The sequence below is a fragment of the Vibrio sp. GJ43-1 genome, from assembly GCF_055808835.1.
In genome coordinates, this window is sequence record NZ_CM147884.1 from 922,744 (window position 1) to 1,384,116 (window position 461,373).

The window sequence follows — 461,373 nt, forward strand, 5'->3', positions numbered from 1 at the left end:
GCTTCGCTGACGAAGTAGCTGCGGTACAGAAAGGTTAATCCTTTTTTGTCTCGTTGAATTAAAGACCGTAGCCAAGGCTACGGTCTTTTTGCGAGTAGACTAGGTGGTAATTTTTTAACCGTCATGAATTGAGATTTGCTTAGCGAGCATCGGCATTGTTACCTGCCTTGAGTGCTATATTATTTATGAATCTTAATCCATGACCGTTAATCGACAACTCTCTTTGGAAGGTGAACTCCATGACAACGAACCCAAAACCAGCGTATCAGCGCATTCTGTTAAAACTTAGTGGTGAAGCGCTGCAAGGCGAAGAAGGCTTTGGTATTGACCCATCAATCTTAGAGCGTATGGCTCAAGAAGTGAAAGAACTGGTGGAACTGGGCGTTCAAGTTGGTGTTGTCATCGGTGGTGGCAACCTTTTCCGTGGTGCTGGTCTTGCTGAAGCGGGTATGAACCGTGTAGTGGGCGACCATATGGGAATGTTGGCGACGGTAATGAACGGTTTAGCAATGCGTGATGCGTTGCACCGTGCTTACGTGAATGCGCGCGTGATGTCTGCAATCCCTCTTAAGGGTGTGTGTGATGATTACAACTGGGCGGACGCTATCCGTGAATTAAGACAGGGCCGTGTTGTTATTTTCTCAGCAGGTACGGGTAACCCGTTCTTTACTACTGATTCAGCAGCCTGTTTACGTGGTATTGAAATTGAAGCGGACGTTGTGCTTAAAGCAACAAAAGTAGATGGCGTATTCAGTGCAGACCCTGTCTCTAACCCAGACGCTGAATTATATGATAAGCTTGCCTACAATACTGTTCTAGATAAAGAACTTAAGGTTATGGACTTAGCCGCGTTTACTCTGGCTCGTGATCATAAAATGCCAATTCGTGTTTTCAACATGAATAAGCCAGGTGCACTTCGTCGAGTTGTGATGGGTGAAACGGAAGGCACACTTATCAGTGACGAAGAATAAGAGTAAACTCTGTCACTAGGATTTATCGAAAGAAACAACCTAAATGCGTACACGCATTTAGGTGCACATTATTAAGGTGATATTGTGATTAACGAAATTAAGCAAGACGCTCAAGAGCGTATGGAAAAAAGTGTTGAAGCACTAAAAAACAATCTATCAAAAATTCGCACAGGTCGTGCACATCCAAGTCTACTTCAGGGTCTTTCTGTTGAATACTATGGCGCGCCGACTCCGTTGAATCAGGTTGCTAACGTTATCGCTGAAGATGCACGAACTCTTGCTATTACAGTATTTGATAAAGAGCTGACGCAAAAAGTTGAAAAAGCAATCCTAATGTCCGATTTAGGCTTGAACCCTATGTCAGCAGGTACGGTTATTCGTGTACCACTACCACCGTTGACAGAAGAGCGTCGTAAGGACCTTGTTAAGATTGTTCGTGGCGAAGCTGAGGGTGGTCGAGTGGCGATCCGTAATATCCGTCGTGATGCAAATGGTGATCTTAAAGCACTATTAAAAGACAAAGAAATCTCTGAAGACGAAGATCGTAAAGCGCAAGATGAGATTCAAAAGCTGACTGACATTGCTGTAAAAAATGTAGATGATACATTAGCAGCAAAAGAAAAAGAGTTAATGGAAGTTTAATTCTTAACCACTTGCACCTGTGAAAAAACGCTGTGCTGACAGCCCAGCGTTTTTTTATGCTACTCTGTTTGTCCCAAATTATTACTAAACTCTTTTATGCAGAACTCAGAAGTCTTCAATGATTCCCTTCCTCAACACATTGCTATCATCATGGATGGAAATGGACGTTGGGCTAAATCTAAGGGAAAACCTCGTGTATTTGGACATAAGAAAGGTGTTTCTGCGGTTAGAAAAACCATTTCGGCAGCCGCTAAGCTAGAGATTAAAGCGATCACTCTTTTTGCGTTCAGTAGCGAAAACTGGCGACGACCTGAAGAAGAGGTGGGGCTACTAATGGAACTGTTTATTACGGTTCTATCTAGTGAAATCAAAAAACTGCATAAGAATAATCTACGACTTCGTATTATTGGTGATATCACCCGTTTCAATGACCGACTACAGCGTAAAATTGCAGATGCGGAAGCGTTGACTGAAAACAATACCGGTATGGTCATTAATATTGCTGCCAATTATGGCGGTAAATGGGATATCACTGAGGCGTTGAAAAACGTTGCTGCTCGAGTAGAGCGTGGTGAGCTAAAAGCAGCCGATATCACGGAAGATATGATATCCGAACATGTCACAATGTCGGATTTACCGGATGTTGATTTACTTATCCGCACCAGTGGTGAATGCCGTATTAGTAACTTCATGCTTTGGCAAATGGCGTATGCAGAAATGTATTTTACTGAACAATTTTGGCCTGAGTTCAATGAAGACAGCTTAGTGGAAGCTATCACTTGGTTTGTGAATCGCGAACGGCGTTTTGGTTGTACCGGAGAGCAAGTCAAAGCGTTAATGGAAGCCAATTAAGGACGATTTAGTTTGAAACAACGAATTATAACAGCTCTAATCCTCGCTCCGCTGGTGGTTTGGGGTATTTTTTCTCTGCCATTTTTGTGGTTTATGATAGCGGTTGCTGCCATTACCCTTATTGGCGCGTGGGAATGGACACAATTTACGTTAACGCCATCGCGTCTTGTCGCCATGCTGCCACCTGTGATTGCTATCGCGTTATCGGTATTGCTTATTCCAGTTGACGTCATAGCATTTAATCAAGTCGGGTTAGCTCATATTACTATATTGGGTGTGGGATGTAGTTGGTGGTTGATCGCCAGTGGTCTCGCTATGACATACCCTAAATCGGCTAACTATTGGCAGCATTCTAATCTGCTACGACACCTATTTGGCTTATTAACTCTGCTGCCGTTTTTATGGAGTATACTCATACTTCGTGCTCAAGCGTATCATCAAGACCCTTACCACGGTGCTAAACTCGTGTTGTTTGTTTGCCTTATCGTTTGGGCAGCAGATAGTGGTGCCTATTTTGCGGGTAAAAGCTTGGGTAAACGAAAAATGGCTCCTCATGTCAGTCCTAATAAAACGATTGAAGGTTTGTTAGGGGGAATTGTTACGGCGCTAGGTGTGGCATGGGGAAGCTCGATTATGTTTGATATTGAGTTTACCAGCGCAACTAGCATGGTTTTCATTACATTAGCTACGGTTGTCATCTCAGTGTTGGGCGATCTTGTTGAGAGTATGTTCAAGCGTGTGTCTAAAATAAAGGACAGCAGCAACATTATTCCAGGTCATGGAGGCGTATTGGATCGCGTTGACAGTTTAACGGCCGCATTCCCAATTTTTGCTCTTCTTTATCTCATTTTCTAATCTCATAAAGAGGGTGTTCATCACCCTCTTTATGTTCGATAAGCGGTTGTACTAGCATGCAAAATTTAACCATCCTTGGTGCTACAGGCTCTATTGGCGCAAGCACCCTTAAAGTGGTCGCTCAAAACCCTTCGCTTTACTCAATCTATGCTCTAGTAGGCGGCAAAAATGTGACCAAAATGGCCGCACTGTGCCTGCAATGGCAGCCTAAATTTGCTGTAGTTGCAGAAGAGAGTGATGCGAAACGTCTGCGAACAGAGCTAAACGGTTTGGTCGATACTCAGATCCTGTTCGGACAGGATGCAATGTGCCAGGTTTCAGCTGATGATGACGTTGATATGGTTATGGCTGCCATTGTGGGTGCTGCAGGCTTATTACCGACTCTAGCCGCGGTGAAGGCCGTAAGCGTATACTCCTTGCCAATAAAGAAGCCTTGGTCATGTCTGGGCAACTGTTTATTGATGCGGTTCGTACTTCTGGGGCTCAGCTTCTTCCCGTCGATAGTGAGCATAATGCTATCTTCCAATGCTTGCCGACTTCAATTCAAACCGATCTTGGCTATTGTGATTTAGCGCAAGCTGGGATTGAGCATATATTATTAACCAGCTCCGGTGGTCCATTCCGTTATAGTGATGTATCTAGCCTGTCGTCAGTGACACCAGCACAAGCGATTGCTCACCCTAATTGGTCTATGGGACCTAAAATTTCGGTGGACTCCGCGACAATGATGAATAAAGGGCTGGAGTTTATTGAAGCTAAATGGCTGTTTAACACTAATAAAGATCAGCTGAAGGTTATTATTCATCCTCAATCTGTGATCCATTCTATGGTTCAATATCAAGATGGCTCTGTACTCGCGCAAATGGGGCAGCCTGATATGGCAACACCGATCGCTTACTCGATGTCGTACCCAGAGCGAATCCCGGCGGGCGTTCCATCTCTAGACTTTACTAAGATGAATGAGCTGACCTTCTTAGAGGTTGATTTTGAACGTTACCCATGTCTTGCTCTAGCGATTGAAGCTTGTTATGAAGGTCAGCATGCGACAACCGCTATTAACGCTGCTAATGAGGTCGCGGTTGAAGCCTTTTTATCGGGTGGGATAAGCTTCACCGATATTAGCATGATAAATGAGCGTGTTATGTCGAAGGTTTGTGCATCAAACCAATATAACGTGTTAAGTGACTTGGAAAGCATTCTTGAGCTAGATAGAATGGCTCGAATCTATGCGGGCGAGATTGTACACAGTAAGTAACAACGCTGGCAGTGAGCTGAGCTCAGCGCGTACTAATAACTATCACTAGTAACCATCACTAGTAACCATCATCACAAGGCGTATGAGCCATGAGAGATAATTGACTATGACAGACATACTGTGGAACTTTGCCTCCTTTGTGATCGCCCTAGGAGTGCTCGTCGCTGTGCACGAGTTCGGCCATTTTTGGGTGGCAAGGAAGTGTGGCGTTTACGTCGAAAAGTTTTCGATTGGGTTCGGTAAATCTATCTGGTCAAAGACGGGCAGCGATGGCACTGAATACAGTGTTGCGATGATTCCTCTTGGTGGCTATGTCAAGATGCTAGATAGCCGTGTTGACGAAGTCTCTGAGGCGGATCACAAGTATGCTTTTGACAAAAAGCCTCTTTGGAAAAGAACCGCTATTGTGGGGGCTGGACCCAAGCATTTAACTTTATTTTTGCCGTGTTTGCCTATTGGTTAGTGTTTCTGATTGGTGTTCCTGCTGTAAAGCCTGTGATCGGTGAAGTGACGCCGCATTCTATTGCTGCCCAAGCTGGTTTCGAACCCGGAATGCAGATTAAATCTGTTGATGGTAAGCAAACGCTAGATTGGGAGTCGGTGAATTTGGGTTTGGTATCTCATATTGGAGATAATCAAATGACGGTCACAGTTTCATCCAGTGACCAAATAGGAACGGATAAAAAATTAACATTTGACCTGTCTGGTTGGAACTTTAACCCAGAAACAGAGTCTGCTATGGGGACGCTTGGTTTTAGACCGTACTCGCCGTCCATCAAAACGACATTAGCAAATGTGAGTAGTGATGGCGCTGGTGCGGCAGCAGGCATTTTAGCTCAAGCGACAAGATTATTGCGATTGACGGACAAGCTATCCAGCAATGGCAACAAGTCGTCAATGCGATTCAAGCGAACCCTAATACACCAGTTGATGTCACGGTTGATAGAAACGGCGACGACATGACACTATCGCTGATGCCAAATTCAAGAACATTGAAGGATGGGACTACAATTGGTTTCGCTGGTATCGCACCAGAAATGGAAGCGTGGCCCGAAGATTATCGTTTTGATCTCCAGTATGGTCCGGTTGAATCTGTTGGGCGAGCATTTGTTAAAACTGGCCAGATTATAGAACTCACCGTTTCCATGCTGAAAAAGCTGATTACGGGTGATGTGGGTCTTAACAATTTAAGTGGCCCTATTTCCATTGCAAAGGGAGCAGGGGCGACGGCCGATTATGGTTTGGTGTACTTTTTAGGCTTTTTAGCGCTGATTAGTGTCAACCTTGGAATAATAAATTTGGTGCCATTACCGATGCTAGACGGTGGTCATTTGCTGTTTTTTGCAATCGAAGCGGTCATTCGTGAGACCGATGCCAGAAAAAATACAAGAAATGGGTTATCGAGTGGGTGGGGCGATTATTTTTTCACTCATGTTGATCGCAATTTTTAACGATTTTACACGCCTCTGATATCAGAATTTAGGCAGCAGTATTAGCAAAGGATTAATTAGAGCAGGTATGGCGATTAAGCATATTCTATTCGCGTCTCTACTAGCGACCAGTGTGTCGGCGAATGGAGCTGAGGATTTTGTTGTACAGGACATTCGTATTGAAGGCTTGCAAAGGGTAGCACTGGGTGCTGCGCTATTGAAAATGCTTAGAGTACGAATTGGTGACACGGTTGATGGGAAGGATATCTCAGAAATTATTAACGCGCTCTACAAGTCTGGTAACTTTGAAGACATCAAGGTTTTGCGAGATCAAGATGCGCTTGTTGTTCAGGTGACAGAGCGTCCGACAATTGCCAGCATTTCGTTCTCAGGAAATGACGCGATTAAGGAAGAGCAGCTACAGCAAAACTTGGACGCGTCTGGTGTTATTGTTGGTGAAGCGCTCGATCGTACGACGCTGAGCAATATAGAAAAAGGGTTAGAAGACTTTTACTATAGCGTGGGTAAATACAACGCTAAAGTGCAGGCGGTTGTGACGCCATTGCCACGTAATCGTTCGGATTTGAAATTTGTCTTTACCGAGGGCGTATCTGCGAAAATTAAGCAGATTAACTTCATCGGCAACCAAGTCTTTACCGATGATGAGTTGCGTTCTCGCTTTAATTTGAATGTAGACGTTGCATGGTGGAACTTCCTTGCCGACGATAAATACCAGAAGCAAGTATTGGCTGGTGATATTGAAGCATTGAAATCCTATTACCTTGATCGTGGTTACTTGAAGTTTAAAGTCGATACCACACAAGTCTCTATCTCTCCGGATAAAAAAGGTGTCTACATTACGCTAGGCATTGATGAGGGCGCACCTTACCAGGTCGAAGGGGTGAAATTCCGCGGACAACTCATTGGTAAAGAAGCTGAGTTTCAAGGCATGGTTCCGTTTAAAGACGGCGATACCTATAATGGCTCAAGTGTCACGGCGCTAGAGGAAAGCATTAAGCGAGTACTGGGTGAATCAGGTTATGCTTACCCACAAGTACGGACTATTCCGGAGTTTGACGATGAGAATAACCAAGTTTCCTTGGTCATTAATGTCGAGTCCGGTAATCGTATCTACGTGCGTGACATTCGTTTCACTGGTAACAATTCAACGAAAGATGAAGTGTTACGTCGTGAAATGCGTCAAATGGAAGCCAGTTGGTTGAACTCAAAATCTATCGATGTAGGTAAAGACCGATTAAACCGTCTTGGCTTCTTTGAAACCGTAGATGTACAAACGGTTCGAGTGCCAGGCTCTGAAGACCAGGTCGATTTAGTTTATGACGTCAAAGAGGCCAACTCTGGCAGTGTCAACTTTGGTGTCGGCTATGGTACGGAATCAGGGATCAGTTTCCAGGTTGGTCTACAGCAAGATAACTTTGCTGGTAGCGGTGACCGTGTTGGTATCAGCGCAATGACCAACAAGTATCAAAAGAACATTACCTTAGACTACCGAGACCCATACTGGAACTTGGATGGTGTCAGCTTAGGTGGGCAGATTTTCTACAACGAATTTGAAGCCTCTAAAGCGGGTATTATTGACTATACCGACCAAAGCTACGGCGGAACGCTGACTTGGGGTTTCCCGGTTGACGAACTAAACTACGTTGAATTTGGTGGTGGTTATACCCACAGTCGCCTTGGCAACATCAAAGAATACGTACAGATTGAAAAATTCTTACAAGCGCAAGAGAAGAACCGTGATGCGGAAGGTAACCTAATTACCGATGATTTCCACATGACAGCGGCATGGACTCGAAACAACTTGAACCGTGGTCGCTTCCCGACAGCGGGTAACCATCAAAAACTCTATGGTAAGGTGACGGTTCCTGGCTCGGATGTTCAATACTTCAAGACACAATATGACGTTAGGCAGTATTTTCCGATAACACAAAGTCACAATTTTACGTTATTGTTAAAAGGTCGATTGGGTTACGGTAACGGTTACGGACAAACCAATGGTAATGACAACCTGTTGCCATTCTACGAGAACTTCTATGTCGGTGGTTTCTCTACGTTACGTGGCTTTAGACAAAACTCGGTAGGCCCGAAAGCCGTTTATGATGATCCTAACGGCTGTTCAAGTAATGTTGGTGGCAATAACCCATGTTATTCCGCAACTGAGCAGTCGGTGGGTGGTAACGCGGTTGCATTAGCGAGTGTTGAACTTATCGTACCGACACCATTTGCGTCTGACGAGTTTCGCAACCAAATTCGTACCAGTGTGTTCTTTGATGCCGCGAGCTTATGGGATACAGAGTTTACGTATTTGTCACCGGACCCTAACATGTCAGGGCAGAAATACTATTACGATTACTCGGATCCATCGAATTATCGAGCATCTGTCGGCGTAGCAGTTCAATGGATGTCTCCAATGGGACCATTGGTATTTTCACTAGCAACACCAGTTAAGAAGTTTGAAGGTGATAAAACAGAAGCCTTCACATTTACGATTGGTAATACGTTCTAGTATTAGAGCGCAGAATTTAAACTTTAGAGCCTAGTTGATAGGCGATAGAATATTGCATATAAATAGAGGAATTGACCTTGAAAAACATGATGAAAGCGGCTGGTCTTGGCCTGGTAATCCTAACGTCTTCACTTTTTGCTAATGCAGCGGAAGCGGCACAAAAAATTGGTTATGTGAATACGCTTCAGGTGTTCCAAGCGTTACCACAACGTGAGGCTGTTCTTCAAAAGCTTCAAAGTGAATTCAAAGATAAAGCGGCGGAATTGCAAGCTATTCAAGCGGATGCGGCTAAGAAAATGGAAAAGCTACAACGTGATGGCGAGCTATTAGGTACAGAAGAAGTAGAAAAACTTCGTATCGAGATCGGTCAACTTGATAGTAAGTACAAAATCAAAGGTCAGGCTCTAGAAAAAGCAAGCCAACGTCGTGAAGCAGAAGAAAAGCAAAAGCTATTTAAAGTGATCCAAGAGGCAGTAGAGAAAGTCGCAGAGAAGCAAGGCTACGACATGATCATTGACATTCAAGCGGTCGGTTACGCGAAAGAAGAGTTCAATATCTCTCAAAACGTTATTGATTCACTTAAATAGTTGATTCGATTAAGTAATTGAACAGAAAGCAATAGATTGAGAAAGCGGTAGGACAATGATGACAGAAATGACTTTAGCGAAACTTGCTGAAATCACCAACGGCCAATTACATGGCGACGGGGACACTCGTATCCATGCGGTTGCGCCAATGGATAGTGCTGGTAAAGGTGAGATTACTTTCCTGACAAATGCAAAATATGCAAAGCATTTAGCGGAGAGTCACGCTTCTGCCGTCATGGTTAAAGCCGCTGAACTAGAGCATTGTCATACCAACGCTCTAGTGGTTGCCGATCCTTATGTGGCTTACGCAAAAGTGGCCCAAGCCTTGGATTCAACGCCAAAAGCAGCTGAAGGTATTGCCGCGACTGCGGTTATTTCTTCTGAGGCTAAATTGGGAGCAAATGTTTCTGTTGGCGCTAATGCTGTGATTGAAGCCGGGGCAGAGCTGGCGGACAACGTTAGCGTTGGCGCGGGTTGCTTTATAGGTAAGGGTGCCAAGTTAGGTGCTCATACTCAATTATGGTCAAATGTCAGCATTTATCATCGTGTTGAGTTAGGTGAGCACTGTTTAGTCCAAGCAAACACGGTGATTGGCTCCGACGGTTTTGGTTATGCAAACGAGAAAGGCGAGTGGGTGAAAATTCCCCAAGTCGGCACGGTTCGTATTGGTAATCGTGTTGAGATCGGGGCTTGTACGACGATAGATCGTGGTGCGCTTGATGATACAGTTATTGAAGATAATGTTATTATCGACAATCAGTTACAGATTGCTCACAACGTGCACATCGGATATGGTACTGCGCTTGCTGGTGGTACAATCATTGCTGGCAGCACGTCAATAGGCAAGTACTGTCAGATTGGTGGTGGTAGTGTCATTAACGGTCATATTGAAATTGCCGATGGTGTCATTGTTACCGGTATGGGGATGGTGATGCGAAGCATTACAGACAAGGGGATTTATTCTTCTGGTATCCCATTGCAAACCAACAAAGAGTGGCGTAAAACAGCCGCTCGTGTACATCGTATCGATGATATGAACAAGCGACTTAAAGCCGCTGAAAAACAGTTAATTGATAAAGAAGACTAAGACTTTTATCTTCTTTAAAAAAGACTCGCAATAGGCGGGTCTTTTTATTGTTTGTTTGCTTATCTACATCTTAACAGCCCTAACTGCCACTCAAGTGGATTTGGGTATATAATGCCTGTAGTAAGATATAAGAATTGAAATAGGAATATAGCTTTGAGTACTGATACTAAAATAATGACCATCACTGAAATTCAGGAACTATTACCTCACCGTTATCCTTTTCTGTTGGTTGACCGTGTTACCGACTACGAAGAAGCAAAATACTTAAAGGCGATCAAAAACGTATCAGTTAATGAGCCTCAATTCACGGGTCACTTTCCTCAGATGCCCGTGTTTCCAGGTGTCTTGATTCTTGAAGCAATGGCTCAAGCTACTGGGTTATTGGCATTTAAATCTTTTGGCGCCCCTCAGGGTAATGAGCTTTACTACTTTGCTAGTGTTGATAAAGCGAAGTTCCGTAAGCCAGTGACACCTGGTGACCAATTGGTTATTGAAGTCGAATTCCTAAAAGAACGCCGTGGCATTGCAGCCTTTAATGGCGTTGCAAAAGTTGATGGCGAAGTTGTTTGTTCCGCTGAATTGAAATGTGCCCGTCGAGAGTTCTAGTATGATTCATGAAACCGCGAAAATTCACCCAAGTGCAGTGATTGAAGGCAATGTGTCTATTGGTGCGAACAGCAGCGTTGGCCCATTTACTTACATCTCAGGCGACGTGTCGATTGGTGAAAATAACGAAATCATGTCGCATGTTGTCATTAAAGGTAATACTACGATTGGTTGTGATAACCGTATCTTCCCACAAGCTATCATTGGTGAAGAAAACCAAGATAAGAAATACGGTGGTGAAGACACGAAAGTGATTATTGGCGATCGTAACGTCATTCGTGAAAGTGCTCAGATTCATCGTGGTACCACTCAAGATAAAACACAAACGGTTGTGGGTGATGATAACTTACTGTGTGTGAACGCGCACATAGCCCATGACGTGATTGTTGGAAACCATACTCACATTGGTAACAATGCTATTTTGGGTGGGCATGTGACAGTCGGTGATTATGCTGGTGTGATGGCGCTGTCTGCGATTCATCCATTTTGTACTGTTGGCGCTTATGCTTACGTTGGCGGGTGTTCAGCAGTTGTTCAAGATGTCCCAGCGTATGTACTCGCGCAAGGTAATCATGCCACGCCATTCGGTCTTAATTTAGTTGGCTTGAAGCGCAATGGTTTTGAAAAACCGGAACTAAGAGCACTACAAAAAGCGTATAAAGAAATGTACCGTTCTGGCAAAACGTTAGCGGAAGTGAAGCCCGTTTTAGAAGAAATGGCGATAGAGTTTCCAGCTGTTCGTCGTCTGATCGACAGTTTCGAAAACTCAGAGCGTGGCATTATCCGCTAAACCCGGACACACATGTATCGTCTGTCAATGACGAGAACAAAAGATCGCAGGTGTGATACTTAGCGGTCTTTTTGTCTTTTAGGTTCAACAGAACCGTACTTGGGTACGAATGACGTCAACAAAGGGAAAAAGTATGGCAAGACCACTTCGAATTGGCATTGTAGCTAGGTGAGTTATCCGGTGACACGTTAGGTGAAGGTTTCATTACATCAATCAAACAACGCTACCCTGATGCAGAATTTGTCGGCATTGGTGGGCCAAAAATGATTGCGCAAGGTTGTGAGTCTCTATTTGACATGGAAGAACTTGCGGTCATGGGCCTGGTTGAGGTATTGGGCCGCTTAAGACGTTTATTGCATGTTAAGGCGGAGCTTGTTCGTTACTTCTCTGAAAATCCCGTTGATGTCTTTGTTGGTATTGATGCTCCCGATTTCAACTTAAGGTTAGAGCTTGACCTTAAAAGAGCGGGCACACCGACGGTACATTATGTCAGCCCTTCGGTTTGGGCCTGGCGACAAAAACGCATTATTAAAATTGGCGAAGCCACCAATCTTGTATTGGCGTTTTTACCATTTGAAAAGGCATTCTATGATCAGCACAATGTGCCTTGCGAATTCGTTGGTCATACGTTAGCTGATGCCATTCCTTTGCAGTCAGATCAGCATTCCGCGCGCGCACTGTTAGGTCTTGAGCAAGATAAAACCTGGCTCGCAGTGTTACCAGGAAGCCGAAATAATGAACTTAAGATGTTGTCTCAGCCGTTTATCGAAACTTGTCAAAGACTGCACGCTGATGATCCTAATTTAGGCTTCGTGGTTGCAGCGGTCAATGACAAGCGCCGACAGCAGTTTGTCGAAGCTTGGAAAACCTTCGCTCCAGAGTTAGATTTTCACATTGTTCAAGATACCGCGAGAAACGTCATCACCGCTGCTGATGTCGTGTTGCTCGCATCGGGAACGGTAGCACTAGAGTGTATGTTAATAAAAAGGCCGATGGTTGTTGGTTACAAAATGAATGCGATCACAACATTTTTAGCCAAGCGCTTAGTGAAAACCAAGTACGTGTCCTTGCCGAATATTTTAGCCGATGATGGGATCGTAGAAGAATGCTTGATGGACGCGTGTACGGTCGAAAATCTGTATAATGCGTTAACCGTATTATTAAACCAAGATAACACCGCGGTGCTAGACAAGTTCACCGAAATGCATCATTGGATCCGGAAAAACGCGGATGAGCAAGCCGCTCAAGCCGTATTAAAACTAATTAATAAGTGAAGAACATGACCAAGAAAACGCCTGTAGAGTATCCGCCTTTTGAATATCCGCATGGTTATAGCATGATTGCAGGGGTGGATGAGGTTGGGCGTGGACCACTAGTTGGGGACGTCGTGACTGCCGCGGTCATTTTAGATCCAAATAACCCGATATCGGGTCTGGCTGACTCCAAAAAGCTGTCGGAAAAAAAACGGTTAGCGCTCTACCCAGAAATTAAAGAAAAAGCGTTAGCATGGGCAGTAGGGCGTTGCTCGCCAGAAGAGATTGATGAATTGAATATTCTTCAAGCAACGATGGTCGCGATGCAACGAGCGGTTGCTGGGCTTCAAGTCAGTCCTGATCTTGTGTTGATTGACGGCAATCGCACTCCGAGTTTAACGATGGACTCACAAGCCGTGGTAAAAGGGGACTTGCGCGTCTCGGAAATTAGCGCGGCATCCATTATTGCTAAAGTGGTACGGGATGCGGAAATGGACGAGTTGGATAAACGTCACCCTCAATTTGGTTTTGCTAAACACAAAGGTTATCCGACAAAAGCACATTTTGATGCGATTGAGCAACATGGTGTTATTGACGAGCACCGCAAAAGTTTTAAAGCTGGTTAAACGCGCGTTGGGTATCGAATAAGTAATGATGACCATGAATCACACTATCGTGACAATTAGGATTTAGTATGTCAGATCCCAAGTTTATACACCTGCGTGTACATAGTGACTTTTCTATGGTGGATGGCCTATCGAAAGTGCCGCCACTCGTCAAGAAAGTTGCTGAGATGAATATGCCAGCTATGGCGCTTACCGACTTTACTAACTTGTGTGGCTTAGTGAAGTTTTACAGCAATGCACATGGTTGCGGAATTAAGCCCATCATTGGTGCTGATTTTGCAATGCAGTCCGATGAGTTTGGCGATGAACTGACGAGTATTACGGTTCTTGCTATCAATAACATAGCTACAACAACCTGACATTGCTCATTTCCAAAGCTTATCTTCGCGGCCATGTCCAGCACCAGCCAGTGATTGATAAAGCATGGCTCCCTGAGCTATCAGAAGGTTTAATCGTACTTTCTGGAGGCAAGAATGGCGAAGTCGGTAGGGCATTGTTAAAAGGTAACCGTGCGTTAGCGAATCAATGTCTGGAGTTTTACGAAACCCATTTTACCGACCGATTTTACCTCGAGTTACTGCGTACGGGTCGTCCTGACGAAGAGAGCTACTTGCACTTTGCAATTGAAATTGCCGAAGCGCGAGGTTTACCTGTTGTTGCCACGAATGAAGTCGTTTTTGTCGAACCTGAACTGTTTGATGCCCATGAAATTCGCGTCGCGATTCATGATGGTTACACGATTGATGATCCTAAACGACCAAAGCGTTATAGCGCACAGCAGTACCTTCGTTCTGAAGAAGAAATGTGTGAGTTATTTGCTGATATCCCTGAAGCGCTGCAGAACTCAGTTGAAATCGCGAAGCGCTGTAACGTAACGGTTCGCTTAGATGAGTATTTCCTGCCTGCGTTCCCGACGGAAGGGATGCTGGAAACGGACTTCTTAGTGAAAAAATCACAAGAAGGCTTAGAAGAGCGACTTGAGTTTTTATTTCCAGATGAAGAAGAGCGGACTAAGCGTCGTCCAGAATATGATGAACGCTTGCAAATAGAGCTCGATGTAGTCAATGAAATGGGCTTTCCTGGTTATTTCTTGATCGTAATGGAGTTTATTCAGTGGTCCAAGGACAATGATATCCCTGTTGGGCCAGGACGAGGCTCTGGTGCGGGTTCACTTGTTGCCTATGCGCTAAAGATCACTGACTTAGATCCGTTGGAATATGACTTACTGTTCGAACGTTTTTTGAATCCAGAACGTGTCTCCATGCCCGATTTCGATATCGATTTCTGCATGGACAAGCGTGATCAGGTTATCGACCATGTAGCTGAAATGTATGGGCGTGATGCGGTATCTCAAATCATCACTTTCGGTACCATGGCCGCTAAAGCGGTTATTCGAGATGTTGGTCGTGTCTTAGGACACCCCTTTGGCTTTGTGGATCGGATTTCAAAATTGATCCCACCAGATCCGGGGATGACGCTGGAAAAAGCCTTCAAGGCTGAACCTGCATTGCCTCAGTTATATGATGGCGATGAAGAAGTCCGCGATTTGATTGATATGTGTCGAATTCTGGAAGGTTGTACGCGTAATGCGGGTAAGCACGCGGGTGGGGTTGTTATTTCGCCTACCACGATCACGGATTTTGCCCCAATTTATGCGGATGCAGAAGGTAACTTCCCCGTCACTCAGTTTGATAAGAATGACGTTGAAACCGCAGGCTTGGTTAAGTTCGATTTCTTAGGTTTAAGAACATTGACCATCATTGACTGGGCGCTGGGGCTGATTAATCCGCGTTTGGAAAAAGAAGGCAAAGACCCGGTTCGTATTGAGTCGATCCCTTTAGAAGACCCCGCATCGTTTAGACTACTGCAAAACTCTGAAACAACGGCCGTGTTCCAATTGGAATCACGTGGTATGAAAGACTTGATCAAACGTCTTCAACCAGACTGTTTCGAAGATATTATCGCTTTGGTGGCGCTTTTCCGTCCAGGTCCATTGCAATCAGGCATGGTAGATAACTTTATCGACCGTAAACATGGTCGCGAAGCCGTCTCATACCCAGATGAAAAATGGCAACATGAGTCACTAAAAGAGACGTTAGAGCCGACGTACGGCATTATCTTGTATCAAGAACAAGTGATGCAAATTGCCCAAATTTTAGTAGGTTATACGCTAGGCGGCGCCGATATGCTTCGTCGTGCGATGGGTAAGAAAAAGCCAGAAGAGATGGCAAAGCAACGTACTATCTTTGAAGAAGGTGCGGTGGCGAATGGCGTGGATGGTGAGCTCTCGATGAAGATCTTCGATCTGGTTGAGAAGTTTGCAGGCTATGGCTTTAATAAATCTCACTCCGCCGCTTATGCGCTGGTGTCTTATCAGACGCTATGGCTTAAAACCCATTATCCTGCCGAGTTCATGGCTGCGGTAATGACGGCGGATATGGACAACACAGAAAAAGTGATTGGACTGGTGGACGAGTGTCTACGCATGAAGCTTAAGTTGTTGCCACCAGATATCAACTCAGGGCTGTATCGCTTTAATGTCGATGATGATGGTGCTATCGTTTATGGTATCGGCGCTATCAAAGGGGTGGGTGAAGGTCCAATTGAAGCCATTATTGATGCACGAAATAAAGGTGGACATTTCCGAGACTTATTCGACTTTTGTGCACGTCTTGACCTTAAAAAAGTCAACAAGCGTGTTATAGAAAAACTGATTATGGCGGGCGCATTAGACCGATTAGGTCCACACCGAGCAGCGTTGATGGCATCACTTAACGATGCAGTGAAGGCCGCCAGCCAACATCATCAGGGGCTGAAGCATTCGGCCAGTCGGATATGTTTGGGGTATTGACCGAAGCACCAGAAGACGTTGAGCATAAATACGTTCAGGTACCAGCATGGCCTGAAAAAGTGTGGTTAGAGGGAGAACGAGAAACACTCGGTCTTTATTTATTAAGCCATCCCATTAATGCGTATTTAAGGGAACTGAATAAATGCACCAGTTGTCGACTAAATGAAGCGACGCCAACACGACGAGATCAGTCGTTAACACTTTCCGGCTTAGTGATTGCTGCGAGAGTGATGACAACAAAGCGTGGTAATCGTATTGGTTTGATGACATTGGACGACCGTTCTGGACGTATGGAAGTGATGTTGTTCTCAGATGCGCTAGATAAATATGCTGAATTGCTCGAAAAAGACAAAATAGTGGTCGTTTCTGGACAGGTCAGCTTTGATGACTTCAATGGTGGGCTTAAAATGTCCGCCCGCGAAGTTTTAGACTTGGGAAGCGCACGCGAGAAATTTACTCGTGGATTATCAATTTCGTTGCTAGAAAAACAAATTGATGAGCGTTTTTACCAACGCTTTACTGATATTCTAGCGCCACATAAAGCTGGAACAGTACCGAGTTAATATTTATTACCAGCGTGAAGATGCGCGAGCAAAACTAACACTGGGAACAGAATGGCGTGTCACGCCAAACGACACGTTGTTAGAAGAATTACAGCAGTTACTTGGTCAAGACCAGGTAGAACTCGAATTTAACTAATTGGGTCCTCACACTATCCGAGGACTGAATCGAAAAGGATTCATTGATGAGCTTGAACTTTCTTGAATTTGAAAAGCCAATTGCAGAACTAGAAGCTAAAATCGAAGCCTTGCGCGATGTATCTCGCCATGGTGGTGATAGCGCGATTGATTTAGACAAAGAAATTGAACAACTAGAAAAGAAAAGCCTAGAGCTTAAAAAGAAGATCTTTAGTGATTTAGGTGCATGGCAAGTTGCACAATTGGCTCGCCACCCTCAGCGCCCTTACACGCTGGATTACATCGAACACGCGTTTACAGAGTTTGACGAGCTAGCGGGTGACCGTGCTTTTGCTGACGATAAAGCTATCGTTGGTGGTATGGCGCGACTAGACGGTCGTCCAGTGATGATTATTGGTCATCAAAAGGGTCGTGAAACGAAAGAAAAAGTGAAGCGTAACTTTGGTATGCCAAAGCCAGAAGGTTACCGTAAAGCATTGCGCTTAATGGAAATGGCTGAGCGCTTCCAAATGCCGATCATTACTTTTATTGATACCGCTGGCGCTTACCCTGGTGTTGGCGCGGAAGAGCGTGGCCAATCTGAAGCGATCGCAAAAAACCTGAAAGTGATGTCTGGTCTGACAGTGCCAGTCATTTGTACGGTTGTTGGTGAAGGTGGTTCTGGCGGCGCATTAGCCATTGGTGTGGGTGATTACGTGAATATGCTTCAGTACTCAACGTACTCGGTAATCTCACCAGAAGGTTGTGCGTCTATTTTATGGCGTGATTCAGACAAAGCCCCACAAGCGGCTGAAGCGATGGGTTTAGTTGCCCCTCGACTAAAAGAGCTTGAGCTTATTGATGATATCATCGAAGAGCCACTGGGTGGCGCACATCGTGATCCAATTAAGATGGCAGAGAACCCTCAAGGCAACGCTATTACGTCAACTTGAAGACTTGGAGCAGCTGGATCATGACTCGTTGCTTGACCGTCGTTATAAGCGTTTAATGAGCTACGGCTACTGTTAAGTCCATCTCATTAGTATAATAAAGCGAGCATAGGCTCGCTTTATTTGTTTTTAGGATCAGCAATGGCACTTTATCAGCAATTTTCAAACGCTTTATCTGCGTCATTAATCGATAGCTCTAAGATTATTCTCGCGTTGAGTGGTGGTATGGACTCGCGCGTATTATTGCGATTGCTTGCTATTTATGCCAAGCAACACCCGACCCGACAATGTCCTGCGGTTCACATTCACCATGGGCTGAGTGATAACGCTGAGCGATGGCTAGCGGACTGTCAGCGTTGGGCTTCTGAAGAGGGAATTACGTTTGCGGCAGAGAGAGTGCAGCTTAGTCTTAGTGATAGAGAAAGTGTGGAAAAGGCTGCGCGCGACGCTCGATATCACGCGTTAGGACAATATGTTGAAGCGGATGATGTTTTATTAACAGGGCAGCATTTAGATGATCAAGCCGAGACGTTTTTACTGGCGCTAAAACGTGGGAGCGGACCGAAGGGGTTATCCTCAATGGCAGAGGATATGGCTTGGGGAAAAGGGCGTCTTGTTCGCCCTCTTTTGACAACTTCTCAATCGGCTATTGCCTCTTTTGCTCAGCAAGAAAAGCTTGAATGGGTCGTGGATGAGAGCAATGAGGATACGCGTTTCGATCGTAACTTTCTTCGTCATCAAGTGCTGCCTATTCTTAATCATCGTTGGCCGAGTTTTGCTCATGCTGTACATCGAAGTGCTCGTTTATGTGCACAGCAAGAAACGTTACTTCATGAAATGCTGCGCCCAGAGCTGGACGCGATGCTTGGCGCGTTGGGTGGACTATCCATATCAGCATTGACGCCCTTGTCCGCTGTGAAGCGTGATTATTTGTTGAGGCTGTGGCTGGAGTTGCTGTCAGTCGCGCTTCCTAGTGAGCGGCAGTTACAGGTACTTTGGCAAGAAGTGGCCTGCGCCCAAGATGATGCGAATCCAGAGTTGAAGTTAACCTCAGGCTCTATAAGGCGCTTTGATGGGCAATTATATTGGGTTACTCATAGTCAAGATGTGTCGGGGAGTTCGCAATGTTGGGACTTATCGAGCAAGTTACCTTTGCCCGATGATTTGGGGAGTGCTGCGTGTTATCAGTGCTACTCAACTAGACAACGATGACATTAAATCGCTCAGCGCTAACGGCGCCCGTCACTGTCACGTTTAATCCGGAAGGTCTCAGTGCTCATCCTCAGGGGCGCCGCGGTTCGCGGAAAATGAAAAAATTATATCAAGAGTACAGAATACCAAGTTGGCAGCGTCGTCGTTTGCCTATCTTAATGGCCAATGAGAAAGTGGTAGCGGTGGCTAACTTATTTGTCGATAAAGCTTTTTATGGTTCAGATTGTGAACTAATTTGGGACAAAGTGAACCAATTTCATGTCACAATCGTAAGCATAATAAATCGCCAGATACGGGAAGGCGTCTCCGATAACTTGTTATCTGGTATATATGGAAATAGCAAAAAGGTAATGCAATGAATAAATTCGTGATAGGTGCAGCACTCGCTGTCAGTGTTTTGAAGTGGAACCGCAGTAGCGGCTGACGTACAAGCAGGTAAGGCAAAAGCAGCGATTTGCGCCGCTTGTCACGGAGCCGATGGCATGGCTGTGATACCGGGTTATCCACACCTTAAAGGTCAGAACGAACAATATTTAGTGTCATCCATTAAGGCATACAAAAACAAAGATCGTAATGGTGGCTTAGCGGCAGTGATGCAAGCTCAGGCTTCTATGCTTAGCGATGAAGACATCGCTAATGTTGCCGCTTACTATGCAAGCTTGAAGTAATTATTACAAAAAATTCTAATCTAGAGCCCGAAGTTGTCCTTCGGGCTTTTTTGTTTTGATTGATTGTTTTTACTGGCTACCAGATAATATCGACATAAAAGTGATGTAAGGGAAGAACATGAAAAAGATTGAAGCGATTATCAAACCTTTTAAGCTAGATGACGTACGTGAAGCGCTAGCAGAAGTGGGTATCACAGGTATGACGGTATCTGAAGTTAAAGGGTTTGGGCGTCAGAAAGGACACACCGAGCTTTACCGCGGTGCAGAGTATATGGTGGACTTCCTTCCTAAAGTGAAACTGGAGATTGTTGTCTCTAGCGATGTTGCGGACCAGTGTGTTGATACTATTATTGAAACCGCTCAGACGGGCAAAATTGGTGATGGTAAAATCTTTATTACCGATATCGATCGTGTAGTACGTATTCGTACTGGCGAGGAAGATGAAGACGCAATTTAATCCAATTCGGATACACTGTAAAAAGGAGTAGTTATCTACTCCTTTTTTTATTGGGAGGTCGTAACAAATGAAAGTGAAGTGGCTGATATGGGGAGTCTTTGTTGTCACCCTAATGATGTTCGGCGGTTTCCAGCTGATTTTTACTACGCGAGCTACCCCTGAAGTGACGTCCATTCATAGCGGTAACGTCGCCACAGAGCTTAAATGTTATCAAAGCGATAGTGCGCAAGCTATCGATGATGCCGTGTAGGTTGAATATATTGGTTTGGAACATCTATAAGCAGAACCGTGAAAACTTATTGTCTGAGCTGGAACGTTTGTCTAAGGGTAAGCAGCTTGCGTTGTTGCAAGAGGCAAACCTCGACGCGTCTTTTTTGCAATGGCTAAAGGAATCCAGTTGGAGTGGCCAGCAAGCCAGCGCTTTTAAGGCCTTTGATGTGTCTGCAGGCGTGCTTAATCTTAGTACTCACATGCCGTCAATTGCGTGTGCTAATTTGCAAGTTGAACCATGGTTGCGCTTACCTAAATCGGGCTTATATGCAGAGTACGTATTAAGTAATGGGACAAAACTCATTACCGTAAATCTTCACTCTGTTAACTTTACGGTCGGGACTGAGGAATATCAGGCGCAGTTAGAGTCGTTTAAACAGGTGCTAATTAGCCATAAAGGTGCGCTGTTGATTGCTGGGGACTTTAATAGCTGGAGCGAGGAACGTCTTGAGGTTTTGCGCGGTGTGCTCAAAAAGTACCACATTAAAGAAGTGACCTTTAAAGATGATAACCGAAAGCGCTTTATTACTGGTTTGCCGCTAGACCATATTTTTTATCGCGGAATGACGCTATTGTCTTCATCCTCACCGCCATCCACGGCATCGGATCATAACCCCATGATGGCCGAGTTTCGTCTTGATTGATGAGTTGTGAGTAGCCCATAAAAAAACGGCCTAGATAGGCCGTTTTTGATTTTTCTTTAGTAATAGTGATGACTTATCTTTGTAAGATTAAGCGATTAAGCGATTAAGCACTGGTTTTAGTGACATCAACATAAAGCTTGAGTTTTTGGCCAGGCTTTAAGTATCGCTGTTTTTCAAGACTATTCCATTTGACGACGTCATTAGTGCGGAACATTAAATTTATGCGCAATGCCGCTGACGGTATCGCCACTTCTCACCGAATAAAATACCGTTCGAATGATGGCACCATTTGACTGGTCTTTCCAAATGACAATTTCTTGCCCAATACGAAGGGTATCTCTTGGTCCCATGCCGTTCCATTTTGCTAACGATTGATGAGACACTTTGTTGGCTTTTGCAATCGACCACAAACTATCACCACTGGCGACTTTATGGGTGATCTTGTAATTACCACGAGATGTTGACTGTGTCTTTGCTAGGCGGTTAGAGGCACTTAACGCGTAGATGTCATCATTTTTCGTTGAAGTCGGGACCAGTAAATACTGGCCAGCGCGAATGTTGTTATTTCTTAATCCGTTCGCTTTTTGAATGACTTTGGTCGTGGTTTGATGTTTTTGTGCAATCACGCTTAACGAATCCCCAGATTGAACCTTATAACGTACCAGGCGCATGCCTTTTCCGCGGTTTTTCTCTAGTTCTTCTTGGAATTGCTCAACACTTGCTATTGGCAGTAGTAACGATTGTGGCCCTGATGGTGCCGTCGCCCATTGGTTATAGGCAGGGTTATAACCTTGCAATTCTTTCACTGAAATACCAGCATATTTTGCCGCGATGGCTAAATCGAGCTGCTCTTCTGGATCGATCAACTGTAATGCTGGTTGGTTTGGGATCGCAGGGATGTTGAGACCGTACTTTTCTTGATTGGCGAGTACGTCAGCTAGCGCAAGTAATTTAGGCACATAGCTGCTGGTCTCTTTCGGGAGATCAAGCGAGAAGAAATCAGTAGGTTTGTTGAGTTTTTTGTTTTTACGAATGGCGCTGTTTACACGTCCACCACCACTATTATAAGCCGCGATAGCATGATGCCAGTTACCATCAAAACGTTTATTAAGTTGCGTTAGGAAGTCTAATGCTGCGGTTGTCGAGGCGGTGACGTCTCTTCGTCCGTCATACCAATAGGTTTGCTCTAGTCCGAATGCTTTGCCTGTTGCGGGGACGAATTGCCATAAGCCTGCGGCACTGCCATGTGAATAAGCAAAGGCATCAAACGAACTTTCAACGACAGGTAGCAGTGCTAACTCTAAAGGTAGCCCACGCTTTTCAATTTCCTCGGTAATTAAATAAAGGAATGGCTGAGCGCGTTGTGAAACCGTTTTTAGGTGACTTGGGTGCTTGATGTACCATTGGCGATAGTAATCGACTTTAGCGTGGTCTGGCGTTGGCATTTTCAGCTGCATCGCAATACGCTTCCACACATCTTCTTGTTGCTGCGGGGTAAGGGCTTTAGGTTCCGCGACAGCAGGCTCAACAGAAACAGGTGTAGTGGTTGTAGTTTTGGCTGTTTCTGAAGGAGAGTTGGTCGGCTCTGTTGTGTTACTGCTTGAATCTGGCTGAGTCATTTGACACCCAGCCAGCAACAGGGCTAAGGCCCAACTGATTTTCTTATGCATACTCTTTACTACAAACGGTTACTTGAACGGTCGTGCATAATACTAATACGGTTGGTGCCAATACAAGCAGGAAAACGTTAAAATTCGTTTTTCCACTCACGCAATGCGGTAAAAGTAGACACAGGATCGTTGTTGATGGTTCTATTTGCAACGGATTTCATCACTTCTATTTGCTGGGTTCGCAAGAATGGATTGATGCGTTTTTCGATGGAAATAGAAGTGGGTAGGGTCGGAATGCCTTGCACTCGTTTCTTATTGGCCTGCTCTCGATAGTCATGAAGAAAAGCATTATGAGGCTCAATCGCCATGGCGAAGGCAAGATTACTTAGCGTGTACTCATGAGTGCAGTACACGTCAGTTTCTTCTGGCAGTAACGTGAGTTTTTGTAAAGAGTTGAACATTTGCTCCGGTGTGCCTTCAAAAATTCGACCACACCCGGCTGAAAATAACACATCACCACAAAATAGTTTTGCGTCGCCAACATAGCCAATGTGGTCGAGGGTATGCCCGGGTAAATCTAAGACTAAGAATTCTTCACCAAATAAGTGAATGCGGTGTCCTTCGGAGACTTGATGCGTTAAGTACGGAATAGCGTCGTTTTCTGGGCCTATTACGGTGAGATTAGGGTACTTGGTGACGAGTGCTTCAATACCATTAATATGATCCCAGTGATGATGGGTAATCATGATGGTGGTGAGTTCGAGCTGATTTTTTTCTAAATAGGCAATGACGGGTTCTGCGTCACCAGGATCGACAACAGCGCACAACTTCTGGTTATTTTGAATCAGCCAGATGTAATTATCATTAAATGCGGGTATGCTTTTGATATGTAACATTGTTGTTTCTCCAATTCACTTTGAGAGAGAGCGCGAAAATATGAAGCCAGCACGCAGCAAGAAAAAGCTCGACCATCCCCATTCTTGGGAAGAACTTGCCAACGGTCAATGGGTTTCTGAATCTATTCAGACTCGTTTGGATGAGTGGTGCCCAAAGCTTTTTGGTTATCATATGCTTAAACTCGGTGGCTTAAGCTGTGAGTTGACAAGCTGTAACTGCAATATACAGCATCAAGTTAATTTAGACGCTAAAAACCCACTGCACAATGTGATCGCTGATCGTTATGACTTACCTTTCTTAGAAAAAAGTTTTGATGCGGTGATTCTTGCTCACCAACTTGAGTACTGTGATGATCCCCATCGCTTATTGCGCGAGGTTGACCGCGTGATGATCGATGATGGTTACCTTATTATCACCGGGTTTAATCCGATTAGTTTTACCGGGCTTGCGAGCTTGATGCCTTGGAGGCGCAACAACTTTCCATGGAGTGGACGTATGTTTACGCCCAATCGAATTCGTGATTGGTTAAGTGTACTTAACTATCAGGTGATCCACGCTGACACCTACGCGCTGTTTCCGATGAAGCGACATCGCACCATGTGGACATGGTTAGAGGGTAGCGTGGGGGACTGGGCTTCACCGATGGGGAGTTTGTATTTTATTGTTGCTCGAAAGCGGACGTATCCGCTGAAACCAATAAAGCCGCATTGGCAGTTAAAGAAAAAGCTCACGCTTGGTGAGCTTGAATTATCGAACCGCCGATAAACGCAAGACTAACTAGGCTGATAGCCTACATCGTCTTCGGTCGGGTTTTCAGCCCCATGTCTTGCCAGTTCATCACACATTTCATTTTCGCGGTGGCCAGCGTGCCCTTTGACCCAGCGCCAATCGACAGAATGGCGCGCGGTCTCTTCATCTAGCGCTTTCCAAAGGTCGGCATTTTTCACGGGTTTCTTGTCGGCGGTTTTCCAACCGCGCTTTTTCCAGTTGTGAATCCACTGTGTAATGCCTTGACGTACATACTGACTATCGGTGGTAAGAATGACATTGCACGGCTCTTTGAGTGTTTTAAGTGCCACGATGGTCGCCATCATCTCCATGCGATTGTTGGTTGTGAGCTGATAGCCTTTGGATAATTTTTTCAGTTTGTTTATAGCGCAGTACGATGCCATACCCGCCAGGTCCAGGATTACCTAAGCAAGATCCGTCCGTGAAAATTTCAACCTGTTTCGCCATGATTTGATACTATGTAGGTCTGTAACTTTATTTCTATAGTCTGACATACAAAACATCATGAATACCAGTCTCAATTCAGAACAACGCAGAATCATCGTACTCGATACGGAAACGACGGGTATGAACCGTGAAGGTGGTCCTCACTACCTAGGGCATCGAATTATAGAAATTGGTGCGGTTGAGATCATCAATCGAAAGTTCACCGGAAGGCACTTCCACGTTTATATCAAGCCCGATCGTCTGATCCAGCCTGATGCGATTGCCGTTCACGGTATTACGGACGAATTCTTATTAGACAAACCAGAATATAAGCAAATCCATGCAGAATTTCTTGAATTCATTGCTGGTGCTGAGCTGGTGGCTCACAACGCGCCCTTCGATGTGGGCTTCATGGACCTTGAGTTTTCCATGGTGGATACGAGCATTGGCAAAACGGAAGATCATTGCAAGGTTACCGATACCTTGGCAATGGCAAAGCGTATGGCCAACATGCCCGCCAGGAAAAACCTTGATTCCTTAGCGAAGCATTACACCATCGACACCTCTGCACGTATATTGCACGGCGCTTTACTCGATGCGGAAATTCTTGCTGACGTTTATTTAGCCATGACAGGTGGGCAGACGCACTTACAGTTTAATGCTAGCCAATCTGGGGACTCGGACTCAGAAATGATCAAAAGATTAACGACAGGACGAAAAGCGCTAAAGGTTTTGCATGCAACGGCCGATGAAATAGAAGCGCATAATTCGCGCTTGGATATCGTAGCAAAAGGCGGTAACTGTTTGTGGCGTCAGTAGGAGAAAGGCATGCAGAGGATTTTCATAGCGTTTAGTCTGTGGTTGACGCTCATTGGGACAGCGATGGCCAATGAGTCTGCTATGTCATTTTTGGATAACCGATTTCGCGTGGACGAAACCGTCGAGCGAATTACGTTTCTTGTTTATCGCAAAGATAATTCTCGTCCGGTCACTTTAGTTCGCCCTGATGGCAGAAAATACTATGCTTGGAAACACCCTGCCAACGTGCATTGGATTGAAGAGCCTACCGCCGATATTGTGACGATTGAACGTCCGATGCCTGGTCCTTGGCAAGCCATTGGTAAAGTCACGCCGAAGAATAATATCCAACTAGTCTCTAAGCTGTCGTTAAAAGCGCAAACCCTGCCTGAGCGCCTGTACCAAGGTGAAAAGGTGAAATTTACTGCTCGTCTTCTCAGTGATGGGGCGCCGCTTATTATCGACAGCATTCTGACTCATGTGAATTTAAAAGTGGTCATGACACGCTACCTTGAGGAGCAAGAGGCCAAGGACTCCAAAGTAACACCTATTCCTATTGTTATCGGTGAGTTTTTCGATGATGGTGCTAGGCTCGATGAGCGTTCTGGAGATGGTATCTTTACCGTTGAACTTCCTATTACCATCGAGCCGGGTAAGTATAATGTGCGAATTACCACGGGTAATGGTGTATTTCTTCGGGCGTTAGAGCAAGAGGTGTTTGTCTATCCGACCCCGTTTGTCACTCGCTTTATACAAGGTGATGAAAACTCGCCTCATCAACTATTACTGCGTGGTGAAGCGGCCACTATCGAAGCTGGCAGTTTGGCGACATCAATTGAGTTGATCTCTCCTAGTGAGAGTGAGCAGGTTGTGCAAGCTCAAGCGGATGGCAGTGAGATGGAAGTGACGTCACTGTTTACCGATCTTAATGAAGTGGGAACCTATCATTGGTCTGGGCATGTTTATGCCGATGAGGCGGTGACAGAGCGCGAGCTCGTCTTTGATTTACCTAGTCGCTCATTTAGTGTGGTGGGAGCGATTGACCTGAACAAAGCACAAGAATTGCAAGAGGCAGCTCGAGAAGCGAAGAAGAAAGCACAGCAAGAAGCGCAAATCGCGCAACATCGAGCAGAGGTAAAACAGCGTGCGTTTATTGCGATTGTGGTTGGTAATACGGTATTGCTGCTGGTGGGTGCGTTGGTATGGTGGATTGTCAGACGAAAACGGGCAATACGTGCGGTGACCCCTGAAATGCAGCTGAAGATGCCAAGCTAACCGGTAAGGGCGCGCTGCGGTCGACTCCGTGGCTTATGGAACAAAAAATGCCAACCGTGTGGTTGGCATCTTATTATGAGTATGAAACTAGGCTAATCTCTATCTTCAACTTCCTCTCTATCGCGGTTTATGCCACTTCCTCCATGGCTGGATAGACTGGCTTTGCTGCGAGTTCCTCTGATGCGAAGTCGTCGACATTAATGGTATAGAGACGATGAGCTTCCGCTGTTTTTAATACCATCGCTTCGTCTTGACCAATAATGCCTTTTTCTAAACCGATTTCAGCGACGCTATCGAGGTTCGTGAATGGGCGACGTTGACCTAACTCTTTGCATATTTTATTGAAAATAGGTTCGGCTTTTAATACCACTTCTAAAGCAAGTTCAATACGACCAGCAGGGTTAAACTCCGTCGGTTCTAAGTATTGACCGCGGCCAAGGCGGCTACGTGCACCGCAAGGCGTTTGAAGGATTCGCGCCACCTGGCTATCGAGTTTATCCGACGGGGCGACTCTCACCGTGCCAAACGGTAAAACCACAACGCGTAACAAGCGACCAATAGTTTTATTTGGGAAGTTGGTTAAAAAGTCATCGAGTGCTTGTTCGGTTTGCTTCAGGCTGTCTTGCAGGCCCCAGTGCATCAGCGGAAGATCTTCGCTTTGACGACCTTCATTATCGAAGCGCTTTAGGGCTGCCGTGCTCAAATACAACTGACTCAAAATATCACCCAGACGAGCAGAGAGGCGTTCTTTACGCTTCAGTGAACCGCCGAGTACCGCCATCGAGACGTCTGATAACAAGGCAAGGTTGGCGCTGTAACGGTTAAGCTGTTGATAGTATCGTTTCGTGGCATCTTTATGAGGCGTGTCGGAACCTCGTCCATCAGTGATGCCTAACCATAAGCTGCGAATGAAGTTACTAATGGCAAATGACACGTGTCCAGCTAGCGCTCGGTCAAAGTCTGAGACGGCGCTGCCCTGCGTTGAGTAGGCGGCTTCCATTTCTTTTAGGACATAAGGGTGACAACGAATCGCACCTTGCCCGTAAATGATCATTGAACGTGTCAGGATATTCGCGCCTTCTACGGTAATCGCAATTGGTGCACCTTGGTAGCCTCGTGCCAGGAAGTTTGATGGACCAAGACAGACGCCTTTACCGCCAACAATGTCCATTGCATCGATAATGGCGCGCTGACCTCGGTGCGTACAGTGGTACTTAACAATGGCAGAAATCACCGATGGTTTTTCACCCAAATCGATACCTGTGACCGTTAGACTGCTTGCCGCGTCCATCACGTAAGCATTACCTGCAATACGTGCTAATGGCTCTTCAATACCTTCCATATGGCCGATAGGCTGTTTAAATTGACGACGGATACGTGCGTAGGCTCCTGTCGCTAATGCCGCTGTTTTGATGCCACCAGTGGAGTTTGAAGGCAGGGTAATACCACGACCGACTGACAGACACTCAACTAACATGCGCCAGCCTTGACGTACCATCTTAGGCCCCCCAATGATGAAATCGAGAGGAACGAAAAGAGACTGCGCTTTAGTCGGACCATTTTGGAACGGCAGATTTAATGGGAAATGACGATTACCGATTTCCACACCTTTAAGGTCGGTAGGGATCAGCGCACAGGTGATCCCTAAATCAGTTTTGTCTCCAATTAGACCATCGGGATCTCTAAGCTTAAAAGCCAACCCTAGAACCGTTGCCACGGGGGCTAATGTGATATAGCGCTTGTTCCATGTGAGATTCATCCCCAAGACTTCTTTACCTTCCCATTGACCCTTGCACACAACGCCAAAGTCAGGGATAGATCCTGCATCGGAGCCAGCCTCTGGACTTGTTAATGCAAAGCATGGAATTTCTTTGCCGACAGCGAGACGAGGCAAGTAATAATCTTTTTGTTCTTCGGTTCCATAATGTTGCAATAATTCACCTGGACCCAGTGAATTAGGGACACCAACGGTAGAGGATAGGACGCTGGATACATCGGTTAGTTTTTGTAGTACCAGTGATTGAGCGTAAGCGGAAAATTCTAACCCACCGTATTGTTTCTTAATGATCATGGCGAAAAATTTATGATCTTTTAGGTACTGCCAAACGTCGGCAGGAAGATCGGCAAGTTCGTGAGTGACTTGATAATCGTTGACCATCGCACAGACTTCGTTGACTGGCCCATCTAAAAAATCTTGCTCTTCTTGACTCAGCTTAGGTGCGCTGATGTGTTGCAGCGTTTGCCAATTTGGTTTGCCTTTGAATAACTCAGCTTCCCACCATACTGTACCAGCATCGAGTGCTTCTTTTTCTGTTTGAGACATCGCTGGCAGCACTTTCTTAAAAAGTGCGAGTGCTTTTTCTGATACGAGTGTTTGACGTATCGCTGGAACACAAGTTACCGCGATGAGTAGCACATAGACACTCCATGCAATAAAGCCAAAAGTGCCAAGTAGTGTTCCTATTGCCATAGCTGCAGAAACAAGTAAAAGAGATTTTGCTAACGATGCACGTTGATAAAAGCTAACGCCAACCGCTCCGAGCAATATGACAGTAGAGAGCAAGATGTCCATGATGGTTCCTTTATCTGGGTATAGTTATTGGATTTTTGGTGTTGTTATTGGATTTATGACGCCTCTCTATAAGTATAAATAGCAAAGGTAGGAGGTCGTACCAGTTGTTATTGTAAACTAATTATTGCGAAAATGTAAAATTTGAAAGTGTTGGTTATCACAGAATAAGGATATGGTGAGTATTGTCTTGAGGAAGTTTTGAATGGATTAACATAAAAAATTGATGATGTGGAGCCGATTGAACTGTGATGGCTATCGACAGTCTCTCTGATTTATAGGTACACTCAAGTTAATCGATAACAACCGAACCTATCGGTGCAACAAAGAGAAGAGCCCTATGTACCAAGATCTGATTAAAAGTGAATTAAGCGAAGCAGCAGATGTCTTGAATGCGTTTTTAAGTGATGACGATAACATCGCAAAAATTGAAGCTGCAGCAAAAATGATAGCGGCGTCGTTTAAGCAAGACGGTAAGGTTTTATCTTGTGGTAATGGCGGTTCTCATTGTGATGCGATGCATTTTGCTGAAGAGCTGACAGGGCGCTATCGTGAAAACCGTCCAGGTTATGCTTAGGTATTGCAATTTCTGACGTGAGTCACCTTTCTTGTGTGAGTAACGACTTTGGGTATGAGTATGTCTTTTCGCGTTATGTTGAAGCCGTAGGGCGCAAAGGGGATGTTCTGTTTGGTCTGTCTACCTCAGGTAATTCTGGTAATATTCTTAAAGCGATTGAAGCGGCAAAAGAGAAAGGCATGACGACCATTGCCTTGACTGGCAAAGATGGTGGAAAAATGGCCGGATTAGCGGACATTGAAATCCGTGTGCCACATTTCGGCTATGCTGATCGAATTCAAGAGATTCATATTAAAATTATCCATATCATCATTCAGTTGATTGAAAAAGAAATGGAATAGTTGCTGTATCCAGCGGCGAACAATAGAACAATAGGTTATGGAGAATAAGGAACGTAATGTGTGAATTGCTTGGCATGAGCGCCAATGTGCCAACGGACATCTGTTTTAGCTTTACTGGTTTGATTCAGCGAGGCGGAAATACAGGTCCTCATAAGGATGGATGGGGAATTACTTTCTATGAAGGGAAGGGCTTTAGAACGTTTAAAGACCCAAACCAGAGTTGTGATTCGCAGATTGCTGAGTTAGTGCAAAGTTACCCGATAAAAAGCCGAGCGGTGGTGAGTCACATTCGTCAGGCCAACCGTGGTCAAGTGAACTTAGAAAATACGCACCCTTTTACTCGAGAGCTTTGGGGACGCTATTGGACATTTGCACACAATGGTCAATTGAGTGATTACCGGAGTTTGAAGACCGGACGTCATCGCCCAGTCGGTGAAACGGACAGTGAACTGTCGTTTTGTTGGTTGCTCAATACGTTGGAAAGCCGTTTTCCTGAGCCGCCACAAGATATGATGGCTATGTTTGCTTATGTGGCGGAGTGTTGCGATGAGTTACGTCAGTTTGGTGTCTATAACATGATGCTGAGTGATGGTGAGTTTGTCATGACATTCTGTACTAATCATCTGTATTGGATTACTCGCAAAGCGCCTTTTGGTAAGGCAACGTTATTGGATGAAGATGTCACCATTAACTTCCAAATGGAGACCACGCCGAATGATGTGGTTTCAGTGATTGCTACGCAGCCGTTAACGCTAAATGAGACTTGGCATCGAATGAAGCCAGGAGAGTTTAACCTGTTTCATTTTGGTGAGTTGGTATTGAGCAATTCTGAGCAATTGAAGGATGTTCCATACGCGGCAGCAAAACCCGCGAGTCAGGCACCGACGGAGCCGTTATAGCGCAAGTGATATTGAATGCCAATTTTGATTGTTTTCTTAATTGAGTTCATTGAAATAGTGGCAGCATTAAAAAAGCGAGTGCTAACAACACTCGCTTTTTTGTATCTGCATTTTGCTAGTTAAAGCTGTGCTTTGTTATTGATCAGCGTAACCTTGAACACCAAGCTCTTGGCCATCAAGTATCGCTTTGCTGCCATCCATAGACAGGCGATCTTCGACAAACCATTTTACGACTAATGGGTAAATTTGGTGCTCTTGGGTTTGAATTCGTTGTTCTAGAATTTCCACCGTGTCGTTATCAAATACTGGCACCTTCGCCTGTAAAATGATCGGCCCACCGTCCAACTTTTCAGTGACGAAGTGGATGCTAGTACCATGATGCTCATCGCAGTTATCAATGGCGCGTTGATGCGTATTGAGACCCGGATATTTTGGTAATAGTGAAGGATGAATATTGATCATTCTCCCCATATAGTGGCGCACAAATTCACCACTCAAAATACGCATGTAACCAGCGAGTACCAATAAATCAGGGTTATGCACGTCAATGCGGCGCATAAGCTCGGCATCGAAGGCTTCTCGTGATTCACTGGCTTTTGGATCAAGGAACTCAGCTTCGGCACCGGCTTTTCTTGCCCGCTCTAAAGCAAAGGCTGATTCTTTATTCGAGAATACAGCGCGCACTTTTGCGTTGGTGATCGACGTTTCACAAGCATCAATAATCGCTTGTAAATTCGTGCCATTCCCTGAAACTAAAACAACGATATTCTTCATGAATTACTTGATCTCTACTTGCTCTTCACCAGCTTCGGCAGTTGCGATCTCACCAATCACCCAAGCGTTTTCACCTTCAGCTTGTAGCAAAGCTACCGCAGTGTCAGCTTGTTCTTTTGGAAGCGCGACAACAAGACCTACGCCACAGTTAAATGTACGGTACATTTCAAATGTTTCGACATTGCCTTTCTCTTGTAGCCAGTTGAAGATAGCAGGCCATTCCCAGCTCTTACCGTCGATAACCGCTTTCGTTCCTTCAGGAAGTACGCGAGGGATGTTTTCCCAGAAGCCGCCGCCTGTGATGTGAGAAATAGCATGAATGTCATGCTCTGCGATCATTTTCAATGCCGACTTGATATAGATTTTTGTTGGTTCTAGTAGGTGCTCGCCAATGGTGCGCTCACCTAGAATTTCATTTTTGTCTGCGCCTGATACTTCAAGCACTTTGCGGATCAAAGAGTAGCCATTTGAATGCGGGCCACTTGAACCTACAGCAATGAGAGCATCACCTGCCGCCACTTTTGTGCCATCAATGATGTCTGCTTTTTCTACGACACCAACACAGAAGCCAGCAACATCGTAGTCATCACCTTCATACATGCCAGGCATTTCAGCGGTTTCACCACCAATGAGTGCACAGCCTGCTTGAACACAGCCTTCAGCAATACCAGAAACAACATCTGCAGCCGTATCAACGTCTAACTTGCCTGTCGCATAGTAATCTAAGAAAAATAGCGGCTCACCACCTTGAACGATAAGATCGTTCACACACATGGCGACTAAGTCGATACCAATGGTGTCGTGTTTTTTCAGGTCTAGTGCAAGGCGAAGTTTTGTGCCGACACCATCAGTACCTGAAACCAATACAGGCTCTTTGTATTTAGTTGGCAGCTCACATAAAGCACCAAATCCACCGATGCCTCCCATTACTTCAGGGCGACGAGTGCGCTTAACTGCGCCTTTAATACGGTCAACTAACGCGTTACCTGCATCAATGTCTACACCAGCGTCTTTATAGCTTAGGGAAGTGTTGTTTCCGCTCACGGGACAGTCCTCGATAAATAATTGGAAGTGAAAAGCGGCGCTATTCTAACAGGGGTTTACGTAAAAAGGAAAACGTTTGCGTAAGAAAATTTAAACTATTTTTTAAGGTACGGTTTAACAAGAATAAGCAGGATTAGATCAAACTTTTCTGTGGAAAGTTGCCTTTAATGACGAAACTCAACTGAAATAAGCCGATAAAGCATGTATAATTTTGGCGTTTTGTAAAAATTGCCGGAGTTGGACATGAAAGTTGTTGAAGTTAAACACCCACTTGTTAAGCACAAACTTGGTTTGATGCGCGAAGGGGACATCAGCACAAAGCGTTTTCGTGAGCTTGCGACTGAAGTTGGTAGCTTGCTGACTTATGAAGCAACTGCAGATTTTGAGACTGAAAAAGTCACAATTGAAGGTTGGAATGGTCCCGTTGAAGTGGATCAGATTAAAGGTAAAAAAGTCACGGTTGTTCCAATTCTTCGTGCTGGTCTAGGTATGATGGATGGCGTTCTTGAGCATATGCCAAGTGCACGTATTAGTGTTGTTGGTGTTTACCGTGATGAAGAAACACTTGAGCCAGTGCCTTACTTTAACAAACTAGCATCAAACATGGACGAGCGTATTGCGCTAGTTGTGGATCCAATGCTAGCAACGGGTGGTTCAATGATCGCCACTATCGATCTTCTTAAAGAGAAAGGTTGTAAGTCGATTAAAGTACTTGTACTAGTTGCAGCGCCGGAAGGTATTGAAGCGCTAGAGAAAGCGCACCCTGAGGTGGAGCTTTACACTGCTGCTATCGATGAATGCTTGAACGACAAAGGTTACATTGTTCCGGGTCTTGGTGACGCGGGTGATAAAATCTTCGGTACATTGTAATTCCGAGCGGCGATAATTAAGTCATTCGTTGCTTAGATTACGATTGAATTGGTGATTAAAAAGGCTGACATCATGTCAGCCTTTTTTTGTCTATAGCGTTTTAGTCTTCCATTTGTGCGTTATCAACGACCTTGTTTTCACCTAGGTCATGAGGCAGAACAAGATTCAAGATAATCGCGACGATACCACATAAGCTCACGCCTTGAAGGCTGAAATCGCCAATACCAAAAGCCATACCGCCAATACCGAATACCAGAGTAATCGCAACAATTACCAGGTTGCGTGACTTATGAAGGTCGACATTGTTCTTAATTAATGTATTGAGGCCGACCGTCGCGATTGAGCCAAAGAGTAAGATCATTATGCCGCCCATAACCGGGACCGGAATCGTTTGTAGCACTGCCCCGAGTTTTCCAACCAGCGCAAGTACAATTGCCGTTACCGCTGCCCACGTCATAATGACAGGGTTGAATGCTTTAGTGAGCATTACTGCCCCTGTCACTTCGCTATAGGTGGTGTTAGGTGGCGCGCCCATCATTGATGCTGCGATTGTTGCAACCCCGTCACCCGCGATAGTGCGGTGTAAACCTGGTTTTTTAAGGTAATCTTTTCCAGTTACATTGGAAATAGCCAGCATATCACCGACATGCTCTACTGCAGGAGCAATAGCCACTGGTAGCATAAACAGGATGGCATTGATGTTGAATTCAGGTGCGGTAAAGTTAGGAAGGGATAACCACGCGGCCTGAACGACAGGGCTAAAATCAACCACGCCAAAAATAAGGCTGGTGATGTAACCTGCTAGGATACCGCTCACGATAGGAAGTAGCTTAAGGAAGCCTTTAGAAAAAACGCTCACGCCTACGGTGACTAGCAGTGAGATAGCAGAGATCCACAGCGATGCATCAGCTGCGATAAGCTGAACACTACCGTCACTGGTTTTACCCAGCGCCATATTAACAGCAACAGGTGCAAGGCCAAGGCCGATCACCATAATGACTGGACCAACGACCACGGGAGGCAGTAGTTTATGAATGATCGCGACGCCGCGCACTTTGATGAGTACGCCCATTAAGACGTAAACCACCCCGGCTGCCATTAGACCCCCCATGGTCGCCCCCACGCCCCATGTCTGAATACCAAACATGATTGGAGCGATGAACGCAAAAGAAGAAGCAAGGAAAATGGGTACGCTGCGTTTAGTTATCAGTTGGAAAAGAAGGGTACCAACGCCGGCGCCAAATAGGGCAACGTTAGGGTCAAGCCCTGTTAGCAAAGGGACAAGAACTAAGGAACCAAATGCAACGAACAGCATTTGCGAACCTTGAAGAATTGTTTTCATTATTTAATATTCCAAGCAAGTCATAAGCACACCCAACCGCAGTCAGGCAAATTCGCGCGATAGTATCACTTTGTAATCGATTACTTAATGATCTTGGTAAATAAATCCGCTTTATTGTTACAAATATCTCAATACTTGCTGTGCTATTCTATTCTATCTGTGGGTGTCGAGATCGCCTTGTGCTTGGATAATTTAACCAAACCTTGAACCAGTCTGCTTGCTCCTGTCCTCATGTTTGCTTATTATTCCGACTTATATCTTTGTTATTTAGGATTCCTATGCGTTATTTTGCTTGGTTGTTGGTTGGATTATGTTCGTTACCAGCGTATGCGTTGACTAAAGTTGATATTTACTCAACTCAAATTGCGGTGAATACGGAAGAACCAAACGCCGATGAAATTGCACGTCAGCAGGGAATGCTAGAGGTGCTTGTGCGTGCTAGTGGTGACGCGAGTGTCGCGTCAAATAGTGTCGTTAAAAAAGCACTGGGCCAGAGCTCTCGGTATATTTCTCAGCTTGGCTATACTCAAGTTGATGGTCAGCAAGCGTTAAACATGAAGTTTAATAGCAATCAAATTGATGTGTTATTACAACAAGCTGAATTGACATCTTGGCCAGCAGAGCGCAGTAACATCATGGTATGGCTAGTTGAAGATAATGGTTACGATCGTACCATCACGTGGGAACATAGTAACTCTGCAATGGCGACTCAGTTGCGTGCTGAGGCGAAAAAGCGTGGCTTACCATTAACGTTTCCTGTTGGGGACTTTGATGATATGACCGAGTATCCAGTCGACTGACTTATGGGGTGGCTTTGTTAGCTCAATAGGACAGGCGACGATGCGTTACCCTGTTGATGCCGTGATGGTGATCAAAGCGGATGGTCGCCAGCTACGTTGGTCTTTATATGATCAATCTCCTGCTAGTATGGGTAAAACACAGATTGCTCCCATTACTCGGTGGCACATCTGGAGAGCAAGCGGCGCAAAGCGTAATTGCTCAAGTGAGTGATTACTACGCATCGAAAAATACCTCAGTCGTCAGTGGTGACAGTGCGGGTACCGTAACTGTCGCTTTTAATGGTCTAGCGAACGCCGATGCTTTCTTTACCTTAGAGCGCGCGTTAGGTCGACTTGCCTCGACGGCTCGTGTCGATGTGGCAGAAATTCGTGGCAATAATGTTATCGTCCGTGTGGCGTTATTAGGTTCTATCGACTCTTTTGAGCAAGAAGTACTTAAGCTTGGTTTAGTTAAGAAAGTTGAAGTGGTTGAAGAGGTTGCTGAAGAGGTACTTGAAGCCGCTGAACCGAAGCAACTGCCAGAGACTTCAGCATTGGTATCAGCGGAAGAGACGCTTCAACCCCCTAATGAAGCGGGTGCAAATGTTTCTGATGTTAATGTATCTGATGGCTTAGAGTCGTCTACAACCGACTCTTCGGCAGAGACTGCTAGCGATGATAAAACGGCGTCGGGGTTAATCTCAAAACCTAAGCTTGTATTTGAGTGGTTGTACTAACGTCGCGTTAGTCATATTAATGACAGACAGCAAATAATAAAAAAGGAGGCTCAGCCTCCTTTTTTATTGGTTATTGTTTCTTTTCAAAGGTTTCTTTTTCTTTTTTCTCAACGCTGGATAGGCGCGGTAATCTTAGCCCCATTTCTTTCCCTTTGACTCTGGCATAAAGCGTATTGCCGATGAAAGTGAGTGTCGTGAGCAGTAACTCTATCGCCGCTAACCAACGTTCACCTTCATCGGTGTATAACAAAGTAAAGGCGTGTAAGAAATAGAGCATGAGCATGAAGTTAGCCCATGCATGCGTATAAGGTTTACCAGCAAGGATACCGGGTAAAGGCAGCAGTAGTGGAATCGCCCATGCGACGGTAATGGCAAGCGCATTAACGTGCGGGTGAGGCGAAAGGGTGCTGTGCCATAAAATGACCCATGTGAGTAATGCTAAGTTGGTAAACAGAGCAAAGTAGCGAACGTAGTGAACTTTTGGTTGCAATCGTGTCATGTCCATTATGATTGTTTAAGCTGTTTTGCCATGGTCGCCAAGCGCTTGCCGAGTGCGAGCGATAGCGTGGCTTCTTCTGCTGTCAATTGGTTGCTGTCATTGGCAACATGAGAGGCGCCGTATGGGGTGCCGCCAGAGGTAGTGGTGTGGAGTAAAGGCTCGCTGTAGGGGATCCCCATGACGAGCATTCCATGGTGCAACAATGGCAGTAGCATTGACTGCTGCACGGTTTCTTGCCCGCCGTGTAAGCTGGATGATGAAGTAAACACACAGGCAGGTTTATCAATAAGTGAACCACTGATCCACAAGCTCGAGGTTTGATCCCAAAAGTGTTTCAATGGTGCTGCCATGTTACCAAACCAGACTGGACTTCCCATCGCCAGACCGTCGCATTGCTTCAAGTCATTGAGTGTTGCGAAGGCGTCACTAGCTTCACTTTGGGTGGTGTTGAGTTCTTCAACCGTCCTTAATATCGCCTCACAGCCTGCGACACTCTCCACTCCTCTCGCGATCGCGCGGGCTAAGTGGCGAGTGCTACCGTGTCGGCTGTAGTACAGCACTAAAATACGGCAAGGCACTATATAATCTCAAGCACTTGCTCTGGTGGACGTCCGTGTTTGGCTTTGCCATTGCTCACGACAATTGGACGTTCAATAAGTTTTGGGTTTTCAAACATTGCTTGAAATAATTGCTCATCAGTGATTGTTGTATCAGCTAGATTGAGTGATTTATAAAGATCTTCTTTGGTTCTCATCATGGCACGAACACTGTCTAGCTCAAGCTGTTTAAACAGTGTCTTTAGCTCGCTGACACTAGGTGGCGTATCGAGGTATTTCACGACATCGGCTTGAATGCCTTTTTCTTCCAGTAGCGCTAACGTTTGGCGGCTTTTAGAACAGCGAGGGTTGTGAAAAATAGTGACTGACATGTAGATTCCTTTTTATTGTAGTGCCATAAAACGGTCTCGTTGAACCAGTAGCTGGTCTATTCGAGCGTCATAGCGGGCTTGTTTTAAACTTCCTAACTCGGCAATTTGGCTAGCTTGTGAGTAGAGCTGTATCGCCTTATCCCATTGCGCATTGAGTGCCATAATTTCGCCACGCGCCGCCAAATCACCATCACTATTACTCAATTTAATATGAGCTTCAGAGAGTAAGTGCCAACCATTGGTATCATCGGGGTGATCATGGGTGTAGCGCTGTAATACTTGAACGGTTTGCTCTAATTGGTCACTTTCTAGTAATGCATTGGCATAGTTGAGAGTAATAACCGGGTTATTGGGTTTGGTCTTTAAGGCTTTTTGCATCAGCTGCACCGACTTCTCAGGCTTACCTTGTGCAATATAAAGATCGGAAGCGGCATCAAGATAGAAGTTATCGTTTGGTCTTGATTTAAGCAGTTTTGTTAAAATAGCTTCGGATTTATCGAGCTGATTATTATCTAAATAAACGAGTGCTTTACCGTACTCAAAAGAGTCTTTAATGGCAGGGTCAGCTTTCTTTGCTGTGCGCTCGAACCAATCTAACGCAGCACTTTGTTTTATGTTGGCGTAGCGGGCAACAACCCTTGCTCTTGCTAGGTGATAATCAATAGAAGGCAATACGCGCAATGGTGGGTAGTTTTGCGCACGTGCTCGCGTATCGGTAATACGATCTTCGGGTAATGGGTGAGTCAGTAGCATGGGTGGCGGTTTGCTGGCATAGCGATAGTCATCAGCAAGTCGGCCAAAGAAACGAGGCATGTCATTCACATCAAATTTAGCCCGAGCCAACGTCGCGATGCCAAAACGGTCTGCTTCTTTTTCATTACTTCGCGTGTAGTTAATGGACGCTTGCATTGATCCTGCGGTCGTTGCTGTTAGCGCCGCCATACCAGCTTGAGGAGAGGCAATCGCCAGTAGTAATGACCCTACGAGCGCTGCGACCGTAGCGGGTGACCGTCGTGCTTCGTCCTCCATTCTTCGCGCCAGGTGTCTTTGAGTGACGTGGGCAATTTCGTGCGCCATCACAGAGGCAAGTTCGCTTTCCGTGTGGGCATGAAGAAATAATCCGGTGTGCAAGGCGACATGACCACCAAAAAATGCGAAGGCGTTAATGTTGCGGTCACGAATCATAAAAAAGGTGAACGGCGTTTTTACGTCATTGGCACTGGATACTAAGCGATGCCCAATAGAGTCAACATACTCATTCATTACCGGGTCGTTGACGATTGGCGAACTTGCTCTCAGCATTCGCATATAGGCGTCACCATAGATGATTTCTTGATCTATGGTTAATGTGGCGCCTGCTGCCGTACCAATTTCAGGCAAATCCGCCTCTGCATAGGTGACTTGCGGCACACCTAGGGCTGTCGCAACACATAGGCAAACTAAAGAACGGGCGCGTTTTAACATACTGATTCAAGTAACTCCTGTGATTTGGTAGTTTTGACCATTAATGTTGAGCTTGGTTTCCTACCTTTTTCCATATCGCCTTCATTTTTGCATATGGCTTAATGATAAGGAAGCACTTAACGCTTTATCCCCCTTGCTATTAACGGATGAGTACCTAAGCACGGAAGGGGAGTTGGCCTTATTATTTTTGTGTATAAATGCTGCTACATACATTGATAATTGTGAATGAAAAGCAATGTGCGATAGCGCCGAATCGTTAAGATGTTACTATAGAACCACCTAGCTCAAGTTGTTAATAGATGAATGGCGATTCAAACCTTAGATCTTTGTCAAGAGCGTTGCCCTATGTCACTTCTATTAGTGAAACGTTCTTTTAAGCCCTTAGGGCTTGACGAACAGTTACATGTTCAATTAACAGATGAGAGCTCAATAAGAGATATACTCAACTATCTTATGATGCAAAATGCCGACGTAGATTGCTCAAAAGCAGGGAACGTCACCACACTTACGGTCAGTAAACAGGAAAATTTGTAGATGCTAGATATGATTCGTCGTTGGTACAAACGACGCTTTTCCGATCCAGAGGCGGTGAGCCTCGTCCTTATATTGCTATTTGGCTTTATCACCATCTACTTTTTTGGGTATCTGATAGCACCTCTACTTGTTGCCATTGTTCTGGCGTATTTATTGGAGTGGCTAGTAAGTCAGTTATGCCGAATTGGACTGCCCAGAACCGTATCGGTAGTCGGGGTCATTTTATTATTCATTAGTTTAATGTTGCTGGCTATTTTTGGTTTGGTGCCAACGATTTGGAATCAAGTGGGTAACTTAATTAACGACGTGCCTAACATGTATGCAGGGATGCAGAAATTTGTTGTCGAGATCCCTAAGCGCTACCCCGATCTTGCTGAAATTCACCTAGTCGAGTCGGTGATGACCAACCTTAAGAATAAGGTCTTGATGTTGGGTGAAAATGTGGTGAAAGGATCGCTTGCTTCTTTAGTTAGTCTCGCAGCATTAGCCGTATATTTGATACTTGTTCCGCTATTGGTTTTCTTCTTATTGAAAGATAAAGAAGAAATGGTGGGAATGGCGAGTGGCGTGTTACCGCGTAATCGCCGCTTAGCGAATGAAGTTTGGGTTGAAATGAATCAGCAGATTTCAAACTATATCCGCGGTAAGGTACTAGAAATACTGATTGTTGGTAGTGTCAGTTACATTACTTTTGCAATTTTAGACTTACGTTATTCGGTGTTGTTGGCTGTGCTGGTAGGGTTCTCAGTGTTGATTCCATACATTGGCGCTGCGGCGGTCACCGTACCTGTCGCTATTGTTGGGCTATTCCAGTGGGGGCTCACGCCACCGTTTTACTGGTTGTTGCTGGCTTATGGCATCATCCAAGCTTTAGATGGTAACGTTTTAGTGCCAGTGCTGTTCTCTGAAGCCGTTAACTTACACCCTGTGGCGATTATCGTCGCTGTGTTGGTCTTTGGAGGGTTGTGGGGTTTTTGGGGCGTATTTTTCGCGATACCATTGGCAACGTTGGTAAAAGCGGTGTGGAATGCGTTACCAAGTCATGAAGAACCTAGGACGTCAACCTAGCGTTACGCAGATATACGTTAGGGTAGAGTGTTTTATTCACACAAAAACGCCTCGCAAATGCGAGGCGTTTTTGTGATTTTTAGCTTGAGTACGCTAGGCGTTGTCGTTCAAGTAATCTAAAACAACGTCATGGTGAGTCTTGGTTTTGAACTTGTTGAAAACATGTTCAATCACACCATCTTCATTAATCAGGAAGCTAATGCGGTGTAGCCCATCGTAAACTTTGCCCATGCGACCTTACCCTTGGAAAAATCTAAGACGACAACTTTGACAATTTTATGAAAAATCTTTTTTTAATAGTGGTTTAGGTTAATATTTTCTCTTGTTCAACTACAAATATAGCAGTTGTCATAATTTTTTGTAAATTTGGCTCTATTTACCGATTTTCCAAGTGAAGCCTGTCATAAAAATCTTAGGTAAGCTATGACGTGGAGCTACTAGTATATATGACAGAATCGCTTGATGATCACACCTGTAACTCACTTTTGGACAAAAATCACTTAGAAGGGTTACTCGAAATGACTTCTACACGATTAGAAAAAGTATCTTGAAACCTTAAATGATCGTTATGCAAATTATCTCAGTGCAATGTAGACGCTAACTTTACTCGCGCTTTCGAAGTGCTCAAAATCTGTGGTATATGCCCTTTCGTGTTCACAATTCGGAGAAGCAAAGTACGACCAAATGGACTGTCATGCAGCAATAACGGCGGCAGGAAACTCACCTTCGGATTCAAACTTAAGGTAAGAGCCTGAAAGTACAGATACTGATGACAACTCAACATTTGAAGAGGATATTTCGTTCGAACCCATTAAAACGTCAAAGTCACCATTAACATCTGACTCATAATTGCAGTAGACACTATATGCCCTCGCTCCGATTGATAATCGATAACTAAATTCGAGTCAACGTATTCAACGTGTCTGGGGATATTCGCCGTTTCGGGGTTCATTTCAATTTTATTGCGGGTTATTAGGGTTAAGCCTCTTATTTCAAAATATTTTACGTCAACGACTGCCATGTTTTGGTCCATTTACATAACGCCAAGCGTTGCGAATCACTGTTAAATGCTATGTTAGCAGATAACCTACAACGCGAGTTTAAACCCTTCATGTGTCGCTTTGAATCCAAGTTTCTCATAGAACCTAATTGCATCAGGACGCTGCTTGTCACTTGTTAACTGAACGATTGTACAGCCTTTGTTTTTTGCCAGTTCAATAGCATATTCGAACATTTTCTCACCAAAACCTTGTCCACGATAGTCACTATGGATTCGAACACCTTCGATAAGACAACGCCAACTACCAATATGCGTCAGGTAAGGAATAAATGTAATTTGAAGCATCCCAACTAGAGAGTTTTCCAGTTCAACAACCAGTAATTCGTTGTTTGGGTCTCGCGCAATTGCTTCGAACGCTTCAAGATACGCACTATTCAACGGAACAGATGCATCTTCTCTTTTACTACCTAGCGGGTCATTTGAAAGCAAAGCAACAAGACTTTCCAAATCTTCAAAATCAACTGAACGATACTTTAATTCCATTTATAGATCCTTATTACTTCTGACTGCTAACGCTAATTAGACGGCTAACAGCCGCCTTTAACTCTCACATAATGCCGTCTTTCACTTACTGACTCAATTACATATCGATACCCTATCAACAATGCAAGGAAGTTAGGTGCTAAGAGGTCCATAATTCCCAGATTAGCGGTATTCGCATAACTTGCTGTAGTACAAATTCACACTAACAAGATATGAATGAGTATTTACTCTGAATGATTTTGGGGCAAGGACGTGTTACTTCTACCATCGGTAACACGTCCCTGGACACTTTCGAGTTAGAAAGTGCCGTGGATAAGAAATCAAGTAATCACATCTCTGGACAAAAAGTGATAGTGTAAGTCTTACCCATCAGAATTGAGAGTACAGGCGTGAGTTAGCAGTATTGCTACCAATACCGCTACTATACCTTTAGATAGCTATCGTACTCTTCGGTTGCTATCAAATTTTGTTTGTTCGACTTCATTTGGCTTTATGCTGAAGAAAATGGCATACAAGACAGGGATAATAACTAACGTTAATAATGTTGCGAAAGTAAGACCAAACACCAATACAACAGACATCGACTTAAAGAACGCATCAAAGAACAGTGGGATAACGCCTAGGACTGTTGTTAGCGCGCCCATGATAACTGGCCTCACACGGCTTGCCGCAGCATCGATAACGGCATCAAACCTTGGTTTACCTTCAGAAATTTCCAAGTCGGTTTGATCCACCAAAACAATCGCATTTTTTATCAACAAACCAGACAATGACAACAAGCCCAATATTGCCATGAATTCCATTGGGGTCCCTGTTGCAAGCAAACCTGCTGACACACCGATTAACGCCAGCGGAACCACGAGCCATATCACCACCGACTGTTTTACCGTCCCAAACAAGATGAACACCACAATCACCATTGCCAACAAACCAAGTGGAATGGTAGATGCTAGGTTTTCATTCGATTCTTTAGAATCACCGTACTCTCCGCCCCACTCCAATTGATAGCCATCAGGAAGAGGAATCGCTTCAATTTGAGGCCTTAATCGCTCAAATAAATCGGAGGTTAATTCACTCGGAATTGGATCAGACTGAGCTCTGATCTCCCATTGGCGATCAACTCTTCTTACTAAACCATCGCGCCATACTGTGCGATAGCCGTCGGTAACCTGTCCAATAGGCACCGCATGACCTGTTACCGAGCTGATAACTTGGATATTTTTAATGTCCCTCACATCGTGACTTTCAGATTCAGGAGCGCGAGTAATAATCGGGATCAGCTCATCATTTTCACGATATGCGCCAATATTTTTGCCAGAGAAATTGGTTTCCAACGCTGAGGCGAGATCTTCACGAGAAACCCCAACTCTTTGCGCCGACTTTTCTGAGTAGATCGGCTCAATAACGCTGATAGGCTGACGCCAGTTATCTTTAATTGATAACGCTTTGCCATCTGCCGCCATAATGGCTTTCGCTTGGCTGGCAATCTCTCTCAAGACTTTTGTATCTGGACCACTGAATTTGGCTTGAATACGGGAACCGCCACCCGGCCCAAGAACAAACTTCCACACTTTACCTTGAGCGTCAGGGAACGACTCATCAATATGGCTTTGAATATCAGCAAGCAACCCATCGATGATTCGGTAATCATTAGTTTTAACCAACAATTGCCCATAAGCCGAGTTCGACGACTCTGGAGCGTAGACCAACATGAACCGAGGAACACCACCCCCAATGGAAGCTTGAACATCCTCCACGCCATCAAGTGATTGAATATACTTATTTAAACGCTCAACATCATTCTTGGTAGTGCTCGCATCCGTCCCTTGTGGTAACCAATAGTCAACAACAAATAACGGGGTCGTTGAGGCAGGGAAGAAGCCAGGTTTCACGAACTGAAAACCCCATACCGACACAAAGAACATAGCAACAATACCAACAATCACTAGGTAACGTTGTTTAAGAGAAACAAACAGCAAACGTTTATACGCTTTGGTGAATCCGCTCTCTTTTTGCTTGCCCTCTTCGACGACAGTTAACTCTTTAAATAACCAATGACAAAATAAAGGTGTTAACGTAATGGCAAACAACCAACTAAACATCAAGGAAATTAGGATTACCCAAAATAGATGTCCGGTATATTCAGCTGTCGCCCCTGGAGCAAAACCTATCGGTGCGAACGCAATGATTCCTACTAACGTTCCGCCGAGTAGAGGCCAGATAGAGCGTTGAACGATTTGCTTTGCTATCTCTAATTTCTTGGCCCCCGACTTCACGCCAACCAAAATACCTTCGGTAACAACGATCGCGTTATCGACCATCATTCCTAGTGCAATGATTAATGCACCCAACGAAATTCGGTGCATCGGAATATCAACAAAGTTCATTGTCGCTAGCGTCGCAAAGATTGTAAGCAGAAGAATGGACCCAATCACTAACGCAGATTTGAAGCCCATAAAAATGAACAACGTTACGATAACAATCAACAGTGCCGCAATAACGTTTACAACAAAATTTTCAACCGACGAATCAACAATATTGCCTTGGTGGTAGAACTCATGCAGTTCAATACCTAGCGGTCTTAGATTTTCTGTTTCGGCAATTTTAAGATCGATCTCTTGACCAATTTGAACAATGTTACTGCCGAGAACTCCAGATATACCAACAGCAATTGCGGGCTGACCATTATACAAAAACTCTTTTTCCGTCGGCTCTTGGTAACCACGCCAAACATTTGCGATATCTTTGAGGTAAATGAGCTTTCCGTCAGAATCTACCGAAATCATTAAATTACGAATAGAATCGATAGAGTCAATGGCGGCAGTCGGGTCAATCACTAAGCGTTTGCTGCCCACTTTTACACTGCCTGCAGAGACAACTGCATTTTGCTGGCTTAGCATATCAACAATGCTTGAAACAGACAGGCCAAGCCTTTTTGCATCTTGCTTAGATATTTCTACGTAGATGGCTTCCTTTTTTATACCATCAAGAGAAACACGCGCCACACCGTCTACCTGCAGTAAGGAACTTTGCAATGTTTTGGCGTATTTCTTAAGTTCAAGATTTGAATATCCATCGCCCGTTAGGAAATAGAGCAAGCCAAATACATCACCAAAATCATCCGCGACATAAGGTGTTTGAGCTCCCGGCGGCAGACTAGCAGTCGTATCACTGATTTTATTTCTCAGCTTATTCCAAACCAGTTGCAAATCACCTCGCGTTTTTGAGGCGTCGTATCTTACTTCGACATTAATTTCTGATTTGCCATAAGTTGATACTGAATCAATGGTTTTCACCTCAGCGAGTTGTTGTATCGCTTTTTCCAAAGGCTCGGTAACTTCAAGAGCAACCTCATGTGGGTTGGCCCCCGGATAACCAGTGACTATCACGGCTTGTCGAATTGTAAACTCGGGGTCCTCAAAACGAGCCATGTTTTGATATGCTTGCCAACCACCCGCAATGGTTAGCAAAATAACGATGACACTCAGCACCGTATTCTTAATTGTAAATTCAGCTATATTCATTTCAATTCGCCTGTTCGTTGGTCGCTTTTACAAACTGATTCAGTAAGGTTATTTCCACTCTCTTACTTTCATCCCTTCGTATAGGTAGGCAACACCTGCGCTTACTACCAACTCATCTTTTTCCAAACCTGACTCTGCAATTAAGGTATTACCGACGCCTTCCGCAACCGTAATTTCACGTTTCGCCACCTTCATACTCTGTTTATCGACAACCCATACATAAGTACCCTCGCCATCACTGGTAATGGACGCTAACGGTAAAGTGATGTGACTGCCTGCACTTGGTGCACCGACGTGGACCTCTATGGTTCCGCTCATACCTGGAAGCACAAGCAAGTCTTTTGGAGATTCAAATTCATAAGTCACTGTATAAGTTTGCGTTGAAGTATCCGCTAAAAGAGTGGCTTCTTTGTATACCGCATGAATGCTTGTTTCTGGCGCTACATCTAATGCAATGAATGAATCAATTGAACGCTTTTCAAACTGGCGCTTATAGAGTGTAGCTAGGTAGTCAGCTGGCAAGTCGATAGATGCTTCCAATTTTGTACCGCCAATGAATATAACTGCCGTTTGGCCCCCAGAAATAGCCTGGCCTTGGTCGCTCATTTTGCTAGCAATGACGCCATCAAACGGAGCCCTTAATACAGAATCGGTTAGCGCTTGCTTTGCCGCATTCAACTGCGCCCGACTTACATCCCTTGAAGTCACAAGCTCTTGAAACGTACTTTGAGAAATTGCCTTACTTTTTATAAGTTTGCTCGCTCTTTGATACTCTATTTCTGCATTTTTATTTTGTGCTTTGGCTTTGTTTAAGCTGTTAAGCAACTCGCGCTGATCGAGCTTTGCAATCACATCACCTTTTTTTAGAGCCTGAGCACTTTGCACATCAAATAGCTCGATTTTTCCGCCAAACGGAAAGCTTAATTCAACGAGTTGATTATCTGTCACAACGGCAGGGAATTTACTCACTTCAACAGCATTATCAATGCCCGTTAAAACCCACTTTACTGGGCGAACTTTTTGCTCAGTTTCTTGTGCTACATTGTCGTTATTACACCCAAATAACGCGATGGTCGCGGTCAGAAGTACAAGTGGGCGCATTATTGCTTTTTGGCTCATTAACCTTTCCTCATTCTCAATCCTCAAATCACGTGTTTGTCATAACCAGTAAAAAAGAGGAGAGCTCGCTATTACATCAATAATACACCTTTTAAAATAGCGGATGAATTCCGCTATTTAGACGCTATAATATCAACATGTGGTGGTATTTATGGTTCACACCTAAACTTCAAGTGTGCCTATCGTGTATCTAAGAATTATAACTCATATCAATCTAATTTATATATAGACATTAATAATTGCTTAAGTGATTAGATTTTTATTAGCAATGAGACTGGCGTCTAGCGTAAATTCACAATAGCATAGCCAATGCAAACATAGATGCATTTCAGCACTTCTTCCTCGGCCCCCTGGATAAGATGCTTTAAATTGCTGACTCCCTCTCGTGTTGGAATAATGGGGGCTGCCGCGAGAATGGCGGACTTAAACTCCTTATTATTGGATAAGCCGTTGACCCAAGAATGATAAAATGCATCCGTCGACGTGAAATCAAGGTGCTTCATTAGAACTCGATTGAGTTTTAATTTTAGAACTTGAATGAGATCCGCTTTCTTAGGGAAGTGGCGGTTAATCCCTGAGCGAGACACGCCACAATGATCGGAAAGATTAGAAAACGTAAGTTGGTTGAAACCTTGCTCTAACGTAATCTTAAAAGCAGCATCAATGATTTTCTGCTTGGTTAACTCAGCTTCTGCGGCGCTTGCTCTACCCATAGTTTATCCTCTTATTACCTGAGTCTCTCATATCGTATATCAACACGCTGGAAACAAAGCAGTCAAATAACATACAACATTGATAAACCATGCTTGGCAATAGAGACTAAATGATAACCCTGTAATTCTGAGCCCAATTTGAATCTCCAATATTTCATTGTAAACTCACTTTGGGGCATCTAACGTTTATACTTTGGCCATCTGTTATACCCAATGTCAGGGTTGTTAGAGTCATACTGACGAATCAACTCAGCTTCCTTTTTGTTTACCTCATCAGCACTGTCAGAAAAGAAAATGATTTCACGGCGAATAGTCATATTCATCCTTTCTTCGAAGCTGAAATCTTCAGCGATCACATCGCTTTTAGCACTTCCCCAGTAGTTGATACTGTTTGTCAGATCTTTCCCGATATAGATCTTGCCGTTTGGGTATGTGATTTTGTAAATAACCTTGCTATTACTATCCATATTGACCTTCAACGAGATTGGCTAGAGACGAGCTTCTAACATTAGAAAATGTTGGTCAATATGAACATCCTTGTTTAGTGAAGAGCATCTACTCTAAGTGGTTTTGGGGCACTTTCGAGTTAGAAAGTGCCACGAGTCAAAATTCAGGTCTATGAAGCCTCTGGACAAAAACGTTTTAGAAATGTTGATCTAAACAGTTTATTCAGATTAGAAAAAGTACCTTGAAACCATAAACGTTTGTTAGTTGCCAGTATCCAAAACAGCCCCCTCTAGTATCTTTCGATATTGCGGGCTAAACTGAAGCTCTGAATGTGCATCATTCATTCGTTTTACCTCGTCTATATGGGGCTTAATTTCATCCCATATACCAACTATATGCTTGTGATAAGCAAGCATTTCAGGACGTTGCTTACTACCAGCAATAAAATAGTCTTCTGGGATTTCAAAATGGTGATTTTTTCTAAGCCAGAAAAGACCAACTGTATAGCTTGACCATGACACAATATTAACCATATCCAAACGAGATAAACTAGATTTCAAAGTCTCTTGTACATTTAACCTAGAGTAGACCTCATAAATTAATGGTTGTGTCTGCTCTAGTCGAATCAATGGGATGGGGTGACTGCCTTGTGGCTTGGACATTGGAGTAAATGATTCTGTCCCGTGGAATCTATACAACACTAGTGATAATGCGACTGAAAAACTGCGAACTTCTTCATCAAATACAGCCGCCTCAAAATGTCTAGCTAGTGCACGTAAACATGATATTGTCGCAAAGTAGTCCGCAGCAATTTCAGTCACATGAGAAACGGCTGAAGCTTTACCTGTTAGAAGTTGGTTAGCCACGTTCTCACTTGCCGCACAATCGACAATATCCATTCCAACACCGCAACCATACTCTTGCCTGACTTTTCCGTGCTCTTGAACCAAATGACCTAACTCATGGAAAAACAACCAAGTAATTCCACTAATGAACATGTTTTTTTTGCAATCTTCTAAAGTAGATTCAGATGATAAAATCTTCGGATATTCAAAATCTTGAAAGACGATATCGAACTTGTCACTATCAATACCACTTTCAATATATTGAAAGTAAGCTTCTACATCTCTGTATAGTAATACTGCTGTTTCATATGTTAGTCCTACATAATGCTTGGGTGTACTTTCATCTGCAATATCAACAGCAGCCCAAGCATAGAAGATCTCTCTCGTACTCCACCGTACAGATATTTCACCATTGATATCTTTATACAAACCATCATTCAGATCGTCAACGATCGTTGAAAACACTTGGCATGTAAGATCTATAATTTCATTATCAAACAAGGGGGTCACCTGCATGTGATTTTATCTGGGCAACTAGCCCAATTAAGGTGTGAACCACGCTACCACAGAACTCAACTTGGACGCCGTAAACACTAAGCTACACTTAAGCCCAAAATGCCAAGCGTGAGGAATCACTCTGAAATTTTTTGTTAGACTTTTGTTTGCCTCATAATATCAAACGCTACTTTCCACGCTTCCAAGTTTGCCTCTAAAGCTTGCGATTGAGTGACTGCGCTAGGGTCATAACGAATGCATGGCTTAAAATCCAAAGCTTTCCAATTTACATGCCCTTCGTCAATATACCCTAGGCTCTTAGCTTTATTCCTAAGCTTTTTTATCTCATGTGTGAATTTAGGTTCTTCGAACTTATTGATATAAGACTTTAGGACTTTTTCAGCAAATTGAAGAGAATGCCACGCCGATAGCGAAAAGTTGGCATTATTGGAAGTGAATTGATCGCAACTCACTAGTGCGTCAGATAGGGCACTATTTATCAGAGGCTCATTTTTGTGAACTTGAAGATTAGTCATTGCTCCCATTGCAACTCCAAACTTATACATCAACCTACTTTCGTCAGAGCTAGTAGATTTCTCGCGAACATATTTCGGTAAACCTAGCAACAAGTCGAACACGTTAAGAACCACTTTAGAATCTAAAGGCAACTTACTGGCTGTAACTTGAATGCTTCCGTATATCTGGGGTAATTTACATGCATAAGAAACACCTTTTATTTGAAACGGAAAACGTCCAACCGACATATCTACTTTTAAAGCATCACCATATCGCTCGTCATACCATTTAGTCACATGGCTGGATAGGTTTTGAGCTGTAATTGGGAGATTGGCAGGTTGCTTTGAACCACCAAATAATACACCAGAAATATTTAATTCATTAAAGACCTCAAGAACAGCACGTATTGGCCTTTGATGTACCGCGACTAAATCCATATCAAACTTGTCATCAACTCCACCCACAATTTCATCTAGCTGTTTCTGAGTTAAATTCATATTTTCAATTCCCATTACTAAAGCCATGTAGCCCTATTAGCTTGCTGAGTGACGTTTTTCGTCCCAAGTTTCAAGCACAAACATCGCTATTGTATGCGCAGAGTGAATTGCTAAGCGAGCATGGCGAGGCTTTAATTTATACATAACTCGACCCTCACCATGCGCAGAACTGGCATGTGTGCGAAACGCTCCTATACCGTCAACAATTGACAAGATGCCTGATAGTACTCTTTTTAAGTCATCATCTTGAACCAATTTAGGATCGAAACCTAAATCACCACGCACAACTTTCCAAACATTTTGTAGATCCTGCTTTTGAGGTTGTGCTAATTGTTCGTCAGCAATATAGACCTTAAATATGGATTCCAAAATATTGCAAGCTGCTGACACTGACTCTCTAGGTTCGGAGTTTACATTTGCTAGCGCTCTTGTAAATTCAGCCTCAATTGAGGGAATATCCCTACCTTTAATTAAGTCAGACAAAGAACGACTTGGAGCTGAACTACCATCAGATATAATCCCGCCATTAATGTAAGTTAGATTGCACTGCACAAGAATTGACTCAAGTTTTTCTTTGAATTCCTTTTTATGATTTGTAACGTTAGTTCCCCACAGGAAGACCTCTTCCTCTTCTTGCTTAGGTAGCTCCATATACGTTTCAACCAACTTACCAAGGACTTTCAGTGGTTCACCTGATTCTTTGTTAATTCGTCTTAACCAGGCTTGAACTTTAACGGGTTTAGAACCTTCAGGCGGCTCCCCTGGAGCATCAGCATATAAGAAAAGGTTATCGAGACTTGCATGAGTTTCGAGTGCAGATAAATTGTCTGATAAAACCGCTATCATGGGCGCAGGAATGTCTTTTCTCATATTGCCTCTTAATTAAAAAATGATGATTGCGAGCTATCGCTTTCTATACGGCATCTGTCCGTATTTTGTATTCACAAAATAGCGTCTATTGCTTCAGGGTTCAACTATAAATCAATAGGTTAATAACAAAGTAAATAGGTTGGATTGCTCTGTGTGGCACTGTGGTACAACTATGACAACTTCTTGCTTCGGATAATTTTTAGTAGGGAAAACGCACGCCCTTGTATTTTGTAGAGTATTTAATCTAAATGATTTTGGGGCACTTTCTAGTTAGAAAGTGCCACGAGTAAAACTTCTTTACTCAGATTTATTCTTACTTGGAAACCACTTGCGTTTCAGAGCATTTAAGTTCAATCCGATGCCATAAAAGTTCGGTTTTATTTCAATGATATCTTCTTCATTATTAGTAACGGCTTTTCCTTTATCTTGGAATTTTGATAGTCGTTCAATTAACGCACATTTCACGTTAGCTAGTACATTTTGGACTTGAGATGCTGAAATATGGAAAGAAGTCACTTTCACGTTTAGGCTGTCTTGTATCAGTTTACATAAGCTAGGATCTTTCAAAATCAAACCGTTCTCTTGATAAACTTCTAACTCAACAACTCCTGCACGTAACCGAGTACAGTTAATAAATTGCATATCATCACGATTTATCACGAACTTTCTATGATGGTCGTCAGCATGATATCCCTTAACTTCTCGATACTCAGGAACAACGTCATCATTTGTCATCGCAGTCCCTTGATATCCAGTTAATTCAAATTTGACCCATTTCACCAGCTCTGAATCTTCAGCTTGAGTAGCTAAAACAAGTAACTTCTGTAATGACTCAGATAAAGGTCGACTATTCAAATTATCGATAATTGATTTCTTGTTCATATGTTTCCTTATTTAACAAATCTACGATCCAAATTCGCCGCTGTCTTGAATGTCAAACCTACAGGTTTTATGTAGGGAACCTATTTAGAGATTCTTTGATTGAACTGTAAATTACACCACATGGAACGGACAGGAGGTCTTCGGAATTTTCCATGAATATCAGTTAATTTGTAATACTTAATCGAGGTAATCATTATGTCTAAAGCATTCCGTCAAGAATCATCATCAGTAGAAGTCCGTGAAGCTGTCATGAAAGCTATGGGGATTGATACCAGCCCTATGATGTACCAACGCGACGAGCACAGTAGGCTAAGAGAAGTCATTATCGGTCACACCATTGGTGCAGCTTACCCACCCAAAGGTAAATCGACAGATAACTTTGCAGACCATATCCCATATCTGTCGGGTGACTTCTACGACCAATTCGAAGAAGGTCAGCGTATTCCATTTGAAGCGTTTGCTCCAGAAATTGTCGAAGCATACAACCAACTACACGCCGATATGAAAGCAGCATATGAGGCAGAAGGGGTGATTGTTAATGTGCTTGAAGCTCCCACAGACCGTCAACTGGACTATTTTGGTTGGACAGAAGGTACAGGGTACTGGCCTGTGACTCTTGCGAGTAACTACCAGGTGTTCGGTGACGTGCTTGTGGAGATGATGAGCTCAGATAACATTCTAGAATCGGCTCTCGCAGGCTTCCAGTCACGCGAAGTTTATAGGAAAAAGTACCAAGAGAACCCTAATGCTGTGTGGGCAGCAATGTCGGCAAGTGCTCCATATGATCAAGCTGCGGATGACAGTGATACGCTCTTTGTCCAAGGTGGTGATATTCGCATGCTTGATGACAAAAACATTATTGTTGGAGTTGGTGAGGCTACAGGTCAAGAGAAGGCGACGTCAACCAACTTAGAAGGTGCAGAGCACTTCAAGCGTATGATGGAACGATTTGGTTTCACCGTTCACATTGTCCGCTTCAACGGAGACCTAGCTTTTCACTTAGATTACTTGTTTGGCAATATCGCACCAAATACGTTTGCGGTCATTGAAGGCACTTTCCTAGATGGCTTGCCAGAGATATTGAAAGATGCAGATATTATTTGGCTACCAGCGGAAGATGCCGATAGAGCTGGCGCGAATGTTGTATCACTTGGGCCTGATGTACGTGGCCAGTATCGAGTGATGGTGCCTAGTCGTCGAACCGATCCAACGTTGGTTGAAGGACTAGAGATACGCGGTATTCGACCTGTGGAGATTGAATGTGAAGTCGTGGCATCAACTGGCGGTTCGATTCGCTGCGCGACGTTAACCGTGGCTCGCGAGAACAATACAGTCCCTGAGTCGTTCAGCAGTTAAGCTTCTATCTCAAAATTAAGCCCCTTCTCAGGGGCTTAATTGTTTAAACTGTATGGGGAGTGTATCGTGAATAAATATCGGTTTTATCTAGGAGTGGTGCTTGTCGCATTAGGCGTTGCCCTACCTTTTATTGTAAGTCCACTTGTACTAAGTACCTCTTTATCATCGGCTTGGAAAACGTCCATCATTGGCGTAGCCATCGTTGGGGGACCTGAAGTTTTTATGGTTTTCGCAGCGATTGTTGCAGGTAGAGAAAACGTTAAGTTGATTGTATCTAAAGTTTCAACCCTGTTTAGTCACATGGTCGGCTGGCATGTGGATAGCAAGTTTAAATATTACTCAGGTTTGTCGCTTATTGGCACCGGATTATTGGCGACAACCATTGAGTTATATGCTTTTCCAGAGCAGGTATTGTTATCAAACGGGCAAATCGGAACGACCTACATCAATTCTTTGACTTATGATTTTTGTGTGTTAATAGGTTTCCTTGTAGTGGGGCAACGATTTTTCCATCGGGTGGTAGCAATACTGCGCTATTAGTATGATCCGCGTATGAGCAAGGGATTGCGCCATTTACACCATCTGCGTGAGCTTCGAGATAAGGAAACTTAAGGCTGGTCTGCGAATTAAGTTAGACGGAAACCTAACTTCAGCAGAAAGTATATTACTAGTACGACTAATTTCTGACGTTTCAAGCATATTAATAGTACCTTGAGCTACATATTTTTCAGCAACCACTCTCGGTATTAATGCCCAACCTAAGTCGAGCTCAACCAGCCTTACAACACCCTCAAAGTCATCCACATCCCATGTTTCAAATCCAATGATGAATTGCTGGTAGCCTGGGTTATCGAACATCGCTCTACAACAGATTTGTCGATGTGATGCTAGCGTTGACATGCTTGCTATATTTGTACCTGCCAAATTGCTTTCTGGAGAGCATATCCCAACTATTTCGAAGTTTGTAAAGTGAACAAACTCACAGTTATCACCAGAGGTCCCTTCTGAAAGTACAACTATACATTGTGCTTTCTCTTGTGCTAATGCTTCGCGTAAATCGACCAAACTGCCTCGAATTATCGATAGGTTAATAGTGGGGTACTCGTTAGCGAGCAATATCAAACCATGTTCAACGAGCTCTATCGGAACGACTTGGTCAACACCTATAGTAATGCTGTCCTCAACATCGCTAAGAAAACTGTTAGCAATAGATACAATCTTATCGCTTTGGAAAATCAGGTTGCAGGCAACGGGGTAGATGGCACGGCCTTGGGTATTAAGAACAGGGTATTTTCCGGTCCGGTCGAATAATTCGATACCAAGTTTGTCTTCCAAGCTTGAAATTGCAGAGCTTACAGTGCTCAGGCTCTTGTTGTGAGCCTTTCCTGCAGCGGTAAACGATCCTCTCTCGACGGCGGACACAAACAGAGTCAAGTGTTCTATGTTGAGCATTGTTATGGCTCCTCTAACTATATCTAGGTACGGAATTTTCGTAGTTTCGCTGTTTCGCGATTCCAGTGTAACTTGTTACAGTCTAGTCATCCAAGCTAGTCATAGCAACAAAAGTCAAGCTGAGAATGGTTTGAATTAAGACTTTTTAGGTTGGGAAAACATAAAGCATATGCAAGTGAATTTGCGTCTGCAGTACTGAAACGTATCGGAATGGCGTTTAGCAAATTGAGTAACTGGACTCATCGCTCGAGTAGTTGCAAACGGATTTGATGAAACTGAACTAAATGAATGAGGTTATTAAGATGAATAAATCAACAAATGCGACTAATCAAGCAGCTATGGAAGAATTAGACCTAATCAAAATGGCTAAAGCGAAAGTGAACGCACCGTTCGATTCAGCAGGAAAAAAAGCCAAACAAGCATCCATTGATGGTGAGCTAGAGTTGGTGCATGAATTTGAAATGCAGCCATATCATGGCTCCAGTTTTGAAATCAAAAAAGGTCAAGTAGTACGCTACGAGGTCATGCAAGATTCGCAAATTATTGATTGTTTCTACATGGTTAAAGAGCGCCCGATGGAAGAGTATGCAGATAGCTTTAACACCGCGTGTTTTGGGCCCCATGTACAAGTCGAAGGTTCGCACTACTACTCGAATACGCCTTTTGGCCGACCATTGCTAACGCTTACGCGAGATACTGTAAACAACAAGTTCATGAAAGAAAAATATGGACCATTGGCAGCGCATTCTTATGTCATTCACAATGGGGCCTGTAATGCGTCTACTTGGGAGCATACTTATGGCACAGTCAACGCTAATAACTGTCACGTAAACTTCGCTGAAGCATTCTTACAGTTAGGTGGAGAAGATCTTGCGCGTCGATATATTCAGCCTGCTGCATTTATGCATTTTCAGCCAATTGCGTTTGATAAAGAGCCAGATACAGCGCTGACTTACTTCCCAAGTGAGGGGGTGATTAGAACAGGTGATTTTGTCGAATTATTAGCACATGCAGACTTATTAGTCGCGGTATCTCTTTGCCCGATGGGCAACCAGAACGAGTTAGGTGGGATGGAAGAGATGGTCTGTTCGCCAGTGAAAGTAAAGATTTTTGAGGGTAAAGATTCTCCGCTTGAGACTGCACCAAGTCCAAACCTCAAGAGCGCCAACGCTGTGGACTATGTTCTCGCAGGTCGCCCGGGAATGATTACCGGAAAAATAGCCCCAACAAAGTGATGACGTGGCACGGGGCCCCGCAAATGCGGGGCTTTTATTAAGTGAGGTATCGCACATGAAGAATATGAGTAAAGCGCGTAGCTCTCGTTCACTGAAAGACACGGTCAATACACCTTTCAAGACGTTTGTGTTCATTATGTTTGTTTTAGGAATGTCATTAACCGTTCTTTTTCCATTTGTAGGCACGGCTGCAGCTGCAATATTCGACCTTGATGTAGTAGAGGGGAGTGCTTTTGCTGGAACAACCTGGGTCGTTGGAGAGGTACTTTTTTAGGAGGACGCCCTATTTTAGGGAAGGGCGTCTCTTCCATTGTCACCAATAGACTCAAGCGAGCGTTCAAATGCTCCTCTACCTAATTAAAATGGAAAATAAGAAACCCCGCCTATGCGGGGTTTCTTATTTTGGGAAATGATAAAAAGCTAATTGCTAGGGGCATCTAGAAGCACGTCATTGCTCTAATCTGCGCGTTTTCTTCGTATTAACCATTCTTTAAGGAACCTGCATTGCACTTAATCAACATACGGGTGAACAATACTAGGTGGCGGTTCCAAGTTATAAGATCGAACCAACGCCATCTTGTGCTTGCAGGGCAATATTAAACATCATTTAAAATAATCGTAAGGCATATAAGATTACTCAAGTAATAGCAGAGCATAAAAAGTCGCCTTTTTGCGCTTTGAGGGAAATATCTATCTCCGGTGGGAGCTGATGAGTTATTACCTTTCGTTCGAAAAATCGGTAAGCAACTTACTAACTGCTTTCTCTATTGTTGGTCATAATGTGTACATCAAATGAACGAAGCGAACGCTTCACTAATCACACATTGACCGAAAGAGTTGGAGATACATATGTCTATTACAAACAATGACCGAAGAGAATTCTTGAAGAACGCAGGTATGGCAGGCGCTGCTGGAGTGACAGCCGCGATGGTTCCTGGCTTAACAATGGCAAGCGAGAGTAACAGCAACAGCAAAGTATCGTCTAAGGCAAAGCTGCACCTAACCGCGAAAGATTTCAAAAACGTGATTCCTAAAGAAGGAGAGGTGATCCCTGGTATGGCCGAGCAAGGAAAGGGTATTCGTCATTACGTTGAAAGCGAATATGCAAAAGCACGCGCTGTATTGGTTGGTAATGCCAGTGAACTGTGGATTCCAGATGTGGATATGTGGGAATACAACAACCTATTGAAGGGAGCGCCAGATGAAATTAAAGACTTTATGGTCAAATACGGTGGCACGAACTTGTGGGAGTCGAATCCAGAAATTGCACAACAAATGAAAAATGAGTCTGACGCACTGGCGGCTGCATTTCGTAAGCATGGCGTGCATGTGATCCGTAATGAAACAGGCTCAACGCCAAAAGAGTTGGTTGACTACAACTATGCATGGGCTGGTCAACGTCAATGGACTTTGTTTGGACAGTCTGCGAGTGAGTCATTTGGTCATGCGTTTGTGTCGTTCTGGGAAGTATCGAACTCATGCATCTCAGAGTTAGCGCATCGCGAAGCTATTAACGAAATAATGAAGAACGATAAAGAAGCAATTTGGATGTCGATGCCAGCGCATTTTCCGGCAGCAGACCGCAAGAACTTAGGGCCATTCCTAGCGCCGGGGGACCCAATTGTTTTGAATAAAAAAGTCATTATTGGTATTGGTGTAGAAGATCCATCACATATTAATGACCCTAGCAAACCTCGCTCAAGCGGTGATGAATATGGCGCAGAAATCCTAACACGTATGCTCAAGCCGCTGGGGTGGGAAACCGAGATTGTGTATTTCAATAGCAATTATACTTATCACATTGATTGTATGATGGCTCCACTGGAGGAGGGACTAGTCGCCGTCTATGAAGAGGCATTGATTACACCTCTTGAAGAGATCGAAGCGCTTAAAGGCTGGGAAGTGATTAAGGTATCTTACGAAGACTTTAAGCAAGGTGCTTGTAACAATGAGCCTCTTGGCGATCAGAAACTGATTCTTCCAGCAGGATGCGACAATCTTGTATCAGAGTTGGAAGGGAGAGGTTGGTTGTGTGAGCAAGTGCCATATAACACAATCTATTCATTGACTGGCTCAGGTATCCACTGTTCTACAGCGGGTATATGGCGTCAATCATAATATTAGTAAAACGGCCCTATGCGGCCGTTTTTTTCTATGAGTTTGGAATGCCTTTTAGTTGTTCCACCATGTAGGATAGACCTGGGCCGTGGCTCAAGCTTGGGTTGACTTTAAAATCGAGCATAAACGTGGTCTTGGCAAAGTTATTCTCTAGATTCATGACTTTTAACGTCCCTAGTTGAGCGCGTTCATCCGCAATGGATTTGGGAACGATTGCCCAACCCAAATCATTCTCCACAACCCTTATTACATCGTCTGTAGAGGCAAACTCCCACACCTCGTTTGAAACAATAAAGTCGTTCAACATTTCATTGTTCATTAGGCCAGAGCTACAAATTTGTCTGGTCTCAACGAGTTGCTCACCATTAACTGCACCAGAATCCGAGAGATGCGAATCGGGAGAGCAAACAGCGACCATCTCTATATTGGCAATGTGATAGTAGTCAGCAGATACATTCTTGAAGCTATTAGCAAAATGAATGGCGAGATCTATCTCTTCAGTGTCGAGCATTCGATAGAGTTGATTTACGGTACTGCGAGTTTGCCTCAGTTTGGTATTTGGGAATTTGGCTTCAAACTTTGCAATGATAGGTTCGATTAGCGAGAAAGGGACGAGCTCATCCATGCCGATCACAAGTTGCTCCTCAATATCGTTTATGATGCTGTGAGCCATGATCTCCATTCTCTCGGCTTGTCGGAGCAATTGGACGCCAATCTCATACATTCTTTGTCCTTCCGGAGTCAATTCCGGATATTTCGTGGTTCTATCGAATAGTTTGACTCCAAGCTGATCTTCTAAATTGGCAATAGCCGCGCTAACAGTTGTGAGCGCTTTATTCTTTTTCCTAGCAGCGGAAGAGAATGATCCAGAATCAGCGGCACAAATGAAATAGTTTACGTACTCAAGGTTAATCATAAGGACTCCGATTCATGACACCTCTTACATTATAGAGGGGCGCAAGCGACTATCAAAACAGGCAATAGATTTCGAGATTCGTCTTTGTTCATGTGAGTGGGAACTAAAGAAGACATAAAGCGATTTTCTCAATGACTTTACTTTTTAACTGATTGAAATATAAGAGGTCAACCCTTCGGTAAACTCGTAGGAACCCTACTTGAGCCTGCATGGCGAGAAGTCTAGCATGGTGATGATCTGTTAGTAAATAGCAGCCACTGAGCAAGCTCAAGCGAATGATTTGTTCGTTAACTTAATTGATATGTAATGTGTTTAAAGTTGTAAGGCATGAAAATGAAGACGGCTATGCGATATCACTCCAATTTGGATACAGAGAAATGTGTCTTTGTGCTAAGAGAACTAATTCCAACGATTCAAAGTCATTTTGATGGCTTCTATCTCGATAAATCTCTGGTTGGTCAGTTATCGGAGATGAACTTAAAAGATATTAACGACAAGATTAGTAACCCTAACCCAGACTTTTCGAACTATTTAAATCGCGAGTCATATATTACGCAATGTTGTAGGAAACGAGAGTTCGTCTATTATCTTGATAAATGTATGAGTCGGTTTAATGGTAGTCAAAATAGTATTATTAACTTAGCCTTCGTAGTGATGTTAGACCTGCTTGTTGAAGCTAGAGTATTGCGCTACAAGCAGAGAAGTGAGTTGTTATACAAAGCCATGATGAATGCAAGTGCTGTCTACACTGATTAGGTGTTCGCTTTGGTCATGTCAATAAGTGCGAGTAGGAAAGTTAGAGAAGATAGTGCTCCATGTTTGTGTTAGATTTTGCATATAGCCTTTTGTTACGCGAGCGTATCAATGATGAACATAGAGCATCTCAAAATATTCATTACTTCCGCAGATTTCGGCTCTTTTTCAGCAGCCGCGCGTCACCTTTCTAAAGGGACAACTACGGTTGCAGTTACTGTGGGCAAGTTAGAGGACTATCTAGGGTGCACCTTATTTGATCGCTCTGGCGGTAAAGCAAACCTGACTGAAGAGGGCAAAAAACTCTACGACATGGCGCAGCAGGTGTGCTGGCAAGCGACACGCTTAGAAAACAGTATTTCAAGAATGACGACTCAGCAAGAGTCTCAAATAACGATTGGCTTAGATGGGATAGTGCCAATCTCATTCATCCAACCTTTCATCGACAACATTGAAACAGAGTCTCAGCTAGAAATTTCACTGATTCGCGCGTCGGCTAAACGTTTGTTACATCAGCTTGAAACTGGTGATATTGATGCAGCGATCATTGTTGCTGATGCGTTTAATACGTCCGGAACCGAGTTTTATCACATAGCTAACCTAGATTTGACTACAGTTTGCTCTCCTGATTCTTACCTTACCGATGAGGATGTAGTGTTACTTGAAGCTTTGACTTTGTATCGCCAAATTATGACCGAAGATCAGGTCACAAACGTTTCACTGTCCTCTCAGCACACTGTGTCGAGTGATGTTTGGGTGGTGGAAAGATGTGATGAGCAAATCCGCTTGGTTGAACAAGACCTCGGATGGGCAATATTACCGAAACAAAGTGCCAAAGTGTTTTTAGAAGCAGGGTCAATTGTAGAGTTCCACAATGCGGTCGAATGTGTCCCGACAAGCATTCCGTTGGAGCTCAGAGTTCAGCCTAGCTTCAAAAGAGGCCCAGTCATGCAGAGCTTATTAGACGGTTTATGTAAAGAAGCTAAAGGTCAAATTCATGGTTAACCTCGAACAACTATCGTTATTTATTGATATCGTTGATAAGGGCTCTTTTTCGGCAGTAGCGAGATTGCGTAACAAAAGTGTTAGCACGGTGAGCTATTCAATCGGTCAGTTGGAGTCTTACCTAGATGTGTTATTACTCGATAGAACAACCAAATTTCCGACATTGACAGTCGATGGAAAAATCATTTACGACTCAGCCAAGTTACTATTAAGTCAGACCCAAAAGCTTGATTCAGCGGCTCGTGACCTCGTAAATGGTGTAGAAGAAAAGCTAGCCGTTGGCATTGAAGAGCTACTACCATTGAGTCTTGTTGAAGCGGAACTGGCGAAAGTAGCCAATGCGTATCCAAATACCAAGTTAACGGTAAAAAGAGGTAACAGGGACGATCTTTGGCGAGCCCTACAATCTGGTAGTCTCGACCTTGCTTTGATACCTGGCTCTCATGATGGTGGCAGTATAACCAAATGCAGTATAAACCTCGTCGCGATTCGAGCACCTGATCATATCATCAAAGAGCGAAATCAATACTCATCGGCAACAGGACTGTTTGTGCTTTGCCAAAGTATTACATTGCTGCTAGAAACAAGTTTGGAAGGACTAAATGCACTGCCAATACCTCGCATAAAATGTACGACTTTAGAAGACGCTGTCAGCCTTGTGACTCAAGGATACGGGTGGTCGCTGGTACCAGTGGAATTGACGAAAGAGTTTCATCAAGCGCAAAAAGTAGTTACTTTCGATAGTGGGTTAACGGTTTCAGAGCATGCATTTCCAGTCTACATGCTATCCTCTGGATCTAGTATTAAAGGTCCGGTGCACCGATACGTTGAAGCGCTTTTTTCAAAAGCACCTAGTCATTAAAAATAAAGCTAGTTGGCTGACAATTGCTCAATGAGATACCTGAGAGCGACCCCTTGGCTCGCCGTTACGTTGTATCTAAGATCAACGGCCAGAATATCACTTGCTCTGCTCACTTTTGTGGTATCAAAGCGAGTGACGGTTCCCAGCGAAATGTACCGTTCGGCGATTGGCTTCGGTACTGCTGCCCAGCCCATATCTAACTCTACCAAGCGAATTAAATCTTCAAAATCGCTCACTTCCCAAGTATCTGTACCAACAATATATTGCTGAAAACCGGGGTTACTTTTCATAGTGTCACAGCAGATCTGGCGCTGAGAAGCTAGATACTCAGCATCAATATGCGGGGTTTCTGAAAGCGGGGATTCGGGAGAGCAAATAGCGACAACATCAAAGTTGGCGAAATGTATAAATTCGCAACCATCATCCGACGTCCCTTCTGACAAAACGATAAGAAGTTGAACCTTTCCATCTTTATGAAGCTGTTTAAGTTCAGACACTGAATGCCTAATGATGTTAATTCTGACGTTTGGGTATCTATTTTGAAGTTTGATGATGCCACTCTCGATCACTTCAAACGGAACGACATCGTCAATACCTATCGTTAACGTGTCTTCGACTTCGTTCAATAATCCGTTAGCTAGTGAAACCAGACGTTCACTTTGACTAAGTAGATTTCGTGATACTCGATACAGAGCTTCGCCTTCCTTTGTAAGGGTGGGGTATTTACTTTTACGATCAAACAGCGAAAGCCCCAGCTTATCCTCCAGACTAGATATAGCAAAGCTAACAGTACTTAAGCTTTTCCCTTTAGCCCTTGCAGCGCCTGAGAATGAACCACATTCAACTGACGCTACAAACAGGGATACATGATCCACATTTACCATTTTCTAGACCTCTCCCATCTACACCCTACAGAAAAATCGTAGGAACCCTTTTTTGGAAATTTCGCATCAAATTATAAAGTACAACCCATGGAAACGACAGGACGTCAAACAGGTAAGTTCATGAATACATCATAAAACGTAATAAGTTAAATAGTCGAGGTAAACACAATGTCTAAATCAAACATTAAATCAACGATCGATGCAGTAACACTTGAAGCAGTAAAAGAAGCTGGTTATCACGTTTTCTCAAAAGGTAACGTGCAAGACACGGGTGACGACAAAGTAGGACAACATAAAAAAGTGCTGAAAGCACAATACGACGATGTCACTAACGCAGCGATGGCTAATGCAGCAAGAGGGTTACGTGTCGTTGAAGAGCGAATTTGCCAACCATATCAGGGCCACAGCTTTGAGCTAAAGAAAGGTCAAGTTATTCGCTATGAACTGATTGATGGCCCTCAAATTCTCGACACAGTATATCTCATGAAAGATAACCCAACAGGTGAGTACGCAGACAGCTATTGTACGGCTTCATTTAGCGATTTGGTGTTTACGAAAGGTAAGCACTATTACTCAAACACGCCATATGCGCGCCCGATTGCAACGATTATCGAGGACACGGTAGACCACGACAACCTCAAAGAAATGTATGGCGACCTCGCGTCACATAGCTTTATTTATCCATCGGGTCGTTGTAATGCCGCTTTGATGGAAACCTACCTAGGTGAACCCAATATCAACAACTGTGATTCGAATCTTGCACAGGCATTCGTTGAGCTATTGGGAGAGGAGAAAGCGCGTGAACTTCATACGCCTCATGTATTCATGCACTTTCAACCTATGGCCTATGACCGATTCCCAACGAACTATTCGCTGTTCCCGTCAAAAGGTGTTTTCACGAAAGGGGACCATGTCGATGTATTGGTTCACCACGACATGTACGTGGCGTTCAGCCCTTGTCCTTTAGGTGACCAGAACAACACGACCTCACTGGAGGAATTTACGTGCTATCCAGTCAAGGTTCAGATTCTTGAAGGATTAGATGGACCACTCGAAACCATTGAGACAACACCATTGAAATCAATCAATGCAGTGGATTGGGTCATGCAAGGTAGACCGGGAATGAAGCACGGAAAAGTTGGTACTGGAAACGGTTTTTAGTCACCAGCCCAAGCGGAGGATGCCCCAGTCATAGGGGCTCTTTTCAACCTAAGCGAGGTAAATATGAAAACGATTAATAGTCCGGTGGCATCAGCGCCAACACCAACACTAAAAGACTTAGTTAATACACCGACAAAAAAAATAGCCTTAGCAGTAATGATTCTGGGTAATGCGCTTATGCTTTCTAGCCCAGTCATGATTTCTACGATCAGCGTTCATTATAGCCTGTCCGCTTTGGAAATTACTGAGCTCACTGCAGGTTATCTGATATCAGCTGAGGCAATGGCAGCACTACCAATATTCATTTTGGGCAAGCCCGTTCTGGCACTCGTCAAAACAAAGTGTCTTTCGATGTTCAAACGAAAGAATCGCAACAAACAATAAAACAATAGCCAAAGGCAAGGAAGCCCTGTAATTGCGGGGCTTTTTTATTGAAGTAGGTATTTCTAATGAAGATATTTTCACATGCTGTGGGTCAGCGTCGCAGCAAATACATTGCAATAGGCACTCGAGTGTTGCTCATTGTTACTGGGTTATTAGTGATGCCAAGTGGTTTCGCTTCTGAAGAAAATAATGGGGTTAACTATGGTGACCCAAAGGCAGTATTCCATGTTCTGGTAATGGAGTGATGTGATGAAGAAACTATCGTTATCAGCATTATTATTGCTATCAGTTAGTGCATTCGCAGCTGTCGATATTGGTAGTCCTGAGCTAACGACGACGCAGCCAGGTAGTGGGGCAGGTGCAAATGCATCAAAAGACCCAGGCAAAGGTTGGCTTGGTGCTATTACACTCGGTCACTATAACATCCGAGGAATCAACGCGAACGGTCAAGACCATGCTTCGGATAAGTACACATCATTGGATTTAATTTTGCCTCATCTAAGTTATTACACCGATACCAGAATATTGGGGGGTCGATATAGTTTTGGTATCACTGGTGTAATTGGTGGTGTCCACCGCGGTAGCGAAGAAGTGGGCGTAGGCGTGAGTGGAAGCCCGTGGTTACATCCTATCCGACTTAATTGGACTGTTGGAAATGATTTACATGTCGTGGCTGGCTACTCGGTGCGATTAGGATTAAAGTCCTCCCGCATGTCCATCGACAAAGCTTATGACATGCACACGCTCAACACTGGTGTCACTTACGATATTAATGAACGGTGGCAAGTAAACGGCGCTTTACAGTATGAACATCGCACCGCGACAACTCGCAATGGACAGCGTTGGCAAGCTCGGTGATATCGGTTACGTTGAAGGTTCACTGATACGCAAGTTTGATAATGGTATGACACTCGGCGGGTACGCCTATCATATTGGCCACTTAAATCGTGATAGCGGTGTGCAATATGATGGAGCGAATTACTTGCTCATGGGGCGCTATGGCTCTCATGTATCTGCGTTAGGAATGGAGTTCAGCACCCCGATAGAGGCAATCAACAGTTCACTTTCGTTACGAGTTCATGAAGAAGTCGGACAGAAAAATCATTCATATGGAACCCGTGGTTTCTTAACACTTTCACACAAGTTTTAGGAGGAGCTATGTTTACACTTGTTACTGTAGTTGGCCTTAGCGCTATGACTATATTTTTTATTACAGACGGCGTATTCATCCGCCTTTTCTAATTATGATGTAGCCTCGGCTGGATGCTGAGGCACCATTTAACAACTTAGTCAGTATGGCAACGCTAGTCTTAATGCATCATTGTCATCAAGCCTCATTTTCAGAGTTAAATCTACATTCGGTGTTGGCTGTTTTTCTCAAAATGTAAATTTAGAGCTTTTAGGGTGCCTTCTACAATGCTGAAGAGTGTTTAGTTTCCTTATTTTTTTTAATCAACACAGTAAGTTATATTCGTATAAATATACTATAAAACAACCACATAGTCGTACCACCGATGATATTCATCATCATTCATTCCAAAGTAATGAAAAGTTTATCTAATACTTATCTGGAAGAAACCATGACTCGAATACAGCATAACCAAAATCCGAAGTAGGACACGCTTTTGAAACTGCTGAATGAGGCTTTTAAGAGGTATGAAACAAGCGAAATTGATTGGCATTTGATCAGTGGTCTCTGTGGATTTATATTTCCTGTACTTGATAACAGCAACAGATGCTGAATGTAGTCCCGGTAATAATCAGCAGTGCGGTCATTGTCACGTAAAATGCTGGCAACTGCCTCTACGGCTGAATGTGCGTATATAGAGTCGGGGTGGTCAGTCTGCTCTTTTAAGTCTTCCAATGCGCCAGATAGTCTCATGTCGTGTTCGCGTAGTAGGGTAATGAACACTACTTGCCTGACCGAATATCGGTTGTAAGTTACTAACCCAGAAGAGAAAGCGATTGTCACCAACCTCAGTATTCATCAGTCGCATGGTTTCTGCCGCTCAGCGCACAATGTAAATGTAGTGGTCAACTAAAATTGGCCACGGTTTTAGAGTTTTCCCAATATAATCGTTCTGACTCATTGGGAGTTAGACCACCGTTATACTGATGTGGCCTGAGTTGGCAGTAATATCCAATGATGTAGCGAGTGATCTCTTGTTGAGCCTCAGCAAAGCTACGATAACCCATCGTTGGCACCCATTCCGTTTTCAGACTTCTAAAGAAGCGCTCCATCGGCGCATTATCCCAGCAGTTTCCTCGACGAGATAAACTCTGTTTTATTTGAAAACGCCACAGTAATTGGCGGTATTTACGACTGGTATAGTGACTACCTTGATCGCTATGGAACATGACATCTTTTGGCTTACCGCGAGATTCATAAGCCATCGACAAAGCTTTGCCTGTTAGCCGACTATCAGGTGATAAAGACATCGACCAACCAATCACTTTACGAGCAAAAAGGTCGATAACGACCGCTAAATACATCCACCGATTACCCGTCCAAATATACGTAACATCGCCAACCCAGACTTCATTTGGTGCTGTAACAGCAAACTGTCGACTTAAGTGATTTGGAACTTCAATATGTTCCTGCGAGGATTTTCGGTAACGATGTTGTGGTACTTGGCAGCTTACTAAACCAAGTGTTTTCATAAGCTTTGCCGCTCGGTAACGGCTTAAATTCATGCCTTGGTTTGTCACTATATCAGCAATGGTTCTCGCTCCTGCAGAGCCATTACTCGCAGCATGGGCTTCGCTAACCAAGCTGCGAAGTTTGACTGTTTCAGCATTAATTACTGCTGGGCGTTTTAGCCAATAGTTATAACTACTTCGATGAACATTGAAGACTTCGCATAATGTTTTTACGCTATAGCTCTGCTTGAGTTTCTTGATTATCAAGAATTGTTCAGTTGCTTTTTTTAGTATTTCATTATGCTCTTCAAGGCGAGCCAGTTTCTTTTTTAATTCCCTAATTTCTATTTGCTCAGGGGTCATAGGTGAAGCTTTCGGTGCTTTCCCTTGGCGCTCTTCTCTTAACTGGCGAACCCATTTATCCATTGTGGATTTACCCACGTTCATGGCTTGGGCTGCTTCAGTCACTGAGTAGTTTTGGTCTAGAACTAACTGCGCTGCTTCTAACTTAAATTCTGCGCTAAATAACCGTCTTGTACGTTTTGTCATAGTGTCACCTGTTAACTTATGAGGTGATGATATCACCTCTAACTAAGTGACCAAATTCACTATGCCACTACATCTTTTGGAAGCAAGGTTTCTTCATAAGGAAAACGAATGAGATGATCCCAACCAGTAGAATCTTCTTCAAGAGAACGGTTAACTTTCAATCTGGCTTTTGTGCACCAAATTGACAGTTCATGCTCTCCTAAATTGCCGATATTCAAATCATCATCTTCATAATTAGGCATTTTCACCTCGTGTAATAACCAACATTTTGTACCAACCCCACCAAATAGCTGATCTAATAAAATATGTTACTAGTAGTAAACGCATAGTGCATGTGTTTCATAGTAAACGCATTAGGATAAATAGGTCAAAGGAAGTCATGGAGAAATGTTGTGGGTATCAAAGCTAGCAAACTTTGGGGCAAATCTTAGTTAGCAGGCACTTTGATAGAAAAGTGCCACGTGTAAAACTTCCGCTCTATGAAGCCTCTGGACAAAAAGTTATTGGCTAATGGCTTGTGCATTTACTATGACTCTAAAAAGGTTGTCTCTGCTAACCTATTTGGAGCGATAGGTTAAAAAAACACGAAAAATTTAACCTATCTCTGTTGTAAAATTTTTCCATTGTCCATCCGTTATTATCGAACTAAACAGTATCATACTACTCAGTGCGATACTGTCTGGTGCGATAAGTATGTAAACCTAAAGTTCTTCAATTTGCTAGCTCCCAATACTTTGTCAAATGGAGTTCGCGCCATGACTGTAAGAGTATTAAATTAGTTGGATTAGTTGTGAAGTTCAAACCTGATTATACGATACCGAATAGGTTTATTGACCTACATGTTCTAATGACATAAAAAACGACGCCATTAAAAAGATTGATAAATAACAATAACATAGGTCTAATTATCGTGATTTTCATCATAATTCATTTCCAATTAATGAAAATTCTAGCTAATGCGAATAGAGGGAAACGTTTGAACTGAGATAGGTAATCTGTTGCGCTGGGTATTTTCAGTTTCTGGTATATAATGGGTAAAGGCATGCTCGACCGTAAAGTCTAAAAATATTATTCTCATAGCTAGTATCTGGACAGAAACCGTTTAGGTACTTTTCCCTAAACGGTTTCAATCAAATTAGAAAAATATTTTGAAACCTTAACCGCTTGTTATGCATATTCTTGTGGCAATAAAACCGCTTGTTTATCTTCTATCAACGGTTTACTTACTACACATATATTCCTTATTGCCAACATACGTGTATAAATTATTTCACCCAATATATGCATGGCAGCATCACTATCCATCGCTCTCAACACACCTTTGACTTTAGGTCTCTTTTTCTCATCAAGGTGGAAAAGTTCACCATTGAACCAGTAATTAAGCAGGTCATCTGCGACATAGCCATGCCAACCTTTCGTCATACCAGCTTTTTTATAATCATCGACGTTATCTTTAACCATTTGCCTAAATCTACTGTCACTTACGTTTTTGGAGAGCACCTTATTACAAATAGTGTAAAAATGCGTCTTCTCTTTTTGCGCATAGAAAAAGCGAAAATCAACAAATAGTCCTTTCATACGAAAATGATTAAGCTGGCCGAACTCAGACTGAATTACACCATTTTCAGATCTAGTGTAACTGCCCGTTAAGCTGAAACCTGACTTGATCAAGTCTTGAAAATTTTCCCAAAGTATCGTGAAGCGCTCATGGAAAAGCTCTAATGATAATAAATCGTCTTCTTCCAGCTTGAAATCTAACTCGATCGTTTCCATTTTTTCTCTCATATGCATAACGCCGCCAGCGGGGGCGCGAGCTTGCGAGCGTCCTACTGACTGGCTTTGTTATACGCTTGATTACACACCGTCTCGATCTTTGATGCCTTTGAGTTTATCAGCTGGCAGATTGTTATATATTGCGTCAATTTCATTCGGCTCGGTAATCATTTTTTGAGCAATAAAATTAACAAGCCGAAATAGTTGATTTGCAGTATCTCGGTCATCATTAAGATCAATCGTACCGGGATGGACTGCATCGTTTCCGATGACTCTTACGCTATCAAGTGCCTCCTGTACTTTATGAGGAAGGCCTGCAGCGACAAGAGCCTTTATATCTGCATTGATATTTTTACCTGGCTGGCCAAGATGCGCACATAGCTTTTGAATTCCCAATCTCAGTAAAGCTGCAGCCCCTCTGGGCGAAAGATTAAAAATTGACCTTGCCTCTTCATAATCCCTTTTTATCTCATCAGGTAGGTCTTCATTTGGCGACTCAGCAGATAGGTTTAGTGGAAATACAATGGACTCACCGTGCCAGATTGCAGGAAAGCCACAATGCTCACAGTAGGAGATAAGAAACCTACTGTCCTCTCTCTGCACGCCGAAACCATCGGCTCCAGTTGAGCCTCTCATGTAATACCAGTGCTGCTTTGTATAGACATGGCAGCTAACGCAATTAAAAGCCTCTTCATGCAAAAATGGCGTGATGTACTTACCTTTCAATTTGATACTCCATTAAATGATTGCGTATAGCACTTTATAGACGTACTTTTTCCGTCTTTGCATTCCGTCTATATTGCTGTTATTTATTATGAAACTCAACTGATATCAAGCTCAACTGATATCAAGCTGTTATGTGAATCGGCATATATTTGTGGGGCGAATTACGGAAAGACTCCGTATAAGAGACCAAAGTACGGATTAGATTAACTTGGTCTATTGGAGCACTGGTCAGGTGTTCCGCTCGGTGGTTCTGAGAAGAAATGGGGCAAAGACATGCTAGCGATAATCACGCTGACAAACACAACCTGTGTAATTTCACTTAGGGGCAGTACTAAGATATTCTTTGTCGGCAAATCCATCGAAACAATATGCACTTGCTTGTCTTCGATGATTCGCCTTAGTCGTTTCCAGTCTTCTGCTGTCAAACGAGTTAGGCGGACTACTTGCTCAATGAATAGAACACATCCCTTGTTAGCTTCACCCAATAGACGCATAAGCTCATGACTATGCAAGCTTACACCTAACTTATTTTCGATGAACCAACCTGAAACAGAGTGTTTCATGTTTTTCAAAAAGTCAGTCATAGACTCTTTAGCACGAGCTGTGTCTTGGCTGTTAGTCGGTGCTCTTAAGCAACGAGTATCTGCATTATTGCTTTCTATCACATAACTAGGTCAGCAACTCAAATGATAGAGATATTACGCTAAAGGGGAGGTGATAAAGAAAAGCCCTAACGTATGGCTAGGGCTTTATTATCAATGGGATTAAACAGGCCAATCCCAATCAATGTATTGCTGTAGCTGTTCGCCAAGTTCCTCTGAAGCAGCACCGTCTACGTGATATGCGTGATAGCCGTACGTTTTTCCTGATGGAATTTTGGTAAATGTCGTTGCTTGATAAGGGTCAAATACTGGAGTAACACCGATTGATTGAATATCAGTGTTGATGGTCTTTAGCCATGTAACCATGATTGTTTTAGCGCCAGTGCGTTCGACGTACTTACGAGCAGCTTCAAGTGACCAGCCTTTTGTGCAGATATCGTCAACTAGCAAAACTGTTTTATTGCGCTTTAGTGGAGCATTTACGTAAGGCTTTTTGTAGTTCTTTGTTGGTAGCTTGTTCAGCTTAATAGTGTTGAGCTGATTATGGTGGTCAATCACAATGCCAGCATTACGCGCATTCTGAGATTTGGTCGCTGTAGTGTGACGCTCAATCAAATCATGCAAATAGCCCTTGTTGAAGCATTTGCCGAAAGTCATAAGATCATCGTTCATTTTGTCGTTGCCAACTCCTGCTTTATGCCCAGGGTAGGCAGCAATGAAATCAATACGCTGATGAATGCCAGTAAAGTACATACTAGTAACTAGCGCGCCAAGCCAGAAGTCAACATCACCTTGACCGAACTTAGCTGCTGCACGTCCATTTTCAGAGTACTTTCTGAACTCTGGCTTGTACGTACTGAACGGGGCTAACGCGTAGTACTCAAAGTCACCGTCTTTGACTTCATGACTCCAGAAGTGCTCACGTAGACAAAGCGTATCAATGAAGCGAGCAAGTTCTTTCGGTTCGCTAAACTCGAAGCCGTAGTCAGTATTATTACTGTACCAAGTCGCACGCAAGAACAGAATCTTGCCATTTACAGCAGTGCGCATATCATCGTCGCTACTGCCGATATAGATAACTTCGTTAGATTCCCACCTCATTTCATCAAGAACGTACTGAGTTGCTGCTGCGCGTGGCTTAGGCGGAATCTTGGAGTCACGCTGTCGAGTAAAGATTGCTAGGTCTTTAAAATGCTTCTCGAACTCGTCGTAAAGGTCTTTTTTGTTGCCGTCGTTATCCGTAAGTGTCCAAGCTCGGTTAGCAAGTAACACAGGCTTAATCCCACGAAGTGTAAAGAAAGCCATTAACTTCTCTACCTCAGCGAACACGTCTGTTTTAATCTTACCGTCTAGTGTTAATAAGCGTATCTTCTACGCTGAGAATCACACCTTTTAGCTGTTTAGCAGCCATGCAAACTCCTTACAAATCCATTGAAAGTTGACCTTGTTCGCCTTGTGCTGGTGACGGTTCGCTTTCTTCAGGTTGTTTTAAAAACTCGATTAAATCACTGGATTGGTCAGGGACGCTGAATACTTGTCCGCGTTTATATGCACTGACCGCTTTTATTTCTGCATTTTCTAAATCTGATTGATAGAGATATGGCATTACTAGGAATCGACCGTAGTCTTTTGTGAAGTTCACTGTATGAGCCGTACCACTCTTAATCTTCCACTCGACGGGCACTGTAACTTGAGCAAGGCTTGCTTGAATGCGATTGCGGCGCACAAAGTTATGTGCGCTGTAGCTTTGACCTATCAAATACTCAGTAATAATCGCACCACCATTAGCCACTATTTCAGCTCGTAAGTGTTCAGAACCACGCGGGTAGTTGCTATCAATACCAGTACCGAGAACAGCAATCGTCGGCACACCAAAACGCATTGATTCAACGTGAGCTTTCTGGTCAATACCGTCAGCAAGGCCACTTACTGATGCAAGTCCTTGATTAGCCATAGCTGAAACAATATATTTCGTTAGCCAGAGTCCGTCTTCGGTAGATTTTCTACTGCCAACTATCGCAATAGACGGCTGGTGAAGCGTTCGGTAGTTACCCTCAACGAATAACCACATCGGCGGCTCAGGTGTGTTCTTCAACTGCTGCGGAAAGGTGTCTTGGTCATGGAAGAAAATACGAACGTTCTTTTTGGTGTAATCACGCGCAAGCTCAAGCCCCTTATTCCACAAGTCAAGCTTGAACTGCATCCACGATTCGTCTGACTCTTTAATAGAGTCATCTAGCTTCTTGTGAAGCATCTTTTCGAAGTGCTCAACGTCGTCTGTTTTAATCAGTTTTCTAAAGCTGATTTTTTGAGCCGCGATTTTATACAAGGTTCTAAAGCCGATGCCGTGTATAGACTGTAATGCTAGAAACGCAACGGTTTCAGCTTTCCAGTAATCTTGCTCATTTTCCATTTCAAATACCTTGCTATAGCTGCGCCCGATTTTCGTACTGAGAGCGGTGGGTTTAAAGCTGGATTGAATGCCGAAGACAAATCGATCTTATTGCTTCCATCTTCCTGATTTATATTGCATATAGCAAGTGGCCAACCGACAAAAGCATGAACATTTTGTTCTAGATAAAGAGTTTTACAGGTAGGCGTTTCGTGTACGTGATGTATTAGTTCGACATGAGTGCGGGTGAGTAGCTGGGTTTGGCTTAAGTGATAAGTAGGGTGAAGTGGTGATTTGTTGCCGGGAATAGGTGCTGTCTTAACGTTAGAGTATCCTCCTCATTCACGCCTAAACTGTTACCAGAGTAAACACGTCTTGGGGCAAAAGTGTGTTTCCTAGCGCCGTCAACACAATGAGCTGCCCTCTAGTGTGTTAATTAGAAGCACGTGTAACCCTTCTTACAGAAAGTAAGATTCCGGGTGGTTTTAACTTCACATCGCAACCTGCGCATCGCAACTTGCGATGTGAGTGGCCACTTAAGAAGTACCAGCGCAAAGAGTAAGATATTATATTTTAATCAACGACTTAAGATTAATTTATTATGGATTTACTGATAAGTTATCCTTCGACTGAGAGGGGGCGTATAAAAAAGCTCTCCAGAATAGAGAGCTTTGATAGGTTATCGGTAGTATTGTTTTTGGCGCTTCGAGTTATGCTTCCAACTTTTTGCTAGGCCATACACATACGACGGGTAGTCATCCCATGGGTTAGCTAATGCTCTTCCTCGTGCAGCGCGCAGCTTAACTGGGTAACCTCTACACTCAACCTTGTGAAGAAAGTAATAGCTCTTCTCCTGCTTGGTAGAAAAGTGCTTATGAGTTCCACTGCGAACGCTTGGATAAAGATCCCAAAGATATTGGCACTGGTATTTTATACGGTTCCGGTACTGCTGTTTTAGCCTTTTCATTTACCCTCCAGGTTTGCATTACCTAGAAGGGGTCCTCTGCAAAGTAATTCATTCCGGCCTCCCCAGTGTGCCTTTAGTGAAATTGTAGCCTATGTTTTTTCAACTACATAGAAGAGAAAGCCGAGATCACTCTCTGCTTAAATGCCCCAAGTCGAAGCTCATCAAACGTCCCTAGTGTTCCATAGAGACTATTTGAACTGTCTATACTGCTTTCCCAAGATACTGTTGTTCTCCCGCCTTTTGGGGACTCAAGCGGAAGCGCGACACTTAAGCTATTTCCTCGACCAGAGAACTCTGTTTCGATAGGTTTCCCCATACTTACATAGAGACGAGACTCAGGAATATCCTGTTCAACCCTTTCAGAAAACTCAATCAGACTTTGTTCAGCAAAAGTGAATAACCACGCTTGTTGGTTTATTGTATTATTCACACGAAGTATTCGTCCGAGCACCTGCCTGAAATACAATTCCGTTTTGACCGAACTCATATGGCAACATACTTGAAGGCGCGGAATATCAGTACCCTCACTGATCATACCTACACTAACAATCCATTGTGCGTCGCTTTGTCGATAACTCTCTATTTCTGCTAGCGGTTCTTCATGTCGATAAGTGACGATAGAAACGGTTTGCCCAAACTTTTGAGATAGTATCTCTTTGATTGTTTGCGCATGTTGAACCGACGCTGCAACAATCAGTCCACCGGCATTAGGGGATCTGATACGTACTTTTTCTAACCGCTCACATCCTAAACCGAGTAGATATTCCATCGCCTCTTGGTTGTGAATAACACTCTGGTAGGATGCTTTTGTCTGTTTAAGCATCTCTAATATTGATGAAAAGGATTCGACTTTTTCGCAACTACTAACAGACAAGTGTTCATTATCAACCAAGACGATTTTAGGCGTTCTACAAACACCATCAGCAATAGCTTGTTTAAGAGTGTATTGGTAATCGACAAGAAGCTGTCCGTCTGGGTCGCTGTACTCACCCATGACAATGGGTAAAGAGTCTGAACGCCACGGTGTACCTGAAAGTGCGAGGGTAAAAGTAGCAAGCCCTTGAATCTTTGTGAGAACTTGTTGCCCCCAAATGTTCGCATTTTCAACCTCAGAGCCAGAGCAATGGTGTATTTCATCAAAAACAACAAAGACCCTGTAATTCCGCAATGTTTGCCAAAACTCATCGTTGAGGAACTGGATAGATTGGTATGTTAAAGATTGCCCTATAGCTCCCATACCACCATTAAATGTGCAATTAAGTATCGATGAAAAGGTTCTTTTTATACCGTCAGAAACCGTCAATGATGGCGAGAAACACAATACAAGATCTACCATGTCACTTTGTAGCAGGCTTGACGCAATATTAGCGGCAAGCACTGTCTTACCAGCCCCTGGTGTCGCTTGGCAAAAGAAATGGGAGCCGTTGGATTGATATTTTTTCAACGCTCTGTTGGAGCATTCACCTTGCCATTCCCTTAACACGGTTCATCTCCTTCATAGAGAGTATTAAGAACCCTTGTTAAAACATTCACTTTACCGAGCAATAAAGCGGCGCGCTCTTTAGCCTCTTGATGCAAAGGGGCAAGTTTATTTTCTAGCTCAGGAAATCGAGATACGATCGATTGATATTCGTCAATCTCCCCAAGTACGATCTCAAGTTCACCCTTATATTCATTACGTTCATTGCTCAAAATAGAATAGTTTTGAATGGGTATTTTAGGCTTTATATCCGCTTGGTTATTCGTGGTTACATTGTTATGTAACTCTTTAAATTGTTCCGTTTGAAAGTAACGCTTTTTCCGACCTGAGCCTTCACTTCGCAACCAACTTTTCTTTTCAAAGTGAAAAATTGCTCGGTACACCTTTTTACGAGCTTCGGCAGAATTGGAGTCCACATTATCAAGTGATAGCCAAAAATCTCTTGCTTCTAGCACTGTGAACCCATCTAACCCATTCTCTATCAATAACTTGTGCATGACCGCACTAATTCGTCGATCCCGTTTCATTTCCAAAATTACACCAACCAAAAACTAAGGATTGCTTAGTATACAGAAATCAGTAAAACTAAGAAAATCTTAGTTACCTTGAGATCAGAGACATGAACTATAAGTGTCATTTACTAACCCAATCCCTGAGCGTCTTAAAGATGCACGCAAAAAAGCGAAACTCTCCCAAAAAGCTTTGGGAGTGCGTATAGGTATGGATGAAAGCTCCGCAAGCCCGAGAATGAATCAATACGAAAAGGGAAAACATACGCCGGATATCAGTACGTTAAAGTCAATTGCAGATGAACTCGGTGTGCCTTTGAGTTACTTCTTTTGTGAAGATGAGATTTCTGCGGAGTTAGCTGTGAATCTAAATAAGCTCTCTGAAACGGATAAGCAGAAGGTTCTTGAGGTCACAGTGCGGCTTATTGAAGAGTCATTTGAAAATAGTTGTCCTAAAGGGGACTAGCTACGCGAGCCAGCGAAAGGGCACTGGCTCGGTTTGTCATTTAAATACTATTTGTTGTTGAGGTAATCTAGAACAACTTCATGATGGTCTTTGGTTTTGAACTTATTGAACACATGCTCAAGGTTACCAGACTCGTCAATCAAGAAGCTTGTTCTAACAACACCCATGTTTTCACGGCCCATGAACTTCTTAAGTTGCCAAACACCGTATTTCTCACACACAGCGTGGTCCTCATCAGCCAGTAACGTGAAGTTCAGCTCTTGCTTGTTGATAAAGTTCGTCAGTTTTTTGGGAGTGTCTGGGCTGACGCCAAGAACCACAACATTGTGGGCGCCTAATTCAGCTTTCGTATCACGAAGCCCTTGAGCTTGGACTGTACAGCCTGGCGTTGAAGCGCGTGGGTAGAAGTAGAGTAGTACTTTTTTTCCTTTCAGCTCAGAGAGGGTTACTGGGTTGTTGTCTTGGTCGTTTAATGTGAAATCTGGAGCGATTTGTCCTGCTTCGATAGCCATGGGTTATCCTTACTTTCTTTAATTTACTCTGAATCGAGCTTTGTTATTATTTCAGTGTGTAGTTTTATCTATGCTTGGTGGTGTTGTCTAGTGGTAACTCTAAACTAGGTTTAGTTACTTTCTGAAGTTGCCTTCAACGATATTATCGGGCCTAGTGTTAACGACTTTATCCATGGCTTTCTCACGCTCTGAAGCAGGAAGCATCTCCATTAGTTCTTGAATCATTTTGATGTGATTAGCTGCTTGGGTAGCTAATGCTTGTTCATGACTTCTAGCGAGATCTAAGTATTCCTTTTTCTTCTTATTTGCTTGAGTGTTTTCACTTTTTTGTTTTTTAATCTCCTCTAGTAAAAGCTCTACTTCTGATTGAGCCGACATACATTTGTTAACGCGAGCCGATAGCGACTTCTTTTGTATCAGATCCTTTATGTCAGGGTGATTGCGAAGAGCCCCAACAGACAAACCAGCTTCTTTTTCGACTGTACTGTTGTTGATTTTGAGTTTTCCGCATTGAACTTTTTTCCGTAGTTCTTGGTTATGTGGTGAGTCTGTGAGAAGACGGTTTAATGCTGCGATAAGTAAGCTTTTTGTGGTGGTCTTCATAATGTGCTTCCAGCGTGAGGTATGAGTAGATGTTTGACTTCTTGTGGTATTGATACTGGTTCATAATCAATACCTAGATCACTCATTATTCGTTCAGCCGCGGTAATTTTGATATATGACTCTGCTGCTGACTGTGGAGTTAATTCATCATGTTCTATGTCATAATACATAAATATTTCGGCTTCTTTTCGCATAGCCTCAGCATAAACAGTATCCACGATGTAATCGTTCTTACAGTCTACGCACTCAATTAAATTAACCTGCGTTCTAAGGCTGCAGTTGCGCGATGTACAGTAGAGGCCGGGAGCAACCACATGTATATGTCTGTGCCCTTTTTTAACACGTTTTCCCAATACTCTATCGTCAACATGTCATTTTGGGTTTTATCTTGAAATGCCACATGCCCCAGTTCTAAGACTCTTTTGGTGAAGTCTTTACCTTTTCCCCCTGCGACACGCTCCTTGTTGGCGAATTTGTTATAAATCTTCAAGTAAAGCTGTGATTTCTGTTTTATTCGCTCTCTGTAAACAATATTGTGTAGGTCTTTTGAGGTTGACTTGCGTTTTCGTATTTTCTGAAATTTGCTCGCATATCTTGCATAGTGTCGTGTCATAGCAAGAGATAAGTGACCGTATTGTTGTTTCAACTGAGGAAATGAAAGTAACTCGTAACCAATTAAATAATATGCAAATGATCGTCGCAATTGATGGCATGAAAAATGAAATTTTTGTCCCAGTTCGAATTCATGATTCGGGTCTGATATTCTTAAGTCTTTGATATCATTTTCTGTTAACTCAAGCTCAGTTGATAGGGTTTTATTGAACCAAAATTGCGCATGTCGAGAGACGGATTTTTTCCTTATAACTCCAAACCCTTCTTTAAATTTGTGAAAAAATGCGTTGCTACTGGTGTGTTTATTGCGTAACGGATTATGGATAGTGTTAAGAACTTCAAATGCTTTTTTTCCTATTTCAGTTGTAACAAATTCATCTTGTTTTGCTTGCATACCTTTTACTGTTTTTGACAAGCTTGTATTAAGTAAATATATAACCTGACCAGAAATCACTTCAGCCACACATCCATTAACTGTATGCAAGTGGTAGGCTTCATCGGTTCTCATCCCTGACCTAGCCATTAGTCCCCATAGGCACCCCCCTGATAGCTCTTTTAATAATGCTTGTGCTTGGGTGGGAGTAGTTACCGTTATGCTCCCTAAGGTAAATGTTGAGCCAGGGTAGCAATGCTCATAAAAGCTGGAGTGGACTTTTGGCTGAGTATCTTTGAGCAGTTGTAATATTTCCGCTTCACTAGGCGACTCTAAACTTTTAAACTCGGATTTAAACTTGTTGTTTTTACTTTTTTGATTACCGTCATCTAAGCGCCAAATCTCTTTACCTACAGATCGTACACTTAAACTTAGATATAAGTATTTTGCATAGCCATTGTAAATGTTGTCTTCGAAGTCAACGAGGAAATTAGCAAGTTCTTCAACTAGGTTTAAGTTGTTGTATAGATAATTGATTAGGTTTTCAGATTCATCTAAGGCTTGGTAAAACAGGCGTTGAGGTATAACCGGGTATTGAAGTGCAGGGTATGGTGTAAGTCCAAGTGTTTGAGGGTTAATCACACCTTTAAACCCAACAGTAAAGGGTAAGCCTCGCCCTTCAGTAAAGAGCTTGTTGATAGGGGCGTAATTCTTTTCTCTTCTGAAGTCAATATCAATGACTTCCCTTTGTATCCATGAGGTAATACGGTCAACATCTACATAAGATAGACTGTTTAAGCCATCTCCTAATAATGGCTTAGCAAACTTTTTTAGGACAACAAGCGTCTGACATAAAGAGTCAAATGAATGTTCGACAGGAGATACCCACAGCATTTTTAATATGAGAGCTTTTAGCTCATTTTGAATATTTCTTTCAATAACCTTACCGTCTAGCGAAAAGTTTAGTGTGCTTGCTTTTGTAGCCGTTGGGGTGAAAAATGGCTGAAGATTCTTCCAAGCATCATTGTCTTTGATTTTCCCTAGTGACTGACCATTCTCATCAAATCCAATATCTAGTTCTTCGAAGACATCCCAATTTCCTTTTTTTATAGCTAAGCTTTAAGATATCTGTAAGGTAGTTGGTATGCGTACCAATATTTTGTTGTGCACTTTTTATTTTCTTTAAACGGTTTAAGTCTATGATTTTAATCATATGTCTACCTATACCTTAATACTGATAAACGTGCGTGGTCCATGGTAACTCTAGGATGGCGGCCATTTTGGTTGAAGTTCGACCATGCACTTTGTAGTATTTCGTGACTTGCCCCTTTTAGAGTTGATTCAAATACAGAAATTTTTTCTTGAATTTCAGGCTTAGCATCTGGGTAATGATCTAAAGCTTCTTTCAATACATCAATAAATGAAATGAGCTTGTAAATAGAGTTTGGTTCATCTACAGCCTTCGCAGATTTGCATTTAAAACACATATCAAATTCAGCACATGGTAAATTATGTTTCACCGCCTTATTGGTAAACTTTTGTGTTGAGCCCCCCTCTTAGTATCTGCTGGCCATCACATGTTATTCCATTTGGGTTAGCTAAGCTTTCTATTTTTTTGCCACTCATCATGCGTTAGCATCTCAACAACTAGCTTTTCTTTAACTGTGTCTTTTGCTTTTGTCAGTGAGTTGCCTTTCGCTATGTTTTCGAGTACCTCTATTGCTTCGGAGAGAGTTTTTCTATTAGTGTTTGGGTGTCCATTTGAGTAATGCCTACGTAATGTTGCTATGCTATTTTGTAGTAGGTTTGTTAAGTGAGACAAGTCACCTTCGCGGTATTCGCTATTACTTGTTGACTCTCTAAAGCGACTTGACTGTAGAGTTAGAAAGAAGTCATCAGGCGCTATGCCCCATTTAGAAATTTGAGCTGCAGTTATAGGGTTAATGCCTGACCATTGTTTTGGCTTTTGCCCTGAATGGCCAAAACGTAGTAAATAAACAGGAGCTGAATCTTTAGTGTAAGCAGCTCTACGCATCGCCCAAGATTCGATATCCTTTATTAATTTAACGATGTTGCTTGCGATAGTTATTGTTGAAGACTTACCATCATCATATGAAAAAGTAACATGGGTACTATGCTTACTGTTATCGCAGGAGTATGACAAAGGTAAAACAATACCTTTCAATGAATTGTCGGTAAGGCACGCCAAGATACAGTAGCTAATTCGAAGTAAATTCCTTGTTATATGTGCTTTTGCTAACGGGTGTGTGTTTTTTTTAACCACCCTTCGTCCGATTTCGTTTGTGGTAATACTATATCTAATACTGGCCCCTTCTAGTGTGTGATAGAAAAGCTCAGTAAGCATAGGCAGGTTGAGAGAGCGGTATACCGAGGTTAAATGTAGAGTTGTAACTAAGTGCGTGTTAACGGCTCTAACGTCAAACTTATTTGATATCTCCCCATTTTCGTCGAGTAAGTAGAGAAGCTCTTTGTTGCTTCCATATGATAGAGAAAGTTCAGACAATAACTTAATAAACTCAACCCCTGTTCTCTTTTTCAAGTTAAATGTTGAGTGGCTATCAACCTCATTAGTCAATGTTGCACTAACAGTTTTGTTTGCTCGAGCTTTATAACACTTAACTTTAACCGTTTGGAGTGACTTATCTCTAAGGTCTTTTTCGACTATTAAAGGGTGGTGTATTTCTTTTATCGGTGTTGAGTTTAATGACGTGAAGTAGGACATTAAATAATATGCAGCACCCATTGCCATATTAAATGCACACGCTTTATTTACCCGTCCCACATAAGTTTTTAGTGAGGTCGGGATTTTAAGTAGTTCTATCTGGTTCCCAATATTAATGCTTACGCAGAGTTTTTCTGGTACAGCAATCTCATCTTTTTTTATAGCAACTAGTTGAGAAGCTAGCCCAAAAAATAAATTGCTTAACCTTGATACTATTAACTTTTCTTCATCTTCAGAGTAAGAGGGGTACGGGTCATTTTGGTCTCTAAAGATACGATGTTGGTATTTCCAACTTTCATTAAATGTACCGCACCACCTTAAGGCCTTGATAGTATTTGACATTTTGCTATTACAGGTTGATTCTTTGAGGCCTAACTCTTCACCATTACTCCTTTGCCAAAGACGTAATGAAGGTATGTATAGCTTAATCTGGTGGCGCATCTCTCCATCATTTCCAAAGTAACGTAGATAACCTTCCCTTGAAAAAGGATCTATCGCTTGGCAATCACAAAAGAAAATGAAAGAACGTAAGCAATCATACACAGCACTTATAGTTTGTTGCGATCTGTACCTTTCTGCATATTTTCTTGCACTCTTTGCGAATTTACGTATGTGAGGAACTCGAGTCGTTATTACATTTTGTTTTGAATCACACTTAAAATGGGTGAGGTGCTCAATACTAAAATCGTAACTTGACCTTGATGATGTGTTTTCTATAGGAATACTCAGTTTTAAAGGAGTTATATTATTCCTGTAATGAGAAACTTTCTTAGGTGAGCCTTTTGCTAATGGACTCTTACCCATCATATTCACCCATCAAGCTGAGCTTATTGTTTTTGCGTTTAGCTGCTGACCTTTGGGAAGCTCCTTCTTGCATGAATTTGATATACTTTTGAGTTGTTAACGTACTAACGTGCCCCATCAAGCTTGCTAATTCATCTAAGAGAAACTCAAAACTAACGCCTCGCTCACGTGCCTCAATTAATAGCCAGTTAGTTGCGAAAGTCGCGCGCAAGTCATGAACTCGGTAGTACCATGTAGGGTCAATCTTCGTAAGGTGTTGTCGTAAATCAGCAAACTGCTTTTCAAGTGTATTAAGTGAGTACACAGTGCCTTTATTTGAGAGGAAGAGAATGCCTGAACTGGTAAGCTTTTTTTCTGTATTCTGAAGCGTGTTGCGTTTTGTTGTGTTTTTAAGGCGTTGCTTGCTGTACTTATAGATTTCAAGTTCTTCGTAAATAGCGTTAGGTACTTCAATTACTCGCGGTTTATTGAACTTGGTCACAGTGATTTGTATTGGGACAACATCTAGCCCTGTAGTGTTGATTTCCCCCACCTGATGTGACGGAAAATGACGAAGTTCATCAATCCTAGTACCTGTTTCAACAGCAAGTCTGAACATTAACGAGAAAGGCTTTGGTAGGTGCTCTATGTGCTGGTAGAACAGATCTTGGTCTTTTACCTTCATAGGTTTAAGCTTTTTATGGGAAGGCGTTGAGTCTGAGCGAGGAAATATTTTCATAATATTAGATATATCAGCCTCATGAGGTTTGTTTGTTCTCATGTGGGCTAATATATCGTGCTGCTCACTACCTTGATCATATCTTAGAGTTACTTTCGAGTAATGAGTAACAACGTGTTCGCAGTTATCTTTTATATACCCCGAATTTTGCAGCCACTTATAAAAAGCAAGCACGGAATTCATATAACTTTTTGCTGTTGCTAGCGATAAAGCCTCATCGCCCTCTGAGTTTCTGTGTCGGCAGTTTGACAATAAAAATTCTGCAAAGCGCCAGGGCGCACCTTCTTCTTCGTATTGTGTTAGCTTTTTATAAGTCAGATACTCAGGCGGAACCACATCACCATTTTGATCGTATTGTTCTGAATGGGATGCATAGAGAAAGCGAGTAAAAAGGAGGAGGGCTTTAGCGATACTGTACGTGTCTTTTACTTTTCCTTCACCTCTTAACTTGGAAATGAGATAGAGAGATTGTGGGTAAACGACCGAACCATCTGGAGCTAGAATTATCTTTGTTTTTTTTGTGTATTTTTTGAGGTTTGAAGGTGAAAGGTGCGGGGTTAAGACTATTTCATCAGTGTTTTGGGTTGTGTGCGATATTATTTTGAGTTTGGCTAAAGTGTCAATTTCTATTTCGAGCAATCGAAAATCATCGTAGGGATACTCTTCTGGAACGTTTGACATTCTTCTTTCCCTTCATATCTACCTTTAAATTAAACTTAGGCGATCAAAGAAAATTATCAAGGTTTTCCCGTCAAACTTATTTTCCAAGGGTAAACTTTTTCTCGCCCCAGACGCCAAATTGGTCTGCAGCAATGTGCTCTTCGTCAGATAGTAAGGTGAAATTAAGGTTATCACGCTCAATAAATTTACCTAAACGCTTAACAGGATCGATACTGGCGCCTAGCACGACGACATTATGCTCAGCCAGCTGAGATTGAATATCGCGTAAGCCTTGGGCTTGTACAGTACAGCCTGGTGTCATTGCTTTCGGATAAAAATAAAAGAGAATCTTTTTACCTTTAAAGTCGCCCAACGAGACGGTATTGCCGTCTTGGTCGAGAAGGCTAAAGTTTGGTGCTGGTGAGCCAGCCGTCAGCGTATTCATGTTGATTCCTTTGAAGTAATTATTTTTATAGGTAATTGACTTATAACTTATTGCTACTAATGAAGTTAAGAGATCCACGTACTGACAAGCTTTGGCACAGCGCATCAAACTCTTCTTGTAGCTGCATTAGGTTGCAGTTTTCTTCGACATTGGCGCTAAGGGCAATCTGGAATTGGTCAATATCTGTTCCAGCTCGCTCTTTAATAATGGTTTGCGCGCTTAATGAGGCAAGGCCAATGTCACGGTCTGCAAAAAACTGCGTAAATTTCTCGGTTAGACCGACACGGTCCTCTGATTCAACAAAGACTTCGACGGTATATTGATTCGTGAGGAGATCATGCTTAGAGGTACGCTTCATCATGGTGATGAGATCATGCTCTTGGCCAAGTAGCGGTAGCGTTGTTTCAACGCGAGTAATGTGACTGCTGTTGCCGGAGATCAGCATAATCAGGGTAAACTCATTGCCAAACATAGCAATGCGGCTATCGACGATATTACATCCTGACTGGGTGACAAGGTGTACCAATTCGTTGCAAATCCCTGGGCGATCGGTACCAACGGCGGTAATGACTAAGTATTGATTCATAGCGAGACTTCTATTCCATGTTTGTTGATATGGTAGCACAACTCAAATTAAAGCTCTTGTGGTTGCTGTAATGAAAACCACGGATATTTTTTTGTCGAAACCGCTCTCTAATGTCGTCTTATATGTTGTTAAAGGAAGCGAGCTTTGTCAACGCGACCTTCGTACAATTCGCTATATTAGGCGTTGGTCTACTGAGGTAACCTCGGTATATAGTGGTTACCCAAGATATTCTGGCTAAATTTGACGATTGGTTGACACCGATATTCACCAAAAGCGCATCTTATACGTGCCTCATATCTGAAATCTGTAATTAATCATTCACTTCTTTATGGGAACTGTTTTTAATCTCTTGTGTTTATCAATATCATTACAGTACCATGCAAGAAGTATCAATTTAGGGAGATAGCCATGTTTTCAGGAAGTATTGTTGCATTAATAACCCCATTCACTCCAGATGGTGAGGTGGATTTTGTTAGCTTGAAGAAGCTAGTGGATTTTCACGTTGACGCGGGTACTGACGGCATTGTTGCGGTTGGAACGACGGGTGAGTCTGCAACATTAACTGTAGAAGAACATGTCAAGGTTGTCGCTAAGACGGTTGAATTTGCCGCTGGACGAGTACCAATTATTGCTGGTACCGGAGCGAATGCTACACATGAAGCCATTACTTTTAGCCGATTGCTAAATAACGTGGGTATTGCGGGCTGTTTGAGTGTGACTCCATATTACAATAAGCCAACTCAAGAAGGTTTATATCAGCACTATAAAGCGATTGCTGAAGAGAGTGACATCCCACAAATTTTATACAACGTCCCTGGACGTACGGGTGTGGATCTCATTGCCAGAAACGGTGGCGCGCCTGTCTAAAATTCCAGGTATTGTTGCATTAAAAGATGCGACGGGTGATTTATCACGAATTCAAAAACATCGTGAACTTTGTGGCGAAGATTTTATCTTACTAAGTGGAGATGACTCAACCGGGTTGGATTTTATCCAACAAGGTGGTAAAGGTGTTATCTCTGTGACCAACAATATCGCAGCAGCGGATATGGCGAAGATGATGGACCTTGCTTTAGAGGGTCGATTTGAAGAAGCGCATGAAATCAACGCGCGACTTATGACGCTGCATAAAAACCTGTTTGTTGAATCAAGCCCAATCCCAGTGAAGTGGGCGGCTCACAAAATGGGTTTGATTGAAGAAGGTGGTCTACGTTTGCCGCTGACTGAATTGTCAGAACAAGCTAAACCGATCGTTGCTCAGGCAATGTCGGAAGCGTGTATCTACTAAAATAGATTATGTAAGAGGAGCGCTATGCTCCTCTTTTAAGGGAGTCTCAATGAAATTTTCTCGTCAGCTAGCGGTCTCCTCGTTAGCTGTTATTGTATTAGCCGCTTGCTCCAGTGATCCTAACACTCGTCGTGAAGCCAAAGATGATTTCAACTATTTAGAAGCGCCAGAGCTTCGCAGTTGGCAATTAGCTGAAGACGCCACTCCGCAGTTTTACCCTAACTATGAGATCCCTGAGGGTGACTTCAAGGGTGGAATCGGGCGTGAAGTCGACATTCGACCACCACAACAAGTACTGGAATTGATTCCTGGTGCTCGAGTTGAGCGTCAAGGTTCAGAAGTGACGTTATGGCTACTCAAGCAAGACGAAATGGACAAAGTATGGGCGACGGTCCAAAAAATGCTTACTGAGATTAACGTTAAAGCGCTGGAAGAAACCGATGACCGAATCGAAACGGATTGGGTCACTTGGGTTTCTGAAGATGAAGATGTTGAAATTGGTAGCCGTTACGAAATCACCCGCTTTGAAGCCAACCGTCGTTTTGGTTTTAAGATGGTATTGATCGATTGGCGAGAAGCGAACACGGTTAAGCCTGTGACTCGCACCAATGAAGAGCGTTATAACACCTTGATGACCAATTTGGTCACAGCACGTTATGATCGTGATTTAAGAGAAGAAGCGGCACTTAAAGCTCAGCAACTGGTAAAATCAATCCCAATTAGTATGGGAACAGACCGAAGCGGGCTACCCGTTATTATTGCGCGCACACCGTATAATGTGATGTGGCAAGAAGTGCCTGAGCTATTGCCTAGAATGGGCTTTACGATTGATTCTCGTAATCAGTCCCAAGGGACAGCGAAAGCCAAATATGCGTCACCAGATGATGAGTTTTGGAATGATGTAGGCTTGAAGCCGATTGATTTAGAACCGGGGGAATATACCTTCCTGTTTGGTGATCTTGGTAACCGTACGTCAATTAATGTTACGGACAAAGATGGTAAACCTGTCAACGAGAGCTTATTACGTTCGTTGGAGCCGTTAATCTCAACGGTGATAAAACAGGGTAAAAGAGAGCCAATAAAATAAAAAGGACCATTATGGTCCTTTTTATTTTTTATCATGCTTCCCGTATTTTTCTTTGTCGAGCTCGTTCAGTCTATCGAGCTCATACTTTCTTTTCTTTGCAGCATTCTTTTGGTTATCGAACTTCATGTTAGCGGTGTACTTTAGCGCAGCAATGTTGCCAAATACGACCGCTAAAACCACGATGATGATCACCCAAGGGTTAAATAGCCACTCAATCATAATTCGCTCTCAAAGGCTGATGTTGGTGATATATTGATTGTAGATGGTATTGAGCTCAGAAAGTATGGTATCTCGTCCCAAAATTTCAGATTGCTCGATGAGCGCACTTAGCTGCTCAAGTGTTAGTTTGCTCATGTTGTCTTGCGAAGCTTGGCGATGGCTGATGTGCCAAGGTTCAAAAGCGACACCACCGATAAGGCTATCTTGGTAGGGGAAAAAGAAACCATGCGTTGAAAGGTTGTCTTTCAGCCATTGGTAGAAAGCGTGTTGATGCCCATCTAAATACTCCCAAGGCTCCAATTGCAGTGTGGTTTGTTCTGGAAGTAGATTGCCCGCGTAGACGTCGAAATCGGTCCCCCAGTGATGGCGACTGGCCCCGGGGAGCGCGCTCCATTTTAAAATTGCAAATACCTTTTCTTTTTCTGTCAGTTGCTCCGTGATAAGTGGCAACCCGTGGTCGTCAAGTATCGGCCGTGTGCCATTCATTTTATTGTTCCAAATGACCAGCTGTCGTTGGAAATTGCGATAGCCACTGGCAATGAACAGGTCAAAGCCAGCGGAGGATGCCGCTTGTATCAACTGTGACATGTCCTTATGAACATGTGGGTGGACTTGAAATAAGCGTTGAGCGACCTTCAAATCGATCAGTTTGCTGTCATCGAGTCCTACAAGCGACTTATTTATCATGTCTATTGACCGAGTAAGTTGATCAGAGTGTGCTCATACATATCAGTAAGCTTTTCAAGATCGCTCACGTTAACACACTCGTTTACTTTATGAATGGTCGCGTTCACAGGACCAAGCTCAACGACTTGCGTGCCCATCTTGGCAATAAAGCGACCATCAGAGGTTCCACCAGTGGTAAGAAGCTCTGGCTTTTGCTCATTAACAGTGGCGACCGCATCGACGACGGCTGTGAGCAAATCACCGAGTATCCGTTAGGAAAGGGTGACCGCTGAGAGTCCATTGCAAATCATACTCTAGGCCATGTAAGTCGAGTGTGGAATGGACACGTTTCTTAATGTCTTCATCGGTTAATTCGGTACTAAAGCGGAAGTTGAATTGAACATTAAACTCGCCAGGAATGACGTTACTTGCCCCTGTGCTTAAGCATGCAGGTTTGGAATTTGAAAGCTCGTTGGTGGAAAGTACTGGTTGCCTTCATCCCATTTGGTCGCCGCTAGCTCGGCCAATGCGGTGAGGGACTGATGGATTGGGTTTCGCGCCAATTGAGGGTACGCAACGTGACCTTGGATGCCTTTGACGCATAGATCGCCAGTAATGGAGCCTCTGCGACCATTTTTAACCACGTCTCCGACATGTTCGGTGCTGGAAGGTTCACCCACGATACACATATCAATGAGTTCATTACGCGCCATTAAGGTGTCGACCACTCGGGTGGTGCCGTTGATAAAAGGGCCTTCTTCATCAGACGTTATTAAGAACGCGATGGAGCCAGTGTGATTTGGGTTGTTTTTGATGAAGCGTTCAACGGCGACGATCATGCATGCCAGTGAGCCTTTCATGTCCGCAGCGCCGCGACCATGTAAGTGACCATCAATGACGGTTGGCTCAAACGGTGGGGTGTGCCAAAGGTCGAGAGATCCTGCTGGCACGACATCAGTGTGACCAGCAAATGCAAAGAGTGGCGCGGCGGTTCCACGGCGAGCCCAGAAGTTAGTGGTATCTTCAAATACCATGATTTCAATTTCGAATCCCAGCGCTTTAAGGCGCTCTATCATCACTTTCTGGCAATCGGCATCTTCGGGTGTTACTGATTGGCGGCTAATTAAGTCTTTTGCTAGTGCCAAAACGGGACTGTCTGTCATCCTTGAGGATCCTTGTCTCTAAATTTAAAATTGAATCGTATTATAGGTTGAAAATCTGTTGGTATTGTTCGGCTTTAAAACCAATGTGGTACTGCCCATCGACCTTAAGAATAGGGCGCTTGATCATGGCTGGGTTCTCAACAAGAAGCGCGACAACATTGTCAGCATTGAGTTGTTCTTTTTGTTCTGCCGATAATTGTCGATAGGTGGTTCCGCGTTTATTCAGTACGATTTCCCGGCCAAGCTGTTCACAGAAACCTTCGACAAGCTCTGGTGTGATGCCTTGCTTACGATAGTCATGAAATTGGTACTCAATATGGCTAGCTTCCAGCCATTTTTTGGCTTTTTTAATGGTGTCACAGTTTGGAATCCCAAACATAGTTGTCGACATAGTCGTGTCCTTTGAGCGCTGATGACCCCTCTTTCTATATGAGGGTTCTTGTTGTGGGGGTTGTTCTTTGCATCCTATCAAGAAGTGTTGTGAGAGACAAAGCCTGTCGGCCTTTGCCGGACTGATACTCCTCGATTTTTATAGTAGTTTGGTAAAAAATTGCCGTGTTTCGCTGCGAAGTTCTAAAGAGTCGTTACAAAAACAAGGTCATTGAAACAAAACCGATTATCGAGAAATTGATCAAGCGCAACACGATTGTGGTGAAATTCAATATATTGGTGAAGCACATAATTAGGAGGTGTCAATGGAACTGAGTCCTGTATTTGCACGTCGTCTCTATCTTGCCCTGCTCGTTGAGAGCCTAGACAGACCGAATGTGCCAAAACTGATTGAAAGAACGGGGTGGCCTCGTCGCACCATACAAGATGTTATTAAGGCACTGCCCGGTATCGGTATTGAACTTATGTTTGTTCAAGATGGGCGCAGACACAATGATGGATATTACCAGTTGTCTGACTGGGGACCGTTTGATAGCCAATGGGTTGTACAGCGTAAAGTTGATATAGAATCAACGTTAGGTGTATAGCTACAGCGGCAATCATTGAACGCGAATGAAATATTAACAACGTGCGAGCGAATAAAAAATAAAGCCAGGGTCTAGACTCTGGCTTTATTTTTGGCAATCGTAAGCACTGCCGAGCAGCGTAACAGAAGTTTGGAAGTCGACGGGCGACAATAGGAAGACCGTGTTGGCACCTAGTTCGGCTGCATTGTTTTTAATGTCATTCATTGCGCCTCTTGCCATGGTACTGTTGAGTAAAAAGAGAAAGTTGTACCAATGACCTTCTGATCCGGTGACTTCACCTTTCCACTGGCAAAGTGAGGTATCTAGATTGTGATCCAATCTCAATACCACGGATGCCGATTGTTGCGTAACCTTATGCGCAGGTGACGAGCACCCGGATAGAATGACAACGCAGAGTAATACCGCCGATAGTTTATTGTTGTAGGTAGAAAACATACGCAGCAAAGCCTATCCAGCTAATCGTTAATAGTCCCCAAGGTAGTATAGAAGGGGATGGTGTTGCTTGACGGGAAGTCGCGTTACTTTGCATTGTGTTGTCACCCTGCATAGTGTTATCGGATGTTACGGGTCTTAGCTTCTCTCTTCGTTGTTTTTTCTGTGCCTTATCCGCTTGGCGTTTTTTCTCTTTTTGTTGTTTTTTATAAAGAGCGATGCCTTTTTCGATACCTTGTGCGACTAGACGCGTTTGTTCTTTGGTTTGACCGGGTTTTTGTGTGGATTTTGCAATTTTCATTGCCTCCTGCTGAGTTTCAGCTGATGGAATGGGTTGTTGATTTTTCATTGTTTATAAATACCAAGCTACTCGCCAATACGTTTTGTTTATTTTATCACAATGTCGCGCATGAGCTTGAATAGTCATACGTGGAACTCAATATTATGTGATACGAGACAAAAAGAGACAGACACATGCGCTATGCACTTGAGCAATACGACAAACATGGTTTCTTAAAAGCCCCCATTTGGTTATGGCTTGGGTGGTTTTTTCTTATCCGAGCATGGGTGGTATTCGTCGTTGCTGGCGCTAGCCGTAATGAGGGAGTCACGATTTTAGAATACGTCTATCCTGATCAGCAGATGTTGTATATAGGGTTAGCAATGGGGTTGCCGATTGCCATTGCGATGTGGTTGATTAGCTTAAGGAAGCCCGAATCGACGTATATAAACGGATTGGTGAACTACTTAAAACCCATTTCTTTGATCGTGGTGGCAGGTCAGTTGATACACACCACGTATTTAGTCAATTTACAGCATTGGGGATTCAGTTGGACCAATGCGGTGACCTTAGTGCTACTGCTTTGGTTCGCCATTTATTTAGTCAACAGCCGTACTGTGGTAGATTGTTTGGCAACTCCAAACGATATCCGTTCGGTTACTGATCACAATCATAACTCTACTCACTAGTTAAAAATACACTGAGCAAAAATAGAGGACTTTTTATGTCATTACCACAAAGTGCCATTATCCCAGATGCGGAACCTTTCGCGCTGTATACGCAATTGAAAGTGAATCAAAATCCGCAACAAGTGCTCGCTGCATTACAAGCTTTACCAAAGCTGGTGGACGATCTCAATCAATCTCAACCTGACGCAGCACTGACGCTATCGCTAGCATTCAGCCACCAATTTTGGTCAGGACTTGCTCAGCCAATGCCTGCTGAGCTGAAGCCGTTTCCTGAGTTAGGGGAAGGTGAGATTCATGCACCCTCAACCGATGTCGACGTACTGATTCATTGTCACTCGAAGCGTCACGATTTGCATTTCTTTGTGCTACGTAAATTGATGTTAGATATTTCAGCTGACGTTACGATTGTTGATGAGACTCAAGGGTTCCGGTTCATGGACTCACGAGACATGACCGACTTCGTGGATGGCACCGAAAACCCTAAAGGTGAAAAGCGCGCAGAAGTCGCGATCATCAAGCAGGGTGAATTGGCGGGTGGCAGTTATGTGATGGTTCAGCGTTTTGAACATAATCTTCCGGCGTGGAGCCGACTTAACGTTGCGGCACAAGAAAAAGTGATTGGTCGAACTAAGCCTGACTCTATTGAACTTGATGATGTTCCTGCAGCCTCTCACGTAGGGCGAGTAGACTTGAAAGAAGAAGGTGTCGGCTTAAAAATTGTTCGTCACAGCTTGCCATATGGCAGCGTCAGTGGCGCGCATGGTTTACTGTTTATCGCTTACTGTAATACTGTCCATAACTTTGATGCGATGCTTGAAAGTATGTACGGGGTAACAGACGGGAAAACCGACCAATTGTTGCGTTTTACTAAAGCGGTCACTGGCGCGTACTTCTTCGCTCCTTCTCAGGGTATGCTAGCCGAGTTAGCGGTTAAATAGTCATTCTTACCGTCTAACCTGATCAATAAAGAGTTTCTTGCGGTTTTAGCAAGAAACTCGTATTGCGTATCCACTTGCTCGATTTACCTTCCTCAAGTTTTGCTTTTGCTTGCCGATATAAAACACAATCGTCTGTTTTGTGGATTGCTATGTCTATTACCGTTAATACCAATGTTAGTGCAATGATGGCGCAGAATCAGCTCCACAAGGCGACTGACGCCCTAAATCAGTCGTTAGAGCGACTGGCGTCGGGCCGTCGTATTAATAGCGCAAAAGATGACGCAGCAGGGCTACAAATTTCCAACCGTTTAGATGCACAGATTTCGGGTTTAAGTGTCGCGCAACGAAATGCCAATGATGGTATTTCCATCATGCAAACCGCGGAAGGGGCAATGAATGAAACGTCACAAATTCTTCAACGTATGCGTGACTTGTCCTTGCAGTCATCTAACGGCGCCAACTCTCCGGATGATCGACGTGCGTTACAAGAAGAGTTCACCGCGCTTAACGATGAGCTAAACCGTATTGCTGAAACCACCTCATTTGGCGGCAGAAAACTGCTCAATGGCCAGTTTGGTAGTACTTCTTTTCAAATTGGTGCGGGCTCTGGGGAGGCATTGCAGGTTGAACTTAAGAGTATGCGAACCGATCAACTGCAAATGGGCGGAGCGGCTTACCAGTCATTAAACGGAGCAGCGGAGAGTTGGCGTGTTATGCCAGGGCAGCAACAGCTTAGCTTTAGTTATCAGGATTCGACAGGCCGCAGCATTACAGAAACGATTGAAGCGAAGATTGGTGATGATATAGAGCAGGTGGCGACATACATCAATGGCCAAACAAGCGCATTATCGGCATCTGTAAATGAACATGGGCAATTGCAGCTGTTTGCTGATTCGCAACAAGTGACTAACGAAGTGGCGTTTTCAGGGGCATTAGCGGGCGAATTACAGATGGAGACACAAGGTTTGGTGACCGTTGATGATTTGTCAATTGATTCGGTAGGAGGCGCTCAGTTGTCAGTCTCTGTTATTGATAAGGCAATGAAGTTTGTTGATAGCCATCGCTCAGAATTGGGTGCCAACCAAAATCGACTCGGCCATACCATTAATAACTTAGCCAATATGGAAGAGAACTTGGCAGCGTCGCGAGGTCGGATCCGCGATACCGATTACGCTAAAGAGACGACGCAAATGATTAAGCAGCAGATATTGCAGCAAGTCAGTACGACTATTCTGGCGCAAGCGAAGCAAACCCCGAACTTAGCCATGAGCTTATTACAATCATAACGTTGGCATTCGACGTCACACCGAATAACTTTAGACCTTTTTAATATTAACTTCTGCTTTTTCCAGTTTTATCACACTCCAAGCTGATATCCCCTAAAAAATCCAATTATCTTTAAAAAAATCTCAAGTTATTGCTTTGCAAGACGATAAAGAAAGTAACTTTGAGAGAACTACTTGGTTTTCCGAGACGTCGGAAACCGCTACACCGGAAAATCAATTGGAGAATTAACATGGCAGTGAATGTAAATACCAACGTATCGGCAATGACCGCTCAGCGTTACCTAAACAATGCAAGTCAAGCGCAAGGGACGTCAATGGAGCGTTTGGCTTCTGGTTCTAAAATCAACAGCGCAAAAGACGATGCCGCGGGTCTACAAATCTCTAATCGTTTGAATGTGCAAAGCCGCGGTCTTGACGTCGCAGTACGTAACGCCAACGATGGTATCTCGATTGCTCAAACCGCTGAAGGTGCGATGAATGAGACGACCAACATCTTACAACGTATGCGTGATTTGTCTCTGCAATCTTCAAATGGCTCAAACTCAAAATCTGAGCGTGTGGCAATTCAAGAAGAAGTAACTGCGCTAAATGATGAGCTTAACCGTATCGCAGAAACCACATCTTTTGGTGGTAACCGCCTATTGAATGGCACGTACGGCACGCAATCATTCCAAATCGGTGCGGATAATGGCGAGGCAGTAATGCTAAACCTGAATGACATGCGCTCTGACAACGTTAGAATGGGTGGTACAAGCTACCAAGCAGCAGAAGCTAAAGATAAAGATTGGAGTGTGGCGGCGGGCTCTAACGAGCTAAATATCACGCTTACAGACAGCTTTGGTGAAGAGCAAAATATCGCTATTACAGCCAAAGCAGGCGATGACATTGAACAGCTAGCCACGTACATCAATGGTCAAACTGACCTAGTAAAAGCGTCGGTAAATGAAGATGGTCAACTGCAAATGTTTGCCTACACTAATAAAGTAGATGGTGAAGTGTCATTTGGTGGTTCACTTGCGGGTGAGTTAGGCATGCAAGACGGTCAAGCGGTAACCGTGAATACGATTGACGTGACAAGCGTTGGTGGTGCACAGGAGTCGGTTGCGATTCTTGATTCTGCGCTGAAATACGTTGATAGCCACCGCGCAGAGCTAGGTGCATTCCAAAACCGTTTTGACCATGCGATCAACAACCTTGATAACATTAACGAAAACGTGAATGCATCGAAGAGCCGTATTAAAGATACTGACTTCGCTAAAGAGACAACAGAGATGACGAAGAACCAAATTCTTTCTCAAGCTTCGAGCTCAATTTTAGCGCAAGCCAAGCAAGCGCCCCAGGCAGCAATGAGTCTACTAGGCTAAGTGCATCAGTAAGTAAAACGCTTAACAGTGTTTCAGATTAGCGCGATAGATAAGAACCAGAGCTTCCAGGCTCTGGTTTTTTTATGGCTGAATAGGCGTGTAAGTAACCTGTTCGCGACGAGCGGTAATCGGAGGTATAAGGTCAGAGAGATGCACTATGAGTAAGTGTTACCTACTCGTGGGGGCTCGAGCCGTGGAGTGAACTGAGCCAGAAAGCATAAAAAAAGAGGCCCAAGATAGGCCTCTAATTTATGGCGTGGTTTTAATCGTGGTTTAGTTTGAAAATAAAACCGATGAGCCTTGATTTAAGCTAGTCAGCAGTAGCGTCTTACCATTAACAATATCAATGCGACGGCTTTGCTGTGCTTCCATTTTTAAGAATTGCTTAATCATAGCTAACTGCTCGTGGGTAAATTCATCAGACTGCGCGGTTGCGGTGTCCTTAAACGCACGAGGTGAAATGAGCAAATAGTTGTCGCTGATGGTCCAGCTTCCGGTTTCCGAAATTTTAAGTAGCGTATGTGAATTTGGATCTTTACCGAACAAACGCATAGAAGATTCACGAATATAAGTGCCTTCGGGAAGGTACTTCACGTTTGCCGACATTTCTAGACGGCTCAGTGGACCAATATCTGTATCTGGTGCATTTCTGGAGGCGAGGATCGCAACCATGTTGCTTTGCCATTCATTTGAGGTGAGCACTTGCTCCAGTTTTAAGTCACTGCCCCAATAAAGCCACGCACTGAGCGCCGTAGAGGCCGCAAGTAGAATGGCAGCGTATTTCATTTTCATCATATTATCCTTCTACTGGCACACTTTACTTAAGTCAGACTGCTCGGTGAAAATTCTCATAGTGACGTTTTCTCCAGAGTGTTCCACCGTATGGATGAAGTTGAGTGCAATTTGATCACTTTGATCGCCAGTGACAATGACTTGTTCGGGTTTTTTATCTAGCTCGTGTGATTCAATGTATTTTTGAACGCATTGTTCAATTTTAGGCTGCCAAGTGGACACATCGGGGTGACTTTCTGGTGTGACAATTTTCACCTCATCAACGACAGCAAGTTCTCTAAAACTTGATTCAGCAGGGTTGGTACCAATCAACACTAAGATCGGCAGCAATAAGGCTGCAACCACCATTCCCCATACTGCTGGTGGTGTTTTCTCTGCTGGTGCTTTACTTACGGCGACATGCGGCGCCGCAGCGGTAGGTTGAGCGTCCACAGGATCGTTAGGCAGTTCAGCCACCTACGCTTCATTAACGTTATTAAGGTCAATAGAGCTCGAAGGTGCAGAGCGCTCGACGGTTGAAATGAGCTGATAACCACGTTTCGGCACCGTTTTAACAAATAACGGTGATTTTGTTGGGTCTTTGAGCATCTTCCTGAGCGTTGAAATCGCCTGAGTTAGGCTTGAGTCATCAACCTCAAAGCCTTGGTCCCGCCAAACGTATTCGTGTAAATCATGACGAGTGACGACTTCATTGGGACGCTCTGCAAGCAGAAGCAAAATGCGACTTTCGTTACTACCAAGACGTACTACTTCATCATTGTTGGTTTGGTCGACCAAGGAATTGCTATTTGGATCAAAGATATATCTTTGGCCGAGTATGAACTTAGTGCCTATGTTACTCATTGCATTCTTCTTTATAATTGTCGCGGAGCGATGGAAAAAAATAGTTAGGCGCTGAATGTCGCGCAGTGCCAATTATAGTAATTTAGGATTTTTTTATAGTCAGGGGCACAAGGATAATAAAAACAAATCAAAAAAACAGCATTTTTATGTTTTTTGACCTTGAATTTACAATCTTCAGCCTCATTTCTTTACCAGAACAATCTTAAGTGTATCGAGTGCAAATAAATGTCGATACTTGATACGAAAAGTGTGATGGAGATAACATGAGCGCAACCGAAACAAGTAATAAAGAAACTCGTGGCTTTCAATCCGAAGTAAAGCAATTACTTCATTTAATGATTCACTCTCTGTATTCCAATAAAGAAATTTTTCTTAGAGAGCTGATCTCGAATGCATCGGATGCCGCAGATAAGCTGCGTTTCCAAGCGCTTTCTAACGGTGATTTGTATCAAGGTGATGCTGAACTTGGTGTGAAATTATCGTTTAGTGAAGAGCATAATACCTTAACGGTTTCTGATAACGGCGTAGGTATGTCACGCGATGACGTGATTGAGCACTTAGGAACGATCGCAAAATCAGGCACAAAAGAGTTTTTCTCTAAGCTTTCTGAAGAGCAAGGTAAAGATTCGCAACTTATCGGCCAGTTTGGTGTGGGTTTCTATTCCGCGTTTATTGTTGCTGACGCAGTGACGGTTCGCACTCGTGCGGCTGGTGCGTCTGCCGAGCAGGGCGTGCAATGGCACTCTGCTGGCGAAGGTGAGTACTCGATTGAAAACATTACTAAAGAAACGCGTGGTACTGATATCGTCCTTCACATGCGTGAAGAAGGAAAAGAGTTCCTATCAGAGTGGCGTTTAAAAGAAATCATCAGCAAGTATTCTGATCATATCGGCATCCCTGTTTCTATCCAAACCGTAGAGCGCGACGAGGAAGGCAAAGAAACAGGCGAAACCAAATGGGAACAAATCAACAAAGCACAAGCGTTGTGGACTCGCAATAAGTCAGACATCAGCGACGAAGAATATCAAGAGTTCTATAAGCACGTTTCTCATGACTTTGCAGACCCACTTCAGTGGAGTCATAATAAAGTAGAAGGCAAAAACGACTACACGAGCTTGCTATATATCCCAGCTAAAGCGCCGTTTGATATGATGAACCGTGACCATAAAAGTGGTTTAAAACTTTATGTTCAGCGCGTGTTTATTATGGATGACGCCGAGCAGTTCATGCCTTCTTACCTACGCTTTATTCGTGGTTTGATTGATTCAAACGATTTACCTCTCAATGTATCTCGTGAAATTTTGCAAGATAATAAAGTCACGCAATCGCTACGTAATGCTTGTACGAAACGTGTATTAACAATGCTAGAGCGTTTAGCAAAAAACGACGAAGAAAAATATCAATCGTTTTGGAAAGAGTTTGGCTTGGTGCTAAAAGAAGGCCCAGCAGAAGACATGGGTAACAAAGAAAAAGTGGCGGGTCTGTTGCGTTTTGCTTCCACAGAGGTGGATTCAGCAGAGCAAACCGTCGGTTTGGCCTCTTACATTGAGCGCATGAAAGAAGGTCAGGATAAGATTTATTACCTGACAGCAGATAGTTATGCAGCGGCTAAGAATAGCCCTCACTTAGAGCAATTCAAGGCGAAAGGCATCGAAGTGGTACTGATGTTTGATCGCATTGACGAATGGCTAATGAATTACCTGACTGAGTTTGATGGCAAGCAGTTCCAGTCGATCACAAAGTCGGGTCTTGATCTGAGCAAGTTTGAAGACGAAGCTGAGAAAGAGAAGCACAAAGAAACAGAAGAAGAATTCAAGTCAGTGGTAGAGCGCACTCAAGCTTACCTAGGCGATCGAGTGAAAGAGGTTCGTACAACCTTTAAGCTTGCCACGACACCAGCAGTAGTGGTGACGGATGATTTCGAAATGGGCACACAAATGGCGAAGTTGCTAGAAGCGGCGGGTCAGGAAGTGCCAGAGGTGAAATACATCTTTGAAATTAATCCTGAGCACGAATTGGTTAAGCGCATGGCTGATGAAGCTGATGAAGAAGCGTTTGGCGGCTGGGTAGAAGTATTGCTTGGACAAGCCATGCTTGCTGAGCGCGGGTCGATGACGGATCCTTCGCAATTCCTAGGTGCGGTTAACCGACTTTTGTCTAATGTGAAGTAGTCACGTTTATTGAAAACAATGAGCTCAGCGTGCTGGGCTCATTGTTTTTTCGTAGTGAGGATCTCGTTTTTAGCTAACTTTATCTTTTCTACGGGCATTCTTTAGTCGTATTTCACGCCAAGCGAGAATTTTCTATGCTAGAATGCGACGCTTGAATAATCATTCATTTCACTTTTATACCGAAACTTATCGTCGATACGCTATTCAAAGCCATGCTTTGATTGTGAGCTTCGGTATAAAGTCTTTTTATTTATAAGAGGAAACAACATGCGCATCATTCTTCTAGGTGCTCCAGGTGCTGGTAAAGGCACACAAGCTCAATTCATCATGGAAAAATACGGGATTCCTCAAATTTCTACTGGTGATATGCTTCGTGCAGCGATCAAAGCAGGCACAGAGCTTGGTAAGAAAGCGAAAGCGGTTATCGATGCAGGTCAACTTGTTTCAGATGAAATCATCTTAGGTCTTATTAAAGAGCGCATTGCTCAAGACGATTGTGAGAAAGGTTTCTTGCTAGATGGCTTCCCTCGCACTATCCCTCAAGCTGACGGCCTAAAAGAAATGGGCGTTAACGTTGATTACGTGATTGAATTTGACGTAGCGGATAGCGTGATTGTTGATCGTATGGCGGGTCGTCGAGCGCACCTAGCGTCAGGTCGTACTTACCACGTGACTTACAATCCACCTAAAGTGGAAGGCAAAGATGATATCACTGGTGAAGATCTAGTGGTTCGTGATGACGACAAAGAAGAGACAGTACGTGCTCGTCTAGGTGTTTACCATGATCAAACTGCGCCGTTGATTGCTTACTACGGCAAAGAAGCTGAAGCAGGCAACACTCAGTACCTTAAGTTTGATGGTACTAAGCAAGTTGACGCGGTAAGTGCAGACATCGAAAAAGCACTATCTTAATTGCTGATTCGTGAATCTTGTTAAAAAACGACCCTTTAGGGTCGTTTTTTTTATTGATCCAATCCTAGATTCAATGGGTATAATCGCCATTGTTATTTGATCAAATCAAAAGGAAGTCTATGAGCATGGCACCAAACACGGGAGTACTCTTGGTTAACCTGGGCACTCCAGATGCGCCGACACCAAAAGCAGTGCGCGCATTCTTAGGTGAGTTTTTACATGATCATAGAGTCGTAGATATGACTCGTTGGCTGTGGTGCCCCATTTTACACGGTGTTATCTTGCCAGTTCGTTCGCCAAAAGTGGCGAAGCTCTACCAGTCGGTGTGGATGGATGACGGTTCTCCTTTGATGGTGCACTCAGTAAGGCAAGTGAAGGCGCTTCAAGAGCGCCTGAATGTACCTGTAGAGCTGGGAATGACCTATGGCAACCCATCATTAAGGCATGGGATGTCCTCTTTGCTAGAGCAAGGGGTAGAGAAGGTGATTGTATTGCCTTTATACCCACAATATTCGGGGACAACGAGTGCCGCAGTTTTTGATGGATTAGCAAAAGCGTGTAAGTCACTGTCGACGATACCAAGTATCGACTTTATTCGAGATTATTATCAGCATCCGCTTTACATCAAAGCGCTAGCACAAAAAGTGAGAGCACATTGGGACAAGCACGGACAAGACTATTTACTTTGTTCCTATCATGGTATTCCAAAACGCTATGCTGATAATGGTGATGTGTACCCTCAACATTGTGAGCACACGACGAGGTTATTGGCGCAAGAACTAGGATTGGACGACTCTCAGATAGGAATGAGCTACCAATCTATCTTTGGGCGTGAAGAGTGGTTACAGCCGTATACGGCGAAGACGTTAGAAGCTTTGCCGACTCAAGGCATTAAGCGTATAAACGTGATGACACCAGCCTTCTCAGTTGATTGTCTCGAAACCTTAGAGGAGATTGCCGTGGAGTGCCGTGATATTTTTATCGAAGCTGGCGGTGATTCCTACCAATATATAGAGTGTTTGAACGACTCAGAACTGCACATCGACATGATGGTCGATTTGGTTAACACAAGCTTATAGGTTACGGTTTATCGGGCTTATGCTTTATCGAGCTGATGTGGTACTGAGCATAGGGCTTATCGACGGTATTAAAGTTGTGGATTAATAGACGTGTACTGGCTGCTAGGCATAAAAAAACGCCGCTCTATTTAGAGCGGCGTTTTTTGTTACGCATCTATTTTTTTCAAATCAATTAAGCGATTTGAGCTTGTTGCTCTTCGATTTCTTGAGCGTTTGATGTTGCCGATTGTTCTGCACCGTGCATCCATTTTACCAAAGTGTTCGCACATAGCAGCAAAATGACGCCAGAGATGACCGCTGTGATAGCAATACCACCGAAGATGGACATTGCGCCAAGCTCACCCACATGTGAGCCAATCAAGCCAGCAACGTAGTTTGCAATTGCGTTAAAGCCAAACCATGCGCCCATCATGAGTGAAGCAAGACGTAGTGGCGCAAGTTTGGTTACCAGTGACAGACCAATAGGAGAAATACACAGCTCACCTAACGTATGGAAGAAGAACGCACCTACTAGCCATAACATAGACGTTTTCACGTTGGTGTCACCGCCTTGTTCCATTACCGCCCCCACCATGCACAAGAAACCAAGCGCAAGGAAGAACAGTGCCAAAGCAAATTTAACTGGAGAGTTAGGTTCACGTTTACCCAGTTTGACCCAAAGCGCGGCTAGAACGGGAGCAAGCGTAATCACAAAGAACGGGTTAAGAGACTGAAACCAAGCCGCTGGGACTTCAAAGCTACCAATCATGCGATCTGTATATTGCTGCGTGTAGATGTTCATCAAGCCGCCAGCTTGTTCAAAACCAGCCCAGAAAACAATAACAAACAAGCCCATAATAAGAATGACTTTAAGACGATCTAGTTCTTCGCGAGTTAACGGCGCTTTCGTTTTGTTTTTGTTGAGTGCTCTAGCGCGAGCCGCCGCAGGAACCGTACCAATATCGCCTAACCATGATTTAGACATAGTCAGTTGCATGATAATACTGATCACCATGCCAATGCCTGCAATCAGGAAGCTTAAGCACGCCAGCCGTAAGAGCCAGTGACTGAGCCAGAAGCAATACCCGCAAGTAGTGAGCCTAAGTTAATGCCCATGTAGAAAATAGTAAACGCGCCATCACGACGGTTGTCACCATCTTTATAAAGATCGCCAACCATTGTTGATATGTTTGGTTTGAACATACCGTTACCAGCAATCAACAGAGCCAGTCCTAGGTAGAAAGCTTGCTCAGCGGGCAGCCCAATCGCACCTACTGGCATTGCAAGGGTAAATTGCCCCGCAGCCATGAGCACACCGCCGATGATGATAGAACGACGCTGACCTAAATAGTTATCAGCAATCCAGCCACCAATGAGAGGGGTGATATAAACCAGTCCAGTATAGATGCCATATAAGTCCAGAGCATCTTTAGTGGACCAACCCATACCGCCATTCATCGTTGCGTCAGTGAGGAAAAGGACCAAAATGGCACGCATCGCATAATAGGAAAAACGTTCCCATAGCTCAGTACCAAACAGTAAAAACAGCCCCCGAGGGTGACCTAAAATGTTGTGTTGTGCTGTCATAAGTTTTACTAATTTTAGTTATGAAAGAATATAATGTGCATCAAGATATACATAACAAAATTAAAAACTGCAATAGGGTTGTTTTATAGCCTATATGAATGATTAAGCTAAGTTGTTAAAATGTAAGAATTTTTAACCAAGAGGGCACGAAAGCTGCGTGCTGGAAACTAACTTTTCACTTTTATTGCATTGGAAGTGACTGTTTTGTCTATAAAGCGCTGTAAGAAGCTCCCTACTACCTATTAGGAAAAGTTGCCTTTGTGGTACGATGTAAGGCAGTTAGTGCAGGCGAACTATAATAATTAAGGCTAAGTGAACACAATGAAACGTTGGTATTTACTGTATTGTAAGCGCGGTGAGCAAGCGAGAGCAAAGCTCCATCTAGAGAATCAAGGCTTACAATGCTTTTACCCAGAAGTTGAAGTGGAAAGAATTCGACGAGGAAAAAGGCAAAAAGTCAAAGAGCCGCTGTTTCCTTCGTACATTTTTATTCAGTTTGATTTTGAAGCAGGCCCTTCTTTTACCACAATACGTTCAACGCGAGGCGTGGTTGACTTTATTCGCTTTGGTGCCCAGCCAACCGAGGTGCAAGGGGATTTGGTGTTTGAGCTTCAGCAAGCAGTGTATTCGCATGTAGAGGCGGAAGACGGTGCACTTCCCGATGTCGGGCAAAAAGTGCGAGTAACGGCGGGTCAATTCGCAGGTATTGATGCGATCTTTCAAGAGAAGGATGGCGATACGCGTTCGATTATGTTGGTTAATCTAATTAATAAGCTGGTTCCGGTGAGTATTGATAATAAAGATCTGGATCTATAAGGCCGGAATGGTTTTGAAGGCTCAATCTACAATGATTGAGCCTTCACTTTCGAAGGTGAGTCGAAGAGCTAATTTAGGCTAAAGCGCGCTTACCTTTCATCTTCGGGTAATTGAACATTCAATTCGAGTACGGAGATATCGTCATCTTTATGCTCAAATGAAAGGTCGACCATTGATGGATCCACGTCGACGTATTTAGCAATGACCTTCAGAATATCTTCTTTCAACTGCGGTAAATAAGAGGGCGATGGCGACCCTTCACTGCGGCGTTCAGCGACAATGATTTGCAGTCGTTCTTTGGCAAGATTTGCCGAGTTTTTCTTCTGTGGGCGGAAAAATTCAAGTAGTGACATGCATTAACCCCCAAATAGACGTTTGAAAATACCTTTCTTCTGCTCGGTTAGGAAGCGGAAGTCCACCTGCTCTCCTAATAAGCGCTCAACCGTGTCATTGTAAGCCAATCCGGCGTCTGACTCATTGTCGAAAATTACCGGCACTCCCTTTGTTTGAGGCGTTCAATACCGCTTGGCTTTCTGGAATTACACCAAGTAAAGAGATGTGTAAAATTTCTTCAACATCTTCAACCGACAGCATTTCACCCTGGTTGACACGTGTTGGGTTGTAACGAGTTAACAGTAGGTGTTGTTTTACAGGCTCTAGGCTTTCTTCTGCTCGTCTTGATTTCGAGTCGAGAATGCCAAGGATTCGATCTGAATCTCGCACAGAAGAGACTTCTGGGTTGGTAGTTACAATGGCTTCATCGGCGAAATACAACGCCATTAGTGCACCTTGTTCAATACCTGCGGGTGAATCACAGATAACAAAGTCAAAGCCCATCTCATCAAGATCGTCCAGTACGCGACGCACGCCATCACGTGTTAGCGCATCTTTATCGCGAGTTTGTGAAGCAGGAAGAATAAAGAGGTTATCTGTGCGCTTATCTTTGATTAACGCTTGATTTAAGGTCGCTTCACCATTGATGACATTGACGAAGTCATAAACAACGCGACGTTCACAGCCCATGATTAGATCGAGGTTACGCAAACCAATATCAAAATCAATCACTGCCGTTTTCTTACCTTTTAACGCAAGACCAGAGGCGATAGCAGCGCTAGAGGTAGTTTTACCTACGCCACCTTTTCCTGATGTTACAACAATAATGCGGGCCATTATTCTTACTTCCTTAATTTCTATATCGTGAGAATGTCAAATCTGAGGCTGTCGTCTGTCATACCAAACATAACTTTTTTCCCCCAGTATTCACTTTCAATCTGGTCGCTCAGCCAGTAGTTACCAGCGATGGAAACTAGCTCAGCTTGTAAATCGTGACAGAGGATTTTTGCGTCGGTGGAGCCGCTAGCGCCTGCAATCGCGCGTCCTCGGAGTGTGCCATGAATATGAATAGTACCGTCAGCAATCACTTCAGCACCTAGGCACTTACGTGGCTTAAAATCACCAAGTCGCCATTTTTGGCATAAACTTGTTGGCCGGAGCGCACGGGAGTACGAATTATTTTGGTCGGCTCCATTTTTGCTTGACGCTTTGGCTGGCGTTTTACTTGCCGTCATAATGGCAAATCCAGCGTCAGATGCTAGATTTTGGGTACGTTTATCTTTACACCCCGTCACACCTACAGGGATCATTCCGGCTTCTTCAATACCTAGTTTTAGGTCGAGAAACACGATATCTTCGTGGACTTGGCTGATATTCAAGACAACGGGTGCCGCAGCAAAAAAGTTGGAGCTTGATTCACTTTTTCTTTTAAAAAGTGAACGGCTTTAGACACATCGTTGTCAGAAAGATGCAACACCGATAAGGTGAAGCTACTGCCTTTCAAATCAGGGGATGGTGACATTAATGATCAAATCCTTGTGCCAATGACATTGCTTTAGGTTAGGCTAATCATGTTATATTTCAACACTAAAGACAGCAAGCTATCTTGCTCCCAAATAGATAATTTACTCTCATTTTCGATTAAACAACCTGCATCGCCTTTTTTTCAACAAAAACAGCGGTGACAAAAGAGACATATCATGCTTTGTTCAATTTATAAAAGTGCAAAAAAGCAAGGGGCTTACCTCTATATCACTAAGAAAGATGACTTTTCACAGGTTCCTGACGCCTTACTTGAAATGTTCGGAAAACCGACGTTAGTTATGGTTGTAAAATTGGATGGCCGAACGCTTGCTCAGGTGGATGTCGATATCGTTAAACAGTCATTACAAAATGAGGGCTTTTTCTTACAGTTACCACCACCGCAAGAGAACTTGCTCGAAACGTATAAAGAGCAAAAAAAGGCGCAGAAAAAACAATAAGACAAATCGGTGAAGACGCTCTAGGGAGGGCACTTTGAAAAGAATGTTATCAGTTGTGTTAGGCGTCAGCTTATCTGCGAGCGTACTCGCATCAGAAAAAGGCAGCTTTGAAGAGTACGTTGAAGGCTTAAAGCAAGAAGCAAAGTCGTTAGGTATCTCGCAACAGATCTTAACAGAAGCATTCCAAGGCGTAGAGTTTAAGCCGAGGGCGGTGACTGCCGATCGAAATCAACCAGAGAAAAAGCTAACACTAGACGAGTACATACCGCGAGCGGTGCCAGACTGGAAAGTCAAAAAAGCCAAAGAATTGCACCAAAAATACTACGCTGAACTTCAACAAGTCGCGGATGAATATGGTGTTCAGTCTCGCTTTATCGTCGCGCTTTGGGGCGTAGAGAGCAATTTTGGTACCTTTACAGGCAATTATCGAGTTATTGATGCGTTGTCGACCTTAGCTTATGAAGGGCGACGTGAAGCCTTTTTCCGTAAAGAAGCACTCGCAGCGTTGACTATTTTGGAGCAAGGACATATTGCCCCAGATAAAATGAAAGGCTCATGGGCGGGGGCAATGGGGCAGAGTCAGTTCATGCCGAGCTCTTTCTTAAACTTTGCGGCCGATGGTAACGGTGATGGGAAAAAGGATATTTGGAACTCAGAAGCCGATGTTTTTGCGTCGACCGCCAATTATCTTGCCCAGTCGGGATGGGATGACAGTTATACATGGGGACGCCAAGTTAAAGTCCCTCACGGTATTTCACCCGAGCTACAAGGGCGAGAGGCAGCCAAAGGTAAGTATCTTCAAGAATGGAGTAAACTTGGCGTCACTCGTTATGATGGTCGCCCACTGCCACAGCTAGATGAGGACATTAAAGCATGGCTAATTATGCCCGATGACGAAAATGGTCGCGTGTACTTGGTTTATAACAATTACAATGTACTGATGAAGTGGAACCGTTCGTATTATTTTGCGCTTGCGGTTAGTCATTTAGCTGACCGAATTGCAATGGATTAGTACGCTTTAGTTTTGTATTAAAGAGAAACATTCGAAAAAAAGGGCCTTAAGAATCTTTATCTTAAGGCCTTTCTATTATCTGTTTCGGTATCCTATCTACTCTTCTCCAATGGTGTTATCTAGCCAGTTACGCCTTCTAAAAAACGAGTGAGTTCGTCAACCGCTTGGCGATTTGAGGACTGAACGGTCACTTCTGTCCCTTTTACCAAGTTTAATGTTTGGATTTTGAAGAGATTCTTTGCGGTGGCACTTTTGCCTTGCGAGATAAGCTCTACGTCTTCCGCATACTTTTTTGCTTCTTTAACGAATAGGGCGGCAGGACGTGTATGAAGGCCGCTTTCGGCAGTAATCGTGGCACTCTTTTTGTACATAGTGTCTTATCCTCATGATTCATTGTTATTTCTTATCTTGGTCTAGTTTTATCTGAGCACCTGTCGAAAAACCGTGACCTAAGTGCAAAATGCCAATTGTCAAAACGTATATTGGGAAAAAATGAGAACCAGTATTAATTATTGTATTGATTTATATGCGTTAAAAATAAAAACACCTCAACTTGATGTCTCAAATTGAGGTGTTAGCGTATTCGAAGATTTGAAAAGTAGCGCGTTACTTTTTAGCTGTGTGGAACTGCTCGCAGGCAATCATGGTGTTTTCAATCAAACTTGCCACGGTCATGGGGCCAACACCACCTGGGACGGGGGTGATAAAGCTGGCGTTGTTTTTTGCTACATCATATTCCACATCGCCAACTAATTTGCCATCGTCCATTCGGTTGATACCCACATCGACAACGACAGCGCCTTTCTTGATCCAGTTACCCGGAATGAAGTTAGGTTTACCAACGGCAACTACGACGATATCGGCTTGACGAACATGACCTTCTAGATCTTTAGTGAAGCGATGACATGTCGTCGTGGTGCAGCCTGCAAGTAGAAGCTCAAGTGTCATAGGGCGGCCGACGATATTAGATGCACCAACGACGACAGCATGTTTGCCACGCATTGGGATGTTATAGCGATCCAATAGGGTAATAATACCTTTTGGTGTGCAAGAGCGTAGTTTAGGCATACGTTGAGCGAGTCGACCTACATTGTAGGGGTGGAAACCATCAACGTCTTTCTCTGGGATGATGCGCTCAAGAATAAGCGTGTCGTCAATGCCTGCGGGGAGGGGCAATTGCACTAAAATACCATCTACTTCAGGGTCGTTATTAAGGGTATCTACAAGGCTTAATAACTCATCTTGGTTTGCGTTTGCAGGCAGATCATAAGACTTAGAAACAAATCCCACTTCTTCACACGCTCTGCGCTTACTTCCGACGTAAACTTGTGAGGCAGGATCTTCACCTACCAGAACAACCGCTAAGCCCGGCGCCCTAAGGCCAGCGTCGGTACGTGCTTTTACTCGTGCAGCGACTTCAGAGCGGACAGTTTGAGAAATAAGTTTCCCATCGATGTTTTGAGCAGTCATAATTTTCCTTGAGAAAGTTAATTGGCTGTTATTTTTGTGTGTATTGTCCCAGAAAAGTATTTCAAAAGCCAGAAAGCAAACGTTTGCCTCGTTTGAAATATCACCATTGACTGATAGGTTGTGGTTTTTTTGGGCATTTGAATCACAAAGAGTAAGAAAGCCATTGATTTACCGAGTTCATCTCGTATAATCCTTTCCCTGTAGCGCGCCCTTAGCTCAGCTGGATAGAGCACGTCCCTTCTAAGGATGTGGTCGTAGGTTCGAATCCTACAGGGCGCGCCATTTATTAAGAAACCCCTGATAGCTCCTTGAGTTATCAGGGGTTTTGCTTTTTCTGCGATATATATCGTATCTGCTACACTATCATCACCTTATTGCGCGTCATTCATCACGCGTTATTACTAGCGCGTCATCGACAATGTGAGAGACTCTTTATGCCGTTTACTAAACTTGGGCTCAGTGCCCCATTACTGAATGCGATTGAAAAAGTAGGTTACGATAAGCCTACCACTATTCAGAATAAAGCCATTCCCCTCATTTTAAACGGCGACAACCTACTTGCTGCGGCGCAAACTGGTACTCGGTAAAACGGCGAGCTTCGTTTTACCAATTCTAGAAAAATTAAGTCGAGCGGAAACCCAGCGTAAGAAGCGGGCAAGAGCGCTTATTTTGACTCCGACACGGGAGCTCGCGCAACAAGTTCACCAAAGTATTGAAACGTACGGTCAAGAATTGTCGCTAAAATCCATGGCGATGTATGGTGGAGTTGATTATGCACCACAGAAGCAAGCATTAATTGATGGTATTGATATTGTAGTGGCAACACCTGGCAGGTTGTTAGACCTTTATGGTCAACATGCTATTCACTTTGATGAAGTGGAATGCTTGGTATTGGACGAAGCTGACAAAATGCTTGATATGGGCTTCATTGAAGCGATTAACAAGATTATTGCTCGAGTGCCAGAAGACGCACAAACACTGCTGTTTTCCGCTACGCTGTCCAACCCTGTCCGAGAGTTGGCCCGCAGTGCGATTGATAACCCATCTGAGATCAGTATTGCTAAGCACAGCGCCTCTAAGGGGAATATTAAGCAATGGATAGTGACGGTTGATAAAGATATTAAGTCATCATTGTTAAGCCATCTATTAACAGAGAATTCATGGTCTCAGGCATTGATTTTTATCGAGACGAAGCACGGTGCTGCAAAACTAGTGAGTCAACTTGAGAAGCGCGGAATTCAAGCGGAAGCGTTCCATAGTGGTCGTAACCAAAAAGTGCGTCAGCAGCTGATTGAAGATTTTAAGGCTGGGAATATTCAATACTTGGTGTCAACAGGGGTTGCTGCGCGTGGTATCGATATTGAAAACTTACTCTATTGTGATTAACTATGACTTACCATTCCCGGCAGATGAGTACGTGCATCGAATTGGTCGTACAGGGCGAGCAGAAGCAGCGGGCGAAGCCGTGTCTTTAGTATCGAAAGATAATTTTAAGAACTTATGTATGATCGAAAGTCGATTAGGGCACCTGCTTGAACGCGTGGAGATTGAAGGTTTTGAACCTCGTAAACCTGTGCCGATTTCGATTTTAAACTATGTGCCAAAGCATAAGCGTAATAGCGAAGAGCGGTAATCCAATCATCGTAGCGCTGAACGACTAACAGTAAGCGAATCACAGTCAGCGATAAACGATAACAGATGACCCATAGCCTCTAGTGTTTCATTAGAGGTTTTTTTACGTTTGGAGAATCGTGTAATTCATTATCCTAACGACTCAATAATTATCCTAACTACTTAATAATTATCCTAACTACATGCTGAAATTATACTAGGTTATTAAAACGCTGGCTGGTAAGGGCTCGCGTATTAATTTATGGCTACATTGGATGAGAGGACTATCATGGCAAGACGCTGGTGGGGATTGTGGGCGATTTGCTTAGCTTTTACGGCAAGTGCTGAGGTATTTGATGGCTTTCCTGATGTGGTGGTGTGTGAAGTCGGTAAGCCTTATCGCAACGGCTCAATTACTTTATTTGCTGAATATCAGGATCAAAACCGGATTGTGTATTATCGCAGTATGGATGGAAAGCAAGGCGTCAAGATCGATCGTAAAGGGTTGGTGAGTGCGAGTCACAAGCACAGTAAAAATAACTGCGTTGGCCAGACATTGAACACCTTAATGTCAAAGGGGAAAACCTTTAATTTTCAAATGATAGAGAAAGAATAAGCAGCTCGATTGAGCTGCTTAAAATTTGCATTTTCGCAATAGTATTTTCGCAATAGCACTTGCGCTGCTGTTTCGAACGTTTAATCCGCCTTTTCGATCAAAAGTGTAATGCCATCGACATCAATGACTCGTACTAATGACCCTGACGCTATGGGTTCATCGCTATAGGCGGTCCAAGACGTGTCCCCAAGATTAATTCGGCACTTGCCTTTAGTGATATCATGATCTAACACGGCGGTTTGACCGATCAGCTGCTTATCTTTTTGGTTTAGCACTCTGCTGTTGTCTGAACGTGTGTCAGTCTTATGCTGTTTTCGCCACCATAGCCATGTGAGCACAAGGGCGAATACGCCAAAGCTTATCCATTGTAGCTGCCAACTGATAGGAAGAAAGGCGACAATGATGCCAACCAACATAGCAGAGATCCCAAGCCACAATAAATAGCCAGCGGTGCCGAGTAGCTCCCCACATAAGAGAAGTAACCCAAATGCGAGCCAGTGCCAGTAGTTAACTTGGTTTAGTAGCTCAATCACGCTTTTTCCTTGTTATCAGCTTTGGATTGATTAAACATTTCCGCGATGCCAGCGACTGACCCCATTAGACCTGTAGCTTCAAGTGGTAGCATAATGATCTTGCCGTTTTCGGCTTGGCCAATTGACTTTAGAGCATCAGTATAGCCTTGCGCGATAAAGTAGTTAACCGCTTGCATATCGCCTTGGGCGATAGCTTTTGAAACCATTTCAGTGGCTTTAGCTTCCGCTTCAGCGGCTCTTTCTCGCGCTTCTGCTTGAAGTATAGCAGCTTGCTTCTCACCTTCCGCTTTTAAGATTTCGGATTGCTTATGTCCCTCTGCACGTAAAATCTGAGCCTGTCTTACCCCTTCCGCTTCTAAAACTTCAGCACGCTTGTTTCGTTCGGCTTTCATTTGAGCATTCATCGCAGCGGTGAGATCGGCTGGTGGCTGAACATCACGTATTTCGATACGGGTGACTTTTACCCCCCACGAGTTGGTTGCCTCATCAACGATAGCAAGCAACTTAGTATTTATGGAGTCACGCTGGCTGAGCATTTCATCAAGCTCCATTGAGCCAAGTACAGTACGCATATTGGTGAGAGTAAGATTGCGAATAGCATGTTCAAGATCAGTGATCTCATAGGCGGCTTTGGCCGCGTCGATGACTTGCACAAAGCAGACGGCATCGATCACCACATTGGCATTATCTTTACTGATGACTTCTTGTGGCGGGATATCCAGTACGCGCTCCATCATATTGACTTTATTACCAATGGAATCAACAAATGGAATGATGAGGTTCAGCCCCGGTCTAAGGGTATGGGTGTAGCGTCCAAAACGTTCGACAGTCCAGTTATCGCCCTGTGATACAGTTTTAACCCCAGCAACTAAAAATACGATTGCGACGAGGATAAAACCACCAATAGTAACCATTGCATCAATAGCCATGAGCTAACTCCTTGTATAGAATTTAATCCATTCTGGATCAATATTAACGTGAGCGCAAATAGAATAGTGTATTGCTGTGTATCGAAGGAAATGACTAAATTGTAAATAATATCAGAAGGTTATTAAAAGGGAGGTTTTCCCTCCCTTTTGTTTGATCAGTAGAGCAGGGAGTAGAGTTGTCGGCGATATTTACCAGCGATTGGATTACCTTGTCCTAGAGCTGAGAGGATGTCCATGAAGGTCTTCTTTAGCTCTCCATCTAACGCATTGAGATCGCGGCTAACATGGCCCCAAAGTAGCTCAAGAGCTTCTTCATCTCGACCAACTTGATGGTATTGCAGGGCCAGTTCTGCAACGATTTTAAGTTCGCTAGGGAAGCGTGTAGAGCGGCTTCTAATGATTGAATTTCTGGACTGTCGGCGGCTTGCTTGTGCAGGTCAAGCTTAGATACTAACGTTTTATAGTAATTGTCTTTATATTCTAGCGGAATGCTGTCTAGCATCGCTTCAGCGAGGTCGAATTGATTGGTTTCTAATAAACTGTTTGCTCTTGCGAGCTTAATTTCACCCTTGCTTTGGTATTCTTCTGACAAAGTCGCAAAGAGAGTTAGAGCTTCGGCATGCGCGTCTTGCTGAGTCAGTTCTAGCGCTTTTTGTGCTGTCAGTTCATCTTGGCTTGGTAGGTGTTTCGCTAACATGGCTGTGATGGCTTCAAGAGGCTGGGGACCACCTAGTCCGTCTACCGCATTGACCATTGACGAATAACGCGATCGTCGGCAGTGTTTGTACGCCAAATTGACCAGCAATAGCTTGCTGTTCTTCGCAGTTCAATAGGGCTAGGGTAAAAGCACCGCTGTATTGTTCTGTTAATGCTTTTAATGATGGGATCATTTGAACGCTTTCTTCACTCATCGGCGCCCAGAAATGAATGAGTACTGGCGTGCTCATAGAGCCTTCTAATACTTGGCGAAAATTTTGCTCATTCAGATCAACAATATACGGAGGTTGCATCCAATAGTCCTTGTTTGTATTCACGTTAGTTCTACAAGCAAGATTGGTATGAAAGAGCAGAAATTCAAGGGTGTAAAGCAATTCAAGGTTATAAAGAAAGTAAGCGTGGTGCAGAAACCAAAACACCGCGCTTTTCAGCACGGTGTTTATGGTGTTTTCGGTATCGGCTGTTTGGGGGAGTTAAAACCAAACAAAATAGGCGAGCGTCACCCCCACAGCGACCCAGTTAAGCTGATTTAACGTCATGTTGTCGTATCCAGATTAATCACTGCAAGTTGTAGGATCGTTATTGATCCTTTTTAGAAAGTCGTAGCAATAAAACCGATTGCTGCGAGCCTATATTGAGTAATATATCGATACTTTGTGACATTAAAATTACAAATGAGCGAATTCTATGCAGCTTTTCGCAAAATTGGGTCAAGCCACTTGCCCGGTAGTAGCCTTTTTAGTATCGCAAAGATCTTTGTCGGCGTTGTGACTCGGTATCTGAGTTTAGGACGCGTGGACTCAAGGGCATGAATCAATGCTGGCAAACAGGACTCTGGAGGTAGCGTAAATTGGTTGTTTGATTCTGTGACCGAAAGACGCTGCAGCTGCTTTTGATACTCGTTTTTATGGATACTAGCTTCGACGTTGATCCATTTAAGAAAAGCCATTTTAGCATTGCTTCGAAATTGTGTTTCGATAGGGCCGGGTTCAATTAAGGCTATACGTACGTTGGATGAGTGTAGCTCTAAACGCAATGTGTCTGTCCATCCTTCCAGTGCGAATTTAGAGGCGTTATAGGCCCCACGATATTTCATCGCAGCGAAACCAAGAACGGAACTATTTTGAATGATACGACCTTCATTTTGCTGACGCATAATCGGTAAGATAAGTCGTACTAGTTCATGCCAACCAAAGAAATTAGCCTCAAATTGAGCTCTGAGTCCGTCAGTCGGAAGGTCTTCTAATGCTCCCGGTTGCCCATAGGCGCCATTATTGAATAAACCATACAATCTGCCTTCACAAAGTGCGAGGGTCTTTTGCACACCAAGTTGAATACTCTTTGTGTCAGTAAGATCCAGCTGAATACAGGTTAACCCTTCGCTTTGCAGGCGTTTTACGTCCGATGAGGAGCGACATGATGCAATGACATGATAGCCGCGTTGATTGAGTGCATGCGCGGCAGTATAGCCAATACCGCTGGAGCAACCTGTGATTAGTATAGCCTTTTTCATTTAACATTAACGCCTTAGTCCTTCAGAGAGCTAACCATAGCGACTAGAGGCAGGTCGAGACAAGTGTTATCGACTTTTAATTAAAATATTCTTTAAAGCAGGCTCAACATGGGGAAAAGAAAAGTTAAACCCTATTTCAGTTAAGCGTTTAGGTTTTGCTCTGACACTGTCTAGTAACAAGCATGATGACTCTCCCATGAGTACTTTTATGAGCCATGTAGGGGTCATTAACAAGTGAGGGCGTTTTAGGGTTCTTGCTAATATTCGGCTAAATAACGCGTTAGAAACCGCGTGGGGTGCGCAAAAATTGTAAGGGCCTTGTGCATGGGGGGTGTCGAGTAAGGTGACGATACCTCTTACCATGTCGAGGATATGGATCCATGGTAGATACTGCTTACCATGACCAATTGGGCCACCAAGCCCTAGTTTGTATGGAAGTAACATTTTGTGTAGTGCGCCGCCATTGTCCCCCAATACAACACCGATGGCGTAATAGACAAACCCGTGTCCGCTCTGATTGCGCTCTCATTGCAATAGCTTCCCATTTCTCACACACGTTGTGAGCAAACGAGTTTTGATGCACCTGTAAGCTTTCGTCGAAAGGATGGGATTGTTGGTCGCCGTAATAGCCCACGGCAGAGCCGCTAATGACAACACTGGGTGGTTCGGTACTTGCGTGAATAAGAGTGACGATCGTTTCAGTGGTTTTCCAACGGCTATCGCAGATGATTTTTTTCTGATGTTGGCTCCAGCGCTTATCCGCGATGGGTTCTCCTGCAAGATTAATGACACCATCAAATGCGTTGAGGTCGTCAAAAGTATCGAGAGTGGATAAGTAAGTAATGTTTCCAACATCGGTATGCTGGAGTGTCGATTTCGCTGCTTCAATATCACGACTGATCACGGTAACCGTGTGTGTGGTGAGGTGTTTAAGTAGTTCTTTACCGATAAATCCAGTACCACCTAATACTAACAGATGCATTCGAGCTCCCTTAATTGCTTGTTAACCATTAAGTCTTTTACTTTTTCGTCAATGTGTTGCGACGTTTGTTCCCCAAGTAAGCAGAGTCGGTAATTTGACTATAGGTAAATGATTTGACGCCATTACGTAAATATAGCAATGAAATTGCGTTATGGACTAACTCTAATAACGAACATGGTTAAATGGTGGAGATCACAGAATGGTAAGTAACTCTGGTTAGGTTGCATGGATGCTGTAATTGTCACATCTTCTTACAAATTTCTTTGCCATTCTAAAGTGACAATATGAGGTACGGGAGAAATACGTGCAAGGAATGAAAGCCCTCATACATGCCATGTTGAGCAGTTTGAAAGATTTAATGCCCATTATCATTGTGGTGCTTTTCTTTCAACTTGTCGTGCTCCAAGAGCCGCTTCCTAATGTGTTATCGATTCTTTTTGGTTTGTTTCTGGTGGTGTTGGGACTGACTTTCTTTGTTTTTGGTCTCGAGATGGGGCTATTTCCTATTGGGGAATCCATGGCGCAGGCTTTTGCCAGAAAAGGCAGTGTTTTTTGGTTAGTGCTATTTGCATTTTGTTTAGGGTTTGGCACGACGATCGCTGAACCCGCATTAACAGCAGTCTCCGCGGAAGCAGCAGAGGTGGCTGCGGAAGGGGGCATGATAGCGTTAACCGAAGAATCAATGCAGAGCTATGCGATGGGCTTACGTCTATCGGTTGCCTTTTCGGTGGGGCTTGCGATTGTTCTTGGCGTTATTCGAATACTCAAAGGTTGGCCAATTCATTGGATAATTATTGGTGGCTACATAGGTGTTGTAGTGTTAACTGGGTTTGCCCCAGAATACATTATTGGTGTGGCGTATGATTCTGGAGGCGTCACGACTTCAACCATTACTGTCCCCTTGGTGACCGCACTGGGAGTGGGGCTCGCGAGTACGATTAAGGGGCGAAACCCCATGCTAGATGGCTTTGGATTAATCGCATTTGCATCGCTACTACCTATGATGTTTGTCATGGTCTATGGGATGGTGATGGCATGAGTTTTATCTCAGAGTTGTTACAAACTTTATTTTTCACGGTCCGAGATGTGACCCCAATTATTGTGATCATTTTTGGTTTTCAGTTTGCAGTATTGAGAAAACCGATTGCTCATCCACTGCGCGTAGCTGTCGGCTTTGTCTACGTGATTGTTGGCTTAAGTTTATTTCTTATCGGCTTAGAAAAAGCGCTTTTTCCGCTTGGGGAAACGATGGCAATGCAACTCACAGCCCCCGACTTTCTTATTGATGTAAAGCTATCGATCGGTCACTCGCTAGAGTGGTTTGATTATTATTGGGTGTATCTTTTTGCGTTTTGTATCGGTTTTAGTACCACGATAGCAGAGCCCTCTTTACTTGCTGTTGCGATAAAAGCCAACCAAGTGTCGGCAGGCTCCATTTCGGTTAATGGCCTGAGAATCTCAGTCGCGCTGGGGGTGGCAATAGGCATTTCTTTAGGTAGCTATAGAATTGTGGTGGGAGACCCTATCCATTACTACATCATCGCAGGTTACATTCTAGTGGTGATACAAACATTCTACGCGCCAAAATTGATCGTCCCTCTTGCTTATGACTCAGGGGGGTAACAACATCAACGGTAACCGTACCTTTGGTGACCGCATTAGGCTTAGGGCTCGCTTCAACCGTACCGGGAAGAAACCCTATGATTGATGGCTTCGGGTTGATCGCATTCGCGAGTCTGTTTCCCATTATTTCTGTCATGGCCTATGCACAAATTACTCACTGGTTGAATCAACATGCGAACACGGTTGGCTCGATCGAAAAGGAGAATGATAATGCGCTTTAAGTTACTGCTTGCGTTTGTTGAGGACAGCAAAACAGACGTAGTGCTCGATGCAGCAAGGGAAGCTGGTGCGACCGGAGCAACGGTGATCAACAACGCTAGAGGCGAAGGTTTAAATAAGAAACGCACCTTTTTCGGTCTGACGTTAGAGGTGCAAAAAGATGTATTACTGTTTGTGGTTGAGGAGCATTTGTCGAGACAAATACTGGAAACAATTAGTGAAGTAGGGGAGTTTGATCAAACCTCAGGGCAGGGTATCGCGATTCAAATTGATATTGAAGATGCCGTGGGTGTCGCTCACCAAATGGAAACGTTAACCAAAGTGGTTGAGGATGAATTATGAGTTCACAACAAAAAATATACGTTCGTGATGTCATGGCGAATACCTATGTGATGGTCGATGGGTTAAAAACCGTTCACGAAGGTATTGTGTTAGCAAAAGAGCACCAAGTAAAGGCGTTGGTGGTGAGTAAGCGTCATGATGATGATGAATATGGCATTGTACTGATGAATGATATTGCTAAGAAAGTACTGGCGCAAAATCGTTCTTCTCATCGGACGAACATCTACGAGATCATGACCAAGCCTGCTTTGTCAGTCGACCCAAACATGAATGTGAAGTACTGTGCTCGCCTCTTTGAACGCTTTGGCATTAGTCGGGCTCCGGTTATCGAAGACGGTAAGATTATTGGTATGGTCAGCTATAACAATATTGTGGTGAATGGCATGGCACGTGAGGAATAGCGGCAAAACTGAGTTACAATAGCCTCATAACGTGAGTTGGAGGTAAATCCGTGAAATTATTCTTTGCATCAGACCTACATGGTAGCGTGAGTGCGACGCAACAAGTATTAGAAGCATACCGTCAATCGGGAGCAGATCACCTTGTCATTCTAGGCGATGTACTCAACCATGGCCCGAGGAACCCGGTTCCAGAGAGTTACAATCCACCAGAAGTCGCCGCATTGCTCAATGATTTCCAATCTGAAATTATTGCCGTGAGAGGAAACTGTGATAGTGAGGTAGACCAAATGTTACTTCACTTTCCTATGATGGCGGATTACGCATGGGTGCTATTGCCATCGGGTAAGCGTTTATTTTTAACGCATGGGCATTTATATAATGCAGCTAAGCGTCCCAAGCTTAAAAAGGGGGATGTCATTGTTCATGGGCATACGCATATCCCTGTCGCTCAATGGGACGGGGAACAAGTGATTTTTAATCCCGGCTCAATTACTTTTCCAAGAGATGGCTATTCGGCGAGTTTCGGCTATTTTGAAAATGATACATTAAGTGTCAGAACGTTCGCGGGGGATGAGCTTTGCTCGATTAAGCTTTAGTCGGACGAATTTTAGAGTTAAAAAAACGCAGCCAATGGCTGCGTTTTTTTCGACGTATCTAATAAATTAGTGACTAATTATTTAGTTACGCGTAGTACTGGTGTTTCACCAACAGTAACAGAACCAGATAGCTTGTTCAGCTCTTTGATTTCGTCCATGTTAGAGATAACAACTGGAGTCAGCGTAGATTTAGCTTTTTCTTCAAGAAGTGCTAGATCGAATTCGATGACAGTGTCGCCTGCTTTAACAGTTTGACCTTCTTCAGCGATACGCTTAAAGCCTTCACCTTTTAGCTCAACAGTGTCGATACCAAAGTGAACAAATAGCTCGATGCCATCGTCAGATTCGATAGAGAACGCGTGGTTCGTTTCGAAGATCTTACCGATAGTACCGTTTACAGGAGCGACCATTTTGTCGCCAGCTGGTTTGATAGCAATACCATCACCAACGATTTTCTCAGCAAAAACGACATCTGGCACGTCTTCGATGTTTACGATCTCACCAGATAGTGGTGCGATGATTTCGATTGCACCAGCGTCAGCGCTGTCGTCAGATACTAGCTTCTTCAGTTTGTCAAAGAGACCCATGTTGTGCTCCTAAAGGTTTGATTTTATTCTGCTCAATTATATTAGCAGTTTGTCTTTTCTGCGATAAATTTTTCGACGTGCGCTTCAATTTCTGCAGCAGTCGCCATTTCTAGCGCTTCATCCGCCATAGCTTTTACTTCTGCGAAGTTAGCGTTACGGATAACTTTCTTAACCTTAGGAATAGAAATACCGCTCATACTAAACTCATCTAGGCCCATGCCTAGTAGAAGTAACGTCGCGCGTTCGTCGCCAGCAAGCTCGCCACACATACCCGTCCACTTGCCTTCTTTATGCGAAGCGTCGATCACCTGCTTAATTACGGTTAATACCGCTGGTGAAAGTGGGTTGTATAGGTGAGAAATTAGCTCGTTACCACGGTCTACTGCTAGAGTATACTGAGTTAAGTCGTTAGTACCAATACTAAAGAAGGAAACTTCTTTCGCTAGGTGGTGAGCAATCGCTGCAGCAGCAGGTGTTTCTACCATTACACCGATTTCAATATCTTCATCAAATGCGATGTTTTCTGCGCGAAGTTCCGCTTTGTATTCTTCGATAGCTTTCTTAAGTTCACGGATTTCTTCAACAGAAATAATCATCGGGAACATAATGCGAAGCTTACCGTGTGCAGAAGCACGTAGGATGCCGCGGACTTGGTCACGTAGAATTTCACGACGATCCAAGCTAATACGAACCGCACGCCAGCCTAGGAATGGGTTCATTTCTTTTGGAAGATCCATGTACGGAAGATCTTTATCGCCACCAATATCCATAGTACGGATAATGATTGAGTGGCCATTCATCGCTTCAGCAACTTCTTTATACGCTTGGTATTGTACTTCTTCTGTAGGAAGAGAATCGCGGTCCATGAATAGGAATTCAGTACGATACAGACCTACACCTTCACCGCCGTTACGGTTGATACCGTCACAGTCTTTTACGGTACCGATGTTGCCACAAACTTCTACACGGTGTCCGTCTAGAGTTTCAGCTGGTAGGTCTTTAAGTTTTGCAAGTTCTTCTTTTTCAGCAAGGAACGACTCACGGACTTGTTTTGCTTCAGCAAGTTCTGCTTCAGAAGGATTGATGATGATCTTGTTGTTCATCGCATCGAGAATCAGCATGTCGCCGTTCTTGACTTGCTTCGTGATATCGTTAGTACCAACGATAGCAGGAAGTTCAAGTGAACGAGCCATGATAGAGGTGTGCGAAGTACGGCCACCGATGTCACAGGCAAAACCAAGGACATAATCTAGGTTGATTTGCGCTGTCTCAGAAGGCGTTAGATCGTAAGCAACAAGAAGCACTTGCTCATTGATGTCGCTAAGTGACACGATATTAATGCCAAGCGCATTTTTAACAAAGCGAGTACCGATATCACGGATATCCGTTGCGCGCTCTTTTAGATATTCATCATCTAAAGATTCAAGTGCACACGCTTGCTCTTCGATTACGGTGTAGATTGCGTGGTCCGCAGACATTTTGTCTTTCTTGATGAGCGCTAAGATCTCTTCTTCGAGCTCTTCGTCTTCAAGAAGCATGATGTGGCCTTCGAAGATGGCTTCTTTTTCTTCACCAAAAGTTTCTAGTGCCTTCTGCTTAACAATTTCTAGCTGAGCTGATGATTTGTTACGAGCGTCAAAGAAACGCTGAACTTCTGCTTCAACTTGGTCATCAGAGATGGTTGCTTTGTTAAGAACAATTTCGTCTTCTTGAAGTAGTAATGCTTTACCGATCGCAATACCAGGAGATGCTAGGATGCCTGAAATCATAGCTTTACCTTAATGTGGTCAAATGTATAAAGAAAGGGTGACTTACGTTGCTACATTTATGTGTAGCTGATAGTCAGCGCTATTTCCAATAAAGCCACTTTGCTTTCGACAAAATGGCTTTAGGAGAGTGCTGCTTAGTGAAGCTCGTCCATTAGAGCAACTAGGTGGTCTACTGCTTGTTGAGCCTGTGGGCCTTCAGCAGAGATAGTTACGTTAGTACCTTTAACTAGACCTAGAGTCTGTAGTTTGAATAGGCTTTTTGCGCTAGCGCTTTTGCCGTTAGAAGTCACAGTGATGTCTGCGTCAAAAGATTTTGCTTCTTTAACGAACTGCGCTGCAGGACGAGTGTGAAGACCATTTTCTGCTGTGATTTCTACTTGCTTCTCGTACATTTTAATACCCCAATTGATTTATTTTATGTTTGTTTTCTTAACTAAAGCCAAGCTTAGCGTCATTTTTTCATTCCTGCTATAGGACTAAAGTTATGATTCATTAAGCGCCGCATTGGTCTTGAATTGTAGGCTATGATTGCAGTCTTCGCTGTCTCCATATCCTACGACTATTCTTTAAACTGCTTATTTATTTTTTAGCTTAAAATAAAACTGACCTGATATTACCAAAGGCTGACAGAGATTCAACAAAAAAGCCCCATAAAGGGGCTTTTTTAAAGCAAAATTTGATTTGGCAACATATTATTGCTGAATCTCTTTGTCCGTGAATATACCTGCGAACAATGCTGAACTGAGGTAGCGTTCGCCCGAGCTTGGTAATACGGTAACTATTGTTTTTCCTTTAAATTCAGTGAGTTCCGCTAGTTTGTTTGCCGCTACTACAGCCGCTCCTGAGGAGATACCAGCAAGGATACCTTCCTCTTCCATGAGACGGCGAGCCATATCAATCGCTTCATCAGATGTTACAAGTTCCACACGGTCGATAACTTCCAAATCGAGGTTTTCTGGGATGAAACCAGCACCGATACCTTGAATTTTGTGTGGAGCGGGTTTGATTTCTTCGCCAGCCAGCGCTTGGCTAATGACCGGAGACTCTGCGGGCTCAACTGCCACAGAAATAATAGCTTTGCCTTTTTCGCCCTTGATATAGCGGCTTGTACCCGTAATGGTACCGCCGTAGTGCCGACACCAGCAACGAAGACGTCAATTTCACCATCCGTTGCGTCCCAAATTTCTGGGCCCGTTGTTTTCTCATGGATAGCCGGGTTTGCCGGGTTGTTGAATTGTTGCAGAAGTAGGTACTTCTCTGGATTTGAGGCAACAATTTCTTCAGCTTTAGCAATTGCGCCTTTCATTCCTTTCGCTGCTTCAGTCAGTTCTAGGTTTGCGCCTAGAGCTTTAAGTAGCTTACGACGCTCCAAACTCATTGATTCAGGCATTGTAAGTGTCAGTTTGTAACCACGAGCAGCAGCAACAAAAGCAAGCGCGATACCTGTATTACCACTGGTGGGTTCAACAAGCTCAATGCCAGCTTTTAGCCTGCCATTTTTTTCTGCTTCCCAAATCATGTTGGCGCCGATACGACACTTAACACTGAAACTAGGGTTGCGAGCTTCAACTTTAGCTAGAACGTTACCATTACTAACTTTGTTAAGGCGAACCAGAGGAGTGTTACCAATGGTGAGTGAGTTGTCTTCGTAGATCTTGCTCATTATATGTTCCTTCATTCAGTTAACCGTATCGGTCAGCGATTACATGATAAGAATATGATTTTGTTGGGTGGGGGAGAAGAATTAAATAGTTATATATTATGGAAGAAAGTATGGAAAGCCTGAATTGTTAGCGCAAGCCCAGTAAATAAAGCGCATAGCCCAAGGGAAAATTGTGTTGTCATTGACTGCAATGACGCAATATTTCCATAGGCTATGCCGCTATTCATTATTTCCTACGTAGGTAAAGTCCCCACGCTAAACTTAACAACACCCAACCGTAAAGAGGCCATGTTCCGGCCTCTCTGTACCACGTTGTCCCGTTTGTCGGCGTGACTTCTGTACGCAACACTGCCGTTTCAAACTGTGGGATTTGCGCAGTAATTTTTCCGTTATGATCGGTGACAGCCGTAATGCCATTGTTGGTTGACCGTATTAATGGTATTCCAAGTTCTAGCGCTCGCATTCGAGCAATTTCCATATGTTGTAACGGGCCAATAGAGCGACCAAACCACGCATCGTTAGATAACGTGAGCAAGTAATCGGTCTCTGGTGTCACATTTTGTCGAACCTGTTCGTTAAAAATAATCTCATAACATAAAGCTGGCTGCTAAATGCATGCCATTGGCAACGATATTGGGTTGTACATATGCCCCGCGACTAAACGAAGACATAGGTAAATTAAAAAACGGAGCGATTGGACGAAGAAGATCTTCAAAAGGAACAAACTCGCCAAAAGGCAGTAAGTGGTGCTTGTGAAAGCGCTCATCAAGGTCAAGCTCATAGTCCCCATAAGGGGTTTGTCCCACAACCAGAATACTGTTGTAGTATTCATCAGACTCTGACTTATTGATCACACCGATAATGATGGCGGTATTGTTCATTTTCGCCGCTGAGTCTAAATTGCTGAGGAACGACGGCAGCTCAAATTCCATTGCGGGAATTGCCGCTTCAGGCCAGATAATGATATCAGCGTCCCAGTTCTCGCGGCTAAGGTCGGTGTATTTCATAATCGTCGGCCAGCGTTGGCTAGGTAGCCATTTTAGCGCTTGGTCAACGTTGCCTTGTATGAGCGCAACGCTTTTGGTCCGGGTGGGATCCGGTGTGACCCAGTCATAATTACGCAATCCGAAGCCAACTGAAAAAATGACTAACGGAATAACAGTAATAAGCCAGTGTTTGCTTTGAATCGCGTAAGCTAAGCTCGCTGACGTTACGATAATGAGTAGGGTAATGAGCTCAACGCCGCCCATCGGTGCGTAACTGGCTAACGGCCCGTCAATTTGACTGTAACCTAACCATAACCAAGGGAATCCTGTCATTACCCAGCCTCGAGCCCAGTCAAACACTAGCCACAGTGCAGGGGCTGCAAGTAGGTAGCGTGTGCGATTCTCATTTGGGAAAAAACGGTTTAATGACCAAGCAAACAGGGCGGAATAGATGGAGAGATAACCCACTAGCAGCGCCATTAGGAGTACGCTGGCGAACTTTGGCATACCGCCAAAGCTATCAATACTAACGTGAACCCAACTAATGCCTGTCGCAAATTGGCCAAAACCCCAGGCGTAACCAATAAAAAGCGCACGCCGAGCGGTTTGTCCTTGCAGTAGAAACAATAAGATAAGTGGGCTTAACAGAGCAAGTGGCCACAGTTGATAGGGAGCGAAGGCTAGGGTTGTACTGGCGCCAACAAAAGCGGCCCCAATGGGCCGCAATAGGCGAAGATAATTCTTCATTTAATGGTGGTCTCACTTAACCTATGGAACATTGGGTATCGTTATTCTTCGACACTCGATGCTGCTTCTAGATCGGGAATGGTCACTTGAACTTGTACCACTCGACGATTATCCGCCGCTGTCACTTTAAAGGTATAGTTTTCTATTTCGACCACTTCCCCTCTAACAGGTAAGTGACCGAATGCGGTCATAATTAAGCCACCAACAGTATCAACTTCTTCATCGCTGAAGGTTGAACCAAAGGTGTCATTGAACTCTTCGATGGTCGTGAGAGCTTTGACGGCAAAGGTGTGTTTGCTCAGCTTTCTGATGTCTAGCTCGTCATCATCATCAAATTCGTCTTCGATTTCGCCAACAATTTCTTCGAGGATGTCTTCAATGGTCACGAGACCAGACACTCCGCCAAATTCATCAACGACGATAGCCATGTGATAGCGCTCCTCGCGGAATTCCTTAAGTAAGCGATCAACACGTTTACTTTCTGGCACGACCACGGCAGGGCGAATCACTTCTTCAATGTCAAAAGGGGTGCTATTCGAGCCCAAGTAACGGAGTAGGTCCTTAGCTAAGAGAATACCTTCCACATGGTCTTTATCTTCACTGATCACTGGGTAACGAGAATGCTGTGCATCGATCATTAGTCCAATCAGCTTATCGAAGTCATCAGAACGTTCGATAGTAACCATTTGTGAGCGAGGCAGCATGATATCGCGTACTCGCATTTCGGAAATTTCCATGACACCTTCAAGCATATCTCGTGTGTCATGGTCTATTAGGTCATTGACTTCAGAGTCACGAATGACATCTACAAGCTCTTGGCGATCTTTTGGTTCACCTTGAAATATTTGACCTAGGCGCTCAAAGAAGGACTTTCTACTCGGACCTTCAGATTTTTTACTGTTTCCCTCGGGGTTAGAGGGAGAAGACTCTTCGTTCATGATTTCTCAATTCAGAATGCTATCAGACGTGTGATAGCGCACATAAGAAGAGGCAAAGCCTCTATTGTTTCTCTGCTATATACGGGTCTTCAAAACCCATATCTAGCATGATTTCGGTCTCTAAAGCTTCCATTTCGTCAGCTTCTTCGTCATCAATATGATCATAACCTAGCAGATGAAGGCTGCCATGTACAACCATATGTGCCCAGTGTGCAGTTAGGGTTTTTGACTGCTCTTTCGCTTCTTTTTCTACGACTTGGCGACAAATAATCAGGTCACCAAGCAAATTCATTTCAATACCAGGAGGCGCTTCAAATGGAAATGACAAGACATTGGTGGATTTGTCTTTCCCGCGATAATCGTGGTTGAGTTGTTGGCTTTCAGCTTCATCAACGATTCTAATGGTCAGCTCCGCTTCCTTTTGAAACGGGATAATCGCTTTGTCTAGCCATTGCTGAAACTCCGCGTGAGAAGGCAGCCCTTCTTCAGATTCGACCGCCAACTGGAGATCAAGTTCAATGCTCATCATTTACCTATTTATCAAAACTTGTTAAAGCGTTATTGAGGACTGACATCAGTCCCAGAGTTAAGTTTTGCTGCTTCGTGTTCTTCACGACGACGGCGTTCAATCTCTTTTCGCGCTTTTTGGTCAGCCGATTCCCACTTCTCATAAGCGTTGACGATACGAGCGACAACGGGGTGCCTGACCACATCATCCGCTTGGAAGAAATTAAAACTGATTTCATCCACGTCATTGAGAACTTCAACCGCATGACGAAGGCCTGATTTTGCCCCACGAGGTAAATCAATTTGTGTCACGTCACCCGTAATGACCGCGCGTGAGTTAAAACCAATCCGGGTCAAGAACATCTTCATTTGTTCGACGGTGGTGTTTTGGCTTTCATCAAGAATAATGAAGGCATCGTTAAGTGTACGACCACGCATATAGGCGAGGGGGGCCACCTCAATAACGTTGCGCTCTATCAGCTTTTCAACACGCTCAAAGCCTAACATTTCAAATAAAGCATCGTAGAGTGGGCGCAGATATGGATCCACTTTCTGGCTCAAATCACCGGGTAAAAAACCCAGTTTTTCGCCCGCTTCAACGGCTGGGCGAGTCAGTAGAATCCGACGAATTTCCTGACGCTCTAGCGCATCAACCGCCGCAGCAACCGCGAGGTAAGTCTTACCTGTACCGGCAGGTCCTATTCCAAAACTAATATCGTGTGTCACCATATTAACAAGGTATTGTGCCTGGTTGGGGGTACGTGGCTTGATGATGCCTTTCTTGGTTTTGATAAAGACTTCTTTACCGTGAGCAATGTCTGACTCAGCACTTTGTTCCAGTATTCCGGACTCTTTAACGGCGAGGTGGATTTGCTCTGGCTCGATATCTGGAAATTGTCCACGAACAGGCGCGGTATCGACATAAAGTGACTTGATAATCTCCAGCGCTGCAGCGCTAGTGTGCGGCTGACCGACGATAGTAAAGAAGTTGCTTCGATGATTGATTTCAACGCCTAAACGACGCTCTAAATGTTTAATGTTGTCATCGAAAGGTCCGCATAGGCTAGACAGGCGGCGGTTATCAGAGGGTTCTAGGTTGATCTCTAAAGTGACTATTTTATTACTCAATGTAGCCTCACATTATGCCCTATGGGCGATGTATGGAGCCCGATTGCGACCGGGCTCCTCATTAGGTGCTAAGGCGTAAAGGTTGCCACACCTAGCTCATCTTCGCGACGAGTTTTTTCCATCATTTCTGTTGGCGACGTCACAACACGAAGATCGATGTCTTTTTCGGTACGAAGTAGCTCACCGCGAAGCGAGTTCGCGAATACATCGACAATTTTTACATCAACGAATTGACCAATCAGGTCAGCGCTACCTTCAAAGTTCACGACACGGCTGTTTTCTGTACGACCACGAAGCTCCATCAGGTTTTTCTTCGAAGGGCCTTCTACTAAAATTCGTTGCTCAGTATCCAGCATCAGGCGTGAGTAACGCATAGCTTGAGCGTTCACAGTCTGTTGCAGTTCGTATAGACGCTCTTTCTTCTCTTGCTCTGGTGTATCACACGGATAATCCGCTGCAGGTGTCCCCGGGCGTGGTGAGAAGACAAAGCTAAAGCTCATATCAAAATCCACGTCTTTAATCAGTTTCATTGTGTCTTGGAAGTCTTTGTCAGTTTCGCCAGGGAAGCCGACAATGAAATCTGAACTGATTTGAATATCAGGACGCGCCTTTCTTAGTTTGCGAATGATCGATTTATATTCAATCGCGGTGTGAGGGCGCTTCATCATCGTCAAGATGCGATCCGAGCCACTTTGTACCATGTAAATGTAAGAAGCTAACCAATTCAGGAGTGTCTTCATACACCGCAATGATGTCGTCTGTAAACTCAAGGGGATGGCTAGTGGTAAAGCGAATACGGTCGATACCATCAATAGATGCAACTAAGCGTAAAAGATCAGCAAATGAGCAAATTTCACCGTCGTGCATAGGTCCGCGGTAAGCGTTAACATTTTGACCAAGAAGGTTGACTTCACGAACCCCTTGCTCGGCAAGTTGTGCGATTTCAAATAATACGTCGTCCATTGGACGGCTGACTTCTTCGCCACGAGTATAAGGTACCACGCAGTACGTGCAGTACTTTGAACAACCTTCCATAATGGAAACAAACGCCGTTGCGCCTTCCGCGCGTGGCTCTGGTAGATTGTCGAATTTTTCGATCTCTGGGAACGAAATATCCATAACAGGCGCTTCGTTGCTTTGAGATTGGCGAATCATTTCTGGCAAGCGGTGAAGGGTTTGAGGGCCAAAAATCACATCAACAAATGGAGCACGCTGACGAATATGATCGCCTTCTTGTGTCGCTACACAACCGCCTACACCAATAACGACGCCTTCTTTTTTATCTTTCAGTGTCTTCCAACGACCGAGTTGGTGGAAGACTTTTTCTTGTGCTTTTTCACGGATCGAACAGGTGTTCAATAGTAGTACATCTGCTTCCTCTGGCACTTCTGTCAGCTCGTAGCCGTTAGCAGCATTAAGCAGGTCGGCCATTTTTGATGAATCGTATTCGTTCATCTGGCAGCCCCAGGTTTTAATTAGCAGTTTCTTACTCATCACTTTCGCTCGTCAGTTATTTAAATTCCGTAGAACTATTGTTCAAATTATAGCCGCCATCACGGCGCTAAGCGGCGTATTGTACTGCTTTAAAAACCGCCTGACTAGTGGTAGGGCAAAAACTCTTTGAACGCTTATGGCACCACAGCTGTGAAGAGAAAGTAGCCTCTTAATGTGTAAGGAAATTTGATGAAAATTACTCGCCCTTTGCAGGTTCCATACGTACAATAAAAATACGTCAGAATTCAGGGTAGCAGTGGAACAATGGAACAGTTTGAAATCGTAGTCGTTGGTGGTGGAATGGTCGGCGCAGCCGTCGCCATTGGTTTTGCAAAGCAAGGACGTTCCGTCGCCGTCGTTGAAAAATTCGAACCTAAGCCGTTTCACCTTTCTCAACCGATGGATTTGAGAGTGTCTGCTATTTCTCCTCACTCCATTGCACTCTTAGAAGAGCTCGGTGCATGGGATGATATTGCCGCCATGCGAATCTGCCCTTACGCGCGTTTAGAGACTTGGGAGGCTGAATCTTGTCGCCTGCGCTTTAACGCTGACACGTTAGGTGCAGAGCAATTGGGCTATATCGTTGAGAATAGAGTTATTCAGCTGGGGTTGTGGGCGCAATTCTTCCACTACGAGAATTTGACGGTGATTGATTCAGATGGGTTGGCGAATATTACCCTCGGCGAAGAGGGGAATACGTTGAATCTAGAGTCGGGTAGGCAACTACACGCGTCGTTGGTCATTGGTGCCGATGGTGCAAACTCAAAGGTGCGTCAAGCGGCTGGTATTGGTGTCACGGCTTGGGACTATCGACAAGAATGCATGTTGATTAATGTGGAAACTGAATTACCGCAGCAAGATATTACTTGGCAATGGTTTACCCCTTCTGGTCCTCGTTCATTTTTACCGCTTTGTGGGCATCAAGGCTCTTTGGTGTGGTACGACGCCCCAAAACGCATCAAGCAATTAAAAGCCATGACATTTAAGCAGTTGGAGAATGAAATTCAGCACTGTTTTCCTGCAGAGTTAGGACCGATTAGAGTCTTAGAACATGGCTCATTCCCACTGACACGACGCCATGCTCAACAGTACTCTAAGCATCGATGTGTTTTAGTTGGTGATGCCGCGCATACCATCAACCCCTTAGCTGGGCAGGGAGTCAACCTTGGTTTTAAAGATGTCAGCGCGTTATTGCAGCTCACTGGTAACAACTCGTCAATAGACCCGGTACTGCGTCGTTATGAAGTTCATCGTCGCCCTGATAATTTATTAATGCAAACGGGTATGGATGTCTTTTATAAAGGATTTAGTAACACTTTGAGCCCTGTGCAAGTGGCACGTAATGCCATGTTAAAGCTGGCTGAGCACTCAGGCCCCATTAAAACGCAAATCTTACGTTACGCTATGGGGCTGAAATAAAAGACCTGAATTATAGGATTGCGTCGACGTTATGGCGTCAGCGCTAGTCAAATACCACACAAACAGGTTTAGGCAACGTTAGCATGACTTTTGCTAACGTTGGTTGGCCTGTTTTTTTATCAACACTAAAGAGGACAAGGTTATTTGAGTTTTGGTTTGCCACGACCAACCAATGACCATCTTTTGATAGGGTGATATCTCTGGGAAAGGAGCCCGCAGTCTCAACGAATCCTTGATAGTTGGGTGAGTTTGGCGAGGTGATATCAAACCAACTAATGATTGATTGATGCCTTCCTGATAAATAGATATAGCGCTGGTCGCTAGAAAGTTTGATGGCGCCAGCTGCTTCGCCTTTACTGTGTGTCGGAAAGGCGGGCTGGATGCTTGTTAGTTGCCATCGCCCATTGGTTTGCTTTTCAATAACGCCTAGTGTTTCATCGAGCTCACATAGAATAAAACCGAACTGTCCATCGTTGCTGAAAACGGCATGCCTGGGACCACTGCCCGCAGGAAGCTTAAGGGTTTGCTGTTGGGTGACGGAATCCTTGTTAAGTTGGTAAAAATTCAGCGTATCCAATCCAAGATCGACCGTCATGACTTGATTAGACTGAGGCACGAATACGATTTGATGGCCATGCGGGCCGCGTTGTCGAGTCGAGTGGTGCCCTTGCCCTTCATTCTGAAACCGAGCTTGCCGCTGACGGATCTCCCCTGTGGGTGCTAATGTATACACCTCAAAGCTGCCTGAACCGTAATGCGCAACGCCGAGCCGGGTTTGACACTCAGAAATAGCCACGTGGCAAGGGTGGTCACCCTCGAGAGGTTGTCTACAGACCTCTTTAAAAGGATCACGTAGAAAGTACAGTGCGGCGCCTTCTTGCTGAGATTGCTCAGAGATGGCGTACCAGCCGCGATCAGTGTGTGCGAGATAAGAAGGGTTATTAATACCAGAAACGTTGTGCTGCGATGTGAGCGCCATAGTTTCAAGGTTAAATGCGATATGGCTAAACCCAGAATATGCGTCATCGCTATATTGCCCTATGCATAACGAAAGCGAAGTTGGTGACATGGTAGTACTTCTATGAGTGATTCGTTGTTCTAGAGTGTTGTAAGGCTATTTAAGAGGATAGGGGGACGTTTTATTTTTGTGAGGGACAGCAAAGCTTTAATTAATCTACTTTTTCAAGGAATAGACGTTCATACGAAAACTCAAGCGAAAAAAAGCCCGTCATATGACGAGCTTTCTTAATAATGGTGCGGTCGGAGAGACTTGAACTCTCACACCTCTCGGCGCCAGAACCTAAATCTGGTGCGTCTACCAATTCCGCCACGACCGCAGCAAAGCTTTTCAACCTAAGTAAGCACTTAGAGAAGAATATATAGTTAAGAAGACATTGGTAAGTCTCAATAACGTTGTAATGGCTGGGCTACCTGGATTCGAACCAGGGAATGCTGGCATCAAAAGCCAGTGCCTTACCGCTTGGCGATAGCCCAACAGGATTGTTTCAGTGTCAATCACACGTTCTTAATTGAGTTAATTAAATAACACATTAAGAAATAATGGTGCGGTCGGAGAGACTTGAACTCTCACACCTCTCGGCGCCAGAACCTAAATCTGGTGCGTCTACCAATTCCGCCACGACCGCAGCAAAGCTTTTCAACCTAAGTAAGCACTTAGAGAAGAATATGTAGTTAAGAAGACATTGGTAAGTCTAAGTAACGTTGTATGGTGGCTACTGCGGGATTTGAACCTGCGACCCCATCATTATGAGTGATGTGCTCTAACCAACTGAGCTAAGTAGCCAGAAAATAATAACTAAATATTATTTCTAATAATGGTGCGGTCGGAGAGACTTGAACTCTCACACCTCTCGGCGCCAGAACCTAAATCTGGTGCGTCTACCAATTCCGCCACGACCGCAGCAAAGCTTTTCAACCTAAGTAAACACTTAGAGAAGAATATATAGTTAAGAAGACATTGGTAAGTCTCAATAACGTTGTAATGGCTGGGCTACCTGGATTCGAACCAGGGAATGCTGGCATCAAAAGCCAGTGCCTTACCGCTTGGCGATAGCCCAACAGGATTGTTTCAGTGTCAATCACACGTTCTTAATTGGGTTAATTGAATAACACATTAAGAAATAATGGTGCGGTCGGAGAGACTTGAACTCTCACACCTCTCGGCGCCAGAACCTAAATCTGGTGCGTCTACCAATTCCGCCACGACCGCAGCAAAGCTTTTCAACCTAAGTAAACACTTAGAGAAGAATATATAGTTAAGAAGACATTGGTAAGTCTCAATAACGTTGTAATGGCTGGGCTACCTGGATTCGAACCAGGGAATGCTGGCATCAAAAGCCAGTGCCTTACCGCTTGGCGATAGCCCAACAGGATTGTTTCAGTGTCAATCACACGTTCTTAATTGGGTTAATTGAATAACACATTAAGAAATAATGGTGCGGTCGGAGAGACTTGAACTCTCACACCTCTCGGCGCCAGAACCTAAATCTGGTGCGTCTACCAATTCCGCCACGACCGCAGCAAAGCTTTTCAACCTAAGTAAACACTTAGAGAAGAATATATAGTTAAGAAGACATTGGTAAGTCTCAATAACGTTGTAATGGCTGGGCTACCTGGATTCGAACCAGGGAATGCTGGCATCAAAAGCCAGTGCCTTACCGCTTGGCGATAGCCCAACAGGATTGTTTCAGTGTCAATCACACGTTCTTAATTGAGTTAATTAAATAACACATTAAGAAATAATGGTGCGGTCGGAGAGACTTGAACTCTCACACCTCTCGGCGCCAGAACCTAAATCTGGTGCGTCTACCAATTCCGCCACGACCGCAGCAAAGCTTTTCAACCTAAGTAAGCACTTAGAGAAGAATATGTAGTTAAGAAGACATTGGTAAGTCTAAGTAACGTTGTATGGTGGCTACTGCGGGATTTGAACCTGCGACCCCATCATTATGAGTGATGTGCTCTAACCAACTGAGCTAAGTAGCCATGTTTTGCGAGCGAGACAATATAATACAAACTTATCTCTAGTTCTACTGAATTTGACAAAAATGTCTTCCAATAAAACGAAATGTTGGCTGGGCTACCTGGATTCGAACCAGGGAATGCTGGCATCAAAAGCCAGTGCCTTACCGCTTGGCGATAGCCCAACAGGATGTTTAGAGTACTTAAAACTCAAAGTCATCATACTTGATTCTTTATTTCTAAAGAATGGTGCGGTCGGAGAGACTTGAACTCTCACACCTCTCGGCGCCAGAACCTAAATCTGGTGCGTCTACCAATTCCGCCACGACCGCATCTTGTGCTTATTTAAAAGCGAATTTAGAAATGGTGGCTACTGCGGGATTTGAACCTGCGACCCCATCATTATGAGTGATGTGCTCTAACCAACTGAGCTAAGTAGCCATTTTTTCTAAATTACCGCTCTCTCCGGTAAGTTGCCTTATCGCTGAGAACGGGGCGCATTATGCGTAGTTGAGACAAATGCGTCAACTTTTTTTTGAAGAAATTAGCCAAAAAGTGCCGTTCGGGTTTTTTTTAAACAAATAGCGCTGTTTGTGATCAAAAACTGATAATAAAATACCAGCTATTCGATGCTAGCATTAGCCTTTCGCTCTAATAAACAATGTGTCTTTGTGTGAGTAAAAACAAAAAAAGCCAGCGAGTGCTGGCTTTTTATACAAAACAAAGCTTGCTTTGTTAGACGTTGAATCTAAAGTGAATCACATCACCATCTTTTACGATGTAATCTTTACCTTCTAGACGCCATTTATCGGCGTCTTTAGCACCAGATTCACCGCTAAACTCGATAAAATCATTGTAACCAACCACTTCAGCTCGAATGAAGCCTTTCTCGAAGTCGGTGTGGATTTTACCCGCAGACTGTGGAGCCGTCGCGCCAATTGGAATTGTCCATGCTCGTACTTCTTTAACACCAGCGGTGAAGTAAGTTTGTAGAGCAAGTAGATCATAACCAGAACGAATAACGCGGTTTAGGCCCGGCTCTTCGATTCCCATGTCCGCTAGGAACTCTTCACGATCTTCGTCATCAAGTTCAGATAGTTCAGATTCAATCGCGGCACAAACAGCAACAACAACGTTATTTTCATTGGCTGCGAATTCACGAACCGCATCAAGATACGGATTATCTTCAAAACCATCTTCGTTAACGTTGGCGATGTACATGGTTGGCTTAAGCGTAAGGAAGTTCAAATAGCCAATCGCGGCAAGTTCTTCTTTTGCTAGTTCAACCGTACGAGCCATGCCACCTTCAGTTAGGGTCGGAAGCAGCTTTTCTAGTACAGTTATTTCAAATTTAGCGTCTTTATCGCCGCCTTTTGCTTTTTTAGCATTGCGTTGTATTGCACGCTCACAACTGTCTAAATCGGCAAGAGCCAATTCTAAGTTGATCACTTCAATATCTTCAATTGGCGATACTTTACCAGCAACGTGCACAATGTTGTCGTTTTCAAAACAACGAACAACGTGACCAATCGCGTCAGTTTCGCGGATGTTAGCTAGGAATTTGTTACCTAGGCCTTCACCTTTAGAAGCACCAGCTACAAGCCCAGCGATGTCAACGAATTCCATTGTTGTCGGCAAGATCTTTTGCGGATTAACAATTTTAGCCAGTGCGTCTAGACGCAAATCTGGAACAGGAACGATGCCAGTATTTGGTTCGATAGTACAGAACGGGAAGTTTGCTGCTTCAATTCCTGCTTTTGTTAGTGCGTTGAACAGAGTTGATTTGCCAACGTTTGGCAATCCAACGATGCCACATTTAAAACCCATGATTGTAACCTTATTCAGCTTTGAACGTGTGTAAGCGATTTTGTGCTTTTGGCAGGCCATCTTTCAGTAAGATATCGAGACTGCGTACGGATTCGTCGACAACCGCATCGAGGCATTCTTGCTCTTTTGCTGGCGCTTTACCGAGTACATAGCCTGCGACTTTGTCTCTGTGTCCTGGATGGCCAATACCAATCCTAAGACGATAGAAATCTTTATTGTTGCTCAATTTACTAATGGTGTCTTTCAGGCCGTTATGACCGCCATGACCACCACCCTTTTTGAACTTGGCAACACCTGGAGGTAAGTCTAGCTCATCATGAGCGACCATGATTTCTTCAGGTTGAATTTGGTAGAACTTTGCTAAGGCCGCAATGGCTTTACCTGATAAGTTCATAAATGTTGTCGGAACCAATACCCTAAGATCACTGCCGTTAGCTTGTATTCTGCCAGTTAAGCCAAAGAACTTTGGTTCATTCTTTAATGTGATGTTATGGATACGAGCAAGCTCTTCGACCACCCATGCTCCTGCATTGTGACGCGTTCTCGCGTATTCAGGACCTGGGTTGGCTAGGCCTACAAGTAACTTTATCTGCTGAGTCAACGGACCGATCTCTCTTGAATATCAAAAAGCGCGGTATGATAGCACACTAACGGGGGACACAAAACTTGAATACAAAAAAACCACTTCCTAGGAAGTGGTTTTTTAAAATACGTTACGGTCTTACTTAGAGCTGAACATCGCAGAGATAGACTCTTCGTTGCTAATACGGCGAATTGCTTCAGCTAGCATTGAAGACAATGTCAACTGGTGAACTTTGCCTGTAGCCGCCATTTCTTTAGTCAGTGTAATTGAGTCCGTGACAATCACTTGGTCAAGTACTGAGTTCTTAATGTTTTTCGCTGCGTTGCCAGAGAATACGGCGTGCGTTGCGTAAGCGAATACGCGTTTTGCACCACGTTCTTTCAATGCTTCAGCGGCTTTACATAAAGTACCACCAGTATCGATCATGTCATCAACGATAACACAGTCACGACCTTCAACATCACCGATAAGGTTCATGACTTCCGACACGTTCGCACGTGGACGACGTTTGTCTACGATAGCAATGTCGATGTCACCTAATGCTTTAGCTGTAGCACGAGCGCGTACAACACCGCCAAGATCAGGAGAAACCACCACTGGATCTTCTAGACCACGGTTCGCCATATCTTCAAGCAATACTGGTGTACCAAAGATGTTATCTACAGGTACATCGAAGAAGCCTTGAATTTGCTCTGCGTGTAGGTCGATAGTAAGAACGCGGTCAACGCCGACGTTAGAAAGGAAATCAGCAACAACTTTTGCAGTAATTGGCACACGAGCAGAGCGTACACGACGATCTTGACGAGCGTAACCAAAGTAAGGAATTACAGCAGTAATACGGCCTGCTGAAGCGCGGCGCATTGCATCAATCATTACCACTAACTCCATTAGGTTGTCGTTAGTTGGCGCACAAGTTGATTGAATGATGAATACATCACTACCACGAACGTTTTCATTGATTTGAACAGCGACTTCGCCGTCAGAGAAACGGTCAACAGTAGCATCTCCAAGAGAGATGTATAGACGATCAGCAATACGTTGGGCTAGTTCAGGTGTAGCGTTACCAGCAAATAGCTTCATATCAGGCACGGTGGAAACCTCAGGGTTGCGTCCAGTTTAAACAGATTGTGTTTGGGCTAATTGGTATTTAGCCAAGGTCTCTAATAAAGGGGAGCGGTTGCACCCTTTCGCTACAAAAGCGGAGACATTGTCAGGAAGGTGGTGAAAAACTTTCTCTGCATTCTCTTCGCTGTCAAATTCAGCAAAGAGGCATGATCCGGTTCCCGTCAATCTCGACGGCGCGTATTGTAGCAGCCAAGAAAGTTGCTTATCAACCTCTGGGTACAGCATTCGCACAATTTTTTCGCAATCGTTTTCGTAAACCGAGTCCAAAAGCGTTGATAAGTCTCGTTTTGGCGTGTTTCGAGTTAATTTGGGGTGAGTGAAAATATCGACAGTCGCGATACTCACTTCAGGTTTAACAACTAAATACCACTGCTCTTTTGGGGTAGCAGGCGACAGTTTTTCTCCAACGCCTTCCGCAAACGCGGAAAATCCGCGGACAAAAACGGGGACATCGGCACCTAACGCTAGACCTAATTGTGCTAACTCATCGATGGAGCAGTGCGTTTGCCATAAAAAATTGAGAGCGACGAGTGCTGTTGCGGCATTTGAGGAGCCGCCGCCAATGCCGCCTCCCATAGGTAAAATTTTCTTAATCTTAATATGCGCGCCTAATGGGCTACGAGTGACATCTTGAAGAGATTTCGCGGCTTTCCATATGAGGTTATCTTCCGTTTTCACCCCTTCAATATCGGGGAATAGCGTTATGCGCCCAGAATCGTTAACGGTGATTTCCAGTTCATCACAGAGGTCGATGAACTGGAATAGGGTTTGCAGTTCGTGGTATCCGTTTGCTTGCCTACCCGTGATGTAAAGAAAAAGGTTCAGTTTCGCAGGGCTTGGCCATACGGTGGCGGCATTATTAAGTAGGGCGTTCATGGTCATTGTTTGATGGTCCATTTCGCAACAACAAGTTTGAGTTTGGTATCGCCTTGTTCAAGTTGCATTCGAGTTGGCATAGGAAGCGTTTGTGTCGAGTCCGACAGCGTATAGCTTTGGTAGGCTTCATAATCTAAACGCCATTGCTTGTTTTGCAGCTTTTTAGTCAAACTCCCCACGGTGTTGAATGGGTTGAGTTCGTAGCTATCCGCTGTGGAAGGTAGACCAATGAGCCAATCTTGCAGTTGTTCAATGGGGATGTCTAAACCAACAAGTTGATAGATGAGTTGGTTGACGTCCTTACCACTTAGCTTCTGACCATCATACGTTTCAATGAATGCGCCGTTAGGCGTAGTGGTCAAATTTAATACGGTTTGCCCTAAGAATGTCGTGAGCCTAACTTGAGTAAAGTTAGGTGAGTGCGTCCACTGAAAGTTGAGTGTTTGACGTTGCTCAGGAGACACATAGCCGAGTTTACCAATGGCGGTATACTGCGTGAGGTTGGCAAGCTGCGATTGATGCGCTTTCCATTCAACACTTTCGGGTTCTGGCGGCAATGAACTACACCCTATGAGATAAAGGGCAATAAAGGCATAAAAAAACTGACGAGAGAGTTTGAGCATAGGAAACGTCTTAACTTGATGGTTTATTGTGCAAATTCAATACAATATTGAAAGACTATAGCATCAAACCCACAAACTCAGGAAAACAAATTGGCGTTAGCCTTTCATTAACGCTTGCCATCAAGTAAAATTCGCACCTATTTGTCAAATCCGTATCAGAGAATTTGCGTTACATGTCATTGCTTACCATTGGTATCAACCATAATACAGCGTCAGTAGATCTTAGAGAGAAGGTGGCGTTTCCACCTGAAAAACTCGATAGAGCGCTGAAAGAGCTAAAAGAAAATACCAAGGTTAATGGGTCAGTGATTTTATCTACGTGTAATCGTACGGAAATTTACTGCGATACAGGCAGTTTCGGGAAAACGCAACTCATTGATTGGCTGATTAAATTTCATGGTGTGGCGGCGGAAGAATTAAAACCTTCGCTTTATGTTCATGAAGAACAAGCTGCCATTAGACACCTGATGCGTGTTTCGTGTGGGCTAGATTCTTTAGTTTTAGGTGAGCCGCAAATACTTGGCCAAGTGAAGCAAGCGTATGCGGATGCTCGAAAACACAGTGCGGTTGATGGCAATGTTGAGAGACTGTTTCAAAAAGTGTTCTCGGTAGCAAAACGCGTTCGTACTGAAACGGAAATAGGCAGTAGTGCTGTCTCGGTTGCTTACGCTGCTTGTACTTTGGCAAGGCAAATATTTGAAACAATTGCCGACTCCGTGGTGCTGTTAGTCGGCGCGGGTGAAACCATTGAGCTTGTGGCAAAGCATTTACAGGGACACGGGTGCCAACACATGATTGTGGCAAACCGGACGAAGGAGCGTGCCGAGGTATTGGCTTCTCAGTTTGGTGCTCAAGTCATCGCACTTAATGAGATCCCAGAGGTACTACCAAAGGCGGACATCGTGATTAGCTCGACGGCGAGCCCTCTACCCATTATCGGTAAAGGGATGGTAGAAACCGCCATTAAGCAGCGTCGTTACCAGCCAATGCTATTGATTGATATTGCCGTTCCGCGTGACATAGAGTCGCAAGTGGGTGAGCTTAATGATGCCTACCTTTATACCGTTGATGACTTACAATCCATCGTTGACGGTAATATAGAACAGCGTAAAGTCGAGGCGATTCAAGCAGAAGCCATTGTTAGCGAAGAAAGTGCTTTGTTTATGACTTGGATGCGTTCTTTGCAAGCGGTTGACAGTATTCGAGAGTTTCGCAAGCAAGCGAATGATACTCGCCAAGATCTATTATCAAAAAGTTTACAAGCGCTAGCCACAGGAACCGATCCGGAGAAAGTGTTGCTAGAGCTCAGTAATAAATTAACCAACAAGCTTATTCATGCGCCAACTAAGGCGCTACAAGATGCCGCAGAGCAGGGTGATCCTGCTAAGCTGACGGTTATTAGACAAAGTTTGGGATTAGACCAAACTAAATAAGCCATATTCTGAGATAAGACTGCAATTATGAAAGCCTCCATCCTAATGAAATTGGAAACTCTGGTTGAACGTTACGAAGAAGTTCAACATCTGCTTGGCGACCCTGACGTGATTGGCGATCAGAATAAGTTCCGAGCGTTATCAAAAGAGTATTCTCAGCTAGAAGAAGTGACCCAGTGTTTCCAAGCTTTCCAGCAAGCACAAGACGATCTTGTTGCCGCGGAAGAGATGGCAAAAGAAGACGATGAAGAGATGCGCGAAATGGCGCAAGAAGAAATCTCAGAGTCTAAAGCAACGATTGAACGTTTGACCGAAGAGCTTCAAGTATTGCTTCTTCCTAAAGATCCAAACGATGATCGTAACTGTTTCTTGGAAATTCGTGCCGGCGTTTAGTGGTGATGAAGCGGGTATCTTTGCTTAGTGACTTATTCCGTATGTATAGCCGTTACGCTGAAAAGAAAGGGTGGCGCATTGAAGTCATGAGCTCAAACATCTCTGAGCAAGGTGGCTTTAAAGAAATGATTGCCAAAGTGACTGGCGACGGTGCTTACGGTGTCCTTAAGTTCGAATCGGGCGGTCACCGTGTTCAACGTGTGCTTAACAACAGAATCACAAGGTCGCGTTCACACTTCTGCGTGTACCGTTGCGGTCATGGCTGAAGTGCCAGAAGCTGAAATCCCTGAGATTAAAGCGGCGGATTTGAAAATTGATACTTTCCGTGCTTCGGGTGCGGGCGGTCAGCACGTCAACACGACCGACTCTGCGATTCGTATTACTCACTTGCCAACGGGTACGGTAGTAGAATGTCAGGACGAGCGTTCGCAACATAAGAACAAAGCCAAAGCGATGGCGGTGTTGGCAGCCCGTATTACGCAAGCTGAAGAAGCAAAGCGTGCTGCTGAAGTGTCGGATACTCGCCGTAACCTATTAGGTTCAGGTGATCGTAGCGACCGTATTCGTACTTACAACTACCCACAAGGCCGAGTGTCGGATCACCGTATTACGCTGACGCTTTATCGCTTGTCTGAAATTATGGAAGGTGACTTGCAGTCTTTGGTTGATCCAGTGCTAACCGAGCACCAGGCAGACCAACTTGCGGCGCTAGCAGAGCATAACTAATTTATGCCTTTGAAATACTCTATCGAAGCGGTGCTCAAACGAGCATCGCTTGTTCTTTCTGAGTCGGGTAGCGAATCCGCTTCTTTAGATGCGGCGGTGTTACTTTGTCACGCGCTGGATAAGCCGAGAAGCTATTTGCTAACGTGGCCGGAAAAACAGCTAACCGACGATGAATCTGCGCAGTTTGAGTCGCTACTTGCACGTCGCATTCAAGGTGAGCCAGTGGCTTATATTCTTGGTGAGCGCGAGTTTTGGTCACTGCCACTGAACGTGGCTTCTAGTACTTTAATTCCACGCCCTGATACCGAGCGCTTAGTTGAGTTGGCTCTAGATAAAGCACAATTGCTAGACGGGGCTGTGCTGGATTTGGGTACCTGTATTCTAGCGCAATTGCTCTAGCCCTAGCGTCTGAGTTACCGAGCCGCCAATTTGTCGGGGTTGATTATCAGCAAGAGGCGGTTGATTTAGCAGCAGGCAATGCCATGAAACTTAACCTTAGCAATGTGTCATTTTATCAAGGCAGCTGGTTTACCCCTATTGCGACGGATAAGACCTTTGCTATGATCGTTTCAAACCCCCTTATATCGATAAAAATGATCCTCATCTATCGGAAGGTGACGTGAGGTTTGAACCTGCCACGGCCTTAATCGCCGAGAATAATGGACTCGCGGATATTGAGTACATAACTGAAAATGCGCCTCAATATTTGATGAACAATGGCTGGTTGATGTTTGAACACGGCTTTGAGCAAGGCGATGCGGTTCGCACCATACTGCTACGCAATGGATTTACAAATGTCACGACTGAGCAAGACTACGCGGGTAATGATCGTGTGACGCTCGGTCAGTGGTTGTAAGCGCGAACAGACGAGCAAGCGTTAATAACCAGTAATCAATAAAAACCATAAAACAGAGAGTAAAGTTGCTATGTATGAAGGACTAAAACATTTCCACTTAATGACAATTGCACTGAGTGTGGCGCTACTGTCTGTGCGATTTGGTTTGATCATGATGAACTCATCTAAGGTAAATCATCCATTTCTAAAACGTTTTCCCCATATCAATGACTCATTGCTGTTGTTATCTGGTATCGGCTTAATTATGGTAACTGGCTTTATTCCATTTACCGATGCAGCACCGTGGATGACCGAGAAGGTCACTTGTATCTTGGCATACTTTGCGCTTGCTTTCTTCTCGCTAAAACTTGCAAAGAACAATTTACTAAGAGTTTGTGCCTTTTTTGGTGCGTTAGGTTGGTTGATGATGGCTGCGAAAATCGCCATGCACAAAACGCCATTTTTGATGGGATAAACGATGATCGAACTGTTTGATGAAGATTTTGACGCGATCGCGTTGGTTGAAGGCGCACTCATATTAAATAAAGCCGTTGACCCGGAAACACAGCATCATTGGGCTGAGCTAGAGCTAGCCCGCTTGCTAAAAGAAGCAGAGCAAACCTTAGTTCATGAAACCGATGAAAAGCAGCGCTTTGATGCATTGTTAAGATTGTTCTATCGAGAGTGGAATTTTAGTGGTGACAAAGACGCCTATTTTTCCTCTGAGAATGCTTTTATTGATAAAGTGCTAGAAAGACGAAAAGGTGTACCGGTAAGTTTAGGTGCGATCTTGATCTATCTCGCCAGCAAGCTAGGCTTCCCTGTTGAGGCGGTCACATTTCCGACTCAGTTTTTATTAAAGGTAACATGGCCCAATGAAGCACCTTGTTATATCAACCCATATGATGGTGAGTATGTGGCAAAGTCGACACTACGAGCTTGGTTGATTGGTAACGAAGGGCCATTGGCGAAATTGGAAGCGAAGCATTTAGATAGCTCTGACAACCCAACGGTGATTGGTCGCTGGTTAGCTTTACTCAAAAGTGCCCTATTACGCGAAGAAAAGTACACGTTAGCGCTACGTTGCACGGATTTGGCGCTAACTTTTGTGCCTGACGACCCTTATGAAATTCGAGATAGAGGGTACATATACCAGCAGTTAGATTGTCATCAAATCGCCGCGAGTGATTTTCAATTTTTTATTGATCAATGCCCTGATGATCCTGCAATTGAATTACTGAAAACACAGGTCTCTGCGATCAGTCGCTCACCTGTAATCCTTCACTAAAATTAGAGATAATCCAATGACAGTTAAAACCGTTCACGTAGGCGATATTCCAGTCGCGAATGACAAGCCATTTACATTGTTTGCAGGCATGAATGTGCTTGAATCTCGTGACATGGCTATGCAGATTTGCGAGCACTATGTAAAAGTTACTGAAAAATTAGGCATTCCATACGTATTTAAAGCGTCATTTGATAAAGCAAACCGCAGTTCAGTGCATTCTTATCGCGGCCCTGGTTTGGAAGAAGGATTGAAAATCTTCCAAGAACTGAAAGACACGTTTGGCGTAAAAATCATTACCGATATTCATACTGAAGCGCAAGCGCAGCCCGTTGCGGATGTGGTTGACGTGATTCAGCTTCCTGCTTTTTTAGCTCGTCAAACCGATCTCGTTGAAGCGATGGCGAAAACCGATGCCGTCATTAACGTGAAGAAGCCGCAATTTATGAGCCCTGGTCAAGTGGGTAACATCGTGGATAAATTTGCTGAGTGCGGCAATGAAAAAATCATCTTGTGTGAGCGTGGTGCATGCCATGGTTACGATAATCTTGTGGTTGATATGCTTGGCTTTGGCGTGATGAAAAAAGTCTCCAATGGTAGCCCAATTATTTTTGACGTGACGCATTCTCTACAGATGAGAGACCCTTCTGGTGCTGCCTCTGGTGGTCGTCGTGAGCAAACGGTTGAACTGGCGAAAGCTCGATTTAGCGACAGGAATTGCCAGTCTATTTATTGAAGCGCACCCAAACCCGGATGCAGCAAAGTGTGATGGCCCTTCTGCATTACCACTGGATAAACTAGAACCATTCCTCGCTCAAATGAAAGCGTTAGATGATCTCATTAAAGGCTTTGAACATATTGATATTCGTTAATCTCGTTCAGAGTTAACGAGACAAGGGTAAGTGGCGTCGCGACTTACCCTTTTTTTGTATTTGGTCTTCCGTGTCATGCTGACATTCCTTGTCAATTCTGATGGTCATAAAGGCTTATCTAGTAACTGTGGTATCACAGTTTTGTTTCTTCCAGATTGTTTCGCTTGGTATAGCGCCTTATCGGCGTAGTTGATCGCCGCCAAAATAGTATCGTTTTGACCGTTTGCTAGATAAACGCCTGCCGATACAGTGATATGAACGCTTTCTAGGGTCGTTACCGTTGAACACTTCTTGCGTATTGACTCGACGTCATGTGCCAGTGTGTTGACATCGGTTGCTGGGAAAATGAGCAAAAATTCCTCACCGCCATAACGAATAAATTGGCTCTCTTGCGGTTTATTCGCGAGCAGGACTGATGCCACCTGTTTTATGACTGAATCCCCCACATCATGCCCGTAGCTATCATTAATTTGCTTAAAGCGGTCGATATCTAGCATCACGAACGCAAGATTGAACGGTGACGGTAACTGAGCTTCTTGACTGATCCAAAGGTTTAAATAGTGTCGGTTGTGGACTTGGGTGAGGGCATCTGTTTCGCTAAGATCTTTTAGACGCTTCGAATAAGCTGAAAGACGAATGGACTGACTGCGAATTTGTTGGCTTTCAGTGAAGCGTGTTTTGGTTTCCAGCTCACGACGATAGCTACCCAATACACAAAATATCGCCGTACTGAGGACGATCATATAATGGTTGTACTCTTGTGCTTCACTAAGTAGCGCGAGCGCTGGGTGTAAATACAAAACGTAGGGAAGCAAAATACCAGTGATTGCTATCAGCGAATAGCCAAAAGAGAGGCGAGAAAACGTGCCGATATAGAGCATTAAAAGAATGCCGCCACTTTGGTAGTTAGTGTTACCGATACTTAACGCAATGATTCCTGAGTGATGGACAATGAATCCGGCGCAGATGAATAAACTGACCTCCAGTTGCGGCAAGCCTCGCCATCTATGTAAGGATGCGAAATATAAGGAAAGGGTAGCAATGATCGCCAGTGTGAAACGAGCGGCGACAATAATATGGCTATGTTGTTGTAATACCAGAAAGTCAGAAATTGAAAAAAGTAAAAAAGTCGCAATGGCCCCATACATAAATCGAGCGTAGGGCTGGTAGATTTGCGTATCTAAAAAAACGCGATAACGTAACACCTGAAACGGAAGTGTTTTAGTTAAGTGCAAAAAAGAAAACAAAAAATATCCTCAGGGTGGCGCTTATTATAATGAGTATAGCCAGTAGGCTATAGACCGTTTGGTAAAACTACAATGGTCACCTTGTAATAAATGTTCACGTTTTGTGTTGTAAAAGCGGTTTCCTGCTAGTTCTCTTTAACTTTGCTGGGAATGGTTAACACTCTTGGGGTGAGTTGGTTTATCTTTTAATCAATCAACGTTAGTTATTAACCAAGTTATAAGCGATGTTGATTGTGATGATGCGAGCCACTTCTAGAGTTGCCCAGCAACTTGTGACCTATGCATCATAAAAATGAAATCAACATGTTATGTTTAATAGGTTAATTTAAACTAACGCAAGTTTTGCTGATGTTTCAAGGTCGGTCTATTCATTCGTTCTCAGCATAAACTGACTGTTCAGCATAGATAGTGACTCACTCAAAAATAATTAAAGCAGTGGAATTCTCCAAAGTTCAAAGGTATGACAATGAAAAAGAGCCTTATGTTTAAGTCCGTACTTAGTGCGGCAATCATCGCGTCACTTGCAGGATGCGCAACTCAACCAGAGCACGAATGGAATGCAGATGAAACGTATAAGCTAACTGTACTTCATACCAATGACCATCACGGTCGTTTCTGGCAAAACAAATATGGCGAATATGGCATGGCGGCGCGTAAAACGTTGATCGATGATATTCGTTCACAGGTAGAAGCAGAAGGGGGAAGCTTATTGCTACTCTCTGGCGGCGACATTAATACCTGCTGTACCAGAGTCCGATTTGCAGGATGCTGAGCCTGACTTTAAAGGCATGAGCAAAATTGGTTACGATGCGATGGCACTCGGTAACCATGAATTTGACAATCCACTTGAAGTGCTTTTTAAGCAGAAAGAGTGGGCAAACTTCCCAATGCTATCTGCCAATATTTATGACAAAAAAACCGGTGAGCGTATGTTCGACGCTTACCACATGTTTGATAAGCAGGGTATAAAAATCGCGGTTATTGGTTTAACAACAGAAGATACCGCGAAAATTGGTAACCCTGAATATATCGGTGGCATTGAGTTCCGTGACCCTAAAGTGGAAGCGAAAAAGCTCATTGCTGAGCTAAAAGAAACAGAAAAACCTGATCTTATCTTTGCTGTGACGCACATGGGTCACTATGAAAATGGTCAGCGCGGTGTGAATGCACCGGGTGATGTGGCACTGGCGCGTTACCTTGAGCCAGGTGATTTGGATATGATTGTCGGTGGTCACTCACAAGAGCCTGTTTGTATGGAAGGCCCAAATGTGGTGAAGAAAAACTTTAAGCCTGCCGACGAGTGTAAACCCGATACACAAAATGGCACGTGGATTGTTCAAGCACACGAGTGGGGCAAGTACGTGGGTCGTGCAGACTATGAATTCAAGAATGGTGAACTAGAGATGGTGAGCTATGATTTAATTCCTGTGAACTTGAAGAAAAAAATTAAAGTTGACGGTAAGAAGCAGCGTGTATTGATCGAAGAAGAGATTCAGCCTGATGCAGAACTACTGGCATTTTTGACGCCTTACCAAGAAAAAGGTCAAGGCCAACTGAGCGCAGAAATCGCTGAGACTAACGGCAAGTTAGAGGGTGACCGTAACGTTGTGCGTTTCAGTCAAACAAACCTTGGTCGCTTAATCGGTACCGCTCATAAAGAACGTGCGAAAGCAGATTTTGCGGTTATGAACTCTGGCGGCGTTCGTGATTCTATTGCTGAAGGTGCTGTCACTTATAAAGATGTATTGACCGTTCAACCATTTGGTAACATCGTGACTTACACCGATATGTCAGGTGCAGAAGTGTTAGATTACTTAAATGTAGTCGCATTGAAACCGTATTGATTCTGGTGCGTATGCGCAGTTTGCTGGTATTTCAATGACGGTGGGTAAAGAGTCGGTGTCGGACGTGGTGATTAACGGTAAAGCGTTAGATCCAAAAGCGACGTATCGGTTCACCGTACCTAGCTTCAATGCGGCTGGTGGTGACGGGTATCCAAAACTCAACAACCACCCTGGTTATGTTGACAACTTGGCTTTGTTGATGCAGAAGTGCTAAAAGACTACTTAGAGGCGAACAGTCCAATTGACGTCAATAAGTATCAGCCAAATGGCGAGATTGTTTACAAAATTAAATAATCACGCATTGACTCTTTTTGAATGAGTCAGTTATAAATAAGCGGTACTGTCGGTACCGCTTTTTTAATGTCTGGGAATACTGTTATGACACCTGCTATTAACCTTGCCAAAAAGAAAAAAATCACCCATGTCGTGCGCCAATATCATCATGATCCAAGGCATGAAAGCTATGGATTAGAAGCGGTTGAAGCGCTTGGGCAAGATCCTGAGTCGGTATTTAAAACCCTGCTTTTTTCATTAAATGGTGAACCGAAAAACCTTGCCGTTGCAATTATTCCTGTTGAAGAAAAATTGAATTTGAAGTTAGCAGCTAAAGCGGCGGGCGGTAAAAAAGCAGAAATGGCGGACAAGGAGATCGCTCAGAAAACGACAGGGTATGTGTTAGGTGGAATTAGCCCACTTGGTCAAAAGAAAGCGTTGCCGACGTTTATTCATGTGAGTGCCGAAGCAAGAGAAACCATGTGCGTGAGTGCAGGGAAAAGAGGGCTAGAAATTGAGTTAGCGCCGCATGATTTGGCCGCACTAACTCGTGGTCAATTTGCTAATTTGTGTGAAGCCTAGTCATTAAAGCCGCCAGTGGCTATTTCTGCCAGTGGCCTATTTCTCAAGTAGTGGCTGTTAAATTGGCTACTTCTTAAGTGACTACTTCTTAAGGGATAGTGTACCGCTGACTCGCGCTCTAGGTTTACTAGAGGTATCGTTTGAGCGTGGCTTGCTGTCAGTATGTGTACGAGTGACATTCGAGTTATTGCGGTGGTTCGATTTGTTACGATCACCTTGTTTATTATGTTCGCCTTGCTTACCGCGACCACTTTGGTGACCACGAGCATCTTGGTTATTTCGGTCACTATGCTTCGGTCCACGTCTGAATTCATCAGCACCATGACCTGAAAAGGTTTTCATCTTCTCGCGTTTTGCTTCGAGACGAGCATCGTGAAGCTTAGCATCGGTCGCTTTATTGATGCGGCGGCCTGAACCATCTTTTCTAGAGGCTTCTTCTGTGCTTGAAGAGTCTTCACACAAAGCATGAATTTCCTGAACTTCGGCTTCACTTAGGTAGCGCCATTTGCCATTAGGGATACCATCGATGCTAATGTTCATGATACGTACACGACGTAGTTTTAGAACTTCATAGCCTAATGCTTCACACATTCTACGAATCTGGCGATTGAGACCTTGAGTTAGAGTAATACGAAATGAGAATTTCGTTTCTTGCTCAACCTTACAAGGTAGGGTAACGGTATCTAGAATGGCGACACCAGAGCTCATGTTTTTGAGAAACTCTTTAGAAATGGGTTTGTCGACACGTACCACGTACTCTTTTTCGTGGTTATTTCCAGCCCGCAAAATCTTGTTGACGATGTCGCCATCGTTCGTCAAGAAAATCAGCCCATCCGATGGTTTGTCTAATCGACCTATTGGGAAAATGCGTTTGCTGTGTCCGATGAAATCAACAATGTTTCCCGGCACATCACGTTCGGTCGTACAAGTGATACCCGTTGGTTTATTAAGGGCAATATAAACAGGCTTTTCTTTGCTTTTAACTGGCTTACCATCGATTTCGACATTGTCACCAGCAAGTACTTTCGTTCCCATTTCAGGAATGATGCCATTGATGGTAACGCGTTTTTGTTCAATCAGGCGGTCGGCTTCACGACGAGAACAAAAACCAGTTTCACTGATGTATTTATTAAGACGTTTACCGTCAGCAGAGTTAGGCATGAGTTTATATTACTCTTGGTTGGTCAGACACAAATAAGGTCGCGTATTTTATACTCAAGTGAGTGACAAGTCACTTAACTCGTCCGTTTTTGATGACGTTCTCGGTTATCTAGCTTCTTTTCTTGGCTTTTTCGCAATAAAACGTACACCGCACCACTGCCACCATGAAATTGTTGAGCACTATGCACACACTGAACATCTCTAATTTGAGTAAGCCAATGGGCTAGGTAGCTCTTTATCAACGCTGGCGGATTAGAGCGCTCTCCCTTGCCATGTACGATAAGAAGGGTACGAATATCTAAACGCATACATTGTTGTAAAAACCCAATGACTTCATCTCTGGCTTGGCTCAGAGTTCGTCTATGTAAATCAAGTTTAGCTTGTAATGGATACTTGCCTAGACGAAGTTTACGGTAAACACCTTCTTGTACGCCATTGCGTTTGAATTCGATAATATCTTCTGGCTTGAGTGGTGGGGCAAAATCAAGGGACAAGTAATCTGGACATTGCTCTGATAGCCAAAGTGCAGCTTCTCGTTTCGCTAACTGTGCTTCGGAGGCTTGCAGCGGAGGCTTCTTGAATTCGATAGTATCGTTTGGCAATGGCTTAACATCACCCATCATTTGTTGGAATAGATCTAGGTCATTATCTTGAGACATAGCAGTATCTCGGATAGGTCACGACGCGTGAGGAAAAAGGATAAAGAGAGTATATACCAAGCGAGAGGTGGGGAAAAAGTACTTCGTGATGGAATAACGTGCAGTGAATAAAAGTCCGGAGTGAACAAGCGATTCACTCCGGTGCATAGCGGTTTCTATTCTTAGATGTTTCTGTTCTTAGAGTAGGAGCTAAGCGATTCTAGTGAGGAGATTCGTCATGCATTACTTTATAGATGAAGAAACCACCGTAAAACAACATAAGCCCTAAAGCACCAAAGATAACAATCATTGATGATAGACCTACAGCATTACCAAATAGGAGTTCAAGCCAAAATTCCATGTTTCCTCCAAAGTTGCGTGACAAATTTGATGCTACTGGTTGGCTAAAATAACGACACTGATCTGGATCAAATGGGAATAACTCGTTAAATATTTGTAGCCAACTGTGTGTGCTTAGTCACGGTTTTACGATTTTTGGTTGTTAGTTAAGCAAACAAACGCTTGGCACAAAAAAGATGTGCTAAATGACTTGCGTCAAAAAAAATAATCAGTAATATACCCATCCGTTGCTTAGGAAGACTTAACGCAACATCTCGGTGAATAGCGCAGCTTGGTAGCGCATCTGGTTTGGGACCAGAGGGTCGGGGGTTCGAATCCCTCTTCACCGACCATCTTTAAAAAAACCTCGCTTTTTAGCGAGGTTTTTTGCTTTCTGACATATCAAAAACTTTGAGTCAAAGAAGTGCACATGTGATCTGGTGGTCAGAGCCCAGTCGAATGGAAGCCCAGTCGTGAGGAAGCTTTCTTTATTGACCTCATTCTAAAGCCTCGTCATTTATGACGAGGCTTTTTTACGTCTGAAGTTTGTGATTAGTTTTGTATTACCAAACTTTAGATAGTTCCAGTGTGGCGTCACGACCGTTGGAGTGCTGGGCAACAACATTAAAAATTAAGCCGTATTGCGGCAATTGTTTCCCTGTGGCTGGTCGAATTGGGTTGGAATAATCCTCCCAATCAATAAACATCGGGTTTGCTACGATGTACGGGTCATGGAGTTGATTGCCGATGCGATCGAGTAAATTCATAATGGAACCCGCTTGGATGTTAAAGGCGGCATCTCGAACTTGATATCGCGTTGTTGCAGGAGTGCCATTACTCCAAATTTGCGGATTTCGGTCTGCGTCTACCACACCAAGCCACCCTTCTCCTGGGTGTTTCGTGACACCATTGTCGGTAAAGGAAGTATCGACATACCAAACGACCATGCCGGGATCAAAGCTCATTAAACTACCACTACGGTTGATATGCGCTAGGCCTTTATCCACACCTTGGTGTTGACGCCATTCCACTAAATAATAATGCTCATACTCAAATGAACCAGAGTTTCGTGTCATACCTAGCAAGGTGAGGCCAGGTTCTTCATTTTCTGCTGAAAACTGTTTAATGATGCCATTTTCACTAGTGACGCTGACATCATCAAACCAGAATCCATCATCGATATACCCCAGATCGGTAAAGTAGTTAAAGCTAATGGTAACGGATTGGCCTGCGTACGCAGACAAGTCGAACGTTGCTGGTTGCCAGCCACCAGATTGCCCGGTAAACCCAATGCCATGCCCGGTTTGAAATGGATCACTATCGGTGGTGATACTTCCAGCAATCGGTGCGCCATTGACGAGAACTCGTCCAAAATCGTAATCTTGTTCGATGCTGTAATGCACCATGAAAGAGAGCGTCGCCGTGCTGGCTTGAGTTAAATCAACCTCAAAGGATGCTAGCGTATTAAGGTTATTTCCTCGTCCTGAGAAATAAGCATGAGAACCAATAGGATCAATTTCTTTTACTGATTTATTAGGGAGCTCGACTTTAATTGCATCGAGCTTTTCATTTCGGTTTGCTGCGTGAGTAAGCTCAAAGCGTTGAGGTTGTGTGGTAAGCGCCTCAGAGGACACCGTTTTGACGTTGAACCAATTTCCGCCTAGAGAACGCTGAAGAAACTCCCGAGCCCATGGACTAAACGCCGTCGGTTCACTACCTGGAATGAGACCCGCCCATGAACCCGATGACATGATAGACCAGTAAGAAACGGGCTCTCCCGGGGTTGTGCCATATTCGTCTTGCCCATACACAGTGTCATATTCGTCAGGCAAGCCGAGATCATGGCCATATTCATGTGCAGCCACGCCGACAGCAGCGTCAATCGGTTGAATGGTATAGTCGTACGCCGCCATTAGCCCGTTCCAGTTTGGTACGGTCGCGGGAGAGTTCGGAAGAAGTTGTAAGCTTCCAAGGTTCCATCTATGGGACCAGATGGCATCTGAACCGAGGGCGCCGCCTCCTGCCTCTTGTCCAACTGCAGAGTGAAAAATCATCACATGGTCAACGAGACCGTCTGGTTCTCGTAAGTTTCCATCGCCATCGATGTCGTATCGATCTTCGAGATCAAAATCACTTAAATTGATATTGGGGTCTTTGTCGGCAGCGAGCAATGCCTCTCTAACGAGTGCTCGTGCATTAATATCATTAATTGAGCCGTTTTGCGCCCCGTAATAGGCGGCGGGGAATTGTGCAGTATACCAACCAGACACTTCGCCATATTGGCTATATGAGCCGCCACTTTGAGCTTCATAAAATTGCACCATTGATAGGAGTGTTTCTCCGTTACTGCCTACGTACCCCTGCCGCCCAAATAACATGTCAGCGTAGTGCGTCGCGGGGTAATCATCGTAGTAGTTGGATGTTTCATCGGCGGTGACGGTATTGACGGGGTAATCGGGGAACTCTATCAGTAGAGCGAGAACTTTGTCTTTTGTTATGGGCCCGTTCCATGCGCCTGCTTTGAGAACGGTGTGTACGCCTATTTCATTATTTGTCGCTGTACTTTCAGTCACTGTGAGTGGTGAGCGAGTCATCATTTGGCGTAAACGCTGATTTCTTCTCTGTTCATAGTCATCGAGAGCACCGGTGTCATTAAGGTGTTGGTGATGGTTCAAATGGTGATGCAGTGCTTGCTCTGCGTCTGCTTCTTCACTTGCGGCAAGTATTGTCGTGCCATTGAGTGCGTTTAATATATGCTCATGATTAATGGTATTGAGATCTATAGATCGTGTTGGTGCCACTGGGGCGGCAACGAGTAACGCTGGGGAAATGACTCCAGCGATACAAGTTGCGAGTAGCGTGATGCGGTTCATAACTGTTCCTTCGTTATAATAGTCGCAGCAATGCTAATGTAAGTGGTTAAGGAAAGGTTGCGTAAGTGCGTGTGTTTCGAGTTGCGATGTACAGATATGTAATTGATAGAAATCACTTACATTTTGATTGTGTGCAAACCGTTATTATTTGCAGGGGGACATCCCCCTTACGCGCTTGCTTGTGAATGAAAGCGGGCAAGTAATGACTCGATACCAAGCACGGCAAAAATAATAGCAAAGAAAGCGACAACGCCACCAAATGCGCCAGTAAAGGCGACGTGCTGGCCGAAAACGCTAGCAATGATACCCATAGCGGCAAACTTAGAGCCGACAAGGATTACGTAAGAAGAAATGCCGCGTTTTAGTTTAGGGAGCGTTTTATGGGTTAAGAAGTAAGACGCCATCACTTTTTCAAATGATATCGCGCCTTTTAGCATGCTAGCTAAAATGATAGATGCGAGTACAGCAACCTCTAAACTTGCAATGAAAACCCAATCCCAAGAAGCGTTTAGACTCAGCATAACGATGGTCGTGATAACGGTGCTTAATGCGATTTCTTTGAACATTTTCATTTTTATTCCTCGTGATGTTTTTAGTTGTTTTGTTGACGAGGAGGAGAATAGCAATGATAAAGAGTGGGTATTTACCATTATGCGCCACGTAAGATCTCGTTTTTAGGGTCGTATCGTTTATCCTTTTCAAATGTAGGGTTATACTTTAGTGAGTATGCTCCTATTTATAAATCTCTCTCAATGAGAGACCCCCAGAGAGCGCCAAGAATTCTTTTTTAAACTAGTTCGACCACTGTGCAACAAGCTTATTAATCAGAGCCTTACTGATGGTTCGTCATGCGTTTAATTCTTAAGTCCTTACCTATCGTGTGGACTTGTATGCACTGGTATGATTAATTGTCTCGCGATTATCAATCCAGTGTGGTTACTGAATAGCCTGGCAAAGTCACCGCTTTGCCAGAATGCATGACCTCAGTGGACGCGTTTCAGTGATTTAAAAGAGATAGTTCTATATGAATGTAACAATCAATGGTCAACCGTACCTACTGCGTGAGCGTAAAAGCATTTTAGATATCGCTAAAGATATTCACGTTGATGTCCCATCCCTTTGTTCTATTAGTCAGCATAACGATAAACAGTCGTGCGATTTGTGTGTGGTTGAAATCGTCGGGCAAGGTATCGTCAAAGCTTGCGAAACGGACATAGAAGATGGCATGACCGTTGTTACACAATCCGCTCAAATTAATACCCTTCGTCGCCAAGCGCTTAATCGTATCTTTGCCGATCATAATGCCGATTGTGAGGCACCTTGTAAGGTGGCGTGCCCTGCGCATGTTGATATCCAAACCTACCTTCATCATATTGCGCAAGATGATCACATTAAAGCGGTGGAAGTGATAAAAGACACGCTGCCGATGCCTATTTCAATAGGCCGAGTGTGCCCGGCGTTTTGTGAGCACGAGTGTCGTCGAAGTTTAGTTGACGAGCCTGTGGCGATTCGACAGTTAAAGCGCCATGCGGCTGATATTGACCTGTCTCTTAGCGAACAGTTCGAACCGGAAAAATTGCCGTATAACGGCCATCGAGTGGCGATCGTTGGTGCGGGACCGGGTGGTTTGGCGTGTGGTTACTACCTGAGTTATCAGGGCTTTGCGGTTGATGTCTTTGAGTCGATGCCAGAGGCGGGTGGTTGGCTACGTTATGGCATCCCAGAATATCGATTACCGAAACATATTTTAGATAAAGAAATTGAAGTTATGTGTCGTGGAGGAATGCGTCTCCACACCAACACGAAGTTGGGCAGTGACATGACGCTGGATGAGTTAACCGAAAATTACGAAGCGGTTTGCCTTGCTGTTGGCGCAACTAAGGCGGTAAACATGCCTTATCCCGGTTCGGACTTGTCAGGCTGCATACTTGGTGTGGATTTTCTTAAAGACATAATGACGAATCAAGCCTTTAAGGTTGGTAATAAAGTCGCCGTTATTGGCGGTGGTAATACGGCGATAGATTGTGCGAGAACCGCAATCCGTGAGGGCGCGGAGACGACGATTATTTATCGACGAACTCGCAATGAAATGCCGGCAGAATTACATGAAATTGAAGCGGCAGAATTGGAAGGGGTTAAGTTTCGATTTTTGACTAACCCAGTAGAAAATAGTGCGGACTCGCAAGGGCGAGTTAGCCATATTGAACTGGAAATTATGGAGCTAGGTGAGCCTGATAGTTCAGGGCGCCGACGTCCAGTATCCACAGGTAAAACAATAGTAGAGCCCTTCGATACGGTCATATCTGCTCTGTCACAAAAGCCTGAGACTGATTTTTTAAAGACAGGAAAATATGCTTTGCCACTGACCGATTGGGGGACGGCAGCCTCAGATTCGGATTCTATGCATCACGGTTACAATATCTATAGTATTGGTGATTTTAGGCGAGGTCCTGCGACGGCAATTGAAGCCATTGCTGATGGTAAGAAAGCCGCCGACGCGATTGAGCGGTTTATTTTGCAAGGGCACTTTAAGCCAACGCAAACGCCATTTAATAGCCACAAAGCAGAAAGAATCAGCTTAGTGCGACAAACTGAGTACTTGAAAGAGCACGCGAGACCGAGAGCGCAAGCCGAGCAGCTGGATGTTGAAGCGTGCCAAACCACCTATCAAGAAGTGGAGTTGGATATAGACGCGGAACGCGCCATTTCTGAAGCAGCGCGATGTCTAGAGTGTGGTTGCCAAGCTAATACCCAGTGCGACCTTCGGGATTATGCCACAGAATATCAGGTTGATTATCGTGAGATTGATATCAACGAACGCAAGATGTTTCCGGTAGACAAATCGAGTGAATTCATTGTATTTGATGCCAACCGTTGTATCAGCTGTGGCTCTTGTGTACATGCTTGCCAAACGGAATCAGTACACGGTATTTTGAATTTCTCAGAGTCGTCACATCGGCCAAGTTTTCCTGAGAATGCGTCAATGGGTGACAGTAATTGTGTGCAATGTGGCGCTTGTGTTCAAGTTTGTCCTACTGGAGCGCTGGTGGATAAGCGTGATAAATCCCATAGCCGAATAGAGATGCTAACGCCAGTCAAAACCATTTGTACGTATTGCGGCGTTGGCTGCCGAGTCGAGCTGTATGTGGATGCCGCAAGTAATACCATTCGTTATGTGAAAGGGGATAAAACCTCGCCAGTCAACCAAGGCATGTTGTGCGTAAAAGGGCGGTTTGGCTTTGATTTCATTGGCAGCGATGAGCGATTAACCACGCCGCTGATCCGTAAGTCAGGTCAGCTTCAGCCTGCATCTTGGCCGGAGACCATTGATTACGTTGCCAGTAAGTTTGCCAAAATTAAAGCGATGCATGGTAGTGATAGCCTTGCCGGATTCTCATCGGCAAAAACAACGAATGAAGATAACTATGCCTTTCAAAAGCTGCTACGCCGTGAGTTTGGCACCAACAATATCGATCACTGTGCGCGACTTTGTCACTCTTCCACCGTGACAGGGCTGGAGGCGGCGTTTGGTAGCGGGGCAATGACCAATGATATTCCGAGCATCAAACACTCGGATGTGATCTTTATTATTGGCTCAGATACCAGTGCGGCACACCCAATTATTGGGTCCCACATCAAACAAGCGGTCGCGAATGGCGCGACGCTAGTTGTTGCGGATCCAAAACGTATTGATATGGCTGATCATGCGAAGCTTTACCTGCGCCATCGTCCGGGTACCGATGTAATGTTACTCAATGCCATCATGCATCAAATCGTACTTAATGGTTGGCAAGACGAGGCGTATATTGCCGAACGAACGGAAGGATATGAGGCGCTACTCGCGGAGGTCAGTAAGCCAACCTATTCTTCAAGCAATGCAGAGCTGATTACTGGCGTACCAAAAGCAGACATTGAAAAAATGGCCAAGATAATCGGTACCGCAAGCGTGAGCTCAGTATTCTATTCAATGGGCATCACTCAGCATACAACAGGGCACGACAACGTTCGCTCGATCGCCAACTTACAAATGTTATGTGGAAATGTTGGCGTAGAAGGGGGCGGTATTAATCCACTTCGTGGCCAATCTAATGTGCAGGGCTCGTGTGATATGGGCGCATTGCCGACAGATTATCCTGGCTATCAAAAGGTGACACATCCTGATGTTCAAGAAAAGTTTGCTCAGGCGTGGCAAAGCGACACATTGCCTACCGAGCGAGGCTTGACGTTAACGGAAATTATTGATGCCGCTTGTGACGGTGACATGAAAGCCTTGTACGTTATGGGGGAAAACCCTGTGCTGAGCGACCCTGATCAAGCTCATGTACTTAAGGGGTTAAAAGCCTTAGATTTCCTAGTGGTTCAAGACATTTTCTTAACAGAAACTGCGGCGTTAGCGGATGTCGTCTTGCCATCATACTCGTTTGCAGAAAAAGCCGGGCACTTTACTAATACCGAAAGACGGGTACAGCGTTTAGTACCAGCAGTTAAAGCGCCGGGTGATGCTATGGAAGATTGGCGAATTATCCAAGATATTGCTAACGCGATGGGCGGTGAATGGAATTATCAAACGGTGCAAGATATTACCGAAGAAATTTCGCAGGTCACGCCTCAATACAAAGGGATTCGTTGGGAGTCGATAGGGGGAATGGTCTGCAATGGCCGTGTAATGATGTGAAGCCATTTGGTACGCGTATCATGCATAAAGACCAATTTATTCGTGGTAAAGGCGCCATGGCGGCGATAGCGTTTGAGTATGCGGCAGAGCTGCCGGACGAAGAGTTTCCGCTGACATTAACAACGGGGCGACTGCTCGAGCAATTCCATACCGGAACCATGACGAGAAAAACGAAAGGGTTAGATAATCTAGCGGGCCCACGGGTGATGATCAGTGTTGAAGATGCAGAGCGTCTTGATATCGCTAATGGTGAACCTGTCGTGTTGAGATCTCGCCGTGGGGAAATATCGGCGCCTGCATTTGTCACCAAGCGGATGCAAGCTGGTGTCGTATTTGTGCCGTTTCATTTTGCAGAATCGGCGGCGAATAAACTCACCAATACTGCAACGGATCCTTATGCCAAAATCCCGGAATTTAAGGTATCAGCGGTGCGTTTAGAAAAACAGCCCGAGTTTTCACACTAAAATGAGTGGTTGGCACGGAAATAAGGTTAATGATCGGTTTTGAATAGATAGAGGTTGTTTAATGCTCAAGCGAGAATTGGAATACACCCAATTCTCGCTTTTCTGTATGGTTATCGGGGTACTGATCGTGTTTAGTATTATTTTGTTGGTACGAATTCAAAGATTTGCATCAATAATATTGAAAAAATGGCCACTTCGTACTAAATTGTAATTGTAGTGTAATAAAAAGGAGAAATTGCCTATGCATCATGAAATGATCCAACATTCAAATTTTGGCGTTATTAGCCGTACTTGCTTATTTTCACTCGGTTCAGTGGTTGCCATTCTCGCGCTAATCTAACCCTACCTGCTTTCTTAGAGGACAGTTCAAATTCCAATTAAACATTGGCTTCTGGGTGCTCCTCTAGGCTAAAGACCCTTCTTTTTGTTGCTTTTTTATTACAATCTTATCGCTATACTCTAATTACACCATATTTGCTGTAAAAGGGTTTACCTATGTCGGTTTGGGATAGTATTCATCTCTCCACGCGCTTTACTGAATTTCCCGCGAGCTTTTATACTGCCGTGAATCCAACGCCGCTTTTGGCGCCGCAATGGGTGGCTTGGAATAGTGATCTTGCCACGCAGTTAAGATTGCCGCGACACGTTGATGATTACCCAGAGCTATTAGCAGTATTGTCTGGAACGGAGTCCATTGATTCTCTATCGCCGCTGGCAATGAAATACGCTGGACATCAATTTGGGGTCTATAACCCCGATTTAGGTGATGGTCGTGGATTACTCCTTGGTGAGATAGAAGACAAAAATGGTGTTTATCAAGACATTCATATTAAAGGGGCGGGGAAAACACCGTATTCTCGGATGGGAGATGGTCGGGCAGTACTTCGTTCAACGATTCGAGAGTATTTATGCAGTGAAGCCATGCATGGGCTAGGTATCCCAACAACCCGAGCATTGGGCATGATGGTCAGCGAGACTCCAGTCTATCGAGAGCGTGTTGAGCAGGGAGCTATGCTAGTGAGGGTTGCGGAAACGCATATTCGCTTCGGTCATTTCGAACATTTCTTTTACACCGGACAACATAGCGAACTAAAACTACTGCTAGATAAGGCGATTGAATGGTATTTTCCAGACGGTCTGAATCAGGCTCACCCTTATGCGTATTTTTTCAATCAAGTCGTGACAAAAACTGCGCAGATGATCGCCCAGTGGCAGTCGGTTGGTTTTGCTCATGGTGTGATGAATACCGATAACATGTCGGTGCTAGGACAAACGTTTGACTACGGACCGTTTGCTTTTCTCGATGACTATGAGCCGGGCTATATTTGCAATCACTCCGATTATCAGGGGCGCTATGCGTTTGACAATCAGCCTTCTATTGCGTTGTGGAACTTAACCGCTTTAGCACATGCATTGTCACCATTTATCGAGCGAGCGGAGCTGGATAACGTGCTTGAAGGGTTCACCGCTACCTTACAGAGCGAATACAGCCAAAAGATGCGCGCCAAGTTTGGTTTATTGACGAAACAGAGCGAAGACGGTGTGTTCTTCAATGATGCATTTGAATTTATTGAGCGTCATCAGGTCGATTTTACGCTGTTTTTTAGAACGCTTTCTAACCTAGATACCAGCGGAAAGACACCAGTACTGGACTTGTTCAGTGATAAAGCAGAAGCTGAAAAATGGTTGCAACGTTATCAGGCTCGGGCAACGCTAGAGCCGTTATCGGTTGATGAACGTTGTGATGGAATGCGCGCGGTAAATCCCAAATACATACTGCGTAATTATTTGGCTCAACAAGCCATCGAAGAGGCGGAGCAGGGCAACTTTCACTTAGTTAATACACTGTTCAAGGTATTAACAACGCCCTACGATGAGCATCCCGAATCAGCAGCGTTAGCTGCGCCCCCACCAAGCTGGGGGAAAAAAATGGAGATCAGTTGCTCTTCATAAAGTTGAATACTTTTTGTGCTATCAGTTTTTACATGGCTTGTTAAGTATCACTTTCGTGATCTTAGTCAAGATTCGTGTGTTACTTTTATTAATGAAGCGATGATAAATAAAACCACAAAGCCTTACACTATAGGCTGTGACGTAATCATTAAGGATTGGAAATGCAACCAAAGACACACATTCTTGTCGTAGATGACGATGAGGAGATCCGCTTATTACTTGATGAGTATTTGAGTAAATCGGGTTTTCAGGTCACCACAGCAGAAGATGGTGTTGAAATGGAGTTGTTCATCAAAGCGAAAGGCTATCCAGACTTAATTTTATTGGATGTCATGTTACCTGGTGATGATGGCTTTACGTTATGTCAACGTGTACGTCGTGACTCGCAAGTGCCGATTATTATGCTGACAGCCGTTTCAGATGAAACGGATCAGATTATTGGTCTGGAGATTGGCGCAGATGACTACATTGCTAAGCCATTCAGCCCTCGTCAACTGATGGCGCGTATTAAAGCGCTATTGAGACGAGCTCACATTCATGAAGATCGTGATGAACAGCCACCAAGAACGATTGATTTTGGTGACTGGCGTCTTGATACATTATCGCAACGTATGGTGAATCGGGTGACCAATCGCCATCATGATTTATCTGGTAGTGATTTTGCGTTATTGATGTTGTTTTTGTCTAAGCCCAATGAAGTATTGGATAGGGACACCATTTCATTTGCGACTCGCGGTAGAGAAGCGCTACCTTTTGAACGCGGGATTGATGTTCAATTGAGCCGAATCCGTAATAGGCTAGGTAAAAGTACCGAGTTCCCACATTACATTAAAACGATGCGTGGTAATGGTTATATTCTTTCCGTTGCGGTTGAGTATGGGTATTAGTCGCTGGTGAATGTAACCGTTGTTCATGATGAATGGCGGTAAGCCAAGATTGCATTAAGCTAGAATAGCACTAAGTTAAAATGGTGAAACCCTGATGTCTCGTTCCCGCTGGTTAAGACGCTTTAACCTCAATACTTTAGTTGCCCGCACATTGTTATTAACCCTGTTAGCAGTAGTCTGCTCACAGGGCGTTCTAACCGCTATCTGGTATCAAAAAACCAAGCAAGATGAACTGGCGGGCATCCGAGATACCTCTGCCAGCATGGCCAACATGTTTGCATCGACGGTGACTTTTTTCAAAAGTTGCCCATCAAATACCGACATATTGTTCTAGACCAAATCCGTAATATGGGTGGCACACGCTTCTTCGTATCGTTTAATAAAGAAGAGCTGATCGTCGACCCGATTCCAGATACCCCGTTAAAGCTGGCCTCGATGACATCGGTCAGCGACGTATTGAATGAAAAACTACCATCGATTCAAGCGGTTAGTGTTGAGTTCTCCAAAGCGGAAAATTTAAGATTATTAAAAAACGATATTTTTCTCAATGACTTACCCAAGTCATGGGCGCACCATACACTCACGCTTGGACCGCTTGATCCTCCAGTGCTGGTTGTACAGTTAAAAATTGCCCAAGGCGAATGGTTATATATCGCAGCCTTGTTACCGTCTCCGTATATCCAGCTCGATGATACGATGTTGACTCAAGATCAAATGGTGTTTTTGATCACCTCTACCACATTGCTATTGCTGCTGACTTTTTTACTGGTTCGAGCGCAGGTGAAACCGTTAAGGCGTCTAGCAAAAGCGGCGAATGATATGAGCATGGATATTGACCAGCCGCCACTTATTGAACAAGGCGCGACAGAACTTGTGACGGCAACTCGGGCCTTTAATCGCATGCAGACGCGTATTCGTAAGTACATTGCCGATCGTGAACATCTGTTTTCGTCGATTTCTCATGATTTAAAAACGCCAATTACGCGATTGCGATTGCGTGCCGAGTTGCTTGATGATGACGCTAAGCGTGACAAGTTCAATCTTGATCTCGATGAACTCGAAATGATGGTAAAAGGTGCGCTGCAGTGCGTTCGTGACACGGATTTGCATGAAAACAACGCTTATATCGACCTTAATGAGATTATCCGTAGTGTGTCTGAAATGCATAACCAAGTGCATACGCTAGTATCGGTCACTTCCGAGCCGATTGAACCGTTTATTGCCAAACCACTTGCGATTAAGCGAGTGCTAACCAACTTAGTGGATAACGCGGTTAAGTACGGGGATAGAGCGTTCATTAACGTTGAAGAAACACCGAATTGGATAATCGTGACGATTCAAGACAAAGGGCCGGGTATCCCGAAAGAGAAAATTGAAGCGGTTTTTGAGCCGTATGTGAGATTGGCAACAGATAAAGATGGGCATGGCTTGGGACTTGGGATATGCCGCAGTATTCTCCACGGCTTAGGCGGGGACTTAATCATGCGAAACGCAGATGTTGGCGGCCTAGAGGTACAAGTCTTCATCCCGCCAAACTTAGAAGCTTAGTAATAAACTTAGAAGCTTAGTAAAAACTAGAAGCTTAGTTATAAACTAGAAACTTAGTGAAAACCGATGAACTTCTATCTATTTCACCCTAGACAGCTCGTGGACTGCGAGTGTTGTACGACGACGATGTGAACGACAATGAGAATAAACAAACTGTTATTGACGCTAGCACTGAGTACACCTGCATTGCTGCCCCACCTTTCCTATGCAGGAGAGGTGGAGGTGCTTCACTGGTGGACATCTGGTGGTGAAGCAAAAGCAGTACAGCCGTTAAAATTCAGTCTTGAAAAGCAGGGGCATACCTGGAAGGATTTTGCTGTCGCTCGGTGGTGGCGGTGAAACGGCGATGACGGTACTCAAAACGCGCGCCGTATCAGGTAATCCGCCATCCGCAGCCCAAATAAAAGGCCACGATATTCAAGAGTGGGGAAGCCTTGGCTTTTTAACCAATTTAGATGATGTTGCGGCAGCGGGAGATTGGGATGCAATAGTTCCGAAAATCGTTACCGATATAATGAAATTTAATGGTGAATATGTCGCTGTTCCTGTGAATATTCACCGAGTCAATTGGTTGTGGGCAAACCCAGCGGTACTAAAAAAAGCCGGGGTGAGTGTGCCTACCACTCTAGATGAGTTTTTTGTTGTCGCTGAAAAGATTAAGTCGGCTTGGTTACTTACCATTATCAAATGGCGTCGGCTCTTGGCAAGATGCGACCATGTTTGAAACGATCGCCTTAAGTGTTCTGGGAACAGAAGGTTATACAAAGGCATTTGTTGAGCTTGACCTAGAAATGTTGGCCAGCGATAAAATGGTAGAAGCGCTCGTCAAGTTCAAGAAATTGCGCGACTATATGGACAGCGACGCACCAGAGCGTCAATGGTATAAAGCGACTTCTATGGTCGCCAACGGTGAAGCGGCAATGCAGATAATGGGTGACTGGGCAAAGGGTGAGTTTATTGCTTTAGGTAAAGTACCTGGTAAAGACTTTATTTGTGCGCCAGCACCGGGTACGGCGGAGCAGTTTACTTACAACATTGATAGTTTCGCCTTTTTTGATTTAAAAGACAGTGGTGATGTGGATGCCCAGAAAGCACTTGCCGCCGCAATCTTAGACAAAAACTTTCAAGAAACCTTTAATCTAAAAAAAGGTTCACTACCTGCCAGAACGGATTTAGACATGTCTAAGTTCGACCAATGCTCACTGGATTCATTGGCGAGTTTTAAAATGGCAGAAAGGAGCGGTGATCTGGTGCCGAGTGTGTCACAAGGAATGGCGACAACGAGTTACGTGCAAGGTGCTATCTTCGATGTCGTGACAGACTTTTTTAATGACCCAAATGCCGATGCTAAAAAGACTGCGAAGAAGCTAGCCAAAGCGGTAAAAGCGGCGATTTAGGTAAGTAGCGGGGTGTTCGAGTGTTTTATTTAGCACTTAATACCTCTTTTAGTCGCACTTATTATCTGAAATCGGGTCTGAAGTCGGAATTAGTACCCCTTAAGTCTTCTGACGATAAGTGAATCACTAAAACTCTGGAATTACCTTCGATAATAAATGGTATTATCTTGGACTGTAGGTGGTGATTTGTATTAGTTATTGCTTGTTAATAGGGGGAATAATATTGGCGTTTTCTGGGCTGTACTATTTTTATGCTAACGAGCTGTTTGTAACTTACAATGTTGTTGGTTTCCTGGTTATTTGAAATGTCTACAAGGTATGATAATTACAAAAGACCTATATATTAAGTGAGTATAAACTCCATAGCTCACTTCGCTATATAGGTAACATATGAACACGTTTATTGAATCTCTTATTCAAAGTTCCTCAGAGGATAATAATACAGTTCTTATTGATGCTGCGTTAGGAAAGGAATATATAGCGTCTGAGTTATTGGCGTGCAGTAGACAAGTAGCGGGTCGTTTATGGGCGTCTGGTGTACGTCAAAATGACCATGTAATCGTGTCTGTGCCAGCCTCACTTGATTATTACTCAATTCTATATGGTTGCTTTATGATTGGCGCCATTCCAAGTTTGGTAGATGTTAGCCAGAAAAAGAGCCAACTTGTCGAGTGTATTGACGAGCTAAAGCCAGTTTTATGGCTTAGTGATAAGAAAATCGAAGGGTTCACGACTTGTTCATCAATAGAATTATGGGCGATAGATCCATCGGACTATCCTGAAGTCATGGTTTCTGATTCAACTGAGTGTTTATTACTGTATACGACGGGAACGACGGGAACACCGAAAGGCGTTCCATGGACTATTGGACAGTTGAAGTCACAGGCGCAAGAGTTAAATAAAATTCATAAATTGGTTGATAAAGAATTTGTATTGTTTCCATACCTAGCTCTGGCGTGTATCTATAACAATAGAAAAGCTATTATTCCTGAGACTAACTCTCTACAGCCTAATCTTATGCCTATTAGCAATATCTTGCATCAAATGGAGCGTTATGGATGTCAATATATATTCGCATCACCAGCGTTTTGGGTTCGTGTTATTGAGTGCCTAGAAACCCAATCTCATAGCCTTGATTATATAAAAATAATATCGACAGCGGGAGCATCTTTGAATTTAAATATGTTGAGAAAGTTGAACTCGTTACTAAATAAAGGCGATATTTATATTCCTTATGCAAGTACTGAGGCATTACTTCCACTTACGATGATTCGTTATGAAGACTTTAAAACATTATCACTAGACAAGACTGCGCAGGGGATGGGAATCCCATTAGGTACCGCGTGTGATGGCATTCAAGTGAAGGTGATATCAGTAGACTGCAATTCAGCTCTATCGCTCCCTCTGAAACCTAATACAATCGGTGAGATCATCGTTGCTGGTGAACGGGTAACAAGTAAATATTTTAGAAAACCAGATTTGACAAAACGATCAAAGGTACGCATTCCTGAGAGTGATCTTACTTGGCATAAAATGGGGGATATTGGATACGTTGATGATCATGGTGTTGTGTGGTTTATGACTCGCAAAAAGTACGCTATTTCATACGGCGATAATTATTTTTGTCCTGACGCGATAGAGCAGTTTATAAACTTACATACCGGAATTAGTGCCAGTGCTGTTATTTGTGATAATAATCAGCATGTTACGGTAGTTGTACCTAAGTCCGAACAAGGATTCGTAAATATTGATGTCATCAAAGAGAAGCTTTTGGGTTTAGGGTATGCGTCGTCGAATATTATGCTTTATCCCTCTTTATTGCCGACCGATAAGCGACATAACAGCAAGATAGATAGAGATCGCTTGAAATCTTGGAACGATGGTGAGTACCAATACGAAGAGCGAGAGGGTGCCCTGTGAAGCCTTTGTCATTCCCAGCCCAAATTGATTATTATTTAGATGCAGTGACCTGCAGGGATACCCTCATAGAATCGTTAGAGTCCATTATAAAACCTTATCGTTTTGGCCGTGTCTTAGATTGCTCGGTAGGCACTGGTTTTGGTGTTATCGATTTAATTAGAACGGGTCATAATATTGTCTGCTCGGATGCATGTAGTGACATGTTACGTCGGTTTAGTGAAAACGCGCATAGAGATAATGTGCAAACGAGTCCCCTAAAAATTCAGTGGGATGAATTGGGCTATAAATTGCCAGAGTCCTTCGATTTAGTTTTATGTCGAGGGAATTCAATCGTTTATTCTGATATGTGGGAGTCACATCAGATGTTGGGAGATCTTAATGGTGTTAAAAAAGCGATTAATGGGATCTATAAAGCGATAAGAAACGATGGGTGTTTATATATCGATATTCCTTCAGAGAAACACTTTAATTTCGATGCACCATTGGTGATTGAGCACGAAGAGAAATCAGTCAATTGCCTACCAGTACGAGTAAGAGAAAAGATAACTCACGATGAGGCGTCGTTGAAACGTAAGTGGGACGTAGATATTTCAATCGCTGGAGACGTATATAAATTCACTAAATATTCGCATTTAATAAAAGAAAACACATTTATATCTATGCTAAAACAAGCAGGGTTGAGAAGAGTTGAGCGCGTAGAAAGCTGTCAATATCGGGCTCACTACTGTGAATTAGTTGCATACAAGTAATCTACCGTTCTAATAAAAAAGCACAGATAGTAACAGTACGAAATGAGTCATTGTTTACCCTTTCTAACGTAATTGATGGGTCATTTCCCCCCATTTTCTTAGTCCATTTCGGATCTTAGATATAAATATAAACTTAAACTACTGAAATATAAATACATTTTATGGTTGGCATTCAACTTGCTCTATAGAAGTATCAGTACCCATTGAAGGGACTGCTTCAATCCAAGGAGAATAAGAATGTTAAAGCCTCTATCCCTACTTACGGTTTCCATCCTGTCTGTGGCGAGTTTCAATGCGGCCGCCAATTGCGATCCGGGTGAAATTGTTATTAAGTTTAGTCATGTAACGAATACCGACAAACACCCAAAAGGCATCGCGGCATCGTTACTTGAAGAGCGTGTGAATACCGAGATGAACGGCAAGGCGTGTATGCAGGTTTTTCCAAACTCGACACTTTATGATGATAATAAAGTGCTCGAAGCCATGCTAAATGGTGATGTACAACTCGCTGCACCATCGCTATCAAAATTTGAAAAGTTCACGAAAAAATACCGCATTTTTGATCTCCCCTTTCTATTTGAAGACGTGAACGCCGTAGACCGCTTCCAGAACTCAGAATCTGGTGACAAGCTAAAAAATGCCATGAAGCGCCGAGGCTTACAAGGTCTGGCGTTTTGGCATAACGGTATGAAGCAAATGTCAGCCAATAAACCGCTATTGGTGCCAGAAGATGCGAAAGGGCTAAAGTTCCGTGTTCAGGCATCCGATGTATTAGTGGCGCAGTTTGAACAGCTTGGTGCAAACCCACAAAAAATGTCATTTAAAGAAGTGTACGGTGGCTTGCAGACCAAGGTTATCGATGGGCAAGAGAACACATGGTCGAACATTTACGGCAAAAAGTTTTTTGAAGTTCAAGATGGTGTGACTGAGACTAACCACGGTATTTTGGACTATTTAGTTGTGACGTCGAATGATTTTTGGAAAGGGCTACCCGACGATGTTCGCGACCAGCTTGGCACTATCATTAAAGAAGTGACAGAGACGCGCAATGCGGAATCCAGTCAGGTCAACTTAGCTAACAAAAACAACATCATTGAAGCGGGTGGGGAAGTTCGAACGTTAACGCCCGAACAGCGTCAGCTGTGGGTAGAAGCGCTACAACCTGTGTGGGCAAAGTTTGAGAAAGATATCGGCTCGGAGCTGATAGAGGCTGCGCAGGCGTCAAACCAACAGTAATACCATCAAACCCAAGTTTGGCCTTGTTCACGCAAGGCCAACTTCTCTTCTCCCTATTTATAAAAAGTGATGGTTCACATGGAACAATCAATAACGACAAAAATCGGTAAGGTGACCGATGCATTTGAAGAAGCGTTGATCGCCTTTTTTCTTGGTGCGATGACGCTGCTGACTTTCGCCAATGTTATTTCTCGTTATGTGTTTAACGACAATATTCTTTGGGCACTTGAATTAACCGTCTTTATGTTCGCGTGGATGGTACTGGTTGGCGCGTCGTATGGTGTTAAAAAACATTTTCATATTGGCGTGGATGTCATCATCAATATGGTATCCGTCAAGTGGCGTAAAATGTGCGCCATTATCGCGGTACTGAGTTGCTTAACGTTTTCGATACTGCTGCTAATCGGCTCTTGGAATTATTGGTATCCATTTGTCACCGAGCGAGCGTGGTATGAAACCGACGATATCCCTATGCCTGAGATGTTGCAATTTTTGGCGGATTGGCTCAATGAAGGCGAGCGTTACGAGAAACTGCCTCGATTCATCCCTTACATGGCGCTACCAATTGGCATGGCAATGCTGACTTATCGTTTCTTGCATGTTGCTTATCAGGTGGTGACAGGAAAAATGGATCGCATGATTGCCTAGTCACGAAGCCGAAGAAGACTTAGAGGCGCTAAAGGCTGAGATGGCTGAAGATAACGCCTTCGAAAATATAGCAGCCAGTGAATCTAGTAAGCACAGTACGTTAGGCAATACCAAGGATAAGGGGCAGTAACCTATGGCGATTTTATTTCTATTTTTAATGGTTATTGCTTTCATGCTGGTGGGCGTGCCAATTGCCATCTCACTAGGCTTATCGAGCATTTTGTTTTTGTTAATGCATTCCGATGCGTCTTTAGCCTCGGTGGCTCAAACGTTATTTAATGCCTTTGCTGGTCACTATACGCTGCTAGCGATCCCGTTCTTTATCTTAGCATCCAGCTTTATGTCTACTGGTGGCGTGGCGAAGCGTATTATTCGTTTCGCTATTGCAATGGTCGGGTCATTTCGTGGTGGTTTGGCCATGGCGTCGGTTGTTGCGTGCATGATGTTTGCCGCGCTATCTGGGTCGTCCCCGGCTACCGTAGTTGCTATTGGTAGTATCGTTATTGCAGGGATGATTAAAAATGGTTACACCAAAGAGTTTGCTGCTGGCGTTATTTGTAATGCAGGGACACTAGGAATACTGATTCCACCTTCGATCGTGATGGTAGTTTATGCTGCGGCGACGGATGTATCCGTAGGACGAATGTTTTTGGGTGGGGTGATTCCGGGACTGCTTGCAGGGTTAATGTTGATGATTGCCATTTACATTGCTGCAAGAGTAAAAGGATTACCTAAGCAACCTTTTGTCGGCTGGAAAGAAGCCTTTGATGCTGCCAAAGATGCAAGCTGGGGCTTGTTATTGGTGGTGATCATCTTAGGTGGTATTTATGGCGGTATCTTCACACCAACGGAAGCCGCGGCTGTTGCCGCTGTGTATTCATTTCTGATTGCGAATTTTATTTATAAAGATATGGGGCCGTTTGCTGATAAAGAAAATCGCCAACCAGTTATCGTGAAAATTGTGCAGACCTTTGTACACAAAGATACCAAAAACACGCTTTATGAAGCAGGGAAGCTGACAATCATGTTGTTGTTCATTATCGCCAATGCGCTGATATTGAAGCATGTGTTAACAGAAGAACGCATCCCGCAGATGATCACTGAATCGATGCTGTCAGCAGGGCTGGGACCGATTACCTTCCTTATTGTGGTCAACATTCTGTTATTGCTTGGTGGGCAATTCATGGAACCTTCCGGGCTTCTGATTATTGTCGCGCCATTGGTTTTCCCAATTGCAATAGCGCTTGGTATTGATCCTATTCACCTAGGGATCATGATGGTGGTGAATATGGAAATAGGCATGATTACTCCGCCAGTGGGATTAAACCTATTTGTCACGGCTGGTGTGGCAAAGATGTCGATGATGGGCGTGGTCAAAGCGGCGTTGCCTTGGGTTGGCGTGATGTTCTTATTCTTAATTATCGTGACGTATGTCCCTTGGGTGTCAACGTGGTTACCAACGTTACTCATGGGCCCTGAAATTATTACTAAATAGGCGTCACACTTGAGCGTGAACTCAAGCAGAAACAAGATGACTACCAGTACAACTAGACTGCGTAAAATAGGTCAACACACCGCTGTTCAGTGCTTGGCTGTACATAACAGATGGCGAGGAAGGTTACACTTCCTCGTCAATGTGTTTGATATGCGCGGTGCGTGGATCGGGTTGCGAACGACGCTCATAAAATACGCGTTGGTTACGCTGAGTTCGTCGGTCAGTGTATTCTCGTTGCTCGACATAATAGACGCCATCAATTTCAATGGTCTCGGTAATGGCGGGAACCGTGGTTTTTTCACCCATGCGCGACCTCTCTTTTGTTAATAAATTGTTGCTGTTATTTTCAGTATAGAAGTCGATAAATAGATTTCGAGCTTATTTTCGTCACTATTATGTTGCTTAGCAATAAAGGGAGAGAAAGGTAGCTATTGATGTGCACGTCCGCCTATTCATTTTTGTAGTCGTTTTTATCTAGCCCATATTTTTGCATTTTGTCGTAAAGCGTTTTTCGAGCGGTCTGCAGTACGTTCATGGTGTCGTTTATTTTGCCATCACAGCTTGCTAGCGCCTGTTCAATCAGCGCTTTTTCAAAATCGGCGACTTGGGTGGTGAGTGGCGAATCGGTAGGCTCTTGATTAGGCTCAGCCAAGTTACTTAACTTTCCTAACAGTACAAACCGTTCCGCACAGTTGCGCAGTTCTCTCACATTTCCTGGCCAGTCTTGACTCATCAATGCTTGTAGATCGGTGGCAGGCAGAGCGTTGGAAGCTTTGCCATAGCGAGCGGCGGCAACCAACAAGAAGTGATGAAATAGCGCAGGTATGTCTTCCTTACGCTGCCTCAATGGTGGGAGTTGTAGCGTGACGACATTCAGCCGTAGGTAGAGGTCTTCACGAAAGGTACCTTGAGCAGCGGCTTTTTTGAGGTCCACCTTAGTGGCGGCGATGACTCGGATGTCTAGCGGCACTAAATTGTTGGAGCCGACACGTTCTATCACTCTCTCCTGTAATACTCTGAGAAGACGGATTTGTGCTTGTATTGGCATTGACTCAATCTCATCAAGAAACAGCGTGCCTCCTTGAGCGTGTTCGAACTTCCCAATGCGTGCAGAATCAGCACCTGTGAATGCACCTTTTTCATGGCCGTATAGTTCACTTTCTATTAGGTTTTCAGGTACCGCGCCACAGTTGACGGCGACAAAATTTGCATCGCGTCGTGCGCTTTGTTCATGTAAAGAGCGAGCGACCAGTTCTTTACCCGTTCCGGTTTCGCCAAACAACAAAATGTCTGCGCTGGTGTCGGCCACGGCAGTAATGGTGTGCCTTAATTCTTGAATAATATTCGTGTCACCAATAATTCTTGGCCCTAGGGTTTGACTGACTTTTAGTGACTGCTTTAAGCGTTCATTTTCTAGAGTCAACTGCTGTTTCTCAATGGCACGCAACGTAGTTTCAATAAGCCTATCGGCAGAGAATGGCTTTTCAATAAAGTCATAGGCACCCTCTTGGATTGCCTGCACCGCCATGGAGATATCGCCGTGGCCTGTGATTAAAATAACCGGAATAGCATGATGTTGGTGAGTAATGGTTCTGAGCAAATCCATGCCGGATAAGCCGGGCAGACGAATATCGGAAATAATTGCCAGCGGAGGGGGCTGATCTTGAAGTGCTAGCAGCGCATCTTCAACTGAAGAAAAACACTGCGCATTGATATCAGCCAATTCAAAGCTTTGCTGCAAAGCGATGCGGATATCGGTTTCATCGTCGATAAAAAACACATGGCTCATAGATTATTCCTTAATTATCGTGGCATGACGGGTGGGAAGGGAAACGGTAAAACGCGCACCACCAAGAGGAGAGCGGGCCACGGATATTTTCCCATTGAGGTTGTGGATAATCTGTTGGGAGATCGAAAGCCCCAGCCCTAGTCCGTTATCCTTCGTTGTATAGAAGGGCTCAAATAGTTCACTAAGGGCATGATCGTCTAATCCGGGTCCTGAATCATCGATATGGATATCGACGCTCAGGGTATGTGTTTGAATAGAAATTTCGAGCTGCTTTACCTCATGCAATGCCATTGCTTGAATGGCATTGGTAATTAAATTGATCAGCACTTGCTCAACTTGAATCGGATTGACCCACACCAGAATTTCATCTTCTGTGGCGGTGTAATTAAGGACAACTTGGCTCGTTTTTAATTGTGGTTGAATTAGCTCAAGCGTGGAAAAAATAATGGGTGTTAGGCTGACTTCACACAGTTCATCGGCGTCACTACGCTTGGCAAAGGATTTAAGTTGTTGGCTTATCTTTGCCATACGCTCCGTTAACGCAACAATTCGGGCTAGGTTATCTTCCGCGCGGTCAATTTTTTGTTTTTGTATAAACCGCTGACCATTTTCAGCGAAGCTTCGAATGGCTGCGAGCGGGTTATTCAACTCATGACTAATGCTCGCCGACATTTGTCCAAGTACCGCCAGCTTTGCAGCTTGTATCAGTTCGTCTTGTGTTTTCCGGAGCGCTTTTTCAGTTTTGACTCGTTCATCTATTTCGACATGTAATTCCGAGGTTCTTTCCATCACTAGAAATTCCAGCTTTTGCTTTGCTTCTGCTTGAAGGCGCGCGATTTGTCGATGTTTAGATTGGCGTGTAGCAATCACTACCATAATCAAATAAGCGGTGATAAATAACAGAAACAGGATAAACACAAACGCGAATATATCGATGTAAAGCGTAGAAAGTGGCGTGAGTACCCTCAAAGTGAGATTGGGTACGCCGGAATCTCGTTGGCTCATTAAGTAACTCTGAGTAAACAGAGTATTGTTTGGTTTGGTAATAATGCTCGAGTCTGCCGTCAACAACCCCTTAAAACCGAGATCGGGAATAGACGTAGAGAGATACTGTCTTGAGCGTTTGATGTTATTCAACGTACCTAGCAGACAACGGAGCTAAGCTGTGGAACAGCCATTCCGTTTGGCTTGACATAAAAACCACATGATTATTATCGGTCGCGACATAGATACTGGTATCACTTTGCCAATTTCGCTCAATCGTGGAGAGATCCATCTTAACCACCACAACGCCAATATGCTCGGCGGCGTAGGTCACGGGATAAGAATAATAGTAACCACGTTGTCCAGAAGTTGAGCCCAAGGCAAAGTAAGTGCTCTGTTGACCCCTTATAGCTTGTTGAAAGTAAGGTCTGAAAGCGAAATTTTTACCAATAAAAGAGTGCTTGAGGCGCCAGTTACTCGACGCAATGGTATTACCGAACTTGTCGATGAGATAGGTGTCAGACGCTTGGACAACATGATTGGCTTGCGATAAATAACGGTTAGTGATTTCAAGCTGAGCACTGTTGTTTGGGGTGAGTAGGGCATCGACTAACTCTTTGTCTTGCGATAACAGTTGCGGGATATGACGATATTTATCGAGTTTGCTGTCGATATTTTCAACAAATCGGTTGAGCCAACTTTCATGTTGCTCTTTAAGTAACGCAAAGTTGTGTTGCCAGTACCATTTTCCTCCTAGGGTAGAAAGGACAATAAACAGGACGGTTAGGCCGAATAATATCTGTTTTAATCGCATAGTACCTCCGTCATATCGCTTGTGCATAGGTTAACGAATTTGATGAATATGTGGCGAAAAAGTTATATGAACTGAGAGGTGGCAAGCTAGGAAAGGGGACTTAGTTCGCGTTTTTAAAGGTTTAACAAAAAAAACGTTTATTTTCTTGAAAATGGCAATATTGTCCCCATTTCTGGTTGGAACCGAGAGGAAACTCTTTGGTTTGTTCGTTTCGTTGAGTAATTAGTGACAAAACCACCGATTGATTGGAGTTCGACTCGACACCATAGATTGAGATCGCTAGAATGTCGCGTCTGAAATTTTGTCCTGAGACTAATTGGAGATGCCTTCGAAGTAACCCTTCATAAAAGAAGACGTCACTTATTAGTCCGGTAGTCATGAAATATGTTTGATGATTATCGATACCCATTTAGAAGGTGCATTAGTGCACTAACAAGGATGAAGCTGAAGTATCGTTTAAGTTGATAGTCATATCGTTTACTTGATATGGATGCTCATATGCTCGGCTAACGCTGAGCCAAACTGAGGTTTATAGAATGCAAGTTACTGTTGAAACTCTAGAGGGCCTAGAGCGCCGTCTAAACATTACTGTTCCTGCTGCAAACATCGAAGATGCAGTGACAGCTGAACTACGCAACATCGCGAAAAACCGTCGTTTTGATGGCTTCCGTAAAGGCAAAGTGCCGATGAAAATGGTTGCGCAAATGTACGGTCAAGCAGTACGTCAAGACGTAATGGGCGAAGTAATGCAACGCCACTTTATCGAAGCAATCGTTTCTGAAAAAATCAACCCAGCAGGCGCACCTACGTTCGCTCCTGTTTCAAACGAAGCGGGTCAAGACCTTGTTTTTGCTGCAACGTTTGAAGTTTACCCAGAAGTTGAACTAGCGGGCCTAGAAAACATCGTTGTTGAAAAGCCAGCAACTGAAGTTAACGACTCTGACGTTGAAGAAATGATCGACACGCTACGTAAGCAACAAGCTACGTGGGCTGAAGTTGAAGAAGCTGCAGAAGACGGTAAGCGCGTAACTATCGATTTCGTTGGTTCTATCGATGGCGAAGAATTCGAAGGCGGTAAAGCTGAGAACTTCCCACTAGAGATGGGCGCTGGTCGCATGATCCCTGGTTTTGAAGACGGTGTTAAAGGCAAGACTGCCTAGGCATGGAATTTGAAATCGACGTAAACTTCCCAGAAGATTACCACGCTGAAAACCTAAAAGGTAAAGCGGCGAAATTCGCAATTAAAGTAAGCAAAGTTGAAGCGCGTGAGCTTCCTGAGCTAACTGACGAGTTCGTATCTAAGTTCGGTGTAGCGGAAGGCGGTGTTGAAGCACTTAAAGCTGAAGTTCGCAAAAACATGGAACGTGAGCTTAAGCAAGCGATCAAAAACCGTATCAAAGAGCAAGCACTTGACGGTCTAGTAAAAGAGAACGAAATGGACGTTCCTTCTGCACTTATCGACCAAGAAATTGTTGGTTTACGTCAGCAAGCGGCACAGCGTTTCGGTGGCAACCCTGAAGCAGCTGAGCAACTTCCACGTGAATTGTTCGAAGAGCAAGCTAAGCGCCGCGTAGTGGTTGGTCTTCTTCTTGGTGAAGTAATCAAGTCTGAGAAGCTAGAAGCAAGCGACGAGAAAGTGAAAGCACTTATCGCTGAAATGGCAACAGCATACGAAGATCCAACAGAAGTTATCGCTTACTACGAGCAAAACGAGCAAATGATGAACAACATGCGCAACGTTGCACTAGAAGAGCAAGCGATTGATGCGATTCTTGCTAAAGCACAAGTTTCTGATAAAGAAGTTAGCTTCAACGAGCTAATGAATCAGCAACCAGCTCAATAAGCAATATCTTGTATAGAAGGTTGACTTAGAGTCGACTTCTCTGCTAACAATGGTCCGTATGATGTTTATCATCCGGGCCATTTATTTTAGGGACATAAGAATATGAGCTACCAAGAAAAAAATGCAATGTCGCCAATTATGAACGCGCTAGTACCTATGGTTGTTGAGCAAACTTCCCGTGGTGAACGCTCTTATGATATTTTCTCGCGATTACTAAAAGAACGAATCATTTTCTTGACGGGTCAAGTGGAAGACAACATGGCAAACCTTGTGGTTGCCCAACTGCTTTTCTTAGAATCAGAAAATCCTGACAAAGACATCTTCCTATACATCAATTCACCAGGTGGCAGTGTGACCGCGGGTATGTCGATTTACGACACGATGCAATTCATTAAACCGAATGTAAGTACGTTATGTACTGGTCAAGCTTGTTCAATGGGGGCATTCCTATTGGCGGGTGGTGCACCAGGTAAGCGTTTTGCTCTGCCAAATTCTCGCGTCATGATTCATCAGCCACTTGGTGGTTTCCAAGGGCAAGCGTCGGATATTCAGATCCACGCTCAAGAAATCCTGACAATTAAAGAGAAGCTGAACAAGTTACTCGCTGAGCACTCGGGTCAGCCACTAGAAGTGATTGAAAAAGATACGGATCGCGATAATTTCATGTCAGCGGCACAAGCGGCTGAATACGGCATTATTGATGAGGTATTGACCCAACGAGGTTGATCCATAACGGTTTGATTGTAAATAGACCAAATTGTTCGCCTAGAATGATTAATTCTCGGGCGCATTTTGGTCTAAATTGATATACACTCAAATCATAGAAAGTACAGGCTAAGAGGTTAGCGAATGACAGATAAAAGCAAAGAGAGTGGTAGTGGTAAACTGCTGTACTGCTCTTTCTGTGGCAAAAGTCAGCACGAAGTTCGCAAGCTAATTGCGGGCCCTTCTGTTTACGTCTGCGACGAATGCGTTGATTTATGCAACGACATCATTCGTGAAGAAATTAAAGATGTGCTCCCGAAAAAAGAATCCGAAGCGTTGCCAACGCCAAAAGATATTCGCGCGCACCTCGATGATTATGTAATCGGTCAAGACTACGCAAAAAAAGTGCTTTCAGTTGCGGTATACAATCACTATAAGCGTCTTCGCAATGGTGATACAACAGCTGATGGTGTTGAACTGGGTAAGAGTAACATTCTACTTATCGGTCCAACGGGTAGTGGTAAAACGCTACTTGCTGAAACGCTTGCTCGTTTCCTAGACGTACCATTTACGATGGCTGATGCCACCACATTGACCGAAGCGGGTTATGTGGGTGAGGATGTTGAGAATATTATTCAAAAACTTCTTCAAAAGTGTGACTACGACGTAGCCAAAGCTGAGCGCGGCATCGTTTATATCGATGAGATTGATAAAATCTCGCGTAAAGCGGAAAACCCATCGATCACCCGTGATGTATCTGGTGAGGGTGTTCAGCAAGCACTACTCAAACTCGTTGAAGGCACGATCGCTTCCGTTCCACCACAAGGTGGTCGTAAGCACCCTCAACAAGAATTTCTACAAGTAGACACATCGAAGATTCTGTTTATTTGTGGTGGTGCGTTTGCAGGTCTTGATAAAGTTATCGATCAGCGTGTTGCGACAGGCGCAGGTATTGGTTTTGGCGCTGAAGTACGCTCTAAAGATGAAACTAAGACAGCCTAGGTGAGTTGTTTAAGCAGGTAGAACCTGAAGATTTGGTGAAGTACGGTCTTATTCCGGAATTTATTGGTCGTCTACCCGTTACAACGACATTGACGGAGCTTGATGAAGAAGCGTTGATTCAAATATTGAATGAACCAAAGAATGCCCTAACGAAACAGTACGGTGCGTTATTTGACCTTGAAGGTGCAGAGCTTGAATTCCGTGAAGATGCTTTACGTGCAATTGCGAAAAAAGCAATGGAACGTAAAACCTATGCTCGTGGTCTACGTTCAATCTTAGAAGGTGTCCTTTTAGAGACGATGTATGAGCTGCCATCTGCTACAGGTGTGAGCAAAGTTGTTATTGATGAAAGTGTAATAAACGGTGAATCAGAACCACTGCTTATTTACAGCAATAATGATAATCAGGTCGCAAGTGCAGACTAATTTGCAAGAGTGATAAAAAAGGAGGTATTGGATACCTCCTTTTTTTATTCTTTTATTGAATCCAACGAATACGCCCCCATATACAGAAAATAATACTAAGCGGAAGAGAGAATAATATGAACTTGGAACGTTCCGAGCGTATCGAAATCCCGGTATTGCCTCTGCGCGACGTTGTGGTCTACCCACACATGGTAATTCCTTTGTTTGTTGGCCGCGAAAAGTCCATTAGTTGCTTGGAAGCGGCAATGGATAATGACAAACAAGTCCTACTCGTCGCTCAAAAAGAAGCAGATACTGAAGAACCTACCATTGAAGATCTTTTCACCACAGGCACCGTTGCCACGATTCTTCAATTATTAAAACTTCCAGACGGAACAGTAAAAGTTCTAGTGGAAGGTCAGCAAAGAGCAAAAATCAATCATTACCGTGATGAAGAATTCTTCATGGCGGACGCTGAATTTCTTATTACCCCAGAGCTTGAAGAACGCGAAGAAGAAGTCATCGTTCGTAGTGCTATTGATCAGTTCGAAGGGTTTATTAAGCTAAACAAAAAGATCCCGCCAGAAGTGCTCACGTCACTGAGTGGTATTGATGAGGCTGCACGTCTCGCAGATACGATTGCTGCGCATATGCCACTGAAATTAGTGGATAAGCAACAAGTACTAGAGTTACTTGATGTGTCTGAGCGTTTAGAGTTCTTGATGGGGCAGATGGAGTCTGAAATAGACTTACTGCAAGTTGAGAAGCGTATTCGCGGCCGCGTTAAAAAGCAGATGGAAAAATCACAACGTGAGTACTATCTGAATGAGCAAATGAAAGCGATTCAGAAAGAGCTTGGTGATTTAGACGATGCACCGGATGAATTTGAAGCGCTGAAGGCAAAGATTGAAGAATCCAAAATGCCTCAGGAAGCGAAAGAAAAGACAGAACAAGAGCTGCAAAAGCTTAAAATGATGTCACCAATGTCGGCTGAAGCGACAGTGGTTCGCAGCTATATCGATTGGATGGTCGGCGTACCTTGGGCGAAACGCTCTAAAGTGAAAAAGAACTTGGCGAAAGCTGAGGAAACGCTTAACGAAGACCACTATGGTTTAGAACGTGTTAAAGAGCGCATTCTTGAGTATCTTGCGGTGCAAAACCGTATCAACAAGCTTAAAGGTCCAATCCTTTGTCTTGTTGGTCCTCCAGGCGTTGGTAAAACATCGCTAGGGCGCTCTATTGCGTCAGCTACAGGCCGTAAGTATACACGTATGGCATTAGGCGGGGTTCGAGATGAAGCTGAGATACGCGGTCACAGACGAACGTATATTGGCTCAATGCCGGGTAAGTTGATTCAGAAAATGTCAAAAGTGGGCGTGAAAAACCCATTATTCCTGTTAGATGAAATCGACAAGATGGCCTCTGACATGAGAGGTGACCCTTCATCAGCTTTGCTTGAAGTCCTCGACCCAGAACAAAACAACGCCTTTAACGATCACTATCTAGAAGTGGACTACGATCTGTCTGATGTGATGTTTGTAGCGACGTCTAACTCAATGAATATTCCAGGTCCTTTGCTTGACCGTATGGAAGTGATTCGTTTGTCTGGCTACACCGAAGATGAAAAGCTCAATATTGCTCGTCGTCATTTGGTGGATAAGCAGGTGCAACGTAATGGCTTGAAGCCACACGAAATCGAGATTGAAGATTCAGCGATTATTGGCATTATTCGTTATTACACCCGTGAAGCAGGTGTTCGTAGCCTAGAGCGCGAGATTTCAAAGATCTGTCGTAAAGCGGTGAAGAACATTTTGCTCAACACTGAACTGAAGAAAGTGGTCGTTAATCAAGATAACTTGAAAGAGTTCCTTGGTGTACAACGTTGCGACTTTGGTAAAGCTGACGACAGCAATCGTATTGGTCAGGTAACCTAGTCTTGCTTGGACAGAGGTTGGTGGCGATCTACTTACGATTGAAACCGAGTCAATGGTAGGTAAAGGCAAGTTGACCCAAACCGTATTCATTGGGTGATGTCATGCAAGAGTCTATTCAGGCTGCAATGACAGTGGTACGTGCTCGCGCAGAGAAATTGGGTATTAATACCGATTTTTATGAAAAACGTGATATCCACGTGCACGTTCCTGAAGGAGCAACGCCTAAAGATGGACCAAGTGCGGGTATCGCGATGTGTACCGCTTTAGTGTCTAGTTTAACGGGTAATCCGGTAAAAGCTGAAGTGGCAATGACGGGTGAAATTACTCTTCGTGGCGAAGTACTTCCGATTGGCGGCTTGAAAGAAAAACTCCTTGCGGCGCATCGAGGCGGTATTAAAACCGTGCTGATTCCTAAGGATAATGAACGTGATCTAGAAGAGATTCCTGACAACGTTATTGCCGATTTAAAGGTCATTCCGGTGCAATGGATTGATGATGTACTGGAAGTTGCGCTAGAGCGTTCACCACTTGGCGTCGCATTTGAGCCTGTAAAATAGTGATGTGCTCCAAATTTAGGTAAAAGAAATACGCTGATAAGTAAAAAAAGCTTGTCAGCGTTTTTTTGTCGCACTAACTTTAGCTATGTAACTCTGAACCCTTGATAGACAAGGCTTAGGGTCTTTTATTACTAGAACGGAACTAACGTTACCTTTTTCAAAATAATAACTCGGTAACACTAAGGGGAAACACAGTGAACAAAACTCAATTAGTAGAAAAAATCGCAGAGAACGCAGACCTATCTAAAGCTTCAGCTGGACGTGCGCTAGATGCATTCATCGAAGCAGTAAGCACAACACTAGAAGATGGCGACCAGGTTGCACTAGTTGGCTTTGGTACTTTCAGCGTGCGTACTCGTGCAGCACGTACAGGCCGTAACCCTAAGACGGGTGATGAAATCCAAATCGCAGAAGCAAAAGTACCAGCGTTTAAAGCTGGTAAAGCGCTGAAAGACGCTTGTAACTAATCAATTGTTACAGTTGGAAGTAAATTGATTACCAACTGAGCAAAAATCGAACCTTTTTGGGGTTTGATTGGCTAAAAAGGCCAACCTTTGTTAAATATGCGCATCTTACTGATGCGCATTTCTTTTTCTGATATTATCCTATTCAGTAGAAGATAAACCTTCCTATCTGGAGAGTAATAAAATTATGATGGAGCGAATGCGCGAAGGCGTGAACAGTATCGCTGTTAAGATTATCCTTGGACTCATCATCCTGTCTTTTGTGTTCGCAGGCGTAGGTAGCTACATCGCGGGTGGCAGTGGTAACACCGCAGCAAAAGTTGGCAATGTTGAGATCGGTCGTGGCGAATTCGAGCAGGCTTACCAAAATGAGCGTAATCGAATGCAATCTCAAATGGGCGACTATTTCTCGACGCTCTTGGCTGATCCAAATTATGTGGAATCATTCCGCAAGTCTGTTCTTGATCGCATGATTAACGATGTGCTACTTGAGCAACACGCAGAGTCTTTAGGCCTTCGAATTGGTGACGCTCAGATTCGTCAAATGATTTTAGAAATGCCTCAATTCCAAAGTAACGGAAAGTTTGATCAAGATATTTATCAAGCAACGCTACGACGTGCAGGTTTCAGTGCCGATAGCTTTGCTGAATACTTACGTACAGATTTAGTACGCAACCAACTTCTTTCTGCTTTGCAAGGCAGTGAATTTACGCTTCCTAGCGAAATCGAGTTGCAAAGCCAGCTACTGACTCAAACTCGAGACATTAAGACGTTGACGCTCTCTCTTGCAGAGTTTGCACAGCAAGCGCAGATTACTGACGAAGAAATTCAGCAGTACTACGATGCTAACCCTGCGCAATTTACTCGCCCTGAACAGCTAAAAGTATCTTACGTTGAATTATCTGCTCAAGCGCTAAAAGACAACGTAGAAATTTCAGACGAGCAAATTCAGCAGTACTACGATGAGCACTTAGATAAGTACTCTACGTCGGAGCAGCGTAAAGTGAGTCACATCTTGGTTCAAGGTGATGATGAAGCTAAAGCACAAGCTATCTTAGACGAATTGAATGCAGGGGCTGACTTTGCAACATTGGCGCAAGAGAAATCTGAAGACATCGGCAGTGCTGAAGAAGGCGGTTCTTTAGGTTGGATCGAGCGTGACGTTATGGACCCTGCATTTGAAGAAGCCGCGTTTGGGCTTAAAAATGTCGGTGACGTAACAGCGCTAGTGAAATCTGACTTTGGTTATCACATCATTAAACTTGATGAAATCAAAGCTTCAGAGTCTAAGCCTTTAGCTGAAGTCAAAGATGAAATTTCTGCAGAGCTGCTTGATCAACTTGCGGTTGATGATTTTTATAACTTACAAAATGAGTTGGAAAAAATCGCCTTTGAATACCCTGATTCACTTGATGATGCTGCCGCTGCAATTAAGCAAAATGTAGTAACAACAGACTTTATCTCACTATCAGAATTGCCAGACGTACTACAGAACCAATCAGTAGTACAAGCGCTTCAATCACCTGAAGTGAAGGAAGACGGCTTGAACTCTGAGGCAATGGAAGTCGCGCCAGAACATATTGTAGTTGTTCGTGTCGAAGACATTCGTGCTGAAACCGTATTACCTCTTGATGAAGTAAAAGCGCAAGTGACCTCACAACTAGCAAGCGTGAAAGGTGAGCAAGCGGCGATGGAGCTTGGCGTTCAACTCGTTAACGAACTCAAAGAAGGCAACACTGACGCTCTGACGGAGAACCAGTTAAGCTTTGGTGAGCTTGAAACGATTGATCGTAGTTCAGCACTGGCTGGTACCGTCTTTGCAATGACGAAACCAGCAGAAGGCGCGTTGACCTTTGCTCAAGCGAAAGACGCGGACGGCAATGTCGTAGTGGTAGAGCTGAGTAAAGTGGCGTCAAATGCTGATCCTATGTATAACGAGCAAATTAGTGCTCAGATGGAGCGTGCTGCAACTCAACAAGACTTAGCATCAGTGCTAACGATTCTGCGTAAAAACACAGAGATTGAGTACTTCATTGTTTCTGAGTAAATGTTGTTGAGTAACTCGCTGAGCTGACGAGAAACCCTCGTGAGATCACGAAAACAATGCAACTGATAGTCGAATAAAAACGGGTCGCGAAAGCGGCCCGTTTTATTTTAGGTATTGTCATCTGGTCATTCTTGATGCTGAGTGTATTTTGAGGAATCACTAATCAGAGAGGGATCAGAAATGAAAGTATTGCTGTCAGTTTGGCTTATTGTATTGTGTGCATTGAGTCCACTATCAACGAGCTTCGCCGCCAAAGCCGATAAGCTAGAAGGCATCGAAATTACCGTTAATGTGAATCAAGCAACACCAGAAGAAATTGCCGCGTTACTTAACGGCATTGGTATTGAAAAAGCAAAAAGTATTGTTGAGTATCGCGATACGCACGGCGACTTCAAAACCATTGATGACCTGACGCAAGTGAAAGGCGTGGGGCCTGCTACGGTTGAAAAAACCGTGCCAGAATCTTATTGTAAATGACGTTTTTGATATAGCCAGTACAATAACGCAAACGTAAATCCAGCGCCCACGCCGATTGCGTGGGCCTCGGTTGCCACATTGGCAGCAATCAAATCTTGTGTGGAGGCTGACGCACCAAATACCGATTCCCACCCCACCTTTATGCTCACGCCCAGCACCAACCACACACTGCTCATTCTTCCGGATAGCCACTCGGTCAATGCCCAGTAGGCAAACAGGCCGTGCAAGACGCCAGAGAGTCCCAAGTAGGCATCAAGGGGCGTGACTAGCAAGCCAACCCCCACAGAGAGCGATAATAGTGCGAGCAGGGTATACAGCGCTTTTACGGTGGGTTTAAATAAATAGCAAATCACGACAAGTCCTGCCATATTCATCGCTAAATGAGCAAGGTTGGTGTGAGAGAAATTTCCTGTTACTATCCGCCACCATTCACCGTTATAAATAGCCTCACGATGCCACACGGCCCAATTTTGGAGATCGGGTATTTGTAACACCATGCAAAGTAGTAAGATGAGAGCCAGTCTTATGACGAAAGAAAAGGTCATGTTGCGATATTGTCCTCAATGTTTTAAGGCAAAGCGTGCCTGTATCTGTCAATGGATTACATCAATTAACAGCCGATCTGAATTGATTATCTTGCAGCATCCAAGTGAGGAAAAACGCCCACTTGGAACCGCTAAAATACTGCAGCTGTCCTTGCCTTCGACACAGGTATTCATTGGTGAAGACTTTTCAGATGATACTGCACTTAACGCATTATTGGCAGATGACAGTGTTCGAACTTGCGTGTTATTTCTTGGTGAGCAATCTCAGCCACTAGAGCAGCTCGATCAAACCCATGACACACGTCCGTTTCGTATTATTTTACTCGATGGTACATGGAAAAAGGCCTATAAGATTTGGACGTTATCAACGAACCTTCATAAGCTGCCAATGGTGCAATTACCAACGGATCTTGAAGGCGATTATCGTATTCGAAAAGCCCCAACGAGTAATGCTTTGTCAACAGTGGAAGCGGGCTACCATATTTTATCTATTCTCGAGCCTGAGCAAGATTTTTCCGCGCTACTTTTTGCGTTTAACCAAATGATTGAGTTTCATATCTCGCAGATGCCACCAGGAGTTTTCGAGCGAAATTACGAATAGACGACCAATGTGAATAAGGGCTGTCATTAATGCGAATGCGCCGCAAATAATTGTTGGTGCATTTTTTGTGCGTAGCCGTCAGTCATCGCAGAAATATAATCGGCGATGACTCGCATTCCGTTCCCCTCTTGCGCTTGAGCATTCAACCAAATCTCTTTTGTGGACTCGGGTAACAAGCGAGCTGGATCCGCACTGAACGCTTCAAAAAGATCCATAATAATCTGCTGACCTTTATACTCAAAAATCTGAACCCGTGGCACTTGTATAACGTGCTCACTAACAAATTGTTTGAGGATGGTGAGTACATGCGCCATTTCAGGTTCTAAGAAGGCATTGAACTGAAGCAAAGGCGAATCAAAGGCAATATCAGCATGCGGTGTGATACAAATGCTCGTGAGTAACGCGTTTACAATGCCCCCAATGGCGTCTTTTCTTTGGTAATGTTTGCCAGAGAATAGCAACTCAGTAATGGCATCAAAATGCTGCGTAAACCATGAATTAGCTTGTAAAGACAGTTGACCTTCAATACTGGCTCGCCAAACCTCCTTATTGATTAACTCAAGCACAATGGCATCTTCGAGGTCGTGAACCCCATAAGCAATATCATCCGCCAACTCCATAATGGAGCAGTCTAGAGATTTGAATTTGGTTTTGTGGTGCTGGTGACATTTCGGTAGTGGTGTACGCATTTGTTGTAACTGCGATTGGTCACTTTGGCTGAGTGGCTGTGTGACCCATTCAAATTGCGCGTTATCTTGGTCATAAATGCCTTTAGCTTGATGACCAGTCTTTGGCTTTTAACTGACGTTGATGTGCGACAGGCTCTGGCTGAATTCTTGCGCAGGTTTGGCTCAAGTATGCAGGATACTTGAGCAAGCCAAGTAATGTTCGGCGAGTTAAGTTCATCCCGTTATGTTCGGTGTAGGGCTCAAGCTGTGACACGATCCGAAATGTCTGGGCGTTGCCTTCAAAGCCGCCAAAGTCTCTCATCATATAGTTTAACGCGACTTCACCACCATGTCCGTATGGGGGGTGACCTATATCATGTGCAAGGCATAGCGTTTCAATTAAAGCATCACTAGGTAAAATGTCTAGGTACTCAGGCTGCTTTTGACGCAACTGAGAAACAATACCAGAGCCAATTTGTGCCGCCTCAAGTGAGTGTGTAAGGCGAGTTCGATGAAAGTCATTGCCTCCGGTGCCATGAACCTGTGTTTTAGCTTGCAGGCGACGAAAAGCGGCAGAATGCAGGACTCGGGCTCTATCTCTTTGATAAGGGTCCCTATGATCATTCCTGCGTAGTTTGTGCTCATCACTGTGTCTTGATTGCCAAATCAACGGTTGTTCTAGCTGCATTGGGTTACCACTCTCATTACGCTCTATCGTGTCGCTTTTTCAGGGAACGGCGACGGAGATATTAGGTTTCTATTCGCTGCCTTGCCGCTTCGCGTCTTAATTAGAGGCGGGTCAACTGATCTCATCGAGCGATAGTTCAAAGCTCGGGGCAAAGGTATGCAGGAAATAATTCATTTCCTCAGTTGCTATGGATTCAAGTGTTTGGTCGAGTCGTTTTTTCGCTAACGCAAATTCGTGATTGCCCGCACTGAGTTCTTCAAGACATTTGAGATAAGCACAAAGAGAATCGGCTTGTTTGACGATTTTAGTGTCTTCTTCATAAGCGCTAGTAGAAACGAGAAAGGGCTTAAAATCTTCTTGAAACTCTTCAGGCAACATGGACAGAAGTTTTAACTCGGCGGCGGCTTCAATTTTTTTATATTCTTTGGCGATTTCAGGGTTGTAGTATTTTACAGGGGTGGGGAGGTCGCTTGGTTAACACTTCACTGGTATCGTGATACATGGCTAAGATGGCAATGCGTTCGGGGTTGGTTTTTCCACCAAACTTTTTGTTTTTTATTATCGCGAGTGCATGCGCGACAAACGCAACTTGAAGGCTGTGCTCGGAGATGTTTTCGTTGGATACGGAACGCATTAAAGGCCAGCGTTGTATGAGCTTCATCCGTGCTAAGTGGGCAAAAAAGTGGCTTTCTTTGAGACAACTGTTTTCCATTGGGCAACCTCCCTAAAAAAATGCCGCACCTCACAGTGCGGCATTCAATAAGAATAGGCTTATTAATAACAATATGAAAGAGTTACTGGCTATATGTTGTTAGGAATTTTTCAAATCGCCCAATGGCTAATTCTAGATCTTCGACATGCGGCAGTGTCACAATGCGGAAGTGATCGGGTTTTGGCCAGTTAAAGCCAGTGCCTTGTACTAGCAGTACTTTTTCTTGTTTGAGAAAGTCGAGTACCATGCGTTGATCATCTTTGATGTTGTACATCTTAGTGTCAATTTTGGGGAACAAGTACATGGCGCCTTTCGGCTTCACACAAGAAATACCAGGGATCTGTGTGATGAGGTCGTACGCGCGATCTCGTTGCTCAAGCAATCGACCACCGGGCAGAATAAGCTCATTAATACTTTGGTATCCACCAAGCGCGGTTTGAATGGCATGTTGCATAGGCACGTTGGCACAAAGTCGCATGGAGGCGAGCATTTCTAGACCTGCAATGTAGCCAACCGCATGCTCTTTTGGCCCGGTTAAAAACATCCAACCGCCACGGAAGCCACAAACACGGTACGACTTAGACAAACCATTAAAGGTTAAAACCAGTACATCTTCAGCAAGTGTTGCCACTGGAATATGTGTTGCGCCATCATAAAGCACCTTGTCATAAATCTCGTCAGCAAAAATAATCAGTTTATGCTGGCGAGCAATTTCGATCACTTCAAGCAAAAAGTCGCGACTGTAGACAGCACCGATTGGGTTGTTCGGGTTAATTAGAACGATGCCGCGTGTTTTCGGTGTAATCTTTTTCTTAATATCATCTAGGTCTGGGTACCAATCCGCTTCCTCATCGCAGAGGTAGTGAACGGGCGTGCCGCCAGATAGAGAAACCGCTGCTGTCCATAAAGGGTAGTCAGGAGCGGGAACTAACATTTCATCTCCGTTGTTTAACAGAGCTTGCATCGCCATTACAATAAGCTCAGATACGCCATTGCCGATATAGACGTCTTCAACATCTAAACTGTGAATGCCTTTCTTTTGATAGTGTTGCACCACAGCTTTACGAGCGGAGTAAATACCTTTGGAATCACAATAACCTTGCGATGTTGGTAAATTTCTTATCACATCGACTAAGATTTCATCGGGGGCGTCAAAACCAAAGGGGGCGGGGTTTCCTATATTTAGTTTCAGGATTTTATGCCCCTCTTCCTCCATGCGCTTAGCATGTTTGAGTACTGGTCCTCGAATGTCGTAGCAGACATTATCGAGTTTTGACGACATCTCGATATTTTTCATTGTTATGTTCCTAAAAATCCGATAATTTCTTTACCAAATTACACCAGATTGCGTTTTTATAGAATAAAAATCTAAGAAAACTCACAAATAAAGTGTTGATATGAATCTGGTTGTGACGTGCTACAACACGTGGCTAGCAAATTAGGGTAATGGCGCTTGATCTATCCTGTAGGTATAAATACAGTAGCTTCTGTATTACTGATTAAATTAAAGAAATCGTTTTGAGGTTGATTTGTCTCATTTAGAACAAGCTATTATCCAGCTTCTTGATAAGTTGAAGAGTGTACCGCCGGGTACGAAGCGTCTCGAACAACCATTGGATGGTAAACCCAAGTCATCAAGTATTGACTGGTTAGATGTGCAACCTCATTATCCTAAGTTCTACTGGCAGTCGCGAGATACTCGTGAAGAAGTCGTGGCTTTGGGGCAGTTACATACGTTTTCTGAACCCGCGCCTGCGTACGCGATCTTAGATCATAATCAACGCGTATGGGGTGGACGCTCTTTTGATGGTCATACGGCCAAGAACCGCCGTTGCATGCCTGCTTTCTTTTTTCTTCCGCAAATAGAACTGATTCGTTTTGATAAAGGTTGGCGCTTAGCAGTCAATATCGGGACAAACGTTGATATATCAATACGAGCTCTCCAGCGGCTGATTGTTTCTCATCAGGACTTGCCTCCTATTTCTACCTCGGTAGTAGCGATGACGCACACCCCTACAGAAGAAAAATGGGGTCAGTTAGTTGATGATGTGTTGCAGGGAATTCAGCACAATAAATTTAAAAAAGTGGTACTGGCACGCAAAACGTCAATTGATCTGCAAACGCCAATTTCTCCCGCTCAACTGCTAAAAGCCAGTTATTTGAACAACCATCATAGCTTTCACTTTTTAATGGCGCTGTCTCCCAAGCATAGCTTTGTTGGGTCAACACCCGAACGTTTGTATCGACGCCGTGGGCAAGAGCTGGAGACGGAAGCATTAGCTGGAACGATAGGTCGAGGAGGGAATGCCTCTCATGACATGCAATTATCTAACTGGCTAACCCAAGACGTTAAAAATATTAATGAAAATCAGTATGTCGTGGATGATATTCAGCAAAGCTTGGCGCCGCATTCACGCATGGTTGCGATAGAAGAAGAGCTTCGTTTGGTTCGTCTGCGAAAAGTTCAGCATCTGAAACGTAACATTCATGCCCAACTTAAGGCCGGAATTAATGGCGTGCAGTTGTTGCAAGCGTTGCAACCAACGGCGGCGGTGGCGGGTTTACCGCGTCAGGCTGCGATGCAGTACATAGAGCAAAATGAACCTTTTGCTCGTGGCTGGTATGCCTAGCTCTGTCGGGTATCTTAGTCACGATGGTGCCGAGTTTTGTGTGGCGATTCGTAGTGCATTGATCGTTGAAGACCAATTGCAACTGTTTGCGGGCGCAGGCATTGTTCCCGGTTCTGTTGCTGATCACGAATGGCAAGAGCTGGATAAAAAAATGTCGACCTTGCTTAGCCTGATTACTGAGCATCCGTTACTTGGAGTGGCATCATGATGGCACACCAAGCCGCATTAAATCGGGTGTGGACAAAGGTCATGTTGGAGGCGCTGTATCGACAAGGGGTACGCCACCTTTGCATTGCTCCCGGCTCTCGCTCCACACCGTTAACATTAGAAGCGGTCGCACACGGTGGTTTTACCTTGCATACCCATTTTGATGAACGTGGGTTGGGTTTTCTCGCGCTGGGGCTAGCAAAAGCGACCAATAACGCGGTCGCGGTTATTGTCACGTCAGGCACTGCGGTGGCTAATCTACTGCCTGCTGTTGCCGAGTCTATGCTGACCAAAGAACCGCTGATATTGCTGACGTCTGACCGTCCGATCGAGCTGGTGGAGTGCGGCGCAAACCAAGCCATAGTGCAAACGGATATTTTTTCTCATCACGTGACCAAATATGTCGGGTTGCCTTCTCCTAATACCGCTGTTTCATTAAATTGGCTGCTAACCACCATTGATTCGGCGTTTGTCTCGCAACAGCAAAATGGTGGAAGCATTCACATCAACTGTCCTTACCCAGAGCCATTGTACGGCGGGGAAGACCAATCGATGTTTGAGGCGTATCGAGGCTCAATCAAAAGCTGGCTGGCAAGTGATGATGTTTATGTGCGATATGAATTACCTGTCGTTGGTGATTATAGTGAGAGCGTAAATAGGCTAGGTCTAGAGGCGAAAAAAGGGGTCATTCTTGTTGGGAATACGAGCTTGACTATCGCCAATCAGGCGGCCGCGTTGGCTCAATCGTTGGGGTGGCCGATTTTGTTTGACCCTCAATCGGGTCAAGGTGGCGATTGGCAACATTATGATCTTTGGTTGCAAAATCAAGTAGCACATCAGCATCTTTCACAAGCCGATTTTGTCTTGCAAGTTGGTGCTAGGTTTGTGTCTAAAAGGCTTAACCAATGGTTAAAGGAACAAGTGACCAGCGGCACCCGCTGCGTCTTGCTCAGTGAGCATTGGGATCGTATCAACCCTGACCATTTGCCGATGACACATTTGTCGGTGAATATAAAGCAGTGGCTAGGGGATGCATTGGCGATGTTAACGTCACCTCAATATGCACACTGGGGAGATGATTTGACTCGGTTTGCCTCTGCGACCCAACATTTATCGGCTCCAAGTGAAACAATAAGTGAATTGGATGTCGCGAAAAGTACGCAGGGTTTACCCGAAGGGATACCGTTGTTCTTGGGTAATAGTCTTATTGTTCGGCTTGTTGATATGGTGTCTTCGATTCATGGACGTCGTACTTATAGCAATCGCGGCGCGTCAGGAATTGATGGGCTAGTGGCGACGGCGAGTGGTGTTGCTCGTGCCGAAGAGTCGCCAATTGTGATGTATCTCGGTGATACCTCGCTCTTATATGATTTGAATTCGTTAGCGTTGTTTAGTCATTCAACGAAGCCGAACGTCATAGTGGTCACGAACAATGATGGTGGCGCGATTTTTGATTTACTTCCGGTTCCCGTGGAACAAAAAGTCGCTTGCTATCAAATGCCTCATGGCTTCACGTTCCAGCATGCGGCTGCGCAATTTGGGTTGCAGTATTGCCAGCCTCAATCAAGTGATGAGCTTGAGTCGACGCTGCTTAATCACTTAGCGAACGGTACAAAGACGCTCTTAGTGGAAGTGAACACGCCTAGCGAAGAAGTCGGCGGTCACATTCGTTCGCTTGCCCAGCAGGTGAAAGCGTTGAAACTCCCGCACTTGCATCATGCCGAATAACGATCATTTACTAAACTCTCATTTACTGAGCACGCGGTTCCTGCCGGGATGCCAACCGCACACGCATCGACCTATATTGGTCTTTGTGCATGGCTTTCTTGGTTCGACCGATGATTGGTGTAACGTCACTGATGAGCTGACGGATTACCCACGTTTGCTCCTAGACTTGCCAGGACATGGCTTAAGTGCCCACGTCACATGCTCTGGGTTTGAAGAGGCAAGTTTGTTACTGGGTATGGCAATTCAACGTGCTTTAGATGAATACCAAATTGACCCAGTGACCCCCGTGTGTCTAATTGGCTATTCATTGGGGGCGCGATTGCTGATGTATCGCTTAACGATGGACGATCCAGAGACATGGTGTACAAACCCAATTTTAGGGCTGGTCATTGAAGGCGGCAATTTTGGCCTGCAAAGCCATGATGAGCGTCAGCAACGCCTAATGGCGGATCAAGTCTGGGCAAGACGCTTTCAGAATGAAAAAATTGCAGAGGTTTTAGCCGACTGGTACCAACAAGCCGGTGTTTTCTTCATTAAATCATGAGCAAAGACAACTTTTGATCGTGAAGCGAAGTGTTAACCTAGGCAACAAATTAAGTGCGATGCTTGATAGCACCTCATTAGGGCGGCAGCCGTACTTACTAGACAAAGTGCAACAACTGAGTTTTGACTCCGGTCATACGCCGTTATTCATCAGTGGTGCAAATGATACTAAGTTCACTGCACTGGCAAGGCTTAGCGGCCTAAATCATCACGTGGTTCCGCATGCGGGACATAACGTTCATAAAGAGCACCCTAAGGCGTTTACCTCAGCTCTGCTCAAGTATATAAACACACCGAACTAAACGGTGGCTAACATTGGAACATACCATGGCAAAAACAGTTGGATTAACCGAAGAAGAACTTTATGCACCCGTAAATTGGGCTGACGTTACTTGTGACTTTGAAGATATTCAATATCACAAATCTGAAGATGGTATTGCGAAAATTACTATTGCACGACCACAAGTTCACAATGCATTCACGCCTCGTACCGTTCAAGAAATGATCCGTGCGTTAGCCGATGCGCGCTATGATGAAAATGTTGGTGTAATTATCTTAACGGGCTTGGGTGAAAAGGCATTTTGTTCCGGTGGGGACCAGTCCGTTCGTGGTGACTACGGTGGTTACCAAGATGATACGGGGACGCACCACTTAAATGTTCTCGATTTTCAGCGTCAGATCCGCACCTGTCCTAAGCCAGTGATTGCTGCTGTAGCAGGTTGGGCGGTAGGTGGTGGTCACGTGTTACACATGATGTGTGATTTGACTATTGCCGCAGACAACGCCCAATTTGGTCAAACTGGCCCGAAAGTCGGCTCGTTTGACGGTGGTTGGGGGGCTTCTTATATGGCGCGTATCGTTGGCCAAAAGAAAGCGCGTGAAATCTGGTTTTTGTGTCGTTTTTACGATGCTCAAGAAGCGGTGGACATGGGGCTGGTTAACACCGTGGTTCCTGTTGCTGATCTAGAAAAAGAATCGATTCGTTGGTCGCGTGAAGTGCTGCAACACAGCCCAATGGCGCTGCGCTGCCTCAAAGCGGCACTCAATGCTGATTGTGATGGTCAGGCGGGTCTGCAAGAGCTTGCGGGCAATGCCACCATGATGTTCTACATGACGGAAGAAGGTCAAGAAGGGCGCAATGCGTTTAACGAGAAACGTCGTCCTGATTTCCATAAATTCCCACGTAACCCTTAAGCGACAACCGTAATAACGCCGCTCTTTTTGATTGAAAGAGCGGCCGACAACACCTATCTTCAATGCTTCTAACTTGTTCAAAATAACACTTAAACGCGGAATGTCGACCATGAGACAAGCAAAGCTTTATCGCTACACGCTACCGATGGACAGTGGCGTGATCTTACGAGATACCAAACTCACCTCACGTGAAGGGTGGGTTGTTGAACTGATTGAAAACGGCAAACATGCGTTGGGCGAGATCGCACCGCTACCGGGTTTTAGTCAAGAGTCATTACAAGAAGCTGGCATTCAAGCGCAGCAATACCTTGAATTATGGGTGAAAGAAGGCCATCTTGACTCTGATCTTGACGAGTGTTTCCCTTCAGTGGCATTTGGCTTATCGTGCGCGGTAATGGATCTGGCTAATCGCTTACCGATCAGTGGCAATTATCAGGCGGCGCCGTTATGTTCGGGTGATCCTGATGATCTTCTTCCTATCCTCAATACGATGCCCGGTCATAAAGTCGCAAAGATTAAAGTGGGTATGTACGAAGCGATTCGTGATGGCATGATCGTCAGTCTATTCTTGGAGTCCATCCCTGATTTGACGTTGAGGTTGGACGCCAATCGAGCATGGAGCCTTGAAAAAGCCAACAAATTTGCTTCTTACATCTCGCCATCGCTGCGCCAGCGTATCGCTTTTATTGAAGAGCCGTGCAAAACACCGGGTGATAGCCTCTCTTTTGCCATTGATACGGGAATAGCGATAGCGTGGGATGAAACGTTACAAGAAGCGGTGCGAGCATCGGATTTTTCGGTCCGCTCGTTAACTGGAGTAAAAACGCTGATTATGAAACCGACATTGGTCGGTAGTTTAGAGAAATGTATATCGCTGATTGAAGCGGCGCATCAGCACGGTATCCAAGTGGTCATTAGCTCGAGTTTAGAAAGCAGTATCGGTCTTAATCACCTTGCTCGTTTTTCTCAATGGCAACTTCCAAATGAAACGCCGGGTCTTGATACGATGCAGTTGTTCGCCGCCCAACTTGAAGTGACGTGGCCAAAATGTCGACTTCCTGTCTCAACACTGGATGAACAGACGTTGTACTGGCAGTCGTAGCGAAGTGGCAAACTATGGAGACCATGAGCGCGTGAACGTATGGACAGCGTGGGCGCAGCACAAGCCTAATGATACTGCGGTAGTGACGGTAAACCGCACCTACACTTGGCAACAGATCCAGAAAACAGTACAGCAATATCAACAGTGCTTAATTAACGAGGGCGTACAAACTCACGACGTGGTGTGCCTAGTAGGGCGAGCCGAAATCGACCTTGTGTTCGCTTATTTGGCGTGTGTCGCTCATGGTGCGATACCGGCGATGGTCTCGACATCAGCAAATATAAATGACCTAGCTAGAGACGCTATACAAAGCGAACGAGAAGGCCTACCTATGGGATTGCTCCGATTCAGGTATCGATTTTACTGCGCAGAGTCTGACAAGAGACTGTCGTTCAATACGTCTGCATTCACTCGAGCATAAATCGCACCTTGAGAAAAGGCCGTCACTTGAGGTGTTCAGCGATACTGATCTAAACCAACGCGCCTCGATTATTTTTACCTCAGGATCGACTAGGTCAACCTAAAGCGGTCGTTCACACGGTTGAGCAGCACCTAGCATCCGCAAGAGGATTGTTAGAGCGGTTTACGTATCGTGACACCGACAGCTGGCTGCTTAGCCTACCTATGTTTCACGTCTCCGGTTTGGCGATTATCTGGCGTTGGCTATCCGTCGGTGCACAGTTAAAAATTGCCAGTGGTGTATTTAGCCAAGACATCGTGGATGTCAGTCATGCGTCTTTGGTTGTCACGCAGCTGAAACGAATTATCGATCAGCGTATTCCCAATCAGCTTAAACGCGTGTTACTGGGTGGCAGTCATATCCCTGCAGATTTGATCCAACAAGCTCAAGCTTTGGGCATTGAAATGTGGATGGGGTACGGCATGACAGAAACCGCATCAACCGTCACGGCCAAGCTCGTTGACCAACAGTATTCTTCTGGTACCGCCTTACCCAATCGACAAGTTAAGTTACAAGATCAGCGCATACAGGTCAGAGGGGCAGTATTGTCTCAAGGCTACTTCTATCAAGGACACCTTCGAGCGCTGGCATTAACGGATGGGTGGTTTGATACCGGGGATCTGGGGCGCTGGAGTGAAAATCATGAGCTGCTTGTGACTGGACGAGCAGACAATTTGTTTATCTCAGGTGGGGAAAATATCCACTGTGAAGAGATAGAAGCGGTATTAAATCGACTTCCCAATATTATTCAGGCCATTATCGTACCTGTTGGCTGCGATGAGTTTGGTGCGTGTCCCGTTGCCGTAATACAAAGCTCAAATATCAATAGTGATGACTCAGAAATGAGTCCATGCGAATGGAGCTCAGATGAAAAGTTAGTAATGAACCAACGACTTAAAGGCACTGGTTTAGAGACGTTTAAATATCCTGTCGCGTATTATCATCTACCAGAATCATTGGCGTCGTCAGGTATTAAAATATCAAGGGCACAAGTTAAAATCTGGCTATCAAGCGCGCAGTCTGACTATGTGGTTATTTCATAGTCCAAAACGGAATTTTCTCTTTGGTCATTGCTCACCATAATGTCTCTAGGATAATGACGTGAGCAAATGGAATGAATATAACTCTTGGAATAGCAATTGTGCTGCAGATTTTACTGGCACTCTCCACGGAAGGGCTGCCACGGGCAATGGCGGAGCTCACCGCATTCATTCTCACCGTTGTGTTGTTCGTTAGTGTAAAGCGCCGTACAACATCGTCGACTAAACCGCCTCAATCAATGCTCAGCAGTAAATGAAGAAAAAAACGATACTTTTTTCGCATGTATGTTAGTCGGTTATTCGCAATCAATTCGGTATTTAAACGGTACGATGCATGCCATGTTGCTCATCCATTGTAATGACATACTTTTAACGCTGATGATCGCGCTTATCAAACCATAGGTCAGATAAATTCATCAGACCGAGCGAATCCGTACTTTCTCCTCGAAGTGACTCATGGGTGGTGAACGAAACGGTTTTCCCCCACAGAGGAACAATGAAGTGTTTCTGCTTACATACTTCTTCAATATCTAAAAATAGCTGAGATAAGTGGCTGGAATGTGCAATCGCATCTTTCCATTGCTTATGAAGAACGGGAGGAAGTAACTGCTCAGTCATTTTATTAGCAAGCAACCAATAAAACTGGTCAAGTAATATGTCATGACCAAACAAATAGTCGTTTAGCCAGACATCCGCTTCGCTTAATTCATTGGTGGGTTTTAGAGTCGCACCAGTACTTGATAGGCTCTCTAACATTGCCGCTAAGGCACTATTTTCATTATTCCAATAGGTTATTGTTTCCCCCTAATGCGGAGTGTTCATTTGAGTCTAGATCACTCGTTGCCAAATATGTTGATGTATTAAAGTCGTCGCCAAACAGATTCTGACACGACAGTTGGGTTGATTGAGAGGTAGAAAAGTGCTGATGTGAGGTACGTTTTAACCTTGATGCCAGTTGTTCTCGGACATGAACGGGAACATGGTGAGCAATACACACCGCTTGGCACCCTTTTAGTCGGTAATGGGTGGTACGCTTTGAGTGGGCTTGTCGTTCCTTTTCACTGTGCATTGCAACCTCGGTTTGAACACTGATATTATTTTGTTCAAGCTGGTCAGTCATATTCGAATCCGCCACCCAGAAATCCGCTCGTTTTAGTATCCCGTGTACCCCAAAGTATTGCTCGTTCTTAATTAGCGACCAGTGTTCAGGAAGGCGAGTCTCCCAGCGATAGCATCCTGTGCCAAATGGAAACTCTGGGTCACGCTCATTATCCAAATAAACACTACAATGAATGTCAGCTAACGCATGCAAAAATATCGGGTCATCATGATGCAAAGTGACTTCAAGCCAACGTTTGTTGACTGACACCGATTTTACACTCGTGAATAACGGTGTATGTTTGGTGAGTTTGATCATGTGGCTCTTTACATGTTCTGGTGTCAGTAACTCGCCATTATGGAAATAGACGTCCGGACGAATTCGAAAAAAGTAAGTGTTATTCGATTGGTAGAACTGGTGTGCTAAGTGAGGAGTAAAGGTATCGCTTACAGAGTTGAATCGGATTAACGTATCAAACATCGCATTCACGTATATCCCAGACTGAAGTTCTGTCATCGTCATAGGGTGGCAAGGAGGTAATGAATAACCCACCAATCCATTGAGTTCATCAGAGCGCTCAAGGTCATCAGAATATACTTTTAACCATTCTGGCAGTTTTTGTTTGAAAATATGTTGATAGTGAAAAATAGTCGCGTACTTAAAAGCTTCGTTTAGCCCGCCATTTTGTATCATTATTTTCAATTGCTCAGTGAGTAGGTCCTGAAACGAGCACAGAATTAACAGCGTAGATTTATTGCCACGACCTTTCCCCGGGTGCCACTCTACCCAACCTAAAGACGCTAGGTTATTCATTATCTTAGTGACATTCCGCGTTGAACATACGAACACGTCTGATAGCTGATTTTTATCTACAATGGCGCGGGTGAGATGAAACCGTTGCTCCAATTGCTTAAGGCGTTGTAATTGAATGACGTTGCCAGACTTGTCCACAAAATACCTCGAATAATACGGAATGTAGGCAAAAGTGTAGATCAAAATAAAAAAGGTGAATAGTCAAAAAGTAGATGGTCCTCTTTTAATCGTTCGCCCTGCGAAATACTAGGGGAAGCCAATAAAATGAGGTATGTAACATGAACAAAGCAACCGTTGCTTTTTTATCACTCTCTGTTGTATCAACGCTTAGCCAAGCGGCCACAATGAAAGATTTTTTTTCAGGCATCACGGTAGGCGCAGGGTATGCAACCGACAACAGCCATGGAAGTACGTTACAAGGCTACTCGGTTTTCTCTCAAGGCTATCTCGTCCCCTCGCTAAAAGAGAGCCTATTTACTGATTTTCGAGTCACAACAACATCAGGAAATTTGAGCTCTAACTCCGATGCTGAGAAAAAGTATGGTCACTCGGTTGATTTAGACCGATATCAAGCTGCTATCGGTTATGGGATGCCCTATCACGTTTCAAACTCTGTCGTGGTTAAGCCTTATGTTACTGCTGGTTGGTCGTGGGATAAGATAAAAGGAAGCGGACAAAACGAAACTAATAATAGCTTTGTTGCTTCAGTCGGAGTGAAAGGGGAATTCAACGAGCACATTATGACTGGTGTTAGTTACTCAAAAGAAACGAACGGATTCAAGTCTGGTCAATGGTTGGTCGATGTTGGTTATCAATTTTAGAGATTTAGATAATGAGAGATAGAGAGCCGACGGCATAGTGGCAAAAAGATGGATGGTACCCCAAAAAGTGAAGACTCCCAGTATCGGGAGTCGTTCAGACTTCAGTGGTACCAATTGAAAACAATCGCAATAAATCAATAGGTAACCAGAATGCACTTTAGAACCATTTTTATCTTGGCTGTGACCGCAATTATTATGACAGGTTGTGCAACCGCACCCCAGTTGTCTCGTTCGGAGTGGCACCAAGTCACGACGCGTCATTATGATGGAGTGACAAAAAACCAAGCACTTGATGCCGCCCGATCGGTTTTAGAAAAATCTGATCATGATTTCGAATTTACGTACCCTGATGACCAATTGTCTGCGAGCCGAGAGTGGTGGAGATATGTTATTTTGTCGACGCAAAACGGGGCGGATAACTGGATAGTAAAGGCGTATGAAGCCAATGGGGGAGTGGATGTGAAAGTGAGCATTGGACGTCAAGAAGGCGCAACGATGCCCGCTATCACATCGGAGGGGGATTTTGTTTCGATAGAATCAATCGCATTGGGTAAACCGTATAACCAACCCTAAAGTATATGAGTTCTTTTTTAAGCGTTTAGACTCAGAATTGGATCACACGATACCTTGGCTATCGTGTGATGATTTCGACATAGCTAACAAAGACGCGGGTTATCTTTGCGGTGTAACTTCTGATTAACTACGCAAAACCGCGTCATCAGCCAACCCAACGAAATCGTCGAAATCAATAGCCACAGAGTAACACCAAAGATCATGGGTTTACTTCCCGCTTGCTTGAGTTTATCAACAGAAATGCTGCAGCCAATCAAAAATAAGCACACCACCAATAACTGTTTCGAAAGTGCGAAGATGCTTTGGTAGGCGACGTCAAATTGTGGAAAGTAGTCACTAACTAAAATCGCGGCGCAATAAAACACAATGAAGTAAGGGATGGTGATTTTCTTTTGCTTACTGCTAAAAATCAGTGCGCTAATAAAAGCGACAGGCACAATCCATAGCGCGCGAGCTAATTTAAGCGTGGTTGCGGTTGTCAGGGCTTCTTCACCATACGCCGATGCTGCCCCTACAACAGAAGAGGTATCGTGGATGGCGATGGCCGCCCATGTACCAAAGGTGTGCTGATCAAGCTGTAACGCATGACCAATGACTGGAAATACAAACAGAGCCACAGAATTAAGCACAAATACGGTGGCGAGCGCAATGCCAATCTTTTCGTCATCGGCATTAATCGCGGGCGCGACAGCGGCGATGGCGCTTCCGCCACATATCGCCGTCCCGGAGGCAATTAAATATCCGGTTTGTTTTTCAACGCCCATACGTTTGGCAAGAAACCAACCGACGATCAGCGTACCAAAAATGGTTGCAACGATAATGCCGATACCATGGCTGGTGGCTTGAATGGCCTGATCGAGATGAATCCCAAACCCCAGTCCGACAATAGAATAGGCAAGCAACGTTTTGGTAAATTTCGCTAATGGCAACCCGCGTGGAACTAAGCTGAAGGTTGTCAGCAGAAAACCCAGTATCAACGCAATTGGCGATGATATCCAAGGGGTGAGACAAACAACTAAGGCTAGAAAAAACAGCGGAGACGATCGAAGCAAGGTCAGCATAGGTAACCGTAAAAAATAGGATGGCGAATATCAGTATCGCCATCCTATCCTTATTTATTGGATAGAAAAATCTTATATTAATGAACTAGCGTTCAATAATACTGAACATGTAGCGTGTTAATCAGCGATATTGACCACGCAGCGTCGAGACTTTCTCGAACATCACTTGGCTGCTTGCTTCTCTTGGTTCTACTCGGTTCACCCGTTTCAACTTCCAGTTTCGCTCGGAATCGATTGGGTAGACCTTTACAAGCACGACCTTTGTGACGGCTGAAATAACTGCCCCATAGCCCTTTGAGTGCCATTGGGATGACGGGTGCGGGAGAGCGCTTCATAATCAAGTTAACACCACGCATAAACTCGTTCATCTCACCATCAGGGGTCAGACGCCCTTCTGGGAAAATACACACCACTTCACCTTGACGTAATGCCTCTTCAATTTCACCAAAGGCTCGGCGAATTGAACCTTGTTTCGTCGCAGAAATAGGGATGACGCCTAACCCTTTAAAGAAGCGACGTGCTTAGGTTTAAAGTTGGCGTAATCTTCTTCCATAACAAAGCGCATCGGGCGTGGACAGGCTGCCGTTACCACCACGGCATCCATATAGCTGACGTGGTTGCAAACAATCAACGCGCCGCCTTCTTTTGGGATGTGGTGAAGGTTCTTAAGATTGACTCGGTAAAGCATTGCCGTTAGGCCGCGGACGATCGAGCAAACGACAAATACAGGCGCTTGTCGAAATAAGTAAACCGCCATCGCGAAATTCAATAATGCTAGAACGAGAAACAGTTGTACGATCGTTAATTCGAGTACCGACAAGGTGACGATACCCAAAACTGCGCTGCCCACCATAAACAGTGAGTTGTAGATATTAAGTGCGGCAATCACTCGAGCGCGCTCTGTTTCTTTCGCTTGTTGTTGCATTAGTGCGTAAAGCGGCACAATGAAGAGGCCGCCAGAAATGCCCAGCAGCAGCAAGAAGCCAAAAACAGGCCATAAAGCTGAATGTGCGACAAATGCAGAAAAACCATCAAACAGCGGTAAATCACTCGGGACAGCGTAAGCCATGAGCGCCCCAAAAATGGTGATACCAAGGCTACCAATTGGCACGATACCAATATCAATGCGGTTTCTAGACATCTTGTCACACAGCATAGACCCTAATGCGATGCCAACAGAAAATAGCGCCAATAAAAAAGAAACCGCCGCTTCGTTGCCCATAAGATGGTTTTTAGTGAAGTTTGGGAATTGCGTTAGATAGGTTGCGCCCAAAAACCAGAACCAACTGATGGCCATGATGCATTGAAACACCACACGATCTTGATGAGCAATTTTCAGCGTTTCTTTGGTGTGTTTAATTGGCTGCCAACGAAACTTCAAATTAGGGGCACTGGCGGCCGCTTCAGGAATGTAGCGACTGGATAGGTAACCCGCAATAGCAAAAATGACGACACTCGCTGCAGCGACGTAGTTGGCATGCTCAGCTGACGCAATTAGCCCGGCACCTAATGTCCCTACAAGAATGGCAATAAACGTTCCCGTTTCAACGAGAGCATTGCCGGAAAGGAGTTCATTAGGCTTTAATTGTTGAGGTAACAACGCGTATTTCACGGGACCAAAGAAGGCCGATTGGGTGCCCATCAAAAACAGTAAAAAGAGCAAAATGCCATAGCTTTGTGTGATAAAACCAATCGCCCCTAAGCACATGATGGCGATTTCAATCAGTTTTACTTTACGAATAAACCATGATTTTTCGTATTTGTCTGCAAGCACGCCCGCGGAGGCCGAAAATAGGAAAAAGGGCAGGATAAACAGACCCGCAGCGAGGTTAATAAATAAGTTACTCGACATACAGTAATACTTGGGAGCTGCAAACGCAACGAACAATAACAATACATTCTTAAAAATGTTGTCATTGAAAGCGCCAAAAAATTGAGTAATGAAATAGGGTAAAAAGCGCCTTTGTGAGAGCAAAGAGCCTGATGTCGAGTGTGGCATTGCCGTTCCTTGTGGTGTTACCAGCTTTGTAGGTATTTCGAGATAAGGTCTCGAATAAGCTCGTTGCCGTCGATAGGTTCGGCAGAGAAAAATTTATCATCAACACTCAGTAACGTAATACCGTGTACGCCTGCCCATAGCACGCGACTGGCTTTTAGTATTTCGGAGTGTGATTTATCAGGTCTATGAACAGAGAGTAAGCCTTCAAGCATTGCGGTCATTCCATTGATACGCTGTGCTTGCCATTCAGGCAGGCGGTCACCATTCATATTATGTTCAAAAATCAATTGCCAACGGTAAGGCGATTGCTGGGCAAAATCGTGATAGCAAGCCGCTAAAGCATAAAGCGCTGCTTCTGGGTTTTGAGCATGATCAACCACACTTTTTGCTTCACTTGATAAGTCATCAAGTGTTTCGGCAACGGCTCGTAACAGTAGAAGGTTATAACTGCCAAAAACATTCACCAAAGTGCTTGGTACATAACCGATCAGCGTAGCGATCTTTCGCAGGCTAAGCGTGTGATGTGAGTTTTCGTTAAGGTAGGTTTTGACCGTGCTAAGTGTTAGCTGGACAAGCTCTTCCCTTGTATGATCGTTTCTACGGGCCATGATAGTGATAATCGAATTGAACACAGTTCACTATTTTAGAGTGAGGTACTAGCAGCGTCAACTGATGAAGCCTTGTATGAGAACAGAGAAACGCGAATTCAATAGATGAAACTCACGTTGTTTGCAACAAACGTGCAATATTCTGAAACAAGTCGGATCATATGATGCTTTCCTTTAGTGCTAAGCTCAGTATATGATTCGTTAACCATCGTATTCCCTACCGCAGAGTTTACGATATTACGTAACAATAAAAAAAGGTACAGAATGAAACGTTTATTCTCTTTCATCGCGTTACTCGTACTTGCAGTAACGGTGAACCCTGTTGCTGAAGCGAAGAAATTCGGTGGCGGTAAATCGTTTGGGAAAAGCTTTAAAACGGCGCCAGCGCCAAAACAACAAAAGCAAAATACCAACACGGTAAGACAAGATCAAAATAAAGCGGGTAGTAAGAAAGGCCTGATGGGTGGACTGCTAGGTGGTCTTCTTGCTGGTGGCTTACTAGCGGCATTCTTTGGCGGCGCATTTGAAGGTATCCAGTTTATGGATATTTTGATTATGGGCCTGATCGCCTTCGTTATCTTCAAACTAATGAGGCATTTACTTGGCGCGAAGCAGGGCAGTATGAACCAGCAGCGTCAGCAGCCTGCATTTGGCGGTAATGGCGCACGTAACCCGTTTGAGCAAAAGCAGCAATCACAACAAAACTTTCAAAGTTTTGAGCAGCCTCAGAATGCGGCTACAGGTGGTGGTTTTGGCGCTGCGGGTCAAAGCGATATTCCTCACAATTACCCACCGGGATTTGATGCTGCAGCGTTCTTAAATGGCGCTCGTGAGCACTATCGAATTCTGCAAGGTGCGTGGAACCATAATGAGCTGCATACTATTGAAGAGTATGTATCGCCAAGTTTGCTACAAGACTTAATGGCCGAGCGCGCTAAGCTTGAAGGCGAACAACACACTGACGTGATGTACGTTGATGTTGAAATTGTACGCGGCGATTATGATGCGAATAAAGCTCAGCTAAGCCTACAGTTCTCAGGTCGTTATCGTGATGCGGCAGAAGGCATTGAGGAAGATATCGAAGATATCTGGCACCTAGAGCGCGACCTAACGGCGCAGAATGCACCATGGTTGATCGTCGGTATTCAAGGTTAAGATTACTTCAGTCATTGACCACTTTCTCTACGAGAGTTAAGTGTTTGAGTTACGACGACTAGCAATGAAACCGTGGCAAAAGGCCACGGTTTTTTTTACCTAACATCTGTCGTTTTATTATCGTTGCAGCAATTAACTGGATATTTGCACGCCTTGAAACTTTTTCCCGTATAATTCTGCCCATTGTTTTGTCCTAATCTGTGATGAATTTAAGAACTCAATCTATGCGCAACCTATTTTCTACTGTTCTTTTTGGCTTCTCCTTTATCGGTATTGGTTTTATCGGCAGCTTTCAGGTTGCCGCAGCGCCTAAAGAAGTTGTTCCCCTTTTTGAATCCAAGCCAAACCCAACCACCGATGCGCTAGATAAAGTGCTGGATGTGTTCGGTGCTGAATCGGAATACGATTCATCAAAAGGCTTAAATTCAAGCTATATTCCGGCGGTGTTTTACAAACCAGAACAAGGATTAGGACTAGGGTTGCTGTATGTCGGGTTATATGGTGACGAAACGGATGGTACTGGGCAGCCTTCATCTTTGGTTGTGAATCCGTATGCCTCCTCAAATGGCTCTGCGGGGATCACACTAAGTAATAAGCATTTTTATAATGGCGGCGATAATCGTCTTTATACCGATCTTAAAATTTTCGATGATGCGGCCACATACTACGGTCAAGGCTATGACAATGGTCAGCAAGACGGTAATCTCGTCAATTTTAAAGAACAGGTCATAGATATTAAGCCGACTTGGCTTAACCGTGTTTCCGGTGATTACTTTATTGGCTTTGGCGGTAACATCAAATCGGTCAAGCCGCATGAAATAAAGTCTGACACGCCTACTCAAGAGGGGGTGGCATCGGAGCTTACCGACAATACCAGTTATGGGCTGTTTGTATCGAATGTGTATGACTCACGCGATAACGTCACCAATGCTTCTCGAGGCACGTTGTTGCAAGCTGATATTGGCTTGTATCACGACACCACCAACTCAGAAAACTTTGGCAAATATTCAATAAAGGCATCGCAGTATTTAGCATTAGCTCCGATGCCAGGTTTGCTTGCGTGGCAAGTTCAGGCCAATTTAACGTCGGGTGAAGTACCATGGAATCATCTTCCGGATCTCGGCGGTTCAGATGCGATGCGTGGTTACATTCTTGGACGCTACCGTGACAACCAAATGATGATGGGGCAAGTTGAATACCGATTACCAGTGTATTGGCGTGTCGGAGTCGTATTCTGGGGGGCGGCAGGTACCGTTTCCAATGATGTGTCAGGGTTGTGGGACAATACTCTCGCGAGCGCAGGGACAGGCTTTCGATTGAAGATTAAAGATACCGTGAATGTTCGTGCTGATATTGGTTATGGTGAGCATGGTGGTACGTTTTACTTCCATGTCAACGAGGTGTTCTAAACGGACTAGATAGCCCGTTCATGTGGTACGTATTTACTAGGAAAAAGCGATGGAAGGCATACAAGTAACCTTGCTTCATCTTGATGATTGTGCGGCGCTGCTGGCATTTGAAACAGAAAATCAAGCGTGGTTTGAACAGCATGTTCCACCCCGTGAGGATGGCTTTTATTCTTTAGAGGGCGTAAGAGCTCAGACGCAAGAGTTCCTTCTTTATCATCGCGCTGGTTTAATGCTTCCTATGCTAATTAAAACGGCAAGCGGGGATATTTGCGGTCGTATTAACGTTAACGTCAAAGAAAGCACACCAACAATGGCCGAGATTGGTTATCGCATTGGACATGGTTATCTTAAGCAAGGCATTGCCTCATCGGCGCTTCAACAATTGCTGCAGCAGTTACGCAACTCTAGCGCATTAACGGAAGTTTGTGCACATGCTGTGACGAGCAACTTGGGGTCTAGGAAAGTTTTAGAAGGGAATGAATTTAAGGCTGTTAAGCACATTAAAGCTTTCGCGAAAATCAATGACCTTGATGTCGATGTGATTCAGTATCACAGAATGCTGAATTGATTGCATAAAGTTCGATGTTGTATTGTGAGAATATGCAGTCGTGCAAGTTGGCATGGTGTACGGCGTTGATAGCGTTCCATGCTATCTAATCTATTTAATGTTTAGTGACACAAACTCATGTTGATTTGTCCAATGTTATACTGCCGATTGAATAGTCGTTGAATGATGGTTGCGTTAGAATTTATACCCCATTGTTAATGTCCAAGACGTACCTAGTCGGGTATCCAGATAGAGGCCAATAGGGGTGTTTAAGCGTGCACCTAATGCCATATAAGAGGCGGTGTCATCCAGTTTATGGTTATACCGTTCATGGTTAATTCCCGTGTCTATATACCCACTAGATGAGCCAGTTGTATGTTTAACGCCCAGTGCCACGTAGGGTTTCAAATCATAGCTGCCTGCAATGAAAGCGTACCCTAATTCTGCCTCAACATTGACTACGTCTATGTCAGCTTTTGCTTCTCGGTAGTAGCGAGCATGATCGAGCCCTATCGTGTGCGTCCCTTTAACGTCGTGGCTAAGTTTACTGTATCCCAAGTTTAACGAGATAATTCGGTTGAAGTCATAGCCGTATTCTATTTTGAATCCGTTTAAAGGGTCGTTATGGTCGACCGTTTGAGGGTACTGGGTGTGCCAGTCATCAATAGTAGTAAAATGCAACGTACTCTGTATTTCTGTTCCTTGGTCTATTCCCAAACCAATACGATGACCAGAATAGTCTCGATCTACCCCCAACGTTTTGTTAGATGCTAGTGACGAGTCTGCATAACTTAACGCGCTATTCGCCATTAAAGCTAGAACCAGAGGGGGAGGGTGACGGCTAATTTCATGTATGTGCTCCGATATTTCATCATATAAATGGCACCGAGTGTGCGCTATGGATGAAGATCCTATCAGAGCGAATGTCCGTAATTTGGAAAGTAGTACGACCTAGTGTCCTTAAGTTGGATGAGTGAAGCTGGTGTCACCTCATTTAGCCATAACATGATTGGTCGCTAGCGTGTGTTTTGATCTCGCTTTTGCAATGAAGTATAAAATTTGGAAAGGAATTCAATATCTTCTTGTGGAGCGGAGAGCATCACATCAAGGAACTTTAGCGTACTGGCGGGTAATGGTAATTGTCCACCATGGTGTCGCTCCAGGTTCGTCATCGGAAACAATTGAAGTATGCTCACGTCTAAGGCCTTTGCAATTCGGTAGAAATCTTGAATAGTGAAATGGCTTTGTGCATCACGATCCATCTTTTCATATAGACCCGAACGTCCAATCCCGGTTTTTTTTGCTAGGGCGTTTTTAGAGAGCTTGGCTTGCACCATCAACGCTTCAATTCTCTCTATCACCATTTTTCGAAATATGGCTTCTTCTAAGCCAAAAAATTCAAAACCTTCTGTTTCAATCTCTGCCATGACCATTGTCCGTATTTCTGCAAACACTCATCTAATACTATCTGAATTACGGATATTGCAAACAATAAGTTTGTCCCAAATCCCAAATAACGGTGACTACTCCGATAATTAGCAGACTCCGCGATGAGTGTTTGTTCGTCGTTAGCGACTAAAAGTTAAACGCTCTTAGCTAATAGCTATTAGCTAAAAATTAAACTTTGCCCCTAGGTTGGCAGAAGACGTATTGTAGACAGCAATGTTGTGGATCTCGTAGCTTGCTTGAATAGCAAAGTTTGGGGAAATATCGTATCCAGCGCCCAATCCATATACCGAAGCGGTATCAGATACCGCGGTATCATCAGTGGTAACGTTAGTGCTTATTTCTGAATTGATTTTATGAAAACCGAATTTAGCCAGCGCATAGAAGTGATCACCGATGTAAAGCTTTGGCAGCACGTTAACACCATAAGAGGTCATAGACAGTTTATAGTAGTCGCTGCCGATGGATTCTGTTGTCGAGCCTAAGTTCTTGTACTCAATTTCGGTACCAATCACGAAAAAGCTGCCAATAGGGAAGTCGTATCCACCATTCACGGCGTAGCCATTTTCGACCTCATTGCTGGCCACAAACGCTGCGTCATAATTCATCTTTGAGTAGGCGGCGCCAAGATAAAAGCCTTCGCTCGCCATGGATGATGCAGACACAGAGCTTATGATCAAGGAAAGTGCTAATAGTGTTTTTTTCATTCTGATTTCTCATTGGATGTTGTTATTAGGATATGAGAGATCTTATCATCGAACATTCAAGAATTGCTGTAAGCGAAAGTAAGCTAAGTTGTTGTATTATTTTACACTTCTTACAAAACCAGGCGCGCTATCTTGTTTGGTGCAGAGTGCTAGATTAGTGATAATATTTGATTATATTCAGACGAAAAAAAACCGACTCTAAGAGTCGGTTTTTTCTGTATGGTGGAGGGAGATGGATTCGAACCATCGAAGGCAGAGCCGTCAGATTTACAGTCTGATCCCTTTGGCCACTCGGGAACCCCTCCAGGGTGTTTTATACTTGTTTCACTGTTTTCCCAAAGCAGCAACTCAAGTGCGTTTATCTGGTTATCACCAAGTAAACTAATATGGTGGAGGGAGATGGATTCGAACCATCGAAGGCAGAGCCGTCAGATTTACAGTCTGATCCCTTTGGCCACTCGGGAACCCCTCCAGGGTGTTTTATACTTGTTTCACTGTTTTCCCAAAGCAGTCACTCAAGTGCGTTTATCTGGTCATAACCAAGTAAACTAAATATGGTGGAGGGAGATGGATTCGAACCATCGAAGGCAGAGCCGTCAGATTTACAGTCTGATCCCTTTGGCCACTCGGGAACCCCTCCAGGGTGTTTTATACTTGTTTCACTGTTTTCCCAAAGCAGCAACTCAAGTGCGTTTATCTGGTTATCACCAAGTAAACTAATATGGTGGAGGGAGATGGATTCGAACCATCGAAGGCAGAGCCGTCAGATTTACAGTCTGATCCCTTTGGCCACTCGGGAACCCCTCCAGGGTGTTTTATACTTGTTTCACTGTTTTCCCAAAGCAGTCACTCAAGTGTGTTTATTCGTTAATAACAGAGTTAGTAACAAGCAAACTAAATATGGTGGAGGGAGATGGATTCGAACCATCGAAGGCAGAGCCGTCAGATTTACAGTCTGATCCCTTTGGCCACTCGGGAACCCCTCCAGGGTGTTTTATACTTGTTTCGCTGTTTTCCCAAAGCAGCAACTCAAGTTCGGAGCGAATCATAGCAAACTCCGCAAAGCTGTAAAGTTTTTTCTTGGCATTTTGAACTGAATGATGTCTTTTTGGACAGAGGTGCCTAAAAAGGCAGGTTTATGCTCTATTTATTAACCACTTCGCTACAGGGCGCGCTGATTTTTCTTGCGAATGAGCACAATGAATGGGTTAGGTTTACTCACTACTCCCCTTAGTCGTGTCATTTTGTTTCATTTTCTTGCGTTGTTTGTAACGGCGCAATGTTTGTAAACAAAAACTCAATTTAGGATTTACACTTCTTGACGTTATGTGGCTCATAAGTCGCTAGAATATCAATTAGTTTCTATATAAAAAGACAAATACGATGAAAAATAAAACAATAATCGGTTTGCTGGCACTGTCTATTCTTAGTGCTTCTTCTGCAAGCTACGCAAAAAGGTCTCAAGGATCGCAAGCTATCTCTGTCGTGACCGAGACGGTGGCCGTTCACCAAGTGTCTCAATCGTTATCCTTGGTCGGAAAGTTGGAGGCGGATCAATCGGTCATTATTGCTTCTGAAGTGTCCGGCATTGTTGATCAAATTCGCGTATCGGCGAATGAAAAGGTGCCAAAAGGGCAGGTCTTGATTTTGCTTAATGACGACAAAGCCGTGGCTTCTGTCGCAGAAGCAAAAGCCTATTTACGTGACCAAAAACGTATTTTGGCTGAGTTCGAACGCCTTGCATCGAGTAATGCCATTACTAAAACGGAAATTGATGCGCAAAAAACCAACGTAGACATTGCCAACGCCCGTCTAGATGCGGCGAACGCACAGCTCAATGACCTGCATATTGAAGCCCCGTTCTCAGGTACGGTTGGCTTAATTGATTTTAGCCGTGGCAAGTTAGTCAATGTGGGGACAGAGCTACTCACGTTGGATGATTTATCTATTATGCAGCTTGATTTACAAGTCCCTGAACGATACCTGTCAATGCTTGAAAAAGGTATGCCAGTCACGGCGAAAACCTCGGCGTGGGGCAATCGCTTATTCGAAGGTGCGGTCGTTGCAGTGGACACGCGAGTAAACCAAGAAACGTTGAACCTTCGCGTGCGTATCCATTTTGAAAACCAAGAGAATCGATTAAAGCCCGGCATGCTCGCTCAGGCGAACATGGCTTTCCCGCCTATTGAAGCACCGATTATTCCTGTTCAAGCTCTTGAGTATTCAGGCACCAAACGCTTTGTTTATGTGATTGATGAAAATAACAAGGCGCATCGTACTGAGGTCATTTTGGGGGCTCGTGTAGGTAACCAAGTGGTGATCGAAAAAGGGCTAGAGATTGGTCAGAGAATTGTCGTGCAGGGCATTGTTAACATGCGTGATGGATCTGCCGTTCAGGAAGTGAAATCGGAGCCTACAGCACAGCGCACTGAAAAGCGCACCGAACTCGTTAGTGAGAAGGAAGTCAGCTAATGCTTTTATCTGATATTTCAGTTAAGCGTCCGGTTGCCGCTATCGTACTGAGCTTGTTGTTATGTGTATTTGGCATTGTGTCATTTAATAAACTTGCTGTACGTGAAATGCCGGACATCGAAAACCCAGTGGTGTCGATTTCCACTCGTTATGAAGGGGCGTCAGCCACCATCATTGAAAGCCAGATCACCTCCTCTATTGAAGATCAACTCTCTGGTATTAGTGGTATTGATGAAATAGAGTCGGTGACTCGAAATGGCATGTCACGAATTACCGTCACATTTGAGTTGGGTTATGACCTGAATACCGCAGCGTGAGTGATATTCGTGATGCAGTGGCGCGAGCCCAGCGCTCCCTGCCCGATGAAGCTGATGATCCGTTGGTGTTTAAAAACAATGGTAGTGGTGAAGCGTCGGTCTATATTAATCTTAGCTCGTCGGTGATGGATCGAACCCAATTGACGGACTACACCAACCGAGTATTGCTGGACCGGTTTAGTCTTATTTCCGGCGTGAGCTCGGTGGACATCTCTGGTGGCTTGTACCAAGTGATGTACATTAAGCTCAAGCCTGCGTACATGGCTGGGCGAGGGGTGACCACCTCTGACATCACCGCTTCGCTACGATCTGAAAATATTGAACGCCCCGGTGGGGAAGTGCGAAATGATGCGACGGTGATGTCGGTTCGTACTGCCCGGTCATACAACTCCCCGATAGATTTTGAATATTTGGTGGTGAAACGCGCCAGTGACAATACACCGATTTACTTGAAAGACGTCGCCGATGTGTATATCGGCGCAGAGAATGAGAATTCCACCTTTAAGAGTGATGGTGTGGTTAACGTCAGCATGGGCATCGTGCCACAGTCGGATGCGAACCCGCTGGAAATGGCCGATTTGGTGCACAAAGAAGTGGAGCGCATGCAGCAGTTCCTCCCTGAAGGGACTCGCTTAGCGATTGATTACGATTCCACCGTCTTTATCGATCGCTCCATATCTGAAGTGTATAGCACGCTGTTTATCACCGGGTGTTTGGTCATATTGGTGCTCTACATCTTTATTGGTCAAGCCAGAGCCACGCTGATACCCGCCGTGACGGTACCCGTATCTTTGATTGCGTCGTTTATTGCCGCCTATTTCTTTGGCTTTTCCATCAATTTGATCACGTTAATGGCGTTGATTCTCTCTATTGGCTTAGTGGTGGATGATGCCATCGTGGTGGTGGAAAACATCTTCCACCATATCGAGAAAGGCGAGCCGCCACTACTTGCTGCTTATAAAGGGACGCGCGAAGTGGGGTTTGCCGTTATCGCCACCACATTAGTGCTGGTGATGGTGTTTTTACCGATTTCATTCATGGACGGCATGATAGGGCTGCTGTTTACCGAGTTCTCTGTGCTGCTAGCCATGTCGGTGATCTTCTCATCTTTGATTGCTCTCACTCTTACGCTCGGTATTAGGAAGTTCGATTCTAAAAGCGAACGTGAAACCAAATCGTTTCACACAATGGGTAGATTCAGGCTTTAGAAAATTAGAGCGTGGTTATAAGCGAGCGCTTGGGCAAGCCTTACGATTTCGTTGGCTCGCGCCAGTGGTGATTTTAGCCTGCGTTGGCGGCAGTTATCAGTTAATGCAGCAAGTACCTGCTCAGTTAACACCGCAAGAGGATCGTGGGGTCATCTTCGCTTTTGTTCGTGGTGCGGATGCCACCAGTTACAACCGAATGGCAGCGAATATGGACATCGTAGAAGAGCGCTTAATGCCGTTATTAGGGCAAGGTTTCTTAAAGTCATTTAGTATTCAATCACCAGCGTTTGGCGGCAATGCTCGATGACCAAACGGGCTTCGTTATCATGATCTTAGAAGATTGGAACGAACGTGATGTCACTGCGACGCAAGCGCTGGGAGAGGCTCGAAAAGCCCTCGCTGGGATCCCTGATGTTCGTGTGTTCCCGTTTATGCCAGGCTTTAGAGGCGGGTCGAGCGAGCCAGTACAATTTGTCATTGGCGGTTCAGATTATGCGGAATTGCAAAAATGGGCAGATTTACTTGAGCAACGCGCTGACGCCTCACCGATGATGGAAGGCGCGAGTACCGACTACTCTGAGAAAACACCAGAGCTGGTGGTGACCATCGACCGAGAGCGCGCAGCAGAGCTCGGGATCAGTGTTGAAGATATCTCCGACACGCTGGAAATTATGCTTGGTGGTAAAACAGAGACCACCTATGTCGAGCGTGGTGAAGAATACGATGTCTACTTGCGAGGGGATGAAAATAACTTCAATAACGCCGCAGATTTGAGCCAAATTTACATGCGCACTCAGTCCGGCGAGTTGGTGACGTTAGATGCCGTGACTGATATTGAGGAAGTGGCATCCTCTACTCGTTTATCGCATTACAACAAGCAGAAATCTATCACCATCAAAGCGAACCTTAAAGAAGGGTATACATTAGGTGAAGCGTTGGACTTTATGGACCAACAGGCCATAGAGATGCTACCGGGTGATATATCGATTAGTTACGCCGGAGAGTCGAAAGACTTCAAAGAAAATCAATCGAGTATTTTCGTGGTGTTTGCATTGGCGTTATTAGTGGCTTATTTGGTACTGGCTGCGCAATTTGAAAGCTTTATTAACCCGCTTGTGGTGATGTTTACCGTCCCGATGGGGGTATTTGGCGGTTTCCTAGGCTTACTGATTATGCAGCAAGGGCTCAACATCTACAGTCAGATTGGTATGATCATGCTTATTGGTATGGTGACCAAGAACGGGATCCTTATTGTAGAGTTTACCAATCAGTTAAGAGACAAAGGTATCGCGTTTGAGCAAGCCATCATTAATGCATCGGCAAGGCGACTGCGTCCAATCTTAATGACGGCATTCACTACGTTAGCTGGCGCGATCCCGCTGATTGTTTCCACTGGGGCGGGTTATGAAAGCCGAGTGGCGGTAGGTACGGTCATCTTCTTTGGGATGGCGTTTGCCACCTTAGTGACGTTATTCGTGATTCCAGCGATGTACCGCTTGATATCCGCGAAGACACAATCGCCGGGACACGTTGAAGCTGAGTTGAATAAAGCATTGGAAAAAGATGTGAAAGCACGAACCAGTCATGGTTAATTAACGGATAGTGAAGGCCGCCTTTCCTGTTCGCTTGGAAAAATGCTCAGTTTCGGCTGGGCATTTTTTCGTTTGTTCGTTAGGATTGTGGAGCATAAAAATAACAGCAAAGGAAAGTAAAGTGGCTGAATTTAAATATAAAGATCTCCCTCAAGAGCAGCAAGATAAATTAGACGCAGCGGTATTTCGTCGCTTGCTTGCCCACCTTGATAATAATAAGGATGTGCAAAATATCGATCTAATGATTCAGGCGGGTTTCTGCCGTAATTGCTTTAGTAAATGGTACAAAGCAGAAGCAGAACAGGCGTCACTTGACTTAGACATCGATGATGCGCGTGAGCGTGTTTACGGTATGACCTATGATGAGTGGAAGCAAAACCACCAACCTAAAGCGACGCCAGAGCAACTGGCAGCCTTTGAAGCGAAGCAAAAATAGTTCGCGTCATCGCGTTCATCATGCCTCTGCTTAGTCAGGGGCTTTTTTATGTCGGTATCATTCGGTATATAGTGCTTTTTTGCTATGCGATACGTTTGAATGAACAACGGATTTTAATCGCGAGTTAGTACATTGCTCTGCCTATACCCTAATTGGGGTATGGTGATTGGTAGTTATCACAACTTACTCTTCACGCTATTTATAATTCCTTACTGAGTGTTAGCGTAGTGAATATAGGAAAGGCAGTGGTAGAAGAAGTGACTCAATGTTTGTATCAAAAAAACAATTAAAAACAACGCAGCAGCAGGTACTTACTGAAAAGGCAGCTAACGAGGTTCTACAGCAGCAGGTTGCGGAGTTGCAACAGCAATTAGCGGCGAAGCAGAGTGAAGTATCGGCAATAGAACACGTGTTAGCCGAGCAAAAATCGCGTTCACGACGCTTTTTAGGGATGGTTGTCCCTCATCTTGTGGATTGTGCGAATAGTATCGAGGTGGCGAATAATGATTTGATTGCCCAAAGTGATCAGCTGCAAAGCAAGCTAGGAGTATTTGAGTCGACGCAGCGTCAGCTTGAAGAAATGTATCGTTCGTTGGATTTAGTCTCTCAATCGTCGGCAGAAAGTAAAGACACGGTCAATGCTCTTCAAGTATTAACTGGTGATATTAGTCAGTTTATCAGTATTATCCATCAGATCTCTGAGCAAACGAATTTGCTCGCGCTGAATGCTGCGATTGAAGCGGCTCGGGCGGGGGAGCATGGTCGGGGGTTTGCGGTAGTCGCGGATGAAGTCCGCTCCCTTGCTGGACGTGCCAATGAGGCCGCCAGTGAGATTTCTAGCTTAGTGGAAAGAATTGAATCGAGCACCAACCTTGCCGGAGAGAATATCGAAACAGTCTCGGTACAGGTCGCGGATGCGTCGAAAGGCGCGGCAGAAATTGTCAAAGATACCCAATCTATCTTGTCTTTGTCGTCGACAACGGTTGACGTTATTTACAAGAGTACCGTGGATATTTACGCTTCAAGCGGGATTGCTCAATACACCAACATGTGGACGACCGCGCACTCGAAGTTAATCGGTGCTAACTGTGATCATGCACTGCTGCTTCTCGGTGAGCTTGAAACGACATTTGGCACCGTTGTGGCAAACCACGAAGAGACGCGACAATTAGCCAGTGTTGGCGGACCATTGGAATACTTTTCCGCGAAAGCGAGGGCCTTTCATGATGGGTTGCACTTGATCGCTAACGATACCGCCGATGTACTGGTGGTTGAAGAGTTAGATCGCGCGTATCAGGACTTAGTGTCGTACATCACCGCCGCTCAAATGCAGGTCAATCGTAGTTATGATCGAAAGTAGTACGTAAGGTCAAATGACGTTATTAATTATGCAGATAAAGTAAAAAGGAGTGATAGCATCACTCCTTTTTCTCATCTCATACACGCCGTCAGGCTAACGGCTTGCGTCTTCAAGCTAAATGACAGGGCTTAACAATCTGCGCTGCATTCACCTGTTGCTTCAAAGATTTCAAGTTTTTCTGTGTAAGGGTGTAGATCACCAATATTGGTTTTTACCCACTCAGGGTTGTAGTAAGTGTCGAGGTAGCGCTCGCCGCTGTCGCATAACAAGGTCACAATCGATCCTGTTTCACCACGTTTTTTCATTTCACAGGCTAGCTGCAAGGCACCGTATAAATTAGTGCTAGGTTGATGCGCCGACTTTTCTTCCTAAGATTTTCTCAAGCCAATGAATCGTTGCAATGCTTGCTGCGTCGGGAATGGTGCGCATTTCGTCAACCACACCGGGAATAAAACTTGGCTCTACGCGAGGTCGCCCAATGCCTTCAATTTTGCTGCCACAGTCGCCAGTGATGTGTTTATTGCTGGCTTTGTAGTAGTCGTGAAATACCGAGTTTTCAGGGTCAACCACACACAGTTTAGTATCGTGTTTTTGGTAGCGAATAAAACGACCAATGGTCGCCGATGTGCCACCAGTACCCGGGCTCATGACTACCCATGTAGGAATCGGATGATCTTCAAGTTCCATTTGACTAAAGATTGAGTTCGCAATGTTGTTATTACCACGCCAGTCAGTCGCGCGTTCAGCATACGTAAACTGATCCATATAATGACCATTTAGCTCATCGGCAAGGCGACGCGATTCTGCATAAATTTGGTCAGAGCGATCGACAAGGTGCGCTTTGCCACCATAGAACTCAATTTGTTCAATTTTTTTGCTCGCGGTACTTTTGGGCATAACGGCAATGAAAGGTAGGCCGAGAAGTCTAGCAAAGTAAGCTTCTGACACCGCGGTGCTGCCTGAAGAAGATTCAATAACGGTGGTTTCCGGGCCAATCCAACCATTACAAATCGCGTACAAGAAAAGCGATCGCGCTAAGCGGTGCTTCAGTGAGCCAGTTGGATGCGTACTTTCATCTTTCAGATAGAGATCGATGCCATCAATGCTTGGAAGGTCGAGCTTTATCAGGTGAGTATCGGCAGAGCGTTGATAGTCAGCTTCAATTTTACGAATGGCGTTGTTTATCCATTGATGGTCAGTACACATAGTTAGGTTTCCTACTTGGCTATCGTTATGGTGATAATTTACCTACATACGGGGAGAAAAACTTTGCTATATTTACTGTATAAATGGGTTTTTAGAGAAAGTTATTCTCCTTTTGGGGTTTTTATGGAAATCGATAGTACAGATAAGACACTACTGGGCTTATTGCAGCAAGACAGTACGCTGTCGTTGCATGATCTCGCCGAAGCGGTGAACTTAACCACAACGCCGTGTTGGAAGCGATTAAAAAGCTTGAAGATCAGGGCGTGATTAATAAGCGAGTTGCGTTACTGAATCCTGAATCGTTGGGGTTATGCTTTACCGCTTTTGTGCAAATCAAGACCACGAACCACTCCCATGAGTGGTACAAAGCTTTTGTCGATACTGTATCGTTATTTCCCGAAGTGATGGAGTTTTATCGTATGGCGGGGGAGTATGACTATATGATGAAAGTACTGGTAAAAGACATGAAGTGTTTTGATGAGTTTTATAAAAAATTGGTAAATAGTATCGACGAGTTATCGAACGTGACCTCTACCTTTGCGATGGAACCTTTAAAATACACAACGGCATTACCCATTCGCTAGCGGGCACGATTTAGTTGGTATTATGTCGCAGGTATACGACTCTCAACTCTTGGATGACAATCTTGCTTATATGGAGCAATCACTCTATAACTGAATGTCATTAAAAGCGGAGTCGTTAGTACTTAACGGGTGAAGCTTAATCGTGAAAGTTGGGTTGTCTGAGCGCTGTTATCAGAATAATGTCGCAGAACTGCTTTAGCTCGTCTACTCAATCATTTTGTCTATAAGGAGCGTCGATATGCTGCACCAATGCCTGGTTTCCGTTAAGAAACCGTTTATTAAAATGGTGCCTGTTCCACAGCCAACGTGCATTTCTGGGCGTGGCAAAGTGAATGATATTGCTAAAATATGCAAACAACTTGGCGTGAGTAAACCTTGCATCGTGACGGATCATGTTTTGATGAAATTGGGTTTACTCGATAGCCTACTGCAGACGCTAGATGACGCGAATATTGGCTATTCAATTTTTGATGACATTACCCCAGACCCCGACTATGAAATGGTGAGACGAGGCGTCGAACACTACCAGAACCATGCTAGCGATAGCGTTATTGCCTTTGGTGGTGGTTCGCCTATGGATTGCGCAAAAGCGATGGCGGCGAGTGTCAAAACCAATAAAGACGTGGCGAAGTTACCGGGGTTACTTAAGGTACATCGTCGTCTTATGCCTATTATCGCGATACCCACTACGGCAGGCACTGGCTCTGAGTGTACCGTCGCCGCAGTGGTTAGTGATGTTGATGCCCGAAAAAAACGCTCCATCACCGACCCGTTCTTGGTACCCAAAGTCGCGATTCTTGACCCAGAGTTGATGTTAGGTTTACCTGCACAGGTAACGGCTGAAACGGGCGCAGATGCCTTAACTCATGCCATTGAATCGTATTTAAGTGGGTACGCGAATACACAAACTCGCCAATGGTCGGTGAGCGCAATTAAGCGAATTTTTAGTGAGTTACCAACGGCGTACGAAGATGGCAACAATACCCATGCCAGAGAGCAAATGGCGTTGGCAAGTTTTGAAGCTGGGCTTGCCTTTACGCGCACTTATATCGGCTATGTTCATGCCATTGCCCATCAACTCGGTGCGTTTTATCACGTGCCTCACGGCCGAGCGAATGCCATTGTATTACCCCTTGTGCTAGAGGGGATCCAACAAAGAGATAACGCACGACTGACACAGCTAGCGGTTGAGCTGGGCTATAAAGACAGTGTACACGGGAGCGCATCCTCACAGTTTACCGATGCGGTTAACGCGCTATTAGAGCGTATTGCGATTCCGAAAGTCGTCAAAGAATTGCAAGTAGAAGACATTCCTCATATTGCGCAGCAAGCGATAAAAGAAGCCTTTGGTGAGTATCCGGTTCCCGAGGTGATGTCACGATTAGAGTGTCAGCAGTTATTGGAAAAACTGGTCGAATTAGGAGTCGAATAATGAGCCAAGTCGAGCTTAGTGAATTAGAAATGCAAGCGTGTTTTAACCAGCAAAAACGAGCGTTTACAGAGTCGCCTTTTCTTAGTCGTGAATTGCGATTGAGTAATTTGTCCAAGGTAGAGCGCCTTATTCGTCAAAACCAGGCGGTGTTGTGTGAGGCCATTCGTAAGGATTTTGGCCATCGCTCTTCAACGGAAACGGCATTGCTGGAGTTTTTCTCTTCGATTGACGGCATTGTGGATGCCCGTAAACAACTTAAAAAGTGGATGAAGCCCAAGTCGCGTCATACCGCCATATGGTTTCAACCCGCCAAGAATAGTGTTATTCCGCAACCTATCGGTGTGGTTGGTATTATTGTGCCATGGAATTATCCGTTGTTTCTTGCGATAGGACCAATGACCGCTGCATTGGCCGCGGGTAATCGCGTGATGGTAAAAATGTCAGAAAACTCTCAGCATCTTTGTCGCGTCTTAGCGGAAGTGTTTTCAACGGCGTTTACGGAAGATGAAATTTGTTTTATTGCCGAAACGGGCGAGACAGGCCAAGCTTTTTCTAAACTGGCGTTTGATCACCTGATCTTTACTGGCTCTGGGGCGACAGGTCGCAAAGTGATGGCTGCAGCGGCAGAGAACCTTACGCCTGTAACGCTAGAGTTAGGAGGGAAATCACCCACTATTATCGCGCCGGATTACGATATTAAAAAAGCAATGAAGCGTATTTTGACCGGAAAAATGTATAACGCAGGGCAAACATGTGTAGCGCCAGACTATCTTTTTGTACCAGAAGATAAGCTTGATTCGGTGATTAAGTCAGCAAAGTCTATCGTGAAAAAGCGCTTCAAAACGATTGAGCACCCCGACTATACAGCCGTAATTGATGATGTGTCGTTTCAGCGTTTAAGTGAGACACTCAGCTTGGCAAAAGCGGGTAGTGGTGAGGTGATTAATCTTATCCCGGATAGTGAACCTGATGCCGTAAGTCGACGCTTTCCTATTCATTTGGTGGTGACGCCAGCGGTAGATGAAAACGTAATGACACGTGAAATCTTTGGGCCTATTTTGCCGATTTTAACGTACAAAACGTTGGATGATGTCTATCACTTTATTAGTCAGCGAGATAGGCCTTTAGCCCTGTATATTTTTTCAGATGACAAGACGCTGCAAAAGACAGTGTTAGAAAATACCTTATCGGGAGGTGTCACCATTAATGATGTTATGCTGCACGTCGGCCAGCACGACTTACCGTTTGGTGGCGTGGGGCCTAGTGGTATGGGGCATTATCACGGCCGAGAAGGGTTTAATAGCTTATCTAAGATGCGTCCAGTGATGGCCCAAGGAAAGTGGGCAGCGACGGCATTTTTAACTGCACCATACTCAGGCTTTGCTCGCCGAATGGTTAACTTTCTTATCAATAGGAAGTGGGGTAAATACCCTGACTAGCGTTTTAGGCCTGGCGGTTGATTGAGCGCCGCTAAAGTGTGTTAATTCTGGAAAAAGCGTGTGAATACAGAAAAGCCAGCCGTGTTTTCGGCTGGCTTTGTGCGTTTTTAGTGGCACTGAGATCGTGACAGAGCGAAATTATTCACTAAATCGCATTACGCCTTCTTGGATAGTGGAGGCGACGAGATCGCCTTTTCTATTGAAAATCTCACCACGAACCAAGCCGCGCGAGTTACTCGCATTAGGGCTATCAATGGCATAAAGCAACCATTCATCAATTTTAACCGGACGATGAAACCACATAGAGTGATCAATCGTCGCCAATTGAAATTTCGGTGACATAATAGAAACACCATGTGGGTGCAACGCTGTAGTTAGGAAGCGCCAATCCGATGCGTAACCAAGTAGATATTGATGGATGAGTGCATTATCTGGTACCTCGCCATTCGCGCGAATCCACAAATACTGCTTAGGTTCTGCTTTTTCCGGTTTGAGCGGATTGATCACAGTGACAGGGCGTACTTCAATGGCCTCTTCACTGCAAAACACCTCTCGAATTTTAGGGGGCAAAAAGTCCGCAATACGCGCCGCCAGTTCGGACTCTGAAACATAATTCTCAGGCCCATCAACAACAGGCATCTCGGTTTGATGTTCAAACCCCGGCGCGTGCCCATGGTAGCTCGCTGTGAGGTAAAAAATCGGTCGTCCATTTTGGATGGCTTTTACTCGTCTTGTACTAAAGCTCTTACCGTCACGCAGATTTTCTACATCATAAATAATCGGTTTTTCTGCATCTCCAGGGTAGAGGAAGTAGCTGTGAAACGAGTGTACCGTGCGATCATCTGATACCGTATATCGAGCGGCTGACAGCGCTTGCCCGATGACTTGACCACCATACACCTGCGGTAAACCCAAGTGTTGGCTTTGACCACGAAACAATCCTTCTTCTAGCTTTTCTAGTTGAAGCAATTCCAGCAATTCACGTAATGGTTTACTCATAAATTCACTTATACTCAAGTTCAATACTGCAAGTGTGGGTTTTGTCAGTTTGTTCGTCAAGTTGCTCGTGAGCTTCATCACGTAACAAGTCATGTAGGAATGGTATGAGAATAATGCATTCTGGCGCTATTCCTACAATGGATGGATAAATTTCTGATATCTTTAATGTAATACAGGTTGGCACTGACGAGCATAAGTGCACATATTAAATAGAGAGGCTTTATGAAGAAGGTATTTTCAGGTTTATTGGCGGTCGTATTAGGCCTAACACTTGCTGGGTGCCAAACTGCACCAGCGACAGACTCGAAAGTAGCGGTAGAGAGTGGCATGACATCAGTGAAAGGCAGCATTGCGTATCGTGAGAGAATCGCACTGCCACCAAACGCGGTTGTGACAGTGAAACTGCAAGATGTCTCACTAGCCGATGCGCCAGCAACGGTGATTTCTGAGCAGACGTTTGAAACAGAGGGCGCGCAAGTCCCATTTGATTTTGAACTGAGCTACAACAGCGCAGATATCGATGCCCGACACACGTACAGTGTGAGTGCGCGTATTGAGGTAGACGGCAAACTGCGTTTTATCAGCGATACGTCCTACCCAGTGATTACCGATCAAAATAAGACAGAAGAAGTGAATCTACTTCTTATTGGTGTACAAGCGAAGTAAAGCCAAACATCGCTATCTGGTTATTCGCTTAGCCAGGTAGCGGTTTAGTCCGAGAATGGTTTCGCTCGGCCGCGACGCATCGAACCCGATACTTCATTTATACCTGCCAGCCATAAGTGCGTAAGCTGACTTTACCGCTTGCTGTGAAGACAACCCCTTCCTCCAATAGTTTTGCTCTTTGGACGCTGAAACGTTCGCCAGTTAATGAAATCTCGCCTTTACCATTGATCACTCTATGCCAAGGAAGGGTACTGCCTTTTGGTAAGTCGCTCAGTGCCTTGCCAACATGTCGAGCGTAGCCAGGATAGCCAGCCATTTTTGCAATCTGTCCGTACGTTGTCACAGTTCCATGCGGAATTTGGTGAATTACAGCAAAGATTTGTGTTCGAAACTGTTCCATACTGAATGTAGTCCTAGTTCAATGTGCCATGGATCGGTATAGGGAGGAGCAATGGTATTTTCGGTGTTTCAGTTCGTAATCACAAGTATTCTTGCCATGGTTTGCGCCAGAGCAATTAGCGTTACTGAAGGTGATATTCCCGTTTTAGCGCTGATGATTCCAGCATTATGGGTGCTTCCACAAGGAGGGGTGGCTGGTCTAGCTTTGCTCGCGGCAATGGTGGTGTATGGAATAACACTGCCAATGCAGAGTATCGCCATGTCCATTGCGGTTTGGATTCTCCTTCCGGTATTTATGGTCGCCTCTTCTCGGCGCAGCAACATTTGGATAGTTTGCCTCGTTGGCCTGATTGTTATCACACTGAATGTCGGAATTATGATGACTCAGTTGTCTGGGAAGCTAGGGGGCACCCCAATGGTCACGTTGATTCAAGGCTTTGCGGTATTTGTTGCATGGTATGCAGCGAGCCATTGGAAGGGCAGTAATAAACACAGCTGGTGGTCACTGGCGCTGATCATTCCAATTTGGGCCGCAGGTCTACCCCATGCTGCGCTCATCGCATTGTGTTTTACTGGTGATGCTCGCCTCAATGGAGAGTCTTGGTAAGCTTCCAACCTTCCGATGGAATAAACTGCTGTGCTGGACACTGCCGAGTGTTGGTTTTGCCGCGCTTGTCATTGCCCCAGGTGTTGACGTACCCAAGCCTGTTTTTGTTGTTTGGATATGCCTACTAGGGACGGCATGGATGACGGACTACATTTTGCGAAGTGACCGTGAAAACCAAGAACACTGATTTTTGTTAGCAAAGTGGCTTTCATATGGGCATTGAAGTTCGCTTTAATGCCTTTTTGTTTAATCTCTAGTCACTTAACGCTAACTTACACTAAAAAGTCTGCTTAGCTATTGCATTCAATGCGCCTATACCTGATAATCCTTTCCACGATTTGGCCTTAGCGCAAAATCAACAGAATCTATGGAGGCCCTGGTCCTCCCGCAACAATAGTTCGTGAACTCGGTCAGATCCGGAAGGAAGCAGCCGCAGCGGATGACTTGTGTGCCGGGATGTGGCTGGGGCTTCCACCCTTCTACTGCTTTATCCTTACTTATCAAGTAACTACCCCTTAAATATAGCTCAGAAAGCCAATTGGTACTAAATAGTGGTACTAAAAACTGCGCTATCTAACCCAACGTTCTTCTTCAGGTATCTGGTACTTTCGCTAGGCTTTGTTGCCGAAATCGAATGAACTAAATCAAAATCTTACGATCAGATCAGGGACATTCATTTACTGACTTTGATTTCATGCCGAAGCCTCGCTATAAAACCACCAACTGGCGCAAGTACAACAACTCCCTAGTCAATCGAGGTTCACTCACGCTTCGAAATTACAACGCACAAGTGGGTGAGACTTACGCCATGATCAAAGCACTCAACAAGCTAACTGGGATAGGTATGCCCGAAACTCAGTATGTTGTTTAAACTGCGAACTATTTAGCTAGTGTTCGCTCTTTCGCTGAGTTCGGCAACAAAGCACTAGCTTGACCTCAGATTAAGTTGAGGTTTTCGGCTGGCTTTTGATTCATGTTTCCCGTAATTGATTCAAAAGGACAATTGAAAATAACAAAGATCGAGCATTTAAATATTACCGTTCCTTGCATAGACTCAGTATTGGCATTTTTATTATGTGTTCGTTTTTACGATTAAGGCATAATGCCGAGGCTTTGGTATTGAGTCATTCATACCTTAACTCGGTGTTATGAGCTTCCACAAGGAATCAAGTTGAACAACTATTTTGAAAGCCCTTTTGTAGGGAAGTCGCTAAAAGAACAGGTGACGAATCCAAATATTATAGTAGGTGAGCACAGCTACTATTCTGGTTATTATCATAATCATAGCTTCGATGATTGTGCTCGTTACTTAATGCCTGATAGAACGGATATTGATAAGTTAATTATCGGAAGCTATTGCTCAATTGGTTCTGGTGCTGTGTTTATGATGGCTGGCAATCAAGGGCATCAAAATAACTGGGTGAGTACATTTCCATTTTTCTACCAGGAGAATGAATATTTTGCTGATGCTAAAGATGGGTTTGAGCGCTCGGGTGACACGGTTATCGGTAATGATGTATGGATTGGTACAGAAGCCATGATTATGAGTGGTGTATCTGTTGGAGATGGTGCCATTATCGCAAGTCGTGCTGTCGTTACCAAGGATGTAGCCCCATATTCCATAGTGGGCTCAAATCCAGCTCAACATATACGTTACAGGTTCGCTGAAAGTGAAATATCTCAGTTATTAGAAATGAAATGGTGGGAATGGAGCGACGAACAAATTAAGGGGGCTATGAGCTTAATGTGTTCTTCTAATATCGATGGTCTTTATGACTATTGGAAAACGCTAGTACGCTTATAAGAAACGCTCTTCTGCCAAGTTGAGCGCCTATAAGTTTTCCTAAAGCCGGGTCGCATTCCGTCCGACTTTAGCATACTGAAGTTAAGTGACTCCCCTTGTTTCTTACCTACGTAATGATAGCGACTGTTCGGGGTTTTCCTGCCTCTAAAAGTCGTTGATATGCCGTTAGCCCTGAGCCGCTCTACGCAGAAGAGTGTCAGTCACTAGATGAAGCAAGGGCTGGTATTTTGAGTACATCGAAGTGTTTTAAACCGTAAGCATTTATGGCGCAAGAGATAATGCCGTAGAGAGATAATGCCGTAGAGAGGTAATGGCAAGGCCATTGGTATCGACTTTTTGTGGGGAGCACCAATACTTTAGGCTAGTATTTAGCTATCGATATAATAAAAGGGTGCGGCGATGTTAAGGAATCTGTTGGGGCTTGCTCCAAAGCTGGAATTGGATGGTTCATATTCACCTTCAAGGGTTGCTTTGAAGCTTGCGACGGCGGAAAAGACCGATTATAAAGAAGTGGTATACACGCCTGTAGTTGGCTCAAAAGCGAAAAATATTAGTCTTGGCGACTGAGCAAAAGAATATGAAAATGAAAAATGGTAAGCTGTTTTCAACAGGTAATCATCCTGTCGAAACGCTAGTACCCATGCTTCATCTTCGAAATGCAGGCTACGAATTTGAGATATCGACGCCTAATGGTCACCCTGCAATCATTGAAATGTGGGCATTTCCCCAGAAAGACTATCATGTAAACGCTATTTACACTGAATATAAAGAACACTTTGAAAATCCAACGAATCTAAATACTCTTGTTACTAATGGGTTGAACGCTGAAGATTACGCTGCTGTGTTTATTCCAGGCGGCCATGGTGCAATGTTGGGTCTCCCTAGCGACCAATTTGTTGGTATGGTTTTAAATTGGGCACATAACAACGACGTATTTACAATTTCCATCTGTCATGGTCCAGCTGCTTTTTTATCGACTCGCGAGAGTGGTTCTGAGTTTTTATATCAGGGTTATAAAATGGCGGTTTTTCCCGATTCAGTTGATGCTCAAACGCCTATTATTGGCTACTTGCCTGGCAAGATGCCTTGGGGATTGAGTGAGACGTTAAAAGAGCTTGGAGTGATGTTGGTGAATAGCAAAGCTGACAATACGGTATGTCGTGACCGCTTATTAGTTACAGGCGCAAGCCCATTAGCTGCGGATGCTTTAGGAAAGTTAGCGGTAGAAACGTTAGCTTCAGCACGGACTAGGGCCCTTAAATAGTTGCTCTTTAGCCGTTCCAATGAGGCCGTCCTCCTCGCGGAATTTGTTTGTCACACGGAGCAACGCGCCAAAACCTGTTGTGTCCATACAGAATCCATCAAGCCGCTGACGACAGCGGCTTTTTTGTATCCCATGCTTTCCTCTGCGTTATCTTGTACGAATAAAGCTTGTCTGTAACAATTCATTCACATCACGTCTTCGGTGTAAATCAAAGCACCCCCTTTCAATCCCTTGATAGTACTCCCTTTCCTGATAGAACTATTTTTGTGTAACAATTATTTTACAACTTAACGGTTCTTCACCGTGAGCGCCCATTTCCTTCCATGCATTCCATTATCTCAGCTTGTGGACCAAATTTAATTAAGGGCAAAAAACACAACACTAAACGACGTAACATAAAACCAAAAGATACAGGGAGAAAGTTCATGGTGGATACCTACAACCCGCTGGGTACGGATGGATTCGAGTTTGTTGAATACACGGCCGTTGACCACAAGGGAATTGAGCAACTTAAAGCGCTGTTTGTGTCACTTGGTTTTGCTGAGATCGCCAAGCATCGCTCAAAAGAGGCTTGGCTGTATCGACAAGGTGACATCAACTTTATTGTTAATGAACAACCACACAGCCAAGCGGCAGCGTTCGCCAAGGTCCATGGGCCATCGGTCTGTGGCATGGCTTTTCGTGTTCATGAAGCCACGGCGGCAATGGCGCAAGCGTTCAAGGGTGGCGGTGAAGAGTACAAAACAGAAATAGGGCCAATGGAGCTGAGCATTCCTGCCATTTACGGTATCGGTGAAAGCCTGCTCTATTTTGTTGATCGCTATGGTAAGCAGAGCATCTACGATGTTGATTTCCGATTTTACGATGATGCCAAAGCACGCATGGCGAAAGCCGATGTTGGTTTGTTTGAGATCGATCACCTTACACACAACGTTAAGCAGGGCAATATGGACGTGTGGTCTGGATTCTATGAGCGTCTTGGCAACTTCCGCGAGATTCGCTACTTTGACATTGAGGGCAAACTGACAGGGCTTGTAAGCCGCGCTATGACGTCACCTTGTGGCAAGATCCGCATCCCAATCAATGAGTCTTCAGACGACAAATCACAGATCGAAGAGTTCATCCGCGAATACAACGGCGAAGGAATCCAACACATCGCGTTGGCCACGGATGATATTTATAAAACGGTGAAAACCTTGCGTGATCGCGGTATGGACTTTATGCCAACCCCAGATACCTACTATGAGAAAGTGGATCAGCGTGTGAAAGGTCACGGTGAAGACACTGAGCTGCTTCGTGATCTGCGTGTTCTGATTGATGGCGCACCGACCAAAGACGGTATCTTGCTGCAGATTTTCACGCAAACGGTAATCGGGCTGGTGTTCTTTGAAATTATTCAGCGTAAAGGCAATGAAGGTTTTGGCGAAGGTAACTTCAAGGCGCTGTTTGAATCGATTGAAGAGGACCAGATTCGTCGAGGAGTATTAGACGATGCATAAATGGATCTCGTTTCCTCATCGGGAAGGGGTGTGCTCTAAACAAGCACACGCCGACTTTCCCGAAGAGGCAATGTATGAGAGGGAAGCGGGGCGGAGTGGTTTCTTTGGTCCTGCGGCGCACTTTCATCACCAACATGCTCCTATACGGTTGGTCTGAGTGGGAGGGCGACTTACGCCCCCGCGCGTTTGATTTTACCTTAGTTGAAAAAGCCAGCCAGATAACGCCTTGGGCCGTACCTCACCTTTTGCACAATGCGGACTGCAAAATTCGCGTGTGGCGAATGGATGAGAAGATGGAGTTTTTGGTGCGTAATTCCGATGGGGATGAACTGCTGTTCATTCACCAAGGCAGTGCTGAACTTTATTGCGATTATGGCCATTTAGAGGTGAGTGAAGGGGATTACGTGATGATCCCGCGCTCGACCAATTGGCGTTTGGAGCCAAGTGAGCCGATGTTTATCTTGATGGTTGAGAATACCGATGCGGCGTATTCCTTGCCAGAAAAAGGCATGGTCGGTCATCACGCGGTGTTTGATCCGGCCGTTCTCGATATCCCTTCGATTAATGACAAGTTCCGCGCTCAGTATTCTGAAAGCCAGACTCAGGTTCAGGTGAAACGCCACGATAAAGTCAGTGTGATCACGTATCCGTTCAACCCACTGGACGCGATTGGTTGGCATGGCGACTTAGCGGTAGTGAAAGTGAACTGGCGTGATATCAGGCCGCTGATGTCACATCGTTATCACTTGCCCCCTTCCGCACATACCACGTTTGTGGGCGCAGGATTTGTGGTGTGCACCTTTGTGCCGCGCCCGATTGAGAGCGATCCTGGTGCATTGAAAGTACCGTTTTATCACAACAATGATGACTACGATGAAGTGCTGTTCTACCACGCCGGGGACTTCTTCAGCCGCGACAACATTGAAGTGGGTATGGTGACCTTCCATCCGGCTGGGTTTACGCATGGGCCTCACCCAAAAGCCTTCAAGGCGGGTCTGGCGCACAAGAAGACGTTTACCGATGAAGTGGCGGTGATGATCGACACTCGCCATGCACTGCAGTTCTCTGATGAACTCGATAGCGTTGAGAACAAAGAATATGTCTATAGCTGGCAAGAAAAGAATGGGCAACAGACGAGCTTGCAAAAGGCCGAGAGCGATAAGAAGTAAGGGAGCAGAATGAAATTAGCAACCAAGAAAAATGGCACCCGCGATGGTCTATTGATGGTCGTGAGTAAAGATCTCAAACAGTGTGTGGCGGCCACCGACATCTTCCACGCGATGCACCTTGCGCCCACCATGCAGGTGGCATTGGATAACTGGGATCGTGTGGCTTCTCAGTTGGAAGAGTTATACACCTCGTTAAACAACGGGCAAGTGACAGGCAGTGAAGTCTTTGTCTCTCAGTCTTGTGAGTCGCCTTTGCCGCGCGCTTATCAATGGGCAGACGGCAGTGCCTATGTAAATCACGTTGAGCTGGTGCGTAAAGCACGTGGTGCTGAAATGCCAAAAAGCTTCTGGGTTGATCCATTAATGTATCAAGGTGGCTCAGATGCGTTTATAGGCCCTTGTGACAATATCGAATTTGCCAACGACGAATGGGGCATCGATTTCGAGGGTGAGGTTGCGATAGTAACCGGTGACGTGCCGATGGGCGCGAGTGCCAAACAGGCACAAGATTCAATTCGCTTGTTGATGTTGGTGAATGATGTATCGCTGCGCGGGTTGATCCCTGCTGAGCTGGCAAAGGGCTTTGGCTTCTTCCAGTCCAAGCCTTCTTCGGCGTTCTCTCCGGTTGCGGTGACTCCTGATGAGCTTGGTGAACAGTGGCGAGGCAGCAAGGTGCATTTACCACTGATATCGACCTACAACGACAAGCCTTTTGGTTGCCCGAATGCGGGCGTCGATATGACCTTCAATTTTGCAGAGCTAGTCGTGCATGCTGCGAAGACGCGTCCATTGTCGGCGGGCGCAATCATAGGCTCAGGCACGGTGTCGAATAAACAAGGCACGGATCACGGCACTTCAATTGCTGAAGGTGGCGTGGGCTATTCATGCATTGCCGAAGTGCGCATGATTGAGACCATTCGAGATGGTAAGCCATCGACCCAGTTTATGTCGTTTGGTGACTCGATTCGTTTAGAAATGTTCGATGCGGCGGGGGACTCGATTTTTGGCGCGATTGACCAAAAAGTGAGCCAATATCAAAAACGATAATCGGATAGCTAGAGAACTAAGGCTACAAAGAGAGGGATTATGAATGAGGGCCTTTATGAACGATAGCATGACACTCTATGGCTATTGGCGTTCGTCCGCAGCCTATCGGGTGCGTATTGGGTTGAATCTAAAGCAGCTCAACTACGAGTCTATATCGGTGCACTTGGTGCGCAATGGTGGCGAGCAACATGACCCACAATATCGTGAGATTAACGCCAGTGAACTTGTGCCCGTGCTGGTGGATGGTGAGGTTCAGCTCAATCAGTCGTTAGTGATTCTTCAATATCTAGATGAAACTTACCCTGACGTCTTACTTATTCCTGATCAGACGCCATTGCGCTATCAAGCTTTGGCAATGGCTCAGGATATTGCGATAGAAATTCACCCTCTCAACAACTTGCGTGTGCAGCAGTATTTGGAGAGGGCGTTGGCGTGCGAACAAGAGGCGAAAATGGATTGGATTCATTATTGGGTTCATCAAGGATTCAGTGCGCTAGAGGAGAAGCTTCACAAACACCGTCAAACACACGGTGATTCACGTTATAGTCTGACGGATTCGCCATGCATTGTTGATATCTGCTTGGTGCCGCAAGTCTATAACGCGCTGCGCTTTGCTGTTGATATGTCGCCGTATCCATTGATTAACTCGATTGTAGACGCGTGTAATCAGTTGCCCGCTTTTATTGACGCCATGCCTGAGAACCAAGCAGATGCACAAGGATAAACGGATGCAAACGGATAAGCGAAAGCAAAAGGATAGATAAGAGAGATTTCTGCCTACGTCGAGCTATTTCTGTAAGCGAGGAGCATCAAGGCGCAATAACTTGTTTTATCTCTTCTAGAACCTCGGCGTTAGCAATCGCACCGAGGTTTTCTACGTTGTTGCCATTGATAATCTGTTTCACTGCCAACTCCACCAGCTTACCAGAGCGTGTTTTGGGCACATCGCTGATAGCAAATATTTGGCTTGGAACGTGCCTCGGTGAACAAGCAGATTTGAGTTTATTCTTGATGGTTGCCAGTAATTCGTCACTCAAAATCATGTCTTGTTGCAGTTGAACAAACAGCCATATTTGCTCATTGCGGTCGATATCTTTCCCTACGGCGATGGAATCAACGACGCCCTCGATGGTATTCACCTGCTGATAGATCTCGGCGGTACCAATTCTTACGCCTCCGGGGTTTAGGGTAGTGTCACCTCGTCCGTAGAACCGGTAGCCACCACGGCTAGTTTGCTCAACTTCGTCACCGTGGTGCCAGACATTGTCGAATTTGTCCCAGTAAGTGCGGTGATAACGTTCGCCAGTGTCATTCCAAAAGCCAGCAGGGAAGTTGGGAAGGGAATTGGTGCACACCAACTCGCCACGTTCTTGATTGACTTCTTGACCCGATGAATTGAACACCTTGATATCGACTCCAAGCCCCGCCTGCTGGCATTCTCCTCGATAAACAGCGGAGATAGGGTTACCCAATACAAAGCAGCCACAAATATCCGTACCGCCAGAAATAGACGCTAAATGCAGATCTTGCTTGATGTGCTTGTAGACGTAATCAAACTGTTCTGGGTAGAGCACCGAACCTGTCGAGCAGAGTGTTCTTAACTGAGGAAGAGAGTGACTCTTGACGGGAGAAAGTTCTTCTTTCTCAATCGCTTCTAAGTACTTGGCTGAGGTGCCAAATGTCGATACTTCAGCGCGCTGCGCTAAATCCCACAGAACATTAGGTTGCGGATAAACCGGGCTACCATCAAAAATCACCAAACAGGCGCCGCTCGCGAGCGCAGAGACGTGCCAATTCCACATCATCCACCCACACGTGGTGTAGTAGAATACGCGATCTTTCGGCTTAATGTCGCAATGAAGCTGATGCTCTTTAAGGTGGTTGATGGTGGTGCCACCAACGGAATGCACAATGCATTTGGGCTTGCCCGTGGTGCCAGAAGAGTACAAAACAAACAGTGGGCTGTTGAAATTTACACGAGTAAAACACAAAGGTTGTGGTGGATAATGATTGATGATGTCTTGCCAGCTTTGGGTTGATACATCCGTCTCAATGCGATGCTGATTCAACTCGTCGCTCGGTTTCAAATACGGGGTCTGTTTTAAGTAGCCGCTTTGTTTCAAATAGCGAATCGAGCATACTCGCTTTAGCCCATTTAGGTGCTCAATGACGTCGTGGTTTTTGTTAGTCATATCGAACGTCTTGCCATTGAAGGTGTAGCCATCGCAGGTGAACAGAACCTTGGGTTTCACTTGGCCAAATCGTTCAATCACACTCTCTACGCCAAAGTCCGGCGACGTGGAGGTCCAAATTGCTCCTAAGCTGGTGGTGGCAAGCATTGCGATTACGGTTTGCGGCAGATAAGGGGTGTAGGCTGCAACCACATCGCCGGGTTGCACGCCACAATCTATGAGCCATTGTTGAACGCTAGAGACTTCCTCACAGAGAGTTTGCCACGTGTAGCTTTGTTGCTCGCCACGCTCATTTTCAAACCAAATCGCAAGCTCGTTTGGCAACGCCTTTGCTGAATCGAGCAAGTTTTCTGCATAGTTAATTTGCGCGTCTGGGAACCAAACGGCATCACGATGAGATTTTGGCTGCTGCCAGCGGCTCTCGCCTTGCACTTTAACCCGATAACTTGGTTCTTTAATTCGGTAACCTGGTTCTTTAATACCATTATCTTGCGCCTCAAAGTGGTCGCCTTGCGAACCAACCATGCCACAAAACTGCCATACGTTCTGCCAAAATGACTCGGGCTGTTCCACAGACCATTGATGAAGCGCCGTGTAGTTTTGTAACGCTCCCTCAAGTACGCCTTGCTGATTGAGGCTATCCATAAATCGGGTGACATTGGCTTGCGCGATGCGTTGGTCGCTTGGTTGCCAAATTGGCTTATTGGGTTGGTGCATTCTCTGCCTTTAACAAAAAGTTAACGTTTTCAGTCTGGTATTTAGGCTTTACAAAGTCAAAAGATCAGCAAAATAAGCGCCTAACAGAACTGTGTAAACAAAATGTTACATGAAGGCTGGTTTCGAAAAGTGGCGCAAATTGGCGCTTATCACGAGTGGAGATAGGCTTAAAAGAAGACATTCGTAAGGAGGTGTGCAATGACTCAATATCATTCAAAGCCTGTGAGCCAAGAGGGATGGGTTGAGTGGAGCCTCGAAGAAGACGCCATTTGGCACGACTTGGTGACAAGGCAACTGAACGTCATCAATGACCGTGCTTGCGATGCGTATTTACATGGTTTGACCCTGCTTGATCTACCACTAGATAGGGTGCCTCAGCTACCTGAAATAAATAAAGTACTTAAGGAAACAATCCGATTGGCAGGTACAGCCTGTTCCCGCGTTGATCGATTTTGACCGTTTCTTTGAGTTGCTTGCCAACAAGCGATTTCCTGTTGCGACCTTTTTGAGGACGCGAGACGAGTTTGATTATTTACAAGAACCAGATTTCTTCCATGAAATTTTTGGCCATTGTGCCATGTTGACCAATACCGATTTTGCCGCTTTTACAGAGCATTATGGAAAACTAGGATTGGCGGCAACCCCCAAGCAACGTGCTTATCTTGCGCGTTTGTATTGGTTTACGGTTGAGTTTGGCTTAGTCCAAGAAGGGCAAAAGCTAAAAGTCTATGGCGGCGGTATTCTTTCGTCTCCGGCAGAAACCATGTATGCGCTGGAAGGGAAGGTGGCGATTCGTGATGAGTTTGATTTACAAACGGTCCTAAGAACCCCTTACCGTATCGATATTATGCAGCCTAAATATTATGTGATCGGGGCGCTATCTGAGCTGTTTAAAATCAGTCAGATAAACCTATTACAGCAAGCTGATCTCGCGGCCGAAGCGGGATTATTCCCCCCACTTTTTGAACCCAAGGAACCTGTACATGTTGAATGAACAAAAATGCGAAGCCTGCAGTATCGATGCCATTGCGCTTAATAACGATGATCAACAATCCTTACTATTGGAGTTGTCTGGCTGGCAGATCGTGGAAAGAGACGGCATCCCACAGCTTGAAAAGGTATATAAGTTTAAGAACTTCAAGCAGGCGTGGGCATTTAGCAATAAAGTGGCAGAGTTGGCGGAAGATCAGTTTCATCACCCTTCCATTGTATTGGAATGGGGCAAAGTCACCGTGACATGGTGGAGCCACTCAATCAAAGGCTTGCACAAAAATGATTTCATCTGCGCCTCACGCTGCGATGTTTTGGCGCTAAGCGAGTGATTCATTGGCGTGGCTAAAGAAAGTACCGATTCAATAGTCTTGTCAGATGGTTATGAATATTTCGGTGATGGAATCATTGTCACTAGTGCTGGCGGGCGAGATGCAAACACTGGCTAGCAAGTCGCTGAGCAGAATGTAGAATAAACAAATATGGCGTTACTGCAAATTCATCATACAGGGATAGTTTATGAGTCGTTCAAAAGTTGTTTTAGTGACAGGCGGCAGTCGAGGAATAGGAGCCGCCACTTCGACGTTGTTTGCTGCTCATGGCTACGCGGTATGTATCAATTACAAGTCCAACGCTCTTGCAGCAGAGAACTTAGCATTAGAAATTACCGCTAATGGCGGTCAATGTATCACGGCTCAAGCTGATGTTTCTGATGAACACGAGGTCGTACAGTTATTTGAACGTATTGATCGTGAACTAGGGCAAGTATCTGTTGTGGTAAACAACGCAGGTATTCTTCGTCAGCAATGTCGCCTTGAAGATATGACTGCAGATAGAATTAATACAATCTTAACGAACAACGTAACGAGCTATTTCTTATGCAGTCGGGAAGGCGTAAAGCGAATGTCTACACGTCATGGTGGTAAGGGTGGTGCGATCATAAATGTTTCATCTGGTGCCGCTCGTTCTGGGTCACCGAATGAATATGTCGATTATGCTGCGTCAAAAGGCGCTATTGATACTCTCACAAAAGGTTTATCACTAGAGGTCGCCTCTGAAGGCATTAGAGTGAATTGTGTGCGCCCTGGTCTAATTCATACTGAAATGCACGCTGATGGCGGAGAGCCGGAAAGGGTTGAAAGGCTGAAAAGTATAATCCCCCTCCAGCGTGGTGGAGAGCCAGAAGAGGTCGCTGAAGCCATCTACTGGCTTGCTTCAGAGAAATCATCATTCTCCACAGGTAATTTTTTAGACTTAGCTGGTGGCCTGTAATGCATACAAAGTCCTTAAGAGCGATGTTTAACGCCAAATTTCAGAGCATATTGAATTAAACATCAAGAAGTTTGACTCAATTAGTGTTAATTCTGTACTTCCACTTTTACATCGTTAAATGAACATGTTACCGATGTATAAGTGGAAGTTAGCTGTTTTAGAGGATGGTTACCGTTAGACGTCATTCTTTCTCCCTTCTTAAGCCTACTATGGTGCTTGTTAATTAAGTCATCATTTCAGGCTTACCTTCTCGTGTAATAGCGAGGTAATAAATTTATTTACCAACTTAGACTAACTTCTAGTCACGATATTTAAAGCGATAAACAACTTTAAGCATTAGATATACGATTACTATTAGGTAGAGAGTCTATGTTGCACGCTGAACAAAACAATAATATTGATAGTTTAAATACGTTGTGGGAACAAACAACGGGCCACCCCGACGTTAGAATTGCAGTACTTGATGGTGTCGTTGACACCAAGCATGAATGCCTAAAAGCCGCCCGCCTTTCTCAATTGACGACCATTGCGCTTGAAAATAGTGCCATACCATCACAACACGGTACACATATATGCAGTGTCATATTTGGTGATCACCGTACTCCTATCAAGGGGCTGGCCCCAAAATGCAGTGGCATCTCTATTCCCATTTACTCGCAACTTAACAATGGTGTCGTTTCACCTTGCAGCCAGATTGACTTGGCAAGGGCGATCATGAAAGCCATTGAAGCAAAAGCACACATTATCAATATAAGTGGTGGTCAACTGGAAAACTCTGGGAACGTCCATCCAATTCTAAAAAATGCCCTAGAGGCCTGTGAAAAAAATAAGGTGCTCCTAATTGCGGCCGTCGGTAATGACGGCTGTCAGTGCTTAAATATCCCCGCGGCTATCGATTCCACACTCGCTGTTGGCGCGACGGACGAGAAAGGTATCCCTTTGCCTTCAAGTAACTGGGGAAGCAAATATAAGAAAAATGGCATTTTGACCTATGGGAAAGATATTAACGGTGCCTTCCCAGATAACCAGTACGGGCGATTATCCGGAACCAGTTTTGCTACCGCAATTACAACGGGTTTCGCCGCGCTTCTTGTGAGTTTACAAATTGAACGACACCAAACCATCAACCCGCTCGCTGTACGACAAGCAATTTTGTCGGGTACGGACAGCTGTACATCAGGACACGAGCAGGCTGCCTATTGCGATAAGTATTTAGCGGGAACATTAAACCTCACCAACACACTAAAACTTCTATTTGATAAAGGAATACAAATGATGACTAACGAAATGGACACACATCAGCCAAAAGAACTTGTTATCGAGCCTTGCTCGGTAAATGAACGAGAATCCAAGGAAGAGCAGAGCACTTCTGAGGTGAAAAGTACTTCTGAGGTGAAAGCAGCCACCGTTCATGATAAGGAAAAACTGATACCAGCGGCAGAAGCGGAACTCACGCCCTCTGGCTGTGGGTGTTCTTCAGAGCCGTCTAGTGACCGAAACTCTCTTGTGTATGCCTTAGGTTCTATAGATTTTGATTTTGGAACAGAAGCCCGCAAAGATGCCTTCATCCAAAATATGCCATTCGGGAAAAACAACCCATATGATACAGAAGCGATACTCAGCTATTTAGATCAGAATCCGTATGAAGCACAGTCACTCATTTGGACTCTGAATTTAGACGTAACCCCAATTTATGCGATTCAACCGATTGGTCCATTTGCGAATATTGGCTATGAAAAACTTCGAGAAGCGCTACAAGAGCAAATGAGTCAAGGTGTTGAACTGGTATCAATTCCTGGTATTACATCCGGCTCTATCACGCTGTCTTCTGGACAAACTGTTCCCTTAATCGTACCGAATCCGCGAGGTATATACAGTTGGTCGACGAAAGCGCTAGTGGATAACGTACTTGGTAAGAGACCGACTAAATCTGGCGCAGATCAAACTCAATACGACGAGCATCATGAAGGGTTGAGTAATTTTCTTAGCCGCGTTTACTACGATTTACGTAATTTGGGCATGTCGCCGGAAGAACGAGCACTTAATTACTCAGCGACCAATGCATTCCAAGTGAGTCAAGTCATTGAAAGTACGACCAAAGGAAAACTTGAACTTGACGATATCTCCGTTCAAAAGAGCCCAGTTAGCCGCCCTGATTCTGACTGTTATGATGTGGAAATCAGCTTCTTTAATCCTACTAATACATTGATTGCTAATAAAATATTTAGATTTACCGTTGATGTGAGTGGCGACATTCCGGTCACAATCGGTGAAGTTCGTTCTTGGTCTAAGCGATAGACAAGTCCCGCCATTACTTTTAAGCACAAAAATAGAAAGGATTAAATTATGCTTCCTCAACAACATACACCAGTGATCCGATCAGGACATTACTCTATTGCATCTAATGACAATCGAGCCATTTCACAAAGCGATACGTGTGTAAGCGCAGATATCGATAATCAAGGGAAGGTGTGTATCGACATTCCTGTTGTCGGAAAACAGTGTATACCAGTAAAAACGCCATTCCCGTCGGGTACTGCGGCTAAAGCCTGTATCGATGTATGTACTAAATTTGGCATTCCAACGGGAGCTTGTGCCACAGTCACCGTACTTGGCCAACGCGTAGCGAAAGAGTGTTTTGGTTCATGTTAAGTATGACATTGCCATAAAAACAGCGTTAGAGGCAGCAAGTTACCCTATTAAGATAAGACGCTGCCTCGTATTCCCTATTTGAGATGATAAAAGGTGAATTCATGGCTATTCCTAAGCAAACACAACCCGTACAAAGGGATAAAGCATCCCTTAATATTAGCTTACCAATTTCTGAGGATATTGGACTAGGTGACTCAATACAGAAATTAACCAGTAAGATGGGGTTTAAGTCTTGCTCTTCATGCAGCCGACGTGCTGCTAGGTTAAATAATCTGATTCAATTTAAAACCAACAGAAATGGTTAATGCGATGAAGTGTTATATGACATTGCTAATAGCAATGATATCTCTAGTTAATACGTCTAATGTCGCTGCGAATACTTCACTAAATTGCCACGTTAGCGCCGATAATAATAGTGTTATTGATATAAAAGTAGAGTCGAGTAAGCCTACGGGGCTCGGTTTAGGAACCGCAGTGCTCGCTATAGAAAGAGTGAGCAGCTCACCGTCTAGTTATGTTACTTATTACGAGCGTTCATCGTCGGTAAACGAAGAAAAAATGCTGTTTAAATATAACGAAGAATTAATACTTAAATTAGTGCAAAGCAGAAAGACAAAAAACGCTTTTATTAAAGCGGAATATATAGAAGGTGATGTAAAGTTTAAAGGGAAGTGCCAATACTGAACTGCCCATTAACGCTTTTGTTTTTGTTGTACATATCTGATATATGGTTAATTTTAAATATTATACAAGTCATGTGACTTATATAAACCTGTGCTCGTAAGAGCAAGCAAACACTCCGATATAAAAAGGAACTTAATATGAAACTTCCAAATCAATCTAGTCCAATTGCAAGACATGTCTCTCGTCAAAATACACAGAGCAAAGGGTTAATCCCGTCTGGCCACAATAAACAATGCTGTGGCGATGATTGTATGAGCAAATACTGCTTTTTTGGTATGAGTAGCAAAGGGTGTAAAGACGGTAAACCATACATTAATTGTATTGGTTAATGCAGGCTAGGCCCTTCATTTATGGAGGGCCTAATTTTTAAGGCGGAAAGGATACGAAAAATGGCAACCTTCAACCTCATTTCTTACAATACCCATCTCTTCTATAAAACGGCCGTTGCTAAAATCATTGGAAGTCTAACCTTTCATGATAAAGCGAGGCTTGAAGGGATAATAGAACGACTTCGAACGAGTCAGAGTGATATGGTGATGCTTTCTGAGGTTTGGTCCACAACCAGCCAAAAGGCCATCATCCAAGCATTAAAAGATAAGTACCCCCACCACATTAGCGATGGAAATGGCCCGTTTTCCATGGGTTCAGGGCTACTGTTGTTGTCATCTAAGCCCGTAGATGCCAATGACCATGGTTTTGTTGCGTTTGAAGACTCGAGTGGTGAAGATGCATTATCGAATAAAGGTTTTATCTTCGCTATTATCGAGGTAGAAAATGGCCGCAGAGTACGTTTCATATTTAGTCATACTCAAGCAGATACCGAAAGCCATGACTACCGAAATGTTCGAAACGAGCAATTTAAGCAAATTGAAGCGTTTATCAATGGATGGCACAGCAGCCTACCACTAATAGTAACGGGCGATCTAAATGTCCCCGGTCACTCCACGGAACATTCAGAAATGATGCACATATTTAGCCAAACGACAGATTCTTGGTTAGATTTACATTCTAAGCTAGACGGCTACACCTATGATCCAACCACTAACGCACTTGCTAGAAGGTTTGGTGGCGATGAGCCCTCTGCGCGATTGGACTACTTTTTAGAAGAGAAGTTGCTACCTTTATCGATGAGCGTCATTACCGATTGGAATATTAATATTAACGGCGTTCCAACTCCTCTATCCGATCACTATCCTATTGAAGGCGTTTTTCAATTGGAGTAGCCATGTAAATGAGTTTGTATCCAGGTTATCAAGGGCAGCAGTTTATCGACTTAGCCCAAGATGGAAGAGTTAACGCTAAACGTTTGGGTTTAGCTGTTAAAGAGCAAGGCTATGATGAACAAGATATTAAAAAATCCGGCACTATTTCGCGAGATTCGGGTACTTAATCTGCACGAGTCTAACGAAGGTATTAAGGTATTAAGGTATTAAGGTATTAAGGTATTAAGGTATTAAGGCGACGTTTCACATTCGGCGGTGTGGCGCGCCACTTTTCTTGGTGTTAGGAAAAGACACATCCACACGAATTCTAATTCCTAAGCTAAGCTGATAATCACGGTTTGCTTTTTCAGCTAAGGAATAAATTATGTTATTGAATCCAGTCGGATGGTTTGAAATTTATGTCGATGATATGGCTAGAGCCAGAAAATTTTATGAATCAGTGTTTGATATAAAACTCGAGAAGCTAGAAAGTCCGGCCAAAATGGAGATTGAGATGTGGTGCTTCCCCCATACGATGGATCGCTATGGTGCAAGTGGCGCTCTTGCACATATGAGCCACGTAAAAGCGGGCGGCAATAGCACTCTTGTGTATTTCTCATGTGAAGATTGTGCCGAAGAAGAATCTCGAGTTTCGATTCATGGTGGTGAAGTTCAAGTCCCGAAAATGGCCATTGGTGAACATGGCTTTATCAGTGTTTTTTGTGATAGTGAGGGTAACATGGTTGGGCTTCATTCCATGAAATAGTCACGGCTTAATAACTGGGTAGCAAATGGTCATATGTGGCAGTTATACAGTTAAGCGGGTTCAGTGCTAGTGGTGGAATGTCGAGTTAATTTGTTACGTTGCGGCGCAAGCTAATTGAGTGTTAGGGTCTTTAATGTTGCTAGAAGATGCGCCCAAAGCTAATAACTTTGGGCGTTTCCATATATAGAGAAAGCAGAAGATACTTGAGTTGATAACCTCAACAACCTGCAATGATAGAACTAAAGCGTTTCAGCGCGCCATTTTCGATGATGCTACAAATTTGGATGAAGCGTGATACGTGGTGATAATAAGACGTTCTGAGAATGATTAAGCTGAGCCAATAGAGTAAACCTGAGCTGGTAAAAGGCTCTGTTATTTAGTTATGTCACACTAGTTAAATAAAATTCCCATGATATTCCTGCCATTTTCAAAAAAGAAGTTTACACACCATAGTTTTATTACTCAGTGATAAAACCAGAGGTTTCATTTATAAACAGGTAGTTAAGTACTGACTTGCTAACGAGTAATGCATTATCTTTTTTGACCGTTTTTTAAATTCTCGGGCATTTATGGCTGATACTCCACAATACTAGTCATAAAATGGTCAATAGCGGGCGTGATGACGATTCGGTCACAGTTTTGCACCTTTTTCGTTGGTAAATTAATAATCAAGCCAGAAAGGGAGCAATTATGAGAAGCCTAAGCAGATTGTTGAACTCGTTAATGACCAAAGAAGTGCCACGGTTGAGGAAATAGCCGAAGCATTTAATGTTTCTGTTGAAACTATTCGTCGTGACTTAAAAAAGCTTGATGAATCCGGTGCGCTTAAAAGAGTTCACGGTGGGGCAGTGAGTGTTCAAGAAATTGATGAGGGCCGTTCTTTTCATGCTCGAGCTAAAGACTATTTAGAAGAAAAAGAATTACTGGTTAGTAAAGCTCTGGATTATATTCAAGAAGGCATGGTAATTGGGTTAGATGCGAGTTCGTCAAGTTGGTGCTTAGCACGAGAAATTCCCAACATAAGTTGTACAATTATTACCAACTCTCTTCAGAATGTTATTGCTTTAGAAGGGAAAAATAACATTAATGTCATTTGTACTGGCGGAAGCTATTCCGAGAAGTACAGCAGCTTTTATGGTCCGCTCGCCGTAGATACTCTGGCGAATATGTCGGTAGATGTTTGCTTCTTTTCCTGCGTAGGGTTTGATTATGACTCGGGGGTTTGGGACTCAAATGAATATAACTATCAAATAAAAAGAAGTTTTATTGAGATTTCTCAGCAAGTTATTCTCATTGCTGATAAATCAAAATATAAAAAGAGAAGTCTTCTTAAAATATGTGATAGTGAGTCGGTGGATGTGGTAATTACCGACTTGTAATAACGTGAAATACAATAACATATAAATCAAATCAATAATGTGATTATTAATAAGGATATCTTATGACTGATACTCTCAATATAAGTTCGTCTGAATCTCAGAGGAATAATAAAGTAGAGGTAATACCAAAGGAAATCAAATTTGCCTTCTGGCTGCTGTGTAGTTGTTTTGCAATGTGGGGGTTGGCAAATAATATGACGGATGTGCTTATTGCACAATTTCGGAAAGTATTTACGTTAACTGATATGCAATCTGGTTTAGTTCAAACGGCTTTTTATGGTGCTTATTTTTGTTTAGCCTTACCCGCTGCACTTTTTATACAGCGATATAGCTACAAAGCAGGAGTGCTTTTAGGCTTAGGGTTATTTGCAACTGGTGCGCTGCTATTTTATCCCGCTGCGCAAGCCATGGAATACTTACCATTCTTGTTAGCGTTATTTGTTCTAGCAGGTGGTCTCTCCATTCTAGAAACCAGTGCCAATCCCTATATTTTGACTATGGGTCCTGAAGAAACCGCAACACGGCGTCTCAATATTGCCCAAGCTTGCAACCCTATTGGTTCGATCACAGGGGTATTGATCGGCAAGTTTTATATCTTATCGCAACTTAACCCTGCAACGGATAGTGAACGTGCTGTGATGGCGGCGGATGAGCTAGCACAAATTCAGTCCGACGAATTGTACGCAGTGATGATGCCTTATCTCGGCGTAGCCGTTGTTATTGCTCTGATTTGGTTATTGATTCTCAAAACAAAAATGCCGTCAGCAAAGGATACTAGCTCGACGGGAGAGTCAACATTTGGTCAAGCGTATCGCCGCATTGTTAAGCGTAGTCACTTTACCAAAGGTGTATTAGCTCAGTTCTTCTATGTAGGCGCACAAATTGGCTGTTGGTCCTGGACAATTCGTTATGTGATGCAAGAAGTTGGCGGAACAGAGGCAGAAGCATCAACGTATCTTCTGACTTCTATTGTAATTTTCTCTCTCATGCGCTGGGTGTGTGTTGCACTGATGAAACACATTGAACCACAAAAACTACTTGCTGCATTGGCCGCGATCGCTGCGATGTTAGTGGCTGTCATTATGTTTGCAGGTGGACTAGCAGGCGCCTATGCCTTAGTGGGTGTATCGGCATGTATGTCACTGATGTTCCCAACTATTTTCGGGCTCTCTCTAAGGGATTTAGGATCAGATTCTAAGTTTGGCGGAAGCTTTCTCATTATGGCAATTCTAGGTGGTGCAGTACTGACTGCCATCATGGGCCAAATCTCAGACGCTGCCGGTATTGGTGCCGCATTTATCATCCCATTCATTGGCTTTGTTTACCTCGTCTACTACGGCGCAAAGGGTTACCAAGTTAAGTAACACATTATGCAAAGGGGCAGTATTCAATTTGCCCCTGACTCAAAGAAATAACAAGGAACATCAATTATGTCACAGTTAGTTAAAATCGGTATTCGCCCTACTATCGACGGTCGTCAAATGGGGGTACGAGAATCTTTAGAAGAACAAACCATGGGGATGGCGCAACGGGCGGCGCATTTTATTCAAGAGAATATCCGTCATGCGAGTGGAGAGAAAGTGGAGTGTGTTCTTGCTGATTCGTGTATAGGAGGTGTGGCTGAATCGGCAGCAACGGCCGACAAGTTTAAACGTGAAAATGTGGGCCTTGTGCTCACGGTGACACCTTGTTGGTGTTATGGCACGGAAACCATTGATATGGACCCGCATACACCAAAAGCGATTTGGGGTTTCAATGGTACAGAGCGTCCAGGTGCGGTTTATCTTGCGGCTGCGATGGCAGGCCACTCCCAAGTTGGCTTACCTGCCTTCTCAATATACGGCAAAGAAGTACAAGACGCGGGTGATGAATCCATCCCAAGTGACGTGCAAGAAAAAATTCTCCGTTTCTGCCGAGCAGGGTTAGCGGTCGCGTCGATGAGAGGCAAATCTTACCTCTCTATGGGATCTGTCTCGATGGGAATTGCAGGTTCAGTCGTTAACCCAGAATTCTTCCAGAAATACTTGGGCATGCGTAATGAGTATGTCGATATGACGGAAATCAAACGTCGTTTGGATCGCGAAGTGTACGACAAGAAAGAATTTGAATTGGCGCGCGCTTGGGTGAGAGATTGGTGTAAAGAAGGCAAAGATTACAACGGCACCCCATTTACCGAAGAACGCAAGGCTGAAGATTGGGATACGGTCATTAAGATGACCATGATCATGCGTGATTTGATGCAAGGTAACCCAAAACTCAAAGAACAAGGTTTTGGCGAAGAGTCGCTAGGGCATAACGCCATATTGGCTGGCTTCCAAGGTCAACGTCATTGGACCGATCATCTACCCAATGGTGACTTTTCTGAGGCCATTTTAAACTCTTCATTCGATTGGAACGGCATTCGTGAGCCTATTTGTGTGGCAACAGAAAATGATGCATTGAATGGCGTCAACATGATGTTTGGCAAACTACTGACGGGTGAAGCACAGGTCTTCCACGATGTTCGTACTTATTGGTCTGAAGATGCGGTTGAGCGTGTGACTGGCACTCGCCCTGAATCAGGCTTCTTGCATCTTGTTAACTCAGGTTCTGCTGCGCTAGATGGTGCAGGTAAAGCCAAAAATGCAGATGGCAAACCTGCCATGAAGCCGCACTGGGAATTAACGCAAGAAGATGTGGAAGCGTCTCTTAATGCGACGAAATGGTGTCCTGCTATCGAAGAATATTTCCGCGGGGGCGGTTTCTCATCTCAGTTCCTCACAGAAGGTGGCATGCCGTTTACTATGCATCGTGTCAACATTATTGCCGAGTATGGGGCCTGTGCTGCAAATTGCGGAAGGGCACTCTATTGAACTGCCTGAAGACGTGCATAACATTCTAAACGAACGTACTAACGCCACTTGGCCGACGACCTGGTTCGTGCCACGTTTAACCGGAGAAGGCACATTTAAATCCGTCTATGACGTCATGGCGAATTGGGGCGCTAACCACTGTGTGATCACCTCGGGGCATGTGGGGGCTGATTTGATTTCGCTTGCCGCCATGCTGCGCATTCCGGTTTCTATGCATAACGTTGATAGCCAAGATATTTTCCGCCCACATACTTGGTCTGCATTTGGTCAGGACGTAGAGGGACAAGATTACCGTGCGTGTCAAAACTTCGGCCCTATCTATAAATAATGAATTGGTCATTAAGTAGGTAACTAATTTGCCTGTCCCGTTTTGGGGCAGGCCTTAAGGGGAGTTATGTCGATTGCTATTATTCTTGATTGCGGTGCCACCAACGTTCGCTCAATTGCAATCAATCAAAAAGGTGACATCGTTGCGTCACATTATATCGCTAACGAGACGCTGCAAAATGGCACAAAGCATGTTTGGGATTTCCAACAAATATGGAAAAAATTGGTTGAATGTTCAAAGCAAGTGACGGCTCAAATCAATTCAACGGATATTGTCGCCGTTTCTGTCACTACATTTGGGGTGGATGGTGCGCCCTTCGATAAAAATGGAAAACAGATCTATCCCATTATTTCATGGAAATGCGCTCGCACCGCGCCAGTGATGAGCCAGATCGCGCAAGATATTGACCGCGATGAATTGTATTTGGCTAATGGTATTGGGGACTACTCATTTAATACTTTATTCAAACTTAAGTGGTTGAAAGATAATGAGCCAAGCGTCTATCGCAATATGGACAAATGGGTGTTTATTTCCTCAATGTTGACTCAAAAGCTAACGGGTGAGTTCACTACGGACCGCACGATGGCTGGGACGTCGATGATGACCGACCTCGATAGCGGTGACTGGAATGAAGGAGTATTACAGTATTTAGAACTGACGAAATCGCACTTTCCGCCAATGGTTGAAGCGGGCGACATTGTAGGTCGCTTACAAGACGACGTTGCCTTTTTATTAGGCATTCCGAATAAAGTGCTTGATGATTTCCGCAGGTCATGATACTCAGTTTGCGTTATTTGGCTCAGGCGCCAAAGAGAATCAGTCTTTCTTAAGTTCTGGTACGTGGGAGATTTTGATGGCCCGTTCGCCACGCCCTCAGTTAAAACCAGACTACCTCAAAGACGGCATGACAACAGAGTTGGACGCGAAAAACGGCCTGTTTAACCCCGCCATCCAATGGCTCTCTAGTGCAGTAATGGAGTGGGTCGCCAACACCTACTTTGCTGATATTGCCGAGAGCGGCAATAAGTACGCCGTGATGGTCGCTGAAGGGGAAGCTGCGCCTATTGGTGCGAATGGCGTGAGATTCGACCCCTCTTTTTTACTGGATGCAAAGGGTCAAGGCAGTGGCGCGATTACCGGTTTATCCATTAATACCACGAGAGGCGAAATATATCGCGCGGCACTGGAAGGGCTCGCCGTCAAACTCTCTCGCAGCTTGGATGCGCTTTCCACGACTTGCGGCTTAAACACCGAGTGTTTAATGGTGGTGGGTGGTGGGTCTAAGAATACGCTGTGGAACCAAATAAGAGCGGACGTTGTTGGGATCCCTATCCATGTCGTTGAACAACCAGAAGCAACGGTAACAGGGGCGGCGATGTACGCCTTTGCTGGAGCAGAGGTCTTCATTGATGCCAATCACGCTCAAGATAATATGAAGCCATCTTATCAAGTGGTCGCCCCATCAAAGAACCGTGAGCAATACGCGCAGTTATTGGAGGAAATGCACCATGCTTAAAGGAACACACAATGCTTAAAGGAATACATCCGGCAATAAGCCCCGACTTGCTTGCCGTATTAAGTCGAATGGGGCATGGCGATGAAATCTTATTTGCTGATGCTCATTTTCCCGCAGAGACGTTTGGGTCACATGTTGTATTAAGAGCGGATGGGGTGAATATCGATACGCTCTTAGCGGGCACTTTGCCGCTGTTTGAGCTCGATGCTTATTGCGAATGCCCTCTCATTATGATGCAGGCGGTAGAAGGGGACCAGCTTGACCCGACCGTTGAATCTAAATATATGGCAGCCATTACCAAGACCACGATACGCAAGCCCGCTTTAGAACAAATGGATCGTTTTGATTTTTACGAGCGTGCCGAAAAGTGCTTTGCAATTGTACTCACGGGCGAAACCGCTAAATACGGAAACATCATTTTAAAGAAAGGCGTCACGCCAGTTTAAGGAAGTAATACGATGACAATAACAAGAAATGAAATAGCACAAGACATTATCGATACCTGTTTAGAGATGACGAAACTGGGGCTGAACCAAGGTACAGCGGGTAATGTTTCAGCTCGTTTTGAAGATGGCTTGTTGATTACGCCAACAGGGATCGAATATGAAAAGCTGACTCCGGATCATATTGTTTTTGTGAGTAATCAAGGTGAGTTTGAGGAAGGCAAAATTCCGTCTAGTGAATGGGCATTCCACCTAACATGTTATAACGCAAGAGAGGATTGCCATGCCGTTGTTCACAACCACGCCATTAACGCGACAGCCGTTTCTATACTCAATCGTCCAATCCAAGCGATCCACTATATGGTTGCAGCATCGGGCACAACGGAAATACCTTGTGTGCCTTATGCTACCTTTGGCTCTCCTGAGCTGGCTGACTATGTAGATGGCGGTATTCGCCAAAGTAAATCAATTCTTCTTCAGCATCACGGTATGATCACGGTCGGCGAAAACCTGAAAAAAGCATTGTGGCTGGCCCATGAAACGGAGGTCTTGGCGGAGCTTTATCTAAAATGCGCGGCGATTCAAGCAAACGTACTGGTTCTTCCAGACCAAGAAATGAACCATGTGTTAGATAAATTCAAAACGTACGGCTTACGAGTTGAGAAGTAGTTAACAAGTCATTGAGAATAGCCCGATACGTCGGGCTCTTACCGTAAAGGAATGAGTATGGTGTTTGCATTAAATTTACCCAAATTATCATTATCTGGTGTGGGTGCAGTGGCAGAATCTGTGGCGGTATTAGCTGGCCAGTCCGTGAAGAAAGTCATGATAGTGACCGATAAAAACCTGATTGAGCTAGGCCTATTGGACTCGCTTTATCAGGCGCTAGATGATAAAGGCTTCGACTATGTCACGTTTGATCATGTCACTCCCAATCCAACCGTTAGTCTGGTTAACGAGGGAGCTGAGTTTTACAAAAAAATGCCTGCGATTGCTTGATTGCCGTGGGCGGTGGCAGCCCGATTGACTGCGCAAAAGCGATTCGCATTGTCACATCAAATGACGGGAACATTACCGTTTATAATGGTGTCGGCTTAGTTAAGAACAAAGGCGCGTTCTTTATTGCTATTAATACTACGGCAGGGACCGCGGCTGAAATGACCTCTAACTCGGTGATCACCGATGAAGTGAATCACGTCAAAATGGTGATAGTGGATACAAAACAAATTCCAGACGTTGCCGTTAATGATCCTTCATTGATGGTTGGTTTGCCTAGGCATCTGTAACCGCCGCGACAGGTATGGATGCGCTTACGCATGCCATCGAGTCTATTGTCACCCCTGGCGCACACCGTTTGACACTTCCTACGGCACTTGAGGCGGTGAAGTTGATTACCAAGTGGTTGCCTGTTGCGGTAAAAGAAGGCGCGAACATCGAAGCGCGCTCGGCCCTTGCGGACGCACAGTTTTTAGCGGGGATGTCATTTAACTCGGCGGGGTTAGGCGCCGTTCACGCCTTGTCCCATCAGCCTTCGGCAACGCATAACTTAGCGCATGGTGTATGTAATGCGATCTTACTGCTTAGTGGTGAGCGAATTTAATGCTCAAACGGTACCAAGTGCCTTTAGACCGAGTAGCTGAAGCAATGGGAGGGGATACCTCTCAGCTAAATGACCATGAGGCGGCGACACTCGCCGTTGATCTTATTCGAAAATTGTCGAGCGAAGTTGGTATTCCTACTGGGCTTGCTTGTCTGGGTATTGAACATGCAGATATTGATGGTTGGGTGCAAAAAGCGATGGATGATGTGTGTATGGGAGGTAACCCGAGAACGTTGACCTATGAAGAGGTATTTGAGCTTTATAAGTTAGCCTTGTAGCGACGCGGGTATATCTTCAATGCAGAATACCGTTATTTGCAAGAGATAAAAGGCTTATCGATGGAAAACGTCGATAAGCCTTTGAGGCTAAATTTTATGCAGATGTATTTTCCGTCACCTTAGGTCGTTCCACTTCAGTCAATAACGCTTTCACTAGGCTCACGGAACCGAGTAATAGAATAAACGTAAAGGGGAGTGCGGCAATAATGGTAATGGACTGCAGAGCCTGAATCGAGTCTGTTCCACCAATCCACAGCATCACCATCGCAATCACAGCAGAGATAAACGCCCAAACAACTTTTTGCTTGATTGGCAGCTCCAGTTTGCCGCCTGCGGTCATACTATCGACAACGATAGAACCAGAGTCTAGGGTGGTCACAAAGAACACGATGATCAGGGCAACCGCAATGATAGAAAGTATATTGCCAATAGGGTAAGCGTCTCAGCATGTAAAACAAGCTGAGCGAGACATCACTGATGCCTTGTTCCACACCAAGCAAACCCACTTTATCGATGATCTGTTGGATAGCGATACCGCCAAAGAAAGACATCCATGCCGTGGTGACCAGGGTTGGTACTACCATCACACAAACCAAAAACTCACGGATGGTACGCCCTTTGGATATGCGAGCAACGAACATGCCAAAGAAAGGTGCGTAAGCCACCCACCAAGCCCAATAAAATACCGTCCAACCATGTAACCAAGTGGTATCTTCACGACCAGCGCTTTGACTCAGTGGGATGATGTTTTTCACATAGCCCACCACTGCTGTCGTCAAAGAGTTAAATACGGTAGTGAAATTGAGTACGGCAAGAAAGCCAAGAAAAACAAAGGCGATAATCATGTTGAGGTTGCTCAACACCTTCACGCCACCGTCCATACCACGTATCACAGAGATAATCGCCAGCCCCATGATAACCAGGATGACGAGAAGCTGAAGGAAAAGGCTGTTTTCAAATCCAAAGACGTGGCTTATTCCACTGGCGGCCTGTGAGCCACCTAAGCCTAAAGATGTCGCCAATCCGAATAAAATGACCAGTACGGCCATCACATCAATGACATCACCAACCTTACCCCAAACCCTTTCACCTAGCAGGGGATAGAAAACGGAGCGCATGGAAAGTGGTAACCCTTTGTTATAAACAAAATAGGCTAAAGAGAGTGCGGTCATGCCATAAATGGCCCAAGCGTGGAAACCCCAGTGGAATACCGCAGCCCCAAGCGCCAATTCGCGACCTTCAGAGGTATAGGCCTCAACATTCAATGGCGTGCCAAACCAATTAGTGAAAAACGCTGTCGGTTCGGCTACTCCCCAAAAGATCAGCCCAATGCCCATACTGCAGCGGCAAAGAGCATGGAGATCCACGATAGAGTGGAATAGTCGGTGGTTGCTTCGTCGCCACCTAGGCGAATTCTACCTAACGGTGAAAACGCAATACCAATGGCAAAGAGCAGCAGTATGTTTGCGCCCCACATGAAGACGAAGTCAAACTTAGAAAGTGCGGCAGTCTTCACCGAATCTATGGCAGCTTTTGCGTCTGCAGGTGAAAGTATGAGCAGTGCGACGATAAAGAGGATAGATAATCCCGCCGATGCGGTAAACACTGTGTTGTGGACATCCATACCCCATTTGGTGATGTTGTCTTGACCAACTTGATAATCTGTCGAATCGATACTGTATTTTTTTGATTTAAAACTCATAAGATGAGGTTTGTATATTCGAATGCACGAATACAACGACCAACTCCATGTTTAGTTCATTCTTGATTAGAGTGTTAATGCCATATTAATAATGGAGTAACTCATGATTTTATTCGCTAATTGACTGCGTCACGCCTAATCCCAAGCGGCATAATCTAACACAAAATAGGTACAAAAGAGACCGAGGTGAACCGGGTTTTGTTTCGTGCTCTAAGTACTCTTTGGTGAGCCGGAACATTAGTAAGGTCATATGTAGACTGGGTTCAGCGTCAAAGGATATGGATGATTTTTACTATGTGACCATGTAGGAATGTTGGTTTATAAGTGTTAATTGTATTATCTATAACCGGGTGATTTTCTATTTAACGTTTTGTTATTGAATGCTTTTCTGTGATTTTTTGTAGTGAGGGGGAAATTGGAGCCTGTTTTGTAAGTAACTATGTCTAAGCTAGAGTTTTACATGGTCAGCGAGTAATAACGGTTCATTAGCTTGGTGGGTTGAAATGCAGAATTAAGTTAGGGCTCAATTATTTTGACTTCAAAGGAAGAGCTGCTCAGCGGCCAGGTTGACCAAAGTATAAATGGTCTAAGGTGAGTAATATATGGGGTTGAAGAGTGTGGTTAGCGATGAATCTTGAGTGAACACTTTTTAGACCTCAAATAAAAAAGGATTGGTAATGAGCCAATCCTTTTTAACACTTATGGAGGCGAAACTTACTCGTAATCAGACGCGTAGGTTTCTTCATAAGTGTGTGAGTACAGCTCAAATAAATTACCAAATGGGTCTTCTAGGTATACCATTTTCGCTGGCTTGTTATCGTCTTCGGGGTGGTAGCGCATAATATCCATGCGGACTTTACCGCCGTATTGTTCAGTGCGCTCTATCACGCCAGCGAAGTCGTCAGTTTGGAGACAAAAGTGGAAAATACCTAGGCGAGAAAAATCGACCTCATGACGTTCTTGACGCTCTTTCATTTCAAACATCTCGACACCGATACCATCGGAAGTAACAAGATGTGCGATGTTAAAGCCTTTGAAACCCTCGCCAAATACAGCGATACACATACGTCCAATCGCAGACTCACGCTCTTCAATAACTTTAGTGTTGTTCATGACAATTTTAAGGTCTAGCGCTTTGGTGTAAAATTCAACGGCTTTGTCCATATCGCCAACCATGATACCAACGTGATTCATCTTCATAATCTGCTCCAACTTTTAGGCATTCGTTTCGTGTTTCGTTTCGTGTTTCGTTTCGATGAGGAGAGTATATGGGGAAACTATGATTTCTAAAAATTATCATAAGTTATCAAGAAAATAATTTTTTGTTATCATTTGATCGAAAAATTTGAATGTGCTGTCTCTATAAGTAATCAGACTCAGATATTGCGAAGACTTAGATATTACGAAGACTCAGATATTACGAAGACTTAGATGGCTTAAGCGCTACGATCGTTATCGAGCAAACAAAACGCAATATATCGATTGCTAGGAAGCGGCCTACTAAATAAAAAACCTTGCCCCCAAAGACAGCCGTACTTTACTAAAATGCGCATTTGTTCGTCAGTTTGTATCCCTTCCGCAATGACCTTGAGACCTAGCTCATTTGCCATTTGTAGTGTTGAAGTGACGATAGTCATATTGTCTGCGTTGAGTTGATCAATAAAGATGCGGTCGATTTTTAGGCTGTCTACCGAGTAACTGTTTCAAATAGCTTAACGACGAGTAGCCAGTACCGTAATCATCAATGGCAATTTTCACACCAATTTTTTTCAACTCTGTGATTCGCGTGATGGCATGGTGTATATTCTTCATCAGCACGCTTTCAGTCACTTCAAGTTCGAGTAATGCAGCGGCGATACCATATTGTTGTATTGGCCTGGTGACATCTTGAATAAGCCTTCCTGACATGAGTTGCACAACCGACACATTGACGGAGACCTTCTGGTGATAGATGCCCTGGTCTTGCCACTCTTTTATCGTCTTACACGCTTCTTCAATCACCCAAGCGCCAATAGGGATAATTTCCCCCGACAATTCCGCAATAGGCATAAATGAGTCCGGTGGAATGACGCCATATACAGGGTGATTCCAACGTAGTAAACACTCACAGCCAATGTGTTGACCGGATGCCAGTTCAATCATAGGTTGGAAGTACAGTTCTAATTGGTTGTTTTCCAATGCTTGAGGCAGCTCCGATTCTATAAATAGCTTCGCTCTGGCTTGTTTTCTCAAAATATTGGCATAACAAAAAAATCCCGATGATGTTTCTTTCGCCTTATACATTGCTGTGTCAGCGGCGCGAATTAGATCGTGAACATTGTCACCATCTTTAGGGTAGGTAGCAATGCCAATACTGGTGGAAATAATAAGCGACTCGTTGTTAATTATAATCGGTGTTCGTAGTCCATGAATCAGCTTTTTCGAGATAGTAATCGCTTGGTCGACACTGGTTAAGTTTTCTAAGAGGATAGTAAACTCATCACCACCGAAACGAGCCAAAGTATCACTGCTTCTTAGGTTTCCAGCAAAGTTATGGGCGACCTGGGTAAGTAATTGATCCCCAAAGTCATGACCAAAGCTATCGTTGACGTGTTTAAAGCGGTTTAAGTCTAGAAATAGTATGGCGACGATCTTGTCTGCACGCTCAGCTAAGGTTAATGCATGGGTGGTTTGGTTAATAAACATACGCCGATTAGGTAAACCGTATGAGTGAGTCGTTGAACGCAAATGTTTTGAGTTGGTCTCTTGATGCTTCCAATTCTTTTGTGCGTTGCTTGACCTGATTAGATAAGACTCGGTGGTTACTGAATAATGTAATGATGAGTAGAACGCTTAAAGCGCCAAACGCAGATTTATAGACAAGAAACGTGACAGAATCATGAGTCTGAAGTAGGGTGAGCACATTGGGAGACACAGAGAGAATCACTTTCCAGTTTCGTGTCGCCACATGCTGAATAAATGAAAACTCTATGGCGCTGCTGGTTGTCGTATTACCTGAAGGCGAGGAGTGGTAAATTACGTCATCGTTGGCATCCATATCGAGTATTTTAACGCTCATGAAATGGGTTGAGGTATTATCTAAGCTCGCGGTAACAATATCACCCACAACAAAAACGCCAACGGCGAACCCTGACAAATTAAAAGCGCGAGTGAGCCGCTCGTTGCTGAGTGAAGGTCCTTGATTGATGGGAGAAAAGATTAAAAAACCAGACTCCTTTTTGTTGAGCTGCACCAGTTGAATAATGTCGGTCGCGATGGGGGCATTTTGGTTCTGAGCTTTAATCATTGCTTCTCGCCGCGCAGCATTGGAGAAAACATTAAACCCAAATGCTTTTTCATTGGATACAAAGGGTTCGATCCATTTAACCACCACGAAAGGGTCTTCGGGATATAGTGGCTTACCTCTGATCTCAAAGGTACCAGTAACCTGTTTATTTACTTCAGCTTTTAACCCCTCGACCTGATGCTGCTCGATGATAGGGTTCCAAGAAAACGCCTTAATTCCTCTCATTTGATGAATGAGTGGTAAGGCAAGACGTTGAAATTCGTCACGGGTGATGTCGCTATTACCAGAGAGTTGGCGCGCAAGTAAAGCAAGAGAATGTAGATAGTTTTCTACTTGGTGATTGAGATCTTTTTCAATGAGCTCTGAATGGATTTTTAGCTCATTGATACTGTCGTTTTGTATCGATTTATCGGTGTATTTTTGAATAATGACAAGGGCAATTAAGACCAGAAGTAGAGGGTAGATCAGTGCTTTATAGTGAGCTAATGTTTGAGTAAAACGACATCGAGAATGCAAGAATACTAAAACAATGGGTGTCACGATGATAACACCTAAAAAATCACCTAACCACCAAATCGCCATGGTTGTCCAATAGGTGCTTTGAGCGTTTTCTAATAAAGGGATGTCAATCAATATACTCCCAATTGAGCTAGCGATCAGGCAGCATAGTAATGCAAGAACAATAAATTGTGAGACTTTGCGTAGGTTGGGCGCATCAATAATATTGATGGAAAAGTGAGCGAGTAAACGATAGTTAACCCAAGCTTGAATAGCTGACCCCACTGCTATCCCAATTGATAATGGTAGGGTCATGAGTTCGTGATCAAGACCCTCTGCGAGTTGAATGCCAAGGTTAAAAATAACAGAGCCGACAATAATTACAGGTATAAAGCGAGCCTGCCAGAGTAAGCAACCCGCCAGCGCAATACCGGCTGGTGGCCATAGTGACACTATCTGGCTTTGCGGGCTAAGCAAAGAAAAGAGATACGCCGATAAAACGTAAAAACCAAACAAACTCACATAGGCGTAGCCCATTCTAGGGGCATGATGTTCAAGCGGTGTCGATGAGTCTAATTTCGCCTTTTTGTTGTTATAAATATAGTTGTCATCAACGTTCATTAATAGCACCGAATAATTGTCGTAAAAGCAAAGTTAACGTAGTGAGCAAAAATATAGCGGTTAGATAAATATCCCCTGTCCCTATAGAGAATAGACGAGTTTTTTAAGGGTATCTTGTTCAGTTTAGTAGGTTGGTTATTTGTTTTGTACCGAGAATTATGCATTTTTGTGTGGAAGCGACGTGGTATTTTTGTTTTTCTTGCTCTGCTATTTCTTCGTCAATAGTATTCTCAAAATGAGAGGCTCCCTTCTGTTGTTATTTAAGTTTTTGTTTTTTTAGATGAAAAAGTTCGGCATTAAATTTGCTACATCTACTCTAGCCCCACACAAACTGATGACTAGAGGGATTTTATATGAGAACACGGAACGTCACTATTTTGGCTACCTGCTGTATACCATGGCTGGCCAGCGCGCTTACCACGAGCGACTTCACTTTTGAATCTGGGGCACAGAGTGCTAATTACTCCATAAAAGGAAAGCCAAACAATCTTTATTCAGTCGCCGATTCGCTCCCGCAAGATGTTCTCAGCAATGTCTATTCGATGTTGCCAGAGGGTCAGGTTGTAAATAGTGATTTTATTGCACCAGAAAAATATTCGAGTATTGATATTGATGATGAACTTAATGGCGCTGAGTTCGCCACAGCTCGTATTACTTTCTTAAATGAAGGCGCAGGTTATCGAAACTCACTGGGTTACTTTGTATACGATACTAATAATCCTCCAACGACAAAGGATGAGGTAACCGCTCATGTCATTGTTTTTCCAAATGCCTCAAAACCGGGTGAGGGTGAAATGGAAGAGGGGGATACCATTGACCTGAGCGTACAACTTACCGCCAATCAGACTCTTGCTTTCTTTGTTATCCCTAATGGTTGGGGGTGGAGTGGTAGCTACAATACCATCAGTAGCTTGGGCGGTTGGGGAACACCGTTTTACAGCTACCCTGCTTTAAATCCAGAAACGACGAATGAGCATCGTCGGCATAATGTCGCCTTTATCGATGTTCAAAATGAGTTTCTTGTTTTGGGCTTTGAAGACATTAAGCGTCCCAGTGGCGATAATGATTTTAATGATTTGATTTTTACCGTTGAAGTGACACCTTTTGAAGCTATCGATGGGGTGAATTCTGACGGGTCAACGGACTCAAAATATGAACCCTTAGTCCTAGAAAATGATAATGATGTGGTGATTACTTCGGTTTACCCTGGCTCAGATACCTATGCGACAATGGCGTTCGAAGATCGCTGGCCATTGATGGGAGACTATGATTTTAATGACGTTGTGTGGCGCTATCGAGTGACAGAGCAGCTCAACGGACAAAGAGAGGTGACCAACTTAACCGTAGACTATACGTTGCAAGCAATGGGGGCTGGTTTTTCTAATGGCTTCGCTCTGCATCTGCCGAATGTAGATCCAAGTAATGTTGCGTCGGCAACCTTGATGAGAAATGGTGTTGAAGTGACGCGCACTGTTCTATCTCAATCGGGTAGCGAGACGGTACTTGTGGTTTCGGAAGATTTACGAGCCGATCTTAATACGCTTAATGCCCTTACTCCGGAGTGCCATTACTATAGAACGCAAAGTGCCTGTATTGCTTTACAAGCCGAGGATATACTGGAGTATCAATTGATTGTTGAGTTGATGGATCCCGTATCACGCACCCTCATTGGGTACCCACCTTATGATGCCTTTATTTTTGCGGCAAAAGATATGTATCACGGTGACTTTGCCGCAACTGCTCCTGGAATGAGTTGGCAGACACACTTTAAACAGTTCTCTGGAACCAGTGATATGAACAGTAGTTTCTTTAATCTACATGATGACCGTTCAGGTGGTACACAGTCTTTTTTAACCATCAATAATATGCCATGGGCGATAAACATTCGTGATGAATGGCAGCACCCAATAGAACGAACGGATATTAGCCAAGCTTACCTCACATTTCCTACGTGGGTGACAAGCAGTGGTGAAACCGATGGTGAATGGTATAAATCTGCCGTTGCAAATACGGTTGTCTCGGTGAGCGAGCAGTAAGGAGTTTACAATGAATAATATAATGAAAAGCCCCATTTTAACATTAGCTCCCATGCTGCTAATTCCAATACTAATAACCGCTTGTGGGGGAGGAGGAGGTGGTGATTCCGCCCCACCTGCGCCTGTGGTGAAGCCGATAGAGAATACGGCAAACATTGTTGCTAGCCGTGATTTTTCATTTGATGTCAGCGAAAAGATCACCTTGTCATTAGATTACATTGGAACGTCTGAGGGGGCGTTGCACCTATATACTAAGGCGGCCCATGTATTTACGAATGGTGATGTGGCAGCGGATCCAACATCCAGAATTACCACCATCTATCCGACCTTGACCAATGAGGTAGAGTTAGAGGTGAACAGTAACTGGCGAGCGCTTTATGCTGAATGGGTGCCTATGAATAGCGCTGAATCTGAAGTGAATGTTGTCATCCATCTTGATCAGCCAAGTAATGCTTACCATATTACCTTCTAGTAAAAAAAGTAAGACTTAGTGTTTAACAAGCTAAACGTACGACCTATGTGCGTTTGGCTTTTTCCGCTTATAAATGGAAATGTGCATTTTATAGAGTGTGGTGTCGTGGCTGGTGGTCATCTAAAGTGCTCGTAGTTTTATTAAATCATTGCTTTTAAAAAGTGCACAGGAGTAATTATTGTGATGATTATCTTGAATTGGATTAAAGTTATTTTTTAATGGATAGAATCAAGATGGCGATCACTATGCGTTATTGATAATTGTATATAAACTGTCCCTACTTACTCACATGAAGATGCCAAGAATGTTGCACTTATTATCTGGAATCGGGCTTTGTGCTTTGCGTAATCATCTCCAACCTTCCTTTTGGTATAACCAAGACTACCGATTTACTCACGACCATCCTATTCACTAACACCCGTTAGTGATTGCTGCGTAAAGCAATCTTACAGATTTAGACGCTATCTAATCGATTCGAATTTTATTTGAATCGGTAGGTAGCCACGTATCTGAAATATATTTCTCCTAGTCGTTCAATAAATATTGGACTCGTTATCCTGTACTCTAAATTCGGAAAATAATAATGAAATTAAATATTCTCGCGACAACTATTGCTGCTATTTGTTTAAGTTCGCAAGCCAGTGCTTACACGGTTTACGAAGATGATATGAATAAATTTGATATTGGCGGCGCTTTTGTCGTTGATATTTTTAAACCAACCTCTGATATGGATGCCATTTTTTATACTAGCCGTTCTACGTTCAATTTAGGTTTTGAAAGAGATCTAGGTAACGATTGGTCCACCGATGTGAAATTGGAATGGGATAACTTCCTAAATGCCCCTTCTTCCTACGGTGTGAACGGCGATAACTTCCGTAACCGTCTCGGTTATATCTCGTTGAATAACGAGTCATTAGGTAGCATCCGTATTGGTAAACAGTGGTCGGCATACCATGATGTCGCCAAGTATATGGATAATTTGATCATCATCGATCCCGACGCAACACCCATCTACAGCGATGGTCGTGACGGTGGCTTCTTAGCAACAGGGCGTGGCGATAATCTCGTAGCATATCGCAACACTCTAGGTGGATTGAACCTTTCTGCGCATTATGGATTTGGTAGTACCAGTGAAACATCGGATATCGACCGTGACTATAATGCTGCGGTTGCAGCAAGTTACGACTTTGAATCTGGTGTGAGTGTTGGTGCAACGTATCTACAAAATAAAGTGTACGTGGACAATAATGCGCCAGTCATGAACCTAAAAGACGGCGACACTCAAGATGCTATTTCAGCTTAGGTGCGCAGTACGCTCAAGGCCCACTAAAAGTTGCGGCAATGTACACTAAAGGCACCAAGGTACATAAAGCTGGTTTGCTTGGACATTCTGACCTAGAGTACGCCGATGCGAACGGTATTGATGTCTATGCCCACTACATGTTTGATATCGGCCTTCGCCCTTATGCGTATTACTCTAATCTAGATTTTGATGATTCTGACGTTGGTGTTACAGGGGATAGACAGGTTTACGCGCTAGGTTTGACTTATCATTACAGCCCGAAAATGATGGTGACAGCGGAGTTTAAGCGCAACGTAGTTGATGACTTAGCACTAGGCAGTGTGAGTGACAACGGCGGCGGCTTTAACGCCATTTACGCATTCTAGCCTCATTTCTTATAGAGCGAACGGTTATCCGTTTGCTCTATGTTTATTTAAGCGACATCTACACCTGTGCAGTTACCATGCTCTTCCGAAGCATAATGTCGCTGGTATTTATTATTTCCCCCAACTTTCGCTCTCGATCTTAGAGAGCGCTTTTGCTGCTTTTAATAGAGCGGGTAAAAATTTTATGGCCTCATCAGGCTTGACTCGAATAACCGGAGCTTGAATCGCTAAACCCATATTGGATTGTCCAGACGGTGAGGGGACGAGAACCGCAATGCAGATTAAACCGGGAAGAAACTCTTCGTTATCGATCGCGTAGCCTTGGATTTTGGCATCATCGATGTCTTTTTCTAATTCACCGTGATCGGTGATCGTTTTAATGGTGTATTGGGTTAGTGGTACGTTCTCAATCAGCCTTCTGCGCTGAGATTTAGACATATGCGCTAAAAATAACTTACCACTCGCAGAGCAGTGAACGGGTACGCGGGAACCTGGATGTAAGTGGAATCGTAATGGAGCTTCCGTTTCCGCACGGTCAATATAGATGATTTCACCGCCAGATAATGCAGTCAGATTACAGCTTTCGCCCACTTCTGCTTTTAAGTTCTCGAGTATGGCACGACGTGCACTGTGCATCGTACTGTTGAGCAATAGGTTTTCCGCCAATTTTCTTAACCGAACACCGGAACTGTAATGTTTCTCGTCACCATCTTTTTGAATGATTCCAGCAGATTCCAGCTGTTGTAACATACGATGAAGGGTTGGTTTCGGTAATCCCGTTTCTTCAACAAGACCTTGCAGTGAAATGAATTCGTCTTTTTGTGCAATGACTTCTAAAAGAGAAAAGAGTCTCAGAGTAGGGGTGTCACCTTGGAGTTGAGCGGGTTCTTTTGGCATATATGTTCATCCTTGCAATAGAGCTATGACTCAGATTGTACCTCTGAAATTCTGTTATATCTATATCCATTTTCAGAATAGAGTTTGATCTTTAATGGCACTACATTTATAGTAAATCTAAATTATGGAACAATTTATTCCACTATATAGGATTTAGTCATGAAGGCGATTGAACGGATTATCAATAAAGCACAGAAAGATCGTAAAAGAGTGGTCCTTGCAGAGGCAACCGATCCAAGAGTACTGCAGGCGGCCCGCCAGGTAGTGGATAATCAAATTGCGCATGTCATGTTAATCGGTAATGAACGGCAGGTTGAACAGGCTGCTGAGCAGTGTCATGTAAGTTTAGAAGGTATCCACATTGTCTCTCCCCAGAGCTCGCCGTTAAGGGAGGTTTTGGCTGAGCGTCTGTACTTATTGCGAAAACTGAAGGGGATGTCTTACTCTCAAGCACTAGAAAAAGTGGACGACCCACTGACCTTTGCCAATTTAATGGTAAGAGAAGGGCTCGCAGATGGCACGGTGAATGGCGCGGTGTATACCACGTCAGATGTGGTGAGAGCGGCGATACAAATTATCGGTACTGAGGCCAAATCACCATTAGTATCGAGCTTCTTTTTAATGATGCTTTGCGAGGCATTTCATAATTTAAAAGGCGGCCTTATTTTTAGTGACTGTGGCTTGGTGATAAATCCAGACGCAGAGCAGTTGGCAGCGATCGCCATTGCGGCCTCAGACAGTGCAAGAGGACTCTTGATGGAAGAGCCTAAAGTGGCGATGTTGTCCTTCTCCACTAACGGCAGTGCCCAGCACGAATCGGTTGATAAAGTTCGTGAGGCAGCCCGCCTTGTTAAACGTCAACATCCCCAGTTGGCTATCGACGAAGACGTGCAACTCGATGCGGCAATTGTTACTGAAATTGCGGAGCGAAAAGTGCCAGATTCCACCGTGAAAGGTCGCTCGAACGTTTTGATATTTCCTAATTTGGAAGCGGGCAACATTGGCTATAAATTGGCCGAACGATTGGGCGGCGCGGTGGCGATTGGCCCATTGTTGCAAGGGCTCAACAAACCAGCCAATGACTTATCTCGTGGATGCAGTGTGACGGACATCATGCACGTGATTGCGGTGACCGCAGTGCAGGCTCAGGCGTCTGCTGGTGCTGAACTATTTGAACCAGAACTTAGCGTTTCTTGATTTCGTAATCATTACAAATTTAACGACAACCTACTGGTGTATGAAATAAAGGGTCGCGATGGACGTTGTGTTATTGGCTGCAATTTTAGCCACGATTGTGTTGGGTACCTATTTTCAAACGGTGACAGGATTCGGTCTTGGCATCATTGTTATTGGCATTTGTGTGACCTTCAATTTAACGTCGCTCCCTGTCATTGCAGCGGTTGTGAGTATTGTCACCTTTTTTAATTGCTTCGTTGCGCTCGCTTAACAAGCCCTTTACTGGTGAAGGGAAGATCATGACCGCTTTAGTCATAGGGGTCATTCCTGGGGTCGTGGTTGGCGTTTTTTTGTTGGGCGAATTGAGTGAGTCGTCGACGAACGTATTGCGTGGCTTACTGGGGGCGATGATTATGCTAGCAGGCCTTAATTTTATGTTTAAGCCCAGCACCCTCGCTCACCGATCCTTGCCAGCTTCGTTTTTATTGTCTGGCTTTGGTTCTGGGTTTGCTGGTGGCTTATTTGGCATGGCTGGCCCACCTATTGTTTTTCATCTGTACCCTAAGCAACCGTTTACGATTGAAGTGGTACGTAGCATCTTACTCATGGTATTTGCGTGTACTTCCGCTTCTCGGACGGTATATGTCTACGCCAGTGGAGCATTAGAGTCGCAGATTCTCATTTTATCAGTGTTAGCGATACCCTTAGTGGCATTAGTGACCGGATTGGCTCGACGTTATCCTCCGAGTGTTAGTAGCCAAACCTTAAGGTCGATAGTGTTTAGCGTATTGATGCTTATTGGCGCGCAGCTCCTCTTGTCTGCGTTATGGGACGCGAGAGCCTTGTTGGTCTAAGGCTTAGCGGTTTAATAAGGCATAGCGGTCTAAGCAAGGCATAGCGGTCTAATAAAGTATCGCGGTTTCAACAAGGTTTAGCGTGTTTAGCTAGTGATGGTCACCTTAAGGCCGAAAATATGTGCCTGCAAACGGAGAAGATGCAACTCTCTCGGACGTCAATGGTGAGATTTTTTCGGTAGTAAGTGCTCAAGTCAATCCCCATTCCTACGCCGTAGATTTCTATCTCTGCGGACTGCTGCTCGATTTCAATGACGTGTTTTAAGTGATTGTCTAAGTAAAATTGATCGTTAGCGGTGCTGGTTGCGGTATCCATCGGACAACCATCAGAAAAAACGAAGAGGATTTTTCTTTTCTCTGGTCTTGATTTGAGTCGTTGGCTGGCAAATTGAATCGCTTCACCATCAATTCCCTCTTTGTAGATATCCGCTTTGCGCAGTGCGGCAATGGCGAGGCGCGCTTTCCTCCAAGGTGTATTGAAGTCCTTAAACAGAATATGTCGAACTTCATTGAGTCGGCCAGGGTGTGCGGGTTGCCCCTGTTTTAGCCATTGTTTGTAGCCCTGACCGCCATTCCATTTGCCCGTCGTAAATCCCAGTATTTCATGGGGAATACTGTACCAGTCCCAATGACTTGAGTAGTGTGTCGAATAGTAAACTTAGTTGGTGCGCGTACTGCTGCATTGAGCCTGAGCAATCCATTAGGATTGAAATAGCGCAATCATTGGTTGTACTGAACTCTGCTTGATAAAAGACCTGCGTGTTTTGTGGTGACGTAACAATACTAGGCAGAGTTTTACCATCAATAATCCCTTCTTCTAGTCTATCGCGAACCCCTTTTATTTCAGAGACTTTGACAATATTACTTATGAAAGCGGCCAGTCGGCGAGCATTAATGTGTAATCGGGAGGCGTCGTCAGTGATTTGTTGGCGCAGCTCTTGTAACAGTGCCTGCCTGACCATGGATTCCGCCGGAATCACCTTATCAAATTCAGCAGTATAGATTTGATATTGGCTATGGTCTTCTTGAAATACACGACTGACTCCAGTGATGTCGGTCGCGACAGGGTTATCTTCGATGTCGCCATCCACAAAAAGCGCCAGTTTTGACAGTAATTTAGTGTCTTCTTCAATGGCGTCGCCACCATCTTCCTCCTGATTAGACATTTCTGCGTTTACCAATTCGGAGGTGAGTTGGCAAAGTACTAACGAATGCTGTGCAAAGTTAGGTTGATCGGTTTTGGATTCACGCAGTGCTTTTAGGGCGTGACCGATCGCTGGAGCGATCCCGGCGCGGGTAGCCTCAATGCTATCGGCAATGGCCTCAGGAACCGCTAAACCATGCAGGCGAGAATAGAGCACCTGCATGAGAGTAAATAATAAGATGCCAAGTTTAGATTCCGTAAAGCCATTTTGATGGTAGAGCTGACTCCAATGATGAAAATTGAGTCGCGTACTGTTGATAACGCCCTGAAGGTGATTAGGGACGATTGACTCCACGCGAACTTGTTCGCAGAAATCGAACAGTAGCCTTTCAATTTCAGAGTCTGGACGCAAAGAGCGGTGCAATTCTCTGTCTGAAAACAGAATCCGTATGGCGGCGGAGTCAATTTTACCTCGGGTAGAAGCATGATCAGCAGCGTGATTATGCCGAGAATGGAAGGTTAAATCATTGACGTGTGCAGCAAGAAAGTAGCAAGGTTGATTTCCTTGATATAAGCGATGACCACGGTAGTTTAGGTTCGCATCATGGCTAATGGCACGAGCGACAGCAACGCTGCTATCGAGAAGACGCTTCTGTAAAGGCGTGATCGGTTGTGAGGTTGTGTTAGACACGATGATATTTCCCTTCTGCGGTCGACGGGTTTGTTGGGATGAGCTCTTCACCAAAGCACCGATAGAAATATTCTGCCAACAAATGCTTCTCTTCTTCTTCGCAACGGTTCACAAAAGAGAGTCTGAAGGCCGTCGCAACGCTGTTAAAAATAGCGATATTTTCCGCCCAAGTAATAACTGTTCGTGGTGACATCACGGTTGAAAGATCGCTTAGCAACAAAGCCCTTTCTCGTCAGTCCTGCGGTGGCGATCATTTTATCGACCGTCAGTCTACCAAGTTCATTCTGTAATACAGGGACGCGCGACAACACGATATCTGCTTCATGGCTTGGGTCTAGATAGTTCAAGGTGGCGATAATATTCCATCGGTCTAACTGACTATGATTCAGTACTTGAGTACCTGAATACAAGCCAGAAAAATTGCCGAGTCCGACCGTGTTGCAGGTAGCAAATAAGCGAAAGTACGGGTGTGGCGTGATCACGCGATTTTGTTCCAGTGATGTGTATTTCCCGTCTTGCTCCAAAATTTGTTGAATCACAAACATGACATCAGGGCGACCTGCATCGTATTCGTCGAGCACGAGTGCGATGGGTTGCTGAATGCTTTTGGGTAATATGCCTTCTCTAAATTCGGTAACTTGTAGGCCGTCTTTTAGCACGATGCTGTCTTTACCAATGAGATCGAGCCGACTTAAGTGCCCATCTAAGTTCACTCTAAGGCATGGCCAATTCAGTCGCGCTGCGACTTGCTCGATATGCGATGACTTGCCTGTACCGTGCATCCCTTGAATCAACGTTCTTCTATTTGACGTGAAGCCAGCCAAAATGGCGAGTGTGACCTCAGGGTCAAAGCAATAGCTGGGATCAATGTCAGGGACATAATCACCTCGCTCGGTAAAAGCAGTCACCGTTAAATCGCTTTCAATACCAAAGACATCACGAACCGATAGGTCTACTTGTGGGGTTATTTGCTTTTCACTCATCTGAATCATCCTTCCTTAATGATAATGGTCGCAACCACGAAGTGGTTTCTGGTTCTGGCTATAGGTTTCTGGTTCTGGCAATAAGCTTGCGGTTCTGACTATAGGCTTTTGGTTTTGATTATAGAGACTCATTGGCGTAATTAACGACAAGTTTCGTACGAAAAACTATCAATAATGTGATCTGGTTTTATTTATTGGAATAATATGTTCCGTTTTGCATTAAAAATTTTGACGAACAAATTCACAGCAACTAAGGTGATTGTGAAGTGAAAAAGAGACGTTTTGTTCCGAAAATTGAAATTATTATCAGAAGTCAAGGAGAGCGAAGGATGAGCGAGCAAGAAAAAAGGACGGTTGTTTCCGGTATAACTACGATGACACCGTCGGAAGCATTTGTGGAAACCATGGTCGCGAATGATGTCACCGACATGTTTGGCATTATGGGGTCTGCATTTATGGACGCGATGGATATTTTTGCACCTGCTGGGATACGCCTCATTCCTGTGGTACATGAACAGGGCGCTGCTCACATGGCAGACGGCTACTCTCGTGTTTCTGGTCGTCACGGTGTGGTTATTGGTCAAAACGGACCGGGTATTAGTAATTGTGTGACGGCAATAGCAGCGGCATATTGGGCACATAGCCCTGTGGTTATTGTGACGCCGGAGACCGAGTACGAAAACGATGGGGCTAGGTGGGTTCCAAGAATGTAACCAACTTCCAATGTTCCAAGAGTTTACAAAATATCAAGGTCACGTTACTCACCCAGATCGAATGGCGGAATACACTGGTCGCTGTTTTGATCGTGCGATGAGTGAAATGGGGCCAACTCAACTTAACATTCCTCGTGATTATTTCTACGGAGAAAGCAAAACAGAAATTCCACAACCCGCACGACTTGACCGAGGGCCGGGTGGTGAAAAGTCACTGAATGAAGCCGCAGACCTGATTGCACAGGCGAAATTCCCAGTCATTATTTCTGGTGGTGGCGTGGTGATGGCGGATGCGGTTGAAGAGTGTGCTGCATTGGCAGAAAGACTCGGTGCCCCCGTCGTAAATAGTTATTTGCATAATGATTCTTTCCCAGCAAGTCATCCACTTTGGTGTGGCCCGCTTGGTTACCAAGGATCGAAAGCGGCGATGAAACTGATGTCTCAGGCTGACGTTGTCATTGCATTAGGTACGCGTTTAGGGCCATTTGGCACCTTGCCTCAGCACGGTATGGATTACTGGCCGAAAGATGCCAAGATCATTCAAATTGACGCTGACAATAAAATGCTAGGTTTGGTGAAGAAAATCTCTGTGGGCATTTGCGGCGACGCGAAAGCGGCTGCCGTGGCAATCACCCAACGATTGGAAGGCAGAAACCTTACCTGTGATGGCAATAAAGCGATCCGACTAGATACCGTGGCGACAGAAAAAGCGCAGTGGGAAAAAGAGTTGGATGAATGGACACATGAACGTGACCCTTTCAGCTTAGATATGATTGAAGAAAATGCCCAAGAAACGCCATTTTCTGGTGGCGAGTACCTGCACCCACGACAAGTGTTGCGAGAGTTAGAAAAAGCGATGCCTGAAGACGTCATGGTATCAACGGACATCGGTAACATTAACTCTGTTGCTAACAGTTACCTGCGATTTGAAAAACCACGAAGCTTTTTTGCTGCGATGAGCTTTGGTAACTGTGGTTATGCGTTCCCAACCATCATAGGTGCGAAAGCCGCTGCGCCTCATCGCCCAGCGATTTCTTATGCGGGTGATGGAGCATGGGGGATGAGTTTAATGGAAACCATGACGGCAGTCCGTCATAACATTCCTGTGACAGCGGTTGTTTTCCATAACAGACAATGGGGAGCGGAAAAGAAAAACCAAGTGGATTTCTATAACCGCCGCTTCGTTGCTGGCGAGCTTGAGAATGAAAGCTTTGCTGAAATCGCTCGAGCAATGGGCGCGGAAGGCATTACCGTCGACAAACTTGAAGATGTCGGTCCGGCACTGCAAAAAGCGATTGATATGCAGATGAACGAAGGTAAAACCACCATTCTTGAAATCATGTGTACGCAAGAATTGGGGGACCCGTTCCGCCGTGATGCACTCTCCAAACCTAGGTGCGCTTCTTAGACAAATACAAAGACTACGTCTAAGTCGGGTAGGGGATATCCGGCCAGGGTTGGCCGGATAGTTTGCAAGTTGCATGGTGGGAATGAGCATGTCAAAAGCGGTAGTTTCAAAATCAGTACAAATGCCAAGAAATCTATATCTAGAATCGGCAACGATTGCTCCAGGGCTACTGTTAAGTATTGTGATTGCAGCAGCGGCGACATTTGTTTCTGATCATTATGGTGGCCCAAAGTTTCTTTATGCCTTGTTACTGGGTATTTCATTGCACTTTTTGTCTGAGCATGGGAAGTGTGTGGCGGGCATTGAATTTGCCGCTAAAAAGTTAGTACGTATTGGCGTGGCCTTGCTTGGAGTCAGGATTGCATACAGCGATGTCGCAACAATAGGGCTTCAGGGTGTGGGTGTTTTGGCGGGTGCGGTGGTATTAACTATTTGTTTTAGCATGATATTAGCCAGATTATTACGTGTGCCTGGGCCTTTCGCCCTGCTTGCTGGAGGAGCGACTGGGATCTGCGGTATTTCGGCAGCGATGGCGATTTCATCTACAATGCCACAAACCAAAGAGAATGAGCAGTTCACTTTGATGACGGCTATAGGCGTCGCGGCGTTTTCTACGCTGGCAATGGTGACGTATCCATTAGTCGTGACCTCGTTGGGTTTGACGCCAGCGGAAGCTGGGATGTTTTTAGGTGGTTCGATTCATGATGTGGCACAAGTCGTTGGCGCGGGTTTTATGCTGTCTACTGAGGTTGGTGATGCGTCAACACTGGCTAAAATGTTTAGAGTGGCGATGTTAATGCCAGTCATTGTGGTGTTAGCGCTGTCGGTGCGATTCACCCGAGCATCAGAGGGGAATGTCACAAAGCTGTCCACCCCCATTATCCCATTTTTCTTATTGGTGTTTATTGTACTGGTTGTGGCCAATAGTTTTCATCTTGTGCTTAGGTATCCGCGGTGGATACGATGTCGGACGCTTCTAAATGGTGTTTAGTGATATCAATAGCAGCATTGGGAGTGAAAACATCGTTTGAAAAATTATTTTCGCTAGGTTGGAAACCAATCGCATTACTGTTTTCAAATACGGTGTTCATAGCGGGGTATGTATTAACGGTTATCTATTTACAAAGATAATGTTATGCCCGATATAGTTAAGGTTAGGTTGGAGTGTAGCAATGATTAATCGATATAAAGTTGAATCTATAATTGAGTATAAATTACTTATCGCCTCTCTTTCCTTACATGATGATATTTTAATATTTCGACCTTATGCGAATAATAAAGATACACTAACGCCTGAAATTAATAATGTAAGTGAGTTTCTTTTATCAAAAGAAAAGGATGTGCTATCCGCAGTGCTTACTTATGGGAATAATATATTTAATGTTAATGGGAGTAATAACTGGCGGTTATTGTGCGTAGCTAAGCAGCTTGGATTTGATACCCGGTTATTAGAATGGACCAGCGATGCCCTCAAGGCGCTTGGGTTAGTCGCTCAAGATGGCGGTTTGGATGCTATTTGTGTATTCAAGGTCAAGTCGTCACGGTTAGTTTGCTTTACGCAGTGCCATGAGAGGATTAAACAAACCCAAGTGTTTAAGTCTCAAGATTGCAATATGGATGAAGAGGATGGCGATAAGTGGTTTAGCTGTCACCCTATCATCAATGACCAGGTGATTTCGTTGGGTGATGAGTTGGAAAATGAAGCGCTACTGGGTGTGATTTATTTGTCTGATTCGTTTTGTAATGAACTACGAAAACGACAAATACACACACAAATAGACGAGTTTAATATGAGTGTTATGCCAAAGGAGGAAATACAAATGAAGGATAATTACACCAAATTAAGAGAGATTGAAGAAGCAAAAGAGGAAGAGTTTCAAGAGTTGGATTCAAATACATCTGATCCAATGGAGACGCTCGAGCAGTATGGGAGAAAATACCATGCTGATTTTGATTTTGATTAGAAATAATGAGTGAATAATAATAAAAAACATGGTTATAAACACTTGTTTGAATATAAAGGTGTTCATTTAGAATTAACAGGAATATACGACTAAATACTGGGTCTAAATCGTTAAAAAACTCTCAAATGTGTGAGGTTGAGGTTTGAATGTGCGGTAGCAAATGGATACATTTAATAAATGTTAATAATTTGTAAATAGGTCAGTTATTTAGATTAAATAGTCTAGATTTTCCAACTGATAAATACATCGATTCCAAGTGATAAAAACTCAAAAATACGTGAAAGAAAGGAATACGGATATGAACATGCAAACAGGAATAATTCAGGAAGTTATGGATGATCAAGTGGATGTGACGTTTTTACAGTCATTCAGTGATGCTTGGAACAATCATGATATTGAAGCGTTGATGAGCTTTATTACCGATGACTGTGTGTTTCATACCGTAGCGGGTGATGGGGTTCTAGGTAATACCATTGAGGGTCGAGAGAACGTCAGAAAAAGTTTTGAGCTAGTGTGGAAGAACTTCCCGGATGCCGCTTGGTCAGACCCTAGCCATTTTGTTTGTGGTGATCGCGCGGTATCCGAATCTACATTTTCTGCGACCAACCCTGACGGTGGTGTGATTGAAGCAAGAATGGTGGATGTCTTTACCCTCAAAGATGGCAAGATCAGTGTCAAGAATGCGTTTCGAAAAACACGCCCAGTGATTGCGGCCAGAGCATGATGCTCGTGATGAACACATCTATCCACGCAGTCTTGCGAGCGACCTATCAGTGTGACTTGCGTGTCAGTATATCAAGGAGGGTGAAGTTATGAGTGTAGTCATTGAGCAGCCTGTACCTGACGCCATTGATCGTCAGTCACCAAGTACGCAAGCTAAAGAGCATTACGATCCACAGTACGATCCGCTAAAGGATAACAGCCCAGGGTGTGGCAAAGAATACGCGCCTACTTATTGGGTTGATACCGCCGGAGAGCCACCGGAAGATGACGGACCTATCGTGAAAGATATGGAAGCGGAAGTGGTTATTATTGGTTCTGGATATACCGGTTTAAGCACGGCGATCCATCTTGCTGAAATGTATGGCATTAAAGCAATGGTAATTGAAGCAAACCGTGCGAGTTGGGGTTGCAGTACCCGAAATGGCGGGCAGGCACAGTGCGCAACTGGTCGATTAAAGCGCTCACAGTGGATTGCCCGTTGGGGTTTAGACACCGCGCTTAAAATGCATCAAGAATGCCTAGACGGAATGGAGACGTTTAAGGCGCTGATTAAAGACATTGATTGCGATGCACAGCATGGTGGACATCTATACATTGCTCATCGCCCTAAGGTGATGCGAACGCTGGAAAAAGAAGCCAAGTTATTGCGTGAGACATTTAATTACAATGCGCAAATTCTCGACGCAGCGACGGTAAAGCGTGAGTATGTCGATGATGAAGAAGCCGCGGGTGCTATGCATGAGCCCGAGGGAATCGGGATACATGCTGGCAAGTTGGCCTTTGGTTACTTAAAAAAAGCACGAGCATTGGGAGTCAAAGTTCATCCCTCTAGCCCTGTATTAGGCTGGGAAACTCGTGGTGGAATGCATTATATCAAGACCCCGAATGGCACTGTCACTGCAAAAAATGTGGGTGTCTGTACTGGCGGTTATACCAGTCAGGGCCTGCACTCTGAACTGAAAAATCGGCTGCTCCCTGTTTTGTCTAATTCCATGGTGACGCGCCCGTTAACCGAAGACGAAATAGCGGCCTGTAATTTTAAAACCAACCAGGTGATTACCGACACCCGTGTGCTGCGTCACTACTATCGTTTATTGCCGGATAACCGTGTGCAAATTGGGACCCGTAGTGCTATTTCAGGCCGCGACGCGCCGAACCAAAAATATGAAGACATGCTAAAAGCGGATTTGGCAAAAAAATTCCCAGCTTTAAAAGGGATTCAGATTGACTACTCATGGTGGGGTTGGGTCGATGTGAGTCATGACATGATGCCAAGAATTTATCAGCCTAACCCCAATGAAACCATTTTCTATGCGTTGGGTTATGGCGGTAATGGCGTCATGTACTCTGCTCAGGCAGGCAAAAGGTTGGCGCAGTGGATTGGAGGTGAAGGGCATGAACTCAACCTGCCTATTTTTGAATCCAAGCTGCCATTTCCAAATATACAAGAAGTGGTTGAGTCAGAGTTCTTTGCGCCGTTTCGACGCGTAGGGCAACACTTTCTTTACCAATGGTATCAGTTAAAAGATGAGGTGCTTTAGGCTCCGGCCGATGACATCTAATAGATAGAGGGCATCCCCTGTCAGCAAGAATTTGTTTCCATCAATAGGGAAGTAACGACGACCAGGATTGTTGTACCAGGTCACCTTAAAAGCAATGTACAGAATAATAGATGTACACATAATAAAGGTTAAGACTATGACATTTACAAAGAACAAACTCGTAGCCACTGTTGCCATTATGGCGACGACGTTCATGTCGCACAGCGCTATTTCAGCGACATTTAAAATGGCTATTGGTGATGCCGCGGGCGGTACACAATGGGAGCTCGGAACGAAATTCACTGAGTTGATGGAAGAGAAAACCGATGGGCAGGTCAAGATCGACCTATTTCCAAACGGTCAATTGGGCAATGAGCAAGATACGGTCAATGATGCTGCGATCGGATTACTCGATTTTTCAATCCTCGCCATTAACAATGTGACGCCTTTCTCTCCAACCGTTGGCTTGCTGACAATGCCTTACGTCATTCAAAGTGCTGAAGAAGCGGTATTGTTGACGCAAGGAGAGGTAGGTCAGGAGTTGGTAGAAAATACCATTCGTGATGCCAACGTACGTGTGGTTGGTTGGGCATATTCTGGTTTCCGAGTCATCACCAATTCGAAAAAGCCTAGTGGCGTCGCCTGAAGATCTAAAAGGTCTTGTTATTCGAGTACCTCGTAACGAAATAATGATTGCTTCTTATCAGGCATGGGGTGTGAACCCAACGCCAATGGCTTGGTCTGAAACCTTTACTGGCTTGCAGCAAGGTGTGGTTGACGGGCAAGACAACCCTTATATCACGGTCTACGCAATGAAGTTTAACGAAGTACAAAAATACGTCACGAACGTGCGCTATATCTTCTCTCTAGAGCCACTTATTGTCAGTGAGTCCGTTTTCCAGCAACAATCTGCTGAAATGCAAAAAACCATTTTGGAAGCGGGTCAAGAGGCGACTGAGCACAGTTTTGCGTACCTACAAGAAACGGAAAGTAAGATCCGTAAAGAGTTAGAAATGAAAGGCATGGTGTTTACCGACCCTGCGAATGGTGAGAAAGAGTGGATCGAAAAGGTCACAACCAAAGTTTGGCCTAAGTTCTACACCAGCATTGGTGGTAAAGACAAACTTGATAATGTTCTGGAGTTGTTAGGTAGAAAGTAACCATAGGACTAGCGCTGTCTAGCAGTGTCCCCTGCTGCTAGACAGCGTGATTACATGCCTACTCAATAACGTTTTGAAATTAGAGCGATTGGTTGTCATGTAGAACATAAAAAGGAGGCTATATGTCGGTCGCAAACACAATAAAAAAACACCTAAATAATACCGAGGAATACGCATGCTGCTTATTGTTAGCAAGCTTTGTTTTACTGTTATTTAGTCAAATTATTACTCGTCAGTTCTTTGATTATTCGATTCCCTGGGGAGATGAAGTCGCCACGTATATGTTTGTTTGGTTTGCCTACCTTGGCGCCGTCGTTGCGGCCAAAATGTCGGCGCATAACCGAGTGAGTTTTCATTTCAAATTTTTCCCACCAATCGTAAAAACCGTCAGTGAGACCATTGCTGACTTACTCTGGTTAGCTTTCAATGGCTATTTTGTTTATCTAAGCTATGACTTTGTTTTTAATAAAATGAATCTCTTTTGGAAGTCTCAAACTACAGGCATTCCAATGAAATACTTCTATATGATTTTGCCGATTGCGTTTTCGTTAATGATGGTTCGAATCCTCTGGAACAACTATGAGCGCTTGTTTAAAGGGGCTGAAAACGAAGACCCAGAAGCGAAAGAGTTGCGAAAAATGACCATGCAAAAAAACCTGCCTTAACGAAACGGAAGAGACATTACTATGGAAGCTTATTTAACTCTGATTCTTTTTGGTGGCTTTTTATTCCTACTTATCCTAGGTGCACCGATCACGGTGTCTTTAGCTGGCGCTTCGATGGCCGCTTACTTGATACTGGATAAAAATCCCATTGCCTTGGTACAAATCGCTTTTACGTCGGTTGGTAATTTTCCCCTAATGGCGTTGCCTGCGTTCGTGTTGGCTATAGCGCATTAATGGAAGCGGCTGGGATTTCCAAACGGTTGGTGGATATTGCCGAAAGTCTGGCAGGGCCAGTGACGGGCGGGCTAGGCGCCGCCACGGTGATGGCATGCTTATTTTTTGGTGCTATTTCAGGCTCTGGCCCTGCAACAACAGCAGCGGTTGGCATGTTAATGGTGCCAGCGATGGTCAAGAGAGAGTATGACAGAAGTTATGCATCGGCGGTGACGGCAGCCTCTGGGGGACTTGGGATTATTATTCCACCGTCAATACCTTTGGTGATCTTCGGTATTTCATCGATGGGGTTGATGGCACCACCAGAAGCCATTGCTTTACACGGACAGTTTGCTTCTTTATCCATTCCGAAATTGTTTGTGGCGGGCGTTGTGCCGGGGTTGATTATGGCCTCTACCTTAGTCATGACCAATTATATGATTGCTAAGCGCGAAGGGTATCGGGGGCTGTCTGAAAACTGGTCCTTTGATGAAGTTAAAGTGTCGATAAAGCGCGGGTTGTGGTCGATATTGGCGCCGTTTTTGATTCTTGGTGGTATTTATACTGGCATGTTTACCCCAACAGAGTCAGCGGTTGTCGCTATTTTCTACTCGTTGTTTGTTGGTGTGTTTATTCACCGAGAGTTGTCATTTAAAAACATCTTAAAGTCGCTTTCTACAACAACATGGATCACGGGTAGAGTACTGCTGATTTTGTTTGCGGCAACAGTATTTGGCCGTCTGCTAATTGAGCAAAAGATCCCTGTGATTGTTGCGGAGTCTTTGCTTGGCTTTACCGATAATATGTATCTGGTATGGGCGCTCACAATCATGTTGCTGTTGTTTATTGGTATGTTTATGGAAACCCTTGCCGCCATTATGATCATTGTGCCTGTTCTATTGCCGATTATGTACATGTTGGGCGCTGATCCGACACATGTGGGAATTGTTATCGTCTGCACGTTATCGATTGGTTTTGCAACCCCGCCGCTGGGGGAAAATATCTTTGTAGCGTCAGGGATAGGAGGGGCTACCGTGGAACAAATTACCGCTAAGATTCACCCGTTTGTGGTGGCGTCTATTGTCGGCGTTTTTGTTATCGCTTTCTTCCCGAAAATAAGCCTGTGGTTACCGTCTATGGTGGGTTACTAGGAGATAATACATTGAAAATACGACAAATTATAAAGACGATCATTGCGTTTTGGTTGGTGTTAGTCAGTCTAAACCTTCGCGCTGAAGAGGCGACGAATGTTTTGGAGATCAGTGAGCCGCATGTTTCGACAGAAGCCGAGTTAAGAACCAAAACGCTACTGGCAAAGGCGGTGCTTCATGTACAGGTTAATGGTGATGAAAGTGTGGAAGATTTTTCACGTGATGCACAATTTACGGATGGGGAGCTGTATGTGTTTGCAGTAGGCATTGACGGAGAATTTCTCGCCAGTGGTGGCTCGTCTATGGTGCTTATTGGCGACAGTGTACTGGATACGCAGGATGTTTACGGTAAACCCTTTTTTCGTGAAATGCTTTCTAAGGCAGTGCACAGCGGTTTTGGTGAAGTGGAATATCATTGGACGAACCCTACCGATAGAATGGGCGAACCAAAGCGAACGTTTTTTGAACGTGTAGGGGATGTCATTGTCGCGGTTGGTTATTACCCAGAGCGTTCAAGTTCGGCAGAAGCTAAGCGCCTCCTTGCTCGCGCAATGACCGCAATGGTCAAATCGGAGCAGCAAAGCATCGCAGCATTTAACGATATTGATGGGGACTTCGTCGAAGGTGATCTCTATGTGTTTGTTTTGGATATGAACTCAGGTAAGTTTCTTGCCCATGGGACTTCACCAGAGCTCATCGGGCTATCGCATAATGAGATACTAAGCCCTGATAATAAACCGATTATCACCGAGATGCTCAAGCTAGCACGAGAGAATGGTCGAGGAGAGTACTCGTATCGTTGGCTTAATCCGCTCTCAAGTGAAGTAGAGAACAAACATACCTATTACCGAGTCATCGATAATAAATTGGTCGCGGTAGGCTATTACACTCGATGAGTTAATCTCTGCTGACTGTCATACATCGCCGTTATCGAGACACGATTATAAGTGTTTCGATAACGGGTGATTACATTCCCCACAAGAAGAGCGTAATTGGGTAGGTTTACGATTGACGCCCATGCTTTAGCTGAAATTAACGATATAACGACCGTCGCTTTCTCTAGCGCCTTTTATCAATATCAGTCTCTTTAGAATCCCATGTAACCTCGCTCTCGAGTTTTTACTTCAAACGTCTTTCTGATCTGTATTTACCAGTACCAATAGTCTCATATACATCTTTTTTGATGATCCTGATCACTAAAAACAAAACATTTCGTCTCATAATATAGTTATTTATTGAGTGTGGGCGCATAAGTTACTAACAATAGGGATGGATGGTGAATATTTAAACAAGTTCTGAGAGGGTATATGAAGCTAGAGCGTCCATATATGAATGAGAAAGAGATGCAGCTTATTGGTGAAGTCTCATGGTTGCTATTGCAATCAGAAGTACATCGAGATTATCCCCTGCATGTTCTGGAAAGTCGTTTTTTGAATGCAATAAGAATGGGGCAATGTCGATTTTTCTATGATGAGCAAGGTCCCATTGGCATTGTGACTTGGGCACAAGTTACCCGCGAGTGGCATGAAAAGCTTACTGACGACGATGTCTGGCTACCGGAGGTGGAATGGAATAGGGGTAACTACCTTTGGTTCATGGACTTTGTTGCTCCATTTGGAAATTGCACCGCGATTCGAAGAAGTTTGAGCCAGCAGTTTAGTCATAAAGATCAAGCCTGGTGTCGACGTCTTGGCGCTGGTACTAAGGCCGATAGGGTATTTAAACATCGGAAAGGGCATGTTGAACATAGTGGTGTTAGTTATTTGAATTGATCGGGTGCTTTGGGGTGAAACCGATGACACTGCACGCGTCAGTACGCAGAAAGTAGCGAGTGTGTTTAAAACAACAGAAGGAAAATGAAATGGGAACGCGAAATTATCAAGGTGGTAATGGCGCAGATAGGCTTCATGCCTAGGTCACGCCACGCATAAAAGCATTATTTCAGGAGGGGGAGGAAATGATGACCTCAGTGCTGGACATACAACTTGGGAATCATGGATCTATGCCGGAGACGGTAACGATGTCATTGGTAACTATAACAAAGCACTGAACCAAATTTATATCTGGGATGGTGCCGATGATGATTATGTCAATGTTGGCGCGGTGAACGTCAATATCTATGCGAGCTCGGGTAACGATACCTATAAAGTGACGTCTGGTAGCAATGTTTACATTGAGCTTGGTACCGGAGAAAAAGACGTGACGGTCAACTATGTCGGATCTAAAGCAACATTGGTCGAAAAAGGTACGTGGTATGACCGTGACATTAATGTTAAGTCCGCGAATACCAGTGTAACCACGGGGTATGGTAACGACACGATATACGCCTTTGGGACCTTTAATTGCAAAGTGGAAACGTGGGGCGGGAACAATAATATTATCGCCGAAGGTGCGGGGGTCAGTGTGAAATCCGGTAGTGGTCACGATACGATCTATACCAGTGCGGTTTCTTCGTATATTCACAGTGGTGATGGTGATGATTGGATCGTCTCGAAAGGCGCGTCGGTAACGGCACATACTGGCTGGAATGGGAATAATTACGTTTATGCCTAGGTGGTGCTCATGCGGATGTATGGATCGGCAATGGGCACGATGAAGTTGATGCTCGAGGCATTTACGCCAAGGTTCGCACCGAAGGTGGTAACGATATTATCAACATTAATGCGGTTGGTGCCACCGTTCATGCTGGTAGTGGTAACAACAAGTTGTACATCCGTGCGGCGGGCGCAAATATTACGGCGGGCAATGGGCATGATTATGCCTACGTTGGCGCTGGGGTTGGGTTGGTTGATTTAGGTCACGGCAACAATACAGTGGATTATCACGCGGTTGGTGGCACAGTCAGAGTGGGCAATGGTAATGACAGAGTGAATGTGCGTGCCGTGGGTGTCGGTATGAATGTGGGGGAAGGGAATAATCATCTCGATGTTCGTGCGGCGGGTGCCAATATTACTGCGGGTAACGGTCACGATTACGCTTATGTCGGAGCGGCGGTTGGTTTACTAAATCTAGGTCACGGTAATAATACGGTGGATTTTCATGCCATTGGTGGTGAAGTTCGCGTTGGTGATGGAAATGACCGAATTAATGTTCGTGCTGTTGGTGTCAATATCGACGCTAAGGGCGGGAATAACCACATTGATGTACGTGCCGCGGGAGCTCGTATTACGGCAGGTAATGGTAATGATTATGCCTATGTCGGTGCGGGGGTAGGGCTACTTGACCTTGGTGAAGGTAACAATCACGCCGTGTTGCATGCCGCCGGAGGCAATGTCTTTGTTGGAGATGGTGATGACCGAATTGAAGTAAAAGCGATAGGTGTCAAGATTGATGCTAAGCATGGTAACAACACTATTTTAGTGAGTGCGGCGGGTGCTGAAATTACCAGTGGCAATGGTAATGATGTGATTGATTCGCTCTCGGTCGGCGGTCAGTCGATTAACTCAGGAAACGGCAATGATGTCATTAAAGCTTACGGTGGCGTGAATGTGGTTTCTGCGGGATGGGGCAATAACACGATCGATGCACGAGGTGGGATGAACGTGGTGCAGGTTGCCCATGATAACAATACCATCCACAGTGCTGGTGGCCTTAACGTGGTATTAGCGGGTCATGGACGAAATACCATTGATGCCTTTGGTGGTGGAAACTTCGTGTTTTCAGGCAATGGTCGCAATACGATTCATGCGGCAGGCGCGTTGAATATTGTCTTTGCTATGACGATGGAAAAAATGTCATTCGAGCGGAAGGTGGTTTTAATATCATTGGCACGGGTAATGGCGGCGGCTCAGGCGCTTCTTCTGTTGGACAGGTTGCTCACGGCGAAGTGGCAGGCAATGAAATCCGTGCTTATAGCTTCGGTAATTTCATTTTGTCAGGCGATGGCGACGACAAAATTCGAGCTGGGGGGTTACTGTCAATTGTCACTGAGGATGGTGATGACTTTGGCAAGGATACAGGGGTCGATCATCTTAAAAATTTAGCCAACGTAACAAGTGCAGGAAATATTGTACTGGCGGGCGAAGGCAACAATGTAGTGAAAGTATACGGCGGAGGTAATTTAGTTCAAACGGGGTCAGGTAACGATCTCATTGTCGCGTTTGGTTATGCGAATATGATCATTGCAGGAAATGGCACCAATGACATTACCACGCTTGGGGCTTACAACATTGTTTGGGGCGGCTCGGGCGACGACACGTTATGTACGATGGGCGATTCAAACATCTTTATTGCTGGTGACGGGAATAACACCATGACAGCAATAGGATTGAATAATGTCTTCCTTGGTGCTGGTGGCAATGATGATGTCATGGTGGCTGGTGCAAACAATATTTTGGTCATGGGCGGGGGCGACAACATCGCCGTTGCGGTAGGCGGCAATAATATTTTCCAAGGCGCCAGCGGTAACGACGCATTTATTGGTCTAGGAAATGTCAACGCTATGCTTGCGGGTAATGGTGACAACTTTATGGTTGGCGTTGGGATGAAAAACCTGTTCTGGGCAGGCGATGGTAATGATGTGATGGTCGCGCTAGGACAGTTGAATGTCATGCTGGCTGGTGACGGTGAAAATGATGTCATTGTGGCAGGCATGGACAACATTGTTCTGACGGGCAGTCAGGATGATGCGGTTGCCGCGCTTGGCACGAAAAATATCATTTCTACGGCTTCGGGTAACGATACCATTTATGCCTTTGGGTATTCGAATTTCGTTCATGCAGGCGGAGGGAATGATGTCGCGATTCTAGCGGGGCGTTACAACGTCGCCTTGACGGGGTGGGGCAATGATATTGTGGCTGCTGTTGGACAGCATAATATTTTACTGACCGAAGGCGGTGACGACGTTGTGCTTTCGGTTGGTCAAAATAATGTGGTTCTATCGGGAAGTGGTAACGATACGATAGCGGCATTTGGTAAGGAAAACTGGATAGCTTCAGGTGGTGGTGCAGATATCATTTTAGCCGTTGGTAAACGCAACATGATCGCTGCAGACAATGAGATTACCTTTTCAACAGAAGAAATTACAGAGCTTAAAAAAGGGACTGAAAATATGTTCCAAGAGAAGGATGACAAAGGTGAGCGTAGTGGTGATCCTGTAAAAGGAACGCTGGGTTCAGCAAGCTTTGAAGCTGAAATGAAAATGAGTGGCAACTTCAATTTGCTATTCCCAGAGATGGACTTCTCCGATCCAAGTGTCCCGGATTGGAAGACCCCATCATTGACGATTCCTCAGTATGACTTTGATATCCCACCTATCCCTGCATTGAAATCGGCGCCTTCATACCAATATGGTTCGCTTGGCAACTATGGCTTACCCGAAATTCATTTACCTACTATCAGTACACCGGAAATAGAGATACCGAGTATCACGTTGCCGTCACTTTGCATGCCATCACTGAGTGGATTTGGAGTGGAAGTCGATAGCCTTGATTTGGAGTTAACGTACGAATTGGATGTGAATTCATCAATATTCAGTGGTGCGGACTCGATGCTAGGTGACCTATTTGGTTACGAGTCGGGCGGAGGACAAAGTAGAAACATTCTTAACTCCCAAGCCGAGTTTAAGCCAAGGTTGAATGATAATGGTGCGTTCTTAAATATGTATACCTATCAATCGGCTGATTTGGGCGACATTGATACGGCAACGAAAGGGGCGTCTGACAATTATTTCCTTTACGGCGACGAGGACACCCCTGCCGAAGCTGGTACAGACAATCACTTGATCAATGAAACATCGGTTGGGCAATGGACAACACCGGATGACTTTGAACTTAAACACACTGAGACCACATCTGGAGGTGGTGGCGGTTCTACCGGAACCGACTCGACGACCTATACCACGGTCAAGCTCCCAACATTGCATTTACCTGAGATAAAAGTGCCAGAATTCAATCTTAACGGTTTTGACTTGTCAGGATTTAGTTTATTTGGCACGGCCTTGAGTGGGCGTGAGTTCTATGGTTTCAAGGTTCCAAACTTTGAAATCCCAGAATTTGGTGTTCCTGACTTTAGCTTGGGTGACTACACCGATATGGATGCACTGACACTGCCTGCTCAGGCCATCAATATACCCGCATTTTCTATTCCTAATGTGATTGGGATTGATTGGTCTGAACGGCTGCCTTCTTTTGACAATAATTACCACCTACTTCAAGAAAATGAAGCGGGAGACTGGGGGGATGTCATGTTGGCGCTTGGGGATACCAACCGACTGATGGGAGGTCGTGGTGACGACGTCGCGATTGGCGTTGGCCGAGAAAACGTTGTTTATACCGGCCGAGGTAATGATATTGCCCTCATGGTTGGCGCAGAAAATACTTGGCGTGATGACTACGGTGCAAATATTGCGTTGGCGATCGGCGGGACAAACACGCTCGCGGGTGGTGTTGATAATGATGTGCTGGTGGCGATAGGCAATGAAAATAACCTGTCAGGCGGCATTGGCGAAAACCTCATGGCAGCGATAGGCAACAAAAATACGATTACCGGCGATACCTCCCCTGGCATGCCGGGCGATACGCCTAAAAACGTCATCTTTGCGCTGGGTAATGAAAACACCGTTAAAGGTGGCTTTGCTACGACAACAGCCGTGGTTGTGGGTAGAAAAAATACCGTTAAGACGACCTTTAAAGACGACTATATCGTTTCTATCGGTGTGGAAAATGACGTCGCGCTTCACAAGGGTAAGGATGTAGCGTTTGTCATGGGCATCGATAATAAAGTCTATGGTGACGCCGTCGACCAGTTCGGTTCTGATAGTGATGTCATTGTTGCGGCTGGATTGCGCAATATGATAGACGGTGGAGGTGGTAATGATGGCTTGTTTGCGGGTGGTTTATTTAATCATGTGGTGGCCGGTAACGGTGATGACTTAGTGGTCTCGATGGGCAGTAAGTCACTGGTCAGCGGTGGCAGCGGTAATGATGTTATTGCGACGATTGGCGGCGCTAATACCGTAACCGCTGGTTTAGGTGACGATTTTGCTATCAATCTAGGCTTAGCCAATGTTGTCTCGATGGGAGAAGGCAACGACACGGTACTTAATATTGGTCTCGCAGGTGTGACTTCTGGTGGCGAAGGGAACGATGTATTCCTTGATCTGGGCTGGGAGACGTTTGACTTACTTACCTCTAGTGGCGCAACCATTATTAACAAAGTATTGGGTGGGTTGACCGACTTTATGGGCAATGTTGTCAGCACCTTTGGTGGTGACAAACAAGATAGCATCGCTTCTTTGCTTAGTTTTGATGACCAATCGGTGTCATTGGGTAACGTCGGTAACGATGTGTTTGTCTCGGGCTTTGGCCGCTCTCAAGTCACAGGAGGCACCGGGAGTGATAGCTATCGATTTACCTTGGGAAGTGGTAGGTTTTGATATTTATGAATCGGATACGCCCAATGAAGTCGACACGCTGTTTATCAACTCCAACTCGACGCAAAACGACGTGGTTTTTTCTTTGGATAACTTGGTGTTATCTACAGATTATACAAACTTGGACGTTGTCTTTGATGGTCAGTCTGTCGCTGAGATTGGTCTTAATAACTGGGGGGATAACGATGTCTTTAATGTTGAAGGGTTAGCTAACCTTAGCTTTAGTCAACTTAAGCAGCATTGGGACAATATGGACGCATCGGTATCAGAGCAGTTAAGAGGTTTTGATGCCTTTGATTCTGCGTCTGCACTTGAAGAGGGCGCACAAGCTACCATTGCTTGGCTCAATGATGGCGAAGCTGGAAAAGTCGATTTCGGCGACATCAATGATGGTTTATCGAATATGGTCGATAGCATTATTGGTGATATGCACGATTCGAAAACAAAAATTGATAGCGCAGTAGGACTTGCGTGATCGGGAGCCTAGCTCGGTTATTGAGCTAGGCATTTTTTTATCTAGTAAGGAAATTAAATCATGGCAGATCAACATTATATTGATGGCATTGAAAATGTCGCGATCATTGCAGGGAATATTCGAATGGACTTTTATACGTTTGCAGTTGACCCAGAAACAAGCGGTAAGGAGCCGCCAAAAGAGCATAATTTACGTTTAGTGATGTCTCCGGATGCGTTTTTACGCAGCTGGCAAACTCATGCACAACTGCTGGAAGAACTGAAAAGTCGCGGGCTAGTAACAGAAAAACAAGCGAATACCGAACCTGAAGTCACTGAAGATCAGCCAGCCGCTAACCTTGCCCCGAGCTTTAGTTAAAAGGAGAGGATATGAACACAGCATTGGACGCGTATGTTCTTATCGCTCGGTATTACCAGATATATCACTCTGCTGATACCTTAATACGCGATCATGGGGTCAAGGATGAGCCTATGACAGCGTTGGATTTAACGCTCTTGATTAATCAAACTGGATTAACAGCGCAGTGTACGGCATTGCGCTGGCGTCAGTTTATAAGGTTAGGAGCGGCGTTTCCTATTATTATTCAGCTGAGTAACAGTGAGTTTGTTGTTGCAGCTGGTGTACGTGCATCATCAAGCGGTGAGTTAGAAGTATTAATTCAGGATCCCAAGGCGGCGAGTATGGATCTTGTGCCTATCGCAGAAAAAGCCTTTCGTTCGTATTGGAAAGGCCGTTGCATTTTTGTCCGTCCCATTGGCTCAGAGCTAGGGTTAGAGCAGCCATTTGGTTTTCGCTGGCTCTTTCATGAAGCACTGAAACAACCTGCGATGCTATACAACATTATCGTAGTATCGTTATTTCTCCATATTATTGCGTTTGTTGTCCCGCTATTTTCCATGGTGGTATTCGATAAGGTTATTGGCTACTCCGGTTATTCCACGCTTCATGTGTTGTTCATCGGTGCTGCGGCCGCTTTAGTGATTAGCGGCGTGCTATCTTTCATTCGAAATCTTATTATTTTACATGCTGTTGCAAGGTTAGATATTGAAATCGCTCACTTAACGTGTCGGCGCCTATTTAGGCTTCCTTTAGCTTTTTTCATAAGGTAGCGGCAGGTAAACTGGCGAAACAGGTGCAAGAAGCCAGTAGTATTCGAGAGTTTATTACTGGGAATTTACTTTTTACGTTAATCGAACTTACTTCCGTTGTCGTTTTGATCCCCGTGATGTGGTTTTTTAGCCCAACGTTAACTTGGTTAGTGATTGGTTTTTCAGCCGTTATTATGTTGAGTTTGGTGGCGGTTCTTCGTCCTTATCGAACACAGTTGGAGGCTCTCTATCTAGCCGAAGCCGAACGCCAGTCCATTGTGGTGGAAAATGTGCGCGGTATGGAAACGATAAAAAGCATGGCGATAGAGGAGCGACAAAAGCGTGAATGGTTAGAAGTCACTGCCGATGTTGTGTCTAGGCAACATAGAGTAGGGCGATGGAGCGGCTACATTAATGAAATTAGTGGCTTTCTACAAAAACTCATGTCATTGGTGATCATTTGGTTAGGGGCGCAATTGGTTCTGGCGGGAGAAATGACGATCGGTACCTTGATTGCATTCAACATCATGGCGAGCCGTATCGCGGGCCCGTTGGTGCAGCTTGTGGGATTGACTAGCAAATTTCAGCAGACTTCGATTAGTGTTGATATGTTAGGACGCGTGCTCAATAGCGCACCAGAGCGTGTAAGAGAAGGAGGCGTGACGTCACCAATCGCGGGTCATATTGCGGTAAAGCAGTTGAGTTTTCAATATGAACCGAATCAAGCCCCAGTTATTGACCAGCTCAGCTTTGACATTGGGCGAGGTGAGAAAATAGGCATTGTTGGACCGAGTGGCTCCGGAAAAAGCACTTTGACTCGGCTTCTTCTCGGTTTTTATAATCCGACGCAAGGCTCTATCCGAATTGACAATAACGAACTACGGGAATATGAGCCCAATTATCTTCGTTCCAAAATTGGCATTGTTTTACAAGATAGCTTCCTATTTCGCGGTTCGATAAAAGACAATATCGCTAAGTCGAGCCCCAGTAAATCACTAGAAGAGATCATACAAGTCGCTCAACTCACGGGCGCAGACACCTTTATCGACAAGCTCCCCCAAGGCTATGACACGATGCTGGAAGAAAACGGCAGCAACCTGTCAGGTGGTCAGCGCCAGCGACTTAACTTTTCTAGAGCACTGCTCGACGATCCTAAAGTGTTATTAATGGATGAGGCGACCAGTGCGCTTGATGCGGAAAGTGAGCAACACATATTGGATAATCTGTATCAACTTGCTCAAGGTAGAACGCTAATCAACATTTCCCATCGTTTATCGTCAATGCCTTATATGGATCGTATTCTGGTCATGAACGAAGGGAAACTGGAAGATTTTGCTTCTCACCACGAGCTATTGTCACGATGCTCACTGTACAAAGAACTATGGAATCGGCAGCACCCGTCGTCGTTTGCGATACAGGAGCGCGTCGGATGAAGATTGAACCTCATGACCCGTTGATAAAGCATGCCCCTAAATGGCAGCAAATTCGCCATTCTTATCCCAACCGGACTATGTATTTGTCATTGTGGGTATTACTGGTTGCTATTGTCGCGCTAATTACGTGGTCTTGTATCTTCAAAGTTAATACTTTTGTCGTCGCACGAGGGCATGTTAAGCCCGTGGCGCAAAATATTGTTATTCAGAGCCAAGCTGAAGGGTTGCTTGAGCAATATTTTGGTAGTGCGGGAACGGCCGTATCAAAGGGAGACCTCATTGCGATCATTGGTGGGAGACCAATAGAGTCAGACATTCGTTCTACCCGATACCAAATGCAACGAATGAAAGCCCGCATCCGACGGCTGGAAGCGGAGTTAGCCAATGAGGCCTATGATGTGGATAGTCCTCCGCGATCCTCTCAAAAGTTAGAAGCTTCCTTGTTTAAAGCAAGGCGCTCAGCCTATCAAGCAACGGTTACGGCCAAAAATGTCATGCTGACCTCGCTCGACACGCGATTAGGGAGCATGAAGCAAGAAGAAGTTGTGGTACTAAAGCAAATTGAACTACAAAAAAGCTCGTTGCTGATAAGCAAAGGTTGTATCAACAAGAAAAAGATCGATTTCGTCGAACAGGACCTAAGCGGGAAGCTTACCTTGATGCTCAAAAGCAGTTGTTGGAAATGCAGAGAAAGCACACGTCGTTGGTGAGCGCCATGACGTCGTTAAAAACAGAAGCCAAAAACACCCTTAGTGAATTAAAGCGATACATCAGTCAGCAGCAAGTCGATATTTCAGATCAGTTAGTGAAATCGACGAGAGAATATATCGCGCTTGAGCAGCAGTTATCTGCGTATCTCGTTCGACTAAAATTAGCTGAAATTCATGCTCCTATTGACGGCGTCATACTAAAAGTCGCGGACAAAACGTTTGGCAGTTACGTCGCAGCGAATGAGTTCTTATATGAGATTGTCCCAAACAATAGTCCGATGGAGATCGTTGTTGATTTAAATCCTTCTGATATTAACCAGGTCTCTATTGGTGATACTGTCACAATTAAACTGGATTCGTTACCTTTTACTAAATACGGCACGATGAGTGGCTCGTTACGGCAGGTGAGTGAAGATGCGCTTACTGATGATGTCTACGGTAAAGAAGCGCTGACGTTCCGAGGTTGGATTGATATTTCGAGTCTTGACGATATTCGGGACGCGCCTAGCGATTTTCGATTACAGCCGGGGCTGACGCTCGAAGCGAATATTCAAACGGACAAGCGAACGCTCATTTCATATCTTGTTTTTCCAATTGCTAAGGCATTTAACGAAAGTTTCAGGGAGCCTTAGGATGCGATTCACCTTATTGATTGTAAGCGCATTGGTACTGTCTGCTTGCTCCGTCACTCCAGTTAAAGTGACACAGGAACAAATAGATCTGCGAGTGATGCAACAGAGCAAATGGATTGAAAATACCCAGATGGAAATCACGGGGCCATTATCCCTGTCTGACGCGGTTATTTTAGCTTTAAAGCACAATTTAGAAATTGAGCAAGCAAGGTATCGAGTATTAGTCGGGCAAACTGCGCTTAATCACTCGGTGTTGGGTTATTTGCCACAACTTAATTCGAATTCGAATCGATACGTGAGAAGTAATGATGGCGGCGCCGTGGATGTGTTGCCTCCGGCGCGGGATAAAAACTCCTCGTCGACGACAATATCATGGTCTTCACTCGACCTTGGACAAGCCTATTTAAGGGCGCAAGAGTTGGGGAATGAAGCCTTGATGGAAGAGCAGCAGCAAAGGCGGGTGTTGACTCGCATTGTTCGTGAAGTACTAAGTGCTTACGTTGAACTTGCCGCCATTGAGCAGGAAATAGAACAATCTAGGCAAATTTTAACGTTATTGGACCGCAGTTTAGCTAGAGTGAAGCTGCTGGAAAATAGTCATTTGGTGGATCCACTAGTCTTGCTTCAATATCGCGAACAATTGCTTAGGTTACGTATTCAACTTGAAGAGTTAGAACTTGATTATTTGTCATCAAAACAGGAACTCATGACATTGATCAGCGCACCTGGCTTGGAGGTGTCAATTATTCATAAAGGTCAGAATACGTTTAATCTCTCGCTTGATGGTACTGAGCTTAAGGTGTTGGAGCGTTTTGCGCTTTATCATCGCTCTGATCTTATGGAATCTATGTATCAGATTGAAAATGCAGGGCTTGAGATAAAGCGAGCTTGGTTGGATGCATTGCCAAACTTCTCAGTGGGTTATTCGAGCTATTATGACTCGGATCCAAACCTGAGAAACAGTGAGTGGCTTCAAGTTGATCTTAATCTAGCAATAAAGGTGATTGAGCTACTGACATTGCCTGCGAAACTTGATGAGTTAGAAAAACGTCAAGCACTTGAGCAGCTGGCTTCATTGGCGAATGCCGTTGCTATTGTAGGTCAGATTAGAGCTGCCAATATCGCCTATCAAACGGATAAAAAGCGTTTGGCTATGGAGTCACAGAGAACGCGTACTCTTGAAGAAATATTTGAGTTAAGGCAGCAAAGGTTGAGCTATGAATTAATGGATGAATTAGACTTATATAAGGCGCAAGTGCAATGGGTTATTGCCAAGGTTAAGAAGGCCCAAGCGTATAGCCAGTATCAAAGATCCATTTTACGAATACTCGAAGAGTCAGGTGTGGACTTATTTCCAACAACGTCTGCGACAGCGACATCAAGTGAATTTAAAACCAGCGTCGAACACTGGTTACGTGATTTGCCGAGCAATGTTTCTCGGCTGTTAGCTCAATACAATGAAACCCCAAAATGCCATGCTATGAGTTTACATGGCTGCTCGTAATGCCTGCTTAGTGATCATGAAGATTAAGGCATCATTAAGGTTTAGCTGTGATCAAGAGTTAGCTGTCATTAAGACTTAAATGGCGTTGATAACCCGAAAATCCATTATCTCCCCAGTATGCGCTATTTGATTCACCACCAACTAGCAAAGCTTGGATCGTGTCTACTCGACAACCAAGCTGCTGGGCGAGTTCAAAAACACTTCCCGTATCACCTCTGAGGTCGCGACGTTGATGAGACAATATTGTTCGTGGTTAGGATTAAGACAATAAGCCATAGGGGACCTCCAGTGGTTAGAATGAACATTGAACCTCTTCAATATACCCAATAAATACATAAAGTGGAATTTTTCATTTCAATAAATGAATTTTTGTGATTATAGAGCGTTAAGAATGACTATTGGAATATGAGGGGACTAACGGGATGACCGAAAGCGGCGGGTGTATATTGTTAACAAATGAAAAAAGGCGAAGAATTCACTAGAGTTACGGGTTGAGGTTCTCTACACTGGTTGCCGCTCGCTCTTAACATCGAGCGTGCTCTAGCATTTGACTAACGGTAACGAAACCAATTTGACGCAACGTTTTTCTCTGATCTTCGTGAGAAGTCTTTACACAAAAAAGCAAAATTCGCTTTGACCTTAACGGTTTGGGTGCTGTTTGTGTGTTTGTTGCAAAATAGTGGTGTGCTGCAAGTGTGTTCGCCGCTAAAAGACATGAGTGGCGTACCCACCGCGGCAATAGTTGCACAGCCAACTCTACAGCCGGGTTTAAATACCGCGCTGAACGCCAGTGCTCTTGAGAGTATGTCATTAGACAGTGCGGCCTCTAAGAGTACGATTACGTCAAGACAAGGCGGCGATCAGCAAGCCAGTGAAGAGTGTCATCTGTCTAGCCAGTTATTGAGTTTCCATATCTTCGATCTTGATAGTCTTTGGCTGATTACCCTTATTGTCACGATTCTCGCTCTGGGTATTTATCGTGTTCAGAGAATGTCGTTTGTCCCCTTTACACCGCCGATTTTTAGTCGATATCGGATCCATCTCCGGCACTGCACCTTCCAAGAATAACGAGTCCAAAAATAAACAAACACTTCCGTATTTGGCTGTTAACACAGCTCAACACGTCGTAATTTTATTTTAGGAATATCAATGAAAAAGCAAACCGCATACCCGCACTCCGTCGTACAGCGACTGGCGTCATTTGTGTTTGGCCTTTGGTTTTTGAGTACATTAATACTCAGCCCTCTGGCCTTAGCCAATCCCTCTTCTAGCCCTATTGCAACAGGCGTTGAGACTGGCTGGCTCACCAGTGACTTTCATCCTCATGTTGAAACGCGAGTGGTTCTTACTGGGCAAGTCGATGAGCAAACTCAAACCGTTGAAGGTTTTTTGGAAGTTCGTTTATCCGGTGATTGGAAAACCTATTGGCGCTCTCCGGGCGAGGGTGGCATTGCCCCTTCGCTGGACTGGCAACAATCAAGTAATATTAAGGCGATAAAATGGGAGTGGCCTTACCCTCATCGTTTCGAACTCTTGGGTTTAGAGACGTTAGGCTATAAACATGATGTCGTGTTCCCACTGCATATCGAAGTTAACGATATTCACAAGCCGGTCAATTTGTCGGCGACAGCAACGATTTCAAGCTGCACAACCGTTTGTGTATTGACGGACTTCCCTATTGATATGACGTTTGTGCCTAGCGAACTGTCCTTATCAGAAACGGCGATGTATCAATATGCGCAAGCGATGAGCCTTGTGCCAAAAGCGTCGCCTTTCATTGATGGTGTCCAAGCCATTTGGGACGCATCTCGTCAAGAGCTTCAAGTCACCGTGCTTAACGCGAGAGGATGGGTGAAACCGGATCTGTTGATTGATAGTCAGGATGATGTGGTTGAGGACTATTCATTTCTATCGCCCAAAATTAATATAGATGGCGATAAAGTCGTGGCGACGTTTAAGGTCACGAGTTGGTTAGGTGACCCCGATTTGGATTCACGTTCGATCTTGGTCACCATGATTGATGAAAACCTACTAGCGGAGCAAGCGATAACGGTAAATAGCGGAGTTATCACAGGCAATGACATCGCCAGCGCTTTGTCGTCTGCTTCTATGTTATCGATGCTTGGTTTTGCATTATTGGGTGGTTTGATACTCAATATTATGCCATGTGTGTTCCCGGTATTAGGGATGAAATTGAGCCATGTTATTTCCGCTGCAACGGCAGAGAAAACGCAAATACGCGCTCAATTTGTTGCCTCATCTATGGGAATAATCACGTCATTTTTGCTACTGGCTTTATTTATTACCGTATTGAAATGGTCAGGGTCTAGCATTGGCTGGGGCATCCAATTTCAAAGCGGTGGCTTTATCGCCGTTATGGTGCTGATCACCGGATTATTTGGTGCCAATATGCTGGGTTTATTTGAGCTTCGACTACCGAGTTCAATGAACACTTGGATGGCGACAAAAGGTGATAACTCCTATGTCGGACACTTTGTGCAAGGTATGTTTGCCACACTGTTGGCAACGCCATGTTCTGCGCCATTTTTAGGCACAGCAGTGGCTTTCGCGCTTGCGACCAGCACGAGTGCCACGTTTGCAATTTTTACCGCTCTTGGCTTAGGGATGGCTCTGCCGTGGGTTCTGATAGCGCTGTTTCCAAGCTTGGTTTCGTGGTTGCCCAAGCCTGGTGCATGGATGAACCGGGTGAAAATCTTATTCGGCTCGATGATGTTATTGACGTCAACGTGGTTACTGTCGTTGCTTAGCCATCATTTACCACCGTTTTGGATTGGTGTATTGGCATTGGCGGCGTTGGTGTGGCTGTTTCTGCGCGTTAAATCGTGTTACGGGGATAAACCAGCATTATTACTAGGTGGGGTGAGCATCATAGCGTTGGCGGGAGGATTGATGATTGGCAGTATGACCGCCGACCGTTGGGCAACGCCATTACCACCTGAGCCTGACTGGGCAGCGCTGTCGACTACTCGAATCGCCAATGAAGTGGCAGCGGGGCACACGGTTTTCGTCGACGTGACGGCCGATTGGTGCATTACCTGTAAGGCCAACAAAATTGGCGTTATCCTGCAACCTCCAGTTTATGACACCTTGCAACAAAGCGATGTTATTGCCATGAAAGGAGACTGGACCACGCCAAGTGACGACGTCACCGCTTTTCTTCGTTTTTATGGTCGATACGGTGTGCCTTTTAACATCGTGTTTGGCCCTAATGCGCCTGACGGTATTCCATTACCCGTCATTCTTACCAATGACGCTGTGCTCAATGCCATTTCCAGCGCACGAGGTGAGCAATAATGTGGTCACGCAAAAAGACGAATAAAGCATCGGCCAAAGGTTGGCGTCGGCATGCACGAGAGTGGGGAACAATCGCCATTGTTATGGTCTTGGTGACGATAGCTGTCGACTATTATCGCACTCGTGATATGCCTCAGATGGACTTACCTGCTTTAAGTGGTAAGACGTTAGATGGTCAGTGGGCCGATGTAATAGAACAAAGTAAACAAGCGCTGGTTATCGTTTATTTTTGGGCGACGTGGTGCCCGGCATGTAAGTTTGTCACGCCAACCATTGATTGGTTTGATGGCCCTTATAATGTCGTTGGTGTGTCGACGATGTCTGGGTCAGATGCTCGGGTTAGCCGTTTTATGACCGGGCAAGATAGGCACTTTTCCAATATTAATGATCCCAAAGGGCAACGAATGAGTCAGTGGGGGATTACGGCAACCCCCACCATTGTAATTATTAAAGATGGAAAAATAGCATCAACCACGACAGGCGTGACGACCCCAATGGGCTTATTTGCTCGTTTAGTCATGCTTTAACTAACAACGAATATTGAGTTTAAAGATATCGTGACGATGTCACGATATGACCGATTTAAAATGGATAAGTAAAGATGAAAAACGTAACGCACGAGACAAAATATACGGCTATGAAAACGTTCAAACCTTTCGTGACCTTGGCACTGTTTACTTTAGTGAGCACACAAAGTGTTGCGGGGACGGTGACGAATGATACCCAGAACAAAATCGAAGACATTACCCAAATGCTGCAAGAAAACCCAGAAGTGGTCGACAACCTTCATCAGAGTCTTATGGCATTTATTGCTCAGCAGCAAGGTATCACAACGACGTTACAGCGTTATCAGCCTCATGTGAATAGCGCCGCACATAGCGCGTTTGGGGCCATGGAAGATCCACAATTGACGATTATTAACGTGACGGATTACAACTGCCCTTACTGTAAAAAATTGGATCGTGAACTTGAGAAGTTGGCACAAGCCTACCCACAAATTAAAGTGGTGAATATTTATACGCCACTTAAAGAGCACAACAGCCCGCTTGAATACAATACCGCAAGTTACGCGTTGAATGTGTGGCGAAACATGCCAGAGAGCTATGCGCAAGTCCATGAATTATTGGTTGCGAACCCTCGAATGCATAGTGAGCGCACCATGAAGGCGATAGCTGAGAAAACGGGGACTCAAAACCAGCTCGTTCAATCAAAGGTATCGGATGAATTATTGGAGCGTAATCAACAATTTTTTCGCGACTTAGGCTTACGTGGCACACCTGCTTTAGTGATTAATGATCAAATTATACCGGGTTACTTACCGTACCCAGAGCTAGAGAAAGTGTTGAAAGCAGAGCTCAACCCATCGTAAACACGGCCGTGGGTTAAATGGCCGCCCTAGCGCAATGACGTCGTGGCATTGGCTAGGGCGGTGCATTTGGCTGGCTTAGGGTACCCAGGCGCTGAGCTTATGTTTGTTACCCCTAACGCTATGGGCGGCTCTCACTATTTAAATAGTCGGTTAGAATTGTGGTAATCGCTTCAAAATCGTATTGGGCTATGGCGGAATGAAGCTGTGATCTGTGGTGATCGCTTAATATCGTCGTCGTTAAAATATCGGAGTTTTCTAGCAATGATATCGCCGCCATATCGAACTCTTTTGCATGCTCTATAATGGCGTAAATAGGGGCATTATGAATGGTTGCTTGTGTTTCTGAAGCCGCAGTAAGCGCCGCTTCGGTGTTCATTAGTTCATTGTGGGGCTCTATCGCGAGCGGTGCTATGGTCGGTGTACATTGAATGATCATTTCTTCAACACTTTGGTTCAGCTTGGTTTCTTGAATGTCTATCGCGTCAAAATTTTCGGTCTGTAATGAATGCTCTATGTCGGCACAAAGCGCGACGATGTCTTGCATCCCTAAATTCCCCGCTATGCCTTTTAATGTATGAATATCAAATGAATACTCCGGAGCGTTATGTTGTTGCCAAGCAAATGTGTGCTTTTGGTACTGTTGGCAAAATTGCTTGAGCAATTTCAAATAGAGCGCCCTATTTTGGCTGGTGGCAGCTAGCCCATTTTCAGTACATAGTCCCGCTATAGAAGATAATTGATGAATGGTTTGTTCAGCGCTGAAACTAACCGTAGATACGTTTGCTCTGTTGTCGGGTGTTGCGAGTGATGGACGGGATTTAGAGACGGTGATCCACTTCGCCATGGTGCGAAACATTTCATCGATGAGTAATGGTTTACCGATCAGGTCGTTCATGCCGCTAGCGAGTACTTTCTCTTTATCACCAACCATAACATTCGCCGTTAGGGCAATGATAGGCAGCGCATTAAGACCTAAGTCTTGGCGAGCACTTTGGGTGGCCTTGTAGCCATCAAGAACGGGCATTTGGCAGTCCATTAACACACCGTCATAGTGGTTGGTGGTTAATTTATCTAAGGCGATTTTACCGTTGCAGGCGACATCCACAGACATGCCATGCATTTCTAATACTTCACGCGCCACTTCTTGATTTATTTCGTTGTCTTCGACGAGCAGTATTTTTGCGCCAACCAGTGTAGCCATATCTTTACTCATTTGGATATCGCGTTTTCTACGATGGGGAGTGCGTTGCTTTGAGACTAGGGTGTTCATGAGCAGGTCCACTAAGGATGAGTTAGTAAACGGTTTTTCGAGAATATCGGCGACGATGATATCGGTATCTTGCAGCGCTTCGGATATGTCGTTGGATCCTTTGGACGTCAAAATGACCAATTTACTCACCAGTAGCTTAGAAAACTGTTCGCGTAATTGATAGATTTCTCCGATGTTATCAAAGCCATCAAAGCGCCAATCATAAATCACTAAGTCAGCTTCAATCACAGAGTCTTGCATTGCGCTCGCCAGTTCAGGCAAGTTGTTGAAGCAATGTACCTCGCATTGCATCCGTTGCAATTGAGCGTTGATGATTCTAGTCGCTTCTTTTGAATCATCCACTAGCAGGATTTTTTGCTGCTCAAGATTGAGGGGTATAGGGCTTTGTTACTGTTGGCGACTTCCGCAAACTGGGCGGTGAAGGTAAATATGGAACCTTGATTTGGTTGGCTAGTGACTGAGATATCGCCTCTCATTAGGGTGACCAGTTTTTTTGTGATCGCGAGTCCCAACCCCGTCCCGCCATACTTTCTAGTGGTTGAGCTGTCAGCCTGAGTAAACGATTGGAACAGTGTTTGTATTTGTTCTGGCGTCATGCCTATACCGTCATCAATGACTTTAAATTGGAGTGTGTACTGTTGGCTGGAATAGGAAATGGTGGAGATGAGAACTCGAATTTCGCCTTGCTCCGTAAATTTGACGGCATTGGATCCAAGGTTGATGAGGATTTGTTTTAGGCGCAGAGCATCCCCCATCATTAGTGTTGGAACATTGGGGTCGATATCTATGAGTAGGTCGAGGTTTTTTTCGCGAGCACGTTCACCGATAAGGTTGATGAAATCTTCAATCACTTCATCAAGTGCAAACTCAAGAGTTTCAAGTTCTATTTTACCTGCTTCTACTTTTGAGAAGTCGAGGATGTCATTGATGACGCCCAATAAGGATTTTGCAGAGCTGTGAACCTTAGTGATGTAATTACGTTGCTTTTTATCGAGGTCGGTTTCAAGGGCAAGGTGGCTCATACCGATAATGGCATTCATCGGTGTGCGGATTTCATGGCTCATAGTGGCGAGGAAATCGGATTTAGCTTGGTTGGCATGCTGGGCGCTATCATTAGCTTGTTCGAGCACTTGTGTGACGCTTTGTAGTTCAATGTGGGATCGCCTTATGAGATAGCCCAGCATCATTAATGCCAATACAAACAACACCGCGCCATAAGAAATGTAAGCAGAAAGATCTCTTGCTTGCGACATTTGTTCGAAGCGACGATTGCGGATATCCAAAATCGCACTATCTATTTCAATCGCTGACTCGACCATACGTTTGGCGATAGTGTCGGTTTGATCGGAAACGGCTTGGACGCGATAGAAATCATCAAGATACATTTTTAGTATCGGAGAAAGCTGCACAAAGAGTTGCTTTTCATCGTCTTCTATCAGCAAACTAGCAATTATTTCGGCTCGGTGCATCGCTCGTTGCAGCAGCATAATGACTTCCTGAGCATAGATGCTTTTGGCTTCTCCGGTAATCGCGAGTGAAAAGTCACGGTCAGTTTGGCGAGCGGAATCAATTTCTTTAATTAGTGAGGTAATTTCTTTGGAAATATTGAGGCGCTGTGCCATTAAGTTTTGAATCGCGGTGACTTTTTCTTCAGCGGTTTCAAACACAAGACTTTCGTTACTTCTTAAATCGAGAGCGGCTTGTGCGAGTTCGAATGCGGTCATAGCAAAATTACGGATGAGGGGATTGCTGAGACTAACATCTGAGGGACCGGAGATATTTTCTAGTTGATGTAGTCGTTCGTAAAAATTTTGGCTCAATGAATCTAATCGGTTAAGAAGTTCACGGCTATGAGGGTTTTTGATGCGAGTTTTTAGCTGCTCCAAATATCGAGATATTTTTTTTAACTCAGCCAAACTTAAGCGATAATCCTTTTTTTCATCAAAAACCAGAAAGTCTTTGGCGAAATTGCGGGCAGACTCAACAGAGACTGAAAGCCGATAAGAAATTGCGGAGTTCTTTGAAATGTCGCTCATTTCATCACGAAGTTCGCTGACCCGTCGTTTGTCCAAATCAATGTATTTGAGTTGCAGGTTGTGGATTGCATCTGACAAGATGCTCGCTTTACGTGCATTTTGCACCATCAAATATCGTTCACTGACGAAGCTCAAGCTTAAGTCGGTGTAGTCGGAAAAATCACGTTCATATTGGGAGATACGATTGATCAGGTCCTGAGTGCCAGAGCTGTCTTCTTGGCGTTCTTTGTGAAATGTTTTTGCCAAAACAAGCGCGGTTTGCATGTAGCTTAATGCGACTTCCGATTCTTTGACGGACAAGTCTCGAGTAAAGGATAGTTCATGCAGTCGAGCGCGGTCTAGGGTTAGAAGAAGCTGCCCAGCCCCTTCATAGCGGTCAACTGAACTAAATAATTTGTTAAGGCTTACCCAAGCCATGAGCCCGACGCCAAATAGCATGACGATGACAATCAAAAACCCGACCACAATACGATTGGAGCGAACGATTGAGCGTTGTACGTCGTTTGATAGCATGGCATATCTTCCTTGATTACATCTTATTTTTGGTCGTATTTGAAAGTGTGAGTCAATCACTAAATTTTTGTTGAATGACGACAATATCTGATTTGAGCGAGATAAATTTGTCGACTAATTGGGGGTCAAAATGATGCCCAGATTGTTCCGTTAAGAATTGAAAGGCGTCGTCTATTGCCCATGCTGGTTTATAAGGTCTGACGCTGGTTAGCGCGTCAAATACATCGGCAATCATGACAATGCGCGCCGACAAAGGGATCTGGTTACGCAGCTACGCCTTTAGGGTAGCCACTGCCGTCCCACTTTTCATGATGATATTGGGCGATCTCTTTAGCGAGCGTGAGCAGTGGTGAAGTGTGCGAGCCTAAGATTTCGACGCCATAATCGACATGTTTTTTCATTTCTTTCCATTCATCGTCGTTAAGCTTTTCGGGTTTGAGCAGTATTCGGTCTGCAATACCTATCTTCCCCACATCGTGCATGGGGGCAGCTTCAAAGAGTAAATCACGCCAGTGCGGAGAAACATGGATAGCTTCGGCTAACAAACGGCTGTAATGACTCATCCTGATGACGTGCATACCCGTTTCATTATCTTTAAATTCCGCGGCTCTTGCTAAGCAGTTAATGATCTCCGACTGGTTTTCACGAAGTGCTTGAGTACGCTGTTGAACTTCTTGCTCAAGCATTTGGCGCTGGTTATGTAAAAACAAATGTGTCGCAACTCTGGCTCGTACAATTGCTGGGCTAATTGGTTTAATAATGTAGTCGACAGCCCCTAGCTCAAAGCCTTTCGTTTCATCGCCAATTTGGCTTTTCGCCGTGACAAAAATAACCGAGTATATCTTGAGTGATGGGATTACTTTTAAGGTGTTGGCATACTTCGTAACCGTCCATCTCAGGCATCATGACATCCAGTAAAATGAGGTCTGGCTTAGGTGTTCGGCTGGCAATCTTTAGAGCGATCGCGCCACTGGTTGCCACTTTAATTTTATAGTGTTCAGACAAGACGCCATTGAGAACATCAAGGTTGCCTGGTGTGTCATCGACTAATAGAACGGTAAACGCTTTCTCACCCACCTATGTCTCCTATGTCAGTACGCTTAAAAAATGTATTAAATAAGTATTGCCTAACTTGCTGATAAATCAATAATTAAATGATTGTAAAAGTGTGATGTGTCATACCAACGTTTGCTGAGGAAAATTCATCTTCATTTAAAGTGAATTAGACTTGCTGTATCCAGTGATAGGTCGTGTCAGGTGATCTTTAAGGGGGGCGAATGATATTAGTTAACGCTGAACTTCTTGCTTAGCGAGGTATCCACTTGATGGTCGAACCTTGTATAATTTTGAACGAGTCAATTGTTGAAGATGAGAGCGCAAAGAAAATGAGAAAGCACTACACCGTTGAAGGGAAGAATAATGGCTATCCAAAACTCGCGCTTTGCGATCGTTGCGTACAAGACTACGTTGTGATCAGTGAAGGCGAACGTACGTACGATGAGTGTGCAAAATGTGGGGAGGATGACTAGTGCTCGTTCGCATTCAATCACTACTTTAGCGATAACGAATGAAGTGGATGTCTTTGAGAGCGCGATATCTAGTCCGTGCTCGAAGTGGCGCTAGAATGCCACGGCGCTTCAGTTAGTCTGAAGTGGGGTATACTTGGCTTTCAGGTTTAAACGGTCCGTGATACAAACTGTCCGTGATACAAACTGGCGGTCAGTCGCCAGTTTGTATATAACAACGGAACGTTAGTCCTCTTAAAAACGCTAAAGCTTCTTAATAACGCTAAAGCTTCTTAAAGATAATCGATGTATTAATGCCACCAAATGCGAAGTTATTACTCATCAGGTATTTGGCATCGAGTTCACGTCCTGAGCCGGAAATGTAGTCGAGCTTGCCACACTGTTCATCTAGCGTATTGAGGTTTAGTGTTGGGTTGAACCAACCTAGGTGTGCATCATCTCTAAGCTTAACCATGCTTCAATCGCGCCACAGGCACCTAACGTGTGGCCAAAATAGCTTTTCAAAGAGCTAATCGGTACTTCGCCAAAGACATTAGCCGTTGCGTTACTTTCGGCAATATCACCGCGTTCGGTGGCGGTTCCGTGGGCAGACACGTAATCAATTTTTTCTGGGGATAGGTTGGCATTTTGTAGCGCCATTTCCATACATATTTGCATGGTTTCCATTTGTGGTTGCGTCACATGGGCAGCATCACAGTTACTGGCAAAACCGATAATTTCCGCATAAATGGTCGCGCCACGAGCGATGGCGTGTTCATACTCTTCTAATACTAACGTGCTTAAGCCCCTTCGCCAATAACCAGACCATCGCGGCTGGAATCATAAGGGCTAGGTGTGGATTTAGGCGCGTCATTTTTTAGGCTTGTGGCAAATAAGGTGTCAAATACGGCGGATTCAGTTGGACAAAGCTCTTCACCACCATAAACAACCATCACCGTTTGATAACCGTGTTTCACCGCTTCATAGGCATAGCCTATCGCTTGGCTGCCAGAAGTGCAGGCACTGCTGGTTGGAATGACGCGCCCTTTAAGTCCGAAAAATAGTCCTACATTAACGGCCGTGGTGTGCGGCATCATCTGTACATAAGTGGTGGCGGTAATTGCACGGGTACTTTTTTCGTTGAGCATGACACCAAATGCGCCGATGGCATCGGTACTGCCCGTTGAGGAACCATAGGCGATACTCGGTTTGTCCATTGGTGAGCACATCCTGACCAAGAAGGCCTGATTGAATCAGGGCATTTTCGGTGGCAACGGTAGCTAACTTGGAAACTCGTCCCATCCCTCGAACTTGCTTACGTTTGTAGTGTTTAGGTAATTCGAAGTGATCAATCGGTGCGGCTAACTTGGTATTTAGCCCATCGTATTGTTCATAAGAGGGCATATACTGTGTCGCATTTTCACAGGCGCGAAGCTTTGGTTCAACCGACGCCCAGTCGTTACCAAAAGCGGTAACACCCGACATACCAGTGACAACAACACGACGGTTCATACTAGACCTCCGTTAACGGAAATAACTTGTCGGGTGACATAAGATGCGATGTCTGACATCAGGTAACTAACCAATCCAGCCACTTCTTCTGGCTCACCCATGCGACGAAGAGGGATTTGCGGCATAGCGTGTTCTTTGACATGTTCATCAACCATACCAGTATCAATAAGGCCAGGTGCGACACAGTTGACGGTGATTTTACGCTTAGCGAGCTCAAGCGCGAGTGACTTTGTTGCGCCAATGACAGCAAGCTTTTGCTGCGCTGTAATTGGTTTGTCCACGATTACCCATGATGCCAGAGACGGAAGCAAGCGTGACAATGCGCCCTCCTTTGCGTTTTTGAACCATTGGCATGACGCAAGGGTGAAGGACATTGTAGAAGCTGTCTAAATTGGTATGAATCACGCCATCCCATTCTTCTTCTGTCATCGCAGGGAATGCGGTATCTTTTGTTACACCCGCATTATTGACGACACCGTAGTAGGCACCATGCTGCTCAATATCGGCTTCTAAGCGCTCGCGACATTGTTGACGATTACTGATGTCAAATTGAATTAATCGTCCGCTACCACCATTTGCTTCGATGGTTTCAAGTGTGTGCAAAGCACCTTGCTTATCACCCATGTAATGCACAGCAATGGTAAAGCCATCGCTAGCGAGTTGGATAGCAATCGCTTTGCCGATGCCTTTACTGGCACCAGTGACTAAAACTTGTCGGCTCATTGAGAGTTCCTATTTTTCATTTCTTCTAATTTTTGTTCTGACGGTACATACACATTGAGTTGGCAGGAGGCGATGGTAGCTCCGTTCAATTCTAATCGGGCCGAGAAGACTGCCATGCCGCTGTCTTCTATTATTTTTTCAGCATGAATATCCAGCGTCTGACCTTGCTTAAATGTGTCGCATTCTACCTGATATCGTCGACTTCCTAATAGAAATCCGACGGGTGGCGCTTCACCTTTTTGTTTGGCGTGAAATCCAGACCATGCGGCAACAGATTGCGCCATGAATTCGATACCGACATAGGCTAAGCATTGATTGTGCTTCTGCGTTGAAGAACAGATGGTGATCGCCAATATCGACTTGGCAGTGAACGGTTTCACTTTGAATATTGATAACCCGATCGACCAGTATCATGGGGTCGTCGTGGGGGAGTAGCTGATCAATGGTAGGAAAGCTAGTCATTCCATACTCCAAAAATTAAGCTGATATTATTGCCGCCAAACGCGAAAGAGTTACTCAATATTGCTCCACCATTAAGTGTAAGGTCGGTTTCGACCAAATTGATCTCTATATCATTCGCTTTGTTTTGGCAGTGTTGTTTAGGTAACAGCAAATCATAGTTAAGTATATACCAAGCGATAGCTGCTTCAGTGGCACTGGCGGCCCCTAGGGTATGTCCGGTCAACGGTTTCGTTGAACTAACAGGCACCGATTGCCCAAATACGCGAGCGATGGCTTTGCTTTCCATGCGATCATTTAACGGCGTGGCGGTGCCATGCGCATTGATATAACCGATGTCTTCGGCCGTTAAGTGTGCATCGGTGAGTGCTTTTTGCATGGCTTGCTCTGCACCGTTCCCGTCTGGATGAGGGGCAGAAATATGGTGTGCATCTGAACTGTCACCAACGCCAAGCAGAGCAATGTGTCTTTGGGAGGCAGGGCTAGGCGTTTTAGATAGCAGCATAAACGCCGCGGATTCGCCGATATTGATGCCATTGCGATCTTCATCAAAAGGGCGGCATAACTGTTCGGAGAGTGCTTCTAAGCTATTGAAGCCATTTAGGGTTAAGGCACAAAGTGTATCCACACCGCCGACGATGACGGCGTCAACCAGGCCTGATTTTAGTAAGCGTTTGGCACTAAGAAATACACGACCACTTGACGAACACGCAGTAGAAATGGCGTAGCAAGGGCCGCTGATATCAAAATAGTCAGCGATAAAGTCGCTGCAGTTGCCTAACTCTTGTTTGCTGTAGTGGAAGTGAGAGGGGAACTCGCCATTCGCTAGTTTAGCCGTGTATGCGGTTTCACCATCCGAAATGCCCGAGGTGCTGGTACCGACGATAACGGCCACTCGCTCTGAACCGTATTGTGCGATAGCTTCACGTACATTGACTTCAATTTGCTGCAGGGCTGAAAGCGCGAGACGGTTGTTTCTTGAATCATAGTGAAGCAAATGTGGGGGCAGACTAGGGAGCGTGTCGGTGACTTTACCCACTATCGTCGCTCCGCCAGCATTGAGCAGTCCTTCAGCGTGTTCCATGCTTGGGCAATCACGCAATGACAAACGTTGTTGAATGCTTGCTGGCGTATTGCCTAACGCGGAATGAAAGCCGCACGCATGGATAAATATTGGTGTTGGAGAATTGGTTTGCTTCATGCCTGAGTATTATTCGTCGTTGAGTTTAAAGTTGAGCGTTTGGATCACGATTGAGTACCCTAATTGCTGGTGTTCAAAATGAATCTTACCCTGCAATGGTTCTCTATTATCGTAACGAATGATGATAACGGGAGTGCCTAGGTTTCATCGATGATTTGACGTTGACCTGCCGTGTCTATGATACGCCACTTTATCGTATTTAGTGGGGCTTCCCAAGCACTTTGCGGCCAGAGTGTTATCATCAAATTAAATAAAATCTGCTGTGGCTCGGGTAGGGTATTTTCTAGTCCGTTCAATACGTTGGCGTTAATATCATCATTTTGGTAAGTCAGTGACATGATACGTGTGCCCCAAGAGGAGAAACCTGCCAAAATCACCTTGTCCTTATCCACCTGCAGTTGGACGGGAAGCTGTGAGGATTCGAGGCCTTTTTCACCCTGCCAAGTGGCGCTTATTAACTGACTGGCGGTGAGTTGATAGCCTAGCTCAGCAGGGGCGGGTAAAGCGACAGTGGTTCCAGGTTTTAACTGTACTTGTGTCGAGGCGGCTTGTGGCGTTAGTGCGCAGCCGATAACGCTGTTTAAGACAAACAACACTGCCAAATACTTAACCGCTTGTCTAACGAATAGACTCTTGTGACCAGCACGAGTGGCCATCATTGATTTTATTGACATTATTGCGACTCCCTATGTTCACTTTGGACAAGATCAATCGCTAACGGAGAGAGCAACCAAGCAATGAAAATACCAGTAAGAACGGTGATCCCAAAGCTGTGAATGGCATGCGTATCACTGAGCGATAGTAACCCAAAGGACAGCAGTGTGGTTATCGCAGATAACGTAATGGCAAGCAAGGTGCTGTGGCAGCGCTGCTGTTCGGCAAAAAATAGCGTGTAGTCAATACCGATACCGATGATTAATACTAACGCGAGTAAATTAAATAAGTTCAACTCGCTACCTGTCGCCGCTGTGACGGCGAGCCCGGCAAGGCAAGCGATAAGTGATGGCAGTAAGATACGAATGGCTCGTTTAATGTCATATCTCCAAACTAATATCACGGCAATGGCGAAGATGGCCAAAGCAAGAAGTTCCATGATTTTGATGCGGTATTGACCAAATAGCTCTGACACTTCTTCAGCTTTATTAAGATAAGTAATCTGTGGTTGTTGCGTTGACAGTGCTTTCACGACGGCGGCGTCGCTGACATCTTTGAGAAGAATGACGGAGGCCACTTGTCCTTCAATTTCGCCAAGGTAGAGAAAACGCAATGGCTCAGAGACGGGATGCTGAAGGTAGTCTGGCAGGGTGACCAGAGTAGGCTGCTCCGCGATTTTGGGGTAACGAGTAAGGTGCAAAGCCTTAGCTAAAGCCTTACCTTGGTCAAGATACAATGACTGGATGAGTGTGAAGTCTTCCACCTGTCTTTGTTGAGATGGCAGGTAGCGGTGAAGGCTTTGATAGCCACTGATTATTTGCGTATCTTGCCAGTCGTTGAGTTGTGATTCGAGTGACTCGAGCGATTGCAACAGCGCTTCATTATCATCGGCGGTGACCACCAACATCTGCTGGGAAGATTGCATGCCCGTTAAGGTTGCAATGAGGGTTTCTTGTTGCTTTAGTGCAGCAGGCATAGCTTGCAATTGATGAATGTCGTCGTTGTAACGTACGTGCGTCATGGCAAATAAACTGAGGAATAAAATGGCGCTTGGTAAGCCCCAAGATACGAAACGGTTTTGCCATGTGGTCAGCCATAGCTGACTCAGTTGTTGACCGGGCAATTGACGTGGTTTACTTGGCGAACGCGCTAAAATAGGGTACCAAGCGACGACAGTGGCATACGCAGAAATCAGTCCTATAGCAGAAAACAGGGCTAATTGCTGCAAGCCTGGGAAAGGGGCGATAAATAGCCCTAAGTAACCAATCAAACTGGTCATTAACCCCAACGTAATCGCAATAAAAATGTGTTTTAGCCCTTTCAGACTATCCCATTTATTGCCTGCGGCAAGCCGATCGGTGAGGAAGTGAAAGGCGTAGTCAATCGAGACTCCGATAAGGCTAGCACCAAATACCAAACTAAATAAATGGACACGACCAAATACAAACGTCGTGACTGCCATGGCAACCAGTAGGCCAATTGAGACAGAAAGTAAGGCAAGGGCAAGCGGCGTCAGGCTGCGAAAAACCATGGCGATCAGCAGCACCACGCCCAGTAATGAGAACACGCCGATAGTACTGATTTCAGATTTGGCACTTCGTGTGCCAAAGTCGGCGTAAAACAACACCCCAGTATGAGCCACGTCCACCTGATAGTGTTGGGTCAGATTTTGCTGCCATTGCTCGATAAGCGGAACCGCTTGCTGAGCTTGCATGCTATAGGGTGAATCGTTGAGTTCAGCGGTAATCAGCAAATAGGTCTTGTCTTGATACTGGGTGGTTAAGTAGCCGTTCGTTAACCCAAATGACGATGAAGAATGACTAATTTGGCTTAGATAGTCACGAAACAGTAAAAAGGGGTCGTTTGCCAACTCTTGACCTGTCACACCAGCAAAGGGGTTGTAAACCGATTGGATAACGCGTTGAGTTTGCGCACTTGGATTATCCTCAAGTCGCGCTCGCTGTGCTGATGTTAATTGCTGCCAACGATGCTGGAAGTAATACTGAGCCCATTGCTGTTGCTGTTTAGCGTCAATTTCAGCGGTGATATTGGCGAAGTAGCCGCTATTTTTAAGTTGATTAGTAAAGGTCTGAGCAGCCTGATAAAGCGCGCTATTATCGCTGTCTTTAGTCGTTTTAAGCGCTTTATCCCTATCTCCTGCAGGAGAATCAGCAGAGAGCACAAACACCACCTTGTCACTCAAACTTGTGGTGACTTTATCAAAAGCACTTTCTGCAATAGGGTTTTGCTCGTTGACGGGCAGTAATTTAAGGATATCGGTTTCAATGGGGGAAACCGAACTAAAGCCCCATTGCTTAACAAGCAAAAGAGTGGCAAATACCACCACACCTAACCATAAAACGGCCAGTTGATGTGAACGAGTTTTGTTAAAGCGGTGACTAGCCGCTTGGCTAGAATTGGAACTGGGCTTGTTCGGCATCCGTTAGGCTCTTTGGTTGATAACGTTGATGACTAAACGTAATGTCAGTTTTGTCACCACGAATTTCTTGCAGAGTTAAGCGTTCAAGATCGTCTTTTCCGCTAATGGTGATGTTGTCAAAAACTGCATTGAGTGGCGCAGCAAGAGGAGTTAGGACCAAGGACCATTGGCCCTGGGACGCCGTAAACTGCATATCAAACTGCTGCTCTAATTGTTGGGTATCACCATGAAATACGGCAAGGAATATATGGCTAAAATAGAATGCCATTGGGTTATCTTCGGCGGTGATCACCTGCGCAGGCTGATCGGCAAAGGTTTGACGTAGCTTGTCTTTTGTTAACACCAATTGGACAGAAAATGGCACTTGCTGATGCCATAAGAGCCCATTAGTTTTGTCTAGTGTGAACTGTCCCGATGAACTAAGAGGCTGATCAAACATGGCGATATGACGCTGTTGCTCAAAGTCGCCTCGTACTAGCTCATGCTTTGCCAATTGCTGTTGTAAGTCTGTAATGTTACTGACTTGCGCCCATGACAAGGGAGAAAACAGTAGCAGTAGCACGATGAGATCATGACGCCATGTTGCACGAGTCACTAGAGTTGGATTATTTGCCATGATTAACGTGTCCATGTAGATGCCAATGCTCGACTTTTTCGATAAACACGCGAGGGGAAGCAAAACACATCTCCTCGGTTTCAATTGAGACCGCGACTTGAGTGGTGTGGGCTTTGCACATTCGAGTAGCGTTGTCTGCATCGTAGATAACATAGTCGACACGCAGACGATTTTCCCACTCGGTGAGGTGGGCCGTGACGCGAATGTCATGATTAAATGGAATGGCTTTGACGTATTTCACGCGGGTATCTATGATCGGCCAAGCAAATCCCGAGGCTTGCATGGCGCGATAATCATAACCAATTTTGCTCATCAACACGCGACGCGCCTCTTCAAAAAATCGAAAGAAGTTGCCGTGATAGATGACGCCCATTGGATCGGCGTCCTGAAAAGAGGTCACAATTGAGACCTCTGCCGTGAGCGGATGTGTGATGTCAGTCATAGCGTTTCCTAACGGTTAATACCTATTACACTTAATGCCTAATGTTTAGCGCTTAATACAGCGACCAATGACGTTGCTGAATACGGTTCATGAAATGGCGCAAATCCGCTTCCAATGGGCGATCTTCAATGACCATTTCAAACTCACTTAATATCGAATCGCGAATGGCTTTCAGGTTGTCACTCATGTGATGTTCATCGAGCTCATTATGGCGTTTTCGAAGTTCAATCGCTTGTGTTCCTGCAAGTAACGAAGCCGCCGCGACTTGTTCTGTCAGTTCTAATACACGCAAGCAGTCACGCGCGGCAATCGTGCCCATGCTGACTTTATCTTGGTTATGGCATTCGGTAGAGCGCGAAAATACGCTAGCAGGCATGGTGTGTTTCAATGCTTCGGCTGTCCATGCCGATATACCAATTTGCACTGCTTTAAAACCGTGATTGATTGGCTTACGATCGCCTTCAGCGCCTGTTAGGTTATAAGGCAGGCCATTATTGAACTTGTAGTCCATCAATTGCGCCATTTGACGATCCAGTAAATCCGCCAGATTGGCGACAGCCGGTTTTTAGGGTGTCCATTGCCATCGCAATATGACCGCCGTAGAAGTGACCACCGTGCAGAACACGCTCGTTATCACCATCAATAATTGGGTTATCATTGGCGCTGTTGAGTTCATTCTCTATCAGTTGACGTAGCCATGGTAGCGAGTCTTGAACCACACCAATAACATGTGGTGCGCAGCGAAGTGAGTATCGGTCTTGTAAGCGGTCACTATTGCGAGGTGGCCGTTCGGCTTGTAGATCATCACGTAGCCATGCTGCTATTTGTTGCTGACCCGGATGAGGCTTCACGGCAAACAACGCTTCGTCAAAATGGAAATCGTTGCCATGAATGCCAACGGAAACCATCGCTGTGATCTTTGTGCACAACTGAGCCAGATATTCCGCTCGTTTAAAGGCCAAACACGCAAGCGCAGTCATGACCGAGGTGCCGTTCATTAACGCTAGCCCTTCTTTGGGCTTGAGCGTAATGGGTTTGATGTTTAGTGCTTTGAAGACGTCTTCTGTTGCGCGAATTTCACCTTTGTATAGCACTTCACGCTCACCGATAAGAGCCGCAGCTAAGTAGGAAAGCGGCGTAAGGTCGCCACTGGCGCCTACGGAACCTTCTTGCGGAATTCTTGGGGCAATATCATGATTGATGAGTGTGGTGATTTGATTGAGTAGGTCGTGTGAGACGCCCGACATGCCTTGAGATAGCGAACACAAACGTGTTGCTAAAACGGCGCGCGATTGTTCGTGGCTGAGGTTATCACCCAATCCACAACCATGGAATCGTGTTAGGTGCAGAGGTAACTCATCAACGAGGTGCGGTGGGATAGCGACGGTACACGAATCGCCATAACCTGTCGTCACGCCGTAAATAACGCCTTCTTCTTTCAATAAACGCTCTAGGAACGCGACGCTTCGATCGATTTTGGCGACGTAGTCCGGAGAACGATTCATGCTTGCCGATGCGCCCGCCGAAATGGCAACAACATCTTCAATGGAAAGGTGCTCGGCACCAAAAATAATATTAGTGTTCTTCGTCATGATCTTTACTTAACGTCCAAAAGTTGAAAAAGTTATACCACTGTAGCGGCGCTAGCATAGCGTAATGCTCTAAGCGTGCCGCGTAACGTTGTACTACGCTCTCCAATGCGGTTTGTCGTGTACTGCGTGGTAAGGCTATTTTGTCACTGAAGTGTTCAAAATAGACATTAAAATGGGGGGTGGCTTGGTTATCATCGCGAAGACCAAACATGAGATAAACAGGCGCTTTGAGTACCGATGCCAACATAAATGGCCCTTGAGGAAATGGCGCGGGTTTATCGAGGAAATCAGCCCAAACACAACGCTGTTCTTTGCTGGTGGAAGTGCGATCTCCAACAATCACGACCCACTCTCCTTGCTCGATTTTTTGCTGCAATAGGATGGCGGTATCGGGGCCCATATGGCTGACCTGAATAAGGTTGAGTTCGGAGTTCGGATTGACGGCTTTCATCACGGCATTGAAGCGTTCGGCGTGTTCAGTAAATACCAGCGCGTTGATTTTAATATGGCTATAGCGACGACTGAGGGCTCGACACAGTTCTATATTACCAAGGTGTGAGCCCAGTAACAGCACGCCTTGCTTATTATCAATAAGTGGTTGAAATTGCTCTTGGCCATGGATAGTCAGGTTGTCGAGCGAAAAGTCACCTTTCCATGCTGCGAGTTTGTCTAACATCGTATGCCCAAAAGACAGCAAGTGCTGTTGGCTAGTGAGGTTATTTGGCAAAGTAAGGCCGCGACTGTCGGCATAGCTTGTTAATTGCTGTAGATACTGTTCAGACGCGTGACGAGCACGGTGGTTTGTTAAATGATAGTAATCGGTCACAAGCGGTAAGATTAGATTAAACGCTCGCCGCCCTAAAAGCTTGTATATCCATAATAAGATATTGATACCCAATACGGTGCCGCGCTCTTTTTGTGTTGACCAGTGTGTGCTAGTCGTTGTTGGCATTGTCGGGTTGCCTTTACTGTGGGATGCGGTGACAATAAGTTCTGTTCGCCTAAAGTGACGGGCGATCAGTGTGGGTATTCGCGGAAGCATGCCGAAAAACAGTTTGGTGTGCATTTTGCTAATTTTGACGTTGTCCCAAAGCGCATCGAAGTGAGAAATGCCGCCTTCAGGGTACATAACACGGGTATCGACAAATTGAATGTCGCAGCCTTGCCAATACATACGAACCAAAATTTCAATATCGAAGTCCATTCGGCTGCCAACGCGAACCTTCTCGAGTACGTGGACCGTTTGATCAACAGGATAAGCTCTAAAGCCGCACATGCTATCTTTGATATCGAACGACAGCGTTTCTACCCATACCCAAAAGTGAGTGACATATCGACCGTATAGACGAGACTTTGGCACGCTGCTGTCGTAGACAGGTTTGCCTGAAATAAGCGCCGTCAGGTTGGGCTTGGGAGGCCTCGATCAGTGAAGGTAGTGATTCAAGATCGTGTTGACCGTCTGAGTCAATTTGAATGGCGTGAGTAAAACCGAGAGCTTTTGCCTGACGAAGGCCCGCCATCACCGCACCGCCTTTACCTTGATTAGTGTCAAGTGTAATAAGAGACACATGTTGTTGCGTGGCGACCTGTGCCAATGCCGCTTTTGTTCGCTGATTGCTGCCATCATCAACCAGTAAAACAGGGTAACTAAACGCCGTCAGTGACCTAATGACGTCTGCAATAGTATCGCCATGATTGAAGCAAGGGACAAGGAAGCAGGGGTTATAGTCGCGGTTTGCTGGTTTGCTATCACTCATGCGGTCTACGAGCTCTCTTTTTTGCGTGTTAGTCACAAGGTGTGCCTAGCTTCATTTTTCCAGAGGAGTGGACGGTGGTGTGTTCGTCCGATACTGAGCTGTATTTGAATACTAACTTTTGTGTGTCTTCATTCCAATTCAGTGACAGTGTGATAATCGCATCAGGTAATATAGGTTCTTGAAACTTGATCACTTCCATTCCTTTAAATGCGCTTGGCACTTGAAGTAGCTCGACAGCGTAGTAAAGCGCCCAGTCTATTTGAGTCACGCCCGGTAACAAAGGGAAATGAGAAAAGTGACCACAAAAGTCAAGAATATCGGCGTCGACTTTCAGGCTTAATATCGCGCTAGGCGATTGTACATCAGATTGTAAAACGGTCGGTTTTCTTTTTGTCATTGTCGTGTCGGCATCCGTCGCGTGAATGTAAAGGGTCTAGGCGCTCTGAAACAGGTTAATGCGTTTCGTTGAATAACGACGCTAGCTCTGAGACTTGTCGTTTCCCTTGGCTATTTAAAGGGATCTCTTGTATCACTCTAAAGCGACGTGGAATGGCAATAGGTTCTATCCATTGCCTTAGCTCAGAACGTAGCAGTAACCAAAATTTGCCTTTACCTAAGCGTTCAAGCTTGTCTTGCCCGGATTGTGACAAAACGATGGCGGCATTAAGGGACAATCGTTGTTCGTTCTGAGCAGAGAATACCGCACTTTCACAAATCCAGTCGAGCTGATCCAAGCGTTTTTCTATCTCGACTAAAGAAATTCGTTTTTCTTCGATCTTGATTATACGATCAGTGCGCCCCTTTAGTTCAAATCGTTCGGCGCTATGCAAGACACAGGCGTCAGCCGTTTGATACCAATTGTCAGGGTCGATATGTGGGGATTTTAATCGTAGACAACCTTCTTGATTTAGTTCGGCTTTGACGCCGGGAAAGAGTTGCCAGTGTTCACCTTCACTGTGCTGCTGTTTAAACGCAATTCCCCCTGTTTCGGTACTGCCGTAGACTTCCGTTGGCAGTTGCGAAAAGAGCGTACATGCATGTTGCGCCGTTGGATATGGCAAAGGTCCACCGGAAGAAAATAACGCACGATAGGGTGACATGGATGTTTGCGTTGAAAGCCGTTTAAGTAATGCTGGGCTACTAATTAAAACGCAGTCTTGGGACGCGTGGCTCATCACTTGTTCTGGATATTCAAGGTTTTGGCAGGCAAACGCTCGTCCGCTGCACAACGGCCAAAGCACTCGAAATAGTAACCCATAAATATGCTGATGGGAGACGGTACTTTCAATAACACTGTTTTTTAAATCCGCCCCCCAAACCGATTCTAAGATGGTGATTTCGGTATTCAGAAGTTGCAGGGTTTTGGTAATTGCTTTTGGTGAGCCACTGGATCCTGAGGTAAATAACACCACTTCGATATGACTGAGTTCAAGAACATCAAAGGTCTTGATGGTATCGTGTTGGCTACCCACGTGAATGGGTTGACACGGATGACCCGCGAGCGGCTCAACGCCATCGTCGTGTAGTAATAGATCAAATTGGCAAGCAAGTTCAGCAAGGGCTGTTAGGTTGGTAATTCCCTGGCAAAATCAGAGATTTTCCACTATGACAAATGGCGAGCAGCCCGACAGCAAAGCGATAGCTGTCTTGTGTGCATAGTGCAATGCGCTGAGCAGGAAACGTTGTAATCTGTTGCATTGTGGCGGTGACATCACTCAGCAGTTGTTGCCATGTCCAGTGATGCGTGCCATCAAATGCGACGACATGCTGTTGGCTACGCGCTGCATTAAGTAGGTGTGCAAGAGACTGACATCGATTTAAAGCGGTGTTCGCTTGAATATGGGACGACATAGTAGATTAATCCTCGCGAACAAACTGTCTAATGATCCACTCGCCTGCAAATAAACAATAAGCAGCAAGGTAACTCAGTAAGCCGTTGTAAAGCGTCCAAACCTCAAGTGTTTGAAAGCAGGTATAAAAGGCGATACCAGCATTGATAGTGAAAAAACCGCACCACACCTTGGTGACATTACGAGTATAGCGAATAGCGCTATCAGGCAGGGTGGGTTGCTGGAGACGAGCAAAACGTTCAATGATCGATTGTGGTTGAGTGAGGCTGAGTGCAAAAACGGTGAGCATACAAAGGTTGACGACAACAGGGTAGAAGGTCAGCCATCCGTGCTGTTTGAATACAGCGCCAAGCACACTTAAAGTGATGCCGGTGAGACCGCTTATCCACGCGAGCTGCTTGAACTCTTTAAGCTTGGTATTATTGCTAGAGACGATTCTTATCACAAAGACAGTGATAAGAATCATACTGATCGCTTGCAAACCAAATTGCTCTGCGCCGAAGTAGACGGCAAAAGGGTACGCAAAAATAACGATTGCGGACAGGATGGTCAGCAATGGGCGCATTAGTTGTCTTTTAATAGCTCAGTGACAGAGACCACCACGTCATTGACGGTGCGAACGGCTTTGAATTCTTCAGGCTTAATTTTTTTGCCTGTCACTTTTTGTAGGTGTACCACCAGATCAACCGCGTCAATACTGTCGAGATCGAGGTCTTGGTATAGGTGAGCGTCAGGCTGAATATCCGCTTCGTCAATCTCAAAGAGTTCAACGAGAGCCTGTTTTACTTGCTCAAATACTTGCTGTTGGTTTAATTCTGTCATGATGATATCTGTTAATTTAGTGGCTGGTCTGAGACGAAATATAGTTGGCTAGGTTTGCGACAGACGCAAAGTGCTCTCGGGTATTTGTATCATCGGCGTCAATGACGATATTGAAGGTTTTCTTAATCGCCAAGCCAAGCTCTAATGCATCAATAGAGTCTAGCCCTAAGCCTTCGCCAAAGAGTGGAGCGTCAGTTTCGATATCGTCGACTGTGATGTCTTCTAGATTCAAGGCATCAATAATTAGTTGTTTAATCTGATTTTGTAGTGCTTCCACAGGATCTTACTCATCGTTGTTCATTTTTGGGAAAATCGCTTCAGCCAAATAACGGTTCAGTTTTCTTGCGGCTAAAGTCGGGGAGTTCGTTTGCGCGATAAATGGCTCTACGTCAATCTTACCCTTTATTTCAATATGGAAAAAGGGTTTGATCTTTGGGACTTGGTACCACATTTTTTCTTTGGTTAAAAAACTGGGGCTTACTGAGATATGCACCACGCGTAAATCACGTCTTGTTCTAATGGCAATTTGCGCGGCGCCACGTTGTAATTTTGACTCAACACCAGGCGTGGTGCGTGTCCCTTCAGGAAATACCAGCAATACGTTTCCTTGGTCAAAACGCTGATCGCATATCGATATGACATCGTCAGGTGCTTCATTGGGAATATAGCCTGCCGCTCGGACAATATGCTTCATAAAAGGATTGCGCCAAATCGCGCTTTTGACTAGGCAATCACATTGCTCGAGTTGCGAGGCAATTAACACATAGTCAATAAGGCTTGGGTGGTTAGCGACAATTAAACAGTGACGATCTTGCTGGAGACGTTCTGCCCCTGTTATTTTGTAATCTATCGCGCCAGTATATTTCATCAAACGGCAAAAAAGGTGGAATGAACGTTGGATTAGCGCTTGAACACGGTACTCCCTCACCGTTGGCTCAGAGGTAAGTCGAGCAATGATTGGAATGAGAACAAAGCTAAGAATGAGCCCACCGAAGCCAAATACACTAAAGCAAAATCCTGTGGCGAAGATACGCCAAACTTGATTTATTTTTAGATAGAGTGGTGTCAGTGCCATGAGTATTACGGGTCCTTGTTGCTATTGAAGTTGTTATAGCGGCTTTTTTTGTGCCGTTGTAGTAGTTAACCAATGCTGCAAAAAACATAATGCTTGTGGCAAATCATTATGTGTATGGCTGGAATTTAACAGCGGAAATGCCAGTGAATCGCCATGAGTTAGCACCAGTCCTACGCTATAGCTACAAAATTGCTTGTCTTCGTACTGCTGGTAAATGTCGGGTACTGGTTCATCAAAATCAACCAATAGCACTCGGTGAGTTGGGTGTTCTTCTAGGTAGCTCCACGCCTCAATCATCGCACTGTGGAAGGTGTTGCTTGAAGCGGCGATGGAAGTCACGGGTATGGGTTGTTTCGTGGCGATGGTTGTCAACCCTGCCGCCGTGTTGTGCACTGATTGAGAAAATGCCATAGGAGAGGCGTCATCACCATTAATAATATCTTTTATGAGTTCAGAACTGCGCAGTAGCTCACCATGTCGGCTAGAAAAGACAATATAATCGATAGACGGGTGCTCCATCAATTCGATGGCACACTGAACCGCCAGCTTGCTTAGTGAGCTCATTCTACGGCGCATCATGGCAGGAATTCGATCGACTTCTAGCACCCCTTCCACAGGCCACTGGCCAGTGTGGGACCAAGACAACCAGTCTGCATGGGTATGTAGACCTTTAGACTTAGCGCACCAAGTTTCGATATTAAAAGAAATTATAGGCAGTGGATGAGACATAAGATATTGATTTATTTGCAGGCGACTGGATAATCATATCGTTTTATAAACCAAAATGTAAGGAAATAATATGAAGGCATTTAAGTTCGCAATGGCATTTGTCATGACATTGATATTAGTAGGTTGTGGGCGAGTTCAGCCAGTATTGAATTTCGAAAATGAGCCCGTCGCGTATGATTTAACGGCGGAGCAAGTCAAGTCAGTGATCACTAAAGCGGCTGAGAATCGTGGCTGGGTGGTGTCAGAAACCAAAGCAGGTGAGTTAAACGCGACCATTTTAGTTCGCAGCCATGAAGCTATAATAGACATTCCTTACACAAAAAAATATTATTCAATCACTTACGTTGATTCAAAAAATTTAAAAGCAGCAGATGGTGAAATTCATCGTAATTACAACCGCTGGATCAATAATTTGAATACTGATATAAGAAAGCAACTTGCCGCGACGGCAGCATCAAAATAATTAATTAGATAGTAATCGGGATTTTACGTGTCAGAACAAAATATTGATCCATACAATGCGTTTGAAGCAAAGACGGCCGCTCAAGAACTGTCTTTTGCTCCGATTGTGTTTCAAGCCGCTCGTACCTTAAGAGATTTAGGTGTTTTAGCTGAACTTGATAAAGCGGGTGAGAAAGGGCTTTGTGCCGAAGATATTGCTCAAGCGACGGGTGTGTCTGAGTACGGGGTAAAAGTGCTGCTCGATATGGCGATCAGTGCGCATATTGTGTTGTGGAATAAACCCAACTACTCATTGGCGAATATGGGGCACTTCTTACTCCATGATGGCATGACTCAAGCCAACATGGATTTTACCGCAGACGTTTGTTACGCCGCGATGATGCATTTAACTGAATCCATCAAAGAAGGTAAACCTGCAGGGTTGAAAGAGTTAGGAGAGTGGGAAACCATTTATCAAGGCTTATCTCAATTACCTGAAAAAGCGAAAGAAAGCTGGTTTAAGTTTGACCATTTTTATTCTGATCGTTCGTTTCCGATATTGCTAAAAGAAGTGTTCAGCCTTGAACCTAAACACATCGTAGATATTGGTGGCAATACGGGCAAGTGGGCGTTGCAGTGTTGTGGTTACAATGATGATGTTGAAGTGACCATTGTTGATTTGCCGCAGCAGCTTAATGTGGCGATGAAAAATGTTGCTGATAATGGCTTTTTTGATCGCGTTCATCCCTTCCCTGCTAACATGTTGGATAAATCTCAGGCATTACCTGCGCATGCTGATGTGTGGTGGATGAGTCAATTCTTAGATTGTTTTTCGCCGATGGAGATTCTGACCATTTTGAAAAACGTACGAGCTCAGCTTGCCCCTGGCTCGACGGTTTATATTTTAGAACTGTTTTGGGATGCACAAAAATACGATGCCGCCTCATTTAGTCTAAACGCTACGTCATTGTATTTTACTTGCCTCGCTAACGGTAATAGCCGTTTCTACCGTAGTGAAGATTTCTTAGAAATCGTTGAAGCTGCTGGACTTGAGGTAACAGAGCGTACCGATAACATAGGGCTGGGCCATACGCTATTGAAATTGAAAGCGTGTGATTAAGTGTTTTGTGGTTAAGTTTTTGTGATTAAGTGTTTTTGATTAAGTACTTACGAATCAGGATTGACATGTGGCGTGAAAGGTATGAATGATTTTTGATGCATAACTGATTGGAGTAACGACGTTGCTTGGCGATACACTTTTGTGATGGACGAGAGTCCTGTCGAATTATCGTTATTATGAGTAAGGTCGATTATATGTCTAAAGTTATTTTTCGCGCAGCGTTAGTGCTTACTATTATCGTGAGTACGGGGTGTGTTACCCGCAAAATCCCTGTGGAACCTGGAGCAGAGAAAGTTCACGCAATCTCTGCTCTTACCCAACAAGGGATGAGTTGTGAGAAGGTCGATACCTTCAAGTTTGAAGATGGACACCCGAATAATTTTTATCAGTACATTAAGAACACAACGTATATGTTGGGTGGCACACACTTTCAGATTGAAGACGTGATTAAAACCCGCAAAGGGCGACCTGTTGGTGCGCAGGTTACGGCGTATCACTGCCAATCAGTGGCTTCTAGCGCTAATCGCGGATAGTGTGAGTACAAAAATCGATATTGTGAATTCAATGTCGGCTTTTTTTATTTAAGCAATTAGGCAGCTAAGCAACTAAACCAGTATCTACTGCTAACATGACGGAAATCTTAATCCCCAACGTTGGTTGTAAATTAGGTTGCGCATACATTCTATCGACTTTATCGATAGGCGCTATTTGGTTTTGAATACGGTAACGATTATAGTCGCGTCGAATTATGATTGTTATTGTCAGAGCCTAATAAATGTTTAAAGTAGTTTGTACCACACTGTTACTCCTCATCACTTTGATGACCACAGGCTGTGTGACGAGAAAAATTCCAGTAGACCCTGAAGCGACCAAAGTTCGAATGATGTCTGATTTCACCGAGAAACACATGCAGTGTGAAAAGATAGACACATTCGTGCTTGAAGACGGGCACCCGAATAATTTCTATCCGTACATTAAGAACACCACGTACATGTTGAGTGGCACTCATTTTAATGTGGATAAAGTGATTAAAACTCGTAACGAGCTTCCAGCCGGGGCACAAGTTTCGGTTTATCATTGTAAGTAAATACCGTAAGAGTAAGCGCTCGCCTTTTATGTGAAAAGAGCCGACATTGTGTATGCAATGTCGGCTCTTTGGTGAACATGGTTAATTACTGCTTTGCTTGAACAATCAACGTTGCCAGTTCAGCAAATCCATATCCACCATTGTTCACAGTGATATAGCTTGGTTTTGCACGGAGTTGTGGTAGCCATCGAGTAATATTGTTGACGCCAAATGTCATGGGAAGCCATGCGAACATAGACTCGTCATTGAGGGAGTCACCAATGTAGGTGATGTGTTCGAGAGGTAAGGATTCTTGTGACAATTGTTGTAGGAGTAACTGCTCACTCGTCACTTGTTTACTGTGCTCGCCAATCCACACGTTAATATGAATCGAACTTTGTGTGGCTTTTACCTTATGACCTTCAATCGACAATTGACGAATACGCGCCAGTAACTCTTGGCATGTGTCGCGATCAACCGCATCGCGGTCTTGGCCAATATTGATGGCGACATCGCAGTAGCGAAACGCTTGGTCATTAGCAAAATCAATATCGGGGTAGTCACGCAGAAGTTCTTTTAATGCCTCTAGCAATTGCGCTTGCTGATGCTTCATTGTTGCAATGGGCAACGTTGACTCAATGTGAAACCCTTGACGGTTTTTCTGCATGGAAAAAGCGCCATTTTCGCCAATCACACTATGAACAGGCCATAATTTTGCGATTTGGTCACACCATCCTGCACACGCGCCTGTCACCGCAATAACATGAACACCCACCTCCTTGAGTTGCGTTAGTGCTTCAAGGGTTTGAGCGGGTAGAGTGCCTTGCCATGTTAATGTGTCATCAACATCAGTGAGCAACCATTGAATTCGTTTCAACGTTTCAGTCGGTGCCTCTGTTAATGGCTGCGGACTTTTAAGCGGTTGAGGCACAGCCGACGTGCTGGGAGGCAACATATTGTTCAGGGTGCTAGGCATTGATAACCTCTGGCTTGTCTGCCGCATGAGCATCAAACGCAATGCGTTTTTCAGTCGTAGAGTCAAATAAGTGGACATGATTTAGGTCGATATCCAAACCCAGAATATCACCAATGTTGATGTTGCTGTGTCCTTCAACGCGCACAACCAGCTTTTGTGCTTGGTTATCTTGAGTCTGGCAGTAGAGAAGTAAATCGGCGCCCAGCGATTCAACCAGTTCCACTTCGACTTCAAACCATGGGTCGGCGTTGGCAATGGTGAGATGTTCAGGGCGTAGGCCTAACTTGATTGCTCCTAAGTCGAGCGATTGAGTCTGGCTTGGCAGTAATGCGTGTCCAAGTTGCAGCCCCTCTGCGGTGACGTTTGCATCGAGTATGTTCATGGATGGCGAACCGATGAACGTTGCCACAAACATGGAGGCGGGGTTGTCATAAATTTCTAATGGGGTGCCGACTTGCTCGACATTTCCTTTGTTGAGCACCACCAATTTGTCGGCGAGTGTCATTGCCTCGACTTGGTCATGGGTGACGTAAACCGATGTGGTTGCCAGCCTGCGTTGCAGCTTCTTAATCTCAAGGCGCATTTGAACTCTTAACTTAGCATCGAGATTAGAGAGCGGTTCATCAAATAGAAATACTTTAGGCTCTCGGACGATGGCTCGCCCCATCGCGACGCGTTGGCGTTGCCCTCCGGAAAGCTCTTTGGGCTTGCGGTCAAGCAAGTGTGAAAGTTCCAGCATTTCTGCCGCTTCATCCACTAAACGTTGGATTTCCGCTTTGGGGGTTTTACGGTTACGAAGTCCGTACGCCATGTTATTGAACACCGACATATGCGGGTAAAGCGCATAGTTTTGGAACACCATCGCAATGTCTCGTTCACCCGGTTCAAGGTGGTTGACGACGGTGTTGTCGATGGTGAGTTCACCGGAGGTGATTTCTTCCAATCCCGCTATCATGCGAAGGAGTGTTGATTTTCCACAGCCACTAGGGCCAACAAGCACCACCATTTCGCCATCATTGATGTCTAGGTTTAATTTTTGGACCGCTTGATAGCCATTTGGGTACGATTTTGCGATGTTTCTAAGAGTGAGCGTTGACATTTATTTCTCCGAATCTACTAGGCCTTTGACGAATGCTTTTTGCATGCCAATAACAACGATGACAGGGGGCAGCATAGCGATGATGGTGGTCGCCATAATTTTGTTCCATTCCACGACGCCATCGACGACGCCTAGCATTTGTTTGATACCCATGACAATGGTGAAGTATTGAGTATCGGTGGTGATCAGTAATGGCCAAAGATATTGGTTCCAGCCATAGATAAAGGTAATAACAAATAGTGCGGCGATATTCGTTCTCGACAAGGGTAGTAAAATATCAATAAAAAACTTGATAGGTCCCGCACCATCCATACGAGCGGCTTCGACTAACTCATGAGGGACGGTTAAAAAGAATTGACGAAACAAGAACGTCGCCGTTGCACTGGCGATCAGCGGTATCGTTAGGCCAGAAAACGAGTTGAGCATATTAAGATTCGTAATGACTTCAAATGTCGGCATGATACGTACTTCAACGGGCAGCATGAGCGTGAAGAAAATCATCCAAAACGCCAACATACGACCGGGGAATCGGAAAAATACCACGGCATAGGCCGATAAGATGGAGATGGTGAGTTTCCCGACAGTAATGCAGAGTGCCATGATGAGTGAATTAAACAGCATGTGCGTAATGGGCAAGGCGGAGTTGTTGTAAGTACTTTCGTTGCTCCACAGCTCTCTAAAGACACTAAACCCGAGATCGCCGAACCAGAGTGGTGTACCTGTGGCAAAGGCGGTGTTGTCATGAGTGGTTGCGACTAGTGCCACCCATACTGGCAGCGCAATAGAAAGAATGCCAAGAATCAAAATGACATGACAAAAAATCGCAAATAGGGGTCTTCGTTCAACCATTAGTATGCCACCTTCTTTTCTACATATTTAAATTGGAACACGGTGAGGAGCGCGACTAATGCCATTAAAATAACGGATTGCGCTGCTGAGGAGCCAAGATCGAGTCCGATGAAACCGTCGTTATATACCTTATAAACTAAGGTGGATGTACTGTTGCTTGGCCCACCTTGTGTCATCGCATGGATGACCGCGAACGTGTCAAAAAAGGCGTAGACAAAGTTCACCACTAAGAGAAAAAAGCTGGTGGGTGAAATGAGTGGAAAGCTAATGGTCATAAAGCGTTTAATTGGACCACTTCCGTCAATCGCTGCGGCTTCGTGCAAGGATTTAGGTACCGATTGCAATGCAGCGAGAAAAAATAGGAAGTTGTAGCTAATCTGCTTCCATGTTGAGGTAATGATGACCATCCACATCGCATGGCTGCCGTTCAATGTTGGGTTCCAGTCCACACCAAACCAGCCTAACATTTCCGTCACGACACCAATGGTCGGGTCAAAGAGAAAGAGCCATAGCGATCCTGCAACAACGGGGGCAACGGCATAAGGCCAGATGAGAAACGTGCGGTAAAAGGTTGAACCACGCACGATCTGTTCCGCAAATGCCGACAGAATCAGGGCGCTGATCAAAGCGAGAAAAGCCACGCTGATACTAAATTGTAACGTGGTAAGAAATGCATCTAGATAATAGCTGTCGTTGAAAAGGGTAATGAAGTTTTCTAATCCAACGAATTCTTTACTCAACCCAAACGCGTCTTCAAGTTGCGAGGATTGGAAAATAGCCTGACCCGCAGGCCAGATAAAAAAGACTAATGTGATAAATAGCTGGGGCGCGATCAGCGCAACAGGTAACCACTTATTTTTAAATACAACAGGAGATGACATACAAGTGTTCCAAGGTACTTCGGCAAAGCAAAATATCGCCACCGATAACGGTGGCGACTAATTATGTTTGTTATTTTTGTGTACGTTCAAAGCGACGAAGTTGTTCGTCACCGCGACGAACGGCATTGTTGAGCGCAGTTTTGGCCGATGCTTTTCCTGCCCAAACAGCTTCAAGTTCTTCATTGATAATGTCGCGTGTTTGTAAGAAGTTACCGAAACGAATCCCTTTAGAGTTCGCCGTTGGCGTGGTCGATGTCATCTGAACGACTGCAGTGTCGGTACCTGGATTAGATTGGTAAAAGCCTTGTTGCTTAGTGAGATCGTAGGCGTCTTTAGTAATGGGTAGGTAGCTAGGTGAACTGGTGCCAGTCGGCTTGTACTTCTGGGCTTGATAGGTAGCTAAAGAATTTGGCAACGCCTTTATACTCTTCATCAGAGTGGCCACGAAGTACCCAAAGAGAGGCACCGCCAATGATGGTGTTTTGTGGCTTTTCAATCAGTGTATCGTCATAAGGCAGCTGCGCGACGCCCACATCGATACCTTTCATGTTTTCTTGGATGCCAGCTAGACCCGCTGATGAGCCCATTGTCATACCACACTCTTGTGTATAGAACAGAGGCATACCGTCAGATTGGCGACCGCCATATTTAAAAATACCCGCTTTTGACCATTCTCCCATCTGTTCGATGTGTTTAACAAATGGTGTTGCGTTGAATTCAAACTGAGTATCTACGCCGCCGAAACCATTATTGTTGTTGGCCACGGCAATATTGTTTCGAGCACCAAAGTTTTCAATTTGTGTCCAAGATTGCCAGGTTGTTGTAAAGCCGCATTGCGCACCAGATTCCATCAGCTTACGTGAAACCGACTCCATCTCCTTCCACGTTTTTGGCGCGGCATTAATGCCAGCCTTTTTGAACATGTCTTTGTTGTAGTACATGACAGGGGTTGAGCTGTTGAACGGCATGGATAGCATTTCACCATCATTGGTGGTGTAGTAACCCGTGACGGCCGCAAGATAGTCATCTGTATCAAAGGGTTCTTTGGTATCTTCCATCAGTTCGTAGACGGGGTAGATCGCCTGTTTCGCCCCCATCATTGTTGCGGTACCGACTTCAAATACTTGCACAATCGCAGGTTGCTCTTTTGCTCTAAACGCCGCAATAGCGCTTGTCATAGTTTCTGCGTAGCTGCCTTTATAAACGGGCTTTATCTCGTATTCTGATTGGCTGGCATTAAAGTCGGCGGCGATTTCGTTGACCTTTTGACCTAGCGCACCGCCCATTGCGTGCCACCATTCTACTTCTGTTTTAGCGTGAACTTGTGTACTTAAAAGTGCGGTTGTTAATGCTAAACCAGTAAATGTCTTAATTGACATGAGATCTTCCTTATCTGAGGACATCAATATTGTGGTAGTAAGATTTGATGGGAATAATAAACTGCCACCAAAATGTTCACTTGAAAGTTAAATGAACTTAATGACGCTTTAGTGACATTAAAATGAAGTTAATTTTTCGGTTTTGTTCACTATTGCTCACTATTAATGAAATAAAATCGTAACGTTAATCTGAGATTCTTCGATTTGAATTAATGAGACAGAGAAGAGTATTCATGAAGTTAACCGCACATCGAGGTGTATCTAGTATCGCGCCAGAAAATACATTGGCGGCGTTCAATTTGGCGAGGCAATATGGTTGTGACTGGATTGAACTTGACGTTCAGTTGAGCGCGGATAATGTTCCTATGGTCATCCATGATAAAACGGTAGACCGATGCAGTAATGGTAATGGCTTGGTTTCTCAAATGACTCAACAAGAATTGAAACAGTTAGACGCGGGTTCTTGGTTCGATTCGCAATATAATAAAGAACAAATTCCAACACTTAGCGAGGCATTGTTGTTAGCCAAAGTTAATGGGACTAAGGTTAATATTGAAATAAAACGCTACCCAGATGATGACGTGTTTGAACTTTGCGACCAAATAAAAAACGTCATAGATGCGCATAATTTGACGTTGTCGGATTTGCTTTTTTCTAGTTTTGATAACGTTGTATTAAAGTATCTTGGTGTTATATTGCCAGAGATAAAGCGTGGTCAGCTGTGGCAGAGTATTCCAGATAATGCCAGTGAGATACTATTAGAAATAGAGGCGTTTAGCGTGCATTGTGATTATCGCTACTTGTCTAGAGGACAGGCCTATAATATTAAGGCATTGGGTTACGATCTCTATTGTTACACGCCTAATAGACCGGGAGAAGTATCTGAATATTGGGAGTGGGGTGTGGATATGATGATTACTGATAAGCCACAAGCTTATCATTCTTTGGGTTTTATTCCGCAGGATCCGGTTGAATGTGAGACGTTGTAATAATGCATAAATTAAGTCTTCGTCAGCAATCTATTGTAGATAAAATTCATCTTCAGGAATATTGCGCCATTGATGATTTAGCCCGCTGCTTTGACGTGACGACTCAAACGATAAGGCGAGATATAAACGAGTTGTGTCGTTTAGGATTAGCCTGTCGTCATCACGGAGGTGTGGGTTTACTCGGCGATGTTGGCGAACCGCAGTTATGTGTCACGTCAAACCACAAATAAAGACGAAAAATTGAGTATTGCCAAGCAAGTGGCTCAGCATGTCCCGAATGGTAGTACGGTATTTCTAGGTATTGGCACGACCATTGCGATGATTGCAGAGCAATTAATTACCCATCAAGAGTTAAGAGTGGTCACGAATAATTTTGAAGCGGCGCATGTCCTGTCTCAGTGCGATCATATCGAAACTTGGGTACCCGGAGGGCGGGTTCGAACCAATGATCGAGATGTTGTTGGTGACCACGTTGTCCCATTCTTTGACCTGTTTTCCGCCGATATTGGGATTGTGAGTTGTGCTTCTATACGTGCCGTTGAAGTGTCAGCAGGGCCACAGCCAAGTGGCTTTGTGACGACGTCTGGCGAGCAGCAAGATTATGCTTTTGAACATGAACTCAGAGAGGCGGCAGTCAGCCAGAAAATTATTGCAGGCGCGAGTGAAAAATGGCTGGTGGCGAACAGCTCTAAATGGCAAGGTAAAGCAAACGCTAAAATCGCGCCACTGAGTTATTTCGACCGTATATTTAGTGGTCATCATTCTCAACAGTCTAATCCAGCCACATCATTAACGGCGGATAGAGTGACGTACGGTTAAGCCAATTAAGAGGCGTGCTATAAAATGGATTGGATTATACTAATGGTCACTGAAATATGAATTAAGTGGCGTATTTTTGTCGTAACACTTAATGTATTGGAATAAGAAAGTTAACTTGTTGATTATAAATGAATCGCTTGGAGAGCTTATAGATATCATACGATTTGTTTCAAATTTTCGCTCAAAAACCCCACGATAATGTTCAGTATTTACTCAAATTAGCGTAATATCCCAGCAATTGTAAATGCGTTATTGAACGTATAAATTGATTTATTGAGCTAACCTGTTGTAGTAATGATTAAAAATATTATTTCCCCTCTATGGATGTTTGCTTTCATAGCGGTTTTGGCGTTTTCATATAATGCTCGCAGCGAAACGGAATTATCACCCTACCATACACCGAAAAAGGTAGAGACGGATAAAACGCAAGTTGAGCGTATATATGATAGAGCAGCATTAGATGGTGTGGTTGATTTTCAACTATTTAAAGACGCCTATATCGCGTATAGCCAAACGCCAGAAAAAAAGAAACCGTTGCTGACGATTATCGATTATTCGAAACCTTCAACGGATAAACGTTTTTATGTTATTGATCTAGCTAAAAAAGCGTTGATGTATAACACGTATGTTTCCCATGGTGTGAATAGCGGTGCTAAACAAGCCACGGCCTTTTCTAATGCGATTAATTCTCGAAAAACGTCATTAGGTACTTTTGTTACCGATACGACTTATTACGGCTCTAACGGCTATTCGTTACGGCTAGATGGTTTGAGCCGTGGTGTTAATGATAATGCGAGAGATCGCTATATCGTTGTTCATGGCGCAGACTACGCTAATGAATCATTCATTAAAAAGAATGGCTATTTAGGTCGCAGCTGGGGTTGCCCTGCATTACCGGAGGCGTTATCTAAAGAGATTATAGACACCATCAAGGGTGGTAGTGTGATCTATGCAAGCTCATAGCATGTAAGCTGATCTTATCGGACCATGAAAGCCAAAAAATACCGAGTTTAATACATTGTTTGTGATTAGCTCGGTATTTTTTTATCTATTACTTTCAAATTATTAAGCGACTGGCTTAGTTACAGCTACTGACTTAGTTACAGTGACTGACTTAGTTACAGCTACTAACTTAGTTACAGCTACGCGCTTAGCTTAAAGGCAGACACTTCGTTGACCAGCTCTGACATTCGCGACTTTACTGTACTCATTTCGTTATGAAGATTAGTGACCGTTTGATTAGTGCTTTCAACAAGAGACAATAGATTGTCGATATCGGAATCAACCGATAGCGTGGTTTGAGACTGTTCTTCTGAAGCGGTTGCAATACTGGTGTTGAAATCGGTGATTTCTTTTACTGTCACCGTGAGCGCATCCATCATTTCGTTGGTTTCAGATACCATGGTTTGTGTAGTGTAGCTAGCATCTCGGCTACGCTGCATATTGCCAAAGGAGGTTTTGGCGTTATCACTGATGTTGTCTAGAAGGTGTCGAATGTCTTCTGTGGACTGTTTACTGCGTTGTGCCAACGTTCTCACCTCGTCTGCGACGACAGCAAACCCACGTCCTTGTTCGCCAGCTCTGGCAGCTTCAATCGCCGCGTTTAACGCAAGAAGGTTAGTCTGCTCTGAAATCGCATTGATAGTGTCGAGAATTTCAGTGACATTTGCCATTTGCTGCTCAAGGCTTTCTAAGCAGGTATAGGTGTCGTTGACACTTTCAATAAGACCCGTGGTTGTGGCTAGCGATTGTTCGCCGTGTTGATGACACTCTATCGCTTTATCTTTGACACTATCGGCGCTGTGTTGCGCATCCACGGTGATACTGGCCACTTCTTGGCTAGTTTGCGACATTTCAGTCATCGCTGTTGCAATGTTGTCACAACGAAGGTGCGTCTGTTGGCTAGCTTGTTGTGCTTGGCTGACCAATTCCGTCATGGTCTTCATTTCTTGTTCAGTGCGATTGGCGACCTCAAGCGATTTACGCAATGCTTGGCTTAGACTGTCAGTGAGGTGATTAAAATGAAGGGCAATTTCACCCAACTCATCATTTTTGTTGCTAGTCAGTTTAACGGTTAGGTCTTTGTTTTTGGCAATGTGATCCAGTTGCTGACTAAATTGGCGAACCCGCTGGCGAATCGTCCGAACGGAATGAAACGCGAGTAGAGTTAATGGCACCACCACAAATAGTGCGAGAGCAATATAGGAAAAGCGAGCTTGGCTCGCTTGCGCTTTGAGTTCAGCTGCGGTCTGAGAAATATCCAGAGTAAAGGTATCGCGCAGAGTCTTGACTAACCCAATTCGTTTTGTTGCTAACGAGAACCAGGTTTGAGGAGTAGGACCCGTTAACGTGGTAAGGCTGTCTTTTTGGCTCAGGTACTGCTGTTGGATGTTATTGACGTCTTTCCAAGTTTGACTGCGAGTAATGGCGAGAAGTTGTTGCTTTATATCGCCTTGCAATAAAAGCTCTGCTTGTCTTAACGCTTGCTTTTCAGTGGCGATATAAGTACTGATATTGCTGTAAGCGTCTAATGAAGAGTGCTGCGCTGCAAAGGCACCGTTGAGCGCACCGCGCGCTTTTCCTGCCTCTTCCTTAATCACCAATAACGCCAGCAAGCCCTGCATTTTTAATTTGAGCTGTGAGTCGCTAATTTGAGTCAATAACACGGATAGGTTATCAAGGGCGAGGCTATTGATGTTGGTGTAGAAAGCAAAAGGTGAATCTTGGATGGCGAGACTGTCGACTTGAGCGCGTATTTCACCTCGTCGCTCAAGTTGTTGCTTGATATCCCTCATCAGGTTGCTAAACAGCGTCGAGTCGATATGCATAGGTTGAAAAGCAATGAGGTTTTGATACGCAAGGTCGGCATTTTTGCGCTGTTTTTTAAGGGCGTCAGCTTGTGTGCCTTGGCCTTTAGTGGCGAGTACACCCGCAGTCAATCCTCGCTCGACCGCAAACTGGTGAGCGACCTCATCATAAAGGTGAAATAACTGAACCGATTCTTCAGAGGTGTCAGCGGCTGAGACTTGCTGACTGGTTTGGTTAATTTGTATTCCAATTAAAAAGATGAGTAGAGAGGTGGGAATGAGAAATACAACAAGAATCGTATTTTTAATATTGAGCGAACGTAGCGACCTGAGCATGAATATAACCCTATGCAATATGTTTGCGATGAAGTTAACAAAAATTGTTATAGACTGAAAAGAGGTTGCAGAGTTATTTTATAGAACAATGATGTCGCGCAAGCGTAGTCAAAACATTGACTTAGTGTCAAAAATCCGGCTAGCCATTAAGTGGTAGCTCGTCGATGGTGTGACTGTTGTGGCGGTAAGGCGATGGTTACTGCACCATTAAAAAAGCCATCTTGCGATGGCTTTTTTAATCAATAATAACGGCTTAATAAGCCGTCTAGTTATTGTGACTTCGCAACCGTATTGGTTGGTTTTGGCTTACGTCTTCTTGGGGCATTGCCAGGGCGGGCGTTCGCGCCGGAACGAGCATTCGGTTTGCCGCCATTTTTGTTATTTGACTCAGAGTTGCCAAATTGTCTCTGCTTGGTTTTTTGATGGCTATTCGTTGGACGTTGACCATCTGTGTGTTCTGTTTTTGGCTGTTTTGGTTTCTTCGGCTTTTTAGGCTTCATTGCGCGAGTGTCTGTTCTTGAAGCTGGTAGCGCATGCACAGGCTTGAAGCCTTCCATTTCATGTCGCGTTAACACTTCGCCAATCAGTCTTTCTATGGAAAACAGCTCTTTCGCTTCGTCTGCACAAACCAGTGAGTAGGCTTTACTGGCTTCACCAGCGCGACCAGTACGACCGATACGGTGCACATAATCTTCCGAAACATGTGGTAAATCAAAGTTGACGACTTGTGGCAACTGAGGAATATCTAAGCCACGAGCAGCAATGTCAGTCGCCACTAACACGCGGATTTGCCCAGTTTTAAACTGTTCCAGTGCCTTGGTTCTTGCGCCTTGGCTCTTATTACCGTGGATTGCCATCGCAGAGATGTTTTTGCCTTCTAAAAAGCGAGCCAAGCGGTTGGCACCATGCTTCGTTTTGCTAAATACGAGCACTTGTTTCCAGTCACCTTGCTCGATGAGCTTAGCCAGAATCGCTGACTTTTGGTTTTTGTCGGAAACATAGATGCTTTGCTCAACCAATTTAGTGGTTGAGTTAGGTGGGTTTACTGAGATCTCGACCGGATTGTGTACTAAGCCTTTTGCTAAAGAACGAATTTCTGGCGAGAAGGTTGCCGAGAAAAGCAAGTTTTGACGCTCTTTTGGTAATAGGTCGAGGATCTTTTTAATATCACGGAAGAAGCCCATATCGAGCATACGATCGGCTTCATCCAATACGAGTACTTCAAGCTGTGAAAACTTCACTGCATTCTGGCTGTAAAGATCAAGCAGACGACCCGGTGTCGCGACCAGGACATCGCAACCTTTACGAAGCTTTTGCATTTGCGGGTTTGCCTTGACGCCACCAAATATAACGTTCGATGTTGTTGGCAGGTGAGCGCCATACTTCACCACACTATCATGAACCTGAGCAGCAAGTTCACGCGTTGGCGTCAGGATGAGTGCACGTACGTGGTTGCTTTTTGCCCTCTGTCCAGCGCTCAATTTCTCAAGTAACGGTAGCGTGAATCCTGCAGTTTTGCCTGTTCCTGTTTGAGCGGCAGCCATGACATCTTTGCCTTCAATAATGGCAGGAATGGCTTTTTCTTGAATTGGCGATGCTTTGGTGTAGCCAAGCTCGTCGATAGCGCGAAGAAGTGGAACAGATAATCCTAAGGATTCAAAACTCATAGTGGTACTCAGTAAGTGGGATAGGAGAGTGGGATCTCAAAGTGGATACTACCGGGGTAGGTGTATCTTTTTTGCGCCCATATACCCTAAGATAGGGCAAGGCGCGCTATTTTGCGTGCTTTCGAGTCGAACATCAATACAATTCTCAGTTATTGGTGGCTTGAAATTGACCATGATGACGTTTATATTGTCGCCGCCCACAGGGCACACCCTAAAATGCACACCGCCATCCTGCCATTATTGGTGCATTTATATTGGTGTTTTGAACCCCCATGCAAACTACAATTCGTCCTTTTTTACCTCGTTTTACCCGCGAATCGGGAGCGTTAATGACGTTGTCGACGCCAATTATTTTGACTCAGCTTGCTACGCAAGCAATGGGTTTCGTTGATACGACCATGGCAGGGCAGGTGAGCCCTGCTGATTTAGCTGCCATTGCACTGGGAACCAGCCTTTGGATTCCGGTGTTATTGCTTTTGCGCGGCATTATTATGGCGTTAACGCCAGTGGTGGCGTTTCACCGTGGCGCCCGTGATTTTGACAGCATTTCTGTAGAATTTGTGCAAATGCTTTGGCTCGCTCTAGCCTCAAGTGTTTTGCTGATTGGCTATTTATTAAGTGCTAAACCGATCTTGCAATGGATCGGTGTTGCCTCTGAAATCATCCCTATTGCCAGCGACTATGCGTATGCTCTAGCGTTTGGCGTACCGGGCATCGCTCTGTTTTATACCTTAAATGGCTTTTGCGAAGGAATGAATAATACCAAAGCGCCGATGATCATTTCGGTCTTGGGTTTGCTCGTAAATATTCCTGTGAACTATGTCCTTATTTACGGCAAGTTTGGTTTGCCAGAAATGGGCGCCGTAGGCTGTGGTTGGGCGACAAGTCTCGTGTATTGGATGATGTCGGCGTTGTTGTACTCTTATATTAAAGGGCACCATCATTTTAAAACGATTTTGCGTTTTAAAGACACGAAGCCGCGAGCAAAAGAAATTGGTCATTTGGTAAAATTGGGGCTACCAATTGGGATGAATATTGCCGTGTGTGGCAGTATTTTTGCCGTGATTGCGTTGTTGATTGCACGGATTGGTGCAGAAAACGTTGCTGCAGCTCAGATTGCCCTGAATATCTCTAGTATGACGTATGTGATTCCAATGAGTATTTCATTTGGTATTACGATTCGTGTTGGTCATGCTCTTGGGGCTAAAGACCATTCGGGTGCCGTCGAGCGAAGCCAGTTCGGTATTCTAGTGGCGGCGTTAATGTCATTGTTGTCGGTGGCGATGTTTTTGTTGTTCCCTGAAGTGATCATAAGGCTCTATACCACTGATCCAGCGATTAGCGCGACCGCGGCAACGTTATTAATCTTTACTGCTATGTATCAATTTAGTGATGCGCTGCAAACGTCAGCAAATGGTGCGTTGCGCGGCTATAAGGACACCAAAGTACCGATGTTTCTTGCTATTGCCTCTTATTGGGGGCTTGCGCTGCCGATTGGGGTGGTATTAGGGTTAACGGACCATATTGTTCCAGCAATGGGAGAAGAAGGGTTTTGGGTCGGAATACTGACCGGGCTAACGGTTGCGGCAGCCTTAATGTTGTTTCGTCTACGAATTGTCATTCGCCGTTATTCAAACAACCAGGATGTTTCAGCCGCGTAATTAGCAAGGCCGAAACCAAACAGCCCGAGCTTTTATACTCGGGCTTTTTCTTATTCCATTACACGACTATTGCGCCATTTTGGTACGTGAGTTTATCGTCTATATCACTTCCTAAAAGAACGGGCCCATCGAGGTCAACAATCTCAGCGTTGTTGGCGATTGGTAGGGCGGCTTTCATCGCCAAAGAGGTGCCAAGCATGCAGCCTGACATAATACGCATCCCCGCTGCTCGCGCTTGCTTTTCCAGTGCTAAGGCTTCGGTGAGTCCACCCGTTTTATCCAGCTTGATGTTGATCATTTCATAGCAGCCAATTAAGGCGTCAAGTTCGGCGCGAGTATGGCAGCTTTCATCGGCGCAAAGTGGAATAGGGTGGGGAATACCCGTAAGCAAATGATCTTGCCCGCTTGGTACGGGTTGCTCGATCATCGTAACATTCAGTTTGGCAAGGGCGTTAAAAACGGTGACTAGATTCAATGTTTGCCAAGCTTCGTTAGCATCAATAATGATTTTTGCCTTGGGAGCGGCTGCACGAATCGCGCGAGTCTTTTCAATCACCTCATCAGCATCAAGCTTAACCTTAAGTAAGGTGGCACCATTTTCAACATACTCTTTTGCTTGAGCAGCCATGCTTTGGAGGTTAGCCATTGAAACGGTCATCGCGGTCTCAATTTTGGGTTTGATAGAAAATTGCTGTTGTGGGAACTGTCCCCCAGCTTGCTTGGCTTCCAGTGCCCACAAGGCACAATCAATCGCATTTCTTGCCGCACCAGCGGGCATGGTTTGTAAGGCGGTACGAGCTGCTTGCGGTGTTAATATACTCAGTGGTTGGCTGAAATATTCAACTTGAGCCATCACCGAATCTACGGACTCACCATATCGAGGGTAAGGCGTGCATTCTCCTTGTGCCGTGTCATTAAGGTATTGTATGGAGACGCGCACAACATCGCAGTGAGTACGAGTGCCACGAGAGATAGTAAAGGGTCGCGCTAACTGAATCGCGTGATGGTAACTGCTGATTTTCATAGTGTTCACTCAATGACTCCCATAGCGTTATTTATCATACAGTGAGTTTGTCAGTGATGGTCTCGACGCCAAAACGCACAGGATCCGTGACGGGAAGTCCAAGCTCTTTACCCCATTTGACACATAGCTGCTTGGCTTCAGATTCAATTAATGAGGAGGTATTTAAACAGATACCGACGAACTGGACGTTGGCGTTGGTCACACGTGCCGCTAAAAGGTTGGCTTGGATGGTTTGTTCGAGGGTCGGTAACTGGGCGTGCGGTAGGTTGCGAATATGTTGACGGCCCACTTCATGGCATAGAACGAGCGCATCAGGTTGTGCGCCATGCAATAATCCAAGACTAACGCCTGCGAAAGACGGGTTAAATAACGACCCTTGTCCTTCAATAATGTCCCACTGGTGCGTGTCGAAATCAGGGCTTATTTGTTCAACAGCACCCGAGATAAAATCCGCCACCACGGCATCAACGGATATACCTTGACCGTCAATTAGGATGCCGGTTTGACCGGTGGCTTTGAAGCGAGCGTTGATTCCGCGTGAATTAAGTGACTGTTCGATTGCTAAAGCACTGAACATTTTGCCAACCGAGCAATCTGTACCAACGGTTAGCAGCCGCATGCCTTGACGCTTTTTCCCTGTCCCCACACATAGCCGTTCATTGTAGTGGCGAACGTCAAATAGATGGGTAATCCCTAGGTTTGCCAACTCGGTAAGTTCTGGTATTTCAGACAATCGTTGATGCATGCCTGAAGCAATATCAAACCCCATGTTCGCGGCGCTGATCAGCGTGTCTAGCCAATTTCTAGGTATTACTCCCCCCGCATTCGCCGTGCCGATCACCAAGGTTTTGGCGCCTTGCTGTTTTGCTTGTTGCAGGGTCATCTCACTAAGACCTAGCGAAACGGTGTCTGCGGTGAGTCTAAGTTGACCCAAGCAAGCCTCAGGCCGCCATTGCACGATACCACGCGCCGTTTTTGCGGAAAGAGGGTCGGTAACATCCCCGAGGAAAAGTAAGTATGGTTGAGAAATTCGCATGGTGTCCCTTTCATTTAGCGTGCATTAAGTAACACCTAAGATAAACGCGGTTGGAGCTAGGGACGAATACTCTATTGTTGGTCGCCTATAACGTGAGGTTATGGGCAGTGCTAATAGACAGTGGTTTAGTATTTTTACTGCGTTACTGCGTTACTGCGTTACTGCGTTACTGCGTTACTGCGTTACTGCGTCATACTGGCGAAGTTGCTGCAAAAACTGTTTTGAAGTAATCGACAGTGGGTGCAGATCACTGGTCATTAAAGAGACGGAACAATCTAGTGGTGTGTTCAATTCTGCGACATAGAGTTCAGGGCAATATTGGTATTGAGCGGCTGTCCAAGGGTCAACAATGGCAATGCCCGCGCCAAGTTTCGCAAGCTCTGCGCCAGCGCTGTAATTTCGTACGGTGATAGAAGGGGCGTGGTTTGAGTCAATGTTAGCAATGGCTTGAGATAATTTGTCTCCCAATGGATCGCGGTTGTCCAATGCGATAATTGCGATGTCTTGCTGCAGCAATAGTTCGAGCGGGATGTTAGTAGGGTGCTTATCAGTGCGGATTAATGATTGGCAAGGTAAGCGAGGCAACAGTATTTTCATGGCGGTTTTTATGAGTGATTCATGAGAAATCCCGGTAGGTGTTTTGTCGCCAAAGGCGATCGCGATATCGAGTTCATTATTCAGTAATGCATCGCACAATTCGTTCCGATTCCCTGTGGTTAAATCGATAGTACAGGCGTGTGATTGGTAGAAAGCCGCGATGATTGGGGTGAGTAAATGACTAGCAAGTACTATGTGGCGCACCAATGCGAATATGTTGGTGTCCTTGCTTTACCTTATTGGTGATCACTCGAAACTGATTGAGCTGGCGGTAGATGTTTTCAACTTCTGGCAGCAGGGTGTTTGCTTCAAGGGTAGGGACTAAGCGCCCTTTGACTCGTTCAAAAAGAGTAAAACCAAGCTGCTGCTCCGTATGAGCGAGAACTCGTGTGACATTGGGTTGTGATACATGTAGATTTTTCGCCGCACCGGAAACGGTGCCTGCTTGCATGATGGCGTAAAAGACTTCCAATTGTCGTAGGTTCACGTGTTTTCCATTTGTTTCTTCAATATGGAATCACTGTAATGGAATTTGCTTAAATTGAGAATCTTCATTGTTGCATCATGCCGTAGTGAATGGCTGCGCTGTGATCATGAAGCTTTCCCTCTAGCACGCTCGGTACTAGAGGAAAAGCATGGCTACGACGTGAGTTAGTGTTTATCTTGATCAAAATCACCGTGGAAGTGGTCATGATCAGAAACGCTATCCGCGGCTTTAAGTCTTTCGCCTATGCGTAGTGATTGCGACGCGTTTTCGCGCAACCCAAAGCTTGCTACCTGTGGTGCAGCTTGCGGTTTTTCTGGGAATAAACTCGGACTCATGGCGTAATACGTTGTCACGTAGGCAAGTGCTTGAGTATTGACATACAGCGCTTCTTGGCTGATGTTATTGAGGTCATCACACGCTTGGTGGTAACAGACATCATAAGCGACGCCAATATCGCCACCAAACTGCTCAACTTCTTCCGCCGATTTTACTTTCTCAGCGCCAGTAAATAGCCCACCAAATGCCACGCCCCAATCAGCAAAACCTGCATAATCGGAACGCTTGGAGAGGGCTTGTGGTACCGTTGCCAGCGTTTTTGAGCCAAAGAATTCGTTGAAATTTAGCTCAATATCAGAGGTGCCATAAGGTGGTTCAAAACTGCCAGTGTAAGCATTGTCTGGGCTGTCTTTGGTATCGGATAGATCACCATCCATCACACCAAGTACGTAGTTAGGCGAGCCAATCATATCGAAATTGAGGTAGAGCTTAATATCATTAATCGCATTATAACGAGCCTCAACCAAGTCGACTTGGTCAGCGGTGAGCGCTGATGGGTCGCTAAGCCCGAGCTCTGCCAGTATTTCGTTTTGTGCTTGCGTATACAGTTGAGAGAAAAGTGTGCTGGTGTAATATTCAGAGCCCACCAGCCCGGCTTCTTCTGCTGCCCACCAAGCGAATCTAACTTTATTTTTAACGGGTATGCCTAAATCAGCCAATGTGACAGCATATTCCAGTAGACCTGCAGTACCCGAGCCATTGTCGTTGATTCCCGGTCCCTCAGGCACTGAATCTAGATGAGCGCCAATCATGACAACCTGTGATTCATCCCCACCTTTGGAGTCGGCAATAATATTCTCAGTGACAACAACCTCATCTTGAACGCTGACAGACAGCGATGCACTGACCGCATTGGCTTGTGATAAATCATACCAGGATTTACCAAGATCATAGCGCGCACCAAAAGCTGGGATAGTCGCTAAACTGTCGCTTCCCAATGTGCCGTTAACCACACTTTTACGACCTTCATCATTACCTTGGTTGAATACAATGGCCGCAATGGCTCCGGCATTTTGAGCGTTAACGACTTTAGCATCAAACGAGCAGCCACCGCGTTGTATGACGGCAATTTTGCCAGCAATGGATTTGCCAGTGAAATCGGATGCTTCACAGCCGTCTGTGCTGTCGTAGTCGCTGGCGTCGAAGCGGAAGTCTGGTGTCACAAAGGCAAGGTTACTCGTCAGTAATCCGCTAGACGACCCAGAGTAAGACATGGTGGCAAAATCGGGCTCTTGCCCTGATTGAACGTCACGAACCCCAATGAGAGGCTGTGTATCAACGACAAGCTGAGTGCCCGTTAGTTCTTCCCATGCCCGGAAGTCAAAGGATTGGGTAGTGACGTCATAGCCACTGTTTTGCATGACTTCAACGATATACTCCAACGAGTTTTGATAGCCTTTCGAACCCGCTGCGCGCGTGGTTGACGCGCCATCAGAGGTGGTAGAAGCCAGCCCTTCTAGCGTGACAAGGTGCTCAACCACTTCTTCACGTTCAATCTTCTCGCTGACGTATTTGGCAACGTTTTTCGGGTTTTCCCACCAACAGCCACTGAGCATTGTTGTACTGACTATTCCAGCCAATAGCATTTTATTATGTTGTTGCATCTGTTACTCCATGTTGAATATTCCATATGGGTTATGCATTCACCGATGTGGTGCATAACGAATAATGATTATTCAATATGAATGTAAATAAAATGTAACAAAGCGCCAGTGTTAAATCGCTGGAAGACAAATCTAATTAATATTATGCAATGAGTGGCATTTTCATTAATGAGTGGATAGCAGGTCTACATTCCAACATATTAAGAGAACATGCTTATATATTATAGACTTATCAATTAAATCAGAAAACCGATTAACTTGGAAAGAGTAGGGCAAGAGTGAAAATGATCGCGAATAAAATGGCGATAAGCTTGAACAGTTTACCGAGTTGGTTTGTGCCGCCGTTGGGCGGACGATTGCAACATCCCATGAATTGACCTTAGTGGTATCGTGTTTAGATAACACTAAGGCTTGACCTATGGGGAAGGTCAAGTCTTATTAGCACCAGTTTGGGCTTACTTGCGTAAGTTAAGAGTGATTAACGTTGAGCTTGAACTTACGAACTATTAATTTGAACATACTAACGATTAATTTGAACTCACTAATTATTGTTTTGAACGTATTAGATAATGGTTTGAATGTATTAGATAAAGTAAGTCCAAAGGATGCTTGCCCAGACGAGTAATGCTAACCCGATTGCAACAAATACTGCCGCAGAGCCTAGATCTTTGGCACGCCCTGATAGTTCGTGACGCTCTAGACCGATTCTATCGACAACGGCTTCAACGGCTGAGTTCATCAGCTCAACGGTGATGACAAACAACACACTGCCAATTAATGCCGCTTTTTCTATCAGTGAAATATCCAGTAATAAAGCGACGGCGACCGCAATCACGAGACCAATGATTTCTTGTCTAAATGCTGCTTCGTGCTTCCAAGCGGCGATTAAACCAAACCAAGAGTATTTAGCGGCGAGGAGTATACGTTTGATACCTGTATTTTTTTGCATCTCAGTCATGGCTTTTGTTCAACTTCATTGATAATGCGTCATTGCGGTTATTTGAATGCTTATCGTCTTCGGCTTTCGCAATATCAGCAAGCGATTGGAAATCGTTAGCTGTCCATATTTCCTTTGACTTCAAAGCGACGGGGAGTATATCAAACGATTTGATATTGTCAGCTTTTACTAATTGAAATTCGGCGTATTTCTCAAGCTCTGCAAAGTCATTGAGTGCTAATGGTGTGCCGTTTTCTATGCCATTGGGCGTTAAAGCTAGGCTAAAGTGGTAGTCGCGAGTTGTTACGACCCACTTGTTAGGTAGGCGGTTGTTGCTGTCCCACCATATGCCATCCAATGCCTTGAGTTGCGCGATGGTTGTATCTTCGTCTTGTGCATCTAACGCTTTGAGATATTTGCGGAAATACTGTGGGAACAATAAGACGAAGTTCTTTTGAGTAATCGCAGGGTTCACCTCGATAATTTCTAGGGCAATACGCGCCCCCAACATATTGGAATAAAGATCTTCGGGGGAAAATGCCGATGCGTATTCTTTAAAGCCACCGACAGAGACTAGGCCATACCATTGGGCGACTTCGTGCCATTGCGCTAATCGAAATGCAAGCAGCGCGGCCAATTTTGCATCTTCATGCTCGGCAGCATTTAACGCATTGAGATCCGTCATTTCAATACGGCGCTCACGCAACTCAGGCGTAAGTTTAATCGACAGCGTGTCCTCCTTGCGGTTTTTGATAGCGCGATAGAGATAAAAAGCAAAATCAGCCGTGTCGCGAACATGCGCGGTATCGATGAATCCGCCTTTATTGGTAAAAATCAGACCATTGGTTTCTTCAGATGTGCCAAATAGGCTACTGACAACGTTGGAAGAGCCGTCGTTAAAGACGTGCGCCTGAATATCTTCCGGGTTCAAGACATTATTGATAGAGAAGAAGGGCACAGGGACGCTTCCTAGCTCTGCTTTTAAGCCCGTTCCAAAGGCGCAACATGGTCGAATTCCAACGGGTACGGTATCGGTTGATGCAAAACTAGGTTGTAGTGATGCAAACAGTAGACTGATGAACAAAAAAGCAACTTTCATAAAGAACCAAATGTCATGGGTGAAAAATAAAGCTAGCTAGTGTGGAGTTTACACTGACCTGCAATGTCAGGGGAATGCAAAAACTTATGGTGACGATAATGACAGTAAATAGAAATCGAATTTACCATTGTGCGCCATGATTGAATTATCTTATATAATGTAGCGTTCTATTCTTCTTTTCGTTGCAGATAAGGGTCGATGGGATTGCTGCTTAGATCGATGGCACGAAAATCAATGTTATTCCATTGCTTGTCTACTAAAACGTGGAATAAAGTCGTGTCCGGCTCAATCAAGTGGAAAAGCGTAAACTTAGTGCGCTGTGGCCAGAGCTTCCCTGTTCGGTGCTGGTGTATTTTTACCAAGGCTAGACCAACTGCGGTAAAGTGACCGCCACCAAGAACCGTGACATTGCCTTGATCCAGTTCATTAAGTACTCGAGTTGACGTGTTGATAGTGCTGATAAATGCGTCTTCTCCTATGACTTTATCGTTTTTTTTGAGCGCGCGTTGAGCGCCATAAGCCATATGATCATTTGCGGTCCAGATGTAACGAACATTCGGGTAAAGGGAAAGGATCCAATTCGTTTCGTTAAAAGCACGGCTTTCTTGCCATTCACCATAGCCATGACAGACACCGTCTAATCCCCCTACTTGTTCAATAAAGGCAAGCGCGCCAGCTTTGCGCTGTATTGAAGCAGGAGTATGGGTGTCTCCTGAGAGTAATAGTGCGTCTCCCGAGCGTTGACCTCCTTTTCTATATAGCGCCTGAGCAGTGAGGTACCCAATACGGAAGTTGTTCGGGAAAACACCAGGCAGTAATCGTTGCTGCCATTTAGCGTCTTGTTGTATGGCTACTAATTCATCGGGAGTGAGGTTGTTTAGCGTAAACAGGACATGCGATGAGCTATTACTCAGTGTTCGAAGTAACGCTGGTCCTGTTCGAGCTTCGTTGACGAGAATGACATAATCTGGGGTGTTACCCGTTGCGATTCTTTCGGATAGTCGCTGGTGGGTTAAGTCAGCATCACGCTCCCCGTGAATGATCTCCAAGTCAATGGTGAGTGCTTTTGCTGCTGCTTTTGCATAGTCATCCACGTCCCGCCAAAAGCTTTCATCGGCGTGACCCGGATTGACAAACACCACTCGTGGCGCTGAGTCTGTACTTGCTAATAACCCTGAATTAAAAAACAGGCACCATAAGAAGGTGAGTGATGTGAGTCGTTGTGTCCATTTCATCCTGCTCTCCCTGTGCTTTTAAGCAGTATGGGAAGCGTTCTAGTGCCTGTCGACTGTGAACGATGGGTATAGGCCTTCGTCTCAGTTCTAACACGTCGTCTCTTTTCTAAGAGCGTTTATACTCAAGCACGAGTCTTGTCATGATTAAGAGGCGTTAAACGATAAGGTGAAGTCTTATATATGGGGGGAGGTGGGACATTGATATAAGGAAAAGTGGTGGGGGAGGCGAAATAGACAGAAAATAGCGAGTCTCATGTTAGTGATAACGAACATAAGACTCTACTTTAACGACGATTTATCGGCCCGTACTTGATTGATTAACCAAATAGCGGGCGTGACTTCTTGATTCTTCTGATCCATGTTCGGCTAGGATGAATACCAGAAAGTAAGTCTACTGGGAGTGGGAGTGGGTCACCACAAATCTGTGAAACTAACGTTTCTGCAATGAGTGGTGCAGAGCTTAAACCACGCGAGCCCAGGCCCAACATACAAAACAAGTTACGGTGTTCCGGTACTGCAGGTATTGAGCTAGGCGATGCAGCATGCAAAGCGCGGAGTTGCTCATAGTCAGTGACCTGACCGACGAACGGTAAATGGTCGCGGCTGACACTACGTACTCCTTGTCGCGCTTGATTGGTTGAGGTGTCTACGTCGTTTACCCACGGTGTGTGAGGCAGACAGCGCTTGAGTTTTTCTTGGTTGTCGAGTTGTGCGTCGGCGTCGAACTCGTTATTGATATTGTCTTTATCGTAACTTGCACCAATGCAGTGAGTATCGGTGTTGGTGTTGCAAGGCGTGAGGTAACCGTCATAGCACAATACTGTCTTGAGCTGTGAAAGCTGCTTGGTTGTGGGGATATGACTGACTTGTCCTTTCACAGCAGATAAATGTAAGTGTTGGGTCTGGGCTAACTGAGTAAACTCATGCCCATTAGCAATGATAACAATATCAAATGTTTGCTCATTATTGTTGGCGTTATTGGTTGAACTAGAAATACGCCATTGTCCATTACTTGTCAGGTTTAACATTGGTCACTGCGGTCGAAAAGTGACAAGTAAGATGATTCTCTTGCTCTGCTTTTCGAATGAGCCCTTGAGTAAGCTGAGCGGGGCACAGCCAACCACCAAGTGGGTAGCTGACACTTGCAAAAGGTGAGTCAACACCTATCGTATTTGAGGTGTCTTGAGCGGACAACCCTTGTACTAGTGCTGCCGGAAATTGGCCATGCAGCATTTTACTAAGTTTAATGTCAGACTTTTCGTCCCACATTAATTGAGTCACGCCACACCAGTCATGATCAAAGTGGACGTCCATTGCCGCTTGTTCTGCAAACTGTCGTGCGTATAAAAAGGACGGAGCAAAGACCCTTGAAACGCCTTTATGCTCGCCATTAAGCAATGGATAAACCGCGCCCTGTCGGTTACCTGATGCCCCTTCCGCGGCTTGAGCATCTTTACAAAAGAGGGTGGACTGGATACCACGTCGAGCTAGAGAAGTGATTAAGCTTGCACTGGCAATGCCTCCCCCAATAATGGCAATACGACCGATTGAACTCGGTGCAGTGCGTTGATAAAGCGGATCAAAATTACTGTAAGACTGCTTTTGACTAATGTGGCCTGCAATCATTTCTCGCTTAGTGCCGAAACCTTTGGTTTTTGCATATCGAAACCCGCGTCGATAAGACCACGGCGCACGAATCCGGCTGCAGTAAACGTGGCGCATGTTGCATCTTGTTTGGCAAGCTTGACCATGTTGTTGAATAAGGTCTGATTCCACATTTCAGGGTTTTTGCTAGGTGCGAACCCGTCTAAAAACCAGCAATCCACAACACCTTGCTCGGGTGTGGGTACCAAAGGCATGCAATCTTTAATATCACCGAACCAGAGGTCTAAGGTAATCATGCCATTAGCCAATACTATTCGATGACATTCAGGCACAGCTATGGGATAGTGCGCTTGCAATTTTTTGGCGTACTTTTCGAGTTCAGGCCACGCTTGATGTGCTTTTTCAAGGTCGGACTTTGTTAGTGGGTACTTTTCAAAGCTAATAAAATGCAGCTCTTGCATCGCTGCATCTGGGTTTTGCTCTCGAAATTGCTCAAATTGTTGCCAAGCTGCGAGGAAGTTTAGCCCAGTGCCAAAGCCAGTCTCGGCAATGACAAAACGTCGGTTCGGTAATTCGTGCCAGCGCTGAGGAAGGCGGTTTTTCTCTAAAAAAACGTAGCGTGTTTCTTCAAGACCATTGACGTTTGAAAAGTAAACGTCGTCAAATTGGTCTGAAATAAGCGTTCCCGCTTCGTTCCAATCGAGTTGAGCGTGAGTGATAGAAGTCATAATATTGACACTTAACTTGTGTTATACCCATTGTATAGTCGTTATCACAACTACAGTTATGGGGCATCAGTTGCAGTAATTGATGTGAATTGTACGAATTTATGGGAAAGCTGACCACTTTTATCCCGTAACTTCGTTATTATTTAGCAGTTTTGAAATTTATAGGAATGTCACATGAAACGAGTCGTAATTACCGGTATGGGTATTGTTTCGAGCATCGGTAACAACGTTGAAGAAGTTTTAGCGTCTCTAAAAGCAGGCCGTTCTGGTATTAACGCCTCTGAGCAGTTTAAAGAAATGGGCCTTCGTTCTCAAGTTTGGGGCGATCTGAAAATTAAACCAGCGGAACACATTGATCGTAAAAAAATGCGTTTTATGGGTGATGCTGCAGCGTACGCTTACCTTTCAATGGAGCAGGCAATTGCCGATGCTGGATTGTCAGAAGAGCACGTTTCAAATGATCGCACTGGTATTGTTGCGGGTTCTGGCGGTGCGTCAGCACTGAACCAAACGCTAGCAGTGGATACCATTCGTGAGAAAGGCGTTAAGCGCGTAGGTCCATATATGGTTCCTCGTACTATGTCTTCAACGGTTTCAGCTTGTTTGGCGACCCCATTCAAGATTCGTGGCGTTAACTACACAATGAGCTCAGCATGTGCGACATCAGCACACTGTATCGGTCACGCGATGGAGCTGATTCAACTAGGCAAGCAAGATATCGTTTTTGCTGGTGGTGGTGAAGAGCTTGATTGGACGCAAACTATGATGTTTGACGCCATGGGTGCACTGTCAACGAAATACAACGACGATCCAACGAAAGCATCCCGTACTTATGATGCAAATCGTGATGGCTTTGTTATCTCTGGCGGCGGCGGCATGGTGGTTGTCGAAGAGTTAGAACACGCATTGGCGCGTGGCGCGACTATCTACGGTGAGATTGTTGGTTACGGTGCAACATCAGATGGCTACGATATGGTAGCACCATCAGGTGAAGGCGCAGTGCGTTGTATGAAGATGGCAATGCAAGACGTTGATAGCATCGACTACGTTAACACTCACGGTACGTCTACTCCCGTCGGTGACGTGAAAGAGCTTGGTGCTATTCAAGAAGTATTTGGTGGCAACAGCCCTGCTATTTCAGCAACTAAAGCGATGACAGGCCACGCACTGGGTGCGGCTGGTGTTCATGAGGCAATTTACTCAATGCTAATGCTTCACCATAGCTTTATTGCGCCAAGCATCAACGTCGATACGCTTGACGAAGCGGCTGAAGGTTTAGACATCGTGAAAGAAACTCGCGAGCAAGAGCTGAGCACCGTAATGTCAAATAGCTTTGGTTTTGGTGGCACAAACGCGACATTGGTTATTAAAAAATACCAAGCGTAAGCGTTTAATCTCGCGTCGTGAAACGATGCCAGGGCAACTTACTGAACTGGCATTGAACCAATGTCGCGAGAGACAATTTAGAAGTTTCCAGAGCTGACTGATGAACGTCAGTCGCAGACGCAAATTTTGATCCCTGGAGAGCGGGTCAAAATCCTTTTGTTCTGGATTATTGCCCGGCCTTTTTTAGGACGGGCATTTTTCTTTCTGGCGTACAAGAAGTTGTGGTTATGAAGAGGGCTCGCCATGGCAGGCTAGCGAGGATAACCCGGTAAAAGTAACGAGGATAAATCGGTGCTAAACCTTTCTCGACAGCTTGCCGTTTATCTTGCACAATTCAGGCATATTTAAAGAACCCATCAGGAACTAGGTAATGAAGATTATTGTAGATGAGGCGATGCCTTATGCGGTTGAGCTATTTCAACAACTTGGTGAGGTGGTTGCGATGCCGGGTCGAGAGCTAAGCGCAACTGACCTTGTTGATGTTGATGCACTGATGATTCGCTCTATCACTAAAGTAAATGCGACCTTGTTGGCGAAAGCCAATCGTTTGAAATTTGTTGGAACAGCGACGGCGGGCATGGACCATGTTGACCAAGCATTACTGAAAGAGAAAGGCATCTTCTTTACCGCTGCACCAGGGTGCAATAAAGTCGGCGTTGCTGAGTATGTGATGAGTAGCTTAATGGTGATTGGCCAACAGCAAGGCTTTTCTATCTTTGATAAAACGGTGGGCATCGTCGGCTGTGGTCAGGTGGGCAGTTACCTACAAAAATGTTTAGAAGGTATTGGTGTTAACGTTTTGATTAATGATCCTCTAAAGCAACAAGAAGGGGATAAGCGCACGTTCACTGAACTTGATACTTTGTTAGAGCAAGCCGATGTGATTACGACTCACACGCCGATTACCACTGATGGTGAGTTTCCAACGCATCACCTGATTAATGAACAGCGTTTAACGCATTTGCGCGCCGATCAAATATTGATTAACGCAGCTCGTGGTCCTGTGGTCGATAATCAGGCGTTGAAACGTCGTTTACAGAAAAATGATGGGTTTACGGCGGTACTTGATGTGTTTGAATTTGAACCTAAGGTTGATTTTGAACTGCTTCCTCTGCTAACGTTTGCGACCCCTCATATTGCAGGCTATGGTCTAGAAGGGAAAGCACGTGGAACGACGATGATTTTTAATCGCTTCTGTGAGTTTATGGAATTGGAAAATCGTGCCAATCCAGATGCATTATTACCTGTTGCGCCGATCCCTGAGATCACATTAGATCGAGAGTGGGATGAGGCGGTACTGCACAGTTTAACGCAAGTGATCTATGACGTCCGTAAGGATGACGCTGTTTTTCGTCGTGAAATTCGCACAGAAAATGGTTTTGATAGTATGCGCAAACATTATTGGGACAGACGCGAATACGGCGCTGTTCGAGTCAAAGGTCATGCCGATTGTAATTTGGCACCTTTGGCTGAGCTAGGATTTCAAATAGAGGTAAACCAATGAGCCAACAATTTAATATCGCTGTATTCGGAGCTACTGGTGCTGTAGGTGAAACTATGGTTGAGGTACTTCAAGAGCGTGAGTTTCCTATGGGCGATGTTTACCTTCTAGCGAGCGAGCGTAGTGAAGGCAAAACGTACCGAGTGAACGGTAAAACGGTACGAGTACAAAACGTTGAGGACTTTGATTGGTCTCAAGTTCACATTGCACTGTTTTCTGCTAGGTGGCGAACTGTCTGAAAAGTATGCGCCGATTGCTGCCGATGAAGGCGTGGTTGTCATCGATAACTCGTCACACTTCCGTTACGACTTTGACGTCCCTTTGGTGGTGCCAGAAGTTAACCCAGAGGCGATTGCTGAGTTCCGTAACCGCAATATTATTGCTAACCCAAACTGCTCAACTATCCAAATGCTAGTAGCGTTAAAACCGATTCACGACGCAGTAGGGATTGAGCGGATTAACGTTTCAACTTACCAGTCTGTTTCAGGTGCTGGTAAAGCGGGTATTGATGAGTTAGCTGGACAAACGGCATCATTGCTAAATGGTCGACCTGCAGAAACTAGCGCTTTTGATCAACAGATCGCGTTTAACTGTATCCCACAAATTGATCAGTTTATGGATAACGGTTACACCAAAGAAGAAATGAAAATGGTGTGGGAAACGCAAAAGATTTTCAACGATCCAAGCATTATGGTTAACGCGACCTGTGTGCGCGTACCTGTCTTTTATGGTCACGCAGAGTCGGTCAGTGTGGAAACTCGTGCACCGATTGATGCGGACGAAGTAACACGCTTGCTTGAACAGACGGATGGGATTGAAGTATTCCACGGTCAAGAAATGCCAACGCAAGTTCGCGATGCTGGTGGTAAAGATCACGTCTTAGTTGGACGTATCCGCAACGACATTAGTCACCACAGTGGTATCAATATGTGGGTTGTCGCGGACAACGTGCGCAAAGGGGCAGCAACGAACGCGGTTCAAATTGCAGAAGTACTGATTCGAGATTACTTCTAAAAACTGCGTCATTTTTAACCAAAGGCCTCTTTATGAGGCCTTTGTGCTATCTAACCGTGTGAACTTGATGCGATTATCTTGCTTGATTCGAGTTTTTTCCCATAGAACCTATAGTTTTGGAGCAAATATCCGATATAGTAAAGAGATAAGTATTGTATTTATAATCGCAGACAGCTGAGCCTTCCATGCATCATTTTATCAAGCGTCTACTAGTGGCCTTAGCACTAGTTGGAGCCACAACGTCATCATCATTTAGCGCTGACACTATTCGCCTCTCTGGTCCGAATGGTGAATTACTGGATGCACCTCAGTATTCTGAGCAGATTCGACGCCCTGTCGTAGCCTCTATAGCAGATGAGCCTTCTCGGTATTATGGTCCTACTAAACGCGCAGAGACCTTATGGTCAATTGCGTCAAAATTTAAGCCGTCAGGGGCGACCGTACAACAAACTATTTATGCGTTTTACGAACTGAATCCGGGTGTTTTTGAAGACGAAAATATTCATAAACTGATCCCGGGTAATCGGCTACGTGTTCCTTCTTCAACACAAATCAATCAAGTTGATCGTCAAGAAGCGCTATCAGTATTAGCTGCACATCAGCAGCGGTTATCAGCGAATAAGTCGGCGGTTGAGCCTAAAAGCGTGCCAAAACCTGCCACAAAGGTGACACCATCGGTAGAACAGCCAAAAGTAAAAGTACCCGTTCCACCACAACTGACGAGCAATGCTATCGATAATAAGGTTGTAGATAGCAAGGTTATAGATAAAAAAGCCATCGCAGAGTCGGTGGAGAAATCACTGACCAACAAATTACAGCAAGAGCTGACACGTTCAGAAGGCGAGCTTATTTCATTAGAGGAACGTAATCACCAGTTGCGACTCATGCTGTCCGAGGTTCAGCAGCAAGTGGACACGCTACAAGATGAAGTGAGTAATGAAGAACGCATTCGTAGTGAAGTCGAACGTCAATTACTCGATGAAAAACGCAAACAAGAAGAGATGCAGCGCCTAGCACCGACAGCCATAGATACTTGGTTATCTAACCCTTGGATTGTTGGGTTGCTTGCTATTGTCCCCGCGTTATTGGTTGGGCTACTTGTGATGCTCGTCATGAGAACACGCAAGAGCAAGACTAGTGATGGTGCATCGTCTCATGACAATAATGAACCAGGTGATGCAGCAAGCATTGCTGCTATGGGAGCGGCAGGTGCGACTGCGTTGGCGGCGGAAGGCACAGATTCGCTGCAAGACGATGACGATTTGTTCTCGGATGAGTTGTTTGGCGATTTCGAAACCGATACCGATATCGATGATGCAACCTCTAAACAGGAAAAAGAGGCGGAGAACGACATCTTTGCCGATCTTAATGAAGGGGACTTAGACTTCAACCTTGATGATGAGGATGACCCTTTTGCGAGTATCGGTGACGACGGTGAATTAGATATCGGCTTTGTTGATCTCGACGCCAGTAATAATGGCATTAGCGTTAAAGACGGTGAGAAAGCATTAGGGCTAGAGGAAATGGAGCGGGCGCTCAATGACGTTGCCGTGCCAGAATCTGATTTAGATGACCTCGATCTTAACTTGTCTGACGAGGATGAAACGGATCCTGTTTCTCAGCAAGACTTAGACGACTTATTTGCTGAAATTAACATGCAGGAACCAAGCTTAGATGAACAACTGGAATTAGATGAACCAGTAGATTCTGATGGTGGTGCGATCAACCAAGAACAGATGGATGAGCTGCTGTCCAGTGGGTTTGATCTCGATGAATCAGAAGCAGAGGCACTAGACGATATCTTTGCTGAGCAGACAGCGACAAGTGATACATCGTTACAAGATGCCTCTGATAGTGATGACAGCATCGAGGTTGGGAATGATGACATCGACGATCTTTTTGCACAATTCTCGCAGATAGATACACCGAGTGACGCATCGTTACAGGCGCAACCTCAGTCAGAAGAGCCAAGTGTCATCAGAGGATGTCGCCTTGCTTGATGAAATGCTTGAAGATGATTTTGAGCTATCGGACATGTCTGACTCCGATTTGATGCTGGAAGAGATCGTTGATAGTGAATCGTACAGCTCAAGTGCTGCAATCGAAAGAGGGAAATTCGGACGAGAATGACTTGGACGATGACATTAACCTTGATGAAAATAGTACAGACCTGCTTGATGAGCTGATGTTTGAGCATGCCTTTGATGCACCAGAAAACGATGACCATGAGTCTTTAGCATTGGACCCATTTGAGTCGGGTCAACTGTTAACCGACGACGAGCCAGAAACTCACTCTAAACTCGAAGAAGAATCAAAACTCGAAGAAGAATCTGAACTCACAGAAGAACAAGATGCGTTTGCGGATCTCTTTAGTGCTGATAATGAGAAGACAGAGACGCAAGAGCAAGCAATTAAAGATAATGAAACCGAATCACCCGCCGTTCAAGACGCTACTGACGTCGATGAGTTAGACGATATCGACGCTTTATTGGCTCAGCATGGTCGCCAAGACCTAGCAGCAGATGTTACTAGCGAGTCGAATCATGAGATAGTTGCAAGTGATGTCGACGGCATTCAGCCGCCGGAACTGGCTGAGCAAAACCAAGGCGCAGAAGAGCCAAGTAATGAGGATGTTGCTGATGTTGCCGAGATAGAGGAAGAGTTTCAAGCCGCTCTCGACAACGCAATAGAAGCGACGGCATCTTCGGAATCATTATTTGTAGATTCTGAGCTTTCCGATACAGAACGTTCAGAGTCCGAGTTAGTCGCGGCGAGTCCTCCGGTATCAACACCCGAACCGTCAGCGCATGAAGAGCTATTAGCGCATGAAGATCCATTAGCACATGAAGAGCCATTAGCGAAAGAACAAGCGAACGACATAGCGTCACCTATTATTGATGACGAGTTTGACTTTTCACCACAAATTGAAGGTGGTGTTGATGCCACTGATGATGAATTTGACGCTGAGAGAGAGCAAGCAGAGTTTAATGCGCTGGTAGAAAACGAGTTTGGTATCCCACATGATGACGACTGGAATGTAGACAGTGCGACATCAGTGGAATCAAGCGCTGTTGCCCATGAAGCTGTAGAACCAGACGTTACCGTCGAGCCTGAAATGGCTTCGCCGCTGAAGGATAGCGAATCGGCATTGAGTGATGAGACGAATGACGATGAATTTTTGGATTCAGCGTTAAGCAGTGAATACAGCGAAGCCCAAGCCTTAGCCGATTCAGAAGATGATTATCAATTTGAACGTGATGAGGTTGTGGGTGAAGATCGAGCCTTTGCGGTTGATGACACCGACCTACCGGAATACAGTGAAGAAGATGCTCTGGCTGACGTATTGGCAATGGGTGCTCTTAACGACGAATTACCAGCCAGTGAAAATCACCATAGTGACCCCGAGCGGCATGTAGAGCCTGAACTTGAGGCAGAGTCGGCGGTACTTGATGATTTAACCTTTAATTCTGAGCCTGTTAATGAAACCTTAGAAAGCCAATATACCACAAGCCGCCAAAGCGCCAACCGTTGAAGCGCCATTAACGACAGCGCCATTAACGGAAGACGGTGGCATTGATGCTGGTGAGGCACTCGACTCGGTCAAACCTGTTGAGGCGTATAGCAATGATGACATTATATTCCCGGAATATACGGAAGAAGACGCATTAGCTGACTCTACGGATTTGGAAAGTAATGAGCAATACTCTCAATCTGGGACGACGGCCCGAGATGCGTCAGAGCGCGCATTTTCAACCAATGAAGAGATGGTTGGTGAGACACTGGATCATTCTGAAATTGATGCGCTTGCTGATGCGTTTTCAATGGTCGATACGCAAGCGTTGGAACAAGAAGGCCAACTGGGCGAGTTGCTGAGTGAAGGAAAACAAGGCTTTAGCAATATTAACCCCGTGGATCAAACGACGGCAGATAGCGCAGGGCTCGATCTGGCAACCATGTTGGAAGACGATACATCGATGGATGGTGGTGAAGACTGGAATGGCTTTACCCTGACGGATGCACAAAAAAGTGCGATTGATGAATCGATTCCTGACGAAGAACAAGCCATATGGACTCAGGATGCGGGTTCACTAAAAAGTGCGAAGAACGAAGATTGGTCTTCTCAAGATCCTGTCGAAAACTTTGAAAACAGCAATGCTCAATTTATGACAATTGATGAGCTGATGGCACAGGTAAACGATGAACCGACGTCCGAGGTAGATGAGGAAGAAGCGCTGCAACTTGATGTAGGGCTTGATGAGTTCCCAGATGTGATTGGTGAGGTCACTGATGTCGATGTTGATAACGACTCCGAGGCGTCAGGAAACCTAGATTTAGCGAAAATCTACATTGAAATGAACGATTTTGATGGCGCGAAGAAGCTATTGCAAAAGGTACTCGAGGAAGGCTCAGAATCCCTAAAAGATGAGGCGCGAGGCGTGTTGGATAAAATGTCCGCCTATTAATGCGGTTTTATTCACGCAGGCCTCTAGTTATCGTCTATTAAAAGCAAGCGAGCAAAATAAAAACGGCGGAGACGCCGTTTTTTTATAGCTGTGATAACGACGTATGCATTATATGGTCGATTGGCTGTGTTTGAATATGACTAGAAAGAGGCGAGGGGGCGGTGCGAGGGTCAGTCTTTTGTTAGTATCGTGTAAGGTCTGGTCTGCGCGTCGCGGCAAATTGGTAATCTTGTCATTTGAGTATATACTTTGCCACCCAGTAGGAATGACGAACGTTCAGAGAGAAATATGAGAGTTGCATTAGGTATCGAGTATAACGGTGCCAATTACTATGGTTGGCAAAGACAGCGTGATGTGAATAGTGTGCAAGCGGAATTGGAAAAGGCGCTATCCGTTGTAGCGAATCAGCCAATTGAAGTAATGTGCGCGGGACGCACAGATGCTGGCGTTCATGGGACGGGTCAAGTGGTTCATTTTGATTCTCCGGTCACTCGTAAGCCTGCGGCATGGACAATGGGTGTGAATGCCAACCTTCCTAAAGATATTACTGTTCGTTGGGCAACAGAAGTCTCTGAATCTTTTCACGCGCGTTTTTCTGCAACGGCGCGTCGTTACCGATATGTGATCTTCAACCACGCTTTGCGACCTGGAATTTTATCGACAGGCGTTAGCCATTATCATGGTGAGCTCGATGTTGAAAAAATGCATCAAGCGGGTCAGTTTTTACTAGGCGAAAATGATTTCACTTCATTTAGAGCCGTGCATTGTCAATCAAGAAGCCCTTGGCGCAACCTCATGCACCTTAATGTGACTCGTCATGGTCCGTATGTGGTGATTGATATTAAGGCTAATGCTTTTGTCCATCATATGGTGAGAAATATTCTGGTAGCTTGATTGTGGTTGGTCGTGGGGAACAATAGGTAGAGTGGATCGAGTGGTTGCTAGCGCAAAAAGACAGAAAGCTTGCTGGCGCGACAGCGAAGGCTGAGGGGCTGTATTTGGTTGATGTTGATTACCCAGATGAGTATTCGCTCCCAAATGTGCCAATTGGTCCATTATTTTTCCCAGATGATTTGAACTCAGGCTGGTAAAACGACTCAAATGAAAGCGTTGGTTGCTTCCAGACTACAAGGTACAACCAGTTTTTTATCTACAGTGGCGCAGTTATGTGGTTTAATCCTCATGCATATTTGAATTCAATACTCTCGCTATGATAGCGGGAGTCACAAAATAAAAGGTCTTCCATGAGTTGGCTTGAAAAAATTTTAGAAAAAAGCAACATTGTTACCTCACGTAAAGCCTCTATCCCAGAGGGGATCTGGACGAAATGTACGTCTTGCGAGCAGGTGTTATATCATGCTGAACTAGAGCGTAACCTAGAAGTGTGTCCGAAATGTGACCATCACATGCGCATGCGATCTCGTCGCCGTTTGGAAACATTCCTCGATAAAGACAACCGAGTTGAGCTAGGGACTGAATTTGAACCTCAGGATAAGCTGAAGTTTAAAGATTCAAAACGCTACAAAGAGCGCATCTCAACGGCACAAAAAAATAGCGGTGAGAAAGATGCGCTTGTTGTCATGCAAGGTGAAGTTCTTGGTATCCCTGTTGTCGCGTGTGCATTTGAGTTTGCTTTCATGGGCGGTTCAATGGGGTCTGTTGTGGGCGCACGTTTTGTTGCAGCTGTTGATGCGGCTATTGAAAACAACTGCGGCCTTGTGTGTTTCTCTGCAAGTGGCGGCGCCCGTATGCAAGAAGCATTAATGTCGTTGATGCAAATGGCGAAAACCAGTGCAGCGTTAGAGCGCTTGTCTCAGAAAGGGCTTCCTTACATTTCAGTGATGACCGATCCAACAATGGGCGGCGTATCGGCAAGTCTTGCTATGCTTGGTGACATTAACATTGGTGAGCCTAAAGCATTGATTGGCTTTGCAGGTCGTCGAGTGATTGAGCAAACGGTACGTGAAGACTTACCAGAAGGCTTCCAGCGCAGTGAGTTCTTATTAGAGCACGGTGCCATTGATATGATTGTTGATCGTCGTGAAATGCGTCAACGTGTCGGTAGTATGCTGGCTAAAATGACTCGCGCGACGTCACCTTTAGTGGTTTCTGTTGAAGATTCTCCAGCAGAACCATCATATGAAGTACCAGAAGCGGACGAAAAAGGGTAAAGTACTCACTAAGTTATCATTGTTTAGATATTGACTGCTAAATGAGTGCACAATCCATTCCAAAAGCCACATCTTCACTTCAGATGTGGCTTGATTATTTACAAAGTATCCACAGTAGCGCCATTGACCTTGGTCTAGAGCGAGTTGCTGTGGTGGCAAATAAGGGCAAGTTAACCAAACCTGCTCCCACCGTTATCACCGTCGCAGGGACGAATGGTAAAGGTTCTACATGCGCACTAATGGAAGCCATCCTATTGGATGCGGGTTATTCTGTTGGTGTCTACAGCTCCCCTCATCTTATTCGCTATAACGAACGTGTTCGTATTAATGGTCATGAACTTCCGGACCAATCTCATGTGGCGGCATTTGACTACATCGAAACACTTCGTGGTGACGTTAGTCTTAGCTTCTTTGAATACGCAACGTTGGCGGCTCTTAAACAGTTTCAAGATAATAACGTTGAGGTCTTGCTACTCGAAGTAGGACTTGGTGGACGGTTAGATGCCACCAATGTGGTTGATCATGATGTATCCGTCATTACCAGCTTAGCGGTCGATCATGTTGATTGGTTAGGTGATGACATTAATGTCATAGGGTTTGAAAAAGCAGGTATTTTCCGCTCTGGTAAGCCTGCAATCTGTGGTCAGCCAAAACCACCAGCAACAGTCCCAGCTCATGCCGATGACATTGGCGCAGATTTTTACCAAACCGAGTATCCAGTTTCACTACGAAATGACATCTGAGACTACCTGGTCGTGGCAGCATGGTACTTTTTCGCTAGAAGCGCTACCTATCCCAGCACTTCCTTTGATGAACGCTAATACCGCGATTATGGCACTGGGTGCAGCAAAGCTTGATATTTCCGATGTGAATATCGTGAACGGCTTGAAGCACGCGACGTTGCCTGGACGTATGCAGATGTTACCCGGTCAGCCACTCACTATTTTGGATGTGGCACACAACCCACATTCCGCAGAATACTTGGTTGAACAACTAACAAAACGTTATCCAGAACAGACGTTTAAGGTCGTTATTGGCATGCTGCATGATAAAGATGTCGCAGAAACGATGCGTGTCTTACAGCCTTTAGCCTGTGACTGGTATCTAGCCTCGTTGGCAGGGCCGCGAGCTGCGAGCGCTCAGGAGCTGTCAGATTGTCTAGAGAGTGAGGTGGCGTCATCGTTATACGATAGCCCTGTTGCAGCGTACGATGCGGCGATTCAATCGGCAAAAGAGAATGACATTGTCTTGGTGCTGGGTTCTTTCCATACTGTAGGTGAAGTCCTTGAATACACCGAGAGCACCACTCGCGGCTGTGACCGTTAAACCATAAGGAGTAGAGATGGCGAGTAAATTCCAAAGTCGTCTGATAGGCACCATTGTTTTGGTTGCTGTCGGTGTCATTATTTTGCCCGATCTTTTAGATGGTAAAAAATTGCACTACAAAGAAGAGTTTGCCAGTATCCCACTGAAACCGGAGTTAAACTCTGACGTTGAGAGCTTTGAAATCTTAGAGCCTGAAGATGCCTCGGAGGTATTGCCAGACTCGCCAGTGACGGCGACCGTGGGCGAGGCGCTGGAAGAAAAGACGCAATCAGATGTGGTAGATGTCGCAATACAAGAGGTGCCAGAGCGAAATGACTATGCAGATAGCGCATGGATTATTCAGCTTATGGCGCTTAAGAATGCGGAAAATGCACGTGGACTGGTCGCGGATTTACAAAAACGTGGTTATCAAGCACATGTGAAGCAAGAGTCGAACTTTACTCGCGTAATCATCGGTCCCGATGTTTCGAAAAGTAAACTAGAGACGCAATTGGTTGAATTAGAGAAAATTATCGAGTTCAAGAGGTCAATTGCTCAAATTTAAACCACTAAATCCATAAGAAAACGTTTGCGTCGCGTTTTTTTCTGTTAAAATGCGCGCCAACTTGAGATGAATAATTAATGAATTGGTTAGATTTTGTCATTTTGGGTGTGATTGGGCTGTCAGCTTTAATCAGCTTAGTTCGCGGATTCGCTAAAGAAGCGATGTCGTTGGTAATATGGTTTGGTGCATTTTTTATCGCCAGTCAGTACTACGCTAAACTAGCGGTGTACTTTTCTAATATTGAAGACGAGATGTTTCGTAATGGCGCCGCAATCGCTGCTCTATTTGTCGCAACACTGATTGTTGGGGCATTGATCAATTATGTTCTAGGGCAGTTGGTTCAAAAAACGGGATTGTCAGGTACAGATCGAGTATTGGGTGTGGTGTTTGGTGCACTACGAGGTGTGCTAATCGTGTCAGCGGTGCTGTTTTTTGTGGATACCTTTACCACATTAAATAGCAGCGAATGGTGGGAAAACTCACAACTCATGCCGCACTTTAAGCTGGTGATTCAACCGTTTTTTGAACATATCGAAGCAACTTCTAGTTTCCTGTCTGGCGCATAATTGCGCCAGCTAAATGTCGCAAATCGAGGATTAGGACATGTGTGGTATTGTTGGAATCGTTGGCTCTACGCCTGTGAATCAGTCTATCTATGACGCTTTGACCGTTTTACAGCATCGTGGCCAAGATGCCGCTGGTATTGTTACCATAGAAAGCAATCGTTTTCGTCTGCGTAAGGCGAATGGTCTCGTTAAAGATGTTTTTGAAGCGAAACACATGCAACGCCTTCAAGGCTGTGTGGGAATTGGTCACGTGCGTTACCCAACTGCAGGTAGTTCAAGTGCATCAGAGGCTCAGCCTTTCTACGTAAACTCACCGTTTGGTATTACGTTGGCTCACAACGGCAACTTAACCAATGCGAATGAAGTGCGTGAAAAGTTGTTCGAGAAAGACCGCCGTCATGTCAACACGACTTCTGATTCTGAAGTGTTACTTAACGTACTTGCGCATGAGATTGATACCGTTAAAGGTAACGTGACCTCAGACGACGTATTCCGCGCAGTGACCAACGTGCACCGTGCTATTAAGGGTGCGTACGCGGTAGCAGCGATGATTATTGGTCACGGTATGATTGCGTTCCGTGACCCACATGGCATTCGTCCTTTATGTTTAGGTAAGCGTGAAGTGAATGGCAAAACAGAATACATGGTGGCATCAGAATCAGTTGCGTTAGACGCTGTTGGCTTTGACTTCATCCGTGATGTGGCACCTGGTGAAGGCATTTATGCCACATTCGATGGTGAACTGCACACGCGTCAATGTGCTGATCATCCTGCCCTGAACCCATGTATTTTTGAATTTGTTTACTTTGCTCGACCAGACTCGTTTATCGATAAAATTTCGGTTTACAGTGCTCGTGTAGAAATGGGCAAAAAATTGGGTGAGCGTATCCAACAAGAGTACAGCGATCTCGATATTGATGTTGTTATTCCTATCCCTGAAACCTCTTGTGATATTGCGTTGCAAATAGCACAAGCGATTGATAAGCCTTACCGCCAAGGGTTTGTTAAGAACCGTTATGTTGGACGTACGTTTATTATGCCGGGCCAACAACAGCGTAAGAAGTCTGTGCGTCGTAAACTTAATGCGATTCGCTCTGAATTTAAAGGCAAGAATGTACTACTTGTTGATGATTCAATTGTACGTGGTACTACGTCAGAGCAGATTATTGAGATGGCTCGTGATTCAGGTGCAAACAAGGTTTATATGGTATCGGCGGCTCCGGAAGTACGCTTCCCGAACGTCTACGGTATTGATATGCCAAGTGCTAACGAACTTATTGCACACGGCCGTGACAATGATTCTATTTGTCAACAGATTGGTGCAGATGCGCTTATCTTCCAAACGCTGCCGGATCTGATTGAAGCGGTAGGCATGGGTAATCCGGATATCAGCTGTTTCGATACGTCGGTTTTCAATGGTGAGTATGTGACAGGAGATATTGATCAAGAGTATCTTGATTTCCTTGACTCACTACGTAACGATGATTCGAAAGTGCAACGAGAAATTCAGCAAGATCTTGCTAATCTAGAACTGCATAACGAAGGCGCGTAATACTGCTCGCATTTCTACGGAAGTAAAAAAACCAGAGTGATATTTCACTCTGGTTTTTTTATCACTAATGATCTTGGATTAAGTCACTAGTGAATCGAGTAATCGATAACGAAATCGATAAACAGTCGGACTTTTTCCGGTAGATGATCTTTATGATTGTAGAGCATGTAAATGTCGCGTGGGTTAGCACTCCAATCGGGAAGAATACGTACCAACTCACCATTGTCGATGTACTCTTTTACCATTACATCCGGCATCAGAGTAATGCCTAGCCCCGCAGAACATGCTCGTCTTACCACATTGAGGCTGTTAGCTTCGAAGCGCGCCTTGGTATTGTTAATCACCGATTCGCCGCTGTTGTTTTTAAGCTGCCACTTGATCAGTGGTGCGCCTTTGAGAAGTCGATGCGCGGTGAGTTCTTCCGCATGAGAAGGCTCGCCATTTTGTGCAAGATAGCCTGGTGTTGCAATCAATACATCTTTAACCGTACTGATTTTTCGAGCAATGAGGCTCGAATCTCGTTGTGGGCCAACACGGAAAATGACGTCCCACTCAGTTGGGTCAAGTTGGTCTGCATGATTACTGGTGGTTAACTCCAAACTAATATCAGGAAACTGCGCCATGAAATCATTAAACATTGGCATGATCATGCGTTTAGTCAGATTTGAAGGTGAGGATATTTTTAGTTTGCCTGACGCGCCTTTGCATTCGTCAGCAATTTCTTCAGATGTCGCCGTGAGTCTATGAAGCAATGGTGAACATTCGTTATAAAAACGTTCTCCCGCCTCTGTTAAAGACAATTTTCGAGCGTGGCGATTTAATAAACGCAGATTAAGAGAGTCTTCAAGCGCTTGAATTCGTCGCGTTATCGTTGCAACGGGAATCATGGTTTTGCGTGAAGTTGCAGTATAACTCCCATTTTCAACAACAAGTCGGAATAGGTTTAGATCGTCGAGTTTCATATGGTCAACTATTTGTATTGATTCGTTTTATTATGGCTTAGCCCGATAGGCTCAACTCGCAGGCAGCATGACTGTAGACACTAAATTAGTGGAAACAATGGCTGAGAATAGCTCAATATCAATAAGTTAGTTTAAAATATTAACAAGTTGGTTAAATCTCAGACACCCACATATTGTATTAGATCTTGAAGCAAAGGGGTACATTTGTATAAAAGACTATTTGTGCCTACAGTTAATATACTCAAGAGCCGCTGGCTTGGGAGTAGATTACTCAATTAAGTGCATTATTGTAGCGTTTCCTTGCGACACGAAGTTTGATGCAAACCAATAAAAACGATAACGAAACGCGCAATGAAAAATTTGTGAGGCGTAATTTTATGTCTAAAACTGACAGTCAAGTTGCTGAGGTCTTAAGCGCATCGGTCGAGTCACCCTAAGATTATGGTGGTTGATGACGACCCGATATTTCGTACAGTGACAAAAAATTATTTGGAAGCGATAGGGTATCGTGTTTGTGAGGCGCAAGATGGGTTAGAAGCCTTGAAACTTCTCGATTCTGCGCAGCCTGATTTAGTGCTGTGCGATTTATCTATGCCGTTGCTTACAGGGATGGAGTTTGCCGAAGAGGTAAGAATGGAATATCCATCTTTACCTGTCATCGTGATATCCGCAACGGGAGATATGGGCGATGTGGCTAAGGCGCTACGCTTTGGGGTAAAAGATTTTCTGACAAAACCACTTGCGGATTACCGCTACCTTAATGAAGCAATAGACAAGGTATTAGAAGACAGTGCCGATGTTGGTAACCAAAGTGATTTTGTTAGCCGTTGGTTCCGGCTCGAAGAGAATGACAATTCTCAAGACGAGCAAGAGTTGCATTGGCACTTGAAATTTTTGCAAGAAAACCCCAATGCAGCACGTGAGCTATTGACCGCATTATTACCAGAAAAAGATTGCTCGCTGGGGGCGTGGCACAGTAGCTATCGAATGCTTCAATCGACAACAAATTTGCCACTGGTCTTTGACTTTTCATGGTTAATGAGCGGACAACTTGCGTTTTATCTGGTTGATGCCTCATCCAGTGAAGAAGGAGGGATTGCCAGTACGTTATTGGTTAGAGCATTATTTGATGACTATATTCGCCGAGTTCAGCATAACAGTGTTGATCTTAAAGACTTAGCGACCAACATGGAGAAAGGCCTAGAATGCTCAATGGGTGCTTATCCTGTCGATGCGCTTTTGGGTGTGATTGATTTGTCAGATCGAACGTTGTCGATATTACTCGGCAGGCTTGGATTGCCGTTGGCAAAATGGTGACGCCCACTACCATATTGCAGGTGGTCAAAAATTGGGTGAAAACTGTATTCGCAATTTTATGACCAAAGATCTTCCGGTTCATGAGTCGAGTAAGCTATCTATGAGCCAGGTAGGGGCGTCGAGCTTTAGCTGGGATATTCGTTTATCTCAGAGGGAGTGAGTGTAATAACCATACAGTTACTCTGTTTTTGATGGATTGTAATTAATATATAGTGCGGATGTTAATGAAATGGGAGGTTGGCACTTCTGTTTTATTAACTAGCCAATGTGTAAAGACGAACGATAACGTCGGCACGGCTCACTATCATTAAAAGCCATCAAATTAAGAGCAAAGTTATGTCTAACACTGAATTCAAAGAACCTTACAATATTTTCTATTTCCTAGGCTTTATTGCCGTATTGCTTATTCCAACTCTTCCGGCTACTCTGACGTTATTTCGTATCATGAATGGGTATGCAACGTTTTGAGAAGCGAGTTAGCATGACGCTGCGACAAGCCTTATGGAGTGTCGCAGGTATCAGTTCTGTCACCCTAGGGATCATTGGGATATTCCTACCATTACTACCAACCACCCCTTTTTTATTACTTGCCAGCGCGTGTTTTTTGAAAGGCAGCCCGCGTCTTCATCAGCGATTACTTGCACATCCTAAACTCGGTCCTGTGATTTCAACATGGGAAACTGAGCGAGCCGTATCACGCGCGACGCGCAATAAAGGCATGGTCTTTATATTGGCCAGTTTCCTGATCTCTATCATTGTTGTCCCGCTAGTGTGGTTAAAGGCTGCACTCTTTTGCTTATGTGGGGTCGTTTTAGGCTTTTTTTGCGACTTCCTGTGAAAGAGTCGGTTGCTGATAAGTCTGAAAGTCACTAACATTAGGGATTGTTCGCTCGCGTTTTGCGAGTGTTTATTTTTAGGCCAACAGAATGAAAGTATGGTTTTACTTTGTGAAATCATTACTCACGTCATTGGGCGCAGATTGACCTCTCCAGAGACAAAAATTATGAGCATCGACAGAATTTCACAAATCAAAGCCAGCATCAAAAGCATTCCTGATTACCCAAAGCCAGGCATTCTTTTTCGCGATGTCACCAGCTTAATGGAAGATCCTGAAGCCTATAGAGCGACCATTGCTCTGTTGGTAGAGAAATATAAAGATCAAGGCTTTACAAAAATTGTTGGCACCGAAGCTCGCGGATTTTTGTTTGGTGCACCGTTGGCATTAGAACTTGGTGTTGGATTTGTGCCAGTGCGTAAGCCCGGGAAATTGCCGCGCGAGACCGTATCACAGTCTTACGAACTAGAATATGGCACCGACGTATTAGAAATTCACACAGATGCTATTGTGGAAGGTGACAAGGTGCTAATGGTCGATGATTTATTGGCAACAGGTGGCACAATTGAAGCAACAACAAAGCTGATTCGCCGACTTGGCGGCTCTGTAGCACACGCAGCATTTGTGATTAACTTGCCAGAGATTGGCGGTGATAAGCGCCTACAAGCTCTCGATTTGGACGTTTACAGCATTTGTGAATTCGAAGGTCACTAATCGGGAACTATTCATGAGTTATCTTGCTTTAGCCCGAAAATGGCGCCCAAAACAGTTTTCAGAAGTCGTAGGACAAGCGCATGTCCTTACGGCGTTAGAGAATGCCTTAAGTCAAAACCGCTTGCATCATGCCTATTTATTTAGCGGCACTCGCGGTGTGGGTAAAACCACGATAGGACGCCTGTTTGCTAAGGGGTTGAACTGTGAAACGGGTATTACGTCTAACCCATGCGGTAAATGTGCGACGTGCGTAGAAATTGATGAAGGGCGCAGTGTCGACTTATTGGAGATTGATGCGGCCTCTCGGACTAAAGTTGAAGACACTCGTGAGTTACTTGATAACGTCCAATATAAACCGGCCCGTAATCGTTTCAAGGTGTACTTGATCGATGAAGTGCATATGTTGTCACGTCACAGCTTCAATGCCTTGCTGAAAACGTTGGAAGAGCCGCCAGAATATGTCAAATTCTTGCTGGCAACGACGGATCCGCAAAAACTGCTCAGTGACAATTTTGTCACGTTGTTTACAGTTCCATTTGAAACCTATCACGGTCGATACCATCCAACAGCAATTGGTGGATATCCTAGGGCATGAGAAGGTGGAGGCGGAACATCAAGCGTTGGCTTTAATCTCTCACGCCGCCGATGGCAGTATGCGTGATGCTTTGAGCTTAACCGACCAAGCGATCGCATTAGGCAGCGGGCACATTACTAAGCCGACTGTCAGTATGATGTTAGGTACGTTAGATACGTCTCTCGCGATTAAAATTATTCAAGCTATTGCAACCTATGGTGATGCAGCACGAGTCATGAGTACGGTTGAGCAATTGGCTGAAAACGGCGTTGACTGGGATTCGTTATTGCTGGAAATCGGCTCGCAATTGCATCGTGTTGCGATGTATCAGGCCTTACCAGGAAGCCTTGATGTCAGTATTCCTGATAATGAAAAAGTCGCCACATTGGGCAAAAAATTTCAGCCAACTGACGTACAGCTCTATTATCAAATTGCAATAAAAGGTCGCCAAGATCTTGTTGCTTCACCCTCACAGCGAGTTGCGGTAGAAATGACGTTGCTACGAATGTTGGCCTTTAGACCGATGTGACAGCACTTAGCAGTAATGACATTGTTGTGACGGGTTCGGCACAAACGCCGACCACGGCTAGTACTCCTAATGTCAGTCCATCAGTACCCGTGACGCCGCTTGAGCTTCACAAGCGCCAGCACAGGGCTACTCTGGACCTGAAGAGTCGGCAATGCCTTATGATTTGCCGCCGCAAGAACATTATGCAATGCCGTCAGAGAGCAGTGCGGCTTCGTATTCAGCGCCACATGGTTATGACTCTGCGCCCCAAGGGTATTATCCTGATTCAGCACCACAGCAGGTTTCGCCGCCAATGGCAGAATCGTTGGTGAATACACCACCAGTGAATCAACAGCTGGCTCAGCAGCAAGTTACGCCGGAGCCAGCGCTTCAGCCTAAGGCGTCACCTGTTGGCGGCTTGCGTCATCAATTGCGCTCAAAAAGACAGAGTTCGGCGCAGAGCGCACCTCGTCCAGGAGCGCCCACAACAAAAAAGACTGATGCGTCACCCGAGCCAGCATCTGCAATAGAAAGAGTCGCGCAGCGAAGTACTCCTCGTCGCGCCGCTTCTGCTATTTCTGGTGACGCGAGTCGTGAAAACGCTTCTGAGCAAGTGGATGACAACGAACCGTATCGCTGGCGTGCGATGAACAAAGCGGTGGTGGAAACCAATAAGGCCCCATCGGTTAAACCATCAACGCTAAGAAAGGCACTCGAACATATAAAAACCCCTGAAATGGCGCAGCGATTAACGGTTGAAGCCGCTCAGCAAGATTCATGGGCTGCACTCATCGAGAAACTAAACACCAGTAAATTGGTCCAACAATTAGCACTGAATTCAGCTTACAGTAAAGACGGTTCCTCGATTTCTCTTGGCCTGCGAGCAACGCACGCCCATTTGAACACGGATAGGAACCAATCCGAGCTCTTGGCGAGCCTAAACTCAGCGCTTGGTGAGTCGTGCCATTTGTCTGTAGAAGTGTCAGAGCAGGGCATAACACCGCTCGAACTAAGAGAAAAGATTTATCAAGATAAACTGGCCCAAGCGGCAGGCGCTTTACAATCTGATGCCAACGTACAGTTTATTGTTACAAGATTTTCTGCAGAGCTAGACGAAGAGAGTATTCGTCCGCTATAAGTCTATAATGCAAAGTATGTTAAGGGGTTGCATTTTTTAACCGTGCCCCCATGTTATTAATAATCTGAATCAACCGAGAGAAACCTATGTTTGGTAAAGGCGGAATGGGCAATATGATGAAGCAAGCCCAGCAAATGCAAGAGCGTATGCAAAAGCTTCAAGAAGAAATTGCAAACATGGAAGTGATCGGTGAATCTGGTGCAGGCCTTGTTAAGGTCACGATCACTGGTAGCCACAGTACACGTCGTGTCGAGATCGATGAGAGCTTGATGGAAGACGACAAAGAAATGCTAGAAGATCTGATTGCAGCGGCGTTTAACGATGCTGCTCGTCGTGTTGAAGAAACACAGAAAGAGAAAATGGCTTCAGTGACTGGCGGTATGCAATTACCACCAGGTATGAAAATGCCGTTCTAATTGAAAAATTAGAGAACAATAAATGCGAACTAGCCAAATGCTGGAGCATTTGATGGAGGCCTTGCGATGTCTACCTGGGGTTGGTCCCAAGTCAGCACAACGCATGGCCTTTCATTTGTTACAGCGAGACAGAAAAGGTGGGCTGCAGCTTGCCGAGGTTTTGTCTCAAGCCATGACCGATATCGGTCATTGTCAGGAATGTCGGACGTTTACGGAAGAAGAGACCTGCCATATTTGTACTAACCCTAAACGTAAAGAAAACGGCCAATTGTGCGTAGTAGAAAGCCCAGCAGACATCGCTGCGGTGGAAGCCACCGGGCAATACTCAGGGCGTTACTTTGTGTTGATGGGGCACCTGTCACCATTAGATGGTATTGGGCCAAGCGATATCGGTTTAGATACCTTGGATTATCGTTTAAGACAACGTGATATTAGTGAAGTCATTCTTGCCACCAACCCAACGGTTGAAGGCGAAGCCACCGCTCACTATATTGCCGAGCTGTGTCACGAACATGATGTGACCGCGAGCCGTATCGCTCATGGTGTCCCTGTTGGTGGCGAACTCGAGCTGGTAGATGGTACAACCTTGTCTCATTCCTTGTTAGGACGACACAAGATTTAAAAAGGCGCGTTTATCGCGCCTTTTTTGATCGTCTGTTATTAATTACGATCCCTACCTAATAACTATCTCACCTAATAACAGTGACTAGCTAATCACTATTGTTACCAAGCAAAGAGCGATAGATCCATGCCCCGATTACCGCGCCGATGATAGGCGCAACCCAAAATAGCCACAATTGAGCGGTGGCCCATTCGCCCACATATAAGGCTACACCAGTACTACGGGCAGGGTTAACGGAGGTATTAGTGACAGGAATACTGATAAGGTGAATGAGGGTAAGGCATAGACCAATAGCAATAGGGGCGAAGCCCTGTGGTGCTCTTGAGTCAGTAGCGCCCATGATGACAATAAGGAACATGGCAGTCATAACAATTTCACAAACCAGAGCAGCAGTTAGCGTGTAACCACCAGGAGAGTGCTCGCCATAGCCATTAGAGGCAAAGCCCGAGGCAGTGGCATCAAACCCAGCTTGTCCTGAAGCAATAATGTAAAGTACGCCACCTGCCAGCACGCCACCAACGACCTGAGCAATGATGTAGGGCAGAAGTTCTTTGGCTTCAAATCGCCCGCCAGCCCACAAACCAATGCTGACCGCTGGATTAAGATGACAGCCTGAGATATGCCCAATGGCAAACGCCATGGTTAATACGGTTAAACCAAACGCCAGTGCAACGCCTAGAAAGCCAATCCCCAGTTCAGGAAAGCCTGCGGCGAGCACGGCTGATCCACATCCTCCTAAAACCAACCAAAATGTACCAAATAGCTCAGCTAAATAACGATTCATAAGAAATCCCACTCCTATAATTGCGGTTCCTTTGAAACATAGCTGATTTTATTGATACCGCCAGTTTGTGCGAGGAGGCGCAAAGCATAGATAGCGAGCCTTAAGGCTCAATGTGTTGTGATAACTGAGTTAGCTCCAACACAGAGTAGTGCTCGGCTTGTTCGCCTCTAGAAATTAAATCAATAACGTGAAACTCACTCATATCACCAAACTCTTTAGTGAGATAGTCGCGAAACGCGCTTTCGTTAGGCCACTTGCCACGAACGGTATAACCATCGTCTTTATCAAAATCTTCTGTCTCGAAGAAAGAGAAATCCGTCATACCGATGTTGTGACAATACAAGACGAGATACATGGTAAATCCTTAACTTTGCTTGTTGGGTAAGGTGTCGTGGGCGGAAAGTCAGCACGGTGCTGATTACTTTGTACCCCAACCCACGTTAGCTAAACGGACGACCGCTCTACGACGCGCCGCCCCTAATCAATAGTGACTAAAAAATGGCTTTCTGTTTATTTTTAAAATAAAACGCCGCACTGATTACAACAAATAGCGCAGTGAAATAGTAGAAAAAGGAAGAAAGTGAGGCTAGGAAGTCGAGATGTTGCTCAACTTGTTGCTCGCTATAGTTCTGCGACAACAATTTGTAGTAGTAAGCGTATAAAATACCAATCGAGCCGTATCCAAGGTTAAACATTAAACCCTTAAAGCTTAGTACCGTCGCTCGGTTATGCGATTCGGTCTGTTTATTAAGGTGGTAACTAATGAAAATATTCATCGTCATAATGATAAAGATTAAGAGCAGCGCAGGTACAACGCCATAAATCGACCAGCCAAGACTAATCCAATAATAGGTTGCCATGGTTGCGAGTCCCATGACAAGGATGAATTTTTTGGGCGCCATACTTTCCGCTAATCTTCGACTTTGTCCAGCCAATAGAATTTGCAGGATACTTATACCTGCCCCAATTAATCCGAAGTAAATAATAGGAATATCAATCGCGCGATAATACTGACTGTTCATGGTTAAAAACATACGTGATGTATGCTCGAATAAACTGTAATAAAGCAATATGAAGAGGACGTAAGGCGTAGACACCACCCACTTAGCAGTAACTTGTGTCAGCTTGAGGCTTGCCAACGTTGTGGCAATTTTTCCGCCATGTTCAGGCAGTGTTTTTTTCGCCTCCCTCATACTAAGCGCTGAGTATATGGCGATCATCGCAACCAGCAGTGTGGCATAGACAGGAATGCGCATGATGTCTTGGGTGCTTCCTGGTTCGGCGAGTCCGAGAAGAGAGTACACCTTTGCCATAAAGCTAACATCATACATAGCGGCGCCTAAGAGCGTGACGAAAATACCGACACTTGACGCGATTCGAAGTTGGATTTGTAACACCCGTGGCCATGCTTCTTCTTTACCTTGCTCCTTTAAAGTGTCATAAGCCAGAGCTTCATCCGCACCACTTGCTAACGCCATGGCCAAGCCGCTTAACACTCGGTTGACTAAAAACACCACGAACACCAAGTTGGGATTACCAGTGGGGACAAAGGCGATCATTGCGATTTCAACAAACATGATGATTGAAGACAGCACGACCAGCTTTTTACGCCCTAAAGTATCGGCAAATGCCCCCGATGGGACCTCGGCGAGCACAATCGTTGCCGCCCAAACGACATTTAGCATGGCAAATTGTGAGAGACTTAAACCGTAATCTAAATAGAGAAGCGTAAATACGGGGTAATAAAAGCGAGCGAAGTAGCTACTTCGAAACATTAAGAAGTAGCGGACATTGCGGATTTGAAGGACTTCTCTGAGTGTCATAAAATATTCAGTAGTATTAATTACATAAGAGTATGTATAACCCTTTTTCCGCTAAATAGGAAAGGTTTGATTTTTAAAATATGCGGATTTTTATCCAATGTATCTGTGAAGAAATACTCTATGCGCCGTCGCTGTGGCGTCCTTTAAGTCAGCCTATCTAACTCCAGCAGATTACTCAGCGCTTGTTGGTTAGTGCTACTGCATACATCAGGGCATGGTTTAAAATCGTGGCACACTTTAGGTCGCTCTGGTTGACCAAAGAGTTTGCAAAGGTTGTCTTCATTGAGCTGTACGCAGCGAACGCCGGAAGGTTTGCCATTGGGCATACCCGGAATGGCAGAAGAAATACTTGGTGCAATACAGCAGGCGCCGCAGCCTAATCGACAGTCCATCTTAATAACCTAAAAGTAATGGGGCGCAGAGTGTACCAAACATCGTCGCTTGTACACAATTGAATCACGCTTGTCAGAGAGAATGACTTGAAGTTTACCTAAACTAGCGGTATAAAGCGCCTCCACAGAACGTAAAGGTAGTCAACATGAGCAAGCCATTTTGGGAAACAACACCACTAGAAGCAATGTCGGAAGAGCAATGGGAGTCTCTTTGCGACGGTTGTGGGAAATGTTGTCTTCACAAGCTCATGGATGAAGACTCTGATGACGTCTACTACACCAATGTAGCGTGCAGTTGGTTAAACAGCGACACCTGTTCATGTAAAGATTATATGAACCGCTTTGAATCGGGTGAAGAATGCTTAAAGCTCACCAGAGATAAAATTTCCGAGTTCAATTGGTTGCCAGAAACCTGTGCCTATCGTTTGCTATCTCAAGGTGACACGTTACCTCAATGGCATCCTTTAATCACCTACTCTCCAAGTCTGCGATGCATGCGGCTGGTGAAAGTGTAAGAAACAAAGTGGTGTATGAGATTGATGTCATTGACTGGGAAGACCACATTCTGAATCACCCTAATAGATAAATAGTGTCGGATGGTCCAGACTATTCAGGGACACACGATCAAAAAAAGGCAGAGCGATTAACGCTCTGCCTTTTTTGTATCAGCTAGTCGTACAGATTTCAGTGAAGCGTACTCTCGCGTCTTGAGCGGCTTGCGATGACTGCTCCTTTGAGTTTTGAGCATCGCTTAGTGCTTGAAGTTTGGCTTCGAGCTCGTCGACGAGGTCTTGTGGGATAGCATGGTTTTCATCGTCAGAGTGTTCGAGAGCATAGGCGCGGATGGCCTTTTTCGTCTTAAACAAGTCGTGCATTGCCGCACGTTCTTCATCGGCAGCGCTCTGTGCGATATCGCGACATTTTTCAAAATGAGCCAGTGCTACACCTTCCGTTGACCAAGGATCAAATTCAGGCAATTCTTCAATGTTAATGGTTGGTTCGACATAATCGTCTTGATGACGTATGTCTAGCGTCGCGGCTTTGACTGCGGAAATCATTAACATCACCGCGATGATAAGCAAAGGTAGACCGCCGACAATCGCCGCTGTTTGCAGTGTGCTTAATCCGCCTAAGAACATTAGCACCGCTGGCATGAAGCTGAGCGTAAAGGCCCAGAACATACGGTTCCAACGCATTGGTTCTTGAGTCACATCGTTTTGTACGACGGATGCCAAGATATAAGAAATGGAATCAAAGGTCGTAGCCGTGAAAATAATACAAAGCACGGTAAAGAGTAGAATAATGAACCATGCAAATGGCAATTCAGATAGCATAGAGAAGATAGCTTTCGTTGGACCAAACGTATTCAAAATGCCGACGATGTCTAGTTGTCCAGATAACTGCAGGGATAAACCAAAGTTACCTAGGATGATGAAGAATAAGAAACAGCCGCTGGAGCCAAAAAACAGCGAGCCAGCAACCATTTGCTTGATCGTACGACCTCTGGAAATACGAGCGACAAACAATCCCATGCTTGGTGCAAATACTAACCACCACGCCCAGTAGAAGATAGTCCAATCTTGTGGGAAGTGCGTATTGTCGAAAGTGCCGTAGCCACCGAAAGGTTCTGCCCATGTAGCCATGACAAAGAAGTTCGACATCATGCGGCCAATCGAATCTAACCCGGTTTCCAAAATGAACACAGTAGGACCTAATATTAACACCAGCGCCAATAAAATCATGGCACCCCAGAAGTTAATATTACTTAGAACCTTAATGCCTTTTTCCATTCCAGCGAAAGAAGAGTAGGCAAAAATACCGGCACAAACGGCAAGTACACCAATCTGTGAGTAGGTATTTTGTGGTAAGCCAAAGAGAACATTCAGACCTTCACTAATGAGCGGTGCAGCAAGACCAAGTGTTGTTGCAGCGCCCCCTAATAGACCGAAGATAAACAGAACGTCAATCAGTTTACCCAGTGCGCCATGGGTATGCTTTTCGCCAAGTACTGGAATCAGGGCACTCGATACTTTCAACGCGGGTTGTTTGCGTACGTAGTAGAAGTAGGCAATAGGCAGCGCGGGAATAAGGTAAATTGACCATGCAATTGGTCCCCAATGGAAAAGGCCATAGGTTGCAGCCCAGCGAACCGCTTCTTCACTTCCTGGCTCTAGCTGAAAAGGAGGCGCCTGGTAGTAGTAGGCCCATTCAATACAGCCCCAGTACAAGATACTGGCACCAATACCACCACAAAATAGCATCGCTGCCCATGAGGAGGTTTGGAATTCAGGGGTTTCATCAGGTTCACCTAGCTTGATCTGCCCGATATCGCTAAAAATGATGAAAATCATGAAAAAGAAAGCGGCGAGACCGAGTGATAGATAGAGGAAGCCAAACTTGTCCGTCATGATCAGTTTAGCCTGAGCAATCACTTCAGCGCCTTGTTGTGGGAACAAGATTAAGGGAATGATGACGGAAAAGAGCAGTGCAATCGCACCAAAAAAAGTGGGTTTATCTATAAGTTTAAAGTAGCGTTCCATGTTAGCCAGTTACTTAATAAAAGAAGACGATTATCTAAGTAGAAGGCCTCTCACGACAAACACGATTGTTTGTCGTTAAGATAAGTAAAATAGAATGCGTATATTGTAAACGCTAGGCTAAAGCCAGAATTAAGGCACCTACCGTAACGGCCGCAGACACATATTGCCCTGCAGAATAGGAGTCATCTTCTTGTTCTTTAAGATCATCGGGATGATCCATTCCTAAAGCACCATGGGCAAACGACTGGACAGTCTTGCCCATGGAGTCGTCGTCTTCCGTCTTAGTTTTACCTTCTTGTTCTAGCGTTTTTTTTGCTTGTGCGGATATCTGTACAGTATCGGTTTCAGGGTTTGGCAATGTTTTGCCGCTGTTCGCACCGTTTGCTGTTGCTCGCGTAAATTGGCGTTAGGCTGGGTTTTTGGTATCGATGTTGTTTGACTTAGGTTTGAATTGACACTTTGCATACCGATTCTCCGTCACCACTATCACTATCTGTATCGCCACTATGGATCAAAACTTTAAGGTTTTATATTAGTAGCGTGAATGGAATGTCTTCAGATAACTATCAATTAGCAATATTTACGCCAAATTAATAAGTCACTATCTCAGTTCGGGCATTCATCCGATTTAAGGCTGAATGCGCTATCCAATCAAGTGACTGAGTACAGATAGACCAGCCGTTATGGCGTGCATTTCAATCCGTCATTTCTTTTGCCTAGGTGCTGATATGCGCTCATACGTTTGGCTTCTTGGACGTAACGAGCAGGGGGAGGCAACACCAATAACTGCATATCGGCACTCGTTGCAGGAGTATCAGCGTTGGTGATTTCGACGACAGGACTGATCACTAAGACGTTGAGTTTTGGTTCCAGTTTAAGTATTTGCGAGGCTGTTCCTAGTCCGTTCTCGGTATGAAACTTACTGCATGATGTGCATGACTTGAGTATCGGGGTGAGCACGGAGAAAGTGAACAATACTTTCCGCCATAGTGGCATCCCACGTTAGCTGCGCGGCAAATTGTTTGGCCGTCTGATCAGGAGTACCGTGGTGCATAGAGTTCATGAACTTCTCTTTATATGGGCTCCCGGATGTATCTATGGTTTGCGCGACATAGCGGCGTTCGGGCGGTTCAAGAGTATCGAGGTAGCTAAGTCCGGTACGGCCAATACAGCGAACGGTCGATTTCGGCGCATTACTCGCGATAATGGGTAACTGGTTTTGTTTGGCAAATTCAACCAAAGCACGGTAGTCACTCTGATAGTTAGGCCATGCGTTGGCTTCAGACATCAGAGTTTGTTCACCAATATTGCCTTTGAGATAGTCATTAACAATCGTTTGTGATGGACGTGAGAATTGCTCCATCGAAAGGGCAAGCTTGTCGTTATGAGTGGCTAATGATCTCAAGTAGATCGGTCTGAAAACGATGAATAGCCGAATGCGTGTGCCACTCTCCGACTAGGATAACATCAGCGTTGATGATGGCTTCAGGTAGCGCAGATACCACGATAGGGTCGCCTGTAGCGGTATAAAGTTGATAGTCGTAAAAGGTGTCAATCGGTTGAGGTTGAACTTGAGCAGCAGAGGAGGGAGCGGTCGTTAATGACGATGCACAACCCGTAATGAGTGACGCAAGTAGAGCGATGGGTAGAAATTTCATTTGATTAGCGAGCTCCTAAACAAAAATAGCCTACGAGAACGAAGGCTATTAGGGAAGAACGATGATAATCGAGTCAGTGAATGGATTCAATCGAATTGATAATTATTTGCATCAAGTGCACTTAAATACCCTGATCATAAAGTCGGCTTGGCACTGAAATTGCTCAGAGGCTTTAATTGTCGCTCGAACATCATCGGTCGCTTTCCATGCGAATGGCGTCATTTGCAATAGGTCATGCGCTTGGTCACCTGTTAGCTTCATCAGGTAGTTTAGCTTATTTTCAGCAACTAATTGGAATTGAGGGAGCACTTCCACCTCTTCGTCATGAAGGTGCACCTCATCATAGATGCGCTCTCGCAGCTCAAAAAGGTGATGGGCCCCTGGAGTTACGGTGACCACAATCCCATCTTGTTGAAGGCATCGAGCTAACTCTTCGGGCTTACAAGGCGCATAAATCCGAATAGCGGCAGAGAGGGAATCGTCAGCAAACGGTAGTCGATGGCTGGATGCGACAGTAAAAGAAACGTTGGAATAACGTTTGGCAGCGTAACGAACGGCGACTTTGGAAATATCCAGCCCATAGCAATCAATAGGCTGGTGTTGGTCATCACCCAAATGCTCACTAAGGTAATCTGCAAAATAGTGGGTGTAGTAGCCTTCACCACAGCCAATATCCAAAGCTTGGACAGACACGAGTGGGTGATGTTGGACAAGGGACTGAGCGACGGCGTTACGCATGGGCGCGTAGAAGTCATGGGCGAGGAAGGTACGTCTTGCCTGCATCATCTCTTTGTTGTCGCCAGGATCTTTTGATTGCTTGTGCTGTACAGGCATCAAATTCACATAGCCTTCCTTCGCCATATCGAATTGATGGCGGTTTTCACAGGCAAAATGGCGTTCGCGCTGTTGAAGAGGAAGGTGGCAAAGTGGGCATTGATAAGACATACGGTTAGACTCGCGGAAAATTTTGCTAAGTCTAACCATATCATTGCCACGGCGCAATTAAGCAAAGGCGTTTTTATTGAATTCCAATGACCGTGGAAAGCACAGCGGTTTCACCCGGAGAAACTTGTTTACCTTGTTCTAGCGTTGGAGCATGCAGAGTGGACTCGACACATAGGAATGTTTGGTAGCCGTCATCATTCATGTCACCCATGGCTTTGGCACCAGCTGCCCAAGGGTTCCAAAGTACCGCTGAGTTATGCCCGTGGTTAGTCACCGAGATTGCGCGATTGAGTTGACTATCCTTGATGAAGATATCTTGCTCTGGCGCAGTATAGACGCGATCAATGGTATCGGTGAGAACAAGCGTGTCACCGCCTTCACAGCGCTGTCCTTCGAGTAAGCCATCAATGTAGCGGTGTCCCATACCCGTTACTTCTGTCGAGGTGATATCACCCACGTTGAAGTAGCTATGTAACGCACCGGAGTATGACCATGGCTTGTCATCAGTGTTAGTCATAGTTAACGTCACAGTGAGCTGGTCACTGATTTCAACATTGAGGACTAGGGCAAACTGATGTGGCCAAATTTCACGCGTTGTATCAGAGTCGTTTAAACCAAGGCTAATGATGACACCTTGTTCATTTTCTTTATGCTCAATAAGAGACCATTCACTGGTGCGGGCAAACCCATGAGCGGGAGCGGCAACGCGACCAAACCAAGGCCAGCAAATAGGAATACCACCACGCAATGCGGTTGCGTTATCGTAAACGGCTTCTTTGCTCATCCAGATAAGATCATCTTGGTCAGCAGGCTGGTAAGAGAGAACATGCCCACCGTGAAGTGAGATAGCGGCTGATGCTTTTGGGTGAATGACACGAACAATTTTGTTCTCACCATGTTGAGCAACGGTGACAAAATCAGAAAGTACGGTGACGGCTGGTAGGGAATTAAAGTCCATATTTGATACCTCAGACTAGGAATACACACTTTTCAGGTACAAAAAAGGCGACCCTAAGAGTCGCCTTTTTAAAAGTTGGAACTAGATGCTTACATTACTTAGAGATGTGAGCTACTAGGTCTAGAACTTTGTTTGAGTAACCGATTTCGTTGTCGTACCAAGATACAACTTTAACGAATTTGTCAGTTAGAGCAACACCAGCTTTAGCATCGAATACTGAAGTTTGAACTTCACCGATGAAATCTTGTGATACTACTTGGTCTTCAGTGTAACCTAGAACACCTTTAAGCTCGCCTTCAGATGCTTCTTTCATCGCAGCACAGATTGCTTCGTAAGATGCAGCAGTCTTAAGGTTAACAGTTAGGTCAACTACAGATACGTTAGCAGTTGGTACACGGAAAGCCATACCAGTTAGAAGGCCGTTTAGTTCTGGAAGAACAACGCCTACAGCTTTAGCAGCACCAGTTGAAGATGGGATGATGTTTTGAGAAGCACCACGGCCACCGCGCCAGTCTTTAGCAGAAGGACCATCTACAGTTTTTTGAGTTGCTGTAGTTGCGTGAACTGTTGTCATAAGACCAGATTCGATACCGAACTTGTCGTTAAGAACTTTAGCTACAGGAGCTAGACAGTTAGTAGTACAAGAAGCGTTAGAAACGATATCTTGACCTGCGTAAGTTGAATCGTTCACACCCATAACGAACATTGGAGTCGCGTCTTTAGAAGGGCCAGTTAGAACAACTTTCTTAGCACCAGCAGTGATGTGCTTACGTGCAGTCTCGTCTGTTAGGAAAAGACCTGTTGCTTCAGCAACTACGTCAACACCGATTGCATCCCATTTAAGATCTTCAGGGTTACGCTCAGCTGTTACACGTACAGTTTTGCCGTTAACGATTAGGTTACCGCCTTCAACTTCAACAGTACCGTTGAAACGACCGTGAGTTGAATCGTACTTAAGCATGTATGCCATGTACTCAACGTCGATTAGATCGTTAATACCTACTACTTCGATGTCGTTGCGCTCTTGCGCTGCACGAAATACGAAACGACCGATACGGCCAAAACCGTTAATACCTACTTTGATAGTCATTATGTTGCTCCACAACTTAATTTCTGTTTTAAGATAACTGGTAGTAAAATTACAGAATCCAGTCACTAACTTCAATAGATAATCGGAATTAATTTGTTTAAAGTCAAAAAAAGTGTCGGATTTTTTAACGTTTAGCATTAAGTGATTGTTTTTTGAACTTTAGTCGGGTTTCTGTAATGTTAAAATGATGTGTTTAACCTTTGTGGCGAGCTGGGTTAACATATTTGAAACAGGTTAGGTTCTACAGTTAAACAGCGTGCTACAGAAAAGTTTACTCTAAGAGGAACATCAGAGTGAGTAAAATGTAGTCAATAAAAAAGGGAGTGTAAAGGTTGTGAACCATGAAAATAAAAAGGTCACTAAGACAGATGAGAACTGGCGTGAGGCTTTGACGGACGAACAGTACAGAGTATGCCGCCAGCAAGGCACAGAAGCCCCTTTTTCAGGGACCTTGCTGCATAACAAAGAGACTGGGAGCTATTGCTGCACCTGTTGCGGTACAGCGCTGTTTGAATCAGAAAGCAAGTATGATTCAGGGTGCGGCTGGCCAAGCTTTGATGCCCCAGTCAGCAGCGATGCAATTCGCTATTTAGATGACACAAGTCACGGAATGGTAAGAGTAGAAATACGTTGTAGCACATGTGATAGTCATTTAGGGCATGTGTTTGAAGATGGTCCGAAAACAACAGGTGAAAGGTATTGTGTGAATTCGGTGTCGTTAATTTTCAACAAAACTGAAAGTTAAGACAAATTTTCTGATGTTGGATGTATCATTATTACAGGTAGATGGATGCTATGAAAAATAGCCTAACGCAAATTTCTCATAGCACCGGGTGGGTGTTTAAAGATTGATTGTTGCGAGTTGACGAGTAAATTCGCCCGCTTTTAGTGATGAGGTGATGGTGCTGGCCTGGGCATCGAGTTGTTGGTATTCATCGTCGTTGAAGGCAAACATTCGTTTTAGCTCTGCCACTGTGACGACAGGCACATCCAGTTGTTTACCGACCATTGTCCATAGGTAAGATTCATGTGTCTTTGATAACGCGTAGCTAACGCTGGCCAACGACTTGATAGTATCGTTGTTAATATTACCGTCGTTAGAGAGTTCTAAAGAGCGCAAGAGTAACTCGTGGGTTTTGGGCTTATCCCTTGAGATGTAATGAGTCGCAAGTGCATACTGCATCGCCGAGGATTCTAATGCTGGCTGCCCCTCCATAGCCAAAAACCGTCGTTTTGCTGTTGAGTCGCCTGTTTCACTCCATAAAAAATATAATGTTTCTGGTACGTGTGATGGCGAAAGCTCGGTGTGTATACGTTCCTGTTCGTTTATTGCATACATGAGGGCGTTAAAGCGCTTTTCCTTCAATGCAGCTTGTTCGATAGGTTGTATTTGCGATGCCAACTCGAGGCACTTACGATATTCCTTGATTAAGTAATACTCTTCGATTTGAGAAGCGTCATTTTTCGGTACATCTAGCGCTTCATAGCGATGCCAGATCAAGTCGGTGCGAGTGATACGGCATTGCCCATCATTTACATTTAATGAAGAGCATTGCAACGTGGGCTCCGATAGACAGACTTGGTCCGTATTTTTGCGAGATTCAAAGCAACCTGTTAACAGGCTGCTAGATGATAGTAAGAGTATAGCGTAATGTAATTTCATTGATTTACTTGTGATCAGAGACACTGATTTATTGAGCTCAACTTGACTCAGTGTAACATCAGGTTATGGTTCCAGTAAGATATTAACCTCGCAGAACCTCGCTTTTGCGAGATAGAGAGAAAGAAAAAATAAGAAGGTTCAGAATGGATGTAGAGCAACTCTTAAGTGCGATGACGCCAGATGTTTACGATCGACTTCTTTATGCGTGTGAGACTGGTCGCTGGCCAGAAGGAAGCGTATTGTCTCAAGAGCAGAAAGACTCCTGTATGCAGGCCGTAATGCTATATCAGTCGAAGCATAATGTTGATCCTCAACATATGTCAGTGGCAGCGGGCGGGGAAATTGCCTTTAAGTCGAAGGCGGAGCTAAAGAAGCAGTTCTCAGCTGAGCAGGAAGATATTGTCCGCGTTAAAGTCGCAGAGAATTAAGCCATAGAAAACGAGTCTCCATGTAGAATTTCGCGACAAGCACAAAAAAGGGACCGAGTGGTCCCTTTTTCTATTTTTCGCTAGGGCGGATTGAGTTGCCTTAGCCGATATCAATCACATTAGCCAGCCAGAAGGTCCGTTGCGACTTTGTAGCTTGGATCTTCTTTCACGTTGATTTCCACTAAGCTGCCAGCTTTATGCAATAAAGCACGACAATCAGGGCTTAGGTGTCGTAAATGCAACGTTTTGCCTACCGCTGTGTAGCGTTCGGCTAGAGTTTCAATCGCTTCAATAGCAGAGTGATCTGCCACGCGAGACTGAGCAAAATCGACGATCACATCTTGTGGGTCATTTTTCGCATCAAACAACTCTAAGAAGTTAGAGGCTGAGCCAAAGAAGATGGGTCCATTAATCTTGTACTCTTTTGAGCCTTCTTCGTTAATATGGCTGCTTGCATAGATATGTTTAGCATGTTCCCACGCAAACATAAGGGCAGACACAACCACACCAATGGCTACGGCGACGGCAAGATCTGTTAACACAGTCACAACGGTGACCAGTACGATAACAAAGAAGTCTTGTTTAGGAACACGGCGTGCAAGTTTGAACGTTGCCCACTCGAAGGTACCAATCACAACCATGAACATTACCCCAACTAGCGCCGCTAGAGGAATCATTTCAATCATGGCAGAAGCAAATAGAATGAAGAACAGCAGTGCACTTGCGGCTACGATACCGGATAAACGACCGCGACCACCAGAGTTTACGTTGATCATTGATTGACCGATCATCGCACAGCCACCCATCGCACCAAACACAGAACATGTCACGTTAGCTAGACCCTGACCCACACATTCACGGTTAGATTGACCACGAGTATTGGTCATTTCATCGAGAACCGTTAGCGTTAGTAGTGATTCAATCAAGCCAATTGCCGCTAAGATAATCGCGTATGGAAGGATAATATTGAACGTTTCTAATGTGAATGGCACAGCAGGAATAGAGAACGTTGGTAGTGAGCCTGCTAATGTGGCAGTGACATCCCCTGACATGGTTCTTAGGAAGTCCACAACGGTACGTGTTTCAAGACCTAACAGGTGAACCAATGCCGTTACCGCGACAATAGCAACTAATGATGAAGGTACTGCGGTAGTAAGTTTTGGTAGGAAATGAATGATAGCCATGGTCAGAGCGACAAGACCCAGCATGATAATCATTTGTCCCTGTGGCAACCATGTCATCGCACCTGTCAAATCAGGTGCTTTAAATTGCCCCATTTGAGCGAGGAAAATAACGATGGCGAGACCATTTACAAACCCTATCATTACCGGATGTGGCACCATTCGGATGAACTTACCCAGTTTGAATAGACCAGCAGTGATCTGTAAAAAACCAGCAAACATGATGGCAGCAAAGAGGTACTGAACGCCGTGAGTCGCCACTAGGCTCACCATCACAACAGCCATTGCACCAGTTGCACCAGAAATCATGCCAGGACGACCACCAAAAATTGAGGTGATTAGACCGACGATAAAGGCAGCGTAGAGACCTACCATTGGGTCAACACCAGCTACGAATGCAAACGCAACCGCTTCAGGAACTAACGCTAAGGCTACAGTTAGCCCCGATAACACATCGTTTTTAACCGAGTGCTTTGAAAATTGTGGAAATTCAAACATAGGATTCAATTCAGTAGTTGTGTTGGATAAACATCCATTCCAAACAGCACAAGTAACGACATGATTAAAAAGGGGTGTTGCTGCAAGAATCGCGGCAATTCAAAGCTAATTACAATCATTATCGGCATGTCATGTGACAGCGATAGGGCGTATTGGTAATGAAACGTACGAGGTTGCGCATGCTACAGAAATGTGAGGAGAAGTTCAATAATGAAACGAAATGTGTATCTATTAAACTCGGTAAAAAAATGGGTTGCCTTGGCAACCCATTTTTATTTCTTGCTACTCACACGTTAATGTTTACGCATGAAGACGTGCTTAAACCGATAGGTTATTAGTAGTTAGGCTTAGTCGTTGCTGCACCCGCAGAACTTCTTGCTACTTGACTACCCGCACCTTTCGGTGTGTAACGTTCAGTTCTGAAAGCCGCTGCTTTAACTTCGATGTCACCTAACTCAGCAACGCCTGGTGCTTTTGCCATTGCAGCGCTAGCGTGACCTTTAAAGCTAGACTTAGCTAGAACTTGTTTAGGGGCTTGCTTAGGTGCTTGAGCTTCAGTGCCTGTGCTGATTTCTTAACAACCGTATAGCAGCTTCTACCGCTGCAGCCATTTTTTCTTCAGCGGCCTCTACTTCTACAACAACTGGTTCGGTAACAACCGGTGCTTCAATCACCGTATTTTCAACGGCTTCGGCTACTTTAGTTTCTACAGTTTCTGCATCAACAGCCTTAGCTTCAACAACGTTAACTTCAACAACGTTAGTTTCAGCAACATTAGCTTCAACAGCGGCCACTGGAGTCTCAACCACTGGTGCCTCTACCGTTACAGGCGTTTCAAGAATAACCGCTTGCTCTGTCATTGGAGCATCAACAACAGTAGTACTTAGGATAATTACTTTGCCCATTGCCATTTCTGGACGAGCAACACCTGAAGTAATGGTTGATGTTGTAACAGCGCTTGTCGCTTCCTGTTGAGTTTTCTTAGGTGTTGGCTTAATGATGCCATAGCTTGGCATTACTTTGCCCATTGCCATCTCTGGAGACGCAACCCCACCTTTTCTTAGTCTAAACGGGTTAGGACGACGATCGCGACCACGACGACGGCGTTGACCACTAGCACGCAAGTGACGAGGAGAGCGACGGTTACGGCGTTGCTTACCTTCTTCTTTTGCTGCTGGTGCGTCAGTATTTGGCGTATCAACAACTGCTTCAACTGCATCTACTGCTTTCGCTACTTGCGTCGCTTTCTCGCTCTGAACTTTAAGGTTTTCCGTTTCTGGAACAATAACTTCAACGTCTTGTTGAGCGTTTTGATCTTTAGTACGGATTTGCTTAGTCAGTTTACGGCGCTGACGGCGTTCTTTGATTTTCGCTGTCTTTTCTTCGGTACGTGGTGCTTTTTCCTGCGTACGAGGCGTCGATTTTTCAGCTTGAACATCAGCCGCTATTTGTTGACCTTGCTCAGCAACCTTCGACTTACCAGTAGACTCATCACGCTTTTTGTTGCGACGTTCTTGAGGTTTGTTACGACGGTTTTGTGACTTACGCGGTTCTTGAGCCGTTTCGTTTTGCTCTTTTGCTGCGTCAGTCTCTTGTGCTGGCTTACGACGATTCTTGTTGCGATCGTTATCACGTGAATCGCGGTTATCGCGATTGTTGCGACGACGTTGGTCGTTGCGATTGTTGCGACGAGGCTTATCACCGCGTGGCTTATCTTCTTTCTTAGGCTCAGTTGTTTCTTTCTTTGGTTCTTCTGAAGAAGCAAAGAATGAACTAATAGCAGAGAAGAAGCGTGAAACTAGACCTGGCTTGTTGCTTTCTGGTGCTACTTCAACTTTTGCTGCAGGTTTAGGTGCAACAGGTGCTGGTGTAGCAAAGCCTTGAACCGCTGGTTGTTCGATCTTGCGAGGCTTAATTTCAGATTCTGGCGCTTCTTTGCTTTCCGCTTCTTTCAGTGCATCAATCTTCTTAGGAAGTAGGTAAGAAAGAAGGTCGTGTTCTTCGCCATCACGTACACGGATAACCTCAAAGTGAGGCGTTTCCATATCTGAATCTGGAACAACAGTAATTTTAACTTCTTGAACGCGTTCAATGTGATTAACAGAGCGACGCTTTTCATTAAGAAGGTAAGAAGCAATTGGCACAGGGACAATTGCCAGAACTTGGCAGGTGTTGTCTTTAAGTGCTTCTTCTTCGATTAGACGCAGAACAGACAGTGCTAAAGATTCATTGTCACGAACGACACCAGTACCTGTACAGCGTGGACAAATATGGTGACTTGCTTCAGCGAGTGATGGGCTTAAGCGTTGACGAGACATCTCTAGCAGACCGAAACGCGAGATGCGACCAATCTGGACACGAGCACGGTCAATACGAACCGCTTCACGTAGTCGGTTTTCTACTTCTCTTTGGTGACGAACTGGCGTCATATCGATAAAGTCGATAACGACTAGACCACCCAGGTCGCGTAGGCGAAGTTGACGAGCAATCTCATCTGCGGCTTCTAGGTTAGTGTTTAGCGCTGTCTCTTCAATGTCACTGCCTTTTGTTGCACGGGCAGAGTTGATATCGATAGAAGTTAAAGCTTCTGTTGGATCGATAACGATTGAGCCACCAGATGGAAGGCGAACTTCACGTTGGAACGCTGACTCAATTTGGCTTTCAATTTGGTAATGGCTAAACAGCGGAACTTCACCATCGTACTTTTTAACACGGCTAACAAAGTCTGGGCGTACATGCTCAATATGTTGTTTTGCGCGTTCGTAAATGGTGTTGCTATCAATCAAGATCTCACCAATATCGCGACGTAAGTAATCGCGTAGAGCACGAACAATTACGTTACTCTCTTGGTGAATTAAGAAAGGTGCTGGGTTAGCGTCTGCGGCGTTTTTAATATTGCCCCAGTTGTTTAGAAGGAACTTCAAATCCCACTCTAGTTCTTCTGCACTTTTACCTACGCCAGCCGTACGGACGATAAGACCCATACCTTGTGGTAGCTCAAGTGTGCTCAGTGCCGCTTTTAGTTCTGTGCGTTCTTCACCTTCGATACGACGAGAAATACCGCCAGCTCTCGGGTTATTCGGCATCAATACTAAGTAGCTGCCTGCTAGAGAGATAAATGTCGTTAGTGCTGCACCTTTGCTGCCGCGCTCTTCTTTTTCAACTTGCACGATTACTTCTTGGCCTTCGCTCAAGACATCTTTGATGCTTGGGCGACCTTGGTAGGTATAACCAGCTGGGAAGTATTCGCGTGCAATTTCTTTAAGAGGGAGGAAGCCATGGCGATCGGCACCGTAGTCAACGAATGCAGCCTCAAGGCTTGGTTCTACTCGTGTGATACGACCTTTATAGATGTTTGCTTTTTTTGATTCGTGACCTGGACTTTCAATATCTAGGTCAAATAGTCGCTGGCCATCGACCAGAGCGACACGCAACTCTTCTTTTTGAGTTGCGTTGATTAACATTCTTTTCATTACGGAAATTCTCGTTTATTTTCTTTGTTTTTGTCATTGCTCTTGTCACGAAAGTCGTAAATCGTGGTGCCTGATCCCATGGCTAATATTGTTGCAGCCTCCCGGCTGGAAGGGATGCTCTGGGGCACTACAGTCATCACACAAGTCAAACTTGGGTGATCCGCATATGGCGGTAATACTCAAAACACGAATACGTGAGTAGATGACAAGGCTGCCTTAATTATCAACGTCTTATGCCGTACGCAGCGTCTCAATATCAAGGGCTCTACTCATGGTGTAGTTTACGTATGAATAATAGTGATAAATAGTTAAATCCAATCTAATTACCCTACGCAGCTGTGAACTATAGCAGCGCAGCGAAATATCAGCAATCAGCTTTACGACAAACCACAGAAAAAAACATATTATCATCCGCTTTTTTTAGGTTAATTGATTGAATTTTAGTCTTATTTCCAAAGGTGTGATTTTGGGTTAGATAAATTGTGTGAAATTTATCCACAGCTTGTCCCGAGAGTATATATCGGGCGTGATTGAAAAAGGTGGAGTGTGCTTTGCTTCGTTATTGTGAAAAGAAAGCGTTATTTTCTTAATGCTTTGGGTGTTATAATCACCAAATGAGTGAAATAAGAACTAAAGTCCAATTTGTCGATATTGACGACGATATGGCTGGTCAGCGCATTGATAACTTCTTGCGCAACCAATTAAAAAGTGTGCCTAAAAGTGTGGTGTATCGAATTGTCCGCAAGGGTGAAGTTCGTGTAAATAAAAAACGAGTGAAGGCAGAGTACAAGCTACAAGCTGTGTTGATATTGTTCGTATACCACCTGTGACGATCGAAGAAAAAGAATCTGACGCGCCAGTGAGCACAAAACTCAACAAAGTCGCAGAGCTTGAATCTCACATCATTTATGAAGATGACCATGTGTTGATTTTGAATAAGCCTTCAGGTACGGCTGTTCATGGCGGCAGTGGTTTGAAGTTTGGTGCAATTGAAGCGTTAAGGGCGCTGCGTCCCGATGCTCGCTTTTTGGAGTTGGTACATCGTATTGACCGTGATACATCAGGGATTCTTCTGGTGGCCAAAAAACGCTCCGCGTTGAGACATTTGCAAGCTCAGTTTAGAGAAAAACGGTTCAGAAGTACTACTTTGCCTTGGTGATGGGAAAGTGGAAGCCAAGTTGTAAGGTGGTCAAAGCGCCATTGCTTAAAAACGAGGTCAATAGCATCGTTCGAGTGAATCCAAATGGTAAAGCGTCTGAAACGCGATTTAAAGTACTGCAAGCGTTTGAAGAGGCAACATTAGTTCAGGCCAGTCCGATCACAGGGCGTACTCATCAAATACGTGTCCACGCTCAATACACCGGCCACCCTATTGCATGGGATGATCGCTATGGTGATCGCCGCTTTGATGCGTACACCGCCAAAGTGGGTTTGGACAGGTTGTTCTTGCATGCGGCTAATATTATTTTTGTTCACCCTGCGACAGAAAAGCGTATGGAGATTCATGCAGAAATGGAGCCGAAGCTTAAGAAAGCCATCGCTCAATTAAAATAGAAAATCACTCCCTTTAGGTCTTGTCGCTTAAAGGGAGTCATCGCCCTCCTGTCGTCGATGCCTTATTAGGGCTTCTTTCCTTTATTCACTAACATGCATGAGTTATTTAATCCGTTTACCCTAGCCCTGAACTTATTATTAAGCCATTTAGTTAAGTGGTGAGATGCCATGCGCGTCAAGCATCGTGACCAAGTCGATGAGTGGCAACCCAACTAAGGTGTTGGGATCTTTACCATTAAGGGACGAAAACAACGTGATGCCAAGTCCTTCGCTCATAAAACTACCCGCGCAATAGAAGGGCTGTTCAACGTCCACATAGCGCTCGATTTGCTGTGTCGTGAGCGTTCTAAAGGTCACGTCAAAGGTGTCCACTTTTACGTCTGATTGCTGTGTATTAGTGTCGTACAGTGCAAGCCCGGTATAGAAACGAATAGTCTTACCGCTTTGCTGAGTGAGTTGAGCTATCGCGTTGGCCCGTGTTAACGGTTTTCCTATGATGGCACCATCAATCACACACACTTGGTCACTGCCGATAATCAGTGCATTAGACTCGGCGGAGAGTGCTTGTGCTTTGCCCAAAGCGAGCCGCTGAACTAAGGCTTCTGGGGTTTCATTTGGCTGGATAGTTTCGTCGAAATTTGGTGCTTTGGCCGTAAAGTTCAGTCCTAGCTTGCCGAGTAACTCTGCGCGATAAGGGGAGGTAGATGCTAAAATTAACTGAAATGATTCCATTTGTGCTGTCATTTTTTTATCATTCGTTCGGTTTTTAGAGTATTCTAACGATTCTCAATCGTAAGGTGAAAAAAGTACAACTTTTTTGCCTTTTTCTTTGACTAAATTTGATTTGGAAGATAATATTCGCGCCCTATGCAGAAGGTAAAAATACCGCGAACGGTTGACCCGTCCAAGACAGCACAGAAAAGACTCGACTTTGATGGCATCATCCAAGTGAGTTTGTTCAAGCGTCTTCACGAGTCGGTTGAAAGCGTAAAACGCGATGCGAACGTATCATTGTCCTTTGGGCATGATGAACAGCGATTAGTTGTTATCTCTGGTAAAGCTAACATCGAAGTCGACTTAGAGTGTCAACGTTGTAACGAGTCTTTCGCACATGAGTGCGAAGTTCAATTCACTTATACTCCTTATTTTAGTGAGAAAAGTGAAGAAGAAGCACCTGAAGATTATGATTTGGTAGATCTTAATGAATACGGTGAAGTGGACTTGATACGACTGGTTGAAGACGAGTTCATCTTAAACCTGCCTCAAATAGCAATGCATGACGACGCAGATTGTAGCGTTAACTCAAATAATATGGTGTTTGGTGAAATTCCAGAAGAACTTGTGGAAGATAAACCGAATCCATTCGACGTTTTAAAAAGCTTAAAGAAATAATTTTTAAGCATTAACACAGGAGTAGGGTCAATGGCCGTACAAAAAAGCAAGAAGTCACGTTCTATGCGTGGCATGCGTCGTTCACATGATGCGCTAACTTCAGCTGCGCTATCTGTAGACGCAACTTCAGGTGAAACTCACCTACGTCACAATGTGACTGCTGACGGTTACTACCGTGGCAAAAAGGTTATCAACAAGTAAGGTTGACCTTTGCATAATATAACCGTTGCACTTGATGCAATGGGCGGGGATTTCGGTCCTTCCGTAACAGTGCCTGCCGCCGTGCAGGCACTGTCGCATTTCCCAGAGCTGAAAGTCATAATTGTCGGCGATCAAGCGTCGATACAAAACCAACTCAACGAATTGGGTCATCAGCGTAGCAGCCGTTTAACGGTGAGACACTGCGACCGAATCATCTCGAATTCAGAAAAGCCCTCACTTGCACTTAGACACAGCCAAGACACTTCTATGCGTGTCACGATCGATCTCGTCGAGTCTGAGCAAGCTGATGCCTGCGTAAGTAGTGGAAATACTGGCGCTCTCATGGCACTTTCTCGTTTCCGCCTTAAGCTACTCCCCGGCATTGATAGACCCGCACTTGTGACTGCGTTGCCAACCGCACAGGGTAATAAAACCTGGATGCTGGACTTAGGCGCTAACGCATCCGTTGATGCCGATTCTTTATTTCAATTTGCGGTAATGGGCAGCGCACTGGCTGAACAACATTTGCGGCGAAAGCCTAGAGTGGCGATTCTCAATATTGGCGCAGAAGAGATCAAAGGCAATGATTTAGTTAAACGTTGCGCTGAAATGTTGTCGCAAACACATTCCATCCATTATATTGGTTATATTGAAGGTAATGAGTTACTTCATGATGCCGCGGATGTGGTTGTGTGTGATGGTTTTGTAGGAAATACAGTACTAAAGGCATGTGAAGGTACTGCTCAACTTTTTGTTGATAAGTTGAAAGCTCGCTTGTCTGCCTCATCAATTAAAGGATGGATAGCAAGAATATTGTTCTCCGATCTTATAAGTGAGGTGAAAACACTGAACCCCGACCAGTATAATGGGGCAAGTTTGTTAGGATTGCGCGGCATTGTCATTAAAAGCCATGGAAGTGCTGATGTCCCAGCACTTGTTAATGCTATAGGCGAAGCAGTCCATGAGGTGAGGCGCCAAGTGCCAAACCAAATAAGTGATCGTCTAGAAGCAGTGTTACTCGAGAGGCAATAATAGTCTTCATGTATAGCAAAATATTAGGTACAGGCAGCTACCTGCCGTCTCAGGTGCGTTCAAACGCAGACTTAGAGAAAATGGTAGATACGACAGATGAATGGATCGTAACGCGTACAGGCATTAAAGAACGCCGCATCGCTGCTGAAGATGAAACTGTTGCTGATATGGGGTATCACGCCTCAGTGAAAGCCATTGAAATGGCCGAGTATCGATAAGAATGATATCGATATGATCATTGTTGCGACCACCAGCAGTAGCCATGCTTTCCCGTCTTCGGCGTGTCAAGTTCAAGCAAAGCTTGGTATTCAAGGGTGCCCTGCGTTTGATATGGCGGCCGCGTGTACTGGCTTTGTGTATGCACTATCGGTGGCCGATCAGCACATTAAGACTGGCATGTGTAAAAATGTACTTGTCATCGGTTCCGACTGTTTATCAAAAACGGTTGAAGAAATTGATCGTTCAACGATTATTCTTTTTGGTGACGCGGCTGGTGCTGTTGTACTCGGCGCTAGCGAAGAACCGGGAATTCTATCAACGCATACCTACGCGGATGGGCGATTCGGCGATTTATTAAGCCTTGAGATGCCCGTTCGTGGTGGTGAGCTTGATAAATGGCTGAACATGTCGGGTAATGAAGTGTTTAAAGTTGCCGTGACGCAATTGTCTAAACTGGTTAAAGATACCCTTGCCGCGAATGATATGGATAAGTCCGATCTGGACTGGTTGGTGCCCCATCAAGCCAATTACCGTATCATTTCCGCGACGGCAAAAAAATTAGGTATGCCAATGGATCAAGTGGTATTGACGCTTGATCGCCACGGTAATACCTCGGCTGCGACTGTCCCTACCGCACTCGATGAAGCGGTACGTGATGGTCGAATTAAGCGCGGTCAGAACCTGCTACTCGAAGCTTTTGGTGGTGGATTTACTTGGGGTGCGGCGTTAGTCCGTTTCTAGCCTAAAGTATCTAATAAACGAATTTAATATTGATTGCGTTGTTTAAGGAAATAGCGATGAGTAATTTTGCAATCGTGTTCCCAGGTCAGGGTTCACAAACTGTTGGTATGCTTGCCGAGCTTGGTGAGCAGTTCGATGTTGTTAAGCAAACATTTGCTGAAGCGTCTGAAGCGTTAGGCTATGACTTATGGTCACTGGTCCAAGAAGGTCCAGCAGAAGATCTCAATCAAACACATCGTACACAACCCGCTTTACTTGCGTCGTCTGTTGCAATTTGGCGAGTTTGGCAAGAGCAAGGGCTAGAACAACCTAGCATGATTGCTGGTCATAGCCTAGGTGAATACTCTGCGTTGGTATGTGCAGGTGTGATTGACTTTAAAGAGGCGATCAAATTGGTTCAGCTGCGTGGTCAGTTGATGCAAGAAGCCGTACCAGCAGGTGTGGGCGCCATGTACGCAATTATCGGCCTTGACGATGCGGCTATCGCTAAAGCGTGTGAAGAAGCAGCGCAAGATGAGGTTGTGTCTCCTGTAAACTTTAACTCACCAGGCCAAGTTGTGATTGCAGGTAACAAAGCCGCTGTAGAACGTGCTGGTGCGTTGTGTAAAGAAGCGGGCGCGAAGCGCGCACTGCCTTTACCAGTATCTGTACCTTCACACTGTGCGTTAATGAAGCCAGCGGCTGAAAAATTAGCGATTGCTTTGCAAGACATTGAGTTTAACGCGCCAACACTGCCCGTGATTAACAATGTCGCGGTAGTAGCAGAAACCGATCCAGCTAAGATTAAAGAAGCGTTAGTGGCTCAGCTCTATAGCCCGGTTCGTTGGACTGAAGGCGTGACGAAGATGAGTGAAGAGGGTGTTGAAAAGTTATTTGAACTTGGCCCTGGTAAAGTATTAATCCGAGCCTAACGAAACGTATCGTTAAGACATTAAGTGCCGCTGCTGTTAATGATTCAGCGTCACTTGAAGCAGCAAAATAATAAGGAAAGTAACATGATGAACCTTGAGGGCAAGATTGCCTTAGTAACAGGTGCGAGCCGCGGTATTGGTCGTTCTATTGCTGAATTGCTTGTTGAGCGCGGCGCGACGGTAATCGGTACTGCGACGACGGAAAACGGCGCAGCTGCTATTAGTGAATATCTTGGTGAGAACGGTAAAGGTTTTGCGTTGAACGTCACCGATACTGCATCAATTGAGGCATCTCTTAAGCAAATGACAACAGAGTTCGGTGCGATTGATATTCTAGTTAACAACGCTGGCATTACGCGCGATAACCTACTTATGCGTATGAAAGACGACGAGTGGACGGATATCATGGATACAAACCTAACGTCTATTTTCCGTCTTTCTAAAGCCGTATTGCGTGGCATGATGAAAAAACGTCAAGGGCGCATCATTAATGTGGGTTCTGTTGTTGGCACTATGGGTAATGCTGGTCAAGCAAACTATGCGGCTGCAAAGGCGGGCGTTATTGGCTTTACTAAGTCTATGGCACGTGAAGTCGCCTCTCGTGGTGTCACAGTTAACACAGTTGCCCCAGGTTTTATTGAAACAGATATGACAAAAGCGCTGAATGATGAGCAACGAGCTGCTACACTAGCGAACGTACCTGCAGGTCGTTTAGGTGACCCTCGTGAAATAGCTTCAGCAGTTGTATTTCTTGCATCTCCAGAAGCGGCTTATATCACGGGTGAGACACTTCACGTGAATGGCGGCATGTATATGGTTTGATCTGCGCAACATTTGTGCATGATTTAAGTCAAAAATGTACTGAATTTCGGTTAAATTCGCGAAAATTGTGGTTTGACCAGCAAGGACCCCCTTGCAACTTTCAACAGTTCGAATAAACTACGGAAACATCGCATTGAGCGAAATCTGTAAAGGAAAAGAAAAATGAGCAACATTGAAGAACGCGTAAGAAAAATCATTGTAGAACAGCTAGGTGTAGACGAAGCAGAAGTTAAGAACGAAGCTTCATTTGTTGACGATCTAGGTGCAGACTCTCTAGACACAGTTGAGCTAGTAATGGCTCTTGAAGAGGAATTCGATACTGAGATTCCTGATGAAGAAGCAGAGAAAATCACTACTGTTCAAGCGGCTATCGACTACGTAAATAGCGCTCAGTAATATCTCTCCCAGGCGGCCTTCTGGCCGCCTGTGTTTTTTAACCTCTTCTATCCTTTCAAATAGAAACATTTCAATCCCCCGGAGAAAAATATCATGTCCAAGCGTCGTGTTGTTGTCACTGGCATGGGTATGTTGTCACCATAGTAGGCAACACCGTAGAATCTTCATGGAAAGCCCTATTAGAAGGTCAAAGTGGCATCGTTAATATCGAGCACTTTGATGCAACTGAATACTCAACTCGCTTCGCTGGTTTAGTCAAAGACTTTGATTACAGCGAATACCTCACCAAAAAAGATGCTCGTAAAATGGATTTATTTATCCAGTACGGAATCGTGGCAGGTATGCAAGCTCTTAAAGACTCAGGCCTAGAAGTTAACCCAGAAAACGCTCACCGTTATGGTGTTGCCATTGGATCGGGTATTGGTGGCCTAGACTTAATTGAAGCGGGATATAATGCGTTAGTAGGTAAAGGCCCACGTCGTGTAAGTCCTTTCTTTGTTCCATCAACCATCGTAAATATGGTTGCTGGTCAGTTATCTATTTTCGCAGGCTTACGTGGCCCGAATATCGCAATTTCTACAGCGTGTACTACTGGTTTGCATAACATCGGCCATGCCGCTCGCATGATCGCCTATGGCGATGCAGAGGCGATGGTTGCTGGTGGTTCTGAAAAAGCGTCAACGCCTCTTGGCATGGCGGGTTTTGGAGCTGCTAAAGCGTTGTCTACTCGTAACGATGAGCCACAAAAAGCGTCGCGTCCTTGGGATGTTGATCGTGATGGCTTCGTGTTGGGTGACGGCGCCGGTATGATGGTTGTTGAAGAATACGAGCATGCTAAAGCTCGCGGCGCTAAAATTTATGCTGAAATCGTTGGTTTTGGTATGAGTGGTGACGCTTACCATATGACATCACCTAGTGCTGATGGTTCTGGCGGTGCGTTAGCGATGGAAGCGGCAATGCGTGATGCAGGCGTAACAGGAGAACAAATCGGTTACGTCAATGCGCATGGAACATCAACACCTGCAGGTGATATTGCTGAGATCAACGGCATTAAACGTGCGCTGGGTGAAGCTGGCTCTAAGCAAGTATTGGTTTCTTCTACTAAGTCGATGACTGGTCACCTTTTAGGTGCTGCTGGTTCAGCTGAGGCAATCATCACGGTTATGTCTTTGGTTGATCAAATTGTTCCACCGACAATCAACTTAGACAACCAAGAGCCAGAAATTGATATTGACCTTGTACCGCACACCGCGCGCAAAGTTGATATGGAATATGCTCTGTGTAACTCATTTGGTTTTGGCGGAACGAATGGCTCGTTGATCTTCAAAAAGATTTAACCCTTTCGTTCAAAGAAGTCACTTGTAATCAAACGGCTTGATGCTTAGCATTAAGCCGTTTGTTTATTTAGGGAAGACACATGTTTTGGAGAGACGGAGAAATTATTGAAAAAGTGTCTGTATCAGACAGAAGTTTTCAATATGGTGACGGTTGCTTTACAACGATACTAACCAAACATGGCAATATCATGTTGTGGCAGAAACATGTCGCACGAATGAACACCGCCCTCAAGGTGTTACAGATCCCACAACCTAATTGGTCCGTTGTCCACGAGCAGCTGACTTCCGTCGCGCTAACTACGCCACTTGCGGGGTTAAAAATTCATGTCAGTCGCGGGTGTGGTGGCAGAGGCTATAGTCCGTCGGTTGAGAGTGGGCCTATCGTTACGATCAGCTGCTTTCCTTATCCTCCACATTACTTGTCATGGCGTGAAGAAGGCTTATCTTTAATGCTGTGCAAGACCCAATTAGGGTTAAACCCTTTGCTCGCTGCAGTATTAAGCACAATAACCGTTTAGAGCAAATATTGATGAAAGCGGAAATAGAACAAACTCGCTTTGATGATGGACTTGCTCTAGATTTGAATGACAATGTGGTTGAAACAAGTATGGCGAACGTCTTTTGGGTCAGTGAAGGCAAGGTCTATACGCCAACTCTTGCTAACTCAGGTGTGGCAGGGGTCATGAGAGCTGAGGTCATTGAAGCGTTAAAGCACTTGCAGATTAAGTGCTATGAAGATGAGTACTCGTTGTCAGCACTATTGTCTGCGGATGAAATATTTGTGAGCAATTGTATTCTAGGGGTTGCGCTAGGTGAAGAAAATTGAGGAAGCTGCTTTACCTATTGGTAGGGTTACCAGACGTATTCAGGAGTATTTAGATCAGTGTTAAAGAAGCTGTTATTTATTATTATTGTGTTCATTGCTTTAGCTCTCGGAGCGATGTTTTACGTGCAGAAGGGTGTTGATGCATTTCTTGGGCAATCTTTGCGTATCGAATCACCTCAGTTGGTGACGATAAAGAGAGGCAATAGCCTTAATACTGTATTTTCACAGTTTCAAAAAAATGACTGGATTGATGAAAGTCCTTTTTCTCAGCTTGTCCGTCGTTTTCACCCTGAGCTTTCTCAGCTCAAAGTGGGTACTTTCCAACTCCAACCTGGTATGGATCTCACACAGGCGATTGATGTATTAAATGAAGGTATCGAGTACCAACTTGCCATTACCTTTATTGAAGGCTCGACATTTAAAGAGTGGCGCGAGCAGCTATCCGCTGCAGAGCATTTAAATCAAGTCGCGAGTGATATGTCGGAAGCCGATATTGCAGCGCAGCTTGAGATCCCGCAAACAAAACTGGAAGGATTGTTTTTAGCGGAGACGTATCACTATGCTGTTGGAGATAGCGATCTTGATATTTTGCGTCGAGCTCATAATAAACTAGACCGTATCTTGACAACGAATTGGAACAATAAACAGCAAGGCTTGCCTTTAAAAACACCTTATGAAGCGTTGATACTTGCCTCTATTATTGAAAAAGAAACCGCGGTTGCATCTGAGCGTGAGCGTGTTGCATCGGTATTTGTCAACCGTCTCAACCGTCCGATGCGCCTGCAAACCGATCCTACCGTGATCTACGGTATGGGGGAACGGTATGATGGTAACATTCGCAAGAAGGATTTACGTGAACGAACACCATACAATACGTATGTTATTGATGGGTTGCCACCAACCCCGATTGCTATGCCAGGGGAAGCGTCTATTCATGCTGCATTACACCCTGAAAAAAGCCGCTACCTTTATTTTGTCGCCAGTGGTACTGGAGGGCATGTGTTCTCTAAAAATCTTAGAGACCATAATCGAGCGGTACAAAAATATTTAAAAACGATAAGAAGTCAGAAATGAGCCAAGCTAAATTTATTGTTATTGAAGGGCTAGAAGGTGCAGGAAAAAGTACTGCTATTCAGACTCTTCGTTCGGAATTAGAACGTTCAGGCATTGAGCGAATCACTAACACGCGAGAGCCTGGCGGTACCGCACTGGCAGAGAAAATGCGAGCGTTAGTGAAAGAAGAACACGCTGATGAAGCGCTGCAAGATCGTTCTGAACTCCTTCTTATGTACGCCGCTCGCATTCAACTTGTGGAAACGGTAATTAAACCTGCTCTAGCACAAGGTACATGGGTGATCGGTGATCGCCATGATATGTCATCTCAAGCTTATCAAGGTGGCGGTCGACAAATTGATGAGTCGGTGATGAGTTCCCTTAAGCAAATCGCGATTGGTGATTTCAAACCAGACTTCACACTTTATCTTGATATTGACCCTAAGTTAGGTTTAGAAAGAGCTCGTGGTCGTGGAGAGCTTGACCGAATTGAAAAAATGGACTTGAGCTTCTTTGAAAGAACCCGCGCTTCTTATCTGAAGATTGCAGAGTCTGACGATAGTGTGGCCATCATTGACGCAAGCCAATCTATCGAGGGTGTGCAAAAAAGCATTCAGACGGCAGTGCAAATGTGGTTGATAGAGCAGAAGGGGTAAGCAGTGAAAAGCTATCCTTGGCTTGAGGGGCTTTGGCTGCAACTCAAGCAGAGCCTTGACAATGAACGTATTGCTGGCGCAATGCTCGTGCAGGCGCAGAAGGGTTTAGCCCCTGATGCTCTGATACACCAATATGTATCAGGTGTGATGTGCCAGAACGATCATTCAGAGCCGTGTGGGTTTTGTCATTCTTGTGATTTACTGAAGAGTGAATCGCATCCGGATGTACACTACTTGTTACCTGAAAAAGACAAAAAGGCGTTGTCTGTTGATCAAATCCGTCAGGCTAACAAATGGGCTCAAGAGTCTTCTCAGTTTGGCCGATACCGTATCATCGTAATACCGAATGCGGAAACCATGAATGCCTCGGCTTCCAATGCGTTGTTAAAGACATTAGAGGAGCCGCCTAAGCAATGTCTATTCATATTGTCGACTGAGAATGCTAAGCTTTTGCTCCCCACGATACGAAGCCGTTGTGAAGTGTGGCACATTGCGTTGCCTAATGCGAAAACATGTTTGCAATGGGTCGAAGAACAGACAGGCAAGCCTGTGCCTGAATCCGCGGGCTATTTGTGTAGTTATGAACCATTAACAGTGTTGAACTTTATTAAAGAGAAACACGATAAGTCTTATGGTTTGATGATGGACGCATTCATAACCTTCCTACAAGGTGACCGATTGGACACATCGAGTGTTTGGGCTGAAATGACGAAAAGCAAAATCGACCTTACTATCACCTTAGGCTGGTATTGGCATCTGCTTTGCGCCGCTCAAAAACAGGCATTAGGACTTGAGGGTGCCTATCACTTGAAAGACGCCGTCACGCTGGCTCAGTTATTCTCCTATGAATGCTTGTTTCAGCAAGGCGACCGTATTCAAGAGTTACGTAACCAGTTACGTTCAAATCCAGGGCTAAATGGCGAAGTGTTATTTGCCAGTTGGTTGTATGAGTTTGACTGATACAAATGTTACGTGTACGCGGTCTGACGTAGCGTGATAATTTTAAAAAAGAGGCGGGTCTCAGCCTCTTTTTTCTATGGGCTATGTTCGCCCTTTACTCCTATCGTTCGCTATATTGTTTAATGATATACGCTAGTAATTATCGTCATTTATAATTTAAAAGTACTTATTCTATGTTTGTAGATTCTCATTGCCATCTCGATAAACTTAACCTAGACGATCACCCGTCAGGAATTGAAGACATTATTAACAAGGCTAAAGCAGCCAACGTACACCAGTTGCTCTCCGTTGGTGTTACGTTAGATGCTTTTCCTGGGATGATGAAGCTGATTGAGCCTTACTCTGAAGTAATGGCGTCTTGCGGGGTTCACCCATTAGATGTAGAAAGCGCGTTTTCACTTGCGACCTTTAAAGAGTATGTGATGCACCCAAGAGTCGTTGCGGTGGGGGAAACAGGGTTGGACTACCATTATCAGCCAGAGACTGCAGCCCTACAAAAAGAGCGGTTTGAGCAGCAAGTAGACGTCGCGGTGGATGTAAATAAGCCACTCATTATTCATACGCGCGATGCGCGTGAAGATACACTCGCTGTTTTGCGAAATGGCGGAGCGGAACGTTGTGGTGGCGTGATTCATTGTTTCACGGAAGATCTTTCATTCGCTGAATCGGCGATGGACTTAGGATTCTATATTTCCATTTCCGGTATTGTGACTTTTCGTCAAGCAACAGCGTTAAAAGAGGTGGTGAAACAACTTCCACTAGAGCGACTTTTGATTGAAACAGACTCTCCGTATTTAGCGCCTGTTCCCCATAGAGGTAAGCAAAACCAGCCTGCTTATGTCGTTGAGGTCGCCGCCTATATCGCGCAATTAAAAGGCATTTCGTTGCATGAAGTAGCAGAAAAGACGTCAGAAAATTACCAGGCACTTTTTTTGCGGTAGCAATTAAGTTGGGGTGTTATTTGACCAAAAAGGATGCCTGGCGCATCCTTTTTTCTAATTGCAAGTCAAATGGTTAACGAAAAGTTAATGTTCACCAAAAATGTTGAAGTAAAATCGACTCTACACCACAGTGTGTAATTACGTTACGTAAAATAACTTATAGCGCTATTTTATTTGCTGGGTGAAATTAATTGACATAAATGTAATTTGGCTATTATTCAATGGTTTATGTTCAAAAAGTGGTGGTTTTTAGAGTTTTTTTGACTGTGATCTACTCTGAGTTTTGAAACTTAACTTCGTAACACTGTAGAAAGTATTAGGGTCATCAAGCTATATTTATCAACAGAAAATACAAATCATAATGTGGTTACATTTTCATTGGGTGCTAACATTTAAGGCTGCGGGGGTGTGCCGTTAGTGCCCATTAATCTAATAACTTTATCAGGAGCATAAACATGTTTAAGAACCTTTTTGCTAACCTGCAAAAAGTTGGTAAGTCACTGATGCTACCAGTATCGGTTTTACCAGTTGCAGGTATTCTATTAGGGGTAGGCGCTGCCGACCTTAGCTTTATTCCAGACGTAGTATCGAACTTGATGGAACAAGCTGGTGGTTCAGTATTTGGTCAAATGGCATTGCTATTTGCGGTAGGTGTTGCACTAGGCTTTACGAACAACGACGGTGTTGCAGGTCTTGCTGCAATCGTGGGTTACGGCATCATGACAGCAACGCTTAGCGTGATGGCTGATGTTATGGGTGTTGAAGGCATCGATACTGGCGTACTAGGTGGTATCCTAGTCGGTGGTGTTGCAGCTTGGGCATTTAACCGCTTCTTCAAAATTCAATTACCGGAATACCTTGGCTTCTTCGCTGGTAAGCGTGCTGTGCCAATCATTACAGGTTTCACGGCAATTGGTCTTGGTATCCTGCTTTCTATCATTTGGCCACCAATTGGCGGCGCTATCGGTGCGTTCTCTGATTGGGCTGCACACCAAAACCCAACAGTAGCATTTGGTATCTACGGTATTGTTGAGCGTTCTCTGATTCCATTTGGTCTTCACCACGTATGGAACGTACCATTCTTCTTCGAAGCGGGTACATGTGTTAACGCAGCAGGCGAAACTCAAAACGGCGTTCTAACTTGTTACCTAGTTGCTGATGAAGCATCTCGTGCAGCGGGCAATGGCTTCGGTCAACTAGCTGGCGGTTACATGTTCAAGATGTTCGGTCTACCAGCAGCGGCAATTGCTATCGCACATTGTGCTAAGCCTGAAAACCGTGCGAAAGTAATGGGTATCATGGCTTCGGCAGCTCTGACTTCATTCCTAACGGGTATCACTGAACCAATCGAATTCTCTTTCCTATTCGTTGCTCCAGTTCTGTACGCAATTCACGCTCTACTAGCGGGTTCTGCTTACGTTGTTGCGAACATGCTTGGTTTTGTACACGGTACATCGTTCTCGCACGGTCTAATCGACTTCCTAGTTCTGTCTGGTAACTCTCAGAAGATCGGTCTGATGGTTGGTGTTGGTCTGGTTTACGCGGCTATTTACTACTTCGTATTCCGCACTGTTATTACAGCGATGGATCTTAAGACTCCAGGTCGTGAAGATGAATCAGAAGATGCAACTACCGTTCAATCTGGTAGCGAAATGGCTGGTGAACTTGTTGCCGCGTTTGGTGGTAAAGCAAACATCACTGGTCTAGACGCCTGTATCACTCGTCTACGTGTTGCAGTAGCAGACGTAGAACAAGTTGACCAAGATAAACTTAAGAAGCTTGGTGCAGCTGGTGTTGTCGTTGTAGCAGGTGGTGTACAAGCTATCTTCGGTACTAAATCTGATAACTTGAAAACAGATATGGATGAGTGGATTCGTAACCACGGTTAATCTTTAAGTTGTTAAGTTAATTATTAAGGGAAGCATTTGCTTCCCTTTTTTCTATCTGAACCTTGTCTTGCCCCTTTCCTTGTCATGACATAACGATCCCCCCATTCACTAAAATCTCTGCAATTTTGTCATACCCATAAACGCTCTCACTAATTAGAAGAGCGGCAGCACTAAGCAGAGAACAAACACATGAAATCAAAATTCAAACTCGGTATCAGTTTAATTAGTCTGATGTTCGTTTCTACCTTGTCAATCGCCGCAGGTAGCACTGCAGGTGGCGAAGAAGAATGGCAGATTGTTGAAGAGGGTAGTACCAATACAGCCAGTACTAAGCCATCGCCGAGCACCAGTAGCACCGCCTCTTCGAATCGCAGTGCATCATCGAGCCAAGCGCAATCAAAGCCAGCAAAGTCTAGTAGTCAGCGCTCCTCCAGTCGACGCAGCGGCGGAGGCAACAGCGGGTTTAAAATTGGTATGGGACTGGATCAAGGCTTGAGCGTAGTTGGTCAAATCAATAATCAGGTCAACTTTGCGATTGGCAATGATGGCATAGCGGCGGACTACATCTTTAATCGTGGTCGTTTTGGCGGCGATGTGCCGTTTACTTGGTTTGCTGGCGTCGGTGGTCAAATCAAACGTTCTGATAACTTCGGTCCGCGAATCGCTCTGGGTGTCGAACTGGATATCTCGAATGGTTGGGATGCTTATGCGCAGCTAACACCCAATATGATGTTCCATAAGAGTGATTTGAAATTAGGGATTGGAGCGGGTATTGGTATTCGCTACAGCTTTTAAAAGCAAAGACCTTATACACCACCAATAAGAAAGCCAGCATGAAGATGCTGGCTTTTATTTTGTTGCCTCAACGCTTCAGGTGAACAGCGCTCAGAGGGCCAGAAAACACTCGGCTATTTGTGGTTTTTATCCATGGCTTTTTTGATGCAGTAAGATGCACCGCCCCATGTAATACCTAGGCCTAGAACCATCATAATAATTGCACTAGTTGTCATTTTAAGCGTCCTTCTTACTTGTTACATTGACGGCAACACCGACGACGACGAGCAGCCCCATAAGTCCCCAGCCAAGTAGCATGAGATCAAATTGCGCATAGCCGCCATAACCTTCAGTGATTAGAGTTTGGAACTTCGTTGCGACAATCATTGCGAGAATAACTGGAGTGATAAAGCGCAAGCAGATATCGAACCAAGCGCCGATTGAAAAATCAGAGACTTTGTTAACATACTCGCGTACATCGGCAATTTTTAGTAGCCATGCCATGAGTATAATCTCAATGAAACAGCTCACCACAATACCCACGTTATTCGCGAAGTGGTCCACTAAATCTAGCAGTAATAGGCCGCCATTGGTCGCAAATGCCATAGAAATAATGAGGCCAGAGCCACAAATAATCGTGGCCGCTTTTTTACGACTCCAGTTCAGCTTATCGATGACAGCAGAGGTGACGGCTTCCATGATAGAAATATGAGAGCTTAAGCCTGCGATAACGAGTGCAAAGAAAAACAGTGGCCCTAAGATGTACGGCGCTGGTAGTAAATTAATGGCTGCTGGTAGCGTGACAAATGCTAGGCCGACACCAGCGGTAACAACCTCTGTTAGCGGCTTGCCTTGCTCTTGAGCCATGTATCCAAGTACTGAGAAAATCATGATACCAGCTAGGATAGAGAAGCCACAGTTAATCAATACTGTCATGAACGCATTATTAGTAATATCTGACTTCTCAGGCAAATAACTTGAATAAGCGAGCATGATGGCAAAACCAATACTTAGCGTGAAAAAGATTTGACCATAAGCGGCAGCCCAGACTTTCATGTCCCAGATTTTACTGAAATCCGGTTCGAATAGGTAGTTAACCCCGTTAAGTGCGCCCGGAAGAAATACCATGCGACCGATCAGTATAATTACCATGATGAACAAGATAGGCATCATGATTTTTGCTGCTCGCTCAATCCCGGCCTTTACACCGCCAGCAATAGCGGAGTAGGTGATTGCCCAAGCAATGAGCATGGCGCCAGCAATTTTCCACTGAATAGCGCCAAGGCTAGTTGGCGAGTTGTCGCCTAGCTGTAGGTATTCACTAAAGAAGAAGGCATTAGTGTCGGTTCCCCAGCTTTGAGTAAACGACATGCCAAAATAAGAAATCGCCCAACCAATAACGGCGACGTAGTAGACGGCGATTGTTGCCGCAACACCGACTTGAAACCATCCGAGCCATTCAAACTTGGCGTTAATTTTACAGAGTGTTTTTGGTGCAGAACCTCGGTATTTTTGACCCATACTGAATTCGAGAATCATGAATGGAATACTGGCAGGTGATCATGGCAAAAAGGTAAGGAATAAAGAATGCACCGCCACCGTTTTCATAAGCCATGTAAGGGAATCGCCAAATATTGCCGAGTCCGATTGCCGACCCCACTGCTGCAAGAATAAATCCAGCGCGGGATCCCCATTGTTCGCGTTTCATAGTTAACTCCTTTTATACATCATCTTCGACATAAAATGCTATTCAATGAATAGCGAGCTGCACCAATTATTAATATGTCATTTGTATGGTGAGCCAATTATCGGTTGTATCATGTTTTGTTTGTGGTTTTTGTGTTTGCAATGTGGCCATATTATAGTGATATAAACCACTTATTCCGACTCTTAGTATCGAAAGTTAAAACTTTCAACTGAGTGTGAGGTTAAGATTACCCATGTTAACGAGTGTTGGCAATAGATTACGTTTATAGAGGTGGAGTGGATGGGTGGTGGTATTGACTAGTAAATGTCTATATTTTGGTTGTATATTCTAATTGTGATTTGTATCTCAAATCAATCCGTGACTCGTTGTTTTATAATTAGTGCAAACCACTAATTAATTTTTCAGAAGTAGTCTCTATAATATGTGCTACAAACCAATATAAATATCGATATTTAACTTGTCACGTATTCAGGCATTAAAATTTAATGCTCATGCCAATGTTTGTCTGGAATTGATTCATCCATTGCGTATTAAAGCCAATAAAACAGCTTTGGTCGTTAGTGGGTAAATTACACACAGAGACAGTTTCATTATTCACGACGGTGCCTTGCCATCTTGCTTGACCGTTGAGGAATAAGTGAGGCATTAGCTGGTATTCAATCCCACCGAAAATGCTTGCGGCAAAGCCTGTTTGAGACTTGGTCCAGTCTGCTGAAATGTGTGAAGCGCCTAACCCCGCCCCAATATAGGCAAGCGTTTTATTCGCCACTTGGTATTCAGCGCTGCTTTGGAGTTGTAAATACTGTATTTTCGAGTCCAGATCTAACGTGTCAAGTGAAGAGTTTTGTTGCGAATAGAAAGCGCCAATTCGTCCATTCAAAAGAGGGAATTCAACAGCTAAAGCGAGACTACTTGAAGGTGAAATATCGTAGGTTTTATTGTCCCCGTCAGTGGCCGTGCCGCCAATACTGTAGCCGATGAAGGGGTAACAATGACATTAGCAAAAGAGAATGAAGGGATGGCAATTAAAACAAAAAATATCGTAACTATTCGATTGGTGACTGTAGACATCAAGTACTCCTTTACTGCCCTGAACAGGGGTTGCGTTAGTAGCATTATTGAGCAGTTTGTACTAACTTTTAAACATAGTGTGACAGTAACATCATAATTTTGAAGTCGTTATTTCTGTATTGGTATCTTGTGTCACAATAGTAAATGCATTGTTACATTTTGGAGGTGGTATGGACTTTAATTTAAAAATGGCGCTCAGTATTACTACAATAGCATTTTCTATCATTCTTGCTTTCGGCTTCACTGCAATTTTGGCCGCTTAGCGACATTATGGCAAATACAGGTGTGGTAACGGATTCCCATGCTGACGTTGATCCTAAACGCTTTAGACAGTACGTAGGAGGTAAGACTGCGCTAATTGCACAAGGAGGAGGGCAGCGTAGTATTTTTACCTCTGGTGTTCTTGATTCTTTCTTACTTTCTAACTTTGATCCTTTTGATGAGTTTTATGGTACCTCTGCAGGGGCGCTTAACCTGTGTGCGTATTTGGCTCGGCAGCCGGGTTTAGGGCGAGCGTTTCTGCTTGAGTTAACCACGGATCCGCAATTTTTTAATGTCTTCAGCTTTATCCGTAAAAAGCAGTCACTTAACCTCAAGTGGGCGTTGGATAAATTATATGATTACCCTTATAAGCTTGATATTGATATGGGACGGCGCTCCATGGGGCATCGTCGAGCTTTTGCTGCCGTGACTGACACGTTAACCCTAAAAGATCATTATTTGCCCATGCTACAAGAGGATTGGTATTGGGTCATGATGGCGACAAGTGCTATACCAAATTTGTTTGATGGTTCGGTGTCGGTAAATGGACGAGAGTATATTGATGGAGGGGTCTCTGCATCGATTCCGGTTCAGGAGGCGTGGCGTCAAGAAAACCGTATGATGGTGGTGATTCGTACCGAGGAGCAACTCACAGAAGAAGAGCCCATCATACCAGACCAACCGCAAGTGACGGAGCCGCCAACTTGGCTGCGTGAGTCACTAAATAATGTACAATTACAATGGCAAGACAAGCTAGAGCAATGGTCTAAGGACTGGAATGGATTCTTTGATCTTCAGCTAAGTAAAGCCGAGGCCCAGAAACACTCCCAGCACCTTAATATGATTAATGGTGGTCGCTGGTTATTTGGCGGTGCTGATATCTATCGCCTTAGTCATTTGTTTGGTGAGAAATTTGATGCTGGACTGGCGGATATGCTCATGGTGCATTATCAGACTTATTCGTTGACGAGCACCTTTTTATCACTGCCTCCGGATGACTGTTTTATTATGCAAATAGCGCCAAGCAGAGCGTTGAAAACATCATCATTGATGAGTAAAAAAGAGGACATCTTGCATGATTACCAATTAGGTTTAGAAGCTGGATTCCAGTTTATAGAGCATTATCAAAGCCTAGTTAAAAAGCCGCAAAACTCGAACCGATTCTTTATCTAAAGAAGTCAAAAAATATCTTATCGAAGAGCGCTGAAGACCACTTATTTCTCATGGATTAATAAGTGCGTTTTTAGTTACGTTTTTGGCGTGTTTTTCTTGTGTTGGTGTAATGTTCTTTCATCTTTTTAGGCTAGGTTTTGATGAGTAACATGACCTGCACCCCAAACTTTGCCCTATATGCGTGATGTTTGTCACGGCGATTCACCAAACCGCTTCACAATTACTTCGCAAAGTAAAAAAATTGCTAGGTTGTTGTTTTTTGGAGTGCAAGATGTACATGGCTCAACCTGGGCATATCGACCATATCAAGCAGGTCAATGCTGGTCGTGTGTATAAATTAATAGACCAATTTGGGCCTATATCGCGCATCGATTTGTCGAAATTAAGTGGCTTAGCGCCAGCGAGTATTACGAAGATCACGCGAGAACTTATCGCTGCACACCTTATTCATGAAACGGCGGTTCAGGAAGCGATCAGCCGTGGTCGTCCTGCTGTTGGTTTACAAACGAATAATCAAGGATGGCAATTCTTATCGATGCGTCTGGGGCGAGGATATTTAACCATCGCGCTTCATGAGCTTGGTGGGGATGTCCTCATTGATACAAAAATTGAGATTCATGAAGTTGATCAAGATGACGTAATCGCGCGTCTCTTATATGAAATCGAAGAATTTTTTGAGACCTACACCAACGAGTTAGACCGTGTTACCAGTATCGCGCTAACACTGCCTGGTTTAGTCAATACTGATCAGGGTATTGTACTGCAGATGCCGCATTACAATGTGGCAAACTTCCCGATTGGTGCGGAAATATTTAATGCTACTGGCCTCCCGGTATTTGTTGCGAATGACACTCGTGCATGGGCGTTAGCCGAGAATTTATTTGGTCATTCTCAAGATTGTGATAATTCGGTTCTGATTTCCATTCATCATGGCCTAGGCGCGGGTATTATTCTCGATGGGCGCGTGCTACAAGGTCGCCATGGCAACATTGGTGAACTTGGGCATATTCAGATCGATCGTAACGGATTGGATTGCCACTGCGGCAACAAAGGCTGTTTGGAAACCGTGGCGAGCTCACAGGCTATTCGACGAGAAGTATCCCAGCGCATAGCAAATGGTGAAGCGTCAGTATTGTCTGAGCAAGAAGAAATTAGTGTTGAGGCGATTTGTGAGGCCGCCGCTAGTGGCGACCCACTTGCTGTGAATGTTATTGAAAAACTGGGGGACAACCTCGGTTCTGCTATCGCGATAGTCATTAACCTCTTTAACCCTGAAAAAGTGTTAATTGGCGGGGTTATTAATCAGGCAAAAGATATTTTATACCCAGCCATTCAACGTTGTATCGAGCAGCAAAGCCTACCTGTTTATACTCAAGATCTTAAATTAGTAGAGTCTCGGTTTTATAAGCAAGCAACGATGCCCGGTGCGGCATTGGTGAAGCAAGCGTTGTATGATGGAGTATTACTCATGAAAGTCATCGAAGGCTAGTCATCGACGTTTCTACCGTGTGTATCGTCTTTCACTGTGCGTAGGGTGTTTGTTGAGCGTCATAGTTTTGATGTTTTGTCGCAAAACTTCTTGTCCAAGACGTTGATAACATGAGATAAGAGCTCTAGTAACTGTTTTTCCAAGGAAATCTCATGTCGAGCGTATTAAGTTCAGTTGATCAAAGAACGCAGCTGGTGGGTGAAAACCGCCTAGAGCTGCTGATGTTTAACTTAAATAGCCGTCAGACGTTTGCTATTAACGTATTTAAAGTTAAGGAAGTGCTAAAGCTTCCCCCTCTTACTCAACTTCCTGGCTCGCATCCCAGTATTTGCGGCATCGCATCACTTAGAGGCGTATCTGTTCCTGTTATTGATTTAAGACGAGCGGTAGGGTTTCCTAGACCCGCAGAGGGTGGAGATCACAACCTGATTATCACCGAATACAATCGTACGGTGCAGGGCTTTTTAGTGGGCGAAGTGAAGAACATCGTTAATACCACATGGACAGAGATTCAGCCGCCTCCAAGAACGGTCGGTCGGGCGAATTATCTCACTGCTATCACTAAGGTAGAGGAAGGAGAACAGGTCCATTTAGTTGAAATTATTGATGTTGAGAAAGTCCTCGCCGAGATCATTGATTATGACGTTTCTATTTCAGAAGAGACGCTAGATACGGCGTTACTTCCTCATTTAGCTAGAAAAAAATCTTAATCGTAGACGACTCTTCTACCGCCAGAAACCAAGTTAAGGGTACGTTGGAGCAATTGGGCGTCGAAATTATAGAATGTTTCGATGGTGCCATGGCATTAAGGCTATTGAAGCAATGGTGTGATGAAGGCATTGATGTTTGTTCTGAGCTATTGATGATGATTACTGATGCAGAGATGCCTGAGATGGATGGGTATAAATTGACGCATGAAGTTCGAAATGATCCTCGCATGAGTCAACTCTATATCACATTGAATACCTCGTTAAGTGGCAGCTTTAATGATGCCATGGTTGAAAAAGTGGGTTGTGACCGCTTTATTTCTAAGTTCCAGCCCGATTTACTTGTCGATGTTGTTCAACAAAGAATGAGCCAAATCTTATAGAGTAGAGTTGATACTCTAGTTGTGTAATTACAATCTGAGCGTTTAGCGTGCTATAGTTCACCGTATCTATCTCTGTGTAGAGATAGATACGGTGAACTATAATTCTACTGACGAAAGGTTGTTCCATCAGAATGATTTGGCTAACTTCAAAAGTCGTAATGACTCTAAGTTTACTAATATTCAGGGAATGGAAAAAAAGACGTACGGAAGCGCCAGTTGAAATAGATCGGTAATATCATGGAGCTATTAGCACCATGACGACCGAGAATCTGAACTTAAAAGGGAGTATTTACTCCCTTTTTCTCATCTGTTATTGAGTAAATAAAGCTGTAACGTAGAATGGCATTATGGAATTATTCACGATTGAATGAGTGCAGCTACAATGCCAAGCCTTAGCGTTCGGTTTATAGATTGATAATGTGCTTTATAGCTTTATAGCTTTATAGCTTTATAGCTTTATAGCTTTATAGCTTTATAGCTTTATCACGCAGTTTAATGGAACTCTCGTGATTGGATCTTTAACGCGGCTAATTTATCGGTGATATCTGTTAATTTGCCAGCGATAATATGTGTGACTTCTCCTTCTCTTTCTAAAATACCGCTAACTTTCAGAATCTTGGCGGTTAAATACGCCTTTTTCTGTGCTTTTGCTGTTGCACTCCACACCACGACATTAATATTAATGGCGTCATCTTCTAAGGTAATAAAGGTGACACCTGCAGCGGTTCCTGGCGATTGTTTCCCTGTGACTAACCCAATAACATGCACAACGGATTGGTGGGGATGATGTTGAAGAGACTGCATTCGAGTAAACCTACCTAATACACCCGCTTGATCAAGTAATTGAATAGGATGCTGGTGAAGTGACATGTTCATCGAAGAGAAGTCTTCAAGTACGTTGTCTATTTCACTTGGTTGATGGGGAAGGGGCCGTGCTTCATAGGGCAACTCATGAAAGAGTGGTAAGTCTTGTAGGGTGTCCATCATGGCCCAGCGAGTCGCATAGCGATCACCTGAAATAACCTGTAGCGCATTGGCTGATGCGAGCAGTTCCAACTCTTTTCTGTTCAACCCCAATTGTTTGATTTGTGTTGGCGTAGTAAACCCTGCATCAGGACGATGTTGGAGGATACGTTGCACACTTTCATACCGTAATCCCTTGATTTGCTTAAAACCAAGACGGATGGCAAAGGAGTGAGCATAGCTCGGTTTTTCAGGTGTCCTCGAGGGGCGATGTGAATTTGCTGCTATTGAGTTTAACTCTAAGCTTGGGCGGTGCGTGTTAGGTTTGTTGTTCGTTGGCACTAAATCATGGTGATAATGGGAGTGGTTAATGCACACTGGTAGTATGGTGACACCATGTCGCTTCGCGTCTTGTATCAGCTGTGAGGCACTATAGAATCCCATGGGTAAACTATTGAGTAAAGCAGTATAAAAAGCGTGTGGGTAATAATATTTTAACCAAGCGGAGCTGTATGCCAAGACCGCAATGAAGCGGAATGGCTTTCTGGAAACCCATATTCACCAAAGCCGCAAATTTGTTCAAATAGACGTTCTGCAAAGGCAAGTTCGTAGCCCCTTTGTAGCATTCCCTCAATGAGCTTAGTGCGAAATTTAAAGATATTGCCGTTTTTTTTCCATGCCGCCATTGCTCGACGCAGCTTGTCTGCTTCACCACCGCTGAACCCTGCTGCGACCATGGCTAATTTGATTACCTGCTCTTGAAAAATAGGCACCCCTAGCGTTCGCGATAGTACCGCTTCCACTTCTTTTGAGGGGTAAGAGATAGCTTCATCACCGTTTCGTCGTTTAAGAAAAGGATGCACCATATCTCCTTGGATAGGGCCTGGTCTGACAATGGCAATCTGTATCACGAGATCGTAATAACTGGCTGGCTTTAGTCGAGGTAGCATGCTCATTTGTGCACGAGATTCAATTTGGAATACGCCAACCGTATCGGCCGCTTGAATCATTTTATAGACGTTAGCATCGTCTTTTTGACGGCTAATATCTGCGATCGTTAAATCTACATCGTAGTGGTGTTTCACCAACTGAAAGCATTTACGAATGGCGGTTAGCATGCCTAACGCTAAGACATCAACTTTGAGTAACCCTAGACTTTCTAAATCATCTTTATCCCATTGAATTACGGTTCGTTCGTCCATGGCTGCGTTCTCGACGGGTACCAGCTCATACAACGGGCCTGATGAGATAACAAAGCCACCAACATGTTGCGATAAATGCCTTGGGAATCCCATGATTTCATTGACCAACTCAATAAACTGTTGGCCTTTTAAAGAATCTGGTTGTAAACCAAGCTCAACGATTTGTGCTTGCCACCCTTGGCTGCGATCACGGCGATTAATATTTTTAATAAAAAAGTCGAGCTGAGTTTCACTGATACCCAGCACTTTGCCAACATCTCGTATCGCGCTTTTAAAGCGATAAGAGATGACCGTAGCGGCAAGTGCCGCTCTTTCTCTACCATATTTTCGATAGATGTATTGAATGACCTCTTCGCGTCTCTCGTGTTCAAAGTCGACATCGATATCGGGTGGCTCTTTACGTTCTTTGCTAATAAAACGTTCAAATAACACCGAAATATGCCTAGGATCGACGGAAGTGATCTCTAAGCAATAACACACGACAGAGTTAGCCGCGGATCCTCTGCCTTGATAGAGGATCCCTTGCTGCTTAGCGAACATGACGACATCATGAATCGTTAGGAAGAAAAACGGATAATTAAGTTGTTGAATTAAATTGAGCTCCTTTTCTATGGTCTGTTCGATCTCATATGAGATGCCTTCGGGAAAGCGTATTGTTTTACCGTGCTCGACCAGTTTTCGTAGGTAACTCATTGGGGTCTCCCCTTTAGGGAGTAGCTCACTTGGGTATTCATAGCGAAGGGTATTGAGTTGAAAATCGCAATATTTTGCAATGCGAACACTTTCCATAATCCACTCTGGCTCATAGAGCTTTTCAAGTTTACTTTTGGGTCTTAGGCTGCGCTCAGTATTGACTAATAGCTGACCGCAAACTTTGTCTATAGGAGTATTAAGACGGATAGCGGTAAGGGTATGTTGTAGAGGTAAGCGAGTCGCCGTATGCATGAGCACGCCGCCACAAGCCGTGATTGGTATGCTCAGTTGTTGGGAAAGCCGTTTACAGTGCTGTAGGTATTGGTGTTCATTAGAGGTTAAATGACGTTGCAGACCAATCCAAACTCTATTGCCATGATGTTTGTATAGCCACAGCCCCCACTTACTATCATCATTGCGTCCTGTAGGTAGCCAGATAATAAAGCAATGACGCAATGACATGATGTCCCACTCTGATAATCGATATTGTCCTTTTTCACAGCGGCGTCGTGCATTCGTGATGGTGCGGCAAAGCTCAGCATAGGCTTCTCTGTTGGGGCACAGTAGGACAAATTGACAATCTGAATTGAGCCAAAACATACTCCCGACGACCTGTTTGATATGAAGCTTATGCTGTTTGATCGCTGTGTGCGCCCTTACCACACCTGCCAGTGAGCATTCGTCAGTGATGGCTAAGGCAGCATATTGGAGAAACTCCGCTTGAAGCATGATCTCTTCAGCATGAGAGGCGCCCACAAGAAAAGAAAAGTTACTCTGACAAAACAACTCTGCGTATTTCATGGCACCTCCTAACTAAATTGACCATGTACGAACCAATGATGATCTTCGGTTCTAAATATCCACAGCCATTGACCCGACGTATTTCGAGCAACAAAGTAATCTCGTTTTACGGGGTGACCATCCCACCAACCGCTAACAATACGCTCGGGCCCGAGCGTCACCTTCACTTGAGCTGTGAGAGGAATAGGGTGCGGGTATAAAAGACTGGGCCTAAATAGAGTCGACTTTAATGCTCGTGGGCAAACCAGTGTGTGCATTGTTGGGCATCGATCGTAAAGGGGACGACTTGAGTCGCCATTTCAGGCCTTGGGTCATCGGTAAACAAAAGAGTGGTTACCGCTTGTGGACCAAGCTTAGCTTGCAGCGTAGAAGCAAGTTCTAATGCGGTTTGGTTCCCCTTTATACCGTCAAATAAGTCATGGTCATTACTGCTATTTTCGCCCAATCTGGTCACAGAGAGCGTTAGTCCAGTGACGGCGCTGTCGATACGAATACTTTCTAATGTAAGCGTAGATAGGACTTGCCACTTTGTTGCGAGATAGTCGCCTTGCGCGGAATGAAATGGGATGGTTTTATCTTGATGATCACGTTGATGGAGCACAAGGTTAAGCTCATAAGCAACACTGTCTCGCAGCTTTAAAAATAGCTCAAGTCTTTGGAACAAAATGTTAAGCGGCTTTTTTAACCATGCGATGTTTTCAATATCAAATAACAGCTCAAGAAAATAGCAAAAGAGATCTGGTGGATGATAAAAATCAATGGGGTGCTTAAATTGCCCAGTCAGCTTACCAATGTAATTGACGAGATCAATATTAAATCGCTTGGCCACTTCCGGTAACGGGAGGGCTAACAGATCGCCAATATTGTGAATACCAACTCGTTGTAATTGGTTAACTTGTGAGGCAGGCAGTTCACTTAATGAAATAGCATAGTGGCGTATGGCGTTCTTCAATTGTTGCGTATCCGTCACCACCCAGTTTTTGTTTTGTTTCGCCATGAGGATCGCCGCATACGGAGAAAGCCCAGTAGAGTAGGATGCATGAACCTGTAAATGCGCTAAGTGCTGTGACAAAGTACGCCAGTAGTTCTCCATGTTGCTGTATAGCGACAACATGTTGGTGACCTTGATTAAAACACCATTAGGGGGAGAGAGACTAATATCAGAGGTAATCAAATAGAGCCATTGAGCAATTTCAATTAAACGCTGCTCTTCAATTTTAGGATCGTAAGGGTGCACTTGTAAGTCTTGGCAAAGTGCCGCAGCGCTACCAAGCCCCATTCCTAACTGTAAGCCTTGCTTTGCGGCCTTTTGATTGAGTTGCACAATAGTATGCTTACGCCCATCCACAATCGCTAACGCAAGGTCGTTATCGTTATCGTTATCTTGGTGGAATAACGTGTCCATTTGTAGGGAGGGAAAGTGTAGATATAACCAAAGCAACATGCCGATGATTACCCTTGTTGTTGCATAGGAAATGAAATCACGGTTGAAGCATTAGGTTCAACTGCGACAGTGAGCTCTGGCCAGTGCATCGTCATATTGACGATAAAAGGGTGGCGAGAAAATCCGCCTTTTTGTTTGGTAATGCTAACTTCAAGTCCGGAGTCGTGAGGGACAAGTGTTAAGCCTAATGAAACGGGCAGAGAAAAAATATGGGGTTGAACTTGACGGAATAAAAACTGTAAGCATTGTCCTGTTTCACTGGCGACTTGAAGGCGTTTAGCTTGATGAATTTCAATGTCGTTTTGCCATAAGCAAACACAGCCACTGGCTCCACTCTTTAAACTTTGCTCTGCAGCCCACAGCGCATGTTTTGCTGAGGTTGGATAGAGTATGAGTACTTGTGAAGGTTGAATTCCTTGGGCTAAGAGGTAGTCAGCACACAAGTAACCCGGTGGATTGATTAAGATTAAAAGTCGTTTTTGCGCACATGTAGTAATATGAGGAAGCAACAGTCGTAACTCTCCAATACCACCGATGGATTGAATATCAACGACACCATGGCTAGGGAAACCGCCATTTAAGCGCTGATCAAGTTCATCAAAACCTGTTGTTCGATGATCGGCACTGCTGAGGAAGGCGTGGCTTCCTTTCCAAATTAATTGCTTATCTTGGAGTTCTTTGATTAAAGTATGCATAATAATTTACCTGTATATATATACAGTATAGTGTGTGAGGGATGACGCTGCAAACAGTAATCAAAGGCAAAGGATGAAATTGTGGCGGATGGGGCGCAAAGCCGGATCGTGTAATAAGTGCTTACGACGTTGCGATGAATTACATTGACAAGGGCATTTGAATTAGAGTAATTGTTTTAAAAAACCAAAAAATGGTAAAGCGGTCATTAGGAGAGTGATGTGTTCACTGACGATCAACGGTATTCTTTGATAGTGCAAGGCGGCGGACAAAAAGGGGCCTTCGCCTCAGGCGTATTAGATAAATTTATTAATGCAAAGTTTGACCCATTCTCTTTGTATATTGGCACCTCTGCTGGCGCATTGAATGTTTCTTCTTTTGTTACAAAGCAAGAAGGGCTTGGGCTAGACTTTATCTTGAATTACACCACTCGTGGACGATTTTTCGATGTCAATAAGTTGCTACAAAAGCAGCAGCCAATGGACTTAGACTGGGCTTTTGAGTTCGTCAATACAGGGGAGTTCCCTTTAAATATCCCGAAAGGTAAAATTCAACTTGGTGAAGATAAAGTGGCATTAGCTTGCATTACCGACGTGGAAGACTTGAAAGATTACTATTACCCTATTTTTGCGGATAATTGGTTTGATGTCCTTCGGGCAACCTGTGCGATTCCGATGCTCTACTATCATGATATTGAATTTGATGGCAAGAAGTGGGTCGATGGTGGGGTTTCGGCAACCATTCCTGTTGAAGAGTCTTATCGTCGCGGAATTAACAACATGGTGGTGATCAGTACCATTCCGGAAAGCAGCGATAAAGTGGTGCATTCACCTAGCGATGGAATCTTTAGAACGTTGGAAAAAAGAGCTAGAAGCAGGGTTAGCAGCGCACTTAAATCATCTTAAAATATCGGGCACAAAAGAAAAATTAAGTGAGTTCCATCGACATTTTTCTGAGAAATTACACACCATTAAAATGGACTATAAGCAATTCACCGCCAATCAAGCCGAGTTGTATAAGATAGCACCGAGTGAAAAGCGCAAATTATCGACGTGGATCCATGATAATGAAAAGCTATCACGATTAATTGATATTCAAAATAAGCGTATCCCGTTTAGTCGCAGTGGAACCAGTCACCTTGATATGCTGGTGGCCCATTACACCAATCATACTCAAATTGAGCAGTTTTTGGATTCGCCTCCAGAGGACGTCAATTTATGGCATGTTCAGCCTAAGCATGAGCTTGCGTCTAAAGGGCTAATGAGTCACAAAGATCAAATACTTGAAGACTATCAACATGGGGTGGCTGTTGCTGGGGAGTTTTTAAATAAGCATCATGTTGAATAATGCGCGACGGTGATGGATAAAAGGTAGTGGTAATAGATCAGTGGCTGGTTTTGTCATTTATTTGCCGAACTTTAATACTAATCCAAAGCTAATCACCAGTGATTAGCTTTGGATAACTGCGAATTACTTAGGCTGAGCGTCGATACATTGCCCATTGATACCAGTCACGGTTGGATCCATGAGTTGCAAGTAAAGAGGCATTAAGTCTTTTGGTGATTTTAGAGCATTGGCATCTTCGCCAGGGTAGGCTTTAGCACGCATGCGAGTACGTGTTGCGCCAGGGTTAATGGCATTAACTCGAATCGACGTATCACTTAGTTCGTCAGCCAATATTTGCATCATACCTTCTGTTGCAAATTTTGAAATGGCGTAAGTGCCCCAAAAAGTACGCCCAATATGCCCAACAGTCGAAGAAGTGAAAATAATGCGTCCAGCCGCTGATTTCTTCAGAATGGGTAGTAAAGCTTGTGTCATTAGGAATTCAGCTTTGACGTTGATCTGCATGACATCATCAAATGTTTCTTCATCAATTTGTTCAAACGGGCTTAGGGTTCCTAAGACTCCTGCATTATGAACAAGACCATCGAGTCGTCCAAATTGACCTTCAATCGTCTCCGCCATATCGATGTAATTCTGCTTAGTCGCACCTTTAAGGTCGAGCGGAACGATGGCAGCTTGAGGATAGCCCGCTTTTTCAATTTCATCGTAAATTAGCTCTAAGTTAGCAACATTACGACCGAGTAAAATGACCGTTGCGCCATGCTCGGCATAACTGAGTGCGGTTTGACGGCCGATACCAGCACCAGCACCAGTGATGAGAATGATTTTATCTGCTAGCGCCTTAGGAGCGGTTGAATATTCCACAGAACACTTCCTTAGTTTGAATAATTCTTGGTAATCGTGACAAGTTGGTTACAATACACTAATTCGTAGGATTGGGGATAAGACATTGGAATTTTTATTAGATTACGGGCTTTTTCTAGCCAAAATCGTGACAGTATTAGCGGCAATTGTAGCGCTGATTGTAGTGGCGAAATCCGTAGGTGGTCGAACGGGAAGCGCAAAGGGCGAACTCGAAATTACCAACCTTACTGAACAAAGAAAGCAAACGGTGGAGCAGTTAGAGCATCATCTACATGATGACGCTTTTATTAAGGCTCGTGATAAGGCTGAGAAAAAAGCGGAAAAAGAGAAAGCAAAATTACGTGAAAAAGAGATCAAAAAAGCCTCAAAAGGTGGCGATCTTGATAGTAAGCGTGAGCCTCATTTGTTTGTGTTGGATTTTGTGGGCAGCATTGATGCTAAAGAAGTGGCATCGTTAAGAGAAGAAGTGAGTGCCATTTTGGCCGTGGCTCGTGTTGGTGATGAAGTGTTGGTTCGCTTAGAATCTGGCGGCGGTATGGTGCATGCTTATGGGCTTGCGTCGTCACAATTAGACCGAATTAAAGGCGCTAATCTGCCATTAACGATAGCCGTTGATAAAGTGGCGGCAAGTGGGGGCTATATGATGGCCTGTATTGCCGATAAAATTGTGTCGGCACCGTTTGCAGTTGTAGGGTCGATTGGTGTGATAGCTCAGTTACCTAATTTTAATAAGTTACTGAAAAAGAATGACATCGAATTTGAACAACTGACGGCGGGTGAATACAAACGTACGTTGACGATGTTTGGTGAAAATACAGACAAAGCTCGCGATAAGTTTAAAGAAGAGCTTGAAGAGACACATGGCTTATTCAAAGATTTTATTCGAGATCACCGTCCTGCACTTGAGCTAGAAAAAGTCGCGACGGGTGAGCACTGGTTCGGTACTCAAGCGAAAGCGCTTGGCTTAGTGGACGACATTCAAACATCAGATGATGTGGTTACCGCTGCGTGTAAAGAGAAAACAGTATTGTCTATTCGCTACGTGCAGAAGAAAAAGTTGAGCGATAAGTTTGCTTAGAGTGCCGCTTAGGTCAAGCTGCTGATAATGTACTGATGAAATGGATTAGCCGTGGTCAAAGACCTATCGTGTAGGCGGTGAGTGTACTCTAAGATGACGTAGAACAACCCCGAGTGTACTCGGGGTTTTTTAACGCTTTTGATTTGGCATGAAAGGTAGCTCGCCCTCGAATCGGTGTTCGCTAAAGAAAATGGCATCTTGGTGCTATTGGGTATATAATTTTGCGCCGTAAAAATGAAGAATAATAAAGACACTTAGCCAAACAATACAACGTGGAGTAAAACATGTCCTCAATGACACCCGTGATTACTGTAGATGGACCAAGTGGTGCTGGTAAAGGCACACTGTGTATGTTGTTGGCTGAAAAGCTAGGCTACCATTTGCTTGATTCTGGTGCGATTTACCGCGTGCTGGCATTAGCAGCGATTCACCATGGTATTGATTTAGAATCAGAAGATGCGCTAGTGCCTATCGCTATGCACCTTGACGTGCAGTTTATTGCCGAAGGCGACTTAGTGAAAGTCATCTTAGAAGGCGAAGACGTATCTGGTGAACTTCGTAAAGAAGAAACAGGCAATGCTGCGTCAAAAATAGCGGCTCTACCTCGTGTTAGAGAGGCGTTATTACGTCGCCAACGAGCATTTAATATCGAGCCAGGGCTCGTTGCAGATGGTCGTGATATGGGCACCGTTGTTTTCCCACAAGCGCCAGTGAAAATTTTCTTAGATGCAAGTGCAGAAGAAAGGGCGCATCGCCGCTTTAAGCAGTTGCAACTAAAGGGTTTAGATGTTAGATTTGACGACCTTTTGAGCGAGATCGAGGAGCGAGACTTCCGAGACCGTAACCGAGCGGTTGCACCTCTACGTCCTGCTGATGACGCTCTAGTGCTCGATTCTACCTCGTTAAATATTACGCAGGTTGTCGAAAAAGCGCTAAAATATATCGAATCTAATCTCACTAAGTAGCTGTACTTCGGTACCAAACTTGGTGAGTTTCGAACGTTGGTCGCAAGGATGATGACTGGCGAAATTATCAACCCCATGCGGTAGGATACCCGTGGACGTTTACTAATTGAAGATTAAATAATGACTGAATCTTTTGCTCAACTCTTTGAAGAGTTTCTGAATGAAACTGAATTCCAACAAGGTAGTATCGTTAAAGGTACTGTAGTAGCTATCGAGAACGGTTTCGTTCTTGTTGATGCTGGCCTTAAGTCTGAGTCTGCTATCCCTGCTGAACAATTCAAGAACGCTGCTGGCGAACTTGAAGTTGAAGTTGGTGCTGAAGTAGATGTTGCTCTAGACGCTGTTGAAGATGGTTTCGGTGAAACTCAACTTTCTCGTGAGAAAGCGAAGCGTCATGAAGCTTGGATCGTTCTTGAGAAAGCTTACGAAGAAGCTGAAACTGTTGTTGGTATCATCAACGGTAAAGTTAAAGGCGGTTTCACTGTTGAACTTAACGGTATCCGTGCTTTCCTTCCTGGTTCTCTTGTTGACGTACGTCCAATCCGTGACACAGCTCACCTTGAAAACAAAGAGCTAGAGTTCAAAGTTATCAAGCTAGACCAGAAGCGTAACAACGTTGTTGTTTCTCGTCGTGCTGTTATCGAATCTGAAAACAGCGTTGAGCGTGACGAACTTCTTGAAACTCTACAAGAAGGTACTGAAGTTAAAGGTATCGTTAAGAACCTTACTGACTACGGTGCATTCGTTGACCTTGGCGGTGTTGACGGTCTTCTACACATCACTGATATGGCGTGGAAGCGTGTTAAGCACCCATCTGAGATCGTTAACGTTGGTGACGAAATCCTAGTTAAAGTTCTTAAGTTCGATCGTGACCGCACTCGCGTTTCACTAGGTCTTAAGCAACTAGGCGAAGATCCATGGGTAGCAATCGCTAAGCGTTACCCAGAAGGTCACAAGCTAACTGGTCGTGTTACTAACCTTACTGACTACGGCTGCTTCGTTGAAATCGAAGAAGGCGTTGAAGGTCTTGTACACGTTTCTGAAATGGATTGGACTAACAAGAACATCCACCCTTCTAAAGTTGTTAATGTTGGCGACGAAGTTGAGGTTATGGTTCTTGATATCGACGAAGAACGTCGTCGTATCTCTCTAGGTCTGAAACAGTGTAAAGCTAACCCATGGCAATCATTTGCAGAAATGCAAGCTAAGGGCGACAAAGTTACTGGTAAGATCAAGTCTATCACTGACTTTGGTATCTTCATCGGTCTAGAAGGCGGCATCGACGGTCTAGTACACCTATCTGACATTTCTTGGAACGCAACTGGCGAAGACGCTGTTCGTGAATACAAGAAAGGTGACGAGATCTCAGCTGTAGTTCTAGCTGTAGATGCAGAGCGCGAGCGTATCTCTCTAGGCGTTAAGCAAATGGAAAATGACCCATTCAATGCTTACGTTGCTGATAACAAGAAAGGCACGCTAGTTAACGGTACAGTTACAGCAGTAGACGCGAAAGGCGCTACTATTGAACTAGAAGAAGGCGTAGAAGGTTACATCCGCGCATCTGAAGTTTCACGTGACCGTATCGAAGACGCATCTCTAATCCTAAGCGTTGGTGACAGCGTTGAAGCGAAGTTCACAGGTGTAGACCGTAAGAACCGCGTAATCAACCTATCTATCAAAGCTAAAGATGAAGCTGATGAGCAAGAAGCAATGGCTTCACTGAACAAGCAAGAAGACGGCGGGTTCGGTAGTGCTATGGCAGACGCATTTAAAGCTGCTAAAGGCGAGTAATTTACTCAGCTAAGAAAAAAGGAGCCGCAAGGCTCCTTTTTTTTGTTTTTAACTTTGCGAATTATAGACTATTATCTGTTTATACAGGCAGTTAGTGAACTGTTGTTATACAATGGTAAAGACCGTTTCAACTGAACATGAGAGTAATGAGGGTAACCACCTATGACTAAGTCTGAATTAATTGAAAGACTCTGCGCTGAGCAAACTCACTTATCCGCAAAAGAAATTGAAGATGCGGTAAAAGATATCTTAGAACATATGGCCAATACGCTTGAAAGCGGTGACCGTATTGAAATCCGTGGATTTGGTAGTTTTTCACTTCATTACCGCGAACCACGTGTAGGACGTAACCCTAAAACGGGTGATAAAGTGGAACTAGAGGGTAAGTACGTACCTCACTTCAAGCCAGGGAAAGAGTTGCGTGAACGCGTAAACGAAAGTCTATAAGCACTCTCTTTAAATCAGTTGAACGGCATACAGATAGTGTGCCGTTTTTGTATTTCTGAATTTGACTAGAAGTAATGAGATTTTGTTAAGGTCCAAATATTGGGATCTCTCGACATAAGGCGCGAATTTAGCAATGATTCGTAAGATTATGATGAGTAAGCATGGTGTGTGATTACTATTTGCTGCATAATCTTAGCTATCCAATGACTGTGGTGAAAACACATGAAGATTATAAAAATAATTTTACTAATTGTACTTTTCTTAGTCACTCTAGCACTTGGTTCGCAGAATCAGGCCATCGTGACGTTTAATTACCTTTTAGCCCAAGGTGAGTTTCATTTATCTACGTTACTTGGCGTCGTCTTTGTCACCGGTTTTGTCATTTCGTGGATTATTTTTGGAAGCTTGCATCTTAAGTCTCAATTGACGGTGAGAAAATTGAGAAAGAAATTGGCTAAGCAAGCACCGCCTCCGTCAAAAGACGTGGCAACGACTAGCCCTAACAGCTGATTGAATATTAGGGTCTATTTAGTCCATGCTTGAGCTACTATTTCTGCTTTTACCGATAGCCGCAGCCTATGGTTGGTATATGGGGCAGCGGAGTGTAAAACATGACAGACAAGAGCAATCTCATCAGATATCTCGTCAGTATATGACGGGCCTTAACCTATTGCTCTCAGATCAATCTGATAAAGCGGTCGACCACTTTATCGAACTACTTCAAGTTGATGATGAAACAATAGACACGCATCTAGCGTTGGGTAATTTGTTTCGTTCTAGGGGCGAAGTGGACCGTGCTATCCGAATTCACCAAAATCTTATCTCTCGCTCAGGCCTCACCATCGAGCAAAAAAATATCGCCCTACAGCAACTTGCTAAAGACTACATGGTGTCTGGTTTTCTCGACCGCGCTGAAAAAATATTTGTTCAGCTTGTTGATGAGCCAGAGCACAGGGAAGCCGCATTAACTCAACTGGTTTCTATCTATGAGCAAACCCAAGAGTGGCATAAGGCAATTGAGTACGCTTCTGCATTGCAAAAGTTAGGCAAAAAGCGAGTTAGAAACAATATCGCTCATTTTTGGTGTGAACTGGCAATGGTTGAGCAGGCCAGTAGCAATACTCCCAAGGCCATTCAGTATTTTCGTAAAGCGCTCACCGTTGATCCTAAGTGCGCACGAGCCAATATTGCACTAGGGCGCCTGTATCTAGATAATGAAGAGTATACAAAGACGATTCCGTATTTAGAATCTGTTCTTGAACAAGATAAAGACTTTGTTAGTGAGGTGCTGCCGACATTAGCGGAGTGCTATCATCACTTAGGTCAAGAACAAGAGCTTGTTGAATTTTTGCGTTCTAGCATTCAAAAGGGGGCAGGAGTGTCCGCTGAGTTGATGCTAGCGCAGCTTGTCGCCCATCATGAAGGAACGGCTTCCGCTCAGGCACTATTGACTCGCCAGTTAGTGAAAAGCCCCACAATGAAAGGCTTTTATCGCTTGATGGATTATCACTTGGCGAATGCTGAAGAAGGACGAGCAAAAGAGAGCTTAACAACGCTGCAATCCTTGGTGGGTGAGCAATTAAAATTGAAGCCGCATTATCGTTGTAGAAAATGTGGTTTTTCGACGCATTCATTGTATTGGCATTGCCCATCTTGTAAAGGATGGGGTACGATCAAGCCGATTAGAGGGTTGGATGGTGAATAATCCAACGTTAAGGTTTTTATGGCAGCACTTATGTGCTGCTTTTTTTGAGTTAGCACTCAGTATTAGTAAGGAGCAAAAATGATTGACCAAAAAGTGATAGTGGCATTGGATTATGACAACCAAGCCGACGCATTAGCTTTTGTTGATAGAATTGACCCAACTTCTTGTCGACTAAAAGTAGGCAAAGAAATGTTTACACTATTTGGTCCTAGTTTTGTTCGTGAGCTTCATAAGCGCGGTTTCTCGGTTTTTCTTGATCTTAAATTCCATGATATTCCGAATACCTGCTCAAAAGCAATAAGAGCGGCTGCGGAGCTGGGCGTGTGGATGGTAAACGTTCATGCTGGTGGTGGTGAGCGTATGATGGCGGCATCTCGAGAGATCTTGGAACCTTATGGTAAAGATCGCCCTCTTCTTATAGGTGTGACGGTATTAACCAGTATGGAGCAGTCAGATCTTGCTGGGATTGGCATTGATGTTGCCCCTCAAGAGCAAGTGTTGCGTTTGGCCAACCTAACAAAGCGTGCGGGACTTGACGGCGTTGTGTGTTCAGCGCAAGAGTCGAGCATGCTAAAAACAGATTTGGGTCAAGAGTTTAAGTTAGTGACGCCTGGTATTCGCCCTGCAGGCGCTGCAGTGGGTGATCAAAAGCGTATTATGACACCAGATATGGCGATCCAAGCTGGCTCTGATTATCTTGTTATTGGGCGCCCAATTACCCAAGCGGCCGATCCTGCGCAGGTACTTGCAGACATTAATGCATCACTTCGTTAACATCAAAAAACGGTAGTCGACATTGAAAACGCCAGACCTTATGGTCTGGCGTTTTAGTTCTTACATTCTAACGTCGTGTGAAGTTGGGGGAAAGTTGATGTTATAACGGCACACCACTGTGAAATTTAAAATCATTATCTGGGGATGCAATCAAATCGGCTTCAATTTTGCCAAAAAACTCGACCCTTTCTGTAATATCGCCGCCAGAAATTTGTTGAGCAAGCATTAAGTAATCTTGGTAATGGCGGGCTTCAGAACGCAGCAAAGAAACATAAAATTTTGAAATGTCATCGTCCATATATGGGGCAAGTTTTGCAAAGCGCTCACAAGAACGTGCTTCGATGTATGCACCAATAATGAGCTTATCAATCAGCGTATTGGGTTCGTGAGTCGTCGCTTTAGACAATAAGCCTTTTGCATATCGACCAGCAGGAATAGGGTGATAGGGAATGTTCCTTCCTTCAAGGATCTCCAATACCTGATAGAAATGATGTAATTCTTCTTTAATCAACAGCATCATTTTGTCGATCAAATCTTGGCTGTACGGTGAGGCTGATTTTGCCATGATGGATTTGGATATATTGCTCTTGCCTCGCAATGAATTTGAGTTACCTTGTTTGCGATAAGCAAACCGTTCGTAAGGCTTGAACCACTCTTGCAAGATTTCGCTGCTCTTAGCATCAACCGCATACTTACGAAGCAGGTACATCGCGGATTGGCCTGCTTTTAGCTCGCACAATAGGTGATCAATTAAAATAACAGGTAGGTTTTCGGGTTTCTTTGCTTCTGTTACCCATGCATCGGGTGTAGCGCAATGTAGAAATTGGTTAATGGGCGCTAAAATTTGTTCCATTTGTGTCTGACTAGTCATGTGATCTTATTTTCTTTGAGCAATTGAAAAAGGTCGCATCTGCGACCCTTTTTGGATGTGTGTAAGTTCAGCAAAAGCGGGCGTTCAATATTACCATTTTTTCTTTTCACCAAATAACTCATCCATGTCGTTATCTCGCTCACGATTGGCTTGCTGTTGTTGTTGCTCATCGGCTTTTGCTTGTCGTGAGCTTTGCAGCTGTTCAAGAATCTCAGTGAGTTTTCCCTTGGCCTGAATGGAGTAGTTGTCGTTTTTGGAGCTCAATGCATCAATCCCCTTCTTGAGAAGTTGCATTGCTGTGCCCGGTTGCCCTTTAGCAATGGACTCATGGGCTCTTTTTACGACGTTCTCTATATTAATTCGTATTTGGATGGTTTCTAAACGACCGTTCTCTACCATGTAGGCTTGAGTTTCAATGCGACCTTTATTGTGTTCGGTACGAATCGTATCACGCAGGCGCTTAACCAGCTTAAGCATGACAATCGCTTGTTTGTCACTGGTTGGCACTTTAAATGAGGTGGCTTCATTGCCTTCATAGTTTTCATTAAGTTGCTGGATTTGTGTTTGAGCCGATTCGACACGTTGTGTGAGGTGCTTATTTTTAGGGTCGAGATCATGCATATTCATCAATGCATCCAAGATTCGATTGTGCAGGCAAATCATGAGTTCTTTACTATAAGGAAGGTAGCTTGCTCCACCAATCAACTCTTCAGTAGCATCAATGAGCGCAACATAGCGTGCGGACTCTTGTCTGCGTGTCGCTTCCGCTTTCAATTTGTATTGCAACATGATGTTGTACCCGAGAACGAGGACAAGCAGGAGTGCGACCAGCGCGATGATCAAACCAATATTCATAACTTTTTGTATCTACAGTGAGTTTCCCTACAACAAGAAGATTCAGAATACACCAAAGCGAAAGTCATCAACACTGCTAAGTCGTCGTTTAGGTCATAAACTGGGAAAATAGCTGATTATTTGTACGCAACGAGAAATATGAGTAATAGATCCGCAAAATACTGTTAATCTTTCTAGGAATTCGTTATAACTATTAATTATATGCTTTGCTGTTAGCATTTATTGGATGGACAGCAGAAACGGACAAGGATGACGAGGGCGCAATGAAGTTACAGCAGTTAAGATACATCGTTGAAGTATTGAATCATAATTTAAATGTTTCCGCGACTGCAGAAAGCCTATATACCTCCCAACCCGGTATTAGTAAGCAAGTTCGTTTGTTAGAAGACGAACTCGGCATTCAAATCTTTGAGCGAAGTGGTAAGCATCTTACTCAAGTCACACCTGCAGGTGAAGATATTATACGTATTTCACAAGAAATATTGTCGAGAGTGGAAAGCATCAAAGCGGTGGCTGGCGAACATACTCATCCGGAAATGGGCACGTTGAACATTTCAACAACGCATACACAAGCTCGTTATGCGCTGCCGGAGGTCATTAAAGGCTTTACTGCTCGCTACCCTAAAGTCTCCCTTCACATGCACCAAGGCACACCATCACAGATGTCTGAAGCGATAGCAAAAGGTACCGCCAATTTTGCCATTGCCACCGAAGCTCTGCATTTGTATCAAGATGCCGTTATGTTGCCTTGTTATCATTGGAACCGTTCTATTGTCGTTCGCAAGGACCACCCATTAGCCCAAAAAACAAGGGTAACGATCGAAGACCTTGCTGCCTATTCACTGGTAACTTATGTGTTTGGCTTTACTGGACGTTCTGAACTCGATACAGCGTTTAATAAAGTAGGGTTAACGCCTAAAGTAGTCTTTACGGCAACCGATGCAGACGTGATTAAAACTTACGTGAGAATGGGTATTGGTGTGGGTGTTATCGCGAGCATGGCGATGGACAATAGTCAGGATAACGATTTAGTCGCAATAGATGCGAGTCATATATTTGAAGCCAGTACGACAAGCATTGGCTTTCGTCGTGGAACCTTCCTACGTACTTATATGTATGATTTCATGGAGCGTTTCGCCCCTCACTTGACACGACCTGTTGTTGAGCAAGCCATTTCGTTGAAGTCAAATGTCGAAATTGAAGCCATGTTTAAGGATATCGACTTACCGGTGAGGTAACCTCTTTCATTGTTTTGACCGTATCATGGGCACAAAACACTTCCGTTGTGCCTTGCTTCCCCCTACAATCTCACCAGAAAAGTAGGGGAAGTTTATCATCGTGAATCGTCAACAATTTCAACTGATCACTCGACTGCTTAAGCAATATCAAAGCTACTGGCGTCAAGATCCGTTTACCCAGGTCATTAGCGGTCAAGTTGCATGGAGAGGCGATAACCCTGAGCTCTTGACTTGGCTACAAGCCCTTAGCCGAGACGCTATTTCTACCTATAAAAATAACCCGCCGCTTTTTGCTTCAAAAATCAGCGATTGGTTACCTGACGCTGAGTTGTTAAGCACTATCACTGTCCCTCATCGTCCCTTCAACGAGAGCGCTGCGAAACTTCCGCGTGGTCTAGATAGTGGTATTCCAGGAAGAAAGCTGCAACAAATCTCTTCACTTAGCGATGTTTGTCTTTCTGATCATCACGGCACTCAATGGCTAGAATGGTGCGCAGGTAAAGGCTACCTTGGGCGACTACTTTCTTCACAATCACAACAGCTTGTCACGAGTTTTGAATTTCAGTCTACATTATGTGAATCAGGGCAGAGTGAAGCGGATAAATTGTCGTTGCCGATGACATTTGTCCAAGGAGATGCGTTTAGTGATGAAGCAGGACATGTGTTTTCTCATCATCAACATGCGGTTGCTTTACATGCTTGTGGTGATCTACATGTGACCCTAATTAAGCACGCAGTAAGAGGAAAACTGCCCGCCGTGACATTATCACCGTGTTGCTATCACCTTATTCATGATACCCACTATCAACCCATGTCAAACGAAGGGCATGAAGCGGGGCTCACGCTGAGTAAGCAAGAGCTTCGGATACCATTGCAAGAAACAGTGACTGGCGGAGAGCGCGTTAAACGTCATCGTGAGCAAGAGATGACGTTTAGGTTAGGTTTTGATGCTTTGTGCAGTGAAACTGGGTTGAGTCCGGCGTATATACCAATCCCAAGTATAAAAAAATCCCAATTGGCCGATGGGTTTGAAGCGTTTTGTCTTTGGGCAGCGAAGAAAAAACAGCTGATATTACCGATTGTAGATTACGGTCATTATGAGGGTGTCGGCATGAAACGTTATTGGGAAATGGAAGCACTTAGTTTGGTTCAAGGCGCTTTTCGTCGACCATTGGAACTTTGGCTAGCGTTAGATAAAGCCTTATATTTACAGCAGCAGGGCTATACTACTGACGTGTTTACATTTTGTGATCCCGCGATTACCCCAAGGAATTTGGTAGTACACGCTGTTCGGACATAAAAAAACGGGCGCTAGCGCCCGTTTGATAAATAAATATGCGTTGTTAATCTATCGTTAGCTAACGATGATGCTTACTAGTTAAACATCGCCATTGCTGCGATAGGCTCGACATATTCTAGGTCGAAGCTTTCTGCTACTTCTTTGCAAGTCACTTTCCCGTGAATGACGTTGAGTCCATCTAGGAACCCTTTGTCTTCAGTCAGCGCTTGCTGGTAGCCTTTGTTGGCAAGTTTGATAATGTACGGCAATGTTGCATTATTGAGTGCAAACGTTGAAGTGCGAGCAACCGCACCGGGCATATTTGCCACACAATAGTGAACAACATCGTCGACGATGTAAGTTGGATCTGCGTGTGTCGTCGCGTGAGACGTTTCAAAGCATCCACCTTGGTCGATGGCGACATCAACCACTGCTGCACCTGGTTTCATTTTCGCAATATGTGCTTTTGTCACCAGCTTTGGTGCTGCTGCGCCAGGAATTAAAACGGCACCGATCACTAGGTCCGCTTCTAGGATATGCTTCTCTAATGCATCTTCTGTAGAATAAACCACTTTTGCGCGACCCTGGAATTCTTCGTCCAAAGCGCGTAATGTATCAATACTACGATCTAAGATTGTAACGTCTGCACGCATGCCAACAGCCATACGAGCAGCGTTTGAACCAACAACGCCACCACCGATAACCACGACTTTCGCAGGTTCTACGCCTGGTACACCACCCAGTAGAAGACCGCGTCCGCCGTTGGATTTTTCGAGTGTTTGAGCACCAGCTTGTATAGACATTCGCCCAGCGACTTCTGACATTGGTGCTAATAGTGGCAAGCGACCCATATTATCTGTTACAGTCTCATAGGCAATGCAGACAGCTTTGCTTTTAATTAGCTCTTCAGTTTGTGGAAAATCTGGTGCTAGGTGAAGATAGGTGAATAAAACTTGTCCTTCACGTAACATAGCACGCTCGACAGCTTGGGGTTCTTTGACCTTTACAATCATCTCTGCTTGCGCAAAAACGTCAGCGGCGGTAGGAAGAATGGATGCGCCTACAGCGATGTAATCATCGTCTGAAAAACCAACACCAGTGCCAGCATTAGTTTCAACGAAAACTTGATGGCCGTTTGAGATAAGCTCTCTTACGCTTGCTGGGATCATACCGACACGGTATTCATGGTTTTTTATCTCTTTAGGTACGCCAATGATCATCCTGACTCCTCATTATTATATGGTTGTATTAACTGTGTGTAGGGTGTTATTGTCGAATTACTGACTAGTATAGAAGCTAATTAACAAAATTTGATACTGAATATTACAGAGTTGTAGTATATTTTTTTGCAAGGAAGTAACAAGGTGGAATAAAAAATGGCAGACAACTATAAGAAGCCGTCCAAGGAACTAGACCGTATTGATCGCAATATTCTTAATGAATTGCAGAAAGACGGTAGGATCTCAAATGTCGAATTGTCAAAACGCGTAGGTCTTTCGCCTACACCGTGTTTGGAACGTGTTCGTCGACTTGAGCGTCAGGGATATATTACGGGCTATACAGCTCTACTTAATCCACAATACTTAGATGCGTCACTATTGGTCTTTGTGGAAATTACGCTAAATCGTGGTGCCCCAGATGTGTTTGAGCAATTCAACGCAGCAGTACAACGATTGGATGACATCCAAGAATGTCACCTCGTTTCTGGAGATTTCGACTATCTTTTGAAAACAAGGGTGTCGGATATGGGTGCGTATCGTAAGTTGCTTGGCGATACATTATTGCGTTTACCGGGTGTGAATGACACGCGTACTTACGTGGTAATGGAAGAAGTTAAGCAAACCAACCAACTGGTGATTAAAACGCGATAAATCTATTCTAACAAGGAGTTGACTAATGCTATGAAAATTCATGCTTTATTCTTCTCCTAGATTGGGTTTTGATCCCCGATGTGGTTAAATCAATAAATACTCCGAGCGGCTTTTGCCGCTCGGGCTGTTTCTACTAAGTTAGATGTTGGATATGTTCAAACAGGACAAAAAAAGAGTCGAAACGATCATTAAGACCAGTGAAGAGCAAGAAGCTTCACGTCTCAACGGATTTCAACGATTAAGAGAATGCTGTTTTATACTAGCAGTATTGACGTCGATTTTATTGGCGGTCGCATTATTTACTTTCAGCCCAGCCGACCCTTCTTGGTCTCAAACGTCATGGGGTGGCGACATTCAAAATGCAGGCGGCATCGTAGGTGCGTGGCTTGCTGATACGCTATTTTTCGTTTTTGGCTCTTTGGCTTACCCCGTTCCTTTTGTTGTTGCTTTTAGCGCTTGGGTGTTTTTCCGTACTCGCGATAAAGACGATGAAATTGATTTTATGATCTGGGGTACACGCACGCTCGGCTTGACCATCATTATATTGACAAGCTGTGGTTTGGCTGACATTAACTTTGATGATATTTGGTATTTTTCGTCTGGCGGCGTGATTGGCGATGTGCTGACTAGCCTGTCATTGCCTACTCTAAATGTGCTGGGTACAACCATTGTCTTGCTGTTTTTGTGGGGGGCAGGATTTACCTTATTGACTGGGATTTCATGGCTTAGCATTGTGGAATGGATTGGCAACAGTGTCCTGACATTCATTGCGGCGCTAACGAATAAAGCGCGTGGCAGTAAAGAGCAAGTATACGAGCCAGTTTTATCTCAGCCAGAACGTGTTGATGAAGATGACGTGATGCCACATTTCTCGGCGAAAGATGAAGCATTGTTGTCTGACGAGCAAGTGTTATCGCCAGCTAAGCGACGCCATTATAATATTCATATGCCAGATACTGCGGATCTAGAATCACGTTTAGACGGCACAGATAACAACGATCCGTTGTTTGCCAGCTCAGCGTCTACGGTTATTGAGACAGCGCCTGCTAATGAGTACTCCTCTTCTCTCTCAAACACGGTACCGACACAACACGATGCTGAGACGTTGCATACCGACGTGACTGCGGAAGCGAGAACTGAAGCGGTTAACAGCGCAAGTACTCCTGAGTTCTCACAGAATGAAACACGAATAGTGCCGCCATCGATGGATGAACCAACGCCTTCGGTGACGCCAATACCAAAGGTTGCCCCGGAAGAAGATCGCAGCCATTTACTGGGTGCGACGATAGAAGATCTTGAAATAGCGGCAAGGACGTATGACGATTTTGCCGATCAGTCTACACACGTGGATGCAACACACGTGGATGCAACACACGTGGATGCAACACAAGCAGAGACCACATACACAGATACTCAGCAGGCTGATACTAAACAGCTAGACTCCAGCTATGCAGAGCCAACCATTACTAATGGCGCTGATCATAGTGATGTTAACACTTCACATCTTACCACTGCCGCAGTGACGACAGCGATGGCTAGTGCACCGTTGGCCGCGCAAGGCGTTGAAGGACTACCTTGGCGTTCAGAGAGTATTGACGTGACAGGAGAGCCAACAGCACAGACTAATCTTGCTGATTCTGAGCGCCTTAATACAGATGTTAAGTCTTGGCCACAGGAAAATCCCTCTTCGCTTGAACCTGAAAATAACGAGTCGATAGCGGCGCATATTGAACCGGAAGCGGTTTGGGTTGAAGAACCGAACGTACCGCCCGCAGCTCAACCTCAAGAGGATGCGTATGTAGACGCGGATTCGCAGGCGTTCCAGTCTTTGGTTGCAGAAGCACAAAAAACGGCGGTTGCGCAAGTGAACCCTTTCCTGGTGCAAAAAGATGCCAATCTACCCAAGCCAGCGGAACCAATGCCGACGCTTGAACTGCTTTATCATCCTGAAAAGCGTGAAAACTTTATCGATAGAGAAGCGTTGGAAAATATCGCTCGCTTGGTTGAGTCCAAACTGGCTGATTATAAAATTAAGGCTGAAGTGGTCGATATCTTCCCAGGACCAGTGATTACCCGTTTTGAGCTCGACTTAGCACCAGGTGTTAAGGTCAGTCGTATCTCTGGCCTATCTATGGATTTGGCCCGTTCATTATCAGCAATGGCAGTGCGTGTAGTGGAGGTCATTCCGGGTAAACCTTATGTCGGGTTAGAGCTACCGAACATGACGCGTCAGACGGTGTATTTTTCGGATGTCATTGGTAGCCCTGCGTTTACTGAGTCCAAGTCACCCACTACAGTGGTATTAGGCCAAGATATCGCGGGTGAAGCCGTAGTCGCTGATCTATCGAAAATGCCTCACGTATTGGTGGCAGGTACCGCCGGTTCCGGTAAGTCGGTTGGTGTCAATGTGATGATTCTAAGTATGCTTTACAAAGCAACGCCAGAAGAAGTCCGTTTTATCATGATTGACCCGAAAATGTTGGAGCTTTCGATTTATGAAGGCATCCCGCATTTGTTGTCTGAAGTGGTTACCGATATGAAAGACGCCTCTAATGCACTGCGTTGGTGTGTTGGAGAAATGGAACGTCGCTATAAGTTGATGTCGGCACTCGGTGTTCGAAACATTAAGGGCTTTAACGACAAACTGAAAATGGCGGCGGAAGCGGGTCACCCTATTCATGACCCACTATGGAAAGATGGCGATAGTATGGAGCCAGAGCCGCCATTACTTGAAAATCTACCTTACATTGTGGTTGTCGTGGATGAATTCGCTGACTTAATCATGGTGGTGGGTAAGAAAGTCGAAGAACTGATTGCGCGTTTGGCTCAAAAAGCCCGTGCAGCAGGTATTCACTTAATTTTGGCGACGCAGCGTCCATCGGTGGATGTGATTACCGGTCTAATTAAAGCCAACATTCCGACACGTGTCGCGTTTACGGTTTCAACCAAAACAGACTCAAGAACCATTCTCGACCAAGGTGGCGCTGAATCACTGTTAGGTATGGGTGATATGTTGTACCTACCACCAGGATCAAGCCATACGACCCGTGTACATGGCGCTTTTGCGTCCGATGATGATGTACATGCCGTGGTGAATAACTGGAAGGCGAGGGGCAAACCTAACTATATTGAAGAGATTACCAATGGTGATCAAAGCCCAGAAACCTTATTGCCGGGAGAAAAGATGGAAGGTGATGAGGAAATGGATCCATTGTTTGACCAAGTGGTTGAACATGTTGTGCACTCACGTCGAGGCTCAGTCTCTGGGGTACAAAGACGCTTTAAGATAGGTTACAACCGAGCCGCTCGAATTGTCGAGCAACTTGAAGCTCAAGGGATAGTTAGTGCGCCGGGTCATAACGGTAACCGTGAAGTATTGGCTCCACCTCCAATTAAAGAATAATGGCAGTAAGGAATTATTATGAATAAATGGCTTTCGCTTGTACTCGTCACCGTTTCTGCATTTAGCTTTACAGCGTCTGCATCGCCACAGCAAGAGCTGAGTGAACGATTACAGCTTAATGATGGATTCAGTGCGAATTTCACACAAACCGTGACTAGCCCTGATGGTGAGGTTGTCATGGAAGGTGAAGGTAATGTTGAAATTGCTCGTCCGAGTATGTTTCGCTGGGTGACCACCTTACCGGATGAAAATGTATTGATATCAGATGGCAGCAATCTTTGGTATTACAGCCCATTTATTGAGCAGGTGAGTATTTATAATCAAGAACAAGCGACGGAACAAACCCCGTTTGTATTGCTGACACGTAACCGCGCCAGTGATTGGGATAATTACAGCATTGAACAGCGCGGCGATATGTTTACGTTGACACCAACCGCCGTTGATTCAACGCAAGGTCAATTCCAAATTAATATTGACCCGAAAGGGATCGTGCACGGTTTTAACGTGATTGAGCAAGATGGCCAGCAAGGTCAGTTTGTTTTTGAAACGATTAAGGTGGGTAAACCCTCATCGGAGCGCTTCACTTTTGTCGTTCCTGAAGGGGTAGAAATTGATGATCAAAGAAACTAGGGGATTACGTGAGTAATTTTAGTTTTGATTTTTCAGGGGACGAAGATTTTCGTCCCCTGGCTGCGAGAATGCGCCCAGAAACAGTGGAGCAGTACATTGGCCAGCAACATATTCTTGGAGTGGGTAAGCCACTTCGTCGTGCTTTAGAGGCGGGCCAGCTTCACTCTATGATTTTATGGGGTCCCCCAGGTACTGGGAAAACGACGCTTGCTGAAGTGGCGGCAAATTATGCTGACGCAGAAGTCGAGCGAGTATCCGCAGTGACCTCGGGTGTTAAAGATATTCGTGCTGCTATTGAAAGAGCGCGAGAAAACAAACTGGCAGGCAAGCGAACCATCTTATTTGTGGATGAAGTCCATCGCTTTAATAAAAGCCAACAAGACGCCTTTTTACCACACATTGAAGATGGAACGGTGACGTTTATTGGGGCGACGACAGAGAATCCGTCGTTTGAACTTAATAACGCATTATTGTCTCGAGCACGGGTCTATAAGCTGACCTCGCTTGATAAGGCCGATATTCTGCTAGTACTTGTGCAAGCGATTCAAGATGAAGCGCGTGGTTTAGGTCAGGTGCTTAGGTGGAGTTTCAGGACAATGTTTTAGATAGATTGGCTGAGCTCGTTAATGGTGATGCCCGTATGTCTCTTAATTATCTTGAGCTGCTCTATGATATGGCAGAGGACAATGCACAAGGTGAAAAACAGATCACATTGCCTTTACTTGCGGAAGTCGCTGGAGAAAAAGTAAATCGTTTTGATAATAAGGGAGACATTTGGTATGACCTTATTTCAGCGGTGCATAAGTCCATTCGCGGTTCAAACCCAGATGCCGCTCTGTATTGGTCGGCACGTATGATTGCTGCTGGTTGTGATCCGTTATACATCGTTAGGCGTTTATTAGCGATAGCGTCAGAAGACATCGGTAATGCAGACCCCAGAGCTATGCAAGTCGCGATGTCGGCTTGGGATTGTTTTACTCGTATTGGTCCGGCTGAAGGTGAACGGGCGATAGCACAAGCGATCGTCTATCTTGCCTGCGCGCCTAAAAGTAATGCTGTATATACGGCTTGGAAGCAAGCGCTAACAGACGCGCACCAATTACCTGAGTATGAAGTGCCTCATCATTTACGCAATGCTCCTACCTCTTTAATGAAAGATATGGGTTACGGAGAAGGGTATCGTTATGCTCATGATGAACCTGGTGCTTACGCGGCAGGTGAGCGATATTTGCCCCCTGAAATGAGTGGTACACGCTACTACCAGCCGACAAATCGCGGTCTTGAAACCAAAATTGGTGAAAAGTTAGATTATCTTGCCGATTTAGACGCAAAAAGCCCACAAAAGCGCTATGAAAAGTAGTGGCTTTTCGTTATCGTTATCCGGTTCAATTATCAAGATTTATCAGCGGTTATAAATTAATCGCTTATAAACGTATTCATAACCTAATGCATAGGATTGGCAATGCTGGATTCTAAATTACTTCGTACAGAGCTGGATGAAACAGCTGCAAAATTGGCGCGTCGTGGCTTTACGCTTGACGTAGAAACTATTCGTAAACTTGAAGAGCAACGCAAGTCGATTCAAGTCGAAGTAGAAAATTTACAATCCACGCGCAATTCCATCTCCAAGCAAATCGGTCAGAAAATGGCGGCTGGCGATAAAGAAGGCGCTGAAGAAATCAAAAAACAGATTGGTACTTTAGGTAGCGATCTTGAAGCGAAAAAAGTTGAGCTAGCGGCGCTTATGACCGAGCTTGACGATATTACGTTGTCTGTGCCAAACATCCCGGCGGATGATGTGCCAGATGGTAAAGACGAAAGCGAAAACGTAGAAGTTTCTCGTTGGGGTCAACCAAAGTCATATGACTTTGAAGTGAAAGATCACGTTGACCTAGGTGAAATTGCAGGTGGCCTTGATTTCGCAAGTGCGACTAAGATTACTGGCGTGCTCGCTTTATCGTTATGAAAGGGCAATTTGCGCGTCTTCACCGTGCGATTGCACAATTTATGCTGGATCTCCACACTGATGAGCATGGTTATACAGAAATGTATGTCCCTTACTTAGTGAATGCAGATAGCCTTTACGGCACAGGTCAGTTACCTAAATTCGGTAAAGACCTTTTCCATACTGAGCCGCTTGTTGAAAAAGTGAGTGATGAAGAGCCGCGTAAGCTGTCTCTAATCCCAACGGCAGAAGTACCAGTGACCAACATGGTTCGCGATACCATTACGGATGAAGCAGACCTGCCTGTTAAAATGACAGCGCATACGCCATGTTTCCGTTCTGAAGCAGGTTCATACGGTCGTGACACTCGTGGTCTGATTCGTATGCACCAATTTGATAAAGTGGAATTAGTACAAATTACTAAGCCTGAAGATTCAATGGACGCGCTTGAAGAACTAACCTAGTCACGCAGAGAAAGTGCTACAGCTTCTTGAACTGCCTTACCGTAAAGTGGTTCTGTGTACAGGTGATATGGGCTTTGGCGCTCGTAAGACTTACGATCTTGAAGTCTGGGTTCCTGCACAAGAAACGTACCGTGAAATTTCATCTTGTTCAAACATGTGGGATTTCCAATCACGTCGCATGCAGGCTCGTTTCCGCCGTAAAGGTGAGAAGAAGCCAGAGCTCGTTCACACACTAAATGGTTCAGGTTTGGCTGTTGGCCGTACTATGGTTGCTATTCTTGAGAATAACCAAGAAGCAGATGGTCGTATTGCTATCCCAACTGTGCTGCAACCGTATATGCGCGGTGTGACTCACATTGGTTAATACCAATTGATAGAATGATAAAGCCCAGCACTCGCTGGGCTTTTTTATGGGCGTAGTATTTAAAGATGTTGAATTGCCTCTCCGGTGTGTGCGGGTTACGGTTGCTGTTGACTATTACACGGCGGTAATAGTGTTTTGGCGTTTTGCCACCTTATTAAAACCGTTGCTGTCGATATAATGTGCAACGTCATCGCAGTGTGGTACTGCGATAAACACGATTTTCTCAATCAATCTTCGAGGAGGGCGTATGGCAGTTGGATGGGCAGGTGACGACAGTGTTAGTCAACAAATTCAGCATAATATTGATGACGAAATTAGCCGAGTAAGACGTAATCTTATCACAGGAGAGAGTGCGCAATTTTGTGACGAATGTGGAGAGGATATCCCGGAGGCGAGGCGTAACGCCATAAAAGGGGTTCGTTTGTGTCTTCATTGTCAATCGTCGCTGGAGCACGCATATCAGCGCTCGTCGTTATTTAACCGCCGAGCGAGTAAGGACAGCCAGCTAAGATAGTTGCGCTTAAACTACGGTACCTAAACTTATGGTATCTAAACTACAGTACCTAAAATAACCTAGAGAAGCCGACGGCGACATGACCACGTTAGCGATTTGAGTGAGTGGCTTAAATCGCTAACGAATGTAGAGCTCACTTATTTAGCGGTTAAGTAAAGCACTGATCATTGTCTAACGCTGCTTTAATCGATTGAACCAGTTTAGCAATGTGTTCAGGTTGGCTAATGTAAGGTGGCATCATGTAAATCAAGCGACCAAATGGTCGAATCCAAACACCACTATCAACAAAATGTTGTTGAATCACTTCCATATTAACGGCAGTGGTTACCTCAACTACCCCTATCGCTCCTAACCAGCGTACATCGCTGACTCGGTCACACTGCAAAAGCGGTGGTAGAAGCTCGGCAAACAAAGACTCGATTAATGAGACTTGCTGTTGCCATTCACCGAGTTTCAATAAGCGATAAACTCGCCTCGGCGACGGCGCAAGCGAGAGGGTTTCCCATAAACGTAGGCCCGTGCATAAAGCACGCCGCCTCACCTCCACACACTGTATCTGCCACATGCTTCGATGTTAGGGTGGCCGACAATGTCATGTAGCCTCCTGTGAGTGCTTTACCGACACACATAATATCTGGCTGTACATTGGCATGTTCGCATGCAAAGAGCTTACCTGTACGACCAAAGCCTGTGGCAATTTCATCAAGGATGAGCAATACCCCATGCTCATCGCATAGCTGGCGCACTCTTTTAAGAAAGGTTGGGTGATAGATGCGCATGCCTCCAGCCCCTTGAACAATAGGCTCGAGGATGACAGCGGCGATTTGACTGTGGTGGCTAGCAAGTTTATTTGCAAAGTCTTCAATGTCAGCCTCGTCCCATTTCTGCCCAAAGGCAATGTTGGGCGAATTGGCAAAGATGTGCTCTGGTAAAAAGCCTTTATACAAACTATGCATAGAATTATTGGGGTCAGTGACAGACATCGCCGCGAAGGTATCACCATGATAGCCATGGCTTAAAGTGAGAAATTTGGGGCGACTTTCACCTTTTGCGTGCCAATATTGTAATGCCATTTTCAAACTGACTTCTACCGCCACCGACCCTGAGTCGGCCAGAAAAACGTGCTCGAGATTACTTGGTGATAGTGCGATGAGCTTCTTGCAGGCGTTAATTGCAGGCTCATGAGTGATCCCACCAAACATAACGTGCGCCATTTTGTCAGTTTGACGTTTTAGCGCATCATTAAGTAATGGGTGGTTATAGCCATGAATTGTTGACCACCATGATGACATGCCATCCACGAGTTTACGTCCATCCTCAAGCTCAATAGTTACCCCATTGGCGGAGGTGACTGGGTAACAGGTTAAAGGGTTAAGCGTTGAGGTGTAAGGGTGCCAAATGTGTTGGCGATCAAAGTCGAGATCCATCATAACTCTCTGTTCATTATTTAATCAGATGTCAACGCCGTAGCGTGGTCGGTGTTGACAGTGTAACGACTGTGGGTACACTAGCCAAGACTAATAATAATGTGAGCAAGGAATTTTCTGTGGAAGTAAGACATAACTGGACGCTAGCGGAAGTCTCGGCCCTGATGGACAAACCCTTCATGGACCTACTTTTTGAAGCACAAACATTGCATAGGCAACACCAGCAAACAAACCATGTGCAAGTGAGTACTTTGTTGTCTATTAAAACCGGTGCTTGCCCAGAAGATTGTAAATACTGCCCGCAAAGTGCGCGCTACCGTACCGATGTTGAAGCCGAGCGACTCATGGAAGTTGACCGAGTATTAGAGGCGGCGCAAAAAGCAAAAACGGCAGGCTCGACTCGTTTTTGTATGGGAGCTGCATGGAAAAACCCGAAAGAACGTGACATGCCTTTGCTCAAAGAAATGATAAAAGGCGTGAAGGATATGGGGTTAGAGACGTGCATGACGTTGGGCATGCTAACTCCAGAGCAAGCGAGTCATCTTGCCGATGCTGGTCTTGATTACTACAACCATAATTTAGACACCTCGCCAGAATTTTACGGCAAAATCATTACCACGCGAACTTATCAAGACCGCTTGGATACGCTTAGTCACGTTCGTGATGCGGGTATGAAAATCTGCTCTGGTGGCATCATCGGTATGGGCGAAAGTGCCAGTGACCGAGCAGGTTTGCTTATGGAATTGGCTAACCTTCCGGTGCATCCAGAAAGCGTGCCTATTAATATGTTGGTGAAAGTGAAAGGAACGCCAATGGAAGCGGTTGATGATGTAGAGCCGTTTGATTTTATTCGCCTTATCGCCATTGCTCGAATCATGATGCCGCAATCCGCTGTTCGTTTGTCGGCAGGGCGCGAAAACATGAATGAGCAGATGCAAGCGCTGTGTTTCATGGCTGGCGCCAACTCAGTATTTTATGGCTGTAAGTTATTGACGACGCCAAACCCAGATGAAGATACTGATCTGCAATTGTTTAATAAGTTGGGTATCAATCGCGAAGAAACCTCGCAAAAACCGGATGAAGTCCAAGAAAGCGATTTACTAGACCAAGTGGCGATGCGTGTTGCTTCTCGTCCTGAAAAAGATGACCTTTTCTATGAAGCAGGCGTTTGATAGCCGCATAGAGCAGGCGATCTCTTTACGACAGCAGCAAGGCTTGCTCAGACGCACTCAAGCAATTGGTGATGGCAATCATCGCCAGTTTGCTTTGAACGGTGAACGCTTTATCAACTTTTCGTCTAACGATTATTTAGGGTTGGCTGCCAGTGAAGAGCTGGCGTTGGCCTACCAGCAAGCGATAGCCAAATATGGCTCGGGTAGCGGAGCCTCACCTTTGGTGACCGGGTATTCTACCTCTCACGCTAATCTCGACAGTGCATTGAGTGAATGGCTTGGCTATGACAATGCGATATTTTTTTCATCGGGTTTTGCCGCTAATCAAGCTTTGCTGTTCTCATTGCTAGAGAAGGGGGATCTTCTGCTGCAAGACCGCCTTAATCATGCCTCGTTAATGGAGGCGGGCATGTTGAGCCCGGCAACGATGAAGCGCTATCGTCACGGGGATCTTAGTCACTTAGCATCGCTATTCTTGCCAAGCACGCCCACGTTAGCTGTTACCGAGAGTGTATTTAGCATGGATGGGGACATCGCACCTGTCGATGAATTCATACAGCAATGTCAGTTAGCTAATGTGATGACGATGGTCGATGACGCGCATGGTATCGGTGTGCTAGGTGATGACGGGCTTGGTGCATTGTCGCAGTGCCAACGCAAGCCTGACATATTGGTCGTGACGTTTGGTAAGGCATTTGGGCTTAATGGCGCAGCGGTTTTGTGTTCTAAAGCTATGTCTGAATATCTTACGCAATTTGCTCGCCACTATATTTATTCTACGGCCTTTTCTGCAGCGCATGCCTCTGCACTACTGACGGCGCTCACTATGATTCAAACTCAAGCATGGCGTCGAGAGAAACTGTCTGAATTGGGGGCGATGTTTCGTGAAGGTGTCGCTCACTTACCTGCTTATGTGGAGACGCAAACGCCAATAAAGCCCTGGGTTATGGGGGATGAAGTGAATACGCTAGCACTTTGTTCGGCGCTGAAATCTAACGGTATATGGACGACCGCGATACGACCACCAACGGTTGCTAAGGACACTGCGCGCTTACGAATTACATTATCAGCCACACATACGTCATCGGACATTAGCGCGTTAGTGAATTGTCTGGAAGAGTCGGCAAAGGAATTACCATGTCAGAAGCGTTAGTTATCCAAGAAGAAGCCAATGACAAATTGGCCATCTCTACCGCCTTTAGCCGTGCGGCTGCACGCTATGATGAACACGCTAAGTTTCAACGGCAAGTTGCGGACAAGTTATTGGCATTGCTGCCAGATGATTTAAGTGGAACAACCGTACTGGATTTAGGGTGCGGCACAGGTTATTGCGCGAAAGCATTACTTCAGCGAGGGGCAAGCGTTGTGTGTGCTGATTTATCTCGCGAGATGTTACATAAAGCACGACAACGGTGCGGAAATGAAAAAGTCACGTATCACGTCGAAGACGCAGAGGCGCTTTCTTTCTCAAGTAGCAGCTTTGATTACGTCGTGTCGAGTCTGGCATTGCAGTGGTGTGATGATTTGGCGCTGCCGCTAGCGGAAATCAAACGAGTGACCAAGCCAAGTGGGCAGTACGCCTTTTCAACGTTAGTTACGGGTTCGCTTAAAGAATTGAGTGCCGCTTGGAGCAAAGTTGACGAATATCAGCATGTGAATCGATTTATCTCGACAAATCAGATAAAAATTGCGTTGGCGCAATCTGGTAGTGTGAAGTATCAACTAGACTGCCCGGAAATAGTTATGTGGTATCAAACCGCACTTGATTTGATGAAGGACTTGAAAGGGATCGGTGCTACCCATGTAAAGGGGCGCTCCCGTAGCTTTACTGGCAAGAAAACATTGCAGAAGCTAGAAATGGAATACAACAAGTTCTCAAATCCAGTGGGTTTATTACCAGCGAGTTATCAAGTTTGTTTGGGGTTAGTGACATTATGATGAAAGCATTATTTATTGCAGGTACGGATACTGAAGTTGGTAAAACAGTGGTATCGAAAGCGATATTAAGTGCTGTAGGAGACCAAGGGCATGCAACGATAGGCTATAAGCCAGTTGCGGCAGGGTGTGAGCAGACAGAAAATGGTTGGCGCAATTCAGATGCTTTGCATCTACAGCAAGCGGCAACCGTTAACGTTGATTATGATTTGGTTAATCCATATGCGATGTCTTTACCTGCATCACCACATATCGCGGCGTTAGCTGATGGTGTAAGCGTGGATTATGAGAAGCTTTCTTCGGTCTTAAAGCAACACAAAGAAAATAGTGATTTCGTATTGGTAGAAGGCGCGGGTGGTTGGCGCGTTCCGGTTTCTGAAGACGATTGTTTGTCGACATGGGTTAAGCAAGAAGCCTTACCTGTTGTACTTGTTGTTGGAATTAAGTTGGGCTGCTTGAGCCATGCGATGCTGACGGCTGAAGCAATAAAAGCCGACGGTCTTGAGTTAGTCGGCTGGGTCGCAAACCGCATCAATCCGGGTGTCGAACACTATGCGGATATCATAAAGATGCTAGAGCACAAAATGGGGGCACCAAAACTTGGTGAAATCCCTTACGTTCCTGGTTGTAAACAAAGAAACATTGGCAAGTACATTAATCTTGATGTCCTAGATGTTTAATAAAAAATGCCGCTCTAGTTGAGAGCGGCATTTTTTTATTCGCTACTTGTATTCGTCACGTGATTTACCGTAGAACCAAGCTTTTATTTCTCGCTAGCAAGCCCGACAAATGCAGATTGAGTCTCTAAAATATGAGTATCTAGTTCACTTGCTTCGCTAATACCCAACTGCTCTCTTGCTTCATCCTCACTAATACCTAAGTGACAACAAAGTAAGTCAATCGCCATCTGAAAGTTGTTATTTTCTACCATGAGGTTTTCCTTTTCGGCATGGAACTAATAAGTCTCAGGCGACTTTATCGGTATGGGGAGCAAGACTCAATACGACCAAAGTCTAACGATGTCAGTCTTGTTCTAAGACCTTTTGCAGGGAATATTGTAAGTGACAAATTGCATATCTAGTGCTATTTGGGGATGGTATAATCATTTCAATGGCTTATGGTGTTGTTCCTGATCAAGAAATTAACGGTTTGTTTCAATTTAATGCTTAACCTTGATTTTTAAATCTAAGACACTATGTATATAGTGAAGTCGAAAAATGTTACCCCGATCCCAAAAATTCTTTGAAGTGATGAGTTTTTGAGGACACTATAAAAGAATCAGAGAAACCATTCTTTGATCATAATAAAGCTTCTTAATCTGGAGAAATATGAATGAAGCGAGTCTTACTCTTTTTAGCAACTAACTTGGCTGTTGTTTTGGTCTTAAGCGTTGTGCTTAATATCGTGTATGCAGTGACTGGGATGCAACCTGGTAGCCTTTCTGGTTTGTTGGTGATGGCCGCTGTTTTTGGATTTGGTGGCTCTTTTATATCGTTAATGATGTCAAAAGGGATGGCTTTACGATCGGTGGGTGGAGTAGCCATAGAAACCCCACGTAATGAAACCGAACATTGGTTGTTGGAAACAGTAAGTCGTCAAGCACAAGCCGCTGGTATTGGAATGCCTACAGTGGCGATTTACGATTCTGCTGATATCAATGCATTTGCCACTGGCGCAAAACGTGATGATTCATTGGTGGCCGTTTCTTCAGGATTACTTCATAACATGACGCGAGATGAAGCTGAAGCGGTGTTGGCACATGAAGTGAGCCACATCGCCAACGGTGACATGGTCACCATGACCCTTATGCAAGGTGTTGTGAATACGTTTGTTATTTTCCTATCACGTTTTATCGCCAATATTGTGTCATCAAATAACAATGACGAAGAGGGCGGAAGTAACATGATGGTTTACTTTGGTGTTTCTATGGTACTAGAACTCGTGTTTGGTTTCCTCGCGAGCTTTATTACAATGTGGTACAGCCGTCATCGTGAATTCTACGCCGATGCAGGCGCTGCAAAACTAGTTGGCAAGCACAAGATGATTGCAGCACTAGAGCGTTTAAAAATGAGCCAAGAGTCGCAGCTAGAAGGCTCAATGATGGCATTTGGTATCAATGGTAAACGCTCTATGACGGAACTACTAATGAGCCACCCACCGTTAGATAAGCGTATTGATGCGTTGCGCCAACAAAATTACTGATCGCGCGGAGCGTAACGTTAGGACAACGACAACTAGGTATAAATCCACACGTGTGGTAATAAGCATTAACTCATTAAAAAGCTTGGCGAATTCGCCAAGCTTTTTTTGATCTTTTTAAATAGCGTTGCGTATGAGTTATACAAAAAGTTGAAAAACAAAATCTTGTATAACTTTAAACAGACTAAATTTAATAAAGCGATGGCAGAATTTTAAAAGGAAACGATGTGGATATTAACGACGTGAGCCACCTGTATCAGCAGCTAGACAAGCACAATCTGCATTTATTGGAGGGGATCTATCATGACCATGTTGTTTTTGAGGACCCGGCTCATAGGGTAGAGGGAAAACCCGATCTGGTGACTTATTTTCATGAGCTTTATGCCAACGTCATTCGATGCGAATTCGATATAGAGCAGCAACAGCAGTTGGACAGCCAAGGTTTTCTAACTTGGACCATGAACCTTCAACATCCGAAATTAAACCGTGGTCAGATCGGTCTCAGTTAAAGGCGCGAGTCACATCCGATTTGAACAAGGTTTTGTGATTTACCACCGTGACTACTTTGACCTTGGTGAAATGCTCTATGAACATGTTGTTGTGCTTGGTGGACTAATCAAAGCCATTAAAAAAGGTTGGGTAACTAATGGACTCGGCAAATCAGACCGTTTTAATCACAGGTGCTTCTTCTGGAATAGGAAAGCAACTTGCTGACGATTATGCAAATCAAGGTTTTGAAGTTTATGCCTGTGGACGCTCTATACTCAAATTAGAGGAGTTAAAAGCGGGGCGTGAGAACATTCATTTATTGTCCTTTGATGTCACTAATCCGGACGAGGTCGATCTAACTATTAAAAGTTTACCTACTACGCCGACGTTGTGGATCATTAATGCTGGTGACTGTGAATATATGGACGAAGGTCATATTAATTCAGGCGTAATGAAGCGTGTGTTTGATGTCAATGTGTTTGGTGTCATTCATGTTTTGGAAGCGATTCAGGGGCTGCTATCTAACAAACATCATATTGTGGTCGTTGGATCCATCGCAAGTGAGTTGGCATTGCCAAGAGCAGAAGCCTATGGAGCGTCAAAAGCGGCGGTGAGTTATTTAATACGTGCATTGCAAGTTGACTGGAAAGCCAAAGGTGTACAGTTATCTTGCGTATATCCCGGCTTTGTAAGAACGCCCTTAACTGATAAAAACGATTTCGACATGCCAATGATGATAGAAGTTGAGGAAGCGTCAGCCGCAATTCAAAAGGGGGTTGCCAACAGACAGTCCCATATCTATTTTCCAGCAAAATTTACCACCATTATTCGTGCTATATCGTTGCTACCGTACTCGTGGCAAAGCTACATCGTAAACAAGCTACTCAGTTAACCATCTACTTAGTTAGCGAGCTACTAGTCAACAAAATACCCGTTAATCGGCGGTTTATTTTAAAGAACGCACAACGAAAAAACGACAGAATCAACGAAATGATTAGCCGTAATTAAAAAGGAATTCATTATGAAAATTGCCATTATCGGGACCGGAATATCTGGGCTAACGTGCGGTTACCACTTACACAATGATCACGATGTGACACTTTTTGAAGCGAACGATTACATTGGTGGGCATACCGCAACGGTTGATATAGACATTGATGGCGAACAGCACGCTGTAGATACAGGGTTTATCGTATTCAATGATCGTACATACCCCAACTTCATAAAAATGATGGAAGAGATTGGTGTGACAAGCACGCCAACCCAAATGAGTTTTAGTGTGAAAAATCAAGCGAACGGGCTTGAATATAATGGCCATACGGTTTCAACGTTATTTGCGCAAAAGAAAAATTGGTTCAGTCCTACCTTCTACCGATTTGTGTTCGAAATATTACGGTTTAATAAACTAGCGAAAGAATTCGCCGAGAACGATATTGCCTCGGAAACGACGCTAGGTTCTTTTCTCAATGAGCACGAATTCAGTGACTACTTTTGTACCAACTACATTCTACCCATGGGGGCGGCGATTTGGTCCTCGACATTGGCAGATATGCGCGCATTCCCTTTAGGCTTCTTTTTAAGGTTTTTCTTAAATCATGGGCTGCTTGATGTAGTGAATCGACCGCAGTGGTATGTCATTGATGGCGGCTCTCGGGCATACATCGAACCTTTAATACGCGGTTTTGCCGATAAGATACAACTCAATGCACTCGATGACGAGTGTTAAACGTTACGATGATGCGGTCGAGGTGATTGTCAATGGTGAGTCCCAGTGGTTTGATCAAGTCATTTTTGCTTGTCACAGCGACCAAGCATTGAGAATGCTAGAGGCGCCAAGTAACAACGAGTTGAGTATTTTAGCGGATATGCAATATCAATCGAATGAAGTGGTATTGCACACGGATGTTCGTTTGCTACCGGATGAAAAACGCGCTTGGGCATCATGGAACTATGCATTGAGCGAAGGGTGTGAGCAGCAAATGCCGACGCTCACATACAACATGAATATTCTTCAGCACATTGAGTCATCCAGTACGCTGTGCGTATCTCTCAACTCCGCGAACCTGGTTGATAGCGATAAGATACTGCGTACTTTTCACTATTCTCACCCAGTATTTACCTCAAAGTCCATTCGAGCTCAGAATCGAAGAGAGGAACTATTTGGAGACAATGAGACTTGGTTTTGTGGCGCGTATTGGTATAACGGATTCCATGAAGATGGTGTAAGGAGCGCGTTGGACGTGGTCAAGGGGATTCAAGCTCTCAATCGCGAACAAATCGATCCCATTAAGGGGTAGCATGAGTCGCTCAGCAGTCAACAGTCGTTTGATGGTTGGAAGTGTTGATCATCGACGTTTCACTCCGAAAAAGCACTATTTGCGCTACCCACTTTTCATGCCCGCTATCGATCTCGATGAGCTAGATGAGTTGAAACAAAACGTATGGGGCTTTGGTGATAAGTGGTGGCATTGGGCAAGGTTTCATCGTCCAGACTATTTGGGTCAAGGCGATTTAAAGCAGGCCTTACAGGCTAAAGTGCACGAACTTACCGGAGACAAGCTCACAGGTAAAGTGATTGCTGTCTGCCATTTACGCTATCTGGGGTTGTATTTTAGTCCGGTCAATTTTTATTACCTCTACGACAAGCAAGGTCAATGGCAATACTTGTTAGCAGAGGTGAGCAATACGCCTTGGAATGAACGTCACTACTACGCTGTTAAAGCGCAAAGTGGCGAACAAGATGAAAATTGGCAACATGATAAGGCTTTCCATGTATCGCCATTTAATCCGATTGCTCAACGATATAAATGGAAGCTTAAACCTATTGGAGAACGGTTGTTTGTTCACTTGGCCTGCCATCGTGATGACAAAGAATTTGATGCAACCGTATCAATGAATAGTCACACTTTTTGCTCAAAGCAATTGTTATCACTGCTGATCAAAACACCCGTAATGGCAGTAAAAGTGGTGGCTGGCATTTATTGGCACGCCTTTAAATTGTGGTGTAAAGGTATGCCAATATACGATCATCCAGAGAAAAAACTCGCCCTACAGAGGCTTTATCTCAACAAAATTCTAAAGATTAAGGGAGTGCTTTATGTTGGACACGACGCTCGTCAGTTCTCAAACACTGACAACTATTCAAAAAACAGCCAGAACGGTGGCATTCAATTGCCTGTATAAACTGGATATAGGCTGCTTAACGATTGTAGAAAGCTTTGAACAAAATGGGTCGATAAACAAACAAGTCAGTGAGCGTTTTGGGCGCCCAGAACGTGGTAAGCCAAATGCGGTTATTGAAGTTAAGCATCCTGACTTTTATCGTCGTCTGCTCAAAGGCGGCAGTATTGCTGCGGGTGAAGCTTATATGGATGGGTGGTGGGACAGCCCAGATCTGACCGCTCTGATGGAATTAATGGCCATCAATATGGCGGCGTTGGATACTATTGAAGCGAAATCGACACCGTTGACTCGTATCTTGTATTGGTTAGGGCATTGGGGGAAGCGAAATACATTGGATAACTCGCGTGAGAATATTCAAGCCCATTACGACCTTGGTAATGCGTTATATGAAACTTTCCTCGATGAGCGCATGCTTTACTCATCGGCAATTTATGACAGTGATGCCGATTCACTGGAAACCGCGCAGTTAAACAAGATGGAGCGCCTTTGTCAGCAGCTTCAACTTTCTAGTGACGATCATGTTCTTGAAATTGGAACGGGTTGGGGGGCAATGGCAATTTATATGGCTCAACGCTATGGCTGCCAGGTCACGACGACAACTATTTCCGATGAACAGTTTGATTATGCGCAAAATAAAATTAATGAGCTTGGGCTTAATGAACAGATAACGTTATTAAAACAAGATTATCGTTTATTAGAGGGGCAGTACGATAAATTGGTTTCTATAGAGATGATCGAAGCGGTTGGTAAGCAGTTTCTGACCTCATATTTGACAACGTGTCAATCGTTGTTAAAGCCTAAAGGGTTGATGGCGATTCAAGCGATTACGATTGCAGACCAACGTTATGATAGTTATTCAAAAAATGTCGACTTTATTCAGAAATACATTTTTCCTGGTGGCTTCCTACCTTCAATCACGGCATTGACGAGTGCTTGTACTAAGCATACCGACTTGGTGACGCGAGACTTATTCGACATCGGATTAGATTATGCCGCAACCCTTGCCGATTGGAGAGCAAGGTTCGAACAAGCCCTTCCTACGGTAAAACAACTCGGCTATGACGAGCGATTCATTCGTATGTGGCGCTATTACTTTTGCTATTGCGAAGGGGGCTTTAGAGCGAAAAGTATTAGCACCGTGCATATGACTCTGCAGAGAAACTCGTGAAATAAACCGAGATAACCGAATTGGGCGCAATTGAAGAGGAAAAGACAATGTCACACGTTGCTAAACTTGTTTGCGTCAGTACTTGGTTTCAATGTTTATGGTTTCTTTCTGTCGTTGGTCAGGCGCGTTTTCAATGGCTGGGTCTCGCGCTGGCGATATTGACAATCATATCGACATATCGAGTGCTATCTATCAGCCTAAGAGATGTGGTGTTGATCGCCTTGTTAGGTCTTATTCTTGATAGCCTCAATGTGATGACGAATGTGCTCATCTTTTCGGAACCAGCTTTACCTATTTGGTTGGTGACGTTATGGCTAGCATTTTCGTGGTACGCCAATTTTTTACGAAGCACTTTGATGCAATATCCGATTTTCTACGTATCAATACTAGGAGGCGCGGGGGCGCGCTGAGTTATTTAGCGGGTAATAAGCTAGATGCGGTCACCATAGGGTATTCCTTATCCATGACCCTGATGATTTTGTTTGTGGAGTGGCTAGCGATCATCTGGTTTGTTGTTAGTTATCAGCGCTTGACTAAAGGAGTACTGAATCATGATACGTAAATTAACAACGCTAGGGTTATTGCTGGCCGCAGTAACAACCCCAGTGAGTGCGAGTCCGGACAAGCCAGTCAGTTATGAAGCGTGGCGTCATTGGAAAGTAGTGGGAGAAGCTCAACTTAGTTGGTTGTTTTTCGATGTCTATCGCTCACAACTTCTTACACCGCAAGGTACTTATACGTTATCGTCTGACGTGTCACCGCACCCAGTTGCACTCAGAATACAGTACCAAAGAGACATAAGTCGTACACAGCTATTAGAGGCAACGTTGGATCAATGGGAAAAAATGGGTGTTGATAAAGAAACCAGAAACCAATGGATCGCAAGGCTTTATGATGTGTTTCCCGACATTGAAGAAGGACAACAATTGATTTATGTATCAGATGGCGCATCGGGGTATTTTTATTATTTGACCGATGAAAAGCCACTGCAAGCAGTAGGACGAATTAACGATAAAGCGTTAAATGACGGCTTCCTTGGAATTTGGCTAGCGCCGAACAGCCAGTATCCTAAATTGAGAGCGCAACTGATAGGAATGAATCGATGAAAAAGCTCGCGTTGTTATGCTGGTTGATGGTGACGGTATTGCTCACTTCTTGCAGTGCCAACTTAGATGAGTACGATAAAAGTACACCGAGTTTTGACTTATTTGGCTATTTTGACGGTCAGTCTCGGGCTTGGGGAATGGTTCAAGATTATACAGACAAACAAACAAGACGCTTTGTCGTCGATATCATTGGAGAGGTCGACGGCGACACCTTAACGTTGACAGAGGACTTCATCTTTCATGATGGAGAAACTGATCAAAGAATTTGGACAATCAAGCGTTTAGACGATGGCTCATACGAAGGAACGGCTGATGACATTATTGGCGTCGCAACAGGGCAAACCGTGGGGAATGCACTGAGGTGGCAGTACGACTTTGAATTAGAGGTAGATGGTTCAAGTTACACGGTTGCATTTGACGATTGGCTCTACAGGCAAGACGAAGACCACCTCTTCAATCTAACGAGCATCAGGAAGTTTGGTCAGGAAGTTGGGACGATTACGTTGTTTTTTCAAAAGTAAATGAGTCATTAAAGGATTCACTCACAGAAAACGATTTGCAAAAGTAATGTTGTCACCTAGTTAGGCGTTATGCTCATGTATCGCCATGATATTTGGCCATGTAAAATTGAGAGAAAAACAAAGGGGCTGCAATTCTGCAGCCCCTTTTATGTATATCAAACGTTTATTATCATAGAACAAAAAACACAGCCTTTAGGTAGAAAGGCTGGTTCTAACACTAGATATTAAAGCTTGTCAGTGAGTTCAATCGCTTGACCGATGTAGTTCGCTGGCGTCATTAATTTAAGACGTACTTTTTCATCTTCTGGTAGCTCTAGGCCGTCGATGAAGTTACGCATTGCTTCGCCGTCTACACGTTTACCGCGTGTCAGTTCTTTAAGCTTTTCGTACGGCTTTTCGATACCGTAACGACGCATTACTGTTTGTACTGGTTCAGCCAGGACTTCCCAGTTCTTATCAAGCTCTGCAAGCAAGGCTTCGCGGTTAACTTCAAGCTTACTGATACCTTTTAGAGTCGACGTATAAGCAATGATTGCGTAACCCACACCAACGCCAAGGTTACGAAGAACCGTTGAGTCAGTCAGGTCACGTTGCCAACGTGAAACTGGAAGTTTTTGTGCTAGATGTGCAAATACCGCGTTAGCTAGCCCTAGGTTGCCTTCAGAGTTTTCGAAGTCAATCGGGTTTACTTTATGTGGCATAGTTGATGAGCCGATTTCGCCAGCAATGGTCTTTTGCTTGAAGTGACCTAGCGCGATGTAACCCCATACGTCACGATCGAAATCGATTAGGATAGTGTTGAAACGAGCGATGGCGTCAAAAAGCTCAGCAATATAATCGTGAGGTTCAATTTGCGTTGTGTACGGGTTCCACGTAACGCCAAGAGATTCAGTGATGAATTCTTCACTAAATTTGTGCCAATCTAGCTCAGGATAAGCGGATAGGTGAGCGTTGTAGTTACCAACGGCACCGTTCACTTTACCTAGGATCTCAACGGCTTCGATTTGCTTATATTGACGTTCCATACGGTACGCCACGTTTGCCATTTCTTTACCCATTGTTGATGGAGAAGCTGGCTGACCGTGTGTGCGAGACAATAATGGAATATCGCGATATTCAACCGCAAGTTTGCCGATTGCATCAATGATGTTACGAAGTTCAGGAAGAATAACAGTCTCGCGAGCTTCTTTTAGCATCAGCGCATGAGAGGTGTTATTAATATCTTCAGAAGTACACGCAAAATGGATGAACTCATTAACCGCGTGAAGCTCAGGAACACTTAGCTACTTTTTCTTTTAGGAAGTACTCAACCGCTTTTACATCGTGGTTGGTAGTGCGCTCGATCTCTTTAATGCGAGCAGCATCGTCTTCGCTAAAGTTAGCTGCTAATTCATTTAGAAACTGATTTGCTTCTGCACTGAATGCCGGAACTTCTTTGATTGCATCTGTAGCAGCAAGCTTTTGTAGCCAACGAATTTCAACGATAGAGCGGTACTTTAGTAGGCCAAACTCACTAAAGATGCTGCGTAGTGCAGTTGTTTTGCTTCCGTAACGGCCGTCTACTGGTGAAACAGCAGTCAATGCTGACAGTTCCATGGTGTTCTCCTGAATTGGGTTTCTAAATTTCGTGAGCTTTATACCAATATCCGTCGCAATTGTCACGCACATTAAGCAAACGTTTGCGCGGCGGTTGTGTTGGTCTAAAAGTGTCTTGGTCTAAAAACCTTTTCTAATAAGCTTTGTTGCTTTAATAACGACATCGCGCCAATAAAACGCTATCGCGCCAAGAAAGCGATGCACTTTTAGATAGTTCGGCTTTTAAACGAATAGCTCGCAACAAGTGCGAGCTGAATTTGGTATTCGAGCCAGGCTATCAGAGTCTAGCTAAAAGAATTTTGGCTTGTTCGATCATCTTCTTACGTCCAAACACTAAGTGACGACGTTTGCCACCGACCTGACGCCACAAAACAGCACTACGAATACCAGATAGCAGTAGTGCGCGTACTTTTTGTTGGGTGCCAGTTTGTTGTAAGACAGAAGGCGTACCAGTGACTTGAATTCTTGGGCCAATAGGGCTAACAACATCAAGATAAACGCTGGCAAGGTTACTGATCATTTGTTCGTCTAGCAGATCGTAGTGTTCGAGCTGTCGCTCAACCATTTGAATACGATCTCCTAGCTGAGACATAGCGTCGTTACGGCTGCTTAGTTTACGCTCTAGAGCCATGAGACTAATGATATAACGTGTGATTTCACTTCCGGTCGGTGTGCTGTCAATACCGTTAACCAAGCACTCGAGTCCAACTTTTAAATCAGACTCGCTGCCAAATACACTAAGGGTATTTGATGGACTTATGTTGGTGATAGCTTTAAGTGAAGCCTCAAACGCGTCTGAATCACAGTGACCGTCTTTTGCCATGTTCTGCACGAGCGCCACTGCTTGGCAAAGGCCTGCAAATGCAATGGTACGGTCGTAAAGTGTATTAGCCACGTAGTTCTCCTAATAAATTAAATGCGCTCTTCAATGATACCGCCACCTAGACACACGTTGTCTTTATAGAAAACGGCAGATTGCCCTGGTGTAACGGCGACCTGGGGCTCATCAAAGATGACTTTGATGTTGCTATCATCCATTGGAATGATAGTACAAGGGATATCTTGTTGACGATAACGTGTTTTCACTGTGCATGTCATTGGTTCAGTGATGATTTCACGATCAACCCAGTGCAATTGAGATGCACGTAAGCCATTTGACTTTAATAACGGGTGATCGGCACCTTGTACAGCAATTAAGACATTACGTTTAAGATCTTTTTCAGCGACATACCATGGTTCTTCATTACCGCCGCCGCCTTTTTGGCCACCAATATGTAGACCCTTACGCTGCCCTAACGTGTGGTACATTAAACCTTGGTGCTCGCCAATGACAGCGCCTTCAGGTGTCTCAATTTTACCCGGTTGCGCAGGTAAATAGCGAGACAAGAAGTCGGTAAATTTGCGCTCACCAATAAAACAGATACCGGTTGAGTCTTTTTTCTTCGCAGTAATCAGGTCTTGCTCTTCTGCGATACGACGTACTTCAGGTTTTTCTAGCTCACCCACTGGAAATAGACTGCGGGCTACTTGCTCATGGCTCAATGTATATAGGAAATAGCTTTGGTCTTTGTTGCTATCTAAGCCACGTAGCATTTGTGGCTTTTCACCGTTTTCAGGGAACGTACGGCTGACATAATGCCCCATGGCAATATAGTCTGCATCGAGTACTTCATCGGCGAACTCTAAAAAGGCTTTGAACTTGATTTCTTTGTTACAAAGAATGTCCGGGTTTGGCGTACGACCCGCTTTATACTCAGCTAAGAAGTACTCAAAGACGTTATCCCAGTATTCTGCAGCAAAGTTGATAGTATGAAGGTGGATACCTAGCTTGTCGCAAACAGCTTGTGCGTCTGCAAGATCTTCTGCAGCCGTGCAGTACTCTTCGTTATCGTCTTCTTCCCAGTTCTTCATAAACAGGCCTTCTACTTGATAGCCCTGCTGTTTTAGAAGATAGGCAGAAACGGATGAGTCCACACCGCCGGACATACCGACGATCACTTTCTTTTGGCTGTTATCAGACATGTTTAAATACCACCTATAGTAATTGGACGCAGATTTTAGCAGAAACAAAACGTGCAATACAGTTCCGCGAACTAAATCACACTTTGTTAAGTGCGTTATGTGTGTCTTCAATGGGAGAAATACAAGTCTTTTGACAAAAAAATGAATAGGTAAACGTTTGCCTTGATTGCCTATGTTGCTCTGATGATCTATACAGAGTTAGAATTGCCGCCTTCTTTTTCCCTAAGCAGATTACGTTATGAAATTCCCTGGCCAAAGAAAATCCAAGCACTACTTTCCCGTTCATGCTCGCGACCCATTAGTGAGCCAAGCGCAAAGCAGTAAAAAAATGTCTAAAACGCATATTGTCGGTATTGACCAAACCTTGGTTGATATTGAAGCGAAAGTAGACAGTAGCTTGATCGAAAAATATCGTTTGAGTAAAGGACATTCATTGGTTATTGATGATAAAGCCGCGGAAGCTTTATACACGGAGTTAAAGGAAAAAGAACTCATCACCAATGAATTCGCGGGTGGAACGATAGGGAATACATTACATAACTTTTCTGTACTCGCGGATGATAAGTCGGTGCTATTGGGTGTGATGAGCTCAGATATTAAGATTGGTAGCTACGGGTACCGTTATCTGTGCAATACATCAAGCCGCATGGATCTTAACTATTTGCAAGGTGTTGATGGTGCGATAGGGCGCTGCTTCACTCTTATTACTGAAGACGGCGAGCGTACGTTTGCAATTAGTGAAGGGAAAATGAACCAGCTTAAGCCGGAAAGTATCCCTGAAAATATCTTCAAAAAAGCGTCAGCGTTAGTATTAACCGCTTATTTAGTGCGTTGTAAACCGGGCGATCCAATGCCAGAAGCGACCATGCAGGCGATAGAGTATGCCAAAAAATATAACGTGCCAGTGGTACTAACGTTAGGGACCCGTTTTGTTATTCAAGACGACCCTGAATATTGGCAGGATTTTTTAAAGCAGCATGTCACCGTTGTTGCGATGAATGAAGATGAAGCAGAAGCTCTGACTGGAGAAAGCGATCCTTTAGCGGCATCGGATAAAGCGCTAGAGTGGGTAGATTTAGTTCTGTGTACCGCAGGCCCAATTGGGTTATTTATGGGGGTATACAGAAGATGATGCTAAGCGAGAAACATCATTACCACTATTGCCTGGTAGTATTGCGGAATTTAATCGTTACGAGTTTAGTCGCCCCGCGGTAAAAGCAGAGTGTAATAACCCAATTAAAGTGTATTCTCATATTGCACCGTATATGGGCGGCCCAGAGAAAATTAAAAATACCAATGGTGCGGGCGATGCAGCGCTTTCAGCATTATTGCATGACATGGCAGCAAATAAACACCATAGAGAAAATGTGCCTAACTCTAGTAAGCATCAATATCAGTTTTTAACGTACTCATCTTTTTCACAAGTATGCAAGTATTCTAATAGAGCAAGTTATGAAGTGTTGGTTCAGCATTCGCCAAGGTTGTCGAGGGGTTTACCAGAAAGAGAAGACAGCTTAGAAGAAGCGTATTGGGAAAGATAATAAAAAAGCGCCGTAGGGCGCTTTTTTTATATAACTCTAGTTCTATTAGAATAGAGAATTAAAGTTCAAATTCTTCTAGAGACTTACCAGCATCTAACGCAGCTTGAATTACTGATGGAGTACGGCCTTGACCAGTCCATGTTTTTTCTGCGCCATTACCATCAACATATTTGTATTTTGCAGGGCGTGGTGCACGTTTGCTTTTGCTTTTTGCTTTTGATTCACCAGACAATGCTGCAATTAAATCTTCAACGTCGATGCCATCTTTAGCAATCATTTGAGCGTATTCGCTTAGCTTAGCTTCACGAGCTTCTCTTTCTGCTCTTTCTTCTTTTTCAGACTCTTGACGCTCAGAGACAACAAGCGTTAATTTTTCTAGTGCTTCTTCAAGTTGCTCAATCGTTAGTTCACGAGCAAATGCACGCAGGCTACGAATATTAAGCAAAGTTTTGGTTAATTCAGACATGACAATTCCCATGATTTATTTTGTTCGAGATTAATAATAAACGTCATTTTCTATATTGACAATAAAATAGCTGTAACAAAAGTAAAAATAGATTAATTTTTACAGGAAATTGATAAAAGAATGAGAAACAGCTCTAAATGTAACGTGTGATTACATTAATAGTCATGGTTTAACAATGTTTTTAATGATACTGCGAGCGGTATCAATACGAGTTCACTAGATGGTAGATAGCGTGGTTGCATATTTGTCTATCATCTTTCAGGGCGTTTAAATGGCGTGAAAGTTACACTTCTAAGTGAACTAAAGTAAATAGTAAATGTCGGGCTTAATTATGCTAAATGTCTATAGTTCGTGTACTTTAGGGAGTGAGCAAACATTAACGCTCTATTATTTATTTAGTATCAGCTATTAGAGTTCCGAAGAGTAGCGCGTCCAAACGTACAATGTTGTTGCAATACCGCTACGAAATATAGTGATAATTGTCGTCGTAGTCTTTTGGAATCATACTCCATTTCTAAATAATCTCAGCCATACCTCTCTCTATCTATAACAACTCATTCACAATATTGATGTTGCAATTGACTGTTCAGTAAGTACAATGGCGCGCACCTAATGCAAAAGTAAGAATTTTCTTCTAATGCTACACTTGTAGGATTAGTGGTAAACGTTACTTTTGATGTAGAGGTGCGACTGCGAAAAGTACTTGTCGTTGGGGTGATGCCAATGGACGACAACAAAAGGCGCAGTCGCCGAAGTGAGAATAGAAGATCACGCTTTCTCGCTGGGGTTGTCTCTGAAAGGAACAACACTGCCATAGTCTATTATTTGTTAAACTATGGAGCGCTACTGTAGGGGTTGGGAAAGCATTCGCTTTTCTTTCGCTTATTCAACATTTGTTGAAATCTGTATGTGTATACCCAAAACGGGTGTTTACATATGTCTGCAGTAGATCTCTAACCATAATTAAAACTGGTTTTTGAAGATCATGAACTTAATCGATTTTGCTTCCTCACCATTGTCATTGCTGCCGCCGATCGTAGCTTTGAGTTTGGCTATTATCACACGTCGCGTTTTACTCTCTTTAGGAGTAGGTATTGTTCTCGGTGCCTTCCTTCTTAATGATTACTCTGTTGCCAATGCCGCAGGTTACGTCTTTGATACTGTTTCTGGTGTCATCATTGAAGACGGTGGCTTGAATCTTTGGAATATGAGTATCGTCGGCTTCTTATTGTTGCTTGGTATGATGACGGCACTCCTCACCTTATCCGGTGGTACAAAAGCATTTGCTGAATGGGCGCAGTCTCGCGTAAAAAGCAAGCGCGGTTCCAAATTACTGGCAGCATTCCTTGGCGTTTTCATTTTTGTTGATGACTACTTTAACAGCCTTGCGGTTGGCGCCATTTCACGCCCAGTAACGGATCGCTTTTATGTGTCACGTGCGAAGCTTGCCTACATTTTAGACTCGACAGCCGCCCCAATGTGCGTATTGATGCCTGCTTCTAGCTGGGGCGCTTATATCATGACGATTGTCAGTGGCATCCTAATTAGTCATGGTATTACTGAATACTCGGCAATTGGTGCTTATGTTCGACTCATTCCAATGAATTTTTATGCTGTCTTTGCGTTACTAATGGTGTTTGCTGTAGCTTGGTTCCAACTTGATGTTGGTCCAATGCGTAAACATGAGATGCGCGCTAAGCAAGGGATTGGTTTTGATCATGACCAAGAAAACGACGCAAAAGAAGCACACGAACTAAACGAAGAGCTTGATATTAAAGAAAGCGACTTTGGGTCAGTATCTGATCTTGTTCTTCCTATCGTCGTGCTTATCTTTGCCATGGTCGGAGCGATGCTATTTACGGGTAGCCAAGCCCTAGCTGCTGACGGCCTAGCGTTTAATATGTTAGGGGCATTTGAAAATACCGATGTAGGTATGTCACTGATTTACGGTGGCAGTGCTGGTCTTGCAATGGCGATTTATACGGTAGTGAAGCAAAAGCTAGCCGTAAAAGATATCGCACTAACGATGTGGATTGGTGCTAAATCGATGTTTGGTGCAATTCTGATCTTGTTCTTTGCATGGTCAATTGGCTCTGTGATTGGCGATATGAAGACCTATGCTTACTTGTCGTCTACCGTTCAAGGCAATATAGATGTTCATTGGTTGCTTAGGTGATTTTGTTCCTATTGGCTGGCTTGATGGCATTTTCAACCGATACGTCATGGGGTACGTTTGGCATTATGTTACCAATTGCGGGTGACATGGCTGGTGCGACGGATATCGCTATGATGTTACCAATGTTAGGTGCGGTACTGGCTGGTTCGGTATTTGGTGACCACTGTTCACCCATTTCAGATACGACGATTTTGTCTTCAACAGGTGCTCGTTGTAATCACATTGACCACGTATCGACTCAGTTGCCATATGCATTGTCCGTCGCTGTTGTGTCTTGCGTCGGTTTCATCGCGCTAGGTATGACAAATTCGGTTTGGATATCATTCGCTGCAGCTAGCGTAACCTTTGTATTAGTTTGTTGTGTACTTTCTGCGCTATCTAAAGCTCGAATGACAAAAGACGTTAAAGCGTAACTGATATCTTTTATCGTGATGAGTAGATTAAAAAGAGCCTATTAGGGCTCTTTTTTTGACTCGCTGCAACGAGAATGACATCGTGAGTGCGTCCAATTGGGTTCGAACTAGATTAAATTTTAAAAAACTGCAAATTAATTGTTGAAAATTTAACTGAGCTTAGTTAGTGTGAAGTCACAGCTCAAAAGGAATCGCCAAATAACTATGCGTAATAACGATATGAACATTCATCATCACCATCATCACCCAATCTAGTCTTTCGGGAGATGCACGCATACCTGAGAGCTAAAAAAACTCTCGGTGGTTCGAAGCAAGATTTAAGAATTTAACCCTCGGGAGACTAAAGCTCCCGAGGGTTTTTTCGTTTTATAATTTAAGAAATCAATAATTTGCACAGGGATACAGCAATGCAATCACAACGCCTAAGAATCGCAATTCAAAAGAAAGGTCGTCTTAGCAGAGACAGCCAAGACCTACTAAAAAAATGTGGAGTGAAGTTCAATGTCATGGGTGAGCGCCTTGTGGTTCATTCACTAAATATGCCAATAGATTTGTTATTGGTGCGTGATGATGACATTCCTGGGCTCATCATGGATGGTGTCGTTGATCTGGGCTTTATTGGTGAAAATGAATTAGAAGAAGTGCGTTTAGACCGTATAGCACTGGGTGAGCCCAACGAATTTCTTACGTTGCGCCGTCTCGATTTTGGTGGATGCCGTTTATCCATTGCGATTGATAAAGACGAAACGTATAACGGACCACAAGATTTGGCAGGTAAGCGCATTGCCACAACATACCCTCAACTTCTGAAATCTTATATGGATGAGCAAGGCGTGAACTTCAGTGCATGTATGCTAACCGGTTCGGTAGAAGTGGCCCCCCGAGCTGGGCTTGCTGATGCGATTGCCGACTTAGTTTCAACAGGCGCAACGCTAGAAGCTAACGGCTTAAAAGAAGCGGAAGTGATTTTCCGTTCTAAAGCGACGCTGATTCAGCGTAAAGGTGAGTTTGATGCGGATAAGTTAGCGCTGATTGAAAAGCTGCTGACGCGTATGCAAGGTGTGCAGCAAGCGAAAGAATCCAAGTACATTATGCTACATGCCCCAGTTGAAAAATTAGAACAGATTAAAGCGTTGCTGCCTGGTGCAGAAGATCCAACGGTATTACCGCTATCTACTGACAAAGAGCGTGTTGCCGTTCATTTAGTCAGTACCGAAAACTTGTTCTGGGAAACAATGGAAGGCTTAAAAGAACTGGGTGCGAGTTCAATACTCGTGCTGCCAATTGAAAAAATGATGGGGTAAAGACTATGAGAACCGTTGTATGGCGCTCACTGAGCCAATCCCAACAAGAATCAATTTTGGAGCGCCCCGCTATTGCTGACGGAGCGAATATTACCGCTGCTGTGTCTTCAGTCATTGAGCAGGTGCGCCAAGGCGGCGATAGCGCGGTATTAGCGTTGACCGAAAAGTTTGATAGGGTTCGCCCGGACTCTATTCGAGTGTCTAGTGACGAGATTGACGCAGCCTCAGGTCGCCTTTCCGCGAAAATGAAGCAAGCACTAGAGCAAGCGTATGCCAATATTTCAACCTTTCATAAAGCGCAGAAGCCACAACCACTGAAGGTGGAGACGCAACCTGGCGTGGTTTGTGAGCAAGTGACGCGCCCGATTAATAAAGTGGGTTTGTACATTCCTGGTGGAAGTGCGCCATTGCCTTCCACGGTATTAATGTTAGGCGTACCAGCACAAATCGCGGGATGCCGGAAGGTCGTGTTGTGTTCGCCACCCCCATTGCTGATGAAATTTTGTATGTGGCTAAACTCTGCAAGATTGACGAAGTTTATAACATCGGCGGTGGTCAGGCGGTCGCGGCAATGGCTTATGGGACAGAATCGGTAGCCAAAGTGGATAAGATCTTTGGTCCAGGCAATGCCTATGTTACAGAAGCGAAGCGTCAGGTGAGTAATGATTTTCGTGGTGCGGCAATTGACATGCCAGCGGGTCCTTCTGAAGTGCTGGTTATTGCCGATGATAGTGCCGATCCAGAATTCATCGCCGCAGATCTGTTGAGTCAAGCGGAGCATGGTCCAGATTCTCAGGTTGTTTTGGTGACACCATCAGCCGTCTTGGCCGATCAAGTCACAGAAGCGGTACGTAACCAACTCAAAGATCTGTCGCGTGCAGAAATTGCAGAGAAAGCATTAGGGTCAAGCTTGGTGATTATTGCTGACTCGCTAACTCAATGTGTGTCTATTTCGAATTATTACGGCCCAGAACATTTAATTGTACAAACTAAAAACCCGCGTGAGCTGCTGTCGTTACTCGATAATGCGGGCTCTATATTCTTAGGTGATTGGTCACCGGAGTCGGTTGGAGATTATGCGTCCGGAACCAATCACGTGTTACCCACGTACGGTTACACAAAAACGCACTCTAGCTTAGGTCTAGCAGATTTCTCAAAACGCATGACCGTACAAGAGCTGTCAAAGCAGGGGCTAGAGCTACTCGCGCCAACCGTGGTAACAATGGCTGAAGCAGAAGGGTTAGATGCACACAAACGAGCAGTGACAATCCGTGTGGAAAAGTTGATGCAGGAGCAGAAGTGATGGAAAAATTGGCTCGTAAACAAGTTCAAGCGTTAACGCCTTACATGTCAGCAAGACGAATTGGTGGCAGTGGTGATATTTGGTTGAACGCCAATGAATCACCCTTTGATAACGAATACAAAACAGATTTCGCTCGTCTTAATCGCTACAGCGAATGCCAGCCGAAAGCTCTCATCGAAGCTTACGCCTCCTATGCGGGTGTTGAGGCGAATCAAACGCTAACCTCACGTGGTGCAGATGAAGGTATTGAGCTATTGATACGTGCTTTTTGCGAACCAGGGGAAGACAGTATTTTATATTGTCCACCAACCTATGGTATGTATGCCATTAGCGCTGAAACCATCGGTGTTGAGCGAAAAGTCGTGCCACTCACTGCCGATTGGCAGCTTGACCTTCCAACGATTGAAGCAAACTTAGACACGGTTAAGCTCGTGTTTGTCTGTAGTCCAAATAATCCAACGGGGAATTTGGTCAACCGTGATGACATTATTACCTTGCTTGAAATGACAAAAGATAAAGCAATTGTCGTAATGGATGAGGCGTATATTGATTTTTGCCCTGAAGCCTCAACGGCGGACTTACTGGCGGATTACCCGAATCTGGCGATTTTACGAACGCTATCCAAAGCATTTGCGCTTGCTGGTTTACGATGTGGCTTTACCTTGGCGAATGCGCCGTTAATTAATGTTCTTCTAAAGGTTATTGCGCCATACCCAGTGCCTGTCCCCGTCGCTGATATTGCGATTCAAGCATTATCAGAAAGCGGGTTAGCAAGGGCTAAGTACCAAGTGTTGGACCTGAATGCCAACCGTGCGTATTTGCAAGCTGGTTTGTCAATGCTACCGGGAGTCTTGGTCCATGAAGGGTGGGGAAACTACCTGTTAGTTGAGTTCACCAATGGTGACGAACTATTCAAAGCCACTTGGGACAACGGTATTATTTTACGTAATTCACCAATTGAAAACTGTGTACGTATCAGTGTTGGTAATCGCGAAGAGTGCGAGAAAACGTTGGCATTTATCCGCAATCAAATTAATCAAAGCGCTGCCTAACAGAGCATACTGACAAGGAATTTTATAGTGAGCAATCAACAAAAAATCTTATTTATCGACCGCGATGGCACGCTGATTGTCGAGCCGCCCGTTGATTTTCAAGTCGATCGTTTGGATAAGCTGAAATTAGAACCGTATGTGATCCCAAGTTTGTTGGCATTGCAAAATACGGGTTACCGACTCGTGATGGTAACCAATCAGGACGGACTGGGTACCGACAGTTATCCCCAAGCTGATTTTGATGCGCCACAAGATATGATGATGGAAATCTTTGAATCGCAAGGCGTCAAGTTTGACGATGTCCTTATTTGCCCGCACTTCGATGAAGACAACTGTTCATGCCGCAAGCCAAAGCTGGGTATGGTGAAAGAGTATTTACAAAGTGGCAAGGTCGATTTTAAAACATCGGTTGTTATCGGTGACCGAGAGACCGATTTGCAGCTTGCCGAAAATATGGCAATTCGTGGCATCCAATATCATCCGCAAACGATGGGCTGGAGAGAGATCCTAAAAGATCTCACGGTTAACGCTCGTACAGCAGAAGTCATAAGAACGACAAAAGAAACCGACATTAAGGTGTTAGTTAACCTTGATGAAGCTTATGGCAACGAGATTTCGACCGGAATGGGCTTCTTCGATCATATGTTGGATCAAATTGCCACACACGGCGGTTTCCAAATGAAAATTGATGTGAAAGGTGATCTACATATCGATGATCATCACACGATTGAAGATACGGCGTTGGCACTCGGTCAGGCGTTGAAAGAAGCGTTAGGTGATAAGCGTGGTATTGGTCGGTTTGGATTCAGTTTACCGATGGATGAATGTTTAGCGCAATGTGGACTCGATTTGTCTGGACGTCCATACCTTAAATTTGAAGCGGAATTTTCCCGCGAACAAGTTGGCGATTTATCTACCGAGATGGTCGTGCACTTCTTCCGTTCGCTAACGGACACTTTAGCGTGTACGCTGCACCTTTCGTCATCAGGCCACAACGATCACCACATTATTGAGAGCCTCTTCAAAGCATTTGGTCGAACCTTACGTCAGGCGATTAAAGTGGAAGGTACCGAGCTCCCGAGCAGTAAAGGGGTGTTGTAATGGCTAAAGCAGAACAAAAAGTCGTTATTATTGATACTGGTTGCGCTAATGTATCTTCGGTTAAGTTTGCGATTGAGCGCCTTGGTTACCAGGTCACAATATCAAAAGATGCCGATATCGTCCTTGCCGCCGATAAACTGTTTTTACCCGGTGTCGGCACGGCGAGTGAGGCGATGAAAAACCTCGAACAACGGGATCTTATTGAACTTGTGAAAAAGGTCGAGCAACCGCTGCTCGGAATTTGTTTGGGCATGCAGCTGCTTGGAAAACTCTCACAAGAGAAAGGGCAAAAAGCGGACGAAATAGTTGAATGTCTAGGGCTTTGCTCTGGCGAAGTTAAAAAACTGGAAACTGGTGACTTACCCTTACCACACATGGGCTGGAATACCGTGAAGGCGGATGAAGGAAATCCTTTATTCTCGGGTATTGAAGATTCTGAGTATTTCTACTTTGTGCATAGCTTTGGTATGCCAGTAGGTGATTATACCATTGCGCAGTGTGATTATGGTTTCCCTTTTAGTGCTGCTATCCAAAGTGGTAACTATTATGGTGTGCAATTTCACCCAGAGCGCTCGTCTAAAGCTGGCTCAAAGCTAATCCAGAATTTTCTTGAGTTGTTATAAGGCGTTTATTCTCTATAAGAACGCCAACTTATCAGCATTGCTATGTGGGTTGATAGGCAGCGCAAAGCGCGCTATTTAAGATGAGTTAAAAAATATTAGTTAAAAATTAGTGAAAGGGACTTAACAGTGATAATTCCAGCACTCGATTTAATCGAAGGACAAGTCGTTAGACTTTATCAAGGCGACTATGGTCAAGTGACCGAGTATAAGGTTGATCCTGCGCAGCAGTTCAACCTCTATCATCAAGCGGGCGCAGACTGGTTGCACCTTGTTGACCTTACTGTGTGCTAAAGACACCACGGCACGCCAATTGGATTTAATTGCGACCTTGCTTGCGAGCACACCTGCCCATATACAGATTGGTGGAGGGGTTCGTAGTGAGCAAGATGTGGTGGATCTATTAGAAGCCGGTGCTCAGCGTGTTGTCGTCGGTTCGACAGCGGTCAAAGAACCCGAACTTGTGAAGGGATGGATGGAAAAATATGGTCCTGAAAAAATCGTCCTTGCGCTCGATATTAACATTGATGCCGATGGCGTCAGAAATGTCGCTATTTCGGGCTGGCAAGAAGACTCTGGGGTGACCATCGAAGCGCTTATTGACGATTATTTGACCGTTGGCTTAACTCATGTGTTATGTACCGATATTTCACGTGACGGGACGCTAAAAGGCAGCAATGTAGAGCTTTATGTCGACTTGTGTCAGCAATACCCGCAAGTCCAGTTTCAGTCATCAGGTGGTATTGGTAGCTTAGATGATATTGCCGCTTTGAAAGGCAGTGGTGTTTCCGGGGTCATTGTTGGGCGCGCACTGCTTGATGGCCAATTTACTGCCGAGCAGGCCTTCTCATTGTGGAATACGGCAGCATAACAGCCAGCAAGTCACCAAAATAAAAACAGCACGTCTAATGTGCTGTTTTTTTATGCGTGCAAGATAGCGTCGACCAACAAAACGCTACTCAAGTCTCACTTCTATCAATAAGCGGGTAGATCATAAGTTCTGCTAATAATGGATAAGTTAGGCTAATGTACTAATTATCCATCAGGTTAATAGGCATAAACTCCAATATTGACTGGTTTTATGTAACATTTTGGAAATATATCAAATTGATTTTGATAATGAACGCTAAGTGACTAGATTTGCATCTATCGGCTACTATTATTCACAAAGTCGAGGTTAAAGCACTTTAACATGCATATTTTCTCAGTTATAATCGCTGAATTAGCGAGTATATTAGGTTAATAATTTGTTGCAAACCGCACTTTGTAGTGCTAGCTTGTATCGAATATCAAAAGGTCGGAGTACCTTCGCAGTCAATAAAATACAGGGAGCACAAGCGCATGAATGATGTACCAGCGCTGGACATAAAAGAACTGCACAAGACGTTTGGTCAAAATGAAGTTTTAAAGGGGATTTCCCTTACCGCTCATAAAGGTGATGTCATTTCAATCATTGGCTCATCGGGCTCTGGAAAAAGTACATTTCTTCGCTGCATTAACCTTCTAGAAACACCGACTCAGGGCGAAATCTGGGTAAACGGTGAACTGATTCAAATGAAAAATAATCGCTCTGGCGAATCTGTGCCTGTCAATGAAAAGCAGGTGCAGCGTATTCGTTCACGTCTTGCGATGGTATTTCAAGGGTTCAATTTGTGGTCTCACATGACGGTACTAGAGAACGTCATCGAAGCACCCATTCATGTACTGGGTGTCCCTAAAGCTCAAGCTATTGAAAACGCAGAATTACTTCTTAAAAAGGTCGGTCTTTACGAACGCAAAGATTACTATCCGGGTCATCTATCTGGTGGTCAACAACAACGAGCAGCCATTGCGCGTGCACTTGCTGTTGAACCTGAGGTCATGTTGTTTGACGAGCCGACCTCTGCACTGGACCCTGAGCTTGTTGGGGAAGTCTTAGGTGTTATGCGTGACCTAGCCGAAGAAGGGCGAACAATGCTAGTAGTAACACATGAAATGGCATTTGCACGTGATGTGTCTAACCACGTGATGTTTCTTCATCAAGGGCTGGTGGAAGAGCAGGGCGATCCTGCGCAGCTTTTTACTACACCAAAATCGGAACGTTTAAAACAATTTATCTCTTCGATATATTAATTTGAGAGCATCTCTATTTTGAGTGCGGCTCAAAATAACGATAAAAAGCAACACAACACAACACAACACAATACAATACAAAAACAAAATAATGTAAGTTAGAAATAATCTAAATCACAGGAGTATGGAAATGAAAAAGTGGTTATTAGCAGCAGCGATTGTTGCAACAGCAGCAACTGGGGTAGCGCAAGCAAAGGAATGGAAAACAGTGCGTTTTGGCATTGAAGGTGCGTACCCTCCGTTTAGCTGGACAGAAGCTGATGGGTCATTAAAAGGTTTCGACGTTGACATGGCGAATGCGCTTTGTGAAGAGTTGAAAGCAAAATGTGTCATCGTTCCTCAAGATTGGGATGGCATTATTCCTTCGTTATTGGCTCGTAAATATGACGCAATCATTGCTGCAATGTCGATTACTGAAGAACGTAAAAAGAAAATCGATTTCACCTAAGCAAATACGCACTGATCCCGAACAAATTTATTGCTAAGAAAGGCGCTGGTATTGATTTTGAAAATCTAAATGGCGTCAAAATCGGTGTGCAACGTGCAACCACTCATGATAAATATCTCACGGACAACTTTGGCGACAGCGTTGAAATTGTACGTTATGGATCATTCGATGAAGCGTACCTTGATTTAGGTAATGGTCGTATTGCTGCTGTCCTTGGTGATGCGTCAGCATTGGAAGACGGCGTACTTAAGAAAGAAGGCGGAGAAGCATACGAATTCGTTGGTCCTTCTTTGACGGATCCAAAATGGTTTGGTGACGGCTTCGGTATCGCAGTACGTAAACAAGATAAGGACCTCACTAAGCAATTGGATGCGGCAATCCTGTCATTACGTGAGAAAGGTATATACCAAGATATCGCTGCAAAATACTTTAACTATGACGTATACGGTGAGTAATTTACTTATCTAATTACGCTTTGATAAGGCTTGAGTGTTATCTCAAGCCTTTTTACCAAATAGGGCTCGATAACGTATTTGGTAAGTTTATCAATATTTAAGTTTCGCTGTTGGAAGAAGCTATGCTCGATTTACAAGGATATGAAGCCTCTATTTTAAAAGGGGCAGTGTTGACGATAGAAGTAGCGGTACTGTCGCTCATTCTTGCCATGCTTTTGGGCATGTTAGGTGCGTTGGCTAAACTTGCTCCTTATCGTTGGGCACGCGCGATAGCCACGCTATATACAACTGTTATTCGCGGCATCCCGGATTTGGTGCTGATGATGTTGATCTTCTTTGGCGGACAGATCTTACTTAATAATAGTCTGTATGCGGCCAATGAATGGCTCAATAACTGGTTCACATCCAGTGATCCTAATCATGAGTGGACGTCATATTTACCCGATTATATTGATGTTTCGCCATTTATTGCCTGATGTTCTTACCATCGGTTTCATCTTCGGTGCGTACATGGCGGAGACCTTTCGGGGCGCTATTATGGCCGTTGATAAAGGTGAAATGGAGGCAGCAAAAGCCTACGGTATGAGTGGACCAATGGCGTTTCGACGCATTTTATTGCCACAAATGATCCGACATGCATTACCCGGTTTCGGCAACAACTGGTTAGTACTATTGAAAACCACCGCACTTGTTTCCATCATTGGGTTGGAAGACATGGTACGAGTGAGTTCGTTAGCGGCAGGATCGACTAAGATGCCATTTACGTTTTACATGACGGTCGCCCTAATATTTTTGTTTTTTACCGCAGTATCGACAGGCTTTCTCAAGCTGGTTGAGCGCAAATTCAGTATTCATACGAGGTAGATATGGACTTTTCTATCATTATCGACAGTTTTCCTGTTTACCTTGACGGACTATGGACGACGGCATGGCTGGTTTCATTGGCATTAGTGATTGGTTTGTGTGTTGCTATTCCGTTGGCGATTGCTCGTAATAGTAATAACTATTTGGCGATAGCACCTTCGTGGGCATTTATCTATTTTTTCCGTGGTACGCCGTTATTAGTCCAGTTGTATCTTATTTACTATGGTATGGATCAGTTTTTCCCCGTCAAAGACACGTTGTGGGAAAACGCATGGTTTTGTGCGTTAGTCGCATTTGTATTGAATACTTCAGCGTATACCGCGGAGATTATTCGAGGTGCCATTAATGGCTTACCAAAAGGGGAAGTTGAAGCGGCGAAAGCTTATGGGATGGGGTACTGGAAAACCTATCGTCGAATTATTTTGCCAAGTGCGCTACGTCGTGCGCTTCCTGCTTATAGTAACGAAGTGATCTTCATGTTACATGGTTCTGCTGTGGCTGGCATTGTCACTATTATGGATCTAACGGGAGCGGCAAGGTTGGTGAACGCTCGCTATTATGCCCCTTTTGAGTCGTTTTTAGCCGCTGGTATGTTTTATATGGCGCTGACGTTTATCATTCTCTGGGTATTTAAAAATGCTGAGAAACGTTTCCTAGCGTATTTACGCCCATTAAGCTAATTTACTGAAATAGCAAATAAGTAATAAAAAGCGCCGCGGTTGAATGCCGCGGCGCTTTTTCTATTGGCCTATGCCTCATGAGCGGATGCTATCTCGCTTTCTATAGCGCCACAGTAGCCTTATTTAAATGTCGACCAAATAGGTGCGTGATCAGAAGGTTTCTCGATGCCGCGCAGCTCGTAGTCAATACCCGCTTCGATACATCGGGTTGATAGCGATGGCGTCGCTAGCACGACATCAATACGTAGCCCTCTGTTATCAACAAATCCTTTTGAGCGATAGTCAAACCATGAAAATTGATCATCAACATTTGGGTGTAACTGGCGGAAAGTGTCAATAAAACCCCAGTCAAGCAGACGCTTTAGCCACTCTCGTTCTTCTGGTTGAAATGAGCATTTGCCCGTTTTGAGCCAGCGCTTTTGGTTAGGCGCGCCGATGCCAATATCTAAGTCAATCGGGCTGATATTAATATCACCCATGATGATGACGTCGTCTTCAGGTGTATGGTATTCGTCTAAATACGTCATTAAGTCGTTGTAAAACTCACGTTTATACGGGAACTTAGTTTCATGGGTGATGTTGTCACCCTGAGGAAAGTAACCATTGAGCACCGTTACTTTCTTGCCATTATCATTATCAAACGTCGCCATGATCATACGTTTTTGGTGGTCGTCATTATCTGTAGGAAACCCGTATTGCACAGACGTTGGCTTTTGCTTACACAGCATGGCGACGCCATAGTGCGCTTTTTGACCATGAAAATAGACGTGATAGCCCATGGCTTCGACGTCTTCAATAGGAAAGGCATCATTGTGTACTTTGATTTCTTGTAGTCCGATGACATCGGGTTGGTGTTTATCAATGACGGCTTGCAATTGATGCAATCGAGCTCTAAGTCCATTGATGTTAAAACTGATGACTTTCATTGGAGATGGTCCTGTATTTTTTCCGATCCGATAACAGAAATATTAGCATTGTCATAGAGATGGGTATACTTCAAATTATTGAGTTACAAGTGTAATAATGTTGTAATAAAAAGCTCAATAAAAAGGATGTTCTGTCGATAACATGCCTACATGGATAACCGTTTGCGAAAAGGATGTATTATGCGAACTCTCTCCGTTCAGTGGAAAATTACGATTTTAGCTTATTGCTGCTTATTATTTACTTCTTTGGCTCTCATTGGCTTTTCGCTTTATAACGCCACCAATAATCAACAAGCCACTCAGAAGCTGAGCTCCCAATCTGTAGTGGAAAAGTCGGAGGCGTTATTAGAAGCGCGAGCCGAAATCAACGCACGAGAAGTCAAAGATTATTTCAGCGAAGCTATTTTTCGGGCAGAGATGCTCATTTCCAACGCAAAATTTCAAAAATCTAATGCGGAAGAAAACTTTGTGCCGAGCGAAGATTTGCGCACTGCGTTAGATGAAATGCTTCGCCAGGCCGTTATTCAGTTTCCTTCTATCGAAGGGGCTTACTTGGTATTTAAACCGAACCTCCTTGATGGAGAAGACTCGAATTATGAAGGGGCAGACTATGTCGGTTCGAATGAGCGCGGTCAGTTCGCCACTTACTGGAAAATTGCAGAGACAGGTGAAAATGCCAACCGACATGTGTTGAGTCAGGCGGATTTAGATAACTTTGCAGACGCTGAGCGATTTTATTGTCCGCTGGCGACAGAATCCGCCTGTGTGAGTACACCGAAGGCGACGCAAATAGCGGGCAGTACTCACTTGAGTTCGTCGCTATCGATAC

345 protein-coding genes, 22 tRNA genes, 1 other RNA gene, 102 pseudogenes, 1 riboswitch and 1 other annotated feature (2 of these 472 cut by a window edge) are annotated in these 461,373 nt (G+C 44.6%); of the genes and pseudogenes, 271 read left to right on the plus strand and 199 right to left on the minus strand.

What is annotated here, in order from left to right:
- The 21 genes and pseudogenes from tsf to AC0L66_RS04450 form a co-directional block, all read left to right on the plus strand.
- On the plus strand, window positions 1-38 hold the 3' portion of the coding sequence (tsf, locus tag AC0L66_RS04350; protein WP_265674519.1) for a translation elongation factor Ts. The gene continues 808 nt to the left of window position 1, outside the view; 38 of the gene's 846 nt are visible here — the last part of the coding sequence; its start codon lies beyond the left edge, outside the window; the stop codon is at window positions 36-38.
- A 201-nt stretch (window positions 39-239) separates the two neighbouring features.
- A complete protein-coding gene (pyrH, locus tag AC0L66_RS04355; RefSeq protein ID WP_250618336.1) occupies window positions 240-971 on the plus strand; it encodes a UMP kinase in 732 nt (243 codons plus the stop codon).
- A gap of 84 nt (window positions 972-1,055) precedes the next feature.
- Entirely contained in the window at window positions 1,056-1,613 is a 558-nt protein-coding gene (gene frr, locus AC0L66_RS04360; protein WP_250618337.1) for a ribosome recycling factor, read from the plus strand.
- Between the two features lie 96 nt (window positions 1,614-1,709).
- A complete protein-coding gene (locus AC0L66_RS04365) occupies window positions 1,710-2,465 on the plus strand; it encodes an isoprenyl transferase (RefSeq protein ID WP_265674520.1) in 756 nt (251 codons plus the stop codon).
- A gap of 12 nt (window positions 2,466-2,477) precedes the next feature.
- Window positions 2,478-3,320, plus strand: coding sequence for a phosphatidate cytidylyltransferase (locus AC0L66_RS04370; protein ID WP_265674521.1), 843 nt, complete (start codon window positions 2,478-2,480; stop codon window positions 3,318-3,320).
- A 56-nt stretch (window positions 3,321-3,376) separates the two neighbouring features.
- Window positions 3,377-4,575 (plus strand): annotated as a pseudogene (ispC, locus tag AC0L66_RS04375) (1-deoxy-D-xylulose-5-phosphate reductoisomerase).
- 106 nt (window positions 4,576-4,681) lie between these two features.
- Window positions 4,682-6,045 (plus strand): annotated as a pseudogene (rseP, locus tag AC0L66_RS04380) (sigma E protease regulator RseP).
- A 48-nt stretch (window positions 6,046-6,093) separates the two neighbouring features.
- On the plus strand, window positions 6,094-8,532 hold the full coding sequence (bamA, locus tag AC0L66_RS04385) for an outer membrane protein assembly factor BamA (protein ID WP_473568483.1): 2,439 nt from the start codon (window positions 6,094-6,096) through the stop codon (window positions 8,530-8,532).
- Between the two features lie 86 nt (window positions 8,533-8,618).
- Complete coding sequence (locus AC0L66_RS04390) at window positions 8,619-9,119, plus strand: OmpH family outer membrane protein (protein ID WP_250618387.1); 501 nt, start codon at window positions 8,619-8,621, stop codon at window positions 9,117-9,119.
- Window positions 9,120-9,177: 58 nt separating this feature from the next.
- Window positions 9,178-10,206: a UDP-3-O-(3-hydroxymyristoyl)glucosamine N-acyltransferase gene (gene lpxD / locus AC0L66_RS04395; RefSeq protein WP_265674607.1), complete on the plus strand. Its 1,029-nt coding sequence runs from the start codon at window positions 9,178-9,180 to the stop codon at window positions 10,204-10,206.
- A gap of 174 nt (window positions 10,207-10,380) precedes the next feature.
- Window positions 10,381-10,812: a 3-hydroxyacyl-ACP dehydratase FabZ gene (gene fabZ / locus AC0L66_RS04400; RefSeq protein ID WP_390902915.1), complete on the plus strand. Its 432-nt coding sequence runs from the start codon at window positions 10,381-10,383 to the stop codon at window positions 10,810-10,812.
- A gap of 1 nt (window position 10,813) precedes the next feature.
- On the plus strand, window positions 10,814-11,602 hold the full coding sequence (lpxA, locus tag AC0L66_RS04405; RefSeq protein WP_265674525.1) for an acyl-ACP--UDP-N-acetylglucosamine O-acyltransferase: 789 nt from the start codon (window positions 10,814-10,816) through the stop codon (window positions 11,600-11,602).
- A gap of 133 nt (window positions 11,603-11,735) precedes the next feature.
- Window positions 11,736-12,876 (plus strand): annotated as a pseudogene (gene lpxB, locus AC0L66_RS04410) (lipid-A-disaccharide synthase).
- Window positions 12,877-12,881: 5 nt separating this feature from the next.
- A pseudogene (gene rnhB, locus AC0L66_RS04415) lies at window positions 12,882-13,503 on the plus strand (ribonuclease HII).
- A gap of 46 nt (window positions 13,504-13,549) precedes the next feature.
- A pseudogene (gene dnaE, locus AC0L66_RS04420) lies at window positions 13,550-17,031 on the plus strand (DNA polymerase III subunit alpha).
- Window positions 17,032-17,077: 46 nt separating this feature from the next.
- Window positions 17,078-18,038, plus strand: a pseudogene (gene accA, locus AC0L66_RS04425) (acetyl-CoA carboxylase carboxyl transferase subunit alpha).
- Window positions 18,039-18,100: 62 nt separating this feature from the next.
- Window positions 18,101-19,416: pseudogene (tilS, locus tag AC0L66_RS04430) on the plus strand (tRNA lysidine(34) synthetase TilS); the annotation flags it as partial.
- A 207-nt stretch (window positions 19,417-19,623) separates the two neighbouring features.
- Complete coding sequence (locus tag AC0L66_RS04435; RefSeq protein WP_473569184.1) at window positions 19,624-19,839, plus strand: c-type cytochrome; 216 nt, start codon at window positions 19,624-19,626, stop codon at window positions 19,837-19,839.
- Between the two features lie 118 nt (window positions 19,840-19,957).
- Entirely contained in the window at window positions 19,958-20,296 is a 339-nt protein-coding gene (gene glnB, locus AC0L66_RS04440) for a nitrogen regulatory protein P-II (protein ID WP_250618351.1), read from the plus strand.
- Between the two features lie 67 nt (window positions 20,297-20,363).
- A complete protein-coding gene (locus AC0L66_RS04445) occupies window positions 20,364-20,546 on the plus strand; it encodes a hypothetical protein (RefSeq protein ID WP_473568485.1) in 183 nt (60 codons plus the stop codon).
- Window positions 20,547-20,556: 10 nt separating this feature from the next.
- On the plus strand, window positions 20,557-21,210 hold the full coding sequence (locus AC0L66_RS04450) for an endonuclease/exonuclease/phosphatase family protein (protein ID WP_473568487.1): 654 nt from the start codon (window positions 20,557-20,559) through the stop codon (window positions 21,208-21,210).
- A 103-nt stretch (window positions 21,211-21,313) separates the two neighbouring features.
- Here the strand turns inward: AC0L66_RS04450 and AC0L66_RS04455 are convergent.
- Together AC0L66_RS04455 and gloB are read right to left on the minus strand one after the other, a co-directional pair.
- Window positions 21,314-22,733: pseudogene (locus tag AC0L66_RS04455) on the minus strand (lytic transglycosylase); the annotation flags it as partial.
- Between the two features lie 224 nt (window positions 22,734-22,957).
- Window positions 22,958-23,716 (minus strand): hydroxyacylglutathione hydrolase, encoded by a 759-nt coding sequence (gloB, locus tag AC0L66_RS04460; RefSeq protein WP_265674534.1) that lies wholly within the window; start codon window positions 23,714-23,716, stop codon window positions 22,958-22,960.
- A 40-nt stretch (window positions 23,717-23,756) separates the two neighbouring features.
- Between gloB and AC0L66_RS04465 the strand changes: the two genes are divergently transcribed.
- Window positions 23,757-24,482, plus strand: coding sequence for a class I SAM-dependent methyltransferase (locus AC0L66_RS04465; RefSeq protein ID WP_473568489.1), 726 nt, complete (start codon window positions 23,757-23,759; stop codon window positions 24,480-24,482).
- 8 nt (window positions 24,483-24,490) lie between these two features.
- Here the strand turns inward: AC0L66_RS04465 and rnhA are convergent.
- Window positions 24,491-24,953 (minus strand): annotated as a pseudogene (rnhA, locus tag AC0L66_RS04470) (ribonuclease HI).
- 57 nt (window positions 24,954-25,010) lie between these two features.
- Between rnhA and dnaQ the strand changes: the two are divergent.
- Window positions 25,011-25,751, plus strand: coding sequence for a DNA polymerase III subunit epsilon (dnaQ, locus tag AC0L66_RS04475; protein ID WP_265674537.1), 741 nt, complete (start codon window positions 25,011-25,013; stop codon window positions 25,749-25,751).
- Between the two features lie 9 nt (window positions 25,752-25,760).
- Entirely contained in the window at window positions 25,761-27,005 is a 1,245-nt protein-coding gene (locus AC0L66_RS04480; protein WP_473568490.1) for a TIGR03503 family protein, read from the plus strand.
- Window positions 27,006-27,132: 127 nt separating this feature from the next.
- Here the strand turns inward: AC0L66_RS04480 and fadE are convergent, their stop codons facing one another.
- Complete coding sequence (fadE, locus tag AC0L66_RS04485; protein WP_473568492.1) at window positions 27,133-29,577, minus strand: acyl-CoA dehydrogenase FadE; 2,445 nt, start codon at window positions 29,575-29,577, stop codon at window positions 27,133-27,135.
- A gap of 337 nt (window positions 29,578-29,914) precedes the next feature.
- Between fadE and lpcA the strand changes: the two are divergent.
- Window positions 29,915-30,492: pseudogene (lpcA, locus tag AC0L66_RS04490) on the plus strand (D-sedoheptulose 7-phosphate isomerase).
- 56 nt (window positions 30,493-30,548) lie between these two features.
- The gene (locus tag AC0L66_RS04495; protein ID WP_473568494.1) at window positions 30,549-31,391 is read left to right on the plus strand and encodes a class II glutamine amidotransferase; all 843 of its coding nucleotides are present in this window, start codon (window positions 30,549-30,551) and stop codon (window positions 31,389-31,391) included.
- 135 nt (window positions 31,392-31,526) lie between these two features.
- Here AC0L66_RS04495 and purN read toward each other — a convergent pair whose 3' ends face one another.
- A complete protein-coding gene (gene purN / locus AC0L66_RS04500; RefSeq protein ID WP_265674542.1) occupies window positions 31,527-32,165 on the minus strand; it encodes a phosphoribosylglycinamide formyltransferase in 639 nt (212 codons plus the stop codon).
- Between the two features lie 3 nt (window positions 32,166-32,168).
- Complete coding sequence (purM, locus tag AC0L66_RS04505; protein ID WP_473568496.1) at window positions 32,169-33,209, minus strand: phosphoribosylformylglycinamidine cyclo-ligase; 1,041 nt, start codon at window positions 33,207-33,209, stop codon at window positions 32,169-32,171.
- 243 nt (window positions 33,210-33,452) lie between these two features.
- On the opposite strand from purM, the gene upp reads away from it, so the two are divergent.
- Entirely contained in the window at window positions 33,453-34,079 is a 627-nt protein-coding gene (gene upp / locus AC0L66_RS04510) for a uracil phosphoribosyltransferase (protein ID WP_265674544.1), read from the plus strand.
- A gap of 100 nt (window positions 34,080-34,179) precedes the next feature.
- On the opposite strand, the gene AC0L66_RS04515 is transcribed toward upp, so the two are convergent.
- Window positions 34,180-35,421 (minus strand): uracil-xanthine permease family protein, encoded by a 1,242-nt coding sequence (locus AC0L66_RS04515; protein WP_265674545.1) that lies wholly within the window; start codon window positions 35,419-35,421, stop codon window positions 34,180-34,182.
- A gap of 278 nt (window positions 35,422-35,699) precedes the next feature.
- On the opposite strand from AC0L66_RS04515, the gene AC0L66_RS04520 reads away from it, so the two are divergent.
- Genes AC0L66_RS04520 through AC0L66_RS04530 form a run of 3 tightly spaced genes read left to right on the plus strand, consistent with a single transcriptional unit; the run spans window position 35,700 to window position 36,937 of the window.
- Window positions 35,700-36,221, plus strand: coding sequence for a DUF2066 domain-containing protein (locus AC0L66_RS04520; RefSeq protein ID WP_473568498.1), 522 nt, complete (start codon window positions 35,700-35,702; stop codon window positions 36,219-36,221).
- 40 nt (window positions 36,222-36,261) lie between these two features.
- Entirely contained in the window at window positions 36,262-36,432 is a 171-nt protein-coding gene (locus AC0L66_RS04525) for a hypothetical protein (protein WP_473568500.1), read from the plus strand.
- Window positions 36,365-36,937, plus strand: coding sequence for a hypothetical protein (locus AC0L66_RS04530; protein ID WP_473568502.1), 573 nt, complete (start codon window positions 36,365-36,367; stop codon window positions 36,935-36,937). The genes AC0L66_RS04525 and AC0L66_RS04530 overlap by 68 nt, the downstream gene beginning before the upstream one ends.
- A 70-nt stretch (window positions 36,938-37,007) precedes the next feature.
- Here the strand turns inward: AC0L66_RS04530 and AC0L66_RS04535 are convergent, their stop codons facing one another.
- From AC0L66_RS04535 to bepA, 4 genes are read right to left on the minus strand one after another with little or no spacing between them, the layout of a single operon-like run.
- Window positions 37,008-37,436 carry a DUF2069 domain-containing protein gene (locus AC0L66_RS04535; RefSeq protein WP_473568504.1) on the minus strand — a complete coding sequence of 143 codons (429 nt, stop codon included), beginning with the start codon at window positions 37,434-37,436 and terminating at the stop codon, window positions 37,008-37,010.
- 5 nt (window positions 37,437-37,441) lie between these two features.
- Entirely contained in the window at window positions 37,442-38,014 is a 573-nt protein-coding gene (gene wrbA / locus AC0L66_RS04540) for an NAD(P)H:quinone oxidoreductase (RefSeq protein ID WP_473568506.1), read from the minus strand.
- Window positions 38,014-38,364 (minus strand): arsenate reductase (glutaredoxin), encoded by a 351-nt coding sequence (arsC, locus tag AC0L66_RS04545; protein WP_265674548.1) that lies wholly within the window; start codon window positions 38,362-38,364, stop codon window positions 38,014-38,016. Before arsC ends, wrbA begins: the two co-directional genes overlap by 1 nt.
- A gap of 12 nt (window positions 38,365-38,376) precedes the next feature.
- Entirely contained in the window at window positions 38,377-39,828 is a 1,452-nt protein-coding gene (gene bepA, locus AC0L66_RS04550) for a beta-barrel assembly-enhancing protease (RefSeq protein ID WP_265674549.1), read from the minus strand.
- Window positions 39,829-40,131: 303 nt separating this feature from the next.
- On the opposite strand from bepA, the gene AC0L66_RS04555 reads away from it, so the two are divergent.
- Both AC0L66_RS04555 and AC0L66_RS04560 read left to right on the plus strand, forming a co-directional pair.
- Window positions 40,132-40,362 carry a sulfurtransferase TusA family protein gene (locus tag AC0L66_RS04555; RefSeq protein WP_390902912.1) on the plus strand — a complete coding sequence of 77 codons (231 nt, stop codon included), beginning with the start codon at window positions 40,132-40,134 and terminating at the stop codon, window positions 40,360-40,362.
- Complete coding sequence (locus AC0L66_RS04560; protein ID WP_473568508.1) at window positions 40,363-41,430, plus strand: AI-2E family transporter; 1,068 nt, start codon at window positions 40,363-40,365, stop codon at window positions 41,428-41,430. It begins immediately after the preceding gene.
- Between the two features lie 93 nt (window positions 41,431-41,523).
- Here AC0L66_RS04560 and AC0L66_RS04565 read toward each other — a convergent pair.
- The 10 genes and pseudogenes from AC0L66_RS04565 to AC0L66_RS04610 form a co-directional block, all read right to left on the minus strand.
- Window positions 41,524-41,661: pseudogene (locus AC0L66_RS04565) on the minus strand (bacterioferritin comigratory protein); the annotation flags it as partial.
- Between the two features lie 856 nt (window positions 41,662-42,517).
- A complete protein-coding gene (locus AC0L66_RS04570; RefSeq protein WP_473568510.1) occupies window positions 42,518-42,973 on the minus strand; it encodes a GNAT family N-acetyltransferase in 456 nt (151 codons plus the stop codon).
- Between the two features lie 437 nt (window positions 42,974-43,410).
- Window positions 43,411-46,497 (minus strand): efflux RND transporter permease subunit, encoded by a 3,087-nt coding sequence (locus AC0L66_RS04575; RefSeq protein WP_473568511.1) that lies wholly within the window; start codon window positions 46,495-46,497, stop codon window positions 43,411-43,413.
- Window positions 46,498-46,545: 48 nt separating this feature from the next.
- Window positions 46,546-47,616 (minus strand): efflux RND transporter periplasmic adaptor subunit, encoded by a 1,071-nt coding sequence (locus tag AC0L66_RS04580; protein WP_473568513.1) that lies wholly within the window; start codon window positions 47,614-47,616, stop codon window positions 46,546-46,548.
- Window positions 47,617-47,897: 281 nt separating this feature from the next.
- Window positions 47,898-48,329, minus strand: a complete 432-nt coding sequence (locus AC0L66_RS04585) for a TetR/AcrR family transcriptional regulator (RefSeq protein ID WP_371988511.1) — start codon at window positions 48,327-48,329, stop codon at window positions 47,898-47,900.
- Window positions 48,330-48,508: 179 nt separating this feature from the next.
- Entirely contained in the window at window positions 48,509-48,796 is a 288-nt protein-coding gene (locus AC0L66_RS04590; protein ID WP_473568515.1) for a GIY-YIG nuclease family protein, read from the minus strand.
- A gap of 240 nt (window positions 48,797-49,036) precedes the next feature.
- Complete coding sequence (locus tag AC0L66_RS04595) at window positions 49,037-50,122, minus strand: hypothetical protein (RefSeq protein WP_473568517.1); 1,086 nt, start codon at window positions 50,120-50,122, stop codon at window positions 49,037-49,039.
- 149 nt (window positions 50,123-50,271) lie between these two features.
- On the minus strand, window positions 50,272-51,156 hold the full coding sequence (locus AC0L66_RS04600) for a HEPN domain-containing protein (RefSeq protein ID WP_473568518.1): 885 nt from the start codon (window positions 51,154-51,156) through the stop codon (window positions 50,272-50,274).
- 9 nt (window positions 51,157-51,165) lie between these two features.
- Window positions 51,166-51,999: an abortive infection family protein gene (locus AC0L66_RS04605; RefSeq protein WP_473568519.1), complete on the minus strand. Its 834-nt coding sequence runs from the start codon at window positions 51,997-51,999 to the stop codon at window positions 51,166-51,168.
- A gap of 297 nt (window positions 52,000-52,296) precedes the next feature.
- Window positions 52,297-52,881 carry an AbiTii domain-containing protein gene (locus AC0L66_RS04610; RefSeq protein WP_473568521.1) on the minus strand — a complete coding sequence of 195 codons (585 nt, stop codon included), beginning with the start codon at window positions 52,879-52,881 and terminating at the stop codon, window positions 52,297-52,299.
- Window positions 52,882-53,076: 195 nt separating this feature from the next.
- On the opposite strand from AC0L66_RS04610, the gene AC0L66_RS04615 reads away from it, so the two are divergent.
- Both AC0L66_RS04615 and AC0L66_RS04620 read left to right on the plus strand, forming a co-directional pair.
- Window positions 53,077-54,237 (plus strand): hypothetical protein, encoded by a 1,161-nt coding sequence (locus AC0L66_RS04615; RefSeq protein ID WP_473568522.1) that lies wholly within the window; start codon window positions 53,077-53,079, stop codon window positions 54,235-54,237.
- Window positions 54,238-54,303: 66 nt separating this feature from the next.
- The gene (locus AC0L66_RS04620) at window positions 54,304-54,777 is read left to right on the plus strand and encodes a hypothetical protein (RefSeq protein ID WP_473568523.1); all 474 of its coding nucleotides are present in this window, start codon (window positions 54,304-54,306) and stop codon (window positions 54,775-54,777) included.
- 33 nt (window positions 54,778-54,810) lie between these two features.
- Here the strand turns inward: AC0L66_RS04620 and AC0L66_RS04625 are convergent, their stop codons facing one another.
- Window positions 54,811-55,689 carry a LysR family transcriptional regulator gene (locus AC0L66_RS04625; RefSeq protein WP_473568525.1) on the minus strand — a complete coding sequence of 293 codons (879 nt, stop codon included), beginning with the start codon at window positions 55,687-55,689 and terminating at the stop codon, window positions 54,811-54,813.
- A gap of 302 nt (window positions 55,690-55,991) precedes the next feature.
- On the opposite strand from AC0L66_RS04625, the gene AC0L66_RS04630 reads away from it, so the two are divergent.
- The 3 genes from AC0L66_RS04630 (at window position 55,992) to AC0L66_RS04640 (ending at window position 59,042) form a co-directional block, all read left to right on the plus strand.
- Entirely contained in the window at window positions 55,992-56,924 is a 933-nt protein-coding gene (locus AC0L66_RS04630) for a DUF1989 domain-containing protein (protein ID WP_473568526.1), read from the plus strand.
- A 55-nt stretch (window positions 56,925-56,979) separates the two neighbouring features.
- A complete protein-coding gene (locus AC0L66_RS04635; RefSeq protein ID WP_473568527.1) occupies window positions 56,980-57,198 on the plus strand; it encodes a hypothetical protein in 219 nt (72 codons plus the stop codon).
- Window positions 57,199-57,773: 575 nt separating this feature from the next.
- Entirely contained in the window at window positions 57,774-59,042 is a 1,269-nt protein-coding gene (locus AC0L66_RS04640; RefSeq protein WP_473568529.1) for a twin-arginine translocation signal domain-containing protein, read from the plus strand.
- A 34-nt stretch (window positions 59,043-59,076) separates the two neighbouring features.
- Here AC0L66_RS04640 and AC0L66_RS04645 read toward each other — a convergent pair whose 3' ends face one another.
- On the minus strand, window positions 59,077-59,958 hold the full coding sequence (locus AC0L66_RS04645) for a LysR family transcriptional regulator (protein WP_244357455.1): 882 nt from the start codon (window positions 59,956-59,958) through the stop codon (window positions 59,077-59,079).
- Between the two features lie 333 nt (window positions 59,959-60,291).
- Between AC0L66_RS04645 and AC0L66_RS04650 the strand changes: the two genes are divergently transcribed.
- The 3 genes from AC0L66_RS04650 (at window position 60,292) to AC0L66_RS04660 (ending at window position 62,578) form a co-directional block, all read left to right on the plus strand.
- Window positions 60,292-60,714: a hypothetical protein gene (locus tag AC0L66_RS04650; RefSeq protein ID WP_473568531.1), complete on the plus strand. Its 423-nt coding sequence runs from the start codon at window positions 60,292-60,294 to the stop codon at window positions 60,712-60,714.
- A gap of 108 nt (window positions 60,715-60,822) precedes the next feature.
- Window positions 60,823-61,716, plus strand: a complete 894-nt coding sequence (locus AC0L66_RS04655) for a LysR family transcriptional regulator (protein ID WP_473568533.1) — start codon at window positions 60,823-60,825, stop codon at window positions 61,714-61,716.
- Window positions 61,709-62,578 (plus strand): LysR family transcriptional regulator, encoded by an 870-nt coding sequence (locus tag AC0L66_RS04660; RefSeq protein WP_473568535.1) that lies wholly within the window; start codon window positions 61,709-61,711, stop codon window positions 62,576-62,578. Before AC0L66_RS04655 ends, AC0L66_RS04660 begins: the two co-directional genes overlap by 8 nt.
- A gap of 8 nt (window positions 62,579-62,586) precedes the next feature.
- Here AC0L66_RS04660 and AC0L66_RS04665 read toward each other — a convergent pair whose 3' ends face one another.
- A complete protein-coding gene (locus tag AC0L66_RS04665) occupies window positions 62,587-63,462 on the minus strand; it encodes a LysR family transcriptional regulator (protein WP_473568536.1) in 876 nt (291 codons plus the stop codon).
- 168 nt (window positions 63,463-63,630) lie between these two features.
- Here AC0L66_RS04665 and AC0L66_RS04670 point away from each other — a divergent pair, with 168 nt between their 5' ends.
- The 5 genes from AC0L66_RS04670 (at window position 63,631) to AC0L66_RS04690 (ending at window position 66,157) form a co-directional block, all read left to right on the plus strand.
- Entirely contained in the window at window positions 63,631-64,623 is a 993-nt protein-coding gene (locus AC0L66_RS04670) for a DUF1989 domain-containing protein (protein ID WP_473568538.1), read from the plus strand.
- A 63-nt stretch (window positions 64,624-64,686) separates the two neighbouring features.
- Complete coding sequence (locus AC0L66_RS04675; protein ID WP_473568540.1) at window positions 64,687-65,007, plus strand: hypothetical protein; 321 nt, start codon at window positions 64,687-64,689, stop codon at window positions 65,005-65,007.
- 65 nt (window positions 65,008-65,072) lie between these two features.
- Entirely contained in the window at window positions 65,073-65,252 is a 180-nt protein-coding gene (locus AC0L66_RS04680) for a hypothetical protein (protein ID WP_244357435.1), read from the plus strand.
- A gap of 4 nt (window positions 65,253-65,256) precedes the next feature.
- The gene (locus AC0L66_RS04685) at window positions 65,257-65,865 is read left to right on the plus strand and encodes a transporter family protein (RefSeq protein ID WP_473568542.1); all 609 of its coding nucleotides are present in this window, start codon (window positions 65,257-65,259) and stop codon (window positions 65,863-65,865) included.
- Window positions 65,813-66,157, plus strand: coding sequence for a hypothetical protein (locus AC0L66_RS04690; RefSeq protein ID WP_473568543.1), 345 nt, complete (start codon window positions 65,813-65,815; stop codon window positions 66,155-66,157). The genes AC0L66_RS04685 and AC0L66_RS04690 overlap by 53 nt, the downstream gene beginning before the upstream one ends.
- An 884-nt stretch (window positions 66,158-67,041) precedes the next feature.
- On the opposite strand, the gene AC0L66_RS04695 is transcribed toward AC0L66_RS04690, so the two are convergent.
- The 10 genes from AC0L66_RS04695 to AC0L66_RS04740 all read right to left on the minus strand — a co-directional run bounded on the left by AC0L66_RS04695 (window position 67,042) and on the right by AC0L66_RS04740 (window position 76,663).
- Entirely contained in the window at window positions 67,042-68,196 is a 1,155-nt protein-coding gene (locus AC0L66_RS04695) for an IS3 family transposase (RefSeq protein ID WP_473568545.1), read from the minus strand.
- A 59-nt stretch (window positions 68,197-68,255) separates the two neighbouring features.
- Entirely contained in the window at window positions 68,256-68,438 is a 183-nt protein-coding gene (locus AC0L66_RS04700) for a hypothetical protein (RefSeq protein WP_473568547.1), read from the minus strand.
- Window positions 68,439-69,363: 925 nt separating this feature from the next.
- On the minus strand, window positions 69,364-69,969 hold the full coding sequence (locus AC0L66_RS04705) for a hypothetical protein (RefSeq protein ID WP_473568548.1): 606 nt from the start codon (window positions 69,967-69,969) through the stop codon (window positions 69,364-69,366).
- Between the two features lie 81 nt (window positions 69,970-70,050).
- Window positions 70,051-70,695: a DUF4145 domain-containing protein gene (locus AC0L66_RS04710; RefSeq protein WP_473568550.1), complete on the minus strand. Its 645-nt coding sequence runs from the start codon at window positions 70,693-70,695 to the stop codon at window positions 70,051-70,053.
- Window positions 70,696-70,898: 203 nt separating this feature from the next.
- A complete protein-coding gene (locus AC0L66_RS04715) occupies window positions 70,899-71,360 on the minus strand; it encodes a recombinase family protein (protein WP_473568552.1) in 462 nt (153 codons plus the stop codon).
- 99 nt (window positions 71,361-71,459) lie between these two features.
- Window positions 71,460-72,602: a phosphoribosyltransferase gene (locus tag AC0L66_RS04720; protein ID WP_473568554.1), complete on the minus strand. Its 1,143-nt coding sequence runs from the start codon at window positions 72,600-72,602 to the stop codon at window positions 71,460-71,462.
- Window positions 72,603-72,717: 115 nt separating this feature from the next.
- On the minus strand, window positions 72,718-73,710 hold the full coding sequence (locus AC0L66_RS04725; protein ID WP_017086253.1) for a DNA-processing protein DprA: 993 nt from the start codon (window positions 73,708-73,710) through the stop codon (window positions 72,718-72,720).
- A gap of 658 nt (window positions 73,711-74,368) precedes the next feature.
- Complete coding sequence (locus AC0L66_RS04730) at window positions 74,369-74,656, minus strand: hypothetical protein (RefSeq protein ID WP_102549240.1); 288 nt, start codon at window positions 74,654-74,656, stop codon at window positions 74,369-74,371.
- A 103-nt stretch (window positions 74,657-74,759) separates the two neighbouring features.
- Window positions 74,760-76,139: a DEAD/DEAH box helicase gene (locus AC0L66_RS04735; protein WP_473568556.1), complete on the minus strand. Its 1,380-nt coding sequence runs from the start codon at window positions 76,137-76,139 to the stop codon at window positions 74,760-74,762.
- Window positions 76,133-76,663: a hypothetical protein gene (locus tag AC0L66_RS04740; protein ID WP_473568558.1), complete on the minus strand. Its 531-nt coding sequence runs from the start codon at window positions 76,661-76,663 to the stop codon at window positions 76,133-76,135. Before AC0L66_RS04740 ends, AC0L66_RS04735 begins: the two co-directional genes overlap by 7 nt.
- Window positions 76,664-76,766: 103 nt before the next feature.
- Here AC0L66_RS04740 and AC0L66_RS04745 point away from each other — a divergent pair, with 103 nt between their 5' ends.
- Window positions 76,767-77,111 carry a helix-turn-helix domain-containing protein gene (locus AC0L66_RS04745; protein ID WP_473568560.1) on the plus strand — a complete coding sequence of 115 codons (345 nt, stop codon included), beginning with the start codon at window positions 76,767-76,769 and terminating at the stop codon, window positions 77,109-77,111.
- Between the two features lie 47 nt (window positions 77,112-77,158).
- Here AC0L66_RS04745 and bcp (AC0L66_RS04750) read toward each other — a convergent pair whose 3' ends face one another.
- The 9 genes and pseudogenes from bcp (AC0L66_RS04750) to AC0L66_RS04790 all read right to left on the minus strand — a co-directional run bounded on the left by bcp (AC0L66_RS04750) (window position 77,159) and on the right by AC0L66_RS04790 (window position 85,167).
- A complete protein-coding gene (gene bcp / locus AC0L66_RS04750) occupies window positions 77,159-77,623 on the minus strand; it encodes a thioredoxin-dependent thiol peroxidase (RefSeq protein ID WP_473568562.1) in 465 nt (154 codons plus the stop codon).
- Window positions 77,624-77,737: 114 nt separating this feature from the next.
- Entirely contained in the window at window positions 77,738-78,226 is a 489-nt protein-coding gene (locus AC0L66_RS04755) for a bacterioferritin comigratory protein (RefSeq protein ID WP_473568564.1), read from the minus strand.
- On the minus strand, window positions 78,223-78,444 hold the full coding sequence (locus AC0L66_RS04760; RefSeq protein WP_473568565.1) for a hypothetical protein: 222 nt from the start codon (window positions 78,442-78,444) through the stop codon (window positions 78,223-78,225). Before AC0L66_RS04760 ends, AC0L66_RS04755 begins: the two co-directional genes overlap by 4 nt.
- 32 nt (window positions 78,445-78,476) lie before the next feature.
- Entirely contained in the window at window positions 78,477-80,105 is a 1,629-nt protein-coding gene (locus tag AC0L66_RS04765) for a site-specific integrase (protein WP_473568567.1), read from the minus strand.
- A gap of 323 nt (window positions 80,106-80,428) precedes the next feature.
- Window positions 80,429-80,731: a hypothetical protein gene (locus tag AC0L66_RS04770; RefSeq protein ID WP_473568568.1), complete on the minus strand. Its 303-nt coding sequence runs from the start codon at window positions 80,729-80,731 to the stop codon at window positions 80,429-80,431.
- A gap of 74 nt (window positions 80,732-80,805) precedes the next feature.
- Window positions 80,806-82,761: a hypothetical protein gene (locus AC0L66_RS04775; RefSeq protein WP_473568570.1), complete on the minus strand. Its 1,956-nt coding sequence runs from the start codon at window positions 82,759-82,761 to the stop codon at window positions 80,806-80,808.
- Complete coding sequence (locus AC0L66_RS04780; RefSeq protein WP_473568572.1) at window positions 82,751-84,157, minus strand: tyrosine-type recombinase/integrase; 1,407 nt, start codon at window positions 84,155-84,157, stop codon at window positions 82,751-82,753. The genes AC0L66_RS04775 and AC0L66_RS04780 overlap by 11 nt, the downstream gene beginning before the upstream one ends.
- 79 nt (window positions 84,158-84,236) lie before the next feature.
- Window positions 84,237-84,581, minus strand: a pseudogene (gene bcp / locus AC0L66_RS04785) (thioredoxin-dependent thiol peroxidase); the annotation flags it as partial.
- A gap of 40 nt (window positions 84,582-84,621) precedes the next feature.
- Window positions 84,622-85,167, minus strand: coding sequence for a glycine cleavage system transcriptional repressor (locus AC0L66_RS04790; RefSeq protein ID WP_265674552.1), 546 nt, complete (start codon window positions 85,165-85,167; stop codon window positions 84,622-84,624).
- A 408-nt stretch (window positions 85,168-85,575) separates the two neighbouring features.
- On the opposite strand from AC0L66_RS04790, the pseudogene dapA reads away from it, so the two are divergent.
- Both dapA and bamC read left to right on the plus strand, forming a co-directional pair.
- A pseudogene (gene dapA, locus AC0L66_RS04795) lies at window positions 85,576-86,455 on the plus strand (4-hydroxy-tetrahydrodipicolinate synthase).
- Between the two features lie 49 nt (window positions 86,456-86,504).
- Window positions 86,505-87,542: an outer membrane protein assembly factor BamC gene (bamC, locus tag AC0L66_RS04800; protein WP_473568574.1), complete on the plus strand. Its 1,038-nt coding sequence runs from the start codon at window positions 86,505-86,507 to the stop codon at window positions 87,540-87,542.
- 21 nt (window positions 87,543-87,563) lie between these two features.
- Here bamC and AC0L66_RS04805 read toward each other — a convergent pair whose 3' ends face one another.
- The 4 genes and pseudogenes from AC0L66_RS04805 to AC0L66_RS04820 form a co-directional block, all read right to left on the minus strand.
- Entirely contained in the window at window positions 87,564-87,761 is a 198-nt protein-coding gene (locus AC0L66_RS04805) for a DUF2897 family protein (RefSeq protein WP_265674555.1), read from the minus strand.
- A gap of 9 nt (window positions 87,762-87,770) precedes the next feature.
- Window positions 87,771-88,448: a M15 family metallopeptidase gene (locus AC0L66_RS04810; RefSeq protein ID WP_428752610.1), complete on the minus strand. Its 678-nt coding sequence runs from the start codon at window positions 88,446-88,448 to the stop codon at window positions 87,771-87,773.
- 2 nt (window positions 88,449-88,450) lie between these two features.
- Window positions 88,451-89,590: pseudogene (gene dapE / locus AC0L66_RS04815) on the minus strand (succinyl-diaminopimelate desuccinylase).
- Window positions 89,591-89,630: 40 nt separating this feature from the next.
- On the minus strand, window positions 89,631-89,981 hold the full coding sequence (locus AC0L66_RS04820) for an ArsC family reductase (RefSeq protein WP_473568576.1): 351 nt from the start codon (window positions 89,979-89,981) through the stop codon (window positions 89,631-89,633).
- Window positions 89,982-90,285: 304 nt separating this feature from the next.
- Here AC0L66_RS04820 and AC0L66_RS04825 point away from each other — a divergent pair, with 304 nt between their 5' ends.
- Window positions 90,286-90,567 carry a winged helix-turn-helix domain-containing protein gene (locus tag AC0L66_RS04825; RefSeq protein WP_102471240.1) on the plus strand — a complete coding sequence of 94 codons (282 nt, stop codon included), beginning with the start codon at window positions 90,286-90,288 and terminating at the stop codon, window positions 90,565-90,567.
- Window positions 90,568-90,651: 84 nt separating this feature from the next.
- Here the strand turns inward: AC0L66_RS04825 and AC0L66_RS04830 are convergent, their stop codons facing one another.
- Together AC0L66_RS04830 and AC0L66_RS04835 are read right to left on the minus strand one after the other, a co-directional pair.
- Window positions 90,652-91,002: a DUF4156 domain-containing protein gene (locus tag AC0L66_RS04830; RefSeq protein WP_473568577.1), complete on the minus strand. Its 351-nt coding sequence runs from the start codon at window positions 91,000-91,002 to the stop codon at window positions 90,652-90,654.
- On the minus strand, window positions 90,980-91,348 hold the full coding sequence (locus AC0L66_RS04835; protein WP_265674560.1) for a DUF2956 domain-containing protein: 369 nt from the start codon (window positions 91,346-91,348) through the stop codon (window positions 90,980-90,982). Before AC0L66_RS04835 ends, AC0L66_RS04830 begins: the two co-directional genes overlap by 23 nt.
- A gap of 125 nt (window positions 91,349-91,473) precedes the next feature.
- Between AC0L66_RS04835 and AC0L66_RS04840 the strand changes: the two genes are divergently transcribed.
- The 4 genes from AC0L66_RS04840 to AC0L66_RS04855 all read left to right on the plus strand — a co-directional run bounded on the left by AC0L66_RS04840 (window position 91,474) and on the right by AC0L66_RS04855 (window position 95,556).
- Window positions 91,474-91,968, plus strand: a complete 495-nt coding sequence (locus AC0L66_RS04840; RefSeq protein WP_265674561.1) for a DUF2919 domain-containing protein — start codon at window positions 91,474-91,476, stop codon at window positions 91,966-91,968.
- A 35-nt stretch (window positions 91,969-92,003) separates the two neighbouring features.
- On the plus strand, window positions 92,004-92,906 hold the full coding sequence (locus AC0L66_RS04845) for a Dyp-type peroxidase (protein ID WP_473568579.1): 903 nt from the start codon (window positions 92,004-92,006) through the stop codon (window positions 92,904-92,906).
- A 149-nt stretch (window positions 92,907-93,055) separates the two neighbouring features.
- The gene (locus tag AC0L66_RS04850; RefSeq protein ID WP_473568581.1) at window positions 93,056-94,192 is read left to right on the plus strand and encodes a flagellin; all 1,137 of its coding nucleotides are present in this window, start codon (window positions 93,056-93,058) and stop codon (window positions 94,190-94,192) included.
- 230 nt (window positions 94,193-94,422) lie between these two features.
- Window positions 94,423-95,556: a flagellin gene (locus AC0L66_RS04855; protein ID WP_473568583.1), complete on the plus strand. Its 1,134-nt coding sequence runs from the start codon at window positions 94,423-94,425 to the stop codon at window positions 95,554-95,556.
- 273 nt (window positions 95,557-95,829) lie between these two features.
- Here the strand turns inward: AC0L66_RS04855 and AC0L66_RS04860 are convergent, their stop codons facing one another.
- Both AC0L66_RS04860 and AC0L66_RS04865 read right to left on the minus strand, forming a co-directional pair.
- A complete protein-coding gene (locus AC0L66_RS04860) occupies window positions 95,830-96,348 on the minus strand; it encodes a regulatory protein ToxS (protein WP_265674610.1) in 519 nt (172 codons plus the stop codon).
- 12 nt (window positions 96,349-96,360) lie between these two features.
- Window positions 96,361-97,191 (minus strand): annotated as a pseudogene (locus AC0L66_RS04865) (winged helix-turn-helix domain-containing protein).
- Between the two features lie 263 nt (window positions 97,192-97,454).
- Here AC0L66_RS04865 and htpG point away from each other — a divergent pair.
- The 3 genes from htpG to hemH all read left to right on the plus strand — a co-directional run bounded on the left by htpG (window position 97,455) and on the right by hemH (window position 101,353).
- A complete protein-coding gene (gene htpG, locus AC0L66_RS04870; RefSeq protein ID WP_473568585.1) occupies window positions 97,455-99,362 on the plus strand; it encodes a molecular chaperone HtpG in 1,908 nt (635 codons plus the stop codon).
- Window positions 99,363-99,629: 267 nt separating this feature from the next.
- A complete protein-coding gene (gene adk / locus AC0L66_RS04875; RefSeq protein WP_265674567.1) occupies window positions 99,630-100,274 on the plus strand; it encodes an adenylate kinase in 645 nt (214 codons plus the stop codon).
- 119 nt (window positions 100,275-100,393) lie between these two features.
- Window positions 100,394-101,353 (plus strand): ferrochelatase, encoded by a 960-nt coding sequence (gene hemH, locus AC0L66_RS04880; RefSeq protein WP_473568587.1) that lies wholly within the window; start codon window positions 100,394-100,396, stop codon window positions 101,351-101,353.
- A gap of 172 nt (window positions 101,354-101,525) precedes the next feature.
- Here the strand turns inward: hemH and AC0L66_RS04885 are convergent.
- Window positions 101,526-102,919, minus strand: a pseudogene (locus AC0L66_RS04885) (peptide MFS transporter).
- 321 nt (window positions 102,920-103,240) lie between these two features.
- On the opposite strand from AC0L66_RS04885, the gene rfaH reads away from it, so the two are divergent.
- Complete coding sequence (gene rfaH / locus AC0L66_RS04890; protein WP_473568588.1) at window positions 103,241-103,735, plus strand: transcription/translation regulatory transformer protein RfaH; 495 nt, start codon at window positions 103,241-103,243, stop codon at window positions 103,733-103,735.
- An 89-nt stretch (window positions 103,736-103,824) separates the two neighbouring features.
- Here the strand turns inward: rfaH and minE are convergent, their stop codons facing one another.
- The 3 genes and pseudogenes from minE to minC form a co-directional block, all read right to left on the minus strand.
- A complete protein-coding gene (minE, locus tag AC0L66_RS04895) occupies window positions 103,825-104,088 on the minus strand; it encodes a cell division topological specificity factor MinE (protein WP_250618504.1) in 264 nt (87 codons plus the stop codon).
- Between the two features lie 3 nt (window positions 104,089-104,091).
- Window positions 104,092-104,905: pseudogene (gene minD, locus AC0L66_RS04900) on the minus strand (septum site-determining protein MinD).
- A gap of 20 nt (window positions 104,906-104,925) precedes the next feature.
- A pseudogene (gene minC, locus AC0L66_RS04905) lies at window positions 104,926-105,590 on the minus strand (septum site-determining protein MinC).
- Between the two features lie 178 nt (window positions 105,591-105,768).
- Between minC and AC0L66_RS04910 the strand changes: the two are divergent.
- Complete coding sequence (locus AC0L66_RS04910; protein ID WP_265674572.1) at window positions 105,769-106,050, plus strand: YcgL domain-containing protein; 282 nt, start codon at window positions 105,769-105,771, stop codon at window positions 106,048-106,050.
- Between the two features lie 34 nt (window positions 106,051-106,084).
- Window positions 106,085-107,062, plus strand: coding sequence for a lytic murein transglycosylase (locus tag AC0L66_RS04915; protein ID WP_265674573.1), 978 nt, complete (start codon window positions 106,085-106,087; stop codon window positions 107,060-107,062).
- Window positions 107,063-107,181: 119 nt separating this feature from the next.
- On the opposite strand, the gene AC0L66_RS04920 is transcribed toward AC0L66_RS04915, so the two are convergent.
- Window positions 107,182-107,433, minus strand: coding sequence for an HPr family phosphocarrier protein (locus tag AC0L66_RS04920; protein ID WP_265674574.1), 252 nt, complete (start codon window positions 107,431-107,433; stop codon window positions 107,182-107,184).
- Window positions 107,434-107,668: 235 nt separating this feature from the next.
- On the minus strand, window positions 107,669-108,532 hold the full coding sequence (folD, locus tag AC0L66_RS04925) for a bifunctional methylenetetrahydrofolate dehydrogenase/methenyltetrahydrofolate cyclohydrolase FolD (RefSeq protein WP_265674575.1): 864 nt from the start codon (window positions 108,530-108,532) through the stop codon (window positions 107,669-107,671).
- Between the two features lie 205 nt (window positions 108,533-108,737).
- Between folD and AC0L66_RS04930 the strand changes: the two genes are divergently transcribed.
- From AC0L66_RS04930 to AC0L66_RS04940, 3 genes and pseudogenes are all read left to right on the plus strand, one after another.
- Window positions 108,738-108,814, plus strand: a tRNA-Arg gene (locus tag AC0L66_RS04930).
- Window positions 108,815-108,966: 152 nt separating this feature from the next.
- Window positions 108,967-110,165 (plus strand): annotated as a pseudogene (locus AC0L66_RS04935) (DEAD/DEAH box helicase).
- Between the two features lie 267 nt (window positions 110,166-110,432).
- Window positions 110,433-110,759: a hypothetical protein gene (locus tag AC0L66_RS04940; RefSeq protein WP_265674577.1), complete on the plus strand. Its 327-nt coding sequence runs from the start codon at window positions 110,433-110,435 to the stop codon at window positions 110,757-110,759.
- Window positions 110,760-110,839: 80 nt separating this feature from the next.
- Here AC0L66_RS04940 and AC0L66_RS04945 read toward each other — a convergent pair whose 3' ends face one another.
- From AC0L66_RS04945 to AC0L66_RS04955, 3 genes and pseudogenes are all read right to left on the minus strand, one after another.
- Complete coding sequence (locus AC0L66_RS04945; RefSeq protein WP_265674578.1) at window positions 110,840-111,292, minus strand: NfeD family protein; 453 nt, start codon at window positions 111,290-111,292, stop codon at window positions 110,840-110,842.
- Window positions 111,289-112,221: an SPFH domain-containing protein gene (locus AC0L66_RS04950; RefSeq protein WP_265674579.1), complete on the minus strand. Its 933-nt coding sequence runs from the start codon at window positions 112,219-112,221 to the stop codon at window positions 111,289-111,291. The genes AC0L66_RS04945 and AC0L66_RS04950 overlap by 4 nt, the downstream gene beginning before the upstream one ends.
- Window positions 112,222-112,376: 155 nt before the next feature.
- Window positions 112,377-113,231 (minus strand): annotated as a pseudogene (locus tag AC0L66_RS04955) (co-chaperone YbbN).
- Between the two features lie 48 nt (window positions 113,232-113,279).
- Here AC0L66_RS04955 and AC0L66_RS04960 point away from each other — a divergent pair.
- On the plus strand, window positions 113,280-113,471 hold the full coding sequence (locus AC0L66_RS04960) for a hypothetical protein (protein WP_265674581.1): 192 nt from the start codon (window positions 113,280-113,282) through the stop codon (window positions 113,469-113,471).
- Window positions 113,472-113,623: 152 nt separating this feature from the next.
- Here AC0L66_RS04960 and AC0L66_RS04965 read toward each other — a convergent pair whose 3' ends face one another.
- Both AC0L66_RS04965 and AC0L66_RS04970 read right to left on the minus strand, forming a co-directional pair.
- A complete protein-coding gene (locus tag AC0L66_RS04965) occupies window positions 113,624-114,451 on the minus strand; it encodes an SDR family oxidoreductase (RefSeq protein WP_265674582.1) in 828 nt (275 codons plus the stop codon).
- Between the two features lie 66 nt (window positions 114,452-114,517).
- Window positions 114,518-115,433: pseudogene (locus AC0L66_RS04970) on the minus strand (TIGR01777 family oxidoreductase).
- Between the two features lie 313 nt (window positions 115,434-115,746).
- On the opposite strand from AC0L66_RS04970, the gene AC0L66_RS04975 reads away from it, so the two are divergent.
- The 5 genes and pseudogenes from AC0L66_RS04975 (at window position 115,747) to yfcE (ending at window position 118,614) form a co-directional block, all read left to right on the plus strand.
- The gene (locus AC0L66_RS04975) at window positions 115,747-116,472 is read left to right on the plus strand and encodes a DUF1538 domain-containing protein (RefSeq protein ID WP_279348245.1); all 726 of its coding nucleotides are present in this window, start codon (window positions 115,747-115,749) and stop codon (window positions 116,470-116,472) included.
- Window positions 116,469-117,277 (plus strand): annotated as a pseudogene (locus AC0L66_RS04980) (DUF1538 domain-containing protein). The gene AC0L66_RS04975 and the pseudogene AC0L66_RS04980 overlap by 4 nt, the downstream one beginning before the upstream one ends.
- Window positions 117,267-117,617, plus strand: coding sequence for a P-II family nitrogen regulator (locus AC0L66_RS04985; protein WP_265674586.1), 351 nt, complete (start codon window positions 117,267-117,269; stop codon window positions 117,615-117,617). Before AC0L66_RS04980 ends, AC0L66_RS04985 begins: the two are co-directional and overlap by 11 nt.
- The gene (locus AC0L66_RS04990; RefSeq protein ID WP_265674587.1) at window positions 117,614-118,018 is read left to right on the plus strand and encodes a CBS domain-containing protein; all 405 of its coding nucleotides are present in this window, start codon (window positions 117,614-117,616) and stop codon (window positions 118,016-118,018) included. The genes AC0L66_RS04985 and AC0L66_RS04990 overlap by 4 nt, the downstream gene beginning before the upstream one ends.
- Before the next feature lie 50 nt (window positions 118,019-118,068).
- Window positions 118,069-118,614, plus strand: a complete 546-nt coding sequence (yfcE, locus tag AC0L66_RS04995) for a phosphodiesterase (RefSeq protein ID WP_473568591.1) — start codon at window positions 118,069-118,071, stop codon at window positions 118,612-118,614.
- Window positions 118,615-118,691: 77 nt separating this feature from the next.
- Here the strand turns inward: yfcE and crr are convergent, their stop codons facing one another.
- The 9 genes and pseudogenes from crr to miaB all read right to left on the minus strand — a co-directional run bounded on the left by crr (window position 118,692) and on the right by miaB (window position 128,433).
- Complete coding sequence (gene crr, locus AC0L66_RS05000) at window positions 118,692-119,201, minus strand: PTS glucose transporter subunit IIA (protein ID WP_250618487.1); 510 nt, start codon at window positions 119,199-119,201, stop codon at window positions 118,692-118,694.
- Window positions 119,202-119,242: 41 nt separating this feature from the next.
- Window positions 119,243-120,970, minus strand: a complete 1,728-nt coding sequence (gene ptsI / locus AC0L66_RS05005; RefSeq protein WP_265674589.1) for a phosphoenolpyruvate-protein phosphotransferase PtsI — start codon at window positions 120,968-120,970, stop codon at window positions 119,243-119,245.
- 134 nt (window positions 120,971-121,104) lie between these two features.
- Window positions 121,105-121,362, minus strand: coding sequence for an HPr family phosphocarrier protein (locus AC0L66_RS05010; protein ID WP_102470818.1), 258 nt, complete (start codon window positions 121,360-121,362; stop codon window positions 121,105-121,107).
- 300 nt (window positions 121,363-121,662) lie between these two features.
- Window positions 121,663-122,633: pseudogene (gene cysK, locus AC0L66_RS05015) on the minus strand (cysteine synthase A).
- Window positions 122,634-122,859: 226 nt separating this feature from the next.
- A pseudogene (lnt, locus tag AC0L66_RS05020) lies at window positions 122,860-124,366 on the minus strand (apolipoprotein N-acyltransferase).
- Window positions 124,367-124,407: 41 nt separating this feature from the next.
- Entirely contained in the window at window positions 124,408-125,304 is an 897-nt protein-coding gene (gene corC / locus AC0L66_RS05025) for a CNNM family magnesium/cobalt transport protein CorC (protein WP_473568592.1), read from the minus strand.
- A gap of 61 nt (window positions 125,305-125,365) precedes the next feature.
- Entirely contained in the window at window positions 125,366-125,830 is a 465-nt protein-coding gene (gene ybeY, locus AC0L66_RS05030) for an rRNA maturation RNase YbeY (RefSeq protein WP_265674597.1), read from the minus strand.
- A gap of 32 nt (window positions 125,831-125,862) precedes the next feature.
- Window positions 125,863-126,939, minus strand: coding sequence for a PhoH family protein (locus AC0L66_RS05035; protein WP_265674599.1), 1,077 nt, complete (start codon window positions 126,937-126,939; stop codon window positions 125,863-125,865).
- Window positions 126,940-127,007: 68 nt separating this feature from the next.
- A pseudogene (gene miaB, locus AC0L66_RS05040) lies at window positions 127,008-128,433 on the minus strand (tRNA (N6-isopentenyl adenosine(37)-C2)-methylthiotransferase MiaB).
- Between the two features lie 264 nt (window positions 128,434-128,697).
- Here miaB and AC0L66_RS05045 point away from each other — a divergent pair.
- Window positions 128,698-129,852, plus strand: a complete 1,155-nt coding sequence (locus AC0L66_RS05045) for a 2-octaprenyl-3-methyl-6-methoxy-1,4-benzoquinol hydroxylase (protein WP_265674602.1) — start codon at window positions 128,698-128,700, stop codon at window positions 129,850-129,852.
- Between the two features lie 43 nt (window positions 129,853-129,895).
- Here the strand turns inward: AC0L66_RS05045 and AC0L66_RS05050 are convergent, their stop codons facing one another.
- The 21 genes from AC0L66_RS05050 to lolB form a co-directional block, all read right to left on the minus strand.
- Window positions 129,896-130,921, minus strand: a complete 1,026-nt coding sequence (locus tag AC0L66_RS05050) for a lactonase family protein (protein WP_473568594.1) — start codon at window positions 130,919-130,921, stop codon at window positions 129,896-129,898.
- 183 nt (window positions 130,922-131,104) lie between these two features.
- Window positions 131,105-131,189, minus strand: a tRNA-Leu gene (locus AC0L66_RS05055).
- A gap of 82 nt (window positions 131,190-131,271) precedes the next feature.
- Window positions 131,272-131,346: transfer RNA gene (locus tag AC0L66_RS05060), tRNA-Gln, on the minus strand.
- 67 nt (window positions 131,347-131,413) lie between these two features.
- Window positions 131,414-131,498: transfer RNA gene (locus AC0L66_RS05065), tRNA-Leu, on the minus strand.
- A gap of 81 nt (window positions 131,499-131,579) precedes the next feature.
- Window positions 131,580-131,656 (minus strand) — tRNA-Met (locus AC0L66_RS05070).
- A 32-nt stretch (window positions 131,657-131,688) separates the two neighbouring features.
- Window positions 131,689-131,773, minus strand: a tRNA-Leu gene (locus tag AC0L66_RS05075).
- Window positions 131,774-131,855: 82 nt separating this feature from the next.
- Window positions 131,856-131,930: transfer RNA gene (locus tag AC0L66_RS05080), tRNA-Gln, on the minus strand.
- A 67-nt stretch (window positions 131,931-131,997) separates the two neighbouring features.
- Window positions 131,998-132,082: transfer RNA gene (locus AC0L66_RS05085), tRNA-Leu, on the minus strand.
- An 82-nt stretch (window positions 132,083-132,164) separates the two neighbouring features.
- Window positions 132,165-132,239 (minus strand) — tRNA-Gln (locus AC0L66_RS05090).
- Between the two features lie 67 nt (window positions 132,240-132,306).
- Window positions 132,307-132,391 (minus strand) — tRNA-Leu (locus AC0L66_RS05095).
- Between the two features lie 82 nt (window positions 132,392-132,473).
- Window positions 132,474-132,548 (minus strand) — tRNA-Gln (locus AC0L66_RS05100).
- Window positions 132,549-132,615: 67 nt separating this feature from the next.
- Window positions 132,616-132,700, minus strand: a tRNA-Leu gene (locus tag AC0L66_RS05105).
- A gap of 81 nt (window positions 132,701-132,781) precedes the next feature.
- Window positions 132,782-132,858: transfer RNA gene (locus AC0L66_RS05110), tRNA-Met, on the minus strand.
- An 86-nt stretch (window positions 132,859-132,944) separates the two neighbouring features.
- Window positions 132,945-133,019, minus strand: a tRNA-Gln gene (locus AC0L66_RS05115).
- Between the two features lie 62 nt (window positions 133,020-133,081).
- Window positions 133,082-133,166: transfer RNA gene (locus AC0L66_RS05120), tRNA-Leu, on the minus strand.
- Window positions 133,167-133,198: 32 nt separating this feature from the next.
- Window positions 133,199-133,275, minus strand: a tRNA-Met gene (locus AC0L66_RS05125).
- A 294-nt stretch (window positions 133,276-133,569) separates the two neighbouring features.
- The gene (gene ychF / locus AC0L66_RS05130; RefSeq protein WP_473568595.1) at window positions 133,570-134,661 is read right to left on the minus strand and encodes a redox-regulated ATPase YchF; all 1,092 of its coding nucleotides are present in this window, start codon (window positions 134,659-134,661) and stop codon (window positions 133,570-133,572) included.
- Between the two features lie 10 nt (window positions 134,662-134,671).
- The gene (gene pth, locus AC0L66_RS05135) at window positions 134,672-135,262 is read right to left on the minus strand and encodes an aminoacyl-tRNA hydrolase (RefSeq protein ID WP_102470827.1); all 591 of its coding nucleotides are present in this window, start codon (window positions 135,260-135,262) and stop codon (window positions 134,672-134,674) included.
- Window positions 135,263-135,382: 120 nt separating this feature from the next.
- The gene (locus AC0L66_RS05140; protein ID WP_102470828.1) at window positions 135,383-136,333 is read right to left on the minus strand and encodes a ribose-phosphate pyrophosphokinase; all 951 of its coding nucleotides are present in this window, start codon (window positions 136,331-136,333) and stop codon (window positions 135,383-135,385) included.
- 27 nt (window positions 136,334-136,360) lie between these two features.
- On the minus strand, window positions 136,361-137,245 hold the full coding sequence (gene ispE / locus AC0L66_RS05145) for a 4-(cytidine 5'-diphospho)-2-C-methyl-D-erythritol kinase (protein ID WP_265675951.1): 885 nt from the start codon (window positions 137,243-137,245) through the stop codon (window positions 136,361-136,363).
- A 2-nt stretch (window positions 137,246-137,247) separates the two neighbouring features.
- Window positions 137,248-137,868: a lipoprotein insertase outer membrane protein LolB gene (lolB, locus tag AC0L66_RS05150; protein WP_265675945.1), complete on the minus strand. Its 621-nt coding sequence runs from the start codon at window positions 137,866-137,868 to the stop codon at window positions 137,248-137,250.
- Between the two features lie 173 nt (window positions 137,869-138,041).
- On the opposite strand from lolB, the gene hemA reads away from it, so the two are divergent.
- From hemA to kdsA, 6 genes and pseudogenes are all read left to right on the plus strand, one after another.
- The gene (gene hemA, locus AC0L66_RS05155; RefSeq protein ID WP_265675944.1) at window positions 138,042-139,301 is read left to right on the plus strand and encodes a glutamyl-tRNA reductase; all 1,260 of its coding nucleotides are present in this window, start codon (window positions 138,042-138,044) and stop codon (window positions 139,299-139,301) included.
- Between the two features lie 27 nt (window positions 139,302-139,328).
- A pseudogene (gene prfA, locus AC0L66_RS05160) lies at window positions 139,329-140,420 on the plus strand (peptide chain release factor 1).
- A gap of 9 nt (window positions 140,421-140,429) precedes the next feature.
- Window positions 140,430-141,276: pseudogene (gene prmC / locus AC0L66_RS05165) on the plus strand (peptide chain release factor N(5)-glutamine methyltransferase).
- Between the two features lie 70 nt (window positions 141,277-141,346).
- Window positions 141,347-141,730: a SirB2 family protein gene (locus tag AC0L66_RS05170; RefSeq protein ID WP_265675942.1), complete on the plus strand. Its 384-nt coding sequence runs from the start codon at window positions 141,347-141,349 to the stop codon at window positions 141,728-141,730.
- Window positions 141,731-141,733: 3 nt separating this feature from the next.
- Window positions 141,734-142,543: a SirB1 family protein gene (locus AC0L66_RS05175; RefSeq protein ID WP_473568597.1), complete on the plus strand. Its 810-nt coding sequence runs from the start codon at window positions 141,734-141,736 to the stop codon at window positions 142,541-142,543.
- 16 nt (window positions 142,544-142,559) lie between these two features.
- A pseudogene (kdsA, locus tag AC0L66_RS05180) lies at window positions 142,560-143,412 on the plus strand (3-deoxy-8-phosphooctulonate synthase).
- A gap of 104 nt (window positions 143,413-143,516) precedes the next feature.
- On the opposite strand, the gene AC0L66_RS05185 reads toward kdsA, so the two are convergent.
- The gene (locus AC0L66_RS05185) at window positions 143,517-144,659 is read right to left on the minus strand and encodes a GGDEF domain-containing protein (RefSeq protein ID WP_265675938.1); all 1,143 of its coding nucleotides are present in this window, start codon (window positions 144,657-144,659) and stop codon (window positions 143,517-143,519) included.
- A 466-nt stretch (window positions 144,660-145,125) separates the two neighbouring features.
- On the opposite strand from AC0L66_RS05185, the pseudogene ushA reads away from it, so the two are divergent.
- Window positions 145,126-146,797, plus strand: a pseudogene (ushA, locus tag AC0L66_RS05190) (bifunctional UDP-sugar hydrolase/5'-nucleotidase UshA).
- Between the two features lie 84 nt (window positions 146,798-146,881).
- Window positions 146,882-147,358: a Cys-tRNA(Pro) deacylase gene (gene ybaK / locus AC0L66_RS05195; RefSeq protein WP_473568599.1), complete on the plus strand. Its 477-nt coding sequence runs from the start codon at window positions 146,882-146,884 to the stop codon at window positions 147,356-147,358.
- An 81-nt stretch (window positions 147,359-147,439) separates the two neighbouring features.
- On the opposite strand, the gene rluF is transcribed toward ybaK, so the two are convergent.
- From rluF to AC0L66_RS05210, 3 genes are all read right to left on the minus strand, one after another.
- Window positions 147,440-148,519 (minus strand): 23S rRNA pseudouridine(2604) synthase RluF, encoded by a 1,080-nt coding sequence (gene rluF / locus AC0L66_RS05200; protein WP_265675935.1) that lies wholly within the window; start codon window positions 148,517-148,519, stop codon window positions 147,440-147,442.
- Between the two features lie 74 nt (window positions 148,520-148,593).
- Window positions 148,594-149,178, minus strand: a complete 585-nt coding sequence (gene smrA, locus AC0L66_RS05205) for a DNA endonuclease SmrA (protein ID WP_265675934.1) — start codon at window positions 149,176-149,178, stop codon at window positions 148,594-148,596.
- Window positions 149,179-149,377: 199 nt separating this feature from the next.
- A complete protein-coding gene (locus AC0L66_RS05210; RefSeq protein WP_265675933.1) occupies window positions 149,378-149,518 on the minus strand; it encodes a DUF3149 domain-containing protein in 141 nt (46 codons plus the stop codon).
- 254 nt (window positions 149,519-149,772) lie between these two features.
- On the opposite strand from AC0L66_RS05210, the gene AC0L66_RS05215 reads away from it, so the two are divergent.
- Window positions 149,773-149,849: transfer RNA gene (locus AC0L66_RS05215), tRNA-Pro, on the plus strand.
- A 210-nt stretch (window positions 149,850-150,059) separates the two neighbouring features.
- Here the strand turns inward: AC0L66_RS05215 and AC0L66_RS05220 are convergent.
- On the minus strand, window positions 150,060-152,369 hold the full coding sequence (locus AC0L66_RS05220) for an immune inhibitor A domain-containing protein (protein ID WP_473568601.1): 2,310 nt from the start codon (window positions 152,367-152,369) through the stop codon (window positions 150,060-150,062).
- A gap of 167 nt (window positions 152,370-152,536) precedes the next feature.
- Window positions 152,537-152,941 (minus strand): hypothetical protein, encoded by a 405-nt coding sequence (locus AC0L66_RS05225; RefSeq protein ID WP_473568603.1) that lies wholly within the window; start codon window positions 152,939-152,941, stop codon window positions 152,537-152,539.
- Between the two features lie 452 nt (window positions 152,942-153,393).
- Here AC0L66_RS05225 and fdhF point away from each other — a divergent pair.
- The 10 genes and pseudogenes from fdhF to AC0L66_RS05275 all read left to right on the plus strand — a co-directional run bounded on the left by fdhF (window position 153,394) and on the right by AC0L66_RS05275 (window position 169,341).
- A pseudogene (gene fdhF, locus AC0L66_RS05230) lies at window positions 153,394-157,508 on the plus strand (formate dehydrogenase subunit alpha).
- A 495-nt stretch (window positions 157,509-158,003) separates the two neighbouring features.
- Entirely contained in the window at window positions 158,004-159,461 is a 1,458-nt protein-coding gene (locus tag AC0L66_RS05235) for a protein adenylyltransferase SelO (protein ID WP_473568605.1), read from the plus strand.
- A gap of 161 nt (window positions 159,462-159,622) precedes the next feature.
- Window positions 159,623-160,348, plus strand: a complete 726-nt coding sequence (locus tag AC0L66_RS05240; protein ID WP_265675928.1) for a response regulator — start codon at window positions 159,623-159,625, stop codon at window positions 160,346-160,348.
- 94 nt (window positions 160,349-160,442) lie between these two features.
- A pseudogene (locus AC0L66_RS05245) lies at window positions 160,443-161,896 on the plus strand (ATP-binding protein).
- Window positions 161,897-162,034: 138 nt separating this feature from the next.
- Window positions 162,035-163,293: pseudogene (locus AC0L66_RS05250) on the plus strand (ABC transporter substrate-binding protein).
- A gap of 390 nt (window positions 163,294-163,683) precedes the next feature.
- Window positions 163,684-165,213 carry an AMP-binding protein gene (locus tag AC0L66_RS05255; protein WP_473568607.1) on the plus strand — a complete coding sequence of 510 codons (1,530 nt, stop codon included), beginning with the start codon at window positions 163,684-163,686 and terminating at the stop codon, window positions 165,211-165,213.
- Window positions 165,210-165,962, plus strand: a complete 753-nt coding sequence (locus AC0L66_RS05260) for a class I SAM-dependent methyltransferase (protein WP_473568608.1) — start codon at window positions 165,210-165,212, stop codon at window positions 165,960-165,962. The genes AC0L66_RS05255 and AC0L66_RS05260 overlap by 4 nt, the downstream gene beginning before the upstream one ends.
- A gap of 237 nt (window positions 165,963-166,199) precedes the next feature.
- Window positions 166,200-167,198, plus strand: coding sequence for a TRAP transporter substrate-binding protein (locus tag AC0L66_RS05265; protein ID WP_265675923.1), 999 nt, complete (start codon window positions 166,200-166,202; stop codon window positions 167,196-167,198).
- A 78-nt stretch (window positions 167,199-167,276) separates the two neighbouring features.
- Window positions 167,277-167,976 (plus strand): annotated as a pseudogene (locus AC0L66_RS05270) (TRAP transporter small permease).
- A 3-nt stretch (window positions 167,977-167,979) separates the two neighbouring features.
- Window positions 167,980-169,341, plus strand: a complete 1,362-nt coding sequence (locus AC0L66_RS05275) for a TRAP transporter large permease (protein ID WP_473568610.1) — start codon at window positions 167,980-167,982, stop codon at window positions 169,339-169,341.
- Window positions 169,342-169,464: 123 nt separating this feature from the next.
- Here the strand turns inward: AC0L66_RS05275 and AC0L66_RS05280 are convergent, their stop codons facing one another.
- From AC0L66_RS05280 to AC0L66_RS05290, 3 genes and pseudogenes are all read right to left on the minus strand, one after another.
- Window positions 169,465-169,647: a hypothetical protein gene (locus AC0L66_RS05280; RefSeq protein WP_265675920.1), complete on the minus strand. Its 183-nt coding sequence runs from the start codon at window positions 169,645-169,647 to the stop codon at window positions 169,465-169,467.
- A 142-nt stretch (window positions 169,648-169,789) separates the two neighbouring features.
- A complete protein-coding gene (locus AC0L66_RS05285) occupies window positions 169,790-171,130 on the minus strand; it encodes a sigma-54-dependent transcriptional regulator (RefSeq protein WP_473568611.1) in 1,341 nt (446 codons plus the stop codon).
- A 3-nt stretch (window positions 171,131-171,133) separates the two neighbouring features.
- Window positions 171,134-172,928 (minus strand): annotated as a pseudogene (locus AC0L66_RS05290) (sensor histidine kinase).
- A gap of 536 nt (window positions 172,929-173,464) precedes the next feature.
- Between AC0L66_RS05290 and tig the strand changes: the two are divergent.
- The 7 genes and pseudogenes from tig (at window position 173,465) to AC0L66_RS05325 (ending at window position 182,361) form a co-directional block, all read left to right on the plus strand.
- Window positions 173,465-174,771 (plus strand): annotated as a pseudogene (tig, locus tag AC0L66_RS05295) (trigger factor).
- A gap of 102 nt (window positions 174,772-174,873) precedes the next feature.
- Window positions 174,874-175,497 (plus strand): ATP-dependent Clp endopeptidase proteolytic subunit ClpP, encoded by a 624-nt coding sequence (gene clpP, locus AC0L66_RS05300; RefSeq protein ID WP_250618449.1) that lies wholly within the window; start codon window positions 174,874-174,876, stop codon window positions 175,495-175,497.
- Window positions 175,498-175,620: 123 nt separating this feature from the next.
- Window positions 175,621-176,903: pseudogene (gene clpX / locus AC0L66_RS05305) on the plus strand (ATP-dependent protease ATP-binding subunit ClpX).
- A gap of 116 nt (window positions 176,904-177,019) precedes the next feature.
- Window positions 177,020-179,373, plus strand: a pseudogene (gene lon, locus AC0L66_RS05310) (endopeptidase La).
- 194 nt (window positions 179,374-179,567) lie between these two features.
- Window positions 179,568-179,840, plus strand: a complete 273-nt coding sequence (locus AC0L66_RS05315; RefSeq protein WP_102470995.1) for an HU family DNA-binding protein — start codon at window positions 179,568-179,570, stop codon at window positions 179,838-179,840.
- Window positions 179,841-180,024: 184 nt separating this feature from the next.
- On the plus strand, window positions 180,025-181,884 hold the full coding sequence (gene ppiD / locus AC0L66_RS05320; RefSeq protein ID WP_473568613.1) for a peptidylprolyl isomerase: 1,860 nt from the start codon (window positions 180,025-180,027) through the stop codon (window positions 181,882-181,884).
- 180 nt (window positions 181,885-182,064) lie between these two features.
- Window positions 182,065-182,361 carry a ComEA family DNA-binding protein gene (locus tag AC0L66_RS05325; RefSeq protein ID WP_473568614.1) on the plus strand — a complete coding sequence of 99 codons (297 nt, stop codon included), beginning with the start codon at window positions 182,065-182,067 and terminating at the stop codon, window positions 182,359-182,361.
- On the opposite strand, the gene rrtA is transcribed toward AC0L66_RS05325, so the two are convergent.
- Window positions 182,349-182,906, minus strand: coding sequence for a rhombosortase (rrtA, locus tag AC0L66_RS05330; RefSeq protein ID WP_473568615.1), 558 nt, complete (start codon window positions 182,904-182,906; stop codon window positions 182,349-182,351). The two genes, AC0L66_RS05325 and rrtA, sit on opposite strands and share 13 nt — an antisense overlap.
- Here rrtA and AC0L66_RS05335 point away from each other — a divergent pair.
- Complete coding sequence (locus tag AC0L66_RS05335) at window positions 182,905-183,507, plus strand: tRNA-uridine aminocarboxypropyltransferase (protein WP_265675949.1); 603 nt, start codon at window positions 182,905-182,907, stop codon at window positions 183,505-183,507. The two genes, rrtA and AC0L66_RS05335, sit on opposite strands and share 2 nt — an antisense overlap.
- 26 nt (window positions 183,508-183,533) lie before the next feature.
- Here AC0L66_RS05335 and dgt (AC0L66_RS05340) read toward each other — a convergent pair whose 3' ends face one another.
- From dgt (AC0L66_RS05340) to AC0L66_RS05355, 4 genes and pseudogenes are all read right to left on the minus strand, one after another.
- Window positions 183,534-184,274: a dGTP triphosphohydrolase gene (dgt, locus tag AC0L66_RS05340; RefSeq protein WP_473569186.1), complete on the minus strand. Its 741-nt coding sequence runs from the start codon at window positions 184,272-184,274 to the stop codon at window positions 183,534-183,536.
- 4 nt (window positions 184,275-184,278) lie between these two features.
- On the minus strand, window positions 184,279-184,863 hold the full coding sequence (dgt, locus tag AC0L66_RS05345; protein WP_473568617.1) for a dGTP triphosphohydrolase: 585 nt from the start codon (window positions 184,861-184,863) through the stop codon (window positions 184,279-184,281).
- Window positions 184,864-184,974: 111 nt separating this feature from the next.
- Window positions 184,975-185,575, minus strand: a pseudogene (gene yfbR, locus AC0L66_RS05350) (5'-deoxynucleotidase).
- Between the two features lie 82 nt (window positions 185,576-185,657).
- Window positions 185,658-186,872 carry a pyridoxal phosphate-dependent aminotransferase gene (locus AC0L66_RS05355; RefSeq protein WP_473568619.1) on the minus strand — a complete coding sequence of 405 codons (1,215 nt, stop codon included), beginning with the start codon at window positions 186,870-186,872 and terminating at the stop codon, window positions 185,658-185,660.
- 232 nt (window positions 186,873-187,104) lie between these two features.
- Between AC0L66_RS05355 and AC0L66_RS05360 the strand changes: the two are divergent.
- From AC0L66_RS05360 to AC0L66_RS05400, 9 genes and pseudogenes are all read left to right on the plus strand, one after another.
- Window positions 187,105-188,413, plus strand: a pseudogene (locus tag AC0L66_RS05360) (isochorismate synthase).
- The gene (gene menD / locus AC0L66_RS05365; protein WP_265675907.1) at window positions 188,410-190,140 is read left to right on the plus strand and encodes a 2-succinyl-5-enolpyruvyl-6-hydroxy-3-cyclohexene-1-carboxylic-acid synthase; all 1,731 of its coding nucleotides are present in this window, start codon (window positions 188,410-188,412) and stop codon (window positions 190,138-190,140) included. The pseudogene AC0L66_RS05360 and the gene menD overlap by 4 nt, the downstream one beginning before the upstream one ends.
- 85 nt (window positions 190,141-190,225) lie before the next feature.
- Window positions 190,226-190,684 carry an alpha/beta fold hydrolase gene (locus AC0L66_RS05370; protein ID WP_473569187.1) on the plus strand — a complete coding sequence of 153 codons (459 nt, stop codon included), beginning with the start codon at window positions 190,226-190,228 and terminating at the stop codon, window positions 190,682-190,684.
- Window positions 190,685-190,697: 13 nt separating this feature from the next.
- Window positions 190,698-190,985, plus strand: a complete 288-nt coding sequence (locus tag AC0L66_RS05375) for an alpha/beta hydrolase family protein (RefSeq protein ID WP_473568620.1) — start codon at window positions 190,698-190,700, stop codon at window positions 190,983-190,985.
- Window positions 190,986-191,010: 25 nt separating this feature from the next.
- Window positions 191,011-191,877: a 1,4-dihydroxy-2-naphthoyl-CoA synthase gene (gene menB / locus AC0L66_RS05380; protein ID WP_265675905.1), complete on the plus strand. Its 867-nt coding sequence runs from the start codon at window positions 191,011-191,013 to the stop codon at window positions 191,875-191,877.
- 109 nt (window positions 191,878-191,986) lie between these two features.
- The gene (menC, locus tag AC0L66_RS05385) at window positions 191,987-192,979 is read left to right on the plus strand and encodes an o-succinylbenzoate synthase (RefSeq protein ID WP_473568622.1); all 993 of its coding nucleotides are present in this window, start codon (window positions 191,987-191,989) and stop codon (window positions 192,977-192,979) included.
- Window positions 192,980-193,010: 31 nt separating this feature from the next.
- Window positions 193,011-193,400, plus strand: coding sequence for an AMP-binding protein (locus AC0L66_RS05390; RefSeq protein WP_473568624.1), 390 nt, complete (start codon window positions 193,011-193,013; stop codon window positions 193,398-193,400).
- 149 nt (window positions 193,401-193,549) lie between these two features.
- Complete coding sequence (locus AC0L66_RS05395; protein WP_473568626.1) at window positions 193,550-194,482, plus strand: AMP-binding protein; 933 nt, start codon at window positions 193,550-193,552, stop codon at window positions 194,480-194,482.
- Between the two features lie 71 nt (window positions 194,483-194,553).
- Entirely contained in the window at window positions 194,554-194,736 is a 183-nt protein-coding gene (locus AC0L66_RS05400) for a hypothetical protein (protein ID WP_265675902.1), read from the plus strand.
- Window positions 194,737-194,848: 112 nt separating this feature from the next.
- On the opposite strand, the gene AC0L66_RS05405 is transcribed toward AC0L66_RS05400, so the two are convergent.
- On the minus strand, window positions 194,849-195,235 hold the full coding sequence (locus tag AC0L66_RS05405) for a hypothetical protein (protein ID WP_473568628.1): 387 nt from the start codon (window positions 195,233-195,235) through the stop codon (window positions 194,849-194,851).
- 22 nt (window positions 195,236-195,257) lie between these two features.
- On the minus strand, window positions 195,258-196,529 hold the full coding sequence (locus tag AC0L66_RS05410) for an SgrR family transcriptional regulator (RefSeq protein WP_473568630.1): 1,272 nt from the start codon (window positions 196,527-196,529) through the stop codon (window positions 195,258-195,260).
- Between the two features lie 140 nt (window positions 196,530-196,669).
- Here AC0L66_RS05410 and AC0L66_RS05415 point away from each other — a divergent pair, with 140 nt between their 5' ends.
- Window positions 196,670-197,212 (plus strand): outer membrane beta-barrel protein, encoded by a 543-nt coding sequence (locus tag AC0L66_RS05415; protein ID WP_265675900.1) that lies wholly within the window; start codon window positions 196,670-196,672, stop codon window positions 197,210-197,212.
- A 150-nt stretch (window positions 197,213-197,362) separates the two neighbouring features.
- Window positions 197,363-197,785 carry a hypothetical protein gene (locus AC0L66_RS05420; RefSeq protein WP_473568631.1) on the plus strand — a complete coding sequence of 141 codons (423 nt, stop codon included), beginning with the start codon at window positions 197,363-197,365 and terminating at the stop codon, window positions 197,783-197,785.
- 83 nt (window positions 197,786-197,868) lie between these two features.
- Here the strand turns inward: AC0L66_RS05420 and AC0L66_RS05425 are convergent, their stop codons facing one another.
- From AC0L66_RS05425 to AC0L66_RS05435, 3 genes and pseudogenes are all read right to left on the minus strand, one after another.
- A complete protein-coding gene (locus tag AC0L66_RS05425) occupies window positions 197,869-198,846 on the minus strand; it encodes a YeiH family protein (RefSeq protein ID WP_473568633.1) in 978 nt (325 codons plus the stop codon).
- Between the two features lie 121 nt (window positions 198,847-198,967).
- Window positions 198,968-200,845, minus strand: a pseudogene (locus AC0L66_RS05430) (MFS transporter).
- Window positions 200,846-200,862: 17 nt separating this feature from the next.
- The gene (locus tag AC0L66_RS05435) at window positions 200,863-201,453 is read right to left on the minus strand and encodes a TetR/AcrR family transcriptional regulator (protein WP_265675897.1); all 591 of its coding nucleotides are present in this window, start codon (window positions 201,451-201,453) and stop codon (window positions 200,863-200,865) included.
- A 264-nt stretch (window positions 201,454-201,717) separates the two neighbouring features.
- Here AC0L66_RS05435 and AC0L66_RS05440 point away from each other — a divergent pair, with 264 nt between their 5' ends.
- The 3 genes from AC0L66_RS05440 to AC0L66_RS05450 all read left to right on the plus strand — a co-directional run bounded on the left by AC0L66_RS05440 (window position 201,718) and on the right by AC0L66_RS05450 (window position 204,585).
- Entirely contained in the window at window positions 201,718-202,608 is an 891-nt protein-coding gene (locus AC0L66_RS05440) for a Tim44 domain-containing protein (protein ID WP_473568635.1), read from the plus strand.
- 224 nt (window positions 202,609-202,832) lie between these two features.
- The gene (locus tag AC0L66_RS05445) at window positions 202,833-204,017 is read left to right on the plus strand and encodes a BamA/TamA family outer membrane protein (protein ID WP_265675895.1); all 1,185 of its coding nucleotides are present in this window, start codon (window positions 202,833-202,835) and stop codon (window positions 204,015-204,017) included.
- Window positions 204,018-204,066: 49 nt separating this feature from the next.
- Window positions 204,067-204,585 carry a GNAT family N-acetyltransferase gene (locus AC0L66_RS05450; protein ID WP_265675894.1) on the plus strand — a complete coding sequence of 173 codons (519 nt, stop codon included), beginning with the start codon at window positions 204,067-204,069 and terminating at the stop codon, window positions 204,583-204,585.
- A gap of 174 nt (window positions 204,586-204,759) precedes the next feature.
- Here AC0L66_RS05450 and AC0L66_RS05455 read toward each other — a convergent pair whose 3' ends face one another.
- From AC0L66_RS05455 to AC0L66_RS05490, 8 genes are all read right to left on the minus strand, one after another.
- A complete protein-coding gene (locus AC0L66_RS05455) occupies window positions 204,760-205,374 on the minus strand; it encodes an outer membrane beta-barrel protein (RefSeq protein ID WP_473568638.1) in 615 nt (204 codons plus the stop codon).
- Between the two features lie 206 nt (window positions 205,375-205,580).
- Complete coding sequence (locus tag AC0L66_RS05460; RefSeq protein WP_473568639.1) at window positions 205,581-205,991, minus strand: helix-turn-helix domain-containing protein; 411 nt, start codon at window positions 205,989-205,991, stop codon at window positions 205,581-205,583.
- 183 nt (window positions 205,992-206,174) lie between these two features.
- A complete protein-coding gene (locus AC0L66_RS05465) occupies window positions 206,175-206,717 on the minus strand; it encodes an outer membrane beta-barrel protein (protein WP_265675891.1) in 543 nt (180 codons plus the stop codon).
- Between the two features lie 220 nt (window positions 206,718-206,937).
- Window positions 206,938-207,022: transfer RNA gene (locus AC0L66_RS05470), tRNA-Tyr, on the minus strand.
- Between the two features lie 82 nt (window positions 207,023-207,104).
- Window positions 207,105-207,189 (minus strand) — tRNA-Tyr (locus AC0L66_RS05475).
- A gap of 83 nt (window positions 207,190-207,272) precedes the next feature.
- Window positions 207,273-207,357: transfer RNA gene (locus AC0L66_RS05480), tRNA-Tyr, on the minus strand.
- 82 nt (window positions 207,358-207,439) lie between these two features.
- Window positions 207,440-207,524: transfer RNA gene (locus AC0L66_RS05485), tRNA-Tyr, on the minus strand.
- A 94-nt stretch (window positions 207,525-207,618) separates the two neighbouring features.
- Window positions 207,619-207,703, minus strand: a tRNA-Tyr gene (locus tag AC0L66_RS05490).
- 397 nt (window positions 207,704-208,100) lie between these two features.
- Between AC0L66_RS05490 and AC0L66_RS05495 the strand changes: the two genes are divergently transcribed.
- The 4 genes and pseudogenes from AC0L66_RS05495 to AC0L66_RS05510 all read left to right on the plus strand — a co-directional run bounded on the left by AC0L66_RS05495 (window position 208,101) and on the right by AC0L66_RS05510 (window position 214,102).
- Entirely contained in the window at window positions 208,101-209,189 is a 1,089-nt protein-coding gene (locus AC0L66_RS05495; protein WP_473568641.1) for an efflux RND transporter periplasmic adaptor subunit, read from the plus strand.
- A pseudogene (gene vexH, locus AC0L66_RS05500) lies at window positions 209,189-212,306 on the plus strand (vibriobactin export RND transporter permease subunit VexH). The gene AC0L66_RS05495 and the pseudogene vexH overlap by 1 nt, the downstream one beginning before the upstream one ends.
- 121 nt (window positions 212,307-212,427) lie before the next feature.
- Window positions 212,428-212,742, plus strand: coding sequence for a DUF1244 domain-containing protein (locus AC0L66_RS05505; RefSeq protein WP_265675888.1), 315 nt, complete (start codon window positions 212,428-212,430; stop codon window positions 212,740-212,742).
- A 580-nt stretch (window positions 212,743-213,322) separates the two neighbouring features.
- Window positions 213,323-214,102 (plus strand): methyl-accepting chemotaxis protein, encoded by a 780-nt coding sequence (locus tag AC0L66_RS05510; RefSeq protein ID WP_473569189.1) that lies wholly within the window; start codon window positions 213,323-213,325, stop codon window positions 214,100-214,102.
- A 128-nt stretch (window positions 214,103-214,230) separates the two neighbouring features.
- Here AC0L66_RS05510 and AC0L66_RS05515 read toward each other — a convergent pair.
- A pseudogene (locus tag AC0L66_RS05515) lies at window positions 214,231-215,308 on the minus strand (PLP-dependent cysteine synthase family protein).
- 123 nt (window positions 215,309-215,431) lie between these two features.
- Between AC0L66_RS05515 and AC0L66_RS05520 the strand changes: the two are divergent.
- The 3 genes and pseudogenes from AC0L66_RS05520 to AC0L66_RS05530 all read left to right on the plus strand — a co-directional run bounded on the left by AC0L66_RS05520 (window position 215,432) and on the right by AC0L66_RS05530 (window position 218,763).
- A pseudogene (locus AC0L66_RS05520) lies at window positions 215,432-215,892 on the plus strand (Lrp/AsnC family transcriptional regulator).
- Between the two features lie 238 nt (window positions 215,893-216,130).
- Window positions 216,131-217,324 (plus strand): iron-containing alcohol dehydrogenase, encoded by a 1,194-nt coding sequence (locus tag AC0L66_RS05525; RefSeq protein ID WP_265675885.1) that lies wholly within the window; start codon window positions 216,131-216,133, stop codon window positions 217,322-217,324.
- Window positions 217,324-218,763, plus strand: coding sequence for a coniferyl aldehyde dehydrogenase (locus tag AC0L66_RS05530; RefSeq protein WP_265675884.1), 1,440 nt, complete (start codon window positions 217,324-217,326; stop codon window positions 218,761-218,763). The genes AC0L66_RS05525 and AC0L66_RS05530 overlap by 1 nt, the downstream gene beginning before the upstream one ends.
- Before the next feature lie 138 nt (window positions 218,764-218,901).
- Here the strand turns inward: AC0L66_RS05530 and tesB are convergent, their stop codons facing one another.
- Window positions 218,902-219,762: an acyl-CoA thioesterase II gene (gene tesB, locus AC0L66_RS05535; protein WP_265675883.1), complete on the minus strand. Its 861-nt coding sequence runs from the start codon at window positions 219,760-219,762 to the stop codon at window positions 218,902-218,904.
- A gap of 222 nt (window positions 219,763-219,984) precedes the next feature.
- On the opposite strand from tesB, the gene AC0L66_RS05540 reads away from it, so the two are divergent.
- The gene (locus AC0L66_RS05540) at window positions 219,985-220,428 is read left to right on the plus strand and encodes a YbaY family lipoprotein (RefSeq protein ID WP_473568643.1); all 444 of its coding nucleotides are present in this window, start codon (window positions 219,985-219,987) and stop codon (window positions 220,426-220,428) included.
- A 97-nt stretch (window positions 220,429-220,525) separates the two neighbouring features.
- Here the strand turns inward: AC0L66_RS05540 and AC0L66_RS05545 are convergent, their stop codons facing one another.
- On the minus strand, window positions 220,526-220,828 hold the full coding sequence (locus AC0L66_RS05545) for an MGMT family protein (RefSeq protein WP_265675881.1): 303 nt from the start codon (window positions 220,826-220,828) through the stop codon (window positions 220,526-220,528).
- Window positions 220,829-220,879: 51 nt separating this feature from the next.
- On the opposite strand from AC0L66_RS05545, the pseudogene AC0L66_RS05550 reads away from it, so the two are divergent.
- From AC0L66_RS05550 to maiA, 10 genes and pseudogenes are all read left to right on the plus strand, one after another.
- A pseudogene (locus tag AC0L66_RS05550) lies at window positions 220,880-221,621 on the plus strand (VP0952 family biofilm-associated protein).
- Window positions 221,622-221,808: 187 nt separating this feature from the next.
- Window positions 221,809-221,905, plus strand: an RNA gene (gene ffs, locus AC0L66_RS05555) — signal recognition particle sRNA small type.
- Between the two features lie 286 nt (window positions 221,906-222,191).
- Window positions 222,192-222,305 (plus strand): annotated as a pseudogene (locus tag AC0L66_RS05560) (IS5/IS1182 family transposase); the annotation flags it as partial.
- A gap of 300 nt (window positions 222,306-222,605) precedes the next feature.
- Complete coding sequence (catB, locus tag AC0L66_RS05565) at window positions 222,606-223,238, plus strand: type B chloramphenicol O-acetyltransferase (protein WP_473568644.1); 633 nt, start codon at window positions 222,606-222,608, stop codon at window positions 223,236-223,238.
- A 399-nt stretch (window positions 223,239-223,637) separates the two neighbouring features.
- Entirely contained in the window at window positions 223,638-223,805 is a 168-nt protein-coding gene (locus AC0L66_RS05570) for a hypothetical protein (RefSeq protein ID WP_473568646.1), read from the plus strand.
- A gap of 10 nt (window positions 223,806-223,815) precedes the next feature.
- Window positions 223,816-224,502 (plus strand): DJ-1/PfpI family protein, encoded by a 687-nt coding sequence (locus tag AC0L66_RS05575; RefSeq protein ID WP_473568648.1) that lies wholly within the window; start codon window positions 223,816-223,818, stop codon window positions 224,500-224,502.
- Window positions 224,503-224,927: 425 nt separating this feature from the next.
- Window positions 224,928-226,001, plus strand: coding sequence for a 4-hydroxyphenylpyruvate dioxygenase (hppD, locus tag AC0L66_RS05580; RefSeq protein WP_473568650.1), 1,074 nt, complete (start codon window positions 224,928-224,930; stop codon window positions 225,999-226,001).
- Window positions 225,994-227,170: pseudogene (locus AC0L66_RS05585) on the plus strand (homogentisate 1,2-dioxygenase). The gene hppD and the pseudogene AC0L66_RS05585 overlap by 8 nt, the downstream one beginning before the upstream one ends.
- 9 nt (window positions 227,171-227,179) lie before the next feature.
- Window positions 227,180-228,217 carry a fumarylacetoacetate hydrolase family protein gene (locus tag AC0L66_RS05590; RefSeq protein ID WP_473568652.1) on the plus strand — a complete coding sequence of 346 codons (1,038 nt, stop codon included), beginning with the start codon at window positions 227,180-227,182 and terminating at the stop codon, window positions 228,215-228,217.
- Window positions 228,218-228,272: 55 nt separating this feature from the next.
- Window positions 228,273-228,941, plus strand: a complete 669-nt coding sequence (gene maiA, locus AC0L66_RS05595; RefSeq protein WP_473568654.1) for a maleylacetoacetate isomerase — start codon at window positions 228,273-228,275, stop codon at window positions 228,939-228,941.
- Between the two features lie 85 nt (window positions 228,942-229,026).
- Here maiA and AC0L66_RS05600 read toward each other — a convergent pair whose 3' ends face one another.
- Complete coding sequence (locus AC0L66_RS05600; protein ID WP_473568656.1) at window positions 229,027-231,126, minus strand: acetoacetate--CoA ligase; 2,100 nt, start codon at window positions 231,124-231,126, stop codon at window positions 229,027-229,029.
- A 198-nt stretch (window positions 231,127-231,324) separates the two neighbouring features.
- On the opposite strand from AC0L66_RS05600, the pseudogene phhA reads away from it, so the two are divergent.
- From phhA to AC0L66_RS05695, 19 genes and pseudogenes are all read left to right on the plus strand, one after another.
- Window positions 231,325-232,120, plus strand: a pseudogene (phhA, locus tag AC0L66_RS05605) (phenylalanine 4-monooxygenase).
- Window positions 232,110-232,448, plus strand: a complete 339-nt coding sequence (locus tag AC0L66_RS05610; protein ID WP_265673268.1) for a 4a-hydroxytetrahydrobiopterin dehydratase — start codon at window positions 232,110-232,112, stop codon at window positions 232,446-232,448. Before phhA ends, AC0L66_RS05610 begins: the two are co-directional and overlap by 11 nt.
- Window positions 232,449-232,635: 187 nt before the next feature.
- On the plus strand, window positions 232,636-233,388 hold the full coding sequence (locus AC0L66_RS05615) for an SDR family oxidoreductase (protein ID WP_473568658.1): 753 nt from the start codon (window positions 232,636-232,638) through the stop codon (window positions 233,386-233,388).
- 369 nt (window positions 233,389-233,757) lie between these two features.
- Window positions 233,758-235,686: a PatA/PatG family cyanobactin maturation protease gene (locus AC0L66_RS05620; RefSeq protein WP_265673270.1), complete on the plus strand. Its 1,929-nt coding sequence runs from the start codon at window positions 233,758-233,760 to the stop codon at window positions 235,684-235,686.
- A 48-nt stretch (window positions 235,687-235,734) separates the two neighbouring features.
- Window positions 235,735-236,040 carry a hypothetical protein gene (locus AC0L66_RS05625; RefSeq protein ID WP_473568660.1) on the plus strand — a complete coding sequence of 102 codons (306 nt, stop codon included), beginning with the start codon at window positions 235,735-235,737 and terminating at the stop codon, window positions 236,038-236,040.
- Window positions 236,041-236,141: 101 nt separating this feature from the next.
- Window positions 236,142-236,345 (plus strand): hypothetical protein, encoded by a 204-nt coding sequence (locus AC0L66_RS05630; protein WP_265673272.1) that lies wholly within the window; start codon window positions 236,142-236,144, stop codon window positions 236,343-236,345.
- A gap of 16 nt (window positions 236,346-236,361) precedes the next feature.
- Window positions 236,362-236,724, plus strand: coding sequence for a hypothetical protein (locus AC0L66_RS05635; RefSeq protein WP_473568662.1), 363 nt, complete (start codon window positions 236,362-236,364; stop codon window positions 236,722-236,724).
- 137 nt (window positions 236,725-236,861) lie between these two features.
- Entirely contained in the window at window positions 236,862-237,053 is a 192-nt protein-coding gene (locus AC0L66_RS05640; RefSeq protein WP_265673273.1) for a hypothetical protein, read from the plus strand.
- 60 nt (window positions 237,054-237,113) lie between these two features.
- The gene (locus AC0L66_RS05645; RefSeq protein ID WP_473568664.1) at window positions 237,114-237,947 is read left to right on the plus strand and encodes an endonuclease/exonuclease/phosphatase family protein; all 834 of its coding nucleotides are present in this window, start codon (window positions 237,114-237,116) and stop codon (window positions 237,945-237,947) included.
- 8 nt (window positions 237,948-237,955) lie between these two features.
- Window positions 237,956-238,114, plus strand: coding sequence for a hypothetical protein (locus tag AC0L66_RS05650; protein ID WP_473568665.1), 159 nt, complete (start codon window positions 237,956-237,958; stop codon window positions 238,112-238,114).
- Window positions 238,115-238,311: 197 nt separating this feature from the next.
- Entirely contained in the window at window positions 238,312-238,692 is a 381-nt protein-coding gene (locus AC0L66_RS05655; RefSeq protein WP_265673275.1) for a VOC family protein, read from the plus strand.
- A gap of 707 nt (window positions 238,693-239,399) precedes the next feature.
- Window positions 239,400-239,540, plus strand: a pseudogene (locus AC0L66_RS05660) (DeoR family transcriptional regulator); the annotation flags it as partial.
- A complete protein-coding gene (locus AC0L66_RS05665) occupies window positions 239,541-240,071 on the plus strand; it encodes a DeoR/GlpR family DNA-binding transcription regulator (protein WP_473568668.1) in 531 nt (176 codons plus the stop codon).
- Window positions 240,072-240,265: 194 nt separating this feature from the next.
- On the plus strand, window positions 240,266-241,435 hold the full coding sequence (gene fucP / locus AC0L66_RS05670) for an L-fucose:H+ symporter permease (protein WP_473568670.1): 1,170 nt from the start codon (window positions 240,266-240,268) through the stop codon (window positions 241,433-241,435).
- 66 nt (window positions 241,436-241,501) lie between these two features.
- Window positions 241,502-243,251 (plus strand): annotated as a pseudogene (locus tag AC0L66_RS05675) (L-fucose isomerase).
- A 66-nt stretch (window positions 243,252-243,317) separates the two neighbouring features.
- A pseudogene (fucK, locus tag AC0L66_RS05680) lies at window positions 243,318-244,767 on the plus strand (L-fuculokinase).
- Window positions 244,768-244,778: 11 nt separating this feature from the next.
- Complete coding sequence (fucU, locus tag AC0L66_RS05685; protein WP_473568672.1) at window positions 244,779-245,213, plus strand: L-fucose mutarotase; 435 nt, start codon at window positions 244,779-244,781, stop codon at window positions 245,211-245,213.
- A gap of 12 nt (window positions 245,214-245,225) precedes the next feature.
- Window positions 245,226-245,879: an L-fuculose-phosphate aldolase gene (locus tag AC0L66_RS05690; RefSeq protein WP_473568674.1), complete on the plus strand. Its 654-nt coding sequence runs from the start codon at window positions 245,226-245,228 to the stop codon at window positions 245,877-245,879.
- 57 nt (window positions 245,880-245,936) lie between these two features.
- A pseudogene (locus tag AC0L66_RS05695) lies at window positions 245,937-247,088 on the plus strand (iron-containing alcohol dehydrogenase).
- Window positions 247,089-247,182: 94 nt separating this feature from the next.
- Here the strand turns inward: AC0L66_RS05695 and AC0L66_RS05700 are convergent.
- From AC0L66_RS05700 to AC0L66_RS05720, 5 genes and pseudogenes are all read right to left on the minus strand, one after another.
- Window positions 247,183-248,790: pseudogene (locus AC0L66_RS05700) on the minus strand (BCCT family transporter).
- Window positions 248,791-249,504: 714 nt separating this feature from the next.
- Window positions 249,505-249,990 carry a VOC family protein gene (locus tag AC0L66_RS05705; RefSeq protein WP_265673283.1) on the minus strand — a complete coding sequence of 162 codons (486 nt, stop codon included), beginning with the start codon at window positions 249,988-249,990 and terminating at the stop codon, window positions 249,505-249,507.
- Window positions 249,991-250,226: 236 nt separating this feature from the next.
- Window positions 250,227-250,427 (minus strand): EAL domain-containing protein, encoded by a 201-nt coding sequence (locus AC0L66_RS05710; protein WP_473568676.1) that lies wholly within the window; start codon window positions 250,425-250,427, stop codon window positions 250,227-250,229.
- Window positions 250,428-250,446: 19 nt separating this feature from the next.
- The gene (locus AC0L66_RS05715; RefSeq protein ID WP_473568677.1) at window positions 250,447-251,475 is read right to left on the minus strand and encodes a putative bifunctional diguanylate cyclase/phosphodiesterase; all 1,029 of its coding nucleotides are present in this window, start codon (window positions 251,473-251,475) and stop codon (window positions 250,447-250,449) included.
- Window positions 251,476-251,482: 7 nt separating this feature from the next.
- Window positions 251,483-253,195: a CHASE domain-containing protein gene (locus AC0L66_RS05720; RefSeq protein ID WP_473568679.1), complete on the minus strand. Its 1,713-nt coding sequence runs from the start codon at window positions 253,193-253,195 to the stop codon at window positions 251,483-251,485.
- Window positions 253,196-253,548: 353 nt separating this feature from the next.
- Here AC0L66_RS05720 and AC0L66_RS05725 point away from each other — a divergent pair, with 353 nt between their 5' ends.
- The 4 genes from AC0L66_RS05725 (at window position 253,549) to AC0L66_RS05740 (ending at window position 257,371) form a co-directional block, all read left to right on the plus strand.
- On the plus strand, window positions 253,549-255,231 hold the full coding sequence (locus tag AC0L66_RS05725; protein WP_473568681.1) for an LruC domain-containing protein: 1,683 nt from the start codon (window positions 253,549-253,551) through the stop codon (window positions 255,229-255,231).
- Window positions 255,232-255,241: 10 nt separating this feature from the next.
- Window positions 255,242-255,703: a hypothetical protein gene (locus tag AC0L66_RS05730; protein ID WP_265673286.1), complete on the plus strand. Its 462-nt coding sequence runs from the start codon at window positions 255,242-255,244 to the stop codon at window positions 255,701-255,703.
- A 583-nt stretch (window positions 255,704-256,286) separates the two neighbouring features.
- The gene (locus AC0L66_RS05735; RefSeq protein WP_473568684.1) at window positions 256,287-257,006 is read left to right on the plus strand and encodes a porin; all 720 of its coding nucleotides are present in this window, start codon (window positions 256,287-256,289) and stop codon (window positions 257,004-257,006) included.
- 38 nt (window positions 257,007-257,044) lie between these two features.
- Window positions 257,045-257,371, plus strand: coding sequence for a hypothetical protein (locus AC0L66_RS05740; RefSeq protein WP_473568686.1), 327 nt, complete (start codon window positions 257,045-257,047; stop codon window positions 257,369-257,371).
- A 111-nt stretch (window positions 257,372-257,482) separates the two neighbouring features.
- On the opposite strand, the gene AC0L66_RS05745 is transcribed toward AC0L66_RS05740, so the two are convergent.
- Window positions 257,483-258,268 carry an IclR family transcriptional regulator gene (locus tag AC0L66_RS05745; protein WP_473568688.1) on the minus strand — a complete coding sequence of 262 codons (786 nt, stop codon included), beginning with the start codon at window positions 258,266-258,268 and terminating at the stop codon, window positions 257,483-257,485.
- A gap of 159 nt (window positions 258,269-258,427) precedes the next feature.
- On the opposite strand from AC0L66_RS05745, the gene pta reads away from it, so the two are divergent.
- Together pta and AC0L66_RS05755 are read left to right on the plus strand one after the other, a co-directional pair.
- Window positions 258,428-259,465 (plus strand): phosphate acetyltransferase, encoded by a 1,038-nt coding sequence (gene pta, locus AC0L66_RS05750; protein WP_473568690.1) that lies wholly within the window; start codon window positions 258,428-258,430, stop codon window positions 259,463-259,465.
- 58 nt (window positions 259,466-259,523) lie between these two features.
- Window positions 259,524-260,298 (plus strand): annotated as a pseudogene (locus AC0L66_RS05755) (TSUP family transporter).
- Between the two features lie 100 nt (window positions 260,299-260,398).
- Here AC0L66_RS05755 and AC0L66_RS05760 read toward each other — a convergent pair.
- Both AC0L66_RS05760 and AC0L66_RS05765 read right to left on the minus strand, forming a co-directional pair.
- Window positions 260,399-262,133: pseudogene (locus AC0L66_RS05760) on the minus strand (cobaltochelatase CobT-related protein).
- Window positions 262,126-263,116 (minus strand): annotated as a pseudogene (locus AC0L66_RS05765) (AAA family ATPase). The pseudogenes AC0L66_RS05760 and AC0L66_RS05765 overlap by 8 nt, the downstream one beginning before the upstream one ends.
- Before the next feature lie 329 nt (window positions 263,117-263,445).
- On the opposite strand from AC0L66_RS05765, the pseudogene xsc reads away from it, so the two are divergent.
- From xsc to AC0L66_RS05855, 18 genes and pseudogenes are all read left to right on the plus strand, one after another.
- Window positions 263,446-265,260: pseudogene (gene xsc / locus AC0L66_RS05770) on the plus strand (sulfoacetaldehyde acetyltransferase).
- Window positions 265,261-265,325: 65 nt separating this feature from the next.
- Window positions 265,326-266,228 carry a YeiH family protein gene (locus tag AC0L66_RS05775; protein ID WP_473568691.1) on the plus strand — a complete coding sequence of 301 codons (903 nt, stop codon included), beginning with the start codon at window positions 265,326-265,328 and terminating at the stop codon, window positions 266,226-266,228.
- 181 nt (window positions 266,229-266,409) lie between these two features.
- Window positions 266,410-267,201 carry an FRG domain-containing protein gene (locus AC0L66_RS05780; RefSeq protein ID WP_473568693.1) on the plus strand — a complete coding sequence of 264 codons (792 nt, stop codon included), beginning with the start codon at window positions 266,410-266,412 and terminating at the stop codon, window positions 267,199-267,201.
- A 298-nt stretch (window positions 267,202-267,499) separates the two neighbouring features.
- Entirely contained in the window at window positions 267,500-267,925 is a 426-nt protein-coding gene (locus AC0L66_RS05785; RefSeq protein ID WP_473568694.1) for a nuclear transport factor 2 family protein, read from the plus strand.
- A gap of 88 nt (window positions 267,926-268,013) precedes the next feature.
- Complete coding sequence (locus AC0L66_RS05790; RefSeq protein ID WP_473568695.1) at window positions 268,014-269,465, plus strand: NAD(P)/FAD-dependent oxidoreductase; 1,452 nt, start codon at window positions 268,014-268,016, stop codon at window positions 269,463-269,465.
- A 157-nt stretch (window positions 269,466-269,622) separates the two neighbouring features.
- Window positions 269,623-270,625: pseudogene (locus AC0L66_RS05795) on the plus strand (TRAP transporter substrate-binding protein).
- Window positions 270,626-270,747: 122 nt separating this feature from the next.
- Complete coding sequence (locus AC0L66_RS05800) at window positions 270,748-271,290, plus strand: TRAP transporter small permease (protein ID WP_473568697.1); 543 nt, start codon at window positions 270,748-270,750, stop codon at window positions 271,288-271,290.
- Window positions 271,291-271,311: 21 nt separating this feature from the next.
- A pseudogene (locus AC0L66_RS05805) lies at window positions 271,312-272,654 on the plus strand (TRAP transporter large permease).
- Window positions 272,655-272,665: 11 nt separating this feature from the next.
- The gene (locus AC0L66_RS05810) at window positions 272,666-273,550 is read left to right on the plus strand and encodes a cache domain-containing protein (protein ID WP_473568700.1); all 885 of its coding nucleotides are present in this window, start codon (window positions 272,666-272,668) and stop codon (window positions 273,548-273,550) included.
- Window positions 273,551-273,961: 411 nt separating this feature from the next.
- Entirely contained in the window at window positions 273,962-274,426 is a 465-nt protein-coding gene (locus AC0L66_RS05815; protein ID WP_473568702.1) for a toxin-activating lysine-acyltransferase, read from the plus strand.
- Between the two features lie 331 nt (window positions 274,427-274,757).
- Window positions 274,758-275,207: a hypothetical protein gene (locus AC0L66_RS05820; RefSeq protein WP_473568705.1), complete on the plus strand. Its 450-nt coding sequence runs from the start codon at window positions 274,758-274,760 to the stop codon at window positions 275,205-275,207.
- Between the two features lie 1,273 nt (window positions 275,208-276,480).
- Window positions 276,481-280,029 (plus strand): hypothetical protein, encoded by a 3,549-nt coding sequence (locus AC0L66_RS05825; RefSeq protein WP_473568707.1) that lies wholly within the window; start codon window positions 276,481-276,483, stop codon window positions 280,027-280,029.
- Window positions 279,989-280,501 carry a hypothetical protein gene (locus AC0L66_RS05830; protein ID WP_473568709.1) on the plus strand — a complete coding sequence of 171 codons (513 nt, stop codon included), beginning with the start codon at window positions 279,989-279,991 and terminating at the stop codon, window positions 280,499-280,501. Before AC0L66_RS05825 ends, AC0L66_RS05830 begins: the two co-directional genes overlap by 41 nt.
- A gap of 60 nt (window positions 280,502-280,561) precedes the next feature.
- Window positions 280,562-280,858: a hypothetical protein gene (locus tag AC0L66_RS05835; RefSeq protein ID WP_428751633.1), complete on the plus strand. Its 297-nt coding sequence runs from the start codon at window positions 280,562-280,564 to the stop codon at window positions 280,856-280,858.
- A gap of 23 nt (window positions 280,859-280,881) precedes the next feature.
- Window positions 280,882-283,019 (plus strand): annotated as a pseudogene (locus tag AC0L66_RS05840) (cysteine peptidase family C39 domain-containing protein); the annotation flags it as partial.
- Window positions 283,019-283,732, plus strand: coding sequence for a hypothetical protein (locus AC0L66_RS05845; protein ID WP_473568711.1), 714 nt, complete (start codon window positions 283,019-283,021; stop codon window positions 283,730-283,732). The pseudogene AC0L66_RS05840 and the gene AC0L66_RS05845, both read left to right, overlap by 1 nt.
- Complete coding sequence (locus tag AC0L66_RS05850; RefSeq protein ID WP_473568713.1) at window positions 283,705-284,364, plus strand: beta-barrel domain-containing protein; 660 nt, start codon at window positions 283,705-283,707, stop codon at window positions 284,362-284,364. Before AC0L66_RS05845 ends, AC0L66_RS05850 begins: the two co-directional genes overlap by 28 nt.
- 1 nt (window position 284,365) lies before the next feature.
- Entirely contained in the window at window positions 284,366-285,868 is a 1,503-nt protein-coding gene (locus AC0L66_RS05855; protein ID WP_473568714.1) for a TolC family protein, read from the plus strand.
- Between the two features lie 58 nt (window positions 285,869-285,926).
- Here the strand turns inward: AC0L66_RS05855 and AC0L66_RS05860 are convergent, their stop codons facing one another.
- Window positions 285,927-286,109: a hypothetical protein gene (locus AC0L66_RS05860; protein ID WP_473568716.1), complete on the minus strand. Its 183-nt coding sequence runs from the start codon at window positions 286,107-286,109 to the stop codon at window positions 285,927-285,929.
- 392 nt (window positions 286,110-286,501) lie between these two features.
- Between AC0L66_RS05860 and AC0L66_RS05865 the strand changes: the two genes are divergently transcribed.
- From AC0L66_RS05865 to AC0L66_RS05880, 4 genes are all read left to right on the plus strand, one after another.
- The gene (locus AC0L66_RS05865) at window positions 286,502-286,936 is read left to right on the plus strand and encodes a hypothetical protein (protein ID WP_473568717.1); all 435 of its coding nucleotides are present in this window, start codon (window positions 286,502-286,504) and stop codon (window positions 286,934-286,936) included.
- An 81-nt stretch (window positions 286,937-287,017) separates the two neighbouring features.
- A complete protein-coding gene (locus tag AC0L66_RS05870; protein ID WP_473568719.1) occupies window positions 287,018-289,183 on the plus strand; it encodes a protein-disulfide reductase DsbD family protein in 2,166 nt (721 codons plus the stop codon).
- Window positions 289,183-289,710: a protein disulfide oxidoreductase gene (locus tag AC0L66_RS05875; RefSeq protein ID WP_473568721.1), complete on the plus strand. Its 528-nt coding sequence runs from the start codon at window positions 289,183-289,185 to the stop codon at window positions 289,708-289,710. The genes AC0L66_RS05870 and AC0L66_RS05875 overlap by 1 nt, the downstream gene beginning before the upstream one ends.
- Before the next feature lie 74 nt (window positions 289,711-289,784).
- Window positions 289,785-290,552 carry a DsbA family protein gene (locus tag AC0L66_RS05880; RefSeq protein ID WP_473568723.1) on the plus strand — a complete coding sequence of 256 codons (768 nt, stop codon included), beginning with the start codon at window positions 289,785-289,787 and terminating at the stop codon, window positions 290,550-290,552.
- 118 nt (window positions 290,553-290,670) lie between these two features.
- On the opposite strand, the gene AC0L66_RS05885 is transcribed toward AC0L66_RS05880, so the two are convergent.
- The 3 genes and pseudogenes from AC0L66_RS05885 to AC0L66_RS05895 all read right to left on the minus strand — a co-directional run bounded on the left by AC0L66_RS05885 (window position 290,671) and on the right by AC0L66_RS05895 (window position 295,448).
- Window positions 290,671-292,164: a response regulator gene (locus tag AC0L66_RS05885; protein WP_473568725.1), complete on the minus strand. Its 1,494-nt coding sequence runs from the start codon at window positions 292,162-292,164 to the stop codon at window positions 290,671-290,673.
- Window positions 292,164-294,371: a sensor histidine kinase gene (locus AC0L66_RS05890; protein WP_473568727.1), complete on the minus strand. Its 2,208-nt coding sequence runs from the start codon at window positions 294,369-294,371 to the stop codon at window positions 292,164-292,166. Before AC0L66_RS05890 ends, AC0L66_RS05885 begins: the two co-directional genes overlap by 1 nt.
- A gap of 52 nt (window positions 294,372-294,423) precedes the next feature.
- Window positions 294,424-295,448, minus strand: a pseudogene (locus AC0L66_RS05895) (HD domain-containing phosphohydrolase).
- Window positions 295,449-295,696: 248 nt separating this feature from the next.
- On the opposite strand from AC0L66_RS05895, the gene AC0L66_RS05900 reads away from it, so the two are divergent.
- A complete protein-coding gene (locus AC0L66_RS05900) occupies window positions 295,697-295,900 on the plus strand; it encodes a hypothetical protein (protein WP_473569297.1) in 204 nt (67 codons plus the stop codon).
- Window positions 295,901-296,159: 259 nt separating this feature from the next.
- Here the strand turns inward: AC0L66_RS05900 and AC0L66_RS05905 are convergent.
- The 17 genes and pseudogenes from AC0L66_RS05905 to AC0L66_RS05985 all read right to left on the minus strand — a co-directional run bounded on the left by AC0L66_RS05905 (window position 296,160) and on the right by AC0L66_RS05985 (window position 311,748).
- Window positions 296,160-297,388, minus strand: a pseudogene (locus AC0L66_RS05905) (beta-ketoacyl-ACP synthase).
- A pseudogene (locus tag AC0L66_RS05910) lies at window positions 297,385-298,111 on the minus strand (3-ketoacyl-ACP reductase FabG2). Before AC0L66_RS05910 ends, AC0L66_RS05905 begins: the two co-directional pseudogenes overlap by 4 nt.
- A pseudogene (locus AC0L66_RS05915) lies at window positions 298,108-298,573 on the minus strand (hotdog family protein). Before AC0L66_RS05915 ends, AC0L66_RS05910 begins: the two co-directional pseudogenes overlap by 4 nt.
- Window positions 298,566-299,771 (minus strand): beta-ketoacyl-[acyl-carrier-protein] synthase family protein, encoded by a 1,206-nt coding sequence (locus AC0L66_RS05920; protein ID WP_473568729.1) that lies wholly within the window; start codon window positions 299,769-299,771, stop codon window positions 298,566-298,568. The pseudogene AC0L66_RS05915 and the gene AC0L66_RS05920 overlap by 8 nt, the downstream one beginning before the upstream one ends.
- 9 nt (window positions 299,772-299,780) lie before the next feature.
- Window positions 299,781-300,430 (minus strand): annotated as a pseudogene (locus AC0L66_RS05925) (DUF3261 domain-containing protein).
- Window positions 300,431-300,444: 14 nt separating this feature from the next.
- Window positions 300,445-302,865, minus strand: a complete 2,421-nt coding sequence (locus AC0L66_RS05930; RefSeq protein ID WP_473568731.1) for an MMPL family transporter — start codon at window positions 302,863-302,865, stop codon at window positions 300,445-300,447.
- A complete protein-coding gene (locus AC0L66_RS05935; protein WP_473568733.1) occupies window positions 302,837-303,481 on the minus strand; it encodes an outer membrane lipoprotein carrier protein LolA in 645 nt (214 codons plus the stop codon). The genes AC0L66_RS05930 and AC0L66_RS05935 overlap by 29 nt, the downstream gene beginning before the upstream one ends.
- Window positions 303,471-303,923, minus strand: a complete 453-nt coding sequence (locus tag AC0L66_RS05940; RefSeq protein ID WP_265673301.1) for an acyl-CoA thioesterase — start codon at window positions 303,921-303,923, stop codon at window positions 303,471-303,473. The genes AC0L66_RS05935 and AC0L66_RS05940 overlap by 11 nt, the downstream gene beginning before the upstream one ends.
- Window positions 303,924-303,975: 52 nt before the next feature.
- Window positions 303,976-305,515 (minus strand): annotated as a pseudogene (locus AC0L66_RS05945) (HAL/PAL/TAL family ammonia-lyase).
- Window positions 305,499-307,272 (minus strand): annotated as a pseudogene (locus AC0L66_RS05950) (glycosyltransferase family 2 protein). Before AC0L66_RS05950 ends, AC0L66_RS05945 begins: the two co-directional pseudogenes overlap by 17 nt.
- A 28-nt stretch (window positions 307,273-307,300) precedes the next feature.
- A complete protein-coding gene (locus AC0L66_RS05955) occupies window positions 307,301-307,669 on the minus strand; it encodes an ApeI family dehydratase (RefSeq protein ID WP_265673303.1) in 369 nt (122 codons plus the stop codon).
- 55 nt (window positions 307,670-307,724) lie between these two features.
- Window positions 307,725-309,123 (minus strand): annotated as a pseudogene (locus AC0L66_RS05960) (AMP-binding protein).
- 6 nt (window positions 309,124-309,129) lie between these two features.
- Window positions 309,130-309,687, minus strand: a complete 558-nt coding sequence (locus tag AC0L66_RS05965) for a COG4648 family protein (protein ID WP_473568735.1) — start codon at window positions 309,685-309,687, stop codon at window positions 309,130-309,132.
- Window positions 309,687-309,944, minus strand: a complete 258-nt coding sequence (locus tag AC0L66_RS05970; protein ID WP_265673306.1) for an acyl carrier protein — start codon at window positions 309,942-309,944, stop codon at window positions 309,687-309,689. Before AC0L66_RS05970 ends, AC0L66_RS05965 begins: the two co-directional genes overlap by 1 nt.
- 16 nt (window positions 309,945-309,960) lie before the next feature.
- Window positions 309,961-310,221, minus strand: a complete 261-nt coding sequence (locus AC0L66_RS05975) for a phosphopantetheine-binding protein (RefSeq protein ID WP_265673307.1) — start codon at window positions 310,219-310,221, stop codon at window positions 309,961-309,963.
- 6 nt (window positions 310,222-310,227) lie between these two features.
- Window positions 310,228-311,019, minus strand: coding sequence for a lysophospholipid acyltransferase family protein (locus AC0L66_RS05980; RefSeq protein WP_473568738.1), 792 nt, complete (start codon window positions 311,017-311,019; stop codon window positions 310,228-310,230).
- A 33-nt stretch (window positions 311,020-311,052) separates the two neighbouring features.
- On the minus strand, window positions 311,053-311,748 hold the full coding sequence (locus AC0L66_RS05985; RefSeq protein WP_473568740.1) for a beta-ketoacyl synthase chain length factor: 696 nt from the start codon (window positions 311,746-311,748) through the stop codon (window positions 311,053-311,055).
- 70 nt (window positions 311,749-311,818) lie between these two features.
- On the opposite strand from AC0L66_RS05985, the gene AC0L66_RS05990 reads away from it, so the two are divergent.
- The 4 genes from AC0L66_RS05990 (at window position 311,819) to AC0L66_RS06005 (ending at window position 314,396) form a co-directional block, all read left to right on the plus strand.
- Window positions 311,819-312,211, plus strand: a complete 393-nt coding sequence (locus tag AC0L66_RS05990; RefSeq protein WP_265673310.1) for a hypothetical protein — start codon at window positions 311,819-311,821, stop codon at window positions 312,209-312,211.
- Window positions 312,212-312,238: 27 nt separating this feature from the next.
- Entirely contained in the window at window positions 312,239-313,309 is a 1,071-nt protein-coding gene (locus tag AC0L66_RS05995) for a methyltransferase (RefSeq protein ID WP_473568741.1), read from the plus strand.
- Between the two features lie 194 nt (window positions 313,310-313,503).
- A complete protein-coding gene (locus AC0L66_RS06000) occupies window positions 313,504-313,842 on the plus strand; it encodes a hypothetical protein (protein WP_265673312.1) in 339 nt (112 codons plus the stop codon).
- Window positions 313,843-314,084: 242 nt separating this feature from the next.
- Window positions 314,085-314,396: a hypothetical protein gene (locus AC0L66_RS06005; RefSeq protein WP_265673313.1), complete on the plus strand. Its 312-nt coding sequence runs from the start codon at window positions 314,085-314,087 to the stop codon at window positions 314,394-314,396.
- A gap of 85 nt (window positions 314,397-314,481) precedes the next feature.
- Here the strand turns inward: AC0L66_RS06005 and AC0L66_RS06010 are convergent, their stop codons facing one another.
- From AC0L66_RS06010 to ugpB, 5 genes and pseudogenes are all read right to left on the minus strand, one after another.
- A complete protein-coding gene (locus AC0L66_RS06010; protein ID WP_473569191.1) occupies window positions 314,482-315,330 on the minus strand; it encodes an HAD-IIB family hydrolase in 849 nt (282 codons plus the stop codon).
- A gap of 13 nt (window positions 315,331-315,343) precedes the next feature.
- Window positions 315,344-316,450 (minus strand): sn-glycerol-3-phosphate import ATP-binding protein UgpC, encoded by a 1,107-nt coding sequence (locus tag AC0L66_RS06015; RefSeq protein WP_265673314.1) that lies wholly within the window; start codon window positions 316,448-316,450, stop codon window positions 315,344-315,346.
- Window positions 316,451-317,299, minus strand: a complete 849-nt coding sequence (ugpE, locus tag AC0L66_RS06020; protein WP_265673315.1) for a sn-glycerol-3-phosphate ABC transporter permease UgpE — start codon at window positions 317,297-317,299, stop codon at window positions 316,451-316,453.
- A complete protein-coding gene (gene ugpA / locus AC0L66_RS06025) occupies window positions 317,299-318,180 on the minus strand; it encodes a sn-glycerol-3-phosphate ABC transporter permease UgpA (RefSeq protein ID WP_428751666.1) in 882 nt (293 codons plus the stop codon). The genes ugpE and ugpA overlap by 1 nt, the downstream gene beginning before the upstream one ends.
- 70 nt (window positions 318,181-318,250) lie before the next feature.
- Window positions 318,251-319,559: pseudogene (gene ugpB, locus AC0L66_RS06030) on the minus strand (sn-glycerol-3-phosphate ABC transporter substrate-binding protein UgpB).
- 233 nt (window positions 319,560-319,792) lie between these two features.
- Between ugpB and AC0L66_RS06035 the strand changes: the two are divergent.
- The 4 genes from AC0L66_RS06035 to AC0L66_RS06050 all read left to right on the plus strand — a co-directional run bounded on the left by AC0L66_RS06035 (window position 319,793) and on the right by AC0L66_RS06050 (window position 322,330).
- The gene (locus tag AC0L66_RS06035) at window positions 319,793-320,548 is read left to right on the plus strand and encodes a glycerophosphoryl diester phosphodiesterase (protein ID WP_473568744.1); all 756 of its coding nucleotides are present in this window, start codon (window positions 319,793-319,795) and stop codon (window positions 320,546-320,548) included.
- Window positions 320,549-320,550: 2 nt separating this feature from the next.
- On the plus strand, window positions 320,551-320,778 hold the full coding sequence (locus AC0L66_RS06040; RefSeq protein WP_473568745.1) for a DeoR family transcriptional regulator: 228 nt from the start codon (window positions 320,551-320,553) through the stop codon (window positions 320,776-320,778).
- Window positions 320,735-321,367 (plus strand): DeoR/GlpR family DNA-binding transcription regulator, encoded by a 633-nt coding sequence (locus tag AC0L66_RS06045; protein WP_473568747.1) that lies wholly within the window; start codon window positions 320,735-320,737, stop codon window positions 321,365-321,367. The genes AC0L66_RS06040 and AC0L66_RS06045 overlap by 44 nt, the downstream gene beginning before the upstream one ends.
- Window positions 321,368-321,661: 294 nt before the next feature.
- Complete coding sequence (locus AC0L66_RS06050) at window positions 321,662-322,330, plus strand: murein L,D-transpeptidase catalytic domain family protein (RefSeq protein WP_265673322.1); 669 nt, start codon at window positions 321,662-321,664, stop codon at window positions 322,328-322,330.
- A 179-nt stretch (window positions 322,331-322,509) separates the two neighbouring features.
- On the opposite strand, the gene AC0L66_RS06055 is transcribed toward AC0L66_RS06050, so the two are convergent.
- Both AC0L66_RS06055 and AC0L66_RS06060 read right to left on the minus strand, forming a co-directional pair.
- Entirely contained in the window at window positions 322,510-324,510 is a 2,001-nt protein-coding gene (locus AC0L66_RS06055; RefSeq protein WP_265673323.1) for a methyl-accepting chemotaxis protein, read from the minus strand.
- Window positions 324,511-324,779: 269 nt separating this feature from the next.
- Window positions 324,780-326,177: a DEAD/DEAH box helicase gene (locus AC0L66_RS06060; protein ID WP_473568749.1), complete on the minus strand. Its 1,398-nt coding sequence runs from the start codon at window positions 326,175-326,177 to the stop codon at window positions 324,780-324,782.
- Window positions 326,178-326,449: 272 nt separating this feature from the next.
- On the opposite strand from AC0L66_RS06060, the gene AC0L66_RS06065 reads away from it, so the two are divergent.
- Window positions 326,450-327,838 (plus strand): MATE family efflux transporter, encoded by a 1,389-nt coding sequence (locus tag AC0L66_RS06065; protein ID WP_265673325.1) that lies wholly within the window; start codon window positions 326,450-326,452, stop codon window positions 327,836-327,838.
- Between the two features lie 58 nt (window positions 327,839-327,896).
- Here the strand turns inward: AC0L66_RS06065 and dgcA are convergent, their stop codons facing one another.
- From dgcA to mnmC, 8 genes and pseudogenes are all read right to left on the minus strand, one after another.
- On the minus strand, window positions 327,897-328,862 hold the full coding sequence (gene dgcA, locus AC0L66_RS06070; RefSeq protein ID WP_265673570.1) for an N-acetyl-D-Glu racemase DgcA: 966 nt from the start codon (window positions 328,860-328,862) through the stop codon (window positions 327,897-327,899).
- A gap of 34 nt (window positions 328,863-328,896) precedes the next feature.
- Complete coding sequence (gene dgcN / locus AC0L66_RS06075) at window positions 328,897-329,898, minus strand: N-acetyltransferase DgcN (RefSeq protein ID WP_265673326.1); 1,002 nt, start codon at window positions 329,896-329,898, stop codon at window positions 328,897-328,899.
- A gap of 174 nt (window positions 329,899-330,072) precedes the next feature.
- A pseudogene (locus AC0L66_RS06080) lies at window positions 330,073-330,982 on the minus strand (LysR family transcriptional regulator).
- A gap of 164 nt (window positions 330,983-331,146) precedes the next feature.
- Window positions 331,147-332,922, minus strand: a complete 1,776-nt coding sequence (locus AC0L66_RS06085) for a M28 family metallopeptidase (protein WP_473568751.1) — start codon at window positions 332,920-332,922, stop codon at window positions 331,147-331,149.
- Between the two features lie 583 nt (window positions 332,923-333,505).
- Entirely contained in the window at window positions 333,506-333,880 is a 375-nt protein-coding gene (locus AC0L66_RS06090; RefSeq protein WP_279348196.1) for a diacylglycerol kinase, read from the minus strand.
- Window positions 333,873-334,958 carry a DUF4056 domain-containing protein gene (locus AC0L66_RS06095; protein WP_265673329.1) on the minus strand — a complete coding sequence of 362 codons (1,086 nt, stop codon included), beginning with the start codon at window positions 334,956-334,958 and terminating at the stop codon, window positions 333,873-333,875. The genes AC0L66_RS06090 and AC0L66_RS06095 overlap by 8 nt, the downstream gene beginning before the upstream one ends.
- 167 nt (window positions 334,959-335,125) lie before the next feature.
- A complete protein-coding gene (locus AC0L66_RS06100; protein ID WP_473568752.1) occupies window positions 335,126-336,193 on the minus strand; it encodes an ABC transporter substrate-binding protein in 1,068 nt (355 codons plus the stop codon).
- A 317-nt stretch (window positions 336,194-336,510) separates the two neighbouring features.
- A pseudogene (mnmC, locus tag AC0L66_RS06105) lies at window positions 336,511-338,526 on the minus strand (bifunctional tRNA (5-methylaminomethyl-2-thiouridine)(34)-methyltransferase MnmC2/FAD-dependent 5-carboxymethylaminomethyl-2-thiouridine(34) oxidoreductase MnmC1).
- Between the two features lie 174 nt (window positions 338,527-338,700).
- On the opposite strand from mnmC, the gene fabB reads away from it, so the two are divergent.
- From fabB to purF, 13 genes and pseudogenes are all read left to right on the plus strand, one after another.
- Window positions 338,701-339,912 carry a beta-ketoacyl-ACP synthase I gene (gene fabB / locus AC0L66_RS06110; protein WP_265673332.1) on the plus strand — a complete coding sequence of 404 codons (1,212 nt, stop codon included), beginning with the start codon at window positions 338,701-338,703 and terminating at the stop codon, window positions 339,910-339,912.
- A 370-nt stretch (window positions 339,913-340,282) separates the two neighbouring features.
- Window positions 340,283-341,416: a 4-phosphoerythronate dehydrogenase gene (locus AC0L66_RS06115; RefSeq protein ID WP_265673333.1), complete on the plus strand. Its 1,134-nt coding sequence runs from the start codon at window positions 340,283-340,285 to the stop codon at window positions 341,414-341,416.
- Window positions 341,413-342,427 (plus strand): annotated as a pseudogene (locus AC0L66_RS06120) (aspartate-semialdehyde dehydrogenase). Before AC0L66_RS06115 ends, AC0L66_RS06120 begins: the two are co-directional and overlap by 4 nt.
- Window positions 342,428-342,612: 185 nt before the next feature.
- Window positions 342,613-344,427, plus strand: a complete 1,815-nt coding sequence (locus AC0L66_RS06125) for a FimV/HubP family polar landmark protein (RefSeq protein ID WP_473568754.1) — start codon at window positions 342,613-342,615, stop codon at window positions 344,425-344,427.
- Complete coding sequence (locus tag AC0L66_RS06130) at window positions 344,399-344,557, plus strand: hypothetical protein (RefSeq protein WP_473568757.1); 159 nt, start codon at window positions 344,399-344,401, stop codon at window positions 344,555-344,557. Before AC0L66_RS06125 ends, AC0L66_RS06130 begins: the two co-directional genes overlap by 29 nt.
- 1 nt (window position 344,558) lies before the next feature.
- Window positions 344,559-345,959, plus strand: a complete 1,401-nt coding sequence (locus AC0L66_RS06135; RefSeq protein WP_473568759.1) for a hypothetical protein — start codon at window positions 344,559-344,561, stop codon at window positions 345,957-345,959.
- 151 nt (window positions 345,960-346,110) lie between these two features.
- Window positions 346,111-346,890, plus strand: a complete 780-nt coding sequence (locus tag AC0L66_RS06140; RefSeq protein ID WP_473568761.1) for a FimV C-terminal domain-containing protein — start codon at window positions 346,111-346,113, stop codon at window positions 346,888-346,890.
- A 288-nt stretch (window positions 346,891-347,178) separates the two neighbouring features.
- A pseudogene (truA, locus tag AC0L66_RS06145) lies at window positions 347,179-347,981 on the plus strand (tRNA pseudouridine(38-40) synthase TruA).
- A 153-nt stretch (window positions 347,982-348,134) separates the two neighbouring features.
- Window positions 348,135-349,061 carry an acetyl-CoA carboxylase, carboxyltransferase subunit beta gene (gene accD, locus AC0L66_RS06150; protein WP_265673337.1) on the plus strand — a complete coding sequence of 309 codons (927 nt, stop codon included), beginning with the start codon at window positions 348,135-348,137 and terminating at the stop codon, window positions 349,059-349,061.
- A gap of 41 nt (window positions 349,062-349,102) precedes the next feature.
- A pseudogene (gene folC / locus AC0L66_RS06155) lies at window positions 349,103-350,387 on the plus strand (bifunctional tetrahydrofolate synthase/dihydrofolate synthase).
- 16 nt (window positions 350,388-350,403) lie between these two features.
- A pseudogene (locus tag AC0L66_RS06160) lies at window positions 350,404-350,947 on the plus strand (SPOR domain-containing protein).
- A gap of 61 nt (window positions 350,948-351,008) precedes the next feature.
- Entirely contained in the window at window positions 351,009-351,497 is a 489-nt protein-coding gene (locus AC0L66_RS06165) for a CvpA family protein (RefSeq protein WP_265673340.1), read from the plus strand.
- Between the two features lie 37 nt (window positions 351,498-351,534).
- Entirely contained in the window at window positions 351,535-353,049 is a 1,515-nt protein-coding gene (gene purF, locus AC0L66_RS06170) for an amidophosphoribosyltransferase (RefSeq protein ID WP_265673341.1), read from the plus strand.
- Window positions 353,050-353,135: 86 nt separating this feature from the next.
- On the opposite strand, the gene AC0L66_RS06175 is transcribed toward purF, so the two are convergent.
- A complete protein-coding gene (locus tag AC0L66_RS06175; protein ID WP_265673342.1) occupies window positions 353,136-354,011 on the minus strand; it encodes a LysR family transcriptional regulator in 876 nt (291 codons plus the stop codon).
- A 377-nt stretch (window positions 354,012-354,388) separates the two neighbouring features.
- On the opposite strand from AC0L66_RS06175, the pseudogene AC0L66_RS06180 reads away from it, so the two are divergent.
- From AC0L66_RS06180 to recR, 7 genes and pseudogenes are all read left to right on the plus strand, one after another.
- Window positions 354,389-355,488, plus strand: a pseudogene (locus tag AC0L66_RS06180) (response regulator).
- Window positions 355,489-355,664: 176 nt separating this feature from the next.
- On the plus strand, window positions 355,665-355,796 hold the full coding sequence (locus AC0L66_RS06185; RefSeq protein ID WP_265673344.1) for a hypothetical protein: 132 nt from the start codon (window positions 355,665-355,667) through the stop codon (window positions 355,794-355,796).
- Window positions 355,797-355,809: 13 nt separating this feature from the next.
- Window positions 355,810-356,166, plus strand: a complete 357-nt coding sequence (locus AC0L66_RS06190) for a YbaN family protein (protein ID WP_473568764.1) — start codon at window positions 355,810-355,812, stop codon at window positions 356,164-356,166.
- A 165-nt stretch (window positions 356,167-356,331) separates the two neighbouring features.
- Window positions 356,332-356,877 carry an adenine phosphoribosyltransferase gene (gene apt, locus AC0L66_RS06195; RefSeq protein ID WP_250616626.1) on the plus strand — a complete coding sequence of 182 codons (546 nt, stop codon included), beginning with the start codon at window positions 356,332-356,334 and terminating at the stop codon, window positions 356,875-356,877.
- Between the two features lie 13 nt (window positions 356,878-356,890).
- Window positions 356,891-359,097 (plus strand): annotated as a pseudogene (gene dnaX, locus AC0L66_RS06200) (DNA polymerase III subunit gamma/tau).
- Between the two features lie 86 nt (window positions 359,098-359,183).
- A complete protein-coding gene (locus tag AC0L66_RS06205; RefSeq protein WP_473568767.1) occupies window positions 359,184-359,513 on the plus strand; it encodes a YbaB/EbfC family nucleoid-associated protein in 330 nt (109 codons plus the stop codon).
- Window positions 359,514-359,535: 22 nt separating this feature from the next.
- On the plus strand, window positions 359,536-360,135 hold the full coding sequence (recR, locus tag AC0L66_RS06210) for a recombination mediator RecR (RefSeq protein WP_265673347.1): 600 nt from the start codon (window positions 359,536-359,538) through the stop codon (window positions 360,133-360,135).
- A gap of 88 nt (window positions 360,136-360,223) precedes the next feature.
- On the opposite strand, the gene aqpZ is transcribed toward recR, so the two are convergent.
- The 4 genes from aqpZ to AC0L66_RS06230 all read right to left on the minus strand — a co-directional run bounded on the left by aqpZ (window position 360,224) and on the right by AC0L66_RS06230 (window position 363,134).
- Window positions 360,224-360,919 (minus strand): aquaporin Z, encoded by a 696-nt coding sequence (gene aqpZ, locus AC0L66_RS06215; protein ID WP_265673348.1) that lies wholly within the window; start codon window positions 360,917-360,919, stop codon window positions 360,224-360,226.
- 100 nt (window positions 360,920-361,019) lie between these two features.
- Window positions 361,020-361,274: a hypothetical protein gene (locus AC0L66_RS06220; protein ID WP_473568770.1), complete on the minus strand. Its 255-nt coding sequence runs from the start codon at window positions 361,272-361,274 to the stop codon at window positions 361,020-361,022.
- A 136-nt stretch (window positions 361,275-361,410) separates the two neighbouring features.
- Window positions 361,411-362,742, minus strand: a complete 1,332-nt coding sequence (locus AC0L66_RS06225; protein ID WP_473568771.1) for an MFS transporter — start codon at window positions 362,740-362,742, stop codon at window positions 361,411-361,413.
- 143 nt (window positions 362,743-362,885) lie between these two features.
- Entirely contained in the window at window positions 362,886-363,134 is a 249-nt protein-coding gene (locus AC0L66_RS06230; RefSeq protein ID WP_428793449.1) for a YkgJ family cysteine cluster protein, read from the minus strand.
- 146 nt (window positions 363,135-363,280) lie between these two features.
- Here AC0L66_RS06230 and AC0L66_RS06235 point away from each other — a divergent pair.
- Window positions 363,281-363,720 (plus strand): annotated as a pseudogene (locus tag AC0L66_RS06235) (YcgN family cysteine cluster protein).
- Between the two features lie 79 nt (window positions 363,721-363,799).
- Here AC0L66_RS06235 and AC0L66_RS06240 read toward each other — a convergent pair.
- The 6 genes and pseudogenes from AC0L66_RS06240 to gap form a co-directional block, all read right to left on the minus strand.
- A complete protein-coding gene (locus AC0L66_RS06240; protein ID WP_473568773.1) occupies window positions 363,800-365,674 on the minus strand; it encodes a BCCT family transporter in 1,875 nt (624 codons plus the stop codon).
- Between the two features lie 112 nt (window positions 365,675-365,786).
- The gene (locus AC0L66_RS06245; protein WP_473568775.1) at window positions 365,787-366,032 is read right to left on the minus strand and encodes a hypothetical protein; all 246 of its coding nucleotides are present in this window, start codon (window positions 366,030-366,032) and stop codon (window positions 365,787-365,789) included.
- Window positions 366,033-366,355: 323 nt separating this feature from the next.
- Window positions 366,356-367,332: pseudogene (locus tag AC0L66_RS06250) on the minus strand (ChaN family lipoprotein).
- 111 nt (window positions 367,333-367,443) lie between these two features.
- Window positions 367,444-368,277, minus strand: coding sequence for a 23S rRNA (guanine(745)-N(1))-methyltransferase (rlmA, locus tag AC0L66_RS06255; RefSeq protein ID WP_265673572.1), 834 nt, complete (start codon window positions 368,275-368,277; stop codon window positions 367,444-367,446).
- A gap of 73 nt (window positions 368,278-368,350) precedes the next feature.
- Complete coding sequence (locus tag AC0L66_RS06260) at window positions 368,351-369,235, minus strand: D-hexose-6-phosphate mutarotase (RefSeq protein ID WP_473568777.1); 885 nt, start codon at window positions 369,233-369,235, stop codon at window positions 368,351-368,353.
- A gap of 94 nt (window positions 369,236-369,329) precedes the next feature.
- The gene (gene gap / locus AC0L66_RS06265; RefSeq protein WP_265673358.1) at window positions 369,330-370,325 is read right to left on the minus strand and encodes a type I glyceraldehyde-3-phosphate dehydrogenase; all 996 of its coding nucleotides are present in this window, start codon (window positions 370,323-370,325) and stop codon (window positions 369,330-369,332) included.
- 334 nt (window positions 370,326-370,659) lie between these two features.
- Between gap and msrB the strand changes: the two genes are divergently transcribed.
- A complete protein-coding gene (gene msrB / locus AC0L66_RS06270) occupies window positions 370,660-371,070 on the plus strand; it encodes a peptide-methionine (R)-S-oxide reductase MsrB (RefSeq protein WP_265673359.1) in 411 nt (136 codons plus the stop codon).
- A 96-nt stretch (window positions 371,071-371,166) separates the two neighbouring features.
- Here msrB and AC0L66_RS06275 read toward each other — a convergent pair whose 3' ends face one another.
- Complete coding sequence (locus tag AC0L66_RS06275) at window positions 371,167-371,988, minus strand: DUF2989 domain-containing protein (RefSeq protein WP_473568779.1); 822 nt, start codon at window positions 371,986-371,988, stop codon at window positions 371,167-371,169.
- Between the two features lie 143 nt (window positions 371,989-372,131).
- Between AC0L66_RS06275 and AC0L66_RS06280 the strand changes: the two genes are divergently transcribed.
- The gene (locus tag AC0L66_RS06280; RefSeq protein WP_265673361.1) at window positions 372,132-372,416 is read left to right on the plus strand and encodes a YeaC family protein; all 285 of its coding nucleotides are present in this window, start codon (window positions 372,132-372,134) and stop codon (window positions 372,414-372,416) included.
- 119 nt (window positions 372,417-372,535) lie between these two features.
- On the opposite strand, the gene AC0L66_RS06285 is transcribed toward AC0L66_RS06280, so the two are convergent.
- Together AC0L66_RS06285 and rne are read right to left on the minus strand one after the other, a co-directional pair.
- On the minus strand, window positions 372,536-374,095 hold the full coding sequence (locus AC0L66_RS06285) for a SulP family inorganic anion transporter (protein ID WP_265673362.1): 1,560 nt from the start codon (window positions 374,093-374,095) through the stop codon (window positions 372,536-372,538).
- 334 nt (window positions 374,096-374,429) lie between these two features.
- Window positions 374,430-377,568 (minus strand): annotated as a pseudogene (rne, locus tag AC0L66_RS06290) (ribonuclease E).
- A 614-nt stretch (window positions 377,569-378,182) separates the two neighbouring features.
- On the opposite strand from rne, the pseudogene rluC reads away from it, so the two are divergent.
- Window positions 378,183-379,122: pseudogene (rluC, locus tag AC0L66_RS06295) on the plus strand (23S rRNA pseudouridine(955/2504/2580) synthase RluC).
- Window positions 379,123-379,269: 147 nt separating this feature from the next.
- Here the strand turns inward: rluC and AC0L66_RS06300 are convergent.
- The gene (locus AC0L66_RS06300; protein WP_265673573.1) at window positions 379,270-379,854 is read right to left on the minus strand and encodes a Maf family protein; all 585 of its coding nucleotides are present in this window, start codon (window positions 379,852-379,854) and stop codon (window positions 379,270-379,272) included.
- Window positions 379,855-379,989: 135 nt separating this feature from the next.
- On the opposite strand from AC0L66_RS06300, the gene yceD reads away from it, so the two are divergent.
- The 15 genes and pseudogenes from yceD to AC0L66_RS06375 all read left to right on the plus strand — a co-directional run bounded on the left by yceD (window position 379,990) and on the right by AC0L66_RS06375 (window position 393,293).
- Window positions 379,990-380,514, plus strand: a complete 525-nt coding sequence (gene yceD, locus AC0L66_RS06305) for a 23S rRNA accumulation protein YceD (RefSeq protein WP_265673365.1) — start codon at window positions 379,990-379,992, stop codon at window positions 380,512-380,514.
- A gap of 30 nt (window positions 380,515-380,544) precedes the next feature.
- A complete protein-coding gene (rpmF, locus tag AC0L66_RS06310; protein ID WP_031493499.1) occupies window positions 380,545-380,715 on the plus strand; it encodes a 50S ribosomal protein L32 in 171 nt (56 codons plus the stop codon).
- Window positions 380,716-380,724: 9 nt separating this feature from the next.
- The gene (plsX, locus tag AC0L66_RS06315; RefSeq protein ID WP_265673366.1) at window positions 380,725-381,747 is read left to right on the plus strand and encodes a phosphate acyltransferase PlsX; all 1,023 of its coding nucleotides are present in this window, start codon (window positions 380,725-380,727) and stop codon (window positions 381,745-381,747) included.
- Between the two features lie 8 nt (window positions 381,748-381,755).
- A pseudogene (locus tag AC0L66_RS06320) lies at window positions 381,756-382,707 on the plus strand (beta-ketoacyl-ACP synthase III).
- Between the two features lie 56 nt (window positions 382,708-382,763).
- Window positions 382,764-383,689: pseudogene (gene fabD, locus AC0L66_RS06325) on the plus strand (ACP S-malonyltransferase).
- Window positions 383,690-383,705: 16 nt separating this feature from the next.
- Window positions 383,706-384,440 (plus strand): 3-oxoacyl-ACP reductase FabG, encoded by a 735-nt coding sequence (gene fabG, locus AC0L66_RS06330; protein ID WP_265673574.1) that lies wholly within the window; start codon window positions 383,706-383,708, stop codon window positions 384,438-384,440.
- 162 nt (window positions 384,441-384,602) lie between these two features.
- Window positions 384,603-384,836: an acyl carrier protein gene (acpP, locus tag AC0L66_RS06335; RefSeq protein WP_027697107.1), complete on the plus strand. Its 234-nt coding sequence runs from the start codon at window positions 384,603-384,605 to the stop codon at window positions 384,834-384,836.
- Window positions 384,837-384,929: 93 nt separating this feature from the next.
- Window positions 384,930-386,173: pseudogene (gene fabF / locus AC0L66_RS06340) on the plus strand (beta-ketoacyl-ACP synthase II).
- Window positions 386,174-386,253: 80 nt separating this feature from the next.
- A pseudogene (pabC, locus tag AC0L66_RS06345) lies at window positions 386,254-387,063 on the plus strand (aminodeoxychorismate lyase).
- A complete protein-coding gene (gene mltG, locus AC0L66_RS06350) occupies window positions 387,057-388,073 on the plus strand; it encodes an endolytic transglycosylase MltG (protein ID WP_265673372.1) in 1,017 nt (338 codons plus the stop codon). Before pabC ends, mltG begins: the two are co-directional and overlap by 7 nt.
- Entirely contained in the window at window positions 388,070-388,708 is a 639-nt protein-coding gene (gene tmk / locus AC0L66_RS06355) for a dTMP kinase (protein WP_265673373.1), read from the plus strand. The genes mltG and tmk overlap by 4 nt, the downstream gene beginning before the upstream one ends.
- A 3-nt stretch (window positions 388,709-388,711) precedes the next feature.
- Complete coding sequence (gene holB / locus AC0L66_RS06360; protein WP_265673374.1) at window positions 388,712-389,668, plus strand: DNA polymerase III subunit delta'; 957 nt, start codon at window positions 388,712-388,714, stop codon at window positions 389,666-389,668.
- 173 nt (window positions 389,669-389,841) lie between these two features.
- The gene (locus AC0L66_RS06365) at window positions 389,842-390,609 is read left to right on the plus strand and encodes a TatD family hydrolase (protein WP_265673375.1); all 768 of its coding nucleotides are present in this window, start codon (window positions 389,842-389,844) and stop codon (window positions 390,607-390,609) included.
- Window positions 390,610-391,064: 455 nt separating this feature from the next.
- Window positions 391,065-392,498 (plus strand): PTS glucose transporter subunit IIBC, encoded by a 1,434-nt coding sequence (gene ptsG / locus AC0L66_RS06370; RefSeq protein ID WP_265673376.1) that lies wholly within the window; start codon window positions 391,065-391,067, stop codon window positions 392,496-392,498.
- A 189-nt stretch (window positions 392,499-392,687) separates the two neighbouring features.
- Window positions 392,688-393,293, plus strand: a complete 606-nt coding sequence (locus tag AC0L66_RS06375) for a hypothetical protein (RefSeq protein ID WP_265673377.1) — start codon at window positions 392,688-392,690, stop codon at window positions 393,291-393,293.
- A 113-nt stretch (window positions 393,294-393,406) separates the two neighbouring features.
- Here AC0L66_RS06375 and AC0L66_RS06380 read toward each other — a convergent pair whose 3' ends face one another.
- From AC0L66_RS06380 to AC0L66_RS06390, 3 genes and pseudogenes are all read right to left on the minus strand, one after another.
- Entirely contained in the window at window positions 393,407-393,508 is a 102-nt protein-coding gene (locus tag AC0L66_RS06380) for a MetS family NSS transporter small subunit (protein ID WP_106427128.1), read from the minus strand.
- Between the two features lies 1 nt (window position 393,509).
- Window positions 393,510-394,980, minus strand: a pseudogene (locus AC0L66_RS06385) (sodium-dependent transporter).
- 475 nt (window positions 394,981-395,455) lie between these two features.
- Entirely contained in the window at window positions 395,456-395,860 is a 405-nt protein-coding gene (locus AC0L66_RS06390) for an outer membrane protein (protein ID WP_473568784.1), read from the minus strand.
- 361 nt (window positions 395,861-396,221) lie between these two features.
- Between AC0L66_RS06390 and cydH the strand changes: the two genes are divergently transcribed.
- From cydH to AC0L66_RS06410, 4 genes and pseudogenes are all read left to right on the plus strand, one after another.
- Window positions 396,222-396,314 carry a cytochrome bd-I oxidase subunit CydH gene (gene cydH, locus AC0L66_RS06395; protein WP_390902881.1) on the plus strand — a complete coding sequence of 31 codons (93 nt, stop codon included), beginning with the start codon at window positions 396,222-396,224 and terminating at the stop codon, window positions 396,312-396,314.
- A 7-nt stretch (window positions 396,315-396,321) separates the two neighbouring features.
- Complete coding sequence (locus AC0L66_RS06400) at window positions 396,322-397,485, plus strand: patatin-like phospholipase family protein (protein WP_265673380.1); 1,164 nt, start codon at window positions 396,322-396,324, stop codon at window positions 397,483-397,485.
- Between the two features lie 271 nt (window positions 397,486-397,756).
- Window positions 397,757-398,974: a sugar metabolism global transcriptional regulator Mlc gene (mlc, locus tag AC0L66_RS06405; protein WP_265673381.1), complete on the plus strand. Its 1,218-nt coding sequence runs from the start codon at window positions 397,757-397,759 to the stop codon at window positions 398,972-398,974.
- Window positions 398,975-399,126: 152 nt separating this feature from the next.
- Window positions 399,127-400,064 (plus strand): annotated as a pseudogene (locus AC0L66_RS06410) (chemotaxis protein CheV).
- A gap of 492 nt (window positions 400,065-400,556) precedes the next feature.
- On the opposite strand, the pseudogene AC0L66_RS06415 reads toward AC0L66_RS06410, so the two are convergent.
- From AC0L66_RS06415 to imuA, 3 genes and pseudogenes are all read right to left on the minus strand, one after another.
- Window positions 400,557-403,723: pseudogene (locus tag AC0L66_RS06415) on the minus strand (error-prone DNA polymerase).
- Between the two features lie 8 nt (window positions 403,724-403,731).
- Window positions 403,732-405,164: pseudogene (locus tag AC0L66_RS06420) on the minus strand (Y-family DNA polymerase).
- 11 nt (window positions 405,165-405,175) lie between these two features.
- Complete coding sequence (gene imuA / locus AC0L66_RS06425; protein WP_265673384.1) at window positions 405,176-405,862, minus strand: translesion DNA synthesis-associated protein ImuA; 687 nt, start codon at window positions 405,860-405,862, stop codon at window positions 405,176-405,178.
- Between the two features lie 219 nt (window positions 405,863-406,081).
- Here imuA and AC0L66_RS06430 point away from each other — a divergent pair, with 219 nt between their 5' ends.
- Together AC0L66_RS06430 and AC0L66_RS06435 are read left to right on the plus strand one after the other, a co-directional pair.
- Window positions 406,082-406,765: a patatin family protein gene (locus AC0L66_RS06430; RefSeq protein ID WP_473568787.1), complete on the plus strand. Its 684-nt coding sequence runs from the start codon at window positions 406,082-406,084 to the stop codon at window positions 406,763-406,765.
- Window positions 406,698-407,207: a DUF6363 domain-containing protein gene (locus tag AC0L66_RS06435; RefSeq protein ID WP_473568789.1), complete on the plus strand. Its 510-nt coding sequence runs from the start codon at window positions 406,698-406,700 to the stop codon at window positions 407,205-407,207. The genes AC0L66_RS06430 and AC0L66_RS06435 overlap by 68 nt, the downstream gene beginning before the upstream one ends.
- A gap of 123 nt (window positions 407,208-407,330) precedes the next feature.
- Here the strand turns inward: AC0L66_RS06435 and AC0L66_RS06440 are convergent, their stop codons facing one another.
- Window positions 407,331-408,071: a YciK family oxidoreductase gene (locus AC0L66_RS06440; RefSeq protein ID WP_265673386.1), complete on the minus strand. Its 741-nt coding sequence runs from the start codon at window positions 408,069-408,071 to the stop codon at window positions 407,331-407,333.
- Window positions 408,072-408,156: 85 nt separating this feature from the next.
- Here AC0L66_RS06440 and sohB point away from each other — a divergent pair.
- The 7 genes and pseudogenes from sohB (at window position 408,157) to pyrF (ending at window position 414,831) form a co-directional block, all read left to right on the plus strand.
- Window positions 408,157-409,223, plus strand: a pseudogene (gene sohB, locus AC0L66_RS06445) (protease SohB).
- 210 nt (window positions 409,224-409,433) lie between these two features.
- On the plus strand, window positions 409,434-410,114 hold the full coding sequence (gene cmk, locus AC0L66_RS06450; RefSeq protein WP_265673388.1) for a (d)CMP kinase: 681 nt from the start codon (window positions 409,434-409,436) through the stop codon (window positions 410,112-410,114).
- Window positions 410,115-410,234: 120 nt separating this feature from the next.
- A complete protein-coding gene (gene rpsA, locus AC0L66_RS06455; protein ID WP_265673389.1) occupies window positions 410,235-411,905 on the plus strand; it encodes a 30S ribosomal protein S1 in 1,671 nt (556 codons plus the stop codon).
- Window positions 411,906-412,067: 162 nt separating this feature from the next.
- Window positions 412,068-412,352, plus strand: a complete 285-nt coding sequence (ihfB, locus tag AC0L66_RS06460; protein WP_250616675.1) for an integration host factor subunit beta — start codon at window positions 412,068-412,070, stop codon at window positions 412,350-412,352.
- A gap of 222 nt (window positions 412,353-412,574) precedes the next feature.
- Window positions 412,575-412,862, plus strand: coding sequence for a LapA family protein (locus tag AC0L66_RS06465; RefSeq protein ID WP_265673390.1), 288 nt, complete (start codon window positions 412,575-412,577; stop codon window positions 412,860-412,862).
- Window positions 412,863-412,887: 25 nt separating this feature from the next.
- On the plus strand, window positions 412,888-414,057 hold the full coding sequence (gene lapB / locus AC0L66_RS06470; protein ID WP_265673391.1) for a lipopolysaccharide assembly protein LapB: 1,170 nt from the start codon (window positions 412,888-412,890) through the stop codon (window positions 414,055-414,057).
- A 78-nt stretch (window positions 414,058-414,135) separates the two neighbouring features.
- Window positions 414,136-414,831, plus strand: a complete 696-nt coding sequence (pyrF, locus tag AC0L66_RS06475) for an orotidine-5'-phosphate decarboxylase (RefSeq protein ID WP_473568791.1) — start codon at window positions 414,136-414,138, stop codon at window positions 414,829-414,831.
- 100 nt (window positions 414,832-414,931) lie between these two features.
- Here the strand turns inward: pyrF and miaE are convergent, their stop codons facing one another.
- Together miaE and AC0L66_RS06485 are read right to left on the minus strand one after the other, a co-directional pair.
- Complete coding sequence (miaE, locus tag AC0L66_RS06480) at window positions 414,932-415,702, minus strand: tRNA isopentenyl-2-thiomethyl-A-37 hydroxylase MiaE (protein WP_265673393.1); 771 nt, start codon at window positions 415,700-415,702, stop codon at window positions 414,932-414,934.
- Between the two features lie 90 nt (window positions 415,703-415,792).
- Window positions 415,793-416,557 (minus strand): DNA repair protein, encoded by a 765-nt coding sequence (locus AC0L66_RS06485; RefSeq protein WP_265673394.1) that lies wholly within the window; start codon window positions 416,555-416,557, stop codon window positions 415,793-415,795.
- A gap of 263 nt (window positions 416,558-416,820) precedes the next feature.
- Here AC0L66_RS06485 and cysB point away from each other — a divergent pair, with 263 nt between their 5' ends.
- Window positions 416,821-417,795: an HTH-type transcriptional regulator CysB gene (cysB, locus tag AC0L66_RS06490; RefSeq protein WP_265673395.1), complete on the plus strand. Its 975-nt coding sequence runs from the start codon at window positions 416,821-416,823 to the stop codon at window positions 417,793-417,795.
- A gap of 100 nt (window positions 417,796-417,895) precedes the next feature.
- Window positions 417,896-419,095, plus strand: coding sequence for a methyltransferase (locus tag AC0L66_RS06495; RefSeq protein ID WP_473568793.1), 1,200 nt, complete (start codon window positions 417,896-417,898; stop codon window positions 419,093-419,095).
- Between the two features lie 74 nt (window positions 419,096-419,169).
- Here the strand turns inward: AC0L66_RS06495 and ald are convergent, their stop codons facing one another.
- Window positions 419,170-420,294 (minus strand): alanine dehydrogenase, encoded by a 1,125-nt coding sequence (gene ald, locus AC0L66_RS06500; protein ID WP_265673397.1) that lies wholly within the window; start codon window positions 420,292-420,294, stop codon window positions 419,170-419,172.
- A gap of 156 nt (window positions 420,295-420,450) precedes the next feature.
- Here ald and lrp point away from each other — a divergent pair, with 156 nt between their 5' ends.
- From lrp to AC0L66_RS06530, 6 genes and pseudogenes are all read left to right on the plus strand, one after another.
- The gene (gene lrp / locus AC0L66_RS06505) at window positions 420,451-420,945 is read left to right on the plus strand and encodes a leucine-responsive transcriptional regulator Lrp (protein WP_265673398.1); all 495 of its coding nucleotides are present in this window, start codon (window positions 420,451-420,453) and stop codon (window positions 420,943-420,945) included.
- A 151-nt stretch (window positions 420,946-421,096) separates the two neighbouring features.
- Entirely contained in the window at window positions 421,097-424,348 is a 3,252-nt protein-coding gene (locus AC0L66_RS06510; RefSeq protein WP_473568795.1) for a DNA translocase FtsK 4TM domain-containing protein, read from the plus strand.
- An 18-nt stretch (window positions 424,349-424,366) separates the two neighbouring features.
- Window positions 424,367-424,978 carry an outer membrane lipoprotein periplasmic chaperone LolA gene (gene lolA, locus AC0L66_RS06515; RefSeq protein ID WP_265673400.1) on the plus strand — a complete coding sequence of 204 codons (612 nt, stop codon included), beginning with the start codon at window positions 424,367-424,369 and terminating at the stop codon, window positions 424,976-424,978.
- Window positions 424,979-424,986: 8 nt separating this feature from the next.
- A pseudogene (locus tag AC0L66_RS06520) lies at window positions 424,987-426,338 on the plus strand (replication-associated recombination protein A).
- A 102-nt stretch (window positions 426,339-426,440) separates the two neighbouring features.
- Window positions 426,441-427,751, plus strand: a pseudogene (gene serS / locus AC0L66_RS06525) (serine--tRNA ligase).
- 247 nt (window positions 427,752-427,998) lie between these two features.
- Window positions 427,999-428,265: a DksA/TraR family C4-type zinc finger protein gene (locus AC0L66_RS06530; RefSeq protein ID WP_265673403.1), complete on the plus strand. Its 267-nt coding sequence runs from the start codon at window positions 427,999-428,001 to the stop codon at window positions 428,263-428,265.
- Between the two features lie 148 nt (window positions 428,266-428,413).
- Here the strand turns inward: AC0L66_RS06530 and bioA are convergent.
- Window positions 428,414-429,692: pseudogene (gene bioA / locus AC0L66_RS06535) on the minus strand (adenosylmethionine--8-amino-7-oxononanoate transaminase).
- Window positions 429,693-429,811: 119 nt separating this feature from the next.
- Here bioA and bioB point away from each other — a divergent pair.
- From bioB to bioD, 4 genes are read left to right on the plus strand one after another with little or no spacing between them, the layout of a single operon-like run.
- Window positions 429,812-430,864: a biotin synthase BioB gene (gene bioB / locus AC0L66_RS06540; protein WP_265673404.1), complete on the plus strand. Its 1,053-nt coding sequence runs from the start codon at window positions 429,812-429,814 to the stop codon at window positions 430,862-430,864.
- The gene (locus tag AC0L66_RS06545; RefSeq protein ID WP_473568796.1) at window positions 430,848-432,017 is read left to right on the plus strand and encodes an 8-amino-7-oxononanoate synthase; all 1,170 of its coding nucleotides are present in this window, start codon (window positions 430,848-430,850) and stop codon (window positions 432,015-432,017) included. The genes bioB and AC0L66_RS06545 overlap by 17 nt, the downstream gene beginning before the upstream one ends.
- Window positions 432,002-432,802, plus strand: coding sequence for a malonyl-ACP O-methyltransferase BioC (bioC, locus tag AC0L66_RS06550; RefSeq protein WP_473568798.1), 801 nt, complete (start codon window positions 432,002-432,004; stop codon window positions 432,800-432,802). The genes AC0L66_RS06545 and bioC overlap by 16 nt, the downstream gene beginning before the upstream one ends.
- Window positions 432,799-433,479 (plus strand): dethiobiotin synthase, encoded by a 681-nt coding sequence (gene bioD / locus AC0L66_RS06555; protein WP_265673407.1) that lies wholly within the window; start codon window positions 432,799-432,801, stop codon window positions 433,477-433,479. Before bioC ends, bioD begins: the two co-directional genes overlap by 4 nt.
- Window positions 433,480-433,562: 83 nt before the next feature.
- Here the strand turns inward: bioD and AC0L66_RS06560 are convergent, their stop codons facing one another.
- The gene (locus AC0L66_RS06560; protein WP_265673408.1) at window positions 433,563-433,730 is read right to left on the minus strand and encodes a hypothetical protein; all 168 of its coding nucleotides are present in this window, start codon (window positions 433,728-433,730) and stop codon (window positions 433,563-433,565) included.
- 401 nt (window positions 433,731-434,131) lie between these two features.
- Here AC0L66_RS06560 and htpX point away from each other — a divergent pair, with 401 nt between their 5' ends.
- The 9 genes and pseudogenes from htpX (at window position 434,132) to AC0L66_RS06605 (ending at window position 441,465) form a co-directional block, all read left to right on the plus strand.
- Window positions 434,132-435,001 (plus strand): protease HtpX, encoded by an 870-nt coding sequence (gene htpX / locus AC0L66_RS06565; protein WP_265673409.1) that lies wholly within the window; start codon window positions 434,132-434,134, stop codon window positions 434,999-435,001.
- 224 nt (window positions 435,002-435,225) lie between these two features.
- A pseudogene (locus tag AC0L66_RS06570) lies at window positions 435,226-435,631 on the plus strand (nuclear transport factor 2 family protein); the annotation flags it as partial.
- Window positions 435,632-435,644: 13 nt separating this feature from the next.
- Entirely contained in the window at window positions 435,645-436,379 is a 735-nt protein-coding gene (locus AC0L66_RS06575) for an SDR family NAD(P)-dependent oxidoreductase (protein WP_265673411.1), read from the plus strand.
- 129 nt (window positions 436,380-436,508) lie between these two features.
- Window positions 436,509-437,784: pseudogene (locus AC0L66_RS06580) on the plus strand (NAD(P)/FAD-dependent oxidoreductase).
- A gap of 1 nt (window position 437,785) precedes the next feature.
- Window positions 437,786-438,670, plus strand: coding sequence for a DUF1365 domain-containing protein (locus AC0L66_RS06585; protein WP_473568799.1), 885 nt, complete (start codon window positions 437,786-437,788; stop codon window positions 438,668-438,670).
- A complete protein-coding gene (locus tag AC0L66_RS06590; protein ID WP_265673414.1) occupies window positions 438,585-439,838 on the plus strand; it encodes an SAM-dependent methyltransferase in 1,254 nt (417 codons plus the stop codon). Before AC0L66_RS06585 ends, AC0L66_RS06590 begins: the two co-directional genes overlap by 86 nt.
- 47 nt (window positions 439,839-439,885) lie before the next feature.
- Complete coding sequence (locus AC0L66_RS06595; protein WP_473568800.1) at window positions 439,886-440,248, plus strand: DUF2878 family protein; 363 nt, start codon at window positions 439,886-439,888, stop codon at window positions 440,246-440,248.
- A 141-nt stretch (window positions 440,249-440,389) separates the two neighbouring features.
- On the plus strand, window positions 440,390-440,944 hold the full coding sequence (locus AC0L66_RS06600; RefSeq protein WP_473568801.1) for a chalcone isomerase family protein: 555 nt from the start codon (window positions 440,390-440,392) through the stop codon (window positions 440,942-440,944).
- The gene (locus AC0L66_RS06605) at window positions 440,941-441,465 is read left to right on the plus strand and encodes a DUF3833 domain-containing protein (protein ID WP_473568803.1); all 525 of its coding nucleotides are present in this window, start codon (window positions 440,941-440,943) and stop codon (window positions 441,463-441,465) included. The genes AC0L66_RS06600 and AC0L66_RS06605 overlap by 4 nt, the downstream gene beginning before the upstream one ends.
- Window positions 441,466-441,689: 224 nt before the next feature.
- On the opposite strand, the pseudogene purB reads toward AC0L66_RS06605, so the two are convergent.
- The 3 genes and pseudogenes from purB to mnmA form a co-directional block, all read right to left on the minus strand.
- Window positions 441,690-443,061 (minus strand): annotated as a pseudogene (purB, locus tag AC0L66_RS06610) (adenylosuccinate lyase).
- A gap of 277 nt (window positions 443,062-443,338) precedes the next feature.
- A complete protein-coding gene (gene hflD / locus AC0L66_RS06615; RefSeq protein WP_265673419.1) occupies window positions 443,339-443,956 on the minus strand; it encodes a high frequency lysogenization protein HflD in 618 nt (205 codons plus the stop codon).
- Window positions 443,957-443,973: 17 nt separating this feature from the next.
- Window positions 443,974-445,083: a tRNA 2-thiouridine(34) synthase MnmA gene (gene mnmA / locus AC0L66_RS06620; protein WP_265673420.1), complete on the minus strand. Its 1,110-nt coding sequence runs from the start codon at window positions 445,081-445,083 to the stop codon at window positions 443,974-443,976.
- 238 nt (window positions 445,084-445,321) lie between these two features.
- Between mnmA and AC0L66_RS06625 the strand changes: the two are divergent.
- Window positions 445,322-446,624: pseudogene (locus AC0L66_RS06625) on the plus strand (inosine/guanosine kinase).
- Window positions 446,625-446,682: 58 nt separating this feature from the next.
- Here the strand turns inward: AC0L66_RS06625 and AC0L66_RS06630 are convergent.
- Window positions 446,683-447,090, minus strand: a complete 408-nt coding sequence (locus AC0L66_RS06630; RefSeq protein WP_265673422.1) for an H-NS family histone-like protein — start codon at window positions 447,088-447,090, stop codon at window positions 446,683-446,685.
- A 671-nt stretch (window positions 447,091-447,761) separates the two neighbouring features.
- A riboswitch (Lysine riboswitch) is annotated at window positions 447,762-447,944 on the plus strand.
- Between the two features lie 131 nt (window positions 447,945-448,075).
- Here AC0L66_RS06630 and AC0L66_RS06635 point away from each other — a divergent pair.
- The 11 genes and pseudogenes from AC0L66_RS06635 (at window position 448,076) to AC0L66_RS06685 (ending at window position 459,618) form a co-directional block, all read left to right on the plus strand.
- Window positions 448,076-449,679: pseudogene (locus AC0L66_RS06635) on the plus strand (Na+/H+ antiporter NhaC family protein).
- A 230-nt stretch (window positions 449,680-449,909) separates the two neighbouring features.
- Window positions 449,910-450,044, plus strand: a sequence feature (His leader region).
- Between the two features lie 42 nt (window positions 450,045-450,086).
- Window positions 450,087-450,983 carry an ATP phosphoribosyltransferase gene (gene hisG, locus AC0L66_RS06640; protein ID WP_265673424.1) on the plus strand — a complete coding sequence of 299 codons (897 nt, stop codon included), beginning with the start codon at window positions 450,087-450,089 and terminating at the stop codon, window positions 450,981-450,983.
- 5 nt (window positions 450,984-450,988) lie between these two features.
- Window positions 450,989-452,286: pseudogene (gene hisD / locus AC0L66_RS06645) on the plus strand (histidinol dehydrogenase).
- Window positions 452,286-453,338: a histidinol-phosphate transaminase gene (gene hisC, locus AC0L66_RS06650; protein ID WP_265673577.1), complete on the plus strand. Its 1,053-nt coding sequence runs from the start codon at window positions 452,286-452,288 to the stop codon at window positions 453,336-453,338. The pseudogene hisD and the gene hisC overlap by 1 nt, the downstream one beginning before the upstream one ends.
- Window positions 453,339-453,365: 27 nt before the next feature.
- Window positions 453,366-454,439, plus strand: a complete 1,074-nt coding sequence (gene hisB / locus AC0L66_RS06655; RefSeq protein ID WP_473568805.1) for a bifunctional histidinol-phosphatase/imidazoleglycerol-phosphate dehydratase HisB — start codon at window positions 453,366-453,368, stop codon at window positions 454,437-454,439.
- A complete protein-coding gene (gene hisH / locus AC0L66_RS06660; RefSeq protein ID WP_265673427.1) occupies window positions 454,439-455,062 on the plus strand; it encodes an imidazole glycerol phosphate synthase subunit HisH in 624 nt (207 codons plus the stop codon). Before hisB ends, hisH begins: the two co-directional genes overlap by 1 nt.
- A 126-nt stretch (window positions 455,063-455,188) precedes the next feature.
- Window positions 455,189-455,930 (plus strand): annotated as a pseudogene (gene hisA, locus AC0L66_RS06665) (1-(5-phosphoribosyl)-5-[(5-phosphoribosylamino)methylideneamino]imidazole-4-carboxamide isomerase).
- Between the two features lie 470 nt (window positions 455,931-456,400).
- Window positions 456,401-457,171, plus strand: coding sequence for an ABC transporter ATP-binding protein (locus tag AC0L66_RS06670; protein WP_265673429.1), 771 nt, complete (start codon window positions 456,401-456,403; stop codon window positions 457,169-457,171).
- Window positions 457,172-457,301: 130 nt separating this feature from the next.
- Window positions 457,302-458,074 (plus strand): annotated as a pseudogene (locus AC0L66_RS06675) (ABC transporter substrate-binding protein).
- Between the two features lie 122 nt (window positions 458,075-458,196).
- Window positions 458,197-458,938 (plus strand): annotated as a pseudogene (locus tag AC0L66_RS06680) (ABC transporter permease).
- A 2-nt stretch (window positions 458,939-458,940) separates the two neighbouring features.
- Window positions 458,941-459,618 (plus strand): ABC transporter permease, encoded by a 678-nt coding sequence (locus AC0L66_RS06685; RefSeq protein ID WP_265673432.1) that lies wholly within the window; start codon window positions 458,941-458,943, stop codon window positions 459,616-459,618.
- 119 nt (window positions 459,619-459,737) lie between these two features.
- Here the strand turns inward: AC0L66_RS06685 and xthA are convergent, their stop codons facing one another.
- Window positions 459,738-460,544: an exodeoxyribonuclease III gene (gene xthA / locus AC0L66_RS06690; RefSeq protein ID WP_473568808.1), complete on the minus strand. Its 807-nt coding sequence runs from the start codon at window positions 460,542-460,544 to the stop codon at window positions 459,738-459,740.
- Window positions 460,545-460,724: 180 nt separating this feature from the next.
- On the opposite strand from xthA, the pseudogene AC0L66_RS06695 reads away from it, so the two are divergent.
- A pseudogene (locus AC0L66_RS06695) lies at window positions 460,725-461,373 on the plus strand (methyl-accepting chemotaxis protein); it runs 1,470 nt beyond the window's last position.

What these genes read in the sequence shown, in the direction of transcription:
- fucP (WP_473568670.1), top strand. Translation starts at nt 240,266, where the DNA reads ATGACGGATGTGCTTATTGCACAATTTCGGAAAGTATTTACGTTAACT.
- ptsI (WP_265674589.1), bottom strand. Translation starts at nt 120,970, where the DNA reads ATGATTTCAGGCATCCTAGCATCTCCTGGTATTGCGATCGGTAAAGCA.
- mnmA (WP_265673420.1), bottom strand. Translation starts at nt 445,083, where the DNA reads ATGTCTGATAACAGCCAAAAGAAAGTGATCGTCGGTATGTCCGGCGGT.
- AC0L66_RS05570 (WP_473568646.1), top strand. Translation starts at nt 223,638, where the DNA reads ATGTTAAGGAATCTGTTGGGGCTTGCTCCAAAGCTGGAATTGGATGGT.
- AC0L66_RS05280 (WP_265675920.1), bottom strand. Translation starts at nt 169,647, where the DNA reads ATGGGTGAAAAAACCACGGTTCCCGCCATTACCGAGACCATTGAAATT.
- yceD (WP_265673365.1), top strand. Translation starts at nt 379,990, where the DNA reads ATGCAGAAGGTAAAAATACCGCGAACGGTTGACCCGTCCAAGACAGCA.
- AC0L66_RS04805 (WP_265674555.1), bottom strand. Translation starts at nt 87,761, where the DNA reads ATGATTGAGTGGCTATTTAACCCTTGGGTGATCATCATCGTGGTTTTA.
- xthA (WP_473568808.1), bottom strand. Translation starts at nt 460,544, where the DNA reads ATGAAAGTCATCAGTTTTAACATCAATGGACTTAGAGCTCGATTGCAT.
- AC0L66_RS04765 (WP_473568567.1), bottom strand. Translation starts at nt 80,105, where the DNA reads ATGCTGTGGGTATCTCCTGTCGAACATTCATTTGACTCTTTATGTCAG.
- cysB (WP_265673395.1), top strand. Translation starts at nt 416,821, where the DNA reads ATGAAGTTACAGCAGTTAAGATACATCGTTGAAGTATTGAATCATAAT.
- glnB (WP_250618351.1), top strand. Translation starts at nt 19,958, where the DNA reads ATGAAAAAGATTGAAGCGATTATCAAACCTTTTAAGCTAGATGACGTA.
- AC0L66_RS05445 (WP_265675895.1), top strand. Translation starts at nt 202,833, where the DNA reads ATGCGCAACCTATTTTCTACTGTTCTTTTTGGCTTCTCCTTTATCGGT.
- AC0L66_RS06010 (WP_473569191.1), bottom strand. Translation starts at nt 315,330, where the DNA reads ATGTTGCCTCCCAGCACGTCGGCTGTGCCTCAACCGCTTAAAAGTCCG.
- AC0L66_RS05225 (WP_473568603.1), bottom strand. Translation starts at nt 152,941, where the DNA reads ATGAAAATGTTCAAAGAAATCGCATTAAGCACCGTTATCACGACCATC.
- AC0L66_RS05175 (WP_473568597.1), top strand. Translation starts at nt 141,734, where the DNA reads ATGATCGAACTGTTTGATGAAGATTTTGACGCGATCGCGTTGGTTGAA.
- AC0L66_RS04850 (WP_473568581.1), top strand. Translation starts at nt 93,056, where the DNA reads ATGTCTATTACCGTTAATACCAATGTTAGTGCAATGATGGCGCAGAAT.
- AC0L66_RS06115 (WP_265673333.1), top strand. Translation starts at nt 340,283, where the DNA reads ATGAAGATTATTGTAGATGAGGCGATGCCTTATGCGGTTGAGCTATTT.
- AC0L66_RS06260 (WP_473568777.1), bottom strand. Translation starts at nt 369,235, where the DNA reads ATGGACTTTAATTCCCTACCAGCCGTCACCGTACTTTCTGATTTTGTC.
- ihfB (WP_250616675.1), top strand. Translation starts at nt 412,068, where the DNA reads ATGACTAAGTCTGAATTAATTGAAAGACTCTGCGCTGAGCAAACTCAC.
- AC0L66_RS06005 (WP_265673313.1), top strand. Translation starts at nt 314,085, where the DNA reads ATGTTTAAAGTAGTTTGTACCACACTGTTACTCCTCATCACTTTGATG.
- AC0L66_RS05970 (WP_265673306.1), bottom strand. Translation starts at nt 309,944, where the DNA reads ATGACAGAATTAAACCAACAGCAAGTATTTGAGCAAGTAAAACAGGCT.
- AC0L66_RS04675 (WP_473568540.1), top strand. Translation starts at nt 64,687, where the DNA reads ATGAAAACGATTAATAGTCCGGTGGCATCAGCGCCAACACCAACACTA.
- AC0L66_RS04560 (WP_473568508.1), top strand. Translation starts at nt 40,363, where the DNA reads ATGCTAGATATGATTCGTCGTTGGTACAAACGACGCTTTTCCGATCCA.
- AC0L66_RS05920 (WP_473568729.1), bottom strand. Translation starts at nt 299,771, where the DNA reads ATGAAGCAAACCAATTCTCCAACACCAATATTTATCCATGCGTGCGGC.
- AC0L66_RS05495 (WP_473568641.1), top strand. Translation starts at nt 208,101, where the DNA reads ATGAAAAATAAAACAATAATCGGTTTGCTGGCACTGTCTATTCTTAGT.
- AC0L66_RS04855 (WP_473568583.1), top strand. Translation starts at nt 94,423, where the DNA reads ATGGCAGTGAATGTAAATACCAACGTATCGGCAATGACCGCTCAGCGT.
- dnaQ (WP_265674537.1), top strand. Translation starts at nt 25,011, where the DNA reads ATGAATACCAGTCTCAATTCAGAACAACGCAGAATCATCGTACTCGAT.
- AC0L66_RS05940 (WP_265673301.1), bottom strand. Translation starts at nt 303,923, where the DNA reads ATGACTGACATCACACATCCGCTCACGGCAGAGGTCTCAATTGTGACC.
- AC0L66_RS04655 (WP_473568533.1), top strand. Translation starts at nt 60,823, where the DNA reads ATGATGAACATAGAGCATCTCAAAATATTCATTACTTCCGCAGATTTC.
- AC0L66_RS05735 (WP_473568684.1), top strand. Translation starts at nt 256,287, where the DNA reads ATGAAATTAAATATTCTCGCGACAACTATTGCTGCTATTTGTTTAAGT.
- AC0L66_RS05710 (WP_473568676.1), bottom strand. Translation starts at nt 250,427, where the DNA reads ATGACTATCGTCACTTCAACACTACAAATGGCAAATGAGCTAGGTCTC.
- hisG (WP_265673424.1), top strand. Translation starts at nt 450,087, where the DNA reads ATGCAATCACAACGCCTAAGAATCGCAATTCAAAAGAAAGGTCGTCTT.
- bepA (WP_265674549.1), bottom strand. Translation starts at nt 39,828, where the DNA reads ATGTTAAAACGCGCCCGTTCTTTAGTTTGCCTATGTGTTGCGACAGCC.
- AC0L66_RS04825 (WP_102471240.1), top strand. Translation starts at nt 90,286, where the DNA reads ATGGAACTGAGTCCTGTATTTGCACGTCGTCTCTATCTTGCCCTGCTC.
- AC0L66_RS05875 (WP_473568721.1), top strand. Translation starts at nt 289,183, where the DNA reads ATGTGGTCACGCAAAAAGACGAATAAAGCATCGGCCAAAGGTTGGCGT.
- AC0L66_RS05455 (WP_473568638.1), bottom strand. Translation starts at nt 205,374, where the DNA reads ATGGCGAATAGCGCGTTAAGTTATGCAGACTCGTCACTAGCATCTAAC.
- rpsA (WP_265673389.1), top strand. Translation starts at nt 410,235, where the DNA reads ATGACTGAATCTTTTGCTCAACTCTTTGAAGAGTTTCTGAATGAAACT.
- recR (WP_265673347.1), top strand. Translation starts at nt 359,536, where the DNA reads ATGCGAACTAGCCAAATGCTGGAGCATTTGATGGAGGCCTTGCGATGT.
- AC0L66_RS05210 (WP_265675933.1), bottom strand. Translation starts at nt 149,518, where the DNA reads ATGGAATTTTGGCTTGAACTCCTATTTGGTAATGCTGTAGGTCTATCA.
- AC0L66_RS06175 (WP_265673342.1), bottom strand. Translation starts at nt 354,011, where the DNA reads ATGAAACTCGACGATCTAAACCTATTCCGACTTGTTGTTGAAAATGGG.
- AC0L66_RS05510 (WP_473569189.1), top strand. Translation starts at nt 213,323, where the DNA reads ATGTATCGTTCGTTGGATTTAGTCTCTCAATCGTCGGCAGAAAGTAAA.
- AC0L66_RS05990 (WP_265673310.1), top strand. Translation starts at nt 311,819, where the DNA reads ATGAAGGCATTTAAGTTCGCAATGGCATTTGTCATGACATTGATATTA.
- htpX (WP_265673409.1), top strand. Translation starts at nt 434,132, where the DNA reads ATGAAGCGAGTCTTACTCTTTTTAGCAACTAACTTGGCTGTTGTTTTG.
- AC0L66_RS06125 (WP_473568754.1), top strand. Translation starts at nt 342,613, where the DNA reads ATGCATCATTTTATCAAGCGTCTACTAGTGGCCTTAGCACTAGTTGGA.
- AC0L66_RS05530 (WP_265675884.1), top strand. Translation starts at nt 217,324, where the DNA reads ATGAGCCAAGTCGAGCTTAGTGAATTAGAAATGCAAGCGTGTTTTAAC.
- hemH (WP_473568587.1), top strand. Translation starts at nt 100,394, where the DNA reads ATGAGCATGGCACCAAACACGGGAGTACTCTTGGTTAACCTGGGCACT.
- AC0L66_RS05730 (WP_265673286.1), top strand. Translation starts at nt 255,242, where the DNA reads ATGAATAATATAATGAAAAGCCCCATTTTAACATTAGCTCCCATGCTG.
- AC0L66_RS04835 (WP_265674560.1), bottom strand. Translation starts at nt 91,348, where the DNA reads ATGAAAAATCAACAACCCATTCCATCAGCTGAAACTCAGCAGGAGGCA.
- hisH (WP_265673427.1), top strand. Translation starts at nt 454,439, where the DNA reads ATGGCTAAAGCAGAACAAAAAGTCGTTATTATTGATACTGGTTGCGCT.
- AC0L66_RS05715 (WP_473568677.1), bottom strand. Translation starts at nt 251,475, where the DNA reads ATGTTTATTAACCAAACCACCCATGCATTAACCTTAGCTGAGCGTGCA.
- bioD (WP_265673407.1), top strand. Translation starts at nt 432,799, where the DNA reads ATGATGAAAGCATTATTTATTGCAGGTACGGATACTGAAGTTGGTAAA.
- upp (WP_265674544.1), top strand. Translation starts at nt 33,453, where the DNA reads ATGAAAGTTGTTGAAGTTAAACACCCACTTGTTAAGCACAAACTTGGT.
- AC0L66_RS05575 (WP_473568648.1), top strand. Translation starts at nt 223,816, where the DNA reads ATGAAAATGAAAAATGGTAAGCTGTTTTCAACAGGTAATCATCCTGTC.
- bamA (WP_473568483.1), top strand. Translation starts at nt 6,094, where the DNA reads ATGGCGATTAAGCATATTCTATTCGCGTCTCTACTAGCGACCAGTGTG.
- AC0L66_RS06065 (WP_265673325.1), top strand. Translation starts at nt 326,450, where the DNA reads ATGCAAACTACAATTCGTCCTTTTTTACCTCGTTTTACCCGCGAATCG.
- AC0L66_RS05965 (WP_473568735.1), bottom strand. Translation starts at nt 309,687, where the DNA reads ATGCGCCCATTGCTGACCATCCTGTCCGCAATCGTTATTTTTGCGTAC.
- AC0L66_RS04465 (WP_473568489.1), top strand. Translation starts at nt 23,757, where the DNA reads ATGAAGCCAGCACGCAGCAAGAAAAAGCTCGACCATCCCCATTCTTGG.
- AC0L66_RS04630 (WP_473568526.1), top strand. Translation starts at nt 55,992, where the DNA reads ATGAATAAATCAACAAATGCGACTAATCAAGCAGCTATGGAAGAATTA.
- AC0L66_RS04705 (WP_473568548.1), bottom strand. Translation starts at nt 69,969, where the DNA reads ATGGAAACGATCGAGTTAGATTTCAAGCTGGAAGAAGACGATTTATTA.
- AC0L66_RS05880 (WP_473568723.1), top strand. Translation starts at nt 289,785, where the DNA reads ATGAAAAACGTAACGCACGAGACAAAATATACGGCTATGAAAACGTTC.
- rpmF (WP_031493499.1), top strand. Translation starts at nt 380,545, where the DNA reads ATGGCCGTACAAAAAAGCAAGAAGTCACGTTCTATGCGTGGCATGCGT.
- AC0L66_RS06050 (WP_265673322.1), top strand. Translation starts at nt 321,662, where the DNA reads ATGATTAAAAATATTATTTCCCCTCTATGGATGTTTGCTTTCATAGCG.
- AC0L66_RS05870 (WP_473568719.1), top strand. Translation starts at nt 287,018, where the DNA reads ATGAAAAAGCAAACCGCATACCCGCACTCCGTCGTACAGCGACTGGCG.
- dgcA (WP_265673570.1), bottom strand. Translation starts at nt 328,862, where the DNA reads ATGAAAATCAGCAGTTACCATCACGCGATTCAGTTAGCGCGACCCTTT.
- cydH (WP_390902881.1), top strand. Translation starts at nt 396,222, where the DNA reads ATGGACTTTAATTTAAAAATGGCGCTCAGTATTACTACAATAGCATTT.
- AC0L66_RS04720 (WP_473568554.1), bottom strand. Translation starts at nt 72,602, where the DNA reads ATGGCTTTCTTTACACTTCGTGGGATTAAGCCTGTGTTACTTGCTAAC.
- pyrF (WP_473568791.1), top strand. Translation starts at nt 414,136, where the DNA reads ATGATTGACCAAAAAGTGATAGTGGCATTGGATTATGACAACCAAGCC.
- fucU (WP_473568672.1), top strand. Translation starts at nt 244,779, where the DNA reads ATGCTTAAAGGAATACATCCGGCAATAAGCCCCGACTTGCTTGCCGTA.
- AC0L66_RS06220 (WP_473568770.1), bottom strand. Translation starts at nt 361,274, where the DNA reads ATGTATCTCGTCTTGTATTGTCACAACATCGGTATGACGGATTTCTCT.
- AC0L66_RS04660 (WP_473568535.1), top strand. Translation starts at nt 61,709, where the DNA reads ATGGTTAACCTCGAACAACTATCGTTATTTATTGATATCGTTGATAAG.
- menB (WP_265675905.1), top strand. Translation starts at nt 191,011, where the DNA reads ATGGCAAAAACAGTTGGATTAACCGAAGAAGAACTTTATGCACCCGTA.
- AC0L66_RS04575 (WP_473568511.1), bottom strand. Translation starts at nt 46,497, where the DNA reads ATGAATATAGCTGAATTTACAATTAAGAATACGGTGCTGAGTGTCATC.
- AC0L66_RS04650 (WP_473568531.1), top strand. Translation starts at nt 60,292, where the DNA reads ATGAAGACGGCTATGCGATATCACTCCAATTTGGATACAGAGAAATGT.
- AC0L66_RS05355 (WP_473568619.1), bottom strand. Translation starts at nt 186,872, where the DNA reads ATGAAAAATATCGAGATGTCGTCAAAACTCGATAATGTCTGCTACGAC.
- AC0L66_RS04920 (WP_265674574.1), bottom strand. Translation starts at nt 107,433, where the DNA reads ATGTACAAAAAGAGTGCCACGATTACTGCCGAAAGCGGCCTTCATACA.
- AC0L66_RS04820 (WP_473568576.1), bottom strand. Translation starts at nt 89,981, where the DNA reads ATGTCGACAACTATGTTTGGGATTCCAAACTGTGACACCATTAAAAAA.
- aqpZ (WP_265673348.1), bottom strand. Translation starts at nt 360,919, where the DNA reads ATGAATCGTTATTTAGCTGAGCTATTTGGTACATTTTGGTTGGTTTTA.
- AC0L66_RS05640 (WP_265673273.1), top strand. Translation starts at nt 236,862, where the DNA reads ATGAAACTTCCAAATCAATCTAGTCCAATTGCAAGACATGTCTCTCGT.
- minE (WP_250618504.1), bottom strand. Translation starts at nt 104,088, where the DNA reads ATGTCACTACTTGAATTTTTCCGCCCACAGAAGAAAAACTCGGCAAAT.
- bamC (WP_473568574.1), top strand. Translation starts at nt 86,505, where the DNA reads ATGAAATTTTCTCGTCAGCTAGCGGTCTCCTCGTTAGCTGTTATTGTA.
- AC0L66_RS04585 (WP_371988511.1), bottom strand. Translation starts at nt 48,329, where the DNA reads ATGGGTAGAGCAAGCGCCGCAGAAGCTGAGTTAACCAAGCAGAAAATC.
- ppiD (WP_473568613.1), top strand. Translation starts at nt 180,025, where the DNA reads ATGATGGAGCGAATGCGCGAAGGCGTGAACAGTATCGCTGTTAAGATT.
- AC0L66_RS05655 (WP_265673275.1), top strand. Translation starts at nt 238,312, where the DNA reads ATGTTATTGAATCCAGTCGGATGGTTTGAAATTTATGTCGATGATATG.
- AC0L66_RS05980 (WP_473568738.1), bottom strand. Translation starts at nt 311,019, where the DNA reads ATGGCACTGACACCACTCTATCTAAAAATAAATCAAGTTTGGCGTATC.
- AC0L66_RS05545 (WP_265675881.1), bottom strand. Translation starts at nt 220,828, where the DNA reads ATGGAACAGTTTCGAACACAAATCTTTGCTGTAATTCACCAAATTCCG.
- AC0L66_RS04990 (WP_265674587.1), top strand. Translation starts at nt 117,614, where the DNA reads ATGAGTTCACAACAAAAAATATACGTTCGTGATGTCATGGCGAATACC.
- AC0L66_RS05590 (WP_473568652.1), top strand. Translation starts at nt 227,180, where the DNA reads ATGAAATTAGCAACCAAGAAAAATGGCACCCGCGATGGTCTATTGATG.
- AC0L66_RS06605 (WP_473568803.1), top strand. Translation starts at nt 440,941, where the DNA reads ATGAAAAAGCTCGCGTTGTTATGCTGGTTGATGGTGACGGTATTGCTC.
- AC0L66_RS04480 (WP_473568490.1), top strand. Translation starts at nt 25,761, where the DNA reads ATGCAGAGGATTTTCATAGCGTTTAGTCTGTGGTTGACGCTCATTGGG.
- AC0L66_RS05630 (WP_265673272.1), top strand. Translation starts at nt 236,142, where the DNA reads ATGGCTATTCCTAAGCAAACACAACCCGTACAAAGGGATAAAGCATCC.
- purN (WP_265674542.1), bottom strand. Translation starts at nt 32,165, where the DNA reads ATGAAGAATATCGTTGTTTTAGTTTCAGGGAATGGCACGAATTTACAA.
- AC0L66_RS04810 (WP_428752610.1), bottom strand. Translation starts at nt 88,448, where the DNA reads ATGATAAATAAGTCGCTTGTAGGACTCGATGACAGCAAACTGATCGAT.
- hisC (WP_265673577.1), top strand. Translation starts at nt 452,286, where the DNA reads ATGGAAAAATTGGCTCGTAAACAAGTTCAAGCGTTAACGCCTTACATG.
- AC0L66_RS05745 (WP_473568688.1), bottom strand. Translation starts at nt 258,268, where the DNA reads ATGCCAAAAGAACCCGCTCAACTCCAAGGTGACACCCCTACTCTGAGA.
- mlc (WP_265673381.1), top strand. Translation starts at nt 397,757, where the DNA reads ATGTACATGGCTCAACCTGGGCATATCGACCATATCAAGCAGGTCAAT.
- AC0L66_RS04610 (WP_473568521.1), bottom strand. Translation starts at nt 52,881, where the DNA reads ATGAACAAGAAATCAATTATCGATAATTTGAATAGTCGACCTTTATCT.
- AC0L66_RS05985 (WP_473568740.1), bottom strand. Translation starts at nt 311,748, where the DNA reads ATGTCTCATCCACTGCCTATAATTTCTTTTAATATCGAAACTTGGTGC.
- corC (WP_473568592.1), bottom strand. Translation starts at nt 125,304, where the DNA reads ATGAACGAAGAGTCTTCTCCCTCTAACCCCGAGGGAAACAGTAAAAAA.
- AC0L66_RS06485 (WP_265673394.1), bottom strand. Translation starts at nt 416,557, where the DNA reads ATGAATATTGGTTTGATCATCGCGCTGGTCGCACTCCTGCTTGTCCTC.
- AC0L66_RS04495 (WP_473568494.1), top strand. Translation starts at nt 30,549, where the DNA reads ATGTGTGAATTGCTTGGCATGAGCGCCAATGTGCCAACGGACATCTGT.
- AC0L66_RS05525 (WP_265675885.1), top strand. Translation starts at nt 216,131, where the DNA reads ATGCTGCACCAATGCCTGGTTTCCGTTAAGAAACCGTTTATTAAAATG.
- AC0L66_RS04670 (WP_473568538.1), top strand. Translation starts at nt 63,631, where the DNA reads ATGTCTAAATCAAACATTAAATCAACGATCGATGCAGTAACACTTGAA.
- lrp (WP_265673398.1), top strand. Translation starts at nt 420,451, where the DNA reads ATGGCAGACAACTATAAGAAGCCGTCCAAGGAACTAGACCGTATTGAT.
- AC0L66_RS06545 (WP_473568796.1), top strand. Translation starts at nt 430,848, where the DNA reads ATGAAGCAGGCGTTTGATAGCCGCATAGAGCAGGCGATCTCTTTACGA.
- AC0L66_RS04910 (WP_265674572.1), top strand. Translation starts at nt 105,769, where the DNA reads ATGCTTTGTTCAATTTATAAAAGTGCAAAAAAGCAAGGGGCTTACCTC.
- ptsG (WP_265673376.1), top strand. Translation starts at nt 391,065, where the DNA reads ATGTTTAAGAACCTTTTTGCTAACCTGCAAAAAGTTGGTAAGTCACTG.
- AC0L66_RS06530 (WP_265673403.1), top strand. Translation starts at nt 427,999, where the DNA reads ATGGCAGTTGGATGGGCAGGTGACGACAGTGTTAGTCAACAAATTCAG.
- AC0L66_RS04830 (WP_473568577.1), bottom strand. Translation starts at nt 91,002, where the DNA reads ATGTTTTCTACCTACAACAATAAACTATCGGCGGTATTACTCTGCGTT.
- AC0L66_RS04845 (WP_473568579.1), top strand. Translation starts at nt 92,004, where the DNA reads ATGTCATTACCACAAAGTGCCATTATCCCAGATGCGGAACCTTTCGCG.
- AC0L66_RS05740 (WP_473568686.1), top strand. Translation starts at nt 257,045, where the DNA reads ATGTACACTAAAGGCACCAAGGTACATAAAGCTGGTTTGCTTGGACAT.
- AC0L66_RS05465 (WP_265675891.1), bottom strand. Translation starts at nt 206,717, where the DNA reads ATGAAAAAAACACTATTAGCACTTTCCTTGATCATAAGCTCTGTGTCT.
- AC0L66_RS05240 (WP_265675928.1), top strand. Translation starts at nt 159,623, where the DNA reads ATGCAACCAAAGACACACATTCTTGTCGTAGATGACGATGAGGAGATC.
- AC0L66_RS05235 (WP_473568605.1), top strand. Translation starts at nt 158,004, where the DNA reads ATGTCGGTTTGGGATAGTATTCATCTCTCCACGCGCTTTACTGAATTT.
- AC0L66_RS05010 (WP_102470818.1), bottom strand. Translation starts at nt 121,362, where the DNA reads ATGTACGAGAAGCAAGTAGAAATCACAGCAGAAAATGGTCTTCACACT.
- AC0L66_RS04700 (WP_473568547.1), bottom strand. Translation starts at nt 68,438, where the DNA reads ATGCCTAATTATGAAGATGATGATTTGAATATCGGCAATTTAGGAGAG.
- AC0L66_RS05170 (WP_265675942.1), top strand. Translation starts at nt 141,347, where the DNA reads ATGTATGAAGGACTAAAACATTTCCACTTAATGACAATTGCACTGAGT.
- AC0L66_RS06040 (WP_473568745.1), top strand. Translation starts at nt 320,551, where the DNA reads ATGCATAAATTAAGTCTTCGTCAGCAATCTATTGTAGATAAAATTCAT.
- AC0L66_RS05450 (WP_265675894.1), top strand. Translation starts at nt 204,067, where the DNA reads ATGGAAGGCATACAAGTAACCTTGCTTCATCTTGATGATTGTGCGGCG.
- accD (WP_265673337.1), top strand. Translation starts at nt 348,135, where the DNA reads ATGAGTTGGCTTGAAAAAATTTTAGAAAAAAGCAACATTGTTACCTCA.
- lpxA (WP_265674525.1), top strand. Translation starts at nt 10,814, where the DNA reads ATGATTCATGAAACCGCGAAAATTCACCCAAGTGCAGTGATTGAAGGC.
- maiA (WP_473568654.1), top strand. Translation starts at nt 228,273, where the DNA reads ATGAACGATAGCATGACACTCTATGGCTATTGGCGTTCGTCCGCAGCC.
- AC0L66_RS05815 (WP_473568702.1), top strand. Translation starts at nt 273,962, where the DNA reads ATGAAGCTAGAGCGTCCATATATGAATGAGAAAGAGATGCAGCTTATT.
- AC0L66_RS04940 (WP_265674577.1), top strand. Translation starts at nt 110,433, where the DNA reads ATGGCAAGACGCTGGTGGGGATTGTGGGCGATTTGCTTAGCTTTTACG.
- hemA (WP_265675944.1), top strand. Translation starts at nt 138,042, where the DNA reads ATGTCATTGCTTACCATTGGTATCAACCATAATACAGCGTCAGTAGAT.
- AC0L66_RS06240 (WP_473568773.1), bottom strand. Translation starts at nt 365,674, where the DNA reads ATGGAACGCTACTTTAAACTTATAGATAAACCCACTTTTTTTGGTGCG.
- ybaK (WP_473568599.1), top strand. Translation starts at nt 146,882, where the DNA reads ATGACACCTGCTATTAACCTTGCCAAAAAGAAAAAAATCACCCATGTC.
- AC0L66_RS05415 (WP_265675900.1), top strand. Translation starts at nt 196,670, where the DNA reads ATGAACAAAGCAACCGTTGCTTTTTTATCACTCTCTGTTGTATCAACG.
- AC0L66_RS06465 (WP_265673390.1), top strand. Translation starts at nt 412,575, where the DNA reads ATGAAGATTATAAAAATAATTTTACTAATTGTACTTTTCTTAGTCACT.
- AC0L66_RS06035 (WP_473568744.1), top strand. Translation starts at nt 319,793, where the DNA reads ATGAAGTTAACCGCACATCGAGGTGTATCTAGTATCGCGCCAGAAAAT.
- AC0L66_RS06400 (WP_265673380.1), top strand. Translation starts at nt 396,322, where the DNA reads ATGGCAAATACAGGTGTGGTAACGGATTCCCATGCTGACGTTGATCCT.
- AC0L66_RS05705 (WP_265673283.1), bottom strand. Translation starts at nt 249,990, where the DNA reads ATGAAGATGAATCACGTTGGTATCATGGTTGGCGATATGGACAAAGCC.
- AC0L66_RS06380 (WP_106427128.1), bottom strand. Translation starts at nt 393,508, where the DNA reads ATGACAACTAGTGCAATTATTATGATGGTTCTAGGCCTAGGTATTACA.
- adk (WP_265674567.1), top strand. Translation starts at nt 99,630, where the DNA reads ATGCGCATCATTCTTCTAGGTGCTCCAGGTGCTGGTAAAGGCACACAA.
- htpG (WP_473568585.1), top strand. Translation starts at nt 97,455, where the DNA reads ATGAGCGCAACCGAAACAAGTAATAAAGAAACTCGTGGCTTTCAATCC.
- AC0L66_RS06015 (WP_265673314.1), bottom strand. Translation starts at nt 316,450, where the DNA reads ATGTCAACGCTCACTCTTAGAAACATCGCAAAATCGTACCCAAATGGC.
- AC0L66_RS06000 (WP_265673312.1), top strand. Translation starts at nt 313,504, where the DNA reads ATGTCTAAAGTTATTTTTCGCGCAGCGTTAGTGCTTACTATTATCGTG.
- tmk (WP_265673373.1), top strand. Translation starts at nt 388,070, where the DNA reads ATGAGCCAAGCTAAATTTATTGTTATTGAAGGGCTAGAAGGTGCAGGA.
- AC0L66_RS06225 (WP_473568771.1), bottom strand. Translation starts at nt 362,742, where the DNA reads ATGACACTCAGAGAAGTCCTTCAAATCCGCAATGTCCGCTACTTCTTA.
- AC0L66_RS05930 (WP_473568731.1), bottom strand. Translation starts at nt 302,865, where the DNA reads ATGCCGAACAAGCCCAGTTCCAATTCTAGCCAAGCGGCTAGTCACCGC.
- AC0L66_RS06045 (WP_473568747.1), top strand. Translation starts at nt 320,735, where the DNA reads ATGTTGGCGAACCGCAGTTATGTGTCACGTCAAACCACAAATAAAGAC.
- AC0L66_RS04725 (WP_017086253.1), bottom strand. Translation starts at nt 73,710, where the DNA reads ATGGAAAATGAGCAAGATTACTGGAAAGCTGAAACCGTTGCGTTTCTA.
- AC0L66_RS04520 (WP_473568498.1), top strand. Translation starts at nt 35,700, where the DNA reads ATGCGTTATTTTGCTTGGTTGTTGGTTGGATTATGTTCGTTACCAGCG.
- ychF (WP_473568595.1), bottom strand. Translation starts at nt 134,661, where the DNA reads ATGGGTTTTAAATGTGGCATCGTTGGATTGCCAAACGTTGGCAAATCA.
- arsC (WP_265674548.1), bottom strand. Translation starts at nt 38,364, where the DNA reads ATGTCAGTCACTATTTTTCACAACCCTCGCTGTTCTAAAAGCCGCCAA.
- ispE (WP_265675951.1), bottom strand. Translation starts at nt 137,245, where the DNA reads ATGAACGCCCTACTTAATAATGCCGCCACCGTATGGCCAAGCCCTGCG.
- AC0L66_RS06575 (WP_265673411.1), top strand. Translation starts at nt 435,645, where the DNA reads ATGGACTCGGCAAATCAGACCGTTTTAATCACAGGTGCTTCTTCTGGA.
- AC0L66_RS05845 (WP_473568711.1), top strand. Translation starts at nt 283,019, where the DNA reads ATGAAGATTGAACCTCATGACCCGTTGATAAAGCATGCCCCTAAATGG.
- AC0L66_RS04985 (WP_265674586.1), top strand. Translation starts at nt 117,267, where the DNA reads ATGCGCTTTAAGTTACTGCTTGCGTTTGTTGAGGACAGCAAAACAGAC.
- AC0L66_RS04515 (WP_265674545.1), bottom strand. Translation starts at nt 35,421, where the DNA reads ATGAAAACAATTCTTCAAGGTTCGCAAATGCTGTTCGTTGCATTTGGT.
- AC0L66_RS04975 (WP_279348245.1), top strand. Translation starts at nt 115,747, where the DNA reads ATGAAAGCCCTCATACATGCCATGTTGAGCAGTTTGAAAGATTTAATG.
- menC (WP_473568622.1), top strand. Translation starts at nt 191,987, where the DNA reads ATGAGACAAGCAAAGCTTTATCGCTACACGCTACCGATGGACAGTGGC.
- AC0L66_RS05775 (WP_473568691.1), top strand. Translation starts at nt 265,326, where the DNA reads ATGTCAAAAGCGGTAGTTTCAAAATCAGTACAAATGCCAAGAAATCTA.
- AC0L66_RS05725 (WP_473568681.1), top strand. Translation starts at nt 253,549, where the DNA reads ATGAGAACACGGAACGTCACTATTTTGGCTACCTGCTGTATACCATGG.
- AC0L66_RS05935 (WP_473568733.1), bottom strand. Translation starts at nt 303,481, where the DNA reads ATGGCAAATAATCCAACTCTAGTGACTCGTGCAACATGGCGTCATGAT.
- fabG (WP_265673574.1), top strand. Translation starts at nt 383,706, where the DNA reads ATGAACCTTGAGGGCAAGATTGCCTTAGTAACAGGTGCGAGCCGCGGT.
- purF (WP_265673341.1), top strand. Translation starts at nt 351,535, where the DNA reads ATGTGTGGTATTGTTGGAATCGTTGGCTCTACGCCTGTGAATCAGTCT.
- AC0L66_RS06595 (WP_473568800.1), top strand. Translation starts at nt 439,886, where the DNA reads ATGTCACACGTTGCTAAACTTGTTTGCGTCAGTACTTGGTTTCAATGT.
- folD (WP_265674575.1), bottom strand. Translation starts at nt 108,532, where the DNA reads ATGACTGCTCAAAACATCGATGGGAAACTTATTTCTCAAACTGTCCGC.
- AC0L66_RS06670 (WP_265673429.1), top strand. Translation starts at nt 456,401, where the DNA reads ATGAATGATGTACCAGCGCTGGACATAAAAGAACTGCACAAGACGTTT.
- AC0L66_RS05635 (WP_473568662.1), top strand. Translation starts at nt 236,362, where the DNA reads ATGACATTGCTAATAGCAATGATATCTCTAGTTAATACGTCTAATGTC.
- AC0L66_RS05955 (WP_265673303.1), bottom strand. Translation starts at nt 307,669, where the DNA reads ATGACAAAAAGAAAACCGACCGTTTTACAATCTGATGTACAATCGCCT.
- AC0L66_RS06435 (WP_473568789.1), top strand. Translation starts at nt 406,698, where the DNA reads ATGGAATCTTTAGAACGTTGGAAAAAAGAGCTAGAAGCAGGGTTAGCA.
- AC0L66_RS05800 (WP_473568697.1), top strand. Translation starts at nt 270,748, where the DNA reads ATGTCGGTCGCAAACACAATAAAAAAACACCTAAATAATACCGAGGAA.
- AC0L66_RS05615 (WP_473568658.1), top strand. Translation starts at nt 232,636, where the DNA reads ATGAGTCGTTCAAAAGTTGTTTTAGTGACAGGCGGCAGTCGAGGAATA.
- AC0L66_RS06365 (WP_265673375.1), top strand. Translation starts at nt 389,842, where the DNA reads ATGTTTGTAGATTCTCATTGCCATCTCGATAAACTTAACCTAGACGAT.
- clpP (WP_250618449.1), top strand. Translation starts at nt 174,874, where the DNA reads ATGAGCTACCAAGAAAAAAATGCAATGTCGCCAATTATGAACGCGCTA.
- AC0L66_RS06685 (WP_265673432.1), top strand. Translation starts at nt 458,941, where the DNA reads ATGGACTTTTCTATCATTATCGACAGTTTTCCTGTTTACCTTGACGGA.
- ald (WP_265673397.1), bottom strand. Translation starts at nt 420,294, where the DNA reads ATGATCATTGGCGTACCTAAAGAGATAAAAAACCATGAATACCGTGTC.
- AC0L66_RS04645 (WP_244357455.1), bottom strand. Translation starts at nt 59,958, where the DNA reads ATGATTAACCTTGAGTACGTAAACTATTTCATTTGTGCCGCTGATTCT.
- AC0L66_RS06300 (WP_265673573.1), bottom strand. Translation starts at nt 379,854, where the DNA reads ATGGAATCATTTCAGTTAATTTTAGCATCTACCTCCCCTTATCGCGCA.
- AC0L66_RS06090 (WP_279348196.1), bottom strand. Translation starts at nt 333,880, where the DNA reads ATGACTGAGATGCAAAAAAATACAGGTATCAAACGTATACTCCTCGCC.
- AC0L66_RS06085 (WP_473568751.1), bottom strand. Translation starts at nt 332,922, where the DNA reads ATGCAACAACATAATAAAATGCTATTGGCTGGAATAGTCAGTACAACA.
- AC0L66_RS05610 (WP_265673268.1), top strand. Translation starts at nt 232,110, where the DNA reads ATGTTGAATGAACAAAAATGCGAAGCCTGCAGTATCGATGCCATTGCG.
- AC0L66_RS04555 (WP_390902912.1), top strand. Translation starts at nt 40,132, where the DNA reads ATGGCGATTCAAACCTTAGATCTTTGTCAAGAGCGTTGCCCTATGTCA.
- fadE (WP_473568492.1), bottom strand. Translation starts at nt 29,577, where the DNA reads ATGGACATCTTGCTCTCTACTGTCATATTGCTCGGAGCGGTTGGCGTT.
- ugpE (WP_265673315.1), bottom strand. Translation starts at nt 317,299, where the DNA reads ATGGTTGAACGAAGACCCCTATTTGCGATTTTTTGTCATGTCATTTTG.
- AC0L66_RS05045 (WP_265674602.1), top strand. Translation starts at nt 128,698, where the DNA reads ATGGAACAGTTTGAAATCGTAGTCGTTGGTGGTGGAATGGTCGGCGCA.
- AC0L66_RS04960 (WP_265674581.1), top strand. Translation starts at nt 113,280, where the DNA reads ATGAAAGAGCAGAAATTCAAGGGTGTAAAGCAATTCAAGGTTATAAAG.
- AC0L66_RS06165 (WP_265673340.1), top strand. Translation starts at nt 351,009, where the DNA reads ATGAATTGGTTAGATTTTGTCATTTTGGGTGTGATTGGGCTGTCAGCT.
- AC0L66_RS06095 (WP_265673329.1), bottom strand. Translation starts at nt 334,958, where the DNA reads ATGAAAGTTGCTTTTTTGTTCATCAGTCTACTGTTTGCATCACTACAA.
- AC0L66_RS04445 (WP_473568485.1), top strand. Translation starts at nt 20,364, where the DNA reads ATGAAAGTGAAGTGGCTGATATGGGGAGTCTTTGTTGTCACCCTAATG.
- AC0L66_RS06375 (WP_265673377.1), top strand. Translation starts at nt 392,688, where the DNA reads ATGAAATCAAAATTCAAACTCGGTATCAGTTTAATTAGTCTGATGTTC.
- rrtA (WP_473568615.1), bottom strand. Translation starts at nt 182,906, where the DNA reads ATGACCTTTTCTTTCGTCATAAGACTGGCTCTCATCTTACTACTTTGC.
- AC0L66_RS05420 (WP_473568631.1), top strand. Translation starts at nt 197,363, where the DNA reads ATGCACTTTAGAACCATTTTTATCTTGGCTGTGACCGCAATTATTATG.
- pyrH (WP_250618336.1), top strand. Translation starts at nt 240, where the DNA reads ATGACAACGAACCCAAAACCAGCGTATCAGCGCATTCTGTTAAAACTT.
- AC0L66_RS04615 (WP_473568522.1), top strand. Translation starts at nt 53,077, where the DNA reads ATGTCTAAAGCATTCCGTCAAGAATCATCATCAGTAGAAGTCCGTGAA.
- AC0L66_RS04860 (WP_265674610.1), bottom strand. Translation starts at nt 96,348, where the DNA reads ATGAAAATGAAATACGCTGCCATTCTACTTGCGGCCTCTACGGCGCTC.
- AC0L66_RS04605 (WP_473568519.1), bottom strand. Translation starts at nt 51,999, where the DNA reads ATGAGAAAAGACATTCCTGCGCCCATGATAGCGGTTTTATCAGACAAT.
- bioC (WP_473568798.1), top strand. Translation starts at nt 432,002, where the DNA reads ATGTCAGAAGCGTTAGTTATCCAAGAAGAAGCCAATGACAAATTGGCC.
- AC0L66_RS05720 (WP_473568679.1), bottom strand. Translation starts at nt 253,195, where the DNA reads ATGAACGTTGATGACAACTATATTTATAACAACAAAAAGGCGAAATTA.
- AC0L66_RS05440 (WP_473568635.1), top strand. Translation starts at nt 201,718, where the DNA reads ATGAAACGTTTATTCTCTTTCATCGCGTTACTCGTACTTGCAGTAACG.
- pta (WP_473568690.1), top strand. Translation starts at nt 258,428, where the DNA reads ATGAAGGCGATTGAACGGATTATCAATAAAGCACAGAAAGATCGTAAA.
- AC0L66_RS05285 (WP_473568611.1), bottom strand. Translation starts at nt 171,130, where the DNA reads ATGAGCCATGTGTTTTTTATCGACGATGAAACCGATATCCGCATCGCT.
- AC0L66_RS06630 (WP_265673422.1), bottom strand. Translation starts at nt 447,090, where the DNA reads ATGTCTGAATTAACCAAAACTTTGCTTAATATTCGTAGCCTGCGTGCA.
- AC0L66_RS04580 (WP_473568513.1), bottom strand. Translation starts at nt 47,616, where the DNA reads ATGAGCCAAAAAGCAATAATGCGCCCACTTGTACTTCTGACCGCGACC.
- dgt (WP_473568617.1), bottom strand. Translation starts at nt 184,863, where the DNA reads ATGCAGCTAGAACAACCGTTGATTTGGCAATCAAGACACAGTGATGAG.
- AC0L66_RS06185 (WP_265673344.1), top strand. Translation starts at nt 355,665, where the DNA reads ATGTCTAACACTGAATTCAAAGAACCTTACAATATTTTCTATTTCCTA.
- AC0L66_RS06285 (WP_265673362.1), bottom strand. Translation starts at nt 374,095, where the DNA reads ATGTTTGAATTTCCACAATTTTCAAAGCACTCGGTTAAAAACGATGTG.
- AC0L66_RS05650 (WP_473568665.1), top strand. Translation starts at nt 237,956, where the DNA reads ATGAGTTTGTATCCAGGTTATCAAGGGCAGCAGTTTATCGACTTAGCC.
- AC0L66_RS04600 (WP_473568518.1), bottom strand. Translation starts at nt 51,156, where the DNA reads ATGGCTTTAGTAATGGGAATTGAAAATATGAATTTAACTCAGAAACAG.
- AC0L66_RS06275 (WP_473568779.1), bottom strand. Translation starts at nt 371,988, where the DNA reads ATGAAATTACATTACGCTATACTCTTACTATCATCTAGCAGCCTGTTA.
- ybeY (WP_265674597.1), bottom strand. Translation starts at nt 125,830, where the DNA reads ATGAGCATTGAACTTGATCTCCAGTTGGCGGTCGAATCTGAAGAAGGG.
- AC0L66_RS04535 (WP_473568504.1), bottom strand. Translation starts at nt 37,436, where the DNA reads ATGACACGATTGCAACCAAAAGTTCACTACGTTCGCTACTTTGCTCTG.
- AC0L66_RS06055 (WP_265673323.1), bottom strand. Translation starts at nt 324,510, where the DNA reads ATGCTCAGGTCGCTACGTTCGCTCAATATTAAAAATACGATTCTTGTT.
- AC0L66_RS04755 (WP_473568564.1), bottom strand. Translation starts at nt 78,226, where the DNA reads ATGAAGACCACCACAAAAAGCTTACTTATCGCAGCATTAAACCGTCTT.
- AC0L66_RS04840 (WP_265674561.1), top strand. Translation starts at nt 91,474, where the DNA reads ATGCGCTATGCACTTGAGCAATACGACAAACATGGTTTCTTAAAAGCC.
- fabZ (WP_390902915.1), top strand. Translation starts at nt 10,381, where the DNA reads ATGACCATCACTGAAATTCAGGAACTATTACCTCACCGTTATCCTTTT.
- miaE (WP_265673393.1), bottom strand. Translation starts at nt 415,702, where the DNA reads ATGACTAGTCAGACACAAATGGAACAAATTTTAGCGCCCATTAACCAA.
- AC0L66_RS06230 (WP_428793449.1), bottom strand. Translation starts at nt 363,134, where the DNA reads ATGGACTGTCGATTAGGCTGCGGCGCCTGCTGTATTGCACCAAGTATT.
- gloB (WP_265674534.1), bottom strand. Translation starts at nt 23,716, where the DNA reads ATGTTACATATCAAAAGCATACCCGCATTTAATGATAATTACATCTGG.
- acpP (WP_027697107.1), top strand. Translation starts at nt 384,603, where the DNA reads ATGAGCAACATTGAAGAACGCGTAAGAAAAATCATTGTAGAACAGCTA.
- rfaH (WP_473568588.1), top strand. Translation starts at nt 103,241, where the DNA reads ATGAAACGTTGGTATTTACTGTATTGTAAGCGCGGTGAGCAAGCGAGA.
- AC0L66_RS05220 (WP_473568601.1), bottom strand. Translation starts at nt 152,369, where the DNA reads ATGAACCGCATCACGCTACTCGCAACTTGTATCGCTGGAGTCATTTCC.
- AC0L66_RS05405 (WP_473568628.1), bottom strand. Translation starts at nt 195,235, where the DNA reads ATGTTAGAGAGCCTATCAAGTACTGGTGCGACTCTAAAACCCACCAAT.
- fabB (WP_265673332.1), top strand. Translation starts at nt 338,701, where the DNA reads ATGAAACGAGTCGTAATTACCGGTATGGGTATTGTTTCGAGCATCGGT.
- smrA (WP_265675934.1), bottom strand. Translation starts at nt 149,178, where the DNA reads ATGTCTCAAGATAATGACCTAGATCTATTCCAACAAATGATGGGTGAT.
- AC0L66_RS05785 (WP_473568694.1), top strand. Translation starts at nt 267,500, where the DNA reads ATGAACATGCAAACAGGAATAATTCAGGAAGTTATGGATGATCAAGTG.
- AC0L66_RS06560 (WP_265673408.1), bottom strand. Translation starts at nt 433,730, where the DNA reads ATGGTAGAAAATAACAACTTTCAGATGGCGATTGACTTACTTTGTTGT.
- AC0L66_RS04685 (WP_473568542.1), top strand. Translation starts at nt 65,257, where the DNA reads ATGAAGAAACTATCGTTATCAGCATTATTATTGCTATCAGTTAGTGCA.
- rlmA (WP_265673572.1), bottom strand. Translation starts at nt 368,277, where the DNA reads ATGTCTTATCAATGCCCACTTTGCCACCTTCCTCTTCAACAGCGCGAA.
- AC0L66_RS05780 (WP_473568693.1), top strand. Translation starts at nt 266,410, where the DNA reads ATGATTAATCGATATAAAGTTGAATCTATAATTGAGTATAAATTACTT.
- tesB (WP_265675883.1), bottom strand. Translation starts at nt 219,762, where the DNA reads ATGAGTAAACCATTACGTGAATTGCTGGAATTGCTTCAACTAGAAAAG.
- AC0L66_RS05645 (WP_473568664.1), top strand. Translation starts at nt 237,114, where the DNA reads ATGGCAACCTTCAACCTCATTTCTTACAATACCCATCTCTTCTATAAA.
- AC0L66_RS05890 (WP_473568727.1), bottom strand. Translation starts at nt 294,371, where the DNA reads ATGCTATCAAACGACGTACAACGCTCAATCGTTCGCTCCAATCGTATT.
- bcp (WP_473568562.1), bottom strand. Translation starts at nt 77,623, where the DNA reads ATGGCTATCGAAGCAGGACAAATCGCTCCAGATTTCACATTAAACGAC.
- AC0L66_RS05325 (WP_473568614.1), top strand. Translation starts at nt 182,065, where the DNA reads ATGAAAGTATTGCTGTCAGTTTGGCTTATTGTATTGTGTGCATTGAGT.
- AC0L66_RS04790 (WP_265674552.1), bottom strand. Translation starts at nt 85,167, where the DNA reads ATGAATCAATACTTAGTCATTACCGCCGTTGGTACCGATCGCCCAGGG.
- hppD (WP_473568650.1), top strand. Translation starts at nt 224,928, where the DNA reads ATGGTGGATACCTACAACCCGCTGGGTACGGATGGATTCGAGTTTGTT.
- AC0L66_RS05855 (WP_473568714.1), top strand. Translation starts at nt 284,366, where the DNA reads ATGCGATTCACCTTATTGATTGTAAGCGCATTGGTACTGTCTGCTTGC.
- lolA (WP_265673400.1), top strand. Translation starts at nt 424,367, where the DNA reads ATGAATAAATGGCTTTCGCTTGTACTCGTCACCGTTTCTGCATTTAGC.
- imuA (WP_265673384.1), bottom strand. Translation starts at nt 405,862, where the DNA reads ATGCATACTTTAATCAAAGAACTCCAAGATAAGCAATTAATTTGGAAA.
- lapB (WP_265673391.1), top strand. Translation starts at nt 412,888, where the DNA reads ATGCTTGAGCTACTATTTCTGCTTTTACCGATAGCCGCAGCCTATGGT.
- crr (WP_250618487.1), bottom strand. Translation starts at nt 119,201, where the DNA reads ATGGGTCTCTTTGACAAACTGAAGAAGCTAGTATCTGACGACAGCGCT.
- AC0L66_RS04780 (WP_473568572.1), bottom strand. Translation starts at nt 84,157, where the DNA reads ATGTCAAACGTTCCAGAAGAGTATCCCTACGATGATTTTCGATTGCTC.
- AC0L66_RS05265 (WP_265675923.1), top strand. Translation starts at nt 166,200, where the DNA reads ATGTTAAAGCCTCTATCCCTACTTACGGTTTCCATCCTGTCTGTGGCG.
- AC0L66_RS04680 (WP_244357435.1), top strand. Translation starts at nt 65,073, where the DNA reads ATGAAGATATTTTCACATGCTGTGGGTCAGCGTCGCAGCAAATACATT.
- AC0L66_RS05900 (WP_473569297.1), top strand. Translation starts at nt 295,697, where the DNA reads ATGGTCGAACCTTGTATAATTTTGAACGAGTCAATTGTTGAAGATGAG.
- AC0L66_RS05620 (WP_265673270.1), top strand. Translation starts at nt 233,758, where the DNA reads ATGTTGCACGCTGAACAAAACAATAATATTGATAGTTTAAATACGTTG.
- AC0L66_RS04590 (WP_473568515.1), bottom strand. Translation starts at nt 48,796, where the DNA reads ATGGATAGTAATAGCAAGGTTATTTACAAAATCACATACCCAAACGGC.
- AC0L66_RS06060 (WP_473568749.1), bottom strand. Translation starts at nt 326,177, where the DNA reads ATGAGTTTTGAATCCTTAGGATTATCTGTTCCACTTCTTCGCGCTATC.
- AC0L66_RS04695 (WP_473568545.1), bottom strand. Translation starts at nt 68,196, where the DNA reads ATGACAAAACGTACAAGACGGTTATTTAGCGCAGAATTTAAGTTAGAA.
- AC0L66_RS04950 (WP_265674579.1), bottom strand. Translation starts at nt 112,221, where the DNA reads ATGGCTATTGATGCAATGGTTACTATTGGTGGTTTTATCCTCGTCGCA.
- AC0L66_RS04775 (WP_473568570.1), bottom strand. Translation starts at nt 82,761, where the DNA reads ATGATGGGTAAGAGTCCATTAGCAAAAGGCTCACCTAAGAAAGTTTCT.
- AC0L66_RS04965 (WP_265674582.1), bottom strand. Translation starts at nt 114,451, where the DNA reads ATGAAAAAGGCTATACTAATCACAGGTTGCTCCAGCGGTATTGGCTAT.
- AC0L66_RS05600 (WP_473568656.1), bottom strand. Translation starts at nt 231,126, where the DNA reads ATGCACCAACCCAATAAGCCAATTTGGCAACCAAGCGACCAACGCATC.
- AC0L66_RS05335 (WP_265675949.1), top strand. Translation starts at nt 182,905, where the DNA reads ATGTTGCGATATTGTCCTCAATGTTTTAAGGCAAAGCGTGCCTGTATC.
- gap (WP_265673358.1), bottom strand. Translation starts at nt 370,325, where the DNA reads ATGACTATCAAAGTAGGTATTAACGGTTTTGGCCGTATCGGTCGTTTC.
- apt (WP_250616626.1), top strand. Translation starts at nt 356,332, where the DNA reads ATGAGCATCGACAGAATTTCACAAATCAAAGCCAGCATCAAAAGCATT.
- lpxD (WP_265674607.1), top strand. Translation starts at nt 9,178, where the DNA reads ATGACAGAAATGACTTTAGCGAAACTTGCTGAAATCACCAACGGCCAA.
- AC0L66_RS05625 (WP_473568660.1), top strand. Translation starts at nt 235,735, where the DNA reads ATGCTTCCTCAACAACATACACCAGTGATCCGATCAGGACATTACTCT.
- AC0L66_RS05050 (WP_473568594.1), bottom strand. Translation starts at nt 130,921, where the DNA reads ATGTCACCAACTTCGCTTTCGTTATGCATAGGGCAATATAGCGATGAC.
- AC0L66_RS05835 (WP_428751633.1), top strand. Translation starts at nt 280,562, where the DNA reads ATGGCAGATCAACATTATATTGATGGCATTGAAAATGTCGCGATCATT.
- menD (WP_265675907.1), top strand. Translation starts at nt 188,410, where the DNA reads ATGATGGCACACCAAGCCGCATTAAATCGGGTGTGGACAAAGGTCATG.
- AC0L66_RS06100 (WP_473568752.1), bottom strand. Translation starts at nt 336,193, where the DNA reads ATGAAATGGACACAACGACTCACATCACTCACCTTCTTATGGTGCCTG.
- AC0L66_RS04740 (WP_473568558.1), bottom strand. Translation starts at nt 76,663, where the DNA reads ATGAAACGGGATCGACGAATTAGTGCGGTCATGCACAAGTTATTGATA.
- AC0L66_RS04570 (WP_473568510.1), bottom strand. Translation starts at nt 42,973, where the DNA reads ATGGAATTAAAGTATCGTTCAGTTGATTTTGAAGATTTGGAAAGTCTT.
- AC0L66_RS04690 (WP_473568543.1), top strand. Translation starts at nt 65,813, where the DNA reads ATGAACATCGCACCGCGACAACTCGCAATGGACAGCGTTGGCAAGCTC.
- AC0L66_RS04665 (WP_473568536.1), bottom strand. Translation starts at nt 63,462, where the DNA reads ATGGTAAATGTGGATCATGTATCCCTGTTTGTAGCGTCAGTTGAATGT.
- AC0L66_RS04625 (WP_473568525.1), bottom strand. Translation starts at nt 55,689, where the DNA reads ATGCTCAACATAGAACACTTGACTCTGTTTGTGTCCGCCGTCGAGAGA.
- AC0L66_RS05400 (WP_265675902.1), top strand. Translation starts at nt 194,554, where the DNA reads ATGAATATAACTCTTGGAATAGCAATTGTGCTGCAGATTTTACTGGCA.
- AC0L66_RS06600 (WP_473568801.1), top strand. Translation starts at nt 440,390, where the DNA reads ATGATACGTAAATTAACAACGCTAGGGTTATTGCTGGCCGCAGTAACA.
- rluF (WP_265675935.1), bottom strand. Translation starts at nt 148,519, where the DNA reads ATGCCTAACTCTGCTGACGGTAAACGTCTTAATAAATACATCAGTGAA.
- lolB (WP_265675945.1), bottom strand. Translation starts at nt 137,868, where the DNA reads ATGCTCAAACTCTCTCGTCAGTTTTTTTATGCCTTTATTGCCCTTTAT.
- AC0L66_RS06280 (WP_265673361.1), top strand. Translation starts at nt 372,132, where the DNA reads ATGGATGTAGAGCAACTCTTAAGTGCGATGACGCCAGATGTTTACGAT.
- AC0L66_RS05255 (WP_473568607.1), top strand. Translation starts at nt 163,684, where the DNA reads ATGAACACGTTTATTGAATCTCTTATTCAAAGTTCCTCAGAGGATAAT.
- cmk (WP_265673388.1), top strand. Translation starts at nt 409,434, where the DNA reads ATGTCCTCAATGACACCCGTGATTACTGTAGATGGACCAAGTGGTGCT.
- AC0L66_RS05850 (WP_473568713.1), top strand. Translation starts at nt 283,705, where the DNA reads ATGCAGAGAAAGCACACGTCGTTGGTGAGCGCCATGACGTCGTTAAAA.
- AC0L66_RS05275 (WP_473568610.1), top strand. Translation starts at nt 167,980, where the DNA reads ATGGCGATTTTATTTCTATTTTTAATGGTTATTGCTTTCATGCTGGTG.
- AC0L66_RS06585 (WP_473568799.1), top strand. Translation starts at nt 437,786, where the DNA reads ATGAGTCGCTCAGCAGTCAACAGTCGTTTGATGGTTGGAAGTGTTGAT.
- AC0L66_RS05425 (WP_473568633.1), bottom strand. Translation starts at nt 198,846, where the DNA reads ATGCTGACCTTGCTTCGATCGTCTCCGCTGTTTTTTCTAGCCTTAGTT.
- AC0L66_RS04365 (WP_265674520.1), top strand. Translation starts at nt 1,710, where the DNA reads ATGCAGAACTCAGAAGTCTTCAATGATTCCCTTCCTCAACACATTGCT.
- AC0L66_RS05540 (WP_473568643.1), top strand. Translation starts at nt 219,985, where the DNA reads ATGAAGAAGGTATTTTCAGGTTTATTGGCGGTCGTATTAGGCCTAACA.
- AC0L66_RS06190 (WP_473568764.1), top strand. Translation starts at nt 355,810, where the DNA reads ATGACGCTGCGACAAGCCTTATGGAGTGTCGCAGGTATCAGTTCTGTC.
- AC0L66_RS06510 (WP_473568795.1), top strand. Translation starts at nt 421,097, where the DNA reads ATGTTCAAACAGGACAAAAAAAGAGTCGAAACGATCATTAAGACCAGT.
- AC0L66_RS04635 (WP_473568527.1), top strand. Translation starts at nt 56,980, where the DNA reads ATGAAGAATATGAGTAAAGCGCGTAGCTCTCGTTCACTGAAAGACACG.
- AC0L66_RS06590 (WP_265673414.1), top strand. Translation starts at nt 438,585, where the DNA reads ATGTTGGACACGACGCTCGTCAGTTCTCAAACACTGACAACTATTCAA.
- AC0L66_RS04730 (WP_102549240.1), bottom strand. Translation starts at nt 74,656, where the DNA reads ATGAAAAGGCTAAAACAGCAGTACCGGAACCGTATAAAATACCAGTGC.
- AC0L66_RS04640 (WP_473568529.1), top strand. Translation starts at nt 57,774, where the DNA reads ATGTCTATTACAAACAATGACCGAAGAGAATTCTTGAAGAACGCAGGT.
- dgcN (WP_265673326.1), bottom strand. Translation starts at nt 329,898, where the DNA reads ATGCGAATTTCTCAACCATACTTACTTTTCCTCGGGGATGTTACCGAC.
- ugpA (WP_428751666.1), bottom strand. Translation starts at nt 318,180, where the DNA reads ATGTCATCTCCTGTTGTATTTAAAAATAAGTGGTTACCTGTTGCGCTG.
- AC0L66_RS06205 (WP_473568767.1), top strand. Translation starts at nt 359,184, where the DNA reads ATGTTTGGTAAAGGCGGAATGGGCAATATGATGAAGCAAGCCCAGCAA.
- AC0L66_RS04525 (WP_473568500.1), top strand. Translation starts at nt 36,262, where the DNA reads ATGCGTTACCCTGTTGATGCCGTGATGGTGATCAAAGCGGATGGTCGC.
- AC0L66_RS05790 (WP_473568695.1), top strand. Translation starts at nt 268,014, where the DNA reads ATGAGTGTAGTCATTGAGCAGCCTGTACCTGACGCCATTGATCGTCAG.
- AC0L66_RS04390 (WP_250618387.1), top strand. Translation starts at nt 8,619, where the DNA reads ATGATGAAAGCGGCTGGTCTTGGCCTGGTAATCCTAACGTCTTCACTT.
- AC0L66_RS05460 (WP_473568639.1), bottom strand. Translation starts at nt 205,991, where the DNA reads ATGGCAGAGATTGAAACAGAAGGTTTTGAATTTTTTGGCTTAGAAGAA.
- AC0L66_RS05435 (WP_265675897.1), bottom strand. Translation starts at nt 201,453, where the DNA reads ATGGCCCGTAGAAACGATCATACAAGGGAAGAGCTTGTCCAGCTAACA.
- AC0L66_RS05690 (WP_473568674.1), top strand. Translation starts at nt 245,226, where the DNA reads ATGACAATAACAAGAAATGAAATAGCACAAGACATTATCGATACCTGT.